The following is a 461,373-nucleotide window of genomic DNA, read 5'->3' as shown; positions in this document are numbered from 1 at the left end:
TCTATTGCAGAGGTCTGGAGAAATCTTGGGTACGCAATTGTTATTACATTGGCAGGCCTGCAGTCGGTTTCTGATGAGTATATAGAGGCGGCTAAAATTGACGGGGCGTCAGGGTGGAGCTTATTTAAGAATATTACCTTGCCCTTAATTATGCCTACTGTCAATGTAAATATTTTGTTCAGCCTGATTTACGGCCTTAAGATGTTCGACCTCGTATACGTAATGACAGGGGGCGGCCCGGGGCATGACACAGAGACTTTCGGCACATTAATGATGAATGAAATGTCCACTGGCAGGTATGCGCAGTCCGTAGCCATCAACCTAGTTTTTACTGTGATTTTAGTTGCCGTTGCAATTGTTTACCAGAAATTCAGTGAAAGGTGGGAAAATGTACAGTGAGTAAAAAAACAAAAATGACAAACTTTATTTTGGAAATTGTACTTTGGCTGCTGAGTATACTGGTTATTTATCCTATTTTAATGGTAGTTTTCACCTCCTTTAAAACAAAGGGCGAGGCCAGCTATTTGAACATTTCTCTTCCGAAAGAGTGGATGTTTGAGAATTATAAGACTGTATGGGAGCAGGGGAATGTGCTCCGTTCTCTTATTAATAGCTGTATTATCACAGTTTCTGCTGTACTGATTGTGATTGTACTGACTTCTATGCTCAGTTATGTGGTTGTGAGGAGGAACACCAGGCCTTGCCGTATAATTTATAGATGTATGACCTTTGGCATTATTGCACCCTTTGCCGCCCTGCCTACAATTGAGCTTCTAAAGAGGCTGGGCCTCTATGGAGGACATGCAGGATTGATCTTTGTCTATAGTGCATTATATATCCCCTTTTCTACTATGCTTTTTACCAGCTTTATAAAGGGAATACCAAGAGAACTGGATGAAGCGGCGGTTATGGACGGCGCCAAAGGAGGAAGACTGTTTGTGCAGGTGATTTTTCCTCTTTTAAAGCCAGTACTTGCCACAACTTCAGTGCTGAACTTCATGTGGATATGGAATGAACTGCAGATTCCTATGTATTTGTTAAATTCATCTTCCAAATGGACGCTGCCCCTTTCTGTATATAACTTCTATGGCCAGTACAGTAGGAGCTGGAATCTGGTCTGCGCCGACATGGTTCTCATATCCATACCTGTTATTCTTGTCTACATATTTGCGCAGAAGTATATTATAGCCGGCATGACGGCTGGGGCCGTGAAGGGATAGGCCGCATAAGGGCAGAATAAGAAATATCGGGCCAGAGATTTATAGCTGGGAGATTGAAAGAGTTTTTTATTAACTAGAAAAGTGAGGGAATGATTATGGATAAAATATATTCAGGGACATGGGAATCAGTAAAGGGGCATCAGATACCCCAGTGGTATGAGGATTATAAATTTGGTATATTTATTCACTGGGGGTTGTATTCAGTGCCTGCATATGCCCCGAGAACCTGGGAGCTGGGGGAGGTTCCAGGGGATGAAAACTGGTTCTGCAATAATCCATATGCAGAATGGTACTATAATTCTGTTCATGTGGGGAAAGGGCCTACTTATGAGTATCATAAGAAAAAATATGGACTGGATTTTTCTTATGAAAACTTTGCAGATATGTGGAGAGCCGAGAAATGGGACCCTAATGAATGGGCGGAGGTTTTTGAACAGGCAGGGGCAAAGTATGTGGTGCTGGTGACAAAACATCATGACGGTTTCTGTCTTTTTCCCAGCAAATATACACATTATAATTCTGTGGAGAGAGGCCCGAAGCGGGATATTACAGGTGAGCTGGCCAGGGCGGTCAGGGAGCATGGCCTGAAAATGGGGACCTATTATTCAGGAATCATTGACTGGAGGTTTTCAGACCAGGCTATATATTGTGATGAGGACAATTTTAATAACGCATGCCCTAGTTTTGAGTATGCGGACTATGCTTACAGGCAGAGCCTGGAGCTGATAGAGAGGTATGAACCGTCAATTTTCTGGAATGATATAGGATGGCCCAGGCAGGGCGCGCATATGCTCCCCTCTCTTCTGGCGCGCTATTATAACCGGGTTAAAGACGGGGTGGTCAATGACAGGTTTAATGGATTATACCATGATTATGTAACGAAAGAGTATAAGCTGGGGAATCCAGGCAGGGGAGAAAAGTGGGAGATGTGCCGGGGGATGGGCCTTTCCTTTGGATATAATGCACAGGAGGGCGACGAAGAAATTATTTCCGTGGACGGATTGATCCATTTGCTGGTGGAAACTGTGTCCAATAATGGAAACCTTTTGATTAATATTGGGCCAAAGGCTGACGGTACTATACCGCAAGAGCAGGTGAAAAGGCTTAAGGAAGCCGGGAAATGGCTGCAGGTAAACGGAGAGGGAATTTATGGAACCAGATGCAGCAGAGAAAATGAAGAAATCAATGGAATTCCTATATTTTTTACGAGGAAAGGGACAGATATGTTCCTGTTTATGGAAAGCAGGGAGCCAGGGAGAGAGGTATTCGTGGACGGCTTAACCGCAGATGGGGTCACGGCATTAGATGGGAGAGTGCAATTTGAATGTACTGAAAAGAAAAATGGCATGTTATTGAGGGTCACAGAGAATCCTACCGGATACCAGATGCTTGGCTTCAGGCTTTCCCTGGCAGCTCAGTAGAGGAAAATAAGAAAGGGCGGGGACTGTAAATTATCTGTTCCTGCGAGACAAAATACAAGAGCGGGTTTAGTTATCCATATACCCGGCTGTCCTTTTTGATCAGCGGCGTGCCTCAGATAAGGTTATCAGGGGGGGCAGTGCTGCGTTGCTTTCATTTAGCTGAGGTACAACACAAAGACAGACAGCCAGGCGGATACAGCGGATGGTCAGACCTGCTCTAGTACTTTTGGGCTGGCGGAAAGAGATTTTTGGTAGCTTTTAGGAGAAACCCCTTCGCTATTTTTGAAAACCCTGCTGAAATATAACTGGTCATCATAACCTACTGCCCTGGCAATATCCTTGAGGAGCATATCAGGGTTTTGCCGCATGAGCTCTTTGGCGGATGTCAGGCGCAGTTCCAGTATATACTTACTGGGGGATATTCCAAATTCTTCTTTAAAGATAAGACTTAAATATTTTTCATTATATCCAAATATGTCTGTAAAATCTTTATAAGAAATCTGGCGGGTGTAATTCTGTTCCAGATAATCTCTTACTTTTTGCGCCAGGATCCTTGCATGGGGGATGCCGGGAAGGGGAGCCCCGTCATCCTGCTGGGCAAATAGCCTTCCAAGTTCCAAATATAAATTTTGGTACAGTTCTTCGTAAGAAGCAGAAGAAGCAAGTAATTCAGCCGGCACTGGATATATATCCAAGGGTGCCGATATTTTTAACATGGCTTTATTTAAGACGAACAGCAACTCTGTCTGAATGCGCAGCAGTGTGGCATGGGAGTTTTCCCATAATGCTGTCAGGTCCCTGCAAAACTGGCTGATATCCGAAAGGTGCATGACGGGTTTTAGAAGCTTGGACAGTTCTTTCACATTGGGAGAAACTGACAGTGTTTCCTCTGGGCCATCAGCAGGGTTTTGGAAGAATTGGCTTTCTCCAAACTGAATATGGGAGATGGCAAACAGATAGCAGCTGCGGATATGGGAGGGGATATCAAGTCCGTCCCGGATTTCATGTGAAAGGATACTGTTAATAAAGATATCTTCACATAGGATGCTGCGGTAGATTTTTTGTGCCGCGGACCTGGCTGCCAAATTATGTTCAGGGGAGGATATGATTGCGTAAACAGCTTCATTCCGGTAATTTCCTTTAAAATTGATTATTTGTATTTCTGGGCCAACATCTAAGCCATCACAGGAATTTAAATGTCTGTCCCCGGCAATTAAGCTGCCGGTGGTCAGCTCGTTGTACATACTGGATGTAATGGAGCCGTAAAAAATAAAGAGTAAGTAGAGTGACTGTCCTGTTAAAGGATTATAGCTGACAGTCTGGGGGGAATCCCTGTAAATATTCTGGCAGAGGTAATCATGTATATCCTTTTTTGAGTTGGATAATATTTGTTCCGTCAATTTTTCCAACAAGTTTTCCAGGGCATCCGGATCTACAGGTTTTAACAGATAATCAGCCACCTGAAGCTGCATGGCCCGTTTGGCATATTCAAACTCAGCGTAGCCTGTCAGAATCACAAAGACAGTATGAGGACTGGCTTTTGACGCGGATTCTATAAGCTCTAGTCCATCCATGACGGGCATTTTAATGTCTGTAATTACAATATCGGGTTTTAGGTCTTGTATTTTATCCAGGGCATCTGCACCATTCTGGGAAAGAGCAGCAATTTCGTAGTCACTGGAAAGCTGAGTTACAGTTAAAACAATTCCTCTTAAAATAACGGGTTCATCTTCTGCTATTATGATCCGTATTTTCTTTTTCATTTCAGTGGCCCTCCTATCTCTATGGTCGTGTAGTCCGGGGGTTCTCTATAGACCTGGAAGGTTTCCAGGCCTTTATAATAGATGTAGAGTCTTAAAATCGTATTCTCTAGTCCAAAGCCTGTTTTTCCTGAGGCAAAATCAGCTTCCTGCTCTTCGTGCATATGGTCCTTATAGTATTGAAGGCGGTTTTCCAGATATTCCATTTTGTCTATTGCAAAGGGGGTGCCGTTGTTGCTGAAAGCCCCGTGCCAATTGGTTCCGTCCTGGCTGATTTTAATCTTGATGTGCCAGGGAGGCGGCGTATCTGAGAAACCATGCTGAAAGCAGTTTTCTACAATGGGTTGGAAAATAAGTTTGGGAACCTCTAAGTCCAGAAGTGTTTCATCTATTTCCCAGGTATAATCCAGCATTTGTTCATATCGTATTTTCATAATATATAGATAACTTTGTATATTTTTAATCTCATTTCGGAGCAGGACATTCTTGTGAGTATAGGTGATCGAGTATCTTAAAAGGTTGGAAAGCTCGGCGCACATTTTGGGTACAGTGCGGCTGCCGGATTCTAATCCGCAGGCGCCGATAACTGAAAGTGTATTGTATAGAAAATGGGGATTGAGCTGTGCCTCCATGGCCTCAAAATGTGCCTGCATGGCCCGCTTGCGGGCCGTGATAAGCAGTGTGTTCTGCAACCGCAGCTTATTGAGTATTTCTTCAATGGCAGCAGTTAATATTGTGACTTCATTGTTGCCGCTGGCCATTGGGAGATGGATATCCTGATCCATTTCCAGGACAGAGAGGTTGTCTTTCAGTGTCCGCAGCGGCCTGGCCAGGTTGCGGGTTATAATATATAAGAATAGCAGCAGAATGCAAAGGGCAAGGAAATAGGATATATAAATAATGAGCGAAAAGCGGCTGATATCTGATAAAGGAGGGGTGATATCCCTCTCTATTATGAGGGACCAGCCTGTCAGGGGCGAACGGATATAGCACAGCAAGGTGTAATTATCCAGATAATATAGTCCTTTTTTATTGCTGATAACCTTCTCTGTAAGCTTTGGATCCAGAATGGCATTCTCCCCTGAATCACTATATGTATAATATACCTCGCCGTCCCCGCCCATAATAGAAAACTGCTGGATGTCAGTGACGGCAGCATTTTCGATAAGCTCGTTCAAATCTTCTGTGTTCTTTTGGTATTCCAGCACTCCATATGTATGAAATGTATCCCTTATAGGGCGGACGACGGAATATACAGACTCAGAGACCGCGGACCAGGGATTCACGTGGGGTGGGTAATAGAGCTGGTATTCGTCTGTGCTAAGGCCTTCCTTGATCTGGGGGAGTACCGCAATACTCTGTTTGGGGAGCAGGCGTGTCTTGTGGGAAGAGTTGCTGATCCTCAGAGAATCGTAATACTGGCTGACATAGATAAAGGTAGAGTTGACATTTCTGGCAGTCAGATAGGAAATCAAAATAGAATGTGCCAGATCTGTCTCCAGGGGATGGCGGGCAAAATAGTTAGGGTCGCCTTCTTCTATTGAAAAGACAAGATTTGTAAACTCGGAGGCAGAGTGGACAGCCTTGAGCATCTGGTCCATGCCTGCCAGGTCATCATCTAGCTGGTTTTGTATAGAAATAAGAGAATCCATACTGGAAGTCTCGATATTTTGTTTGAGCAGTGAGGTATTATAATTGACAAAGATATAGCCGCTGAGGAAAAGTACGATTAAAAGAATCAAAGAAAAACTGATAAAAAGTTTTTTCTGAAAATCTAATTTGCGAAACATTACAGCGCCTCCTGGTATTTGAGAGATAAAATATCTGTATATCATTATAGTATATTTTGTGTGTGAAGTGTGTAAAAAAATATAAAAACACTCAAAAAATGTGTATATCAAAATTGCACGCATATAAAATGGGGAGGAAAGTAATATGGATTATTGGAAACATAGGAAAATTCCTGCAATATAAGGGGAATTAATAAAAGGAAAGCAAATATAAATGCACGCAAATTATACCCTAAAGGGCAGGTTCTCGGCTAAAGCCGAGAATAAAGGTATACCCAAAGGGCATCCCATAATACAGGCCCTGAAGGGCGGGTTCTCGGCTAAAGCCGAGAATAAAGGTATACCCAAAGGGCATCCCATAATACAGGCCCTAAAGGGCGGGTTCTCGGCTAAAGCCGAGAATAAAGGTATATTCTCGAACAACCTTTCATATATATAGAAAAGCATAGTGAAGGGGGGAAAGTGTATGGAAGAACGGCAAATAGCCAAGGCGCATAAGTTGGTTGTGAATAATAGAAAGACAAGTATGGTTACGGGGGTACTGGATGTTCTTTCTTTCGACTTAAATGAAATACTTCTGGAGACGGAGCAGGGCATGCTTATGGTAAAGGGTACGGATCTGCATGTAAACCGCCTTAGTGTGGAGAAGGGTGAGGTGGATCTTTCTGGTAATATCGACAGCATCGCTTATTCTAGTGTGAGCCAGTCAGGAAAGCAGAATGAAAATTTCTTTGGAAAGCTGTTTAAGTAGGGCTGCCTATGATGCTTGGGATTGGTAAAGAGGCATTCATTTTTGTTTACGCTGCCCTGTCAGGAATTGTAGTTCTGCTTAGTTATCAGGCGCTGAGAGTATTCCGCCGTCTGATAAGGCACCACATTGTCCTGATTAACCTGGAAGATTTTTTATATTGGGTTGCCGTAAGCATTTATTTGTTTTGGCAAATGTATAAAACTACATATGGTAGTATTAGGTGGTTTTTTGTTCTAGGTGTAGTGTGTGGAATACTATTTTCCAATTTTATCCTTTCGGCGGCAAAAAAACTGTTCAGGAAAATTAAGAAAGTCCTTGAAAAAAAATAGAAAAACCGATAGAATAAATTTATTAAGTAAGGGTGTTATAATAATAATTTGGGTGAGTATAGATGACGAATAAGAAAAGGACGAGGCCGAAGCGGCGTGTACGCCGCAGGAAGAGTTCCGGTTTTAGTTATCACCGGCGAAGTATGGCGGTGATTACTATGATATTGGTTTTACTGTTGTGTGTATTGACAGTAAATGCGGTGACTCTTCAGGCAAAAAATAAGGATTACATACGGCAGGAGGCGGAGCTTCAGGCTCAGATAGAGGAGCAGAAGGCCCGCGCTGAAGAGATAAAAGAATACGAACAATATGTCAAGACAGACGAATACATCAAAGAAGTTGCCGAGGAGAAGCTGGGTCTTGTGGATCCGGACGAGATTATATTTAAGGCAGTGGATTAAGGGTGATTACGAAAGATAAGCTCCAGGAGGATTCCTGGGGCTTTTGTCGTGTTTTAACCCGATTGCCCGGCAAATGCTGGGAGAATATACCAGGATAGGAGAGGTAGACATGGACGATGGACAAGTATTGCACGCCAGTCCCTATGTGGCCCAGATAGAAAAGTTTGCGGATTCTCTTAAGCAGTTGTCCCATACATTTTTAAAACTGGAAGAAAAGAAAAAGGCATTCAGCAATGAAGAAATTGAAGAAATGTTTGAGAGGGTAAAGGAAAAGGTCTGCGGCCGCTGTGAGAAGTGCAGCTGGTGCTGGGGGGAGAATTTTGTACACACATACCAAATGGGGTATGAAATCCTTTCAGCAGTGGACAGTTACGGGAATGAACTGAATACAGAGACAAAAAGAAAGCTTCAGCAGAGATGCATTATGGCGCCCAGGTTTTTGAGAGAAATGCTGGAGGCGTTCCACGATGCAAGGCAAAACATGATGTGGATTAACAGGATTGCCCAGAGCCGGGAGGGGTGTGCAGTGCAGATGGATACATTTGCGGATATGATTAGAAGCACTGCTAAGGAAATGGAAGATAGTATGTTTACTGATGAAAGGTTAGAGAAAAAGATCAGTGTCCATTTAAAAAGAAAAGGCATCAGGGTGCTTTATACCAACTTTTTTATGAACAGAGAAGGAAAGTATGAGGTACATATTACGGCCCGTGCCATGCAAAATGAGTGTGTGACAACAAAGGAACTGGTTCGGGGGGTTTCGGAGGTTATGGGGCGCCGGTTTGTCCTGGAGGGGAACCACAGCCAGATGCTTGGGAAAGAGTATACAACTATTGTATGTATGGAAGGGCCTGCTTTCTATACACTCCAGGGGGTGGCGAGGATCGGAAAAGGCTGTAGCCAAATTTCCGGGGATAATTTTATGATGCTGGAACTTCCGGGCGGACGCCAGGGGATCGCCCTGTCTGATGGGATGGGGTCTGGTGAAAGGGCGTGCCGGGAGAGCACACTGGTGATCGAGCTTCTTGAAGAGCTTCTTGAAGCCGGGTTTCCCGAAAAAACAGCGATCCAGATGATTAACACTACGCTGGTGATGGGCCGGGAGGAGATATACTTTTCCACCATTGATATGAGTGTTTTTGACTTATACACAGGCACCTGTGAGCTGATAAAAGCCGGGGCATCGTCCACTTTTATTAAAAAAGGGGACAAGGTTGAGCATCTAAGTTCCACAAGCCTGCCTATCGGGGTTCTCCATACTATAGAAATAGATTCAGTAAAAAGACAGCTTTCAGATGGAGACTTTGTGATTATGGTCACTGACGGCGTTATGGATGCCCTTCCAGTGGGGGAGCAGGACATCCTGCTAGAAACGATCATACAGGGAACTGTAATGAATAACCCGAAAGAGATGGCCCATCATATATTGGAGCAGGTATTGAACTGGACTGGCGAGGCGCCGATGGATGACATGACAGTGCTGGCAGTAGGCATTTGGGAATGTTGAATTTTGAGAAAATTCTGAAAATGGATGACAAAAGGGTCAGTCCCCTTTGCAAAGGGGACTGACCCTTTTGTGTCCATGCCTTTACTCCCTCATCAAAACTCCTGGATAAACTGGTTAATATAATAGATTGCCGCTCCCACGGCAGCGGCCTCTGTGCGGTAATGGCATACTTGGATAAAAGATCCGTCTTGTTCAAAGGGATTCAGTTTTATGGCCTTTTTTCTAAAAATATGGATATATTCAGCCATATATGCCCCTACATACCCCCCCAGGACAATATTGCAGTCATAGCACATCCTAAGGTTGTTGACTGCAATGGCCAGTTGATCTAAATATTGGCTGAAAATATTCTGCAGTCCTTTATTGTGGTTTAGCTGTGCAAAGAATTTTTTTAGGTCTCCTCCCGTGAAGTCCGCCAGTACATTGGAAGAGCAGTACGCGTCCAAGCAGCCATATCTTCCGCAGTAGCAGCGCTTACCGTTGGGTACGATGGTCATATGCCCGAATTCGCATCCGCGCCAGTTATCTCCGGTATAGATTGTCTGGTTATTCATGTTCGCCCCCCCTACGCTGCTGCTCAGGGAAATGTATATCATGGGTTGGGTGCAGTGGGCGCGCCAGCTTTCAGCCAATCCGGCGGAATTGGAATCGTTAAAGAGGAGAGTTGGGGCATCAATAGCGGAGGAAAGCTTCTCGTAAATATTGGGCGAAGCCTGGATAACAGTTGCATAAGTAATTGATTTCTGGTCTGAGCCAATAATGACGGGCATGGAAATTCCTGCGCCCAAAAGTCTGGAGCGGTCAGGGATATGCTTCTGTATCATTTCCTCTGTTTCAGTGTGGATAGTGTTAAAATATTCTGGGGTTTCTTTATAAGGAACCCGTATTCTTTTGTCTGCAATAATATTCAAATCTAAATCGATAATTACCACAGAAAGATGGTTTCTTGTAATATCAATTCCCATGGCATATCTGGCATTTGGAACACAGCGCAGGATAGTAGGTTTCCTGCCTCCCGTGGATTCAAAATTCCCCGCATTATATATAAATCCAAGGTTTCTAAGCTGGGTCAGGTTTTGCGTGACAGTTGGCAGGCTGATGCCCAGAAGGCCCGCTATCTCCTGCCGCGAACATTCTTTATATTGATAAATTATCCGATAAATATCCCCCAGACTTTTGGAATTCACATGGCTATCATCCATAACAATCCCTCCCTCTATGAACGATTAAAGTAAGGTTATACTTATGATAACTGTTTTTTTTAAGCTGGTCAAGAAATTAACAAGATATGATAAGGGTTTTATAATAGTTATTGATAAATTAATAACAAAAACGAATTATTTGATTATTATTAGTGCAATAAGTACAAAAACACTTGGATAATTTGATATACTACTTACAAACTTATATAAAAATATTGACAAAAGTGGAGGGCGGGATTATACTTTAAAAAACAAAAAGACAGGATATTTATGGAAGGATAGTGTTTTATAAAAAGGGAAAGTGGGTGAGGAGATGGATGAGATTAAAATGCGTGTCAGCAAAGTGGAGAAGTCCTTTCCAGGAGTAAAGGCCCTTAGTGGGATTGATTTTGCGGTGCGCAAAGGAACTGTACACGCACTCTGCGGGGAAAATGAAGCCGGAAAGTCTACTCTGATGAAGATTATTATGGGGTTATATCAGGCTGATGAGGGACAGATTTATTTAGACGAAAAACCTGTGGAAATTAAGAATCCAATACAGGCAGGGGAGTTGGGGATTTCGATGATTGCCCAGGAGCTAAATTATGTCCCGGAGCTGTCTGTGGAGGAAAATCTTTTTCTGGGGCGTTTGCCTATAAATAGATGGGGTAAGGTGGATTGGAGAAAAGTCAGGAGGGAGGCCGAAAAGTTTCTGGAAGAAGAAAACTTATCTTATTCTCCCGATCAGAAGTTAAAAACACTGACTGTCTCAGATATTCAGATGCTGGAAATTATAAAGGCGATTACAAATAATGCCCAGATTATTATAATGGATGAACCTACATCCTCTATCACGTCAAAAGAGGTGGAGCAGCTTTTTGCAAAGATTGAAGAGCTAAAGTCCCAGGGCGTTTCGATTATTTATATTTCCCACAAGATGGAAGAGGTTTTTAGGATTGCGGATGACATCACTGTGCTGAGAGATGGAACGGTTGTATCTACAGACCGTGCGGAGGAACTTGACCTAGATACCGTGATTGCGCGCATGGTAGGGAGAAGGCTGGATAATGTATATCCAAAGGAAGAGGTAGAAATTGGCGGGATGGCCCTTGAGGTAGAGAATTTTACCAGGACAGATTTATTTGAGGACATTAATTTTTATGTAAAGAAAGGGGAAATCGTAGGTTTTGCAGGTCTGGTGGGGGCTGGACGGACGGAAACCATGAGGGCGGTGTTTGGACTGGATCCCCACGATAAAGGCTCCGTGAAAATTGATGGCAGAGAGGTGCAGATAAAAAGTCCCCGGGATAGTATTGCCAACAAGCTTGTCATGCTTTCAGAGAGCAGGCGTGATGACGGGATCGTGCCGGTTAGGAGTGTGGCCGAGAACGCCAGCCTGGCCAGTCTGAAGAGATTTATTTACGGCGGGTATGCACATAAAACAAAGGAAAGGGAAGAAGTGAGGGACAGCTTTAAGAAAATGAATGTAAAAACCCCTTCCCTGGATACGGCTATATCCACTTTATCGGGAGGGAACCAGCAGAAGGTACTTTTGTCAAGGTGGATGCTCTGCGACCCTGACGTCATGATATTGGATGAACCCACAAGGGGGATAGACGTGGGAGCCAAGTTTGAGATCTACAGGCTGATTACAGATATTGTGAAGGATAATAAAGCGGTAATTATGGTGTCGTCGGAGCTGCCGGAGTTAATCGGCATGTGCGACAGAATTTATATTATGTGCCAGGGGAAAATAAGCGGCTGTATAGCAAGGGATGCCTTTGCACAGGAAATCATTATGAAGTATGCAGCCGGATTGGTAAATGAGGATACGTCGGGAGGAGTTTAATATGAAATCAAGAGCATCTCATTATTTGCAAAAACTAAGTATTTTTATCGTTCTTATTGTACTATTTATTATCTGCAGCCTTATCAGTCCCTACTTTTTACAGTACAGTAATCTAATTAATGTTACTAGGCAGCTTTGTGTGGGCATTTTAATTGCTTACGGAGAAATGCTTCTGATTATCAGCGGGTTCCTGGATTTGTCGGTAGGTTCCGTGCTTGCCCTGGCCGGCGTCTTCTCCGTATCGGTTTTTAAGTCTACACAGTCTATGGCCCTGGCGCTGCTGGCAGCTCTTTTGACAGGCGTAGTCTGTAATATTATAAATGCCGTTTTTGTAGGGCAATTTAATGTACCGGCGTTCATAGCCACTCTGGGCATGCAGCAGGCCGCAAGAGGGTTGGCCCTGTATTTTACTGGAGGCCAGAATATTCTGCAGCTTGGCAGGTTTGTCAAAATCGGCCAAGGCATGGCCGGGCCTGTACCTGTGCCAGTTATTATTGTAATCGGGGTGACTGTCGTTGTTTGGTATTTGGTGAATAATACCAGGTATGGCCGCAGCCTGTATGCCATAGGGGGCAGCAGGGCGGCGGCTGAAGCAAGTGGGATAAATGCCAGGAGGAGTATTTATATTTCCTATATATTAAATGGACTTATGGTTGGACTGGCAGGGATGATCTTTATGGCGCGGAACAATGCGGGGCTTCCAAACGGCGCCGTGGGATACGAGATGACCGGACTTACGGCAGCGATTGTAGGAGGGACTTCTTTTACAGGGGGGATAGGGACAGTAAGCGGCACTATTGCAGGCGCATTTATTATAGGGTTTTTGGAAAATGTCATGAACCTGCTGGGAGTGAACGCTTACATACAGCAGATTATAGAGGGGGCAATTATTGTCCTTGCGGTTGCTTTTGATGTGGTAAGTAAATCAAAAAAATCCCGCAAAGTGATTATTGTAAAAGAGGCCCGGGCTGAAAAGGGATAATTTTTGTACATAGTCTGCCTGTGAGGCATACAGGGAGATAAGTAAATAAATTTTATTTTAAGGAGGAAGAAGTTTATGAAGGCAAAGAGAATTAGTGCATTATTGCTGGCGGTTATTATGACAGTATCACTGGCAGCGTGTACGGGAAGTGAAGGGGGCGGTTCGGCAGGGGATTCTGCGTCATCAGGGGGAGCCGCAGACAAAAAGCGAGTGTGCTTTGTGGCCCGCGCCAGTGCTGATACATTTGCTGCCTGGCTAACCACGGAGATGAAGAAAGAGGCTGAGGAATATGAAAATATTGAGCTGACATGTGTTAGTGGCGAAGGGGATGACAATAAAGAAAATGGATTACTTGAGGATTGTGTGACTAAAAATTATGATCTTGTAATTGTACAGTCTAACAATAATGCGGCACAGGCTCCTTATGTACAGCAGCTCATTGACGCGGGAATACCAGTTATCACAACCAATCCCACAACCCACCAAAGCGATCTGGACGGAAGCGACGATGATTCTGTGATGGAGGGTACTGGTACAGTGGATGCTGATCCAATTGCCCAGGCGAAGGTAAGTGCAGACAGAGCTGTAGATGAAATCCCGGAGAATGCAAATGTTGTTGTGCTAAACGGCCCGTCTGGAAACTTCCATGCAGATAAAAGACGGGAGGCGTGGACAGAATATTTCTTTGATAAGCGCTCTGATGTCAAGATCCTATATGAAGATTATGCAAACTGGAACAGCGATGAGGCGTTGACACTCATGGAATCATGGGTACAGTCGGGCACCCATATTGATGCTATTATTTCCATGAATGATAATATGGCGGCGGGTGCAATTGAAGCAATTAGGGATAACCCGGAATATATAGACGAGGATGGAACGCCTAATTTCCTTGCATATGGGGTTGACGGCACGGCTCAGGGATGCCTGCTGATCCAGGAAGGGCTTCTCACGTCAACAGCGCTGCAGTCAGCAGCAGACCTGGCAAAGAAAAATATGGAATATGCAGCTAAGGTTGTGGAAGATGAGATGGAAGTGACAGATGTAAATGACTATGTAGATGCTCCTGAGATTAATAAGGATAATGTACAGGAATATATTCAGATTTATATTGACAACGGAGAAATCACAGACGATGGATCGCTCAGTGAATAGATAGTTATTGCAGTCATTTTCCGTATGTGGGGATGGAAATCTGTACAGGGACAGATAAATAAGGAGCAGGCTGCCTGGTAATATAAATTGCCGGGCAGTTTTTGTAAAAATAGTAGATTTTATATTGTAGTTTAAGTGAAAGGAGCCTTGTGAAATGAAAATGCAAAAGGGAGCTTTTATGAGAGGGACGGATCAGATGATACTCAAGGAGATTCCTGTCCCGGAAATTAAAGACAATGAAGTGCTGGTGTCAGTGGAATATGTGGGGATCTGTGGATCAGACGTACACTATTTTCACCATGGCAGCTGCGGTGCATATAAAGTGGACCAAAATGAAGATTTTATGTTGGGCCATGAGTGTGCCGGGACTGTCGTAAAGGCCGGGGACGCTGTGAGTAGTCTGAAGATAGGGGACAGGGTGGCCCTGGAACCAGGGATCACATGCGGCAAATGCGAGGCGTGTAAGTCTGGGCATTATAACCTTTGCCCTGATGTAGTCTTTCTTGCAACCCCGCCTGTACAGGGTTGTAATGAGGAGTATATTGCGTTTCCGGCTGATATGTGTTTTAAGCTGCCTGAGAATGTTTCCACGAGGGAAGGGGCGCTGATTGAGCCTCTTTCGGTGGGGTTTTATGCAGCCTGGCAGGGAGCCGTGGATGCAGGAGATTCAGTGATTATTCTGGGGGCCGGCTGTATTGGCCTGGTGACGTTACTGGCATGTAAGGCAAGAGGGGCAGGGCAGATAATTGTGGCAGATTTGGTAGATGCCCGGCTGGAAAAAGCAAAAGAATTGGGGGCTACGGCAGTGCTTAACAGCGGAAAAGAGGACATCCTGAAGAAGGCAGGAGAGTTGACGGGCGGCCGGGGGTTTGATGTGGTGTTTGAGACGGCTGGCGCCTCTGCCACAATCTCCCAGACTCCATTTTTAGTACGGCGCGGCGGGACTGTTACCCTGGTGGGAATTTCTTCGGAGGAGGAAATTTCTTATAATTTTGCACAGATTATGGATAAGGAAGTGACAATTAAGTCTGTGTTCCGTTACAAAAATATTTATCCCAGGGCCATTGCAGCGGTGGCCAGCGGGGCAATAGACTTAGAAAGTATTGTAACTCACGAGTTTGACTTAGAACATATCCAGGAGGCATATGACGAAGCAGTAAAGAATAAGACAGACTTGGTGAAGGCTGTTATAAAGGTGAAGTGATATGATCTATATAGGAATCGATTTAGGGACGTCCGCAGTCAAGCTGCTGGCTATGGATGAAAAAGGCGTTATACGGAAAATAGTGACAAAAGAGTACCCTCTATATTTTCCCCGCCCTGGATGGTCCCAGCAGAATCCAGCGGACTGGTATAACCAGGCCATAGATGGTTTAAAGGAGCTGCTTACAGGGATTCCTGCATCAGAGGTTGCTGGAATAGGCGCTGGAGGGCAGATGCACGGACTGGTTGTGCTGGATAAACATGACGAGGTTGTGCGGCCCGCCATTTTATGGAATGATGGAAGGGCCGGTAAACAGACTGTTTTTTTAAATAAGACCATTGGAAAAGAAAAAATTGCATGCTGTACAGCGAATATTGCTTTTGCCGGGTTTACTGCTCCTAAAATCCTGTGGCTGAAGGAAAATGAACCAGATAATTTCCAGCGCGTGGAAAAAGTCATGCTGCCAAAGGATTATATTACATATAAACTGTCAGGCAGCTTCTGTACAGATTACTCCGATGCATCTGGGACACTTTTGCTGGACGTGGAACATAAATGCTGGTCTCAGGAAATGTTAGAAATCTGCGGCATCAGACGGGAACAGCTTCCTGATTTATATGAGAGCTATGAGGCGGTGGGAGTTTTGAGGCCAGAATTGGCAGAAATGCTGGGCCTGCCGCCTGGCATAAAAATTGTTGCCGGTGCGGGAGACAACGCGGCGGCAGCGGTAGGGACAGGGACAGTGGGGGAGGGCCATTGTAATATATCCCTGGGAACCAGCGGGACAGTATTTATATCCAGCAAGAATTTCAGAGTGGATAGCCATCATGCATTACATGCCTTTGGACATGCGGATGGACATTATCACCTTATGGGATGTATGCTGAGTGCAGCCTCCTGCAATAAATGGTGGATGGAGGAAATCCTGGGAACTGGAAATTATGCTGGAGAACAGGCGGGGATATCTGCGCTCGGAGAAAACCAGGTGTTTTTCCTTCCTTATCTTATGGGGGAGCGCTCCCCCCATAATGACCCCAGCGCCCGGGCAATGTTTATTGGTATGTCTATGGATACCGCCCGTAGGGACATGACGCAGGCAGTGATGGAAGGGGTAATATTTGGCCTGAGAGATTCGGTGGAGGTGGCAAGAGGCCTTGGAATCGAAATAGCACGAACTAAAATCTGCGGCGGCGGCGCTAAAAGTCCACTTTGGAAAAAAATAGCTGCAAACATATTGAATATGGATATAGAGGTGGCAGAAACAGAAGAAGGGCCCGGATATGGCGGTGCAATCCTTGCCGCTGTAGGGTGTGGGGAATTTCAGAGCGTAGAATGTGCAGCAGAAAAATTAGTAAAGATAGTAGATATAGTTAAGCCAGAACCTGAACTGGTAAAGAAATATGAAGAAAAGTATGAAAAATTCAAAAAATATTATCCGGCAGTCAAGAGCCTATTTCCATAGCAAAGAATAAAAATCAGTGCTACTGTGGGAAAGCAGGGGTTCAGGGCATTCCGGTGTCTGCTGAGGGAGGGATAAATTTTAAGAAAATTCTGAAAATGGATGATAAAAGGGTCAGTCCCCTTTGCAAAGGGGACTGACCCCCCCTTGCATTCCCCCCAAAAATTGGTTATAGTTTATCTATGATTGAAAAAGTACTCAAGTTTATAGAAAAGTATCATATGATAGTAAAAGGGGACAAGGTAATCGCAGGGATATCGGGCGGAGCGGACTCGGTATTCCTGCTTTTTGTGCTATTAGAGCTGCAAAAGAGGCTGGGAATTGATATTGTGTCGGTTCATATCAACCATGGGATACGGGGGGCAGCGGCGGATGCAGATGAGCAGTTTGTGAGGGAGCTCTGTGTAAGACATGGGGTAGAATCTGTAGTTTATCATGAAAATGTGGAATTAATTGCTAAAAACCGGAAACAATCTCTTGAGGAGGCGGGCCGAGCTGTGCGCAGGGAGGCTTTTGAAAAAGCGCTCTTAAAGTATGGGGGAACCAAGATCGCAATGGCCCACCATCAGAATGACAATGCAGAAACCCTGCTGATGAATCTGGCGAGGGGGGCTGGACTGAAGGGGCTGGGCGGAATACGCCCCGTCAATGGGAAGGTGATCCGGCCCCTTTTGTGCCTTAGCAGACAGGAGATTGAAGTGTATTTGCAGGAGAAGGGATGCAGTTACTGTCTGGATGAAACTAACGAGGGGGATGAGTATACACGGAACCGGATCCGGCATATGGTGATACCGGTTTTGGAGGAGCAGGTGAATAAAAAAGCCGTCCGGCATATGAATGAAGCCATGGAGCGTATTCTTGAGCAGCAGGAATATATGGAAGTACAGACGGACGAAGCATTTGGAAAGTGTGTGGGACTAACATCAGGAGGAATGCTTAAAATCCAGAAAAAGGAGTTTGAAAGACAGCATCCTGCTATTCAGAAACAGCTTGTGCTAAGGTGTCTGGCGGAAATATCCGGGTCGGAAAGAAACATCTCCCAGATCCATGTTAAGGCCGTGCTTAGCTTGTTCCGTATGCAGTGCGGCAAAAGAAGGGATCTGCCCTATGGGGTAAGCGCAGTAAGAAATTATGAAGGAATTGTGCTTAAGAAAAGCCGGGAGGGCAAGGCAGAAAACCGGGAAGGGCCGGATGCCGGATTTTCGCCCCGTTGGCTGAACATACCGGGAGTCACGGACATACCGGAGCGGAATTTAAAGATCCACTGCAGAATTCTTGAGAATACAGAAGGTTTTTCGGTGAAACATGTGCCCCAAAAAAACTACACGAAATGGTTTGACTATGATATAATAAAAAACAGCCTGATTGTCAGGACAAGGCAGAGTAAGGACAGCATTGTGATAGACAGGGCCGGTAAAAGACAGAAATTAAAGTCTTATTTTATTAATGAGAAGATTCCGGCAGAAGAACGCAGCAAGCTTCTTTTGATTGCAGACTCTGAACAGATTATATGGATATTGGGGTACCGTATGAGCAGTGCCTGCCAGATCACTGAGCAGACGAATCGGGTGCTTGAGATAAAAGTAACGGAGGATAAAGGGTATGTCAGAGAAGATTAGGGTTTTAGTCTCGGAGCAAGATGTGGACAGGCGGATTGAGGAGCTGGGAAAGCAGATCAGCCAAGATTATGAAGGGAAACAGGTTCATCTGATATGTATATTAAAGGGCGGTGCATTTTTTATGTGTGAGCTTGCCAAGAGGATCAGCGTGCCGGTTTCGCTGGACTTTATGAGTGTGAGCAGCTACGGGGATAAGACCACATCCAGCGGTGTTGTCCGTATTGCGAAGGATTTGGATGAGTCCATCGAGGGAAAGGATGTCCTGATAGTGGAGGATATCATAGATTCAGGCAGGACGCTGTATTATCTGATGGATGTCCTGCGCAAAAGACAGCCCCAGAGCCTGCATCTGTGCACTCTTCTGGATAAGCCGGAGAGGAGAGAGAAGGATGTGAAGGTAGATTATGTGGGTTTTGAAATACCAGATGAATTTGTAGTCGGCTATGGCTTGGACTATGCCCAAAAATATAGAAATCTGCCATATATTGGAGTGGTGGAAGGAGTAGAGTAGGAAGGAGTACACACTATTGAACAGCAAAAAATATAAAAGCGCAGGCGGCGCCACATTTCTTACATTTATTGTGATTGTCTTCCTGGCACTCTGGCTGACAAACCGGATGCAGGTAAGGGACCAGGATATGACATATACTAGTTTTACGCAGGAAGTAAAGGATGGAAATATACAGGACGTCACCATCAAACAGAATAAGACAGTACCTACAGGAGTTGTGACGGTTACGCTAAGAGACAGTGGAATAACAAAACAGGTCAACGTTTCTGACGTGACAGAAGTACAGAATCTTTTAGAAAAATATAAGATTGACTATAAGATGCCGAATGTACCAGAGGATTCATGGATCACAACGCTTTTAATGCCTCTGCTATTTACCTTTTTGGGAATCACTTTGATTTTTATGTTTATGAACCGTCAGGGAGGCGGAGCCAATAACAAAGCCATGAATTTCGGCAAGAGCCGCGCAAGAATGAGCACGGATACTGACAAGAAAGTGACGTTTGCTGATGTGGCCGGCTTAAAGGAGGAGAAAGAAGAGCTGGAGGAGATCGTAGATTTTCTGAAGGCTCCTAAGAAATATATCCAGGTTGGGGCCAGGATACCTAAAGGAGTGCTGCTTGAGGGACCTCCGGGTACTGGTAAGACCCTGCTGGCAAAAGCAGTTGCAGGGGAAGCAGGGGTTCCGTTTTTCAGTATTTCGGGTTCTGATTTTGTAGAGATGTTTGTAGGCGTCGGCGCTTCCCGTGTCAGAGATTTATTTCAGGATGCCAAGAAGAATGCCCCATGTATTATCTTCATTGATGAGATTGATGCAGTTGCCAGACGGCGGGGAAGCGGCCTGGGCGGCGGCCACGATGAGAGAGAGCAGACACTGAACCAGCTTCTTGTTGAGATGGATGGCTTTGGAGTCAACGAAGGGATTATTGTCATGGCGGCCACCAACCGGAAGGACATTTTAGATCCGGCTATTTTAAGGCCGGGACGTTTTGACCGGAATGTGATTGTGGGCCGGCCGGACGTAGGCGGCCGGGAGGAGATCCTCAAGGTCCATGCTAAAAATAAACCTCTTGGTGACGATGTGGATTTGAAGCAGATTGCACAGACCACAGCAGGCTTTACAGGCGCAGATCTGGAGAACCTGCTCAACGAGGCGGCTATTCTGGCTGCTAAAGAGAACAGGGTCTATCTGCAGCAGGGGGATATCCGGCATGCATTTGTAAAGGTTGGTATTGGGCCGGAGAAGAAAAGTAGGATTGTCTCTGAAAAAGAAAGGAAAATTACGGCCTTCCACGAGGCAGGCCATGCCATCTTGTTTCATGTATTGCCGGATGTGGGGCCTGTTTATAGCGTGTCTATTGTGCCTACAGGGGCAGCCGGGGGGTATACAATGCCTCTTCCTGAAAATGATGATATGTTTAACACAAAGGGACATATGCTGCAGGAGATTACGGTATCCCTAGGCGGGCGTGTGGCGGAGGAAGAAGTATTTGATGATATTACGACGGGAGCATCCCAGGATATCAAACAGGCTACAGCCATTGCGAAATCTATGATTACTAAATTCGGCATGTCTGAACGGCTGGGCCTGATTAATTACGACAACGACAGTGATGAAGTATTTATAGGACGTGATTTTGGCCACACCTCCAGAGGATATGGAGAAAAGGTAGCAGGCACTATTGATGAAGAAGTGAAACGGATTATTGATGAGTGCTATAATAAGGCACGGTCAATTCTAAAGGAATATCATTCAGTGCTGCAGGCATGTGCCGAGCTTTTGTTAGAAAAAGAGAAGATTACAAGAAGTGAGTTTGAGGCGCTTTTTGACGAGTAAATCAGAGCTGGGGCAAGTCCTTCCAGAATATGGAATGACTTGCCCCAAAGGAGGTTATTATGAACAGGGATGCACTGTTTAGTGATGGAACATCCGGCTATGTGATTCCGCCAGAGCCCAAAGAATATGAGACAGTAACGCTGCGCTTCCGCACAGCCAGAGATGAGGCAGACTCCGTAACCGTCTGTACAAAGAATGGAAGGTATGAGATGCAGAAGGCCTTTACCCGCGGGCCCTTTGATTACTATGAATGCGGTTGCAGGCTGGGGGCAGAACCCTTTTCTTATTATTTTGAAGCCAGAGGGGGGGAAGAAGTCTGTTATTATAACCGCAGCGGAGTATCCAGTGAGGTTGTAGAATACTATTCTTTTATGATTGTCCCGGGATTTTCCACACCGGACTGGGCCAAGGGCGCTGTCATGTACCAGATATTTGTGGATAGGTTCTTTAACGGCGATACATCCAACGACGTGGAGGACAGAGAATATATCTATATAGGCCAGCCTTGTGAGAAGGTGGCGGACTGGAGCAGGATGCCGGCTCCAATGGATATACGGAGGTTTTACGGGGGAGATTTAAAAGGGGTTATGGATAAACTGGATTATCTGCAGGAGCTGGGGATAGAGGTGATTTATTTTAATCCGCTGTTCGTATCCCCATCGAACCATAAGTATGATATCCAGGATTATGATTATATAGACCCTCATTTTGGAAAGATCCCAGAGGACGGCGGATTCCCGCTGCCTGAGGGGGCTGAGGATAACATTCAGGCGTCTATGTACCAGAAAAGAACGGGGGCGAAGGCGAACCTGGAAGCCAGCAATGAGTTATTTGCCAGTCTGGTGGAGGAGATGCATAAACGGGGAATGCGGGTGATTTTGGACGGGGTATTTAATCACTGTGGTTCCTTTAATAAATGGATGGACAGAGAACGTATTTACGAACAGCAGGCAGAGTATGAAAAAGGGGCCTATACCAGTGCGGACAGTCCCTATAGAAGCTTTTTCCACTTTTTTAATGAAAGCGACAGTGCATGGCCGTATAATAACCAGTACGAAGGCTGGTGGGGGCATGACACTTTGCCAAAGCTGAATTATGAAGATTCTCCTGTGTTAGAGCAATATATTATGGATATAGGGAGAAAATGGGTTTCCCCTCCATTTAATGTAGATGGCTGGCGGCTGGATGTGGCGGCCGACTTAGGCTACAGCAATGAGTATAACCATCTGTTTTGGAAGCGTTTCAGAAGAGAGGTAAAAGAGGCAAAGCCAGATGCCCTTATTCTCGCCGAACATTATGGGGATCCGGCAGAATGGCTGCAGGGAGACGAATGGGACAGCGTCATGAATTATGATGCATTTATGGAACCGGTAACATGGTTCCTGACAGGAATGGAGAAACATAGTGATGAGCGCAGGGCCGATTTATTTGGCAATGCGGACAATTTTGTCAGGACTATGAATCATTTTATGTCCACCTTCCTTACCCCCTCACTGCAGGTGACCATGAATGAGCTGTCTAATCATGATCATTCACGGTTCTTGACAAGGACTAACCATATTGTGGGACGGGTGGAGAATCTTGGTTCTAAGGCTGCAGAGGAAGGGGTCAACCGTGCTGTTATGCGGGAGGCCGTGGTTATCCAGATGACCTGGGTAGGGGCCCCCACCGTATATTATGGGGATGAGGCAGGTCTGTGTGGCTTTACAGACCCGGATAACAGGAGGCCCTATCCATGGGGCAGAGAAGATCAGGAGATGCTGGATTTTCATAAAGAAATGATCCGCATCCATAAAGAAGAAAATCCCCTTAAGACAGGTTCGCTGAAGATGCTGTACTGGGAAGAGCATGTACTGGCTTACGGAAGATTTAAAGAAGGTGAACAGATCATTGTTGTCCTCAATAACAGCAAAGAGCTTAAGGAGATTACAGTTCCTGTCTGGCAGGCTGAGGCGCCATTGAAGGGAAGGATGGAACGCCTGCTGTACAGCTACGAAAATGGATATACTACAGAGACAGATTATTATCTTATAGACGGCGGAGAGATTGTGCTGAATATGGGCCGGCATTCGGCAATTGTGCTGAAGGTTAAGGCAGAAGGCTTATCTTAAGGGGCGTCTCTGATCCAAAAAACTGACTCCCAGGAAAGGTATAGATGCAGGCTGATGCAAAGGTGTGCCTTTCCTGGGAGTCAGTTTTTTTGAATCTATTTGCTATCCCATACTTATTGAACTGTTAATGTTCAATAAGGAGTATACTTCTTAAAGCGCTCCTGTTTATTCCCACGGGCAACGGGCCAAGCGGACATGTTTACACGTCCATTTGGCGACTGCCGCTAGGGCCAAATACCCCGATGCTTGCATCGGGGTATTTGACTAAGATATGAATAAGCGGTACATAGCTTCAAGGCAAATTTGAGAGTGTTTCCTAAAGGAATCCAGATTGAGACGCTCGTTTGGCCCATGTGCATTTGTGGACGGCTCCTCAGGAAATACTGGCCCAAAGGCGACGACGGTATTTTTGGCATGCCGCGCGTATGTCCCCCCGCCAGTGGAATAAATATTACATTCTTTGCCAGTTACGGCCTGGTAAGACGCGGACAGGCAGGAGATAAGCCGTGACTCTCGGGGGATATACAGAGGGGCCATATGATGTACTTCTGTGGCTTTCACCTGATAAGCTGACGCGGCGGAGGTCAGGGCGGTTATAATCTGTTCCTTGTCGGCAGTGACAGGGTAACGAATATCTACAGAAATTGTCTCAGTGGCCCCTTGGACAGAAGCGATTCCGAGGTTCAGAGTCAGTGGGCCGGACTGTTTGTCGCTCATCATGACGCCAAGGGACTTGCCCTGGTATTCCATGCCTATTTTTTCAGCGGCAAAACTAAAAAGAGGCCCCAGTTCCTCTGCTGGGAATATTTGATGTAAAAGCAGAAGCAGCTTTGAGGCGGCATTCTCACCCAGTTCAGGTTCTGCCCCGTGGGCCGAACGGCCATTGGCACTTATTTGTACCAGTCCTTCTTTTTCTTCCAGAGTGAATCCGTCGAGGGCGGCGATTAGACTTTTTAGCTGCCTGTATTTTTCCTGAGAACAAGAAAGGAGGGCGCAGGCTGTGTTGGGGACAGAATTGACGGCAGTCCCTGCCTGGAAACTCTCTATGACGGAATGTTCTGTGTGAGGCGCTGCAAAATCTATCCGCAGGATTCCCTTTTCGCTGCAGCAGATGCCGTAAGAGCAGTCAGGGGTGAATCCCATGCAGGGATATCCCTGTTGGCCGTAATATACATCCAAATCATCACTGCCGATTTCTTCACCGCAGCCGAATACGGCCCGCAGACAGTAGTTGCCCTCAATTTTGGCATCTTTGAGCGCCTTGAGAGAATATAGGGCGGCAATGGCCGCGCCCTTATCATCGGCTGTTCCACGTCCATACAAATACTCTCCCCGCCGGGTCAGAGTAAAAGGGTCACTGTCCCAATTTTTGACATCACCTGCCGGAACTACATCTATGTGGGTGAGGATATCAATATATGTACTGCCGTGTCCTAGACGGGCATCTCCCGCATAATATCCAGTATTTGTGATGTCCAGCCCCAACCTCTCTGCGGTATTCAGGATGAAGTCAAGGGCCTCTGCGCAGGGTTTGCCAAAGGGAGCCTCTGGCGTTTTCTTGCTGCATACGGAGGGGATGGAGATTAAGGTTTCCAAATCCTTTATCATAGTATCGAAATAGGGTTCTATGTGGTGGCCGAAAAGTAATTGACTTTGCATAATTGTCACTCCTTTAAATTAGAATTATTAAAATAGGTAGAAATATTCACCCAAAGGGTGCCCTATCCTTTATATCCTTATGGGCGGAGGGATAGAATAGAAAATAAAAGATGATTGAAAAAAAGTCCGAATCAGTTCATAATAAACATATAAGTTTTCTCAGAAATCCATTTTATACATAGGAGAATACAAAAATGAAAAATGAAATTTCACTGATAACCCCTGTGTCAAAAGATCTCCTGTATACCAAGATTGCAGACGCGATTACGGCATATATCAGGACGAATAATATGAAATATGGGGATAAGCTTCCATCTGAGCGGGAGCTTGCGGCCCGTTTCAAAACCAGCCGGCATTCTGTGAGAGAGGCCTTAAGAGTGCTGCAGCACCAGGGGATCATAGATTCCCAGATGGGAAGTGGGACATATGTTGCCCATATTGGTGAGACATCCTCTATCTACCTGCAGTTTGTCAAAATTAATTTCCTTGAGATGCTGAGCATTAAGACTGAACTAGAGAAGTACGCCGTTTCCCAGGTCCTTCAAAACACATCGGCGGAGCGGCTGGAGGAGCTTGAAAGCAGTCTCTGCCTGCTGGAAAAGGACAGAGACAGAGGAGTCTTTGATTCTGCGGTTGACAAGCAGTTCCATTATCAGCTGGCAGAGCTGTCAGGAAATAAAATGCTGGCTCAGATGCTCAGGAAGATGATTGAAGCATTTGATGAGTACTATGGTGTTTTCCCGCAGTGTACAGACACCTGCCTGGAAACTATTGGGCAGCACAGAAGGCTTCTGGATGCCTTACGGGAGAGGGACTGCACCGCCGCGTGGGCAGCCTGTGATGAGATCCACCGCATTGATGAAAAACTGATCAGGGAAATAAACGATGCCAATGGAATTGGATGACATATCAGGCGAATAAAAACACGTTGACAAAGGAAAATAAAATGTATATGATTATTATAAATGGTATAAATATTCACTATCCTGATACTATCACAGGATAAAAAGTTGTGCAAGTTTTATGATAAACCTGGTATAGTTGATTTGGGAAGGAGGGTTGTTTTTTTTGCTCTAAATTGGTTGAGCCACTGTACCATTAATCCAATTATGATTCTGAGGAGGAAAAGATCATGAAAAAGAAATTATTGTGTATGCTGCTTTCCGCAGCAATGGCAGTTACTATGCTGGCCGGATGTGGCGGCGGCAGTGACAGCAAGGGTTCTGGCGGTGAGTCGTCATCTGGCGCCAGTGAGGCAAGCGATACTTTGATTTTTGCCCAGGGTGCTGACCCAAGAAGCTTGGATCCTGCATTTGCAGACGACGGAGAGTCAACCAAGATTAATACAAATATTTATGAAGGCCTTGTACAGTATGCTGAAAAAACAACAGAGATTGAACCGTGCCTGGCAGAGAGCTGGGATGTAAGTGAAGATGGACTAACCTATACGTTCCATTTAAGAGAAGGGGTTAAGTTCCATGATGGAACAGATTTTAATGCAGAAGCAGTCAAAGCTAACTTTGAAAGGCAGCTGCCAGGCGTTGCTACAGAAGATATGCCTTATGCGGCCTTTGTCTTTGGGGCTGTTAAGGATGTTGTGGCAGATGACGAGTATACAGTAACTATTCATTTGACTGAGCAGCAGACACCATTTCTGGCAAACCTTGCAATGATACAGGGCGCGCCTATTGTAAGCCCGAAGGCTTTGGAAGAAAATGACAATAATGTGACAAAGAACCCATGCGGCACTGGCCCGTATAAATTCGTCAGCTGGGACACGGAGCAGTCAGTAGTCCTAGTGAGAAATGATGAATACTGGGGGGAGCCTGCAAATATTAAAAACGTTATCTTTAAAATTATTAAAGATAATTCTGCACGTGTAATTGCCCTGAATAATGGCGAGGCTGACATTATTGACGGTATAGATGCAACTGTTGTTGACCAGATTACAGAGGCTGGAAATAATGTGCAGACAGATGAAGCGATGATGACAAACTATATGGCGTTTAATACGACTGAGGGGGTATTTACAGACAAGGAAGCTAGGAAAGCCGTGTGCGCGGCAATCAACATCCCTGAATTAGTTGAGACTCTGTATCAAGGGTATGATGTGACGGCCAGCACTTTCCTGCCCACATCTCTGCCGGGATATGATGAAAGCATTAAGCACACAGAGTACGACCCGGAGGCTGCAGAGAAGAAACTCAGTGAACTTGGAATTACTTCAGTACATATTATGACATACACAAACCCAAGGCCATATAACACGGTAGGCGGACAGAAACTGGCTGAGGCAATTCAGGGGTATTTATCTAAGGTAGGCGTTGAATGTACCATCGATGCGTATGACTGGACTACTTTCAAGACAAAGGCACAGGGCGGCGGATATGATATCCTGTTTGCCGGATGGGGCGGAGACAACGGAGACCCGGACAACTTTATGAATCTGCTGGCATCCACAGACCCGTCTTTAAACTATTCACATTTTGCCAATGAAAAGTACAATGAACTGATTGCAAAGGGCGTTGTCACGCCAGTGGGGGACGAGCGGAGCGCTATCTACACAGAATGTGAGCAGATTCTTGCAGAAGAAGAGCCCATTCTTCCTATCTCACACGCAAACTTTATGTGCGGAGTGAGCTCAAAAGTAGATGGTTTCTTCTATCATGTGGCATGTGCGACAAAGCTCTCTAAGGTTACTAAAAATTAGAGTGTGTTTCCGGTGAATGCCTATATGGAACGACACATATAGGAAAGGGTTTATAATTAATTATCTTCTGGGGGATATACCTATATCTCCCGGAAGAAATTTTTTATTATCAGGGGATTACATATGGGAAAATATATTATAAAAAGGCTTCTCATGCTTATACCAGTGCTGCTCGGAGTGTCGATTATTGTATTTACAATTACACACGTATTTTCTCCGGATCCCGCAGCAGTAGTGCTAGGGCAGCATGCAACTGAGGAATCTATGGAAGCATGGCGTGAAGCAAATGGTTTGACGGGATCAGTAATCAGCCAGTTTGGACATTATATCCTGGGTGTCCTTCAAGGAGACTTAGGGACTTCTTATTACACGAAAGTGCCGGTTACAGAGGAACTGGCTTCCAGGTTCCCGGCTACAATTGAGCTGGCTGTTATTGCTATTATTTTAGCTTCTATTTTCGGTGTTCTGCTGGGCGTACTCTCAGCTGTAAAAAAGAACTCAGCTTTGGATAATGCCGGGAGGATTATATCATTAGTAGGTGTTTCGGTACCGATTTTCTGGCTTGGTGTCATTATGATCATCATTTTTTCCGGGACACTCCACTGGCTGCCCTCAGGGGGGCAGATAGACCCGCTATTAAAGCCGGCCAGGGTGACTGGCTTCAATCTGCTGGATTGTATCATCGCAGGAAACGGCGCTGCGGTGGTGGACTCCCTGAAACATATTATCATGCCGGCTCTGGCTCTTTGCATGTATGCTCTTGCTATTATTACCAGAATTACACGGACCAGTATGCTGGACAGTATGAAACAGGATTACGTGAGGACGGCCAAAGCAAAAGGCCTTTCAGAGGGGAAAGTTCTGAAAAAGCATGTACTTCGTAACTCCCTGAATCCGGTGGTCACAATAATAGGACTCCAGTTTGGCAGTCTTTTGGGAGGGGCCGTTCTGACGGAAAAAGTATTTTCCTGGCCGGGGATAGGCTCCTATATTGTAGACTGTGTACAGAAATCAGATTTTCCTGTTATCCAGGGCGCGGTACTTCTGACTGCCACAATATTCGTGGTTGTAAATCTGGTAGTCGACATTGTCTATACATTCTTAGACCCGCGGATCAAACTCGGCAAAAAGGAGGCATAGGCAGATGGCACATAAAAAAGTAGTACCGGCAGAGAACGGGGCACAGGAAAAACCAGAATCTGAGTTAAAGTTGATATGGGAATCTCTGAAGCTGAGTAAAACTGCTGTGATCGGCATGGTGATTATAATTCTGTTGATTGTGATTGCACTTGTCACATTTATTACAGAATTGATGGGCATTCAGATACTTCCCTATGACCCAAATGAATCTGACATGGCAGCCAGCTTTGTGGCGCCCTGTGCACAGCACTGGTTTGGGACTGATGAATTGGGCAGGGATATTTTCAGCCGTATTATCGACGGAACCAAGATTTCCCTGTTTGTAGGATTTTCGGTTGTAATTTTTTCTATGTTTTTTGGCATTATTTTTGGGGCAGTCGCAGGATACAAAGGCGGTATAGTTGATACGGTTATTATGAGGGTTATGGATATCATGTTATCCATTCCTGGTATTCTTTTTGCTATTACGCTGATGGCCGCTTTGGGAAAGGGACTGGACAAGGCTATTGTGGCTATCGGCATCGTCTCCATACCGGAATATGCCCGCATTGTAAGGGGAAGCGTGCTATCCGCCAAGGAGAGCGATTATACGCAGGCAGCCCGTGTGATTGGGAACAACGATATTAGGATTATTTTTAAACATATTCTCCCCAATGTTATTTCCCCTATTATTGCAAGGGCAGCCCTGGGAATTTCAGGAGCCATACTGGATACAGCCGCCCTTGGATTTCTTGGTTTAGGCGTACAGCCGCCGCTTGCGGAGTGGGGGGACATGCTGGGAAGGGCGAAAGGATATATCTTTTCTGCGCCCTACACGCTGGTTTTTCCCGGATTGGCGATCACGCTGGCTGTGCTGGCGTTTAATTTGTTCGGCGACGGATTAAGTGATGCGCTGGATCCAAAATCTAGAAAGCGATAGGTGGTGGGTGTATGTTATTAGAAGTAAAGAATCTGGAAACCCAGTTTGAAATGCGTAAAGGCATTATTAAAGCAGTAAATGATGTAAGTTTTTCCATCGACAAAGGAGAGGTGCTGGCGGTCGTAGGAGAGTCAGGATCGGGAAAGAGCGTAACCTCTTTGTCTGTCATGGGACTTTTGCAGGATCCCGGGAAGGTTGTGGGCGGGGAGGTTTTGTTTAAGGGCGAAGATTTACTGAAGAAAAATAAAAAAGAAATGCAGGAGATTAGAGGGAACCACATCTCTATGATCTTCCAGGAACCAATGACATCTTTGAATCCTGTTTACCGGGTGAAGGATCAATTGACAGAAAGTATTATGTTACATATGGGCCTGACGAAAAAGGAGGCCCTGGAGCGTGCTGTTGAAATGCTCAAGCTGGTGGGAATACCGTCTGCCAGGGAACGTGCCAATGATTATCCCCATCAGATGAGCGGGGGAATGCGCCAGCGTGTTATGATTGCCATGGCTCTCGCCTGTAATCCGGAACTACTGATTGCCGACGAGCCTACGACTGCCCTGGATGTGACAATACAGGCACAGATCCTGGAACTTTTAGAGGAAATGAGGAAGAAGTTCAATATGGCGGTGCTGCTGATCACCCATGACTTAGGGGTGGTGTCCGAGACTGCGGACAGAGTGGTTGTCATGTATTGCGGAAAAGTGATGGAGAATGCAAAGGTAAAGGAACTTTTCGATAATCCGCTGCATCCCTATACAAATGGACTGCTTAAGTCCCTGCCCAGGCTGGAGGATGATTCCGAGGAACCTTTGTATATGATCAAAGGGATGGTACCTAATCCTCTGAAAATGCCTTCAGGATGTCCCTTTTCCGACAGATGTGAGAAATGTATGGAGCGCTGTACGAAGGAAATGCCGGAAATCAGGAATATAGACGGGCATGAGGTGAGGTGTTTCCTCTATTCGGATAGAAAGGAGGGGGAATAACATGAGTGAAATTCTGCTTGACGTACAGCATTTATCAAAGCACTTTACTGTTGAAAAGGGCGGCCCTGGAAAGCCGGACAAACTTTTAAAGGCTGTAGATGACGTCTCCTTTAGCGTCATGAAAGGGGAGACATTCGGCCTTGTGGGAGAGTCTGGATGTGGAAAAACAACAATTGGAAAAATGCTCGTAGATTTGTACCGCCCAACTGGCGGGAGTATCAAGTTTGAGGGACAGGAACTCTGTGGCCTCAAGCGCAGCGAGAGGCGGCGCTTCTGTAAGGACATACAGCTTATTTTTCAGGACCCCTATGCCTCTCTGAACCCCAGGATGACAATAGGGGATATTATTGCAGAGCCTATTGCCATCAACAAGCTGCTCCCTTCCGATAAAATAGAAGAAAGGGTGACGTACCTGTTAAACCGGGTTGGCCTGGCCAACCACCAGAGGAACCGTTACCCCCATGAGTTTTCGGGAGGGCAGAGGCAGCGGGTGGGAATTGCCAGGGCATTGGCAGTAGAACCTAAATTGATTGTCTGTGATGAGCCGGTTTCCGCCCTGGACGTGTCTATACAGGCCCAGGTGCTGAATTTGTTGGATGAGCTGCAGGAGGAGCTGGGGCTGACATATCTGTTTATTGCCCATGGATTAAATGTTGTAAAGCATATCAGCGACCGTGTGGGGGTGATGTATCTGGGGAAAGTGGTGGAGATTGCCTCTAAGAAAGAATTATATTCCAACCCCCTGCATCCCTATACGCAGGCACTTTTATCCGCAGCGCCTTCAGTAGGGACGAAGAAAAAAGAGAGGATCATACTGGAGGGGGATGTGCCAAGTCCAATTGACCCGCCGCCGGGGTGCAGATTTTGTTCCAGATGTTTCAAAAAAGATGAAAGCTGTGAGGGTTATATACCTGAGTTAAAAGAAGTTTCACCAGGGCATTATGTGGCATGCCGTTTCTTTAGTGAATAGGCGGGCCTAAATATAAATTCAAAGAAGGAGCAAAGAACGAAAATGAAAGACACAAAACAACAATGGTTTAAAGATGCGAAATTTGGACTTTTTATTCACTGGGGACTGTATTCTCTTCTGGCAGGTGAATATAAGGGAAAGAAGACAGAGCATATTGCTGAATGGATTATGAATTATTTGGATATCCCAGTAGAAGAGTACAGAAAGCTTGCAGATTCCTTTAACCCGGATTCCTTCGACGCTGATGAGATCGTGAGGAGGGCCAAGGAAGAATGGGGGATGAAGTACATTGTATTTACTACAAAGCACCACGAAGGATTTGCTATGTGGGATTCTAAATGCAGCAGCTATAATGTAGTTAAAGCGACTCCCTATGGGAAAGACGTATTAAGGCAGTTCAGAAACGCATGTGATAAATATGGCATGAGGCTGTGCCTGTATTATTCCCAGGCCCAGGATTGGGACGACCCCGATGGATATATTTATGGGAAGGACAACAGTAAGAAGAATTTTGGACGCTATCTGGAGGACAAATGTATCCCTCAAATCAAAGAACTCCTTACAGAATATGGCGAAATTTCCGTTATTTGGTTTGACACTCCTATGGATATGACAAAGGAAGAGTCCCAGAGGCTGATTGACCTTGTGAAATCTTTGCAGCCAAACTGTATTATCAGCGGCCGCATCGGCAATGAGCTGGGCGAGTATCTTTCAACAGGAGACAATTTTATCCCCAGGCTGCCTTTTGATGGGGATTGGGAAGTTCCGGCAACTCTGAATGATACATGGGGATATAATAAGGACGATAACAATTGGAAACAGCCGGATGACATTATCCGCCTGCTATTGAAAATTGTAAGCAGAGGAGGAAACTATCTGCTGAATATTGGGCCTGACGGCCAGGGCAGGGTCCCGGCAGTCAGCTGTGACATTCTTGGCAAAGTGGGAGAATATGTCACTGCAAATGCGGAGTCCATCTATGGGACGAAGCGGATGGAAATATACCCATATGATTTAGAGTGGGCCCAGCTTACGTCTAAGGATTATAAATTATTTGTACATGTGCTGCAGCCCAGGGTCCGTGTTGAACTGCTCAATGTGGGCAATAAGGTGAAGAGGGCGTACCTGGTGCGAGACGGCCGGGAGCTGGAATTCTGTACAAGAAAAATCTGTGAGGGGGACAGTATAATAGAAGTAGAATTTCCAGAAGAGCTCAGGACCCAGAAGAACTTCGCAGTCTGCATTGAGCTGGAGGAGAAAGACCCTATATTTGAACCCATAAGGGGATAATTGTGCAGAATTACTAAATCGTTAAAAATTTATTTAAAATGTCTGATTAAACTTGCAAAATCGACCATAATTAGTTATTATAGAAAAAGGCAATAGCAGTATTTAAAGTGCCTATGGATAAAGTTAATAAGTGGGATGATGTTTCCTGAGAGAGAGTTGGGCAGCCAACCGCCGAAGAGGCAAGCCGGGCATATGCTGGTGAACATATCCGGGTGAAACTTTCAGGTAAAAGGACCGGGAAACGTACCACACTCTGAATCTAGCGCTGTATGATAATAGCCAGTCCGAAGGACATAGGCAGAGGATATCTTTGCAAGACATTTTATCGGGGCAGGAAGACAGAAAAGGACGACTTACACACAGATGTGTTCAGGTGGTCCTTTTTTATATATTGCGGCGGATTTCCACAGAAAGAACCACGTGATAAAGACTCCCGGGACGGATATGAACTGGACATAAGGGCAGAAGGAGGACAATGGATTATGGGTAAGACAAATTATATAGTGATCACGAATAATCCGCTGGTCCAGAAGAAGCTTGGAGAGTCAGTGAGTATCATTTATAAGGAAATGTCCTATGAGGAAACCTTAAAAGAAGTCAGAGACAGAATCCACAAAGGTCACCGGCTTTTATCACACCCTTTGTCAGGAAGTGTGAAACCAGGAGAGACGCCGTATAAGTCAGTCATCATAACAGCAGGGACAGGGCGGCTTGACAGCCGTTCTCTGGAAATCATTGAAGCGGCTATACAGACATGCCGGAAGTTTGAATCTAAACAGGAGAGGTACCGGCCCGAAGTATATGAGGATTTCCAGATGATTGACTGGACGCTGCTAGAGAGCGGATTGGCATCGGCAGACGCCTGGTAGGCTTATCTGGGGCAAAAGAGGAGTCCCCGCAGACGAAACAATAATAATATCAGGAAGGGAGGGCATTGCAGGTGAGATTAGAAATGGGACACATTCATATCAGAGACATTCAGTTCGCGCCAGAATCCAAAATTGAGGATGGAATACTTTATGTATCTGAGGAGGCCGTAAAGGCGCTGGTTCTTGAGGATGAGAAGATCAAGGGCGTATCACTTGACATTGCTAGACCGGGAGAATCTGTCAGGATTACACCGGTAAAGGACGTTATTGAACCGAGAGTTAAGGTAGAGGGAAGAGGAGGCATTTTCCCGGGCGTTATCTCTAAGGTTGACACAGTGGGAGAGGGAAAGACATATGCACTAAAGGGCATGGCCGTTGTAACTGCCGGGCGGATTGTAGGGTTCCAGGAAGGAATTATCGACATGACAGGCCCGGGTGCAGATTACACGCCATTTTCCAAAACCCTGAACCTGGTAATGGTGTGCGAACCCTGTGATGGGATTAAGCCTCATGACTATGAGAAAGCAGTGAGGTTTGCAGGCTTTAAGGCTGCTGCATATATTGGGGAACTGGCACGAGAACTGACGCCAGATGAGACAAAGGTGTATGAGACTTGTTCCATAAAGGAAGGTATTGAGAAATATCCTGACCTTCCCCGTGTCGCATATGTACAGATGCTGCAGAGCCAGGGACTTTTGCACGATACGTATGTATATGGCGTAGATGCAAAGCAGATTGTGCCCGCGATCATGAGTCCCACAGAGATTATGGACGGTGCGATTGTATCCGGCAACTGTGTGTCTGCATGTGACAAGAATCCTACATATGTACATCTGAATAACCCGGTTGTCCATGATTTGTTTGACCAGCATGGAAAGACAATCAACTTTGTATGTCAGATTATTACAAATGAGAATGTATACCTGGCAGACAAGCAGCGTTCTTCTGACTGGACGGCTAAACTGTGCAGGATGTTAGATTTAGACGGCGTCATCGTATCCCAGGAAGGATTTGGGAACCCGGATACAGACCTGATTATGAACTGTAAGAAGATCGAGGCGGAGGGTGTTAAGACTGTCATCATCACAGATGAGTACGCTGGACGCGACGGCAAATCCCAGTCCCTGGCAGATGCGGATGTGGCTGCAGATGCGGTAGTGACAGGCGGTAATGCAAACCAGACAATTATCCTGCCTAAGCTGGATAAGGTGATTGGCACATTAGATTATGTAACTAAGATTGCCGGTGCAAGTGAGGAGACACTCCGGGAGGATGGTTCCCTTGAAGTTGAGCTTCAGGTTATTACAGGCGCAACAAACGAAACCGGATTCAATAAACTGAGCGCAAGATAGCAGAAAGGGGAGAAGAATAGCTGTGATTAAAGTAGTTCATTACATCAACCAGTTCTTTGCACAGATTGGTGGAGAAGAGAAAGCAGATTACCCTGCAGAGCTGCGTGTCGGTGAGATAGTGGGACCAGGACAGGCATTTACTGCTAACTTTAAAGGGGAAGCAGAGATTGTTGCTACAATTGTGTGCGGAGATTCCTATTTTAATGAGAATCTGGAGAAAGCCAAGGCGGATATCCTTGCTATGGTTAAAGAGCAGGCTCCAGATGTATTTATAGCTGGCCCAGCATTCAATGCCGGGCGTTACGGCGTGGCATGCGGTACCATTGCTGCGGCAGTGCAGGAGGAGCTGGGGATTCCGGCTGTGACAGGCATGTACGAGGAGAACCCGGGAGCTGACATGTTCAAGAACCAGGTGTATATGGTTGCCACAAAGAACAGTGCTGCCGGCATGAGAGGCGCAGTCGGCAAGATGGCCCCTCTGGCAATTAAGCTGGCGAAAGGTGAGGCGATTGGCGCTTCTGTGGAAGAAGGGTATATGCCAAACGGAGTACGTGTGAATTTCTTTGAGGCAGAGAGAGGTTCTAAGAGAGCTGTCAATATGCTGCTGAAGAAACTGGCAGATAAGCCATATGTTACAGAATATCCAATGCCTGCATTCGACAGAGTAGATCCTAATCCTGCAGTGAAGGATCTCGCCCATGCGAAAATCGCCCTGGTGACATCAGGCGGTATTGTTCCTAAAGGAAATCCAGACCATATCGAGAGTTCCAGCGCTTCGCACTATGGCGAATACGATATTACAGGAGTTACTGACCTGACAGAGGAGACTTACGAGACAGCCCATGGCGGGTATGACCCAGTATATGCCAATGAAGATGCTGACCGTGTACTGCCTGTGGATGTGCTCAGGGATATGGAGAAGGAAGGAGTTATTGGGGAGCTGCACCATTTATTCTACACAACAGTAGGGAATGGTACTTCCGTTGCATCAGCTAAGGCGTTTGCCGCTGAGTTTTCTCAGAAGCTGAAAGCAGACGGGGTAGACGCGGTTATCCTCACCTCCACGTGAGGCACCTGTACTCGTTGCGGTGCAACGATGGTGAAAGAAGTGGAGAGGGCAGGGCTCCCTGTTGTACATATCTGTACTGTTACGCCTATTTCTATGACGGTAGGCGCCAACAGGATTGTTCCTGCGATTGCTATTCCATATCCGCTGGGAAATCCTTCTCTCAATAAAGATGAAGAAAAGGTGATCCGCCGCGGAATTGTTGAGAAAGCGCTGAAAGCCCTGACAACAGAGGTAGACGGCCAGACAATTTTTGAATAAAAAGGGAAGGTTTGCGTGATGAGTGAGTTGTACGATGTGATTATCCTGGGTGCCGGACCAGCGGGCCTGGCAGCAGGACTATATGCTGGCAGAAGCCGCCTGTCCACTCTGATTATCGAAAAGGGACAGGACGGAGGACAAATTGCAATTACAGATGAGATTGAGAACTACCCGGGACAGGAGCTGGAAGGAGAGTCCGGCCCATCCCTTATAGCAAGGATGACAAAACAGGCTGAGAAGTTTGGTGTTGAGCGTGTGTCTGATACGATTAAAGAGGTGGAGCTGGAAGGTAAGGTTAAAGTTTTAAAGAGCGAAAAAGCTGAGTATCAGGGTAAAAATGTTATCATTGCCACAGGAGCCCATGCAAGGCCAATCGGCTGTAAGGGTGAAAAGGAGTATGCAGGAAAGGGCGTATCTTACTGCGCTACATGCGATGCAAATTTCTTTGAAGACTTTGAAGTCTACGTTGTCGGAGGCGGGGACTCTGCTGTGGAAGAAGCTATGTATCTGACCAAGTTTGCCAGAAAGGTTACAATTATCCACAGGAGAGATGAACTGAGGGCAGCTAAATCTATTCAGGAGAAAGCATTTGCTAATCCTAAGATTGAGTTTTTCTGGGACACAGTTGTGGAGGAACTTTACGGCGAAGACATTCTTGAAGGCATGATTGTAAAGAATGTAAAGACTGGAGAGACTAGAAAGGTTGAGGCAGACCCTGAGGATGGAATGTTCGGTTTATTTGGGTTTATTGGCACAGTGCCAAATTCAGGTATATTTAAGGGGATTATTGATATGGACGAGAGAGGCTATATCAAGACAGACGAAGATATGCATACGAATATTCCAGGTGTATATGCAGTTGGAGACGTCCGTATTAAGAGCTTAAGACAGGTAGTAACTGCAGCCGCTGACGGTGCAATAGCTGCCGTACAGGTAGAAAGAAGCATGTCCGATTACTTTTAATATCATATAGATTCTAGGAGGAACCTGTATCTTTCCGAGAGATGTACGGAGGCTTAAGGGGGAGACGCCGGCCTCTGGCCCTCCTTCCCGGAGGGCAGGGGGAGGCCCCTTGCCAGATGCTGCAGCAGTAAAATATCAAGAAAAGGAGGATATTCCAATGATTGATTTGGATAAGACAAATTTTGAAGAGGAAGTTCTGAAGGCAGAAGGGTATGTATTTGTTGATTTTTATGGGGACGGATGTGTGCCCTGCCAGGCTCTGATGCCAAAGGTACATGAGTTTGCAGAGACATACGGAGATAAGATGAAATTCACATCTCTGAATACAACAAAAGCACGCCGCCTTGCAATTGCACAGAAGGTTCTTGGCCTTCCAGTTATGGCTATTTACAAGGATGGGGAGAAAATTGATGAGGTAGTAAAAGATGATGCTACCCCTGAAAGTATTGAGGCGATGATTAAGAAATATATCTAATCATGATTCATTTCTAAATCATAGACAGGCATCTTTTATAAAAAGCTGCCACAACAAAAGAAAGGAGAATGTATAATGGCTGTTTTAAAAGGTAAAAAAGCAATCATTATAGGAGACCGTGATGGAATTCCGGGGCCGGCTATTGCAGAATGTGTAAAAACTGCTGGCGCTGAGATCGTATTTTCATCAACGGAATGTTTCGTCTGAACAAGCGCAGGCGCAATGGACTTAGAAAACCAGAAGAGGGTTAAAGAATTTGCTGACGAGTACGGCCCTGAGAACCTTGTAGTAGTTCTCGGTGCTGCAGAAGGCGAAGCTGCAGGCCTTGCAGCTGAGACTGTTACAGCAGGAGATCCTACTTTTGCAGGTCCATTGACAGGAGTCCAGCTTGGACTTCAAGTTTATCACGTATGCGAGCCAGAGATGAAGGAAGAGTTCGACGAAGCAGTTTATGATGAGCAAGTAAGCATGATGGAGATGGTTCTCGATGTAGATGATATTATCAGTGAGATGACATCCATCAGGGAAGAGTACTGCAAGTTCTAAACGCAGACGTACTTATTCTGACATCAGAGGTTTCTGACAGATAAGTAAAAAGGGGCAGGCCCCGGGTTGTGTTTGATAATTCACAGTACCCGCCAGGGGGACTGCCCTTTTGCATTTATAGGAGAGTGTTGGGCTACTAACGTCCAATTAAGATATGTTTATCGAACTGCTGACGTTCAATAAGGCATACTTATCGGACTGCTAATGTTCAATAAGGCATACTTATGGGACTGCTGATGTTCAATAAGGCATACTTATGGGACTGCTAATGTTCAATAAGGCATACTTATTGAACTGCTAATGTTCAATAAGATATAAATAAGTTCATGAAAGGCGGAGAACCAATGAATAGTGTAATCAAAGGAGCAAGCTATGTATTAGTGCACACTCCTGATATGGTTTTATATAATGGAACGACACAGACAACAGAAAAGATTGTAAACCCTGAATCTGACTATTTAAAGGCAGTTCCCGAAAATCTGCGTACATATGAGGAAGCAGTGTCCTACTGGCCTAATCAGACTTATATTGGGAATGCACATCCAGATGACCTGGCAAAGGTAGAATTTCCATGGTATGACAAGAAAAAAGATGGCGCAGAACGTTACGGGAAATACGGAGAGATCATGCCTGAGGAAGAGTTTTTACTTCTTGTACAGGCAAGCGATATGTTCGAGGTCGTAAAGCTGGAGAGCGGCTTTGTGGCAGCGCATAAAGAGGCATTTGCCAAAAACCCGATTATCTCAGAGGATATTGTAGCCAGAATTGTAGATGGATGTGAGCTTTCTGAGATTGAAAAGTTTGTAAATGAAGAACATGCAGAAGGCCTGTATTACGAAGGGAAGCTGATCGGATGTGTAAAAGCGGCCCATGACATAGATACAAATTTATCTGCACACGTTATGCATGAAAACCTGATGAGCAAGGCATCTAGCGTACTGGCGCTTTTGTATGCTATACGCAATGCAGGGGTAGCTAAAGAGGATATCGAGTATGTTGTCGACTGTGCAGAGGAGGCCTGCGGCGATATGAACCAGAGAGGCGGAGGCAACTTTGCCAAGGCAGCCGCAGAGGTGGCAGGATTGACCAACGCTTCCGGATCTGATGCAAGAGGCTTTTGTGCGGCGCCTGTACACGCACTGATCGAGGCCGCAGCCTTGGTAAAATCCGGTGCATATAAGACGGTAGCGGTGACATCCGGCGGCTGTACGGCGAAGCTAGGCATGAATGGCAAAGACCATATCAAGAAAGGACTTCCCATTCTGGAGGACTGCCTGGGTGGATTTGCAGTCATTATTTCTGAGAATGACGGAGTAAACCCGGAGATTGATTTAAGCCTTCTTGGACGCCATTCCGTAGGGACAGGGTCAGCGCCACAGGCTGTTATAGGCAGTCTTGTTGCAGATCCTCTTGACAGGGCAGGACTTAAAATTACTGATATTGATAAATTTTCACCTGAGATGCAGAATCCTGATATCACAAAGCCAGCAGGCGCAGGTGATGTACCGCTGGCCAATTATAAGATGATTGCGGCCCTGGCAGTTAAGCGCGGGGAGCTGGACAGAAAAGAATTGGCTAATTTTACCACCTCACATGGACTTACAGGATGGGCGCCTACACAAGGGCATATTCCTTCAGGAGTTCCCTATATTGGATTTGCCTGCGAAGATATTTTAGCAGGAAAGATTAAGAATGCTATGATCATCGGCAAGGGAAGCCTCTTCCTTGGCCGTATGACGAATCTGTTTGACGGCGTATCCTTTGTGATACACGGAAATACTTCATCCGAGGAGAGTGCAGCAGCAGGGGTATCGGAAGAAGAAGTTAAGAAAATGATAGCAAAAGCAATGAAAGAGTTTGCTGCCGCCCTGATGGCAGAGTAAGAGGTGTGACTATGGCAGATAAAATGGAGAAAATGATTGCCGGAGTCTTTATGGAAATGGCAGAAGGGCTGGAGACAGGAAGCTTTGGGAAAAAACCGAAGATTGCCCTCACCGGCATGGGCAGTGAGCACGGGGAAGAGAATGCTCTGGAAGCCGCAGCGGCTGCCGCAAAAGAGGGAATCGACGTATATTATATTGGCATACTGGAAACAGAGGGAGTGACAACTGTAAAAGTAGCTGATGAAGAAGAAGGCCATAAGAAAATGGAGGAGCTTCTGACGAACCATCAGGTGGACGGCGCTGTAACTATGCACTACCCATTTCCTATCGGAGTCTCAACAATCGGACGTGTTGTGACGCCTGCCAAGGGGAAGGAAATGTATGTCGCTTCTACAACAGGTACTTCCAGTACAGACCGCATTGAGAGCATGGTCAAGAATGCTGTATACGGTGTGATTACAGCTAAGGCATGCGGCAACCCGAATCCAACAGTGGGCATTCTGAATGTAGACGGGGCACGCCAGACAGAGATTGCCTTAAAGCAACTCAAGGATAATGGCTATGGATTTACATTTGCTGAGTCGGGAAGGGCAGACGGCGGCTGTGTTATGAGAGGGAACGATGTCCTGCAGGGTTCTCCCGATGTTCTTGTATGCGATTCTCTGACAGGGAATATTATGATAAAAATGCTCTCTTCCTACACCACAGGAGGAAGTTTTGAAGCATCTGGCTATGGCTATGGACCTGGAATCGGGGAAGGCTATGACAGACTTGTTATGATCATATCAAGGGCATCCGGAGCCCCAGTCATCACCGGTGCAATCCGCTACGCAGCACAGCTTGTAAGGGGACGCATCTTTGATGTGGCTGAGCAGGAGTTTAAGGCTGCTGATAAGGCAGGCCTGAGAACAATTCTGGAGGCCAGAAAAGCAGATAAGAAGAGCGAAGTACAGGCATCCGAGGAGGTTGCAGCGCCTCCTAAGGAGGTCGTAACTGCACAGATTGCAGGAATTGAGATTATGGATCTGGACGATGGCGTAAAGGCGCTCTGGAAAATAGGAGTATATGCTGAAAGCGGCATGGGGTGCACAGGCCCTGTTATCCTGGTATCTGAGGGGAATCTTGCAAAGGCAGAGGAGGAACTTCAGAAAGCAGGCTATATTAACGGCTAAATTTTTGGCGAGTTCCAGAATTTGTAGCAATAGTTTCCGCTCCACCAGACATGGCGGCGGTATCGCGCAATTATCTGATTTGACAATTTTGTACATCCCTTTTGACTTAGCATGGGCAGAGACTGGTTATCAGTTTCTGCCCATGCTTTATAATCGCTGTTTTACCAAAATGCCGTTGCACTGCTTTTGGACAGTTCATTACTGACACGGCTAAGCCGTCAGATACGGCCTGGACTTTTGGCCAATTTCTTCCTATACTGTATATAGTAAATTCCTTCTCTTTGTGCTAAAATAACAAAGTGGGCGAACTTACAGTCCTAAAATTCCTGCAATCAATTCCTACAGCGTTAAATCTGCCCTGAGGGCAAATATCGTGGGAGGCCTGCGGGGATGGGAATGTGCCCATTTAACCTGTTGCTGTGTAGAAAGAAAAAGGAGAAAAATTATGGCAGCCATCCGACCATTTCGAGGCGTGCGGCCTGCACCAAAGCTGGCTTCCCAAATTGCCGCACTGCCCTATGACGTATATACCCGTCAGGAGGCCAGGGCAGAAGTAGAAAAGAATCCTCTGTCCTTTTTAACAATAGACCGTCCTGAGACACAGTTTCCAGAGGATGTTGATATGTACTCACAGCCAGTCTATGACCGGGCCAGAGAAATATTTGAAGAAATGGCCGCCAGAGGCTCTTTCATTCAGGATGATAGTCCATGTTACTATATTTATACACTTACTATGGGAGGGCGCCCACAGACAGGGTTAGTAGGCTGCGCATCCATAGATGATTACCTGAATAACCGGATCAAAAAGCATGAGAATACAAGAGAAGAAAAAGAAAAAGACCGTATACGCCATGTGGATACACTCAGTGCACAGACCGGCCCCATATTTCTTGCCTATCACGCCTGCCAGGAGCTTACTGCTATTATGAATACGGCAAAGCAGGAAGTCCCTCTGTATGATTTTACAAGTGAGGATTCTATCCGCCATCAGGTCTGGAAAATCAGTGATCCAGATATAACAGCAAGAATTTCGCATATTTGGGAGGGCATTGACAATATTTATATAGCAGATGGGCATCACCGCGCTGCTTCGGCAGTCAAGGTTGGCCTAAAAAGGCGTAAGTCCCATCCTGGATATGATGGCACTGAAGAATTTAACTATTTTCTCTCAGTCCTCTTTGCTGCTGACGAACTTAATATTTATGACTATAACCGTATAGTTTCTGATTTAAACGGCCATACACCTGAAGCTTTCCTTGCGTTGGCGCATAACAGTTTTGAAATATCCGGGCCCCAAAAGGATATCTGCCGTCCTTCCTGTAAGGGTGAGATTGGTTTATATCTGGCTGGGGCATGGTATAAAATGCGGGCCAAACCCTGCCTTTTTACTGATGACCCGGTAGACAGGCTGGATGTCTCTGTCCTCCAAAATACTATACTTGGCCCCCTCCTTGGCATAGAGGATCCCAAGACGGACGGACGCATAGAATTTATGGGAGGGATCCGGGGATTATCTGCACTGGCAGCGGCGGTGGATGCTGCGGGGGCAGGGGCAGGATTCGCTATGTATCCGACCTCCATGGATGAACTGCTTGCAGTAGCGGATGCTGACCGGCTGATGCCCCCCAAATCTACTTGGTTTGAGCCTAAATTGAGAAGTGGTTTTTTTATTCACCGATTTGAAAAATGATATAAAGAGGAGATAAAATTTATGGAAAGAAATGCCCTTTGCTGGTGTGGCAGTGGGAAAAAATATAAAAAATGCCACATGCCTATTGAAGAAAAAATGAAACTCCATGCAGATCGGGGGGAAATCGTGCCTGGCCGTAAGCTATTGAAAACACCTTTTCAGATTCAAAAGATAAAAGAAAGCGCCGCTCTAAATACTGCTGTGTTGGACGCGGTGACAGAGCAGATTCATATAGGGATGAGTACAGAAGAAATTGATAAAATTGTATATGATGTCACCACAAAAGGCGGCGGTATACCGGCCCCCCTTAATTATCAGGGATTTCCCAAAAGTGTATGCACTTCTTTGAACAATGAGGTATGCCATGGCGTGCCGGGCCCTGATATTATACTTCAGGAAGGGGATATCATTAATGTAGATGTTTCCACTATACTGGACGGCTATTTCTCCGATGCCTCCCGTATGTTTAAAATGGGAGAAATATCTGACCGGGCCCAGCGTATCATAAAGGTAACGGAAGAATGTGTAGAGCTGGGGTTAGAAGCGGCCAAACCTTGGGGGCACCTGGGGGATATCGCTTATGCCATCAATTCCCATGCAAAGGCAAATGGTTATTCTGTAGTGGAGGATATTGGGGGACATGGAATCGGACTCCAGTTCCATGAGGAACCCTTTGTCAGCTATGTAACTGAAAAAGGAAACGAGATGCTGCTTGTGCCAGGCATGATGTTCACAATCGAACCTATGGTCAATGAAGGAAGTCCTGATTTCTTTGTAGATGAGGAGAATGATTGGACTGTGTATACGATGGATGACGGACTTTCCGCCCAGATAGAATATATGGTTTTGGTCCGTGAGGATGGAATTGAAGTAATAGCGAAATAAGATATAAAGGTACTGACTGCAAGAGGAAACTCTGACCTTGCAGGCGGTACCTTTTACCTTTCTGGATAGGAATTGCCGGGCTGACTCCAGACCTAAGCAAATTTTCTTACTCTCAGCTCAACCCCCAGGGAGTCTGCCAGACTTTGGCTTGCTTTAATTTCCTCTTTGGAAAGGACGTCAACGACCGACATTTTTACTTCTGGTATTTTGTCCCTGCATTTAGCCGTAAACTCAAGCATACCTTCAAAGGCATTCTCAAACTTAGGGCGGGTCACATTCAGATAGGAGTCCTTTTCAGGGGCATTTAAGCTGATTGACACAGAATCTACTACCTCTGCCAGCTCTGGGACAATATCCCTGCCATGGTATAAGTTCCCCAGTCCGTTTGTATTAACCCGGATTCTTACAGGATACCTCTCCTTAATGTACCGGGCAGACTTTATCAGGTTTTCAAGGGCGCAGGTAGGTTCCCCGTATCCGCAGTAAACTAGTTCCTTATATCCGCTAAAGTCAAATGCATCTATGGCTGACTTAATCTCCTCCAGATTTGGATCCTTTTTATGCCACAGAGTCTCTGCATCCCCAACACTGTCTTCATGGCTGCGGATGCAGAACCTGCACCGGCAGTCACATATATTTGTTATATTTGCATATACCTGATTTTTATATGTATATAATATATCTGCCATTTTAATCTCCCTTCTCAACATAATTATTGTCTTAAAATTAATTTCTGGACTATTTTCCTCGTTCATGCCTTTAGGGCAGCTATTTACACAAGTGCAGCATTTTCTGGGTCCGGTTCTTAATATGGCCTTTGTCCATAGCCGCTGAAAGGAACAAAAATATAACTGCACTTCCCCCTGACTGTATGGCGCTCCCCATAAGGGAAGCCAGAGGGGCGATAAAAGAACCAAATAAAATTCCCTCTGCCAAATAGTAGCCTGCTGCAGAAATCATTGCCGCTATGAAGGGTGCGGCAATATTCCTGGGCGCCAGTATTCTGCCCTCTTTGCTTGTGAATGGAAGGACAATTAACATTTTTATGATAATAGTTGCCGGTGCCCACATAGGCGCCGTCAAAAGATCTGCCATCCCTCCCCCTATTGCAGCGGCTGCCAGTGCATAAGGCCTGGGCAGAAAGACCGCCCCCATATATATCAATGCATCCCCAAAGTGAATGTATCCTCCATTGGCCCCATAGGGGATATGGCAGATAAAAGCTGTCATAAGGGTAATCATGGCGGCAAAAAGACCAGCAGCCGTTATCCTAGATGTTCTATTTTTCATTTTGTCACTCTCCTTATCTTGCAGATATGCGTTTTACTATGCAGCCTGCTTATACTGACCTTGCTGGGGCCAGCATCCCTAAATATTGTTCATAATTTATGCCATCATTGCGGGGGATCTGTTTCTCTGCTGAATCCGCCACAGCATAGCTGATGAATTTACCTGCCAGTTTCATGCTGTCTGCCGTCTGTTCCCCTCTGGCCATGCCTGCAGCTATTACGGAGGCGAACAGATCCCCGGTTCCAGAATAACTTCCCCCGATACTGGGGAATGCAGATAAAACAGAGCTGTTTTTGCTTACAGCCAGATTCCCCATTTTCTGGATATTATCTTTTTCATCCAGGAAGTGTATCCCTGTCACCACCACTGTCTTAGGCCCCAGGCTTAATATGTTCTCGGACATCTGTGTGATAATCTTCAGCAAATGCTGCTCTTTTGTCATTTGCTGGATCATCCGGTAATCTGTGCCTGTAAGCAGGCAGAGCTCTGTAAGGTTTGGAGTTATAACATCTGCTTTTTTAACAAGCTCTTTCATCAGGCTGCACAGCCTGTCAGTATACATGGAATACACTTTGCCATTATCCCCCAGCACCGGATCCACCAAGAGGAACGTATTCTTTTTATAAAAGGAATGCAGAAAACTAAAAATATTCTCTATCTGTTCTTCGCTGGCTACAAACCCAGTATAAATCCCGTCAAAAGAAACCCCCATTTTTTCCCATTCCCGCTGGATTAACTTCATTTTGTCTGTATAGTCATCGCAGTAATAACTGGCATATCCTGTCTGGGCGCTTAATATAGCCGTAGGCAGGGCGCAAGGCTGTACCCCCATAGCCGAAATTACAGATATCGCGGCAGTTAGGGAACAGCGGCCAAATCCTGATAAGTCATTAATGACAGCAATCTTTTTCGTCATACTATATCCCCATTTCCCTTGCTTCTTTTTATATCTGCCTGTCATCATAGCATATATGTGGCTGACTCTGAATGTCCAGTAATCATATTTTTAACCAGGCCAGTTTGGAGGCGCCAATGGGGATTATAGTGTCTGGCTGGGAGGGAGCATATTATATCGCTTTTTGCTGTATTTCTACAGGAAAATTTCATTTTCCAAATAAGGATGCGGCTGAAATTGCAATTAAGGAAGTTCAGGCATATATTATAAAATCAAGCAAAGAAATAAAAATATTTTAATAGTGGGAAAAGGGGATAGGATAAGGAAAACCGGCGTGGCAGAAGCCGCGCCGGTTTTCCTTCGGTTTGCGTTAAGGTATCCATTAAAGCGTATCATATCTCCTGATATATCCCGGATTGTCTCCAGGTGCGATGACTTCCTTCACATGGATCAGGCGCGCTCCCTTATCCACGACCTGATTCTCTACAATAACATTTTCTCCAACAACGGAGCCAGGGAGAAGCACGCTGTTTTTAACTACTGCCCCTTTCTTAATGACACATCCCCGCCCGATGACAGAATTATCTACAGTCCCCTCAATCAGGCAGCCGTTGGATACTACAGAGGTCCTTACATCGGCGGCTTCAAAATACTGGGTAGGGCAGGAATCATTGGTTCGTGTATAAATAGGCCACTCCTTATCAAACAGGCCCATGGCAGTTTTGTAATCTATGAGTGAAATGTTAGCATCATAATAACTTTTGAAATCCGTAATAGAAGCCAGGAACCCCCGGTGTGAAATTCCGCGGATGTCAAGCTCACTGCACTGGTTATTCACGATCTGGGCCAATGTATACATGGAGGAGAGTTTCCTTGCTTTATGTATGAGTTCAATAAACAGCTCCTTTTTCATAATATACGTATCCAGGAAAATATTTCTGCTTTTTGCCGTGCCCCGGTTCTTCTCAATAGAAAGAACACCCTTCTGGCGGTTCAGGTTTACGATGTCACAATTTACAAATTCTTCTTTGGCATTATCGGTAGACTGATATAAGAGTGTAATATCTGCTCCAGATTCAATATGGCTGGTGAGCAGTGTATCGAAATTTTCTGTATATACCATGTAATTGGGGGCGATTACTACATAAGGGTAATGCATCCGCTCGATACTCTCAATATTTTCCATAAATGAGGCAATATCTGTATTATAAATATCATTTTCTGAGCTGCTTTCTGAAAAGAGAATCTGCAGCTTGCCACGTTTTGAGTTAATATTATAATGGCGCCCGGTTCCCAGATGTTCCACAAGAGAGCGGGGTTTTTTGCGGAGATAGACTTGTATCTGGTCAATACCGCTGTTGCTCATATTGGAGATTGGGAAATCGATGACGCGGTACCTTCCTAGAAAAGAAAATGCCCCGATGGTTCTGTATGTCTGAAGTCCTTCCACCCAAATGTGGTTGCCGGAAGAGTTTACAATTCCAAAAGCGTTGTTCATATTATTCAGCCCCCTTTACACGTTTCGCAACAAGTTCTATATGCTCGCTGTCAGCGCTGCCCACTACTGCGTCTTTTCCAATCCTGACCCCGTCGGCCACCAGCGCCCGTGTGACAACTGCGCCTGCTTCTACTACGACTCCGGGCATTAGGACACTGTCAATAACCTTGGCGCCGGTATCCACGTCTGCGCCAGTGAAAAGGACGGAATTCCTGATTTCACCGTCAATTGCACAGCCCTGTGTTATGAATGCCCGCTTAATATTGGCATTGGGCCCTACATAATGGGGCAGAGATTTGGCATCCTCGGTATAGATCTTCCAGGTGGGGTCATTTAAGTCAAGCTCATTGTTCTTATCCAGCAGATCCATGTTTGCTTCCCACAGGGAGTCTATTGTCCCCACATCCTTCCAGTAGCCTTTGTATCTGTAAGCATACAGCCGCTTGTCGTCATTGAGAAGGGTGGGGATAATATCCTTGCCAAAATCATGGTTGGAATCAGGATCCTTCATGTCTGCCAGCAGCATCTTGCGCAGGAGCTTCCAGTCAAAAATATAAATTCCCATAGAAGCCAGGTTGCTTTTGGGCTGAGGGGGTTTTTCTTCAAATTCAATGATGCGCCCTGTATCATCCGTATTCATAATACCAAAACGGCTGGCCTCTTTAAAAGGAACTTCAAGGACTGCAATAGTGGCGTCAGCTTTACATTCTTTATGGTATGCAAGCATCTTTGCATAATTCATCTTGTAAATATGGTCTCCTGAAAGTATCAGTACGTACTCTGGGGAAAATGTATCAATGAAATCAATATTCTGGGATATAGCATCTGCCGTCCCGCGGTAAACATCCAGATTAGAATCTGCTTTTTCACGCGGCGGAAGGACATATACACCGCTATTTTGGGCATCCAGGCCCCAGCGGCGTCCTGCCGCGACATAACTGTTTAACAGTATGGATTCATACTGTGTCAGTACTCCGACCACATCAATGCCGCTGTTGGCACAGTTACTGAGGGGGAAATCTACAATGCGGTATTTTCCACCATATGAAACAGCCGGCTTTGCCACCTTGTTGGTCAGTTCATGAAGGCGTGATCCGCGGCCGCCAGCTAAAATCATTGCTAACATATTGTTTTGCTTCATAGTGTGTCCTCTCTTTCATATTGCTTGTACATATTGTACAATGATTCGCCAAAATTTACAATATTATTGTGTATAAAATCCATTTATAATCAAAGTTTTTTGTATATCGCTGAGTATATATGGAAATTTGATTTTTCTTGTTACACTTTTAAAAATAGGGTATAATCAATAAGTAGGACGATGGATGGCAGATAGTTATCTATTCAGATGATGGCTATCTGCCTTCGCCGGATGGAAAATTTCAAAGGAGGACTGGGTTTATGTTGAGAATCGGAATGCTGACAAGCGGCGGCGACTGCCAGGCGCTGAATGCGGCTATGCGTGGTGTTGTTAAAGGAATTTGCTCCAAACGCAGTGACGTAGAGATATATGGATTTAAGGATGGGTATAAAGGACTGATTTATGCTAATTTCGATATGCTTACATCCAAGGATTTTTCAGGGATACTGACTAGAGGAGGCACGATCCTGGGTACATCAAGGCAGCCATTTAAGCTGATGAGGGTACCAGACAAGGATGGCCTGGACAAGGTAGAAGCTATGAAGCATACATATCACAAGCTGAATTTAGACTGTCTTGTGATTCTGGGGGGCAACGGCACCCATAAGACTGCCAATATGCTCAGGGAAGAAGGACTTAATATTCTGACCCTGCCCAAGACCATTGACAATGACCTGTGGGGGACAGAGATGACTTTTGGATTCCAGAGTGCTGTAGACATTGCTACAGATACCATCGACAGGATCCATACAACAGCCACTTCCCACAGCCGGGTATTTATTATAGAGGTGATGGGGCATAAAGTGGGGCATGTTACACTCCATGCAGGGATAGCAGGGGGAGCGGATATTATCCTTTTGCCGGAGATCCCTTATGATATAGATATTATTACAGATATGATCCAGAAGCGGTCCGCGGCAGGCAAAGCTTTTACCATACTCGCTGTTGCCGAGGGAGCCATCTCAAAGGAAGACGCTGGACTTAAGAAGAAAGAATATAAAGAAAAGCTGGCGAAGCGGAAATATCCTTCTATTGCTTATGAACTGGCTGAGCAGATACAGCAGAAAACAGACAAGGAAGTCCGTATTACTGTTCCCGGGCATACGCAGAGAGGGGGATCCCCATGTGCATACGACCGCGTGTTTTCTACAAGAGTGGGGGCGGCTGCGGCAGAGCTGATTTTAAAGGGTGATTATGGATATATGATTGCTATGAGAAAGGGAGAGACAGTCAAGGTTCCTCTGCAGGATGTGGCAGGGAAGCTTAAGACAGTAGATCCCGGATGCAGCCTGATCAGGCAGGCCAAGATGATAGGCATCAGCTTTGGAGATGAAGTTCTTGAGTAGCGGGCAGTAACAGCAGGCAGAATGTGAATATGCAGCAGTACTGGGGATTTAAAGAATAGTATAGAATAAAAAGAATTAGAACAGAGGTGTGATTCATGTCGTATACGGCGCTTTACAGAAAGTTCCGCCCTGTGTCGTTTAAGGATGTAAAGGGGCAGGACCATATAATTACAACCCTGCAGAACCAGATTAAGGCAGACCGCATCGGACATGCCTACTTGTTCTGCGGAACACGGGGCACTGGCAAGACCACGGTGGCTAAAATATTTGCGAAAGCAGTAAATTGCCAGAACCCGGTGGATGGGAGTCCCTGCGGAGAGTGCGAGATGTGCAGGGCCATTGCGGCAGGAACATCTATGAATGTGATTGAAATTGATGCGGCTTCCAATAATGGTGTGGATAATATAAGAGAAATCCGGGAGGAGGTCGCGTACCGGCCTACAGAGGGGAAATACAAGGTCTACATTATTGATGAGGTACATATGCTTTCCATAGGTGCCTTCAATGCGCTCCTCAAGACATTGGAGGAACCCCCTGAGTATGTGATTTTTATTTTAGCCACGACTGAGGTACATAAGATACCAATTACCATTCTATCCCGGTGTCAGCACTATGATTTTAAAAGGATCAGTATTGAGACTATATCAGGCCGTTTAAAAGAATTGATGGATGCAGAGCAGGTAGAAGTTGAAGATAAGGCAATCAGATATGTGGCTAAGGCTGGCGATGGGTCCATGAGGGACGCGTTAAGCCTGCTTGACCAGTGCATTGCATTTTACCTTGGGCAGAGGCTGACTTATGACCATGTGCTGGAGGTACTTGGGGCTGTTGATACGGATGTATTCAGCCAGCTTTTGCGCAGTATTATTAAGCGGGATGTGCCAAAGGTGCTGGATATTGTGGAAGAACTTGTGATGCAGGGGAGGGAGCTTACTCAGCTAACAACAGATATTACCTGGTATCTGAGGAACTTGCTTCTGGTAAAGACATCTGATAATATAGAGGATGTTCTGGATGTATCTACCGAAAATATGATGCAGCTTAAAGAAGAGTCCGGGATGATCGAAACAGATATGCTGCTGCGCTATATACGGATTTTTTCGGAGCTGTCGGGTCAGCTTAAGTATGCTTCCCAGAAAAGGGTGCTGCTGGAGGTCGCCCTTATTAAACTGTGTACGCCGGCTATGGAGACCCGGGATGATACTCTGCTGGACCGTATCCGTGCAGTGGAAGAAAGGCTGGAGAATACGGATTTCGCGGCAATTCAGGAGAGGGCAGTCCATATAGCCAGTGAAGAGGACAGCGGCGGGAAAAAGGTGCAGGTGAAACCGCAGCTTCCCAGCGCAGTGCCGGAGGATGTACAGGAGGTTGTGAAAAATTTCAGGCCCATTGCAGACGGGGCGTCAGGCCTGCTTAAGACTTACCTGAAAAAGGCAAGGCTGAGCCTGGGTGGAGAGAACAGGCTGATGATAGTTATGCCAGAAGCCATGGAGGCAGAGCTGGTTGGCTCAGAGGAGCACCGCAGAGAGCTGGAAGAATTAATTGAGAATAGAATCGGCAAGAGGGTAGAAGTGGAGGTCCGCCATGTAGAGGAAGGCCGCCGCTTTGAAGATACATTTGTAGATATTGAAAAAAAGATTAATATGGAAATAACAGTGGAGGATTAGTTATGGCAAAAAGAGGAGGATTTCCCGGAGGCGGTATGCCCGGAAACATGGCAAACCTGATGAAGCAGGCACAGAAAATGCAGCGTCAGATGGAAGAACAGGCAAAAGAACTTGAGACAAAGGAATTTACGGCCACGGCGGGAGGCGGAGCAGTAGAAGTCACTATTTCCGGCAAGCGTGAAGTACTGAAGGTCAAGCTGGATGAAGAAGTGGTAGATCCCGAGGATATTGAGATGCTGGAGGATTTAATCGTGGCGGCTACAAATGAAGCGCTAAAGAAGGTGGATGAGGTATCAAACTCAGCGATGTCGAAGCTGACTGGCGGACTTGGAGGCGGCATGCCGGGAATGTTCTAAATATTCTGACAATGGTGGTCAAAAGGGACAGACCCCTTTGCAAAGGGGTCTGTCCCTTTTGAAATCCCAATTGATATTACAGGAGTGGAAGTTAAATGGACTATTATAGTAATCAAATCAGCAGACTGATAGAAGAATTTTCACATCTTCCGGGAATAGGGGCCAAGTCGGCCCAGAGGCTGGCATTCCATATTATTAATATGCCGAAGGAGCAGGTGGAAGGACTGGCCAAATCTTTGGTGGATGCCCGGAATCATGTCAGGTACTGTACACAGTGCTGTACATTGACGGACAGAGAAGTGTGCCCTATATGCAGCAATCCGGACCGGGATCAGAAGACAATTATGGTTGTGGAGACTCCCCGGGATCTGGCAGCGTACGAAAAGACAGGCAAGTATTATGGAGTATACCATGTACTGCACGGCGCCATCTCTCCCATGTTGGGAATCGGGCCAGGGGAGATACGGCTTAAGGAGCTGATGGAGCGGCTGCAGGGTGATGTGGATGAGGTAATCATCGCAACAAACTCCAGCCTGGAAGGGGAGACAACTGCCATGTATATCAGTAAATTGATTAAACCAGCCGGGATTAAGGTGAGCAGGATTGCCAGCGGCGTGCCGGTAGGGGGAGATTTGGAGTATATTGATGAAGTGACCCTTCTGCGGGCCCTGGAGGGCAGGACGGAGTTATAATGTAATACATAAATGATCCAGTTTGTAAAGGCAGTATAAATATAGGCAGGACAGGGTGCTGAAGGGGCTGCCCAAGGACAGAAAGTACATGGGAGTTTTTAAATAATGGGTATCGAGGTGGCATATGTATAAGAAGAAGGTAACATCCTCGGATGTGGCGCGCAGGGCCGGGGTATCCCAGGCAACCGTGTCTATGGTGCTTAATAAGAAGTATAATGTGTCATTTTCACGGGATGTGATTAAAAAGGTAGAAGATGCAGCGGCGGAGTTAGGGTATGAGCTTCCCAAACAGAGGAGGAGCAGGGGGAATAAAAAGGAAAAACTTTTAGTTGTTCTTTGCCCGAACCTTACAAATCCCTATTATGTCATGTTGCTGCAGGGGATTGAGTCCCGTGCGACTGAACAGGGATATGGCCTGTTTGTGTGCAATACACAGAGAAACCTGGAGTTAGAGGAACGTTATTTGAAAATCATCCCTTCCCTGAATCCCCAGGGAGTCATTTATACATGCAATCCAAGCCACTGTTTTATGCCAGTGGTGCAGGAACTTTCGGAAAAAATCCCATTTGCAGTCATAAATAACCAGAATGAAAAGCTGGATGTAGATGCTGTGGAGCTGGATAACTCAAAGCTGGGAAGGATAATGGCCAGGCATTTACTGGATCTGGGGCACAGGCATGTTGCGTATATTGCGCCCCCTTTGACTGTCAGGCAAAAGCAGAGGTCTAAGCGTGTTGAAGGGTTTCTGAAGGAATTTCAGGAAGCAGGGTTAGGCGAAAATGTGATTATCAAGGCTGCGGATGAAGAGATTGATAAGGATATTCCTGGAATTGATTCTGAATACAGGATAGGGTATGACCTTACTAAAGAATTGTTGGCGGAGGAACAGGGCCTGACTGCAATTGTGGGATTAAATGATATGATTGCATTCGGTATCTTGGAGGCTCTGCATGATGAAAAATATAGAGTTCCGGGGGACATGTCAGTGATGGGGTGTGATAATACATTATTTGCAAGAATGCATAAAATTTCTCTGACCACAATTGAACATTTTGTAATTTATAAAGGCCGGGATGCCTGCGATATTATTATGAAAAAAATCCATACCAGGAACAGGCAGTATTCGGAAATGGAGCCGGTTAGTATCTATCATGTGGAGTATGAACCTAGGATTGTCACAAGGGGGACTACATCTTATCCAAAGACCAGGAAAAAGAAAAATTAATGCTGTAGCTTAAATTATTAGTAATAATTTGAATGTGAAAATATAAGATGCATATATGGACTGTGTAAAACGATGGGAATGGTAAAAAAATAGAATCTAAATTTAGAAATATTTGAGGATATTTTACTAATAAAATTGAATTATTAATAGATGAAACGTATTAATAATATGGAGCAGTATTGACCGGTTTGGGCGCATTAGCTATAATTAATACTAGAGAAACCAAGGGATTTAAGTTCAAGGAGGAACGAACAATGAAATTTTTCATCGACACAGCAAAAGTGGAAGATATCAAGAAAGCGAATGACATGGGCGTTATCTGTGGAGTTACCACAAACCCATCATTAATTGCGAAAGAGGGACGTGTTTTCGAGGAAGTTATAGCGGAAATTGCCTCTATTGTTGACGGCCCTATCAGCGGCGAAGTGAAAGCTACTACAGTAGATGCAGAGGGCATGATTGCAGAGGGAAAGGAAATTGCCAAAATACATAAAAATATGGTAGTCAAAATTCCTATGACTACAGAAGGGTTAAAAGCCTGCAAGGCGTTAACAGCGGAAGGAATCAAAACAAACGTAACCCTAATCTTTACGGCAAATCAGGCACTTCTTGCAGCAAGGGCCGGCGCCACATACGTATCCCCATTCTTGGGCCGTTTGGATGATATATCTGTACGCGGGACAGACCTGATAGCAGAAATCGCACAGATTTTTGAGGTGGCCGGCATTGAGACCGAAATCATTGCCGCAAGTGTGCGTAACCCGATCCACGTGACAGACTGCGCTCTTGCAGGCGCTGATATCGCAACAGTACCATATAGCGTAATAGAGCAGATGACACATCACCCACTGACAGACGCTGGGATTGCTAAATTCCAGGCAGATTATAAGGCAGTGTTCGGAGAATAGTCAGAATAGCGTGACAATGGAGTGCAAAGGGGACAGTCCCTTTTGCAAAAGGGACAGACCCCTTTGAAATTCAAATTAGGAGGAATTCCAATGAATAAGTTAGAATTAATGAAAACTGCAAACGAAGTCCGCAAGGGAGTCGTGACAGCCGTTCATAGCGCAAAGTCAGGACATCCGGGAGGGTCATTGTCTGCAGCAGATATTTATACATATTTGTATTTTCAAGAAATGAATATTGACCCGAAAGATCCTAAGAAGGCGGATCGAGACAGATTTGTGTTATCTAAAGGGCATACGGCTCCGGGATTGTATTCTGCTCTGGCACACAGGGGGTATTTCCCAGTTGAAGACTTAAAAACTTTGCGTCATACAGGGTCTTATTTGCAGGGGCATCCCGATATGAAGCATATCCCTGGTGTAGATATGTCATCAGGGTCTCTTGGGCAGGGTGTTTCAGCCGCAGTGGGGATGGCAATTTCAGCTCAGATTTCCGGAGATGGCTACAGAGTCTATACCTTACTTGGGGATGGAGAAATTCAGGAAGGGCAGGTCTGGGAGGCTGCCATGCTGGCTGCCCACAGAAAACTGGATAATCTTGTATTTATTGTTGACAATAATAATTTACAGATAGACGGAGCAATAGATGAAGTTAATTCTCCATATCCGATTGATAAAAAGTTCGAGGCATTTAATTTTCATGTTATTAATATAAATGGAAATGATTTTGATGAAATTGATTCTGCTTTTAAAGAGGCAAGGACGGTTAAGGGGCAGCCAACTGCAATAATTGCGAAGACGATTAAGGGGAAGGGCGTTTCCTTTATGGAAAATCAGGCGTCCTGGCATGGAGCGGCCCCAAATGATGAGCAGTATGAAGCAGCAATGGCAGATTTAGAGAAAGCAGGTGAAGCATTATGTCAGAAGTAAAGAAAATCGCAACAAGAGAAAGCTATGGCAATGCTTTAGCTGAATTGGGAAAGGTACATGAAGATATTGTGGTGCTGGATGCCGACCTGGCAGCTGCTACAAAGACGGGAGTTTTTAAAAAAGCATTCCCAGAAAGATTTATTGACTGTGGTATTGCAGAGTGCAATATGGTAGGTGTAGCAGCCGGACTGGCGGCAGCCGGGAAAGTACCATTTGCGAGCTCTTTTGCAATGTTTGCAGCAGGGCGGGCATTTGAGCAGGTGAGAAATTCTGTGGGGTACCCAAAACTGAATGTAAAAATAGGTGCCACCCACGCGGGCATCTCTGTGGGCGAAGATGGCGCCACTCACCAATGTAATGAAGACATTGCTTTGATGAGGACAATTCCGGGCATGGTTGTGCTTAATCCATCCGATGATATCGAAGCAAAAGCAGCCGTACAGGCAGCATATGAACACGTAGGCCCTGTATATTTGCGGTTCGGGCGGCTGGCAGTTCCGGTAATCAATGATAAGCCAGATTATAGGTTTGAATTGGGCAAAGGAGTTGTGCTTAGAGAAGGCAAGGACGTGGCAATTATTGCCACAGGACTTCCAGTAGCAAATTGCCTTGAGGCTGCAGATAAACTGGCAAAAGATGGAATTGAGGCAAAAGTTATTAATATTCATACAATTAAGCCATTAGATGAGGAGCTTGTTATAGCTTCCGCAAAAGAGACGGGAAAGGTCGTTACAGTCGAGGAACATTCTGTTATCGGAGGTTTGGGAAGCGCAGTATGTGATGTACTTGCACAGCAGGCACCGACTAAAGTAATGAAAATCGGTATAAATGACACATACGGAGAGTCTGGACCGGCAGCAGAGTTGGTGAAGAAGTATGGGTTGGATGCAGAAAGTATTTACGAGAGAGTAAAAGGATTTTGCTAAATGTTCAAAGGGGACAGTCCCTTTTACAAAAGGGACTGTCCCCTTTGCTCTCCATTTTCAGAATTGTTTATCAATTTATTTTAATTCTAATTATCATTTTATCTTATGCTTGTTTCTAATGCACCGCAATATTTATCAGTAAGAGTAGCTATCCACCCTTGTTTTGTCTTCGGAAAATGAAAGAGTGTTACTGGCCACATGTGATTACGGATAATATCTTTTTCTATTTGGTTTAATTTAAAGAATTTACTTGCATTATGAAGGGCCCGCTTAGGATGTGTCATCCCATGAAAATGGTCGCCGGTTTTGGCCGCATGTGTATGCCAGTCATATAAGAATAAATCGTGCAGCATTCCCCCCCGTGCTGCGGAACGGGCATCCAAGTGAAGAAAACGGCTCCAGACGTAATTATAATATGCCACATGGAGGCAGTGCTGGTAACAGTTGGTGCGGCCATGATGCGGGTAAAGCTTCATACGTAGTACTACCGGGTGTTCGGCAATATCCCGGATACATTCATAGAAGTCCTCTCCCCAATCACGGCGTAAATTTTCTTTTTTATCAGAAGTTTCTTTCTGCAGATCCTTTAATAATTTATTTTGAAATTTCATAATAAGCACCTCGGATTCATAGTTCATCAATCCACATACTGGAGGACGAGATTGTATATTTGATGGTGTATTATATTGGCAGGGGCCTATCCATCCTGAGGATATCTGGCTCCTAAACTATAATAACATGGGACATAGGGAGATTCAAATTATTATAGTAAAATCAATAGAAATATGTTAATCTATTTTTACCTAGAAGGTGTTTGAAAATTCACTCAGCCAGATGTTCCTCTGAGGGCACAGGGACTGTGCGGTTAATTTAATTGGCCGTATACAGAGGGCGCTGCAAAATAGGGTGTATAGATTATGGGGATAAATCGTTCAATGCATTCTAGGTTATTTCTGCGCTATTTGGCCTTTGGGGCCATTGCTGTTTAGCAACAATTCTATTCCGAGTCGGAATAAACATTCCATAGTAAATTTTATTCTTGCGGGCAACGGGCCAAATGGACATGTTTACATGTCCATTTGCCGGCTGCCGCTAGGGTCAAATACCCCAATGCTGCATCGCTTTTAGTTTGATGTCCCAATGCTTGCATCGGAGGATTTGGCTACAATTATTTTAGACGAATCTTTAACGGAGTATTTGATAATCTGTATGTCCGGCCAGCTGCTCAACCAGTAATATTTCTGAGTAATTTTAAGCTGTAAAGGGATCTCGCGCTGCTCAAGGCTGGCTTGTACACTAAGGCGAAGGTTCAGGTGAATATAGCAGGCTGTCAAAGGTACTCTGCCAAAAGTGCAGTGAAAAAGTAGAGGAGGTACATATGCCCAGAACCCAAAGAAAAGAGAGCGGGACAGGTTTTTACCATGTGATCGCAAGAGGAAACAATAAAGAGGAGATTTTTAAGAAAAACAGTGATAAGCGGATCTTTATGAAAATATTAACGACGGGAATCAAGGATTATCCAGTTACAGTATATGCCCATTGTATTATGAGCAACCATGTACATTTGATGCTGGAAACCCAGTTTGAAATCTTACCCAGATTTATGCAGCGTATAAATTCGACATTTGCCGGGATCTATAATGGTAAATACGACAGATGCGGGCACGTCTTTCAGGGCCGTTATTACAGTGACTGTATAGAAACAGAAGAATATTATTGGTGCTGTCTGCGTTATATCCATAATAATCCAGTCAAAATACACTTGGCCGCAAGGCCGTATAATTATGAATTTAGCAGTGCCCGGGAGTATTATGAGGGTACCTCAAAACTACTGGGGAAAGATGCCTATAAGACCTTAAAAACCAGGTTTCAGACTTCAGAAGAATTTTGGGCATTCCATAGGCTGTTTGAAGAAAAATCATTCCTGGATACCGTTGAAGATGAGCGGATTCATAACTATGAACGTGTTAAGAATCTAGTGGAAAGATACATGTTCGAAAATCAAATCGAGGAGGTTAAGACATTGTTGATAGTAGGAGATAAAAAAAGAGAATTTTTGGAACAATGCAGAAAAGCAACGGGACTCTCTGGACGAAAAATTGAGAATATTCTGAAAACGGATTGCAAAAGGGTCAGTCCCCATTGCAAAAGGGACTGACCCCTTTTGTCGAACGCACCTGACATCAACCGATAAATTCAGCCTTTTCGTTATGCTATGCTTTAGAAAAATTTTATTCAGAGGTGAGTGCAATGGAAAGACAGATTCCTAAAAATGTGCGTCAAATCGGGAACGTCAGTGACAGCCCGAAGATTTATGTAGAAGATTATGTAGATACATTTTTCGCCCAGTTGTGCGAAAAAGCGGGAGAGGAACCAATTGGTGCGTTTCTGGTAGGAGATATACAAAAAACAAAGGATGAGGAGTATGTGTACATATATGGTGCCATTCAGATGCATGACCTAAAAATGTCAGGCAATGAGTATGTGATTGCAGAGGAGACATGGAAAAAGGCATATGAGGACTGCAAGCAGTTCTTTGAGGAAGGGGAAATGCTGGGTTGGTTTGTGGCTCATGCCGGGGCGGCCCTGACTCCAGAGGGGAGTATGGTCAAACTCCATAAGAAATCCTTTCCTAAGAAAAATACAGTTCTGGTGATGAAGGATCCTGTGGAGAAGGACGAGGTATATTTTGTACATAAGCTCAACGACCTGATGGAGATAGGCGGCCATTATACGTATTACGAGAAGAATCCCTGTATGCAGAATTATATGATTTCTTCAAGAAAGAAAAATGGGGTGAGTCCCTCGGAAACTGTTGAGGATAGAGCTACGAAGGATTTTCGTAGTCTGGTTAGAACCCGGGAGGAACAACAGCAGCAGCAAAAAAGGAGCAGCCGTCTGATGTACGCAGTGAGTGCGTGCCTTGTGCTGATTATCATAATAATGGGGGTTACTACGCTGAATAACTTTGATAAAATGAAGTCTGTGCAGACTGCCCTAAATAATATTTCCTCCTCTGCGTCCGGGGATGCGCAAGCGGTGGAGGCCAGGGAGACCAGCGGCAATGTGACTGCAGTGGGGGGAGAATCGCCAGGTGATACAGACGGCAGCCAGCAGGCGAGTGATGGACAGGCCCTGGCTGCAGAAGCAGACGACAATTCCACGAATAATGGAGAAGGGAGCAGTAAGGATGGAAGTTTGGCGGAGGATGATTCAGAAGAAACTGTGCAAATTAAATCGGGTACAAATGGAAGCGACGGTGTTTATGTTGTAGAAGAAGGGGACACTCTGGCCATAATAAGTAAGAAGATGTACGGAGATGTGGGCCATGTGGAGTCTATATGCAAAATGAACGGCCTGTCCGATGGAAATCTGATTTACGTTGGACAGAAATTGCTATTACCATAAAATAATGTTATAATCGTGAAATAAGATGAAGAGAGATAAGTTGATAAAGTAATAAGGGGATAAAAATGGCTAAAAAGAAAAATCCACATATAAGGCTTGCCTACGTATCAGATGTTGAGAATCTGAAGGCCCGGGCAATGAAGCGCAGACGGAGCAGGCGGAGACGGTGGATAATAGCGGCGGTCCTTATCCTTATGATCCTGAGCGGGACCTATTTATTGATTAAAAACCAATCCTATACAAATATACATGAGGCGGCTGCCTATACTGAAGAAACCTCAGACAGCAACAGCTATGCCCAGTTTGCAAACAATATTGTACGTTACAGCCGTGACGGCGTGGTGCTGTTAAACCGAAAGAATGAAGAACTTTGGATTCAGCCGTGCCAGATGCGCAATCCTTTCATTGATGTTAAGGAAGACACCTTTGCAGTGGCGGATATTGAGGGAAATTCCATTCTGGTATTCACTGAGGAAGGCCTGAAGGGGGAGATGGAGACGACGCTCCCAATTGAAAAGATGTCAGTCTCCAACCAGGGCATAGTCAGTGTTATATTAAAGAATGAGAATTCCCCCATGATTGTATCTTATGATGCTACAGGTAATATTCTGGTGGAGCATCAGGTGACTGTTAATAGTACCGGCTACCCTCTAGCCCTTGATATGTCTGAGGATGGCATGTCGCTGGGAGTGACCTACCTGTCCATTAAGGATGGGACAGTAAAGTCCAGAGTCGCATTTTATAATTTTGGTGAGGCCGGAAAGGCACACACAGATAATGAGGTGGGGATGGAGGAGTATGACGGGGCGGTAATCCCGGAGATATTTTATATGGATGACAGCACGGCGGTAGCGGTGGGGGACAGCTCCTTTATCATTTATGAGGGGAAGGACTCACCTAAAAAGGCAAAGGAAATACAGCTGAAACAGGATATCAAAAGTGTGTTCCATTCGGACAAATATATAGGCTTCGTACTCTTGAATAAGAATAAATCAGGTTATGAGGCACGCTTGTACAATAAATCAGGCAAACAGGTTATGAATAAAGAATTTACCGGGGAATATGGGAATATAAAGATGGTAAATGACGAGATTATTATGTACGATGGATCAAAGTGCTGTATTATTACTGCAAACGGCGTCCTCCGATTTAAAGGGGACTTGAAGTCTGATGCGTTAGAAGTAATTCCCACATGGGGAATTAACAGATACCTTGTGATGAGCGCAAATGAATTAAGAGTAATTTATTTGGCGAAGTAGGAGAAAAGATGAAAAATTGGTTATTGATAATTGTTGGGGTTATATTTTTGGTTAGTATTATAGTGGGATATGTGAGGGGGTTTTTCAGGATAGGCCTCTCATTGCTGTCTACAGTGCTGACGATTGTTCTTATGATCGTGCTGAATCCCTTGGTAGCGCAGGCGCTGACTAAATATACCCCTATTGATGAGATGATAGAGGAGAAGTGTATTGAGGCATTTATGCCGGAGATTTCCACAGAATCCCTTGCAGGCCTGGACTTGGGGGATACGCCCCTTGCAGGCTTGAACGCAGATCAGCTGGCAGATATAAACAGTCTGGACTGGGACAGGCTGGGTATCACGGGACGGGATATTCTGAAAGTCATGGGGGAGATTCCCCGGGATACACAGATAAAGGAAATTGAAGAGTCATCGCTGCCGGTATTCTTAAAGGAAGTCATACTGGAGAATAATAATTCGGAAATATATAAGGAGCTTAATGTTTCCAGTTTTCCCGAATATGTTGCATCATATATATCACGGATGGTGGTCAAAATACTTTCATTCCTGGTGACTTTTTTGCTTGCAGTTATTATTGTAAAAGCATTGATGGCAGCAGTGGATATTATAGGAGAGCTGCCAGCAATTGGTTTTTTGAATCATTTTGGGGGAGGGGTCATAGGGGCGGTAACTGCTCTTTTATTGGTATGGCTGGGGTTCTTGGTGCTTACCATTCTGTACTCGGGTACAGTGGGTAAGGCATGTTTTGAAATGATAGAGAGCAGCCGGATCCTGACATTTTTATATGACAAAAATATTCTGCTTCAGATGCTTCTGAAGTTTTAGATAGATGCGGCTGTTTTACTAATGCAGTTTGGGGTGTGAAATTTCGATTTCTCGGCTGCAGCGTGTATATGGCAGTTAATGTATATTGGCTGTGCTGGATTTTGACGGGGATGGTACGGAGCGTGGCGCCGCACCATCCCCCATATTCATTATTCACTATATGTCCAGCGGATATAGCCTGCTTTAAGGGTTCATAGCCGTCAGTTTTATGGACGGCATATATTTATTCCCGGGAGCAGCGAGCCAAGCGGACATGTTTACATGTCCATTTGGCGGCTGCCGCCAGGGTCTAATACCCCGATGCCTGCATTGCTGCTAGTTTGATGCCCGTATGCTTGCGTCGGGGTCTTTGACTAGTTCCCGTACACAAAAGGCGTCTCTTCAAATCCGATTATAATGGACATGTTTTTCTCTTCCAGCTTCTTTTTTATTTTTTCATTGCTGCATTTATCGGAAACAGCAATTATGGCCATACAATGTGAGGAATCATTTGCTAACTTATGGGCGTCAATTACTGGTATCCCCAATATATTCTCCGGATTTCCGGCAGGCTCTGTCACAAGTACTGCGGATACAGGTATCTCATATTTTAACAATAACCTGATAGTGGCTAAGCCGTAAATCCCTGCGCCATATACGTACAAATGTTCTGGGGGGGGGGGTACTCCTTATTTTTTCTATAAACGGCTGTTTAATTAACCATAAACTGTTCATAATGGTATGCCATCCTTGGATGCTGCTCTCTGCCTCAATTCCGGATTCCGATGTTGTGTCATGAAATTCATAGTCTATTAGCTTTAGATTTTTACTAATAATACGATCTCTTACAATCATATTATCAATGTTCTCATTATTCCTTATATTAATAAAAGTAAAGGCTGTTTTATCATATAATGCCCCGAATTTTTTCAAAAATTCTTCAAGAACTTCAAAGCCATCGCTCCATGTACCTATTAGGGCTACTTTTTTGGCCTCCCTAATTAGATTGCTGGTTCTGTGGTAGCGTTCCTTCATTTTAGAATAAAATTTATCCCTTTGTTCCTGTAAAGGCAGTCCTGTTGAAAAGTGATGTACTGATACAATTTGATTTTGCGTATCCTCAATCCAACGATGGCCTTCCTTTTTCAAGAGCTTATTATTTTCCTTAATCTCTGTGCATTCCTGGAAAAAGTCTTCAAATGACGTCCGGAATAAGTACTCAACAGTTTCTAAACGATATCCCATCATCCAATCCAGAGGGGATGATGTAGTTCTAAGTCCATATCTCCTTAAATACAGGGCGGGTCTGCAATGTGAACCCACTGACATAAAAAAATCGTATTTGCCTTTTGTAATATCGTAATCCATGTGCTCCTCCTAGGTGAAGTATGTTCTGACAGTGTTAAACTCTAAAGCGTATATATCACGATCCCCTGGGTAGTTTGTTTAAGCCTCCAGAATTTGTCCCTGTACAACATAAATTATATTATTTTTAATTATAGCTTGTTATATTGCAGATGTAAATTGGATGATTCTTATATATTTTTTGCGTATTGCTGGTATCATACAAGAAAAGCCATCAATGGAAACCTTTGATGACTTTCTTTATTCTCCGATCATTCTTATAAATAATAGAAAAGCAATACAGCAGCAAGCAATATATAAACGGATAATTGATATTACCAGAATAGCCGCACTGATTTTTTGATCACATACCAAAACCAAAAAATTGCAGCCAACAGCGGCAGTATAAGTATAATTACCAGCCGGTCGGGCATGGCCAAAATAAAGTTGCTCAATAGATTCAGGCCCCCGAACAAAAAACTGATGGCGGAGAATGCCAAAAGCCTTGGGAGCATAAATCTTATATATCCTTCGGTATCTTTACAGTGGCCCGTATCTATATTAACGGGTATAAGCAGAAGATTTTTATGGATTCTTCTGCGTGTGTACATAAAATAGCAGGAATAAAAGCAATAAAAACTGCCGGCCCATAGCAGGCCGTCAAATATTGTCAGAAGATCTATATTCCCCATAATTTGTGTTTCCTTTCTTATATACAACCCAACTCTTTTTATCATTTTTCCCAGGACTTCCAAAATGAAACAGGAGATCTTACAAAACAATTCCTGAATTTACCAAATATTAAATACAATATATATCCTCCACAGGCAAATGTCATTCATTGTCCAGCAAAGCGATTTTTATCTGCTGTCTTGCGTCGTCAAACTGCTGTTTTAGCAGGCTTGTGGCCATCTCCAAATCTTCTTGTGTAAATGCCGCCAAAATATCGCCATGCTGCTGGGCCAGCGTAGGTAATTCCTCATGGTAAGTCTCCACCCTGGCCAGGGAATATAAATCCCAAAATGCAGTGAGAAGCTGTTCGAGAAGAATATTTTTGGTGCTGGAAAAAAGTATCCGGTGAAATTCTCTGTCATTGGAGGCAAAGGTTTTTCCTGCCGCCGACTTTTCTTTCATAGCATTGACCTCTGCCTGGAGGAGCTGAAGCTGCTTGATATCAATGTAGCGCATAGCAGTGCTTAAGGAATTAATTTCCAGCATACATCTGATATCTAGGAGGTTTAATAATAGGGCGGGTTTTGCCTCAATAAGAATAGACCAGGTGTCGACCAGGGGGGCGCTGAAATTCGGTGGTGTTATATAGCGGCCGCTGCCCTGTACAGTGTGGATAATCCCATTGGACTCATATATGCTCAGTACTTCCCTGAGTGAAGAGCGGCTGACATTAAATTGTGCCATCATTTCCTTTTCTGTAGGGAGTTTCTGATCTGTCTCCATCCTCTCTGCAATTAAAATACCTACCTTTTCTTTTAACGTTTTTTCTTTCTTGATAGTTGCCGCAGTATTCTCTGGCATTTTACATTTCTCCTTTTATAAAAGTTTTTAATCCATCAAACTCTCCCAGTCTTTATATAGCGACATGATAACGAAGAAGATAATTTGAATGAAAATTAATAGTAACTTAAGACGCTCATATGGAAATGTTAATATATGTCTGACCAATTGTCAACTAAAAAAGAGAGAAATGCAGTAAAAGTCAATTGTGTGACTAATATTTTCTTTTAAAATTATAATATAAAAAAGCAAAATGTCCATATAAAAAGTGTAAAAAACAATAAATTTATTAAAAACTACCAAAAGAAAGGGCGAAAATATGTGAAATAATCCGAGATATAAGGGATTGACAAATATGTATGACATATAATACGATTATATAAAATAAAATCAGAACAATATTTAAAATTGGTCTAATGCAAACGGTCTGATTTAAAAAAAAGTAGAACAAAAACAACTATTGTAAGGAGGAAGAGCAATGAAAGGTAAGGTCTTAAAAAGATTGGCAGGGTTACTTCTGGGAGCATGTATGGTAGTTTCACTGGCAGCCTGCGGGCAGGGAGGAACCAGTTCTGAGGGTGAGACAAAAGGGGAGGGTTCTGGAGGAGATGATAAAATTAAAATCGGATTCTCTATGAAAACAGTACAGGAGGAAAGATGGCAGAGGGAGCTGGAGAATGCAGAGAAATGGGCAGAGGAGGCGGGAGTAGAACTGATTGTCCAAGTTGCGAATAATGATTCTAATACCCAGATTTCACAGATTGAAAATCTGACTACACAGGGAATTGATGTTTTGATGGTTGTTCCGGTCGATGGCAATGCCCTGAAGAATACGCTTAATTCTGTCCATGGCCAGGGTATTAAAATTATGGGATATGACCAGGAAATAACAGCGTGGAATGATGCCATGGTAGGGTACGACTCTTATGAGGTTGGCCGCCAGATTGCCAGCCATGTGGCTTCTCTGAAAGAACCTGGGAATTATGTGTTCCTTTATGGTGATGCGGCGGCCGGTGAGGCAGTGGAAAACATGATAGAAGGATTCCATGATGAATTTGGGGATTTCTTTGACCAGGACGGAAACGAGATTGTGATGGAGCAGTATTGTAAAGAGTGGGCCGCTTCAGAGGCTATGGCTTATGTAGAGAATGCATTGTCTGTGACGGATAATAATATTACAGGCGTTATCTGTATGAATGATGGGATCGCATCAGGGGCAATACAGGCCCTGGATGCCCAGAACCTGACAGCATATGTGACAGGGCAGGATGCAGAGCTGACAGCCCTCAAACGTATTATGGAAGGAAAACAGACGTCTACCTTATATAAAGATACAGTGGTTCTCTCCAAGGCGGCCATTGATACTGCTGTGAAGCTGGCAAAAGGTGAGGAGATAGAGGCAGAAAAGAATGTGACCTGGGGAGAAAATACAGACGCGCCATGGGTAACAGTAGATGCCACAGTTGTGACTAAGGATAATATGCAGGAAATAATTATTGACGCAGGCGTGTATACAGAAGAGGAAATTAATGCCGCTGAAACCGAATAAATCTTTCAGGAGACGTAAAGTCTCCTGAAATTTTTAAGGGACTGTTTGGGGGGCAGATGTAAACCCTCAATACATGCCTTGGGGCAGATACCAGAGGCGGCAGAAGGGAGGAATGATGTTGGAAGACTACATTTTACAGATGGAACACATCACAAAGACCTTTCCAGGTGTAAAGGCTTTAGATGATGTGAACTTTAATGTAAGGCGGGGTGAGATACACTCACTGGTAGGCGAAAATGGAGCGGGAAAATCTACATTGATGAAGGTACTTAGCGGAGTTTACCCCAAAGGATCCTATACCGGGAAAATGCTTATCAACGGTGAGGAACAGATATTTTCTGGAATTAAAGACAGCGAAAAAGCGGGAGTTGCCATTATCTACCAGGAGCTTGGGCTGGTACGGTCTATGAATGTATGTGAGAATGTTTTTCTTGGGAGTGAGAAGAAAAAAGGGGGATTTATTGACTGGGACTACGAGTATAAAAAGACGAAGGAGCTGCTTGGGGAGGTTCAGTTAGATGTAAAACCAGATGAAAAGGTGGGACTTTTAGGGACAGGAAAACAGCAGCTTATTGAGATTGCAAAGGCGCTGAGTAAAGATGTAAAAATTTTGATTTTGGATGAACCTACTTCTTCGCTGACGGAAAAAGATACAGACAATCTCCTGGAACTTCTTTTAACACTCAAGAAAAGGGGGATTACCTGTATTTATATATCCCACAAGCTGAATGAAGTTTTTAGAATATCGGATTCCATCACAATTTTGCGTGATGGAAAGACCATCGCCACCAAACCGGCGGCAGACATGGATGTGCAGGAAATTATTGCCAGTATGGTAGGCCGGGAGCTGACAAACCGTTTTCCAAAGAAGGAGCATAAAGCGGGTGAGGCCATACTGGAGGTAAGAGACTGGACAGTTGAGAACCCGGAAAATCCAGATAAGCCTATTCTGGACCATATTAATTTCCAGGTACGAAAAGGTGAGATTCTTGGAGTTGCAGGACTTATGGGGGCTGGGAGGACGGAACTGGCAATGAGTATTTTCGGGGCTTTGGAGGAAAAGGCTTCCGGGCAGCTCTTCCTGGAGGGAAAAGAGATTAAGAAAATGAAGCATCCAGGGGATGCGATCAGACAAGGGATTGGATATCTGTCTGAGGACAGAAAGAGGTATGGGCTTATCTTAGATGCCGATATCCGTACAAATACCACTCTCGCAAGCCTTAATAAGCTCCTAAAAGGCGGTGTGATTGATACAAACCTGGAGTTTAAGCGGACAAAAGAGTATATCGAGAAGCTGGGTACGAAAACCCCGTCCATGTTTCAGCTTGCCCGAAATCTAAGCGGAGGGAACCAGCAGAAGGTGGTGATTGCAAAGGCCCTTCTGGCAGAACCCAAAGTACTGATTGTGGATGAGCCTACCAGAGGGATTGATGTGGGGGCCAAATATGAAATTTACCAATTGATGAATGAATTGGTCGACCAAGGCATCAGTATTGTTATGATTTCTTCTGAGCTTCCAGAGATTATTGGAATGAGTGACAGGATTTATATTATGTATGAGGGGAAAATCCGCGGGGAATTAACTGCCGGGACAGATGAGATAACCCAGGAAAATATTTTGTTTTACGCAGCGGGAGGGATAAAAGATAATGTCAAATAGTAGTGAAAATAGCACGGCGAAAAAAATAAGTTACATACTGACAAATAATTTTGATAAGGTTTCTCTGTTTGCAGAAATGATTATTATATTTGTCACATTCCAGATTGTGACAGACGGCCTGTTCCTGACCACAAGGAATATGTCTAATCTGTTGATGCAGGGTGCCACCTGCTCTATTATCGCAGTTACAATGATGCTGGTGATTGTTTCCCAGAATGCAGACCTCTCAGCCGGAAGCGCTTTAGGCTTTATTGGCTGTTTTGCGGCGGCTATGCAGGTACAGCAGAACGTAAATACACCCCTCACAATCCTGGCGGTGCTGGCAGTGGGTGTTGTGATTGGGTTATGGCATGGATTTTGGATTGGGTATAAGAAGCTGCCCGCATTTATTGTTACTTATGCCAGCCAACTTATTTTTAAGGGAGGCACACTCTTAATAGGGGATGGCATGTCTATAGGGCCTGTATCTGACAGTTTCTCTGTATTTGGAAATGGATATCTGCCGAAAGCATTTTTAAAGGAAGCTTCATTTAATGACTTAAGCCTGTTTATTACCATCCTCATTATGGCTATTTATCTTGTGGCAGCATTCAGGGGAAGGATGAAGAGTAAAAAGACAGGGACGGCAGCCGGGTCAGATACGATGTTTGCCCTAAAGACTGTGTTTATTACAGCAGTTATATTTGTGGTATGCTCCATCATGGTTTTTCAGCAGGGATTCTCATATGCAGTAATTATTCTGGCAATTCTGGGCCTTTTGTTTGCCTTTATTGTCAAGTACACACCCTTTGGGCGCTATGTATTTGCAGTGGGTGGGAATGCAGAGGCCGCGAAACTGTCCGGTATCAGTGTGGAAAAGACTGTAATGATGATCTATATATTCCACAGTGTTGTTACAGCTATCGCTTCTATTGTTTTTCTGGGCCGTGTAGGGCAGGCAACGGCTTCCGCAGGCACATCTTTTGAGTTCATCGCCATTACAGGCTGCGTGGTAGGAGGGACCAGTATCCTGGGAGGCAGAGGGAATGTCCTGGGAGCCATTATAGGGACTATGATTATGACTGGGTTAGATAATGGCATGAGCCTTTTAAATTTGGGGGCAACTTGGCAGTATATTGTAAAAGGACTTGTACTGATGCTGGCTATAGCTCTGGATGTTATGAGCAAGAGGGGAAAAGCAAATTGATGGAGGAACTGTCGTGAAATATGGATTACATTACATTTACTGGCAGAAGGATCTAAAATGTACCAGTTATGTACCCTATGTGGAGAAGGTGAAAAGCCTGGGATTTGACCTGCTGGAACTGGGAGACTATTTGATTTTACGAATGCCCCCCGGAGAAGTGGAGGCCTTGGCGGCGGCCTCCCGCGAACAGCATATAGAGTTGTCGCTGGGCCTGGATCCACCCGGAGATTGTGCTCTGACAGATGAGTCAGAAAGTGTAAGAAGAAAAGGGATTGCGTTTTATTCCCACGTTTTTCCCAGGCTTGAGAAGCTGGGAATACGTACGCTGGGCGGGAATCTTTTAAATGCGGCTCCCAGGGCCCCGCTGAACCAATATTTGGAAAAGGAGTGGGAACATGGAATTGCCTCTGTCCAAAAAATTGGACAGGCGGCCAGGGAATATGGCATATCGCTCAATATAGAAATATGCAACCGGTTTGAAGGCCATATCCTAAATACGGCGGCACAGGGAGTTGAGTTTGTGAAAGCAGTGGATATGCCCAATGTAAAGATACTGCTGGATACCTTCCACATGAATATTGAGGAAGATAGTTTTTACAAGGCATTCCTAACAGCGGGGAACTATCTGGGCCATGTCCATCTGGGAGAAAACCACAGAAGGCTTCCTGGAAAAGGGCACCTGCCATGGAATGAAATCAGAGATGGACTAAAGGCTATCAGTTACCAGGGGGGGATGGTCATGGAACCCCTTGTAAATGCCGGTGATGAACTGGGAGACTGCTGTAGGATCTGGCGTGACATGACAGATAAAGCCAGCGCCCAGGAGATGGAGGCCTCCGCCAAAAAGGCAGTAGGATTTATTCAATACTTGTTTGAATAGGGAACTCTGTGGGACGCCTCTGCGCCTATAAAACTTCAAGGTTCTGTCATAGGGGGCGCCTACGTGGATAAACTGTGCCTAGTCACTTATTTTAAAAAAACTAAAAAGGAGGGCGTTATGAAGCCGACTGTAGCTGTACTGGGAACGTTTGACACAAAGGGAGAGGAGTTTTGTTATTTAATCCAATGTCTGGAATCATTTCACATGGCGGTTATTACAGTGGATTTGGGTACCAGGGAACAAAGGTATATACCTGCCCATTACCGTGCGGCAGAGGGAATCAGTTTGGGACAGGCGGGAGAACTTTCCAAAGATCAATGGATGAAAGCAATGGCTGCCAGTGGGGCGAAGACTGTGCAGGACCTTCTTAGGGAGAAGAGAATACAGGGTATTATCTCCATGGGCGGAGGCCAGGGAACATTCCTGGCAAACCAGATATTCCGGGAACTTCCCCTTGGAATGCCCAAACTTCTTTTATCCACACTGGCTTTGCTTAAAGACTCGGCCAGCCAGTTTACTGGATTGAACGATACCCTGGTGATGAATTCCCTGGTAGATATTTCAGGCCTGAACACTATTTTAAAAGACAATATACAGAGAGCGGCGGGGGCCCTGGCCGGCATGTTGTCCTTTAAAGTACAGGCAAAAAATAAAGAAAAGAAGCGTGCTGTAGGCATATCTTGCTGGGGAGTGACCACCCCCTGTGTGGATGTGGTGAGGAAAACCCTGGAAATGAGGGGATACGAAGTGTATGTATTTCATGCAAATGGGGAGGGAGGGACTATGCTGGAAAGGTTTGTCAGGGAGGGTTTTCTGGATGGAGTCGTGGATGTGACTCTTTCTGAAGTCAGTATGCCTCTGGCAGGTTCCTATCAGGAACCTGTTAGGGGGAGGCTTGAGAGCTCCGGCAGCCGGAGGGTTCCCCGGGTGGTGGCTCCAGGCGGCCTGGATATGGTACTGAGGCATAAAGGAGAAGCTGAGGGGATTGTGGGGCGCAAGGTGTATTTCCATACCCCGGATGTTGTCTTTGTAAGAAGTAATATAGAAGAGAATCGGCTGTTTGCCAGTGTTATTTCAGAAAAGTTAAACCAGTGCGAAGGGCCCGTGGCACTGATGCTTCCTTTAAAGGGCATATCTAAAGTGGACGTCCTAGGGGAAATTTTCTTTGAACCTGAGACAGATGCTGTATTATTTGGTATGCTGAAACACTGTGTTTCAGACAAGGTTGAAATTATAGAAATGGATTGTGACATTAACCATCCCGCTTTTGGAGAGAAGGCGGCTCAGGTATTGATTGATAAAATAGAAGGAGGAGAAAAATGATCATTAGTCCCAAACCAAAAACAAGAGATGAGATTTTAAAAAAGCTGCGCGGGCAGGTGGACCAGGGCATTCCCATTATCGGAGGAGGGGCAGGTATAGGCCTGAGCGCCAAATGCGAGGAGCAGGGGGGCATCGACCTGATTATTACGTATAATTCAGGCAGGTTTAGGATGGATGGAAGGCCGTCTATCAGCGGACTTCTGCCATTTGGCAGTGCCAATGACATTGTGCGGGAACTGGCTGCCCAGATTATGCCGATGGCGCCCAATACACCTGTCCTGGCCGGTGTGTTTGCTCAGGACAACTATCGTTTTATGGATAAATATTTGGAAGAGTTAAAGGCTTTTGGTTTTTCGGGAATCCAGAATTTTCCTTCATTTGCTGATTTTTCAGGTTCCCAGAAAGTGGAGTTGGAGGAAGTCGGATATGGAGTTGAAAATGAAATTGAGATGATGCGGCTGGCCCATAATATGGATATGCTGACGGCTCCCTACATATTTAATGAAGAACAATGCCAGGCAATGACAGAGGCTGGGGCAGACATTATTGTTGTACACTGCGGGTGTACAAAGGGCGGGATGAGCGGCATCAAGACAGATATTGCCTACGGACTTAGGGAGGCGGCAGAATATGCGGAGAGGATGGCAAAAGTAGCTAAAAAGGCCAACCCAGATGTTTTTGTTATCTGCCATGGAGGCCCCATCGCCGAACCAGAAGACGTGAAATATATATTGGAACATACAGAAAATATCTGTGGATTCTTTGGCGCCTCCAGCATGGAACGGCTGCCGGCAGAAAGAGCTATTACACAGCAGGTTAAAAATTTCAAAGCATTGCATATATAAAGAGAGGAGAAATGGACAATGGAAAAGATGGAAATGGTAAAAAAGGAACTTGAGAATTGTGGGGCATCCCTGGCCCATGTGGGGTTCTTGACCTGGGATAACGACAAGGCTATGGAAAGGCTGAACCAGATTCCGGGATTTGGAACGTGGGTATCTGATGCCACAGACTGGAGCCAGGATGACATGATTGTAGGCCCTCCTAATTCTATACGGTGCAGTAATGGTACCGTATGGGGGAATGTGAACGTGGAGCTTGTACAGCCGGTAAAGGGAAAATCATCAGGCACACATTTTGCAGAATATTTGGAGCAGTCAGGAGAAGGGCTTCACCATTTCTGCTATAAATTTCCAAACCATGAGGATTTTAAAAGGGCATATCAATATTTGAAGGATTTAGGATGCAGGGATGTACATCACGGAAAGCTGAATTTTGGAGAGGGCTCTGCATATGCGGGGGAGATGCTGGTAGAGTTCTGTTACATATCTGTGGAACCCAGCGGATTGTATATCGAGCTGAACTGGACACATCCAAACGCATAGAGGAGGGGGAATTTATGGATAAGATTATCCAGCTGGAGGATTTAAAGCCAGTTAAAGAGCGGTTCTGTATGGCAGGAAAAAAAGCCATTGTGACCGGCGCGGCAGGGGGAATAGGCAGAAGCACCGCGGCCGCGCTTGCAGAGCTGGGGGCAGATGTGGCATTGGTAGATGTGCGCACAGACCAGGCAGAAAAATATGCGGAATTTATTGAGCGGAAGTACAAGGTCCATGCAGCCGCCGTTGCATGTGATGTCACAAAAGAGGAAGAAGTCAACGCTATGGTTGAGGCTGTTGTAAAGACGTTTGGGACAATTGATATTGTCCACAGCAATGCGGGGGCTATTGGGGCAGGCTATGACGATGGTGATATAGATTTCCTGTCTTGGCGGCGCCTGATGGCCATCAACCTTGACGGCATGTTCCTGGTAAACCAGAAGGTATGTCAGTATTTAAGGCAGGAAAAAAAGGGCGGCGCTATTGTGAATACGGCTTCTATCTCCGGCCATGTAATTAACAGGACGCAAGGGAGGCATTCTGTATGCTATCCTGCAGCTAAGGCTGGGGTCCTGCATTTGACTAAGGGGATGGCAGCAGATTTTTGCCAATATGGAATCCGCATAAACAGTGTCAGCCCGGGAAATATGCTGTCTGGCATCCATGCAGGGATTCCAGATGCGGCTATGGAATCCATGACAGGGGACTGTGTTATGAAAAGGCTGGGAAGTATGGATGAAATAGGCGGCGTGGTAGCATTTTTACTGTCAGATCTGGCAACCTATATTACAGGCGCCGACGTGCTTGTGGATGGCGGCTACTGTATTTGGTAAAGGGCCGGCCTATACCTGTATGAGAGATGCCTCCTGCCTCTTTCAAGGGCAGGAGATAGGCATACAAACATATTCTATTATAAAAAGGAGGAACAGTATGATTACAAGAAGGCTTGGGAGGACAGGGTTTGAGGTGTCGGCCCTGGGACTCGGGTGTTTTCAGTTTACAGGGGAATATGATATTCACCCGGATTTATCAGAAGAACTCATGGATTTTGCTATGGAGTCCCCCATTAACATCTTTGACACTGCTTCGATGTACGGCTTTGGGGAAAGTGAGGAAATCGTAGCAAGAGGGGCGTTTAAGCATCCCGATAAAAGATGTTATGTCTCCACAAAGATTGGTTATCTCCATGACAGGACAGTGACCAGGGCAAAAGGGTATGCTGCATACCAGGATCCAAAAGAAATTAAAAGGGCAGTGAAGCACAGCCTCTGGATTTCCAGGAAGGAGCAGCTTGATATGTGCATGATACATGAGCCGGACTGGGACTGCTGGGGATTTGACTATGAAACTGGCGATAGTGTGATCCTATCCACATTGGAAGAGCTGAAGAAGGAAGGCTATATTGCCAATATTGGACTGGGTTCCACGGAGTATGTTAAGAGTGCGAAGCTGATTGACACAGGGCGTATCGACTGTGCGCTGGTGGCAGGCGGAATCAGCTTAATCGCCAGGCCTATTTTTGACTATCTCATACCGGCTGCAAAAAGACACGACTGTGGAATTTTGGTTGGCGCAGGTTTTGGGATGGGAAATAAGTTCCTTGTATCTAAACGCAGGGAAGAGCTTAACGAGCTTCTGGATTCTGGGGATGAGGTACAGGTAAATACTGGAAGGAAGCTGCAGAAGATTTATGACCTGTCAGATGAGCTGGGGATGGACATGTTTGAACTGGCTCTCCGCTATATTCTGGCTTTTGATGATATACATACACACTGTGCGGGTGCAAGAGAGGCGGGGCATATTAAGGCAAACCTGGCCTATGCCGAGAAGGGGCCTTTGGATATGGAGATTGTGGATAAGATTCATGCAATACAGGATGAGTTTGTTATCCCACAGGATTATAACATGATGGGACTGTTCGGGAAGCCACCAGGATTCTTAAGTGATTAGTGGGGACTGCCGGGAAATGATTTTTGGGAGCTGCAGAGTCTGCAGCTCCCATATTTAAAATGATTCAGAATGTAACCGGTATATTTAAAAAGCTTTATGGAAGAGGATTACCTGCGGCTTTGTACAACTCAAACCATTCTATCCTTGAAAGTTCAATTTCTGAGGCCCTGCACGCATCCTTGAGGCGTGAGGGAGTCATGCTTCCAACCAGGACCTGAAATTGTGCCGGGTGGCGGAGAATCCAGGCCACGGCCACAGCAGAGGCCGGTACCTGGTATTGTCCAGACAGCTCATCCAGCTTTTTGTTTAGATCAGGATAGTGTTCATAGTCGCCCAGATAATTTCCTTTCAGCAGTCCAAACTGAAAAGGCGCCCATGCCTGGAGGGAAATATGGTGCAGCCTGCAGTATTCAATGGTCCCCGCATCCCGCATCACAGATTCATCAGTGTCCATATTTACATTTATCCCCGCTGTAATCAAAGGGGTATGGGATAGGTTAAACTGCATCTGGTTCGCCGCTAAGGGCTGTTTCAGGCAGCTATTTAACAGTTCCATCTGGAAGCGGTTATGGTTGCTTACGCCGAAATAACGGACTTTTCCAGAGCGTTTCAATATATCGAAAGCTTCTGCAACTTCTTCCGGCCGTGTGAGGGGATCTGGCCTGTGCAGAAGCAGAATGTCCAGATAGTCCGTATCCAGGCGGCGGAGGCTTTCATTGACAGATGTAATGATATGCTCCTTGCTGTGGTCATAGTATTGAGTTGGCAAATCCAGATCCCGTATCGTACATTTGGACTGAAGGATGATTTTGTCCCTGGAACAGCCAAGGTTTTTAAGTGCCCTGGAGAAGGTTTCTTCTGAAAGGCCGTTGCCATATGCGTCGGCATGGTCGAAGAAGTTAATCCCTTCAGAGATGGCAGCGGATATGATATTTTCAGCCCTTAAGATATCCAGGGTGGATATTCTGGCGCATCCCAGGGCGATTTCTGAAACAGGAAGGGCATCTGGGCCAAGGGGAATATATTTCATAGCGCCCTCCCCTTATTTCGTCCAATCGAACACAACGCCCAGATATGTTTCTTTGTCATTCCCAAGTGCGTGGTAAATATCTCTGCATTCCTCAGGACGAACCACGTGGGTAAGGAGAGGCTTGTAGATGATCCGGTCTTGCGCCATGTAATCCATAACTACTTTTGTGTTGCGTATAATGGAATGCTTTACAAAGCTGTCTGGTTCATAGGGGTCTTTCCACTCGTGGGCGCCTTTGAAACGGAGATTATAGTCAGAGTGGAATACTTTAAAGAAAGCATCGGCACAGTTGTGTACATACTGAGTGCGTGGGGTGCCAAGCAGGACGATTTCTCCGTTTTTAGCCATATATTCCATACTGTCCATGATAACTTGTGTATTGCCGATGGCTTCAATCAGTGTGTTCAGCATCCTGCCCTCTGTGAGTTCTTGGATTTTTAAGGCGGTATTTGTGCTTTTGGGGTTGACAGTATAATCTACTTGGCATTCTTCAGCTATAGAGAGGCGTGAATCATGGCGGTCAATGCCAATGGAGACTGCCCCCTGGAGATGGGCCAGCTGGGCGGCCATAATACCAATGGTTCCCTGTCCTGTCACAGCTACATAATCGCCTAACTGGATATCCGCGGCACGCACTGCGGCTAGTGCAATAGTCGCCATACGGATGAGGGGCGCATATTTTTCGCTGATTGCAGAGGGTACCTTGCAAAAACAGCCGGTAACAGGCATGATGTTATATTCCTGATGCCCTCCATAATTGTATATAATATCGCCGACCTGATAATCTGTAATATCCTCTGCTTTTTTAACAATTTCACCGACGCAGACATATCCCGGCACAGCGGGCATGGTGAACCAATCCTCCAGTCCGTCCAGGCAGGCCAGCTCGGTTCCTGTGCTGATCAGACTATAGTGGTTTTTGAGCAGTACATGTCCGGCTGGGATATTGGAATCATCAAAATCCTCTGTGTACAGCTGTACCTTGCCGGGCTCAGAAAAGATTACTTTTCTCGTTTTTAACATAGTGGTTTTCCTCCTGTTTATGATGAGTTTGTAATTTAACCCCGCCAGGAAACTCCCGTTTTTATACAGTCTGTATAAGCCTGGATGGAAGTCTGCCTGATGAATAAGAAGAAAGGAACCCTTCTTAAAAAAGCTGCGAAGCGGCCTGAGGTTATGAACAGGCAGAAAGACGTTTTGTATATCTGCCTGATGTATGTAGCCTGATTATATAAGGAATGAATTTGAAAGTCAATATAGATATGACAAATAATAAAAAATAACCAAAATACATAAGACTATTTTGGTTAAAAAGGCATATTGACATGATAAAATTGGTGATATATATTATGAATATAAATAAAAATATTATATTTGTCATACCAATAATGATTAAGGGGGTATATAATATGCAGGAAATGCTTCATCCTGCTGAAGAGCTTTGCAGGATTATGGAACGGATCTATGACGTAGAGATGACATCCCTCACAGGGGGGAATGCTTCCATTATGGATAATGAAGGGGTTATGTGGGTAACGCCTACATCAATAGATAAAAAGTCCCTGACCCGGGAAGATATTGTCAAAATACTGCCTGATGGCACAGTTGAAGGTAAACATAAGCCCACGTCAGAATACCACATACACAGAAGTATCTTATTGAAACGTCCTGATATCAAGGCTGTCATCCATGCACATGCACCTGCTACAGTGACGATGAGCGTGCTGAACCAGGTGCCGGAGACCAGGCTGGCAGGGAAGATTTATGAGGTGGCCGGCCTTCCGGGACTGACGCCTTATGCCCTTCCGGGTTCTATGAAGCTGGTGGACACAGTGATGCAGGCATTTGAGAATGGATATGATTCAGCCATCCTGGAAAAGCATAGCGCGTTTGTGGGAAGCAAGAAAGGATTGCTGGACGCCTTTCAGAAATTTGAGGCTTTGGACATTGCGGCCCGGATACAGATTAACAGCCATATGCTAGGAACTCCTAAGAGAATCTCTGATTCAGATCTTTTAAGAAGGATGGAGGGGGCAGAAACTATATTCCCAGAAAAAGAGGTTATAGGCCGCACCTGTGTGGAATTAGACGCCAGGCGGGTACTGTCTGACATTGTCAGACGGGGATATACAAAGAAGCTGTTTGCCAGTGCAGTGGGAGTTATGTCTGTAAGGACAGGGAATCAAGGGTTTGTCATAACCCCTGCAGGCGGGGATAATGGGAAAATGGCCCCGGAGGATCTGGTTCTTATTGAGGAGGGGTACCGGGAAAAGGGAAAAGTGCCTCATGAGACTGCACCCCTCCACAAACGGATCTATGAGCTGCACCCGGAGATTCATTCAGTTATTCTGGCAAGTCCTGTTTATGCCATGGGGTTTGCTGTGACAGATACAGTGTATGAGACAACTCTTTACCCGGAAAGTTATGGGGTACTGAAGCAATGCAGCCGTTATACATATGAAGAATTATTTGAAAGCTGGGAGAAAATAGCAGAGGGCCTGGATCTGGAACACCCTGTGGCTGTCATTCAGAATTATGGGGTTTTACTGGCCGGCCCAACGCCCATACTGGCGTTTGACAAGCTGGAGGTGTGTGAATCTGGAGCCCAGTCTATACATGAAAGTAAGCGGATAGGGATAAAGATTCCTTTAATGACGCAGGGGCAGATAGATGAGATGAGTGAATAATAAAAGGAGGAAAAGACTATGAGATTAGGGTACAAGATTATTATGGGGGCGGACATTGCGGCCCATGATATGAAGGAAGAGGTTATTGGGATTCTCAGAGAGAAGGGGTATGACGTGGAAGATACAGGAACATCCGGCCCAGAACACGGGGACTTCAGTGATGCGGCAGAAATTGTGGCAAGAGGAATCCAGGAGGGTAAATATCAGAGGGGGATCTTGATGTGCGGCTCCGGGATCGGCATGGCTATGGCTGCTAATAAATTCGTAGGAGTCCGCGCAGCCCTTACATGGGATTTGGAGAGGGCGGTGCTGGCAGCCGCAGATAATAATACTAATGTACTCTGTACAGGGGGATGGCTGATGCCCAGCGCGGCCTATACAGCCAAAATGATAGAAGCCTGGCTGCTGGTACAATACACAGGACGGGATGCAGAAGGCATGGAGCGTGCCGCTGTCATTGAAAAGGAATACTAGGAGGGATATATGATGGCAAAGGAAAAAATAATTATCGGATGTGACACGAGTGGATTCCCTTTGAAGGAGGCTGTTGTAAAAGTCCTAAAAGAGGATGGGTATGAAGTAAAGGACGTGGGATGCTACAGTCCAGACGAAGGGTATTATCTGGATGCGGCGGAACCAGTGTGCAAGGCCGTGCAGAGCCAGGAATATGACAAGGGCATACTGGTGTGCGGAACAGGGCAGGGGATGAATATTTCTGCCAATAAGTTTTCGGGGATCCGTTCTGCTATCTGCTACAGTTTGTTTACAGCAAAGATGTCACGGGCAGACAGTGACGCCAATGTCCTGTGCATGGGGGCATGGTGCGTGAAGGAAGACGAGGGGATACAGGTTGCCCGCGTATGGCTGGGATCAGACTACTATGAACCGAATAACCAATATGGAATCAACCGGATGAAGGAATTTGAGCAGGCTATGAAACATTAGAGTATGTCCGGCCGCCCTAAGCGGCCTGATATACTCCGGGAAACCAGGAGGAAGGAATGAAAACAGCCAATTTTTTTGCAATGGATTTCGGGGCCAGCACTGGGAGAGGCATTATGGGTTCCTTTGACGGAAAACATTTGAAGCTGGATGAAGTACACAGGTTTAAAAATTATTTTGTGGATCTCAATGGAACGTATTACTGGGATATCCTGCGTATGTACCATGAGACAAAAAAATCAGTGCGCCTTGGAGTTAAGAAACCTGGCTTAGGTTCAGTCTTAAGTATAGGGATTGATACCTGGGGCACAGATTATGCCCTTCTGGATAAAAACGGGCAGCTCCTCGGGAATTCCAGATGTATGCGCAATGCTGACGGCCGGGGAGTCAGGGAAGTATATAAGGTAATCCCTCCGTGGGAGATGTTTCAGCGTACTGGCATCCAGACAATCTATGGAAATACAGTGTTCCAGCTATATGAAAGGCTCCTCAGCCAAGATACAGCATTAGAACACGCAGACAGGATGCTGATGCTTCCAGATATGCTGGCATATTTTTTCACAGGAGAGAAGGTTCAGGAATACACCATGGCTACCACGTCCATGCTCTATAGTCCTTATAAAAAGGACTGGGACAGAGAGCTTATAAGAAAATTGGGCCTTCCAGAGAAGATATTTCCAGAAATCATAGAGTCCGGCCACAGGCAGATCCCACTGCTGGGGGCCGTTTTGGAGGAGCTGGGAGAAAGGGGCCTTACGTATGTTCCTGTGGGAACCCATGACACAGCCTCGGCTGTGGCTTCTATTCCCCTAAGGGAGGATGAAGTATTCTGTTCCAGCGGAACCTGGTCATTATTTGGTATTGAATCCAGGGAACATGTGATTACAGAAGAGTCTTACCGCCTGAAATTTTCCAACGAGGGAACCGTGGACGGTCACATAAGGCTGCTGAAAAACATTATGGGTATGTGGGTAGTACAGCAGTGTATGGAGGAATGGCAGGATGAGGGCAAAACTCTGACCTGGGATCAGGTGGTGTGGGAGGCAGAAAAGGCCCGGCCATTTAGAAGTATTGTAGACTTTGATATGCCTGTGTTCTTCAATGCCGGAAGAATGAGGGAGAAGATCAGGGATTACTGTCAGGCCACAGGGCAGCCAATTCCTGAGACAGTAGGGGAAATTGCCAGATGCGTATATGAGAGCCTGGCCCTGAAATACAGGAAAACTTTCCTGGAGCTGGAACAGATTACTGGGAGGAAGCTGAAAGCGCTGAGAATAGTAGGAGGCGGCAGCAGTAACCGGATGCTGAACCAGATGGCCGCAGATGCGATCTGCCGCCCAGTATATGCGGGCCCTGCAGAAGGCGCCTGCATAGGAAATATTCTGGTACAGTGTATGGCCCGCAGGGAAGTGAAGGATCTCAGGGAGGCCAGGGATATTGTGAAGGGATCCTTTGAGGCAGAGTGCTATGAACCCAGAGATAAAGAAGCCTGGGATACGGCATATGGACGTTATTGTTCCCTGATAATATCATGAAGCAGTCGGTTATGAGCATTAAAATCCGTTATTCTGCCATACAGAGTCTTTTCTTGATGGCATACTGTTCTATCTGTGGGTTTGCCACTGTATTTCTGTCTGCGAGAGGGTTTTCTGCAAGCCAGATTGGGGTAATACTGGCAGCGGCTAATATACTGGCGATTTTTTTACAGCAAATATTGGCTGCTGTGATAGATAAATCGGAAAAAATCACCCTGAAAACAGCCAGCCTTTTTTTATGTGTGCTGACCATGGCCCTGCTGGCAGCTCTGTATACTGTTCATGCGCAGAAGGATAAAACAGCGGTTTTACTTCTCCTTGCCACTATAAGCATATTGGTGATACAGCCTTTACTAAATGCTGTTTATGTGTACTATTTAGGCGAGGGGGTCGAGATTAACTTTGGAGTTGCCAGAGGATGCGGGTCAGTTGCATATGCAGTTATCTCAATTTTGCTGGGTATGAGTATTGAGCAGTTCGGGGAGGGCAGTATCCTGGCTGCCGGGTTTTGGCTTTATGTAGGCTTATTTATTTGTATCTGGACTCTCAGTATCTACAAAAGAGAGCCGGCAAGGAGTAAGGAAAAGCAGCGGTTTTTAAGGGCCGCAAGTTTGTTTATCAAGAAATATGTGACATATTTTCAAATACTCTTGGGATTTGTACTTATATTCACGGAGCATTTTATACTAAATACATTCTCATTGCAGATTATGGAAAGCGTAGGAGGCGGCGCGGGAAATGTGGGCATATCTATAGGAATTGCTGCATTTTGCGAGCTGCCGGTGATGTTTGGGTTTTCATGGATTGCAGGCAGGATAGAGAGCCGTCTGCTTTTAAAAATTGCTGCAGCGGTATTTACATTAAAGGGCCTCTTTTCCCTGGGGGCATCTACAGTGGGGATGCTGTATTTGGCACAGAGTCTTCAGATGCTGGCCTTTGGCCTATATACACCGGCAATTGTATGGTATACCAGCCAGGTGATTGAACCAGAGGATATGGTTAAGGGGCAGTCTCTGGCAATTTTCTCTTCACTTGCGGGAAATATACTGGGAAATCTGCTTGGGGGCAGGATCTATGACAGCTTAGGGGCAAAGGCCATGCTGTGGGCAGGGGCGGCTATTTCTGGGGCAGGGACGGTTATAATATTTTTAGTAAAAAGAAAGGATGGAGAATCTTAAATGGAACATAAAATAGCAAAGGTTGAAGTTTTTCTTGTGACGTATCCGATTAAATCAGGACTGTCAGACGCCACAAGAAAAGTAGAAAATATCGGATATACAATCGTACAGCTGACTACAGACCAGGGACTGGCAGGCTTTGGGGTCACGTATAATGAAGTGGGCGGCGAGGCCACGAAGGTTATGATCGAGACTAATATAGCTCCCAGGATCATCGGCAGAAGTCCTTTTGAGACAGAAGTCATATGGCAGGATTTAGCCCAGTATCTACGGGGAGTGGGGCGGAAGGGACTTACCTACTGCGCTATCAGTGCAGTTGATATTGCGCTGTGGGATCTGAAAGGGAAGGTTTTGGGCCTTCCATTATTCCGCCTGATGGGAGGGACAAAGACAAGGATCCCTGTGTATGCCAGCGGCGGCTGGACTTCCTATGAAGATGGACAGCTGGTGGAGGAAATGGAGGGGTTTGTAGGGCAAGGCTATAAGATGGTTAAGTTTAAAGTAGGTGTAGAGGGCGGGAATAATCTCCAGAGGGATGTCAAACGTGTGTCTATGGTACGGGAGGCCGTGGGGGATGAAATTGGGATCATGCTGGATGCAAATAATTGTTGGGACAGCGCCACGGGCATCCGTTTTGCCAATATGGTAAAGGAGTACAATATCATGTTTCTGGAGGAACCTACCTTTGCAGATGACATACCAGGGTTAAAACGGTATAAAAGGGGGACAGACCTGCCTTTGGCCACAGGAGAGCATGAGTATACAAAATATGGATGCCGGGATCTGATCCTGTCAGAGGCGGCAGATATCGTCCAGATGGATTTCACAAGAGCCGGAGGGTATACAGAGGCGCTTAAGGTAGCTGCACTTACCCAGGCATGGAATTTGAAATTTGCGCCTCATGCTATGGAGAATATACATATTCATCTGTTAAGTGCAGTACATAACTCACTATTTCTGGAAAGGCTGCTTCTATTTGAGGAACTGACCAGCTTAACTTATAAGGACTGCCCTATGCCTGAGGATGGATATATGGAGATTCCAGAACTGCCCGGCCTGGGCCTGACATTGAATTGGGACTTCATTTTGAGCAAATAAAACATTTGGGGCACATGTATTAAGATGGCCCCATAGGGATGAACATTCAGGAGGTGTTTGATATGAAGATGTTAGTTGGACAAGATTTTACAGAAGCCGGAGACAAAGCAGTCATGCAGGTCATCAATCCCGCAGATGGGCAAGTACTTGATATTGTACCCTCTGCCACAAAGGAGGATGTGCTAAGGGCCATTGACACTGCTGTGGATGGGCAGAAAGAATGGGGAGCACGTACGGTCCGTGAAAGGACGAAGCTTTTAAAAAGTTTTTCAGATGCTGTCCTACAGAGGAGAAAAGAACTAGGGGAGATTCTGGCAAAGGAATCAGGAAAGCCTTATGAGGCGGAGGCTGTATGGGAGCTGGATTCCGTGGCCTATGTTTTTGAAGGCGCCTGTGAAGTGGCAAAGCATTATTATGGCAAAACAATGCCCCTTGGGACGGAACCGGGGTATGACCATGATATACAGTTTACAATCCACGAACCCCTGGGAGTGATAGCCTGTATTATTCCTTTTAACTTTCCGCCGGCTATTTGGTCGTTCAAGGTTGCAGCGGCGCTGGCGGCAGGAAATGCAGTGATTGTAAAGGCGCCGTCATCTAACCCGCTGACGATCCTAAAGCTCCATGAAATGCTGGTGGAGGCAGGCATACCGGCTTCTGTTGTCCAGTGTATTACAGGAAGCGGGACTAGGGTGGGGGACTGGCTGGTGGATGACAGCAGGATTGCCTCTGTAAACTTTACGGGCAGCGCCCAGGTCGGCGTTAGCATAGCCCAGCGCATAGCGCCCCATTTAACTGCATACCAATTTGAACTGGGAGGGAATGATCCATTTATTGTTTTTGAGGACGCGGATTTGGATTTGGCCGTAAAGGAGGCAGGGGATCAGTGCAGGAATAACAGGCAGTGCTGCACAGGCTCTAAAAGGTTTATAATCCATGATTCCCTGAAGGAAAGGTTTATAGAAAAGTTGACAGTGGAGTATCTATCCAAGGAAGTTATGGGGGATCCTATGGATCCTAAGACTACTATGGGGCCTATGATTAGCGAGAAGGCGGCTAAGGGCGTGGAGCAGCAGGTGTCACTGACAGTCTCCCAGGGCGCCCGTATTGTATATGGAGGGAAGCGCAGAGGGGCTTTCCACGAACCTACGGTGCTGGCAGATGTGACTGCAGATATGGATATAGCAAAAGATATGGAAGTATTTGGGCCAGTATGGCCTGTTATTGGATTTGAAACCTTTGAGGAGGCCATTTCTATTGCAAATAATTCTGTATATGGGTTGGGAGGCGGTGTGTTCTCCCAAAATATTAAGACCTGTATGAAAGCAGCAAAGGCTCTAAAGACAGGACATGTGGCTATCAACGGTTCTGGCAATTTCCGTGCGGCTGAGCTTCCCTTCGGCGGCGGGAAGCATATGAGCGGAAACAGCCGGGAGAGCCTGGCGGCTGTAATGGATGAGGTGACACAAAGTAAATCTATTGTGCTTCGTTACGTGTTGGAATAAAGGAGGTATGGCAAAATGGATATGCTGATTAATGGACAGCAGACAAAAGCAAGGAGTGGTGAAGTGCTTGGGATTGTAAACCCCTGCACAGGTGAATTGTTAGATGCAGTTCCATCTGCAGGGAAAGAGGAAGTTGACTTTGCCATAGAAAGTGCGGCTGAGGGACAGAAGGACTGGGCACGTGTGAGAGTCAGGGACAGAGGGGCCATCCTGACAAAGTTTACAGAACTGGTCAGAAGAGACAGAGATGAATTGGCAGAGATATTGACATTGGAGACAGGTAAACCAATTTTTGACTCCTATGGGGAAATTGATTCCGTGATCCATACGTTTACAGGTTCTGTAGAAATTGTCAAGCATCATTATGGAAAGACAATGCCTATGGGGATTGAGGGAGGATATGACGATGACCTGCAGGTAACTATCCACGAACCATTAGGAGTGATTGCTTGTATTGTTCCCTTTAATTTTCCGGCAGCTCTCTGGGCATTTAAGGCAGGCCCGGCGCTGGCAGCAGGCAATGCGATTATAGTAAAACCTGCCTCTTATAACCCACTCTGTGTACTCAGGTTGATGAATCTGCTGGCAGAGGCCGGAGTAGATAAAAGAGTGGTACAGTGCGTAACAGGCCCGGGGGCGGTGATAGGCAACTGGATTGTGGAGCATCCCTTGACGGCCCAGGTGAATTTAACGGGAGGCGTGGCAGCGGGAAAAGAAATTGCCAGGAGGGCGGCAGAAAATCTCACCGATTATAAATTTGAGCTGGGAGGAAATGACCCTCTGATTATTATGCCTGACTGTGATATGGATTTGGCAGTAAATGAAGCCGGAGATAAGACAAGGAATGCAGGGCAGTGCTGTTCCGGCGCAAAGCGTTTTATTGTCCATAATTCCATAAAAGAGGAATTTGTCAACCGTCTTATTGAAGAGCGGTTAAAGACAGTAGTGACTGGAGACTTGCTGGATATAAAGACGGATTTTGGTACATTAATCAGTGAAAAAGCTGCTATAGAAGTAGAAAGGCAGATTGCCCACACAGTAGGGCAAGGAGCCAAAATTATATATGGAGGACACAGAAACGGAGCGTTCTTTGAACCTACCGTACTGGCAGACGTGACTCCAGATATGGATATAGCAAAGGATATGGAAGTATTTGGCCCAGTATTTCCGATTATTGGATTTGACACCTTGGATGAAGCTATCGAGATTGCAGAAGGTTCCAGTTATGGCTTGAGTTCTGGGATTATCACAAATGACTTCCAGGATGCCATGAAAGTAGCTGCTTCTTTACGTTCTGGCATGGTGGCGGTAAATGGATCTGGAGGTTTCCGGGCACAGGAACTTCCCTTTGGCGGCGGTAAGAAGATGAGTGGAAACAGCCGGGAATGCCTTTCTTCCGTATTGGAAGAGGTAACACAGGAGAAGTCCATTATTTTCCGCTATGCGATGAAAAAGTATAATAACAGAGAGGTATAAGGACTATGGATAAAATGAAGGGCATTTACCCTGCATTGATCACCCCCTTTTGCGAGGACGGAAGTATTTCACAGGGGGCAATGGAACAGCTTATAGAAAGAAACTTAGAAAAGGGGGTTGCCGGATTTTATGTAGGCGGAAGTACCGGGGAGTCCTATCTGCTGTCCATGGAGGAAAGAAAGGACTTAATAAAAAGAGTTACAGGCATTATAAATGGAAGGGCAAAGGTAATCGCCAATATTGGCGTTTTTGCCACATGCCACGGGATCGAGATGGCAAAGGCGGCAGAAAGCATGGGGGTAGATGCTGTGTCCGCCGTTCCGCCCTTCTATTTCAAATTTTCTGCCCAAGAGCTGGCCGACTATTATAATGATATTGCCCGGGCGGTATCTGTGCCAATGATTATCTATAATATACCGGCTATGTCTGGGGTTAGTTTTTCCACACAGCAAATAGATAAAATGTTTAAGAATGAAAATATTGGAGGAATGAAACATACCAGCTATGATTTGTTTCAGATGGAGAGGGTAATCGCAAAATATCCGGATAAAACAATATTTATCGGCCATGACGAGATCTTTTTGTCTGCATTTGCGGCGGGTGCGGAGGCAGCCATAGGGAGCACCTTTAATTTTATGGCGGAAAAGTTTATCAAAATAGCTGAGTTACATAAGAGCGGCAGGCAGCAGGAAGCCTTGGCGGTGCAGGATGAAGCTAACCGCATTTTGGAGGTTTTGACAGAGATCGGCGTGTTCAAAGGGATTAAGGCGGCATTAAAGATGCAGGGGATTTCATGCGGCGTGTGCAGAAAACCTTTCCGTCCTTTGGAGGAAGAGCAGACAACAAGGCTCAGGAACATTATGGAGGAGACGGGATGTCTCTGATTTTTGTAAGATATGTGGAGGGATAAAGATGTTATTATATGCAGACAGCGCGGATATAGATCAGATCCGCAAAATGGAGAAGCTGGGCATTCTGGGGGGCATCACCACAAATCCTGTGATTGTGGCCAGGGAAAAACGGCCCGTTTACCAGGTGATAGAATCACTTTGCAGCTGTTTTCCCCAATATCCCATATTTGCCCAGGTAAACGCCCCCTCTGTTGAAGAGATGGTTTCCCAGGCATTTGTACTGAGCCGTATAAGCCCCGCTGTAGTTGTGAAAATCCCGGCATGTGAAAAGGGTATGGAAGCAATTTCTATTTTAAAAGCAGACCAGTCATTCTCAGCAGAAATTTGTGCGACTACTATCCTTACTGCCGCCCAGGCACTTTTTAGCTCCTTGGCTGGCGCGGATTATGTTGCTCCCTATGTGGGGGATATTTCTGCCCTGGGATATGACTCAATGGCCATGGTCAGGGATATTGTGGGGTGTCTTAAGGATTCCGGCACCATGGTACTAGCAGCGGCGGCGGAGAAGGCCCAGGATATGGTTGAGATTGCAAAGGCAGGAGCCGATATACTGACTGTGAGTCCCAACGCAGCCTTAAGTGCCTTACAGAAGCCTAAGCCTATCACACAATGGTATTTAGATTTATTTGCGGGGCGGTAGATTATATACCCGCAGGTATATTTGAAGGAGGAAGCAATGCAAGGAAAAGATTTCTTGACCATAAAAGATATAAAGTTCCGGCATACGGGATATATTGTGAAAGATATTCAGGCTGCTGCAGATGCATTTACCAGGATGTTTCCCATGATGGATGACTGGAAGTTTTGTACTACAAGGATGAGTGCAGAAGAAGTGGCGGATGGAAAGGCCTGCCATTTGGTTATCGGCCTGTCCAGGATTGGGACATATGCCATAGAGCTTATACAGGCCTTGGAGGACTGCCCCGATTGTTATCATATGCTGGCAGGGGAAGGGATTCACCATCTTGCTTTCGTCTACCCGGATAAATTATTTGACAAGGTACGGGATATGCTGGCAGAGAATGGATATAAGGCTGTATTTGCGGCACATCAAAAGAAATCAGGGGAAAAATGTTACTATTTCAAACATGAATCTCAGCCGGTTCTCATTGAACTCAATAATATGGAGCCAGATGACCCTGAGTACGAAACCCTTGAACAGGCAATGGAGATGGACAGATAGATGGAGAAGCCTTGCTGGAAACGTAAGCGCCCATCTCCCTGGAAGGGCATCCCCAATGCAGGCATACGCGGCGTTAAACTAGCGGCGTTGGAAGTGTTGGGGGATTAGATTCCGGCGGCAGTGGCCAAGCGGACATGTAAACATGTCCGCTGGATTCGCTGCTCTAAGGAAAAAAAGATATTGACTTTTTTGCAGGTATATGGTATTATACAAAAGCTGTCGGAGATAATTATATAATATGGGGGATTAGCTCAGTTGGGAGAGCGCCTGCCTTGCAAGCAGGAGGTCACGAGTTCGACTCTCGTATTCTCCATTCGCTTTCAATATTATTGAAAGTAGATGTTCCTCCTTAGCTCAGTCGGTAGAGCACTCGGCTGTTAACCGAGTTGTCGTTGGTTCAAGTCCAACAGGGGGAGTTAAATACCTTATGTCTTGTATATGACATAAGGCTTTTTTATTATAAAGAAAATTCCGGTGGATCTCCTATGTAATAAAAAACCACTCTTTGCTGGGTACTTCTGGGGCGAAATAGAAGAATCAACAGAGAGGGAGAGTGGAGTGAACGATTATACAGATAAAGATAGGACTGTTTGCTGAGCCTGGCGTATGGGCCGGTTTTATCAATTAATATACTTGGTTTATAACTTAATTAAATAATGATTGCCATATTTGGCAGGGTATTTTATAATAAACATACAAAACGAATGTAATTGAAAGTGGGTGTATGTATGGCAAGAAATAAATATCCAGAAGTAACTGTTGAGAAGATATTAGAAGTATCCCAGCGCTTGTTTTTAGAAAAGGGGTATGATCACACAACAATCCAGGATATTGTTGACGAACTAGATGGTTTAAGTAAAGGGGCCATTTATCATCATTTCAAATCAAAAGAAGAAATAATGGATGCTATAGGGGATAAGTTATTTTTCAAGAATAATCCGTTTGAGGTGGTTAAGAAAAGGGCAGACTTGAGCGGACTTGAAAAAATGAAGCTGGCAATTATACTAAACCAGTCTGACGCTGAACAGGCGGCTTATACAAAAGAGGCGGTTCCTCTTTTGAAGAATCCCCATGTATTAGCCAGAATGATTGATACGAACCGCCGTATACTGGGGCCGTATTGGCTGGAATTGATTGAGGAAGGCCAAAGGGACGGTTCAATTGAGACAGAATATGCAAAAGAGATGTCAGAGCTGCTTGTGTTGCTGGATGTCTGGCTGATACCTTCTGTGTTCCCGGCTGATGCTGAAGGGATTCAGCGCAGGTATTTATGTATAACTGAGATGTTAAGAAAAATGGGACTGCCCCTTTATGATGATCAGATTGCCGGTTTGATAAAGAATCATCCTGCTTTACAGGAGAAATAGAAGATCCAGACCAGGGTGTATTTGGTAAATTGCTGTACGTAACAGGCTTTTGCACAGGCCGGTATATTGATTGTCAAATACACTTTAAACAAAGGACAGAAAGGAACCCCGCTTGCGGGATTCTTTTTCAGCCAAATACATACAGTGGTTTGGTATTAAAATTCATTATAAAATACAAGAGGGATATTGATAGAAAGGAAAAAATATGGAAGAACGCAGTATATCTATTTTTGTATCGGCATTGAGAAAAAGCTACCGGGATAAAGTAGTATTAAAAAGTGTAAATATTTCTGTACAAAGGGGGATGATTTATTCCCTGCTAGGTTCTAATGGCGCAGGGAAAACAACAACAATCCGTATATTGGCAACACAGATCAAAGCGGACAGCGGGGAGATTAAAATAGAGGGGTATGATGTATGGAAAAACCCCAATAAAGTACATGAAGTCATCAGCCTGACAGGACAATTTTCTGCTGTCGACGAATGTCTGACAGGAAAAGAGAATCTAGTAATTATGGGTAAATTATGCCACCTGGAAAATCCAGGAAAAAGGGCAGATGAACTGTTGGAATATTTCGGCCTGTCTGGGGCGGGGGGCCGGATCGTCTCCACGTATTCGGGAGGTATGAAGCGGAAATTAGACATTGCCATGAGTTTAGTCGGGAATCCTAAGGTGATTTTTTTGGATGAGCCTACAACTGGATTAGATCCCCAAAGCCGCCGCAATATGTGGGAAATTATTCGGGAACTCAACCGCACTGGAGTTACTATATTTTTGACAACACAATATTTGGAGGAAGCTGAATATCTGGCAGATATGATTGGCATTTTAGACAATGGAGAGATTATTGCAGAGGGAACACCTGAGGAATTAAAAAGCTGCCTGCCCCATGGCGCCATTCAGTTTTCATTCTGTGATCTAGAAACCCTCGAAGAAGCAGCGCTGCTTATGAAAGACCAGAAAATTTCTTTTATTCCCGAAGAATGCAGGCTGACAGTATTTACAGACGGTAAGGCTGATGCAATTGCGGAGATTTTTCATAGATTCTATGAAAACAATATAGGCTTTCAGGATTTTACAAAGCTTACTCCTAACTTAGAGGATGTGTTTCTGACAGTGATCAAAGAAAGAGGGGAGCAATCGAATGGAAAATAATTTGAGGAGATGTAAGGATACCATAACAATAGCAAAACGTTGTCTGCTTCTTTCTAAAAGAAACCCAGATACATTTTTGACGAGTATTATGCTGCCAGCTCTGATGATGGTGCTGTTTGTCTCACTTTTTGGGAAACTGATCCATATAGAAGGGACTTCCTATGTAAATTATATTGTCCCTGGCGTCTTGCTTCAATGTATTGCACAGGGATCCGCCACTACGGCCATTATGATGAATAAGGATGCCGCAAGTGGAATTATGGCCAGGTTCAGCATCCTGCCAATCAAAAAGATATCTATATTAAATGGCCATATATTAGAAGCTTATGTGAGAAGTATTTTGATTTCAATTGTAGTTTTGTTTATTGCAGCCATACTCGGGTTTAACCCCTCTACTGACTTGATGGATTTAGGAGTATTGTTTATTTTGCTGTCAGGTATTATTCTGGCGTTGTCCTGGTTGGCTGTTGTGGTGGGAATAGTATCTAACAGCGCCGAGGGAGCCAGTGCATTGTCTGCATTGATGGTTATTTTGCCGTATATAAGTTCTGGCTTTGTGCCAACAGAAACATTGCCAAATGTAATGAAAATATTTGCAGAATACCAGCCTATGACACCGATCATTGATTGTCTGAGAAATGCGTTATTAGGCAAGCCATTGGATGGAGAGATATTTACGGCCGCGCTGCTTTGGTGTATAGGTTTAATTGCTGTATTTTATTTTCTGTCACTGGCCTTATTTAAAAAGCGTCTTAGCTCATAAACGGCGGAGATTTAAGTGGGGCTGATACTCTGATGTTTCTCAATAAAATAAAAAAGTTATTTGTTTTAATCTTATTTTAATTTTTCCCCTATATACTGACATCATCAGAAACATAACTAACAGAGCAGAAGGATAAAGGAGGGAAAGGATGACGACAAAGAGCCGGTTTATAGCCGCAGCCGCGGCGGTGGTAATTATGGGAAATATGACAGGCTGTGGGATAAGAAATATAGACGCCAAATCATCAGCAGGTACACAGTCCGGGCAGGAAGATACGCAGCAGAGCTCCCAGAGTATAGAGGATATGCAGAAAGAGATAGACAGCCTTAAACAGCAGATAGCTGAATTGGAGAAGGGCAGCCAGGGACAGGAGGGAACCGGCGGCGATTCCCAGCCAGGGCAAAATACCGGGGAGAGCAGCAATATACAGGCCGAGGGCAGTCATGCAGAGAAGGGACGGGAAAACAGCTCCCCGGGGACAGCAGACAGCCAGTCGGCAAGTCAGGGCAGTACAGCACAAGCCGGGGAAAACTCACAGCAGGTAAAGCTCAGCCTGGAGGAGGCCAAAAAGATCGCGCTGGACCGTGTTCCAGGGGCTACAGACCAGAATATTATAATTAAATTGGATTTCGATGATGGCTGGTATATCTACGAAGGCGATATTATTTATGACAGAGTGGAATATGAGTTCGAAATAGATGCGAATACAGGGGCGCTTATCGAGTGGAGTGAAGAGCGAATTTAAATAGGGAATTAAATAGAGAAGAGGAGTCTGACATGTTAAAAAAATTAAGTAAAAAAGGTAAGATTGGCGCAGCAATAGGCTGTGTGGCAGTTATATTGATAGTTGCACTGGTCGCAGTGCTTTCCATGCGGGTGGATGCGGCAGAGGCGCGGCAGGCAGCTTTAAGCCAGACAGGAGGCGGGGAAGTTATTTCTCAGGAGATCGAGAGTGAGGGCCTGTGGAATGAGTATCAGTTCACTATTTCAAACGGAAATCAGTGGTATGAGATTGAAGTCAGTGGATTTGGAAATATTACTAAGTTGGAGAGCGGTACAGGACAATATCCAATAGATTAAATATTCTGGACTAAAAGTAAACAAGGGAGGATCATAATTATGAGAAAAAAGTCAATGATTGTATTATCAGCAGTATGCATCACCATGGTATTGGCAACAGGGTGCCAAAGTCCGGTCAGTGCCCAAAACAGCCAGCAGGCCTCTAAAGCGGATAACCAAAACCAGACGGCAGATACAGCATCCCAGGCCGGGCAGGGGGCGTCATCCGCGGATGCAGGAGGCGCAAATACGAATGCCGCAATTACAGAAGAAGAGGCAAAGAAGATCGCATTAGATAAAGCAGGTATAACGGAGGCAGATACGATTTCCCTGACGGTTAAGCAGGAGTTTGATGACGGGAGAGATTTGTACAAAGTAGAGTTATATACTCCCCAAAAGGATTTTGAATATGAGATAGGAACTGCAGACGGACGTATCTATCAGGAGGATATTGATATGGCTGAGCAAGTGGACGGGAGTAAAGTACAGACAAGTATCACTCCGGATGCGGCCAGGCAGGCTGTTCTTGAGAAAGTCCCGGGTGCATCAGACAAAAATGTGCGCATGAAATTAGATATGGATGATGGACGTTACCGCTATGAAGGCGAGATTATTTTCGAAAATATGTCTTATGAATTTGAGATGGATGCAGAGACCGGAGCAATGAATGAGTGGTCTGAAGAGTCGCTGCTTTATTAAGCGTCGGACTCTGGCAGCTAACATTTAGAGGATTAAGCTGAGAAAATATTAAGCAGATATTTTTATCCCCAACACTTATAGATATACTATATAAGTGTTGGGGATTTATAGATATATTCAATTTAAAGTATTTATTTGCCTGTGATATAATAAATGCCGTGGGTTTATGACCCCCAAGGGCACATATTAAAAGAGGCCCCGGGGCAAACTATTTCACCCTAATGCACAGTGGCCCAGGCAGTCCAAAGGTCTTGGAGTCTGGCTGCACATGATGATGGCATATGTACGATAGGCATATCCTGCTTAAACAGGATGCAGTCCTTTAGGTTTAGCCATTTTTGGCCTATGCGGCCTTTTGTGCACGGGGTAGGATGAGAGGAGAAAGAAAATGGACAGAAAATGGAAAACAAAAGAGGTAGTAGTAATTGCAATGGTAGGGGCGGTGATCGGTGTTCTTTATACACTGATGGACTATGCGTATATGCCCCTGTCTGCATTGCTGGGAACCGTGTTTATGGAATTGACATTTGGCATTTATCTGCTGTCAGCAGCCCTGCCAATGTATATTGTAAGAAAGCCGGGTTTTGCGGTATACGGGGCGTTAGTGACCGCAGGCGTGAACCTGCTTTTGGGCAGTCCTTATGGCATACAGCTGGTGCTTGCAGGCGTGCTCCAGGGCATAGGGATTGAGATAGGCTATGCATTGTTTGGAAAGTATGAAGGTAGTTTAAAGAACATGGTAACAGGGGCCATTCTGGGGGCATTGCTGGTATTCTCAAGGGATGCGCTTGTGTTTGGCACCCTTACATATGGAGCCAAAATTGTAACAGGCATTCTTATTGTCCGTCTGCTGAGCGCAACAGTTATTGGGATACTTCTGGTGAAAGGCATCACTGCCGCAGTGAAGAAAACAGGGGTGTTGAAGGGATTCGCATGTGCAAAGAATTAGGAAGCCAGAAAGGAAATGCCATTTTGGAGATACAGGATGGGTCATTTCTCTATGAGGGTGAGGCAGACTGTGTGTGGAAAGGACTTTCCCTGCAATTTTTTCAAGGCATGATACATGCAATTGCAGGGGAAAGCGGCTGTGGTAAAAGTTCAATTCTGTATTTACTCAACGGAATTATCCCTCACATGACAGAGGGGGATATGAAGGGCCGCATTTTGTATAAAGGAAAAGACATTACCACCCAGCTTCCAAAATATCGGTGTGCTCAAATAGGACTGGTGATGCAGAATCCGGAAAGCCAGTTTTGTACATTTACAGTAGAAGAGGAGCTGGCATTTGGAATGGAAAACCTATGCTTTACGCAGGATGACATGAAAAAACGTATACGGCAGGTGCTGGAATATGTAGGCATGGGCGGATATGAGGCGTATGATTTGAATAGCCTGTCCGGCGGGCAGAAACAGAAAATAGCAATTGCTTCTATATTGGTTATGGATCCAGAAATACTGCTTTTAGACGAACCCACTGCGAACTTGGATCCCCAGAGCAGAAAGGAGATATTGCTGCTTATTACCAGGCTGGCCAGGGAGAAAAATAAAACAATTATTCTTGTAGAGCATAATCTGGAAGAGATTTTGGACGAAGTGGATTTTATGTTTTGGATCAATAGGCAAAAGGAAATTGTAACAGGGAGTACTCCCGGCGAGATCCAAACTATATTTGGCAGGCTGAAGAACTATGCAGACTCTGTAAAGAGAGTAGGGGGGAGTGCGGATACCTTGAAGGCCCCAGAAAAATTCCAGGCAGAATACAAGGCTGGGGCGGGAACTCCCATTCTGGAACTACAGGGGGTCAGGTTTGCATATCCAGGAACGGGCGGCAGACAGCAGGCAGGACCAAAGCAGATTTTAAATGGGGTAGACTTAACGATTCGAAAACAAGATTTTATTGCCGTGCTAGGCGAAAATGGCGCTGGCAAGTCGACACTCCTGAGGCTGATTTTTCAGATTAACAGACAGGAAGAGGGCAGTATTCTATTGGCGGGGAAACCGGTGGAGAAATACAGGAAGAGGGAACTGTATCATAGGATGGGCCTGGTGTTCCAGAACCCAGAGAACCAGTTTGTGACCAATTCTGTGCAGGAAGAAATGATGTTCAGCCTGAAAAAGGAAAAAATCAGCTCTTTCGAAAAAGAGAAAAGGGTAACTGACATGCTGGAGTTATTCCACTTGGAGGCTGAGAGAGAGAAAAGTCCCTTTATATTGAGCCAGGGGCAGAAGAGGCGGCTGAGTGTAGCCGCTATGCTTTTGACAGAGCAGCAGATATTGTTTCTGGACGAACCTACATACGGGCAGGACTTTGAAAACAGGCATGAGCTGATGAAGGATATGAAAAGGCTCAATGAAGGCGGCACAACAATTGTTATGATTACCCACGACTTGGCCCTGACGGCAGAATACGCGGACAGAGTTGTTGAGCTAAAGGATGGGAAAATTGCTTTTGATGGTTCTGCTGAGAAATATTTTGCTAATCACTCTCTAAAGCAGGAGGAGGTTACATAAGATGTTTGCATATATGGAACATGATTCTTACTTACATAGAAGAAACCCTATCATTAAGCTGGGGATAATTTTGGTACTGACCGTTATTGTAAGCCTTTCATATTTCCCAGTCCTGCCCATAGCCACATTTCTGATTTCGTTTATGACAATTTGGATTGGCGGGAAAATTCCTATGAAAAATCTGTTGAGGCGCCTGCTGATTTTTATTACTGTCAGTATCATATTTATGTTTTCTATGTTAATATTGAGAGGACTGGGAGAGGAGACAGATGCTGTATGGTCTTTCTGGATTTTTGCCTGGAGCAGGCGGGATTTGATCCATGTATTTTCCCTGGGATTCAGGATATTGACATTGGTTACACTTTCCATGGGGTTTGTTTTGACGACCAGGCCCCGGGATCTGGTATTGAGCCTGATTATGCAGTGTAAGGTATCGGTTGTCCATGGGTATGCTGCGTTGGCTGCATACCGGTTTCTGCCAGAACTGCAGGCACAGGTTGACAGCATTCATCTGGCCCAGGAGATCAGGGGGATCCCATGGAATAAAAATCTGTTTTCCAGGTTTACATCGCCTTTCAGGGTTTTGCTGCCGTTAATCAGCACAGCGGCAAGACGGGGAGAACGGGTAGCCTGCGCAATGGAGAGCAGGGGGCTTGGCAGGCAGGCGAATCGGAGCTTTTATGTCAGAATAGGTACAGACAGGTCAGACTGGCTCTTCCTGGCAGTTGTTTTTTTACTATATGGATTGCTTGTCCTGTTCCTGGTCAAATTTAACTTATTTCATTTTAGTTTTGCATTTGCACGATAAAGGAGGAATACTATGCCGTTTAAGCATTCTAATATTGAGTATGGGCTTCCCCATGAGGAGTACCCCAGGGAGCGGATCGGGGGGTGTATAGAGACTCTGAAGGATATACTGGAGTTGGAAAGGGAACCCGTGGGGATTACTTTTCTGTTCACCAGGGAGGAATATGACAAATATCCTGTGGAGGAAACGAAAGCTGCCATGCCCTATTGTGTAATGGTCAAACAAGGGTTTCAGGGGAAAAGCCTGAAGAGCAGGCTGGAACATCACAAGTGTGACGGTGGTACCACTGCCCTGGCTCTGGAGCCAAGTACAGAAAAAATTGAGAGTGGAGAGGAGTATTTTTCTTATAAATTATATTCCTCTGTGGCTGTGGCAAGGCGAATGCGCTCTTCCATAAAAAGCCTCCACCGTATGCCAGTGTCTACATATGGAATTGCAATCGTGCCCCTGAAGGATTGTACCCAGGTGCCAGATATTATAATAATTCTGACAAATGCACTACAGTCTATGCGGCTTATACAAGGATATGAATACCGGACAGGGAGAAAGCCGCAGATCGACATGGGCGCCATGCAGGGAATGTGCTCTGAACTGACTGCCTCTCCTTATCTGACAGGTGAGATGAATGTCAGTGTACTATGCCCCAGTACCAGAATGCTGTGTAAGTGGAGTCCTGAGGATATGGCGGTGGGTATTCCGTTTGAATTGTTCGAGACAATTACAGAGGGAGTTGTAGCAACACAGCCCAATTATTAAGAAAGTATAAAGGGGTCTGTCCCTTTTGCAAAAGGGACAGACCCCTTTATACTTATGAAGTGTCGTTTTTGTGGCAGGCAATTAGACATCGCCGGGCCATATACCATAATCCATGTCCTTCGGATATAAGTTAAAAGATTGGAAATATCCAAATATTATACCAGCTATAGAATGTGTAATTACTGCATGTTCTTTGGCTGGTATATTTTTTGGCTCAGCAGAATCTAACCTCAATATATGGCTGGGCGCTTCAGAGTCCATCCTTCTGGGAGGGCATGGGGGATTTCTGGGCGCAAATAACTGGATAATCCATAAATATGACGCAATATTCTATCCCACTGTCTGTTAGATTATGCTATTTTAGCAATAAAGGGATATGTTTCAGAAAGAGAGGAAGGTTAATGGTAAAGATAGCAGAAATATTGATTAATTATCAGGTGAATCCTATGGGAATTGAAAAATTTGAGCAGGTGGGGTGGAAACTTGTATCAGATCAAATGAATGTGTATCAGAAAGGATTTGAACTTCAGGTTGCAGAAGATACAGACTTCGTTACTCTGGCCTATGAGTGCAGGCAGGAGTGCCATGAGGAGTCTACACATATAGGCGGGGCAGATATTGACAGGGGACTAAAGCCGTCTAAAAGATATTATATCCGTGTGAAAGCAGACACTACGGCAGGAGTGACAGAATGGGAGCAGGCCAGTTTTGTTACGGCTCTTAGAGAAGAGAAGTGGAAAGGGGCGTTTATTACTATTGAAAAGGAATCGGACAGCGGGGAGAGCAGGGGTTCTTATTTGAGACTGGAAATAGAAACCCCAAAGAGGATAAGGGCGGCATATGCCTATACTACGGCTCTGGGTTTGTATCACTTCTATATTAATGGAAATAAGATCGGCGAAGATGAGTTTACCCCAGGCTGGACTTCTTATAATAAACATCTTTTATACCAAGTATATGATGTGACTGCACATCTTAGAGAGGGAAAGAATACACTGGGTGCGATGGTTGGCGCAGGTTGGTATAAGGGGGATATGGGTTTTGTCAGAATGCGCGGCCATTATGGAAAGCAGGCGGCATTCTCCTGCCAGATAGAGGTGGAATATGATGACGGAAGCCATGATACAATCTGTACTGACAGCCGATGGAAAGGTACATATGGCCCCATACTGTTTTCTGAAATTTATGATGGTGAAATATATGATGCCAGGCTTGAGATTAAAGGATGGAATGAAAACGGCTGCCAGGACAAGGATTGGGCCAGTGTGTCGGAAGTGGTGTTTGATACCTCAGTTATGGAGGCACAGAGCGGATGCAGGGTCCGCCAGGTTACAGAAGTACCGGCAAAACAAATATTTGTGACTCCACAGGGAGATACAGTGCTGGATTTTGGGCAGAATATGACAGGGTGGATAACGTTTTCTGTAAAAGGAAAACCTGGAGACAAGGTTGAATTGAATTGTTTTGAGACATTGGATGCCCATGGGAATGTATACTTGGATAATCTACGTTCCGCAAAGCAGACTGTCGTTTATATTTGTGGGAACGAACAAGAAATTACCTTCCATGAAAATTTTTCTTTTCAGGGTTTTCAATATGCAAAGGTGACATCTTATCCAGGAGAACTTAAAAAAGAGAATTTTACGGCCTACGCCGTACATTCAGATATGGCTGCCGCAGGCAGCTTCCAGTGTTCCAACAGAGATATCAATCAGCTTCATCACAATATTCTGTGGGGCATGAAGGGCAATTTTCTGGATGTGCCTACAGACTGTCCCCAGAGAGATGAGCGGCTGGGATGGACGGGGGATGCACAAATATTTTGCCGCACGGCTACGTATCTGATGGATACATATACATTTTATAGAAAATGGCTGGTAGATGTTGCAAAAGATCAGACTCCAGAAGGGGGAGTGCCCCATGTAGTACCAGATATTCTGATAGGAAAGGCCTCTCAGGACAGATTGATGAAAGATGGGGAGCATTCAGCGGCTGCATGGGCAGATGTGGATATCATTATGCCTTGGACCTTGTATTTAATGTATGGGGATAAAACAGTCATCAGGGAACAGTACCAAAGCATGAAGAAGTGGGTACATTTTATGAGAGAGCATTCAAGGGGAAATATTTGGAACTATAAGCTTCAGTTTGGCGACTGGGTGGCACTGGATGCTGAGGAGGGCAGCTACTTTGGCGCAACGCCCAATGATCTTACCTGTACTGCATATTATGCTTATTCTACAGGACTGCTTGCAAAGATGGCAGGAGTAATAGGGGAGCAAAAGGACGCAGAAGAATACTGCAGATTATATGAGGATATCAAAGGAACCTACCAGGATACATTTTTTGAAAATGGAAGGATGAATGTACAGACACAGACAGCACAGATCGTATCTCTATATTTTGATCTTGTGCCGGAAGGATATAAAGAGAATGTAACAGAAGATCTTATAAGGCTGCTGCATAAAGAAAACGGGCATCTTGTGACTGGATTTGTGGGAACCCCATATTTCTGCCATGCCCTAAGCCAGAATGGCCACACAAAAGAGGCGTATGAGTTACTTTTGAAGGAGGATTTCCCCTCCTGGCTGTATCAGGTAAAACAAGGAGCTACAACAGTATGGGAGCATTGGGATGGGAAAAAACCGGATGGGACAATGTGGAGTGCAGACATGAATTCCTTCAACCATTATGCTTATGGCGCTGTGGCGGACTGGCTGTATCGTGTTGCTGCCGGGATTGAGGTAAAAGAGGACGCGCCGGGATTTAAAGAATTTACGGTGACGCCCCATGTTGGCGGCGGCCTTGAGTACGTAAAATGTGGATATGAGAGTGTGTATGGAAGGATATGTTCGCAATGGAAAGTAAAGGATGGCGAGGTGACTCTGAGAGTAGGGATCCCCTGTAATACAAAGGCAGAGATATGTCCCTATGGCGCCCTTAAAATAGTAGACTCAGGAGGCCTTTCTTTTGAAAATACCAAAGATGGATGGAAGGCACAGGCAGGATCGGGAGTCTATGAAATTAGGTACTGTATTTAAGAAGAGTTGGAAGAATCGTCAATGTATTTGACCTGATACTCCATGTGAATGCAGAAAATATGATGATAGTATATTCATATAAGATAAAGTCTAGGAGGAAAAAATATGAAAAAGAAATTACTCTCTGTCCTTTTATGTGTATCTATGGTAGCCGGGGCGGCTGCTGGATGTGGAGCTTCAAAGGACACAGGGGGCGATGGGAAAGAAGGAAGCCTGACAGAACTTACCCTGCTGATTGACACAGATGTGTCTACCGCGGGATTTGAGGCTGTGGTAGATCTTGCCGAGGAAAAGCTTGGAATTACAGTTAAAACTGAGACAAGGCCAGGAGGTTCTGATGGAGATAATATTGTAAAGACCAGGCTGGCATCCGGCGATATGGCAGATCTTTGCCTGTATAATTCAGGAGCACTGTTAAATGCCATAAACCCGGCGGAATATTTCATTGATATTACGGATGAAGAATTTACAGACAGGCTGGATGATGGATACAAGTCTGCAGTATCTGTGGATGGAAAGGTATATGGCATACCTTATCAGTCTTCACAGGCGGAAGGTGTTATGTACAGCAAAACAATGTACCAGGAATATGGCCTTGAGGTGCCTGGGACATGGGATGAGTTTTTATCCAATTGCGATACACTGAAGGAAGCCGGGGAAACCGCCATATTGGGCACATTTGCAGATTCCTGGACCTCACAGGTAGTATTTCTGGGGGATGCCTATAATTTGGAGACAGACAATCCAGACTTTGCAGCCGCCTTTGACAAGGGAGAGGCAAAATGGGAATCCACCAAGGAAGCTTTGAGGAGCTTTGAAAAACTGGAGGAGACCACGCCGTACTATAATGAAGATTATCTTGCCACTACATATGACGATGGATGCGATATCATGGCTAATGGCGAGGCAGGGCACTGGTTTATTCTATCACAGGCGCTGACAAATATTTATGAATTGTATGGGGATCAGGTCAATGACCTTGGATTTTTCCCGGTGCCAAATGACGCAAAGGACATAAATGGAATGACATTGTGGTATCCGGCAGGTTTGTTTGGAAATAAGAATAGTGACAAGACAGAGGCGATCCTTGAATTTATGGAGTTCTATGTGTCTGATGAAGCCCTTGACGCATATTCAGAGGCAGTACTTCCTGACGGCCCATATTGTATCCAGGATTACGAGCTGCCTGAAAATGCATATGAGGCAGTATCCCAGGATATACAGCCTTATGTGGATGCGGGGAATGCACTTCCAGCTTTAGAGTATATTGCACAGGTAAAAGGCTCAGACTGCCCGGCTATTTGCCAGGAACTAGCTTCAGGCCAGACAACGGCGGCAGAAGCGGCACAAAAGTATGACAATGACTGTAAAAAACAGGCGACTCAGTTAGGCCTGGATTGGTAAATAGGGGGCGGCAGATACCCTAAACAGTAAAGAAACAGCCTGCTGGGGGTATCTGCTGTAAAAGTTGGAGAGCGGATATGAATAAGAAAAAAATATATTCAAATTGGTTTGTGGTGCCGGCTATGGTGATTTTTACGGTGTTTTTTCTCCTGCCCATGGTCATATCATTTTTCTTTAGCCTGACAGTCTGGGATTTTAACAGTTTCACTTTCTGTGGGTTTGATAACTTTAAAAGCTATTTTTCAGATGAGTCTTTATACAGCTCTATAACAAATACATTGATTTATGCAGTGCTGACCTGTGGACTGAAGCTGATTCTGGCATTTTTCCTGGCAGTGTTCCTGACAAGTAAAATAAAAACAAAAAATTTACTGCGCTCTGTGGTATTTTTCCCTAACCTGATTAGTACAGTTGCGGTAGGCATAACGTTTTGTGCACTGATGCATCCAAGTAAAGGATTGTTTAACCAGGTGATAGAGTTTTTTGGAGGACAGGGCGCCGACTGGCTTGGCAATACAAGCACGGCACTATATGCTGTTATATTTACAGACGTCTGGAAAGGCGTGGGAGTAGCGACGGTTATTTTTATTGCAGGGATGCAGTCTATTGACAAGACATATTATGAAGCGGCGGAAATAGACGGCGCCAATGGATGGCAGCGGTTAAAAAATATTACTGTGCCTTTGAGCAGGCCGGCAATGAACTCGGTCATTATCCTTGCATTTATCAGCGGGATGCGGACATTTGACTTGATTTGGGCGATGACAGGCGGGGGGCCTGGGTTTGCAACGGAAGTGATGGCTTCTACGGTGTATAAGCAGTATGCGGCAGGATATTATGGCCTTTCCACTGCAGGGAATGTGATCATGTTTATTGTTATCGCAGTACTTGCATTTCCACTTCAGAGATTCCTGCTAAGTAAGGAGGTAGACTGACATGAATAAAAGGAAGAGATTGACCTTACTGTGGGACATTATTGGCGTAGCCGCAGCGTTTATAATATTTGTAGTCCCCTTTATTTTTATGTTTGTAAATGCCCTGAAAGAAAGGCGGGAAGCAAATCTTCTGAGTATCTCCTGGCCGTCTCAATTACAGTGGTCAAACTTTGTGGAGGTGTTCAGTGCTAATGATTATCAGATAATAACAGCATTTAAAAATAGCGCTATCCTCGTGGCAGGGTCTGTCCTGGTGCTGGTCACTGTAAGCTCCATGGCAGGTTATGTACTTCAGAGACGCAGAGACAGGGTTATGGGTACCATGAATTCCCTGATTATGGCCGGACTGATGGTGCCGGCGGCCATACTCCCCACCATATGGGTGCTGCAGAACCTGCATATCTACAAGACTCTATTCGGTATGGTTATGGTGGAGGCGGCGCTTCAGATTCCTTTTACGATTATGCTGTACAGAGGATTTATGAGTTCAGTCCCCATAGAACTGGAGGAGGCGGGGTACATGGACGGGTGCACAAAGTGGCAGATATTTACAAAAATTATCTTTCCTCTTTTAAAGCCTGTGACTTCTACGGTAATTATTTTAGATGCTGTGACAATATTTAATGATTTTACGAATCCCCTGTATTTTCTGCCCGGCTCAGAGAATGCGACAGTACAGCTGACCCTTTATAATTTTATGGGGCAGTATTCCAGCTCATATAATCTTTTGTTTGCGGATGTGATCATTATTACGATTCCTATGCTGATTCTATTTATCTTCTTTAATAAGAGAATTGTGGCAGGAATGGTAGCAGGAGCTGTAAAGGGATAATAAAGGTGGCAAAAGACGGTGAAATACAGACGGCAGGGGGCCGTCTTTTTGCTATTTTACAAAGCTTATGGAGTTAAATCTGAAAGAAAATATAGAAAGGGCGGGGGGCATGAAATTCCAGAAGAAAATTATATTCGTATATATGATATTTTCTGTGGTAATTACTGGCGCTTTTGGGTGCATTTATTATAAGCTGAGCGTAGAACAATATAAGAGTAAAGAATATGGGAATCTGCACACGGTATCCAGTGTGAAGCTGCAGCAGATGGAAGACGTGCTGGAAAGCATGGATGCGGCCATTACTTATTTTCTGTCAGATATAGAGATATTGGATTCCCTGAAAGCCTTTGCGGCGCTGGATTCAGAATCTTATGCGGATATATATTTTGACGGGGCGGGGTCTAAGATAAGGATGAAGCTTTCCTCCTATTATTTGATGGATCAATTTTACCGTATCGTGGTATTCAATAAGCAGGGGGGAGTTATCTCAAATACAAACTATACGAACCTTCTGCCGGATCCGGATGCATCCTATGATACCTGGCCCTGGGCTGGGGAGGTAAGTGGAAAAAAGGGCCAGAATGTGATACTTGGACTGCACAGGGACGACTGGGGGAACCAAGTTAAACCCTGGGTAGTCTCTGTAGCCAAAGAGATCCAGGGCATGGATATGGGGTATATCGAGGTACAGCAGAGCAGAGAGAAACTGGATGAAATCTTTGGGGGCGAAGTAGGCGACAGGACGTATATTTTCCTGACAGGGCAAGGGGAGGTACTGTATCAAAGCGACGACAGCCTCGATGTCCCCTGGTACATAGAACGGATGGAAGGAGAGGGGGAGGAGATTGTAAGCTTTAAAGACCAAGGTGGGAAGAAAGTACTGTGCCTGCGCTGCGAGTCTCAGGCGGAGGACATGGTTCTTCTGACAGTTGCCCGGACTGATATCAGCAGAAGCGCCATGGGATCAGCATTTCCGGTGAGCCTTGTGCTCCTTTCAAGTATGCTTTTGTTTTCCCTGGGGTATGTATATGTCACTTCCCGGCATCTGGCCAGGCCCGTACGGCAGCTCCAGAAATACATGGAAAGTACCAGCATGGAGAACCTGGAAGCGGAGATACCCGAGAAAATATCAAATGATGAAATAGAAGTATTATATAAAGCCTACCGCCATGTGCTGGAGAGGCTGCAGGAATCTATGGTAAAAGAAAAAAGGATGTCTATGCTGCAGCTTCAGGCACAGTTTGACCTTCTCCAGGCGCAGGTAAACCCACATTTCATTTATAATGTCCTCAATGTGATATCTGGCCGGGGAATGCTCTCAGATGATGAAGTTATCTGTGATATGTGCGCCCAGCTTGCCTCGATGCTGCGCTACGCCACAAATACTAGGGAGAAATATGCGAAAGTCAGGGATGAAGTACAATATCTGGAGCAGTATTTGGGACTGTTGAAGCACAGATATGATTATAGGCTATGCTATAGTATAAAGATTGATGAGAAAATACTGGACAAGATATTGCCGAAGATTATTCTTCAGCAATTTGCGGAGAACTCTATCGTGCATGGATATGAATGTGGGGAGGACATAATAGAGATTACGCTTACAGGAAAGAAAACAGCCTGCGGCTGGTATCTGCACATACATGACAATGGCGGCGGGATTTCTAAAGAGGCTGTGGACAAGGTAATGAAAGAAATTGAAGAAGTGAAAAGAAGGCTGACGGACAGGAGAACTCATGTGGAATTAGATATAGGAGGCATGGGGTTGGTGAATACATATGCACGGCTGTATCTGCTTTATAATGAAGAATTGATGTTTGAAATACAGCCTGGCAGGGGGGGCGGGACAGAGATCATAGTTGGGGTTACTGAGGAGGAGGAAGGATGTACAGAATATTGATTGTTGATGATGAACCGGCAGGGTTAAACCATGTAAGAATGATTTTGCAGAAAAAATGTCCCCAATATAAAATTATAGGTTCTGCAAATAATGGAAAGGAAGCGCTGGATATGATACGGAGAGACCAGCCTGATGTCCTTATTACAGATATCCGTATGCCGGTAATGAATGGGATTGAGTTTGTAGAACTTGTTAAACAGGAATTTCCTTCTATCCTTGCTGTGATTGTCAGCGGATATTCAGAATTTGAATATGCAAAAAGTGCCTTGAAATTTGGAGTTTGTGATTATCTTTTGAAACCTCTTGTTCCATCAGATATGCAAAAAATTATGGAAAAGCTGGAACATAGGCTAAATACACTCTATTATGAAAAGAGGAACCATATTCTAAGCGTACTGTGCAATGGCGGGAACATCGGGGCGGGTGAAGTTCTCCGGTACTTTGTGCCAGGCAGATATTATGCGGCAGTATTCAGAAGAAGTGGGTTTTTAGGACGTTATCGTAAAGTTGGATCCGGAGTGGAGATTTTCTCTATGGAAGAGGAACAGATTTACATATATGGGCGGGATGAGATGGAGGGACTTTATCTGTTTCCAGAGAATATGCTCTGTGGAGGACAGTTTTATGATTTTGTAATAAAGATCTTTGAAAAAGAAAAGAGAAGTGGAACATATGTAACTGGAATATACAGGGTTTCGCCTTTTACCTTGGATAGTCTTGGAGAGGTGGCAAGATGCCTGTACCGGAGGATGGACGAGACGATTGTAATTGGCGTCAGCAGGATACAGAGTGAAACAGACAAGGCGGTTTTGGGGCGGAATCCAAAAGAACGTATCCGTTCTGAATATATTGAAGAAGTAATCAGGCAGAAAAAGAATGGGCGGCTTTTAGAAGAACTTACAGGATTATTTAGGATATGGGCAGATGAGGAATATAGCCAGATGTATGTGGAGGCAGGGATCCGATATATCTTCCAGATTATAAGAAATGTATATCCTGTGGAGTATGATTTCAGTGAGCTGGAATTTATGTTGGATGACGCCTTTTATTATGCCTCCAATATGGATGAATTAAGGGATGCAGTAATCAGTATCATAAGAAGATGTATTCCAGATCTTGAGACAGAAAAAATTGATGATAAAGAGTCTCTGTTCACATCTATACAGATTTACCTCAAAGCACACATGAAGGAAGCCATGACTTTGGGGGACATCTGCCGGAACTTTGGGGTATCACAGACATCCCTGAGCAGGATGTTCAGGACTTATGGCGGGACTTCTTTCAGTGCATACTTGATGCAGATCAGGATAGAAAGCGCAAAACAGATTATGAGTATGGAACCGGAGATTTATATAAAGGATGTGGCGGAGAGAGTGGGGTATAGTGACCAGTTCTATTTCAGCAGAATATTCCGGTCAGTGACAGGAGTATGCCCAAAGGAATATATGGAACAGGGGGAGGCTCGGCCGCCTTTGGATATGGCTGGCAATAGGGCATAATCTGTGCTATACTAAATCTTGCTAGTAAGAATGACCGGAAACAGGATTTATTTAGGAGAGAGACAATGAAACCTACGGAACAGATTATAGAATTATTTGAAAAGGACCGTTTTGCTACAGACAACGGCGCAGTTATCGACGAGGTAGAGGAGCATTATGCAAAGTGCAGTCTGCGCATTGAGGCAAGACATAAAAATGCCATGGGTGCAGTGATGGGCGGCGTATATTTTACTCTGGCAGATTTTGCATTTGCCGTGGCCTCTAACTGGCAGGAGATCGGAACGGTGTCACTTCAGTCAGATATCGCATACTTAGGGAGCGCTAAAGGGGAGAAGCTGACGGCAGAGGCCGTATGTATAAAAAATGGAAGAAAGACAAGTTATTATAGAGTTGAGGTAAAGGATGAATTAGGGCATCTGGCAGCAGTAGTAAATACCACTGGATATCACAAATAGATATAAAGGGTTAGCCGTCCGATTTGGCGCTGCCACAGGAAAATACAAATGGATTGCAGGATCCGTCCTGGGGTCCGATGATGGAACCTGGGATACACTTATATGAAAACATTTATATGAAATTTGGGCACTTTTTACTTTCTGATAAAATAGTTTTATGTTACAATTAAAATCAAAGTACATTTTTTGTTTCATATTTGACTAGATGGCACAGTTTACTTCCCCCTGTATGGCGGCGGCGGTATTTATTCACCTTTGCCGGCAGGCGGGGAGACGGTCCATTTGGAAAATATGGAGGGTTACTGACGATAGATAACAGAAAGGTAAGAGTGCATATTGAGATTATATCAGACAAGACTATTAGAAAAATTAAGAGAGTCATTAGGAGCCGTCCTACCAATTATTGGAATTGTATTATTGTTGTGTTTTACAATTGCGCCTATCCCGCCCGGTATCCTGATGGCTTTTATTATTGGCGCTGTCCTATTGATTGTAGGGATGATGTTTTTTACTCTTGGGGCGGAGATCGCTATGACCCCTATGGGAGAAAGAATTGGCACAAGAATGACCCAGACAAAAAAGTTGATTGTGGTTATTTTTCTCTGCTTTATTCTTGGCTTTATTATTACTGTTTCGGAGCCGGATCTTCAGGTACTTGCGGAGCAGGTACCTTCAATCCCTAATTATACTTTGATAGTGGCGGTAGCTGCAGGGGTGGGGATTTTCCTTGTGACTGCTGTGGTGAGGATGCTGTTTGGCATACCGCTGTCCCATATGCTGCTTGTTTTGTATCCTCTTGTATTTATTCTGGCATTTTTTGTGCCGGATGACTTTGTATCAGTGGCGTTTGATTCGGGCGGCGTGACTACAGGGCCGATGACAGTCCCATTTATTATGGCCCTCGGTATTGGTTTTTCAGCAGTGCGTAGTGATAAACATGCGGAGAATGACAGCTTTGGCCTGGTTGCCCTTTGTTCCGTTGGGCCTATTCTGGCAGTATTGATTTTAGGCATGATATATAAACCTTCTGGCAGTGTCTATACACAGACAGTTATCCCAGATGCAGATAACTCTGTGGAACTCTGGGGATTGTTTGCATCAGGGATTCCTCATTATATGAAAGAGATGCTGGTATCCCTCTTGCCTATTGTTTTGTTTTTTGCATTGTTTCAGGTGATTTCCTTACATATTAAGCGAAAGACGATTCTGAAAATAGCAGTTGGCATTGTCTACACATATATAGGGTTGTTTTTATTTTTGACAGGAGTAAATATTGGATTCATGCCGGCGGGGAACTATATGGGCCAGATTATAGCAGGGCTTCCTTATCGCTGGATTATTATTCCCATTGGCATGGTGATTGGATATTTTATTGTTAAGGCAGAGCCGGCAGTCTATGTCCTGATGGAACAGGTAGAAGAACTGACTTCAGGGGCAATATCAGGCAGGGCCATGGGTTACAGCCTGTCTATTGGCGTTGCTGTGTCACTGGGACTGGCTATGATCCGGGTGCTCACAGGCATATCCATTTTCTGGTTTTTGATTCCGGGATATGCTATTGCAATTATTCTATCTTTCTTTGTTCCGAAGATTTTCACGGCTATTGCATTTGACTCTGGAGGCGTTGCTTCCGGCCCCATGACTGCGACTTTCCTTCTGCCGTTTGCCAAAGGGGCCTGTGAGGCCGTAGGCGGGAACATCGTGACAGATGCTTTTGGCGTGGTAGCGATGGTGGCCATGACGCCCTTGATCACTATCCAGATACTGGGGGCAGTTTATCATTATAATGAGCAGAAAGTGGCGAAAGAAGAGGCTGCCAGGGAGACAGTCCCTGTCCAGCCATTGGAAGCATATGGGGATTACGATATTATTGACCTGTAGAGGAGGAGCCTATGAGCAGATTATACATGATGGTTACGATCACAAACCGAAATATGAAGAACCGGTTCCGGGAATTCTATGGGGAACACGAGCATGAAGTTTTTTTCGGGACACTGGCCAGGGGAACTGCAAACAGTGAGGTATTGGACTATTTTGGGTTGGAGGCATCAGAAAAGGTTGTGTTTTTTTCAGTGGTGACAGAGGAGCGCTGGAAAAAATTGAAGCGTGGTATGATCATACGTATGCAGATTGATATCCCGGGGACAGGCATTGCATTTATTGTCCCGCTCAGCAGTATTGGAGGGAAGAAAGTACTGCAGTTTTTGATACAGGGCCGCGACTTTGAGAAGGAGGAGGAGACAACGTTGAAAGAGACAGAATATGAATTGCTGGTGGCCATTGCAAACCAGGGGTGTATTGATACAGTGATGGATGCGGCAAGGAGCGCAAAGGCTGGTGGCGGTACGGTGATTCACGCCAAAGGGACTGGGATGGAGAGCGCCAAAAAGTTCCTGGGTGTTTCTCTTGCTGAGGAAAAGGAAATTATCTTTATTGTGGCCAGGGCCAATGAGAAGAACCAGATTATGAAGGCAATTATGGAGCAGACAGGACTTGACAGTAAAGAGAAGGCCATCGTATTTTCCCTGCCGGTTACAAGCGCCGTGGGCCTCAGGATGCGGGAGGAGGATATTGAGGATTAATCCTGCCTTTGGGGGAAGATCCATCTGTGTCAGAAGATGTATATTCAGGACTGCCTTTTGTATACCTTGATATAGACAGCGAAAACCCGCTAACCATGTGGCTAACGGGTTTCGTTATGTTTATCGTTATCTAAAGGAATGAGAGTAAAGTACTGCACCTGAAACTGAGTTTCAAGGTGCTTTACTTTATGAGGGGGGAGATAGTTGAAATGTTTATCAACTATCTGAGTCTTAGTATAGACGCAAAATGTGTACAAGCCGTGATGATTTTATAAAAGAAAGAGAAAAAATATAAAATTGTTATAAAGTGCCTCTGTAAATGAGGTGAGATTCATGAAGACAGATGAGCCAAAATCCTGTATGCGGAATTTGGCTTTTTTGTATCCCCATATGGAGATAATTTTGCAGAGGTGTTTAAAGTATGCTGAAATCGTTAGTATTAACAGCTCTTTTGTAAATAGTAAGGCAAAATAGGACAAAACATATCAATAGGGGAAAAGAGGGCACGTCATTGGTGTATTGTCCGTTGACTTTCGGATTAACGTACTCTAAAAATAGAAAATACGAAGTAAGTTTCCGGCGGCGTTACGCTGACGGAAACCACTATCGCTAACACAACTTTTTTATACCGGATAAGGAAAATTAGAACCAGACAAGAATAATATAGTTCCAGATAAGGGAAATTCGCCTAATGATATAAAGGGAATGGGCTCAGAACGTACCTTACCCCCACAGACGGGCGATAACACGAAGATCATGCTTTTATATACCGTTATGAAAATGCAGGAGAAGAGACATATTCATCGGGTGGATGGCACGACGGCATTCCAGGCCTGCCAATATTTTATGGAACTTCGCGTCGGAAAAGTATTATCAGAGACAGAAAGTACTAGGATATAAAAAGATTGCAGTAAAACAATCTAATTCATCAAGAAAAGAGCACAGCGAAAACCCGCTAGCCATATGGCTTGCGGGTTTCGTTGTGTTTATAGTTATCTAAAGGAATGAGAGTAAAGTGCTGCACCTGAAACTAAGTTTCAAGGTGCTTTACTTTATGAGGGGGGAGATAGTTGAAATGTTTATCAACTATCTGAGTAATACTATAATAAAAAAATGTGTCTAAAATATGTTGAAATTATTAAGGAAATCATAAATATATAAAAAAGGTATTAACAGTTTAAAGCGTGTTTGGTAAACTACATGCCAGGCGATCCTCGGCATACACTAGATTTTCCAGGAGTGTATAGTTGTTTTTGGCCTCCAGATATCTTATTATAAATATAAAGTAGAACAAAGGGCCGGCGGATATGAAAAGAGACAAAAGACAGAAAAAGGATAATATAATAGAAAAGAGAATGGTTATAAGCTGTGTATTTCTGGTGGGAACAGTGGTTTTGACAGTACTATCAAATGAATGTGACGGCATGGCGGAATGGTATTCAGTCCATGTTTACGCTGTGATTGCCTCTGTGATTGGGCGTATTTCCGGATTATTCCCGTTTTCGCTGGCTGAGTTGTGTTTGTATGTATTCTTAATATTGCTTGCAGGGACTTTAATACATACACTTGGAGAGGCTTTTCTGAGGAAGAAAGGCAAAATGGCAGTACTGCGCTGGGGATCAGGAGTATTTCTGGCAGCATCCGTTTTAATACTGCTTTATGTTACTAATTGTGGTATTAATTATCACAGGGTATCCTTTTCAGAGAAAGCGGGACTGGTACTTAAAGAATATACTGTGGAAGAACTGAAGCAGGCATGCATCTGGCTGACAGAAGAGGTCAATAGAAGAGCAGGAACCGTCAGGCGTGATATTTCGGGAGTGATGCAGCTGGCAAAGCCGGAGGAGGAGGGCGCTGTCAGTGCAATGGAACAGCTTGGGAAGACGTATTCATGTTTGGCAGGCTATTATCCAACACCCAAGGGACTCCTTGTATCAGAGATTCTTTCTTACCAGAGCCTGACAGGAATATACTCACCTTTTACAGTAGAAGCCAATTATAACAAAGATATGGCCTCCTATAATATACCGTTCACTGCCTGCCATGAATTATCCCATTTAAGGGGATTTATGCAGGAGGAAGAGGCGAACTTTATTGCATTTCTGGCTTGTAAGGATTCACCGCGTGAGGATTTCCAGTACAGCGGATATTTGATGGGATGGATATACTGTATGAATACACTCAGGCAGAGCGATTACCAGGAATGGGAGGATGTTAGGCAGGGCCTTAACACGCTTGTAGAAACAGATTTAAAGGAGAATAATCAGTTTTGGGCCTCCTATGAAGGGGCGGTAGCAGAAGTTTCCACAAAAGTCAATGATACATACCTGAAAGCAAACGGACAGAATAACGGCGTACAGAGCTATGATAAAATGGTTGATCTGATAGTGGCTTATTATGGGGAGATGTAGTGAGAATGCAAAGGGGGCAAAGGGGACAGACCCTTTTGCAAAAGGGACAGAGCAAAATGCAAAAGGGACAGACCCCTTTGCAAAACAACAGCAATTATTCATTTTTCTTCTGAAAAGCCTTGCATTTTAAAATGGGTTATGCTATCATAAAAAACGGTCACTACAAATTTGGCGGCCAGGTTTTGTGGTACGTGGCTCCTTGGTCAAGCGGTTAAGACATCGCCCTTTCACGGCGGTAACACGGGTTCGATTCCCGTAGGAGTCATTCATCACCTAGGTGAATCTTTAGAGAGATTTACTGATAGTGGTGATTTATATCGCAGCATATAATTATATGTTGCGTGTTTGTAATAAGGCGCAGTAGCCAAGTGGTAAGGCGTGGGTCTGCAACACCCTGATCACCGGTTCAAATCCGGTCTGTGCCTTTTAAATAATATGATAATTAAGTATGTAAATGCTCCCTATAGGCAGGTATTGAAGATGTACAGAACCTTCTATATAGGGAGCATATTTATATTGTTCTAAAAGAGGTTTACAAGGAACAGGCGGACACTGGCGTGTCAAATGAGGTACAGAGCTCAGGGGATTCATTGGATAACAATAATGAAATAAAACAGGAGTTTAAATAGTTTTGTATATAAGAGATGTGCCGGTCAGTAGGGAGGGAGAGCCATGCATTATGTTAATGCCAAAGGGATTTTGTCAGCAAGAAATGGAATGAATTTATACCGAGGGTGTTCCCATGGCTGTATATATTGTGATTCAAGAAGTAAATGTTACCACATGGAACATGATTTTGAAGATATTGAGGTAAAAGTAAATGCGGTTGAACTGCTGGAGAATACCCTTAGGAGGAAACGTTCAAAATGTATGGTTAGCACAGGCTCAATGACAGACCCCTATATTCCTCTTGAAAATGAAATTGGAAATGTAAGAAAAGCAATGTCATTAATATATCAATATGGTTTTGGGTTTACCTTGATCACAAAGTCAGACAGAGTGCTGCGGGATATAGATTTATTAAAAGCCATAAATGAGAGGGCCAAATGTGTGGTTCAGATGACACTGACTACGTATGATGAGAGCTTGTGTAAAAAGCTGGAGCCAAATGTCAGTACGACCCGGGAGCGCTTTGAAGCATTAAAGGAACTTAACAGCGCCGGAATCCCAACTGTTGTATGGCTTTGCCCGGTTCTTCCATTTATTAATGACACAGAAGAGAATATCAGAGGCATCCTGGAGTACTGTGTTGAGGCAAAAGTCTATGGAGTTATCTGCTTTGGAATGGGCCTTACACTTAGAGAGGGAAGCAGGGAATATTTCTACAGGCAGCTGGACTGGCTTTTTCCTGGAATGAAAGAAAGATATATAAAAGCATATGGTATGCAGTATCAATTAAACAGTCCCATAAACAAAGAACTTATGGGGGTGTATCACGGCATATGTGAAAATGCTGGTATTGTACATGACAATAAAAAAATATTTGAGTACTTGAACGCATTTGAGGAGAGAAATAAAAATATCCAATTGAGCCTGTTTGACTGGCAGCAGTGAATAAAACAGCGGTTGCACCATTGTTTGCCGGCTATTTGGGGGAATAGGCTGGTTGGTTAAAGATGGCGCAGTATGTTAGATGAAATACTCCATCAGGAGTATCCGAGACTGCTTCAAAGTGGACCTGTTGACAAACTAAAGAGAAATGGCTTTCTGTATGGTATACTTATTATATCAATTACAGGAGGTCATTTTTTATGATGAGAAAACAAAGCGGACAAATCCAGATGGTAATCCTTGACATAGATTCTATGGTTCCAGAAGATCATCTTCTGAGACAAATTAAAAACTGTGTAAATTTTGATTTTATATGCGAAAAGGCAGGCCCCTATTATTCCCATGTTGGCAGAAAATATATTGCCCCCGTTGTTCTGATAAAAATGCTGCTAATTGGTCAAACGGTATGGAAGTACCTTTTATTGCCTTGACGGTGCATCCAAAAGTCCCGTATGAAATCGTAAAGATATCTGAAATACAGCCTTTGTCAGAGGATAATGGGAAAGTAAAAAACGATTCTATCTTTCCGGATAATGAAAATCGCAGATTTGCGGTGTATTATTTGGAGTTAGCGCCAGAAAGTTACTGGCAGTCAGAACCACATCTGCGGGGCACCACAGAATTTATTACCGTTTTTGATGGTATCATTGAAATAATAGCCGATAGTCAGTATTTTACTGTTGCTAAAGATGAAAGTATTTGATTTAAAGGAGATACAATCCACTTTTACAGAAATAAAGGCGTAGAAACATCAGTACTGCACATGATCCTGTATAATCCTTAAATTATAGAAGGGAGCAAAACTCTCAAATGAGATAATCTTTTTCCAAAAATAAAGAAAGGAGCTGTTGCTTTAGCGAATGTTGATTCTCTGAAGCAACAGCTCTTTTTGTGTGTAAAGCAATATTTAAACTGCTATGCCTCCTCTTTTTCGAAGGACTGGAGGACGGACCAGGTGTCCACAGAAGAAGTGATTACTTTTGTAATCTGGCTGGATTCTCTTGTATCAATAATATCCATGATGTCTTTATGCACTTTATAGACGATCTCACCGTTCTGGTGCTTATGAGTGGCGGATATGGAAGGCTCCATAAAGTCGATCACAAAGTTATAAATCTTTTCGGATAAAAGATTGCAGGAGGCTTTGCCGAGTAAACGGTGGAATTCCAGGTCATTTTCCTTTAACTGTGAGGGAGTTGCGCCGGACTTGATGAGCTGCTGCAGTTCTTTTAAGTTTTCTTTCAAGGACGTTCTGTCTGTCTGGTTTTCATCATAGTGTTTCAGAATCTGTTCTAAAATATCAATTTCAAAGATTTGACGGAATTCATATAAGTCTTCGATATTCGGGTTGGAGAGGAAAAAACTAAACAAAAAGGAGTCCAACATTCCGTTTCCGGGAGTTTCGCACACATAAGTTCCGTTTCCAACACGAATATCGATCAATCCAAAAGCGGATAGTATCTTCATCGCTTCTCGGACTGAACCGCGGCTTACACCGAGACCTTCCGATATCTCCAGCTCGCTGGGCAGTTTCTCCCCTGGTTTTAATCTCCTATCTATCAATAACTGTTTGATGTTATTCACCACTATATCTACGGCTGATTCCCTTTTAACAGATTTATCATAGAAAATAGACATAAAGCACCTCCTCGATCTCTTAAATAAGATTTTATCATATTAAAAGATTAAATGCCAATTGTTTGTCAATTGTTTCGTGAAAGGATGTACAATACGGCGGACGATATTAAGCTTTTAGTATTTTGTCAGGTATTAATAAACAATTTTAAGTCGGTTTAGTTGTAAATATTATACAAAAAGTGAATTTGGTTTAGTAATTAATTGACACATATAACAAAAGATGTTATATATAAAACATCAGATGTTTAATGAATGAGAAGGGAGATGAACAAATGAGGAAAATGGTTGCTGCGGTTTTGGCCCTGACATTATTGATATCACTGACAGCCTGTAGTAATTCTTCTACATCATCGGTACAGGAAGATGATGGTATGATGGGGGCAGACAGCGCGAATATCAGATTCAAGGTGGGGACGACAACCGCGCCGGAAGGACATTATGTGAAAGGACTGCAGAAGATGCAGAAACTGTTGGAGGAATACAGTGACGGCGAGATGACACTTGACATTTATCCGAATTCTCAGCTGGGAAATGAAAGAGATATGATGGAGAGCGTGGGACTGGGAGTCCAGGAGATGTGCCTGATCTCTACCGGTCCTATTCCTAACTTTGTATCAGACTTTGCAGTACTTGACTTTCCGTACCTTTTTGAAGATGCAGAAGATGCATATTCAAAATTAGACGGGGAACTGGGACAGGAACTGTTGGATGAATTGGAGACACAGAAGATCAGGGGCGTAGGCTTTTGGGAAAATGGTTTCCGTGAACTGACGAACGACGATAGAGTGATTGCAACGCCGGAAGATCTTGCAGGGATGAAGATCAGAACGATGGAAAATAACGTTCATATCGAGACATATGAAGAACTTGGAGCGACGGCGACTCCTATGGCATGGTCGGAGATTTTTACAGCATTATCTCAGGGGACGGTTGACGGACAGGAGAACCCGATCGCGATTATAGATACAAGCCGGGTATGGGAAGTCCAACAATATATATCTATGATTGATCTTTTCTATTCTCCGTGTGTTCTGATGATCAGTGAAAGGATATACGATGGGTTGACTAAAGAACAGCAGGAAGCATTTGACCGGTCGGCGGAAGAAGCGAAAGACTGGCAGAGAGAGTACAGCCAGAATTATAACGAAGAAGCTGTCGCCAACATGGATAAAGAAGGGGTTACAATTACAGAAGTTGACAAAGAAGTCTGGAAGGAAGCTGTGTCGGATGTATATGATATGGCTGAGACGTTCCAGATTAGTCAGGAACTTGTCGATAAATGGACAAAGTAGAACGGAGGATGAGTGGTGAAGAAGTTTTTTTTAGCGGTTAAAAAGATAGAAGAAATACTTCTTGTAATATTGATGATTGTGATGTGTACCATTGTATTTATTGCGACTGTCGCAAGATTCACGAATCTGTTTATTATATCTTGGGCGGAAGAACTGGCAAGGTATTGTATGATATGGATTATCTTTCTTGGCATCGGAGTGGCGGCGATTGATGGAGAACACTTTTCGGTGGAGGCGCTGGATTTGTTCGTGCCGAAAAAGGTTATGAAGGTAATCCGGGGAATCTGTGCAGTGATCGTGTTAGTATTCAGTTTGTTTGCTGGATATTACGGGGTTAAGATTCTGGCGTTTCAGATCAGCGGGGGCCAGATTACACCGAGCCTTAACTGGCCGATGTGGCTGATGTATCTTGCGATTCCATTAGGACTTGTAATTATGGCGGTGTGCTATGTATACCATACGTACACACAGATTACAGGGAAAGAAGATAAGAAGGATGAGAAAGAACTGATAGAAGAGGGGGAACAGGAAGTATGATAGGAATATTATTTAGCGTACTGTTTCTGATGTTAATCCTGGGAGTACCTATAGCTGTCTGCCTAGGAGTGGCGGTGTGTGCGGTTATCATGTTAAGTGGCAATATGCACCTTCTGCCGGTCGTGACACAGAGGATGTTTACTCAAGCGGATAACTTTACTCTGATGGCGGTTCCATTTTTCATTCTGGCAGGAAACATTATGGAAAAGGGAGGAATCTCTAAAAGGCTCATTGATTTCATAGAAATTCTGCTTAGAAAACTGCCGGGCAGGTTGTCCTGTATTACAGTAGTGGCTTCGGCATTCTTTGGAGCTATCTCAGGTTCTAATCCGGCGACGGTTGCTGCAATCGGAGGGATTACGATTCCACGGATGAAGAAAAAAGGCTATCCGGATGAAGTGGCGGCAGCTGTAGCGGCTTCGGCAGGGACACTGGGAGTTGTTATTCCGCCAAGTATACCGATGGTTACATATGCGGTAACAGCGTCGGTCTCTGTAGGGACGATGTTCATGGCTGGAATCGTGCCGGGTATTCTGCTTGCGATAGTCCTTGTATTTACGAATATTGCCGTGTGCAGGAAATACGATGCACCGGATAATACGAAGATAACAGTGAGAGAAGTTGCCGTTTCCTTTAAAGAGGCGCTCCTGGCTATCTTGATGCCAGTTATTATCCTGGGAGGAATCTACGGAGGACTCTTCACACCGACAGAGTCAGCGGCTGTAGCATGTATCTATGCGTTAGTTGTAAGTGTGTTCGTATACAAGGAACTTAACATTGGGGATATCTATGATATCTTGAAGAAATCAGCGGTAAGTTCAGCAGTCGTTCTGTTCGTCGTAAGCATGTCCGCTCCGTTTGGTTGGTTTATGACGCACCAGAATATGTCGACGGCAATTGCGACAGGTGTGCTTGGACTTTTCAGTAACAAATATATATTACTGTTGATGATTAATATATTACTTTTATTCCTTGGCTGCTTTTTAGAGACACAGTCCATCATCCTGCTCGTGACGCCGATTCTGCTGCCGATCGCAACCTCTCTTGGACTGTCGCCTATTGCACTTGGAATTATTATCATCATTAATACATCGATTGGTATGATCACGCCGCCGATGGCAGTGAACCTGTTCGTGGCATCGGGAATCGCGGAGACGAGTATCGGAAAGATCAGTGGGCGTATACTGATCTACCTGGGAGTCGAAGTACTAGCGCTTTTATTTATGACATTTATACCATCTATCATTACGTGGCTTCCAAATATGTTAGGAGCGTAGAAGAGGCCATATAGAAAAAACTATGTAGAAGAAGCTGCAGGGATTTATCAAAAAGGAGGAATTTAATATGAACACAGTAGAATTAAAGCAAATTGCCGATAGGCTCCGGCTGACGGCGGTAGATATGGTCTATAAGGGAAAAGACGGACATCCGGGGCCAGCGCTGTCAATTGCAGATATTGTAGCGACACTATTTTTTGACGAAATGAGAGTCGACCCGGCAAATCCGGAATGGGAAGACAGAGACCGTTTCATCTTATCGAAAGGACATGCGTGCCCGATCTATTATGCGGCTCTCTCCGAGAAAGGATATTTTGGAGAAAAAGTAGAGGACTTTAGTCTGAGGGCGCTTGGAAGTAAATTTCAGGGACATCCGGTTATGAATAAGACAAAGGGCGTGGATATGACGTCCGGTTCTCTGGGAAATGGTATTGCAATAGGTTCTGGTATGGCTATGGCCGGAAAATACCGGAAGAAAGATTACAATGTGTTTGTAGTGGTCGGAGACGGCGAACTTCAGGAAGGTATCTGCTGGGAAGGGATTAATTCGGCGGCAGGCCATAAGCTCGACAACATGGTCGTATTCGTAGATAAGAATGGATGGCAGAGCGGCGGTTCTGTAAAGGACACGATCGGTTCTAATAATATTAAGGAACGTTTTGAAGCATTCCAGTGGCATGCGCAGGAGATCGACGGCCACGATATCGATGCGATTAAGAGGGCTATTGCGAATGCGAAAGCCGAGAAGGGAAGACCGAGCGTGATCGTGTGCGACTGTGTCAAAGGAAAAGGACTTCCTTATATGGAAGACAATAATGCATGGCACAAAGGAGTTCCGACAGAAGAGCAGTATGAAGAAGCAGTAAGAATTTTAGGAGGTGTATAGAGATGGCAGAGTTTAAAGGTACAAGAGAGGCATTTGCACAGGCGCTTATCGATATGGCGGAGACAGACGATAAGATTATGTTCGTGTCGCCGGACTCATTAAAAGCAATGCGTGCGACAAAGTTCGCAGAACTTCACCCAGATCAATATGTAGAGGTGGGAATTGCAGAACAGAATGCAGTGGACACAGCGGCAGGGTTGGCGGCAGCAGGGTTGACCCCGTTTGTTGGTACATACGCAGGATTCCTTACGATGCGTGCATGTGAGCAGATGAGAACATTTGTTGCATATCCGAATCTGAATGTTAAATTTGTCGGAATCAATTCCGGACTTCTTGGAGGAGAGCGGGAAGGTGTGACACATCAGTTTTATGAAGATCTGGGGATTTTGTCAAATATCCCAAACTATACGATCTTTACTCCTGCGGATGCGGCTCAGACATATCATGCTGTTAAGATGGCGGCGGAAATCGATGGACCAGTCTATGTGCGTGCAGGAAGCGGCCGCGAGGTGGACGCCTATGACAAAGAGACACCGTTTAGTCCGGATGGAATCCGCATTCTGAAAGAATACGGCAATGACGTACTGCTTTTGTCCAGTGGATTCGTGCTGGATCGTGTTCTGGAGGCGGCAGAGATTCTGAAGGGACAGGGAGTCAATGTGACAGTTGGAGATATCAATATTTTATATGGTAAAGACCCGTCCAAAATTTTAGAGGCGATCGGAAAAGCAGACTGTATCGTGACGGTGGAAGACCACAATGTAAATGGTGGGATGGGCGCTTATATCAGTAAGCTGGTAGTGGAAAATGATCCGAAGATCGTTAAGAGAATTGGTCTTACGACGTTCGGAGAATCAGGCCCGGCAAAAGAACTAGCGGACGCATATGGATTTACGCCGGAGGATATCGCAAAAACAGGGGCTGAGACGGCGAAGCGTTAAACCAGGGATATTAAGATAAGAAGTAAAGGATCAATGAAAAAAGAGAAAGAAGGAATTAAAATGAGTAAAATCGTAGTAAGTGTAATCGGAGCAGGCGGTAAGATGGGAACTAGGACAAGCAATAACCTGGCAAAGAGGCCAGAAGAGTTCGAACTTCTGCTGGTGGAGGCATCTGAAGCAGGGATTAAGAGTATCAAAGACCGCGGATTTGAGCCCACGGACGTAGAAGAGGCGCTTGCAAAATCCGACGTAGTAGTGTTTGCAGTGCCGGATACTTTGATCGGTAAGTTATCAGCGGTTTATGTTCCACAGTTAAAGCCAGGCACAGGCTTCATTATTCTGGATCCGGCGGCGGCAGTGGCAAAGGAACTTACATTAAGAGATGATTGTACATTTGGGGTTGCACATCCTTGTCATCCTTCTTATTTCCTCGATCAGGATACCTTCGAGGCGCGCCAGGACCGTTTCGGCGGCTGCGGCGGCAAGCAGGATATTGTAATGTCTAAGATTCAGGGAGACGATGACAGGTTCGCGCAGTGTGTAGAAGTGGCAAAGCAGATGTATGCGCCGGTAGAACACGCCTATGTTATGAGCTCTGAGCAGATTGCATTCCTGGAGCCTACATTAGTAGAACTTCTCGGAGCTACCTGCCTGTATGCGATGGCTGAGACGGTAGATGAAGCAGAGAGAAGAGGAATCCCAAGAGAAGCGGCAGTTTCCTTCCTGACAGGACATATCTATAATCTGTCTGCGAACTTCCTTGGGTATATCCCGGGAAATCCGCCTGTATCGGATGCATGTAAAGTTGCTATCGGCCTTGGAAACCGTCTTGTTATGAGGGAAGACTGGAAACAGATCTGGAATGACGACGTATTAGACAAGGTAATCGCTACGATGCTACATCCGGAAAAGCCGCAGATATAGGAGGGAGATGTCAGATGAAAATTGTTGTATTAGACGGATATACGCTGAATCCCGGAGATTTGGACTGGGAAGGGTTGAATGCGCTGGGTGAATGTACTGTATATGACAGAACGTCGCTCACAGATATGGAAGAAGTGGTAGATAGAATCAAAGATGCAGAGATTGTGTACACGAACAAGACTCAGCTTCCAAAAGACGTGCTGGACCGGTGTCCGAACCTTAAGTTTATCGGGGTACTGGCGACAGGATATAATGTAGTCGATGTAGAAGCGGCAAAGGTAAAGGGAATCCCGGTAGCGAACGTCCCTACTTATGGGACAGCGGCGGTCGGACAGTTTGCAATAGCGCTTCTGCTTGAGATCTGCCATCACATCGGTCATCATAATGAGGTGGTTCATGACGGAGCGTGGGAACATAATGCAGATTGGTGCTTCTGGGATTACCCACTGATCGAGCTGGACAGGAAGACGATGGGGATTATCGGATATGGACGAATCGGCCAGTCTACGGGACGGATTGCGCAGTCGCTGGGAATGAACGTGCTGGCATATGATGCATATAAAAATCCAGACTTAGAGTCTGAGACATGCAGATACGCAGAGCTTGACGAGGTGCTTAGCCAGTCGGATGTGATCGCCCTCCACTGCCCGCTGTTTCCAGAAACGGAGAAGATGATTAATAAATCTACAATCGCAAAGATGAAAGACGGGGTTATTATCCTGAATAACTCCAGAGGGCAGTTAATTGAAGAGCAGGACCTGGCGGATGCCTTAAACAGCGGCAAAGTTGCGGCTGCAGGGTTAGACGTTGTATCTACAGAGCCGATCAAAGGAGATAACCCGTTGCTTCAGGCGAAGAACTGCCTGATTACACCGCATATCTCCTGGGCGCCAAAGGAGTCCAGGCAGAGACTGATGAATATTGCGGTTGATAATCTGAAGAGCTTCTTAGACGGAGCGCCCGTGAATATTGTAAATAAATAGGACAGCTTCATTCACAATGCCATGGTGAATTGAACTAAAGTAAATGTTCCCTCCCGGAATCCGATGCCGGGAGAGGAAGTATTAAAAGAGATACGAAAGAAGGGGCGTACACCGGTGAATGTGCTGACGGCGAAGGACACGATTGATACGAAGGTGGAGTTTTTGCAAAATGGGACGGACGATTATGTGACGAAGCCGTTCGACATACAGGAAGTTCTGTCCCGAGTGGAAGTCCAGCTGCGAAAGAGTACCCCGGGACTGGAGGAAGAAGATTAAGGAAGTGACGAACAAGGAATACATTGAAACGGCATGGAGAGAGCTTCAAATCCAAAAACAACGAGATATACTGTAGTTTACAGCTAAAGGATAGGTCAAAAGAGTATAATGTGCGAAAGCTGTGGAAGCAGTCGGTTGAGGAAAAAGAGTAACTTTACTCAGCGGTTGGACAAAACGGATGATTATTATGGAAATCGGTATATAGTTTAAACTTTAGGAGAAAAGAGCAGAAAATTTTTATGGGAGTGATATCTGCTCTTTTTCTTGTATTATAAAGAAGGAGGATGTATATTATTCTTAAAAATAATTATTGATCGGCAGAAAAACTTAGAGAAGCTCGCACGAAAGGTAACCGTAAGTATTATCGGCGGACGGCTATATATCCGCCGTGGGCATGGTCAGAAGAAGAAATCATAGAAATCACGGAAAGCAAGCTGAGCGACAGGGAGTTCTCTGGACGGCTTCAGCGTTCAATGAAAGCAATCACGAATAAAAGGAGTTGCGAAAAACAGAAAAATATGCAGAAAGTAAAAATCGGTATATGCGATGATTTCCCTGAAGTAGTGGAGGTCCTAAGTAATATTGTTTCTGAACACTTAGATAAAAAGGAATATGCGTATAAAATTGAAAAATTTTATAATGGCACAGACCTCCTTGAATCAATACAGGAAATGGATATAGTATTTCTTGATATTGAGATGCCGGGACTGGATGGGATTGAAATTGGCGGCAGAATCCAGGAAAGTAATGGAGACTGTAAAATAATTATGGCAACCGGAAGAGTGGATCGCTTTAAAGAGGCATTTAGGATCAGTGCATTCCGGTTTGTGACAAAGCCATTTGATCCGGAAGAAATCATATCAGCTTTAGATGAAGCGCTGAATTCTATGTTGGGAATAGAAACAGTCGAATTATATTTGAATAGAATCCCTTATAATGTACAGCAAAAAGATATTTTGTACGTGAAAGCATATGAAAGTTATGTGGGAGTTTATGTGAAGAACAGAGGTATGATGAGAAAAGATATGTCTTTGACAAAAATAATGCCGCTTTTGGATCGAAGGCTCTTTTATAGAGCAGACAGAAAATATGCCGTAAATTTGGCGCTTATAGAGGAATATAAGCGGGGAGTGATTAAAATAACTGACGTAGAGATAAAAATCCCAAGAGGGAAAAAGAAAGAATTTGAAAGGGAATATGAAGAATTCCGATTTAGGTATAGTTAAGTATGAATGTGCTGATATTGGTAGTGAATTATTTTATAGAAGTAATACGATTCTCAATGGGGTTAGAGATATTTTTCGGAAAGAAAATGAAAGCATCCGGCTCTGTAGCTGTAAGCGGCATAGTATATACACTATGTCTGCTGTGGGTGGAAGAAATCGGTCCGATTTTGCTGTATATATTTGCGTGTGCGGCAGTGTATTGTATGACAGAAGGGAGAATAGGAGAAAAAATATTTCAGATTTTGATGGTGCTTTGTATTTCCGGAAGTCTGGACGAGATAATCGGTATTGCAATACAATATTATGTGGCAGACTATAGATATATAAGATTTTTGGAAGCGGTTATTGTTCTTATTTTGTTTATTTTCGCTAGGGAAGTGCAGAAACGCAAACCTGAATTTGGAATGTATATAACTGGAGTTATTAAGGCAAGGGTTATGATTACAATGCTTGTAATGACTATTATATTGTCATGTATAATCGTAGGCTTCAGTAATATGCAAGAATATGCGCTTAAAGAAAATTTTAAACTGATAGCAGATTTTATCAGCGTACTTGCATTTATAGGAATGATCGCATTACTGGTATTTATTGCATATATCCGAAAAGCAAATGAGATTATGCGTGAGCTGGTTGATACGGAACGTTCCTTAATTAGTATGCAGGAAAAGTATTATAAAGAATTGCTGAAACGTGAAGAAGATACCCGCAGATATAGACATGATATGCAAAATCATCTTCTCTGTCTGACACAGTATATAAAAAATCAAGAAATAGAAGAAGGCGTACAATATATAAAAGGCTTGCAGGATAATCTTGTAAGTATTCAGAAGAGATGTTATATAAGCGGTAATGATTTACTGGATATGTTTTTAAATTATTATTTATCGCCATTGAGAGAAGTGAAAATAAATATATGGGGTGGATGCAGCGGCAGTCTGCTGATAAGTGAAGTGGATTTCTGCATCATATTTTCTAATCTGATCCAAAATGTGGCGGAAGCTATGCAACGACAGAAAACAGGTGAGAAATATATACGCATAATCATACAAGAAAGAGCAGAGCATTGTGAGTTTGGCATACAAAATAGTATAGATTCCCAGACAGTTTCTAAGGATGTGACTTATAAGATAGACAAGAAAAATCATGGGATAGGTCTAAAGAATGTTTCGGAAGCGGTACAAAGGAATAATGGATATTTTGAAGCTGGCATAAAAAATGGAGAATATTCTTCGATTGTAATATTAAAAAGAAAAAAGACAGTCAATACAACTGTTTAGAAAGAAAAGTGCGCGTTCGTAAAGAAAGGATGGAAGTACATAGTAGGATTTGCTACAATTCATTTAAAACAGAAGCAACGCTAGGCTCTTTCTTTGAAGAAGAAAACGTACCTACATCCAGTGGAGAAAAGCAAAAAATAGCGATACTTAGAGTGTTATATAAAGATACTCCAGTAATGATATTTGATGAACCGACATCAGCGCTAGATTCAAAGTCAATAAAATCTTTTATAAATTATTTAGGCAGTATAAAAAAAGAAAAGATTATAATTATTATAACACATGATGAATATGTTAGTAAAACATGTGATAGAGTAGTTTCTGTTGGTTAATAAAAATGTTTGTTACGGATTTGTCGAAAATGTAAAAGAAAGGTGGAAGAAAAGGCGTGAGTGAAAATCAAGAGATTAAAAAGGATAGTTCAAAAGAAAAACGAAATAAAAAAAATGTAATAAGTATTTATCTGGTAGCAGGTATGTGTATAGGAATACTACTCGGAGTGGCAGTAGAATCTTCAGGAATTATCGTACGAGGTGTGGGAATAGGAGTAGGTCTTGCTATTGGCACGGGAGTAGGTTTTGCTATTGGACAGCATTTTGCGAATAAAGAATAAGTTCTTTAAAATTATGATAAATATGTACTTTTTAAGTAGCAGGGTAGCATGAATCGTAATCGTTCCATGTGCCTTGCTTATTTTAGTTTTCAATAGATTTCTAAGAGGCAGGGGCGGGTAATTCTTCAAATCCGAGAAAGTAGTGTGAGGAATAGACTGAATCTGCTGTGCCGGAAAGCTGCGGTTTAAAATATAGACGATAATGATGTCCTGTAAGAAGTTTTAGGTGTTTATCTAAAGCAAATTCATATTCAGTTCCTTCAGGAGTGGTAAACATAATTTTTTGTGTTTTATTCCAAAGTGCAGAGGGAATATGTTTGGTGCAGATTCCCGTTAAGGTGCAGTAGGATTTAGTGCGGAACTGCTGGAAAAGTAAGAAAAAGCGAACAATACTGCACAAGCCTATAAGACTGCTTAAAATACACAGGCTTTTGTCACGGGCATTTAACCCATATACGATACCGAAAGAGGAACAAAGAAAGCCGATCGCACAGATCGCGACCAGCTTTGTAAATAGTGGTTTTGGCATAACAGCCTCCTTTTTACTTATCCAGTATGATTTGCTTTTTTAGATACAGGTTAGCAATGCTTTGAAGTACAGGATATTGTGTATGATGTAACGCTGTCTGTTCAGCAAGTTTAAACAGGTACACAGCCGTAAAGGAAAACTTTCTTTCACCGGTGTAATGTGCATTTGAGATAAAAGCCGATAAAGCGCATCTACTGCGCTCACTCCAGCTCCTTCAGCTACGGTTCCGCGCATGAGCAGACGGCGCAGATAATGTGAAAAGTCAGGTTCAGGGATAAGTTTTTGACGTTTCAGTACTCCATCTAACTCTGCGCCTCTGTCTTAATTCTTACTATTCAGCCGGCTATACAAAAATGTCATCCTTTAAAAATGTTCCCGCTCTTAGTTCTGCAAAAGCCTTTTTCAACTCTTTCTCCGTGTTCATCACGATGGGGCCGCCCCAGGATATAGGTTCATCTAGCCTGACAGAACTAATCCATAATATATGTGACTTCTCTTTTCCTGGATTCTGCAGATTTACATGTTCTCCTCTGGTCAGCTTTACAGCAGTTTTCTCAGGTATGTGGGTAGTCCCAACCTTGGCCCCGCCAGATAATGTAAAAAGCATAATAGAACGGTCTGGCTCTGTGTCAATGACAATCTCTGACCCAGAGTCTAGCTGGATATCATAATAATCCAACGGCAGATATTTTCCCTGATAACCGGAGTATTCTTTGTAGTTTCCTGCCAATAGACGCAGCTTACCGCCGTCCAGGGCGATTTCTTGAATTTCTTCCTTCTTTATGCTGTGGTAAACGGGTGCTGTCATTTTATCCTTCTGAGGGAGATTCAGCCACAGCTGCACTCCCAAGAGCCGCTTAGATTCTGGTATCATCTCTTCATGTAGAATCCCGGAACCTGCTGTCATCCATTGTACCTCTCCATCTGAGATTGTATCAGAATATCCCAGGCTGTCCCGATGCTGCATCTTCCCTTTTACAACATAGCTGATTGTCTCAATGCCCCGGTGGGGATGCATAGGAAACCCTGCTGTATAATCGGCCGGATTTTGGCTGTCAAAAGAATCAAGCATTAGGATTGGATCGAAGGCCTCCATTGTCTGGCTGCCCAATACCCGTACCAGGCTTACGCCCGCGCCATCCTGTGTCAAAAATCCCTGTATCAATTGTCCTGCTTTTCTATCCATCATTTTCCCCCTTATATTTTTTTAAAAGAGAAGTTAATTCTGCCTTCTCCTCCTCACTATAGATCTGAAATTCATTCAGGATCATGGATTCATTTTGGGGATATACTTCTTCGATCAATGCCCTCCCCGGTTCTGTCAACTGCAGAATACAGCGTCTTCTGTCTGCCTCGTCCTTTAGCCGGACCAAAAGTCCGCGTGTTTCCAGATTCTGTATAATCAAAGGGATGGTCCCGCTGCTGCTCAATATCTTTTCCTGTACTTGGCCCACTGCCATATCCCCTTTATGGTAAAGGGCCTCCAAAACTGCAAACTGCCCCAGAGTTAATTGGTATGGCTGCAGCAGCCTGCTTGTTTTTCTGTCTATCGCGTTTGCCATCCGATGTATCCCTATTAATATTTTTAATTCCTGTTTGGCCAAATTTTGCGCCTCCTCCCAAATATCTCTACATAGAGATATTTTAATCTACATAGAGATAATTGTCAAGTCCTAAGAAAATCCTTCTCAAAAACATCTATGCAGCATGGCCAGTACCAGGAAACTGCATGGATTCCTGGTACTGGGGATAACTGCTTTTATACCTATTGTCTGTGGGTTTTGGGGAAATACAGAGGGAGAGGATATGCAGTATGATTCATAGAGTATTGTCTGAATGACACAAAAGAGGAATACAAATATTTTTACTGCGCTTTTTCCGTAATCCTGAATGTTAATTCCGTCATACATACCATGATTATGATAAAGATAAAAAGGTATACGGGAAGTATTGCAAAGCTAATTAAATTGCCGAGAAATCCAAATAGAGGCGGAATGAATGTGGTTCCTGCATAAGCGCTTGCCATTTGGATTCCGATAATTGCCCCAGAGTTTTCTGCCCCGAAATTATTCGGCGTGGAGTGGATGATACAGGGATAGATGGGGGCGCATCCAAAACCGATAATGATAAATCCTGCAAGTGAGACGGCTGGGCTCCTGCCGGGAATCAGCAGAGAAATAATGCCGCAGAATAAAATACAAGCGCCAAGAAGGATCATCCTTCTGTCACCTAGTTTATTCATTACAAATCCACCGAGGAATCTGCCGATGGTCAATCCTATGTAAAATAGTGAAGCAAATAGGGCGGCCTGGTCTGTCGTTATCCCCTTTACTTCGACCAGATATGTACTGGCCCAATACATGGCGGTTGCCTCTGCAGAACAATATGCAAAAAAACCAATTAAAAGATAAGGAACCCCTTTAATTTTCAGTGCATCGATTACCCCCATACTTTTTGTGTTTTCTGCAGTATTTTGCTGATTGACCTTCCAGACAGGAAGCGTGGCAAGGAGAAGCAGGCCAATACCGAGTTGGATAAAAGCTACAGTGCGGTACCCGTTATTCCAGGTGGAATATGTCAAAGCGCCGCTCATGACAAATGGACTGACAATGGCTCCGACGCCCCAAAAGCAATGGAGCCAGCTCATATGCCTTGATGTATAGTGAAGGGCAACATAATTATTTAATGCGGCATCAACTGCACCGGCGCCAAGGCCATATGGAACTGCAAATATAATAAGCTGCCAGAATTGGCCCGAAAAAGAAAAGCCAAGCAGGGCAACTACCGTGAGGAAGATACTGCCTACAGTTACAATGCGGGTACTTAATTTTCTTGTCAGCTTATCAGAGAGAATACTTGATATAATGGTCCCGCCGGATATAATCATTGAAACAATTCCCATAAAGGATATAGGGACATTCAGGTCATTATGCATAGCGGGCCATCCCGATCCGAGAAGTGAGTCAGGAAGTCCAAGGCTGATAAAAGCTATATAAATAAGTCCAAGTAAAAGTGAGTACATTTCTATTTTTCCTCCCAAAACAGTACAATAAGCATTAGGTGTATAATGCGGGGTATGTAAGCGTCCGCCTGGCTGAAGAGGCAGGGGTTAAGGGGGAGTTGGAAGGATTATTTAATGGGGGATGTTTCGTTAAGCATTGCAACAACCTCCAGGCCTCCCACTCCTGTATCGATATATATGCCTGTCACCGGGTTTTGTATATAGTCTTTCTTCTCCTTTATTACAGGAGGCTTGATATCACACAGGATACCCTGTCCCGCAAGACGGCCTGCTACATTTCCGCAGGAGATATTTGTGAGCTCACAGAGAGCGGAGAGCACCAGTTCATCCAATTCATGATACTCCATCATGGTCATAGTGCTTACAAGACTTAAGGCTAGTTCTTTGGAAAAACCGAAAATAGCTTTGCCATTAAGCGCACCTATGAAGGGGAGTTCAATAAATACATCTCCCTGTATGGGGCGTCCTGCCACAACTTCCTGCCGGGCAGTTCCCAGGTCAATGCCGGCCATAGTGTTTATAACATCAATGGCGCTGCTGGAGAAGAGCTTCATGTTAGAATCAAAACTTCCCCCAGTGTACTGGGGGCGTCCTGCCACAATTTTCTGGTCTGTGTCTGCCACATGGTATATGAGCCAGGCAGTGATAACCCCGGCCAGATCTTTCAGTGTGTGCACATCAAAATTGTTCTTCTCTAGTTTATCCTCATATTCCAAAACAGTTTTGGTAAAGTTTAGGTGTTCCTTCTTATGTTCTTCCAGTCCTTCATAATGGATAGAGGCCTGGTACTCTTCTTCATCCCGGAAATGGTAAATCACATAATCCTTTAAGAAGCCGAGCGCCTCTCTGTAGACTTCAATAGGTGCATTTTGAGTAATATCTTTGATTAGATTTTCCGTCCTGTCAAATAATTCTATGTGCTGGTTATCGATACGGTCTATACCTAGACGGTAATTTTCCTTCCACATCATCTTTGTATACCTCCTGTTATAGCTGCATTATAGAGCTGGCTGGCGCTGTATGCGCAGTTTTATTATTATAGCATGAATAAAAGGATAATCACAGCATAAAAGATAATATTTTATTTTTCGGATGCTTATTTCTAAGAAAAGCTTCTTTGCCATTTCCGAAAGACTCCGGTATAATATTCCTATAAATATGAAGAGTTTTGTAGCCTCAAACCTTATTATAGGTATAAGGTTTTGGGGCGGCAAGAGGAGGTGCGGTTATGGAGCGTTTAACAGTTGGGGAGATGGCAAAATTGAACCATATTTCTGAACAGACATTGCGCCTGTATGATAAAATCGGCCTGTTTTCTCCCAGTATGCGGGGCGAGAATGGTTACCGGTATTATGATATTAAGCAGAGCGCACTTTTAGATATTATACAATATATGAAGAGCCTGGGGATATCCCTGAAGGAGATTAAATACCAATTGGAGCAGAAGGATCTGTCTTGTGTAGAAGCGGCATTGAAAGAAAAATACCGCCAGACAGAGGAGGATATCCGGGCGCTGAAATGCCAGCGCCGGGCATTGGAACGCACAATAGAGAGCTTTTCCAGATACCGCAGCGCCCCTCCGGACGGGACACTGCAGATGGAATATATTGGACAGAGGCAAATGTATGTGATCGACACAGGGATGAATTTTTATGAGCATGATACAGAGTATTATGAAAATGCCCTCAGGCGTTTGCAGGACCGGTTTCTGATGGATAACCTTCCTCAGATTTATTTCTGCAATGCGGGAACCATTCTCCGGCAGCAGGATTTTCTTGTTCCCCGTTTTTATGCCACAGAAGTATTTGTTTTTGTAGACCGTGAATTTGTAAAGGAAGAATTGATTACTACAATTCCCGCAGGTAATTATGCGTGTATTTATTGTGATGACTTTTATAAGGAAAAGGAGTATATTTCCCGTCTGTTGAAGTATATTAAGAATGCGGGGTGTGAGGTTTGTGGGGATTATCTATGTGAATCTATTGCTGATATACCAGTAACCAGGGGGGATTCCAGGGGACTTTACCTGAGGCTTCAGGTTCCGGTCAGATTTCGTTAATAAAAAAACAAAATATCCTTGACCTTATAGCGGAAGCAGGCTTTATAATCTAAGGCAAGATCTAGGGTGTGCTTGATAATTATTCCTGGCAAGATGCAGGCCGCGATTTTATGAAAGACACTCTGGCAGACAATAATCTGCAGAAAAATGCATATATGAAAGGATGGTAATGGAAATGGTAAATCTTGAAAAGGTCCGTGTAGTACAGTATGGCTGTGGCAAAATGAGCAAGTATATTTTAAGGTATCTGTATGAAAAGGGGGCAGAGATAGTAGGCGCTATCGATACCAACCCAGAGGTAGTAGGGATGGACGCCGGAGATTATGCAGAGCTGGGCGTAAAGCTGAATGTTCCAATTCGTTCTGACGCTGATGCGGTATTGGATGAATGTGATGCTGATATTGCTGTTGTTACATTGTTCAGCTTTGTGTCAGATGTGGAGCCTCACTTCGAACGCTGCCTGTCTAGGGGAATCAATGTAGTGACTACCTGTGAGGAGGCTATTTACCCATGGACCACCGCTGCTGCCATTACAAACCGCCTGGATAAGCTTGCAAAGGAGCATAATTGTACTATTACTGGAACAGGCATGCAGGATATTTTCTGGGTAAATATGGTAGGCGCTGTAGCAGGCGGCGTGCAGAGTATCAAGAAGATAGAAGGCGCAGTCAGCTATAATGTGGAGGACTATGGGCTGGCGCTTGCAAAAGCACATGGGGTCGGCCTGACTCCGGACGAGTTTGAAGCACAGATCGCCCATCCGGAGGTGCTGGAGCCTGCTTATGTATGGAATTCCAATGAAGCTCTGGCCAATAAACTGGGCCTGACGATTCAGTCAATCAGCCAGAAGTGCGTACCTTATTTTTATGACAAAGATTTATGGTGTGAGACTACTGGGGAGACAATTAAAAAAGGAAACTGTATTGGAATGAGCGCAGTTGTCACGACAGAAACATTCCAGGGGATTACAATCGAGACACAGTGTATTGGAAAGGTATATGGGCCTGACGACGGGGATATGTGTGACTGGAAAATCATCGGTGAGCCGGATACAGAATTCCATGTGGTAAAGCCAGCTACACCAGAGCACACATGCGCTACCTTAGTGAACCGTATTCCCACTATCCTGAATGCGCCGGCGGGTTATATTACTGCTGAGAAGCTGGATGACGTGGAATATCTTGCTTGGCCTATGCACATGTATTTGAATTAGTTTAGAGAGGTTCTAATCTGGCATAAAGTGCACATAACCATACGCCCTCCAGGCAGACAGAAAGAATTGTCTGCCCGGAGGGCGTATTTTATTTCCCGCCAGCAGCGCGCCAAGGGGACATGCCTAAGCGTCCATTTGGCTGCTGCTGCGGGGGGCTAATACCTGATGCTTGCATGGCTGCTAGTCTGATGCCCTGTATGCTTGTACCGGGGTTTTTGCATTGTCCTACATTTGGGGGCGGGTATGCAGGGGAGTATGTTGTATAAGCATTTTAGGTCTGCTATACTAAAACAAACCTTTGTGCTGTAGATATGTGTTATAGCGCGGCGGGTAAGGTACAGAGTTATCTATGGAGAGGGCGTGGGATGATGGAATCCAGGCATGAGATGATTTTGCCCATTCAGGGACTTCCCTTTAAAATGTTTATATTTGAGGGGAAAGATGGAAACTATTCCCGGGGGAAACACTGGCATAGTTCTGTGGAGATATTTGCTGTGTTTGAGGGGGATTTGGTTTTCAAAATGAATGAAGAAGAATATATACTTAGATCGGATGAATTTATGCTGGTGAATTCCAATGAAATTCATGCTATTGATGCGCCCTGTCCAAATAGGACCGTGGTAATACAGATCCCTCTGAAAGTTTTTGAAGCATATTATACAGGGGAGGAATTTATAAGATTTACACATAATCCAAAGTCACATGACAAGAAAGTGATGTCTTTAGTCTCGGATATATATGAGGCATATGATAGGCAGTTTATAGGATATGAACTCAAAATACAGAGCCTTTTTTACATGCTGCTATATTTTATGGTAACAAAATACCGGGAGTCAGAGGCCAGCCTGGATATGCTGAGGAAAAACCAGAAGCTGAGCCGGCTGTCGGTCATTACCTCGTATATAAAGGAACATTATACTGAGGATATTTCACTGGAAGGACTGGCAGAAATATTTGGCTATTCACCTACTTATCTTTCGAAGCTGTTTCAAAAGTATGGGGGGATTAATTACAGGCCTTATTTACAGAATGTGCGCCTGGAACACGCATATAGGGAATTGTCTGAAACTGACCGGACACTTGGGGAGATAGCTATGAAAAATGGATTTTCGGACAGCCGTGCCTTGGCTAAGGCGTTTCGCAGGAAATATGGGATATTGCCCAGTGAATATAGAAAAATGACAAGAAAGTGACATTCTTACCATAAGTATTTGGTCGAAAGAGGAGCGTATATCTGGTAAAATGATTTTATGGCACAGTGGAGGATAGTGTGTTAGGAGCATACTGCTTAAAATTAAGAAGGGAAGGTGCATTTTATGGATAATATGCCGGAATTAAAAATTGGAGTTGTGGCTGTCAGCAGAGATTGTTTCCCGGAGAGCCTGTCAGTTTCACGCAGGGAGGCGCTGATTGAGGCATACAAGAATAAATATGGAGATGAGGAGATCTACGAGTGCCCAGTCTGTATTGTGGAGAGCGAGATACATATGGTCCAGGCCCTTAAGGACATAAAACGAGCCGGCTGTAATGCCCTTGCTGTATACCTTGGTAATTTTGGCCCGGAGATATCGGAAACCTTACTGGCAAAGCATTTTGATGGGCCTAAGATGTTTCTTGCAGCCGCCGAAGAGACAGGCAGTAACCTAATACAGGGGCGGGGGGATGCATACTGCGGTATGCTCAATGCAAGCTATAATTTAAAACTGAGGGGGATTAAAGCCTATATTCCCGAATATCCTGTGGGGACTGCGGAAGAATGTGCGGACATGATACATGAATTCCGGCCCGTGGCTAAGGCGGTTATAGGACTTAACAGCCTGAAAATCATCAGCTTTGGCCCGCGCCCCCTGAACTTTCTGGCATGTAATGCACCCATACAGCAGCTTTACAGCCTGGGAGTTGAAATAGAAGAAAATTCCGAACTGGATTTATTTGAAGCGTTTAACAGACATGCAGGTGATGAGCGGATCCCTACTATAGCTAAAGAGATGGAAGAGGAACTGGGGGCGGGCAATAAAAAGCCAGAGATACTTGCAAAACTGGCCCAGTATGAAATTACACTAATGGATTGGATAGAGGAACACAGAGGCTACAGAAAATATGTCGCGATTGCCGGGAAGTGCTGGCCGGCATTCCAGACCCAATTTGGGTTTGTGCCGTGTTATGTAAACAGCCGCCTGGCTGCCCGGGGCATCCCGGTATCTTGTGAAGTCGATATATATGGGGCGCTGAGTGAGTTCATTGGGGCAGTGGTAAGTGAGGATGCAGTAACGCTGCTGGATATTAATAACACAGTGCCCGCGGACATGTATCAGGAAGATATAAAGGATCAATTTAATTACACACAAAAGGATATTTTTATGGGGTTCCACTGCGGCAACACAGCCTCTAAAAAACTGTCCTTCTGTGAGATGAAATATCAGATGATTATGGCAAGAACCCTGCCGGAAGAAGTGACGCAAGGAACCCTGGAGGGAGACATAATCCCCGGAGATATTACATTTTACCGCCTGCAGAGCACGGCAGACTGCAAATTGCGGGCATATATTGCCCAGGGAGAGGTGCTTCCTGTAGCTACAAGATCTTTTGGGTCTATCGGCATATTTGCAATTCATGAAATGGGAAGATTTTACCGCCACGTATTGATAGAGGGTAACTATCCCCACCATGGGGCCGTGGCATTCGGAAACCATGGAAAGGCTCTGTTTGAAGTATTCAAGTACATTGGTGTGCCGGTAGAAGAAATTGGGTATAATCAACCCGCTGGGGTACGGTATCCCACGGAGAATCCCTGGAAGTAGACAGAATATTCAGAAAATGGAGGGCAATGGGGACAGACCCTTTTGCAAAAGGGTCTGTCCCCATTGTTCATTTGGAGGTAATCATGCTTTATATAGGTATAGATTTAGGAACATCTGCTGTAAAATTATTATTAATGGATGAAATTGGAAAAATTCACAAAATTGTATCAAAGGAGTATCCTTTATATTTCCCGATGCCGGGTTGGTCGGAGCAGAATCCTGCTGACTGGTATGGGCAGGCAGTGGAGGGGATTAAGGAACTGACTGCAGATTGTGATAGGTCAAAGATTGCAGGGATTGGTTTTGGGGGCCAAATGCATGGACTTGTGGTGCTGGACGAAAAGGATGAAGTAATAAGGCCGGCTATATTGTGGAATGACGGCCGGACTTTTGAGGAGACGGAGTATTTAAATGACGTTATTGGCAGGGAGAAGCTTTCGGCCTACACGGCAAATATTGCCTTTGCAGGATTTACAGCCCCTAAGATTTTATGGATGAAGAAACATGAGCCGGATAATTTTTCAAGAATAAATAAAATTATGCTCCCCAAGGATTATCTGGCTTATAAATTAAGCGGAGTATTCTGCACAGACTATTCGGATGCGTCAGGAATGCTTTTATTGGATGTCAGGCATAAGTGCTGGTCAAAAGAGATGCTGGAAATTTGTGGGATAACGGAGGGCCAGCTTCCATGTCTGTATGAAAGCTATGACGTTGTAGGGACTATAAAGTCAGATTTGGCCGCAGAGCTTGGATTTACGGAAAATGTAAAAATAGTGGCTGGCGCCGGTGATAATGCGGCTGCTGCGGTAGGGACAGGAACGGTAGGGGAGGGGATGTGCAATGTGTCACTTGGGACGTCAGGCACAATCTTTATTTCCAGCAGCACCTTTGGTGTGGATGACCATAATGCGCTGCACTCCTTTGCCCATGCCGACGGGCATTATCATTTGATGGGATGTATGCTGAGTGCTGCATCCTGCAATAAGTGGTGGATGGACGAAATTTTGAGGACAGCAGAATATAAAGAGGAGCAGGAAAAAATAGTGCGGTTGGGAGAAAACAGAGTATTTTATCTGCCCTATCTGATGGGAGAGCGCTCCCCTCATAATGACCCAAAAGCACGCGCAGCCTTTATTGGCATGTCTATGGACACAACAAGGGAGGATATGACCCAGGCTGTCTTAGAAGGAGTTGCATTTGGCTTAAGAGATTCACTGGAAGTTGCGAGGAGCCTGGGAATCCACATAGAACGGACAAAAATCTGCGGGGGCGGCGCCAAGAGTGCGCTGTGGAAAAAAATCATTGCAAATGTCATGAATTTAAAGGTAGACGTCATAGAGAGTGAAGAGGGCCCGGGATATGGAGGCGCTATGCTGGCTGCTGTAGGCTGCGGAGAGTTTGCCTCTGTGGAAGAAGCCGCAAAGAGGCTGGTGAAGGTTGTAGAGACAGTAGAGCCGTCCCTTGGACTGGTAGAAAAATATGAAGAATCTTACCAGAAATTCAGAAAGATATACCCCGCTGTGAAACCATTATTTCAAGAAATGTAAATTTTAATAGTTAAGAACCTTTTATATATCTCCCTATGGATAGGGGAGGCTGAGGTATCTGATAAGATTCGTGAAAGGATCCGGAATTGCCGCTGGCGTGCGGCAAAATCCCGGACCCTTTTTTGTGGGAAGGCATATTTTTAGTTTTTTTGCGCCCTGTGATTGCCAGTCCAGTGCAAGCACAATATAATAAAAATAACTGTGTGATTGTATAGGGAGGTATAAATGAAAATATTATTGGTGGAAGATGATTTAGAGATAAGTACCATGTTAAAAAACTTTCTCTCCGCTGAAGGTTTTGAGGTGGAAACAGCCGGCGATGGTGAGAGCGCCTGTAACACGTTTTTTTCGGATATATATAGTCTTGTCCTGCTGGATCTTATGATTCCCAAAATAAATGGCATGGAAGTAATGCGCAGAATAAGAGAAAGAAATACTGTCCCTATTATAATAATTTCTGCAAAAGACTCAGACTCTGACAAGACTTTGGGCCTGGGATTAGGGGCGGATGATTACATTACAAAGCCATTTTCTGTCTCAGAGCTTTTGGCCCGGGTTAAAGCAAATATCAGGAGGACGACTCAGTATGCGCCACGGATTTCTGATATGGCCGAATGTATTAGGCATGGGGAGTTGGCCATGAATTTAGAAGATTTCTCTGTGACTAAAAAGGGAAGGCCCATAGAACTGACTGCAAAGGAATTTGAAATACTGAGGTTATTTATGCAGAATCCTGGAAAAGTGTATACAAAAGCGCAGATATATTCTATTGTATGGAACGATGCCTATTTAGGGGATGAAAATGCTGTAAACGTACATATCAGCAGATTGCGCAATAAAATTGACGATCATCCCCGTAAGCCGCAGTATATTGTGACCGTGTGGGGGATTGGCTATAAGCTGGGGGAGATCCGGGATGAATGATATGATTTTTATTTTTGGGGGAGCGGCTATCTTCCTGCTGCTTATCATTTTGCTTCAGCAATGTATCTATATTAAGGAAATGCAGAAAAAGTTAATAAAAGTCAGCAAAAAGCTGGAACATATTTTAGAGAGCGGCAGCGATGAGCGGGTTATGGAATTTACATCGAATAAAGCACTGATTGAATTGATGTCCCGCATAAATGAATTGCTGATTGACCGCCAGAAAATTAAGGTGGATTTTAAGAGGACAGAGATTTCTTCGAAAAAAATGCTGGCCAATATATCCCATGATATAAAGACTCCGCTGACAGTAATCTTGGGATATTTGGAGATTATGCGCCTGAACCATGCAGAAGATGAAATGCTTCGGAAAACAGAGGAAAAGGCGAAGCAGGTAATGGAAATGCTCAGCCAGTTTTTTTCTTTGGCAAAGCTGGAGGCAGGAGACACGCCAGTGTGTATCTGCAGGACTGATATCGCAGAAATTTGCCGGGAGAATATTTTGAGTTTTTATGACATTTTATTTAAAAATAATTTTGAAGTGGAAATATCTGTTCCAGACAAGCCGGTTTATGCCCAGTGTGACAGAGGGGCGGTAGGAAGGATTCTCTCAAATTTAATTACAAATGTGGTCCGCTATGGGAATGAAGGGAAATATGTTGGGATAAATGTACGCCAAGACGATTCTTTAGTATATATAGATGTGAAAGATAAGGGGAGGGGAATTGAGAAGGAGTTTGCCTCTGCTATATTTGAACGGCTTTACACCCTAGAAGATTCACGGAGCCGTGATATACAGGGAAATGGCCTGGGCCTGACGATTGCAAAAAATCTGGCCGCCAGGATGGACGGCGATATTACCCTTTATAGTGAACCAGGAGTTGAGACCATATTCACGGTGCAGCTCAAAAAATAAAAGATCATGGCGTGTCTGAGGATTGGTTCTGGGACGCGCCATCAGTAATATATGAAAGAAATTTGTAAGAATTATTCAAGAGTTTTGCAAATCCCTGGCGTTACAATTGCCTTAAAGGAGGAAAAATTTATGAGTTATATTTTAACAACAGACCACCTGACAAAGACTATGGGAGGCAGGGATTTGGTGAAGGATATCAGCATCCATGTCAGGAAAGGGGAAATCTACGGCTTTCTGGGGCCTAATGGGGCGGGCAAAACTACAGTTATGAAAATGATAACTAATCTATGGAAACCTTCTAGTGGTACGGTTGAGCTATTTGGGGAAGTCCTGTCCCCTGCCTCCTATGAGGTATTGAAACGTATGGGGAGCGTCATTGAATTTCCAACGTTTTATGAACAGATGAGCGGCAGGGATAATCTTAAGCTTCATTGTGATTACATGGGATATTATAACCATGGGAGTGTGGGAGAAGCTCTTGAAATGCTAAATTTGAATGAAGCTGCTGACAGGGCAGTAAAGGGATATTCTTTGGGAATGAAACAAAGGCTGGGCATCGCCCGTGCAGTGTTGTCCAAGCCAGAGCTTATGGTATTGGATGAGCCTACAAACGGACTGGATCCTGCCGGTATGAAACAAATCAGGGATTTATTCCGTATGCTCTGTACAGAGTATGGAATGACACTGTTTATATCCAGCCACCAACTTTCCGAGATAGAAAACCTTGCTGATACAGTAGGAGTCATTTGCCAAGGGAAAATGGCTAAAGAGTGCGCCATGAAAGATATAAAGGAGATGAATACAGCCTATATAGAGCTCATTACAGGCAACATAGAAAAGGGGGCATATATACTGTCTGATACACTGGGACTGCATAATTTTAAAATTGTGGACGGAGGCAAAATCCGTATTTATGAACCTAAAGTAAGCATACAGAGTATAACCAAAGCTATGTTACAAGATAATGTGGAGCTGATTTCAATTAACAAAAAGTCAGAATCTTTGGAAGATTTTTTCCTGAAGATAACGGAAGGTGGTATAAATGGTTAAATTAATCAGGATGGAATGGAAAAAAAATAATCTTAAAAAATATATATACAGTGCGGTTATGCTGGCAGTCCTGCTTTGTCTGTTTATTTTTGCGCTGGCGTTCTGGGGAATAGCTGAGGATCCAGATGGGACACTGGATGCGGCGCCTGGGGCGAATGTTATATCTTCTTCTGTGGAATTGTTTACAAGCATGTCGTTTTTAATTTTTACCAGTGTTATGCTGGCGTCCTTTATTGTAAGCGCATATAAAAATAAGACGATGAATTTAATGTTTTCCTATCCCATTAAACGTCAAAAAATACTGGCATCCCAAATGCTGGCGGTCTGGATTTTTAATTATGCCGCCCTGATCTTGACTAAACTATTTATCTACACAAGTATATTTGTGGGGTCAAGATTTATGGAAACCTCATTTATTATAGATATAGATATGGGCAGCCTTTCGTTTTACGCGCAGCTGGCCGTGAAATCCTTTGTCATTGTAAGTATGGGGTTTATTGCTCTTTTTGTTGGGATAAGGATGAGGTCTTCAAAGGCAGCGATTATAACTTCTTTCTTGCTGATTTTTCTAACCCAGGCTAATATAGGGGACTTTTCTATGGCAGGAAACAGAATATTTCCTGCAATCCTTACATTTATTTCTCTGGGGTTTGCTGTCCTTACTATATGCAGCGCAGAGACAAAGGATTTGATTTAATGTTTTAGGGCCTGTTTGGTAATGGATGAACCAAACAGGCCCTAAAATATAGCAGATATAATTTTAGAAACCAAGGCTGTCATTCACAAGTATGACTTTTATTCTGTCCTCCACTCCTGAATTTCTTGTTACAAGCATCTGGCAGCAATTTGAGCTGGTGCCCTTGCAGTCATAACATAAGCCTTTGCTGCGGCATGGAGTATATGTATCCAGACGTACAGCATTTATGGGGGTAGCTTCATTGCGCACCCTGCTGATGGCCTCATCCAGGGTGGGGACGGCTTTATTCATACCCACGATGAGGATAACGTTTCTGGGCCCGAATGCAATAGCGGCAATACGGTTGCCAAACTTATCAATATTGACCAGCTCTCCATTATAGGTGATAGCATTGGAACTGGCTAAAAAATAGTCGCTGTCAAGACAGGCCAGTTCAATCTTACGCTTCTCTTCAGGAGTCTTACAAATATCCCGGTTATATACTGTGTAATTCCCCTGACAGACTGCCTGCTTCAGGCCGATTTCAGAAATGGACGCAGATCCGCCCCATCCGATAGTGCTGCCCTCGGGGATCAGATTCAGCGCCGCCTGCAGTGCCTCCTGCTTACTTTCTGCATAATAGCCTGCTATATTCCTTATCTGCAGATTCTTTATAATGTGTGCTGCAAGATGCTGGTTGCGGATTTTGCGGTTCTCTTCCATGTTCATTCCTCCATTTGTCTGTTTGTTGTACTGTATTTAGTGGGCGGATGTATTACGCAGACCTTATCCAGGGGGAGTGTGGGGATGGATAAAGCCTCCCAGTCCAAAGTAGCAGAGTACGCCCTTGGCATAAATAAATATATATAAAACCAGTCCCTCAAAAGAAGGACTGGTCCTATACGCTATTTATAGAGGCGCAGACCGGATTTGAACCGGTGAATCAGGGTGTTGCAGACCCACGCCTTACCACTTGGCTACTGCGCCGTATTTAAAACTAACTACTGTATAGTTTACTCATACAGCTTCTAAATTATACCAGAAAAATTAAGCATAGTCAAGAAAAGAATCTGTCTTTGGACAGCTGTGAATTTCTTGTAAAGATTTGCATATTTGTTTTCGCTATTCTTTAACCTGTGGTATAATGCTGTAAAAAGCATTGGATCAGGCGTGAGTAAATTTGCAGATAAGGCTTATAAATTTGCATTTTTATATTGGTATATAGTATACTGTCATACATTGAGGTGAGCGTATGGAAGTACTGTTGGACTTATCAAAGGAATACGGAATCGTGCTTGACGGGGGCGGCGCCAGGGGGGCGTATCAGATCGGAGCATGGAAAGCCTTGAAGGAGGCAGGCATAAAAGTAAGTGCAGTTGCCGGGACATCCGTGGGTGCTTTGAATGGTGCCCTTATCTGCATGGATGATGTGGAGAAGGCTGAAAATATCTGGAGCAGCATGACATTTTCCAGAGTAATGGATGTGGATGATGATTGGATGGAACGGCTGTTTGGCGGCGAAAATAAATTTACGGATGTGATCGCCGAGATATGGAGGACGCTCTCAGACGGGGGCGTGGATGTCACGCCTCTTAGGAGGCTGATTCATGATCTGATTGATGAGGAAAAGATAAGAAACTGCGGGAAGGGTTTTTTTCTGCTGACGTTTTCCTTGACAGATTTTAAAGAGCTGGATTTAAGTATTGAGGATATTCCGGAAGGGATGCTTGAGGATTTCCTTCTGGCTAGTGCCTATCTGCTGGGATTTAAGAACGAGAAGCTCAATGGCAAGCGTTATATTGACGGAGGCGTCGTCAATAACGTTCCCCTGAAGTCTCTTGTAAAACGGGGATATACGGATATTATAGAAATCAGGATATATGGCCCGGGCAGGGAACCCCGGGTTAAGATGCCCCAGGACAGTGAGAAATACCACATTGGCCCCAGAGTCGGACTCGGGAGCATTATAGAATTTGACAGCAGGAGAAGCAGGCAGAATATGAAAATCGGCTATTATGATGCCATGCGGATGTTATATGGCTTAGACGGATATATCTATTATCTGGAACAGACACATGACCAGGCATGGTATGAGGATCAGCTGTCCCTGCTTTCTGACCGGGAGAAGGCGGAAATGGCTTTTGTTTTAAAACTCCCTCTGACGTTTACTGATAAGGAACTGTATCTGGCGATGCTGGAGGCCAGTGCAAAGCAGCTTAGGGTTCCAAAGTACCAAATCTATACGGTGGACGAGCTGTATGGACTGGTAGCCCGTCGGTATGAAGAGCGCGGGGGGAGGATACACTTGCCCAGGTTTACACATGTACTAATAAATATAGAAAGGAAAAATACAATGAATTTAAAAGGAAGAAATTTTTTGACATTAAAGGACTTTACTCCAGATGAGATTACTCATCTGCTTGATTTGGCAGCTGATTTAAAAGAAAAAAAGAAAAATGGCGTGCCAGTAGATTATTTCCGGGGCAAAAATGTGGCTCTTATTTTTGAAAAGACAAGTACAAGGACCCGCTGTGCATTTGAGGTGGCGGCACATGACATGGGCATGGGGACAACCTACCTGGATCCTAACGGCTCCCAGATTGGGAAAAAGGAGAGTATTGAAGATACGGCCAGAGTGCTGGGCAGGATGTACGATGGTATTGAATACCGCGGATATGGGCAGGAGATAGTGGAGGAACTTGCAAAGTATGCGGGAGTGCCTGTGTGGAATGGACTTACGAATGAATATCACCCCACGCAGATGCTTGCAGATCTTTTGACTATCCGTGAGCATTTTGGAAAATTAAAAGGAATTAAACTTGTCTATATGGGAGATGCAAGATATAACATGGGTAACTCGCTTATGATAGCATGTGCAAAAATGGGGATGGATTTTGTTGCATGTACGACAGAAAAGTATTTTCCAAATTCAGAGCTGGTAAAAACTTGTAAGGGTTACGCGGCAGAGTCGGGTGCATCCATAACCCTCACTGAGGATGTACAGGAAGGGACCAGGGGCGCTGATGTTATCTATACAGATGTATGGGTGTCCATGGGTGAGCCGGAGGAAGTATGGGAGGAGCGGATTAAAGAGCTTTCGCCCTATAAAGTTACATCAGATGTTATGGAGAATGCAGGAGATGGAGCTATTTTCCTCCACTGCCTGCCAGCATTCCACGATTTAAAGACTAAGATAGGCAAAGAGATGGGGGATAGGTTTGGGGTTCAAGACATGGAAGTTACAGATGAAGTGTTTGAATCTCCTCAGTCAAAAGTATTTGATGAGGCTGAGAACCGTATGCATACAATCAAAGCGGTAATGGCGGCAACATTGGGAGAATTTTAAGAATATTCTGAAAATGGAGGTCAAAGGGGACAGACCCTTTTGCAAAAGGGTCTGTCCCCTTTGAAATCGAGGTGCGAAATTGAAATCAGAAATATTAAAAATGCTGCGTGAGGATGATGGCTATGTGTCCGGACAGCAGCTATGTGAGAAATTTGGTGTTTCCCGGACGGCTATCTGGAAAGCAATTAACCAGCTAAAAGAGGAAGGATATCAGGTGGAGGCTGTGAGGAACCGGGGATATCATATTGTAAGTAGTCCAGATGTAGTTACAGAAGAAGAACTGATAAGCGTTTTGGATACGGTATGGGCCGGCCAGCAGGTATTTTTCTTTGAAAAGACAGATTCCACTAATATTCAGGCTAAACAGCTGGGGGAGAAGGGAATGCCCCATGGGACACTGGTCACGGCAAACCAGCAAGATAAAGGCCGCGGCCGGCGTGGCCGTTTTTGGGAGTCGCCTGCAGGTAGCAGTATTTATATGTCAATTTTACTGCGCCCGGAGATTCCGCCTGATAAAGCTCCTATGCTGACCTTGGTGGTGGCTCTGAGTACTGCAGAAGGGTTAAAGGAATGTACTGGCCTGGATGTGCAGATTAAATGGCCCAATGATATCGTACTGAACGGAAAGAAACTGGTTGGAATTCTGACGGAGATGAGTACAGAAATAGACTATATAAATCATGTTGTAATAGGTGTCGGGATTAATGTAAATATACAGACATTCCCGGAGGAACTGAATGAAAAAGCAACTTCCATTTATATAGAAACAGGACAGAAAATAAAGCGCAGCAAAATTATTGCGGTTATCATGAAATATTTTGAAAAGAATTACGCTTTATTTATGCAGGCTCAAAATCTGGAAAATCTAAAGGATAAATATAACAGCTTGCTTGTGAACAGAGAAAAAGAAGTCAGAATTTTAGGTGCAAAAGAACAATTTACTGCAATTGCCCTAGGCATTAATAGGCATGGGGAGCTCCTGGTACGTCGGGAAGATGGACAGGAAGAGGCCGTATTTGCAGGAGAAGTATCCGTCAGAGGGGTATATGGGTATGTATAAAATACTCGAAACAGGTAGATTGTTTCTCATAAATTAAGAATATTCAGAAAATGGCGTGCAAGAGGGACAGTCCCCTTTGCAAAAGGGACAGACCCCCTTTACACACCAGAAAGGATCTATAATGGAAGAAGAGGTTATACTTTGTGCCGCCAGTTCTTATGAGCGTAAATTTTATCTGAATCCGGAGTTTGAGTCTCTTCCAGAGACAATCCGGCAGGAACTGCAGATCATGTGCGTCCTGTTCACGGAGGACGTGGGAGGGATCCTGACGGTTGTTTATGACGGGGAAGGTAATCTGGAGCTGCGTGTAGAACATCAGGAGAATGATTTTGCTTTTGATGAGATAGGCAGTGTCCTTAAAATAAAAGAGCTGCAGCGCACGAAAGCTGAGACTTTTGAATCTCTTGAGTTGTTTTATAAAATATTTTATTTGGGGGAAAAGATAGATGTTACTGACAATTGATGTTGGGAATACAAATATTACACTAGGGGTTTTTGAAAATGAGAGTTTGTCAGGGACTTTCAGGATGACGACAAAACAGCCGCGTACTTCGGATGAATATGGATTTACGATCTGTGGGATCTTAGAGCACCGGGACATTGGCCCCCAGGATATCCACGCAGTCATTGTGGCATCGGTGGTTCCTGATATTATGCATTCGCTCACCAATGGCATTATAAAATATTTGAAGGTCAACCCTCTTGTTGTTTCCGCAGGGATTAAGACAGGCATCCGGATTGTGACAGAGAATCCAAAAGAAATTGGGCCGGACCGCATTGTAGATGCTGTGGCGGGATATGAATTATATGGAGGGCCGGTGATTGTTGTGGATTTCGGGACAGCTACAACATATGACCTAATCGGCCCTGGCGGGACCTTTGAGGCCGGGATTACTGCGCCGGGGATAGAGACTGCGGGCCGTTCGCTGTGGGGAGGGGCCGCCATGCTTCCGGCGATAGAGATTAAAAAGCCGGCTACTATACTGGCCAAGGAAACAATCACCAGTATGCAGGCGGGACTGGTCTATGGCGCTATTGGCCAGACCGAATATATTATTAAAAAAATGAAGGAGGAGTCCGGCTACAGAGAGGCTATGGTGGTAGCTACCGGAGGACTGGGAAAGATTATCGCTAGAGAAACTGACTGTATCAATGAATATAAGCCGGACCTGACTCTTGACGGACTTCGTTTGATATATAATAAAAATAGGAAATAGTGAGATAATAGACATGAAGTATTTGAAAATTGGCAATGTTCAGTTTGAAAACTCTTATATATTAGGACCTATGGCAGGGGTAACAGACCTGCCATTTCGCTTGCTTTGCAGGGAACAGGGAGCCGGCCTGGTATGTATGGAAATGGTAAGTGCAAAAGGGATTTTGTATAATAACAAAAATACAGAAGGCCTTTTGGAGATACACCCAAAGGAGATGCCTGTATCCCTTCAACTATTTGGGTCAGATCCCAAAATTATCAGTGAGATGGCTCGGCGTATAGAGGACAGGCCATTTGCATTATTGGATATAAATATGGGATGCCCGGTTCCTAAAGTAGTTCGGAATGGGGAAGGGTCTGCGCTTATGAAAAATCCGAGATTGGTGTATGAGGTTGTGTCTGCGGTAGTAAAGGCAATCCATAAACCTGTTACGGTGAAAATACGGAAAGGGTTTGATGATGGACATGTAAATGCTGTGGAAATCGCAAAAATTATAGAGGAGGCGGGTGCGTCAGCATTAGCTGTCCATGGCAGGACTAGGGAACAGTATTATTCAGGTAAGGCAGATTGGGATATTATCCGCAAGGTCAAGGAGGCCGTTACTATCCCGGTTATTGGAAACGGAGATGTGACTTCAGGAGAAAAGGCAGTTGCCATACAAAAGGAAACAGGCTGTGACGGCGTTATGATAGCGAGAGGGGCCCAGGGTAACCCGTGGATATTTTCAGAGCTTATATCATATGAAAAGACAGGCAGCATGCCCCCACGGCCGGATATTGGCCAGATCAGAGAAACTATGCTTAGGCATGCCAGGCTCCAGATGGAATATAAGGGAGATTATCTGGGAATCAGGGAAATGCGCAAGCATGTTGCATGGTATACGAAAGGCCTTCATGGGGCGGCCAGGCTCAGGGATGAGATTAATAGGGTGGAGTCTTATGAAGAGCTGGAAAATATCTTGACATCATTATAGGTATTAGTTATAATATTGAAATTGTGAAATATAAATTTAAAAGGACAAGAAATCGGTAGGAAGAAGAACTGATTTTAAAGAATAAATCTTTAAAAAGAAAGATAAAAATACGGAAAAGAAAATAGGAAAGAAAGGGAGCAGTAGCAATGGCAGAAGCAAAGAAGAGATTACTTACTTATGCAGGTTTAAAGGCTCTTGAGGATGAGCTTGAAAACCTGAAAGTAGTCAAAAGAAAAGAAGTTGCAGGTAAAATTAAAGAGGCACGGGAGCAGGGGGACTTGTCTGAAAATGCTGAGTATGATGCAGCTAAAGATGAGCAGCGCGATATTGAAGCCCGCATAGAGGAACTGGAAGGCATTTTGAAGAATGCCGAAGTAGTTGTGGAGGACGAGGTTGACCTTGATAAAATCAATGTAGGCTGTACAGTAAAGGTATTTGATGTTACGTTTGACGAGGAGATGGAGTTTAAAATTGTAGGGTCAACAGAAGCAAACAGCCTGGAAGGGAAGATTTCCAACGAGTCACCTGTAGGACAGGCGCTGTTGGGAAAAAAGGCAGGCGATTTGGTAGATGTTGAAACACAGGCAGGCCAGATTCAATATAAAGTATTAGAGATCAGCCGCTCAATGTAATATAATCAGGAAAGGCAGGGGCTGCCGCAAACATAGAACTTCAGCACATGATAAACCCTAAAGGGGGATTACTTTATTTTGTGGTCAAGAATCTATTTTGCCGCAGCTCCTGAATTTGCCTATATAAAGGAAGGAGAAGAGCAGTGTCCGAGCAGCAGAAAAATAGTAAAAAGAACGAACAGGAACCAGACCTGAATCAATTGAAGAAGGTACGCCGCGAGAAGTTGGCAGATTTACAGCAGAATGGCAAGGATCCATTTGTCATCACAAAATATAACCAGACACACCACAGCCAGGAGATCAGAGATGATTATGAGGCATTAGAAGGAAAGACAGTTTCTATTGCAGGGCGGATGATGTCCAAACGTGTTATGGGGAAAGCTTCTTTTTGCAATGTGCAGGATCTGAAAGGGAATATACAGTCTTATGTGGCAAGGGACAGCCTGGGAGAGGAAGCCTACAAAGAGTTTAAGAAGATGGATGTTGGCGATATAGTTGGCATAACTGGGGAAGTCTTTACAACTAAGACTGGCGAGATCTCTATTCATGCCGCATCTGTAGAATTACTTTCTAAAAGTCTTCAGATTTTACCTGAAAAGTTCCATGGCCTGACAAATACAGATACTAGGTATAGGCAGAGATATGTGGATTTGATTATGAATCCAGAAGTGAAGGACACATTTATTAAACGTTCTAAAATATTGAGTGCAGTCAGAAGGTATTTAGACGGAGAAGGCTTCATGGAAGTGGAGACTCCGATGCTCGTAAGCAATGCAGGCGGCGCTGCGGCAAGGCCGTTTGAGACGCATTTTAATGCATTAGATGAGGATTTCAAGCTTCGCATTTCTCTGGAACTGTATTTAAAGAGACTGATTGTCGGTGGAATGGAACGTGTATATGAAATTGGCCGGGTTTTCCGTAATGAGGGACTGGATACCCGCCATAATCCCGAATTTACATTGATGGAACTTTATCAGGCATATACAGACTACCATGGCATGATGGATTTAACTGAAAATCTGTACCGCCATGTGGCTCAGGAAGTACTGGGGACTACAACAATTGTATACAATGGTGTGGAGATGGATCTGGGCAAGCCGTTTGAGCGAATTACAATGATAGACGCGGTGAAGAAATATGCTGGTGTAGATTTTAATAAAGTGGAGACAACCGAGGAGGCTAAAAATCTTGCCAGGGAAAAGGGGATTGAATTTGAGGACAGGCATAAGAAAGGGGATATTTTAAGTCTTTTCTTCGAGGAATATGCAGAGGAGCACCTGATTCAGCCTACTTTTGTGATGGATCATCCCATTGAAATTTCACCCCTCACAAAGAAAAAGCCAGAAAATCCCGAGTACGTGGAACGTTTTGAGTTCTTTATGAATGGATGGGAGATGGCTAACGCATACTCTGAGCTGAACGACCCTATTGATCAGAGAGAACGCTTTAAGGCCCAGGAGGAACTTCTGGCTCAGGGGGATGAGGAAGCAAATACCACGGACGAAGATTTTCTGAATGCACTTGAGATTGGGTTACCGCCTACAGGGGGAATCGGATTTGGGATTGACAGGATGTGTATGCTTATGACGGACTCTGCAGCTATCAGAGATGTCCTACTGTTCCCGACAATGAAGCCCATCGACAAATAAACCCAGTAAAATCAAGGGTTTCCGGCTCCTCAAATCCGAGTTGACAACAAATTGACAACAATTTTTCGTATCAATACGAAGAATTACGACGCAGAATGAATAGTTGGCGGCTGAAACGCAATACAGCACGTATCGCTGAGAGAACACTTTTTGAAAGAAATTTCAAAGGTGTTCTCTTTTTTTCGTTTGGTGCAACTCTCTGTCGAACAACAAATTGAATGGAGGATTTAATTTATGATTAGTGACAGGACGAAAGCCTATTATGATTTGAAAAAACGAAATGATGTGCGAGAAAGTGCAAAGAGACTGCGCAGGCAGTTCCTCCGGTATAAGGATGCAGAAATCGTCTATAGCATTACGCACAAGAAACTGTTGGAGCTCGCTGGTAAAGCAGGAGCCATATATCGAATGGATGGAACTGTTCTGATTAACCGGGATATTTTTGATGAATATCTGGAACAGTTTCATGAGCCGAGTACCTTGGCTTCACAGGAGGATAAAGAATGAGCGGGAATCTATGGATGTTTTCGGATATGTTGGACGATGAAGATGCGAAGATGATACAGCATGAATTCGTCACCTATTATGAGGGCGCTGATTATTACGGACTGGGTCTGAAAGTCTTTACAAGGTTGGCCCATGAAGCAGGTGCGGTGTATAAGATTGGAAAGCGGGTCTTAATACGGCGAGATATTTTTGAAGAGTATCTCAGGATATTGCGACGCAAAGAGGATACATCCGAGATGGATGAAAACATGAAAAGTGAGGATAATGATATGAGACAAGGAGCATTAACATTAGATGCCCAGACTGGGAGAATGGATATCCGATTTGATCTGGAGAATTATTACGGAGGTCTCCACTGCGGAGAGTGTCTGGATATTCTTATCAATGGAGATTGGGTACCGACCAGAATTGAAATGGGAGACGGTTGGTATCTGACTGGGATCAAGACGGACAATCTTGAAGGTCTGATTGTAAGAATTTAATAGTAACTTATCGCCGGGCGGTTTCTTATTTTAGGAAGCCGCCCTATTTTTATGCCCATTTTTAAGGAAGGAGGGTACCTGAGTGAAATGTCTGATGAAATACCAGTGGGTAAAGCTGCCCAGAAATCGTCTGCCTGAGGGCAAGGGGGTAATGGGCGCATGGGCGCGTTTAGCGTCCCGTGCGGCATTCCGCAAGGGACAAGCCCTCTACTGTGGGCATATAAACGCTGTAAGCCCCGGAATGTGGTCCGGAGGCATTGTGGGGTTAAAGAGTATTCTCTGTCTAAAAAGCCGCCAGAAGGCTCTGAAAGTGCTTCAGACGATGGCTGGCTTAGGTTATGTGCAGTATACACTTGACTCTAAAACGAAAAAGCTGACATATCAAATTACAGATTGGGTAGTGAAATGTTCCGGAGAGGAATGTATGCAGGGCGCTGTTTATGCCACAGAAGGCTATGGTTTTCTATGCCTTCCGCGTAATATCACAGAACGTCTTGCGGAGAAGCGATATATCTTTGAGGAATCGGACGCATGGATGGATCTCTGGTGCCATTCCGTATGGGAAGACCCGAACAATGCGTTTTCTTTTATGGCTCCAACTGTCCAGTATGGGAAGTACGGGGCTTTACTCACATTGGAAACCTTGGGACAGCGCTGGGGCTGGGAAAAGACAAAGGTATGGAGGTTTATGAAAAAGCATGGGGATGTCTTTGCCCTATACCGCCTTCCAGGCTCTTATGGCTGTCTCATTTTTAATAAACTGTATCCGGCAGGATCAGAGGTTTCAGTTCCAAGCCAGGAGGAAGTTATGCGTATTCTTGGCAAAATACGCATTTGTGGTGCAAATACGCAGAAGTCAGGTTCAGACCATGAGCATATGAATAAGCTCATCACATGGTATAGCCGCAGACTGACTGGAAGTAACCTGTCAGATGCAGCCATACAGGATGCTGAAAATCGCGTTGCATTTTCAGACCCTATAATACGCGCGTATCTTTCTCCGTGTAGGAATTGTAAGAATTGTGGATATGACTGCCAAGGTAAAGGTTATATGACACAGGCAGTGATTGAAACGAGTAAAATCCGCGGGCCATGTGAGCCGGTGGATATCACAAAAATAGCAAAGGAGTGTTTTACATATGAGCAAGCAGGATGAAAAAAAGCTGTATGAACAGCAGGAAAACAGGATATTGGCGCAGTCAGACGCATTTATTTCCCTTCTTACAAAGCGAGGGATTCTTGGAGATCAAAAAATTGATGATGAAAAGGTGCGTGCTGCCCAGAAGGAGAAAAAGCGGAATGCTTATCACAATACCCAGATGCTTCTCAAGAATTACCGGAAGATGGTTTGGGTGTTCAGCTGTTACCCGGAGGAGATTTTGCAGGAACTGGAGGCTCCGTTTGAGAACTTTGACCGAATGGTGGACAGGCTGGATCTGGAGATGGCCATTGGGAATAAAAGGATGGAGAGCCGTCTGGAAGCTGCGGCAAGGTCGAGACTGTTGCTGGATCGGTTTAACGAGGCAATGGCGGTTCTCCGCAAGGAGCCGACACGGGGTGAGAAGCTGTATCAGCTGATCTATACGGCCTATCTGGCGCCGGAAAAGCTGAAGTTGGAGGAGATACTGTTCCGATTGGACCTGTCACAGAGGCATTATTACAGGCTTCGTGAGCAGGCAATTTCTATTCTTTCCATTCGTCTGTGGTCGGCGCCCAGTGAAGATGTGGATGTATGGCTGGAGCTGCTGACGCTCTTTGAACATTTGGAATGACAATTTCAGGGTAAACAAATTGGCACAAAAATGGCATATGTTCCGCCGATGACAGGGGAATAAAGCCGTGCTATACTTGTATCATCCCAAACTGGGATTGGGCAAACAAAGATGCCGTTTCTGAAGCTGAAATGCTTTTAGAAGCGGCATTTTTTATTGCCTAAAATCAAAGAAGGAGGTACTCGGCATGGTTAAACAAATCAAAAGAGGCGGAGGGCGCATGAAGACCGCCTACTGGTCACTGGTTGGTATGGCGTCTGCAATGCTGATTTCGCTGCAGCCTGTCATGGCGGACACAATCTGGAACCGCTTTTCGACGATCATGAAGGATGTGTACGGCCAGCTGGTGGGAATCAGCACCATTGTGGCGGTAACGGCGGCGGCCATTGCGCTGATTGTCAGGATGATTTCCAGAAACCAGCGTGCAGTCGATGAGGCAACGAGCTGGCTCAAACGAATTGTAGTGACGTGGATTGTCCTCAATTCCCTGGGTTTTGTTGTTGCTTATCTGCAACCCCTCATTGCCGGCGGCAATTACACAGGATAACCAAAAAAGAGAAAGCAGATGGAGGAGGTGATAATAGATGCTTGATTGGATTTTTGAAGGAATCGTGACGTGGATCAGCAGCATTGTTTCACAGATGATGGATGCGGTATCTGGTTTGTTCCTTCAAGCTTTGGGAACGGATATGACAGCGATGGAAGAATACTTTCCATTCGTGTCTAAGGCATTTACGGTCATGCAGTACACAGCATGGGCGATTCTGTTCCTTGTAACGGTATGGCAGCTTTTCCGTGTCTTTGGAGGACCAATCACAGAGGCAGAAAATCCGTGGGTGCTTTTGGCAAGAGGTTCAATCTTTGCTTTATTGATTGGCTATGCAAAGCCGATTTTCATGATTGTGCTGGATATCGCCCGTGCGCCATATACGGCTTTGATGGAGATTACCATGTCGGCAGAGGATTTTACCTTTGCAGGTGTGGAACAGGCGCTGTCCAATGGTTTGACCACGATTGTAGCTATCGTATCGGTGGTAGGGCTGCTGCTTCTCATCATTTTAGAGATTGCCCTTGGGTGGAATTATTTTAAGCTGTTACTGGAAACCGTTGAACGCTATATTGTGGTTGGCGTACTCTGTTACACCTCCCCTCTGGCTTTTTCTATGGGTGCTTCCAAAACAACGGCGCCGGTTTTCAAAAGCTGGTGTCGTATGGTGGGCTCACAGCTTTTGTTGCTGGTGATGAATGTATGGTTCCTCAGGGGCTTTAACAGCTCCATGGGACAGTATATCGGAAATGGCGGTGCGCTCTCCACAGGTCAGGGCAGTATTTTTCTCTGGCTGTTCTGTGCGCTGGCATTTTTGAAGACGGCGCAGAAGTTTGACAGCTACCTGGCGGCCATGGGGCTGAATGTTGCCCAGACCGGTTCCAGCATGGGTATGGAGCTTTTGATGGCAGCGCGGGTGATCAGCGGCGTGGGAGGCGGTGTGAAAAATGCAGGCAGTATGTTCCATAGTGCAAGCACTGCAACCGGAACGGGTGCAGCCGCAAGCGGATTTGCTTCCGGGTTCGCATCACGCTTCAAGCCAAATTCTTTTGTCCGTGACGCAGTTGTGGATGGCGGAAGCCGTATGGGTGCCGGTGGCAGCATCGGTTTTGTCGGTCGTGCCTTTGGCGGCATGGCGGCACGTAATGGCGCTACTCTTACAGGAGACTCCATTTCTTCTGTAGCTTCAAGAAATCCTGGTGTTTCCGGGACAATTGCCGGGGACATTGCAGACCGCAGCCTTGCGGGCTATATGCCCCAGCTGCAGGGCCACCAACTGAAAGACACCCAGATTACAGGAGGTCAGATCAGTACAACTTCAATTGGTGCAGATGGAAAGAGCACAGCGCTTGAAATGTATAACGCATCACAGTTTGAGAAACCAGATGCGCCACATTCCGTGGTTACAGCTTCTGATGGAAGCCAGTGGTACCAGATGGCAAGCGGAGCCGGGGCAGGTGCATTTTATGATGCGCCGGCATTTATGGGAAGCCCGTCAGAAGCGGCGCAGGTTGCGGCGGCTTTCCCCGATGCTTCCGAGGGAACAACCCTCAGGACGGTTGGCGATGGCGTGATCGAGGCAAGCTCCGAGTCTGGCAATACCATGTGGTACAACAGTGCCTACTATGATGAGCCGGATGCGCCGCATACGATTATGCAGTCGGCAAACGGTGTAGACTGGTATGCGATGCAGCAGCACGCAGAAACACCTGCCTTTGAGCAGGGCGAGGCAGCTTTTGCCTATAACCAGGCGCAGTTCCAGCAGTTTATGCCGGGATATGAACAGCAGGTATCCTCTGTGGATGGATCCGGGCGTAAGGATGGTCATTTTGAGGTCCGCCATGAAAATGGATCCGGAACCATGTTCTACGATACATCCCAGTATGCGGCTCCCCGTGGGGATTATCAGGTGTTTGAAGATGCCCGCGGAGGCCAGTGGTATGCGATTCGCGGCGAAGCCGCCGTGGAACGCAAGCCGGTATACCAGGATGGCAAACCGGTTTATGACGGTGACAGTGTACGGACAGTCTCTGTGGAAACTGTTCGGTATAAGAATACGCCATCACGCTTTGGAGAGCCAAAACCCCGCAACCATGGGGAGATGAAACCGCCGAGGCGGAAACGGTAAAATAAGTGCAGGCAGCCGAATCAGAGAGATGCTGGTTCGGCTGTTTTGCATATTTCATGTTGAAATTACGCTGCTTTTGCAGCAGCTTGATATAAGGAGGTGGACCCAATGGCTGAGCCAGAAAAACAGCAAATCGGTGATGGCTCTGATAATTATGGACAGGTAGCCGGGCAAATGGCAAAAGCGGCAAAGCAGGCAGGCCAGGAAGCAGCAAAGCAAACGGCAGCAAAAGGTGCGGAGGCTACGGCTAATGCGGCCGCCGCTACAGTAAAGGCCAGTGTGGAGGGTGGAAAGGCCGCCGCAGAAATCGCTGCCGGCACTGCCGCAGGTGGTCCATGGGGCGCTATCCTGTCTGCGGCATGGGCAATGCGCCATACTCTTTTTAAAATACTGGTATGTATCTGTCTGTTTCTGTTGTTCCTGATTACCATGATTGTTTCCCTGCCGACGATTGTATCAAACAGTATTTTCGGACTGGATGGTACAAAGCCGACAGAAGGAGCAACCCTGATGTCAGCCTATACGGAGATGTCAGGTGCCGTGTCTGGTGTGGTAGATGAAGGATATAACCAATCGCTTTCTCATGTGGATCAGCTGATTACAAACGGTGGATATGATTATGATCTTTCGACGGATGCACTTATCAATTACGCACAGAGTTCCGCCGGATATGATGTCTGTTATATACTGGCAGCTTATTCAGCGTCCATGCAACAGCAAAATACAGGCAAGGATGATATGGTATCAAAGCTTAGAGGCTGTGCCGGGGAGATGTTCCCCGTTACATCAGAAGAAAAGGAAAAAGAGACCATCATTCCTGTTTCCTATTATACATATAAACCGATAACGCTTACCGTAGTTACGAATAAGGTGCAGACCGGGACGATTAACGGTACGCCCCAATATCGGTATGATACGACATCAAAGACCTACTATCTTCCGGATGAGGCGCATAGCAGCGATACGGCTGTCACGGTGGATGCCTATAAAGAGGTGGCGGTGGATATTCCCGTTTATTCCGGTGGGAAGATTACGGGAACAACCACGGCAAACTATTATGTGGCTAACGGGCAGGAAACACTGACCCCAGGTACAGAGATCATCAAATATCTGGAGTGTACCATTCATCCATTTGATAATACAGTGGTTGCCAAAGCGTTTGGCATTGACCTAAATGCAAAATACGATCAGTTTAACCTTACTTATGGCGAAGTAATCCAGAACATGGCGAATGCGTTAAAACGGACGCTGTATGGTTCTGTGAGCGGCGGACAGGCGGTTCCCCTGACGGACGCCGAGCTGATTGCTTTTGTGAACCGGCAGAACTGTAGTGCGACAAGAAAGCACATCTTGAGCACCGCTCTGTCCCTTGTGGGCAAGGTTCCTTATTTCTGGGGTGGTAAGTCAGCACCCGGGTGGAACGATGAATGGAATACGCCAAGACTGGTAACAGCTGCAGGATCTTCTACGACAGGCACGATACGTCCTTATGGGCTGGACTGTTCAGGCTTCAGTACATGGGTATTTAATACTGCTGTGGGTGTAGAAATTGGTGCAGGTTGTAACGGGCAATATCCAAATACCTATGGGATTTCTGCATCAGAGCTTTTGCCTGGTGATTTGGGATTTTTAGCAGATGATGACGGATGGGGACATGTCCTTATTTTTGCCGGGTATGGGGAGAGCGGAGAACGAATGTGGGTACATTCTTCTGGTGGACAGGGCGTTATTCTAAATACGCCAAGTTATGAAGGAAGCCTTTCCTACCGGCGTCTTAGCATTGTAGATTACGATGCACCGGTATTGGGTGAGATTTCAGGAACACCCATTTCTACTTTAGAAGTGGATGTCACCCATTACTGTGCATGTGCAAAATGCTGCGGCAGTAATGCAGACGGAATTACCGCCAGCGGCAAACACGCGGCCCGCGGCATGGTGGCAATGTCAAGCTATTATCCGTTTGGCACGCAGATTATGATAAACGGAACCATGTATACCGTAGAGGATCGCGGTGGTTCCGGCATTGAAAATGACATCCACCGTGTGGATATTTTTGTGCCGGATCATAACGAAGCGCTGCGTTTGGGCAGATACAAGACAACAGCTACGATTTACAGAATAGGCAGGTGAGAAATTTTGGATGAAAAGGAGTACAGCAATATTTATGCCATACCGGCGAACTATACAGATTCCGGCAAGATTTTTGGCGGAATGCTGGAGCCGAGGAATGCAGTAGAGACAGGGATATTATTAGTCATTTTGGGATATCCGGAATTGATGTTGATTCCCATGTCCGGAACGATTCGCATCGTCGTTATGACACTAACACTTTTACCTCTTGCTGTTCTTTCCATGATGGGTATTGACGGCGATTCGCTGTTTCAGTATATAGGACACATCATTCGGTATTTTGCAAGCAGGAGAAAATTACATTACAGAAGGGTGGGATATAGATATGACCCAAAGCAGCTCCGAAAAAAGAAAAAAGGCAGCTCAGCAAAGAAAAAAGGCAAAAAAACCGGAAAAGCTGGAGTTCGTCCAGGACTTCATTCCGGTTAAAAGTCTCCAGCATGGTATTATTGAAACGACTGATGGGAGATATATTCGGATTCTTGAAATTGAGCCGATTAACTTTATGCTGCGTTCCGGAGAAGAACAGTTTAATATCATATCGTCTTTTGCCAGCTGGCTGAAAATTTCTCCTATGCGGCTTCAGTTTAAAAGCATTACCAGAAAGGCAGACTCAGATAAGCACGTCGCCATGATTCACGAAGAACTGGAAGCAGAGGAAAGTGAAGAATGCCGGCACCTTGGAGAAGGTTATATCCGCCTGATTAAGGATGTGGGAAGCAGGGAAGCGCTTACAAGGCGCTTCTTTTTAATTTTCCAGTATGAAGAAATCCGCCGTGGAGATGGAGATGATTTCTCCCAGATTTATGGCATGATGCAGACAGCGGAGCAGAATGCCCGTGCTTATTTTCTGCAATGTGGGAATACGATTCTCCAGCCAAAAGATCCGGATGAGGCAACGGCGGAGATTTTATATATGTTTTTTAACCGTCGGTCTTGTGTGGATGAGCCGTTTTCCTCCCGCGTGAACCGTGTGGTCGTGGATACGATGGCGGCAAAGGATAAGGTCATTGGCGTGGATCCCATCCCGCCGATCCGCATGGCGCATTTTCTGTCGCCGCGCGGCATTGATCTGACCCATCATAATTATGTTGTGATGGACGGATTGTATTATTCGTTTCTGTTTATCAAAGGAAACGGTTATCCGGGTATGGTACGGGCAGGATGGATGTCGGCACTCATCAATGCCGGGGACGGGATTGACATAGATGTGCAACTGCGGCGTGAGAATCGGAGTAAGACAATTGATAAAGTAGCACAGCGCATTCGCCTCAACCGCACGAAGCTGAAAAGCATGCAGGATACCAGCACCGACTATGAGGAATTGACCAATTCCATACAGGCGGGCTACTTCATTAAGAATGGTATTGCCAACAACAATGAGGATTTGTTCTATATGTCCGTATTCGTTACGGTTTCCGCCAAAGGCTATGAGGAACTGATGTGGCGTAAGCAGCAGATCGTGGATATGTTAAAGTCTATGGACATGTATGTGAGCGACTGTCGTTTCCAGCAGGAAGCGGCGCTCCGCTCTGTGATGCCGTTCTTAAAGATTGAGCCGTCACTGGAAAAGAAATCAAAACGGAATGTGCTGACCAGCGGCGCAGCCTCTGCCTATATGTTTACATCTTTTGAAATGTCGGACGATACAGGCGTGCTGCTGGGCATCAACCGGCACAATAATTCGCTGTGTATCGTGGATCTGTTCAATACAAAGAAAAACAAGAACGCCAACCTGAATCTGCTTGGCACCAGCGGCGCAGGCAAGACTTTTACCATGCAGCTTCTGGCGCTTCGTATGAGAATGAGGGGGATCCAGTGTTTTATCCTGGCACCTATCAAGGGACACGAGTTCCGCAGGGCCTGCAAGAAGATCGGCGGCGAGTTCATCAAGATTGCTCCCGGTTCCCCGCATTGCATCAACATCATGGAGATCCGGCATACCATCTCTCCGGAGATGGAGCTGATTGACGAGATTGACTACAGTGAAATGGATTCCATGCTGGCTCGTAAGATTCAGCAGCTGATGACGTTCTTCTCCCTGCTGATTCCGGATATGTCCAATGAGGAAGAGCAGATGCTGGACGAGGCTTTGATTCAGACTTATGCAAAGTTCGGAATCACACACGACAATGATTCGCTGTATGTAAGTCGCAGTGTCTCTCCGCCGAAGATGAAAAAAATGCCGATTATCGGGGATCTTCATGAGGAATTGCTGAAAAATCCCATGACGAAGCGCATTGCTATTATCATCAGCCGCTTTGTAACAGGTTCCGCCCAGAGCTTCAACCAACAGACCAACGTGGACCTGTCCAATAAATATATCGTGCTTGACCTTTCGGAACTGAAAGGCAAATTACTTCCGGTCGGGATGTTCATTGCACTCGATTACGTGTGGGATACGGTCAAGGCAGATCGTACCAAAAAGAAAGCCATTATGATTGATGAAATATGGCAGCTGATCGGCGCCAGCTCCAACCGGATGGCGGCAGAGTTCTGCTTAACTATCTTCAAAACCATAAGGGGCTTTGGTGGTGCCGCCGTCTCCGCAACACAAGACTTGTCCGATTTCTTCGGTTTGGAGGATGGCAAGTATGGACGTGCGATTATCAATAACAGCAAGAATAAGATTATTCTGAATCTGGAGCCGGATGAAGCCAAGTATGTGCAGGAAGTGCTGAAACTGACCAAAACAGAGATCCGTTCTGTTACCCGGTTTGAGAGGGGCGAAGCATTGGTCTGCTCTAACAATAACAAAGTTCCTGTTGTAATCAAAGCTTCCAAAGAGGAGCAGGAAATGATTACAACCGACCGGGCTGAGTTGGAGGCGCTTTTAAAGGAACGCCAGCAGGAACAAACGCATTCTGCGTAGAATACGCATTTTATGAAAAATACGCACAAAAAGGAGGTGTTGCCTATGCTGCTGCAAGATGAGCAGTATGTTGTAAAGTGGCTCTCACAATATGGAGCCTTGCCGAAAACTCAGATTACACGAATGCTGCAAAAGCCAGCCCAGACCGCAGATAAAATCCTTCGGAACCTGAAGAAGCAGATGCGGATTGCGGATGTGTCGAGCGGCTATTATATTGGGCTGGATGCGATGGATAAACCGGATCAGCGGACTATTCTTGCCGTATGGGTTCTTTTGAAATTCATTGATTATGTTGACCCAATGGCGCATTATCCGGCGGTTTATCCATCTCAGCTTTTTTTCTTAAAGGAGAATATCGGTTACGAAATCGTGGTGTTATATGAAGGCGAGCAGAATCTTTTGAAACTGCTCCAACCTCAGGAGGATTTGAAGTATATTATTGTCCTTCCCCGTATCTCTATGGCATACGGGATGCGGCTTCCTCATGCACCCTGCTTGTTTGCAACTGTGGATTTTCAGGGGGATGAGGAGCCAGGGGTTACTTTCTATTCAGAGGAGGCGGTGAGCGATGATAAAATTTCTGGACACGATGGGTAAAATCGTGAGATTGGAAAAGCGATTGCAGGGGCAGCTTGCTTCTATACAATGGTTTTGTGAAAATGGGAGCACTTATGAAGTTTATCTGCATTCACTTAATATGGAAGAAACAGCGGAGCGGCTGGTTCTTTTGACACGGACGCTTCCCGCTTACACCGGTGTGCCGAATGCAAAGCTTGAGGTAGAGCGTCGGATAAAGGATTGTATTCCCGTAGAAATCGGTTTTACGGCGGAGGGCTGGTTTTGTCTCCGCATCCCGGCTTTGCTTCCGAAAAAGTCGGGTGGGTCGGCGGATTATATCCGCTCTTTTTTATATCCTGCTATGCGGGCTTTTTTTGAAAAGCAGCCTCCTGTGCGGTATCGGGACGGTATCCTGATTTATCGTCATGTATATGACAAAGCCAGACCCGAAAGAAAAAAGCGGGATCATGACAACATTGAAATCAATATGGTTTCGGATATCGTAGCCATGTATGTGATGACGGACGATGGCCCATCGGTCTGCTCTCATTATTACTGCAGCGCAGAAGGATCGGAGGACCGGACTGAGGTTTATGTAGTGCCAAAATGGGACTTCCCCATTTGGCTGGTAAAGGAAACCGGGATACCGGATGAGGGGGTACTGCTCTATGAAAAAAGGTAAATTTAACCGAAAAAACATATGTAAAAACGATGCTTTTCGGGCGGAGAAAAAATACATATCTTCTGAGAGGGCAAAAAAGCCCAGTATAGCAGCAGTTTGGGGGCGTCATTACGCCGGAAATTCCGACAAAGAGAGCAGTCATGTTGTCGGAAAATGCTTATGAGCGGAGGTGAGGGTCTATGGTTCATTTCCGCCCGGGCAGTCAGGTCTGGCAGATCATCACGCTCCTTTCATTTGTGGGGGAGTTCCCATTCAAAAGCCTCTCTCTGCTTGGGAGTGAACGGGTCTATAAGGCTCTTATTTCCAGACTGACTACGCTTCAGACGATTCGTAATTTCAATTCCGGTGACGAAATCACCTGCCGCCTCCTGACCGTATCCGGGAAAGGGGCGGGCAAGACCATACGGCTCTACAAGGGTGCGCTTCCCATACTGGAATGGCTGCATCCGGGTGTGCATGGATATTATATGGATTCATTCTGGGGACACCGCTTTCCAGGAGACGTATCACACCGGGACAGGAACCACCGGGTTGCGGAAGCTGCGGCGATGTTCCTGAAAGCCGGTATGGAGGCAAGGCCATATCTTCTCCCCAGGCTTCAGAACAGGGAGATTCTGCAGGTTGTGCATGGTACGCCCTGTTTTTATCTGGCTAAGGATCTGAAGAAAGTTGGGGAAGCGGAGATGAACAAGACCATGTTCACCCGCATGGCCGGCGCATTATTTTCTTCCGGCAGATGTTATGCCGTTTATAATACGAGGGATGCCGTGATGAAGTGGAGCGGCATGGGTGAGTATAAAGCCCTCCACAGTCTGATCGAGCTGGCAAGACTGAATGCCGGTATTTTGGAGGTGGATTCAGCGATACTGTTTGGCCAGTCTGGAGAGACAGCGCTGCGAACCCTGTTAGAATCAGACAAAACCAGACGGCTGGAGTTTCGATTCGATTCCATTTACCGCCATGTCCATTTTATCCCAATGAACGGGGACGGCATCCGGCAGCTGCGTCTTCTTTCTGCACCAGATTGGAAAGCGCAGCTCCTTGAACTTTTATTTGAGCCTGAGGTCAGATCCTATGACCGAGGGCTTTTTGAATACGACGCCTGTGTGAATGGCGTAAATATCTTATCGCATCTGGATGGGGACATTGCAAGACTCATTCGCTTTCGGGATGCAATTGAAAACCAAACCGGACGGTTTGAGGTTCTATGCTTTCCCCACCAGACGCACTTCCTCCGGGAATACTTGGGCGGGCTTGCCAGCATCAAAACCATCGGAATGGACTCGGTGGAAGCGGAGCTTTGCCCAGAGAGGAGGAATTTGTTTGAAAGATAAAAAAAGGACAGTCGGCATTACCATGGCTGTCATACTGGGATGCACAGCGTTTTTCTATCTTGGCGGAATGCTTGGCCAATTGTTTTCAAATTACGCAGCCTGGATGCAGGCGGATGGGCTTGCCGGTGAAGCGGCTATGAAACCAGTCAGTTGGAACCCTGTGGTGTGCTTCCCAATGGCGTTTACCCCAGACGGGCTGAAAGGATTGCTCGGAATCTTGATTCTTGGAGGAGGAGTCTTTGCATATGTCAAGCTTCATGATAAGTTTGACGGAAAAAGCTATGACCCCAGAGGTTTCACCAAAAGCAAGACCGGAATTTACGGAACCGCCTCGTGGATGGAAGAAAAAGAAATGCACGAGGTGCTGGAGGTGTCTTCCGTCGATAAAGCAGAAGGGACGATTCTGGGTGAGTATAAGGGAAAAGTGGTCTGTATGCCGAAGGACACCAGACTTAATCGGCATATCGCCATATTCGGTGCATCGGGTACCATGAAATCGCGCGCTGTTATCCGGAATTCATTATTTCAGGCGCTGAAACGTGGTGAGTCTGTGATTATCACGGACAGTAAGGCAGAATTATATGCCGATACGGCAGAGATGTACCGGCAGGCAGGCTACGAGGTAAAAATTTTTAACCTGGTCACGCCTGAGCATGGGGATTCGTGGAACTGCATGTCAGACCTAAACGGCGATACCCTGATGGCGCAGGTGCTCACTAACGTCATTATCGGCAATACCAGTTCCGGCAAAGGTGACCATTTTTGGGACAATGGAGAAGGAAACTTGTTGAAGTCTTTGATTCTTCTGGTAGACCAGGACAGAACCCGAAGTCCCGATATGAAACACCTTACTGCAGTATATCAGCTCCTGACCCAGAACAGCGAGCGGCAGCTGACGGCAATGTTTGACAAGCTTCCGCTTGATCATCCGGCAAGGGCGCCTTTTAATTTATTCGCTCAGTCCAGCGACACCGTGAAATCTGGCATTATCTTAGGACTCGGCACACGGCTGCAGGTGCTGCAGAACCAGGCGGTACAGCGGATCACAAGTCAGTCTGACATTGATTTGACTTCCCCTGCCAGACACAAATGTGCATATTATATTATCCTGAGCGACCAGGACGCCACTATGGCATTCCTGTCATCGCTCTTTTTTTCGTTCATGTTTATCAAACTGACTCGGTATGCAGACAGTCGGCGAAATGGCCGCTGCGATGTGCCTGTAAATTTAATCTTGGATGAGTTTAACAATGTGGGCCGCATTGGTGGTGCAGAAGACGGGTCGGATTTTGCCCGGTCTCTTTCGGTTGTCCGTTCCAGAGATATCCGGGTCATGCTGGCAGTGCAGAGCTTGGGTCAGTTACAGAACCGGTATCCCAATAACCTGTGGGCCGAGATTATCGGCAACTGCGATATCCAATTGATGTTGGGATGTACCGACGAGGTTACGGCTGAGTATATCTCGGCAAGATCAGGGGATATGTCCGTACAGGTAAATTCTACTATGACAGTGCGGCAAACCATTGCAATCGCTCAGGTCATTCCCCAGTATCGTCATACTGAGGGACAGGGACGGAGAAGACTTCTGACTCCGGATGAGGTCCTGCGGCTTCCAAACGAAGAAATGCTCTGCGTCATACGAGGCTGTAACCTCTTGAAGCTCACAAAACTGGATTTTACAAAACATCCCATGTCGAAGCGGATTGTGAGGACATCCATCATGGATTACCAGCCGGCAACAATATTTACGGCACCGATACTCAGTGAACCTGTCCCAGTGGCAGAGCCGGAGAAAAAGCCGGCACGCAAAAAAAGTCTTTACAGTTCGGCAAAACCGCCGGCTGAATTTTAATTTTACAGGAGGTACTAACTATGGCAACAAAAAAACAAGAATTGCTCCCTGAGGAGGAAGCTCTGCAGGAAGCAGCCCCTCAGACTGATGTGAATCCGGAGCTTGAGGAGATGTCCCAGCCTGAAGACAGCTCCCCGGATACGGCACTGCCCCAGACTGACTCTGAAACTTCAACAGAAGGCGCCTCTTCAGAGGAATTCAGGGATGCAGAAGCGGCAGAAGCTCCCGTCTCCCAGATTGATATGGAAACAAATGACGGGCAGCCGCCTTCGGAGTCGGCAGAAGAAATATCTTCCCAGACGGATATGGAGAGTGCCGAAGACGACACCTCTTCAGAAAACGCATCGGACAAAACTACTCCCCAAGAGGGCTCCCCCCAGACTGAGCCGGAGAAAGTGAAAAAGCCCCGCGGGCGTAGGAAGACCAAGGAAAATCCATCCCAGTCTGACACAGAAGCGGATTCAGGAGAAGAGAATGCATCCGACGGCGTCGAAAAGGCGCCTAAGCCCAAAAGAAAGCGTGCGTCTGCTAGACCGGTTTCGCCGGTGCTGGCCATTGATGACCAGCTCAGCGTCGAGACAGATGCAGAAAAAGCAAAGAACGATTTGTTGGACTTACTGGAGTCCCAGAAAACCGGCCGCATTCTGACCGGAACCATCCAGGGTGTGGAGCGCCCCGAGGACAACCCCTCCCGTTCTTTCGCAGTCATTTACCACGGTGAGTTCAAAGTCATCATTCCTGCAGAGGAAGCGGTGGAGCCGCCAGCGGATTATCGCGGCAGGCTTCCGGAGGACGTGCTGCATTACATGCTTACCAAGCGACTGGGCGCGGAGGTGGATTATATCGTCAAAGGGATCGACCCGGCATCGGGCATTGCGGCGGCGAGCCGTTTGGATGCGATGAAGGCAAAACGCAAGCAGTATTATCTGGGTACGGACAGGGATGGGAACAACCTGCTCTACTCAGGTGTGTGCGCAGAAGCCAGAATCGTGTCGGTGATTCGTGCCGGCATTTTTGTGGACTTGTTCGGTCTGGAGATCTATATTCCACTCAGAGAACTCAGCTATCAGAGGTGGATGGACGCAGCGGCCCATTTCCAGCCGGGGCAGCGTATCCTGGTGAAGGTGCTGGAGGTGGACAGGAGCGACCGGAACCATGTCAAGGCAACAGCTTCGGTCAAGCAGTCTGGTGAGAACCCGTATGAAAAAGCGCTGCGCAGGTATTCCGTCGGCAATCGCTATGTGGGTACGGTCAGTATGGTGGACACCAACGGCGTATTTGTGGCGCTGGACGGCGGCATCGACTGCTTGTGCAGTTACCCCAAGCGCGGCCGCCCGCCCAGAGGGTCGAGAGTAACAGTACGCATACTGGGAATCAACCATGATTCCAACCGAATCTGGGGCGCCATCACCCATATCGCAGCGCCCAGATAGTATAGGAAACTCAATCTGAGAGAAAGGAGGAAATCCATGAACCATTGTGATCTCAGTCAGGCTGAGCAGAAGAAGCGCAAAGAAATTGCCGAGCATACCCGAAAGATGATCCTGTCCGAACTCAAAATTGAAAGTCAGGACGACATATCCCTGATGGCGGGATACCGGGATTATTATCTGCAGATTTCGTTTTCTGAGCTTCATCCACTTTTGGTGTTCTGTTTGGCCAAGGCACTTGAGAAACCGAGCACTGACAGACAGAGGCAGATGACAAACGAGCTGAATCTGCACAGCATCCTTGGCAGCCATGCCATCAATGATGAGGTCGGTTGCTATTCATACCGTGCGACCCAGTGGCTTGACGCAGAACTGGATGCACCGCGTTTTTTTGAGATACTTGACCGGTGCGTCGATGAGGCGGACCGTGGGTTCTACAAGCTTGCGGGTTAAGATGCGTTGTATTTCTCCATACTCAGTCGTGTAATGTAAGTAAAAGCGACAAAAGGAGGAATGCGTCATGAAAAAATGCGTATTATTTGTGGTACTGGCAGTGTTTCTGGCACTTACGGCCTGTTCCAAAGATGTGGGTACTTCGGATGACCATGGGCAGGAAAGTAAACATACCGCTCAGTCTCAGACAGAAAAAGAATCTGAAGATGAGGACCTGAAGGAGACTGCTCCAATAGAGGAACCAAAACCAGTTTCCCAGAGTGAGGCAAAAGAGGAGGTATCCCTTTCGGATCCGGTTCATGAAATGGATAAAAAGTCTGAGTCTGGGAAAGAGACGCAGAACCGGGCGGAGGAAAATGTTCCCGAACCAAAGCAGCCTGCCGCAGGCAATGGACAGGCCACGCCGGAGCCAAAACAACCGGAACCACCCAAACCCACAGAACCACCGGCAGAGCCGAAGCAGGAAGAAACTCCTGTATCTGCTGTCGAACCGGAGTCTCCGAAAACCATCTATGATTATGCGTTTGATGTAGAAGCCATACGCTCAGAGCTTATTGCACTTGGGCAGTCCATGGGTCTGACACATATTACGGATGATGATGGGATTCCATGCACACCGGATACCTGTTCCTGGGCTTCTCCGGTAACAGCGTCTGAATCCTTTCAGGGCAGTAACCTGAAACGGGTGCTTCAAAACTATGTAACCTCTATGCCGTCTACCATTGCTTCCTATGGAGGCACGCAGATTACCTGTTTTACCATTTATGTGCGGGACAACGGAGGAGGAAGCTATACATTTTATTTTCTATACTAAGCATAAGCCTGGCTCCCTGTATGATACGGGGAGCTTTTTTTGTGCCCAAAATTGAAAGGAAGGTAAACCTTAATGAAGAAGATCATCAAAGAAAAAGGCAAGCGCCTGCTTGCCGCATTTTTAAGTCTCCTGACCGTCATCGGCTTGATACCGACGACGGTTTTTGCTTTTACACCATCGGAGGGACAGACCGTATCCTCCTTTTATGGCGATTATTATGTCAGCGCGGACGGAAACTATTATTATTCCGCAAGTTCATACAGTTTTCTGGTGTATGACAGCGATGGCAATACTTCCGTGCAAACCATCTCTGCCGGAAATGCCAGAAAGAAATACATGATTTCCAATGGTTCAGAGAGCCGATTCGTGTATTGTATTGAGTCTGGCATTAATTACGGTACATCTGATAATGGATATAGATCCCAGAGCGGAAAGAACAGCGCATATTTTCAGAACCTCCCTTACAGCGCCCAGTATGGTATTATGCTGACCAGCGTGTATGGATGGCAGCCGGGGAAAAGCTCTCCTGTGTCAGGCGCTAACGAGGATGACTATGCGGTGGCTACACAGGTTCTTCTGTGGGAATACCAGCAGCAGCTCAGAACCAGCCCGCAGGATCTGCACGCCAATTCGGCAGGTATCCGTGCGGACAACTACCTGCGTACCATTCAGGGCCGCCCGGCGGAACAGTGCTATAACTGGATTTTAGGTCAGATGTCGCAGCATACGACCATTCCGAGCTTTGCATCGGGCAAAAGCAGTTCTGCACAGGTACATACGCTAAAGTATGACCCGGCAACCAAGAAATACTCCCTCACGCTAACAGATACCAATAATACGATGGCAGATCTTAAATTCAGCAGCAGTGATGGGATTACGGTAAGCCGTTCCGGAAACAAGTATACCTTCACCAGTAGCAAAATGATTACCAGCCCGGTATCCATCAGCGTGCAGAAGAATGTGCCTGGGGTGAAAAACGATATGTTGATCTGGGGCCGCGTCGGTTTCCAGACGATGATGTGCGGCGCCGATGATCCGGTAGTATTCTACATGAAGATTGATACGGAAACCTATGGTACCGGGCGCATCCGCAAGACATCAGAAGACGGCGTGGTATCCGGAATCAGTTTCCATATTTCCGGTAATGGTGTGGACAAGACTGTAACCACAAAGGAAGACGGTACAGTGGATATCCAGCTGATGCCTGGGACTTATACAGTAACAGAGCAGTCGATAGACCGCTATCTGCCGCAGGATACTCAGAAAATCACTATTGCCAGCGGACAGACTTCAACGGTAACATTTAACAATAAGCTCAAGCGCGGCTCTCTGGAGGTTATCAAATCTTCAGAAGATGATTTCGTGGAAGGCGTTACATTCCATTTATTTGGCACATCCCTCGCAGGTTTGCCCGTAGATGAGTATGCCATAACAGATGCTTCCGGTGTAGCGAAATTTGAAAATGTCTTGATCAGCGGAAATGAACCTTACACTGTGGAAGAAGTCGATACGGCAATCCGTTATGTCGTACCGGACAATCAGACAGCGCCGATTCAGTGGAAACAGGTGACAAAGAGAAACTTCGAGAATATCCTGAAAAAATTCCGGGTTGAAGTGGTCAAAACGGACCACGTAACCGGCTATGCTCAGGGCGATGCCAGTCTGGCAGGGGCGGTGTACGGTCTGTATCAGGGCGATGAGTTAATCGCTTCTTACACAACAGATGCCAATGGCTCCTTTATCAGTGATTATTTCATTTGTGATTCTAACTGGACGCTCCGTGAAATCAGCCCTTCTCCGGGATATCTTTTGGATGAGACCATTTATCCGATTCCGGCAGAACCTGGTAATTTTACGGTTGAACTGAACCAAATTCCGATAAATGTTACGGAACAGGTTATCATGGGTTGTATCCGCCTGATCAAACACATTGATTCAGAACTGGAGGATCCTGAAAGCACACCTGCAGCAAGAGAACAGGAAGCGGGTATGGTAATGCTTGCGGCCGTAAGCGTGGACGACCAGCCTGAAGAATCCGTAGACGGCGCTGATGTCCAGACTGAGGAAACTGTAAGCGGCAACGATGCCCAGACCGAGACAGAAAACACAGAACCTGAAGTAAGCGATGAAGAGGCTCAGGAACCTGAAGAATCCGGTACAGAAGAAAGTGCTGTCCCGGAAACTGAACCGGAAACGAATCCTTATGAGCCGGACCCGGTTCCTATGGACGAAATCGAAGCATCTGGACATGAAGGTATAATCGAACAGCCTGAGAAAGGTGCCAAGTTCCAGATTTACCTTGCCAGCGCAGGCAACTTTGAAAATGCCCGCGAAGCGGAGCGAGACGAGCTGATTACCGATGCAGACGGGTTTGCCATTTCCAAAGATCTGCCTTATGGCCGATATGTTGTCCATCAGACTGAGGGCATGGAGGGACAGGCATTTATTCCGGATTTCACGGTGTTTATCCGATCTAATGAGCAGACGTATTCCTATATCCTAAACAACCTGACCCAGTCAAGCTTTATCCGCGTGGAGAAGCATGATGCAGAAACTGGAAAAATTATTCCTGCAGCGGGAGTCGGTTTCCAGGTACGAGACCTGTCCACAGGAGAAATTATTTCCCAGACAGTGTATTATCCGACACCTGTTACCATCGACACATTTTTCACCAATGATGAGGGCTGGCTGATGCTCCCCTGTGAGCTTTCCTACGGCCAGTATGAGCTGATTGAACAGGAAACCTGTTTTGGCTATGTTTTGGACAGTGAGCCGGTGCCTTTCACGGTAGACGGCACACAGGATGTGGTCGTGGTCGAAAAGCATAATATGCCTCAGAAGGGCATCATCCATATCACAAAAACCGGCGAGGTCTTTGCTACCGTTGCGGAAATGGACGGTGTGGATAAGGATGGCGCAGAGATTATGTACCAGCCTGTTTATGAAATCCGCGGACTTGAGGGAGCAACCTATGAAATCCGTGCAGCGGAAGACATCTATACGCCAGACGGAACCTTAAGAGCCGCAAAAGGCGATGTAGTCGATACCATTACGACCGCCGGAAACGGAATTGCCTCCAGTAAGGAGCTCTATCTGGGGAAATATGAGATTCGTGAGACCGAGGCGCCTTTCGGTATGGTACTCAATCAGGAAAGCAAGCAGGTAGAGCTTGTATATGCCGGCCAGGAGATCGACGTAACAGAAGTTTCTTCGGGCTTCTACAATGAACGTCAGAAAGTCCAGATGAGTCTGGAGAAGATGCTTGAGGTGAACGAGATCTTTGGCATCGGCAATAACAATGAGCTTACCAATATCACATTTGGCCTGTATGCGGCGGAGGACATTACTGCAGCAGATGACACGGTTATCCCGGCAGACGGCCTCATTGAGGTTGTCTGTATTGATGCAGACGGCAACGGCGTGGTTAAAACGGACCTTCCTTTTGGAAGCTATTACCTGAGGGAGCACAGCACCGACGCCCATTATATTTTGAGCGATGAGAAGTATCCGATCACATTCTCCTACGGCAGTCAGGAGGACGCCGTTATTACGGTGAAGGCCAACGATGGCGAAGCCATTGTCAATGAGCTGATCTATGGCTCTGTATCCGGCATGAAAGTTGATGAAAATGGAGACGCACTAAGCGGCGCCAAGATTGGCCTGTTTGCACCTTCCGTTACAGAGTTTACGGAGGAGAATTCAATCCTTGTAACGACTTCTGCGGAAGATGGCGCCTTCTCCTTCAACGATATCCCATACGGAAAATGGATCATCAGGGAGATCGAGCAGCCGGAAGGTTTCGTGCTTTGCACAGAGCAGTTCCCGGTCGTAATTAACGAAGACGCGCAGGTAATCGAAGTGGAAATCACCAATGAGTTTATCCGCGGAAACCTGCATCTGACCAAGTTTGACAAGGATTATCCGGAGAACAAGCTCAGCGGTGCAGTATTTGAGGTATATCGTGATACCAACGGTAACAAAGAGCTTGATAAAGAGGATGAGCTGCTTGGTGTAATGGAAGAGACAGAGCCCGGTCAGTATGAGATGAAAGATCTCTTGTACGGCGGTGTGCTCATCAGAGAGAAGACAGCTCCGGACGGTTTCTATCTTGATGAAAATACCTATTATATCATGATTGACACCGATGGAAAGACCTATGAAGTCGAGAATGAGGCCGGCAAGGGCTTCTATAATCAGGCGTTCAGAGGCAACTTAAAGATTGTCAAGACTTCTTCCGATGGAAAAGTGGAAGGCTTCAGCTTCCGCATTGTCGGTGATAATTATGACAAGACGTTCCAGACTGATGCAAATGGTGAGATTTTTATCGAGAACCTGCGTGTGGGCAAGTATACTGTGACTGAAGTGGAGGACAGTGTCAGTGCAGGCTACAAGCGTCCGGATCCGGTAACGGTAGAGCTGGTGAAAGATGAAACATTGACGGTGAATGTTCATAACGATAAAGTCACTGTGGATGTGCCGAAGACAGGCGATAACTTCAACCCGTGGATTTGGGTTGGCTTGATTGCCGCCAGCACCGCTGGACTTGGTGCAAGCATCTTCTGGGCAAAAAAGCGCAGAAAGAAAACGGCAGAGACAGCAGAGTAAGAATATGTAAATGAACATAAAGGAGTCGGGCAGGAATTTTCTGCCCGATTCTGATTTTAGGAGGTAATGACCATGAGAAAAAAATTGTTAAAAGGGGCTTTGACAGTCCTCTCTCTCATCTGTATCCTCTGTATTCCGGTTACGCCGATCTATGCGGAGCCGCAGGGGACAGATGGGACGGAAATGCAGGTCATAGAGCCTGAGAAACTGGAGATTCAGCTTGGTGCAGACTGGGCTGGCGTAGAGTTTCAGCTGAAAACGGATTCCGGGCTGTATCCCGGTACCATAGCCGTCGGAGAAGATGGTGTTCTGAGAATGGAACTGGGCGGCAGCAAATCTTATGTGCTGACTTGTATGAATTCATCCGTATCTGCCCCAGAAGCGACGCAGGCCCCTGCCACAACAGAGGAAGCGCAAAATGAGAGCAATGCGGGACAGGAAAGCAATGAATCAAATAGCGGGCAAGATACAGAGGGCACAGTTGCCGGTATCCCAATCCTTCATCTGGTATTGTTTGCAGGCGGCATGGTCTTGGCCGTCGGCAGCCTGGTCGTAATGCGGGTGATGAAAAAACGCAGAGAAAGTGATGCGGAGTATGAGGATGAAGATGAATATGAGGATGATTAGTCCCAGACTGAGTCCAAAATACACGAAAAACCCTAAAAGGAATAATTTTATACAAAAATCAAAATAAATATTCCTATAAGGCTTGACATGTAGACTTTTGTTTGCTATACTATAACCGTGGCAGGGGCTTGCGTTCAGGCTCTCGGTACGTTTGTGGTATAGCGTCAGACCTGATTCAAGGGAATCAGGGAACCGTTACGGATTCTGCGCACTGAGCGGATCCACAACAACGCAAGTCAATTGAATATTAAGGCCGGAAGGCTGCTTAAATACTTACAGAGTCAATTTGCTGGATGAGACATTGAAATTCCAGTGCCTTGGCTCTGTATGCTTTTTTGCAGACCTTCCGGCTTTTTCTTTTATCCAAACGGAGGTAAGACGATGAAAAAACAAAAAAAGAAAAGAAAGGGATTTCAGGCAGGTTCCATGCGATGCCCTTATTGTGGCAGCCCGGTTATTTATAGAAGTGCTGATGGAATCTATCATGATAACAGTAAAAACACCATGCTCTATGTGTGCAGTCACTATCCGGAATGCGATGCCTATGTCCGTGTCCATGCCGGAACCAATATCCCGGTGGGAAGTCTGGCCAATCATGAGCTTCGCACTCTCAGACGAACCGCACATCATTATTTTGACCAGCTGCACCAGTCTGGAATGATGAGCAAACAGGACGCCTATCAGTGGCTGGCGGATTTGATCTGCGCACCATTATCGGAGGCACATATCGGTTATCTGGGCGAGTATTACTGCAAGCAGGTCATTGAGGAGAGTCGCAGGCTGTTGGAGCGCCAGAAATCCAGAAAGAACAGGTGCCGGTTTCAGGCATTAGAAGGGAGAGTGGCGGTTTCATGACACTGACTGAGAAAGAACGGGAAAAGATTGAAAAGAATATCGGTCTGATACATAAGGTGATTCGGGATAAGCTGCAGCCTCCATATCAGGTGGGTATGTATTCCTACGAGGATCTTTTCCAGATCGGCTGCATTGGGCTTTGTAAAGCAGCGTCAACAGACAAAGGCGGGACGTTTTCGACCTATGCCTACCGTTTGATCTGGCACCAAATCTGTGATGCCATGATTTATGCAACCAGGCGGCAGACGAAGGAGACCACCTGTGATGTGATGCCGTACATTGCTGCAAAACAGGAAAACCCAGAGGAGCTGTCGGATTTCCGCATGGATATCAAACGGGCACTCGAACAGGCAAAGGCTGATGCACCGCCTTCCACTAGGAAAGGCATTGATGCTATCTGCATGATGTCGAAGGGGTATACAAGCAGCGAAATTGGAGAAAAAATGGATGCTTCGGCAAAGCTTGTGTGTGCATGGGTATCCAAGGCACGGAAGTTTTTGAAGAGCCGGCCGGAGTTTGCACAGATTGCAGATGCCTATCACTTGGAATGATGACGGGCAGAACATAAGGGATGCTGACAGCCTTGTTTGGTTTTCAGCATCCCAATTTTTTATTTTGGAGGCAAATTATGAATATAAGAAAAAAGAATATTCGGATATGGCTGATTCCATTTCTTATTATGGCCATTACGCTGATTTTATTTAAGGCAGTATTTTTGTTGGGTTATGTGCCAACAGAGTCCATGGAACCGACGTTGAAAAAAGACAGCTATATCGTTGGAACTCGGATTTTCTCCAAACTTGAAATAGGCGATATCATTATTTTCTATCATGACGGGAAGCTGCTGGTGAAGCGTATTGCAGCGGCGGAGGGGGAATCGGTAGAGCATAACGGAGTCAGTCTGACAGTACCGGAAAACAGTTATTATGTTCTTGGAGATAATGCGGAGCATTCACTGGATTCGAGGTACTGGGAAGATCCTTTTGTAAAGCAAGAGGATATTGTGGCGAGATTGTTTTGGCCATAAGATTTTTTACTCCGCTTCATACGAAAACAGACATTATGAAATAGGCTGTATTTGAATTGGGTAGCAGTGTAGTTTTGACATTATAAATGAAAAAGAATAAATATGGGATATTACGAGGAACAATCTAGGAGCACATAGAAGATAATAGTAAGAAAAAAGCAGCCAACCGGCGTGGCCGCTTTACTTCTTGCTGTTCAGTTCCTTCATAATGCCGAGGAGATAAGCCATCGACTTGGGATCCAGTTTCTTTCCCTCTTCGATAAATTCCTGCAGAGCCTCCGGATAAGGATTTCCTTCATCGAAGAACTCCCGCGGTGTTACGCCCAAATATTCGCAGATGTAAAAAAAGGATTGCATGGCTGGAAGTGACTTTTTATTTTCGATGTTATTGATGTAGTTGTTTGCCTGTCCCAATGACAATGACATGTCGCGTGCAGATACACCCTTTTGTAATCGCAGTTTTGCCAGCCGTTCCGGGACGAAATCTTCATACATTGCCTTTACCTCCCATTCTCTAATAGATTGTACCTCACATATATGATTTATTCGCAAAAATAAAAGGGGTGTTTACGTTGACCTAAAAAAATAAATCTATTATAATTAGGTAAAATGAAAAAATAAAACTATCGAACGAGGGAGATACAATGAAAGGAAAGACATGTTGTATTACCGGGCATAGGGATGTGCCTGATAAAGAGATTAACAGCATAAAGAAGGCTCTGCATCAGGAAATAAAAAAAGCAGTGAAGGACGGATTCACTGTCTTTCTGTCTGGTTTTGCAGATGGTGTGGATCAATATTTTGCTGAGATTGTTTTGGAACTGCAGAAAGAAAACAGGAACTTAAAACTGATTGCAGTGCTTCCATACCGTGGCCGTGTGAAAGGCTTGAATCACAGGGTACAAACAAGAGCTTTGCTGAGTGCCTGCTCTGAGATGGTGGTAATTCAAGAGGAATATCAGCCCAACGTCTACTTACAGCGCAATCGGTATTTGGTCGAGCATTCAGACCGCGTGATTGCTGTGTACGATGGGAGGGAGAAAGGCGGTACGGTGAAAACAATCCGTTTTGCACACCGCCTCCAGAAAGAATTGCGTGAAATTCCGGTAGGACTAAACTTGGACAAAAAAAGGATAAATCTTGGATATAGTCGTGTATAGTAAGAGTGGAGATGTAGGCAAAACTATGATAAAATAAAATTTTTAAGGATTATTATATAAGCAAAACCCTAAGAGCGGGTTTGCAGATTAGTAAAAGAGATATGGGAAAGAAGGAAAAACAGATATGCTTAATAAAATACCAAATATGGACGATATGACCGCTTTAATCGGACAGTCTTTATATGACGTGTGGCAAAAGCTATGCGCTGCGATTGATGAAATGTACGATATGGACTGCATTTGGAACAGCGGCGGCAAGGCATGGACCTATGAATACAAATACCGCAGAGGAGGAAAAACACTCTGCGCTCTATACGCAAGGGAGAATTGTGTTGGCTTTATGGTAATACTGGGAAAGGACGAGCGAGTGAAATTTGAATCCGTCCGAAATGAGTATTCGGAAAGCGTCCAGAAGATCTACGATGACTCAAAAACCTATCACGATGGAAAGTGGCTGATGTTTGAGCCTGTTGATACATCTTTGTTTGGAGACTTCATGCAACTATTAGCCATTAAGAGAAGGCCGAACAGGAAATAGAAGGACGTGGAGAAGAAGATGGCAAAAAAATAGATCCAAAACAAACAAAACGTGCGATGGCTTTTGGATTATGGATGAATGCCCCGGATCCTTCACCGAATAAAGCATGTGAAATTCCGTTATCAGATATACAAAAACAGGAACTGTCGCATAGAGGTGTTCCAGATGTTTTTGTTACTGATATTTAGAGTAACTTCCTAATTTGAAGGAGAGACTTATGACGACAAAAATTCTGATTCACGGTTCTGGACATAAAGCGACAAGTTGGAAAACAACTATTTCTTATATGACAAGCAATGAGGATATCATGTGCCCAGATCTATTTACTATCCTTGAAGGGAAAGAAGCAAGTTATGCAAATCTATATTCCTCATTTGTAAAATATTGCGACAGAATTGACGGGAAAATTCATTTGTGTGGTATTTCATTGGGTGGCATTTTAGCGTTGAACTATGCTTTGGATTTTCCACAAAAGGTAAAAACTTTAGTTTTGATTGGTACGCCTCATAAGATTCCAAAGGTAGCATTTGGTATTCAAAATATAATTTTCAGATTTTTACCAAAATCTATTTTTGAAACTATGGCATTTGATAAAAAGGGCACGTTTGCTTTAGGAAGCTCTATGAAGGACTTGGATTTCACCAGCAGAGTGAATAATATGAAGTGCCCTGCTCTCATCATTTGCGGAAAGAAGGACAGCGCGAACATAAAATCAGCATATTACTTGTCAAAAAACATAAAAAGCGCAGAATTGAAAATTATTGAAAACACTGGTCATGTTGTAAATGAAGAAAACCCAAAAACCTTAGCAAAAATATTGACAGAATATTATTTGTTGAATGATTAAAAGCTTTCGTTTTTTGTCGATAGCCAGACTGGAAACGATAAGTCAGGAGGTAGTTAATATGATATCTGCAATTTATGAAAGGCGGAGCACAAGAAAATTTTTAGCAAGTGACATATCAAAAAGTGATATGACAGATATTATCCAAAGCGGAATGAAAGCGCCTTCGTCTAAAAACAGACAGCCCTGGAAGTATATTGTGGTACAAGGAGATGCAAAAGAAGAAATGTTAAGAGTTTTCCGTCAGGGAATTGAAAGGGAAGAAAATGAATGTGCATTCCTGCCTCAGAGCAAACGCTATATTGCTGCGGCGAAACATACTGTTGATGTAAATATTAAGGAGGAATATGTTTATGAGTGAAAAATTCCCGCAGGAAGCGGAGAAGATAATGGATGAAAGATTTGGGCACGATACCTTACTGTCACTTGCCACTACGGACCAAAACATCCCGTATGTGAGAACGGTGAATGCTTATTATGAGGATGGCTGTTTTTATATCATCACATACGCTGCCTCCAACAAGATGAAGCAGATAGGTAATAACCCCATAGTAGCGGTGGCCGGCGAATGGTTCACGGCGCATGGCAAAGGGATAAACCTTGGGTGGTTCTGCAAAAAGGAAAACCATGAAATGGCCCAAAAGCTGAGACAGGAATTCAGCGAATGGATTGATAACGGACACAATAATTTTGATGATGAAAATACGATCATCTTATGTGTTCAATTAACAGAGGGAATTCTTTTCTCTCATGGCACGAGATATGACATAGATTTCGCTGGTAACTGATTGCAACCTGCAGAAGCCATGTCTGTGCTATTGTAATTGGAAAGGGGGACTGTGAATCAGTATGTTGGATTTGAAGGATATAAATTATATGCCAGATATATTTGAAATAAGTGATTACATTGGTAATCCGCTGTTTGATCAGTTTTGTGAATTTATGGATAGAGAATATAAAGCATTGCGTAAAATTGAATACAGCAAGGACGTTTGGGCCCGCGGATGGAATATAAAGTTGAGAAAAGCAGGAAAATCTTTATGTGTAATCTATCCCAAAAAGAATTACTTCACTGTGCTGGTGGTTATCGGCAATAAGGAGAAAGAAAAGGTTGAAGGAATATTGTCTCAATTATCTAATGAGGTGCAGACAATCTACCGTGAAACAAAAGAAGGCAACGGACAAAGGTGGCTTATGATTGAACTGCATTCAAATGATTGTATATATCAGGACACCTTGAAGCTGATCCGCATTCGCAGAGAAAGTAAATAAAAAAACAGAATCATTGAGGGAGGTGTCTCTATGACAGAGTTAGAAAAATGTATGGCCGGCGAATTATATAATTGTCATGATGAAATCTTTCTGCAATATAAGAAGCAGGCAAAAGAGCTGCTTGACATTTATAACAGACTGACCTATGACCAGAAAGAAGAGAAGAAAGGGATTTTACATAAGCTGTTCGGCGGGATTGGAACAAACGTGTCGGTAGGGGCGCCGTTCCTGTGTGATTATGGGTGTAATATTATTACCGGCAGCAATGTGTCGATCAATATGAACTGCTCTTTTATCGACTGCAATCAGATAAAAATCGGAAATAACGTCATGATTGCTTCCAATGTGCAGATTTATACGGCAACGCATCCCGTGGAACTGGCAGAACGCCTGACACCAGACTGGACCCCGGAGAGCGGAAAGCATTTCTGCCAGGTATATGCGCTGCCGGTTGAAATCGGGGATGGATGCTGGATCGGCGGTGGCGTCATCATACTCCCCGGGACTAAAATCGGGGCTGGCAGTGTGATTGGAGCAGGAAGCGTTGTTACCCGGGATATCCCGCCAAATTGCGTGGCGGTCGGAAATCCATGCAGAGTGATTCGCAGAATTAACGGGGAACCAAAGCATGATTAAATTGGTGGCATTTGACTTGGATGGGACAATCGGAGATACGATACCAATGTGTATAAAGGCATTCAGACAGGCAGTATCCCCCTATACAGGGCATTTGCTGACAGACAGGGAGGTTGTTGAAACCTTTGGATTGAACGAGATTGGAATGATAAAATCCATCGTTCTAGAGAAATGGAAGCAGGCGTTATGTGATTTCTATTTTCTATATGAAAAACTGCATCATGAATGCTCCGAGCCTTATGAAGGCATCCCGGATTTGATTGCCGCTCTGCGGGCAAAAGGATTTATCCTGGCACTGATAACGGGAAAGGGCGAAAGAAGCTGCCGGATTACTTTGAATGAGTTTGGGATGGAACATGATTTTGACGAAATCCTGACGGGCAGTGAACATGAAAATGTTAAGGCGCAGTCATTGAAGCTGCTGCTAAAAAAATATGATTTGCTTCCCGCGCAATGTCTATATATAGGGGATGCGGTTTCAGATGTGTCTGAGGCCGGAAAAGCCGGGGTCATATGCTTGTCTGCTTTGTGGGGAACAACTGCAAAGGCAGAAGAATTGAAAAGCATCAATGCCGATTATATTTTTGAAACGGTTGGAGAATTAAAAAATTACTTGATGAAAAATACAAACCAGGAACCGGAGGAGGTGCCAATACCATGAAAGGATTTAACCGACAAAATCAATTATTTTCCCTTTGTGGCTTGAACTGTGGGCTTTGCCCCATGTTTTTGAATAAATATTGCCCCGGCTGCGGGGGCGGCGAGGGAAATCAGTCCTGTAAAATTGCAAGATGTAGCATGGAGCATAACGGTGTGGAATACTGCTTTCAGTGTGATGAATACCCTTGTCCAAAATATGAGCATATTGACGACTATGATTCTTTTATAACGCATGGAAACCGAAAAGTTGATATGAAAAAGGCCCATCAGATTGGAATGGAAGCCTATAACGCAGAGCAGGAAGAAAAGGCACGTATCCTGGACATTCTACTTGCCGACTACAATGACGGGAGGAAAAAGACGCTGTTCTGTGTGGCAGTTAATCTGCTGGATCTGCAAGACCTGCAGGCGGTACTCAGGCAAATTGAGAACAGAGCCGATTTGGATACACTGACGCTCAAAGAAAAAAGCGCTTTTGCCGCAGGACTGCTTCAGGAAGCGGCAGCAAAGAACAATATTGAGTTGAAGTTGCGAAAGAAAAAGTGAGGACTTCAATACTGCAATTATTTAATAAAGTATTGAAAAGGATAGAGAATATAGATAAATGAACGTAATAAACGCCCCTTTGCAGAAAAACAAGTGATGTTCTGCAAAGGAAATCAGATATTAATTATGGAGGTATGCTTGTAAATGGATAAATGGTTCACGATTGACCAGATTGATGAAGATACATATATTATCAGCGAATACCGGCATTGGGAGGAGACGCATTGCTATCTTTTAAATGGCTCCAGCCGCAGCTTATTGATTGATACGGGTCTAGGAATCTGCAATATTTATGATGAAGTAATGAAGCTGACAAATAAGCCTGTTACGGCCGTGGCTACCCATATTCATTGGGATCATATTGGCGGCCATAAGTATTTTTCGGACTTTTATGCCCATGCGGAAGAATTGAGCTGGCTGAACGGTGAGTTTCCGCTGACAATAGAAACAATCAGAGAGATGGTGGCAGACCGCTGCGATTTACCAGACGGTTACGATACAGGCACTTATGAGTTTTTCCAGGGGACGCCAACAAAGGTACTGGAGGATGGAGAGAACATTGAATTAGGTGGACGGAATATACAGGTATTGCATACCCCGGGCCATGCTCCGGGGCATATGTGTTTCTGGGAATCAGACAGAGGTTATCTGTTTACCGGAGACTTGGTTTACAAGGACACTTTATTTGCCTATTATCCGTCAACAGACCCGGACGCATACCTTGCTTCTCTTGAAAAGATTTCGGAGCTTCCAGTCAAACGGGTTTTTCCTGCGCATCATAGTTTGGATATTCAGCCGGAGATTTTAAGCAGAATGAGAAATGCGTTCAGGCAGTTACGAGAAGATGGTAAATTACATCACGGCAGCGGTACATTTGACTATGGAGATTGGGCAGTATGGTTATAAAGAGAAGGAAGCAGTATAATTTCATTTAGTTGTGTGCTATACAAAAGGCTTTATCAGAACTAAAGACAGCGAAAGAGGCTTGAAAGGAGCATTTATATGAAGTATGTATGTACAGTTATATCGGTAGCGGATATCAGCGCCGCAAAAAAGTTTTATGAGGAACTGTTCGGGCTAGAGGTCTATCAGGATTACGGAAAGAATATCGCTTTTACCTGCGGTCTGGCATTACAGCAGGATTTTGACTGGCTGGTAAATATACCAAAGGAAAAAGTATTGAAGAAATCTAACAATGCAGAAGTCGTCTTTGAGGAACAGGACTTTGACGGTTTTCTGAACAGGCTAAAAGAATATCCTGAGATTGAATATCTGGGAGAAGTCATTGAGCACAGCTGGGGACAGCGCGTAATTCGGTTCTACGATCTGGACGAGCATCTCATAGAGGTTGGCGAGGATATGAAGATGGTGATAAAACGGTTTCTTGCTTCCGGTATGTCTATGGAAGAAGTTTCTGCGAAAATGGACGTATCTATTGAGGATTTGACAAAACTTCTGAATAGTTAATGTGTAGCGGGCATATAAACAAAATGGAATTTACGGAGGTTTCGCATGAAAAATAAGGATATTGCAAAATATTTCTATGAAGTTATTATTTCGGATAATTTACTTGATGAAATTTCTAAATATATATCGGAGGACTGCGTTCAAAGGATTGGAGAAAAAAATGTTCATAGGAATAGACGGAATGAAAGAACACCTATTAGCATTGAAAAAAACGTATCCTGATTACACTATGAAAATTATCCGTCAATATGAAGTAGATGATTATGTTATTTCAGAATTTATTATGAAAGGCACTCATAAGGGAGAATTTCTCGGAATAACACCCACAAATAAGGTTTTAGAAATTACAGGGGTGGATATTGATAAAATTATAGATGGAAAAATCGTGGAACATGGTGGTGCTACAAATACTTTTGAAACTTTTTTTGAACACCATTTGATTAAGTCTGTATGAAATATAAATTCCAGCTTGTAGGGCTGGAAAATCCCTGTTTGTAGAAAACAATAAATACAAAGATAAATTATCATTTTCGTAGGAGGTTTTTAATGAAAATAGAAATAGGGAAAGTGTTCCCGCAGTATTTCAAGCCCTCATATCCAGAGGAATTTGAACTGTTTTCCCATTTAGAAACAACGGCGGCAATTCCTACGGTTTTATTTGCAATTACCACATGGAAAGAAAACGAAAAGCCGAATGTCTGCTTCCACGCATGGAGTTGCTTTCATGGTGATAAAACGGCTTTCTTTGCGGTTATGGGAAACCTCTATCAGCATACCCATACCTATGCAAATATCCAAAGAGAAAAATGCTTTTGTATCAATTTTCTTCCAATAAGCTATTACGATAAGCTGATAAAAACAATTAACCATAATGACTATGAAGCTGATGAATTTTCAGTAGGAAATTTTTCTCTTGTAAATGCCAAGACCATTCATGCTCCAATGATACAGGAGGCATTTGTAAACATAGAGTGTACTTTACAAAGAACACAAGATTTAAGCGGTGCAGGTATTACTTCCATGATTATCGGACAGGTACAGCATATTTCCGTTGAGGAAGAATATGCACAGGGCTATGAAAAACGATATGGAAAAGACGGATTTATGATGTTAGTCCCTGCCCCACAAGACTTAAAAACAGGAGAACCTAATCAATCAGCGATTGCTACGATAAATATTGAAAAGTATGACTGATAAATCGAGAATTTGGAGCAGGACATTATGTTTGAAGGCGGAAGAAATGTTTTTGTTGCTCATTGTTTTCTCAATCAAAATTCCATTTCTGACGGAACTGCTTAAAATGAAAAAGGTGGATATGCGTTTGTACGACTTTGGCAAATAAGGTGAACTTGACAAAGCTTGTAAAATGCCCAAATAGTGTTCAACCAAAAAGGAGAGGCCGATGATTATATTTATTTTAGTAGCAGAAATAGCCGCATGGGTTGCCTTTACATTCGGATTTAGTTTCATAGGTACACAGTTTAATAGCGCAAAGCGTCTCAAAAAGCAGTTATGGAATGGGCGTATTGACAAACTCGGAAAAGCACCATTTTCATTGTTTATGCGGGCTTATGATAAAAAAAGTTACATTCAGTCATTTTTAATGGTGCTTATCTGCAATGCTCCGGGTCATGTTGTGATGTTTCTCCTGGGCTATATAAAAATTGGATTAGTGATGATTTTGATTCAACCGTTCCTACAAGGTGCAGTTGTGGGTATGGGGGATGATAAAACCAGACTCTGGGGCGTTACTACGTCCATGTTTGAAGTAACCGGCTTTATCATATCTATCTGTCTTGGTTCCTGGGGCGCATTAAATTTATGGTGGATTTCTGCACTGTTTTTAATTCTGAATGCGCTGATTGAAGCAGGCGGTGTTTTAATTGGGGTTCGAGGAGTTCCCGGCGCACAAGCAGTAAAGAATAAAGAGTATATTGAATGAAGAAAAGTACCATGCAGAGCAAATCATTCACCAAACTGTGGGTTAGAAACGAATGAATGTTTTTATTGAGAATTTAGAAAAGTTGCTGTATAACTGAGCGGGGAAAAATCAGAAGTTGGAGGAAAATGTATCTATGGCAAATGAATATAAAGTAATTGATGAAAAAACATGGGATAGGGCAATGCACTGTATGATTTTTAGAGACAGTGTTGAACCAGCATTTTGCGTAACCTTTGAAGCAGATATTACAAGATTTAGGCGCATGGTAAAGGAGCAAGGACTTTCTTTTACATTGGCAATGGTACATGCAGTTTGCAAATGTGCAAATGAAATAGAGGCGTTTCGTTATCGGTTTGTTGACGGACAGATTGTTTTGTTTGAAAAGATAGATACTGCATTTACATATCTTAATCAGGAAACAGAATTGTTCAAGGTAGTCAATGTACCTATGATAGATGATCTGAAAGAATATTGTGAACTGGCAACAAAAGTGGCAAATGAACAGAAAGAGTATTTTACGGGACCTTTAGGAAATGATGTGTTTCAATGTTCTCCCATGCCGTGGGTAACATATACGCATATTTCCCACACTAATTCGGGTAAAAAAGATAATGCAACACCGCTTTTTGATTGGGGAAAATATTATGAGAAAGATGGAAAACTTTTGATTCCAATTTCTGTGCAGGCACATCATTCTTTTGTAGATGGTTTGCATATCGGACAGTTTGTGGAAAAATTGCAAAAATTGTTAAACGAATGGTGATTAGGAGTTAGGAGATGCAATAATGAAAAAGATTACCACTTTTTTAGTACTTATGTTACTTATTATATCATTGTCTGCTTGTTCATCAGACTTTGATGGAAGCAGAACAGGAAACGACACTCAACTAATTATGGAATATACAGAATTTAATACTACTGATACTCAAGATTTGGTTGTTGAAGCCGGAAATATTATTCATGCAGAAATTGTGGTTGAGGATGGCCATTTATCATATAAAATTCAGAAAGATGACGAGGAACCTATCGCTGAAAGTGAAGGCATTTTCTTTTCGGTAGAATATGATTTTGATGTAGAAGAAAGCGGAACATATACAGTAACTGTAACAGGAGAAAACGCAAAAGGGAGTGTAAAATTCGTCGTTGAGAGTGCCGAGTAATAATTGGCGTAAATTAACAAATATTGGTTTGTTGGTAAGTAACACAGCAGAGATCTGGACGAGCATCTCATAGAGGTTGGCGAGGATATGAAGATGGTGATAAAACGGTTTCTTGCTTCCGGTATGTCTATGGAAGAAGTTTCTGCGAAAATGGACGTATCTATTGAGGATTTGACCAAACTTCTGAATAGTTAATTTGCAGCGGGCATATAAACAAATTAAGATTTACCGAAAGGAGTAGAAAACTATGAAAATGCCAGAAAAAATTGATATAAGTATGTTTGCTCCATGTGGAATGAATTGTAAAGTTTGTTATAAGCACTGTTACCATAAAAAACCTTGTGCTGGGTGCTTGAATAGTGATAAAGGGAAACCTGAACATTGTCGTAAATGTAAAATAAAGGACTGTATCAAAGAAAAAGCGTTATCCCATTGTTTTGAATGTGCTGAATATCCATGTGAGTTGATTAAAAACCTTGAAAAAAGCTATAACAAACGGTATCAAGCAAGTCTTATAGAAAACAGCAGTTTTGTTCAAGAACAAGATTTGGAGCATTTCATGGAACAGCAAAAAATAAAATATACTTGTTCTAAATGTGGTGGAATTATTTCTATTCACGATAGAGAATGTAGCGAGTGTCAAGAAAAAATGAAATAGCAAAATCCCAGTTTATAGAGGAGATTGTTGTATAAATCAATTTAGGTTTGTCGGTAAGTAACACAGCAGAGATCTGGACGAGCATCTCATAGCGGTTGGCGAGTATTTAGAAAAGCTGCTGTATAGCTGAGCGGGAAAGAAAGTCAGAAGTTGTGGGGCTTTAAAATTTTAAGTTGCTTTTATGCGTTCTTGGTGGAAAAGGTGTATTTCAAATTGAAAGGATGGTCGGGTGCTAATGAAAGAAATCATCAACTTCATTGAAGCGAATGTGGATGGCAAAACGCTGTTTACAAAGGAATTAGTTTACGAACTTGAAAATGGTGTGTTGCAGGGCGTTTACTCAGATCAAATATCTTTCTCTAATCTAAAATATTCTCAGAGCGGATTTCAGTTGGATATGTTTATTGTATCTAATGAGAAGATATGGCTCATGGGAAAGGATGGAGAACGGGAAAAATTGCGAAAAGATTTCAGTGGTGTATCCCTGTTCCGATTTGAACTGGCGAAGCGAAAAAGCACGAATAGTTTGACTGGCTGTTTTCGTTTCATTTCAGCCTCAGGGAAAAATGTGGCAGCAGAGGCTATCGTAAGTGGAATTTATGATGTGCGTCTTGAAAATGATGTGCTGAAGTTATCGGAAGATCAGGTCTTGTATCGGGATCAGCCGATACAAGAAGGGCATTTTAAGCCCGTTGCATTTCAATCGGAACATCGTTTTTATGTTAAAGCTAATAAGCTACACTATGAATACAACGGCAAGTGTTTTGATGTGGACTCAAAAACTATGCGGCGTAACGATAGCTCCGATACCTTTCCTCCGTTTATTTCAATCGAAAAGTAAGAAATGACGAATCAGTTTGACAGGAGTGCAGAGATTTGGAAATGCTAATAGATAAATAGTAAAGGGGAGTTCTCGATGATAAATAAAAAAATGATGGCCTTTTGTGGTACATATTGCGGCGTGTGTGAATGGAAAGATAAAATCGGGTGTAAGGGCTGCAAAGCCAATAGAGGGATTATGTTTTGGGGTAAGTGCGATAAAGCAATATGCTGTATAGAAAAGGGGCTTGAACATTGTGGGGAATGCTCAGATATGCCCTGCCAAAAGCTCAGAGACCTGTTTGATGATCCAGAGCATGGTGATCACGGAGCAAGACTTCGCAATCTGAAAAATTGGAAAGACGGCATTTATGCCTATGAAAAATTAGGTAATACAGCGCAAGAGACGGCAAAAAGTTTGAAAGCAATAGAAAATACCAATGACTAGGAAAGATGATTATTTCAATGGATAAGTATTGGGGCGATGACGGTACAGTTCCACGGTGGAAATTGGTAAAGGTGATTGGAACAAATCTACACTGACTTTCGGGTTAATAATTAAATTTTGTGAGAGTATATACTATGTTCAATGATGGTAGAAGTAAAAAGGTTGTTTTTGTTGCGCATTGCTTTTTAAATCAAAATTCTATTTCTGATGGAACGGCGATTTATCCGGCAGCAAATAAAGATGTTGTTGATTTTTTCTTAAATGCCGATATTGGTATTGTCCAAATGCCCTGTCCGGAGTTTGGCTGTTTAGGACTTGATAGGGGAAATATTCATGGTGCTGATACCCCGGAAACCAAACAGCGGTTGCTACCGTGAATATCAAAAAATATGATTGATAGTTTCAGAATTGGAAAAGGAGGAGTTGCATGGATAAAAAAGAAACGGCAACAAAAGAAGACTTGATGGCAGTCGTTAGCCTGTTTGAAAATATGGGAATACTATATTGGGTGGACGGTGGCTGGGGGGTTGATCTATTGGCGGGTAAACAGACAAGGGATCATAGAGATATTGATATCAACTTTGACGCTCAATATACAGAAAGACTATTAGATATACTTTCGGAGCATGGTTATAAAGTAGAGACGGATTGGAAACCTGTTAGAATAGAGTTATATAGCGATGAATACGGTTATTTGGACATCCATCCATTTGTTTTGAATGATGACGGGACGTCAAAACAAGCCGATTTGGAAGGCGGCTGGTACGAGTTTGAGAAGGACTATTTTGGTAGTGCTGTTTTTGAGGGTAGAACAATTCCCTGTATATCTTTGAAAGGACAAAAAATTTTTCACTCGGGTTATGAGCTAAGGGATAAGGACAAGCATGATCTTTCTGTCCTTGAAAGTATATCAGAATAAGGCGAAATGGTGATTTGCATGGAGGAAGCAACGAGATATATTGCGCTTTTGCGCGGTGTTAATATAAGTGGAAAAAATAAAGTTCCGATGGCTGAACTGAAGAAAATTTTTGAGGAGCTTGGGTTCGGAGCGGTTAAGACCTATCTGAACAGTGGCAATGTGATTTTTTCAAGTGATGAAGAGAATATAGGGAGCCTTACAGACCGGATTGAAACAACGATAAAAAAGTGGTTTGGTCTGGATATTCCGGTTTTCGTCACATCAAAAGAGGAGCTCGAAGATATTTTGCAACACGCGCCTGACTGGTGGGGTGATGAAAATAAGGAAATCTATGATAATCTGATTTTTATTATGCCTCCGGCTACATTTGCTGAAGTGCGGGACGAGATCGGAGAACCCAGGGAAGGATTAGAAAAGATTAAGAATTATAAGGCAGCGGTATTCTGGTCTTTCAGCCGAAAGGATTATCAAAAAACAAACTGGTGGAGGGAGACGGCAAGTGCGAACATCAGCGGCAAACTGACAATCAGAACAGCAAACACTGTCAGGAAGATTGCCGGAATGTAGTTGTTTCTCAAATTCCGGTTTGAGGGGTGAAAAATATGCAGAACAACGAATTACTGAATCATTTGGATAAGCTACATACGACCGAATTGGGTGTAGAAAGAATCAAGAGAAACCTTGCTTTGGATACCGATCATGTTGTTGATTGGTGCAGAAATAGGATATCTTCTGTTGAAGCATCCATGTGGAGACGGTAGTTTTGATGTCAGGGCGGAAAAATAAAAGTATAAAAAGTGTAGAAAACAAGGGGTTTCCGGGAGTTGGGAATTGCCGATTGGTAGTTCCGGCTCCCGGATTTTTTTCGCTTCATAGTTCTGTGGGAACTGGTCTATGGCGAAAATTGGCATAGGGTTGAGTTGACAGCTTGGATATGGGATAGGTTGTGGAGATAGGATTGTTATAGGTAGGTTGAGGAAACAAGATGGACAATATAAGGCAACACTATAATAAAAAATCAAAAACCGCAGGACCCATTCTATGGTATAGAAGCCAAAAAGCTGCTGAAAGCGGGCGAAGCTTTATTAGATATCACCTATCACCTATCAGCTTGGCTTTAGTAGCCAAAGTCATTTTACCAATTTTTTGTATAGAAAATTAGACTTGACAAGCGACCATCGGTCGCTATATAATGAAGACCAAACAAGAAACGACCGGTGGTCGCTATGAGGAGGTATCATAATATGCCAAAAGGAATTATGCTTACACCAGAACAACAAGAAGAGCGCCGAGAAGAAATAATCAGTGTTGCTTTGCAGCTCATAGAGAAAAATGGATTCCAAAAAACATCAATGAGGGAAATTGCGATTTTAGCAAACATGGGAAAGTCCAGTCTGTATGATTTTTTCAAAACGAAAGACGAGATTGTTGTATATGCAGTTGAGAAAGAAATAGAAGAAACAATTAAAAAGGTTCATAGGATTATTGCCGATGAATCCTCGCCGGAACAGTGTCTTAGAAAAATCATGCTGAATCATCTTGGAGTACCAAAGCAGTATCGAACGGTGCTGATGTGGTTAAATACAGAATCTGACTATTTAGAAGAAGATTATCGAAAGCGGCTGAAAACTGCGCGTTACACATATCAGGATATTATAAAATCTGTAATTGAAAATGGAGTGGAATCAGGCGTCTTCCGTAAGACGGATGCCGATTTAGTGGCGCGTTTGTTAATTAACTCCATTATATCAATCATTTACACATCCCGACCATCAGCCAGTCCGGAGAAAATGCTTGATGAAACAATGGATATATTTCTACACGGAATTATGAAAGATGGAGGTGAATTATTATGATTTATTATACTCTACCCTTGTTGCATAAACAGGCAACCCTTGAAATGGTCGGCGGAAAAGGTATGTCTTTATCAAAACTTTTGACAGCGGGTATCCCTGTGCCGGAGGGCTTTCATGTTACGACTGCTTCATACAAGATTTTTGTTGAAAAGAACCATATTCAGCCTCATATTAATAAGTTGCTGGACGGTATTGACTCTAACAATACCAGCCAGCTTGAAAATGTATCTACGCAGATAGGGATGCTTTTCCATAATGGAGAAATGCCGCAGGAAGTATCAGATGCAATTAAAACCGCATATGCCGGATTGGGAAATATAGCAGTGGCTGTCCGTTCCTCTGCAACCGCCGAGGATTTGCCCGACGCTTCTTTTGCAGGCCAGCAGGAAACCTATCTTAACATACAAGGTGAGAATGAAGTTCTTGACGCTGTAAAGAGGTGCTGGGTTTCCCTATGGACAGCTCGCGCTATTGCTTACCGCGTGAAGAATGGTATAAAGCAGGAAATTGTTGCACTTGCTGTTGTAGTACAAAAGCTTGCGTTTTCCGATGCGTCCGGCGTTATGTTTACGCTAAACCCTATCAATGGCAGACGTAGCGAAATGATTGTTAACGCCGCGTGGGGACTTGGCGAATCGGTGGTTTCTAGCTTAGTCACCCCTGATACAATCGTTGTAGATAAAAATGCTGAACGAATTGTATCGTATGAAGCAGCAAACAAAGAGATTATGACAGTCCGCACCTCAGATGGAACAGAAGAAATCCCAACTCCTAAACAGTTGAGGAAAAAACATGCTCTTACCCGCAATCAAGTTATGCGATTGACACAGCTTGGGAAAAAAATTGAGAAGTATTATGAAATGCCTATGGATGTAGAGTGGGCACTGGAAAAAGATAAGTTGTATATTGTTCAGGCCCGCCCCATTACTGTCCTGCCGCCGGAATGGACGTTACCGGAAAAGGATGTTATATATACAAAAGGCAGTCTGGCGGAACACTTGCCAAATCCTGTTACGCCCTTATTCGCCACACTTGGACTTGAAATAGTCAACCGCGCGTCGGCGCTTTTATGGATAGATATGTTTGGTAAAAGTGCGAAAAAGTTACTGCCAGAAAACGGAGCATATACGATAATTAACGGATATGTTTATCTTTCCGCTAATTCAAAGCCTCTTTTGATTGCTGTCAAATCCCTTTCACCCCGATCTTTACGCCGTGCGCTCACGAACAGTGTTGCACGCTGGGAAACAGCACGAAAAGAATTTGAGGATGTGATTAAACAATGGGAAGAAAAGCCCATGCATATGCTGAATGCTCATCAAATAATGGAGGGGATTCAGACTGTGTTTTATGGAGCGTGTATTTATTTCACGAGGATTCAGCTTACATTGCCAGCCGCCTCTATCAGCGAAACATTATTTACAAAATTTTTTCAGGGAGCGGCCCGCCGTGCTGGTATAACAGACACTTCCGTTCTCTTGCTTGGGTTTGATACGATTGCGCTGCAATCGGAAAAGAACCTGTGGGATCTTTCGGAATGGGCAAAGCAAAATAACACTTTAGGCTTCTATCTGAAAAGCAATCCTGCAACAAAGATAGCAGAAGATTTCAAGTCCTCCATTTTGCCTGCGGAAGTTTCGCAGGAGGTGTGGATAGAGTGGAAAAGCCGAATTAATGCCTATTTCAAAGAGTTTGGCTGTACTGCTTATGAATTTGATTTTGCATATGCCACACCACAGGAGATACTTACGCCAACCTTTGAATCCATAAAAGCATTTTTGGAGGAGAAAGGGGAAAATCCGTATTCGCGCCAAATCGCATTTGAAAAGCGCAGGAAACAAGCCGAAAACGAGATTTTGCAACAGATAGGCGGTCACCGTAAAAAGCTGTTTTTGAAGCTGCTCCATTGGGCACAAAATACTGCCCCCATGCGTGAAAACGCTATTTATTTGATGGGGATGGGGCACCCGCTGATTCGCCGTATGTTACAAGAAATTTCTGAACGTCTCTTAACTGGCGGAGCTATTTCACATCTGGACGATATTTACTGGCTCACAAAAACAGAATTGGAAACGCTCATAACACAGCTTGATAAAAATATACCCCTATCTAATCTGAGTGAGGCAATCCCTGCTCGACAAGCGGAGCATGATACATTCCGAGGTTATGTGTCGCCTTCCCAGTTGCCGGAAATAAACAAAAAAGCCGTATCACATGCAACTCAAATACAGAAAGATGGGAAAATTGTATTGACGGGCATAGGAACCAGCGCAGGCGTTGTTACGGCTCCCGCCTGTGTACTGAACAGCCCGGCAGATTTTGAGAAATTCCAGCCGGGAAGTATCTTGATCGCCGTTACCACAACTCCTGCATGGACGCAGTTGTTTGCCTCCGCAAGTGCGATTGTAACAGACATTGGCGGCCCTCTTAGCCATTCAAGCATTGTTGCCCGTGAATATGGTATCCCCGCTGTCATGGCGACACACACAGCCACGAGAAGTATTAAAAATGGACAAATGATAACGGTGGACGGCTCGGAGGGGACGGTGACGATTGATGAATAAAAAGCCTATTTTCGCTTTAAAGCTTGCTACTTTGGTGATTGCGTTAGGATATAGCTTAATTCTTCCGGTCATGCCATTTTACATGGAAAATCTAGGTGCTGGCGGTCGTGAGCTTGGATGGCTCACTGCCGTATATGCTCTTGCACAAACAGTATGCGCACCTTTTTGGGGTGCACTGTCTGACCGAATTGGTAGAAAGCCGATTATCAGCATTGGTATTATAGGATATTCCATCAGTTTGTTCCTGTTCGGTTTGGCTTCATCCTTTTGGACACTATTTATAGCTCGCAGTTTATCGGGTATATTGTCATCTGCTACGTCCGTTGCATCTTTGGCATATGTTGGAGATTCCAGCTCGGAGGAAGAAAGAAGCAAGAATATGAGTCAACTTGGAGCTTCAATGAGCGTTGGCGTAATGATGGGACCATTATTGGGAGGCATTCTTGCAGGCTATTCGCTTGCGCTCCCATTTTTTACAGGAGCTGGCATTTCATTTATTGCCTTTCTGCTAATTCTAACACTTTTGCCAGAGTCAATTGAGCGTTCAGGACAGACGGAAAAAAGAAAACCCTTTGATTTTTCAGACCTGAAAAGTATAATTTTTGGCTCAGCAGGAATGGTTTTGATACTTATTTTCGTCGTGAATTTCTGTCAAACAGGCTTGCAAGGAATTACGGGGCTGTATGTCGTAGATAAGTTTGGATTTTCCACTAAGCAAGTTGGTGTTATTTGGATGGCTCTAGCAGGCATTTTGATTGTAGTACAAGGCTTTTTGACTGGTCCTTTAGCAAAAAAAATTGGTGAGAAGCGACTAATACTGATAGGTATGTTTTGCAAAACCTTAGTAGCGTTTGCCATGGTATTGACAACTGGGTTTGTTAGTGTGTTGGTGGTTTTTGGCTTATTTGCGGTATCTTCTGCTATTACAGTACCCACATTAAACGCAACCCTTTCAAAAACTGACAATCAGCATAAAGGAACACTGATGGGATTTGCCAGTACCGCCGGAAATCTTAGTAAAGTTATTGCTCCTTTATTAACTGGGTATCTGTATGAAAGCAATATTGAATTGCCATATATAACCACGGGAGGAATAGCCTTAATCGGAGTGGTTATCTGCTATATCTGGATAAAAAATCAAAAGAACAAATGATGGAAGAGGACGTTTATATGGAGGTTATACACAGTAACTAATCTGGTATAGAAATTCAATTGAGGCTTTTCTGCTTTATTAAAGTCTTGCTACCACTTAAACCTATAATATCCTTAATTCATTATGATAAATTCCAATTCAACAGTTTTGATACATAAGGAGGTAACAATACTATGGAATAGAATAAAAAACGAAAGGAGATACGGACCATGAATCTTAAAAAACTTGAATTTGAAAAGCTTATAGAGCAAATCTCCACTCTTTACAGAGAGAAGAAATATTCACAGCTTAAAAGCATTTTAGCAGACATTAATCCAACTGATATTGCTGTTCTTTTTGATGAATTTCCAAATGAACAGAGGATTTTGCTCTTCCGTCTTCTTCCTAAAGAAGAGGCGGCTGAAACATTCGTTGAACTTGACGGTGAAACGCAGGAAGCTCTCATCCATGCTTTTTCAGATACAGAGCTTCGTGAGGTTATTGACGAGCTTTACCTTGATGATACAGTTGATATTATTGAGGAAATGCCTGCGACAATTGTAAAAAGAATACTCAGAAATACTGATGCGCAGACACGAAAATCAATTAACACTCTTTTAAAGTATCCTGAGGACAGCGCAGGCTCAATTATGACCCCTGAGTTTGTTGATCTGAAAAAGGATAACACTGTTGAGGATGCCTTTAAAAGAATAAGACGTACAGGTGTTGATAAGGAAACAATTTATACTTGTTACGTTACTGACAGCTCAAGGCATCTTATTGGTGTAACTACAGTAAAAGAACTTTTGTTACACGATTATGGCGATAAGATTGAAGAGTTTATGGAAACAAATACAATTTTTGTAAACACGCATGATGATAAAGAAATAGCGGCAAATTTCCTTGATAAGTATAACTTCCTTGCTCTTCCTGTTGTGGATATGGAAAACAGGCTTGTGGGTATCATTACAGTCGATGATGCTATTGACGTATTGCAGGAAGAGAATACTGAGGATATCCAGAAGATGCACGCTATTATGCCTAACGAGAAACCTTATCTCAAAACAGGCATATTTGAAACATGGAAATCCAGAATTACGTGGCTTTTGTTTCTTATGATAAGTGCAACATTTACGAGTATGATTTTAAATGCTTTTGAGGACAAGCTTTCAGCACTGATTGTACTGACCTCGTTTGTGCCTATGCTTACGGGAACAAGCGGTAATTCGGGAGGGCAGGCGAGTGCCGTTATTATCCGTGCTCTTTCACTTAAAGAAATAGATTTTAAAGATATTTCTAAAGTTATATGGAAGGAATTCAGAGTAGGTGTTCTGTGCGGAATTACACTTGCTGCTGTCAATTTTGTTAAAATATGGTTTGTTGACAGAACATTGCTCGGTATGAGTGCTATTACTATTCAGGTTGATCTTGTAATCAGTCTGACACTTATAATCGAAATTATATTTGCCAAAATGGTTGGATGCGTATTTCCTATTCTTGCAAAAAAAATGAAGCTTGACCCGGCTGTAATATCATCTCCGTTTATTACGACGGTTATGGATGCGCTTTCACTTTTAATTTATTTCTGGCTGGCAACAATGATACTTCATATATAAAAAAGCAGTTTTTCAAACCTGGTTTTTTATAGTGCGCCCGACGGCACACGCTTCTAAAGGGTGAAAATCCTTAGTCTGCCTTAGTAGTGGGAAGGACACAGCCGAACAGCAAGGGTGTCCATCGTGAGGTGGAATCTGAAGGAAGCTGTAAGCAAATCTCTGGTCTGACAAACAGAAATCACATCAGGTTGCAGTTAAGGATAAGGTGGTTATACAAACTAAAGTCCAATAACTACTCGGAATTAGCTGTAATAAATGTGGCAGATATATGGAGAGAAAGAAGTGTGTGGTACTCGGGGAGGTCTCGCCAGCAGGAGAAAACAGAGTAAGAAAGAGGTGTTTCAGAAAATTGCTGAAAGAAGAAATATAGCACTGAAACTTATCATGAAGAAGTGATTTTCAAATTCCGGTTTGAGGGGTGAAAAATATGCAGAACAACGAATTACTGAATCATTTGGATAAGCTACATACGACCGAATTGGGTGTAGAAAGAATCAAGAGAAACCTTGCTTTGGATACCGATCATGTTGTTGATTGGTGCAGAAATAGGATATCTTCTGTTGAAGCATCCATATCGAGAAAAGGAAAGAACTGGTATATAACGGTTGACGGGTGTATCATTACGGTCAACGCTTATAGCTATACGATCATCACGGCGCATAAGGTACAGGAACAGCAAAGATAGCAATAAAGAACTGACAGAAAGAGCGGTACAAGAATATGACTTCACGAGAAAAGAAAAATAAAGTAATTCAACAAGTTATCAAACCGGCGCTCAAAGAAGCAGGTTTTCACAGCCTTCGGGGAACACAGGCTTTTTCCATCCATAAGGAAGCCTGCACAATCGCCGTAAATATTCAAAGCTCCCAATTTAACAGCAATGTTACTGGATTTTCCTTTTGGCTGAATATCGTAGTAGATACGCCTGACCTTTCAGATGAACAACTGCAAGATGTTACTTTTTTCAAATCTTTTACAGAAGCTTGCTTTTTGCCGCATCAAGGCAGGTTACACCCGCTCCGTGATATACGGGGTTATGTCATTGACGGTTATAAAAACTACAAGCCGATGGATACCCCCTATGAGAAGATTCAAGCCATCATTGCAAATGATATGCAGCAGTATATCATTCCGGGGCTATCCGAGATTGACAGCATAGCAGATTATCAAGAATGCGTTGCGCTGTGGCAAGAAGAATCAAAAAGTCAGTTTGTACGTCTGGTAGATTACTTTTCGGAAGCGCATATGCTGACATTACCGTTTCAAAAAGATACTTGGATTGGCACCGTAAATATGAAAGAGCTCGTTGAGAAGAAAAAGACACTATGCCTTACCACAGATGAAATCATGCAAAATAAATCAATTTATTGCAAGGTGCGTGAATTATCAACGCATCCGCAAGAGGACACATGGCCATTGATTTGCATGACGCTCTCTGCAGAATAAGATGATTTGAAATGTGCGGAACTTCCTTTGAGAAGGAGGAGCAAATAATGAAGCGTTATGGAAATGATTCGGGATCATTGCCTCCGTAACGCTTGTTCGTATTTTTATACAGGTATAAAAGTACGATATTCGACAGACCTTAACACAAAGAGCAACATTATGCAAGAAAAAGAAATACGAATACACTATAATGATATTATTGGAGTAATTTTTGCGGAGGTGACTTATGGATCATTCCAACAGTAAAATCGTTTTTGACGAAAAACTTAATATAGAGGTACTGACACTGACAGGAATGATTGAAAGTTTGCCTCCGCATTTTCATGATTACTATGAATTAGGCTATATAGAGAGCGGGAGCCGACGAGTAATATGTCAAGGTAAGGAATACACCATAGGAAAAAATGATCTGCTCCTTTTCAACCCGAAAGATACTCATACTTGTTTGGAATTGAAAAAGGAACTGTTGGATTTTAGATGTTTCCACATCACTACTGAACGCATGGAAGAATTGACATTGGAATGTTTAGGATTTGCCATATGTCCGTATTTTGAACCGCAGATTGTTTATCAGAGTGATCTTATTCCGCAAATCACAGAGTTGATTGACTTAATTGAGAATGGTTCATATTGCGATTTACAAAAGGAAGAATTGCTTTATATGATCATTGGCGATTTGGTTGCAGATTATTCTCAACCATTGGAGTGCGAACAAATAGAAGCTTCGGATATTGTAGAACGTGCTTGTGAGTATATTGAAAGGCATTACGCCTCAAACATATCTTTATGCGATTTAAGTACCTTTACGGGTTTCAGCAAGTACCACTTTATTCGGATGTTTACGAGAGAAAAGGGAATATCTCCTTATCGCTTTATTGAATGTACTAAAATGACTGAAGCCAAAAAAATGCTGAAGGCCGGAGAAGATTTATCAAATATTACCTATCAGCTTGGTTTTAGCAGCCAAAGCCACTTTACCAATTTTTTTAAGAAATACGCCATGGTTACTCCAAAACAATATAGTAAGCTTTATAACGCTTAAAATGTATTTTTTGTTGAGTATAGATCCATACTAACAGGAGATGATGATATGGGAAATTAGCCGTGATAGAAATCTCTGAGTCAGGAGATAAAATTGGAGAAAAACTGCTTATGCTGTTAAACGTCCAGCAGCGGCAGGCATTAATAAAATACCTTCTTAGTCAAGAAAAGAAGGATACCGATTCAGCTGATAGCCCATGTGACAGCTTTCAAATCCATGATCCGCAGGCGGAGGTCGGTGGAGTATTCACAGAGATCGAGATGGGAGAGCTATACTTTTGTTTGGAGCAGCGGCTTGTACGTGTGAGAGGACAAGTGATTGAGTTAACAGCAAAAGAATTTGATATTCTTGCGCTATTGCTCACACATCCCAAAAGGGTATTTACTTATGAACTGATCATGGAGTTGGTCTGGAACGAGGATTATACTTTTTATTCCAAAAAAGCGGTAAGCAATCACATGAGTAACCTGCGGAAGAAACTCAAAGTTACACCGGATGCTTTGAACTATATTAAAAACATTGTTGGTGTCGGCTATAAATTTGAAGCACCATAAAAAACATATAATTTGCCATTGTTAGCAGAATAGCGGTAATCGTCAAGAATCTGGATAAACTGGCCCGTCAGCTCGCCGTGCCTTGACGATTATTTGCGATTCTGCTATTGTTGTTTCATATACGGTTTTGACACATAATAAAGACAGATTATCGCAATGTAAGGAGTAATGCAATGAATGAAAAAATCTTAGTGGTTGATGATGAAAAAGAATTGGCCGACTTAGTTGAAGTATATCTGAAAAACGATGGATATACCGTTTATAAATTTTATAATGGCAAGGATGCACTAAAGTGTATTGAATCCGTGGAACTGGATTTAGCCATATTGGATATCATGCTTCCGGATGTAGACGGGTTTCAGATCTGCCAGAAAATCCGGGAAAAGTTTTACTTCCCTGTTATCATGCTGACAGCAAAAGTGGAGGACGGGGATAAAATCATGGGACTGTCTGTGGCAGATGATTATATTACGAAGCCGTTTAACCCGTTGGAAGTGGTTGCGAGGGTAAAGGCGCAGCTAAGGCAGTACATGCGGTACAAGCAGCCCAGCTTAAAGCAAGAGGCTGAATGCACAGAATACGATATCCGGGGTATGACAATCAGCAAGAGCAGCCATAAGTGTATCCTGTTTGGAAAGGAAATTCAGCTGACGCCAACAGAGTTTTCCATCCTTTGGTATCTGTGCGAGCGTCAGGGGACGGTTGTTTCTACGGAGGAATTATTTGAGGCAGTATGGGGAGAACGGTATTTTGACAGTAATAATACCGTGATGGCGCATATCGGGCGTCTCCGGGAGAAAATGAAGGAACCGTCAAGAAACCCGAAATTTATAAAAACTGTGTGGGGAGTGGGATATACCATTGAATAATAAAAACAAGACCAGTCATGAAGATGACTATTTACTTTTTAAAAACAGACTGTCCCTTAAAATACTGCTGATAATGGCATGTTCTATTCTAATTATAGCGGCAGTTTATCTGTTCGTTTTAAAAGATAATTTTGCAAATGTGGTGGTAGCCATATTAGATCGTTTCATTTATCATGACCGGGATGAGGCAGTGGTTGTTTACCTGAGAACCTTTAAAGCGTATGAGACAGGGCTTTTCCTGATTGCAGTCATGAGCGTGTTTTATATCATTTTACGCCGCTATCTGGACAGTATCTCAAAGTATTTTAAGGAGATCAACCGGGGGATTGATACCCTGGTGCATGAAGATACCAATGATATCGCCCTGCCTCCGGAACTGGCTTCGACCGAAAGGAAAATCAATTCCATACGGCATACACTGACGAAACGGAAAACGGACGCCGAGCTTGCGGAACAGCGGAAAAACGACCTTGTCATGTACCTGGCTCATGACTTGAAGACCCCGCTTTCATCGGTCATAGGGTATTTGAACCTGTTAAGGGATGAGAATCAGATCTCCGAAGAACTCAGGGAAAAATATCTGTCCATTTCACTGGATAAAGCTGAACGTCTGGAAGAGCTGATCAATGAGTTTTTTGAAATTACGAGGTTTAATCTTTCAAACATCACGCTTGTGTACAGCAAAATCAATCTGACGATGATGCTGGAACAGCTGGGGCATGAGTTTAAGCCGATGTTGGCCGGAAAAAATCTTAAATGTGAATTTGATGTTCAGCCGGACATGATGCTGTCCTGTGATGCCAATAAACTGCAGAGAGTGTTCGATAATCTGCTGAGAAATGCCGTCAGTTACTGTTATGAGAACACTACCATTCAGGTGAAAGCCAGACAGGCAGAAGACCATGTGCTCATCCAAATCATAAACGAAGGGGATACGATTCCTCGTGAAAGGTTAGAAAGAATCTTTGAGCAGTTTTACCGCCTGGATGTATCTCGAAGCTCAAGTACCGGCGGGGCCGGTCTGGGGCTTGCGATTGCAAGGGAGATTGTGGAACTGCACCATGGACAGATTACTGCCCACAGTGAAAACGGTATCACTTGTTTTGAGGTTACATTGCCCGTTGTAGGAAAATCGTAAGAAATTCCGAGATAAACCGTGTGTTATCCATAAAAGATTACGAAAACATAAATCGCTCCATTCTGATATGCTTTATATCAGGAGGGGCGATTTTTTTTGCTTTCAGAAAGGAGTTCAGGGTGATGATGGAATATCAAAATAATAATGGAAATTATGACAAAAGGAATCGTAGAAAAGCCAAAAAAAGAAAATTGCTTTTTTACAGGGCTGCATGTGTCATACTTTGTTTACTCATTGTTTCTGTAATCTTTGGAGTTGTGCATTTTTTAGGGGAGAGTAAAGATCCGGCTCTTCCATCCAAAGAAAATACAAAGACTGGCAAGGACTATTCATTTCTGGTCGACGGTCAGAGTGAGGATGAGTCTCCAGCTTCAAATTCAGCCATATCCGATCAAGTGAGCACGATTGACCTGAACATCATAGCAGCAAATGCCATTGTTGTGAACAAAGACACCAATGCGGTATTGTATCAGAAAAATGCTACGGACAGAATTGCGCCGGCCAGTACAGCCAAAATGATTACGGCGTTGACCGTGCTTGAATATTGTTCCCCGGAGGATGAGATGAGGGTAGGATCGGAGATTGAAATGATCCATAGTGATTCGTCAACCGCATGGCTTATGAAAGGCGATACCCTGACTGTCAGGCAGCTTCTGATTGCCCTGATGCTTCCGTCCGGCAATGATGCAGCCTATACCCTTGCAGTTAATACCGGAAAGACGATTGCAGGTGATAACAGCCTGTCCAATCAGCAGGCCATTCAAATATTCATGGATAAGGTGAATGAGAAAGCCAGGGAGCTTGGCGTTACAGACTCGAATTTTGTGGTTCCGGATGGGTATGACGCCGAAGGACAGTATACCACGGCCTATGATCTTGCCATCATTGCAAAGGCATGTTTGGAGAATCCCATTATTTCAGAAATTGTGGCGAGCAATACGTCATATGAAAGATGGCCGAACGGCAGAGAGGTCACTTACAACAATTCTAATGAACTTCTCGATCCGAACAGTCCCTATTACCGTCCAGAAGTGATCGGTCTGAAAACCGGGACCAGCAGCCTTGGGGGTGCATGTATTGTTTCTGCAGCGGTGATGGACGGAGAAACCTATATCTGCGTAGTCATGGGCTCTACGAAAGAAAGCAGGTTTCAGGACAGCGTTGATATTTTAGATAAAATCAAAGCCCAGTAGTAGGATAAGGAGGAAACGAATGAATAAAAAAATGGATATTACTGTTTTTGGATGTGAGCCAGACGAAATGGAGGTCTTTCAAAAGATTTCTTATGAGCTTGGTGTTACAGCCACACTCATAAAAGATTCTATATCAGAAAGCAATGCTGGATTAGCTGATGGATGCTGCTGCGTAAGCGTAAGCCATAAAGCGGAGCTATCAGAACCGATTCTTCTTGCACTAAAAAATGCAGGGGTAAAGTATATCAGTACCCGGAGCATTGGCTTTAACCATATTGATATACAGGCGGCCGGGTTACTGGGTATGGTTGTTGGCACAGTAGAATACTCGCCGGGAAGTGTGGCCGATTATACCGTCATGCTGATGCTTATGCTGCTGCGCGGCACAAAGTCGGTCCTGCGTGAAACCCAGAAGCAGAATTATTGTCTGAATGACTGCCGTGGAAAAGAACTGCAGGATTTGACGGTTGGCGTCTTGGGAACCGGACGAATCGGACAGGCAGTCATGGAACGCCTGGAGGGATTCGGCTGCAAGGTATTGGCCTACGACCGAAATCACAAAGCAGGAGCAAATTATGTTTCGTTTTGTGAATTATTGAAGAGCAGCGACATTGTTACGCTGCATGTGCCTCTGGCAGAGGATACCCGCCATATGATTGGGCGCGAGCAGCTAGAGATGATGAAGAGGGAGGCGCTTCTGATCAATACAGGACGGGGCGCTTTAGTGGATACCGCAGCATTGGTAGAAGCATTAAAAGAACAGAAAATCGGCGGCGCCGCCCTGGATGTTTTAGAGGGCGAAGAAGGTATCTTTTACCGTGACTGCACTCAAAGAACGATAGAGCATCCTTTCCTGTCTGTCCTGCAGGGAATGCCGAATGTCATTGTTACGCCGCACACAGCCTATCACACGGAGCGGGTGTTGGTTGACACGGTTAGAAATACCATTAGAAATTGTTTGAATTTTGAAAGGAGTCTGGGAAATGTTTAAGATTAAAGTTGCAGTTCTGTTTGGGGGCTGTTCAGAGGAACATAATGTTTCGATAAAATCTGCGATGGAGATTGCCGCAAACATAGATACAAAAAAATATCAGCCTTATTATATTGGAATCACAAAATCCGGCGTTTGGAAGATGTGCGAAAAACCTTGTTTGGAGTGGGAACAATATGCGGGGGATCCGGTTGTTTTTTCGCCGGACAGAAATACGCATGGTCTGCTGATACAAAAAGACACTGGGTATGAAATCCAGCCTGTAGATGTGGTATTTCCAATGATTCATGGCAAGTTTGGCGAAGATGGCTCCATACAAGGCTTGCTTGAATTGTCAGGCATTCCGTATGTGGGATGCGATATTCAAAGCTCCGTAATCTGCATGGATAAGGCGCTTGCATATATCGTTGTGAAAAATGCGGGTATCGCTGTGCCTGGGTTCCGGATCCTTCAGGAGGGGGATCGCCTGGAAACGGAGGATTTCGTATATCCCGTTTTTGTAAAGCCTGCCCGTTCCGGCTCATCCTTTGGCGTAAACAAGGTATGTAAGGCAGAAGAGCTGCAGGCAGCAATCGAAGAAGCAAGAAAATATGACAGCAAGATTTTGATTGAAGAGGCCGTTACCGGGAGTGAGGTAGGCTGCGCCATACTGGGAAATGGAAATAATCTCATGGCTGGCGAGGTGGATCAGATTGAGCTGAGACACGGCTTTTTTAAGATTCATCAGGAAGCACAGCCGGAGAAGGGATCTGAAAATGCAGTCATCCGAGTTCCAGCCGCCTTACCGGATGAGGTAAGAGAACGGATTCAGAAAACAGCAATGAAGATTTACCGGATACTTGGCTGCAGAGGATTGGCCCGCATTGACCTGTTTTTGCGGGAGGACGGTTACATTGTGCTGAATGAAGTGAATACCATGCCGGGTTTTACTTCCTACAGCCGCTATCCCCGCATGATGACAGCAGCCGGTTTTACGCTTTCTGAAATACTGGATCGCTTGATTGAACTTTCACTTAGGAGGTAACTGTCATGAAAAAGAACTTTGCCTTTTTAGATGAAATGATTCCCGGGATCCGATGGGATGCCAAATATGCCACATGGGACAATTTCACTGGGAAACCGGTAGACGGATACATGGTAAACCGTGTTATGGGAACGAAGGAGCTGGGAGTTGCTTTGCGTAAGGCTCAGAAGATGGCGGAGAAGCTGGGATATGGTTTGCTCTTATGGGACGGCTATCGCCCCCAGTGCGCAGTGAATTGTTTTCTGAATTGGGCTTCCCAACCGGAAGACAATCTGACGAAAAAGCGTTACTATCCAAATATCAAAAGGAACGAGATGGTCACGAAAGGGTATGTGGCTTCCCAGTCCAGCCACAGCCGCGGAAGTGCGGTTGACCTTACGATTTTCCGTTTGGATACGGGGATGCTTGTGCCAATGGGCGGAGATTTCGACTTCATGGATGTGCGGTCACATCATGCCGCCAGCGGTCTGAGCGAAGAAGAATCAAAAAACCGGCAGTGCTTGCGTTATATCATGGAGAGCAGCGGATTTGAAGCCTATCGTTATGAATGGTGGCATTACGTCTTGGCGGACGAGCCATACCCGGATACATATTTTGATTTTTGCATTGCCTAGTGAGAACTTGAAGAAATGAAAAATGTAAGATTATAAGGACAAGCGGCATGAGGTGCTTTACCTTTTTATAAAGGAGCGTAATTTCCTGTATGTTTGTGGGTAAAAATATAGAAAAATGATATACAGGAGTTTTACGATTATGAAACAAAGAGGTAAGGCTCAGACGGTCGATAGAACACTGTCGTCTATTAACGCTTTTCTGGAATTCTGCGGGTGGCAGGACTGCAAGATAAAACTCATAAAGGTACAGAAATGGAAATTGCAAGTTGTACAAAGGGCAGGAATAAAAATCCATAAAAACACCCTAAATAAAGGCTTTCGGCACACATTGTTGTGGCTGAAAGCCTTTATTTTTTATGTAGTTAGATTGTGAAGCAGCAAGGCTGCTCGTTTGTGTGTGCCCCGTGTCTGTTCTGGAATCTTAAAAATAAAAATCAAAAAGTGATAATTGGATGAATTTTTTTTGAACATTCTGCGAAAATTGACGTCCCCTACTTACTTTTTTACTTTTCCTATGATACAATACTGACAGACAGTCGGTTTAATAAATAAGGGATGGTGACAAAAATGCGGATTGTCAAAGAAGCGGAAGAACGCAAAAATGAAATTTTGGATGTGGCTGAGCGGTTATTTGGAACAAAAGGCTTCGATAACACCAGTACAAATGATATTTTGAATGAGATTGGAATTGCAAGGGGAACGCTGTACTACCATTTTAAGTCAAAAGAAGATATTCTGGATGCCATGATTGAGCGGATGTCGAGGCAACTCATAAAAAGGGCGGCAGACATTTTCAACCAAAAAGACATACCCGTATTGCAGCGGTTAACTATGATGATGATGGCATTAAATGTAGATGGAAATCTCGGACAGGAAGTCATGGATCAGGTTCATAAACCGCAGAATGCGCTGCTCCATCAAAAAATGCAGATTGGACTGCTGACCGGAATCAATCCCCTCATCACCAGCTTGATTGAAGAAGGAATCGCCCAGGGAATCTGCCAGACAGACTTTCCAGCGGAGGTGGCGGAAATGACGCTGTTGTATTCCAACACCGTATTCGATGACCTGATGCAGTATAGCGAGGACGAGCGACAACAAAAGGTTACAGCCTTTATTTATAATTTGGAACGATTGTTGGGGATGGAACGGGGAAGTATGCAGGCTGCTATTCTCCCCATATTTCAAAACGACCAGCAAAAATAGAGAAAATAGAGGAACAGGATGGTTCCTTTATTTTCAATCTATAAACCGACAGGCAGACGGTCTATGTTTTGTGGAGGATTGAGAGAATGAAATATAAGAAAAGCAATTTTTCAAAATTTATGCTGTTGTGGGCAGGCGAATTTATCTCGGCCATCGGTGGAGGGCTGACAAGTTTTGGGCTGGGCGTTTATGTGTTCAAGCAGACAGGGAGTGCAGGAAGTATGGCGCTGGTTACACTGTTGGCTTTCCTGCCAACTCTGCTGCTCAGTGTCCCGGCTGGCGTACTGGCAGATCGTTATGACAGGCGGCTGCTTATGATGGTCGGGGATGGGTGTTCGGCATTTGGTATTTTTTATATACTGCTGTGCATGATGAATGGTGAAGCGGCTCTCTGGCAGATATGTGTCGGCGTTTTCATCAGTTCTACCTTCTCCGCTCTGCTGGAACCGTCCTATCGGGCAACTGTGACGGATCTCCTGACCAGTGAGGAATATTCCAAAGCCAGCGGCATGGTGAGTATTGCCGGAAGTGCAAGGTATTTGATCTCTCCTATCCTGGCTGGTGGGCTACTGGCGGTCAGTGACATTAAGCTGTTGCTGGTGATTGACATTTGCACTTTTTTCCCTACCGTGATTGGCGCCGCGGTGGTGCGGAAGGAGATCGCCAGAAAGAAAGCCTGGGATAAGCCTTCCTTTGGAGAAAGTCTGCGTCAGGGCTGGAGTGCAATAGCGGGCAATCGGGGTATTTCTGTTTTGATTGCGATTTCCGCAGTTATGACCTGTTTTATGGGAACCTTCCAAACTCTGGCCCAGCCCATGATCCTTGATTTTGCGGACAGCGCCACACTGGGTGTTGGGGAAACCGTCTGTGCCTGCGGGATGCTGGTATCCAGCCTGTTTTTAGGTGCGAAAGGCATTAAGCGGGGATATGTCAAAGTCTTGAGTGTGTCCCTGTTTCTGGCTGGGATCGGTATGATCGGATTTGGCGTTTGGGAGAATATCTATCTGATATGTCTGTTTGGTTTCCTGTTTTTTGCCACCCTGCCGTTTGCCAACAACTGTCTGGATTATCTGGTCAGAACCAACATCCCGGACGAACTACAGGGGCGGGCCTGGGGTGTGATCGGATTTTTATCGCAGATTGGGTATGTAGTGGCCTATGGTGCGGCGGGTGCAGCGGCTGACGGGACGGCGGCATTGTTCCGGCTCAGTGTGGGACGGGGCGCTGCCAGCGTCGTTATGGTGGCGGGCGGACTGCTCAGCCTAACGGCCCTGCTGCTGGGTTCCATGAAAAGCGTCAGGGCATTGGAAAGGAAGTTGTCATGCTAAAGAAATTGATTTGGAATGATGTCAAACAGAATAAGCTGATGTCTACCGCTACGGTTTTCTTCATGGCGATCTCCGCTGCGCTGCTGACATTGACGGTGCTTCTTAGTGGTAATCTGTTGGGAGCCATCAACACTTTGATGGACAGTGCCGGTGTCCCCGACTTCATACAGATGCACACCGGGGCAGTAGAGGAGGCGGAATTTACTCGCTTTGCTGAAAGCTGCGCAGAGGTACAGGATTGGCAAATATGCCGCTTCTTGAATCTGGATAACAGCAATGTCGCATTGGACGGTCAAAGCCTGATCGACAGCACTCAGGACAACGGGCTTTGTGTGCAGGGAGAACGATTCGACTTTCTGCTAGGCATGGATGGCGCGTGCCCACAGATTTTGCCGGGAGAGGTCTATGTCCCCATCTGCTACCGTGACCGATATGGCTTGGCGGCAGGAAGTACCATGACGATTGGCGGCCAGACGCTTACGGTTGCGGGATTTATCCGGGACGCGCAGATGAACTCCATGATGGCTTCGTCAAAACGCTTTCTGGTCAGCGCGGCAGATTATGCGCTGCTGCGCGGCCAGGGTGAGGAAGAATACCTGATTGAATTTCTGCTGCGGGACGGGGCTGATATGAATATCTTTCAGACAGCCTATACCGCCAGCAGCCTTCCTGCTAATGGTCCGACCATCACCCGACCTCTGGTTCGCATGATGAACGCACTATCCGATGGGACAATGATTTTTGTGATCTTTCTTATGAGTATCATTGTGCTGCTGATCTCCATGCTTTGTATTCATTTCATCCTGTCTTTACAGATGGAGCGGGACAGAAAAGAAGTGGGAATGCTGAAAGCTCTTGGAATCGGACGAAAAGAAATCAGACGTCTTTATTTTGCGAAATATCTTCTGTTCTCCCTCTGTGGTGCGTTTATTGGGCTGGGGACAGCGGCTATCCTTCAAAAGCCGCTTGTTAGACAACTTCAGGAGCTATACGGGACGACGGATCAAGGAACTTGGAAAACACTTGCCGCTCTTCTGGCGGCACTGCTGGCCGAGGGTATCATTCTTCTCTCTATCCGTCATTCCTTAAAAAAGACGGACAAATTATCTGCGCTCTCTGCAATGTTCCAGATGCAGAGAGGCGATAAAGGATATGGGAAGTATCTTCTGATTGGATTTGTCACAGCGGCCTGCACCTTTTTGATGCCCGTTCCGCAAAACCTTTATAACACGGTTTCCTCTCCGAAGTTTGTAACCTATATGGGAATTGGCAGCGCGGAAATCCGTATTGACGTCCGGCAGATCAAAGACATTGACAGTATGACCGCTCAGATTGCCACTGCGTTGGGGCAAGACCCACAAGTGAAAGAATATACAACCCTCCAGACCTGTTCTTATCCGGCTGCTCTGCCGGATGGCGGGACGGTCAATCTGACGGTGGAAACAGGCGACCATAGTATTTTTCCTGTCAGCTTCTCAGCCGGAATACTACCGACGGGTGAAAACGAGATCGCGCTGTCCTCTTTGAACGCGGAAGAATTGAAGCTGTCTGTCGGTGATACGCTGGACTTAAATGTAAACGGAAAAAAGTCAGGCTACACCGTCTGCGGTATTTATTCCGATATTACGAACGGCGGCAAAACGGCGAAAATTCGTAACAGACCTGATACTGCTCCCGTGATTTGGAGTGTCCTATATGCCTCTCTGGAAGAATCGACAGATAAAGAACAGTGGATGGCAAAGTATCGTGGGACGGGTGTAGATGTGACGGACGTTGAGGACTACGTTCGAGACACTTACGCACAGACACTGGTGCAGCTTCGGCTGGCATCGCGGGTGGCAGGGGGGATCGCCGTGCTGGTCACAGCCGTGGTGCTGACGCTGTTCCTGCGGCTCATTGTGGAGCGGGAGCGTTATGCAATTTCTCTGCGTAAAGCCCTGGGCTTTACCAGCGGAACAATAAAACGCATCTATTTTACAAAAGGGCTTGTGCCTGCTGTATTAGGCATCGTGGCCGGGCTTACCCTGGGCCACCTGTGTGGGGAAAGTTTGTGCGGGATGGTTTTGAAGTCTTTTGGTGCGGACAGTTTTCGTTTTGTTATAAACTGGGGGCAAGTGATGGCTGGCATACCGATTGTCATTTTAGGGGCGGCGATTTTGGCGGTTTGGGCCGGTATCTCGCAAATCGGGCAAATCAAAGCCTATGAGTGTTGCAGGGGAAAGGAGTAGCGCAAATGGACAAACTGCTTCAAGTAGAAAATTTGAATAAAGATAAGATATTGCACAAGGTTTCCTTTGAGATGAAACAGGGTGAAATGCTGGCGGTCATGGGGCCGTCCGGCTCCGGAAAATCCACGCTGCTCTACAATGTATCGGGCATGGATCAGCCAACTGGCGGAAAAGTCTGGCTGGGTGATACGGAGATCACCGGGCTTTCCGAGGAAGCAAAAGCTGATTTGCGCCTGCATCGGATGGGTTTCATTTTTCAGCAGATGAACATGATCGCCAATCTGAACATTCTGGACAATATTTTACTGCCAGTGATGCAGGCCAACAAAGGCAAGGGCGGAAAATCAAAGTCCGAGCTTATAGCGGAAGCAAAAAGGCGGATGCGGCAGCTTTCCATTTCCGAATTGGGGAGTCGTCAGATCACACAAGTTTCCGGGGGACAACTCCAACGGGCGTGTATCTGCCGGAGCATAATGAACGAGCCGGAAATCCTATTTGCCGACGAACCCACTGGCGCACTAAATAAAAGTGCGGCAGTGGAAGTGGTTGCGGAGCTGCTCAAGCTGAACCGGGAAGGTATGTCTATTCTTATGGTGACCCATGACAGTAAAGTTGCCAGCACCTGTGACAGAATCATGTATTTACTGGATGGCAGTATTCGTGGAGAACTGGCATTAGGCAAGCTGGGAAGCAGTATGGAAAAACAGCGGGAAGAAAGGGTAAACAAATGGCTGATGGATATGGGATGGTGAAATTGGTTAAAACGATTTGAGGCGAAATGTCAAAATAAAATCAGCGGAGGGAAAACATGTAATTGATTATGCAGCCCCTTGTTCTCAATGTTCGCAATGTAGCGTGGTGAGATATACATTTCGTCGCCTACCTTTTTGCGGCTCTCCTTGCGCCCTGTACGCGCTGCCTTTATCGCTGCCCCAAAAGCCTTGAAGTCGTATTTCGGTACTAGTCTTTTTGCCATAATTATTCATCTTGTTACATTTTACTGTTCACCTTTCTTTTGGGATATGTCTACACAGTTCTATTGAATAGCCAAAATAGAACATATTTATCGCTATACCGTTTTTCGGAAAGATGAAAATTGGGTGAAAGTTTCCGTAAGTCCATTGACAGCTAATTCTAATTAGCTTATAATGTAACAGGCTAATCCGAATTAGCTTAGGAGGTAGTAGAATGACAACAAAACAGAAGATTTTGAATGAAGCTCTGACACTGTTTGCGGAAAAGGGATATAGTGCGGTTTATGTCGGTGAGATTGCCGACGCCGTAGGCATAAAAACACCATCACTATATAAACACTACAAGAGCAAGCAGGACATTTTTAATTCTTGTATTGAAGTTTTTGCGGAGCGAATGGAAAATATCAGAAATAACATACAGCTACCGGGGAGCAAGACAGCTTCATTCTCTTATGAAACGATTACCGAAGAACAACTTATCGAGGTTGCAAACGCTCTTTTTATGTTTTATTTGCAGGATAATGTGGCAGCAAAATTTCGTAAAATGCTGATGATAGAACGATACCATAACCCGGAAATTAACCGGCTGTTTGAAGATTTATTTATTACTGGAGCAATCGACTATGAAAAAGAAATATTTTCTAAACTTATAGACGCAAAAGTTATCAAAGGGGAAAATCCTTATATTATTGCGCTGCATTTTTACACACCTATATTCTATCTGCTTCAAAAATATGATATGCGCCCTGATGAGATAGAGGAAGCCAAACATGAACTTACCTTAGTAGTGCAAGAATTTTGTAAAACATATAAAGGAGCAAGGAATGACAACGAAAGGGACAACGGGAAAGGTTAGGAATAAGCACATGATAATATATGTCACAGGAGGTATTCTGCTTGTTCTTGCAGTCTATCTAATTGTTCAAGGAATACGGTGCAGTATAGCGGTAAAAGCAAGCAAAGAACGGCTTGCTGCTTATGGGGCTCAAACAGCTATATTGAGTTATGGCAATATGAGTTATGTTGATACGGGAGAGGGTGAAACAATCCTATCTGTTCATGGAATTTTTGGCGGCTACGACCAAGCCTATGATACTTGTATAGATTTTAACTCTGATTATAGAATTATAGCCCCCTCACGATTTGGATATTTAGGTAGTGATATTTTGGGTGATGGGACACCCGCTGAACAGGCAAAGGCTTATGTTGAACTATTGGATAAGTTAGGAATTGATAAAGTATATTTGTTAGCAACTTCGGCTGGCGGAAGCGTTGCTATTCGGTTCGCGTTGGATTATCCGGAACGAACAAAAGGCTTAATTTTATATTGCTCTGCTATGCCATATATAGAAAAGCCGGAAAAGTATATGGAATATGCCGGGCCGCCCGCTTTTTTATGTAATGATTATGCTATGTTTTTAATTAGCCCGTTATTCAGTCCTGTTATGGGTATGGAGCCGTCCACAATTTATAGTATGCTTCCTTGCGGTAGTAGAAAAAGTGGCGTAATACTGGACGCTTCTGTTACTAATTCCGATATGGCAAGAAATTTTGACAGCTATCCCATTGAAGATTTACAAATTCCAACACTGATTTTTCAAGCAAAAGACGATAAGCTAATAAACTATACCGACACGGAAAATGCAGTAAAACGCTTCCCAAACTGCACATTTCTTTCTTTTGAAAACGGCGGACACTTAATGGTTGGCCATGCGGAAGAAATCAAAGAAGAAGTTTTTAACTTTACAAAAAAGCAGTAATTTGTACTGATTATATAATTATAGGAGGTTAGCGGATAATATGGCAAAGATGGTATCTGAATGGGTACACTGCCCTGTCTGCGGCAATAAAACAAGGTTGCAGATACGGGAAGATACGGAACTGAAAAACTTTCCCCTCTACTGCCCGAAGTGCAAGCAGGAAAGTTTGATTGAAGTAAAGGACTTACGGGTAAAGAAGTACAAGTAGTAGATTATCCTACTGAATACATCAAGTGCTTTGGAAAGTTATTCAAAAGGATTGCAGTCGATAAACTAACAATGACTGGCGAACCAATGGTGCTTTTTCATAGTGCGGAATATTCTCCCTCTGGTTTAGATACAGAGTTTGCTATCCCCGTACAAGAATACGTCACAGGTACAAGGGATTTTTGCCCTGGATTATGCTTAAAAACTATTGCACAAGGCGCATACTCTAAACTTTCTTCGGTTTATGCAAAACAAGCAAAATGGGCAGAAAAAGAGGGGTATGAGAATACAGATGCTCTATTTGAAGTCTATATGACAGACCCATCACAGGTTGCAGATATAAATGATAATATAACCGAAGTCTATTATCCCATTAAAAAGATAGTATATAAGAATTAAATGTGAGCTACACTTTGACAGGAAACCCAATCTTTACAACAAAAACAGATAAGGAGTACGATTGAAGATGATAAATTTATCAGAATTTCACAGTTATGTTTCAGATAGCCAGTCAAATATTTGTCAAGTGGCTGTAATTCAAAACGGAAAGACAGTCATTAACGATACATGGAATAATTACAAAGCCAATGATACGGTACATACAATGTCTGTCACAAAAAGCGTTGTTTCCTTGTTGGTTGGCATTGCCGTTGATAAAGGATTGATTGGGAGCATAGACGATTATGTGTTAGATTATTTTCCAGATTACAAAATCAAACGGGGAGAAAAGACAATTCAAAAAATCACATTGAAAAATCTTCTAACAATGACCGCACCCTATAAGTATAAAGCAGAGCCTTGGTCAAAAATATGTGTGCAGGAAGATTGGAGCATTGCCGCTTTGGATTTTTTGGGCGGCAGGCGTGGCATAACGGGAGAATTTCAATACTCTACCTTGGGTATACATATTCTCACTGGTATCATTGCAGCCGTAAGCAAAATGACAACGGTAGATTTTGCAAATAAATATCTGTTTGAGCCGCTTATGATTGCGCCGAGGAAAATATATGTGGCTCCCGACGCTGAAGCACACAAGGCGTTTACAGTAGGAAAGACGCCAAAAGGAAATATTTGGTTTTCGGACGAAAAGGGAGTTGGGGCTGCGGGATATGGTCTTTGTCTATCTGCTGATGAAATGTCAAAGATAGGATTGCTCTGTCTGAAAAAAGGAGTTTTTCATAATGAGCGTATTGTTTCTGAAAAATGGCTTGAAGAAAGCACAAAGGTTAGGTTGTGCTGCGGTGAAAAATTTCGTGATATGAAATATGGATATTTGTGGTGGATTATTGATGAAAATGAGGGGAGTTATGCGGCTATCGGAAATAGCGGAAATGTTATTTATATCAATCCCAAAAAGGAATTGGTGGTAGCGGTTGCTGCTTATTTCAAACCGACAGTGTTTGACCGAATTGATTTTATCAAAGAACAGATAGAGGAAAAAATTGATGGGTATGAGCAATAGAACGGAATGGATACGTTACCCTGTCTGCGGCAACAAAACAAGATTACAGATACGGACAGATACAGAGCTGAAAAACTTTCCGCTTTACTGCCCGAAGTGCAGACAGGAAAGCTTGATTGACGCAAAGGATTTACAGGTAACAGTGATTAAAAGACTTGAAACAACATTGCAGCGCTGATTGACAAAGCCACAAATTCTTTGGGTTAGAATAGATAATGGAGGGAAGAAATATGAAGCTAATAAAACAACCAACTTTTGAAACCTGTGGACAGGCATGTATTGCAATGATTGCAGATAAGTCTGTAAATGATGTGATTAAAGATATGAAAACAAGCGGTTCGACCAGTATCGGGCAACTTATAGAAATACTTGACAAGTATGGAATACGTCATGCGGAAAAGAATGTCCGCATATCGAAAAAAAATCCTAAGCCGTATGAGTATTCCATTTTGACCGTTCATGCAAACGGCGGCTATACCCATTGGGTATTGTTCTATGATGGTAAATATTATGACCCAGAATTTGGCGTGATTGAGGGAGAATATACTCATGGGAAAATAACATCATTTTTGGGAATTTTTGAGGATTGATGTCACAAATTCTAATTTGTCGGGAAGAACGACATATCATCATAGTGCCAGACGCACAGACGCAGAGCCGATGAACTTGTGAAGAATTAGTAATTCATGGAGATAAAAATATATGATACAAAAAGTAAATTTGAAAGAAAAAGTAAATATAATTGATAAATTATTCCATTATGAGCGAGTAGGTACTTTGAATAATCATATGTTAAATGTGCTGCAAGCGGAGAATAGAACTTTAGATTTTCATGTACACGAAAATTCCGATGAAATGTTTTACTGTATTGAGGGGGAGTTTGACATTGAATTTGAGGATGGACTGACACATTTATGTGAGGGAGATTTTATAATTATTCCCAAAGGAACGAAACACCGACCCGTTTGCAAGGAATTAGTCAAGTGCCTTTTAATTGAAGTTGAGGGAACTCTCAACAAAGAAAATACAGGCGGAACATACAATGAGTGACCGAATACAACAGTGACAACTTCCTATTCGTCGGGAAGAAAAGCATTCATTTATAACAGGAGTACAGACCATGATTGTAATAATCGAAACAATTATTTTATGTATCGTTTTTTTCTTGTTTTGCTATTTGGGAACAGGTACAGACGAAAAGAATCTGAAAAGCTATTCGTCTTATCCAGACGAAGTACAGAGCCGCATAAAGGATATTGCAGAGTATCAAGTACAGTTTAAGGAGAGCAAAAAAATAATAGCGTTTGCGTCAAATTTTCTACTGTTCTTATGTCTGTTGTTTATATTTGGGCTGTTTATCCGAGAAAAGGACTTTTGGCACAATGTTCTTTCCCTAAGTGTAATAGGACAGGGAATGAATTTGTTTGACTTGCTTATTATTGACCTTTTGTGGTGGAGAAACACAAAGCGAATCCGCTTTACTAAACTTCCAGAAAAGAAACTGTACCAAAATCCAAGAAAGCATATCGAAGCATTTGGCAGAGCATTGATAATGTATTTGTTAGTTGCTCTGATTGACGGATATTTTTTGACGCTGTTTTAGAATATTACATATCATCATAGAGCCAGACGCACAGACGCAGAGCCGAACATGTGAGAAATGATGACAGCTTGTCGGCTCTCTTTATATGCTTCTCTCTTGGACACCGGATCAGCTTGATTATGTGCACGATATAATGGTATTGGGAAAATATTATTCGTCATTGCAAAGGGAGCAGGATAATTTCTATTCATTGAAGTGGTCGCCGGGGGAGCCACATAAATTATCAAATACCTGCCAAAACAACAAGCCATACCCGGATACATATTTTGATTTTTGTATCGCCTGATGAATCTGCCCAGATGCGCCGCAGCAAGCTGACGGGGTATCTGGCGTGGAAACATAAGCTCCGTAATCTTTTGCCATAGATAGGTTCACTTTGTCTGTTACAGCGGAAACTTGACATTTGATGTCTTATTTCTGTAAAATTGACAGAGGAGGTGCCTTGAATGAAAAGCAACAGAATGTTCGGTATATTATGTATTTTATTGGAGCGGGAAAAAATAACGGCACAGGAGCTGGCGGAGTATTTTGAGGTCTCTGTGCGCACGATCCATAGGGATTTGTTGGATTTGTCCAGCGCAGGGTTCCCAGTGACTACACAGCAGGGTATTGGCGGCGGTATATCTTTGCTTCCAAACTTTAAATACAGCAAATCAGTCCTGAATAAAGAGGACATAGATCTAATTGTGTCCGGTATACAAGGGTTTGCAAGTATTGATGAGAGTTCAAAAATAAAGACACTGCTTGCGAAGCTGCGCCTTGGACAGGAAGATAAGCTGCTGCTGGAGAATGATATCATCATTGATTTCACATCCTGGAACCATAAGAATACGACCATTGAAAAAATCAAAATCATCCGTTCTGCGATTGCCTCCCGGCGCCTGTTGGAACTGGAGTATTACAGCAGCAATGGATACTCCAAAAGAACCGTGGAACCTTATAAGCTCATTTTTAAAGAAGAATACTGGTATCTTTTCGCCTACTGCACACAAAGACAGGATTTCCGTGTTTTTAAGCTTAACAGAATATCGAAGGTGTTGCTTTGCGAGCAGATCTATACAGAACGGACAGATTATGAAATTCCGGTATTGCAGAGCGCATTTTCAAATGGTGTGGGGCAATTGGTTACAGTCAGAATGGATAAATCTTATGAGTTTCTGGCGATTGATTTCTTTGGCCAGAGCAATATCCGGGAAGAAAACAATTCTCTCTACGTTTCCTTTTATACGGAATACCCGGAGTGGATCGTAAGCACTTTTGCAAGCTTGGGGGATAAAGCGGAAATTATAGAGCCAAAGACGCTGCGGGATGATATCAAGGCATTTTTAGAGCAGGCCAGAAAACAATATGATAAATGAGAACCAGCGATTCTCACTTTTACGATAGGAAATGCTTTGCACAGATTGGCTCATAAAAATCCTCTTGACAAGTAAACGAGCGTTTACTATAATATCAAAAAGAAGAGGTAAACGATTGTTTACATTGTAGGAGGTACATAGAATGACTGATACAAAGGAAAAAATATTGGCCGTTGCATTGCAATTATTTGCAAAAGACGGATATGAAGCAGTTTCTGTCAGTAAAATAGCAGAAAAATTGGGAATTACAAAAGGGGCGCTGTATAAGCACTATGAAAATAAGAAGGATATTTTTAACAGTATTGTGGCGCGTATGTCACAATCGGATCATGAAATAGCACGGAAATATGGTGTGCCAGAAAATGTATTTGATTGTGCACCAGAACAATATGAGAAAATCGGATTGAAAAATCTTAAAAATTTTGCCGTTTCACAATATAGGTTTTGGACTTCAAATGAATTTGCCGCTGATTATCGTAAGATGCTCACATTAGAGCAGTATCGTAATCCAGAATTAAACAAGTTGTATCAGGATAGCCTTGTGCGTGGGCCTGTTCTTTATTTAAAAGATATTTTTCGTGAGATGATTAGATGTGGTGTGTTAAAGGAGAATGACCCATACCAACTTGCAATAGAATTTTTCTCCCCGCTTTTTTTACTTATCAATATGTCAGATGAAAATGAATCTTATGTGGATATTGAAAAACGGCTAATAAAGCATATTGATTTTTTTATAGAATCTCACACAAAGGAAAGGGAAAACAAAAATGAAATATATTCGTAGTCAAAAATATAACATTCCTGAATTACAGGCTAAAATTATGGGGCCAAATCCAGTCAAACTGGAGGAGGAACTTTTACTTCATTGCAAAATCTCCCAAAACTCCATAGTATGTGATCTTGGCAGCGGTCAGGGGTTGACTTCCCTCTTTCTTGTAAAAGAGTACGGGTTTACTGTATATGCCACGGATTTGTGGAGCGATCCGGAAGATAATCGAAAATTCTTTCGCAAAATGGGGTTGTCCGATGAGCAGATTATTCCGGTTAAGGCAGATGCCACGGCACTTCCGTTTGAGGAAGAATTTTTCGATGCAATCATCAGTACGGATTCCTATAATTATTTTGGGCGAGATCCTAAATTCCTTGACGATAAATTGCTCCCATATCTTAAACATGGTGGCTATATTTATATTGCCATTCCCGGAATGAAAAAAGATTGTCATAGTAATCTGCCACCAGAATTACTTCTCTCATGGACACCGGATCAGCTTGATTATATGCACGATATAATGTATTGGGAAAACATTATCCGCCACTGCAAAGGGGCCAGGGTAATTTCTATTCATGAGATGGAAAGTAATGAGGAAGTATGGAACGACTGGCTAAAGCAAGAAAACGAGTATGCAATCAGTGACCGTAAAGCTATGGAGGCTGGCGGAGGTAAATATTTGAATTTTATTTCTATTGTTCTTCAAAGATTATAGTCAATAAAATCAAGCAACGGACAAGTTTGATTATGAAGAAGCCAGATGCTGTCTGATTTTTCACCGAGAAGAGTCATGTGCTTTTTTATGTTTCGGAACAGTATTTTAAGTATATAAGGTCAGTGCGAAAAGGGTAGGGGCATAAAGCCCGGGCAAGGCTTCATTGCACAAAAAAGATATGAAACATGACAGAATGCTGTCATATTTATGGTTTATCATAGATTGCTGAAGGATGGAGGGTTATAAAAAAACGGAGGTGATACCATAGGAAAATTAGCTGTATTGGAAATATCCGAACCGGGAGATAAAATCGGAGAGAAGCTGCTTATGCTGTTGGATGCAAGACAGCGGCAGGAGCTAGTAAACTATCTTCTTGGCAAAGAAAACCAGAATGGCGATTTAGCTGATAACCTGGGTATCCGCTCCGGAGCTTATGAGTTGCTGACAGAGAATGCAGGTATCTTCACAGAGATTCATATGGGTGATTTGTACTTTTGCCTGGAGCAGCGGCTGGTACGTGTGGATGGACAAGTGGTAAATCTGACGGCGAAAGAATTTGATATTCTTGCCCTGCTGATCACGCATCCCCAGCGGGTGTTCACTTACGAGCTGATCATGGAGCTGGTCTGGAACGAGGATGTTACCTTTTACTCACGCAAAGCGGTAAGCAATCATATGAGCAATCTGCGGAAGAAATTGAAGATAACACCGGATGGCCTGGAATATATCAAAAATATTGTCGGTGTAGGTTATAAATTTGAAATACCATAACAAAGACCACAAGGATTTTACTTCCCTTGTGGTCTTGTTTTGTTTATGCTCCTTTTCCAGAGAACAGATTCCATTTGTTATTGTTCTCATAAGAATTTTGCCACTTGCCATTACCTTATTGACAATTGTGCTTGAAGTTGCTATAATGTACTTGTTCAATAAGTACATTACATGACGGATGGAGGGAGCCTGTGGAAATTATAATAAGCAGTAATACGAGTAAACCCATTTATGAGCAGATTACCTCACAGATAAAAGCTATGATTATGAGCGGTGAACTACAGACGGGTGATCCTATTCCTTCTATGCGAGCATTGGCAAAGTCAATCCATGTAAGCGTAATTACCGTTCAAAAGGCATATGAAGATCTGCAAAGGGACGGATTTATCGAGACGACAGTCGGGCGTGGAAGTTTTGTAGCGGCACAGAATAAAGACTTTTATCAAGAGGAACAGCAGCGGTTAGCGGAAGAGCATTTACAGGAGGCCGCTGATATTGGCAGAACCAGTGGAATATCGTTGGGAAAATTAGTTGAGCTTTTAACTATGTTTTATCAGGAGGAGTGACTATGGATACAATCTTACAGGTGGAAAATTTAACGAAACAGTATGAAGGCTTTCAGCTGGACCACGTTTCGTTCGACCTTCCGAAAGGAACGATTATGGGACTGATTGGCGAGAATGGAGCCGGAAAGAGTACAACGATCAATGCAATTCTTGATCTGATTAAGAAAGATGACGGTACGGTTACTTTTTGGGGGCAGGAATTAGCCTCATCAAAACAGCTGAAAGAGGACATAGGCGTTGTGTTCGACGGAATCAATTTCTATGAAACATTGACGCCTGCGAAAGTGGGGAAGATCTCTGGATCCGCCTATAAACAATGGGATGAATACCTGTATCAGGATTATTTGAAACGCTTCGGACTTCCTTTGGATAAAGAAATCAAAACACTTTCTAAAGGCATGAAAATGAAATTGTGTATCGCTGTGGCGCTTTCTCATAAACCGAAGCTGTTGATTTTGGACGAGGCGACCAGTGGTCTGGACCCGGTTATGCGGGATGATATTCTTGATGTCTTTTTGGATTTCGTGCAGGATGAAAATCATTCCATCTTGATGTCCTCCCATATCACCACGGATTTGGAAAAGGTTGCCGACTATATTACTTTTATTCATCAGGGAAAAGTCCTGTTTTGCAAGACAAAGGATGAACTGCGCTACAAATATGGAATCATTCGATGCGGTGCAGCCGGTTTCGACCAGATTGATAAAGCGGAGATCCTCGCTTACCGCAAAGACGATTACCAGTGGAATGTGCTGGTGGCTGATAAAGAAAAGGCCAGGAAAAAATATAAAGCGGCTGTCGTTGATGATGCTACGATTGACGATATTCTGCTGCTGTATGTGAAAGGAGAGCGGGCAAAATGAAAAGCCTTATATTGAAAGATTTATATAATATCGGACACAATACAAAATCTATGCTGTTTATACTTGCGGTGTTTGCTGTGGCTTTTATTCCTACCTCTGGTGTGGGAGCATATATTTTCATCTGCGGCATCCTATGCAGTATGATGATTGTAACCACTTTTTCTTTTGACGATAACTCCAAATGGGCGCGATATGCTATGATAATGCCCATTTCAAAAAGAGATTTAGTGTTTGGAAAGTTTATTGTCTTAGCAATCTTTTGTGCGATTGGCAGTGTATTCGGCTTGGCTGTAGGCTTGATCGGCGGAGGCATAGCAGGCAAAATTACATTCAGCCCTGCCGCTATTGTGGAACTGCTGTTTTTAACCTTAGCGGCAACGGTAATTTCCCTCATTTTTGGAAGTATGTCAATCCCGCTGGTGTTTAAATTTGGAGCCGAAAAAGGGCGCGTTTTGCTTCTGGTATCGTTCCTCATTCCGGCAGCAATTTGTTTTGGGGCATATAAGCTGCTTGCAATACTGGGCGTGGAGCTGACAGATCAGACGGTGTTTATCCTCTTATGCTGTTCCCCGCTTATCGCGTTGGTCTGGAGTTATGGAATGTATCAAATCAGTTATCGGATTTTTTTGAAACAAGAATTGTAAGATAGGAGAAATTGCTATGAAAAAATATGAGTATGTTAATATCGAATATTCAGCAAAAGGAGTGGTGTTTTCTTATGTTGAAAAGCATAGGGAAATCATAGATAGTTACGCGGAGAAAGGCTTTCGATATATCGGTTTTGTCCCTACGGAAGTAGGGGCAAACGGCTGCATCAGAAAAATTGACTTGGTTTTTGAAAAGTGATTATGTTTTCAATCGAAAATATGGGTCTGGCGTGTTATCGAGCAGTTTAAGGCGATATGCTTCAACCATTAAATTATAAAAATTCACAAAAAATAGGACAACAGAAGGATACATCGGGAAAGAAAGCAGAATCCTCCCTGATACAATTTACACAACAAAAGCAGATGGAAGAAGTCCACTGCTTAAGTCAGGTGAATTGAAGGGGAGGAGGTGCAGTATCCTTATAGAGGGAATAAAAATTCTCCTTACACTGTTGTCCGTGGTTGAACATAAGTCTTACAACTGAATATTGTTTGGCGGCCTGTTCAAAAGCGTAAACAACAAATGCACCGATGCCTGATATTATATCGGGTATCGGTGCTTTCTTCATTGCTGTTCAGGATGAAAGGCAAGCCATTTTGCTCTATAGGTATCCAAATAAAACCGATTCCCATACTCATTTTGGACAAAATGCTTTTTGACCTGATACCAGCCCCGCAATTCAGTCCGCAAATCTGAGTCTGGAGAGATTGGCTCCAGCCATATCCGGGTAAACTGCTGGATCTCAGATAAGATTAGCGGTTTTCCGGATGGCAGGCTCGGTTCGGAAAATAACTGGGGCAGCGTAAACAGCCTTTTGGCGTCAGCAAACGGAACGGTCTGTCCATTTGGGAGCAATAGAGTATGATTGCCGGCATCAACCAGCATCCATCCATACTCCGCAGACCAGACTGGTTTTCCGTGAAAGATTGGAAGGGTTTCCGGAGCAATTGGTACAGATTGGACCGAGATCCCCTGCTCTGACCGTCCGAGGAGAAAATCCGTTGTTACACCATAGAGAACAGACATTTTCTCAAGTCCGTCAATGGAAGGAGACTTGCGTTCTCCCTCCCATGCGCTTAGGGTCGGCTGAGAGATGCCGAGTTTTTCGGCAGCCTCTGTCATCTTTAACTTGTTGATCAGCCGTGCCTGTTTGAATTGTCTTGGCATCTGTCCACCACCTTTGCTTTTTTGCTTGTTTGAATACCATCAGTTGCTTATAATACAATTTGCAGTTCGTTTTTTCTGGAATTTAATTTGCTATGTACATGTTATTGTAAATGTCGAGAATCGAATCTTTTGAACGGTGAATTCCGATATCTTCCAGCCGAATGTCCGTTTCGCGCATTTGCGCAATAAAGTTTTGGATGTCCGCTCCAACAGAGGATGGTACTGAAATCTTCAGGTCTTCCCGGATTAGTGGAAAAAGACGGAATACATCCAGACGGTGCTTACGGATATCACGGGAATTTACATGAAGCCCTTGTTCCTTTTTATCCTTTAGATCAAGCCACGCTTTCATTTTTAGGGGAATGATGTGTTCGGCATCCAGAATAGAGATACCATCCGTGACGGTTCTCCCATCCAAAAGGAAATGATAGTAGTCGTCATTCAAAAGGATCGCCGACAGGCTGGACACTTCATCATCAATATGCAAGGGCATGAGATGGGAATCTGGCTGAAGCTTCACATGATTCTGCGGCCTTGAGAAAAGCTCTATCATTTTAGGATAAGATGGGTTGGCAGGGTCAATAAAGCGATAGAACTCAGGCTGGCCAGTGCTTCGCTGTCTGGCGTGGTAGCCTCCGGCTTCAATGAAATCCCAGAATGCTTTTGCAAATTCTGTAGTCAGGGCTTCCACGGTAATTACCATGTCGATATCAACGGTCTGGCGGAAGTCAAGTCCGGCGTCTGACATAAGCAGGTCGCAGGCGAATCCACCGATAACCGTATACTGGTCCTTAAAATTGTTAAAATGCTCTCTAAAAATATCTATTCCTTTTACCATAAGTGTTTCTCCTTGTTATTCCTCATACTTGATAGGAAGTTCGTGCTTTTCCCTTATAACATCCAGTCCCATTTGAATCCGTTCATTTGGATTGTCCTCCAAACTTAGCAGCAACGAGATGTCATCAACCCGACCGCCGTTTGCCAGTAAGGTCGGATCGTAGCGCCACACTTCGAGGATGCGTCCTCCGAAATCCCGGAAATCCTGTTCAGAAATAATTTCTGTAGCCGGTATCCCGGCACCGCCCTTTTTTGAGATGGCAGCTGCTCCGTCCTGTTCATCTGCACCGACCATTGAGATATCTGCCAGGGCAATGACGCCGCTTTTCGGCAATGCTGCATCGTGAAAGGATGCCCTCACATATATAAGCCTTTCCACCGGTGATTTCAAGCGGGGATAACCTTTCTTTAGAAATTCAGGCTTTTCAAAGGCCGGAGCAATCCATTTGTTTGTTCCCTCTGCCTTGCAGGTTATAAGGCCGGATGCGGTAAGATCGTCGATTGCCCTGGTGCAGGTTGCTTTGGAAAGTGAAAGCTCCTTGGATATCTGTGTCAAATTTGTTGTATTAGCGGTCTTCAAATAATATAAATACAAGAATACAAGCTGGGTTCCGGGAGCCATTTTATCCGGGACGGTTGTTTCCGCTTTGAATTTTTCCAAAAAGGAGCAGCCCCAGAAAGGAAGATAGACCTGCTGTGACGGTGAAATAAATGGTATATTACTTTCAATCAGGTTGCGCCGCTGTTTGGATGTGATGTTTTCAAGGCACAGCGCACAGGGAAAATCACAGATCTCCTGAAATTTTGTCAGCTGTTTTTTTAATGTTGGAAGCCTCCAGGAAGAATCAATGGGAGACAGCAGCACACACTGGCTTTTTTTCCAGGACAGGATTTGGATTTTATATCCATCACGGATAAAAAAGGGCGTTTTGTCTGGATAATCAAGTTCTGAAACATTAATATTGGCCCCAAATATCGTTTTCAAAAAATCAAACATGGGTTCCTCCTTTCATGGCTTCTGTTAGTTCATTTCATTGGAAAGTCATTATACCACAAACAATGAAACATGTCAAATTCGAATGAAACAATATAAGCCATCTGAGAGCGTTTGGAATTAATAAGCCCCGACTTATATAATATGCGCTGGGTGAACAGGAATTATTAGCCAGTCATTTTGATTTGCTGAGTTTTCAATGCCATTTATAACATCATTTTGAAAAATGGAAAGAGAATCGCTAAATTGGTTGTAGATTATCCTCCCGGATCGTGTAATGAAAATAAGGAGGCGAATGGACATGAAGAAAAAAAGAATAATTTGTATCATATTGATTTTGATATTTGCAAGCGGTATTGTGATAGGCGCCATTCAATTATATAAGCAGTACCATGAGTATTCTGAAGGCGAGGACTCCTATACTGATTTGGAGGACTATGTGAAGTTGCCGGAGGAACCGGAAGCGCCTTCATCATCCCCAGTGGATGATGAAACTGAGTCTGGGGGACGGGAGTGGCCGGCTGTAGATTTTGCTTCCCTGCAGGAAATCAATCCGGATATCGTAGGATGGATTTATATTGAAGGGACAGAAATCAATTATCCGGTTGTTCAGGGTAACGATAACCAGTATTACCTGAAGCATTTGTTCAGCGGTGAGTGGAACGGATCCGGCTGCATCTTTCTGGACAGCAGAAACAGAGTGGATTTCTCAGACCGGCACAGCATCATTTATGGACATCATATGAAAAATGGCAGCATGTTTTCCGAGCTTACGGAATATAAGAAGCAGGAGTTTTATGATTCACATTCTGTAGCTTTGCTGCTGACGCCGGATAAAAATTATGAGATAGAAATTTTTTCCGGGTATGTGGCCAGTGTCCAAGATAAAGCCTGGAAATTGGCTTTCCCCTCAGACCCGGATTTTACAGAGTGGCTGGATAAGACTAAAGAACGCTCGTGCTTTACCAGCGGAATTACTCCGGCAGTCACAGACCGAATCCTGACGCTCTCCACCTGCAGCTACGAGTTTAACAATGCCAGGTTTGTATTGCTTGGCGTAATAAAGCCGGAAGAGTAACGGATTCAGAAGAAAATAGAATAATGGATTGAATTGGGGGATGCTATTACGAAAAAAGGTGCGTTTCCCCAATAATTCGTAATGAAAACTATCTGCTCCTATATCAAGTGTAGATTACGTTTCATTTCCATAGTGATCTAACCTTACGATTTTTATAGAAGTGGATTTGAATAATTGCGGCAATTTTAGCAGCGATGGGCTTACAGGTGGAAAGATGATTCTCAACGACTTGTAAAAGAACGATGGTAAAACGATTTCCAAAGCCTTTCTGCTAAAAAAAGGGCGCAAGTGATTGGCTTTTCACTTGCGCCGTGGTGGACGTTTTCGCTATTTTATTGTGGCTTGTCCCCCATGTAAGGGGCGCGTCAAAAGGGATATTTGCTCATTGCGGCCCTCCACTGGCCGCATAAAAATAGCGGCCTTGATATTTCAAAGCCGCCGAAACTAATAAGGTGCGTGGAAATATAGTTGCTACACGACGGCTTTTTTTCTTTGCCGTCGTGCGGCAATTATTGAAGTTATTTTACATCTTTTATTAATTCTTCTACCGATATACCATATAGCTTTGCTAATGCAAACAAGTTTGAAGTACTTGGGTCGGATGTTCCATTTTCCCATTTTGATACTGCTTGTCTGCTGACCCCTATTGTTTCTGCCACAAACTCTTGTGTCATTTGACAATGGGTTCGGTGCGCTTTTAATGTTTCTCCGAGAGATTGACTCACGGCAGCTTTCTCTTTACGAACATTACTCGATTTCAGATATTTCAGGAAAGCACGAACAATGAGAACAAACAAAGTAACAAACACGCCGATAAAGATTACACCAACCAAAATAGACGTCATAGAAGATTTCATATGGATACGCCTCCTTTCTTCTTTGTTAGGGCTTTATTTTATCAAAATTGTCGTGTTGCAGCTACCAACTATTACGCAATTATAGGTTGCATTCGTGTTGCGGCACATTTTTACTCAAATAACAGCGCTTCGGGCTGATAGAATGCCTTTTTGTGGTTCTTTCCTCTGTAGGCTGCTAGTGAGGGCATACACACCATTGGCCATGTCCTCGGCTCGTAAAGCTGCTTTCTTGGCCTCCATCTGCCGCCGCTTCTCGGTCTTTATCCTGTCCTCATACTCGCGTTGTTTTCCATTAGCTTTTCGGCGTAGATAGTTCTGGTGCAGTCTGTTCTTGCGTTCCTCTTTCTTCCGTAGGGCCTCCTGTTCCTCCGGAGTGAGGTTTACTTCTCCGAAGTGGAGAGGCACATATCGGCCCACAAAGTTAAAATAGATTTCAACCTCCTGCGTGGTTTCAATGCTGCCCTTGCGGGCGCGTTCATGCACAAGGATTTTCTCGACAAACTCGTTTAATGGCTTAATCGCTCGTACAATGGGGTGATTTTCTCGTTTCTCATATTCGCGTCATCCTTGCATGAAAAATGCTCTAAGTGTTTTCAGTAACCATGAGAAAAACCATGATTAAGAAGTCACTTAGAGCATATATCACCACTTGAAAATCTGAAATAGATATGTTATACTACCTACATCAGTATCAGTAATTGCTTTCGAGCGATTAGAGTTTTTCCGGTTGCACAGTGTCTGAGAGTATATATTTTCAGGCACTTTTTTTGTTTCTTCTGCTTCTTTTCCAAGAAGCACAGAATGGGGAGTCCGGAGGCACAAGCCCTCCGCCCATCTGCTACAATTTCATATCAGGCCCTCGGGCAATAAAGGCACTCAGAGAATTTCGGTTCTTTGGGTGCTTTTTTTATATAGATCGGAGCTTTTACGGCTCCCCTAATCTTTGTTCCGGGGAGCCTTTCGGCATACCCGTGTATATAGATAAAACCACGCAGGAATGCAGAAAGGAAATGCCTATGATTCTTTATTTGGATGCCAGAACTACCGTCAAGGATCTGATGATTGACTATATTGAGGTGGAATTGGCAAACGGAGAAACCGCATCCCTTAATTGGGATGAAAGTGATATTGGGCGGGCTGACGACGGTTTCAGTGCCCGATACAAAGGGGTGTATTTTGGAGAGGTCTATGCCAATGGCAGACTGGAGCAGCTGCAGGATATGAAAATAACCGATATCGGTTTGTATTCTGAAAGCGATACTCCTCCCAATATCTGTATCACTTCGATGGAATTTGAAGACGATGGCAGACGATTGGCGTTTGAAGCTCCGATTTTACATGGAAACATTGTTTGTCAGAACGAAAGTGGTGAGGTGATCGCATGTTGAAAAGCGGAAAATATATCGCCGAACACGATAACGGAATATTTGACCGATACCGGATTGTTATGTCAGTAAAGGAAACGGAGAAGTCATATATTTTTGAATTGCTTGAGTATGTAAGCCGGTATAGTCCGGCACAGATGGACATGCTGTTCGACAAGAGTAAGCGGGTCCTGATTTCAAAATTCAAGGGCGGCCATGCAATGCGTATATGGAGTGACCATGACTTTACACTTTATCCATATCAAGCCGGGATTCCGTTTCATTTTGAACGGGTCAATGAAGGCGGCAGTGCGGAAGGAAGTGGCGTCTATGGGTAAGAAAAAAACGTACAGAGGCGAGCTGGTTGATGAAATCAGTGGTCTGGGGCAGTCACAAGGGCTGAATAATGTCTTCACTACTTTTTTGGAGATTTCAGCAACCTGTATCTCTGCAGAGATGGATCCGTCAAATGCAGAAGAACGCGAGAAGCGGTATGAGGAAATGACATCTGCTATGGATCCTAAAACCCTCAACTGCTATGCACATATGCTCGCTCTGCTGGCTCTTGCTATTCATGAGCATGAGGAGGATCCCTGCGATATTCTTGGCAGTATCTATCATGAGTTTCGCTTAAATAACGAGTGGAACGGACAGTATTTCACTCCCGATAATGTTTGCCGGATGATGGCGCAGCTTGTAAACCCAGTGGATGAGCGTCCTGAAGAGGAAGATCCCATCATGATCAACGAGCCTACTTGCGGTTCGGGTACGATGGTGATTGGTGCAGTATGGGCCATGAAGCAGAAAGATTTCGATTTTCGGCACAAGAGTTTTTTTGTTGCCCAGGATATTGACATCCGCTGTGTGTGGATGGCATATATCCAGCTCAGTCTGTATGGAATTCCAGCGGTGGTCATTCATGGCGACACCTTAGCAATGAAAGAATGGTCCCGATGGTACACTCCGTTGGCGTCTGTTCCTTTCATAAAAAGGGAATGCGCTGTCAATAGCACAGAGAAAGGGGCGGAGACAAGTGGATAGTACAAAAAAATCCTTGGACCATTTGACCTTTGCTGATCTGCGAGTCCATTACGGAACCGGACGTGCTTTCTTGATCAGGCAAGAGTATAGAAGGAATGTTTACGGCTACCGAAAAGGCGTTAAGACAGATCTGGGAGACCTGGAGGAAAAAGATTGGATACAGCTGGCCACGGGTTTGATTCAAAAAAGCGGAGAGCAACAGTTGCAGAAAAATCTGTTGGAATGGGAGCAGGAGCATAATTATTGCAATAGTTCCCCCAAAGAGATGGAGATGACTGCACTGGAACTTCACATGGCCAGAATTTTTGATGATCCGCTCTGGGTGGCCTATATCCCGTTCAACCGCAAGTATCGGCCAGAGGTTCTGGAATCTGCCAGACTGGTATGGGTTCAAACAGAATGCTGCGGGATACCCGGGCAAATTACACAGGAGCAGCTGGATCAGTCTGCCGGAAACGCTTTAGGGATTACATGCCCGATATGCGGCCGGTGTTCCCCGTTTCAGGTCTGCACGCCCAAGGAGGTGAGCGGAAATGGATAAGCTGTTTATCATTGTAAAAGGCGGAAGGGTAGAAGAAATCTACAGCACAAAAACAGAAACTGAGTTGTATGCGGAAATTCTTGATTTTGACTCAAAGGAACGGACGGAAGAGATGGAAAAAGATCTTCAGTTTCGGTATGAGGCGATTCGGGAATTGATGTACAGAATTGACTGAAAGGAGAATGCACATGAGTGCGAAATATAAAACAAACCATGAGCGTATGCTTGAGCTGATCGAGCAGCTCACAAAGGCAGATATTGCCTATTATCGGGATGATAATCCCATTATGACAGACCGGGATTACGATATCCTGATGGACGAATTGAAAGATATTGAGAGCCGAACCGGGTTGGTTCTTTCCGGTTCCCCGACCCAAAAGGTGTCTGGAGAAATATTGGAAAGCCTGGCCGAGGTACGCCACAGTAAACCTATGCTTTCAGCGGATAAAACAAAATCTGTTGAGGATCTGGTGAAGTTTGCTGCCAAGCAGCCGGTGCTGATAAGCTGGAAAATGGACGGTCTGACACTGGTACTTCGTTATGAACACGGAGAACTGGTTCAGGCGATCACCCGTGGGCGTGAAGGAATCATTGGAGAGGATGTAACGCATACCGTGCGTAATTTTCTTAATGTGCCTCTTGCCATACCCACTAAGGATTCGTTTGAAGTTCGTGGCGAAGGTGTCATCTCATGGGCAAACTTTGAGAAAATCAATTCCGGTCTGGAGGAGCCCTATACTCACCCGAGAAATCTCGCATCCGGCAGCACGCGTAAGCTCGACGCCGGCGAAGCCAAAAAGCGATTGCTTGAATTTTGGGCATTTGAGCTTGTGAGCGATTATCTGGAGCCGGAGAGTAAGCTTGCCCAGCAGCAGTTTTTGGCACATAACGGGTTTTCCGTTGTGCCCTATATCTATCTGGATGCGATTCACGATGAAACAATGGTGCGTGATGCAATTTCTGCTATGGATCCGAAGAAGTTCCCTTACCCGGTAGACGGAATCATCATGGAATATGATGATGTTGCCTACGGAAAAGGTCTGGGAGCCACAGGGCATCATGAAAACCGTTTGATTGCATTGAAGTGGGAAGATGAACTGTATGAAACCACATTCATTGGTCTGGATGTAGCAGTCACTCGCACTGGGATGGTCAGTCTGACAGGCATCTTTGAGCCGGTGTCTATTGACGGTACTCAAGTCAGCCGGGCGTATCTGCATAACTACGAGAATTATCTGGACCTTGCCTTAGGGCGTGGTGATAAAATCCGCGTGTATAAGGCGAACATGATTATTCCGCAGATTGCAGAGAACCTCAATAAGACCGGAACCTGCTGTGTTCCGCTCAATTGTCCCTGCTGTGGCAAGATGCTGAGTTTCCGGAAAAGCAGCGGCGGTATTCGCCAGCTGTTCTGTGAAAATCCGCATTGTTCTGCCAAACTGGTGCGAAAATTTGTCCACTTTTGTGAGAAAACGAGGATGAATATCGAGGGACTGTCGGAAAAAACTCTGGAGCAGTTTGTAAGTCATGGCTGGATTCGGACGTTTGCAGATCTTTATGCGCTGGATCAACACCGTGATGAGATTATCCAGACGGAAGGCTTTGGGGAGAAATCCTTTGAGCGTCTGCAGGCATCCATTGAGAAAAGCCGCCACTGCACGTTGGCAAAATTTATTGCAGGCTTGGGTATTCCCATGGTGGGAAGACATGCCGGGCGTGATTTGGACAGCTATTTCCATGGATCGTGGGAAGCGTTTGAACAGGCGATTCAGGATGGCTTCGACTTCACACAACTTCCTGATTTCGGCGAGACGATGCACGACAACATTTATACATGGTATGCGGATACAGAGGAAGAAAAACTCTGGCGCCCGCTGCTTGAAAAAATTGAATTTGAAAAGGAGAATTTTGATATGAATACAAATACAGCAAATCCCTTCTACGGCAAGACCGTAGTGGCAACCGGCAAACTGGAGAATTACACCCGTGACGGCATCCAGATGAAGCTGATGCAGCTGGGGGCAAAACCGGCAAGTTCGGTAACGAAAAAGACCGATTATCTGATTGTTGGTGAAAAGGCCGGCAGTAAGCTTACGAAAGCGCAGCAGCTCGGTATCAGAACACTGACGGAGGAAGAATTTGAAGCAATGCTGGCGTAAATTCGCCGGAATAACAGTGGCGGGGCAGATTTTCTGCTCCGCTTTTCACTTTTTCATAGAAAGGAAAAGAGGATGAATCCAAAATATCGCTGTCCTGCTTGCGGAGCAGAAAGCTTTGAGGTGACAGCTCACGTCACGCAGGACTGGAAGATCGACTGTAACGGAACCTTTCTGGAATCTCTAAATGAGTGCGTCGAGGTCACGCATTATCTTGATGAGAATGACATCTGGGATTGTGCCAATTGTGGCTTCAGCGCAGCGGGACGTGAGTTTAGAAATCAGTCTGAGGAATGGAAAGGAGACAAAGAATATGAACCAACAAAAAAAGAATCTTGAAATCACTGGCAGGCTTATCTGTCCACTGTCTGTTGGAACTGCAGCTTTTATCGCAGAAAATGGCGGGATGCGCAGGACAAGTAAGGTTCTTCGGATGGAGAGGATTTCTCCTGATGAGATCCGTTTTGAGACTTGTAATACCAACTACCGCCTGCATCTTATCCGGCAGGAGGTGACGGTATGAGCAGTGAAATTTTTTATGACAAGGCATTCATCCTTGTCGGGGAGAAATATATCCCCGTTGTAAATCATGGCTCGTCAAACTGCTTTGACTTTGATAGTCGGGGCCGTGAGATCCCGGAAAAGCATTGGTCGGTTCTGAACTACCCTCATACCGGGAGGATGCTGTTTACTGCTGAGGAAATGCGGGAGATAGCTGCCGTCCACGAGGAAGCCAATATGAGCAACCGGGGCGGGACACGCAAAAGCCGGAACCGCACGTTTGAAGAGGGCGAGTTCGGGCGCTGGATCCTGGCGGGGATGAAATCGGCACATACCGTGGAGGACTACAAAAAGCACGGGAACACCGTGACGGTGGTTGATTATGACCGTGACTATTGGCAAAGGCACTGTGTGTCTACGACAGAGGAATTGCTGGATAAGATCAAGGAGCTTTCAGGCCACAGCATTACAGTATCTTTCTGGGACGACCGCCATGTTACCCACCCGCCCATGCGGCGCAAGGGAACGCCCTTTGATTTCGGCACACTGCCGGAGTTTTATGTGCTGCGGGCAGCGCAGGGGTATTTTGTGAAGCGGAGCAGCCGAAAGATCTGGTTTGCAAGGTTTCAAAAGCCGAAATCACAGATGATTCGGAAGTTCAAGACCGAAAAGGCGGCACAGGACTATTTGGACAGCAATCAAAAATTCTTTTCAGGATACGCATTTGAAATCGAATGCGTACAGAACGGAGGTGTCACAGCATGAGAGAGTCAAGGCCAGACCGCTTCCGCCGTGTGGCAGAAGCCCGGGTTAACAAGATTATCAAAATGGTAAGACTGCTTGGAAATTGTTCCAATCCTGCCGTATATGCTTTTACGCAAGAGCAGGTACAGCAGATTTTTGCTACATTGCGGGATGAATTGGACAGAGCGCAGAAGCGATATACCCGGTCTTACAAGAAAAGGTTTTCGCTGTCGGACGAACAGTATGCTTCCCTGCCGAAATATCCGACCATCGTACTGCCTCTGCCGGATGGAAGCAGTCTTAGGGCAGTTGCAATCGACGATGAGAATTTTCCTGCAATCAATGTTTACTGGGATACAGAAAAGCCGGAGATTGATGGGCCAATCTGTTTTGCAGAATACAATCCTGAACGCGGTCCCTGCCACGAGGTCTGCATTGGAGCTTACCAGTCTGACGAGGAAGACACAGTTTATTACAAGCCATATATGGCAGAAAGGGAATCAAATGAGTAATTACATATACTGCCGCACACTCAAATTGGACTGGAAAGAAGTGTCCAGACTGATCGCAGAATGTGCAGGCAAAATTTTAGACAGAACGATTCATGGCACAGCGGGCTATGAGGATGATCATTACTGGGGCTTTCAGGCGACCACTGATCGTTTTACCATTGCCGAAATAGACAAGCTTATCCGGTTTGTTAATGGGGATGAGGAGATGCAACAAGAAGCAATTCCTCAGGATTCAGACAAATCAGCCGCAATCGGAGAGCGTTTGTCCCGTGCTTTGTTGGAAAAGACTTTAAGACTGTCATGGTGCCATGAGAGTACCACGGAATCGGCTCTTTGGCTGGTCAATGTCCGGGAAAAACGGCCGGCAGTCTATAAACGGATTGTTGAGATCAGCCCGCATGATATTTGCTTGGATAACCTTAGGAGCAAAAGTGAATTGATTGCTTATCTCCACGAAAACGGTCCAACGCATTCCACGCTGATGGATTTCTGTGCGGATTACAGGGAGCGGTATCACAACGAACTCTGCTGGAACTATCCAATCTCTGATGGGCTGCATCTTGGCACGTTTTTCGTTCTCGTAAAGGAGGGCGTTCTGGCTCTTCCTTATGACGATGCGGATAAGGTGGACTATGAGCTGCTTTGTATGGACGATGCTAAAATGTGTGACAGAGAATCTATGGAGAATCTCATAACGGAGTGGGATAGCTTCGACCGGGATTTACGCTCCGCCATGCGGGGCATGATGGCGTTTTACCGCAGAGAGGAGGAGCATCATGGATCAGAAAATTGACTGGCTCATCCATCTGGTGGCCAATGGCGCCTGCGATGAATGTGGTGAGGTAGAAACAGACTTTTTGCCCTATATGTGCAATGCCCACACCCACGGGCTGGAACGCTATGGACACTTGGATTTCCAAATGGTACTTTTTTTTGCCGACGGAGGAGATTGGACGAATCCTCAATACTTTGGGGCTAAGAGTTCAATCTGGAGAACGCTTCCGGTCTGGAGATATGGTTTTCGGAATTTATGAAGACTGCGATGTGCGCTTGGATGAGTATGAGGAAACCGGGCGCAAGGTTTTGCGGGTCATTATACCGGATGCGAACAATATCTTCCCAGGGGAAGGAGATTGTATGCCCCCATACTGTCTGCAGCTCTTGAAGACAGATGAGCTCTGCGCAGAAAGGGGGATACCATCATGAAAATCACGTTGTATCAAATCATCCCGGAACCGGAAAACAGATACTTGATATTCAGCGATCTGAGAAGCATCCGGGCGGCAAGCGGCGGACATGTCCCGGCTGAGATTTACGAAGCAGTATTCAGCGGGGATTTGGACATTGCCGTGCCCCGGAATGCCAAAAACAAAATGGATCAAGAACTTGCCGAACTGGAAGCGGTATATGTACGTTTTAACGTATCGCATCCGGAAGGCTTCCGTGGACGGTCCATGACCATGTCAGATGTAGTCGAGGTCATCCGTTCCGAAAAGGAAAGCAGGTTTTACTTCTGCGACCGGTTCGGGTTTGAGGAGATTGCGTTTGAAAAGGAAAAAGCTGATTTGGGGCGCCTGTAGGGCGCAGAAAGGATACAATCATGAAGAAGCTGATATTGAACTATAAAGGGCGCGACAGCTGGGACAGACCGGTTTATGAATCAGAAGGCCGGCTGTATGTGGATGTGGATCCACGCAAAGGCTGGAAACCGAATATCTGTACGAAATACAACAATGAGTTTGATGGAGAGCCGGATACGCCGATTGCCGAAGATACCGTTGTGGAGTTTGTGCCGTGTCGGGATATCTGGTAAGCGAGGAGGACGTATGAAAGAATTTATGACAAAAATGATTCCTGTCAATCTGTCAGACCGATTTCCATTCAAATGCAGGATGTGCGGCGCTTGCTGCCGGCATGTCAAGGAAAGCGTGCCGCTGGAGAGTCTGGATGCTTTTCGGCTTGCCAAACATCTGAGGGACAAAGGTGAAAATGTGAGCTGTGTGGAAGATGTGCTTGCTGCCTATGCAGAGCCTGTCTTACTTAGTGAAAACGGGTATACGGTATTTATGCTGAAAACGGTTGGAGCGGATGATGCGTGCATTTTTCTGAAAGATAATCGGTGTACGATTCATTCTGTTCATCCGCGGGCATGCCGTACATATCCTATTGCTGTCGGACCATATGAACTTGGCGGGTATGAACAGTATCTCAGTATGGAGCAGCCACTACACTATTCGGGTCCGCAGATGTCCGTGAAAAAATGGATTCAAAAGCGCTGTAGTAAACAGGATTTTGAATTTTTGAACACGGATATTGGTTCAGCACAGGAGATAGAAAAATTACTGAAGAAGATTCCTGAGCATAACCGGACAAGGGCCGTGATGATGTTCCTTTTCTACAAGTATTCGGATTACGATCTGGATAAGTCTTTCCTTTCACAGTTTAAAAGCAATAACGATAAGCTGCTGGAGGTTCTGCGCAAAATGGCAAATGACAAAGACAACTAAATTTTCAAGTCAGTATGACACAACAACAAGGCGTCGGAATCCGGCGCCTTAATTATTTTTAGGAGGAAATACCATGGATGAAAGACTAAAAAATATCGTAGACAATTTTGAGGCAATGAAGATCGGTGTGGATGAGCCGTTTCCGTTTCACTGCACCATGTGCGGCAAATGCTGCATCAATCGGGAGGATATCCTTTTGACGCCGCGAGATATCTATAACATGGCAAAGGAGCTTGGGATAACGACCGCAAAACTGTTTAAAACCTACTGCGAAACTTATGTCGGCTGCGATTCCCGTATGCCCATAGTTAGATTGAAGCCCCGTGGATCCATAAAAAGATGCCCGCTGCTGAAAGACAGAAAATGCTCTGTCCATAAGGCAAAACCGGCGGTATGTGCTCTGTTCCCGATAGGAAGATGCTTGATGTTTGAAAAGGATTCAAATCCTTCAGAGAAAATTTCAGCAAGCCAGATACAGTATATTTTTACTAATCCTGGGTGCGGTGATAATGCTGAAACCCATACGGTGCGGGAATGGCTTGGAGAGTTTGGAATGTCACTGGAGGATGAGTTTTTTGTCAAGTGGCAGCAGGCAATCATGGAATTCGGGCAGTTTTTCCGTGAAGCGGAAAAGACGGCCAGTGGGCGTATCATGGAGCTGTCATGGACAGCGGCTTTTGTCGGCTTATATCTGCATTATGAAACTGATCAGGAATTTCTGCCGCAGTTTGAAAAGAATGTCCGGGAAATCACTGCACTGCTGCAGATGGCGCCCATAAAGGAAGGCGGTAGAGCATATGAATGAGGATCGTAACCAGCATCAGATTATCCGAAAGGATGCTCGCAACTGCTTTGTGGAGAGCCTGAATGACGCTTTTGAGATTGGGAGAATTCATCTTGCTTTTGCGACCTACGATCTGAGCCGTCCGATTGGACAACGGCAGACAAACAACATCCATATTTACATTGCGGTGGACGAGTTTCTGGAATTATGCCGCAAGCTGGAAGGCGGGGAACTTCGTTATCTGCTGAAGAATAAGAAGACAAGCGGGGATAAAACACCGCTTTATCAGTGCCTGGGTGGCACTTCTGCCGAAAAGCTTGCAAAATACGGGCGTTCTCGGGCAGATGGAAAAAGCCTGTCCAGAACAGCACAGCTATTGGCAGGAAGCAAATCGGATTTCTTGTTTGTAGCGGACAGCGGGCCTGGTGAAACAGATCAGAAAGGTTTAATCGTTCCCAAGTTCGGAAGCAAGCCGGAAAATCATGTGGCAGTCAGTATGACATTTGAAACATTCAGTGAACTGCTGCTTACGACAAGACTGCACTATTCAGCATGGCTGGGTGCATGGTATGCAAACCAATATCATCCGAGCAGCCAGCGAACAGCACAGGCACAGGAAAACCCGCAGTATCAGGAGAATCAGGGAGAAGCAGAATACGCTTCTGATCCAATGTTCTAAAGTAGAATGAAAAAGCGGTGCAGTCTGATGATTGCACCGTTTTTTGCGCCTTGAGGGGCCTGTTTCCATGGGCTGAATCCGAGCCAGATGCAAAGATACAGAATCAGTGGACTTGTGAGTTGAACCATTTGTCGGCGTTGGCATATTTGCGAATACAAAGAAATTTTGCTATAATAAACCCTCCACTTTAACACCATACTTTTTATATATGGTATGCTTAACAGAACGGAGGTGGTTACAAATGAATACATATACTACTTCGGAAGTAGCAAAGATTATAGGCATACATCCGAATACTGTACGGCTTTATGAAGAATGGGAATTGATACCAAAGGCAGAACGTAAAGCAAACGGTTATCGTGTATTTACCGATTTTCATATCGAACAGTTTCGGCTTGCCCGTACCGCATTTCAAATAGAGGTCCTTCAGAACGGACTGAGAAAAAAGATTGTGGAAACGGTTAAGGTTTCAGCAAAGAAAGACTTTGATCAAGCACTTGTTTTGGCAAATGAATATCTGAGTCAGATACAAAAGGAAGTAAGAAATGCGGAAGAAGCCATTGCTATAACACGGCAGATTTTAGAGGGAAGAGCAATATCCGAAACACCGCCGCTTTGCTTGAAACGTAAAGAAGTTTCGGAATATCTGAATATTTCCATGGATACACTCCGAAATTGGGAACTAAACGGGCTGATGCGAATAAAACGTAAACAAAATGGCTATCGCTATTACACAGACGAAGACATAAAGCGATTAAAAATAATAAGATCACTTCGGTGTGCCAATTATTCATTGGAAGCAATCCTGCGTATGCTCCATGCGCTCTCAGACGACCCTCATACCAATATAAAACGGGTACTTAATACTCCAAAAGACGATACGGATATTATATCCGTATGCGACAGACTGATTATCTCATTGCAAAAGGCAGCGGAAAATGCCAAGAAAATGATAGGCATTCTTAATGATATGAAAAGTATATTTTCCTAACCCTCCACCTTTACACCAACCTTTTTTGAACTGCTAAAATAATGTGGTAAAAACGAAAAAGGAGGACAGGTTGATGGAAGAAATCATCAGCGTAAAACAACTTTCAAAATCTTATGGCAGATTGAATGCCGTGCAGGGCTTGGATTTGTCAGTAACACAAGGTTCGGTCTTCGGGCTGCTTGGGGCAAACGGTGCAGGAAAAAGCACCACAATCGAATGTATGTTAGGCACAAGAAAACCCGATGCAGGTACGGTTTCCATTTTAGGGATGGCCCCACTCCTGCAAAGAAAACAGCTTTTTGAAAATGTCGGTGTTCAATTCCAGGAAGCGAATTATCAAGATAAAGTGACGGTTTCCGAATTGTGCGAAGTAACACAGTCGCTCTATAAGAATGCTGCAGATTATGGGGAACTTCTGAAACAGTTTGGCATCTTTGATAAAGCAAAAAGTATGGTAAAGGAGCTTTCAGGAGGACAGCGGCAAAAGCTGTTTATTGTTTTGGCTTTGATACCGCAGCCTAAAGTTGTTTTTCTGGACGAGCTGACCACGGGGCTTGACGCAAAAGCCAGACGAGAGGTATGGAAAATCTTATCTGACCTCAAAGAAAAAGGACTGACCATTTTTCTGACCTCGCATTTTATGGATGAGGTAGAAGCATTATGCGACACAATCTGCATACTAAAAAAGGGGAAAGCCGTCTTTTATGGAACAGTAGAAGAAGCCATTGCAGGCAGTCCTTATGACAAATTTGAAGATGCGTACTTATGGTATTCTGACGAGGGGGTAAGCGAAAATGAGAACATTTAAAACAATGCTGAAAAACGAAATGAAACTGTCACTGAGGGATATGAACATGGTCATATTTGCAATCTGTATTCCACTCGTGGTTTTGATTATACTTGGCGTTATTTACGGCGACAAACCAGCTTTTGAAGGTGCAGAGTACACATTTCTCGATCAGTCCTTTGGAGCTTTGTCAACGATTGCGATTTGTGCAGGCGGCGTTATGGGGTTGCCTCTTGTGGTATCCGATTACCGAAGCAGAAAAATATTGAAACGCTTTAAAGTAACACCCGTTAGTCCTGCAATGATTTTAGCAGTACAGGTGATGATTTACACAATTTATTCCGTTGTATCGCTTGTATTGCTCTATATAGTATCCACACTCTTTTTTGGCTTCCACCTGCTTGGTTCTCTGCCTGCTTTCCTTGGCGGATATATATTGGTAATGCTCTCCATATTCAGCATCGGAATGATGGTTGGGGGAATATCTCCCAACTCTCAGACAGCGAGCGTAATTGCAAGCCTGCTCTATTTCCCAATGCTTATTTTTTCTGGAGCAACCCTGCCGTATGAGGTAATGCCGAGTGCATTGCAAAAGATAGCGGATATTCTGCCTTTGACACAGGGGATAAAGATTTTGAAAGCTGCTTCGTTAGGACTTCCAATCGAAAATATTTTTGTTCCGCTTATTGTCATGGCGGTACTTGCTGTCATTTGTATCGGTGTGTCTTTTCGCTTTTTCAGATGGGAGTAACAAGTAATATGGAATGGCTCTTATTCTTTCTTTGTGGGAGAAAAACCCGTAATAGGATTAGAGAGGACACGATGTCTGCCTGCCCGCTAAACGCCTCCTCTGGGGAAATTTTTTGAAATGATTTTCAGGGTATAGAGCAGACCGCAGAAAACAACAAATTTCGCCCGGCAGGTCGTAGGCCAACCGGGCGAATATAGAAGTATTATGAAGTTGATTTACATGGTAGTACATACTCGGTAAATGTGGCATGAAAAAGGGCTGCTGTAGACTACCTTTATTTTGTTTGGGCACATGAAAATTCCGCCACCACAACAACGTTTTTTTTATTACCTGCTTTGTAGCTGTGTCATACCCTTTGTTTCATAATAATCGGTTCTCGTCATACCGTATAAATAGTAATCGCAATAGGTATTCACCATTTTACCGTCGCGGATATGTCCCTCACGCTTAAACCCTGCTTTTTCCAGTGTTTTATATGACGCGATATTTAGAACATGGACATCAGCCCATAATCGTTGCAATTCTATTTTTTCAAAACAGAAAATCACTACTTCAGTTAATGCTTCTGCCATAAGCCCATTTCCTTGATAAATCGGGGAAAGTCGGAACGCCACCTTTGCCATACGATCATTTTCAATGAGATATACCCACATCTCACCAATTACTTTATTGTCCTTTTTATAAACGATTCCCCAATGAAAGCTCTTTGTAGGTCGTTCCTTTTTTTGAAATAACAATTCCGGGTTTAAGTCACTTTTTCCGGGACGTTTCCCCCAATATTGATACAACGATTTGTCGCCCAACCATTCTTTCAAATCATCAATATCATCATACTGCAAAGGACGTAATAGGAGCCTTTCTGTATCAAGTATCGGTTTGTTCTGAATATAATCTTGTAGTTTCATAAAGCCCCCTTAGAAATTGAATACTTGTTCCCAATTAAAGCAGCCGGATGCTTCTGTGCTTCTCGGCCATTCGCTGCACCATACGGGAACGCCGGGGGTCTCCACTCTGTCAAAACTCGGCGTATATGGCTTTATATCCAATACGGGAGTGTTGTCGTTCGCGTCAATAAAAGTAAGCCGAATAATTCCCCTGTTAAGATCAATACTGATAATTTCTGATGTTGTTAATGCAATAGGGTTAGGACGGGCGGGCGACCTTGTGGCGAAAACACCCATTACTGATGGTGCATTTTTATAGGGTTGATCGGTTTGCAATATGTTTCTGTCTGATTGATTATCACAATCACTGAACCACCATACTACATTGATATGCCTAAATCCCTCCAATGCTTGCAGTCCGGGGATATATTCCGGCTCCAGTTCGATAAATGCTCCATTGTCATCATTCTTCACCTTTCCAATAGGTTTTAATTGATAATCGTTCATACTGAACCTCCTGTTTTTCGTTGTGGGTTCAGTATAATACCTCACATCATGTGAGATACAAGAGGGAAAATAAAAATGCCCTGCATTTCTGCAGGACATTACTACTTTAATTCCAAAGGTATTTGTATTTCAGTCAGGTACTTTGCCGGATTACTTTCATTCCATGCCCCTCTATGTACAATTTGGCGCATAGGATTGGACATTCGATATTCACTGTTTTTTTGCAGCCATTCAGCAAAAGCAATATACGCTCCTTTGATATTTGAAAAATCACCATACACCATCGTACAGGCCATAACAGGTACAGGCTCAATCGTGCGGAAACAGAATGGAGCAATATCTTTGCATAACTTATTTACAGGAACGCATAACTCAATATCTACATTTTGTTCCTTATATTCTGTGTCGTGATAAACGGAAAATGTATGATTGGACATTTCTATTTTCTGCTCTTTGGCAAAAGCAGAAAGTTCATTCCATAAATCACCCTCGGAGTAATATGTCGGAACAACTCTACGCAAAGATAACACTTGATACTCTGGTATCGCCTTAATGGAAATATTGTAATGAAGTTCCCCTTTGTTTTCTTGTATCTCGCTTTTTGCTATCGCAATTTTCCGTATTTTCTCCTGCTCGTTTTGTATTGTCTGCTCGATTTCTAATCGCTTTTTTTCAAGGGTTTCAAGAAGTAAACGATCATTCATTTCAAGCGCAAGCGCAATTTCAGAAACAAGAAAGCCACTGTCACGCAAATACAATATTCTGTTCAGACGGGGGATTTGAGTTACAGAGTACATTCGGTGTCCCGTCCATTTATCGACTTCTGCTGGTTTCAACAGTCCCACTTCATCATAATATCGAAGCATACGAATAGATACTTGTGTCAGCTTTGAAAATTCACCTATTCTAAACATCTTATCACCTCTTGTATATCATTATACTTGAAGTTTTGTATACTTCAAGCAGATTTGGCACATATCCATAACGGAGAAACGGCATAGCCCCAAAAGCCGCGCCGTTTTCCGAAAACAATTCTTTATGCTGTTTCCCCAAAAAAAGTTTTGAAACCAAAATACTTGTTTTCCCATAACGACAGACAGGGCACAGTATCAGGAGAATCAGGGAGAAGCAGAATACACTTCGGATCCGATGTTCTAAAATTAAGAATAAAAAAGCGATGCAGTCTGCTGATTGCATCGCTTTTTTCGCTGCTGAAAGATTTTATTTTAACTTTATCTCGTCTGTATCACTAACCAGCCATTCCATTGAAACATGCAAGGCTTTTGCCAACATATGCAACTCTGCATCGCAGACATGTCGTTGGTTCTTCTCTATACGTGAGATGATCAGAGGCGTCATATCCTCCATACCCATAAACTGGATCCTTTGGGCAAGCTCCTCTTGTGTAATCGGAGGCTTTTGCAGTGCGCGGCCCAATCTTACTTTATCAGAGCATATATTTCCTTTTATTGTAAACATGCTTCTACCCATTCATAAATCTCCATTTTCTCTATCTTATTTAGATATTTTTTATCGTGTCTATTGATTTTATACTGAAACAAGATATAATGTTGGATAGGGTAGATATTTATTATCTTGTTTAGATAGAAATATGCTTTTTTTATGATTGTCCGCGACCAATGCGGTTTATGCTTTGATAATGGCCATGTAGTGAGATTGCGTAGGGAAGAACTTCATTGGCGTGGTATGGCAGATAAAATGGCACAAAAGTGGCATAGGAAATGCCGATGACATGGAAAAGAAAATCTGTTATACTTATATCGTCTACAAGTGGGTTCTCAGGAATCTGCTTGTTTTTTTATTTTCAGGAAAGGAGTTCGATACTATGAAATACTGTCCATATTGCGGCAAAGAACTTGCAAATCCGGCAGCATCTTTTTGTACGGAATGCGGGGAATCGTTATCTTCTGCGGTACCGGAGGAAGCGCCGGTTACCGAAGCGCAGCGGGAGAAGAAAAAGAGCAGCAAGAAGCATGTAAAGAAAAAAAGATATGCAGGAAAAACAAAAAGACCAGATGTTCCTGCGAAAGCTGGTGGAGCATCTGAGCCAGTGAGAGAAGATGATTATGACGGCTATTATGATGATGTCCGTCCCATTGATGAAGGGGGAGGGCGTGAGGAGATTGACAAGGCGCTGGTTAAAAAGATTATATTGGTGGTGGTCTGTGTTCTCTTAATTGCCGGAGCTTGTGTTGCACTTATGTACTTGATATAAACAGCGTAATAAAATGTTGTAAATCACCTTATCCAATCGTGTAATGTAATTGAAAGGTCAAAGAGGTGATGAACATGATTTATTTGTCCAAAGGGATTGTAAAAGAAAACTCCACGGAACATCTTCTCCGGGTGGCGAGATGTGGTCAGGAATATAGCTTATCCGGAGAACAGGCGGGGTTGTGGCTGAACGGGAGGTTTAGATTTTCCGAAGTTAAAACAGAATCGGAGAAGCGGACGCTGAAGCATTTGGCAAGAATGGGTCTGGCAGAAACGGGAGCAGAAAATACTGATGTGGCAAGATACAGAATCCTCACACAGTGTGTTTGCTGCCCGGCAGTCAATGCAAAACCAGAGATTTTTTTGAGCCGCGCAGAAAAGGAAGCATTAACCTGGCTTCGGAATGCCGGACTTCGGCTGACGGTAGCAGAACTTATCTTTCTTAGAGAGTATAAGATCAAACCTGAACCCCGATATCTCCATGCTGAAAACCGGCAAGCGTTGGTGGAGGCGATCTATACAAAGAATACCATCGCAGATAATTGTCTGGAGCAGATCATGGAATGCGCAGAATGCAGGGATGAAACCATAAGGATATTGCTCGGCCTGCTGAAGAAAAAGAAACTAATCGTATTGTGAGGTGAAGCAGATGAAGGAGAGATTTTATGAGTTGCCAGCACCTTTACAAAAGCAGATTGCCATAAGAATTGTAGGGGGTGCTGTTTTCCTGCTGTTGTTTGTTATCATCTTGCTTGGTTTCCGGGATTTCTATTTTAGCTTACCCTGCCTGCTGTTGTCCGGGTTTCTGCTTATAAACGGGATTCGACTATGCTATAATAGCTTTGCTGGCAACTATATGTGCATCCAGGGAACCTGCGAGAAAATTGAAACGGTCGGGCTCCGAAAAAGAACCAAAGGGATCTGGGTTCAACTGGAGGGAAACGTAGTGAAAATTCCTATTCGGCAAAGAATGAAGGTGCTCTCTATTGGCGATACTGTTATTATATACTTATCAGACAAAACCCCGGTATATGAGCATGAGGGCAATTATATGATATGTAGCTACTATGCACTGGGAATAGAAAAGAGAGGTAATTAAAATGGAAGCAGATAAGGAGATGTTGAATCGGCTCTTGAACGAAATACAGGAGTTGGTCAAGGAAAACGAAAATGAAGACGGCACCTACCGATTTGACTTGCTGAAGGCAGTCATTGCTTTGGATTTCGCAAAAACGGAGATTGAAAAAGCTATTTTTAAGTGATTTTTCAGATGGATTGACTATTGAAGCTGCATATGCTATAATGCTTATATCAGTTTCAAGATTTCCAAAGAGAAATCACGAGTTTCAGAGTTTTCAAAGTGTCAATTAGCACAATTGTGCTGGTTGGCACTTTTTTTGTTTCTTTTGGTTTCTGCCTGCAAAGCAGGTTTGAAATAAATATTTTTTATAGCAGGTAACCCCTGCGAGAAAGGAGATTTCCATGTTAAAAGTTTTTGCAACACAAGTCGTCGTATCCAAAGGTTATGACAACACGCCAGCTCTTCGCTTTTCTGAGAATGGTGATTCTGTGAGGTTCCGAATCGGCAAGAAGGTCTATGACCCTCATGCTGAAAACGACAGCCGTTGGATCAACCTTCCGGTCAAAGCGTTTAACGGCGTATGCGAGCGCATCAAGAAGATGCAGCTGAAAGAGGGTTCCTTTGTGAATCTGATTGGCAGGCTGGACGAAGATTCCTGGGAAGATAAGGATACCAAAGAAACCAGAAAAATGATGGTTATTATTCTGGATGACATTGAGTATGCTTCCGGTGGAGGCAAGTCCAAGGAAAACCAGGCAGCTGCAGGACAGCAGAATGCGGCTCCCCAGAATACTGCTCCGCAAAATGCTGCTTCAGCTCCTGCGACAGGCGCTGAAGCATCCGGAAATTTTACCGGATATGAAGCATTTGGCGGCGGATCATTCTTTGATGAGAATTGATTGGAGCAACAATTGAATCGGGCGTATTAAGGCGCACATGAGTTACAGACACTGTATGCTCATGTGCGCTTTTTTGCGTTTCAAAGGAGGTGTCTTATGACAAATGAAACCTTTTGCCTTCTCTCTGAGGAGGAGAAACACACAAAATTTAAGGCTGCAATGAAGGGCAAGACAAAAGGATGTCTGAATGAAGAAGAACTTCATAGCATCCTGATGAGCATTTCCCTGAACAGACAGTATGCTATTTCGGTTTACCGAGACGGGGAGGAGTTTTGCCGCGTTTTGACAGCGACGAATGGTCTCAAAAGAAGAACCATTCTTGGTCATGCAGCCGCAGGTATTGGAGAAATACCAGGAGAAAAATTTGACTCATCGCAGGCGGCAGTAATTTTGCATGATGCTGTTGACTGCAGCGATGTAAACTGCCTCTATATCTTTATTCCAAAGGAACGAAGTCAGAAAGGAACAGAGTGATGAATAAGAAAGATCAAAAAAGGCACATGGCATATGAGGTGCTGGTACTGTTGGGTATGCTGGCTTTGCTTACTTTTATATGTCGGCTATGGCCCATCCTGTTATTGATTATTCTCGGTATTTTTGCAGCGATGATAAGACTGCTTTTTCTTTCATCCAGAAAGATTGAAGTAATTGTACCACTTCCTCTTTTACCAGAACCGGTAAAAGAAACGACCGAGAAAGATGTACAGGTGCTTGCATATTCAGTCATCCTCAGACGGGTTACAGAGCTGGTGCTATCTGAGTATCCGGAAGCAAGATGGGTCTGGGAGGCGCCGAATGCAGAAAAACTTATTCAGGAAAGTCAGGAGGTTTTTATTCTGCTCAATCGCGCCGGTGGATATCGACGTGCCAAGGTTGTGATCCGAAATCTGCAGGTGGTTGGAATTGAGTACAATCCACAGGTTGAAGAGAATGCGGTTTTGGAGCCGGAGGATAATGCCCCAGAACCTGAAGAAGAACCAGAGGTGCAAAATTACGAACTGCTGGCTTTTGAGTGGGCAGATGTTCATATTTTTGAGCTGAATGCCAGATGCAATGAAGCAATTGGGGAAAATCTCTCAGAATTGATTTTGCTTGCAGAAGAACTTCCGGTCCGGGAGAGTTGGGCAGATATCTGCCGAGAACTGATAAGAGCCGGGCTTACGGATGTTCAGTGTGTATCTGAGGGAATCAAAATTAATCTTACGCAGTCAAATGCAGAAAGGAAATAACGTATGAGTGCATACATGAACAACATCTTTAATTACAGCCGTCCCTTACCGGAACCGTTTGATACACTGACGAACAAAAAGGTGTCAGTATCATCGAAATATGGAGATGGGACAAATGCAACTTTGTGTTCAACAGTCATAAAAGCGGTACATGCAGTTTGCCGCTGCATGGATGGCAGTGCCGAAGGAGCTGTCGGGGTCATCGACCACAGGACAGTTGCTGAATACAAATCGTCCATGGGGCCTGATGAGTATCATCTGGTAGTATATGACAGCAACTCCGGTTCGTTAATGGCAAGCGTGTATGACAAGAACACGGAAACTTTTGAAAACTATGTGCTGAACGCATCAGGGCGTGACGGAGCTGCCGTTATGATGGCGCTGTTTCCGGTACTTATGAATGACGAGGAATTCAGTGATAATTTTGAATTGTACCGCGATCAGTTCAGTCATGGATTTTCGGATTTACGCTCGGCTACGGAGTACATGGCAATGCTATGTGACAACGCCTACAGACGTATCAAAGATACCTCCTGTTCAGCAGCCGTCAAGGTGAGTGTGGACAAGGCCGGAAATCTGATGCGTGTATCTCAGGTGCAGCTGGATTCCGGCGCTTTTGAGCCTACCCATGTGATTGCGGGGGAATTTACGATTTTTGCAAAAACAGCGAGGGTTATTGTGAAGAGCGCAGATGCCATTGTGGAACACACGGATTTTGTCGGCAAGTACGAACTGCACCCAAGGACTATGAGCAGTCAGGAAAAACAGCTGATACCGGTGCTTCCGGAATGGTACATCATTCCACAGGAGGTCGTTGATATCTGTAAACATGCTCAGGCAACCACCGGGAAACCGACACAGATGAGGAATTTTCTCCTTAGAGGGCCGGCCGGAACCGGAAAGACCATGAGCGCAAAGGCGATTGCCGCAGGACTGGGGCTTCCGTATATGGCATACACTTGCTCGGCAGGAACAGAAATATTTGACTTCATCGGTCAGATATTCCCGGATTCCGACTCGGGTTCTACCGGTGATGCACAGCTAGACCATGAGAAAGCAATTTTGACGAGTATGGGCGGCATCAATTATGCTAATGTGTCCAAGATGATGAACCTTCCCGATTTGGATGATATGGACTACGATCCGGCGGGGGTATATCAGGCACTGACGGGCGTAGAGAATGCGGCTGCCACATCTCAGGATTGCATGAGCATTGTGCTGGATCGTGTAACAGAGAAGGTACGTGCTCTGTCCAGACGGGATGAAAATTCTAAGAGTAGTGGTCAGACCTATACTTACACGGAGACTGATTTTATCAAGGCTCTGAAGAATGGGTATGTCATTGAGATCCAGGAACCTTCCACAATTGTTCAGCCAGGCGTTCTGGTAGGACTGAATTCCCTGTTGGAGCAGACCGGGACAATCACCCTTCCCACAGGAGAGGTGATAAAGCGTCATCCGGATGCAGTCGTAGTAGTAACAACCAACATCGAATACGAAGGGTGCCGAGGCATGAACCAGTCCGTTATCGACAGAATGAGTCTGGTGCGGGACGTGGAGTTGCCGACGCCTGAAGTGATGGTGCAGCGCGCCATGTCAGTTACAGGTGCAACAGATGAGTACCAGATTTCCCAGATGGTGCAGGTGGTCAATGATCTGTCGGAGTATTGCCGAAAAAACAGTATTACAGACGGTTCGTATGGTATGCGCAGTCTGATCGACTGGATCGTAAGCAGTGAGATTACCGGCGATGTATATGAGTCGGCACTATATACGATCATCAGCAAGGCGACCACGGATGAAGTAGACCGTGAGGCGCTGGTCAGTGCAGTTCTGGAACCGATTTTCACAAAGAAGCGAAAAAAAGCAACCGCATAAATGTAGTAGAAAGGAGGTCAACCCTGTATGGCGAGGGTGAATCACAAGTTAGTAAAACAGCGGCTCAATGAGCAGCGCAGTAAAATTTCAGACCGACAATTCTTCTCGTCCCGTCTTTTGGCGGGACATTTTGAAGATCTGGCGGCGGCACAGACAAGGCGGTATCGCTATAACCGCCGGGTCCACGTCAATCTGTACTGGAAACCGAGAGAAAAGCATGTGGCGTCAACGGACAATGTGTTTGTGCGTATCAATACCGGAAATTCCCTGGTTACAAAGGTAAAAGGGCGGGAAAACCGTTACCAGATTGTGTGCGGTTTGTTTGCACACGAACTGGGACATGTCCTTTATACGGACTTTTTGGCAGCACAGACACATACCAACTATTTAGGAAGCGGACGCTGGTATCCCTATCCGCCGGATTTGAAGACTACGGCGGATGCGCGGAACGAGAAAGCATTCTGGAATTATGTGAAAACTGATCCGAAAAATCTGGAGATGGTGCAGATGATTGCCCATTATATTTCCAATGTAATTGAGGATGGGTATATCGAAAACAGGATGCTGAACAATTTTCCAGGCACATTGGGGTACGGTCTTGAAAAGCTGCGGGAGCAGCATTTTGAGCATATCGAAACGGTGACGCAGATGATTGAGAGTGAGGATGAAGGAAAGCATATTTTTGAAAGCATTCTTCAGATCATGCTCTCTTATGCTAAGTTTGGTGAAATCAAATACGGGGACGAACCGCTCAGCGATGAAAGAATTCAGGCGGTGTTTGGTTTGATTACCGATATTGACAGCGCTTTACTGAGCAGGTCCGGAAAAGACCGGTTGAATGTTGTCAATATGGTGCTGGTAAGGTGCTGGGACTATATCGAATCTTTTTGTGAAGAATGCAAAAAGCGTCAGGAAGAGGCAGTAGCCTCCGGCGGCTCCGCCAGTCTTGCAGAAACCTTGTCGGAAGTGTTGGGTGCAATTGCCGGTGGTTCCGAAATGGGTGAAGGAAGTAGTACACCGGTGCCGGAAGCCTCTGGCGGGTCAGAAGAATCTGCGACGGCCGGCAAACGGGCACAGACCCATGCAGATGCCGACAGTGAAGATGACTCTGAGGAAACAGACAGCTCCCAGACTGACTCTGAAACGGAAGAAAATTCATCTGGGTCTGGGGAAAGCGATAATTCTTCAAATGAAGACGCTGCCCCGATAGATGGTGGCAGTTCCGGTTCAGGGAAACAAGAAACTTCAGATACTGAGCAGGGACGTATTCCTTATCACCAGTCAGAATCACTTTCAGAACCTGTTGGTGGTTCCGTGGAAAAAAACGAAGATTATGAGCGGGAGCATTACGACAGTGCGGCTGCCGATATTGAACGTCTTCTGGATAAGATGGCAGAAAAGGCGGCCTGTGAGCAACTGGAGAATGAAAGGATTCAGGAGCTTAACGATGTCGCTCAGAACATTTCCTATGGGAATATCCATGAAGGAGTACCTATCCGAATCAACCGGATTGCCTCTGTGGATGAGGAGCTTATGGAACAGTACGATGCTATTTCAGGACCTTTGCTGAATATTTCCCGCCAGCTGCAGAAGAGTTTGCTCAAGCAGCTCAAGGAAAATCGGAGAGGCGGTAAACAGACCGGGCTTATCATGGGCCGCCGTCTGGATGCTCACGCACTGTGCAGGAATGACGGCAAGGTGTTTTATAAGAACAATCTGCCCAATGAGATCCCGGAACTGGCAGTCGGCCTGCTTCTGGATGAGTCAGGGTCCATGTGTTCCTGTGACCGCTGTACTTATGCCAGAGCTTCAGCTATCATTCTGTATGATTTCTGCCAGAGCCTGGATATCCCGGTTATGGTCTATGGCCATTCCACTGATTATACCGATGTCGGAAATACAGTAGCATTGTATTCCTATGCGGAATTTGATGGCTTTGATCATGATGATAAATACCGCATGATGGATATTGCGGCCAGAGGCAGTAACCGTGACGGGGCGGCACTCCGTTTTGTTGCGGAGCAGCTGTCTAAGCGGCCAGAAGCAGTAAAAATCCTCATACTGGTTTCTGACGGACAGCCTGCTGACAGTGGGTATGGAGGTTCCGCAGCTGAGGAGGACCTTCGCGGCATCAAGCAGGAGTATCAGCGTAAAGGTATTTTGTTTGTCGCTGCGGCAATCGGAGATGACAAGCAAAACATTGAGAGAATCTACGGAGACTCATTCCTGGATATCTCGGATTTAAACCAACTGCCCATAAAACTAACCGCTGTTGTGAAGCGGCATGTGAGGGTATAACAATATCAAATCATAAAAAAGACGACGGGCAGCTGGATTTCTACAGCTGCCCGCCTGTTATTCAGAAAGGAAGGTAATTATGCACTTTTTAACATTAGCAGCTTTAGAAATCTCTCAGATACAGGAAGACAAGGAATTGGACAACCAGATTGCAGAGGCGCTGAAGGAATTGGAGCTTCAGAAGCAAATTGAAACAAAGAATTTTATGCTGGATTTTGCGATTGGGAGATGTCAAAATCTTCAGTCATCGTTCTCCCGTGCAGTGAATGACGGCGTTTCTGAGCTGATGTATCCTTATTGTGAGTCGCTGGAGGATCCGGAATATCTGGAATTTGAAGATCGGACAGAAAAACTGCGCGAGGAATATGAGGATGCGGTTGATTGCATAAAGCTGCCTCAAGGAACAGTTGTGGAGCAGTATGGCGATCCACTCTGGGGCAGATTTGTTGTCCGCGACGGAAAAGTGTTCCAAAGGGATGCAGGATCGCTTCATCATGAAAAGCGTACAAAGAAAGCAAAACGAATGGTGGCTCTGCCTAATTATCCCCGCAAAAAGCTCTATAAGAGTTTTGAGAAATATGCAGAAGAAAGGTGTGGCTTTTCTTTTGATGAAAAGCATCACGGCTATGGATATTATTATAATCCAAACACCATATGGGATTGGTATTCCATTGGCGGGCGATGGCCGGAGATGTTCCTGGTAAAGGACGACTGCACTGAGTATTCTATCGGTGAGCGAAGCTGGTGCAACTCGGACCGGAAATCAGAGGCGCCGGAAGGATACCGGTGGGTATGCGCTGCCAGGAAAAAGGACATTGCGTGGGATGCCATGCGGGACTGGCGAAACCAGAAAGCCGCAGAGCGGTTCCATAAGCTTGAACAGATGTTCCTGGCAGGAAAGACGGATCCGGATTTCCATGGAGAGATTGTCCCGGACGGAGTTATGCACTGGGGCGAACTGGTTTACCGCAAGGGCTCTACCTTGGAGGAATACCTGGAGGAATATGGGATTCCGGGCAGCTGGAAGTATCCGGTAGGCTCGCATGACATCGTGGATGAGGACCAGTGGCTGAGCAAAGATGACAGTGTGCTGGATGCAGAATCTGAAAAATATGTTCCAGTAGACTGGCGCAGCTGCATAGATGGCTACATTGATGATGTGGATGAGGATACGGTACTGGTTGCCGTAGATTATCATATGTGAGGAGGATTCAGATGAATACATATGTTATTTGTATGGACTCTGTATGGGTTCGTGACTCAGAAATGTTTGATATTGTCGGTCTGACAGATGAAGAATTGACGGATATTGATATGTGCGGCACAGATAACCAAGGCAGATGGCACGATATGGAGCCGACCCCATTTATCGCAGTCATAAAGGCGGAAAGCGAGGAGGAAGCCTGCAAAAAGGCGGCCACCCAAATGCGCTATGATCCACGCTGTCTGTTTGCAATAAAAGTTTCAGAATAAAGGAGGTATCAAAAAATGATTATCAATCGAATCGGTGCTGAGTTTGAATACGACGGCACAACTTATGTAATCGGCGCTCCCATCGTGGGAACGCCGGAAAGCGAGTATGAGGGTCTGTATGGGACGATTACGGAAATCCGTGATGGAGAGGATAAGGAAACGGAAAATGAAACGCCGGATATATATTGCTCTTTTGAAGTTCCTGCACTGCCCTGTGAAGTAAAAAAGCTGGAAGAGGTTTTCTCTGAACTGTATGACCAGAAAAAGACCATTGACGACATCATCCTGGATCTTGTCATCATGGCTCCGTCTATGGTGGAGCCGCTTGATGACCTGAAAGAGTGTCGCCAGCATCCAAGGATTTATATTCTTTTGGAAGATTGGGCGGTTGACGGCGAACAGGGAAATTCTTCCGAGGTCTATACGGACTTCAATGATGCGAAACGCATACTGGTCCAGAAACTGAAAGAGGAGCAGGAAAGCGGCTGTATTCCGCAATGGGCGGATGATGAGAAGTTCAAGGAGCATTCCACGGACTCCCTCTATGAATGTTACATTGACGGCGAATACTGCGAGAGCCATTACCATATCGCAATCGTCTCTCAGCAGTTCTGCGTTTCCAATCGGTTTGTCAGGGAGATGGGATGGCTTTACCAGGCGTCCTGCCAGCTTGAAGATTTTGTATCACAGGTGTCAGACTGGGATGAATTGGATCAGCTGACCGATGAGCAATATAACCGCATGGTCCAGGATCCCCGTTTCCCGGAAAGGCTCCAGAACAAGCTGGGCAAAAACGATTCTTACTGGGAATCTTACTGGGAGAGCGTTTCAGAGGTTGCACATGAGTTTGTGAGTGAGTATCTGAAAAAGGAGACATAAAGACTATGAATACAAGGATTAACTATCTCTACCGGGATGCAGACAACTACAAGATGCCAAATTCCTGTGTGGTTATTGGCGAGATAAGCGAAGTGCAAATCGCAGAAGTCATATCCTGTCTGGACTGTGGGGAATATTTCATTCCCCGGCAGGTGGGGCTTCCTGAAAAACGCTTTGACAGGTTTGACGAGGAGGTGGACCATTGCTGGTTTGAATTAAGTGCAGATGGGTTTGAGGCTACCGAAAATGTTTCCAATGTTGACATGACTGTGGTGCAGCTCTTGGAGTTGTTCCGCAGTGCGAAAAACAACTGGCATGATGACGTGCCATTAGGAGGTGCAGTATGAGTTACTCAGAATGGCATACTTACGGCTATGGGATCTGCGTTTCCGATATTACGGATGAGTCTGTGGAACGCCTGCAGAAGCTGATTTCCCTGGCACCGGAGTACCAAAAGAAAATACAGGCATGGCTGGATGAGTGTGAGATATCGGAGCCGGCCTACGAGGATTATCTGGAGTTCGACCAGGACTATATGCTTGGCCTGGCAACCATCTTAAAAGAAGTGATCCTTGAGGCAGAGGACATTGATCTTGTGGCGTGCGACAGCCATGACGGCACGGATTATCTGCTCTATGTGCCGGATTATCCCTGGAACATGGGAAAACACAGACAGCTCATGACGGAGGAGGCCGTCGCAGGGCTTTTCCGAAAATATGTTTCCATTTTGACAGATGAGGCGATAGAAATAGATTACCAGTCTGTTGAGAATGGAGGTTAGGAGGTGGCGTTATGCCTTATAAAAGCGATACAAGGCCGCTGACCAGCATCGTCTCCTATCCGGAGCGTGGCGAAGGCGGCAACAACCGTTACCGGGGGAACTGTTCCCCCAGGCTGATCGAGGACCTTCTGGAGTTCTTCCAGCCGGCAGAAATCTGCGATTATATGTGCGGAAGCGGGACGACCAAAGCGGCGGCGGACAAGCTGGGTATTGGCAGTCATCTCTATGACCTGCACAGCGGTTTTGACATCATGAACTGCGAGATCCCGGAGCGCCCAGAGTTTATATTTTGGCACCCTCCATACTGGGATATCGTGACCTATTCGGATGTCATGTATAAAGCCTTAGATGTCCAAAAGAACTACGGATATGATCCAAGACAGTATGATCTATCGCGCATACCAGATTGGGAAAGCTTTGTTGATAAAATGAACTATGCCATGATGAAGCAGTTTTCTGCCCTTGAAAAAGGTGGCAGGATGGCGGTTTTAATGGGAGACATTAAGAAAAAAGGCGTGCTTTACAGTATGCTTTCTGAAATCGTCAAGCCGGGCTCCTTGGAGAATATCATCATCAAGGCTCAGCATAACTGCTTTTCAGACCAGATCCAGTATAGCGGGAAATTCATACCGATCTTACATGAGTATGTGATGATTGTCCGAAAGGATTCACCGCTTCTGGTTCCGATTATCATGGCAAAGAAAGCGGAGGTCGATATCCGGGATATGCCAGGAGCGACATGGCGTGATGTAGTTGCTGCCGTTTTGGAACAGTGCAGCGAGCCGGTGACGCTCACGTTTCTCTATGAGAAAATAGAGCCGCATAAAAAAGCACAGGCAAATAAGTGGTGGAAAGAAAAAATCCGCCAAACGCTTCAGATCAATCCTACATACTTCTTTCATGATGGCAGGGGAATGTGGTCGTTGAACAGAAGTGCAGCATAGTATCTGCGTCTGGGGGATGTCTTTTGTAGGCATCCCTCAGTTGCTTTAACTATATGTAGAAGAAGGATGGCTTTTTTGCTATAATACAAATATACTTATGAACAGGAGGCGAAATATGTCTGTTTATTATAATCCGGACACGTACAGAAAAATTATCAGAAATGGTGAAGAATGTTGGGTATATGATTGGGGCAAAAATGCTGATATAAATTCGTTCAATTATATGCTGGACCGCTGGGGTGGCATCCAGCAAAAATTTTTTATCAATGGCGAGACCAGACAATATTTTCTTATTGATAAACAAGAGTGTACTGTCATGGAAATATCAAATCCAGAAGTAATAAGGTTTCTGTATGAGCATCTTTATATGGCGAATATTAACGAGACTTTTATCGAACTGTTTACCTCAATCGGAGGGTTTAAAACAGTAAAGTACGAGTAGATTCTGATTTTTTTCTTGGGGATGTCGTTTCGGCGGCATCCCTTTTTGTATAACTGTTTTCAATTTGGATATACTAATCTCCGAGGGTTCTATTTACATTCGCACTTCAATAGTGTATAATGTGGAGTGCGGATGTAAATGGAACCAAGGAGGTGCATTGATACGGACACGATTTGGACTAAAATTCAAACAATTGCAGAAAAAAGCAATGGGTTTGTTAAGACTTCTGATATTGAGGCGGCTGGAATCAGCAGACCGATGTTGAAAAAGTATGTTGATATGGGAAAATTAGATCCGGTGCGAAAAGGGTTATATACTTTGACCGATGAATTTACTGACGAGTTTGCGCTTCTTCAGGCACAAAGCGCAAAGATAATATATTCATATGGCACCGCACTGTTCTTTTGGGGGATGTCGGACAGGGCGCCGAACATCTTGGATATAACGCTGCCTCGCGGAACGAACATCAGCAGGTTAAGGCGTGATAATCCAAATTTACGTTGTCATTATGTGCAGACGGAAGTTTACGATCTTGGAATAACAGAAACAAAATCCCCTCAAGGCGGGATGGTAAAGCTGTATGACAGGGAGCGCTGTATTTGTGATGTGATCCGGGATAAGGATCAAATTGAACTGCAGCTTTTTACGCAGGCAATTAAGGACTATTTTAAGACAAATCCAAATAACCGAAAACTGCTGAAATATGGCAAGGTATTTGGAATTGAAGATAAGATAAGAACATATATGGAGGTTTTATAATGAAGACACCGGAACAACTAAAAGGAGCCATTCGCAGCATGGCAGCGAAGAAAAATCTTCGTGCACAGGAAGTGCTGCAGATGTTTTTATTTGAAAGAATCATTGATCGTTTGGCAGCTTCATCCTTTCGGGACAATTTTATTTTGAAGGGCGGACTCTTGATATCATCAATGATCGGTATTGGTGAACGCACTACTATGGATATGGACACAACGGTGCGTGGTATTCAGATGGAAGAGGACGAGATCGTTTCTGCAGTCAAAGAGATTATCGCAATGGATGTGGGAGACGGAATTTCTTTTGAATTTCAGAAAATTGAACCAATCCGCGAGGATGATGCGTACAATAATTTCCGGGTTCATCTGCGTGCAAAATACGGGAAGATTGACAGCCCAATGAAGATAGACATTACTACCGGAGATATTATTACGCCTGCAGCCATTCGTTATGATTTCCCGTTTGTGTTTGAGGAGAAAACGGTTTCGGTCATGGCATATACGCTTGAGACAGTGCTTGCGGAAAAATATGAAACGATTATCCGCAGAAACATTGGAACTACAAGGGCAAGGGATTATTATGATTTACATACTCTTTACCGCAGCCGTAAAGATGTGGTTCAGATAGAGGTTCTGAGGGTAGCAGTTATTCATACTGCGGAGAAAAGAGATTCGGTTGATGATATCATGGACTGGAGAGATATTTTGAAGGATATCCGTGAAGAGCCGCAGTTATATCTTCTGTGGGATAATTATGCTGCGGACAACAAATACATTGGAGATTTGAAATTCAATGAAGTTCTTGATACAGTGGACGAAATTGCAAAGATTCTTGATTTGTGATATCAAGTAAGAAAAGATTAAATTTTACCATGAAACACTTATAATAGAAATCGGAGTTTGTGAAGGAGGTTATTGTGTCACTTAATATAGCAGAAACATTTGAATTATTATTTGATAAAAATAATAATGTTGCATACAAGGCATTACAGGAATTGCAAAAAGAAAGCATTGAAACAGATTGTGTTTATCTTTATATGGATAGATTAAGCGATATGCTTGACAGTGATAATTCTTATATCCGCACAAGAGGGCTTACACTGATTGCCTATAATGCAAAATGGGATAAAGATTATAAAATTGATGAAATCATTGATAACTACTTAAAACATATAACAGATGTTAAACCTATTACAGCAAGACAATGTATTAAGCTGTTGCCGATTATTGCAAAGGATAAACCAGAATTGAGGAATGATATTCTTTCTGCACTTCATAAAGCTAATGTATGTATTTATGATGATAGTATGCAACCCTTAATTTATAAGGATATTCAAAAAGCATTGAAAGAAATACAAAAATTATAAAAAAGCAAATTCTGATTTATCAATTCATAAAGTTTTGAAATAAAAAGAATATTGTAACCCGGAGATGTTGATTATCAGCATCTCTTTTTTATATCAAAAAGGAGGTATATAGTATGGGATGGTTGATAGGTATCCTTAGTTTTATAGGCGGCAGCGTGTTTGGCGTTGTTTTTATGTGTATGTTTCAGATTAACCGAACTTACAGAAATAAGCGCTCGGAGTAAACATTTGCAGTAAGAATGCTCTTTTCTCCTGGTGGATTGACTATTGCAAATAAATCTGTTATAATATTTACATCAGTATCAAGTTTGGCTACGGCTAAACACAGTTTAACAGAGTTTATCAAAGTGTCATTTGCAATTTTGCAGATGGCACTTTTTTTGTTTTCCGGCCAATTCATTTGGGCATAAGCCAGCAGTCTTTCGGGATTGCTGGCTTTTGTTATATATCAAGGCGGCAATCCCGCCAGAAAAGAAAGGAGCATGAAATATGCAAAAACAATGTCAGGATGGTTTCTACACCACATTCAGTTCCTATCCCTTTATGCTGGATTATCACAAGGAGCAGTCCAAGAACAGCCGCTGGGTGAAAGCCAGGGTCAGTGACCTTGAAATTCAGCCGCTGGATAAAGGCTCTGCTCTGTGTACAAATCTGTCGGCATTTGCAGCGGGAACAACACAGGAGGCTGTGGATGACACAGCTGAAAATCTCGGTTTAGCTATGTGTATTAACGGGGAACTTTTTCCCATGCGCATGACAGCCTACAAAAGCCTTTTGGACAGGGCAAAAATCGGTGGCACGGCGCTCCCTAAACTGAGCCGTGAAGTGCTGGCGGAGGTGTTAAACGCCTGCCTGCGTCTTTATTCAGCGGATGCACTTTTGCTGATTCGTGATGAAAAAGTTGCGGCGGTTCATTCCGGGGATGCTGTTGATTATTCAGTGCTACCGATTGATGAGCTGCTCACTGCTCTGAAGACAAAGCTGGATGCCCGTTTTTCAGGAAACGAGTTTGAGTCCGGCTACTGTGACCATGCGATGGTAAGCGCAGCATGGACGATGCCAGATCAAAAAGAGGATTTGCTAGGAGCGTACACAAAGCTGCTGGATTCCCAAGGAAAAACGGCTATGGCTTCCAAACTGACTCCGGGTGTCCGTTTTATGAGTTCGGATACTGGAGTGGCTTCAGCAAAGGTCTCAGCCCTACTGGTGAGCGGAAAGCGTTCTATCCATATCGGGGGCTGCATCGCAGTTGACCACAGGCATCAGTCCAAGGTTTCCGACTTTGATACAGCGTTGGATCAGCTGTTTGCCCAATTCGGGGATAGCATTGCCAAACTGCAGAAACTGCTGGAGATCCATTTGGATTATCCGGTAAACGCTATGACCAGGGTATGTAAAAAACTTAGTCTGCCAAAAAAGGCTGCAGTCGAAGCTATCGCCATGTACGAGATGGCATACGGAGGCGGCCCGGCGACAGCCCATGACGTATTTCTTGCTATGCAGGAGATCCCGTTTATTTTGAGGACTGAAAACACGCCGGAAAGTAAGATGCTGGTCATAGAAGAAAATATGGCTCGTGCGCTTTCATTCAGATGGAGTGATTACGACCTTGCAAAGGCGGTGAGTTACTGATGGCAAAACCGATTGTTCTTTGTGATACCGCAGGTATGACGAATGACAGATGGCTGGAATGCCGTATGCACGGCCCCAAAGGGGATATTCCCTATACCGTGGGTGGAAGCGATGTTGCAGCTATTTTTGGTGTATCACCATGGACGACTCCGCTGGAGCTGTGGAAAATCAAAAAAGGGCAAATGAAGCCTGCAAAAAAAGCCAATGCCAATCAATTGCAAATGGGACATCTTTTAGAGCCGGTTGCTGCCTATTGGTATGGTGCAAAGACAGGCAATACCGTTACAGAAGACACGAATCTGTATCAGCACGCAGATCATCCTTACGCTCTTGCCAATTTCGACCGGCGCTTTACACGGGCGTCCGATAACGAACCGGGAATTTTGGAGTGTAAAAGCTGTACTTATCACAAAGCGGATGAGTGGGCAGATGGAGCGATTCCGCTCTACTATGAACTGCAGCTGAGGTTTTATCTTGCGGTAGCGGATGTGAACATTGGCGCTTTTTCTGCCGTTTGGGGAAATAATCCGGACAATGATCTGGCAATGCCTGAGATTATTCGTGATAAGGCGAAGGAGGATATGATCTTTGAACGCCTGGACGAATGGATCTGGAGCCTTGAGAATGATAAACCCCCGACAATGGCAGATGTTGCACCAAAGCTTGCTTTGGAGTCACTGGCAAGGATTTATGGTGCAAGTCAGGCGGGACTTCCAACAATAGAGTTTTCCCGCAAGTATGAATCGCCCTTGCGCAGAATTGCAATGCTTCAAGGGAAAATCTCTGAATGCAACAGAGAAATCAAAACATATGAAAAGGAGATTGAAGCACATAGTGTGCGAATTGCCGAAGTCATGAAGGAGCATGAGCATGGCGTCTTGGAGACGACCAGCGATAAGCTTCTGATTGATTTTGTGACAAAAACAACCCGCAGGCCCGATTCCAAAGCCTTGAAGGAAAAATACCCGGCAATTTATACTGATGTTCTAAAAGCATCGGAAAGCCGCAAGGTAAAGGTGTCGGTCCAGCCAATTTAGAAAGGAGACCATAATGGAAAACATTTATTATGAAGGTTGGGAGCAGGAGTTGGTTTATCAGTTCCTGCCATATGACAGGTGCAAAAAAAGGGCGTATATCTGCTCGCCGCTCAGTGCAGACACGAATGAAGGGATTGCACAGAACATGCAGGCGACAAGGGCGTATATGTTCTATGCCATGAAAAAGATGCGTATGAACGCAAGTGCGCCACATGCGTACCTCCCGATGATCCTTTGCGACAATATTCCATCTGATAGAGCGCTTGCCCTTCAGTTCGGTCTGGAACTGCTGAAAGGCAGCGATATCCTGCTGATATGCGGTAACCGGATCAGCAGTGGGATGCGTGGGGAAATTGCCCATGCAATCCGCCTGAAGATACCGATGATTGCTTTTGATGAGGGTGTATACCTGGAAGTACAAAAGGAACTGACAAAGCGTGGCTGCGATAAGCGGAAAGTTCGCCTGGACAGGGAGAATTTCCTGATGGGTATCTCCGCTCCTTTGTCATATCTTGAAAATGCGGAGATGTTCCGATGAAAGACCAACTGGCTGCAGCTTCACAAAAAACTCCCGTTGTATCTTTGGATACGATTCGGGAGTTTTTTGTATCTATAACACGACTCAGAGAAAGGAGTAAAAATTTTGCTATGTGAATTTGATAGGCTCATATATCCACAGAGTATTACGGCTGTTGATGCCAGCAGTTATATGATTGCACTCTACCATCCATGTGAAAAGATCAAAGATAGCACAGGGAACACGGTTACGCAGGTGAAAGCAGTGGGATATTGCTTACCTACATCAAGCAATCTGCGCTACGACATGCTTGGGCATTGGAGTAAAAATCCCAAATTTGGCGTCCAGTTTGAAGTGGAGAGTTACAACGAAGTGGTAATACCGACGAAGGAAGGCATCATTGCCTATCTTTCTTCCGGGCAGATTAAAGGGATTGGTCCCAAGATAGCGGAGAAAATTTACGCAGTTTTTGGCCAGCAGTCACTGGAGGTACTGGATAAAGAACCGGAAAGGCTTCTTGCCATACCAGGTATCAGTGAGATAAAACTGAAAAAAATCTATGATTCTTATCTGGTTAATCGTGGCGCCCGGGATGTGGTGGCATTTCTGTCACCGCATGGCATTACGCCGAACCGAGCGGTACGCCTATACAAAGAGTATGGGGAAAAGACGATGGATATTGTAAAAAACCATCCCTACCAGCTCTGCGACATGGCCGGGATTGGCTTCAAGACGGCAGACCATATTGCTATGAGCATGGGGTTTGACCAGCTATCGACCGAGCGTGTGGATGAAGGACTCCTGTATACGCTGGCGGATGCGGAAGCTAAAGGGCATCTCTGTATGGAGAAACATGAGTTTGTGAAAGCTTGTCTAAAAATTCTGGATACGCCTGCACTGACTTTAGAAATGGTGGCGAATCGCGCCGCAAGGCTGGTTTTCAGCGGACAGTTGGTGTCATATCAGGGCAATGTGTACAGGTCAAAAACTGCACATGTAGAAGAACAACTTGCCTCTGCCATTCATCAGCAGATGAAGCACCGGAAAATGCACAGCTATGGGGATTTGGATGCCGCCATAGATGCAGAGGAGCAGAAACTGAAAATGAAGTTTGCACCGGAGCAGCGCAAAGCGGTAAAGATGGCTCTGACGCAGGGACTTTCCATTATCACTGGTGGACCTGGAACAGGAAAGACTTTGATACAACGTGCCATTTTAGATATTTATCAAAAAAACAATCCCAAAAGTGAAATCTGCTGTTGTGCCCCTACGGGTAGGGCAGCAAGGAGGATGGAGCAGGCAACCGGGGTTCCGGCTTCAACCGTTCATAAAGCCCTTGGGCTGATGGCGGATGAGGACGGAGACTATGATGGACCCGAAGCGCTTACTGCAGATCTGATTGTGGTAGATGAGATTTCCATGCTGGATGTTTATCTGGCCGGATATCTGTTTGATGCAGTGAAATATGGCGCACAGATGGTGCTGATTGGCGATGCAGATCAGCTACCCTCGGTGGGGCCCGGCGCAGTGCTCAGTGAGATGATTGCCAGCGGATGTATCCCAGTTGTGCGGTTGGACAAGGTATTTCGTCAGAATGCGGGAAGCCGCATCGCGACAAATGCGAAGCTGATCCGCCATGGGAATGTGGGTCTGGAGTATGGGGACGACTTTCAGTTTATCAATTCTCCCAGACTCTCTGATTCTGCCAAACTCATTGTCGATCTCTATCTGCGGGAAACTGAGAAATATGGGGTCGATAACGTGGCGCTGCTTACGCCATACCGGCAAAAGACGGAAACCGGAGTCAATGCGCTGAATGAGCACTTGCGTGAGAAGGTGAACCCGCCGGATGCACAGAAGCCGGAGGTTGTTTTCGGAAATCGAAAATTTCGGTGTGGGGATAAGGTTATGCAGATCAAAAACCATGATGATGTCAATAACGGCGATATCGGCTATATCAGAAAAATTATCCGCATTGGCGATGACACTACAGTTCATGTGGACTTTGGTGACGGGCGCATGAAAGAGTACGATTCCAGTGAATTGGATATGTTGGATTTAGGTTATGCCTCTACTATCCATAAATCGCAGGGATCGGAGTACCAGTCCGTCATCATCAATCTGCAGTGCGCCCATTCCATCATGCTGACAAGGCCTCTTATCTATACGGCAATTACACGAGGAAAAGAGCGTGTAACCATTGTCGGGGAAAAAAGGGCGCTTTGTATTTCAATCAAAAGAACTGACACAGAAAAACGCGGCACCTGCCTCGCTAAGCGGCTGCAGGGGTTTGCTTGAAGAAAGGAGCAGCTATGGCTACAATATTAGATCAATATCTTGAGAAACAGAATTCTATCAGGTCCCAGATTGCCGAGAACAGTCTTCCGCCGGAAGATTTGCTGATTATGCAGGAACTGAATTACCGCATTTGCGTCTTGGAAACATTTCAGTCTTTTTGTAAGTCCGCGCCAATCACAATGGATACAAAGGTCATGGGCTATCACTTTCAAATGGTAGATGCGTATGTACGTTTTACCTTAAATGAAAGACGATTCGGATTAAAAGCCGATGCAGAAGGCCAGAAGCGTCGTGAAACAGCACTCAGTTCTTTTGAGCGTGTTGTACAGGACGGCAGAAAGCGGTTTTCCAGCTTTAAGGCAGGGACACAGGAGCAGTACAAAACAAGCATCAGTCAATATATTCATACGATTCTGCCGGTTTGGATGCAGTATCGGAACACATATATCAATTTATAAGGAGGCTACAATAATGAGTCAGAATAACTCGAATGAGAAGGCGGCAATGCTCGCCAAAATCGAAACTATTCATCAGGTGGATGGATTTGATCCTACGCCGTTTGCTGTGGATTATACAGATCTGGGAACCGGAGAGGTGCGTAAGCGCCTCCCGGTCATGATTCAGATGGCGTGGTTCCGTCTGAAATATCCGGAAGGACGCATTGCGGTACAGGTGAATTCTGCAAAGGATTGCTTTGTGGCAACAGCTCGCGTGTATCCAAACTATAAGGATGCAGCAGACTGTTATCTGGCAGAAGCGACGGCATCCAGAGGATATTGTGAGGAGAAACCTTCGGTTTCACCACGGGAATGGGCACAGACTGCTGCTGTTGGAATTGCTCTACGAAATGCAGGCTTTGGACTTCAGTTTTCTATGGCAGGTGAAGATTTTGAGCCTTCTGCTGTGGATGAGCTGGGAATCTCCGCCGCTCAACCTCAAACAGAATCAGCAGAAAAACACGAGGTGTCAGAACCAAAACCGGAACCGGCACAAGAGGAATACACTGTAAATGAACCGGTGCAAAAGGAACTGACTCCAGAAGAAAAGCTGGCACAGGCAATGAATGTGCCTTGCCCAATCTCAAAATTCAGCGGGAAAACGCTTGGCGAGGTATTATCGCTGGATCCTGGTGCAATTAAATGGGTGGCAACGAAATTCACTGGCGGCGAGGAAATTAAAGCTGCCGCGAAGCTGATTTGTGAATTTTCCCTTCAACAGACAATTGCATAACAGGCGCTAAAGACCAGGGGATTCATGCAGTCATCCCCTAACCGGGAACAAGACGAAAAGGAGGACAAAAAAATGTGTAAAAAAACAAAAAAGATTCGTTTCAAATGGGAGTTTGGAGATGAAATGGTCTCGCTGCATGTCAATCAATATGCTTATGGCGGGCGGCTGCACATCGGTATGATCAATTACGGAGAAGATGGTCCGGAACCCTTTGCAGATATGACGGTCAACCTACCGGCCTATGATCTGGAGGATAACGAAGCATTTATTAACGGAGATATCAGCAAAGACCTGTTAAGGTTTATCAGGGAGAACAAGCTGGGAAAGGTGTTGCCATATACCGTGAAATCTGGATACGGCAGATATGCGGCGGTGGCATTTGATCTGGAAAAGCTGGCGGAATACGATCCTACAGGGGTTGCGTCATTTAAGGAAAACTGTGGGTTATAAGGAAAACAGCAATGAGAAGAAGCGGGGGACAGCGTGCTGTTCCCCGCAAATTTGAAAAAGGAAAGGAGGCAGCATGGAAATATTTCATATGAGCGATGTTGTTTCGCTGCTGGGAATCCCGATGCCGCCGTCTGGAAGAAGCTCCTATTATGTGCAGTGTCCCTGCTGTGACGAAAACCCACGGAAAAAGCATTTGAACATCAATTTGAAAAAAGAAGTGTATCGCTGTCCGCGGTGCGGAATATATGGTGGTATATTTGATCTGTATTCCTTATATACCGGAGTTCCGCGTGACAAAGTGCGAAAAGCTCTGGTTGAGAAACTGGGAATGCCTGATCACCGGCCTAAACCCCAAAAGAGGATACAGCCGCAGGCAAAGCCTGAATGCCCAATAACGGATGTTGATACCCGTCATGCCACATACAGTGCGCTGCTTGATAAGCTGACGCTGGCGGCAGACCATAAAGAGAACCTGCTTGGCAGAGGGCTGACGGAGGATGATATTATTCGGCTTGGATATAGAACAACACCTGTGGTCGGTATGACAGCGATTGCCGATAAACTTCAATCTGAAGGGATGTACTTAGCTGGGGTTCCTGGTTTTTATAGGAATGAAAGCGGTACATGGACTTTTATTCATGAAGAGCGCGGTATCTTAATTCCAATGAGGGATCGGCAAGGAAGGATTCAGGGACTTCAGATACGCAGAGATAAAGTGAAAAAGAGAAAATTTCGCTGGGTATCCAGTACGGAGCGACCGGATGGTTGCCCTGCAGAAGGGTGGACACATCTTGCAGGCCCGGTTAGGCCTATGCTGGTGCTGACAGAAGGTCCTATGAAAGCTGACGTGATTCATGCACTGACTGGTCTGACAGTGCTGGCGGTTCCTGGGGTTAATTCTCTGACACAGCTTGAAACAACCCTTAGCGATTTACGTGCAGAAGGGGGTGCAGAGATTAAGACTGCTTTTGATATGGATTTTGCGACCAACTACCATGTACAAAACGGTTACAACAATCTTCTCAGTCTTCTTGGCAATATGGGATTTCAGTTCGGTACTTACCTGTGGGATCCACGCTATAAGGGACTGGATGATTATATCTGGGAATATTGTTTTCAAAAGAGGCATTAAAACTGGGGTGGAGCAAAAATGCTTCACCCTTTTTTCGCGCGTTTTTTGAATCGAATGCGTATAAAAGTTGTAAATGCGCATGGCGAATCGTGTAATGATAAATATAAGAATAATTTTTGCAGGAGGTATACATATGTTAATCGCAATCGACCACGGCAACTACGCCATTAAGACTACAAACCATTCTTTCATTTCCGGGCTTTCTGAGCACACGGTTAAGCCACCCATGACAGATGAGATTTTGGAGTATGGAGGAAAATACTGGACTTTGAGTGGACGCCGTCTGAGTTATATGAGGGACAAAACCCAGGATGACCGTTATTTCATCCTGACATTATTTGCAATCGCCAAAGAGCTGGAGAATGGAGGCAATTATACGCCGGTCGAACAGGTTCAGCTGGCTGTTGGACTACCACCTGAGCATTTTGGTGCTTTAAAAGACAGATTCGCCAATTATTTCAAAAGAGACGGAATTATCAAATTTGTTTATGGTGACAGGCCATACAGCATTAAGATAGACCGTGTTATGGTGTTCCCGCAGGCATATGCCGCTGTTATTCCCCAGAGCAGTCTGGTGGTTCATACGGTTCGTATGTTTATCGTTGATATTGGTGGTTATACCACCGATGTGCTGCTCTTGAAGAATGGAAAACCAGATTTGCAGTTTTGCCGGAGCCTGGAAACTGGTATTATTACTATGAACAATGAAATCATACGAAAGGTTGGTGCGCTTCATGATATGCGTATCGAAGATGAGCATATTAGTGCAGTGCTTCAGTGCGAGAATACCATTCTGCCGGAGGATGTCAAGGAGACAATTCGTGAAGCGACGAAGTTACATGCACAGGATATTCTGAACCAGCTTAGAGAATTGCAAGTGGATTTGCGTTCTAATCCGGCAGTTTTTATCGGAGGGGGAAGTATACTTTTAAGGCCTTTCCTGATAAATTCGCCTCTGGTAGCAAAGGCGGATTTTGTGGAATCTCCGAATGCGAATGCGCTGGGATATGAAATGTTGGGCAGGAAAACGCTTTCTCTTCGTCCACTTGGATAAGGGACGGAGGGACAATATAATGAAAAAGGATGGAAAATACCGCTTCTCGCTTCAATTTAGCGCAGATTCAGAGGAACAGGTAAGGGCTGGAGAGTTGCTCGAAAGGCTGGGAAACAGGAAAAGTGCGGTTGTTGTTGCAGCCTTGAATGATTATCTTGATTCTAACCCGAATTTACAGGATGCACATTGTAAAATAGAAGTCAAGCTAACACCTGGCTATAATCGAGATGGAATTGAGGAAATCATACGGCGCATTGTTGAGGAAAGACTTGCAGCGGTTCGCCGTGACGAACCCCAGATGGTTTTTTCAGAGGAGAGTAAGACAGATACTCTGGAGGCAGACATTGCACAGATGTTGGACAACCTGGATATGTTTTCATAGACCGACAGTGCATTTAATAGGTTCAACAATGGCTTTTTAACGCTTGAAAATTAAAAAAGTCCATGTAAATGAGTTGATATTCCACTTATAGTGCGTATATTGGAATATCAAGTTCTTCAATTCCATTGTCAGATTATATAAAATAGAAATGTAAGGAGAATGTAAAACCATGGACTATGTTATTTTAGGCAAGAATATTCGGAAGTACCGACAAATGCGCGGAATGCGCCAGGAAGATTTGGCGGAGATCTGTGATTGCGGGAATAGCCATATCGGCCAAATAGAAAATGCGAGAGGGATTCCAAGTCTGGATATGATTGTACGGATTGCAAATGCTCTTTCAGTAACAGTAGATCAATTGCTCAAAGAGTATTATTCAGAACCTGAGAAGGTCTATTTGCGAGAGATTGCGGAACGTATTGAGAAGTATCCGGTAAAGCAGCGTGTATACGCTTGCGAAGGTCTGGCTGAATTTTTGAATACCATTGAAAAATTCAGTCAAACAGATGAATAATGCGCATATAACCAAACAGAAAAAAGTTTACGCTTTATAGAACGGCTATGCTACACGAAAGTGCAGTATGGTCGTTTTTTGTTATCTGAATACAAGGAGGTGGTCCCATTGGATTAAACCATTGACAGCTGCAAAAAGGTAACAAGTCGAGAAAATTAAGGCACGCCATCACGGCGTGCCTTGACTTTTGCCCTGGTGGTGTGCCCCGTAAGGAGGTACAAAGATGAACCACCAGCAGAAGTCTGAACGTGACGAGCTGCGAGCCAGATTTACAGTTTGGCTGGAAACTACAGTTTACCGTGCCAGACTCAAATATTTGGAACGGGAGAAACCCAAGGTAGATACAGTTTCAATTGAGGAATTACCAGAGAGCGCTTTATCTGTTCTTGAACAAACCTCACATTGTGGAATATCAGGATCTGCTTTTGATTTTGAAGAGGAACGGTTGGCAGAGGCGTTTGCAAAACTGCCAATAAAACGGCAGGAGATACTGACAATGCTGTTTGTGGAGGAGCGAAAACCGGAGGAAATTGCCCGGCTATTAAATTGTTCTCCGCAGCATGTTTACGACCAGCGTTATCAGGCATTGAAGAAGCTGCGCATAGCATTGACAAAGGACGGTGATAAATTTTGAATCGCATAGAATTTGAAAAGATGCTTCAGGCGGCAGTTTCCGGCAGTCATGAGGCTCTGGAGCAACTATTTTTGCTGTATGCACCGTTAATTGATAAACATAGTAAAATTGACGGTCAGATAGATGAAGATTTAAGACAGTATCTATTGATACATATCGCGCTCAATATTTCAAAATTTGTCATTTAGGCGAAGACGGTCTCAGGTTTTTCTGAGGCCGTTTTCATGTTTTTATAAATTCTGTTCGAGATTTGAGAGATGATGAGGCTTTTTATAGGTAAAGGCATCCCCATGCCATGGCACCTTGACAACTTCATAGCTTCCAACTCTACGTTCCCGAACCGAGAAGCGGCTATCCGTTTGTGTGGCGAGCAAAACCATGAGCACTGATATACGGGCGGCACCCGTATAACGCAATGATCCGGCCGGGGATAATGATACTTCCGTAATTCGCGGCCCGGCCATAAGGCAGGCGGGGAGATGAGATATCTATGGATCTGCAGCCACAGACGGAGAAGGAGGCGGTTATTTTGAAATAAATTATTTTTTATAGTAAGGAGGCTGATTATGGGCTACAAAAGGAAAGATGTAGAGCAGACGAAGCAGTATGCAAAAAAGTTTGTGCGCTACAAAGAAGGAGCGGAGAAATACAGCCTTGGACTGACAAAGTTTCAGGAACTCGCAAAGGAGGCAAAGGCTGTCTATAAGATTGATGGTATTGCTTTAGTTAATTGCGAAATTTTTGAAAAGTTTTTGGAGTCATTCCGAGAATTTTGAAGTGGGTGGTGCTTTATGGCTTTTTTACATAAAGGGACTTTATGTGCTTTAGGGCTTGACTTTCTGTCTTACAATAAGTATAATAAAATACATGTGGAGGTAGCGGTATGACGAAAATGGGTAGACCGAAGGTGGACAACGCAAAGCGTAAATCCATTACGGTTCGGTTATCAGACAAAACCTATGATGAGTTGACCAGGTATGCTGCTGAACACAAGATGACAAAGACAGAGGTTGCCCTGCGAAGTTTGGAAGAGTATTTGTCCAAGCAAAAATAAGTGCTGTGAGTCCCTTCTTCATTATTGAAGGAGGTAACAGACATGGCAAAGACACGGAAAGATGAGCGGGGAAGAGCACTCAGGAAAGGAGAAGTACAGAGGGCATCAGACAAGCGGTATATGTACACCTATACGGATCCATTGGGCAGGCGTAGGTCCATATACGCGCAGGATTTGGCAACGCTTCGAGAAAAAGAAAAGCAGCTGATGAAGGATCAATTGGATGGTTTGGATCTGTATGTTGCAGGTAAGGCCACCATAAATGATACCTATGATCGGTATATCTCTACGAAGTATGATTTGCGGGCGACTACACGCAGCAATTACGATTACATGTATAATCGCTTTGTCAGACATACTTTCGGTAAGAAGAAAATCGCAGACATTAAGTATTCGGACGTACTCCAGTTTTACTGCTACTTGCTTAAAAAGGAAAAGTTATCGTTAGGGACGCTGGACTCAGTTCATACCCTGCTTCACCCGACATTCCAATTGGCGGTTCGAGATGAAATCATTCGGAAAAATCCGTCAGACGGAGTTATGAAGGAAGTCAGCAAGAAGGCAGATAAGACAAGAGGCGTGAGACATGCTTTAACGAGAGAGCAGCAAAGAGCATTTATGGAGTATATTTCCAATCACCCAGTGTATTATCATTGGTGGCCGTTATTTACGGTTTTGCTTGGAACTGGCTGCCGAATTGGAGAAGCACTGGGACTTCGATGGGATGATCTTGATTTTGATAATCGGATTCTGAGTATTAATCACAGTCTGGTTTATTACCCAGTTGGAGAATCGAGAAAGTCTGTTCTGCGGATATCAAAGCCGAAAACGGAGGCCGGTATCAGAACGATCCCTATGCTTGATATTGTACGTGATGCTTTTCACATGGAGCACGAGGAGCAGGAAGAAACAGGATTCAACGAGACCGAGATTGATGGAATGACTGGTTTTGTATTTGTCAATCGTTTTGGCTCAGTTTTAAATCCGCAGGCTGTGAATCGTACTATCAAGCGAATTATCAGTGGGTATAATGCGGAAGAGGTTATCAATGCTAAGCGTGAGCGGCGAGAGCCGATTATTCTTCCAGATTTCTCCTGTCATCACTTGAGGCATACCTTTTGTACAAGACTCTGTGAGCATGAAACAAATTTAAAAGTGATTCAGGCAATTATGGGCCATCGGAATATCGAAACGACGATGGATATCTATGCCGAGGCCACTGATCAAAAGAAGCAAGAATCTTTTGAAAACTTATCAAAATTGGACATCTTTTAGGAAGGGTTCTCAGCGTGAGAAGCTGACAACAAACTTTCTGCGAAGACAACAGTTTGACAACAATTTTCTTTTTTCCCTGATGTAATACGAAGCATTGTGAAGAATGGGGAAGCAAGGAAATGAAAGGATTTGAACCGATATGATGGCATGTAAGTTGGGTGGAAAACTTTTCCCGACAATGAAGTCCATTGACCCTAAGAAGAGTGAGGCGAAGGCGGAAAAGGCAGTGGAAAAGGCAGTTGCCGCAGAGGTAAAAACGGAGGAAAAACCAGCCGCCAAAATTGATTTCTCCAACGTAAAAATCGAACCATTATTTGAAGAAATGATTGATTTTGATACCTTTGCTAAGTCCGATTACCGTGCTGTAAAGATTCTGGAATGTGAAGCAGTACCGAAGTCTAAGAAGCTTCTGAAGTTCACTCTGGATGACGGAACAGACCGGAAACGCACAATTTTAAGCGGTATTCACGAGTATTACGATCCGGAAGAGTTGATTGGAAAGACAGCGATTGCAATCGTAAATCTGCCGCCTAGAAAGATGATGGGCATTGATTCTGAGGGTATGCTGATTTCAGCGGTACATGAAGAAGATGGTCGTGAGGGACTGAATTTACTCATGGTGGATAACCGGATCCCGGCAGGGGCGAAGCTGTACTAAGATGATGTAAGGATGTACCGTTTTACCCGACAAAACGGGATGTACTTCATTTTACAAATTTCATAAAAAACAGCGGTTTACATCAAACTTACATCATTTGATGCAGAAATCGGTGTAAGTAAGAAAAAATTGCATAATTAGTACAATGAGTGGGCAATTCCAATCCGAGTTGCCCATTTTCTGAATGGGCAGAAATGCAAAACGGAATTATTTGAATTGTATTTCCATGCGATTGAGGTAAGATAATGTCAATAAATATTGATAATTTTTCGAGTACAAATGGATATGATATAGATTTAAGACAGAAAGATGTTGACGGAGGAAAAATTACAATAGAGCAGATTGATACTATTAGGTAGTATCCCGATGCAAAATCAATTATTATATCAGGACTTGAGCAAAAGACTTTCGAGTATTTAATAAATGAATATGGAAAACAGTTCAAAGTCATATCCTTTTGGAAAAACAAAGGTGTTGAAGATTTATCGTCGTTGTCGGAATTAGTGGAGATTGAGTATATTACTTACTTTTTTAATCAGAAAGCAACGAAACTTTGGAATATGAGTACTAATAAAGCATTAAAGGGATTGGAATTAGATGACTTTACAAAGCTAAATTACTAATAGTTGGTTTGACTTCCTTTGAGTGCGTGAGATTTGAAATTGACTTAACCTATACTATTAGTTATAGAAACACACTAAAAGAGGTGGTGTGATGAAACTCGATACAATCGGCAAGAATATAAGGATGTTCCGACTTGCAAAGAAATTGCGACAAGAAGATTTGGCAGAGAAAACAGGTTTGACAACAAATTATATTGGTATGGTTGAGCGTGGAGAGGAAATTCCGTCACTCGTAACTTTCATAAAGATAGTAAGTGCTTTGGGTGTATCATCGGATATGGTTCTTACAGACGTTCTGGAAATGGGATATACAGTCAAGAACTCAATGCTGAATGAGAAACTCGAAAAACTTGCTCCTGAAGATAGAAACAGAATTTATGAAGTCATAGATACACTTGTGAAGCAGTCAAAGCAAATACTTCCATAAAACACAGAAGTTTGTCTTAATCGACGGACTTTCTTTTTTTGGCTTTGAATTGCTGTTAGGTGTTTTGGAAAAGTAACATCTTGGTGGATATGAGTTGCAAACAAACCTTTATATCTTGAAAAAACAGATTATTTATAGTATAATGTCAAATAAGTAACTGTAACCAAAAGGGACGGAGAATACGAAGGAGCGTTGCAGATGAGAATAAGCTATAATAAACTTCAAAAACTTATGATAGATAATCAAATGAAAAGACAAGATTTAATGCGTGCAGCGGAGATTTCATCTTCCGTTGCAACAAAGTTAAATAAGAATGAAACAGTATCCCTTGATGTTCTTATGAGAATTTGCAAAGTATTTCATTGTGATATTGGCGATGTATGTGAAGTCATATTAGACGAATGATACGAGGAGGTCTGAAGATGACGGCAAGTGGTAAGAAAAATATGTTTAATGAAGCAACCCGTGTTCAAATGCCAGCAATGGTTCATTTCACACGCCTTGGTTATACCTATTTCGGAAAAATAACTGAAGATATGGCAGGCACAGTATATGACCCTGATACCAATATCTTAATTAACGTTTTCAAGGAACAGTTCGCACGGCTTAATCCCACTCACGCAGGAGAAGAGGAACAGACATTGAAAACTATTAGGCAGGAATTGGATAATGATGATATAGGACGCAGTTTTTACGAGCGTTTGTCATCTGTTTCGCCTGTTAGGTTGGTGGATTTTGAAAATCCCAAGAATAATACGTATCATTTTACCGCCGAGTTCACTTGTAAGCGTGACCAAGATGAATTTAGACCGGATATTACATTGTTTGTAAATGGACTTCCACTTGTATTTGTTGAAGTAAAGAAGCCGAATAATCACGGTGGAATGGTTGCAGAAAGTAAGAGAATGAACCAAAAGAGATTTCCTAATAAGAAATTTAGGAGATTTTTGAATATTACGCAGTTGATGATTTTCTCTAATAATATGGAATATGACACTATGGGTGGCATTGTTCCTGTTCAGGGGGCATTCTACTGTACGACGGCAAAACAGTCTGCACCGTTCAACTGTTTCAGAGAAGAAAATCCTACTAATTTGGATATTGCCCCTTATAATGCAGATTTCCCATATAAGGATATTGACCCGATTGTTGAAAAGAAGATATTGACTGATTTTAATTGTCAGGTTATTCATACTTCTCCAGAATATCAAACAAATTTAGATACATACACACCGACCAATCGTGTATTGACATCTATGTGCAGTCCTGAAAGATTGTTATTTATATTGAAATATGGAATTGCCTATGTTCGTTTTCATAAAGAAATCTATGGTAAGATAGAGTTTATTGAGCAAAAACATATAATGCGTTATCAACAGATGTTTGCAGCTTTAACAGTAAAAAGTAAGATTGATGAAGGTGTTAATTCAGGCGTTTTATGGCATACTCAGGGCAGCGGAAAAACAGCTTTATCTTATTATCTTACTTATGTTCTTTCTGACTATTTCAGCAAGCAAAATAAAGTTGCAAAGTTTTATTTCATTGTTGACCGTCTTGATTTGCTGAAACAGGCTTCAGAAGAATTTGAAGCTCGTGGATTGGTTGTGAAAACAGCAAGTTCTCGTGCTGAACTTATGGAACAGTTCCGTAACAATCAGGCACAAGAGGGAAATACGGGAAAACCTGAAATTACGGTTGTAAATATACAGCGTTTTGCTGAAGACAGGTCAAAAGTTGACCTTCCTGCGTATGCAACGAATTTGCAGAGAGTGTTTATTATTGATGAAGCACATAGGGGATATAAACCGGAAGGCTCATTCTTGGCTAATCTTCTTGATGCAGATAAAAATGCGATAAAGATTGCTTTGACAGGAACACCGCTTTTGAAAGAGGAAAGAGAATCTTGGAGAGTTTTTGGTAATTATATTCATACATACTATTATGACAAGTCAATTTTAGACGGATATACACTGAAAATTATCCGTGAGGATATAGAAACTCAGTATAAAGACAGACTTTCTAAAATTTACGAAAAACTTGAAACTTTGGTAGAAAAGAAAGACGTAAAGAAAAGTCAGATTGTTGAACACGACAATTATGTTAAAGAGCTGCTTAGGTATATTATTTCTGACCTAAAGAGATTTAGACAAATTCAGGGAGATAATACACTCGGCGGTATGGTCATTTGTGAAACAAGTGAGCAGGCAAGGAAGCTGTTTGCGTATTTTGATGAAATTCAAGCGGAACTTAATAAAGACGCTTCTATGAAAAGTCATTTACGAGCCGGACTTATACTTCACGATAGTGATGATAAGGATACAAGAGATAAGATTATTGATGACTTTAAAAATAATATGACGGTTGATATTCTTATCGTTTTCAATATGCTTCTTACCGGATTTGATGCACCAAGATTAAAACGTCTGTATTTTGGACGAAAATTGAAAGACCATAATTTATTGCAGGCAATAACAAGAGTTAATAGACCATATAAAGAAAAACATTACGGATATGTTATTGATTTTGCAAATATAAAAAGGAATTTTGAGGAAACAAATGAAGCATACCTCAAAGAGCTTAACCGTTTTAATGACCCGAATGAAGTTGGCGCGGGAAATGAAACGGATACTTTCAAACAGGTTATTGAAGACCCGGCAGAACTCATTAAACAAATGCAGGAAGTGCGGCAGGTTCTTTTTAACTACACCACGGATAATGTAGAAGAATTTAGTTCGGAAATATCCACGAATGAGGATAAGCAGGAATTGCTTAAGCTAAAAAAAATTCTTATTGCTGCTCGTGATTGTTGCAATTTGGCAAGAACTTTTGGCGATGATGAGCTGAAGGAAACATTTGCAAAAATGGAATTAACAAAGTTATCATCATTGATTTCAGAGGTGCAGCATCATATTGACAACATAAATCAGAAGGAACTTTTTGCAAATGATGATACCACGAAGTTGCTTGTCAATGAAGCAATGGAGGATATTACTTTTAACTTCAGCAAGATCAGCGAGGAAGAATTGAAAATCGTCGGTGGTAAAGATGCAGTAACAGAAAAGTATAAAAAGACTGTTCGTGCCTTTACTCAGAATATCGACCCTGATGACCCTGAGTTTATTACTTTGCAGGAAGCATTTTTGCTTCGCTTCAAGCAACACGGTTTTGAACCTAAGAGTGTATCTGAGATTGAGGAGCAAGGAAAGGAACTGGAAGATATTCTGAAAAAGCTTGATGAATTGCAGAAGAAAAATACGGTTCTGCTGAGAAAATATAATGGCGATGCGAAATTTGCAAGGGTTCATAAAAGAATCAGGGAAGAAAATCTTGCTCGAAAAGCAGCAAATATACAGCCGATTGTTTCAGAGTATGATATGTCTATTATGAATGTTTTGATTTCTATTAAGTCAGATATTGATCAGAAAGTATATGACAGAAATGATATATTGAAGAAAGACGCATATTTTGAGAGGACGGTTATGACACAAATAAAAGCAGGCATTGATAAGTTGGGAGTAGCGAGTGCTCGTGAGGACAGAGTGTTTATACAGAGCAGGATTACAAAACAGTATCTTGACCAGTACAACCAGACTTATTCGGTGGCATAAAGGAGAACACAATGGAAGAAACAAAGACCATAAAAGAAAAAACCATAGAGTTGATAGATGCCTTAAAAGCAACTTGTCAGACTTATGGTATGGGGAATGATGGTAATGAGTATAAGATTATTACGCAGGTTTTCCTTTATAAGTTCCTTAATGATAAGTTCGGATATGAAGTAAAAAAAGTTAGTCCGGTTCTTAGAAATGCGGAAAAATGGGAACTGGTTTATGCAGAAATGTCAGAAGATGAGCACTTGGATATTTTTGATAGTTTGCCTTCAGATATTCCATTGCTTAATCCGGAACATCTTATTGCTAATTTGTGGAATCAGCAGGCAAAAGGCGATTTTGATTTGATTTTTGACAGTACGATGACTGATATAGCAGATAAAAATATTGATATATTTTCAACTCAGACTGCTCAGAGCACGAAAATACCGCTTTTTGAAAAGCTGACACAGTATGTAACTGATGATACAGCAAGAGCGCCTTTTGCCCGTGCGTTGGTTGATAAGTTGGTAAACTTTTCTTTTGAAGAAGCATTTGAGAAGCATTATGATTTCTTTGCAGATATATTTGAATATTTGATAAAAGACTACAATACCGCAGGCGGTGGTAAGTATGCAGAGTATTATACTCCTCACGCTATTGCAACGATTATGGCAAGATTGCTTGTTGGCAATGCAACTGATTTACATAGTATTGAGTGTTATGACCCATCTGCCGGAACAGGGACACTTTTGATGGCTCTTGCCCACAAAATTGGCGAAGATAAGTGTACTATTTTTGCTCAGGATATTTCACAGCGGAGCAATAAAATGTTGAAACTTAATCTTATCCTGAACAGTTTGGTATCTTCTCTTGACCACGTAATTCAGGGAGATACGCTGATTGCTCCGTATCACAAGAGTGATAACGGACAGGAATTAAGAACTTTTGATTATGTAGTTTCAAATCCGCCTTTTAAGATGGATTTCTCAGATACAAGAGAGCGTATAGCTGCAATGCCTGTTCGTTTTTGGGCGGGAGTTCCGAAAGTGCCTGCCAAGAAGAAAGAGAGTATGGCAATTTATACGCTGTTCATTCAGCACGTGCTCAATTCATTGAAATCAACTGGAAAAGGTGCGATTGTAGTTCCTGCTGGATTTATAACTGCAAAGTCAGGTGTAGAAAAGAAGATACTACAACATATTGTTGATGAGCATATTGTTTATGGTTGTATTAGTATGCCGTCAAATGTATTTGCTAATACCGGAACGAACGTATCAGTATTATTTTTTGATAATTCAAGAAAAACAGACAAGGTTGTATTGATAGATGCTTCAAAGTTGGGAGAAGAATACAAAGACGGTAATAATCAGAAACGCAGACTTCGTGATTTTGAGATTGATAAAATTGTCGATACACTCCTCAATAAAGAAGCTGTTGATGATTTTTCGGTTGCTGTTACCTATGATGAAATCAAAGAAAAGAAATATTCACTTGCGGCTGGACAATATTTTGATGTGAAAATTGAATATGCTGAATTGTCACAGGACGAGTTTAACGCTCGTATGAATGTCTATGCAGAGAAGTTGCAGGAATATTTTGCAGAGGGCGACAAACTGAAAACGGAAATTATGGAACAGTTAAAGAAGGTAAAGTATGAGTAAACTTACAAAGTACAAATTTAGTGATTTATATGAAATGAGTTCAGGTATATCTTCATCAAAAGAACAAGCCGGACACGGTTCCCCGTTTATATCATTTAGCACCGTGTTTAATAATTATTTTTTGCCTGAAGAATTACCAGATTTGATGGATACATCTCTTAAAGAGCAAGAAATATTTTCTGTAAAAAAAGATGATGTTTTTATTACAAGAACAAGTGAAACCGTTGACGCTTTGGCAATGAGTTGTGTTGCTGTTAAAGACTATCCGAAAGCAACTTTTAGTGGTTTTGTAAAAAGACTAAGACCGAAAACAACGGGAATAGTGTACTCAAAGTATATTGCTTTCTTTTTGAGAAGTAAGTATTTTCGTAAAGTATTAGATTGCAATACGATAATGACTTTGAGAGCAAGTTTTAATGAGGATATGTTTTCATTTTTGTATTTATATCTGCCTGATTATGAAGAACAGGTAAGAATAGGCGATTTATTATATAAAATGGAAATGAAAATCCGAACAAATAATAAGATAAACGATAATTTAGCAGCTTAGTCGGTAAGGGTTGCCTGACCGTTCATTAACATTGGCAGAAGCCAATCTCGGAGTTGAATAAGCTGACGGTTCTCACAAATGTTTTTACTCACTTGAGAGAAAATAGCAGTGGTTGCTTTGTGATATTTTTCGAGAACTGTATCATCAGGAATGAGAAGCCTAATTGATAGCATATCTTCGTTGTTTACAGCCTCCTGAGTAGCTCCGTGAGACAAAATATCCTTGATTATCTCGAAATAATCACTTGAAACAAAAGAAGCTATGTATTCAAAGGCTATTTCATCGCATTGAATACCGCAAAAGCCCGTGGACAGTATAACCCCCTCAATAAGAGGTTTCATTTCTCTGTTCAAGAAAAGGTGTTTGACACTATTTTTCATCTTTGCAAACCACACGCTATTTAAGGAGAGAGTTGTTTATTTTGACGCCAGAACAAAAATACATTTACAGAATTATTTACAGAGCAGAATGGATAACAATCCGGCACTGTTTGTATCATTAAAAGCTCCTTATGAACGATAGAAAATTGGTGGTATTGAAGTGCGATTACGAAATTTTGGAAAACAATTAGGTCTTAGTAAGGTACATCCACATAAATTTAGACGTACTCTTGCAACTATGCCAATAGATAAGGGAATGCCCATTGAACAGTTACAGCAACTTTTGGGACATAGAAAAATAGATACGACTTTGCAATATGCAATGGTCAAACAGAGCAATGTTAAATTGGCTCATAGAAAATATATTGGATAATGGAGATTGTTTATGAAATATAGAATGGACGAGATTACCGAATCGTGTTTGGGGAAAATGCTTGATAGTAAAAAAAATAAAGGGGAGTATCAGCCATATCTTGCAAATATAAATGTTAGATGGGGGTCATTTGATTTGAACAATTTATCTATGATGAGATTTGAGCCAAATGAAAATGACAGATATGGCATAAAATACGGCGACTTAATTATGTGTGAAGGTGGCGAGCCAGGTAGATGTGCTATTTGGAGAGATGAACTTCCCAATATGAAAATTCAAAAGGCATTGCACAGAATAAGGCCTAATACAAATTTGGTAGATGTTGAATATTTATACTATTGGTTTTTATTATCTGGGAAAAACGATTTACTTAGAAGACATTTTACAGAAACAACAATCAAACACTTGCCGGGGGAAACCTTAAAACAGTTAGTTATTGATTTGCCAGATATGAAAATACAAAAAAATATATCTACGGTTTTAAGAAGCATAGATAAAAAAATAACTGTAAATGAAAAGATAAACGATAATTTACAGCAGATGGCAAAGACCATCTACGACTATTGGTTCACACAATTTGACTTTCCCGACGAAAACGGCAAACCTTACCGTTCCTCCAGCGGTCAAATGGTGTGGAATGAACAGTTGAAACGGGAAATCCCCGCCGGATGGGCGATTGCCTCAATAGTGGATAACCCTATTTCATCGGTTATAAAACCCGGAGTTGAACAGTTTACATATAAAGAGTACCTTGCAACTGCCGAAGTAAACGGAACTGCGATCTCAAACGGTACGATTATAGATTACAATAACAGAGAGAGCAGAGCCAATATGCAACCTTCAATAAATAGCGTGTGGTTTGCAAAGATGAAAAATAGTGTCAAACACCTTTTCTTGAACAGAGAAATGAAACCTCTTATTGAGGGGGTTATACTGTCCACGGGCTTTTGCGGTATTCAATGCGATGAAATAGCCTTTGAATACATAGCTTCTTTTGTTTCAAGTGATTATTTCGAGATAATCAAGGATATTTTGTCTCACGGAGCTACTCAGGAGGCTGTAAACAACGAAGATATGCTATCAATTAGGCTTCTCATTCCTGATGATACAGTTCTCGAAAAATATCACAAAGCAACCACTGCTATTTTCTCTCAAGTGAGTAAAAACATTTGTGAGAACCGTCAGCTTATTCAACTCCGAGATTGGCTTCTGCCAATGTTAATGAACGGTCAGGCAACCCTTACCGACTAAGCTGCTAAATTATCGTTTACGGTAGAAGGAGAAACTATATGATGAGTGTTTCGGATTAGATAAGTATTATTTGTGCGGGAGTTGCTTTAATAGTCACGATTATTATTGCAGTCCTGCAAATAAGACAAAGCAACCGTATGGAGAGATTTGAAAAAAGGCAGGACAAGTGTGAAGAGCAGCGTCATCAAGAAAGCGTAAAAGCACAAGCGGTTTCATTCATTTCTAAATATTATAAGGATAGAGGGTTAATTCCATTATGTGCAATAGCCACGATGTATAATGATTTGTCTTATTACAACAGAGAGATGTATAGAGAATTTTGCTGTTGTACTAAAGAGGTTCAAAATAGAATTTTGGAATATTGTGATTTGGATTTACGAGTTAGTGAGTGCAATATTTATGAAAAGTGTTTGACTGCAATAGAAAGTGTGGTAAATAAATACTTCCTGATGATAAAAGTGTTTTTTATGATGGAGGAAAGTATTTTGATCGTAGTTTAGAATACTATGCTGATAAACCAATTCCACATCAAGAGTTTGAGTATCAAAATCATATTACAGATGTTTTGGCTAATGCGTTTAATAGTAATGACAAAAAGGCAACACCGATTCAGCAGTTGTCGGTGGAATATAATTTTGAAAGTTGCGAAGGAATAGAAGCGTGCCAGTTGGTTACTGTTATTGCAGAGTTTGCAGCAACCTATGGGAATAAAATAAAAACATTGATAAATCATACGGTTCTCCGGGAGGATACGATGGAGAAGTTATAGAAACAATGGAGGATTTATTCCTTTTAGCCTTATTTGAAATATATACAAATTGTGTTTTATTATATATAAGGTAAGTAAAATGATTTTTCAGAGAGGATAAACGAATGGCATTCGATTTTAAGAAAGAATATAAAGAGTTCTATATGCCGAAGAATAAGCCGCAGATTGTGACAATTCCAAAGGCAAATTATATAGCGGTAAGGGGTATAGGAAATCCTAATGAAGAAGGTGGAGAATATAAAGCTGCTATTGGAGTTTTGTATGCTGTTGCTTATACTCTCAAGATGAGTTATAAGGCGGATTACAAAATAGAAGGATTTTTTGAATATGTTGTACCACCGCTTGAGGGCTTTTGGTGGCAGGATAATGTTGAAAGTATAGATTATACCGACAAATCAGCTTTCAACTGGATTTCTGTTATTCGTCTGCCTGATTTTATTACAAAGAAAGATTTTGATTGGGCGGTGGAAACTGCTTCAAAAAAGAAAAAGATGGATTGCTCTCTTGCTGAGTTCTTGAGGATTGACGAAGGTTTGTGCGTACAGATAATGCATATAGGAGCTTTTGATGATGAACCTGTAACCGTGGCAATGATGGATAAATATCTTGAAGAAAACGGTTATGTAAATGATTTTACTGATGAGCGATGTCATCACGAAATTTATTTATCAGACCCAAGAAAAGTTGCACCGGAGAAATGCAAAACGGTGATAAGACACCCGATAAAGAAAGTGTAATAAAGAGTTTTGGAGAACAAAGATGGATTTTAACAATTTATTGTCAGCGAAAAATCGTGATGAGCTAAGAAAATGGTTGTCAGAAAACCACGATAAAGAGAATGAATGTTGGGTAGTAGTGAAGCGTGGGCGACCCATTGATAATGATACGTTTTGGTATATAGATGCAGTGGAAGAAGCAATGTGCTTTGGGTGGATTGATAGTACCACAAAGAAAATGGATAATGGTATTACAGCACAGCGATTAGCTCCTCGAAGTAAGGGTAGTATATGGTCTGAGCTAAATAAAGAACGATGTAGAAGAATGGAACGTTTAGGGCGTATGACAGATGCGGGTAGAGCTGTATTACCTGATATGTCTGAAAAGGGATTTGTGATTGACAGCATTATTTTAGAAGCACTACAAGCTGACAAAGAAATTTGGGAGAATTTTCAGAATTTCCCACCGTTATATTCGCGTGTGAGAATTGATACTATTCAGATAAAGAAAAAACAGCCGGACTTATTTCAAAGTCGGTTACAGAAATTATTGGATAATACAAAAGCCAATATTATGTATGGAGAATGGAATGATAACGGAAGGCTTCTTGATTAAATAGTATTTTAGAAAGGACGGACTATGGAAACAAAGCCAAGAATTTTATATTTACAAAAGATTTTATTGGAAAGAACTGATGAAGAAAATCCTCTTTCCACAACACAGTTAATCAATATATTGAATGATGAATATGGAATATCTGCACATAGAACAACGGTCACAAAAGATATCGCTGCACTTCACGAGTTTGGAATGGATATTGTTACTATCCATTCTACTCAGAGCAAATACTTTGTAGCCAGCCGTAAGTTTGAATTGCCGGAACTAAAATTACTGATTGACGCAGTAGAGTCATCGAAGTTTATTACAAAGAAAAAAAGTGAAGTTCTGATTGAGAAGATACATACGATGACCAGTCCGGGACAGGTGGCAAAGCTGAAGCGTAATAACTATGTGGTAAATCGAATTAAGCCAGATAATGAACAGATATATTATATCATCGACGCTATAAATGACGCCATCAATGCAGGCAAGCAGATTTCTTTCCAGTATTATGATTATACCGGATTAAAGAAAAAGGTTCTGAAGAATAAGGGCGAGATTTATAAGCTGAGTCCGTACAAACTTCTTTGGAATGGGGATAATTATTATGTTATCGGATATTCTGAGAAGAAAAACAAGGTTATCAATTTCAGGGTAGACCGTATTGCTTCCAAACCGGAGATACTGGATAAGGACATTATTCCTATGCCTGATGATTTTGATATTGAGAATTTCACAAAAGAAGTGTTCTTTATGTTCTCAGGCGAAAAAGTTATTGTGGATTTACGATGTGATAACAGTCTGATGAAAACAATGGTTGACCGTTTTGGAGAAGATGTGACAACCCTTGCGTATGATATGACCTCTTTTAGAGTACAGACCGAAGTATCAGCCAGTCCTACTTTTTTTGGTTGGGTATTTGGCTTTAATGGCAAGGTACAGATACTTGCACCGGAAAGTGTGAAAGAACAGTACAGACAGATGATTGCAAAAGCTGATAAGGATATGCAAGAGAGCGAATAGTGCAGATATGAAATTGTGCAGACAGTCTGCACAAATAGGAAAAAAACTATGAAGCGAGGTAGTGGATATGGAAAAAGACCCGTTTAAGGAATATTTGAGGGAGTCTGAACCGGATAAAGCTCATAAGGGTTATGCTTGGAGTACAGCAATCGGACTTCAGGCAGTGGACAGACTAAAACCGTCTAAATATTTGATTGATACTGCCATTCAGAATATTGAAGGCAAAATCACATTGAAAGAAGCACAGAGCCTTATCGACAGTTACTATGAGGAAAGACCCGTCCGTTTGTCTGATGATGAACGTACCGAAGAAGCTGATAAGGTTTCTTCTCGTATTGCAGAAATTCTTTCCGAAACAGCTTTCTCATTTTCGCCGAATGAGTATATCTCTATCCATCGCAAACTCTTTCAGGGTATTTATAAACACGCCGGAAAGATTAGAGATTACAACATTACAAAGAAAGAATGGGTGCTTGATGGGGCAACTGTTATGTACGGTAGTGCTTCTGAACTGAGGGCGACGCTTGAATATGATTTTTCGCAGGAAAAAGATTTTAGTTATAGAGGGCTTTCAATGGACGAGATTATCCATCATCTTGCGGTATTCATTTCAAGGTTATGGCAAATCCATATCTTCGGGGAAGGCAATACGAGAACAACGGCAGTGTTCTTCATCAAATATTTGTGGACACTTGGGTTCTCTGCAACCAATGATATTTTTGCGGAAAATGCGTGGTATTTTCAAAATGCACTTGTCCGTGCAAACTATACGAACCTGCAAAAAGGCATTCACGAAACAACAGAATATCTGGAAGCTTTTCTCAGAAATCTACTTTTGAACGAGAAAAATAAGCTTCACAATCGAAATCTTCACATAAGTGGACTTTTAAATGAAGAAAAAGTGTATATTGGGAATGAAAAAGTGGATATTGAGAACGAAAAAGTGGATATTCAAGACAAAAAAGTGGATATTGAAAGTGTACCTTTCGAAAAAGGTAGTGATTTCTCAGTAAAAACGACAGTTCATATCCATAGACTCTTTGAGAAGTTTGGTTTTGATGGAGTATTTGGTAGAAGTGCAGTTATGGAACTTCTTGAGCTGAAAGGTTCAGGTGCTTCAAAACTTCTTTCCAATCTGGTGCAGGCAGATATTATTGAACCAGTATCCGGTCACGGAAAAGGAAAATATAAATTCAAGAAGTAATTAAAAAATTCCAAGGAGCGATGGCTATGGAGAATAAATTAGAAAAATTCGGACAAAATAGTTTTATGGATAATTTTGTTAAAACCGATGACATCTTAAAAGATATGTGTGGGATTATTGAGTCCTCACAAAAAGCTGTATATCAGGCTGTCAACACATTGCTTGTGCAGAGAAATTGGTTGATTGGTTACAGAATTGAAGAAGAATTAGGTGGAGATGAACGCTCGGAGTATGAGTTAGAGGTAATAAAGAAAATTTCTAAAGAGCTGACTCAGCAATACGGAAAAGGATATGATAGAAGTAATTTATATCATTGCCTAAAGTTTTATAAAACCTTTCCTGAAATTGTCGATACGGCGTGTAGACAATGGGTATCATTCGAGAGGCGATTATTTCATGAATACTTATGTTGGATGGATTGTGTCTGATGCAAATATAAGAGATTTGTATAGAAGAAAGGAACAGAAGAAGAAGGAGCAGCGTAAGAAATGGGAAGAGTTCCATGGGGAAATCATCATCCCGGAATTGATGAATTAGGACTGTGGCAGAAAAGGAAGAATAGAAAGTAGAGTATAATAAAAAAGGCTCACAATACAAGTAAGGCTGGTTACAGGGGGGTTCTGTAACCAGCCATTTATTTTATTTTCGAGGGAGGAAGAGCAGTGGAACAATGGGATGAAAGACAACTGATAGAATACATAAAAGAATGCATGATGAATGAAGGTGGAGCAGTAACCTGTGAGAAGATAATAAAAGACATAGAAAGATTGCAGAGAAAAAGTTTTATGGAAGGATATTGTTATGCTATCGAGGTGCTAAAAGATGGAATTCTGAAAGAAAAAGAGTAAGCGGAAAAGTCCGGTTACTCTGAATGTCCAAGAATATCGCTGATAATTTGTTGTATGTGAGCCAGTTGGGTTTTTGAAAGTCCGGTCACTTCTATATAATCTCTGCTATCCAGTTCCAGCAGATAATCGGTACTGACAGAAAAAAAGGTGGAAATTTTAACCAGTATTTCAATAGAGGGAAGTATGTTGTTGTTTTCCCAGTTGGAAACGGTCTGTTTTGAAACGCTCAGTTCATTAGCAAGCTGAACTTGGCTGAGGTTGTGAGAAACCCGCAAAGATTTAATTGTATCGCCGAACATATGAAACCTCCTTTATGAAGTGACAATTGAAGAACCGGTTATTCAATCGAATCTGCCAGAGATAGTAAAACCAGAGACAGAACTGAATGTCACTACTTCTTTGGAAAATACTTCTTTGACGAACATGAAAATAGAAGATATAGTTAAACAACTGACGGAAAAAGAGGAAGTTCTCCTAGGGGGATTATCATCTGGATATCCCATCGGCTATCAGCCAAAGATGGAGATTATATCGGGAGCTGAACTGGTGGAGAGAAGCAACCCAGATTATACAAATACCTTGAATACGAGTGAGACAATAAAATTTATCGGTGAAGGGACAGTAAAATTTAAAGTAACATATGATATGCATTCTCTTTACAAAAATATCCTTGAACCAAGTGAAGTTTTCGGTTATTTAGCTCCAAGCGATTTTCCTATTGCGATTACGGAAGAGGCAATGTATAGTCCGACAGCTACATTTACGGTGAATGTGTCTTCGGAAACTCCATCTGAACCAACGGAACCGGGACAGCCAGACGATGAAGATTCTAAACTTTCAGAAGAGAAGATTCAAGAAGTGATCAATACAATCAATGATTCAAGTGACGGAGAGAAGATATCTGTAAATATGGGAGATGCGACCGTAGTTCCGAAAGCTATCTTGGAAGCAGCAAAAGGCAGAGATATTGATATTGTTTTACAGATGAACGGATATACATGGACAATGAACGGGAAAGAGATATTTGCATTAAACCTGGCAGATATTAATCTGGAAGTGAAATTTGACCAAAATGTGATTCCGAGTGAAATTGTACAGGAACTTGCAGGAGATAATCCAGTCCGACAGCTTTCGTTGACACATAATGGAGATTTTGGTTTCAAGGCCATCCTGACAATGAATGTAGGTACTGAGTTTGTGAACCAGTATGGAAATCTGTATTATTATGACAGCAATGGAAAAATGGTCTTTATGAACGCAGGAAAGATTGGCGAAGATGGAACAGTGGGACTTAGTTTTAGCCATGCGTCAGAGTATGTAGTAGTCCTGTCGGATAAACAGATGGGACAAGATGAAGTAGTAAATGCACAGACGAAAGATAATGTAAAATCAAATGCTGTTAAAACAGGAGATTCTTCGGCAGTAGATATGTATCTGATTATATTAGTAGCATGTGTAGGTGTGGCATGTATAGCATGGAGAAAAAGACAGTTAAATAAGTAAAGAAAATTCGTCTATTGTTTACAGACGGAGGGTAAAAGTTCCGTATTCAATTACATATTATAACGGTGATATCAATAGTATTCCGGCAGAAACCATTTCGGGTTCTGCCGGATTCTTTTTGTCTGAAAGGAGAAGTGCACGAAACAAGAGAAAACAAAAACAGAAAAGCTGCAGAGAAAGCGTGTATCTGTCACCCGCACGATGGCAGTCATTTCAAGATGAAGCGCATATTATTTATGTAAATGGTGCATATAGAGATGAATCGCTGACCGGAAAGCTGATGCATGATTTTTCTTGTAAGAATCCAGATGATATGTATTTTAAAATTTTGGCAGATAAAACCAGATATTTTAAGGAAGAAAAGAAAGGAGTATCAGATATGAGTAAAATTGTTGAAGACTTAATTACGGATGATAAAAAAGAGATTGCGTTAAAGATGCTGCGTGATGGAAAGATAGGAAAAGAAAAGATTGCGAGATACTTTGGACTTACTTTAAAAGAAATTGAGGCGCTGGAGGAAGAGGCAATCCGGCCATAATTTATTGTACCATTCCTGTACCAATTTTGTACCAAAGAGAGAGGTTTCTGTAGGATTATAAAGAGAAGTTCAGTGTGAATACGAAAAGAGAAAGTATGGCTGAAAGGGTTATATAGAGTGAAGTAGAGATATGTAATTCTACCTTTTTAGTTTCCCCACAATGAAGTCCATCGACCCGAAGAAGGGCGAAGCTGTACTAAATTGTTGCTGTAGAAGGGTAGTGTAATTGAAAAGTATGATAAGTTATCGTACCTAAGATATTAGGGACACTTTCATTTAAAAATATGGAAGTGTCCTATTGTTTTGTACAGCATATGCAGTTTTCTATAATTGTCTCGTAACAAAGTATCTGGCAATTGGATAAAAGAAAGGAGAAGAAAATGCAATACGAGACAAAACTTAAGAGGTATAAAAAGTATTTAAGCGCTAATGAATTATCCGAGGGAACCCAGAAACTGTATATCACACAGGCTAGAAAGTTTCTGGAGTATGTAGGAGACAGAGAACTGGACAAGGAAATGTTAGTAGAATATAAAGAGATTCTGCTGGGAAGAGGGAAAGCTGCCAGTACCTATAATACATATATTGCGGCCATTAATGGATATTTGAGATTTGAAAAGCGAAAAGATTTAAAGATTAAAATGTTGCGGATCCAGAAAAAAAGAAATTTAAAACATATGCTGAGAATGAGTGATTATTACCGTTTATTAGAACATGCCAAACAAAGCGGACGGGTAAAGTATTATTATATTATGAAGACTCTGGCCCTCACTGGGGCACGAATCAGTGAGCTGAAATACTTTACTGTTGAAGCATTGGATACGAAGGAGATCGTAGTTGCAAATAAAGGAAAAATCCGGGAAGTATGCCTGCCGGAAAGACTAATCTGGGAATTGAAAAAATATTGCCGTATATCGTTAATCAAAGAAGGAAGTATTTTTAGAGGAAAACAGGGGAAACCCATAACCAGGAATGCCGTTTATCAGATGATGCAGATTCTTGCAAAAGAAGCAGATATTAATCAGAAGTGCGTACATCCCCATAATTTCCGTCATCTGTTTGCTGTTACTTATATGAAGTATTATTCAAATATATTTGAATTGGCAGATTTGCTGGGACATGCAAATCTGGAAACTACAAGAATCTATGCAGTTACGAGTATTGAGGAGAAGAGGAGAAAACTAGATAAACTAGGGTTATAAATAGGGTTTGACGGGGTAAACAAAATACGATATTTTGTTTACTTTGTCAAGGCAGTTTGGCTTAAAGTTGGTTACAGAAATAAGTTTCTTTGCATTTAGATAAAAGGAAGATTTTGGTTTGAAAGCCAGAGAAATATCAATTCTCCCGGATAGCGGAGAAAAGGACGCAATGCAAAGCAGGCTGTGTGGTAAGAACTCAACAAAATATCGTATTATGATTATAGCAAAAGCCTAGGGACTAGAATTTATAGTCCAGCAGAATTTAGAAGCGGTAAAAAATGTATGGGGGTGAACAAAATATATGAGAATACTTACATGGAATACAAAAGGGAGCAGCAGTCCCTATAAGGCAGCAGAACTGATAAATATAATAGACTATTGGAATGGCAAGGGAGATGAGGTTGGTATTATATGCCTTCAAGAGCTGAGTGTAGGCAATTGCAGTATTCAGCCAGTATTGCAGGCAAGGGGATATAACTGTTATTGGGCAAGGGAAGGACTTAACGGCAGCGGCAGTATTCAGATGATTGCGGTGAATGGAGGAGTGCAAGAAGGAAGCGGTATTATAGAACTGCCTGTATGTGAGGATATAAGGGGGTTTAAGCTGAGGTTTCCTATGTACTTGATATGTCAGAATAACAATAAAAGAGGATTAATTGTGACCTATCATGCCCCTCTTTTTCACACAACTTACATTATGCTGCAAGAATTAGGGAAAGTATTAAAAGCACTTAGAGAAGAATATAATTTTATCATTTTGGCCGGGGACTTAAATGTTGACTACAGTTTTTTTAATAATACTACATCCTATTTTTATCATCGCTTAGACCACATAATATCATGGGGAATCGGATTAAGCAATGGATTACACAGCGATGAGACATGCAGCGACCATGCGCCGGTATCCGCCCATATCAACGGGTAAAAGTATATAATTAGATTACTGCATTCCTATGAGGATGTGATAATAAATTTTTAAATGAAAGGAAGAAAGTTTTATGGGAAAAGCGTCAAAAATCAAAGATTTATCAAAGGCCAACGTGGAGTTTAATTCCTATATGGATGAACTGGAAAAGGAGATGGGGGAATATGCCAAGAAGTATCAGACTGAGTTTTTAGCAGAGGTAAATAATTTTTATGCTGATGACAAAACCAGGGTTCAGATTGAGGGGAAGTCGCATAGGGACTATCAGATAGAAATTGAATTCTCTATGAAAAATATTAAAGAAATTATAGAAAATACAACAAGTGAAATTTTTCTTTCTTCTTCCGGCGGAGAGGAAAAAGAAGAGCAAAAGATCATGTCAGCGTTGGAAAGCTATAAGGATATGGCCGCAAAAATAGCGGTTAGTTTTCTGACCAATGTGCTCTCTTCTCTGCGCTTTTCCCAGTCATCCTCTTATAAATATGATATACAGCACGTTTCCGTTGGGCCAGGCTTAACTCTGCATATGCTGGTTGTGGAAAAATATTATGATGGTAAAGGCTTTTTTGAAAAGAAACGGATTATACAGAATTTCATTGAGTATAAGCTGATATTTTCAAAGACAGTAGCAGCGGCAGAGATGGATATTGAATACATTACGAATCAGATGCGAGAATATTCCGAATACTCCGAGACTTATCTCCAGCTGAAAAAAGAATACAAGGCACTGATCACTTCCGAGGAATATGTAAAGGAAAAAGCGGGCGGAGAACGTCGTGAGCTTGCGGCCAATTACAAGGAAATTCTGGCTGATTTAAAAGACAGCAGAGAAGAAGCATATCAGGCTGTAAAGAGCTTATGCGGGACTCAGAATCTTTTGCGTGCAAGGACTATTGAAATGGGAAAGGAAGCTTGTGATGAGAAAGCTGTGGATAGAAAACGTATGGCTAAAGTAAATGCTCCTTTACGCAGATATTTGGGCGAGGTATAAACATGGCAGAGTTAAAGGATTTTATATGTATAAGGCAGACTACAGATCATGGCTGCTGGATTGCCTGTGCAGTTATGATTTGGAATTACATGAATAATATAAAGACTACCGTTCATCAGGTAAAAAAGGAATTTGAGATAAAGGAGGATGCTCAGGGATCACCGGCGGAGCTTTTGGGTAAAATGTATGGGTTGGAAAATGGAGAATATATAGACTGTTTTCCAATGGATCAATATGCTGTTCCAAAGTTTGAAGAAATTAAAGGAGAATTTCAGAAAGATGATGCCGAAAATCCTCCCAGACCGATTTTGTGCTGTGTAGGGTCAGAGCAGCCCTACCAGGAGACTGGCCCTGGCGATTCCCAGCGATTTAAGAAGCAGGAGAAGGTAAAAGCAGGTCATTGGATCATCATTATCGGTTTAGAGGAAGATAAACTGATAATTGTTGAACCCTGGGACGGGGCGAAACATACAGTTGTGTATAATAGCCTTTATTATGTAAGAAGCATTAATGAAAAATATTACTGGCAAAATTCCTCTTATGTCCGTATATAATATATGTATGTACGACCTTTAAATTGAATAAAATTCCGATAGGGATCAGTAAGATAAAAAGCGCTGTATAGTCATCCGTATGGATGATTGTACAGCGCTTTTAGTACCATATAAGTGTAAGAGATAAAGCATATCATTAGTGCTTTACCCTCTGCACTTATTTTATATGATAAGGGAGTAATTGGTCTGGCGAGGCGCGTTTTGGAACTGCCCCATCTTCTAGGCTATACAATACCAGGGATTAGGACATTACTGAAAGGTTGGAATGAGGCGAACGGGAGGGATAAGCTGGGGTTATAAATAGGATTTGACGGGAGCCGCAAAAATATCGTATTATGATAATAATAAGAGCCAAGGGACAAAATTTATACTGCAGCAGTATTTGGAAGTGGTAGAAATTTACAGGAGTGAACAAAATATAGGAGAATACTTACATGAAATACAAGAGGGAGAAGCAGCTTCATCAAGGCAGTAGAAATGATAGGTAAGATAGATTACTGCATTCCTATGAGGATGTGATAATAAATTTTTAAATGAAAGGAAGAAAGTTTTATGGGAAAAGCGTCAAAAATCAAAGATTGTTCAAAGGTCAACGTGGAGTTTAATTCCTATATGGATGAACTGGAAAAGGAGATGGGAGAATATGCCAAGAAGTATCAGGCTGAGTTTTTAGCAGAGGTAGATAATTTTTATGCTGATGACAAAACCAGGGTTCAGATTGAGGGGAAGTCATATAGAGACTATCAGATAGAAATTGAATTTTCTATGAAAAATATTAAAGAAATTATAGAAAATACAACAAGTGAAATTTTCACTTTTTCTTCTGGCGGAGAGGAAAAAGAAGAGCAAAAGATCATGTCAGCATTGGAAAACTATAAGGATATGGCCACAAAAATAGCGGTTAATTTTCTGACCAATGTGCTCTCTTCTCTGTACTTTTCCCCGTCATCCTCTTATCAATACGATATACAGCATGTTTCCGTTGCGCCAGGTTTGACTCTGCATGTGCTGGTTGTGGAAAAATATTATGACGGTAAAGGCTATTTTGAAAAGAAACGGATTATTCAGAATTTCATCGAATATAAGCTGATATATTCAAAGGTACTAGCGGCGGGACAGATGGATATTGATTACTTCACGAATCAGATGCGAGAATATTCAGAATACTCCGCAACTTATCGCCAGCTGAAAAAAGAATACCAGGCACTGATCACGTCGAGGGAATATGTAATGGAAAGATGGTATGGAGAACTTCATGAGCTTGAAGCCAATTACAAGGGAATTCTGGCTGATTTAAAAGACAGCAGAGAAGAAGCATATCAGGCAGTGATGAGCTTATACAGCCATCTGCGCGCAAGGGACCATTGAAAGAGGAGAGGAAGCCTTTGAAGAGAAAGCTGTGGATAGAAAAACTTCCATTTATAAGGTAGAAAAAGGAGCTTATATAAAAGAAGATAATCAGAAATCAGCAGCGGCGCTTTTTTGGAAAGGCGGATCCAAAAGCTTTAGGAATATCCCTAAAACTGTGTAAACCTCAAAATAGATAAAAGATTGCTGAGGTGCACCCTAAAGGTTATACTTTATAAGGGGTAAATTGTACCCTGATAGTAAGACACAGAAAAAGAGTTTGTGTTGGACTATTAGGCACAGTTTACCTCTTTTTTGTTGTACATAAGAGTTTCCCGCCATGCCTGGATGGGAGGGCAGCCTCAGGCCAGGAAGGGGTGCGCCATATGGGGCGTGAAGGATTTATTGCAGTAATTGACGGTTTTTTTACATCAGAGAGAAATGAGGGAAATAGAATGATATACTTTACACCATGAAAATAAAGAGTAGGTGAGCAGATGAAAATCCTAAAAGATTACATGATGAAGCTAGGATTTGTTTTTAAAGAAATTTTTAAAGCAGGCCCCGGAGTATTTTTCCTTTCCATAGGCTCCATGATTATTACCGGCGCCAGTCCAGTCGTTACAACATATTTAACAGCTAAATTGATAGAAGAATTAGGAGTTAATGTAGGTAATGAATTTTCCGGCACTTATTTAAAACTTTTATTTATACTTTTTGGAATGTTGGGAATCATTGTGATTTCTTTTGCTGTTGAAGGTGTAAAGACAGTGATTTGTTCAGTTGTGGGATTAAAGCTATCTCACAATATTGAAAATTTGATTGCAGAAAAATTTCAGGATATAAAGCAGGAGAGGATTGATAACCCTGAATTTTTAGATCTGCATTCCAATACGCTTACTAAGTGTGGGTCAGAACCCTTGAATCTGATGGAAGGCTTGTTTGGAATGGTGGCAAATCTTATAAGCCTGATCGGGTATGCAGCCATTATTATTCAGCTTAATTTATGGGCGCTTTTGATAATCATGGTCTTTACACTGCCAATTATCGTTTATAAACGGAAATACCAGGGTATGTTATTCAGGTTTTTTACAGAAAGAACAATGCAGATGAGGCGTATATGGTATTATCTTTCATTGATAACAGATCCACAATATTCTAAGGAAATACGAGAATTCAGATTATATTCTTACTTTAGGGAAAAGAGAAAAGAGTCATTTGATGACTATATGAAAGGAAACAGTAGAATAGCAGTTAAGGAAATTATAGTATCTGTTGTGACAAGCTTTATTTCAATGGCCGGCGCTATTTTAGTAGGTGTGTGGCTCATAAAGAATACACTCCAAGGTAATGTTTCTGTATCAAATTTTTATTTGTATGTCACAGCTATTATAACAATCGTAACAAAATTGATTGCCTTATCGAATCAAATAGCTTCTAACAGCAAGAGCATGTTGTTTATTAACTATATATTCGAATATATGCAGGAATCAGATACTATAAAAAGCAAAAATCTAAAAATAAAAAAAATACCGGTACATAATATTAAGTTTGAGAATGTTAGCTTTAAATATAATGGCTCAGATTATTATGCCTTAAAAAATATAAATGTTAATTTTAATACAAATGAAACTGTCTGTTTAGTGGGGGAGAATGGAAGTGGTAAATCTACGTTTTCTAAATTACTGCTTAGAGTTTATGACCCGACAGAAGGACGTGTCTTGCTGGATGATGTTGATTTAAAGGAATATGACATAAATGAATTAAGGAAATTCTTCGGCGTACTATTTCAGGACTATGTAAAATTCGCGGACACAGTACATAACAGTATTGGTTTTGGGGATATAGACAGGATAAATAATGATAAAGAGATAGCGTCAGCGGCTGAGATTACTGGGGCGAGCAAGTTTATTGAAGAATATACGGAAAGATATAACACGAATCTTAGTAAAATGTTTTTTAATGATGCCATAGAACCATCTGGAGGCCAGTGGCAGAAAATTGCCATAACAAGAGCTGTCTTTTCAGGAGCGGAAGTATTTGTATTAGATGAGCCTACAGCGGCATTGGATCCTAAGTCAGAGGTAAAGATGTATGATATTTTTAAAGTTATTAGCGAACTTAAATCGACTATTATTATTTCCCATAGAATGTATATTACAAAGTTGGCTGATAAAATTATTTTGTTAAATAAAGGCGTGCTTATAGAGGAAGGGGGGTTCGAAGAATTAATTAAATTGGAAAAGGAGTTCTATAATATGTATAAGCTACAGGCAGATAGTTATTCAATAACTATTGAATGAAATCAGAGGTTGTTGGTTATTTATAGAGCCTACTGCATAGAGAAAGGTGGTATATATGAATAAAAAATTTAATCTGAGGAAAATCAACAAAGCCAACAATTCAACAGTAAGAATTCTTGCATGCCACTGTGGCTGCGAAGGCAAGCCTTGGTCTGCTGTTGGTGATGGCTATTTGGGACAGTTCCTGTAATCCATAGGGTTAAATGAGGAACAGAAGAGGTAAAAGCTTAACCATATAATATGATATTGGATTTTAAAATTACAAAATACGAAAAAAGTCTATATCAAAAGGAAAAGTAAGTTTTGGCTTAAACAATATAACATAATATCTAGCTAGCATACAAATTACCCAGATACTCTAACATTTATTGAATCTATTGTAGTAGGCTTTATAAATAACCAATAACCGAAAGAGAAAGGAAATAGTAAATAATGTATTTATCTAAAATTATTAAAACAAATGGGAAAGTATATATTTACGATGCGTTAGATAATAATTTTGCTTTACTCGACTCAGAAGATGATATTTATAATGAAAATAAATATATAGATTTTTTGGCTGATAGTGGTTTTCGGGATGTTACGAAACCATGTGAGTTTAATATAGATTACCCTTATAGTGAAGAAGAACTAAAAAAAATGTATAGTTGCAGAATAAAAAGTATGACATTAGCGCTTACGGAACAATGTAACCTAAGATGTAAATACTGTGGTTATATGCCCAAATATTCGGATGACGGCTATCCATTAAAAGAAATGTCCGAGGATGTTGCATTTAAGGCAATTGATATCCTTATGGAAAATTCCCATGAGAGTGAGATCTGCCATGTGGGATTTTATGGAGGGGAACCTTTACTGAAGATGGATTTGATAAAAGAATGTGTAGCCTATATAAAAGAGAAGTACCCATTTAGAAAACCTAATTATAATATAACAACAAATGCAGTTTTACTTGATGAGAAAGTAGCAGATTTTTTGATTGAAAATGATATCAAAATTATAATTAGTCTTGACGGGCCCACGGAACAATTTAATAAATATAGAGTGTTCGCAAATGGAGAAAGTAGCTTTGAGAGAGTATTCAAAAATATTGCAATGCTTTACAACAAAGATCCCCAATATTTTCGGGAAAGTGTCACATATAATGTAGTAATGTTTAATGGGGCAAATCAAGAACTATTCGAGGCAATTGACCATCTCTGGAAGTCAAATGTAAATATGATTGATCTGTTTCCTACAGAATATTTTTTACGTGTTAGAGATAAAAGTGATACATATGCTCGAAAAGAAAAGGTGGATATTAAAAAATATGATTTTGCCTATAAAAATATGTTAAAGGGTATGAAAAAGTATTACAATTCATTCTGCGGATCAGCAGGCGGTAACAGAATTCTGCCGGGAGGCTTTTGCATTCCGGGAATAAGGAAAAATTTTGTGAAATCTGATGGGAGTATTGTCGTATGTGAAAAAGTTGATGAAAGCAAGGAGGTCTTTACAATTGGGGACGTTTACAATGGTTTAGACTTAAATAAAGTGAATCATCTTGTAGGGCATACACTTAAAATTTTGAAAAAATGTAGAAATTGTTGGGCTGCTAAGTTTTGTAAAATCTGCTTTAAAGATATCTTAAATATAGATGATAAGTTTTGTGAAAAGGCAAAAAAAGATGTAGAAACCGAATTGGGATATTATTTGGACCAAGTGAGCGGCGATAGGGAGTTAATTAATTATGTATCGAATATCTCGTTGATTTAAGCAGCAAGGGGGAAATATTATGAAAATAGCAATTATTGATACAGGAATTATAAAAGAGGCTTGTGATACCTATGAAGTCAAACACTTTTCCTTATCAAAAGAAGGACTTATAAATGCATATTACCCTCCAATGGATAAACATGGAACGGATTGTTTTAAAGAAATAATTGCAAATTCTGGAAATAAGGAGCTTCAGGTTATTGACTTAAATATTTTAAAAGAAGGCGAAACTCTAGAAGTTGGAAATATTGTTAGAGCGATAGAAACAGCAATTGAGGAAAGGGCAGATATAATCAATATCAGTTTAGGCCTCATGAGTTTTTCGCAAGAACTGTATGAGGCGTGTGAAAAGGCTGTTTATCATAATATTGTAATAGTATCAGCTGCATCCCACACAAATACAATTTCATTTCCAGCAGATTTTAACAATGTTGTATGTGTGAAAGTAGACCAAAGCCAAACAGAGGGAATCCATCTAATAGATGATTCAACGGTCTCTATGAATATGAGAGATTTTATTATTATAGAAGGTGACAATCAATTTGATTTTAGTTCTTCGAGCCTGGCATGTGCCAGATTTTCTGGATATCTTTGTAATGAACTTGGAGATAATCCGTTAAGTGATAAATATAAAATTCTCTCCCATAAATATAAATTGAATCTTTGCAGCGCAGGCAAGACAGACAAAAGCGTAGCATTAAGGGAAAATTATCTTCAAAAAGTTTTACAGAATAACAGGGCGGCTATTGTTGTATTTCCAGCTGATATGTTAAATAAATTCGATCAAAAATTCTTTAATAATAATGTTATTGCATATTACGATCATAAGAAGTGTGGGTTTTATAGTTTCAATGATAATAAACTTATTGATAATTTTGATTTAATATTAATAATTAATACATCATATAATGATTTAGAGGTTCCAGAGGAAATTCAAAAAAAGTATAAAGACTATAACGTAATTTGCATCGGAAATTTCTTAAATATAGATGGAAATAAGCATTTGCAAAAATATGAGGTATACAAATCTTCAGAACTATCGGTACTGGATAGGCCTGTTATTGCTGTGGCAGGCTTATGCAGCGGACTGAATAAATGGGATATTCAGCTTTCGCTCTTAAAAAGGTTAAAAGAGGACGGCTTAGAGGTTGGGACGGTTACGAATAATCCATTAGGGTTACTTTATAACATGAATGTATTCAGTTTTCCTGGTGAATTAAAGTTTCCCAATATTGTATATTCAATAAATAGATTTATGTGCCTGTATGAAATTAGTATGGACATAGATGCATGGCTGATTAATATAGGCGGAGCTGTCGGACAGGTTAATTCATTAAATACTTATAATTTTGGTAAACTTGTAGATGCTTATTTATCTGCAGCCAATATAGACATTGTAGTGATGTGTATAAACCCATCCATAGATGTTAAATTTTTAAAATTGCAGATGGCATATTTATATAAACATGGTGTTGAAAAAATATTTCTAGTCTTATCACATAATGATATCAATGCAGCTACAATGGATTATAAGGATGGGTTACAGACGTACTACATTGATGAAAAGAAATATAGCGCTGCGTTGGACTATTTAAAACAAAACGTAGAGGAAACAGTTTTGGCGTTATCTGATGTTGCAGATGGGAAGCTGTATGATAATATTATTAATATATTGGCTTAATATATCTGTATTTATTCAGTAAAGGCTTCAGGCTAGGTATATGCTAATAGAAGTATATATTCTGGCCTTTTTCTCATTTCCATTTTACTACACCCCGGGGGCGTTCCTTAAAGCGTTCCCCCGGATGGGTGGGTTCCGTTCAATAAGGTACGCCCTAAGGGCGCCCTCAACACATGCCCTTGGGGTATGATGAATGAATCCCTGTCTTTTATAATCCTTGCTATTATCTGGCTCCCTGAGTACAATTATATTAGGCAGGTATGTAAAAGATATAATTGGATTGTGCAGTAGGCAGTACGCAGGATGCAGAAGGATTTTGCTGTATATGGTTTACAAACTCAATTGTGGGCAGGATGAGAAAGGAAAGCAGGAATAGGAAATGAAGAGACTTTTTTTATTGGAAGATGATTTGAGCTTAATAAACGGCCTTTCTTTTGCCGTAAAAAGGCAAGGATATGACATAGAAGTTGCGCGTACGACAGTGGAAGCGAAGGCATTATGGAAGGATGGAAAATATGATTTAGCGATTTTGGATGTATCGCTTCCTGATGGGTCTGGTTTCGACTTTTGCAGCAAAATACGGCAGACATCAAAAGTTCCCATTGTGTTTCTTACTGCCGCAGATGAAGAAACGGATATTATTATGGGACTTGATATTGGAGGTGACGATTATATTACAAAGCCATTCAAGTTGGCAGTATTTTTATCCAGGATCAATGCCCTGCTTCGGAGAAGTGAAAATTTCAGCACTTCAGTGACAGAATTGAATGCAAACGGCATACATGTCCAATTAGTAAAAAATGAAGTATATAAAAATGGAAAGTTACTTGATTTGACAGCAAGTGAATATAAGTTATTATGTTTTTTCATGCAGAATCCCAACAGGATACTTTCTTCTGAACAGATTTTAAGTAGATTGTGGGATTGTGAAGAAAATTATATAGATAATAATTCTCTTACTGTTTATGTACGTAGGCTCCGCACAAAAATAGAAGATAATCCAGGGAATCCTAAGAGTATTGTTACGGTCCGTGGATTGGGATATAAATGGAGTACGGTGGGTGATGTGTGATGAAGATATTTGTAAACCAAAATATAAAACTGCTTTTTAGAAATATTGTATTTTCTATTTTGATCTTTACAATCATTTCAGCGTTGTTTTTGAAGTTTAACGCTAAAAATGCATCATTATACATTATAATTTTTGCCTTATGTATGAGTGCCGTTATATTACTGCTTTGTTATGGGTATTTCAAAGAACAGCATAGAGTTATGCAAAGCGCTATAGTACAGATAAAAGAATATATTTACGGTAACAAAGAAATATCAATCGAATGTAATGATGAAGGCGAGCTGTACCGGCTGTTCCATGAAGTCAATACCCTAGTGTCTATCCTAAATACTCATGCGGAAAATGAGGAAAGTGCGAAAAAATTCTTGAGAAATACTATATCTGATATCTCACATCAATTAAAAACCCCACTTGCGGCTCTTAACATTTATAACGGAATTATGCAGGATGAAGCAAAAGCCTATCCTGCTGTTCAAGAGTTTTGCCGGCTGTCGGAACAGGAACTTGACCGTATAGAATCATTGGTACAAAATTTATTAAAAATTACGAAGCTGGATGCGGGAACCATTATATTGGAAAAGTCCCTGGAGAGTATATCTGAAATTGCAGAGAGTATAAAAAAGCACTTTTTGTTTCGCGCCAGGCAGGAGGGAATAGAAATCTACCTGTCAGGCGATGGAGATGTTACATTTTTGTGCGACCGCTGTTGGATATTGGAAGCGCTGAGTAATATTGTAAAAAATGCCCTTGACCATACGGACAGAGGGGGTGTTATCCGTGTTGAGTGGAGGGTTTTCGCTTGTATTGTTCAAATTATTATAAAGGATAATGGCAGTGGCATAGACCCGGAGGACTTACACCATATTTTTAAGCGGTTTTACCGAAGCCGGTTTTCTAAAGATACACAAGGTATAGGATTGGGCCTGCCATTGGCAAAAGCAATTGTGGAAGCCCATAATGGTACAATAGAAGTTGACAGTGTTTTAGGACTTGGAACCTCTTTTACAATGAATTTTTTAATTCCTACAAAATTGTAGTCTAATTGTAAGATTGATGTAGGGATTGTTTGTTATATTTCAAGTATTAAATAGAGAGAGAGGTGTTTTAGCAATGAATTTATTAGAAGTCCATCGCATCTGTAAAACTTACGGCAGTGGAGATACTGCTGTCCATGCGCTGAAAAATATTAGTTTTTCTGTCCCCAAAGGAGAATATGTAGCTGTTATTGGAGAGTCCGGTTCTGGAAAAAGTACGCTTTTAAATATGATAGGCGCACTTGATACGCCTACATCTGGCAAGGTACTGATAGGCGGAAAAGATGTTTTCGCTATGAATGACCGCAATGTTACAATTTTCCGCAGAAGGAATATCGGGTTTGTTTTTCAAGCCTTTAATCTTATTCCAGAACTGAGTGTTGAACAAAATATTATCTTCCCTGTATTGCTTGATTATCAGAAACCTGACAAAGAGTATTTAGAGGAACTGCTGACTGTCCTTAATCTGAAAGAACGGCGCGGCCATTTGCCGAATCAATTATCCGGCGGACAGCAGCAGCGTGTAGCGATTGGGAGGGCATTATTTACACGCCCGTCACTTATTCTTGCGGATGAACCTACGGGCAACCTGGATACACATAACAGCAGTGAAGTCATTACTCTGTTAAAAGAGGCATCCAAGAAATATGAACAGACGATCGTAATGATTACTCATAGCCAGAACATTGCCCAGACTGCTGACCGTATATTACAAGTATCTGACGGAGTGGTGACTGATTTTGGGAGGTGCCGTGAATGAGAAGTTATCTTAGCCTGATACCAATTTCTGCAAGAGTCCACAAGCGGCAAAACCGCATGACGCTCTTATGTATTATATTTGCTGTTTTCTTAGTGACGGCTGTTTTCAGCATGGCTGATATAGGCGTTAAGATGGAACAAGCAAGATTGTTAGAAAAACATAGTAGCTTGACATTTAAAGAAATGGCTGGCAATCCAATGGTACAGACATTATTTTCAGCGGCAGCCATATTGTTTGTATTAATATTAATAGCGGGAATATTAATGATTTCCAGCAGTATAAATACGAATGTAGCTCAAAGAACAAAATTCTTTGGAATGATGCGCTGCATTGGGATGAGTAAAGAACAAATTATCCGTTTTGTAAGATTGGAAGCTCTTAGCTGGTGCAAAACGGCAGTTCCAATCGGTGTTATACTTGGTATTTTACTTACATGGGGATTATGTGCCGCCTTGCGTTTTATTGTTGGTAAAGAATTTTCTGATATTCCTTTATTTGGGGTTAGCCTGATTGGGATTATGAGCGGAATACTTGTAGGTGTTATTACAGTGCTGCTTGCAGCAGGTTCTCCCGCAAGGCGCGCCGCAAAGGTTTCTCCCGTTACAGCGGTCTCTGGAAATGCAGAGGATTCTAAAGCGAACAACCATATAGTCAGTACACGTATTTTAAAAATAGAAACAGCTCTTGGTGTCCATCACGCAGTATCAGCAAAGAAAAATCTGATTCTAATGACAGGGTCCTTCGCACTTAGTATTATTCTTTTTCTGAGCTTTTTAGTTTTAATAGATTTTATCGGTTATCTTATACCTCAATCTTCGAGTACTCCCGATATTTCCATTACGAGTAATAGTGCTGCTGATTTGATAGATAATCAACTGCTAGATACAATCAGCAGTATGAAGGGCGTCAAACGTGCTTATGGCAGAAGGAGCTGTTTAGACATACCCGCAGTAATAGAAAAGGATAATATGCGTTCCAGTTCAATTGACATGATCTCCTTTAATGAATTTGAATTAAAGTGCCTTTTAAAAGATGATATTTTGAGAAAAGGAAGTGACCTTTCAAAAGTATTTGGCAACAGTAAGTATGTACTTGCTACCTGGGATAAAAATAGTTCTTTAGAAATTGGAGATAAAATATGGATAGATAATGAAGAACTGGAAATAGCCGGTCTGTTAAAGTACGATCCGTTCAGCAGCGACGGCCTGACAGATGGCAAAGTTACACTTATTACTTCTGGCGATACTTTTATCCGCTTAACAGGTATAACTGGCTACTCTCTTCTTATGTTACAGACGGCAGGCGACATAACGGAGACGGAAATTACAAATATAAGTAATCAAATAAATGGCCAGTATACATTTATTGATAAACGCGACCAGCGGACTACAGGAATATATACAGCTTTTGTTTTCTGTGTATACGGATTTTTAACCGTGATTATTTTAGTGACTGTGTTAAATATTGTAAACAGTATTTCTATGAGCGTGTCTGCAAGAATAAAGCAATATGGAGCCATGAGAGCGGTTGGCATGGACGAACATCAGGTCACTAAAATGATAGTTGCTGAAGCATTTACATATGCTTCAATAGGCTGCATTATAGGCTGCATAATAGGCCTTGCAGTTAGCAAATGGCTGTACAATACTCTTATTTCGCCTCATTTTAGCTACGCCGTTTGGAGCGTACCTATTATGCCCCTCTTAGGGATATTATTATTTGTGCTGGCTGCTGTATTGGCTGCCAGTTATAAACCAGCGAAGCGTATTCGTGATATTTCAGTAACAGAAACCATTAACGAAATGTAAGAAGCTTAAAAGGACTGGCGCTATATAACATTCTGTATAATACGGATGAATGGGGAAGTGATTTAGGCCGGAGAGGGAATTATTGTTTCTGTATCCATAAGATAAAATTACGGCCGGAGCCGTAATAATTACATATAAGCAAAAGTCTCTTTTAAATCTGCTAAAATATAAAAACAGTAATATTTGTGCCGCCGGCTGAAAGGCGGCGGAATGGAGATTTTTATGAGAAAAGTGTTAAAACAAGTTGGCTTGATAGTACTATTGGCATTAGCGTTTCCCGCATTAGCGTCTGCGAGTGGCCGTATTCATTTTAATAGTGATCTGATTGGCGCAGAACAAAGTAAGTTCGAGCAATTGATTCTTGAAATACAGAATATAAAAGAAATGTATCCAGAATATTCAGATGAGGATATTTTGAGGATAATGAATCAGCGGCAATCCCAGGCGGACTTCTCAGAAAAAGGGATATTTGATATTTGGAATGCTCTTACTGATTCCGAGAAGAGGTTATGTATCCAGTATCCTTTTGATGCCCTTAAAGTTAATACAGCGAAAAATATTGCTACACGGCAGACAGAGCTTAAGTTTGGATTTAATGGCTTAGGCGATAGGAGCGATGCTTTCCGCCATGGTATATGGAATGCAGAGATGACAGTTCTCATCGGTAAAGAAAAAGCAGAGTTGTTTGCAACTGCACATGAGGATAAAGATGTTACTGGAAATGAAGCAGATGGATATCCGAAAACTGCCCACAGAGATATGGATCTGCATAACAATGTGGTCGGAAGGGATATTGGGGAGCAATATGGGGATATTTCAGAAGACGAAATGGGCAATCTTATTTACCAAGAAATTTATTCCCCGGAGACACAATTTATATGGCTACATGAGTAGAAAGCGGGCAGTGCGTGGGCACTGCTGCTTTTGCTTTCAAGGAATAGCGTAATTGATTACTTATATTATTTGTATCACGGCAATGAGTTTAGGGTAGCATATATCTATACTATATTTAAGGGGTAGTCAATTATGGAGAGCCGAATTAAAAAACTTCGTGAAAATAGAGGACTAATACAGGAGATTTTAGCTTCAGATTTAGGGATAACACAACAGATACTCAGTAAATATGAGAGAGATGTTATGTGTATTAAGGTAGATGTGCTGAAAAAAATAGCACAATATTTTAATGTGACAACAGATTACTTATTGGGTATTTCAGAAGTGAAAAGGGACTTAGAAGGACAGACAAGAGTAAACAAAACGCTGGATGCTTATTATGACCTTGTGGAAATATACAAAGGCTTGGATAAATACGATCAGGAATTGGTATGGTCCATTTTGCAGACAGTCAAGAAAACATGTGAAAAACGAAAAAAAGATAACAAAGCTATAGAAGAGAGTGATAAGAAATGCTGAGTATTGCAATTTGTGATGATGATATTCCAACCACTGGAAGAATGGAAACACTATTACAGCAAATAGCAAAGAAAAATTTTGTGGATGTCAATCTTGAGGTATACTTGGATGGGGCGGAGTTAGCGGACGCAGTGCAGGGTGGGGAATATTTTGATATTATTTATCTTGATATAGAGATGGAGAGGGAGGATGGAATTTCTGCAGCAAGAAGAATTAGAGATTATGATAAAAATACTCGTATTATATATGTATCAAGCCATGAAAACTATATGAAAGATTCTTTTTCAGTCCGCCCTTTTCAATTTCTTGTAAAGCCAGTAGATGAGCAAAGTTTTGAACTATGCTTTAAGGCTGCGTACGAAGATGTGTACAGGGAGGATTTTTATTTTCGGTTCAGCTATCAGCGGGTCAATTTCAAGGTTTCAATAAAAGATATTTTGTATTTTAAGAGTGATAGGCGAAAAGTGCAGATTGTGACAGAAAAAGATATTTATTTTACATACAAGAAGCTAAATGAGATTGAAGAGAGCCTCAGAGAGAGTAAATCACAATTTTTACGTGTACATCAATCCTTTTTGGTAAATTATAAACATATTGCAGGCCAGGCCTATGATTTCATTGTGATGGATAATGAAAAAAGAATTTCTATTAGTGAGGATAGGCGGAAAATGATCAGTCAAAAGTATTGTTCGATGGAGGATACATTCTATGTGGGAGAATAGCGGCATACTGTTCGGAATAAACATTCTGCTGGCTTTTTTTACAGTATATATTTTTTTCTTTTATTTTGATGTGTTTTTTCAGAGAAGAAAAAGTATGATGGCGATAACAGGATTTGTAGTGTTTATGGGATGGGAGTTAAATATTGCAGAGATTATCTATAGATTGCCGGCTGCTTTAAATATATGTGCCACAATAGGAGTCACCTTATTTGCAGCAACAAATATATTTGAGGGTGAGTTTTGGGAGAAATGCTTCTTTGCTATCTCGTTTGACGCAATGTGGATGCTAATGGAAACATTGAGCGGATATGTCTTGAGGATTTATTTTGGAGAATTAGCTGATTTACAGCCTCTGGGAGCATTTTTGTCAAAACTTTTATTTTTTATAGTACTAATCTCTTTAAAGAGGGTATTTACAAATGAAAGGATTAGAGAACTGCCAGCCAAATATAGTATTTTGTTGATTTTTATTTCTATCGGAAGTATTTACATTATGAATAATATTTTTATGTTAGGGTATAAAGTCAATGGAAATTATGGCGAAGGGAATATTCAATCTGCTGTAACGGTTATTATTTTATTGTGTATGAATATTTTGGTGTTTTATATTTATATGAAACTTGCGGACGATTTGCAGCTTAGACGGATCAATTCGGTTTATGCGCAGCAGCTAGAGTTATGTGAGAGACATCAGAGCGAAATGGAGATTTCTACGTTGCGCATGAGAGATATCCGCCACAATATGAGAAATAATTATGTGGCCATTCTTGCTTATGCTGAGAGAGGGGAATGCGATAAAATTATCCGGTTTGTCAATGATGTGGCCGAGGATGGTAAACTGAATATATCTTCAGTTACGAACAGTGGAAACATTGTCATAGATTCTTTGCTTGGATATTGGCATATGGCGGCGCAAAATGAAGGGATAGAATTTCGGGTGGATCTTTGTATTCCCATGCAGATGCCTTTTAAGGGGGCAGATATAAGCCTGATTTTAGGGAATCTGCTGGAAAATGCGGTGGAGGCGGCCAGGAAAGTAGAGGAAGAAAAGTACATCAGGGTAAGCGTAAAATATGATAAGAGTAATCTGTTAATATTTGTTGAGAATAATTATAAGGATCCCCTTATTAAAACAAAAGATGGAAAACTAAAATCTACAAAAGAGGATACAGAAAATCATGGTATTGGCCTGCGGTCTGTGTGCCGGGTTGTGGATAAGTATCAAGGCGCCGTTACAGTGGACGATTCTGTTCCCAGCCGATTTCTTATAAGAGTAGTAATGTACGGGGCAGAAATTATTACATAATCTTCCGGTTTTATTACATAGTTTTCAGTAGATTAGGAGAGATATGATAAAATAAACGTTGAGAAACATAGATTAGGCACAAAAACATGGCGGTGTGCAGTATTGAGAATTTTATTATTCAGTGACAGCGAAAACATATACAGAGTGACAAATAGTATTATAGATGGGCAGTTTAACCTTGAAAGATGTAATTATGCAGACTTGTGGAAAAACAGCTTTCCTCCTGCGGATGTTGTAATTATGCATTTTGATGAAGAGAAAATAAAAAAAGGTACATTTGAGCCGATTGTAAAAGTGAAAGGAAATTTGGGGCATAAGGTGCCTATTCTTGCCATAATAGAAGGGGGAACACTACAGGATATCTTTTCTTTACTCAATGTGGGCGCCGATGATTATATAGAGAATATTGATAAAACTCAGGAATACAGGGAAAAAATAGAACAAATCGTGTTATGGGCCTGGTATCTGGAAAAATATGTTCATAAAAGAGAGTAGCGGTTACTAATGAATCGCTATTTTTTTGTAAATATTATAGAAAAAGTTACATGAGCGCTCGGATTTTTTACATGACCAAATTTAAGCATCGGGTTTTGTGTTATGGTAAAAAAACAAAAGAAAGGAGGAGGTTTAATATATGAATTCAAAAAATGTAAAGAAACAGTCGGCTAAACTTTTGGCAAACATATCTTTGAAAATTGGTAAAATGTCTGCGGACAGCGCATGTGCTTATATTTATCACCAGCCTAAAATGCCAGAAGAGCTGAAGAAGATGAAGCATTGATTATGGAATGGTTATCGGAAAAGCTGACAAAATACATTGTTAGGACCGGTGCTGTTTCCTCAGAGCTATATGCAGTATACCAGTATGGATTCCAAATCATCCTTGAAATGTTAAGCTGCTTTCTTGTTTGTCTGGGAATTGCACTGTATCTGCATATGATTCCGGAATTTTTTGTGTTCACCGGAATCTTTATGCTAATCCGTACTTATGCAGGCGGATTACATTTAAATAGTTTCGGGGCTTGCTTTATCTGCTCTGTTGCTGTACAGACAGCAGTATTAATAATAAGTAATAAATATGTTTTGTCCTTGCACAGTGCCTGGGCAGCATTAGTACTTGGTTCACTCTTGATTTGGCGGTTGTCTCCAGTGGAAAGCATAAACAAGGAGCTTGATAAAGAAGATAAAAAACATTGCAGGAAAATGACAGGAAAGTTGTTAGTAGGAACCTTGTTACTTTCATGGGGGTACACACTTTCGGGAGCAGGAAAGATGGTGTCGCTCTGTGCAATGACACTGATAGTCATTGTCGCATCCCAATCTATAGGTATTATAAAATATAAAAATAAAAAGAGATAAAAAGTGGAAATAGCAGATATAGCCTGGTCTGCTAGTTCCACTTTTTATGTCTGAAGATTAAAAAACCTGCAATTACTTATATAGCCTATTCTATTGCAGATAAGTCACGCAGCAATTACTGCACAGGCGTTTACAGTTCCAGCAGATATGCGCCTGATTTACAATTTTACGGTTTTGTATGCATCTCCTGCACTTTGCGCAGCAGCAGTGCCTGTTACGCATCCCCGCCCTCAATCTCAACTTGAAACTGTAAAATGGACGTTCCCAATGCTGGAATTGTGGGAATGGTATAAGTCAGCGTATTTGCTGTCAATGTAGGCGTGACTGCGGCCCCATTTACAGTAAAAGAATTATTTATAAAAACAGTGCCTGCCGGAAGCACATCAGTAAAAGGCAGGTTGTTTACGACACTGAGTCCTACATTCGTAATTGTTATAGTATACGTCAAGGTATCTCCTATAGAGGCTGTCAGTTTATCGACAGCTTTAACAATGGTAGGTGCGAGCAGCAGGAGCGTGTCCACTGGGTTGCTGTTTATGGTATTCCCTCCATACGTAATGCTGGAAATATTTTCTAATTTATTGATAATAGCCATTATAATTCCTCCTATATTTATATAATGTCTCAAAACAAGTCTGTCAATATCTGCTAAATGGCTGGGACAACTGCTGAGACGGCCCCAGGTTCTATTTTTATATTAAGAATCTTCTCCTTTTCCTGCAGGCGGTAAAATGTATCCGAATAATAGAATAGATTTGTATGATGCCTGGATTTATTCTGGGAAAGTATGGAGATAAATGATTCTTTACTTATAATATATGTGGGAAAATAGAATCAGACACAATTTTAATTGAAGGAATCAGGCCGGGCATATTAATTAGCAAAGGTATGCCGGCCGATAAGTAGAATATGCTCTTTTGCCCAAAGTGCGGTACGAAACATACGAACCTCACGCCCGGTGTATACGGTATTTTAAAAAGAACTTGTAATTGCGGGGAAAAGCTCCCTACCGCATTTTTTAACGGCCGTAAAGACCTTGAAGCAGAATGCCCTAATTGTGGGCACAAACTTGCTGAAAGAGAAAGCCGTCCCATTTGCATCCCTATTGTTGGGGGCGTTCCGTTGGTAAGACGGCATTTATTACTGCCTTTTCTAGGGAATTTATTGAATATGTTGCACCTGCAAAGGGATTTGATATTGAGTTCTATAATGATAAAAAAGAAGATATTTATAAAGAAATTACTCACGACTATATTACTGGCAGCACACGGATGGCTGACAGACCTCAAAATATAAGCGCTCCTAGTTCTGTCTCCTTTTGCAGTTCCATCTATTAGATACAAACTTGATTTGCAAAAGAACGAAAGCAGGGCTGAAAACATCTAAGTTATAGGAGAAAAATGAAATGAAGGATATAATTCAAATTATCAGCAATCTAGAGGGTATGCGGTTTATTAAACCGGCTTCCACTGAAGAAATAAAGTCTGCAGAAGCAGCTTTAAATGTCAAATTTGCTTCAGACTATGTTCGGTATGTTGAAAAATATGGGGTGATTTCTGCCCGGGGCATTGAACTGACAGGAGTAACGCGCCATGAAAGATTAAGTGTTGTATGCGTAACAAATAAAGAACGTAGTTTAAACGCAAAGATTCCTTCCAATATGTATGTGATTGAAAATATTGCCATTGATGGGATGCTTGCTTTACAAGATGAATCAGGTAAGATTTACATGATTACTCCCAATGGGAACCCTGAACTTAAATACAATAGTCTGTGCGAGTATGTTGAAAACTCAAAGTTCTAAATTATTTTTATAAAACCAATTCATTGCAGGAGAGACGTAGTTAAATGTCCCTGAACTCAAAAGTATTCTCTTCGGGACTGTTATCGTGGAATGGCATATGCAGGAATAATGGGATGCCCCATTGGACATCCCAAGTTTTAAAGCAGATCCGATAGATGTATGCGTGTTTCGGAAAAGACCATCTGGATATAGACGTCTGTGCCCATATCTATCATTTTTTGGAACAGGTCAATCTCTTTCCGTGAAGCAAAAACAGAATCGGTCAGCTTCTTTCTTCCCGCCCCTGCGGACATACATCCAATGTTCAGGGAACTGAATCGGTATCCTTTATCCAAAAGCTCAGAGACCATGTTGGCGTCACGGAAGAGGACAATAGTCTTTTGCCCGGCTGTATTCTGCGACATCAGAAGCTCTGCTGCTTTTTCTACGGACAGAATCCTCACAGAAATCTTCTGGTGTGGAGGCAAGGTCATCGCCAATACAGATTTCATAAAAATATCCTTTTCAAGAGTATTATCCACCACTATGATTTCCTGGGCTTTGCATTTTTTAACCCAGGAGGCAAGAAGCTGTCCATGAATGAGCCTTTCATCTAATCGGTTCAGTACAATATCCATCGAAAACCCCTCCTATTATCAGATTAGAAAGTTATATAATTGCCGCAATCATTTAGGGACCTGTTTTGCGGTACCCTTCTGGTTGCAATTTTTATTATACTGAAATCTTTTCCTTCCCGTCAATAGTATCTGGCGCTTATCCAATGAAGATTTCTGTTATATACGCCAGTTCACTTGCGGGTATTGTGACGCCAAAAGAATCACAGAGATACTGCATTTGGTTCTCTACAAGGGAAAGGGTTTTATTGTGTTCGTTGGTAAAACTTTTCAGCCGTTCGTATTTCAGGGAAGTACCCCGTATCAGTCTTTCCAGCATATAGGAACAGTGTACGACAAACCGGACAGCAAGCTCATCGCTGTAGGGGATTGACAGGTCATTTAGGATTTTATTTAGTATATCCATGAGAACAGTTGCCGCTTTCGTAGGATTCAGGAAAGTCAGGGACGGCGCAATCACTTCCTTAATAATACGGTCAATATAAGAGTCCTCTTTAGCATGTATTCCGTTCTGGAGAGTATTGTTGACCAGTCCATGCACAGAAAGATCCGTGTGCATGGCGGCCCGGCATAGGGAGAGCAGAGAAACAAGGCTGAGGTTCGAGAATGTGTCCGTCTCTACTCCAGACAATTCACCAATCTCCCTGTACAGTCCGCTGAGCGGTTCCATATCTGTGACGATCAGGACACCATTGCCATTGTCCTTTTCCTTGGCGATTTCTGCAGCCTTTTGGGATATCTCTTCCAAAGTGGTGCTGCTTGTATAGCTGATCCCTGTGAGGACATCTTGTGCGCAGACAGAATTGATGTAATCTGCTGTTGCCTCCGCCCTTCCATTGCCGTGAAAAAGGGCAATGACCGGGATGTGTGGCATATGGGGGGCCTCCGCCCGGATGTCTGACGGCGGCATCTCCATGGAAATGCCAGAGAAAGGGCTGGATCCAGGGGAGAAGATGAGGGCATTCTCCTCAAAACCAGACAGAAAGGCTTGAATGCGGTCAGTATTCTCTGGATTGTCTGCTATATGGCAGAGTAAATTCGATGCCAAGTGGGAAACAGTTACGTCAATTGCAGATGCCTTAAGGCTTGCAGTTATATAGTCCTGGTAGGAGAGGGCGCAGGTTCTCTTTATCATGCTCTTTAGCTCGCTGACATTTCCGGGATAAGATGCGCTCAGCAGGCAGCATAGCGTTTCTTTATCCACCCGGAAAGACGTGCCGATCCTTGCCGATTCTTCCTGGAAAAATACAGAGATATATTCCAGCAATTCTTTTAATCCCCGGCTTCCTAAATCTGGAATGGATATATGGAAAGGAATACTGTACATAATCGGTCCCAGAACCGGGGCATCGGGCGGTGATGAAGAAAGGAGAATCAGGAGGGTGTTGCTGACCCGGTTATTCCCTGCTTCATATACACGGGAATAGGTATGTGTTTCCATCAGGGAAATCAGCTGCTGGCGGACAGTCCCCTCTAAAGTATCAGCACCGTCAAGGCATAAAATACCTCCAAAGGCCCGCTCAATAAGTCCCCTGTGGCTTCTTACGGATGAGGAGGAAGTTTTTTTTCCCTCTCCGAAAAGCTGCAGCAGCAAAGTGTTTGGGGAGGACTGATATTTACGGCAGTCACATACTAAGAAGGGGGCTTCCTGCGAGCGGATCCCGTTCTCTACTGCATATTTATGGATAGCTTTTGCAAAACTGAGTTTCCCGCTTCCCGGGTTTCCGGTGATGAGGATATGGAGTCCGTGGGGCGGATACCTGACAGCGGCAGTAGCCTGAAGAAATGCTTTGCGGAGGCTTCCGTCCAGGCCAACCTGTACCTCGTCCACTTCAACCTGTGGCTGTGCGGTCTTGGGCGTTTCTGCCTTATCTGGAGTCTGTATATAATCATAGATTGATTTATCCTTTGGGATAGTCATGGGAAAGAAACTGTCTGGATACAAGTTCATGATTGCAGCACGGTGGAGATACAGAGTAGGTTTTCCAAGTATCTTGATGACACTTCCATCCCGGTAAAGTGTATTTAATTCCCTGGATACATTGGCGCGGTTGAGTCCCAGCTTCTCTGCGATTCCGGTTGTCTGCATTCCGCAGTTTATTTCCTGGTTCTCAATACATTTCCGTGTGTGTTCATAAAGCAGATCTGAAATACGTTCCCGTCTGCTTTTGGTTTCATTTGTCCCCATACAATTCCCTCCATAAAAAATTTTTTCTATTTGTATTTGAAATAAATTGTTTTCATAACACAGCTGCCCCCTTTTTTATAAGTAGGACATGGGATAAGTGTCACACACAGATGGATACAGTAACACAATCCGGCATAAAGGGTTATGGCAGCAATGGGCCGCCGCTGTCTGATAGTACCGCCGATGCTGTGAATCAGGCAGATATACGCGATTTATATTGAAATACAACTCAAGGCAAAAAGTAAAAAAATACGGCACATATGCTATTCTGTGTTACTTTCGGGTAAAAATTGACAAAAAAGAGTTCCAATAATAACATTAAAACGAACAAAATGCATATATTCTGGTTTGGTATCAGAAAATCTAAAGGTAAAAAAGCCTAAAATCAAAGGAGGAGACATGACTAATTTTAAAAAAATACCAACCATACTGGTGGCGACACATGGAACATTCTGTAAGGAACTCATTAAGACGGTCAGCCTGCTCTATGGAGAGGTAAAGGATGTTGAGGCACTTCCACTGCTTCCAGGCGTAAGCCAGGAGGAATATCAGGAAGAGATGGAAAAAGTGCTCGGCCGGTATGACGGAGATGTCTTTATCTTTGTAGATATACTGGGGGGCACACCGTTTAATACTGTGATGAAAATTGGCAGAACCCGTCCTCTGTGCGCGGTGGCAGGAGTCAATGTCAATATGCTCTTGGAGGTACTGGACGCACGGGACACAGAGTTGGACGGCGCAGCACTGGCAGGACATATTGAAAAGGTGGCGAAAAATTCTGTGAAGAACTTTACGCCTGAGCTTACCCGTTTCTATGAAATGGCACAGGCGCAGGGAGAATAAAGCCTCTGATTTAAAGTGCTTATTGACGGGCGCAGTTACTGCACCCGTCCAAATGAGTTTTAAGCCTGTCCGGCAGAACCAAACATTTTCATATAGCGGATGAGTTCTTTCTTATAACCCTCATAGAAGCTGTGAAGTGTAAAGTGAGGGGCGGAAACCTCAGTTTCTAAGACTGCATCACGGCCTTTTTGCATAACGTCCGTGCCAATATTAATTTTACAGATACCTTCGTGGCAGGCGCGTGCCAGCTTATCTTCTCCAGTCCCGGAACCGCCGTGGAGTACTAGGGGAACCTCCACAATGTCATTTAGTTTTTTCAGCAGGTCGAAATCGATATGAGGAGTGCCTTTGTAAGTTCCGTGGACAGTTCCGATAGAGACAGCCAGGCAGTCCACTTTCGTGCGTTCGCAGTATTCCTTTGCCTGATCCGGGTCAGTTAAAGAGCGCTCATCCATATCATCCTTTGCGGCATACCCCACATGGCCTAGCTCTGCTTCCACGGTAACACCACATGCGTGGGCCACTTTTACGATCTCGCTGACCTGTGCAATGTTTTCTTCAAAGGGCAGCGTGGAACGATCCACCATGACAGAGGTAAATCCTGCCTGGATGGCCCGGATAGCGTGCTCGTATTTGGCCCCATGATCCTGGTTTAATGCGATGGGGATCGATGTTTCATTAGCAATATCCCGCACCATGCGTGCGAAGAATTTAATATCTGGATGTATAGTATAGTTCAGGTTAATAATGACCGGTGCCTGCGCTTCTTTGGCGGCATCGATGGAGGCGCGCAGTGAGATTTCATCTGCATTGCTTGGGGCACAAACTGCATAGTGGCCTTTTTTGGCTTTTTGGAGAAGCTCTCCCATAGTTACTAACATAATTTTTCTCCTTTTCGGGTTTTGGGGTTATCGGTTATACGCAAAACGGGTGCCGGCTAAAGATTTCCATACTGCTTCACAGGCATCTAAAGTTTCCTCATCAAACGGGTCAATTTCTACAGAAGCAATGTTTTGCTCCAACTGTGTCAGCCGGCTGACACCTGTGAGTGTTGTAGTTACAGATGGCTGCTGGGATACCCATTTCATGGCAAGCTGCAGTGGGGTGATATGCAGGTTTTCTGCAATCTCTTTCAGCTTTTCAATGGCTGTGAAGTTTTCGTCCGACCAGTAGCGGTCATAGTAAGCGGACTGAAGCGCGAACCTGGTTCCCTCTGCGGGTTTTCCTGGCTTATGTTTTCCTGCCAGCATACCGGCAGCCAGCGGGTTATAGGCGGTCATGCCGACCTGGTGGGTTTTTAAAAACGGAAGAAGCTCTGCTTCAATCCCCCGGGTAATCAGGTTGTAGACATTCTGCGTCATAATAGGGCGTACATAATCGTACTTCTCACAGATGGCAAGAATATCTGCTATCTGCCATGCGGCATAGTTGCTTACGCCGATGTAATGTACCAATCCTTTATGTACAAGCTCATTCATGGTGTCCAGTGTCTCTTCCAGGCAAGTATGGTAGTCTGGCTGATGCAGGTAATAGATATCAATGTAGTCTGTATCTAATCTCTTCCTGCTGGCGTCGAACTGCATACGGATAGTCCGTCTCCCAAGTCCGCCGCTGCCATCGCCGGGTACTACCTCGTTTCCGACTTTTGTGGCAAGGATAACTTTTTCACGGTGGTTTTTAACCCACTTGCCGGCAATTTCTTCGCTTTTGCCCTGGTTATACGCATTGGCAGTATCGAGCACATTGATACCATGCTCGAAAGCATAGTCCATGATTGACATACTATCTGCTTCATCTGTCTGTCCGCCAAAAGTCATTGCGCCAAGGCTGAGTTCGGAGACTAATAAATTGGTTTTTGGAATAAAATTATACTTCATATTGTTCCTCCTGTTATTTGCTTATGCCGTAGATTTTGGCTCCCCGTTTTTGGAAGGCATCTGTGTCCTCTATGCCGCGGGTACAATTGTTTGTAATGCCAAAACCCTTTAAGAAATTAGTCAGGTTCTGCATACCGATAGTATACTGGTGTGTCTCCCGTTCGCGGCTGAAACCTGCTGTATGGTTAGTGAGTATGAGTTTTTCTGGCGGTATCTGATAGTAGGAATCTTCCAGAGGGAGGGATTCAGAATCAAAGACATCCACCGCTGCCATACGGATTTTTCCTGTCGTCAGGGCCTCTTTTAAGGCCTTAGTGTTGACAAGGGCGGCGCGGGCCGTATTAATCAATCCAGCGTTAGGCTTCATAAGAGCAAATTGCTCATAGTCAATGAGGTTGTGGTTCTCAGGAGTGACCCTGGCCAGGACGCTGATATAGTCGCTAGAGGATACCAGTTCATCGAGTTCCACCAGGCTGATTCCCTGGTCTGCCAATGCATCTTTGGGGAGGAACGGATCGTATCCGATGACCTGCATGTCGAATGCCTGCGCATATTGCGCGAGTCGGCGCCCGTTTCGTCCCATGCCCACAATACCAAGGGTTTTGCCGTATAGTTCGGTGGAGCGCGCCACGGCAATATCACGCAGTGCCTGCCGGTTTTCGTTGTTCCAGCCTTCATTGCGCATCCGTCCGGTCAGTTCGATGACAGGGCGTGCCATATTCATAATCAGGTTAAAAGTAAATTCGGCGACGGAGACAGTACAGCGCCCTGCGCTATTTAAGACCGGTACTCCATATTCTTTGCAGGCAGCAAGGTCAATATTCTCCTCCGGGCCATCGCGGACGGAAAGGATGAGCTTTAAGTCCGGACTGTTTTTGAGGACTTTCCGGGTAACTTTGTCATATGCTACGAAAAAGATATCACACCCTTCAAGCTGCTCGATAAGTTCATCTTCAGACAGATAACCGTTAGTTTGCCCATCCAGGTTGAAGCCGGCGCGCTTTACATCCACGACTTCCTTAAAGCGTGATTCCCAGACAGGACTGTAATCTGCTGTCCATAACATTTTAAGCATTTTGGTGACTCCTTCCTAATGATGTTTTGTTTTTGGTTTTGTAAGTTTTTGGTTCGTTTTTACAATATCTTTTTTTAGAAAAGAAAACAATATTTTACTGGCATTCAACATTCCTGTCACCGGTTTGTCATCTTGATGTCAGGAAAATCCAAATTATATCTAAGGGGCGCCCTTTGGATGTACTTCATGAGAAAAAGAGAGGTGGTTCTATTGATGTTTCATTCACGATTTAATTATCTAATGTCTGTGACAGGACTAAAAAATACGGAGATAGCCAACTGTCTGTATATTGACCGTTCTTTGGTGTCACGGTGGAGAACAGGCAAGAGGGAACCTGGAAAAAAGACGGTGGAACAAATTTCCGAGGCGGTTTACAGTCTGTGCAGTGACACAAACGACAGGCTTCTGCTATGCCAGCTTCTGCAGCTGAACTACAGTAATTCATACTTTCAGAATGATGGGAAAATGATGAAATATATCCTGGCAAAGTGGCTGTCTCCGGATAAAGAGGCAGAAGAGCCGATGAAACTGGATTGGGGAGGAGGCACGGCGGAGGATGTTATCAGGCCAGAGCCAATGAACTTGTATAACGGGGCGGACGGATACCGCTATTGTGTAAAAAATTTATTAAATCTTGCGCTCCAGGCTAAGAGCGGGTTTACCCTATACTTCTTTGGAAATGATAACCTGGAATGGCTGGTCAGGGATGAAAATTTCTTTTCCTGCTTCTGCAGCCTTTTAAGGCAGGCGGGAAATGTGGGGATGAAGGCACGGCTGATTTTCCATGTATCCAACGATTCAAAGAAGATGGACGATTATGTCAAGCTATGGTCTTGGTTCCAATCTATACCGGGGACTGAACTATATGGATTATACGGATTGGCAAACAGGGAAAATAACCGCCGTCAGTTTAATAACATCCTATTCGCTGTCCCAGAAGTAGGGGCTGTGGTGGGATGGTCGGTAAAAGCATCCTCACACCGGTATGTATCCATGATAACAGACATAAAAAATACAACCCAGGTTGTAGATGACATGGAACTGCTGCTTTCCGGAAGTATACCGCTTCTCCACACCTTGCTGGATAAAGTCCACCCGCCTGACAGGACTTGTGCCAGAGTGGGAACTGAATTTGCTGCCATGGATTTTCAATACGAGGCACTTTTAAACTTTGTAGAGACAGATATGTTTGCAGGATGCTCCCGGGAGTTTATTTCCCACAGTATGTCCCTCCCACTGGGGACAATGCCCGCAGAAGTGCTGGAGGAGATGATTTGTGACGCAGGCGGGGAGGAGAGGGAAATAGAACTTCTGCTGGCCGTACACCGAAGGTACCAGGACTGGCTTGAGACTTATGTAAGGCAGGGCACCATGGAATACTATTATTTCGATACTGGAAAGAGAAAACGCCCCCTGGCACGTTCTGAAGTTCTTTTCGGAAGGACGCTGTATTATAGGAGGGATCAGTATCAGCGCCATTTGAATAGTACACTTACATATATGGAGCAGCATGATAATTTTTATCTGTACCGTATCGAGGGAGATCCCATTTACCCCATTGATTTTGAAGCGGCATATGGAGCGTACCTCATTGGGTACAACAGTGGGCCTTCCTGCTATGCGGCTGTCTGCACGAACCAGCTTTTTGCCAACTGTGTGTTTACATCCATCAATGATTCTGCGAAGCTGCTGCCAGAGAACTCAACGAATTGACAACCTGGTGACAGTGTTGGAGAATCTGCGAAAAACATGAAAAAGAAACAGTGAAACTATATAATACACATATCAAAAACGAGAAGGAGAGAAAAATTATGAACAATATTAAATTAGCTCGGGTGGATAATCGGTACATTCATGGCCAGGTCAGCGCCCGCCTGGTACGGGAATTGGGAATTACAAAAATTTTGCTGATCAGTGATGCCTGTGCAGCGGATCCTCTGATGAGCGAGCTGTATAAACTGATGGCTGTGGACTTTGGGGTTGACGTCCTCTCCATCCAGGATGCGGCAGATAAGTGGCGGGAAGGGGCGTTTAACAGTGAGCCTGCCCTTCTGCTTTTGTGGGGCAATATAGGGGATGCGGTGAAGTCATATCAGATGGGAATGAAATATGCAGAGTTGGCTCTGGCAAACATCCCGGGAAACGGAAATAATATCCGGGTAAATAATTCCTGTTATATTACCGGGGATGAGGCAGGAGAGCTAAAGAAACTGTCGGCAGATGGCGTTGAAGTATATTTTCAGGCAACTACAGACATACCGAAAGTTTCCCTTGATGAAGCGCTCAAAATTACTAAACTTTAAAGGAAAGAGGTGTTTTCTATGACTGTTCTTCAAGTACTGCTGGTTGCGCTCTACTATGGATTTTTCTCCTCGCAGCCATTTATTCTTCTGATGGGAGTCTCTACTTTTGGATCCATTGCAGGGTTAATCATCGGACTTATCATGGGAGAGCCGGGGACAGGGGTTATGATTGGCGCCATGATCCAGGTTACATACCTTGGTACAGTTGGATACGGCGGGACAAGGCCATTCGACCAGTTTCTTGCCACATCTATTATCGTTCCTGTGGCAGTTGCCACTGATATGCCGGCAACTTTGGCTCTTGCGCTGGCCATGTTTTTCAGTGCCCTTGGCGGGGTCGTGCTGGATAATCCATGGAAAAAAATAAATACAAATGTCTGGGGGCCGCGCATTGATAAAGCAGTGGAAACCTTAAACTATGGCGAGATTGCCCGCTGCAGCGGACTCTATCCTATGCTGACCAGAATGTTGTTATCCTGTCCCTTTGTGATTGTGTGCATTTATGCGGCGACTTTCGGTGTGAACTGGTTTCTGGGTTCTGCCCCCCAGTGGCTGATTACTGGATTAAGTAATACCGGACTTCTCCTGCCTGCCATGGGATTTGCCCTCTTTATCACCACATATGGGAGGAATGCCCAGATTCCGTTTTTCCTCGCCGGTTTTTTGGTGATGATGTTTGCAGATTTGCCAATCTTGGGAATCGCAGCATTTGGAGGTTTTCTTGCATACCTTTCCGTCGCCTGGACGGATAATGACCTGTTAAAAAAGAAAGGGGTGTAAATCCATGGAGAGGAAAGAGAATACATACCGTAAGGTTCCAAAGACAATGCTGTGGCGCTGCTGGTTTTGGTTTATGTTCCTGCATATGACCTGCCAGACATTTGACAGAGGGTATGGAAATGCATTTACCGCCGCCATTGTTCCCATTTTACGTTATCTTTATAAAGGATGCCCGGATGAGGAGGCTCAGATACGGGAAGGGCTGCAGCGTACGAGGAATTACTATCTGTGTGAACAGAGTTTTTCCGGGGTACTGTTTGCCATAATTGTGGGGATGGAAGAGAAGAAAGCGAATGGAGAGAATGTAAATGGGGATATGATTTTTGCCACAAAAAATGGCATTATGGGGCCAATGTCCGGCATGGGAGACACAATCCACGGCTCTACGATACGGCAGTTCGGCATTGCTGTCACTATATTGCTGTGCCTGTCCGGCAATGTGGCAGGTTCTGTCCTGATGTTGATTGCCATTAATATTTCTCCTTTTGCCACTGCGTTTCTCAATGTAAACAGGGGATACCGGGAGGGCAGTGCATTTGTGTTAAATCTGCTTAAGAATGGAAAACTGCAAGGGATTGCCCATGCGGCAAGTACAATGAACATGTTTATTATGGGCGGAGTCGCCGCAGCCTATGTAAGTATCCGCACCGGACTGGTATTTGGCGGGGTTTCCATCCAGAATATCCTCGATCTGGCGCTGCCCGGCATCCTAGTGCTGGCAGTAATTTTCCTCTATTTTCTTTTGATACGTAAAAAGATACGTATTAATAAGATCATTTTCGGCACGGCGGTTGCCAGTGTGCTGTTTACAGTACTTCATATCATTGTGTAGGGGAAGCTGTGTACATGGATTCTTTAGAGGAATGAATAAAATGAAGAAAATCTATACTATTAATATGGTGGAAGGCCCTGTATTCAGAAAAATTCTGGTGTTCAGCCTTCCACTGGCCGCTACGGGGATTCTGCAGCTTCTGTTCAACGCGTCAGACATGATAGTGGTGGGGAAGTTTGCAGGTGGGAATTCCCTGGCTGCAGTGGGCGCCACCACATCTCTTATTGGCCTTTTGACAGGGACATTTCTGGGAGTATCTATCGGAGTGAATATTGTTGTGGCACGGTATCTGGGCTGCCAGGATGAGGAGTCTGTCAACACCGCAATCCATACGGCGATTGCACTTAGTATTTTACTAGGGATCGGACTGCTTATCCTGGGGCTTTTTTTGTCTGTTCCCCTGCTGCGGCTGATGGGCGCCCCGGAAGAAATAATGAGCCTGTCTTCGCTTTATCTGCGTATTTATTTCTTGGGCGTGCCTGCCAACATTACTTATAACTTTGGTGCTGCTATTTTGCGGGCGTTTGGGGATACCCAAAAGCCCCTTTTGTTTCTTGTGTTCTCCGGCATTATAAATATCAGCCTGAACCTGCTTCTGGTAGTTGGTTTTGGCCTGGATGTGGCAGGCGTGGCGATTGCCACGGTTGCCGCCCAGTATATTTCCCTCATTCTTGTCCTTTACTGCCTGGCCCATACTGAGGGGAGCGGGCATCTGGACTTAAAAAAACTAAAGATGGACTGGAGGGAGGCAAAAAACATGCTTTCCGTGGGACTGCCCGCCGGACTGCAGACTGCCTTTTTTAATGTATCCAATGTAATCGTCCAGAGCACAGTAAATTCTTTTGGGGCCAATGTGATTGCTGCCGCTTCGGCGGCAGGCAACCTGGAGACTTTCACAAGCCTGGCTATGGACGCGGTCTTTCAGGCGGCGGTAACTTTTACAAGCCAGAACATGGGGGCCGGGAAATTAAAGCGTATTCCGGTTATTTTCCGGGATGCTCTGCTAATTGTGCTGATTCTGGGCATATCTGTGGGGGGGCTGACCTGCCTTTTCGGGCGTCAGCTTCTGAGTATATATATTTCTTCCGGCGACCCTTCTTATGATGCGGTCATCCAATATGGGATGCTTAGGCTTATCTATGTGTGCGGGTTTCAATTTCTATGCGGCATGATGAATGTAGTATGTGGGATGGTAAGGGGGTTCGGGTATGCATGGCTTCCGATGGTGATCGCCATAGTGGGAATCTGCGGCCTGCGTATTCTATGGATTTTGACAGTGTTCCCGATGAACAGGACACTAGATACGCTCTACCTTGCATTCCCGGTGAGCTGGGTGGTGACAGGTGCTGCACAGTTCGTCTGCTATCTTGTGATTTGGAAAAAAATAAAAAATTTTTGATATTTGTATTATGTATAGTTTTATATTATGCCGTGGCGTGTTATCTGCCGGAGCAATATAGGATTATCTGTGTCATGAATGATACAAAGAAATAACACAATGTTATTTGAACGAAGGAGAGGATTCCGCCCCAAGACTCGCTTTACAGCACAAAAAGAGCCTGGCAGGCGGGATTCTTTAACTTACAGGGGAGAGGGAAAATGTAGAAAATGCTATGGCACATATTTTTCGTTGTGTTATCTCTGCTACAAAATTGACAAACAAAACAAGCATATTTATATTAAAAACTACCAATAAACAAGAGGTGAAACAAGATATTATTGTGAGGTATTTCTATAAATTTTGTATGGTATACCTGACAGCAATCAGGAAGGGAGAGAGGTTTTGTGGTAAAGAGAAAACTGGTAATCAGCAATCCGTCAGGACTGCATACACGTCCCGCTGCAGTATTTGCCAGGACGGCAAAAAAATATCAGAGTGAGACAAAGATTATTGCTAACGGCAGCAGTGTGAACGGAAAATCCACCGTATCCATCCTGTCAGCAGGGTTGGCAAAAGGGATAGAGATTGAACTGCAGACAGAGGGGGATGATGAGGCAGAGGCCATGGCAGACCTGACACAGCTGCTGGAGTCAGGATGTGGAGAATAGCGGCATGTATAAAATTGAGACACACCTCCACACCAGCCATATCAGCAAATGCGGGCGGATGGATGCAAAGGCGCTGGCAAGGGCATATCACGAGGCAGGCTATCATGGGATTGCCGTGACCGACCATTATAACAGAACTACATTTGCCCACCTGGGAGTAGATCTACAGTCTGGGGAAGATAAAGTGGAGAGATTCCTGGAGGGGTATAAAAGAGTAGCTGCAGAGTGCAGGAAGTATGGAATTATTGTATATCAGGGAGCAGAGGTACGCTTTGACGAATGCGAGAACGACTACCTGATTTATGGGTTTAGGAAAGAATTTTTAAGAAACCCTGAAATGATATTCCGCATGGGGATTTCCAACTTTGCATCCTTTGCCAGGAAAGAGGGAGTGCTGGTCATCCAGGCCCATCCCTACCGGCGGAAGTGTACTCCCGCAATTGCGTGTTACCTGGACGGGGTAGAAGTATATAATGGCAGTCCTCGGCATGAAAATTTCAATGAGCGGGCAGATGAATATGCCGCGGCCTATGGACTGATCCGGACAGCGGGTTCAGATTGCCACCAGACAGTGGACGTTGCAGCGGGTGGATTGCTTTCAGAAGAATTACCGGGGGACCCGTTTTCTTTTACAAACCTGCTGCGCTCCAGAAGATATAAACTTATGTGTGACGTACAAGAAAAATAAAAAGGAGGAGTTCTATGAAACTGGGATTTATTTCCGCCATTTTGGACGGGTGGAATTTTGAAGAAATGATTGACACGGCGGCAAGCCTGGGCCTGGAATGTGTAGAAGCCGCTTGCTGGCCCAAGGGCGGGAGCGAGAGACGCTATGCCGGAGTCAGCCATATTGATGTGGAGAACTTAGATGATGCTAAAATCTCGTATATTAAAGACTATTGTGCGAAAAGAAAGGTGGAGATATCTTCCCTTGCTTTTTACCCCAACCCAATGGATCACAATCCAGAGAAGCAGAAAGCAGCCGTAGAACACTTGAAAAAAGTTATTGATGCCAGCGCCCGGCTGGGCGTCAATATGGTCAGCACATTTATCGGGAGAGACCAGTACAAGAATGTGGAAGAGAACCTTAAGCTGGCCGGAACAATCTGGCCGCCTATTCTTAAGCTGGCAGAGGAGAAAGGTGTAAAAATTGCCATAGAGAATTGCCCTATGCTTTTTGACAGCGGTCAGTGGCCTGGCGGGCAAAATATATTTACCACGCCGGCAGTCTGGAGGAAAATCTTTGAAATTCTGCCGTCAGAGAATCTGGGGATTAATTACGACCCAAGCCATTTCGTATGGCAGATGATGGACTACACAGAACCTCTTTATGAATTTAAGGACAAGATTTTCCATGTACATTTCAAGGATATTAAACTTTATCCAGAGAAACTCAAAGATGTGGGTACAATGGCATACCCCCTCCAATATATGAGTCCGAAGCTGCCGGGCCTTGGGGATGTGGACTGGGGCAGATATGTATCTGCTTTAACGGATATTGGGTATGACGGATATGCATGTATTGAGGTGGAGGACCGGGCATTTGAGTCCAGCAGGGAAAAAATCCTGGATAGCCTGAAACTCTCAGAAAAATATATGAGGCAGTTTGTAATCTGAAAAGGATAGGAGGAGAAGCATTGAAAATTGTAGTATTAGATGGATATACAGAAAATCCCGGCGATTTAAGCTGGGAAGGGATATCTTCCCTGGGGGAACTGACAGTGTATGACCGGACGTCACTGACTGATGAGGCTGAAATTATCAGCAGGATTGGAGAGGCGGAGGTAGTCTATACCAACAAGACTCCCATAACCAAAAATGTCATTGACAGCTGTCCTGGCATGAAGCTGATCAGTGTTCTTGCCACAGGGTACAATGTGGTTGATTATACATATGCCAGGGAAAAGGGGATACCAGTGACTAATGTGCCCGCCTACGGAACTGATTCAGTCAGCCAGTTTGCCATTGCCCTGCTTTTGGAAGTATGCCACCATATTGGGCACCATGGGGAGGCGGTAAAGGAGGGCCGTTGGGAGAATAACCCCGACTGGTGTTTCTGGGATTACCCCCTGATTGAACTTTCCGGTAAGACCATGGGGATCATTGGCTTTGGGAGGATTGGCCAGAGGACAGGAGTTCTTGCAAAGGCATTGGGCATGGAAGTGCTTGCTTATGACACAGTTCAAAATGATACAGGGCGAGGGATTGCACAGTATGTAGCTTTAGATACCCTGCTTAAAGAGTCCCACGTGATTGCCCTGCACTGCCCTCTCTTCCCAGACACAGAGGGAATTATCAATAAAGACACCATTGGCAGGATGAAGGATAATGTCATCATCCTTAATAACAGCCGGGGGCCGCTGATTGTGGAACAAGATCTTGCGGATGCCCTCAACAGTGGAAAAGTCCTGGCAGCCGCTCTGGACGTAGTATCCACAGAGCCGATCCGGGGGGACAATCCACTGCTGAAGGCAAAAAACTGTATTATTACGCCACATATTAGTTGGGCCCCTAAGGAAAGCCGCCAGCGCATCATGGACTGTGCAGAGGAAAATCTAAAAGCATGGTTGGGCGGGAAACCTGTCAATGTTGTAAATAAATAAAACATGGTACAAAACTAAACAAAAAGTGCCTGCCAGGCATGTAGAAATCAAGGAGGAAAAAACAAGATGGAAAAACTTAGAGTTGCGATTGTAGGCTGCGGGATGATTGCCATAAAACGGCATTTCCCGGAAATGGCTGAAAACCCCAATGTGGAGATTGTGGCATGTACTGACTATGTGAAAGAACGTGCAGAGGATATGGCAAAACTGTACGGTGGTGTTGTGTGCGGTGATTATAAAGAGATTATCGAAAAAGTAAAGCCAGACGCCATGGTCATCTGTGCAGATAACGCGACACATGAGGAGACTGCCATTGCAGCATTGAATGCGGGAATCCATGTATTATGTGAGAAACCCCTCACTACCTCACTGGAGTCTGGAAAACGTATTATCCAGGCGGCAGAGAAGTCAGGAAAGAAACTGATGGTAGCACAGAATCAGAGAATGTCTGCGGCATTTAAAAAGGCAAAAGAAATCTTAAAGTCAGGAAAGCTGGGAAAAGTTCTGACCTTCAGTACAAAATTCGGGCATCCTGGGGCAGAATACTGGGCGGTTGACGGGAATACAGGTTCCTGGTTCTTTGATAAAAATTTAAATGAATATGGATGTATTGCGGATTTAGGCGTACATAAACTGGATTTACTCCGCTGGCTTTTGGAGGAGGAGTTTGAGGATGCGTCTGCATTCACAGCCGTGTGTGACAAGACAAAGCCAAATGGTGAGCCGGTAGAAGTGGCGGATAATATGGTCGCGATTTTAAGAAGTAAGAGCGGTATTATTGGTACCATTGCCACAAGCTGGACTTATTATGGCCCGGAGGACAACAGCCTTGTTGTATACTGCAAGAATGGTATTTTAAATGTTATGGTGGATGAGGACTTCCTGGTGAAAATTACTTATCCCGACGGCAGTGAAGAGTGCTACAAGGTAGCCGGGGTCGGCACAAATGAGCATCCTATTAAGACTGGCATAGATGACGAGTTTATTGACTCTATTCTGGAAGACAGAGATCCCCTGATTACCGGCATAGATGGCTATAATTCTCTGGCAGTGTCCATCGCAATCGCAGAGTCCGCTAAGAAAGGCACTCTGGAAAAGGTAATACAGTATCCCAATTAAAGTATGGAAGTGGCAGGCATCCTCATGGCCGGTTCTGAATGGGGAATTAGCAGTAACTGTTTAACAAGGTTATGCTTTATTAACATAGATATCATAACAGATTCTGAAAGGAGAAAAAAATGGATAAGTATTTAAACAGACTCAGACAAAAAATGGAAAACAAAGAGGTCATCACAGCATTCAGTACATCAAACCCGGATCCAATGGTAGCAGAAATGCTGGCAATGACAGGAGTAGACTTCGTATGGTGTGATGCAGAGCATCCGGCCAATGACTATCACGATATGCAGAATATGATTATTGGTACCCGTGCAGGCGGTGCGGCAGCTATCCTCCGTATGCGCTCCAGTAACCCTGTAGACTTAAAACCGCTTCTGGATATGGGCGCGGACGGGATTATCTTCCCGATGATTAATACTGCAGAAGACGCGCGCAAGGCTGTAGAGGCATGCAGTTATCCTCCGTACGGCGTGCGTGGGTTCGGCCCCCAGAGGGCAGCGGATTATGGACTGCTAAGTTCTGCTGAATATGCAAAGAGCCGTGACAAAGTAGACAGCGGGTTAGTTAAGATTATGACCATTGAGACACAGGAGGCATGCCGCAACATCGAAGAAATCTGCCAGGTGGAAGGCGTAGATATGCTGGATTTAGGGCCTGGAGATTTATCCATGGATATGGGAATTCCAGGACAGGAAGCAGATCCCCGCGTAAGAGAAATGCTGTTTGAGGCGGCTGAAGTTTGCAAGAAATATAACAAACCGATTCTGGTATTCCCGGGAGAGGATAAAGAATTAATGAAAAAGTGGATGTCCTATGGACTCAGTGTAACTTTTGTACTGGGATTTGATATGAGTTACCTTGCAACACGCGTGAGAGATCATATTGGCATCGTAGAAGAAGCAAAAAAAGAATTTTTGGATAAATAGAGTCCTACTTTTTAAAACGCACTGGTATATTAGCCTTTTCTGGGTAGTACCAGTGCGTATTTTTATACCTAAAGAACACCCCTTAAGGCATGTCCCATGGGGACGGGCGGACTCCCTCCGATAAGGCTGTGCTTATTGAACTGCCTGTGTCAGGCAAGGTTCCGCCCAAGGGGCGCCCTTTGGGTATGCCCTGAGGGATACTCTTTATTTAGTGATACAGTACACACATTTTGGAAGAAAGGAGAAGGCATATTATGGTGAAATTAGAAGGGACTGCCGTATCCCAGGGAATTGCGGCTGGAAAAGTATATATTTACAGGCCTTCTTCCTGCATTGTGGAAGAAGGACATTTCCCCCAGGAAGAGAAGGAAGCCAGGCTTGCTGAATTTGACGCTGCCGTGAAAAAGGCTGCGGAAGAACTGGCTGAAGTCATCCAAAAAATGCGGGAAACTGGAGACGACAAAGCAGAGATCATAGAGGCACATCTGGAGATTCTGGAAGACGAGGAGATGGCGGAGGAAATCCATGGGGCAATAGCAGATGAACTTTTGTTTCCAGACTGCGCAGTAAAAAAGGTATATGATAAATATATAGCGTTACTAGGAAACATAGAAGACAGTCTGTTCCAGGAAAGGGTAGCGGACATGCGGGATGTAAGCGGCAGAATTCTTCGGGTTCTCCAAGGGAAGAAAGCGCAGGATCTTTCCGCACTTCCCGGTCCTTCTATTATTGCTGCGCATGACCTGCTGCCGTCAGATACAGCAACTATGGATAAAAGAAATGTATTGGGAATTGTAACGGAAATAGGCGGGATGACCTCCCATTCAGCCATACTGGCGAGGAGTTATAAGATTCCCGCTGTTCTTGGGGTGCCTAGCCTGCTGGATACACTAAAAGAGGGGGAGGAGTGCATACTGGATGCCTTGGAGGGATGCATATATTCCTCCCCAGAAGTAGAATTAAAACAGGAATTTGAGGACAAAAGAAAGTGTTATCTCGACAGTATGAATAAGGCAGAACATTATCTGGAGCAGGAAGGTTTGCTTTCTGACGGACAAAAGATTGAGATTGGGCTCAATATTGGTTCTGACCAGTGGTGTGAAGAGTACCGGTATTGTGATTTTGTCGGACTGTTCCGTTCTGAATTCTTGTATATGCACAGCAGCCATATGCCGTCGGAGGAAGACCAGTATAAGGCCTATATACGTGTATTAAAGCACGCGGCGGGGAAGCCTGTGACTCTGCGGACATTGGATATTGGCGGTGACAAGACATTATCTTATTATTCCCTTCCAAAGGAGGAAAACCCCTTTCTTGGAAAACGTGCCTTGCGGCTTTGCTTTGCAGAGCCTGAGTTATTTAAGACACAGCTTAGGGCCGCACTGCGTGCTTCCGCAGAGGGCAGGCTTAATTTAATGTTTCCTATGGTAGGGTCACTGGAGGATATCCGAAAAGCACGGGAAGCGGTGGAGGAGGCAAAGGAAGAACTTCGCCAGGAGAGGGTACCCTTTGATGAAAACATAAAATTGGGGATTATGATAGAGATTCCCTCTATTGCAGAAATTGCGGAACTGGCGGCAAAGGAAGTGGATTTCGCCAGTGTGGGGACCAATGACCTGACCCAGTATCTTCACGCTGCAGACCGTATGAATGCGGATGTATGTGCTTATTACCAAAGCTTTTCTCCTTCGGTGTTCCGGGTGCTGAGAAGAATTGCGGGAGCCTTCAGAGAGGCGGGCAAACCACTCTCAGTCTGCGGGGAGCTGGGAGGAAATCCAAAAGCAGCAGTAGTTCTTGCCGGAATGGGAATGACAAAGATGAGCATGAGCGGGGCTAATATGGCCAGGGTGAAACAGGCGCTTTCTGCATTTACCTTTGAGGAGGCAGTCCAGATAGCGGAGGCAGTCTGTGGCCTGGGGAGCCAGGAGGAGGTTCTGGAGTATATTGGCCGGGTATTCAAAGAAAAAGATATAATTTAAATGTTTTTTTTCGGAGATTAGTATTAAAATAAAAGTTTTGCACAACACAGTTTGAAGAGCTTTGGGAAAAATGTGGCAGTATGAGTGTCAACCTGTCAAACAGAGACTGACACAATCAAAAAGAGGAAGAAAGCTAAACCTGAACTGAAAAAAAACTGATGGAATGCAGCGGCGCAGCCTGGAGATTTATTGTAATTTTTACATAATACAAACGTAAGAATGTGTTGATGATTGTGTGAAATTGACAACAAAAAGCGACATATATAAAATTAAAACATCAAAATTAATAAAAAATTTAATTCGTTTCCCTCTATATTAATTAATATGTTATGGCCGTGTTTTTGGGAAGCGGATGAAATGTAAGGAGGATGAAGAATGAAAAAAAGAATTGTATCGGTATTACTGGTCTGTGCCATGGGCATCACCATGCTGGCAGGCTGCGGCGGTTCAGGCAGTGGATCGGACAGCAGTTCTGCTGAGGCTGGAGAAGATTTCGAGTTTACCGAAAAGCTAGATCCTGAGACAGAAGCTACCATCAATATGCTAATGCCATCCAGTCCCCAGACAAGGGCGCTGCAGGAACTGCTTGAGACAGAATTTAAGGAACAGTACCCCAATATTAAAATTAATATTACAGAGTCTACTGGAAATGATATTCCCACCCAGGCTATGACGGAGGCGGTTTCCAGTGCAGGGTCATATGATGTCATCTGCCAGTCAGCTACAGTGCCGGCCCTTGCCAATGCGGGGGGGATCTATCCGATTGATGGCTTTATAGAAAGGGATGCCGATGAGCTGGATTTTGAGGATTTTGTTGATAACGGACTGGCCTATCAAGGAAAGACATATGCACTGCCATACCGTTCAGATATTATGATGCTGCACTATAACAAAGAGAAGTTCCTTGCAGCGGGCCTTGACCCAGAAAATCCCCCTTCTACATGGGAAGAATTCAGAGAAGCAGCTAAGGCAATGACAGACGAAAGCACTGGTGATTATGGCCTCTCCATCGACTATGCGGCTACAAATGGAAATACGAATTCCTTCTATCTGTCAATTCTGTATTCTATGGGAGGCAGCTATTTGGATGAGGAAACAAATGCGCCGGCGTTTAATGATGAAATCGGGGTAGAAGCGGCTCAGATGTATATCGACTGGCTGAAAGAGGACAAGGTAGTAAATCCGGCATCCGTTGCATGGAACGGCAATGATGAGGCGGCGGCATATTTCAGTAATTCTGCGGGTATGCTGATTCACTGGCCTGCAAGATATACAGAGGCCAATAACGACCCATCAAAGTCCAGTATTACAGGGAACAGCCTTGTAGCTCCTCTCCCAGGCGATGGGGGCACGCTGGCATTCGGCTGGTCTTTTGTGATCATGGATACATCAGAATATAAGAATGCTGCATGGGAAGTTATTAAATTTGCAACTTCAAAAGATACTCAGATTAAAACAATCGAGGCAGGCGGAGACTGTAATCCTACGAGAAAGAGTGTCACAAGTGATGCAGACCTGCAGGAAAAATATCCAGTCCTTAAGGTGCTTGACGAGGCTTTAGCTAACGCCAGGCTGTATCCACAGGTAACGCAGGCTGAGAATATCCGTGCAATCATCGGAAAATATATCAATCAGGCAGCCACTACAGATATGACGGCACAAGAAGCAATGGATGCCGCCGCAAAGGAAGCGGAGACCGCACTGAAAGACAGCGGTGAACTAAAAGAGTAAAAGCAACCTTGCGGCAAGGGGGGGGCGCCCTATATTGGCGCCCAGCCCTGATTAAAAAATGATAAGGAGTATAAGAACTTATGAAACGTATTAAAAGTGCGCGGGAAAAAAGAATGCAGAGAACGGGTCTGCTGTTTTGTGCTCCTGCATTTTTACTTACAGCGGTCTGCGCCATATACCCGCTTCTCTACACGATTGTAATGAGCTTTTGTGACTACAACCCTGCAGTTGGAAGGAAACCGACCTTTACAGGACTGGGCAATTATATAAAAGTCTTTGAAAGTCCTGATGTTTTGAACTCATTAAAGGTGACCTTTATCTTTGCATTTTTCTCTGTCCTGTTCAGTATGACATTCGGCCTTTTGCTGGCGCTCATGCTGAACCGTAATATTAAAATTAAAGGATTGCTAAGGTCTATATCTATTCTGCCGACGCTGATGTGCGGCGTGGCAATTGCGGTCTGCTGGCAGACACTGTTTTCCAACGATTTTGGATTATTTAACTATATTCTCTCTGTTCTGGGGCTTCCGGAGCAGAACTGGCTGGGAAGTTCAACCTGGGCAATGCCCTCCCTGATTTTTGTGGAGGCATGGCAGAGTTCCCCCTTTGTTATGGTTCTTCTGCTTGCGGGGCTTCAGTCAGTGGATCTAGATTTATATGATGCAGGCGATATCGATGGAACTAATGCGTTCCAGCGTTTTATACATATAACATTTCCACAGATTCGGACTGTATTTTTTACAACACTTGTCATACGGATCATAGATGCATTTAAAACATTTGAAAAACCTTTTGTTTTGACCAAAGGGGGCCCTGGAAACTCTACACAGTTTATCAACCTGTATACGTATAATACAGCGTTTATTGGATGGGATATGGGGTATGGTTCTGCAGTGGCGGTATTGATTCTGCTTATCTGCGGTTTGATGGCGGCAGGACTGATGCTCGTCTTTATGAGAAAAGATTAGGAGGGAGAGAAAATGGATCACACACGTAAACGGTTTAAAAAGAAAAATATCACCAATGCGCTGCTGACAGTTGTGGGGATTCTTGTGGTAGTGATGATCTTCCTTCCCATACTGTGGATGGTGAGGACATCCGTCATCACATTGGTGGATTTATATGAAAGGCCGCTGGTTCTTATTTTTGAACCCATTTTCACAGCATATAAGTCTGTTTTTGCGGGGCAGGATTTTTTGAACCGTCTTTTAAACAGCTTGATCATAGCAGTTGCCACAACACTTTTATGCGGAATTACAGGGGCTCTGTGTGCATATGGAATGTCACGGTTTAAACTGCCCGGGGGAATGTTCCTGCCGTTTTCTTACCTGTTCCTCCGCATGATTCCATCGATGGCGATTGTCATTCCGGTATTTAATACTTTTAAGACACTGGGGCTTCTGGATACCAGGACAGGACTGGTTCTCGTATATACTACTTTTGGACTGCCCCTTGTAGTATGGACGCTGTGGGGATTTTATAAGTCCATTCCAAGGGAGCTGGAGGAGGCTGCTGCAATTGACGGGAGCAATGCATTGTCCACATTTGTAAGGGTCATCCTGCCTATATCGGTTCCTTCTCTGGCGTCTGTGAGTATTCTGACATTTACTTCTGCCTGGAATGAATTTTTCTTTGCAATGATTTTGACTTCAAAAAATGCGTCCACGGCGCCTACCGCTATTGCGCTGATTATCAACAGCCTGGATTTAAGCTGGGGTGAGGCGTCGGCAGCAGGAACCTTGATCATCCTTCCGGTTGCAATTATAGGAGTCATTGGACAGAAATACTTTATCAGCGGACTTTCCGCGGGGGCTGTGAAGGGGTAATCCGCACAGCATTTATCTGAGATAAAGAACAGGCCATGAGGCCGGTTCTTATCAATAAATAATATAATTAACAAAAAAGGAGGACATAATTATGTCTAAAATGGGTACAGATGTTGTCTGCCATATCGCAATGGTAGTAGATGACGTAGAAAAAGTTGCTGCAAACTGGGCGAAAATATTTGGGTTTGAAATGCCGGAAATACAGTATGTTCCACCTACAGAAAAAACACCTGCTTTTTACAGGGGCAGCCGCGGAGATTATTCTGACTGCAAGCTGGCAGTGTTCCACTTTAATAATCAGCTGAATGTGGAGATGGTACAGCCTGGCGAGGCGCCCAGTCCATGGAAAGAGACATATGAGAAAAACGGAGGAAATGGGTTCCAGCACATGAGCTTTATCGTACCGGATATAGAGGAAGCCTACAACGCACTGCAGGAGATTGGCGCTCCAAAGCCTTATCATGTAGGGTACAATAAGACTCGTACATATTCCTTTATAGATACAACAGAGCAGCTGGGAATTGAATTTAACGTTAAGTGTGATTTAGACAATACACCGATTATCGACTATGTAAATGAGCATCCAGAAAAAATGGTAAAAGGCGAAGAAATAATGAAAAATAAACTGGATGTCTAAAATTTATTCCGCAGAAGACAGAGGGGACGAATTATTATGGATAATTTAAAAGTGATGGGGGGCCGTATCTCTAACAGGATCACCCGCCAGTATCTGGAATCACTGGTTTTGGAAATGCGTGTCATAGATACCGCAGAGCCATCCACAGAGTTTGAACTTTTTGGAGAAAAATTTGCTACACCAGTAATGACTGCAGCCCTGTCCCATCTTGAAGGAATCTGCAGGGACGGCATGGTAGAAATGGCAAGAGGCGCAGCAGCAGCGGGCGCCCTTGTATGGGCCGGCCTGGGAAGCGATGAAGAACTGGAAAAAATGATAGGCACAGGGGCAAAGGTCGTTAAGATTATTAAACCCTATGAAGACCCGGAAGAAGTTCTGCGGGAAATAAGGCATGCAGAGAGCTGCGGCGCACTTGCAGTGGGCATGGATGTGGATCATCCATTTGCCAGAAATGGAAAATACATGACATTGGAAGGCCACAAAATGGCAGCAAAAAGCTTGGAAGATATGAAAGGGTTTGTGAGGGAATCTAAACTTCCCTTTATTGTAAAAGGTGTTCTAAGCGTACAGGATGCCCGCAAATGCGCTGAGATGGGGGCGGCGGGAATGATCGTTTCCCATCATAATGCAATTATTGACTATGCAGCGCCGCCGCTTATGGTATTGCCCGAGATTTTGAAAGCTGTCGGCGGCACGATGCCGGTTTTCGTGGATTGCTGCCTGGAAAGCGGCGCAGATGTTTATAAGACAATGGCGCTGGGCGCAAGCGCTGCCGGAGTGGGGCGTGCGCTGATGGGGCCGTTGGGAGAGAAAGGCGCCGATGGCGTAAAAGCAAAAATTCAGAAAATTACAGCTGATCTTGCATATCTAATGGGGATGACAGGCTGTCAGGATGTCAGCCATTTTGACGCCTCTGTTGTGAGATATCTGGAAAACCGGATGGTATAAAAAGTTTATCTATATTATAAAGAAAGGCAGGAAATTAGAAATGAACCTTCGTTCTAATATTGTTGTTCAAATAGGAATCATTGTGAAAGACATTAATAAATCAGCAAAGCAGCTGGCAGATTTTTTGGGGGTTGAGGTACCGCCTATTTTCGAATCCAACCCAGAAAACCAAAAATATCATGGAAAACCTTCTAGCGGAAAGGTAAAACAGGTGTTGTTTAACCTGCATAATACACAGATTGAGATGTTGGAACCCATAGGAGAGGGAGATACTGCATGGCATGAAAGCTTAGAAAAATACGGTGAAGGCCCCCATCATATCGCGTTCCGCTGCGAGGATGTGGATGAAGAGATTAAACGCTGTGAAGGGTTGGGCATGATAACGAGCCAGACAGGGGAATCTCCCCGTGCCAAATATGTGTATATGGATGATATGGAACATAGTAAGATGTTCTATGAAATCCTCCAGTTTAAGACAGATGACAACCCCATGGAAAAGCTTTTCCATATGAAGGAAGTCAAAGATTGATAAAAAACCTATAATCCTCTGGTAATCTTTTACCTCCGGGTGCCCCGTGTTGGCGCCCGGAGGTTTTTATTTAAAGGCATATTTATTTCCGAGGGCAGCAAGCCAAGGGGACATGTTTACATGTCCATTTGGCGGCTGCCGCCAGGGTCTAATACCCCCATGCCTGCATCGCTGCTAGTTTGATGCCCCGTATGCTTGCGGCGGGGTTTTTGACTGGGGGTATACATTGTGGGGTGTTCTTTGGGCGTAATATTTTAAACGGTTATAGATTGGTTATTTTTATATGCTAAAGTGTGTTTAATGAGTTATTGCTTGTAGCGGGCGGTTTTACCCAGATAGGGCATGAATTAATAAATATGTTCCGAAAGCAGGGGGACTTATGCCAGCAGAAACAAGTAGCTTTTAATATTACAGGAGGGAAGATACACAATGGAAGATTTGATTCTGGAAACAAAAAATTTGACAAAATACTATGGCAGGCATCAGGCTATCTGCAATCTTTCTCTGCAGGTCAAAAGAAACAGTATATACGGACTGCTGGGGCCCAACGGGGCGGGAAAGTCCACTACGTTAAAATTGATTGTAGGCTTGCTGCGGCCGACTGGCGGTTCAATCCTATTTAATAGAAAACCCTGGAAAAGAGCCTTTCTCTCTGAGATTAGCTCTCTGATTGAATCACCGGCTCTATACGGGAACCTGACTGCCAGGGAAAATCTTATGGTCCATACAAAACTTCTTAGAATCCCAGAAACACGTATTGATGAAGTATTGGGCATTGTCGATCTGAAAGATACAGGCAAGAAGAGAGTGTCCCAATTTTCGCTTGGCATGAAACAGAGACTTGGCATTGCGTCCGCGCTCCTAAATAATCCCAAATTGCTGATTTTGGACGAACCTACAAACGGACTCGACCCATTTGGGATTCAAGAACTGAGGGAACTTATTTCATCCTTCCCGTCCCAGGGAATTACGGTTATCTTATCCAGCCATATATTATCTGAAGTTGCGCAGGTAGTCGATGAGATAGGTATTATCAGTAATGGAAAGTTATTATTCCAGGGAGTTCCCGATTCCCGGGATGAAAGCCTTGGGTATGAGAATCTGGAACAATTTTTTACAGAGGTAGTCTTGAAGGGAGGAAGAGGATAATGGGACAGATTGGAGCTGAACTGCTGAAATATAAGAGGACATTTACAGCAAAATTGATTATTTTTATTCCGGCCTTTTTCGCGGTCTATGCCATTGCAACGGGCATGATTATAAACAGTAATCCTACAGCAGCGGCCAGCGGATATACGGGAACAAGCTGGCTGTCCTTCCTAGCTATGATATATAATTGGTGGCCCGTGCTCTTCCTGCCCCTGGGCATGGGGATATTTGCCGGCCTGGCAGACTCACAGGAGAGAAAAGCGGGCAGATACCGGGCGTTGTGTTCACACAATATTTCCCCCTTTAAAATCTGGGTCAATAAAGTTGCAGGAATGGCTGTTATTTCCTTCTTGTCTACAGTAATATTGATTATCATCGTAATAGCTACTGGCCTTTTTGCGGCAGAAGGAACCATGCCCCTGGGAAAGATTTTGGCGGCAGGCCTGTTATGCTGGTTTACGTCACTGGCCCTGATACCATTTCAGCTGTGGACTGCAGCGGCGGGGGGGATCCTGATAAGTATAGGCGTGGGATTTCTGGGGTCCACTATAGGGGTTCTATTAGCGCCCACAGATTTTTGGTTTTTATGTCCCTGGAGCCATGCTGCCAGGCTTATGTGCCCTGTAGTCGGGGTACATCCAAACGGCGTGCTTCTTGATTCTGGAAGCGCTCTGTTAAATACAGGGGTTATCCCTTTGGGGATAGCGGCTTCGGCTTTATTTTTGGCTGTGCTGACCACCGCAACTGGAATATGGTTTGGCAGGAGGGAACTATGATAAGGGTAGTACTATCTGAATGGCTGAAAACAAAACGTACAATTATCCGCTGGCTCATCTTTTTCCTGCCCCTTTGTTTTTCCGCATGTATGGCTGCCTATTGTGCTTACCGGGCGGATCTATCAGTGGAATTCATATATGAGGCGTTCTATATGGTCTGGGCAGCTCTCATGATGCCCGTGGGGATTGGCGTTATAACAGGGTACTATATTTATGAGGAGGAGGCTGCCGGAAATTTTAATAATCTGTTAAATATAGTAGTGCCGAAGGGGAAGCTGTATTTAGGAAAATTCTTCCTATCCGTAATATCCTTGACAATCTGCACAATTCTAACTACACTGATGATTTGTATAGGGTTAAAATTGGTTCGGAGTGGCAATATAGGCGCAGTTTTATTTTTAGCTGCTTCCTTGCTGGCAGTGTGCGGCTCCCTCCCTATACTGGCCATCCATGTATGGGTCAGTTTTACATGGGGTATGGGGGCCTCTGCCGGCCTGGGCATAGCCGGGATTCTGATGGCAGTCCTGATGGGGACAACATCCCTCGGGGATAAACTGTGGTATGTTCTGCCGTGGACATATCCTGTGAAGATGGCAATGTTCCCTATGTCCTTATCCCTGATGTCTGAGGCGGCTTCTGGTGTTATCAGACAATTTGTGCTGGCTGTTGTTTTGAGCATTGTTTTTAGTATTATTTTTTTGGCAGGGGGACTGGCCTGGTTCCATAACTGGGAGGGGCCAAAATCCAGGGAATAGGTTTTCATAAGGGGGCGCTGGCGCTATGAGTAAAATTCTAATTATCGACGATGAGGTGGATCTGGTTTCTCTGCTGGAGAAAAAATTAAAGAAAAACGGACATGAAGTATTGGCGGCATATGACGGCCAGAGAGGGATTGAGCTGGCAGCCGAAATGCCGGATTTAATTATTCTTGATATTATGATGCCAAAAGCAGATGGGTTTGAAGTATGCAGGGCCATACGCGAAAAGGTCTTTTGCCCTATTTTATTTTTAAGTGCCAGGCAGTCGGAGATGGATATAATTAAAGGATTTACACTTGGCGGAGATGACTATATTACAAAACCCTTTGGGGTCCGGGAACTGATGGCGAGGATTGAAGCTAACCTGCGGCGGGAAAAGCGATCCGCCTATATGGAGGGGGAAAATAAAAGGACCAGGCTGTCCTTTGGGCATTTGGCCCTGGATATGCAGGGGCGTACTGTGAAGATTCAGGGGACGGACATCCCCTTGACAAAAACAGAGTATGATATTGTGGAGTTTCTCGCCCTTCATGCAGGGCAAGTGTTTACCAAAGAGCAGATTTATGAAAGTGTATGGGGATATGACAGCACAGGCGACAATACTACCGTTGTGGAGAGAGTCAAGAAAATCAGGGCAAAATTTTCTGCCGCAGCGCCCCCAAAAGAGCAGTATATTTGTACAGTGTGGGGAATTGGATATAAATGGAATAAGATATGAAAGGTGACAGGATACCATGAAAATGAAAAATCGTACTTTAGGTTCACAGTTCCGTATGACCTTGGTCTATATTGTTATATCCACGGCCGCCGCTTCCCTTATCACCTACATAATATTGGCAATTGCATTTAACTATGGCCTCAGCGACGGCAGCATAAATCCGTCAAATTATTATGAAGGAAGGATTCCCCAGATCCAGCAGTATGCGAAGGAGATGGGGACAGATATATTGTCTCCCTTTTGTAAAGACACTTTAGGGGGACTGACCCGGGGGGATGACTTTTTCTATCAGGTTGTAGATAATAAAGCAGAAATTATATATGGTTCGTTTGAGGGGCAGTTATTTTCATCGGAAGAGGATATGTTTAAGAAATTAAATACAACATTCAGTGCAGAAGGTTATTTTATACGTGTGATAGGCATCATTGATCATACTGGTAAAATACAAGGGGCGGTCTCTGTGCTTTATTCACTGAGTTTATCTGATGTAAACAATCATAACCTCTGGATACGGGGCACATTATTTATCTTTGTATGTTCTCCTATACTTTATTTGGTATTATTCTCAATCTTATTTTCCAAGAAATTTGCAAAGGGCATATCAAAACCCTTGCGCATATTGACAGAGGGTGCTAAGCAGATAAAGAATAAAAATTTGGATTTCTCTATTGATTATCAGGCAAATAATGAATTGGGGGAGCTGTGCGCGGCCTTTATGGCTATGCAGAAAGAGTTGAAAAAATCCCTGTCCGCACAGTGGAAGATGGAACAGGAGCATGTAGAAACAGTGGGAGCGCTTGCACATGACATGAAGTCCCCGCTGTCTGTCATAAAGGCATATGCAGAAACAATTGCTGATGACACTGACCTTACAGAGGAGCAAGAGCAGTATGTTTCGGTTATAGAAGAGAATATAGGGAAAATTATTAATTTGGTCCAACAGATGCAGTATACTTCAGATCTGTCTTCTCTTAGCGTGGAAATAATAAAAATGCCTGTTAATCTAGTTGATTTTCTGGAGAGGAAGAAGGAAGGCTATATATTACAGGCAAAGGAGAAAAAAATAAGCGTTGCCCTTAAAATATTAAATGGGATACCCGATGTGATGCATATAGACATAAATAAGGTGGAAAGGATACTGGACAATATTGTGACAAACAGTATAGAATATACTCCTGACGGCGGTCAGATAGAGATATCCGTGCAATGTGATGATACATACATGTTTTATTCTGTCTCTGACACCGGACAGGGGTTTGGGCCAAAGGATATGGAAAAAGCTTTCCAGAGATTTTACCGCGGGGATGAAGCCCGTCCCAGTAAAGGCGGACATTCTGGCCTGGGCCTGTATATCGTAAAACAATTGTCAGAATTACTGGGGGGATCCGTTGAAATTGGTAATATAAAATCTGGCGGCGCCTATGTCAGGTTTTGGCATGAATATGCCCTGCTGGACGAGATAACAGTCCAGGCATACCCACCGGACACTTCTTACCGGATAACATAGTAAAAGACTTCAAGTATACCGCACAATGCCATCACTAAAATGGGATTCATCTTTACCTTGCGCAGCAGTATGAGTGAAAGGATAAAATACAGCACCATCCTGACAGAAATGTCCTGGCGTGCAAATGATACCACCCCATTTATAAAAAAGGAGGACAGAATCACTGTAAGTCCTGCTTTGGCTATCATTGCAACCACAGCAGGGCGAAGGGATGCAAGAGTTCCCTTAAGCAGCGGGAGGCTGCGGTATTTACTATAAACAGATGCAAGCAAGGTAACAAAGATGCAGGATGGCAGAATACATCCTATAGTGGCTATTATCGCCCCTGGTACGCCGGCAATTTGTGTACCTACAAAAGTGGCGGCATTTACGGCTATGGGGCCGGGGGTCATCTCAGCAATTGCTACCAGATCAGTAAACGCATTTAAGGAAAGCCAGTGGTGCAGGGTGACAACCTGTTCCTGTATCAAAGGCATGGCGGCATATCCGCCGCCGAAGCTGAAACAGCCAATCTGCAGGAAGCTGAGAAACAATTTTACATAGATCATGCTTTTCCTTTCCTCCCCTCGATAAAAGTTCTTATGAGGCCGAACAAGGCCGTCAGGGCAATAATAAGTACGATATTTACGTGTAAAAAGTAGCTGGTTAAGAAGCAGATCAGCATAATAGCAATATGGACCCAGTCCTTAGATCTTACAACAGCACAGCTCATATCATAGGCTGCAGAGGCAATGACGGCGCCCACACCGGCGGTCATCCCCCCGAGTAAAGCTGCAATATAGGGGTTGCCCTGAAAAGCCTCATAGAACATAGACACAAGAGAGAGGATAACCATAGGCGGGATGACTGCCCCTGCCACAGATACAAGTACTCCCGGGAGGCCGCAGAGCTTATAGCCTACGACAATGGCACCGTTTACGGCAATGGCCCCCGGAGAAGACTGGGCAATTGCCACCAGGTCTAACATTTCTTCCTCATCAATCCAGTGGTAATAATCTACAAACTTATTTTTCAGTAAGGTAATGATGACATAGCCGCCCCCAAATGTAAATGTGCTTAAATATAAGGTGGCGCTAAAAAGGGTCAATAAAATATTTTTCTTTTCTGGTTTTTTTCTAGTTTTTGTTGTTTCTTCCATTAATAATAGCCCTCCTGTCAATAACAGTATATCTTGTGTTGATACATAAGGAAAGTAGTATTATTATATAGACATAGATAATGGAAACAAAAGACGAGAATTGTAAAAGGCATTGATGGCAGTGGACATTCGTTCACAGAGGAGGAACAAGGGTAATGAAAATATTAAGTATAACAGCACAAAAACCAGACAGCACCGGAAGCGGTGTATATTTAAGTGAGCTTGTAAAAGGATTTGCCGTCCAGGGGCATGGACAGGCGGTCGTTGCCGGAGTTTATGAAGATGATGATATTGCTTTCCCAGGGGATGTGGCATTCTACCCCGTATTTTTTAACACACAGTCCCTCCCTTTCCCTATTGCAGGGATGTCAGATGAGATGCCTTATGAGAGTACAGTTTACGCGCAGATGACGGAGGAGATGATTGTGCAGTTCAAGACTGCCTTTGGGAAGCGGATAAAAGAGGCAGTCCGAGAGTTTTCACCGGATCTTATTTTGTGCCATCATTTATACTTGGTGACGGCTCTGACAAGGGAACTATTTCCAGGCCACAAAGTATATGGCTTTTGTCATAATACAGATCTGCGGCAGATGAAAAAGAATCCCATGGAGCGTGAATATATACGGAAGCAGGTACAGCGGCTGGATGGGATTTTTGCCCTGCATAAAAAGCAGAAGGAAGAAATTATAAGCACCTACTGGCAGGAGGGGGACATATCCGGCAGAGCAGAGGAGGGAATCATTCAGATTATCGGCACAGGCTATAACAGCAATATATTTTTTCCTAGGGACAAGCAGGAGAAGGCCGGGATCCAGGATACGCGCTTAAAGCTGGTGTTTGCGGGGAAGCTGTCGGAGAAAAAGGGGGTCATGAGCCTTATAAGGAGCCTTTCTTATCTGGGGGCCGAGAAGGATAGAGTCATACTGCGCCTTGCAGGGGGATATGGGAATAAAGGGGAGTATGAGGAGATTAAAAGGCTTGCCCAGGCAAGCCCATACCCGGTAGAGTTTTTGGGGAAACTTTCTCAGGATAAACTTGCAGAGGTTTATGGCATGAGCGATATATTTATCCTTCCGTCTTTTTTTGAAGGACTGCCCCTCACTGTAATAGAGGCGCTGGCCTGTGGGGCCAGGGTAGTAGTCACAGACCTGCCGGGAGTGCGGGAGTGGATCGAGGAAAATACAGAAAATGCCCCGGTTGTTTATGTTGATTTACCGCCTATGAAAAATACCGATGAACCCTATGAGGATGGATTGGATGCGTTCGAGCAGCGGCTTGCCCGCGGCGTCCGGGCATGTGCCGATAGGGAGGATACCGGGCGGCCTGGCCTGGAAAGGATCTCCTGGGAGAATATATGTAAAAAGATAATAGAGTGTGTATGACTGCCGGCAAGCGGCATAGATTGACAAGTGCGGCCTGGAAAGCGCTTTAAAGTATGGGGACAGAAAAAAGTATCCTTTCCTGTCCAGGCGGCAAGTGCTGGATCAGGAAAAGATACTTTTCAGGGACCAACAAGTAAGACATATTCGTTGGGCCGGATAGATTGCAGGTTTTATTTCTGGGGATAGAAACCAGAGGGGGCTTCATTCATATTAATCATAATATTTTTTGTCTGGCTGTAAGCATCCAGGATGGACTTATCATTCTCACGTCCAATACCGGATTGTTTGTAACCTCCAAAAGGCGCCCCTTCCGGAATCTGGTTGTAAGTGTTCACCCATACGCGCCCCGTCTCGATGCTTCGAGATACCCTGAGCGCACGGTTTAAGTTCTGTGTCCATACAGCGCCGCCCAGTCCATATTTGGAGTCATTAGCCATGGCGATTACTTCATCTTCTGTCTTAAATTTGATAATAACTGCCACAGGCCCGAAGATTTCCTCCTGTGCAACCTGCATGTTGTTTGTTACATTGGTAAGCAGCGTGGGTTGGACAAAGCACCCTTTTTCACATCCGTTTTCTGTGTAATAGCCGCCGCCACATGCAACAACTGCCCCTTCTTCTTTGGCGGATTCGATGCAGGCAATAATTTTAGATGCCTGGCCTTTGCTGACTTGAGATCCCATCTGTGTATCTGGATCCAATGGATCGCCCACTTTAATTTTCTGGAAAGAGTCCACTAACTCTGCCACAAAGCTGTCGTATATTTCTTCCTGCACAAAAACTCTGGAACCTGCGCAGCATACCTGTCCCTGATTAAATAAAATGCCCAGCTGCACACCATCCAATGCCATTTCCCTGTTACAGTCATTGAAAATAATATTGGCGCTCTTGCCGCCCAGCTCCAGGGTGGCTGGTATCAGCCTTTGAGCGGCAGCCACCGCAATATTTCTTCCTACCTCTGTGGATCCTGTGAATGCCAGCTTACATAAATCCGGGTGCTCCAGAAGATATTGGCCGGATTTATTCCCAGAGCCTGTAACCAGGTTCAGTACGCCTGCAGGCAGCAGATCCTGGATCAGTTCTGTGAATATCAACATACTTAAAGATGTCATGGAGGAAGGCTTAAATACAATACAGTCCCCCGCTGCCAGGGCCGGAGCCAATTTCCAAGCTGCCATTAGAAATGGGAAGTTCCATGGGACAATCTGTCCTACCACGCCAATAGGTTCCCTGAGAACCAGGCTCATCATATTGCCGCTTAATACAGATGCAGAGCCTTCGTCTGTACGGATCAGGCTTGCGTAGTAGCGGAAGTGACGTACGGAGTAGGGAATATCGATGGTGAGTGTCTCGCGGATTGGCTTACCGTTATCCATTGTCTCAACCTGAGCCAGCCATTCTTTATTTTCCTCGATGCGGTCTGCAATTTTATCTAAAATATCAGCCTTCGCGCTGTTCTCCACAGTTTTCCATTCTGGGAAGGCTGCCCAGGCAGCTTTGACCGCCCCATCCACATCATCTTTAGTTGCCTCTGCACACTGTGCAAGGGATTCCCCGTTAGCGGGATTGACACTTGTATATAAGGCGCCGTCAGATGCCGGTACCCACTTTCCTCCTATAAAAAGCTGGTAAGTTTCCTTTAATTTGTTCTTTGCCTGAAGATCCATAATAACTACCTCCTGATTAAATTTAAATGCCCTTTACTTTTGTTTATGTTTTCATTATAATCAAAATTGATACCAATAAAATATCCAAAATGGATAAAAATAAAGGAACCAGAAAAATGCTGATTTATGATTTTGACAAGAGAAATAAAGCTTCTAAATATGAATATTTATATCAGTGCCTGCGGGCCGATATTTTAAGCGGAAAGCTGGAGGAGGGCGCAAAAATGCCGTCTAAACGCGAAATGGCGGAGGCCAACAGGATTAGTGTGAGGACGGTAATGAATGCCTATGACCAGCTTATGATGGAAGGGTACCTGGTATCCAGGGAGAGAAGCGGTTACTATGTGGTATCTGATTTTACGCATAATATTAGATATCAGAACATACCAGTCCATCTTCCTGCGCCGGAAACAGAGGAGGATTGGAGGGCAGATTTTACAGCCAACACGATTGTATATGAAAAGTTTCCCTTCTCTACCTGGACAAAGGTGATGCGCCAGGTACTGGCTGATTATCATGTGGAATTAATGAGAAGAGGAGATTTTTTGGGGAGCCAGGAGCTTAGGGCAGAGATTGCTAAGTATTTATATCATAACCGTGGGATGGTTGTGTCACCAGACTGCATTGTCATAGGTACTGGGATAGAATATTTGTATTCCAGGCTGATCAGGCTGCTGCCTGTCTCTTCGGTATATGCAGTGGAGAATCCGGGGTACCGTAAGATTCCACATATTTATGAGGAACTGGGGGTACAGTGGACATGGACGGATATGGACAGGGACGGTATACGCATGAGCAGCCTGCAGGGCAGCGGCGCAACGGTGGTCCATACCTCCCCGGAGCACCATTACCCGCTGGGAACTGTCATGTCTGCCAGAAGACGCCAGGAGCTTTTAAAATGGCTGGAAGATTCGCCGGAACGTTTTATCATCGAGGACGATTACGACTGGGAATTCCGCTACAGGGGCAGGCCTATTTCTGCACTGTACGGCATGGATCACAGCCGCCGAGTTATCTACATGAACACATTCAGCAAGACATTGAGTCCTGCCATTCGGATCAGTTACATGGTCCTGCCCGAAAAGTTGCTGCACGCATATGTCAGCTCGGCCAACTTCTTTTCTAATACGTCCTCAAATCTGGAGCAGTTTACATTGGCACGTTTTATAGGAGATGGATATTTTGACCGGCATTTAAACCGAATGAGGAAATACTATCACAGCCAGGGTGAAAAGTTATTCTCCGCGATAAAAAAGACGGGGACGCTTCCGACAGAGGAAATATCCGGCATAGAAAGTGGGACCCATCTTCTTGTAAAGATTTGTACTAAGATTTCCGATGAGGAGATTAAGATGAAAGCCAGGCAGAGAGGAATTAACCTTTGCTGCCTCTCTGAGTTCTGCATAGGGGATGCAGCCAAATATCAGAGTATATTAGTGTTGAATTATTCTAATATGGATGAGAGCGCTATGCAGGAAATTATTACTGTACTGGGGGAAATCTTCCAATAAGATATCCCCCATATATAATTATTCCCGCTGCTGTCCCTCCCTGAGTATCTCGTCCAGTAAATGCATGGGGACGGCCTGTGAGGCTTTTTTATTTTCAGCAGCCGCTTCCTTTAGCTCAGACCGGAGAATCGGAATCTCCTTTGGTGCATCGATAGCCAGTTTTACCCAGTCTGTGCCAGTTCCCACGACGGTCAGTGTAATATTATCATTTATGGTTAGGGATTGCCCCTTTTTTCGCTGCAGAATGAGCATTTACTATTCCTCCTTACTGTTGCTGGCCCCATGACCCAGAGTGTGCCTGAATGTGTATTCGGACTGCTCAAGGATGATCTGGCGGGCCCGCCTGTTCAGTGCGTTGACCGCCAGCGGAGCTTTCAAATTTACAGTAGAGTCCGATGCTGGTTCCCGGATAACGCTGATTACATAGTAGGAAATATCATCAGGAGATTCTGCTCCTAACTCTTTTAAATCCTTCTCAGAAATTAGCGGATTATAGTCAGGGAATATTTTGAAGGGATTCATAAGAATAAAAGAAAGATCCTCATCCTCCAGGCTTTGAAGTGATATCATAGAGTCATCGTCCTCGTGGAAGGAGATGGGGAGATACTTCGTAAAACCTTCAAAGCCAATTAGTCCGTGTTCTATAAAAATAATTTCCTTTTCATCAAATGTAACGGAACCAAAATATTTTGCGTTTATATTCAATATGTTATACCTCCTGTATAGGAAATGCTGTAAATAGTAATGAATGTATACTTATGGAACTACGAATGTTCAATAAGGCACGTCCAATAGAGACATTTAAATGAAAAAAGGGACTGCAGCAAAACGAACACGTCCATTTTGCAGCAGTCTCTGAGAGTTTTGGTTATGCCATAGTATCCAATGGCTCATAATCAGGATCTGCACTTGGCGGCACATAGATGGGCCCTCCGACATATTCAATTAAAATATCAGGATGCTGCGTAATTGTCATCTCAATATTTCCGGGAATAAATTCAAAGTTTCCGTTAGCTACCTTCAGATCAAAGTTTAACTTATCCATCTCATAATTAATCGTTAAGTCAGGCGCCTGGTAGTCGATTTCCATAGGAGCGGAGGGAGTAAACCCTAATTTAAATTCTCCTGTGGGAAGCTGTGCCCTCTGCTTAAAAATAGTTCCGAGAAGGTCATCGCCGATATCAGCTTTCAACAATAACTGCCCCTCCTGGGCCATCTGTGCTGTGGCGCTGTAAGCCGCGTCTTTGCCCCTCTGGGCAGCCTGCTCCACACTCCTGGCAGGTGTAGGTGATATTGTATTCCTGGCCTCAAAAGTGTCCAGGTTTAATTTCACCGGGCGGCTTTTAATACTGAGACCCCCTTCATTGCGGCGGATCTCAAGTTCAGCCTTAGAACTCTGGTACTCCAGACGGGCGCTGTTTACTTTTAATTCATATTGAATGGGTACCGTAGTAATCTTAATAAGCTGATCCATTAAAACATTCCCCCTTTATAACATATTTTAACTAGCTCATAAAATCAATAAACGACGGTGATAAAATATTTGTCCCGACTTTCAAAGCGGCGTTGTATGCATATTGTGCCCAGGAAAAATCAGTAATGGCGCCGGCCATATCCACATTCACTACGTTGTCATACTGTGTGGAGAGACTGATTTCATCCGTCTCAAGGCGCTCCTTTGTTGTGGTCAGGAACTGTGTCTTAGTACCGAGCATTGTAACCTGCTCCAGGACGGAACTCCTTCCGCTGTCAAAACCGTCCAAAAGTTCTTTATATTTATCACTGTCAAAATCAGGTTCTTCCAAGGTCTTAGCGATCTCGCCGGCCAGGAGGATCATATTCTTCGGATTCCCATTGGCGTCCTGCCCGAATCCCACCAGGTTAATACCCGGAAGGCTTGTATTAAAGGCGCTGGCAGCATCCACTTGATTGGTGGCGTCCACGGAAAGGCCAAAACCGAGATCCAGATACAGAGTCTCTTTGGACAATTCATCGAGCGCTGCCTGGTTTGCCGGATCGTTCACATCTAAACCTCTATATGTAAGTATTTGATTTCCGTTGGCATCTGTTTCTAAAGCAAAGGGCGGTTCCATTCCGTCGGCGCCTGCAAATATATATTTCCCTTCATAAGTAGCATTCAGGCTGAGCAGCATACTCTCCTGCGCCCCCCGCCATGCGTCTGCATATGTTTCACGGATGTCAAGAGAACCATTGGTGCCATTTAGGGCTTCCAGCCCATATTGCTTACTGAGTGTCTTGGCCAGCTCATTAATCTGCATGGCGGCATCTTCCTGAGAATCCTGGAAGGACTGTGCATCCTTTACTGTATTCAGGTAATCCTGATTCTTCATGTACTTCCTCTCCAGAGTTGCCGCACGCAGCGCATTTGCTGGATTCTCTGCGGCTGAACTGAACTGGCGTCCTGTCATGACTCTTGTCCTTGCCACATCCAGATTCGAGAGAGAAGCGCTGAGATTAGATTTATAATTTCTTAATATAGCATTTGTAGTAATTCTCATGTTAAACCTCCTGATTATCGGCCGACTACGCCAGTGTTATTGATCAGTGTATCAAGTGCTTCGTCCAGAGTAGTCATAAGTCTTGCGGCAGCCGTATAAGACTGGTTGTAATGCATCAAATTCATGCCCTCTTCATCAAGCTGCACTCCAGAAACAGAATCCCTGGAATTGGCTGTCTGGTTCAGGACTGAAATTTGGTTTTCCAACAGGGTGCTTGTAGACTTTGTATCTATAGCAAGGGTATTTTCAATATTATCAAAACATCCTCCAAAGGAACCATTGTAAAAGTTCACTCCATCAAATTCGAAGCTTTGATCTGCTGTCAATGCTGTAATCATTGCCAGAATGTTATCATTTGCAGTGGAAGGCTGGCTTGGATCCTTTGTATTCGTAAGGCCATAGGCCCCGTTCATCCAATCGTCTGCAATCTTAATATTGGAGGCCGTGAAGGTGGCGGACCCGTCCTTAGTTACAAAAAGAGGATTAGCGTCTGCAGTTGGCTGTCCGTTAGCGTCCACAGGATGGTTCAGCTCGTTAAAGACAGTGGCAAACTGATTTACAAATGCATCTAATACATTCTCATAATAACCTAACCCTTTAAAATCCGAGTTATCAAAACCGCCTTCTTTATTCAGAAAGTCCAGTGTGCCTTTCAGGGTTCCGTCAGTGACAGTATTGGTTATGTCGCCGTACTGTCCCTTGGCATCATTGATAGCCAGTGTCACAGGCTGGCCGGAAATATCGGTGTCAAAATTGCCGTAATTACCGTCGGAAACAAGAGAATACTTAGTACCGTTGGCATCCGTGAATGTGACGTCCAAAATTTCCACATACTGGCCGGATATAATTTCTTTATCTGTATATTTTACTGAAATTGGAATATAACTTCCCAATTGATCCAAAAGATCATTGCGCTGGTCCTGCAGCTCAAGGGCAGGATTACCAAGAATCTGACTGTTCTTAATACTTGTATTGAGGTTGGCAATATTCTCCAACAGCTGATTCACATCTTTGACGTCAGAATTCTTAAATCCATTTGTCGTATCATCCCGGATATCCTGAAGCTTCGTCGCGTTATCATGGAAAAGATTCAGAAGAATCTGCATGTTGGAACGTACCATAGAGTCAAATTCGTTGTTTCCAACCTGATTGCTAAGCGTGTTGAGGGCACTGGATATATTCTCCAGTGCAGCACGGATACCATCTGTTGTTGTCTCATCAAAAACAGGGGCCAGCTGTTCTAAACCTGCTGCGTGTGCATCTGTAGTTCCGAGTTTGCCAATCTGGGAGCGGTACTGCATATCCAGAAAGGGGTCACGGAGCTGTGACACACCAGTCATATCCACGCCATAACCTATTTGGATGTTATTATCAGAGTTATGGAAATTAGCCCCCTTGGTATTTAAGCTGGCAATATCAAGACGCTGCCTTGTGTAACCTGTAGTGTTAATATTAGCAATATTCTGGCCGGTAACGTCCAGCGCACGCTGGCTTGCAGCCATTGCCAGCTGTGCTGTGGTGAACCCGGCGAAAGTAGAACGTATCATATGGATCTCCCTCCTGAGTTATTAAACTGAACGGCTGGTAAAATGCTTACCATCGTCATCCTGCTTCCTCCCTGCCGGTGAATAAGTGCCTTTGGCACCTTCTTCAGCCGCCAGAGAAGCCTGTATCGTATGAAGATTTACTTCAATAATATCCTTGGCGCTGCCGCTGATAGAACGGAACGCCGCCACCTGTTCAGACAATCTGTCAAAAAGAGGACGCAGTGTCCTGGCAGTATCTTCTGGAACCTGCTCCAAAATCTGGCGGAATGTAAATGCTTCCATTCCCAGCGCTTTCTGCGCATTCTCACGTTTCTGTTCCAACCCCCGAAGCTTGAGGACGGCAGCCTGTTCCTTATTCATGCATTCTTCTACAAAAGTAATACGGTTCTTTATAGCTGCATCCAGTTTCTCCTGCTCCACAGGAATCAATTCATCAAAAAGCTGGATAAATTCCTCTATAATTTCAATAAAAGCTGAAAAATCATTCATACTTATGCATCCTCCCGAATTAAGAGAATCTTGGATGCAATTGCATGGGCGTCAATCTGATAAGTATGATTCTGGACTTGTGCCTTGAGGCTGTTCAGCCTTTCTTCAGAAACACTCTTTGAAGATATCTCGGAGGAGAGTTCCCGCGAAATTGCATCCGCAAATGTAGTCTCCTCAATCTGCCTTGGATTAGAACGAATAGTAATCGCATCGAAATTATGCTTGTCGCCGGACACACCATGGGAGGAAGTAGTTTCCCTTGTATGAACACGCAAATCACTGTAGTTTTTAATTATATTGTTTGTGGTTATTTTCATACCGGACTCCTTTTCATGTATAGCATTGATGTGTGCCAAAACTTTCTTTTTGTTTCTTATACTTTGATTATCGGCAGAAAAAGGGAAATCATAATATAAAATAATAAAATCTTGCCTTGTTTCTATTTTCCCAGATGGTTCATGAGCACTGAAGGGATGTTCTCACAGGAGGACTGGGCAGCAACGGCGCCGATATTGTAGGCAACCATAGGCATACCATAAACTACACAGGACTCTTTATCCTGGCCGATGGTAAAGGCCCCTTTCTGTCTCATTTTCAGCAGTCCGTCTGCGCCGTCACGGCCCATGCCAGTCATGATAATCCCTACTTTACGTATGGAAACATTCTTTGCTATTGAGGAGAATAAAACGTCTACGGAGGGGCAGTGGCCGCTTACCTTTTCTCCCGGATGGCAGGAAACAGCATACCCCCGGCCTGAGCGTATAACCTCCATCTGCATAGAGCCAGGCGCGATTAAAGCTAACCCTGGACGGATGGCATCCCCATTCTTGGCTTCCCTCACTTCCATATTACATATACGGTTCAGCCTTTGTGCATACATGGCAGTAAAACCTTCCGGCATATGCTGTGTTATTACGATTCCGGGAATGTCAGCAGGGAGTTTTTTCAGGACGGCGAGGGTAGCCTCAGTGCCTCCTGTGGAGGCGCCGATCCCTATAATTGTAGAGTCCAGCACTGTGCGTGAAAGGGGCGGGAAGGGCATTGCCCTGGATGCAGGGGAGGGCGAAGAGCCGGATGAGGGGGCTGAAGAACGGCATGAACGTACCTTCGCCATGGCAGCCACATTGACTTTAGTGGCCAGTGAAGCGAAGAAAGCCTCTTTTGAATTATGCACACTCATGTCCGGTTTATGTACAAAGTCCACGGCGCCGGCTGAGAGTGCGTCAAAAACATTCAGGTTCAGAGAAGATACAAGAATTACAGGTATGGGGTTTTTAGGCAGAAGCTGCTTTAAAAATTCGATCCCATTCATTCCAGGCATCTCCACATCCAGGGTCATGACATCAGGCTTTAAGCGGGGGATTTTCTGCTTCGCGTCATATGCATTTATAGCAAACCCAACCACTTCTATATTAGGGTGCGATGACAAGGACTGTATAATCATCTGCCGAAACAGAGATGAATCATCCACAACAAGCACTTTTATTTTTTTCTGATACATAACATCATCCTTCTTTCTCAATCTTATTCATGAAAGCAGTCAGTCTGCAGAAACGGTATTCCATGGTTCTCTGGCAGCTGCTGTGAGGTGCGAACCATACGATCAGGCCATGCCTGAATGAAAAGAAAAAGCTGCCCCCTGTCTTAAGAAGCAGCTTATATGTTACTCTTCTTTCCGATAAGTAGCGGGCTTGAGATATTTATAAGGGGTTGTTTCCTTGTTAAGGCCCTCGGAATGCCCAATCAGAAGATAACCACCTGGATTCGTCGCCTGATAGAAACGGTTTACTAAGGCATCTTTTGTAGGCTGATCAAAATAAATCATAACATTCCGGCAAAAGATAACATCAAACTTTAACCTGAATTGAATTGGGTTCATCAGGTTAAATGTACGAAAGATTACATTGGACTTAATCTCAGGTGATACGGTGTAATTACCATAGTTGTCTACCTGCCGGAAATATTTTGACTTCCAGCCAACTGGAAGCTCCCGCAGGGAAGATTCATCATAGACTGCCTGGGATGCAGCCTTGAGTGCGTTCTGTGAAATATCGGTGGCAAGGACCCGTGTGTCCCACATGCCCGCCTTGGAGCCTAGATACTCCTTTAAAATCATAGAAATTGTATAAGGTTCTTCCCCGGATGAACACCCGGCGCTCCAGATACTCAGCACCCGGTCCTTTTTCTTGTTTATAAGATAAGGGAGGATGGTATCCGTAAAAAACTGGAAGTGAGCCTCCTCGCGCATGAAATAAGTATAATTTGTGGTCAGCTTATTCAACATCAGCTCAAGGTCTTCCGGCTTCTTATTCTTGATCAGATAATCTACATATTCCTGGAAGGTGCCAAATCCCATAGATAGAATCGTATTGGAGAGCCGACCTGTTATTAATTGTTTCTTCTTTGATAAATCAATCCCATAATTTTGTTTTACAAATTTTACAAGGCGCTGAAAATCACTTTCATTAATACTTAACATAACCTGTAACTGCTCCTTTGTTTTAGTAAGCCTGTATAAGCTGCTCGCAATCAAGGAAAAGTATTACCGAACGGTCCCCGTAAGAGATCATTCCGTTGATCAATTCCTGCTGGTTCTCCACTGGCACCGGGGAAATTTGATTGCGGTCAATGTCTATGACCTGCTGCACGGCATCTACGATAACGCCAATCTGTGCAGAATCAATGTTCAGGACAATGATGCAGGTCGTATTTGTATAGTCTATGGCCGGCTTCCCCATCCTGAGCCGAATATCAATGATAGGAATGATCTGGCCCCTGAGGTTGATAATGCCCTTGACATAACCTGGTACAAGAGGGAGCATAGTTATAGAATGATTTGTGATAATTTCTATTACATAATTCGTGCTGACCCCAATAGTTAAGCCGTCAGAAGTAAAGGTCAGGCAGCGCTCTGTGGAAAGTGCGCCTTCATTCTCTGCTGTCTGTTCTACTGTGGTGTTTTCGCTTGTATCTACTGACATATATTTATTCCTCCGATTCTCTGTGCTGATTAATATTGATGAGATACGCCATATAAATTCAGGACATCCAGGATAATACTGATGTTACCGTCGCCTAAGATGGTACAGCCGCTTATACCAGAATCCTTGATGTTAAAGTTACTTAAGAATGCAGGCAGCGGCTTTACTACAACCTGCTGTTCGCCCAGCAGCTCATCAACAAAGAGGCAGTAAGATTTATCGCTGGCCTCCACCCAGATCAGGATACCATCTTCAATATTTGTAATCTCTGTCTCAATATTATATAAATTATGTACTCTTACAATAGGATAAAACTCATCCATACATTTGATAATCTCATTGCCGCTTGCATCCAGAATAATGTCCTCTTTCTGGGCCTTGAAGGACTGGCGTATATTGGCGATAGGTATAGTAAACATGGATTTGCCTACAGAGATTTCCATGCCGTCTACAATGGCCATTGTAAGAGGGATCTTCAGAGTCGTACAGCTTCCTTCTCCGTATTCACTGGTAATGCTGACAGTTCCGCCTACAGACTCTACATTTTTCTTTACAACATCCATGCCTACGCCACGGCCTGAAAACTCAGTAACGGCTTCGTTTGTAGAAAATCCGGGAACCATCAGGAGAGCAAGAATCTCCTTCTTGGTATATTCGCTGGCGGGTTTGGTCAATATTCCATTGCGTTCAGCCTTTGCGAGAATCGCATCGGGATCCATGCCCCTGCCGTCATCGCGGATAGAAATGATGACTTCACTTCCCGTATGTGCAGCTGACAATATGATCTCACCCTGGGGATCCTTGCCCGCTGCGATACGCTCTTCGGCAGTCTCTTCTATGCCGTGATCCATAGAATTACGGACAATATGCATGATGGGATCCCCGATACTGTCAACGATCGTCTTATCTACCTCGGTGTTTTCACCTTCTATAGTAAGGCGCACATCCTTATTTAACTTCTTTTTCATATCGCGGACAATACGGTTCATCTTCTGGAAAGTGCCGGATACAGGCACCATCCGAAGTGACATGGCGATGTCCTGGAGGTCATCAGTCAGCTTCCTCAATTGGCGCGCAGACTTAAGGAAATTATCCAGCTTTAAGTTCTGCAGGTCGGGAGAGGAGGTCACCATAGACTCCGTGATTACAATTTCTCCGACAATCGCCACCAGGCTGTCTAGCTTGGAAAGGTTTACACTAATTAAACTCTGCTTCACAGGCGCATTGTGTGTCGCAGAAGACGGTGCTGCTTTAGGGGCGGAAGCGGAGGAAGAAGATTCCGGCGCCTTTTTGGGTTCGGCATTCTCAGAAGGCGCAGCTGCCTTTGCCTGGGCAGCGGCATTCTGGATGACAGTATAAGTCTCAACACTGTTTTGGTCCTTGATGATATTTACGGCTTTATCCACATCCTCCTGGGAAGAAAAACCAACAAAAAAGCCATTTTCAATAATGGTTTCAATAGTGGCACTGTTTGTTTCTACGTCTTCAGGATAAAAATCAAATTTAAGGTCCACATCCTGCAATGCTGTAATGACCATAAATGCGCGGAGGTTCTCCATGCCGCAGCCCTGCTCAAAGTGAATTCTCACAAAATATGGGGAATTGCTGTCTGGGCATCCTGCAAGCTCCTGGTTAATGGCAGCAATATCAGCCGTATCAGCAGGAGCAGAGGCAGCAGCTGGCTCTTTATCTCCTTGGTCTGCATTATCTGCGCCGTCTTTAGAGCCGCTTATTTTTTGTAAAAAACTATTAATATCTGATATAACATTGTCGATATTAGTACTGAGAGGCTCATCGTTTTCAATTTTTTCAACTTCTGTGCGAAGAGCATCAGTAGACTGGAACATCAGGTTAAACAGGTCGCTTTTATGGGATTCATCTAACGAATCCATTCCGTTTTCACGAATGTAAAAGAACAAATCCTCTATATGATGCGCTATTTCCATTAAGGTTGAAAATTCCATCATAGCGGAGGAGCCTTTGATAGTGTGCATGATGCGGAAGATTTCATTGACATCGTTTGTTGTGAAATCCTCGTTTTTTTCTGCTTCTATTAAAAGTTCGTCCAATTGTTCTAATAGAGTGTTTGTTTCATAAAGATACATTTCAAGCATGTTATCCATAATATTAGCACCGCCTTATCTAAATGTTTATATAGCATTAGTATATCATTAATATCGTCAGAACGGTAAAAAAGATTAATAGAAATTTATTGAGTAGGTGAAAAAATGTCAAATATTTTGAAAGTAACAACCCCGGTAACAGGATATGATAATACAATTAACAAACAGAACCAGGCATCCCAGGCTGAGAATCTTCAGATTAAAAATCCTGTCGACCCTAATAAGGTGGTCAGGCCTGACGGCAGATCTGAGGCGAATTCAGAACAAGGGGTAGGCAAAGGGATTTCGTATGAATCTAATTTCGGTAACTTTATCCAGTCCCTGCGTGATATTCCCAGGCTGAGGGAAGTTATGAGCAAAATGCTGTTCGGAGGGATGGCGAATTTAATCGAGGCCGGAATCAGTAAAGGGACGGCCGAGGAGATACAGGCCATGTTCCAGATGATAGATATGACGCCGGAAAAGATGGCAGAATTCTTAAAAAACCAGATGAATGGGGCAAACAGACTGCAGGGCCCCCTATTCGACGTGCTCCGACAGGTGATGGGGGAAGCCTCCACTGTGGAGTTAAAGGCGGGGATACTGGACTTTCTGAAAAAATATAATGATATGTCATCAGGCAGCCATCTTCTGCAGAATATAAAAGGCACCCTCAAAGAGATGGAGAGCCATATGTTCAGGAATGACAGGGAGGCGCTGCAGAGGCTGGCAGATAAGCTGCAGCCATACAGTATGCAGGCCAACGGGACAAATTCCAGGATCCTGAAAGAAGAGATTATCCCGTTTCTTGGCAAATACATATCGGATACAAGAGACATGGGGACTATCCGGGACCTAATTACGCTGCTGACATTTAATACATCCAGATATGAGAATGGAAATGTAGATAATGTAACACAGGCATTTCTCAAACTGATGGATTTTCCCTCATTTCAGAGGCGGTTTGAAGGAATGAATGCAGATGAATTCAGGAATATGCTGATGAATGTGGATTTTGAGAAAGCTGCAGGCAGAGCGGAATGGTCTGATAAACTGCTGAATATTATCAGTGCAGGTGTTAAGGGAGAGGCGGGCCTGGAGAACAGAGAAGCCTTTTTAAATATTATGAATAGTATGCTTGTAAATGAGAGTGTCTATATGCCTCTTATGCATGTTATGATACCGGTGATGCTCAACGGAGTCCCGCTTTTCTCGGAGATATGGGTGGATCCAAATGAAGAGTCCGGCAACCCGGAGTCGGAGGAGAGGGGCGTTAAGCTCCTGATCAAATTTGATATGAAGGATGTTGGCTTTTTCGACATGATGATGTATTATGAGAAGGGAAAGATGGATTTACTGCTGCGCTATCCTGAGTCATTATCTGCACATGAGGGGGAGATACGGGAAGGGATTGCGAAGATTCTGAGGAATAATCATCTTGAAGTTGAATATCTTGCGGTAGAACAGGGGAAGGAATCTATACCTGTTTCTGTTGCATTTCCGAAGATATTTGAAAGGAGAAATACAGTCAATGTCACAATATGATGATTTGCTGAACAAAAAGGCAGTTGCGCTGCGCTACGACGAGAATAAAAATGCGGCTCCTGTTATAGTGGCCTCCGGCCTGGGGTATGTGGCAGAGAAAATTGTAGAGATTGCCAACGACAATGGGGTGCCCGTATACGAGGATAATTCGCTGGCCACTGTTTTGACCCAGATGGAATTGGGAACAGAGATACCCGAGGAAGTGTATCAGACTGTCGTTGATATCTATGCCTTTTTCCTGAAGTTTACGCCTGGAAATCCCCAGGAAGAGGGGAAGGCCGAAGAGAGTGAGGAAATACAGGAGGCAGAAGAAACAGACCAACCCCAGGAATAGGCTGGCCGTATAATGAAAAGGACTGCTGCAGATTGAACCTTTACAGGAACGTACCGCCTGATTCATGGGGCGGCAGAAAGAAAAGATTCTATTATTTGCAGCAGTTCTTTTTAATTCAGACCATAATGGACGAAGTCCGATCACCCGAAGGACATGAATTATGGCGTGCCCTTTGGGTAAGGCATATTGCTCCTTACTGAATATCATGAAAGCCGGGTCTAAGTAAATGCCCCTCTTTTTCTTCTCTGTATGAGATCTTCATTGAAAACAAAATTGCGGATAGCCCCCTCTGCCTTGGAAGAAAGATGGCCAAACTGGCATCCGTAAGCGATAAGCTCTGGGAAACGGGTAGGCCGTCTGTTCAATACACGCGCATTGACCATAACGGAACTTTTACTTTGAGAGAAAATAAAAGAAAATGTAGTTCCTTTCTTAATATCCTTATCAGATACAAACATCATCCCACCGGCGCTTATATTTTTAGCTGTGATTCGGATTGGGCCTCCGGTAGCCTCGAGAAGAGGGTCGTCAAATACAGCGTCAATATCCACAGATACATCTACTCTTAATTCTTCTCTTAGTTCTGGAGTATCCTTAGTGACAGCCTCGTGCATATAATAGGTGTGCTCGGTAGACTCAACGAAAAACTCCCTGAAAGAACCTGTCAATGTGCAGAAATATGAGATGAAATCAAACTCTTCACCCGCTGGCATCAGATAAAATCTTTCAGGCAGTACAAAATCTGGTTTATCTGAAAAAATCAGAGTTATGGATCCGGGGGTCGGCTGGCTGAATTTGGCTTTTGTCATAAAAGTTGCGTCGAGACGGTAAAGCTCGCAGTGCTGCGCACTCAATAATGGGTTCATCCATGTCACCTCCTTTACACGATATGTACTAAAATTATAGCCTGAAATAGAATAAAGGTCAATAGAAGCCTGCACAAGAATGTTATTCTTTTGCAGGCTTAAGCTTTAGTGGAAGAGTGGGCACATTCTGTGGTACAGAATTTTTATAAAACCGAGAGCGGCACTCTGGCTTATATATCCTTGTTGCTCCATTCTTCTTAATCAATGCGGATTGATTTCATATATGTCTGCGATGCAATAAGCTTTAAATGATATAAAATTATCTTAAAGTAGAAAATAGAGAAACTAATATTATCCTGCATGTTTTTAAAACAACATTATAGAAACTATAAAAATTTCCCGCAAAACTAACCATTTACTATATAGGAAAGGTCAGCTTTTGCGGGAAAAATCATAATCTAACAACAAAAATGTAAATAATATCAGAAAATTTCATTATTACACATGATAAAAACCACTCGGGATTTTAGACTACTGCAACAATTGAAGAACTCCCTGCGGAACCTGATTAGCCTGTGCCAGCATAGCCTGTGCGGACTGAACCAGAATATTGTTCTTTGTGTAGGACATCATTTCTTTAGCCATATCAACGTCGCGAATACGACTTTCTGCTGCTGTGATATTCTCTGTCTGAACACCTAAGTTGTTGATGGTGTGCTCCAAACGATTTTGGAGAGCGCCAAAGTCAGAACGTAGTGAAGAAATTGTATCTATTGTATCATTAATGACACCGATTGCATCTTTAGCGTCAGCTGCAGTTGATATGTCGATGGCTCCCACACCGATACTAGCAGAATCCATTTGTGTTAGTTGGACTGTAATAGAATTGGCGGCATCTTCGCCTTCTCCTACATGAAGTGTGATCTCAGTTGTCTGGCCATCGAAAAGAGCAGTGCCATTAAAGTTTGCTGTAGTTCCGATTCTGTCAATCTCTGCATTTAAAGCAGTGATTTCTTTTTGCATTTCTGTTCTGTTAGTATCGGAATAGGTTCCGTTGGCAGACTGTGTGGCAAGTTCTACCATACGGTTTAACATAGAGTGAACTTCTGTAAGGGCCCCCTCTGCTGTCTGTACTAAAGAAACTCCGTCCTCGGCGTTTTTCTGAGCTGTCTCCAGACCTGTGATCTGAGCACGCATTTTTTCAGAAATAGCAAGGCCTGCCGCGTCATCACCCGCGCGGTTGATTCTGTAACCAGAGGATAACTTTTCCAGACTCTTAGTCACAGAAGCGTTGTTATTTGTTAAATTTCTGTGGGCATTTAATGCTGTAATATTGTGTTGAATTCTCATTATAAATTCCTCCTTGAAATAAAATTTCAGGGAATATCCTTTTCCCTGTACAGTTATACTTGTGGCCTTGTAAATGAATTCCAGGACTGCCGGCATTTGTCCAAAAAAGTACACAATACGAGAAGAGAAACTTATGATATTTTGTATGAAAATTTATTTTATATGCTTTATGTTGGGTTGAGTGTATAATACCTTAATGGACGGAGTACGCCCCACTGAAAGACATGAATTAAGATGTATCTTTTGGGTATAAAAACTTGGTATAATATAAAAAGAATAAAGAGAATAGAAATAGTGTTAGTTCAGATTTGGAAAAAGGATTTTTATAAAATGAGAACGGGAATTTCAGAAATGGTTGATAAAAATTGGCCAACAAAGTCTTGCTGGTGATTAAATGAAATACTGCCGGCAGTTTTTTGCCGGCAGTAAAAATATAGATTGATTATTGTAATAACTGAAGGACACCCTGTGGAACCTGGTTAGCCTGGGCGAGCATAGCCTGTGAAGCCTGCACAAGAATGTTGTTCTTTGTGTAAGCCATCATCTCTTTAGCCATGTCTACGTCGCGGATACGGCTCTCTGCGGCTGTGATGTTCTCAGTCTGGACACCGATATTGTTGATTGTATGCTCCAGACGGTTCTGAAGAGCACCCAGGTCAGAACGGATGCTGGATACGGTATCAATCGCATTGTTTACAGTATCAATAGCCTCTTTGGCTCCCTCTGCAGTACCGATATCGATTCCATCAATTTCAAGGGACTTAGAGCTCATGGCTTTGATATTTACAGTGATCTTGTTAGAATTGTCAGAAGATTCTCCGACATGAAGGTCAATTGTTGCACCATTCCCGGCTGCGGCTGTACCTGCAGGAGCCTTGAAATTAAGTGTTGTAGTAGCAGCCTCTGGCTTGTAACCGGTCTTCTGCTCGATTAAGTTTGCTAATTCTGCAACATCATTCTGGGTAACATTACCTGCACCAGCCAATATAACCGCATTAACATCTTTTCCAAGTGCAACGGCCTCATCCTGTGTGTTAACAAGTGCAAATTTCTTTCCGCCCACTGTAAAAACATCGCCTATTGTATAATCATTAGCCAAGTCAATAGACTGGAATGCATCTCCGCCTGCTTGAGTTTGTGTAATAGCAGATAAATTTGCTGTCTGATTTGCGCCAGCTGCTGCATAATCCAAAACAACACTATCGAGTTTTGTGTTTGCACCGGCCTCAAGAGCTTCAAACGTAAGTGTCCCTGCATTGTCAGAGATTTTAAATGTCTTGCTCAGTCCCGCATCTGCCTTAGCCGCAGCAAGTAAAGCTTTACTCATTTCTGCTTTTGATGGCTGTTTATCTGTGGCCACGTCAATTCCAGTTCCATCTTTTGTATAAAGCTTCTTATCTGCCGCATTATAAGTCAGTTCCAAGATAGCAGACTGAGATTTTCCGTTGGCATCTGTGTAATTGACTGTTGTTTTTAAAATAGCTCCATCTGCCAAGTCGTTTGTAATTGCAGTTCCGTCGATTGTCTGCTTAGATTTTACTGCAGCATTATCTGTCAGTGTCAGATCTTTAACGCTTGGAACACCGGCAGCTGCGCTGGCGCCATTTCCGCCCTGGAACAATTTTGTTCCGTTGAAGTTAGCTGTATCGCTGATACGGTCTACTTCATCTCTCAATGCGTTGATCTCTTTCTGCATCTCAGAACGGTTACTTTCAGAATATGTACCGTTTGCAGACTGTGTAGCCAGCTCAACCATACGGTTTAACATGGAGTGGACTTCTGTCAGCGCACCTTCTGCTGTCTGCACAAGAGAAACACCGTCCTCAGCGTTTTTCTGAGCAGTCTCAAGGCCTGTGATCTGAGCACGCATTTTCTCAGAAATAGCAAGGCCTGCCGCGTCATCGCCTGCCCGGTTGATTCTGTAACCAGAGGATAATTTCTCCAGGTTTTTAGATACAGAAGAGTTATTATTTGTCAAGTTCCTGTGTGCATTTAATGCTGTAATATTGTGTTGGATTCTCATTAAAAATTCCTCCTTGAAATAAAATTATAGGGAATATCCTTTTCCCTGTATGGGCCTTGTGCCAATATAAGCAACTGGATTGCCGGCGGATTTTCCAGGAATTTACACCTTGCTGGACGAAGTCCACCCGCCCGTAAGGGCATGAATTAAGGGGTGCCCTGTGGGTACACCTTGCTGGACGAGGTCCGCCCGCAAGGACAAAAATTAAGGGATGCCCTTTTGAATATTAATAATTCAATCAGTACATTCTCTGTTATATAAAGTCTGTCATGCTGTCAGTATTGGCCCATGGCTTGGCAGCAAGTGCCAAACTTGCGGATATCGAGTGACCAGCGGCAGGCTATACAATCAACACTTGAAAGTATGTATAGGTTTTTCAGGGAAACTTTGTTATAATATAGTCACCAAATAAGGAGTGTGAATAAATGATGAGAGAGAAAAAGAAACTCCCGGTAGGAATTGAGAATTTTGAAAAACTTCGCAAGGAGGACTTTTATTATATTGATAAAACTGGATTGATAAAAGAGCTGTTGAATAATTGGGGAGAGGTGAATTTATTTACCAGGCCAAGACGCTTTGGGAAATCATTGAATATGAGTATGCTGGAACACTTTTTCTCCATAGAGGGGGATGAGAGCCTGTTTGATGGTTTGGAGATTTTAAAAGACAAAAAGCTGTGTGAAGATTATATGGGGAAGTATCCGGTTATTTCTATATCGTTAAAAGGCATCAATGCGGCTTCTTATGATACGGCATTTCAATTAGCTGTTAAGACAATAAAAGATGCAGCACAAAAAGCAAAGTATCTGAAAACGAGCGATAAGCTGGACGAGGATGAGAAGAAAGAATATGATGCACTTCTTGATGAAAATATGAAAGAAGCAACTCTTTTCTGGAGTTTGAAAAAATTGTCCCAGCTTTTGGAGAAGCATTACGAAACAAAGGTCATTCTTTTGATTGATGAATATGACGTTCCACTGGCGAAAGCATTTGAAAATGGTTATTACGATCAGATGGTATTTCTGATTCGCAATCTGCTGGAGCAGGCATTAAAGACGAATAATAGTCTCAAATTTGCGGTCATGACCGGATGTATGCGTATTTCCAAAGAGAGTATCTTTACTGGCCTCAATAATTTCAGTACCTTTACAATTACGGATGTTGATTTCGATGAATATTTTGGCTTTACGGATCAGGAGGTGCGCGAGCTTTTAACATATTATGAATGTACTGAGAAATACCAAAGTGTAAAAGAATGGTATGATGGCTATCAGTTTGGAAATATAGAAGTGTATTGTCCGTGGGATGTGGTGTGTTATCTTCGCAGGCTGCGTACAAACAAAGAGGCCGCGCCTCAGAATTATTGGGTAAATACAAGCGGCAATGCAGAAGTGAAAGAAATAATCAGGCAGTCTAAAAGCATGATGACAAAGCGGGAGATAGAAAGGCTGATGGCAGGTGAAGCTGTTACAAAAACACTTCGGCCGGAATTGACTTATAATGATATGTATCGTTCTATAGAAAATATTTGGAGTGTATTATTTACAACTGGGTATTTAACCCAGGTGGGACGGGTAGAAGAGCAAGCATATAAGCTCAAGATTCCGAATCAGGAGATTCATAATATCTTTGCCATGCAGATCATGGAATATTTTGAAGAGAGCGTCCGAGAAGACGGAAAGACATTAAGCAGGTTTTGTGACGCTCTTATGCATGGAGAAGAAAAGAATGTAGCGGATATTTTTGACAGTTATCTGAAAAGGACGATCAGTATCCGGGATACTTTTGCAAAGAATCCGTTGAAAGAGAACTTCTATCATGGTATTTTGATTGGAATATTGGGCGTCAAAGAAACCTGGCACGTATCTTCAAATAAAGAGGCGGGAGAAGGATACAGCGACATACTTATAGAAACAGACGACGGGAACGAGGGCATTATCATTGAAGTCAAATATGCAGAGGACGGAAATCTTTCTGCAGCTTGTGAAAGAGCTTTAAAGCAGATAGAGCAAAGAAAATATGACGAAGAATTCCGGGAAAACGGAGTAAATAGAATTTTAAAATACGGGATCGCATGTTATATGAAACGATGCAAAGTCATACTTTACCAAGATTAAAGGCATCTTAGTACGACAAAAGTCCGTAAGGAAGATAGCAGATAAATCTGGGACTTGCTTTACAAGCAGGCAAAGCCAAGCATTATGCCCGGCCCAAAAAACAAAAACTGCCGGCGGGAAAACCCACCGGCAGTCGCCAAATGGACATGTTTACATGTCCATTTGGTTCGTTGCTCGCGGCAATAAAAGTTCAGATATCTAATTACTGTAACAACTGAAGGACTCCCTGTGGAACCTGATTTGCCTGGGCAAGCATAGCCTGGGAAGCCTGCACAAGAATATTATTCTTTGTATAAGCCATCATTTCTTTAGCCATGTCTACATCGCGGATACGGCTCTCTGCGGCTGTGATGTTTTCTGTCTGCACACCCAGGTTGTTGATGGTGTGTTCAAGACGGTTTTGCAGTGCACCGAGGCTGGAACGGATGCTGGATACGGTATCAATAGCTGTATTAACAGTATCGATAGCAGCCTTAGCGCCGTCTACTGTTGTAATATCTATCTGGTCAATGCCTAAGGTGCCAGAACTCATAGCATCGATTTCAACATTGATTGTGTTACTTTCAGATGAAGATTCTCCTACATGGAGGGCGATTGTAGTCTTACCGCCTGCTGCAGCTGCAGGTGCTGCTGCTCCGGCAGCCTTATCTGTAACTGTAACATTTGTAGGGGTAGTGATATCTATCTCGTAGTTACCATTTTTGTCAACGGCAGCTTTCAGTGTAGTCAGATCTTTAAATGTTTTTCCATCTGATCCGTCTGCATTTGTGTCATATGTGTAAGTTTCATTGCCAATTGTAATTGTATCCCCAGCAGCAAACGTTCCGCTTAAGTCATAGGACGTGGATGCAGGAACAGCATCGTTAAGGGTTGGGTTTAATGTTGCTGTACCACCATCTTCTGCAACTCCTGTAATAGAAGCGGCGTCATTTGTAGAGGTGATTGTGACATCACTCGTAGTAGCGTCAATTGCAACATCAAAAAGTGCAGATAAATCCGCATCTCCCTCAAAGGCTGTCTGGAAAGCAGCGGCAGTTGCCTTATCATCTGCACCGGCGGTAACAGAAATTGTTTTGGTCTGTGCCGCGCCAGTGGCATCTTTGTATGAAACTGTGAAATTATAAGACACACCGTCAGTTAAACCACCGAAATCTGTTGCTGCGATCTCAGCAGAAGCGGGAGAAGCTGGGGGGTTTGTCACCGCAACGTCAACACCGCCAACAGTACCAGAAATTGATGGGCCAACTGGCTGGTTTCCGCCAGCGCCACCACCGAACAGATTTGTCCCGTTGAAATTGGCTGTGTCGCTGATACGGTCGATTTCTTCCCTCAACGCGTCAATTTCTTTCTGCATTTCCTGGCGGTTACTCTCAGAGTATGTACCGTTTGCAGACTGTGTAGCCAGCTCTACCATACGGTTTAACATAGAGTGGACTTCTGTCAGGGCCCCCTCTGCTGTCTGTACAAGAGAAACACCGTCCTCTGCATTTTTCTGAGCTGTCTCAAGACCTGTGATCTGAGCGCGCATTTTTTCAGAAATAGCAAGGCCTGCGGCATCGTCACCTGCCCGGTTGATTCTGTAACCGGAAGATAACTTTTCCAGATTCTTAGATACAGAAGAGTTGTTATTTGTCAAATTCCTGTGTGCGTTTAACGCTGTAATGTTGTGTTGGATTCTCATTAAAAATTCCTCCTTGAAATGAAATTATAGGGAACATCCTTTTCCCTGTAGGTGCTTTGTGCCAATATAAGCAACTGGATTGCCGGCGGATTATCCAGACCTATTAAACGACTCATATTCAATAAGACATACTTATTAAGCTGCAAATATTCAATAAGGCCATACTTATTGAGCTGCAAATATTCAATAAGGCCATACTTATTGAACTGCAAATATTCAATAAGGCCATACTTGTTGAGCTGCAAATATTCAATAAGGCTATACTTATTGAACTACTAATGTTCAATAAGGTACACTCTGTTAGACGTATTAGAATGGGGTTGCAGCCCAAAGGAACCTTTGCGGGCAGGCAAAGTCAAGCATTATGCCCGGCCCAAAATCAATATGAATTTATGGCGGCAGTAAAACCGGGGGTTATAGTAGAAAATAAGGCCCCAGCCAGGGCGGGGGAGAAGGGATGTTGAGAAGGGATTTCTAAAGGGAACTGCTGATTTTTAACTTTTAACAAAAACTGCCGGTGGGAAAACCCACCGGCAGTCGCCAAATGGACATGTAAACATGTCCGCTTGGCTCGTTGCTCGCGGCAACAAAAGTTCAGATATTTAATTACTGTAACAACTGAAGGACTCCCTGTGGAACCTGATTTGCCTGGGCAAGCATAGCCTGGGAAGCCTGCACAAGAATATTATTCTTAGTATAAGCCATCATTTCTTTAGCCATGTCTACGTCGCGGATACGGCTCTCTGCAGCTGTAATGTTTTCTGTCTGTACACCCAGGTTGTTGATGGTGTGTTCAAGACGGTTTTGCAGTGCGCCTAAGTCAGAGCGGATGCTGGAGATGCTGTCAATTGCAGTATTGATTACATCAATAGCTGCCTTTGCCCCTTCTGCAGTTCCGATGTTCAGCGCATCTATGCCGAGAGATTTTGAACTCATGGCTTTAATCTTCACTTCGATAGTGTTGTTGTCGTCAGAAGACTCTCCAACATGCAGCTTAATTGTTGTCTCGCCACCGGCATCTTCACCGCCATCGTCTCCCGCCGGAGCTTCCACTGCAACATTACCAGCGGCCCATGTGCCGGCCAGATCTGCAGGGACGTCTGCGCCTGCAGCGCCGTCTGCAATAGCGGTCAGAGTCAGCTTTCCATCTGCGAAAGCGGCCTTAAAGTTTTTGGAAATGTCAGCGTCGGCATTGATTGCGTCGGCAAGATTAGCCAATGTCTGATCCAAATCACCACCAGCATCGATTTCAACATCTCCTGCAGCGGCTGTTGTGTTTTTAAATGTAAATGTTTTGCCTAAGATTTCCACTGTCTCAGTATCTTGAGGCGCCGTAGTGATTTTACTGAAATCATAAGTAAATACATCATCTTTCTTATAAGCAGCTTCTGTATCCCCGGCAGCTCTTGTATTCTGAGTGCTCTCTGTTCCCTCAGCAGCTTTCGCTTTGATTTCAAAAGTTCCGCCAAGGGCAGTTTTTAGATCTGCGTCAGCTACAGCAGTCTGGTTTGCAGAGGTGAGGGTGATTTCTGTATCATTAGCTACAGCAGCTGTAAATTCACCGGCGCCTGCGGCATCGTCAATTTTATCAGCATTGATTGCATCTGCCAAAGCAGTGGCAAATTCAGCATCTGTCATATCTGCTGTTACAGATACAGCATAAGATTTACCACCTAAAGATACAGTGACGTCACCGTCTTTGTCAAAGGCAACCCCAGCAACATCAAATACAGCTGTGGCATTATTACCACCACCGCCATCGGTGAAAGCTATAGTGTCCGCAGCCGGCGGGGTTACGGTGACTGCATCTGCATCTGTAGCAGATCCGCCCTGGAATAATTTTGTGCCATTGAAGTTAGATGTATTACTGATGCGGTCAATTTCTTTCCTGAGGGCGTCAATTTCCTTCTGCATCTCTGCGCGGTTACTGTCAGAGTAAGTACCATTTGCAGACTGTGTAGCCAGCTCTACCATACGGTTTAACATAGAGTGGACTTCTGTCAGGGCCCCCTCTGCTGTCTGTACGAGAGAAACACCGTCCTCTGCATTTTTCTGAGCTGTCTCAAGACCTGTGATCTGAGCACGCATTTTTTCAGAAATAGCAAGGCCTGCGGCATCGTCACCTGCCCGGTTGATTCTGTAACCGGAAGATAACTTCTCCAGGTTTTTAGATACAGAAGAGTTGTTATTTGTCAAATTCCTGTGTGCGTTTAACGCCGTAATGTTGTGTTGGATTCTCATTAAAAATTCCTCCTTGAATGATAAATGGGGCGGCTTCCATGCCGCCTTTTTTAATTTTTGCCGTATCCTCATAGGCTTCTCTGTGGGAAGCAGCCGGCTTTATGTTCCCGAGAGGTACACTTTACTGGAAATAATTTATATAATAGAAAAATATCCCATGTTGGACGGAATCTACCCGCCCGAAGTGGCACGGATAAAGGGCCTCTGGGCATACCTTAATAGGCGAAGGACATGAATTAAGGGATGCCCTTTGGGTATACAAAATCAGAATGGAGGAAACGCATAATGGATAAGAACATGTACGGTTATGTTAGGGTATCGACTAAAGAACAGAATATTGAGCGTCAGCTAATATCTCTGGGCCAGCTAGGCATCAAAAAAACAGACATTTACATTGACAAGCAGAGTGGTAAAGATTTTAACCGCCCGGCTTACAAAAAACTGATGCGGAAATTGAAATCTGGTGATGTAGTTGTGACAAAGAGCATAGACCGTCTGGGAAGGAACTATGAGGAGATTAAAGAACAGTGGAGATTTATAACAAAACACATAGGCGCAGATATTATCATTGAGGATATGCCCCTTCTGGATACTACAAAAACCCGGGATTTACTGGGGAATTTCATAAGTGATGTAGTGCTGCAGCTGCTATCTTTTGTGGCTGAAAATGAGAGGAATAATATTCGGACGAGGCAGGCTGAAGGGATTGCTGCCGCTAAACAAAGAGGCGTGCGGTTTGGAAAACCTAAAATTACAATGCCCAATGATTTCTCTACTCTATATTATATGTGGGAAACGAAAAAAATAAGTGTAGAAGAGTTTGCATCATTATGCAACGTGGGGCGCAGTACAATGTACAACCGGATTAATGAATACAAAAAAAATAAAAAAATTTAAAAAAAGTCTTATGTTATCCTGGAATAGTTCGATATAATACTTGAAAAGTAATTTTCACAGTGTCCAAGTAAGTGTACTTTTTTGGACAAATGCCGGCAGTCGCGAAATTCACTTACAAGGACACAAACATAACCGTACGGGGAAAAGGATATTCCCTGTTTCTAATTCAAGGAGGAAATATCATGAGAATTCAACACAACATTACAGCATTAAACGCACACAGAAACTTAACAAATAATAACTCTTCTGTATCTAAAAACCTGGAGAAATTATCCTCTGGTTACAGAATCAACCGCGCAGGCGATGACGCAGCAGGCCTTGCTATTTCTGAAAAAATGCGTGCTCAGATCACAGGTCTGGAAGCAGCTCAGAAGAATGCAGAGGACGGCGTTTCTCTTGTACAGACAGCAGAAGGCGCTCTGACAGAGGTTCACTCTATGTTAAACCGTATGGTTTCCCTGGCTACTCAGTCTGCCAACGGTACATACAGTGACGCTAACCGTTCTGAGATGCAGAAGGAGATCGATGCCCTGAACGCTGAGATTGACAGAATTGGCGCTACAGCAAACTTCAACGGAACAACATTGTTCGCTGCTGGTTCAGTTAATCTGCATGTTGGAGAATCTTCAGCAGATACAAACCAGATTTCAGTTACATTAAAAGCTATGAGTTCTACAGAGCTGAAAATCAAAGACCTTGACCTGACAACTGCTGATGGTGCAAAGGCTGCAATTGACACTATTAACGATGCAATTGATACAGTATCTTCCATGCGTTCAGATTTCGGTGCTCTCCAGAACCGTCTTGAGCACACCATCAACAACCTGGGCGTTCAGAATGAGAATATCACAGCTTCTGAGAGCCGTATCCGTGACGTAGACATGGCTAAGGAGATGATGGCTTACACAAAGAACAACATTCTTGTGCAGGCTTCACAGGCTATGCTTGCTCAGGCAAATCAGGTTCCACAGGGTGTTCTTCAGTTATTACAGTAATAGCATCCCTAAAAACTATAAAAGCGCCGGTCCATTGGATGGGCGCTTTCTTTTGTATACACTCTTATTTGTATATAGAAGAAAACGCCCATTTTACTATTTTTTAATTATGCAGAGACAGGAGTAACTAAGATGAAACTACAGCTGACTATTTCCCTGCTGGCATCAGACAGGAAGGCTTCACTTGAAAGATGTCTGGATTCTATCAGGCCTATTTTGGAAAAGGTACCCAGTGAATTAATAATCGTGTTTACAGGCAAAGATCCGGAAGTGGAGCAGGCAGCTCTGCGGTACACAGACCAGGTGGTGCCTTTCCGGTGGATCAATGACTTTTCAGCGGCCCGGAATGCCGGGTTAAAAAGAGCCAGGGGGGAATGGTTCTTATTTATAGATGACGACGAGTGGTTTGAGGATACCCAGGAAATCTGTGAGTTTTTCCTGAGCGGGGAATATAAGAATTACGGATCGGCCTGCTATGTCCAGAGGAACTACCTGGCATGGGACGGGGTCAAGTATTCGGACTTCCATGCGTACCGGATGAGCAGGCGGGTTCCGGGACTTTGTTTTATGGGCCGCATTCACGAGGAACTGACCCCGGGGGTGGAGCCGGCGAAATATTTCCAGGCTCATGTGCACCACTATGGGTACGTGAAGGACACTGACAGGGCAGGGGCCAAGACATCCCGGAATATCCCTCTTTTAACCGAAGAAATCAGGAAGCAGCCGTCCTATCTGAAGAACTACCAGCAGCTGGTGAAAGAATATTACATAGAAGGCCAGTGGCAGGAGGCTCAGGATTGGTGCAGGAGAGGACTGGCCTTATGCCCCAGCGCCCGCGAGGGGGACGCCAGGAGCTGGCTTAGAGTCTACCTTGCCCGTATACTGGCCAAAGGCCCGGATAAGGCGGCGGCAGCAAAGGAAATTCAGGAGATACTAAAACTCTCCGGAAATCCGGGACTTGTAAGGCTGGTTCTATATCAGTTGTTAGTCAGCCTCCATATGGAAATAGGGCAGTATGATGAGGCCCTAAGCTGCGGCACGGATTTTGAGGAGCTATTATCCCAGATAGAAAGGGATCCCAAAGAAAGAGGGCGGCATTACGGGGATATTACTCTGCAGGATGTGAAGGATCCAGGACGGCTGTACGGGGGGCGGGTCAATTGCGCCTCCTCAGCATTGGAAATACAGGACTTTGAAAAAGCAGGATACTTCCTGGCATTGCTGCCTTGGGAGGAAGAATATCGGGTTTGCCAGTATTACCCTGTTTTTGACCAGTGGGCGGAACAACACCCTGCCCCAGTGGAGGGACTTTTTGGGGGATTGTCCTTTGACGCCCCTTATCTTTTGTGGCAGAGGGCGGCCGTACACAAGAGGCATAAGGAGACTGATAAGGCAAAGGAACTCCTAGGGGAGTGTATGGGAAGCACAGAGTCAGAATACTTACAGAAGTCTCTCATCCGGGAGGCGCTTGTTTCGGGCCTGGGCCTGGAGATACTGGCAGGCAGGCTAGGATTAGATGCATGGGAGCGGTGTACAAAAGGCGCCGTGGATGAAATTCAGGCAGGGGATATTAAGAGACTGCCAACTCCTTTGGGAGGCTTGGGAGGGCAGTATGCACTGCAGGGAGCCTGGCTTACAAAGCTGGCGCTGGAGGCAGAACTGATCAAAGGGTATCCTGGCAGGGATGAACTGGCAGGGCTCTTGGAGAAATACTGCCAGGCGGCCCTGGGGTTTTACAGGGAATTATACAACCCACATATGTTTGGCAAAGACCGTTATAACTTGCTGCCGCCGGAGTGCAGGTTCGCCTTAAAAGGATTGGAAGCGCTGGAATGTCTAGATGCAGGGAGGCTTGGGGAGGCAGTACGGATATTGGGAGAAGCCATCCACCTGTACCCGGCCATGACAAGTGTTGTCCGGGAGCTGACCCGCCTGCTGGCATCAGAGCCTGGAACCCCAACCCAGGGGAGGGAGTTCGCCCAGCTGGCCGTCCAGATGAAGGGGGCCCTGGAGGCTATGATCAGCCAGGGGCAGTATCAGGAGGCAGAGGCCGTGGCTGTGCAGCTGACCCAGCTTTTACCGGGAGATCTTCAATTGCTGCGCCTGCGGCAGAGACTTTACCGGGACGGCGGATCAGACTGAGATATTTGAAATATATTTGGTCAGGAGAGAAAGCAATGAAAACACTTGGACTTGTGATGATTGTAAAGGATGAAGAGAGGTGCCTGGGGAAATGCCTGGAACAGGCAAAGGGACTTGTGGACAAGATTTTCATTACAGATACCGGGTCAACAGACAGGACAAAGGAGATTGCCGCATCTTTTGGGGCGGCAGTAACAGATTATATATGGAACCAAGATTTTGCTGCGGCAAGGAATTTTGCCCTGGGCCAGTCGGACTGTGACTGGAACCTGGTGCTGGATGCCGATGAATATTTAATAAAAGGGACCCGCAGGGATATAGAGCCTTTTATGGAAAACATGGAGCACGTGGGGGCCGTAGAGCGAAAGGATCTCTATGTAGAAGGGACTGTAAACGGACAGGCCCAGATTGGCTCCATGTATACCCGCGCGGCGCGTCTGCTGCCCAGGGGCGTGGGGTTCAAAGGGCGGGTGCATGAGCAGGAGGACTCTGTTTATCCGGCAGAGCCTGTACCTCTTGTGTTTGAGCATGACGGCTACCTCCAGGGAGGGAAGGGGGAGAGAAATCTTTCCATTCTGCTGGAAGAACTGAAGGATATGCCGGATGACCCCTATGTACTATTCCAGGCGGCCCAGACCCTGCGAAGCCTTGGCAGGCACAGGGAAGCCTGTGCCTATTACAGCCGTTTCTATAAACAGGTGCCTGCGGCAGGGGCAGGGTACCGGGCAGGAGGGATTATTTCATACTTATACAGCCTGATAGAGTCCCAGGATTATGACAGGGCATTATCCCTTGTAAAGGCAGAGGAGGTAAGGCTTGGGGCGCATGCAGATTTCCACTTTGCACGGGGAATCCTTTATATGAGGGCAATCCAGGCAGATACAGGGAAATATGTATCTCTGCTGCCGTTGATTGAAGAGTCCTACTTAAGGTGCCTGGAAATTGGAGAGGTGCCCCTACACCAGGGAGTCTGCGGCTGTGGTTCATTCAAAGCGGCGCATAACTTGGGCATTTGGTATGAGGTGTCAGGGGACATGGGGAAAGCGCTTAAGTATTATAGAATGGCGGCCGGGCAGGGGTATGGGCCTGCGAAGCTCCGGCTTCATGAGCTGGGGAAGTAGGGGCCGGAAGGAGGGTATGATGGAGAATCATTCTAAGACCAGGATATATGGGAAGAATATAGAGATAGACGGGGACGCTGCCAGGGAGCTTTACAGTACAAGGGCAGAGAAGAGCGGACAGGTACATGTGGATGCCCCCACTGTGCTCAGCAGCGATGCAAATATAGAAAATATAAGGTTATGGACGGAGGAAGAGCTGAGAAGATGGTTCCCTCTGTTTGGACTTTCGGCCAGGGATAAAGTTTTTGAAATCGGGTTTGGCACGGGGCGCATGACCAAATATATAACGGCTGCTGCCGGGGAATATGTAGGTATTGACTATGTAGAACCCTTTTTGAAAACCGTATTGGCCAGGGAGGACATAGAGAAGAAAGAGAGTACCAAATTCTACACAGCTTCCCTACAGGAGTTTTTAAAGGGGCACAGGGAAGAATACAGCGCTGCATTTAATAAGGTGTTCCTGTCAGGCGGCGTGTTCATGTATATCAATGACAGGGAATTGTGCCAGTGCCTGGAAGGCCTGGCGGATATGCTAAAGCCGTCATGCCTGGTCTATATATCTGAACCCGTGGCCATTTCCCAGCGGCTGACCTTGGACTCCTTTTATTCTGAGACCATAAAGGATGACTATAGCGCGATATACCGTACGGAAGAAGAGTACAGGGAAATTTTCAAGGCATTTACGGACAGAGGGTTTGAGCTGGAAGTAAGCCAGGAATTTTTTGAGAATGATATTAAGAAGATGAAAGAGACAAAGCAGTGGATTTTTATACTGAAAAGGTAAAGGGGAAGAAGGTATGAAGGCAATTCTGTTAGCGGCTGGGGTTGGGAACAGAATATCAAGAATGATTGAGAGCGTTCCTAAATCCACGCTGCCTATTAATGACAAACCATTGATTCGGATTACTGTTGAAAAGCTGATAAAGCTTCATATGGAGGTCGTGGTTGTAGTTGGCTATCAGAGAGAAAAGATTTACGAGGCCTTGGAGGGACTGGACGTGGCTTATTATGTCAATCCTTTTTATGATATTACCAACAGTATCGCCAGCCTCTGGTTTGCCAGAGAGGAGCTTAAGGGGGATGTGATGATTATGAATGCAGATGTATTCGTGTCTGAAACAATCCTGCAGAATATACTGGCCGACGAGAGGGATAATGTAATGGCCATTGATGTTACCAGGACCAAGACTGGGGATTACTTTTTTACCACCACGGACGGCGGGGTTATCCGTAAATACGGGAAGGATCTGCCGTTGAGGGAGAGAAGCTGCGAGTATGTTGGGATTGCTAAGATCTCTTCCCGGTTTACGGAACAATTCAGGGAGAGGCTGGAAAGCCTGATAGACAGGCAAGAGTACCGCCTCTGGTGGGAGAATGTGCTTTACTCCTTTACGGATAAGAAGGAGCATCCCATTTATACTATCGATGTAAAAAATGAATTCTGGTCAGAAATAGATTATTTTGATGATTATGAGAGGATTCTTAACTATATAAGCGGGGAACTGTCAAACGGGGAGTAAGCTATGTACATAAACGAATTTATAAAAGACACATATCGTATTAAGGACCATGAAGATAGAAACGGGTATCTATGCCTGGACATGAACGAGAATCCTGAGGGACTGCCCGAAGAGTTCGTCCAGTCAGTCCTGAAAAAGGTTACACCACAGTTTCTTGCTTCCTATCCGGTTAAGGAGCCATTGATCGAAAAGCTTGCCCGCCGGGAAGGGGTGGGGAAAGAGAATGTTTCGCTGACAAACGGATCTGATGAGGGAATCCGCCTGGTTTTTGAGACATTCACACATCCGGGAGGACGGCTTTTGACAGTCACCCCTACCTTTGAGATGTATCAGGTGTATGGGAGTATGTTTGGAGTGAAACTGGACACAGTATCTTTTGGGGAGGACTTTTCTATAGCGGAAGAAGAGGTGCTGAAGAATATCCATGAGGATACAGATTTGGTTGTACTTCTGAATCCCAACAGTCCCATTGGCACAGAATTCTCAGACGAGGCTGTGGAGCGGATAGTAGAAAAGGCAGGAAAGGCCAATGCAGTGGTGCTGATTGACGAGGCATACTACCCCTTTGGCGTGGAGAGCAGGATAGATTTTTGCCGTGCCCATCCCCATGTTATAGTGCTTCGGACCTTTTCAAAGCTTTGTTCCATGGCTGCCCTTAGAGTGGGGTACATGGTTGGCGGCAGAGAGTGTATCCATCTGATTGAAAACGCCCAGTCTACCTATAATGTAAATGCTGTGGGAATTTTGTTTGCCCGGGAACTTTTAGAGCGGGAAGATATATTAAATACATTGAAAGAAAATATAGACCAGGGGAGAGATTATCTGGTACAAAAGCTTTCAGGGCAGGGATATACATTTTACGGGTCAAAGGGAAATTATCTGTTGATAAAACCTTTCAGGGCCCCTGGGGAAATCTGCCGGGAGCTTAGGGAGAACAAGATTTTGATTAAAACATATAGGAAAGGGCTGCTGAAAGACTGGCTGCGGGTGACACTGGGCAGTAAAGAGATAATGAGGCAGTTCTGGGAGGCATTTTATAAGGCGGAGGGATGCCAGGCATGATTACTGTAGGCATAAATAGCAGGAAACCTCTGGTTTCTATTGTAATACCTGTCTATAATGGGGCAAATTATTTGCGCCAGGCCATAGAAAGCGCCCTTGGCCAGACTTGGGAGAATTGCGAAATCCTTGTGGTCAATGACGGCTCAGACGATGGGGGAGATACAGAGCAGGCGGCTCTGGAGTTTAAGGACAGGATCAGATATTTCAGGAAAGAAAATGGCGGGGTTGCCTCGGCGCTCAATTATGGTATTCAGAGGATGCAGGGGGAATATTTTTCTTGGCTGTCCCATGATGACTGGTATTATCCGGACAAAATAGAAAAAGAGATAGGAGCAGTTCTAAACTCCGGGAATCCAGCCGCCCTCGTGCAGGCGGAGTACGAATTTTACGATCAGGATACAGGCTTTAAGACCCAGACACATTTTCTGGATTATTACAAGGAAGGCCAGATAACCAACTCTGTTTTTTCTGTGCTGCAGCTCCAGCTCCATGCCTGCAGTGCCCTGATCCACAAGAGCCATTTCGCCCGTGTGGGGTTCTTTGATGAAAATCTGCAGACAATACAGGATATAGATATGTGGTTCCGTTTGTTCCGGGGGCAGGACTCTATATTTCTCCCCAATGTGCTCCATGTGGTGAGAGAACACAGACAGGCGGGGTCTTGTACCATACCTTGTTATTATGAGGAGACCAGGAAGGAGTATGGGAAGCTTATCCGTATGTTAGATGATCAGGAGATCAGGCGGGTTTTTGGCGATGCAGGCGTTTTTCTTGGCAGGATGGCCGGATTTATTAAGAGCTACGGCGGCGGCAGGGAACTGGCAGAAGTAGAGGAGCGTATCAGAAGGCTTCCAGCTTTGGAAGATGAAGAATATAGAGCAGAGGAGTTTTGGGGCAGGCTGGCGGCCCTGTCAAAAGGACAGGCCAGGAAAGTCGTTATATTCGGGTCAGGACAATATGGAATCCGGGTGAAGTATGACCTGGAGAGCCGTCTGGTGAAGCCTGCCTATTTTGTGGATAACAATCGTAAAAAGCATGGCCAGATGATTGACGGAATCCTGTGCAGCCCAGTGGAGGTACTGGCGGATGAACAGGAGGAAGCACTGGTAATTGTAGCAATGCGTAACTGCCGGGAGGCGTCTGCACAGCTGGAAAAGCTGGGAATACCGTATTATGTGGAAAGACAGAAGCTGGATCCTTTATTTTTGAGGTCGCCTCTGGCATTATCACGAAAGGACTTGTGGCTAGGATGAATGTAGCAGTTATTATTGCGGCTGGCTGGGGCCAGCGGATGAACCAGGATATACCAAAGCAGTTTATTAATGTGTATGACAAGCCAGTGCTGATCTATACGCTGGAGAGTTTTCAGAGGCATCCAGATATAGACGCCATTGAGGTGGTGTGTCTGGCAGGCTGGCGGGATTTGCTCAAGGCTTATGCCGGCCAGTTTAATATTACCAAACTGAAGTGGATAATTGACGGCGGGGATACGGCCCAGGAGTCTATCCGAAATGGGGTGTACCATCTTGAGGATGTATGCAGTCCAGACGATATTGTGGTCATACATGACGGTATCCGTCCTCTGGTGGATGAGAGTATATTGTCAGATGTGATCCTAAAGTGCAGGCAGTACGGCAATGCAGTCACGTCCCTCCCTTACAATGAACAGATTTTTGTGATGGAGGATGAGCATTCCACCCGCCAATATATACCAAGGGAGACACTGCGCAGGGTTTCCACGCCCCAGGCTTATACATATGAGAAACTGAACTGGGCATACCACAAAGCATTTGAAGAGAAAATAGGTATCTATGGTTCTTCCTATACCAACACCATGATGGTGGATTTAGGGGAAACGTTATATTTTGCCGCTGGTTCAGAAAAAAATATCAAATTGACTACAAGAGATGACCTGGAATTGTTTAAAGGATATTTAAGGACAGAAAAGGATGACTGGTTAAAATGATGGATTTTATGGATAATGCCCTGTATGCAGAAGATGTAAAGCAGACGGCAGCTCTTCCTCTGGATTGGGATAAATTAAATTCTTCAGTTCTTCTTCTGGCAGGGGCTTCCGGGATGATCGGGGGCTTTCTGACAGATGTTTTCATGTACCGGAATCAACACAGAGGGCAGAAGCTGAAAGTCTTGGCCCTGGGGAGAGATCAGAGGCAGGGAGAAGAACGGTTTAAACGATATAGGGGCCATGAGGAGTTTGCATTTATTCCTTGTGATATAAACAGCGGCGTACATGGGATAGAAGCTGCGGATTATGTCATACAGGCTGCCAGCAATACCCATCCCATGGCATATGCGTCGGATCCCATCGGGACTGTGAGAAGCAATATTGTGGGCACAGACCATTTGCTGGAATATGCCGCCCAGGCAGGGGCCAGGCGTTTCGTGTTCCTGTCATCTGTAGAGATTTATGGACAAAACCGAGGGGACACAGAGAAGTTTAAGGAGGATTACTGCGGCTATATTAATTCTAATACCCTGCGGGCGGGTTATCCAGAGGGGAAGCGTGCGGGGGAGGCTCTCTGCCAGGCGTACAGAAGGCAGAAAAACCTGGACTATGTGATACCCAGGCTGGCCAGGACATACGGGCCTAATATGAGGATGGATGACAGTAAGGCGGCAGCCCAGTTTATTAAGAAAGGGGCGGCAGGAGAGGATATTGTCCTAAAGAGCCAGGGAAAGCAACTCTATACCCATACCTATGTGGCAGATGCTGCTGCAGGCGTTTTGACAGTTATGCTTAAGGGAGAGTCTGGAGAGGCTTATAATGTGGCCGGAGATGGGGGGCATATTACTTTAGGGGAGCTGGCCCGTTTTATTGCGGCTGACTGCGGCACAAAAGTAGTTTTTGAAATTCCAGGGGATACAGAGCAGGCCGGGTATTCTAAGGCCCAAAAAGCCCTTCTGGATGGAAGCAAGCTAGAAGAACTTGGCTATCAGGAGAGATATAGTGTGAAGGAAGGTGTACGCAGGACAATCTCTATTTTAAAACAATTGAAAAGCAGAGGTGAAAAGGATCTTGAAATGGCAGAATAAAGGACACGAATTTGACGATGTTTACAACAATATAGAGAAAAAAGACCGATTTTATCTGTTTGGGGCAGGGGAATATGGAGGGATATTATATGGCCTCCTGGAAAAGGAGATTCCCATCCTGGGATTTATAGATAATGCCCCCGAGAAGCAGGGCACGCTTTTTAACGGCAAGCCTGTGCTGTCCCTGGAGCAGGCAGCGGGGCAGGCAGGCCCTTCCACGGGGATTATTGTGGCAGTATCCCCATATACCAGGCTGCCAATTATGCAGCAGTTGATGATCAAGGGGTTTGTGCAGGGTGAGAATGTATTTACTATGGAGATGTTCATGTCCGTATATGAGGCCTATGCAAAAGGAAGGGTGTATATGCCGTCCATCTCCTTCCTCCCCAGCACCCGGTGTAACCTGCGCTGTGAGGCATGTCTGAATTTTACCACATATATGAAGCATTTTGACGAGCGTCCCTGGGAGCAGATCCGTGAGGATGTGGATCTGTTTTTTTCCTGCGTGGATTTTATTATGCTGTTTCACATTAGCGGCGGGGAACCTATGTTATATCCCCATATGGGACGGCTGGTGGAGTATATTGACGCTAATTACCGGGAGAAGATTCAGATATTAAGGACAGTTACCAACGGTACAGTCTTACCTAAGCCAGAACTCCTTGCATTACTGGCAAAGCATAATACAGAGCTGACTGTAGATGATTACCGGGAGGCTGTACCAGAAAGTGGAGAGACTTTTGATGAACTATTAATAGAATTAGAGAAGCACCATGTGAAATATGAGGTCAATAAAGCAGATGAATGGATTGACCTGGCGCCTGCCGCCACCAACCATGAGGATTGGAGTGAATTCCGCCTGCAGAAACAGTTTGAGAGCTGCCATGTACCCTGGCAGGAACTAAGGGGAGGGCGGATTTACAGCTGTAATTATGCCAGCTATGCCATGGTCGCGGGCCTGGCGGGGACGGATGAGACAGAGTACTTTGACTTAAAGAAATATACCCCCGGCAGATGTAAGGAGCTTATGGAATTCAGGATGGGATATAACGAGAAAGGATATGTGGAATTCTGTAAAAGATGCAGCGGGTACATTGATATCAATCCAAATAAAGTAATGCCTGCAAAACAGGCAGGGAGACAGTACGGACAATGAGACAGGCCAGAGAATATAGAGTTTCACCTAAGGAACTGAAAAAGATGCAGCATATAGAATTGGAGATGCTGCTTGAGACAGACAGGATATGCAGGAAACATGGAATTGCCTATTCTCTGGATGGAGGCACCCTTCTGGGAGCTGTCAGGCACAAAGGGTTTATACCCTGGGATGACGACATTGACGTGATTATGCTGAGGGAAGAATACCAACGGTTCAGGCAGGCGTGCAGGAATGAATTAGATCCAGAGAAGTTTTTTCTGCAGGATTATAAAAGTGATCCCCATTACCGTTGGGGATGGGCGAAGATAAGGCGCCGTAATACGGAACATGTGCGGCTTGGACAAGAGTTTATGAAGCAGGAGACAGGGGTCTTTATAGATATTTTCGTGGCAGATAATGTGCCGGATAACCCGATATTGAGAAGGCTTCATCATTTGCTCTGTTATTTGGTCAGAAAAATACTCTATGCCCCGTTAGGAGCCAGGCAGGCAAAGGGACTGGGATCCTGGGCAGCCTATATTTTGCTGGGCCATATATCAAGGGAAAAGGCCTTTGCCCTGAGGGACAGGCTGGCCAAGGCCTGCAATAGAAAAAAGACAGAGCTGATCAGCCATTATACGCTTGAATACCCGAGGAGCTGCAGATATGGCCTTCCGGCGAAGTGTTTCGATCAATTTACGGAACTGGAGTTTGAGGGCCATAAATTCCGGGCATTTGCGGAGTATGACATTTATCTGCGGGGGCATTATGGAGACTATATGAAACTGCCTCCCAAAGAAAAAAGAGTGTCACATTCGAAAGTGTCCAGGCTTGATATGACAGGAGTGGAGATATGAAATGGAAAACACCGGGCAGTGAATTTGACACTGTGAAGGATTCTATCATAGAGGCATATAAAAATAAAATCATTTATATTTATGGCGCGGGCATGATTGGGAAAAGAGTGTTCCGGGCATTAAATACGGTGACAGACTGGCGGGTCAGTGCTTTCGTGGATCAATATAAAGGCGGTACGAAGTATTGTGGGCTGGATGTAATCGGCATACCTGAGATGGAGAGGCTGATTGCAGAAGATAAGGGAGATATTCTTATATTAATGGCCCTGCACGATGAGATTGGAATTCCTGTAAGCAGAAATCTGGAGAGTTTTTCCAAGGCAGGGCGGAAGGTGTGCAGGACATATGGTGAATTTATGCGGCATGATTTTCCAGTGCTTGCATTCTATGAATATGGAAAGACCGTGGTACATTCCCTGTCTTGTATCGTCACAGAGAAATGTACCCTGCGATGTGAAAAGTGTTCTATCCGGCTCCCCTATTTCCAGTACCAAAAGAAATATTCTGTTGAAAGCCTGAAGGAAGAAATAGATCTGGCATTCCAAAAAATAGACTTTATCTGCGATTTCACCTTTACAGGGGGCGAGCCTCTTCTGAATCAGGAATTAGGAGAGATCCTTAGCCATCTCGGGGAGAGGTATGGAGACAGGGCAGGCACCGTAAAGGTTATAACCAATGGGACTATTAGGCCCTCTGCTTCTCTTTTGGAGTGCATGAAAAAGTATGGGATATATGCGGAGATCAGCGATTATACAAAGGCAGTAGAAAGTATAAAAGAGCAGGTTCTGGAAAACTATAGAAGATTCCAGGATGGGGGGATCCCTACGTATTTGTTAAGCACGGCCCAGTGGGTAGATTTTGGGTTTGAAAGGCCCGTACATCCTGACAAGAGTGAGGAAGAAATGGCAGGTTTTTTTGACCGGTGCCGGACACTGTGCAGGGGGTATATTGATGGGAAGATCTGGTATTGCATTAATGCCAGGTTTGCTGAGCAGGCTCTTTCGAGGGAGTATGACCCGGAGAACATGCTGGATTTAAGAGAGCTAGGGGACAGACCTAATGACAAGCTGCGCCTGCTTGAGTTTGACGCGGGGTACGGCAGGCGGGGGTATCTAACCATGTGCCGGTATTGCCATGGAGGCTGCGATATCAATACACATTATATTGAGGTGGGAAAGCAATGGGAAAAGCCCTTGTGACAATTGTAATTCCGGTTTACAACGGATCTGATTTTATGGAGGAGGCCATAGACAGTGCGCTGGCCCAGACTTATGAAAATTGCGAAATACTCGTCGTAAACGATGGTTCCCGGGATCATGGCGAGACGGAGAAGATTGCCCTGTCCTATGGGGACAGAATTAAGTATTTCAAAAAGGAAAATGGAGGGACAGCCTCCGCGCTGAATCTTGCTTTGGAAAACATGCAGGGAGATTACTTTGCCTGGCTCTCCCATGACGATATCTATTACCCAGAGAAAATCGCCAGACAGGTAGGGGAGATGGAGAGCAGCGGATATAAGGCCTCTTTTTGTGATTACCATATTCTGCGGGAGGGAGGGTTGAAATCCTCTGTGACTGCAGGGCACTGCTATCCGGCATGTTTTTTGGAAAAAGGGGTATTTCCTGTGGTAAATGGGATGATTCAATTCGGCGGAGTTCTTTTGGGGAAAGAAATCATAGAAAAGTATGGGAAATTTAATGAACAGTTAAAGACAACCCAGGATTTTGAGTATTTATTCCGTATTTTGAAAAAGGAAGGTATGCAATATATACCAGAGACATTATATGCAGTCCGGTATCATGAAGGGCAGGGGAGCCGGAACATACAGACGGTCCACCAGGATGCGGACAATATGTATGAAATGTTTTTAGAAGAGGTGGGTTCTAAGGAAAGAGAAGCTGCTTACGGCAGCGGCTATAACTATTATTACCAGATGCTGCTAAATATCTGGCCCCAGAAACATTTAAAGAGGAGTTGGAAGAAGTGTCTTTGGTATCTGGCTTACGAGGCAGATTATAGGTGCGGGGCAGAGGAGATTCCTCAGTTTCTGCAGGATAAAAGAATCTATATTTACGGCGCTGGAAATTATGGGAAAAGGCTGCTGCTTGACATGCAAATAAGAGGGATTGAGGCGGAAGGGTTTATAGACAGAGATATGTCGAGGAAAGAGGCAGAGGGACTACCCTGCATTTCTCCGGAAGAGGCAGAGGGATTTAAGAAGGAAATTCTTGTGATTGCCGCTGCACTTGAGGTGGACGGGATTGTGGAGGGGTTAAAGGCAAGAGGATTTCCGGCAGTGGTGACCAAAAGCCAGTTTGATACATGGTCTATACAGAACCCTCCTAGGAAGGAAACGGTTCTTCCAGCCATATTGAACCAGCATTATGAGGTGTGTATTTATGGAGCCGGCCAGTATGGACTGGAATGTTATTTTTTATTGAAAGACAGCGGGGTACAGACCGCAATGTTCTGTGACAAAGATAAACAGAAGTGGGGGTTTGTGCTGGATGATGTGAGCTGTATTTCTTATGAGGAGCTGGAAAAGAAGGATAAAGAAAAACTGGTGATTTTCATCTGCATTAAAAATCCCCATATACTGAAACAACAGTTTACCCTGGCCTGCTTTCCCCATGTATATACCCGGGAAGATATTTTAGGCATGGCAGGCCAGGGAATTATCAATCCTTATAAAAACGAGGGGGGCCTGGACATTTTTGAACCTGAGAAAATCAGGCAGATAGATTGGTTCCGGGAAGCATTTTATAAGAAAGAAGCCGACAGGGCAAAATTGCCGGAGCCTGGAACCGGGGATAAGTTCGAAGAGGCCCTTGTGAATATTTTGAGGAACGCAGATAAGAGGAGACAGTAGATTGAACATACTTCAGGTGAATTATTCTGACTTAATGGGGAGAATTTTTAACGGCTATGATTTGCAGATATCCTTAAATGAGAGGGGCATACAGGCGTCCCAGGCTGTGAGGGACAAGTTAAGCCATGACGGCCGGGTATATGGGGTGGGTGCAGACCCTGCCATACAGGAGGAAATCAAGCATGTAGAAAAGCGGTTTTCTATAAGCCATCTCTTATATCCATATGGACAAAAATTAAAAAAGATGGAGTGTTACGAAAAAGCAGATATTGTACACTATCATATTTTGCACAATAATTTTATTTCGCTTTTGGATCTGCCCCTGTTGATGGAAAATAAAACATCTGTGTGGACCATCCACGATCCATGGATTGTGACCGGCAACTGCGTGCATCCGCTGCAGTGCGGCCGCTGGAAAACGGGGTGCGGTTCCTGCAGGAATCTGGAGTACAAATGGTTTGAGATGAGACAGGACCATACCCGTCAAATGTGGGAGATAAAAAGGCAGGTATTTAAGCAGATAAATCCCACGATTGTGGTGGCTTCCAGATTTATGGAAGATTACATAAAGGCCAGTCCCCTGACAGGGCATTTTACGGATATTGTCAGGATCCCCTTCGGGGTAAAACAAAGAATGTGCCGGGTGTGGGATCAAAAGGAAATGAGAAGAAAGTTCTCTCTGCCCCAGGAATCTTTTGTTATTGGATTCCGCAGTGAGGATGATAAAGTGAAGGGCTGTGACTTTTTATATAAGGCGTTGGAGAATTTGGATGGAAAAGAAGAAGTATCCCTGCTCACTGTTGGCGGAGGGGAGATACCCAGGAAAATAAAGGAAAAATTCAGGATAAGAGAGCTTGGATGGGTGAATGATGATAAAACCATAGAACAGTTCTTTGCCTGCTGTGATTTGTTTGTAATGCCCTCCCTGGCCGAGTCTTTCGGGCTTATGGCTGTGGAGGCAATGGCGGCTGGAGTGCCTGTAGTGTGCTTTAAGGATACTGCTGTGGAGGAGATGATTCATGGGTCTATGTGCGGCATGGCCGTGGAGTATATGAACATAGAAGAGCTGAAAAAGGCATTGGAATATATGGTGCAGAATGCAGAGGCCGCGCGCAGTAAAGGAGAAGCGGGAAGGGAACTGGCGGCCAGGGAGTACACATATGAGCTGTATATTGAGAGGCATGTACAGCTATATGAAAAGCTATTGCGGGAAGAAAGAGGTAAGGTTTAGCAGGAATGGCTGCGGCTGCCCTAAGCTGGGAAGTGGATAGGGAGAGACATTTGAAATAGATGGGATTAAAGAGAAAATTCAGATTACATGAAATCTATAACAAAATTCTTACACTATAGAAGGAGGAGTTATGAGGATATTAGTATTCGGCGCCAATGGCATGGCCGGGCATATGGCCGGCACATATCTTAGGGAAGTGGGGCACGAGATAATAGGCTACTCCAGGACGCCGTGTGAATGCTGCAGCCAGTGGGTACAGGGGGATGTCCTGGATCAGCGGCATATCCGGCAGGTCCTAAAGGAAAATAAATTTGACGCAGTTGTAAATGCAGTGGGCGTATTAAATACAAAAGTAGATGAGGATCTTTGGGAAGGCATTTATATTAATAGTGCATTCCCCCACTTAGTGGCAGAATGCTTGAAGGGGTCTGAGGCGCGGCTTATACATATTAGTACAGATTGTGTGTTTTCGGGCAAAGAGGGAAAATATGCAGAAACCAACCAACCAGATGCGGATACTTATTATGGCAGAAGCAAGGCCTTGGGCGAGGTGAAGGATGATAAAAACCTGACTCTGCGTACTTCTATTATCGGGCCGGAGCTAAAAGCGGACGGCGTAGGGTTACTGCACTGGTTTTTAAACCAGGCCGGGACAGTAAGCGGGTATCAGAGAGTGATCTGGTCGGGAGTGACAACCCTTGAGCTTGCCAAAGCGATAGAGGCGGCTATCAATCAAAATATAAGCGGCCTGTACCATTTAGTGAATAACAGATGGATTGCAAAGTATGAGCTGCTGAAGTTGTTTAATAAGCATATGCGGGGCGGCCAGGTTGAGATACGGCCGGACGGCAGAGTGATTAGTGATAAATCTTTGATTAATACAAGAACAGATTTTCAATATACGGTTCCGGGATATGAAGAAATGATTGAAGAGCTGGCAGGGTGGATGAAAGAGCATAAGAGCCTGTACCCACTATATCAGGCCGGCAGATAAGGAGAAAGCAAATGGGTGTATTTACAGATAAAGTTCTGATGATCACAGGAGGTACAGGTTCCTTTGGAAACGCCGTGCTTGAGCGTTTTCTGGATTCTGATATCCGGGAAATCAGAATTTTTTCCAGAGATGAGAAAAAACAGGATGATATGAGGAGGCATTACCAGAATCCTAAAATCAAATATTATGTAGGGGATGTGAGAGATTACCGCAGCGTAAAGGATGCAATTCATGCTGTGGACTTTATTTTTCATGCCGCGGCTCTGAAGCAGGTGCCTTCCTGTGAATTTTTCCCTATGGAGGCTGTTAAAACAAATGTAGTGGGCGTGGACAACGTACTGACTGCGGCCATTGAGGCCGGGGTTGAGAAGGTCATCTGCCTGTCCACGGACAAGGCCGCATACCCAATTAATGCAATGGGAATCAGCAAGGCAATGATGGAAAGAGTATTTGTGGCTAAATCCAGGACAACAGATTCAACAGTTATCTGTGGTACCAGATATGGGAATGTGATGTGCTCAAGGGGGTCTGTCATTCCCCTTTTTATAAAACAGATAAAAGAAGGGAAACCAATTACAGTTACAAACCCGGATATGACAAGGTTTCTAATGAGTCTGGACGAGGCGGTCGATCTGGTAATGTTTGCATTTGAACATGGGCAGGCAGGCGATATTTTTGTACAGAAAGCACCAGCATGTACTATCGGTGTTCTGGCTCAGGCGGTAAAGGAGCTTTTTCATGCAGAGAATCCAATACAGTATATTGGCGTCAGGCATGGGGAGAAGCAAAATGAGACACTCCTGACTAAGGAGGAATGCAGCCAGGCTTTTGATCTGGGAGATTTTTATAAGGTGCCGTCAGACAACAGGGACTTAAATTATGATAATTATTTTGAAAAGGGAAAGATAGAAAAGGCAAAAATAGAGGAGTTTACTTCAGACAGTACAAAGCAATTGAATGTAGAAGAAGTAAAGGAGACTTTGCTGGGGTTAAAATATATCCAGGAAGAATTAGGACTCTGGGAGGCATAGAAAAAATGAAGGTTGGACAAAAATTATTGTTGCGTGCATATCTGGGTTCTATTGACGCTAAGACGAAGCTGGTAATTTTTGGGGCAGGAGAGAATGGAATCAGGCTCTTACATGTATTGAGGGACTGCGGGGAGAAAGTGGATTTATTTTGCGACAACAGCGAAAGCAAAAAGGGGAACATGATAGAAAGCGTCCATTGTATTGGATATGAGGAATTGAAAGAAATAAAGGACGATGTTCTGGTGATGGTTTCTCCGTCCAATGCAGCTGATATATATCTGAGGCTGAAAACAGACCGATTCAGACGAGTAGTCCCAAAAGAAATTATGGACTTATTTTATTTTCTTCCGAAAGAAGAGACAGCATTGTTTCCTATAGGGCATTATTACTCTCTGTATCCAGATTTTCAGTATCTTGAAAGAAATAGGAAAAGCATATTTTCCCGGGACAAAGAAGTCTTGGATATATCCATGAATACTAGGGAACAGTCTGCGCTTTTAAAGGAGATGCAGGGCCTCTATAGTACCCTGCCCCGATGGCAGGGGAAGGAAGAGGAGAGCAGATTCCGCTACTATCATGGAAATCCCAGCCTGGCAGCCGGAGACACAGTGGCCCTGCATTGTATGCTCAGGCTGCTTAAGCCGCGCAGGGTCATTGAGGTTGGATCCGGATTTTCTTCAGCAGTCATACTGGATACAAATGAATACTATTTAGATCATTCTGTACAGTGCTCTTTCATTGAACCTTATCCAGCGCTGCTTAAATCCTTATGCAAAGAGACAGACGATATATATCTGCAGGAATGCGGTCTTCAGGAAGTGGAGCTGGAGTTTTTTGGACAACTGGAGTTTGGGGATATACTTTTTATTGATTCTACACATGTATCAAAAGCTGGCTCCGATGTAAATTATCTGTTGTTTGAGATACTGCCCAGACTAAAAAGTGGGGTTTATATACACTTCCATGATATATTCTACCCCTTTGAGTATCCTGAAGAGTGGGTCCTGCATTCAGATATGATTTGGAATGAACTGTATGTGCTCAGGGCGTTTCTTCAGAATAATCAGGAGTATTCTATCAAATTCTTCCAGAATTTTATGGAGCAAGAATATGGGGATCTTTATCTGGAGCATTGGCCGCTGAAGGAAAAGCCCCATGGGGGAAGTCTCTGGATACAAAAGAAATAAGAACTGGATGTAAGGAGGCTGGAAATGAAGAGATTGAAATTAATGACCATCGTAGGGACAAGGCCGGAGTTAATCAGGCTGTCGGAAATTATTAAAAAGGCAGATTTGTTTTTTGAACATATTTTTGTCCATACAGGCCAGAACTACAGCGATACGTTAAATGATATTTTTTATGAAGATCTGCAGATTAGAAAACCTGATTTTTATCTGGATGTGGTGGGCGGGCATTTAGGAGATACACTGGGAAACATCATCGCTAAATCATATGCTTTGATGGAAAAGGAACATCCAGATGCACTGCTAATATTGGGGGATACTAATTCAGCGCTCTCTGCTATTGCGGCGAAAAGGCTGAAAATCCCAATTTTCCACATGGAGGCCGGGAACCGCTGTTTTGACGAGAATCTTCCAGAGGAGACGAACAGGCGTATTGTGGATCATATAGCAGATATAAATCTGCCTTATACCGAACATGCAAGGCGCTATCTTCTGGCAGAAGGGATTAGGAAGGAGCACATTTATGTCACAGGCTCCCCCATGAAGGAAGTGATACTGGCCCAGAAGCAGCGTATTGATGCAAGTGATGTTCTTAAGCGTCTGGAACTGGAGGAGAAAAAGTATATTGTACTGTCAGCCCACAGAGAAGAGAATGTAGACCACGAAGGACACTTTATGGGACTGATGGATGCAGTAAACAGCCTGGCAGAGCATTATAAAATGCCGATTATCTATTCTGTGCACCCCAGAAGCCAAGGGTGGATAGAAAAGAGAAAGTTTAAATTCCATCCTTTAGTACAGAAGATGCCTCCCTTTAATTTTACGGATTACAGTAAATTGATGCAGCAGGCCTATTGTGTTGTCTCAGACAGCGGGACAATGCCGGAAGAGGCTTCGGTCAGCCATTTTCCAGGAGTATGTATCAGGACCTCCACAGAGAGGCCGGAAGCCCTGGATAAAGGTGGGTTTATTATTGGAGGCATTACAGAAGAATCTCTCTTACAGTCAGTAGATATGGCTGTAAGGATGGAGACGGTTAATTCCGTAGTCCCAGATTATGAAGAGCCGGATGTATCTGGAACCGTCATTAGGTTAATCCAAAGTTATACAAGAATTATAGATGAAAAGGTTTGGAGAAAAGAATGAAAAGAATATTAATCATAGGTGCCCATTATGATGATGCCGAACTCGGGGCAGGAGGAACCGCGGCAAAACTTGTGGCTGAAGGCTGCCAGGTGTATAAGGTGACATTAACAGACAATGAAGTGGCCCAGAGCGCTTATAATAAGAAAACCAGCAGGTCAGACAGTATTGAGGACAGCAGACGGGCCTCGCAGATTCTTGGCGTGGAGGAGATTACAGACTTTCCTCAAAGGCCCGTATGCCAGCTTGAATATTCCACTGAGATTATGCAGGCAGTAGAAAAGATTATACTGGATTACCGGATAGATACGGCCTTTGTGCACAGCGAGTTTGATACAAATCAGGACCACTGTGCGGCAGGTAAGATCAGTAAGACCGCTGCCCGCCATTGCGATAATATTCTGATTTATCAGAGCAACTTGTATGTATGTGAGAAACCCTTTTATCCGACAGTATTTTTTGATATTTCTGATTATATTGATAAAAAGAGAGAAGCGCTGGACCAATATGGTATAGAACACCAGAGGTTCGGAGCCTCCGAGGATACGCTTTTTGAAAATAACATAAGAAGAAATAAAGTGTGGGGTTATTCCAATGCAGTACAGTATGCGGAAGGGTTTCTGCCGTTTAAGCTGTTATTTTAAGGGGAGAAAGGACTGTTATGAGAGAACCAAAGGTTTCTATTGTTATACCTGTATATAATGGCGCTGACTTTATGAGAGAAGCTATCAACAGTGCCCTGAACCAAAGCTATAAAAACTGCGAGGTTATTGTGGTAAATGATGGGTCAAAGGACAATACAGAGGAAGTTGCTTTGTCATATGGCAGTAAAATCAGATATTTTTCTAAGGAAAATGGCGGTGTTTCTACTGCCTTGAATTTAGGGATTGAAAATATGGAGGGCCAGTATTTCTCCTATCTTCCCCATGACGATATCCTCCACCCTGATAAAATTAGGATGCAGATGGAGGCTATTTTACATAGCGGAGATGAAATGTCGATCGTATGGAGCGGATGGAATTTTTATTTCCAGGAATCCGGGAAACGGCAGCCCTTTTCCTTTCCCCTCTGGCTGCTCAAGGAAAATGTGACAAAGGGGGTATATCCTCTTTTCTTTGGCCTCCTTAATACAGTGTCAGTACTTCTTCACAGGGAATATTTTAAGAAAGTGGGAAGATTTGACCCAGTTTTACGTACATCTCAGGATTATGATATGTGGTTCAGGGCATTTAAGTCACATCAGACCATTTATATAGAAAAAGAGCTTGTAGATTATAGAATACATGAGAAACAGGGGACTCAGGATGATCCAGAGTACACGAAAAATTGCATAGAACTGGCCATGAAAATGATGGAACAGATTTCACAGGATGACATACTTTATTCATTTGGGTCCCAATATGCTTTTTATTGCCAGCTTACAGAATACTACAGAGAAATGGCCTGGGAGGAGTGCTTTCGTTATGCTGGAGAAAGGTGGATGGAAATACCTGAACCTAAAGATGCAGGTTTACAGAGGGAGGAACTAAAAAGGTACCTATACCAACTGGGAAACTCCCATGATATTATCCTGTATGGGGCAGGGAGAAATGGAAAAAGACTTTTTAAGGATTTAGAAAACAGGGGCATCCATATTCTTGCCTGGTGTGATTCAGATATCAGAAAACAGGGGGAAAATATAGATGGCAGGCCCTGTCTTGCGCCAGAGCAGATTCGAGATATAAGATGCCTGACTGTGGTAACAACGGATGAGCCGGAGCAGTTGATAAGAGTGCTTATGGAGCAAGGGCACCAGCATGTTGTGGGATATAAAGAAATTGCAGATGTCCTTTATCATACGCTGCCTATGAAGGAGAGTATACTGGGGGAGGGGTAAAGCCATATGGAATATAGAGGAACCTGGAAAGAGATTTGGAGACAAAAGGGGGAAATGGAAGGCACTGTTGAGGATCTGTATATTTATGACGGTTGGGAAAAGTCAAAAGCGGACATCAGAGTGACCGCAGATAAAATCATCCGGGAATTAGATATTCAGCCAGAGGACAGAGTGCTGGAGGTGGGGTGCGGTGCTGGCGCACTGGCCCAGTATATGGAATGTAAATATATAGGGATGGATTATTCAATGCCCCTGGTGGAGAAACATATTCAGTTTTTTGGAAATTCCGTTATACATGCAGAGGCAGACGACATCCCATTTAAAGATAAGTATTTTGATAAATGTTTTTGTTGGGGAGTTTTCCTATACTTTGAATCCTTGGAGTATGCAAGAAAGGCTGTGCAGGAAATACAGCGTGTAACAAAGCAGGGGATTCTGATAGGTGAACTTCCTGAGGTTTCACATGATGAAAAACACCTCCTGTATCAAAAGAAGATGTTTGAAGGGTGGGCAATACAGGATGCGTGGACTCCACAATATAAAGGAAAACGATTTATCGTGGTAAAAAAGGGATCACTGGCATAAGGAGGTTACAGCAATGAAATTTATACATAAAGAACGTATTCTGCAGATTCTGGGCACGCTTTTCAGAGCAAATTCCTATTTTTGTAACCTTGGGAATTTAGAGAAATTGACTGAATTGTGTGCTGTATGCCAGGAGACTGCCTTGGGTATCGGGAATAATATTGAAAGTACTGAGGAAAACCCGGAGACGGTTATTTCGCACTTGGAAGAATACTGTGAACTGATTTACCAGTTAAGCCTAATGTATGGGAAGAGAAGTATGATGAAGGGGCAGATCCGTAAGATAGAAAATATACTAAGGCTTATCAAGTCAGATATTAACGAGGGGTTTGAGTGCCAGGTTTCTGAGGTTGTATTTCTGCCCTATAAGGCCTCTATGTGGGATTGTTTTCAGAGTATATATGATGCTTGTAAAAAGGATTCCAGGTTCCAGGCATATGTTGTGCCCATACCCTATTACAATTTCGATAAGAACAGAAATATTGTGTCAGAGTCCTATGAAGGAGAGGAAATAGCTCAGTTTGTTGAAATAGCAGATTACCGGACATTTGATCTGGCGGACAGAAAACCGGACATTATTTTTATACATAATCCTTATGACGCCTATAACAGAGTAACGCAGCTTAAAGAGACATACTTCAGCAGTGAGTTGGTGAAGTATACAGACCATCTTGTATATATTCCATATTATGTATCGAAAAAATATACGAAAGATTCCATGACAGTCCTGCCGGGAGTAAAAAACTCTTGGAAAACCATTGTGCAGTCAGAAGATCTTAAGCAGCAATATATAAAAAATGGGATTAGGCAGGAACAAGTGGAAGCATTAGGATCTCCTAAGTTTGATATGGTTTTGAAAGGACAGAAAGAATATACAGGCGTACCAACAGAATGGTCTGTACTAAGTGGGAAAAAAGTATATTTTTATAATACTCATTTGGATGGATTGATGAATCAAGTGGATCTATTTCTGGATAAGGTCCAGGGAATCATAGAGTGTATTGGGAGGCATCCTAATACGGCGCTTTTATGGCGGCCGCATCCTTTGAGCCTGGAAACCCTTCAGACATTTCACCCAGAGGCCTATAGCCGGTATGTGGAGCTTATTGAGAAGTTTAAGAGGGATGGGAATGGCGTTTATGATGATACCCCGAGCCTGGAACGCACCATTGCGGTATCGGATGCTTATATTGGGGAGGAACAAAGTTCTGTGAGCCAGCTATATGAGATTACAGGCAAACCTATGTACTATATAGAGTATGACAGCTTTAAAATATTCCAGAAGGAAAGACAGGCAAGATGTTTGTGTGCTGAAAAGTCTGGCAATAAGATTTATATGTACAGTTGGGAATATAATTGTATTTTTATTTACAACGAAGAGAATCACACAATATCCTGCAGGAAAGGGAATGCTAAGCTGGGTGCATACGAAAGAGCCACATATACACATTCTGTCTTATATAAAGAGTTTATATATTTTATTCCCTCATATGCTGGTTCCGTGATTAAGTTTAATACATTGACAGAAGAATCACAGTATATAGGGATGGGGGCAGATAAAGAAGAGTATACTGATATGGAAACCCTGGGAAAAGATTTTAATCCCGTTATTTACCAAGGCATCTTGTATATGATGCCCATTTATTACAGCAGTAAAATTCCCTGTCTGGTACTAGATGAGGATAAAATTGTATTGATAGATTCCTGCTACGAGCAGCAAATCGGAACTTTGGGCAATGGAGGCAATCTTCCTATATTCTATGGGAATACGTTGGCAGAAGATTGTATTTGGCGGGCTTGCAGATTAGGCCCATATGTGCAGAGGTATGATATTTCCAATCAAAGGTTTGATTATATTCAGATTAATGGAATAGGGGAAAAGGCAGTTAGGGCGGTAGTATTTGATGGAAAGTACTTCTGGATGATTATGCAGGAAGGAAACAGGCTGCTCCAATGGGATTATGTGACAAACAAAATTTTGGAAGAGATATCAATTATGGATGTGCTGTACAACCCAGGAGAGATATGTTTTGCAGATATGCAGTACTATAACGGCAGCCTGTGGATTTTGCCGCATAAAGGGGCAAAAATTATTAGAGTGGATGTTCTGTCAAAAGAAAAGACGATTATTGACTGTAATACTATAGAAGGATTTTGCATGGAACCGGAGTATGGTCAGATATTTGCTGAGAATTGTGTTGTAGAAGAAAATATAGTATATCTTTTTCCTTACACCGGAAATGGAATTGTAAAAATTAATATGGATAATAATCAGGCAACATTGTTAAATACACAGCTCCCGGTAGGCTGTATTTGGGATAATATGGAGGCAGAAACAATATATAGTGAGGCCATGTGCAGCCTTGAGGATTTTCTAAGATACTCCCAAATGCAGGATACTACCAGGCTAAATAGAGATACAGAGTTAGCGGGAAAAAAGATATGGGACTACATTACAGATAATCTGTAAGAGGAGATGAGACTTATGAAGTGGAAAAATAAAGGGCATGAGTTTGAAAGATTCCGGAATGTATTTACCTGGCACAAAAAGATCTATATTTATGGAGCCGGAGAACTTGGAGAAGATCTGTATAACAGGTTAAAATTTGTGGATTGCGTAGAAGGGTTTATCGATAATAGAAAAGAGACTTGTATGGGAAGAAGGGCCGTTCCTATTACGGAGTTTCTGGAGATGGGATCCAGGGATTATATTGTTATTATAGCTGCGGGATTTCAGAATATGAATTTATTTAAGCATCAATTACTGGTAAATGGGTTTGAGGAGGGGAAAAATCTATTTTTATATCCAGAGTTCATTAATTTTTATATGCCTATATATTTTATGTATGCATGGGACAGGCTGTACGTAAAAGTTATTTCGTTCCTATGTACTACAAAATGTAATCTAAATTGTATAAGCTGTTTGAATTTTACTTCTTACAACCAAAAAAAGAAGCATTATGATATAGGGCAGCTAAAAAAGGATGTGGATAGCTTTTTTTCAGCAATTGATTATATTGATTTATTCCATGTATGTGGAGGAGAACCTTTTTTGTATCCTCATCTGGCAGAATTGCTTGAGTATATCTCCCAGAATTACTCACACCAGATACACACCCTTGCGACGACCACAAATGCAACTATTTTACCCGATGACCGGCTCTGTAGGGTAATGGCAGAAAATAAGATAAGCTTATATTTAGACGACTACAGGGAAAATGTCCCCCTGGTGAGAGAAAAGTATGAAAGGATAAAGACAAAACTGGAGCAGTATAAGATAAAAGTTATAGATAATTATGTGGATCAATGGCTGAATCTGCTGGCAGAAAAAGACTCAGAACAAAAGAGCAGTGAAAAATTGGCTTTACATTTTTCCGCATGTAATGTTCTGTTTAATTCACTGCATAATGAAAAAATTTATTTGTGCAATTATTCAGATTATGCAGTAGAAGCAGGGATTGTCCAGGAACACGAAAATGATAGCTACTCTCTTACAGGGTTTTCGGATGAGAGAAGAATGGAACTGTTGGAATATATGTTAGGGTACAGTGACAGAGGATATTGTGAGCTTTGTAAAAAATGCAAAGGATTTTTGACGATCAATACAGACTACTGTGAAGTGGCACAGCAGGAGCGGAAGGTATAGCATAAAAACCCAAATCATAAGGAGAGCGAGATGGGGCGAGATATTGACAGAGAGTTGGAAGAGATAATTATAAAATATAAAATAGACCGATTTCATCCGCGATATTCTAAGAGAAAGGAAGCGCTTAGATATTTAGGGGAATATTTTAGAGATTATGGTAAGGATAGGATGATACTGGTGTCAGCATGTGACACGGATAGTGCTTATATTCAGGAAGACCTTTGCCTGAAGCATGTGGATGTAATAAAGTATAACCAAGTGACCCCAGAAATTCTGAAGGATATAAAAACAACATGTAAAAGAGCTGTAGTTATATCCTACTATAGCAGAAAAGAAATCATTTCTCACCTGGCTTCCTGCGGTATCCAGGCAATAAGCATTTATGATTATCTGGAGACAAGAGGACTGTTTTTAGAGGGAAATTATTATGATATTTTTGGTGAACAATATCATGAGTTCTCTGACGGAAAGGCCACTTATGATTATAAACATATAGATATGAATGCAATATTTTTTTATGATAGAAGAGGCTATGAGGTGTCTGGCGATAAAGCGGTAAAAGAAATGTATCTCACTAAGATGATTTTTGATTGTGTTTATACTAAGAACTTTATGTTAGCAGAACGATATATTCAGGAATATTCTTCAAAGAAATTTCCCTATGAAAAGGAGTATAGCCAGTTCCAGTCAGAGGTACGGCTCTTGCTGGAATCCATACAGCAGAGGCTGTCAAAAAGGCATAAAGAGGACATGATTATCTTTTGGCTAGATGCACTGGAATATGGGGAGGACAAGGATATGCCTTTTCTGAGCTCTATGGCCGGAGTATCCATTGATTTTGAAAATGCCTATACAGTAACCCCATATACGAATCCTACGGCCAGGACACTTTTTGCCGGGGAGCGTACGGTAGATGACAGAGCTTTTAAAAGGAATATAAGTAGTGAAAGCAGTTTTATAAAAAATATACAAAATAAAGGTTATACGTTTAAATTTTATACTTATTTAAAACAGATAGATGAATCTGTTGAGACATGTACTACACAAAATATATATACTCCACTGTCTGAAGTTTGTTGGAATGCCATCAGTGATATGCTGCAGGCACCGTCTAAGATTTGTGCTGTGATCCATGAGTTCCCTCATACACATTCCCCTTATATATCTTTCGGACTGACAGGAGAAGGATACTCCTTTAAAGAAGCAGTAGGAGAGATACTGGATAGTCATGAGGCAGAAGTTCGGGAAGGGCAAATCATAGAATCTAGGAAGTATACAGATGATATATTAGCGTTTTATAATAAACTGCTGCCTGCAAAGGCCTATAAAGTTTTTATGAGCGACCATGGACATACAGTATTTGATAAATACCATACCATATTCAGAGTTGCCCAGAAAGATATAAAACCCCGGAAGATAAAGGGGGTATTTAGCTATATTAATTTTGAGAGGCTTATTTTGCTGCTTTTGGATAAAAAGCAGGATTTTTCTTGTGCTTTAAGTGATTATGCCATAGTTCAAGATGTGGATTATTATAATGAGAAGTATTTAAAGGTTTTGCTATCTATGAAAACCTTTGATTTGTATGGTATGTTTGGGTATCAGGGTATTATAACAGAGAGGGATAGGTATATCCGTTATAATGACGGAAGGGTTGAGTATATGAACAATAGGCCTGGAGGGGGCAGGCTCACCCAGGAGAGGGAGGAACATTTGCGTAATATCTGTCCGCCTTATCCAGAGGATATGATTGAGGAAGAAAAATTTAGATATTCCAGGAATGTTTATCGTACCTTTAAAAATTACTATAGCAGAAACGGTGAGTTTGAGAAGAAAAAACGACAGGCGGTCAGAGAGCTTTTTGATACCGTCCCCCAGGGCAGCATCATAGCCGTCAGAGGCGGCGGGGAACATACGGTACAGTTGTGGTTTACATTGGATTGGCCCCAGAGAGAAAGGATTCATTATATTATAGATGCAAACCGGGAATGTATTGCCTCCAGGCTTGGGGCGGAGGTCATTGCTCCTGAGGATATAGAGAAAAAGGATATTGACACTGTGGTTATCTCATCCCTGGATTTTGAAGAAGCCTGGTATCAGGACTTGAAAAAACAGGGTATAGGCGCGCATATTATCAGACTATATCACTATCTTAGGAACAAGGGGATTATCTGCTCTAAGGCATTTTACTGGGAGGAATTTCTTGCCCGGGACGCCGTGTGGGAAGAATAATAAGGGGGACGGCCAGATGAATTATACAAAAGCACAAATGCTGGAGTATTTAAGGGAGAGCAATTTGGGTATTCACATCCTGCCTCTTTATAGATTAAAGTATTTCGATTATGTAAAAAACAAGAAAGGCGAGGCGGAGAAGGTTATCCGCTATTTAAGAAACTCTAGGCTTATTATAAGATCTTCCTCAAAAGGGGAAGATACAGCGGAGGAGTCGGGTGCAGGGAAGTACCATTCTATATTAAATGTTAAGCCGGAGACAGATGCTTTGGTAAAAGGGATCGATGAGGTCTTTCGCTCTTATGGCAGTACTGACGAAACAGAGGAAGTGTTGATTCAGCCCATGCTGGAGAGAATTATATGCTCAGGGGTTGCCTTCACAGCGGATCTGGAGACTTCTGATGATTATTATATTATAAACTATCAGGAGGGAAGTGACACCCAGGCAGTGACCAGCGGTAAAACGAATTGCTTAAAGACTTTTTATGCCTATAAAAAAGCTGATTTTACATTATTGGAGGATCAAGATCTGGCACAAATTATCCAAACGTGCAGAAAGATAGAGGAAGTGACAAAGCTCCGTGCTCTGGACATAGAATTTGCAGTCACTGCGGACCACAAGGTTTATATTCTCCAGGCCCGGCCTATAGCAAAAGGGAAGAAACAGGAATATAAGCCGATAGATTTACAGGAACCGCTGAAGCGGATCTATAAGAAAATTCAGAAACTATCCAAGCCTCATCCATTCCTGCTGGGTGAGACAACCTGTTTTGGGGTGATGCCGGACTGGAACCCTGCGGAGATTCTCGGAATCAGGCCCAAAAAGCTTTCTATCTCCCTATATAAGGAGTTGGTTACAGACAGTATATGGGCGCACCAGAGGCATAATTATGGGTACAGAGACCTGACAATGCATCCTTTGATGGTTTCCTTCTGTGGCATACCCTATATCGATACAAGGATTACCTTTAACTCTTTCGTGCCAAAGAATCTCAATGAGAAAATTGCGGATAAGCTGGTGAATTACTATCTAAAGAGACTAGAGACATATCCGGCATACCATGATAAGATTGAGTTTGAAATTGTATTCTCATGCTATTATCTGGGGATTAGTGATAAATTAAAAGTACTTCTGGAATATGGTTTTAATGAAAATGAGCTGAAGAGAATTGAATTTTCCCTTTTGGAACTGACTAACCAGATTATCCACCCTGAGACAGGATTATATAAAAAGGATATAGAGAAGATAAAAATTCTGGAAAGAAATTATAATACAATCATAGAGTCAGATATTTCCCTGGTGGATAAGATTTATTGGCTTATAGAGGAATGTAAGACTTATGGTACGCTTCCCTTTGCAGGGGTTGCCAGGGCGGGATTTATTGCAGTACAATTTATGAGGTCTTTTGTGGATGGAGGGATTATTACCAAGACAGAGATGGACAAACTGATGAATTCCATGGAGACTATCAACAGGGAGATGGGCAGAGACTGGCGTATGTATCGGGAGGGGACTCTTTCAAAAGAGGATTTCCTGGTCAAGTACGGGCATATCCGTCCGGGTACATATGATATATTATCTCCCCGCTATGATGAAACTTTTGAAACATATTTTACTTCTGAGGAAAAAACTTTAAAGGGCAGTTTTTTTAGGGGGAGGGACCAATATACGGCAGATAGCGCAGCTAAGAATGAGAGTCCAGAGGAATATCAGCTGCCAAAGGCGGTATTGGATAAGATACAGCTGGAATTGGAGCAGAATGGATTGAATGTCACGGCAAGGGAACTTCTGGCATTTATCAAAGAGGCGATAGAGGGCAGAGAATATTTGAAGTTTGTCTTTACCAAGGCTGTAAGCTATATTCTGAAGCTTGTAAAAGAATTGGGCGTCCGCGCAGGCATAGGGGTGGAGGACATGGCATATTTGGACATATCGGTCATCAAGCAGCTTTATGTAGATTTATATTACGGCGATATTTCTAGTATTTTAAGGGAAAATATAGAAAATAATAGACGGCAGTATGAGTTCGCAAAGAGAATTAAACTTCCCGGGATTATTGTAAAACCAGAAGATGTATACCGATTTTTTACTCTTCAGGAGGAACCTAATTTTGTAACCCAGAAAAGTATTGCAGCAAAAACTGTTGAGCTTTCCAAGGAAAATAGGGATGTAGAAAATAAAATTGTTTTTATCCAGTCAGCGGATCCTGGATACGACTTCCTTTTTACTCAGCATATAGCAGGACTGATTACGCAGTTTGGAGGCGCTAATTCCCATATGGCAATCAGATGCGCGGAGCTGGGGATACCCGCAGTCATCGGGGCAGGCGAGCAGAATTATAACCAGTGGAAATCCTCGGAGTACTTGGAGATAGACTGCTGCAGGCAGCAGGTGCTTAAGATGGATATTTGGGCAGAGGGATAAACGTATGAAGACATTTACAATTTGTTTTACAGGGATCAGCGGCAGTGGAAAAACGACTTTGGCAAGGGCGCTTGTACAAGAATTGGACAGACAGAATTTTAAGGTGCAGATGATCGATGGAGATGACCTCAGGGGGCAGCTTGGGAACCTTTTTGGATATACCAGGGAGGAACGTTTTAAAAATAATCAGGTTGTCCGTGTACTGGCGGGGTATTTGAACCGCAATGACGTCAGTGTGATTCTCACCTTAGTGGCCCCATATGAGGAAATGCGCCGTCAGATGCGAGATGCTTTAGGGGAAGGGTATATTGAAATATATGTTAAGTGCTCGCTAAAAGAATGTGAGAAAAGAGATGTAAAAGGATATTATAAAAGACAGCGGGAAGGGAAAATGCAGAATTTGAACGGGGCAGACGATGTATTTGAGATCCCGCAGAACAGCGAGATTATCATTGATACGGAAAAAGAGACTGTGGAAGAAGGAGTAAGCAAAATCCAACAGTATCTTTGGGAGAAGGGATATGGAATATAAGTATATAACAGAAAATAATTTGGAGAACCGCCAGAATTATATGTACAGCGAGTATAAAGGGCGGGAGTTTCTGGAGGCCTACCAAAAGACCCGCAAACAATATATAGAACAATATATTGATTTTCAGGGCGCATTTGAGCCGGAAAGCGGCGGAGAGGGTTCAAAGACGGAAGAAAAAATCAGGCAGGCCGCTGAAGCGGGGGACATAGGGATGGCCGAAAAGTTTGTTAAAAGCTTTGAAGTCAGGAAAAGATTATATACCCAGTACGACTGGACTACCTGGAAACCCGAAATAGGGGCCCGTTATGACGAAATAGAGCTGTATCTGCTTCTTGGCGAATATATTTCTACCCTTTACAGAGAGACTGGAAGGCTTAAATTCTTGAGCTGCCTGCTAAAGTTAGACGATACAATTCTATCCCAGGAGTCTCTGTTGAGAAATGGGCAGAAAAAAAGGTTCGCCGGACTTCTATATGAGGAATTGGAATTTATAAATAGTCTGGAAGTATGTGTGGGCCTATTAAAGAAGGGGGAGAGGGGAGTATGATTTTAAAGGAAATGGTACTTTTATGCGCGCCGTCTTCCCGGACATTTGCTTATGTCCAGGCTTTGGCAGATGTAGGCGCCCTGCCGCAAATGTGCTATATACTGGCAGAACCCAATGAGGAGTGCAGGGTTCATAAAAAGCATAATGACGAGGAAAACAAATACTTCCGTGTGAATCTGACCCTGACGGAACTTCTGGAAGAATTCGGCCTGCCTTATCAGGTACTTGGCGTCAGGGACGCCAACTCGGATACTGTGTTTGAAGTGCTCAAAAAGGCAGCATGCAGATATATTATCTATTCAGGCTACGGTGGATGTATATTACAGGCAAGGCTTTTTAACATCGGAAAACAATTTATCCACATACATGCAGGCCTGCTCCCTGCTTACAGAGGCAGTACGACGGCATACTACAGTATTTTAAAAGAAAGGTCTCTGGGGGCGACAGGGATTTTTATGAATGATAAAATAGATGAGGGCCAGATTATTATGGAGAAGTCCTTTCCCCTTCCTCAGGGGGATGTAAATATAGATTATGTCTATGAACCCTGGATACGTGCGCAAGTTTTGGCTGCTATAGCAGAAGAATATATCCAAAAAGGAGAAATACAAGGCAGGGATCAGGAAGATGGGGGAGACACCTATTTTATCATTCACCCAGTCCTAAAACATATGGCTCTGCTTATGCTGGAGAAGGATGTATGAGAAAAGTATTATACACACAGAGGGTGGAGATTGTGGAATCCTATCAGGAGAGGAGGGACTGTGGGGATCAGAGAATTCCCGCATTTATCTGGGTATGTGGCTATCTGCCAGTCCCGATTCCCAATATAGGGCGGCAAGCAGAAAAATATTTTGCAGATGAAAAACCGGCGGGGATTTTACTTACAGGAGGAAACAGCCTTGTGAAATATGGAGGCAGCGCCCCTGAAAGAGATGAGACGGACAGATGTCTGCTGGGGACTGCGGTGAGAGAAAATATCCCACTGTATGGATTCTGCCGGGGTATGCAGTCCATCCTGGACTATTTTGGTGTAGAACTTCAGGAAATAGAAGGCCATATTGGGGTCAGGCACACAGTGTCCGGTATTTGGGGAGAGATACATGCCAACAGCTACCATAGTCTGGGGACAAAGGCTGTCAATGATGAATTTACGGCTACAGCGCTGTCCCTGGACGGAGTTGTGGAGGGGATAGAGCACAAAAAGTATGCAATTATAGGTACTATGTGGCATCCTGAGAGGGAGGCCCCCTTCAGGGAAAATGATGTGTTGCGGGTACAGACGTTGTTTAATAAAAGTGAAATCTAACATACTTAAAAAGAAAAGCAAAAGCAGAAGCCGGGAATTAGATACAATGTCCAAATGAAGATTTGGGGAGAAGATTCAGACAAGTGAGGCGATTATAGATGAAAGTAATTATTTTAGCAGCAGGGCAGGGGGCGAGGCTGCGGCCTTTGACAGAGGAGAAACCCAAATGCATGGTTGAGATTCAGGGAAAAAGTATTATTGAAACCATACTTGATAGGATGCAGGAGTGCGGGATACAAAGCAGGGATATCTATATTGTAAGTGGCTATAAGTCCAGGGTGCTGGAAAAATTTTTGGCAGGCAGAGGAGTGAATTTTATCCATAACAGCAGATATGCCTCCACAAATATGGTATGTTCCCTCATGTGTGCAAAAGAAATCATGATGCAGGAAGAAGATATGATTGTATCTTACGGAGACATTATTTACAGTAAGCATATTCTGCAGGAAATTATAAAAGCAGAGGAAGAGCTATCTGTGGTGGTAGACGACGGCTGGCTCAAGTATTGGGAGAAACGGTGTGAAAACCCATTGGATGATGCGGAGTCCCTGCTTCTTGATGGGGAGGACAATCTGCTGGAGATTGGCCAGAAAACAACAGAATTATCCCGTATCCAATCCCAGTATATAGGACTGATGCATTACAGGGGCAAGGGCATAACCCAGGTTTTAAAGCTGTGTGAGGAGGCAGAAGCCAGAAGCAAAAGGGGGGAGCCTCTGTGGCATACCCAGAGAGACTATAGTCATATGTATATGACAGATATGCTGCAGGGCCTTATTGATGAAGGGGAAAAAGTAAAAGCAGTGCATGTAAACCGAGGATGGTATGAGGTGGATTGCATTAAGGATCTGGAAATAGCCAGTGAGGCAGATATATAAAGAAATGATGAAAGGGCATCCCTAATTGGGCGGAATTCATCCGTCCATAGAGGATGCCCTTAGTATTAATATTTGGAATTGTCGTATTCCACGAACCCTTCATCATAATTATAGCTTTCTGGCTGATGGGGAGCCGCGGAAGGGGCAATATTCTGTACTGGCGCTGATGCCTCAGGCATTCCCTTTAATCTGAAACGCCCAACCAGGCTCTTGAGGAGCGTAGACTGGCCAAATAACTCTTCACTTGCCGCCGCACTCTGCTCAGCAGTAGCGGAGTTTGTCTGTACAACGGAAGAAATCTGGTCGACTCCTGTAGTAACCTGAGAAATTCCTTCGGCCTGCATATCAGAAGCATTCGTAATCTTAGCCATATTCTCTGAGATCTTCTGTGCGCTTGTGACGACACTGACCAGTGAACTCTGGGTATCTTCAGCAATCTGATTCCCCTCAGCTACTGCGCTCAGTGAATTTCCGATTAAAACAGTCGTATTCTTTGCGGCTTCCGCACTCTTTGATGCAAGGCTGCGGACCTCATCTGCAACCACTGCAAACCCTTTTCCAGCCTCGCCTGCACGTGCCGCTTCAACTGCGGCATTCAGGGCAAGTATATTTGTCTGGAATGCGATGTCCTCGATTGTCTTAATGATCTTCTCAATCTGGCTGGAGCTTTCATTAATCTTGGTCATGGCTGACATCATTGTTTCCATCTTGTGGTTACTGTTCTCAACTTCTTGGCCTGTCTCCGATATCAGTGCATTGATATCCCGTGAATTCTGCGCTGTCTGGTTCACCTGCTCAGATAACTCGTTGATGGTAGCGGCCAGTTCCTGTACGGAGCTTGCCTGCTCGGTTGCCCCCTGGCTGAGTGCCTGGGCGCCGCTGGATACCTGCTCAGAACCGCTGGCAACCTGCTCAGAAGCCTGGTGGAGCTGGCTTAAAGTGTCATTTAAAGCATCTATAATCTTATTCCCGGATTCCTGGATAGATGCAAATTCGCCGAGATACTCCATATCCATCTCTACTGTCAGATCTCCAGATGCCAGTGAATTCAGCCGGCTGCATATATGCTGTATGTAAGTTGAAAGCGTAGTCAGTACGAAGCGCAAGTTCTCAGCCAGTACACCTAGCTCATCCTTTGAAGTGTAAGTAACTTCCGAATCCATACGTCCATTGGCCATCTCCTTCACAGCGTGCTCTATCTCTGCTATTGGACGGGTTAATCCCTTTGTAATACTGATAACCAGCAGTATTGTAAGAATCAGGCTGACTCCGGCCAGTATGTACAGAACGATAAAACAGACCTGTGTTGTGGACATACCAGAATTATAGAAGGATGTAGCATTCCCTTCAGCTGCGTCAATAATATCTTGGAGAGCATCATTAAAATTATTACATGCCGTAGTATATTCCCCAGTAATGATGGCGATGGCGTTGGCGTCATCCTGGACAGCGATATAATCCAGCGCCCTCTGGCGGGGGTCTGCTGTCTTTGCAGCAGTATCCTTTACAGCCTGTAATAGAGAAGCATCTCCTTCATAAGAATTATTCAGATCCTCGATGGCTGCGCTGAGTGTTTGTGTTGTATCCTCAATATCACCCAGCAGAGACTGGATTTCCGCATCATCCGTTGTCTCATAAGCGCGGTACACATCCAATTGAATCTGTTTGGTAGCAGCCTGTGCCTCCAGAGATGCCTTCACCATTGGGTACGGCACATTGTAAAAATCTTTTAGGCCTCCTGAAACACTTTTCAGGCCTACAGATGCGGCTATCACAGCAATAATATAAAGTCCCATGACAATTCCAAATGCAAGCAGCAATTTACTCCTTACTTTTAAATTCTTAAACACTTCCCTTATCCTCCTCGTAATTTAGTATTTTTCTTGAGATTCTTAAATATTATGGAAATAGCCGTAATATATTTTATACCGTAATTAAAAGAATGTAAATGATTTTTGTGTAAATCTATCCATTAATTTTATACTAACTTAAGTGCGTAATAGGCCCACAATACAGGATGTACAGGCTTGCAGATGCTAAGTTATATATAATAAGGAAATATTTAGATAATAAATAACATAACTTAGGAAAAAATATGGGAGAAAATGTAGTAAAATGTAGAAAATTATAGAAATATGTAAAAACCTCTTTTCAAGTAAGTAGAAAAGTGGCATAATTAATACGATATAACGATATAGATAGGAGTTATGACATGGCGGCAGACTACACAATTTATAATAACTTATATAATTATATGAGCAGTATCTTAAGTCAGATACAGTCGGTATCTGACGGATATAGTCGGCAAGTTTCGGGCGGGCAGAGTTTTTCTGACGTTTTTCGCAGCGCCTCCACTGATCTGGGCGTGCCTGAGAGTATGGATTCAATTTTTGAGGAAGCGGCAAATACCTATGATGTGCCTGTCACATTGCTGAAAGCTGTTGCCAAAGCAGAGTCAGGCTTTGACGCCAATGCGGTGTCAGCAGCTGGGGCCCAGGGGGTTATGCAGCTGATGCCTTCAACCGCACAGTCTCTCGGGGTGACAGACCCCTTTGATGCACGGAGCAATATCATGGGCGGGGCCAAATATATATCGGAAAAGCTAAAGCAATATGACGGTGACATTGAGCTGGCTTTAGCGGCTTATAATGCGGGCAGTGGGAATGTGGAAAAGTATGGGGGAGTTCCTCCTTTCCCTGAGACCCAGAATTATATTGACAAGATTAAGAGCTATATGGGGACAGACCTTACTACAGGGCAGACAGTTGCCAGCAAGACAGAGGACAAGACGGTGACAGAGACAGACCGTTTGTCCAGCGGGGTGTTTTCTGCGGAGGACGCCCTTTATCTGGTTGAACTGATGAAGCTGCAGATGCAGAGCAGGGTGATGGCCGCCAGCCAGTCACTTTTAAGCGACACAGGCAGTGATATCTTGTAGGCTTTGGGAAGTGACAGGTTAGCAGGCTGTACAGAGGGCGCAATATATGTTCCCTGGAATATTTATACGGGCGGCAGAATAAGGTTGTTAAGAAAATACAGAAGGATTGTCTTAGAGGTGGGGAATCCTGATATTTTACAATATTCTTAAAGAAAGAAGTGGTGATAATGATTTTTGGAAATACGATTCCGATGGCAGGCAAGGCACTGGATTATCTTTGGAAAAAGCAGGAGGTGACATCTGACAATATCGCCAATGTGGACACTCCGGGTTACAAAACAAAATCTGTCAGCTTTGAGGAGACGTTCCAGAATAAACTCAAGGCGGCCAGCGGGACGCATGACAATACCCAGATGCGCCAGGCCATTGACAGCTCTACATATCAGATATATGACACCAGCAGTTCTGCCAGGGTGGATGAAAACAATGTGAATCTGGATGTGGAGTATACAGAGCTGACAAGGACGGCGCTGCACTATCAGTATTTGCTCCAGTCAGTGAACAATGACTTTACAAGGTATAGAAGTGCGATTAAGGGACAGTAAGATTAGGAGGGGATTATTATGAATGAGACATTTATTACGCCCATTCAGCCATTGAGTTTTGGTGAAGGAATAGGGGCTGCAGGCAAAGTCAACGAACAGTCAGGAACGTCTGCTTTTAAAGGGATTTTTGACGAGGCGGTCAATAACGTTAAAACGACAGAGGAAGATTTGGTGAACAAGCAGTATCTTTTGGCCACAGGGCAGATAGAGGATGCGCATTCTGTTATGATTGCATCATCCCAGGCCCAACTGGCCGTGGATATGCTTGTTTCTTTGCGGAATAAGGCGCTGGATTCCTATAACGAAATTATGCGTATTAGTCTATAGCCTGTTGGGGCAGTGTATTTTCTGTCTGTAAGAGAACGGCAAATCAAAAAAGAATAAGAGAGTTATGAATAATTATGAAAGAAAAATTTGGTCAATTTAAAGAATTTATTGGGAAGTTAAGCAGCAAAACAAAGAAAATAATTATCGCCGGAGCGGCCGTGCTGATTATTGGGGCTGTTGCAATAGCACTTATTCTGAATAATCAACCTTATGAAGTTTTGTTTTCCGGACTGGGGACAGAAGAGGCGCAGCAGATTGTGGAGAAGCTGCAGGAAGATGGCACAGAATTCCGTTTTAAGGATGATTCTACGATCCTGGTAAAAGAGGATGAGGTAGATCTGGCAAAGGCAAAATTAGTTCAGGAAGGTTATCCTAAGAGCGGTTTTACATACGACACCTTCAAGGACAATGCTGGTATGATGACCACGGATTCTGATAAAAACACCTATAAATTATATGAACTTCAGGATCGTATTGGATCAACAATCCGCCTTTTTGATGGGGTTAAGGATGCGAAAGTAACCATTGCCCTGGGTGAAGAAAGCAAGTATGCACTCAGTGACGACCAGAAAGAAAAGTCAAGCGCATCCGCCGTGGTTACTATGGACGACGGAGGTTCGCCGACAGAAGACCAGGCGGCGGCAATCCAGCGCCTGATTGCAAAGAGCGTACCTGAGATGGAGTTGGAGGATGTGGCTGTTTTTGACGGCAATGGAAACGATGTCTCCACGGATGGGCAGAGCGCAAAAGATGGGTCAGATGCGGAAGAGATCGCCCAGGTAGTTGAGGATCAGATCGATAAAAAGGTTATGAAGGTCCTGGGCCCTATTTACGGGGAGGACAATGTCAAGGTTTCTGCAAGGGCGAAGATAAATATGGAAAAGCTGATCCGGGAAAGTACAAGCTACACTACGCCGGAGAAGATTGATGAGCAGGATAAAACAGGTATTGTAAGTAAGGAAGAGACGTACAATGAATCCTCTGTCTCTGAGGGCAGTACACAGGGAGTGGCCGGGACAGATGCTAATGCTGACACACCTCAGTACAATACCGATGGAACTACGGGAGGATCGGAATCAGCCAGTGAAAGCGCTTCCAGGGAATACTTGGTGGACCAGATTAAGGAGCAGGGCCAGGTAGATCCAGGCGTGCTTGATGACCTGACGGTTTCAGTTGCTATTAACGGAAACGGCTATGGAAGCCTCAGGGAGGCCCAGATCCGTTCCCTGGTCGGCAATGCGGCAGGAATTGCGGCTGCGGACCAGAATGAAAAGATAACAATCGCAAGCGCGCCATTTTACAAGGATAACACAAATAACCAGAATGCAGACCAGACGTCTGCCGATACTACAGGGGTTCCACTGTATGCGGTAATTGCAGGGGCTGCTGCCGCATTGCTTCTGCTTATCTTGGCTGTCATCCTGATAATCAGAAGAAAGCGCAGAAAAGCAGAAGAGCTTGAGGAAGAAACTGAGATACTGGAAGAGGAGACAGATTCTCTCCTTGACTTGAATCAGGAGCTTCAGGAAATTCAGAATGACCGTGGTATGGAACTAAAGAAAAATATCCGGGAATTTGCAGATCAGAATGCAGAAATATCTGCCCAGCTGTTAAAGAGCTGGCTGAATGGAGGCGGTGCAAATGGAGAATAATGTATTAACGCCTGAACAGAAAGCAGCGGCGGTTATTGTATCACTTGGCGCCGACAAGGCGTCCAAAATATATAAACATTTAAGCGAGAGCGATATAGAAAAGCTGACAATTGAAGTGGCTAAGCTGGGGCATATTTCTCCGGAACAGACAGAAGAAGTCTTAGATGAGTTTTACAAGACGTGCCTGACCCAGAAAGTCGTGACAGACGGCGGCATGGAATATGCAAGGGCAGTCCTTGAGAAGGCATTTGGGGAGGCCACGGCCCAGACACTTCTGGAAAAGCTGGCAAAATCGCTGAAAACCAGGCCCTTTGAATTTATCAGAAAAAGCAGTGTGAAAAATCTTTTTTCCTTCCTGCAGCATGAGAGGCCCCAGACAATTGCCCTGGTACTCTCTTATGCAGAGCCAGATCAGGCGGCCACTGTCATCAGTGAGCTCCCGAAGGAAAAGAGGATTAAAGTAGTAGAGTGTGTGGCCAGGATGGAGAGCGCCTCACCCGATGCCATCAAGATCGTAGAGTCCTCCCTAAAGAAGAGGTTCGAGAACATCCTTACAACAGATTACACAACCATCGGCGGTATTGACTACATAGCAGATGTCATGAACCATATGGATAGAGGAAATGAAAAATACATCTTTGATGAGCTGGGCAGAGAGGACGAAGAACTGGCGGACACAATCCGCAAGAAGATGTTTGTATTCGAGGATATTGTATCCATGGACAACAGGTCAATCCAGAGATTTATCAGGGAGTGCGACGTCAAAGACATTGTCTATGCACTCAAGGGATCTGACGACAGCATCAAAGAACTTATTTTTGCTAACGTATCTAAACGTATGGCTGAAAGCATTCAGTCCGACCTCGATATTACAGTTAATGTACGTCTCAGGGATGTGGAAGAAGCTCAGCAGAGAATTGTGGGCGTAATCAGAAGGCTGGAGGAAGCCGGAGAATTAATTATAGTTAAGAGCGGAAAGGATGAAATCATTGCCTAGGATTATGAAGGGGCCGAAGGAAGAAGAGACAATCCGGCCATATGATTTTTTTGCCGGTTTTCAGATAGAGAGCCGGGAGGAAGAGACAGAGGAGGATGCTGAAGAGGAACCAGCGGCCCTCACAGAGGAAGAGATAAGAAAAGAAGCTGAGGCGGATGCCGCCCGGCTTTTGGAGGAAGCCAGGGAACAGGCGCAGTTCCTCCGGGAGGAGGCCTATAGCAAAGGCTATCAGGAAGGCCGGGAGGAAGGCCTGAAGCAGGCATATGAGGAGCAGCGGAAAATTCTGGATAGAGAAATCCGAAATTTACAGAGGAATGCTGCGGATGTGGTCCAAAGTGTTTCTATCGAGAAAGAGAAGATGCTGGAGCAGTATATAGACGACCTGAAGAATATTTCCCTGACTGTTGCCGAGAAGATTATCCAGACAAGTATTTCCTCAAGCGGTGATATTGTAAAGCGTATGATTCTGGCTGCCACAGATAAGCTTACAAAGAAGCAGTGGGCCAAAATATACATTACAAAATGCAACACAGGAATTTCCCTGGATGTGGATTCTGCTTTTCTGGACGCCCTGTCACATCTGTCTGAGAATATTAAGATTATTACCATGGACAATGGCGAGGAGGGAACCTGCATTATAGAACTCCCGGATGAAATTATTGACGCCAGTGTCCAGACTCAGCTTGAGAATATCAAGGATATTTTAAATAACGCCAGAGTATAATTAAGGAGTAATGCCATGTTTTCAAAGCTGCCCGAGCTGATTCAGAAAACTGAGACGGTCAGTTACATAGGAAAAATTGAAAATGTAGTGGGGATGGCTATGGAGTCATCAGGAAACCGTGCAAGTATCGGCGATATTGCTATGATATATAACGAGGAGAAACATAAGCAGATACCTGTGGAAGTAGTGGGGTTCCGTAATGACAAGATGCAGTTGATGGCATATGATAACCTGAATGGTGTTGCGGCAGGCAGCTTTGTGAGGAATACAAAGCGCCGCCTGAAAATTCCGGTAGGCGAATTTCTCAGAGGCCGGATTATTGACGCTACAGGCAAACCCATGGATGATTACGGGGAATTTCCTTCACCCCGCTATTACTATGTGGAAAATAACTATATAAATCCGCTGAAGCGCCCGCCCATTACCGATACGCTTGAATTTGGCATCAAGGCTATAGATGGACTAAATACAGTGGGGAAAGGGCAGCGTATTGGGATTTTTGCGGGGAGCGGCGTGGGTAAGAGTACACTTCTTGGCATGATTGCCAGGAACGTCAAGGCAGATATTAACGTAATTGCCCTGGTAGGAGAGCGTGGACGTGAGGTCCGCGAATTCATTGAGAAGGATTTGGGGCCGGAGGGACTAAAGAGAAGTGTACTTGTGGTAGCGACCTCTGACCAGCCCGCCATGCTGCGCATGAAGTGCCCCCTTGTGGCCACTACTATAGCAGAGTATTTCAAGGATCAGGGAAAGGATGTCCTGTTGATGATGGACTCCCTGACCAGGTTTGCCATGGCCCAGCGTGAAATTGGGCTTGCAATCGGAGAGCCGCCGGTTGCAAGAGGATATACACCATCTATATATGCTGAGTTCCCCAAACTTTTGGAACGAAGCGGGAAGTTTGAGAAGGGTTCTATCACTGGCGTCTATACTGTGCTTGTGGAGGGGGATGACACGAATGAACCCGTTGCAGACACAGTCCGGGGTATTCTGGACGGACATATCGTACTGACCAGGAAGCTGGCCAATGAAAACCATTTTCCGGCAATAGACGTAAACGCCAGTATTTCACGTTTGATGACCAATATAGTAGACGAGGAGCATCGGGAGGTGGCCTCCCGTCTGCGGGACATTTTAAGCGTCTATGCCAAAAATGAGGATTTGATCTCCATAGGAGCCTATAAGGCGGGGACCAATCCAAAGTTAGATTTTGCCATATCAAAGATAGACAAGGTCAATGAATTCTTGATGCAGAAGATAGAAGAAAGTTTTTCAGCGGAAGAAATTTTTGAGATAATGAAAGCGATTCTGCGGTAATAAAGAGAGGGCCTCATAAATGAAAAAGTTCTTTTTCCCATTAGATACAGTGCTCAGCTACAAAGAACAGGTATTAGAGAATTTAAGAGGTGAACATGCCAGAATTATTGCGAAGGTAAGGGCATGTGAAAGAGAGATTGAAGGACTGGAACAGGAACACCAGAGCTGTGCAAAGGCTTTTGAAAAGAGCAAATTTACAGGGATGAAAATAAGTGACATCCATACATATGAGCATTACCTGGAAGCGCTGGGAATTAAAATTAAGAAGAAGCAGGAAGAACTTCTGAAGCTGAATGAGCAGGAAGAAGAAAAAAGAAATGAAGTGGTAGAGGCAAAAAAGGAGACATCTTCTATTGAAAAGCTTAAAGAAAAGAAGTTTAAGGAGTATAATAAAGAAGTCCTGAAACAGGAAGAGCTTTTTATTGAGGAATTTGTTTCCACCCAGAATGCCATGGCAAAATTAAATGGGTAATCCTGCATTGGCAGATTACTATAAATTTATGATACCAGAAGGCACAGGCTTACAAGCAGGAGCCGGCAGGTATCGGGGGCCAGACAAATAGGATCCAGCCCCAAAATAATTTTAGAAGAAAGGAGGTAAAGAAGAGCAATGGGACAGATTAGCTTTAAGGCTATAGATACTAGCTATAAGCCGGCAGACGTGGCCAAAAAGGGCAAAGATACCTCAGATGTGACAGAGGATTTTAAAACGCTGCTGGAAGGGAAAAGGGAAGACAAACAGGATGTCCCAAAGGAACCAGAGGGCCCTGGGAAAGAGACTGGGGAGACATCCGGCGGCAATGCGAAAGATATATCAGATACTGCTGCGGAGAAGGATAAAGAAAGTACTGGAGATATGGCAGGAGCATTGCAAGGTTTGCAGGCAGATCCCGCATTATTGAATATGAATATTGTGAATATTCAGGAGTTCATGGCTGATGTCAGCGCCTTTACAGAGTCTTTGGGGACTCAGGCATCACAGGCAGATGGCGCGGCGGATATCCAGATGGCAGCGCCAGTATCCGAAGCTGCCCAAGAGCTGCAGGCTGCCAGTGAAGGTGCGTCCAACGCAGGATTGGAACAGGGAAACTCATCTCAGTTGGAATTGCCAAAGGCAGGTGAGGAAGTCTTAGCTGCAGAAACAGGGCAGGGACAAAAGACTGTGGCGCAGGACAGCAGTACAAGCAAAGAAACAACAGCAGATACTGGGAGCCGTACTGAGACCTTTACCCAGGCTGTATCTAATCAGGCTGCCCAGGGAGAAAAGAAGGGCAGTGAGAGTTTATCTGATGAAGGCACCATGACAGATGCCAGAAACCAGGAACAGGCAGCAGTCAATACTGGAGGCCAGGCTGCGGCAGTGGCAGAGAGCCATACTGAAGTGAAAACAGAGCCAGCAGCCACAATAAGTGTTCCACAGCCAGAGGAGCTTCCGGAAAAATTGACGGAGCAGATCCTTGCAAAAGCAGTGGATGGCGTAAAAGAGTTTGAGATTCAGATAGAACCCAAAAATCTGGGCAAGATTGCAGTCAAGATTCTCTATGAGGCGGGCCAGACAATCGTGTCTATCCTCTGTTCTGAGAAAAAGACCCTGGATATGCTGGGGAACAATGCAAGAGAAATCGGGCATATGATGGATCAGAATTTGGGCGGGACTACAACAGTTATTGTAGAAAAGCCGGAGACTGACTATCTGCAGCAGGGCAATGGAGAGAATGACCATACTGCCAGAGATTCTGAGCAGGACAGGCAAAAAGAAGAGAGCCAGAAACAAAAAGCAAATGATGCAGAGCAGTTCCTGCAGAAATTGAGGCTTGGCTTGAATTTAGGATGATGAAAAGGAGGTAATGGCCAGATGGCAGGTGTAAGTGAAGTAGATGGATTTGGAAAGAGCCAGGTGTATAACGACCTTCTGTCCACGCAGACCAGCGCAGTCGCGGACAACAGCACCATGACAATGGATGATTTCTGGCAGCTTCTGGCGGCGCAGCTTCAGTACCAGGACATGACAAATCCCATGAGCAACAGTGAGATGATGAGCCAGATGACACAGATGGCTACGATGAATACGATGAATTCTGTATCCAATGCCATCTCAAACTTTGCAGTTGTAACAAATAACCTTTCTCAGGTCACTTTGACCAGCTATTCTACAAGTTTGCTGGGAAGAGAAGTAACAGTGGCAACTCTGGATAACAATGGGGAAGTCATTGGGGAGAAGAAGGGCGTGATTACAGGGATCGACCTTACAGGTTCACAGTCTGTGTACATCGACGGTGCGAAATATAGCTTAAGCCAGATTATGAGTGTGGGTGAAATTCCTAAGAAGGAAGATGAAACAGACAAAGAAGACGGCGGCACCGGGGAAGGTGAGGATAAGGTACCGGAGGAAGATCCTACATAGACCGGGGGCGGCCGGCATAAAGGCGGTGTATAGTTGATGAGTAAGATTAATCAAATTACAAATGCCAGTGCACTGCAGCTTAAGCATGCGGCGGCACAGACAAAAACCAACGTACAGTTTGGGGATTTGCTGCAGAAAGAGCTCAGCAGGCAGCAGAGTGTACAGTTCTCAAAACATGCGGCCCAGAGGGTGCAGGAGCGTGGAATAGAGATGACAGACAATCTTCTTGATAACCTTAACCAGGCAGTCTCAAAAGCCAGGGATAAGGGGGCAAAGGATGTAGTCATCATTGGTGAGAACGGAGCATTTATCGTAAATGTCCCTAACAATGTAGTAGTTACGACAATGTCGGGAAAAGAAATGAGAGACAATATATTCACAAATATAGACAGTGCTGTCCTGATGTAAGCCGGACCATGTATGGAGGTTTCGTATCTGTATGACTTGCAGGTACAAGGACAGACAGGAGACAAACAGGAAAGGAAGTATATAGACAATGGTCAGATCGATGATTGCAGGAGTCGCAGGACTCAAAACACATCAGTCAAAGCTGGATGTAATTGGTAACAATATTGCAAATGTAAATACATGGGGATATAAATCTTCCAGTTTTAATTTTCAGGATTCTATGTATTCTACTTCAATCAATGGCTCAGCAGGAAGTGCCCTGGGAGGAGGGGCCGGCGGCCGTAACGCGTCCCAGGTTGGATATGGAGTAACCACAGGATCCATCATGCCCTCTTATACGACAGGGGCGCCCTCACCGTCATCAGATCCTCTGGACTGCATGATTGACGGTACTGGCTTTTTCCTTGTGGGGAATATGGTCAACGGAAGTTTCCAGGATGTAGAGAGTTCCGGCCTGAATCTCTCAAGAGTAGGTATCTTCAGGGTGGATGGTAACGGATATCTGGTAGATGACCAGCGCAGCTATGTGTATGGCTATGCCCTGGTGGACGGCACGGGCATTCCAGAGAAGCCGGCAACCAAGTCGCAGTATGATATTGCAGGGGCAGAGGTAACGGCTACTAATAACAATGGTACTTGGGACGTGACTATTGGCGGTGTAACAATCCAGTCCAATAATGCAAACCTTGAAGATCAGGTAAATGACTGGATTAAAAGTGTAACTGCGGCTGGCGGCCAGTATGAAGGATATAATATTAGCCTGAATGAATATAATGACGGCGCGAATCCCATGACAGTTGACTTGACCTTTACAGGCAAAACAGCCGGAGTGGATAATAATGCCAACAAGCCGAATGCAGGCAATTGGGGTGCTGCTGCAACCAGTACTGTGGTAAGCTCAGGGTCTGCCCGGGTGCCGGGGGTAGCGGCCCAATATTCAGATGAGTTATCCACAATCCAGATCCCCGTTGATCCGGATACAAACCAGCAGTATAATATCCAGAGTTATAAAATCAATGAGGATGGAACTATTGTAGGTGTGGATGAGCAGAACCGTACAATTGCAATAGGACAGATCGCGCTGGTTACGGTAGAGAATCCCAACGGCCTGGAAAAGACAGACGGATATTACTATACGATTGGCCCTAATGCTGGAACTACAGAGGCAATCAAGCCAAACGGCGGCCCTGCGGGAAGCATCCTGGGAAACTACTTGGAGATGGCAAACGTGGACCTGGCAAACGAGTTCTCCCAGATGATCACCACACAGAGGGGATACCAGGCGAATTCCAAGATTATCACAGTGACAGACCAGATGCTCGAAGAGCTTGTAAATATGAAACGGTAATAAAAAATAGATGTGTTCCGGGATAGAAAATATCCCGGGCACATTTGAAAGTCAGGGGGAGATTGTGGTATGATTATGCTGACAAAATTAAATAATGAAAAGATTGTGTTAAACAGTGCCCAAATTGAGATGGTGGAGTTGATACCAGAGTCAAAAATTGTTATGATGAATGGAAAGTTTTACATCGTAAAAGAGACAGCCGAAGAGATAATAGAGAAAACAATCGAGTACAATGGGAAAATACATTGCTACCGTGAAAATAGATAGTAGATTAAGGTGGTGACGATAAGGTGGATTTGACTAGTATTATTGGTATTGTAGTTGGTATGGTGCTGATCATAACAGTAGGTATAGGCCCGGATAAGCTGATGAACTTCGTAGACATTCCGAGTATTGCCATTACGGTAGGCGGTACATTGGCCTCTGTTGTTGCCAGTTATCCATTTAGTATGCTTAAGACAACCATAAAGCATATGAAGATTTTAGTTCAGGGCAACCGCTATGATGTGGGGGCGCTTATAGACATTTTGGTAGATATGGCACAGCTGGCCAGGAAAAATGGACTGCTGGCCTTGGAAGAAAAGGCCAATGAGATAGATGATATGTTTTTTCGGCAGGGAATTATGCTGATCGTAGACGCCACGGAGCCGGAAGAGGTGAGGAACATGCTGGAGAACGAGCTGGACAGTATGTCCCAGAGGCATGAGGAGGCCTGCGGCCTTTATGAAAAGGCATCATCCTATGCGCCGGCCTTTGGTATGATTGGTACTCTTGTAGGTCTGGTAAACATGCTGAAAGAGATGGACATGGACAGCGGAAGTGCAAGCGGCATAGGGCCGGCCATGGGTACAGCCTTGATTACCACCTTTTACGGGTGTATTCTGGCCAATGTGTTTTTTATGCCCATCGCCAAAAAGCTAAGAATCAGGAATGAGGAGGAACTCCTGTACAAACAGCTGATGATAGAGGGGATTTTGGCAATACAGTCAGGAGATAACCCTAAGTTCCTGAGAGAAAAACTGGCTACATATCTGGCACAGAAAGATAGGGCAAAAATTATAGATTCTGAGGGCGGCGGTGAGCAGACAGCCGCGAAGGGTAAGAAACCGAAGAAAGAAAAAGCGAAGAAGAAATAGGTGATATTGATGAAGAAGAGGAATAAGACCCCAGAGTCAGGCGCCAGTTGGATGGATACTTATGGCGATATGGTGACGCTGCTTTTATGTTTTTTCGTGCTTTTGTATTCTATTTCCAGTGTGGATCAGGCCAAGTGGGAGATGATTGTCAGGAGCTTCAATCCTGATGCTGATAAGGTATCTCAGATAGTAACTACAGATACTTTAGAGGGGGATCAGGATGTTCCGGGAGGGTTTGTGGAAGGCGATGAGATAAATACCTTTGACGAACTCTATGAGAATTTGAAGCAGTCTATTGAAGAGGCACAATTATCTGCCCAGGTAGAATTATTCAAGGGAGACGGTTATACGTTTGTTACATTTCGGGATAATGTGTTCTTTGATGGTGATAGTTCCATTATCAAGGATGAGGGAAAGCAAATCCTGGATCAGTTTGCCAATGCTATTTCCGGCGCCAAGGATTCTATTAAGGAGATACAGGTATTGGGACATACCACCCAGGCAGACCCAGCTGTACAAAATGATGTGGAATCAGACCGTGTCCTGTCGGCAGAGAGAGCGGCGAGAGTAACAGCTTATATCCAAAATAAGAGCCTGGTATCTCCAGAGAAGCTAGTATCAGTAGGATATGGGCAGTTCAGGCCCATTGCCCCCTTTGATACGCCGGAGAACAGGGCCAAGAACCGGAGAGTTGAACTGCTGATTACAAAGTCTGATTCAGTGGAGCACAGCCTGGAAGAATATTATGAGGAAATGAACAAGTAAAAATGTAGTGAAGGTAGGAGTGAAGGATGGCAGATGTACTATCACAAAGCCAGATAGATGCATTACTGAGTTCAATGCAGAATGCAGAAGCAGAAAGTGTGGCGGAGGAGCCGAAAAAGCCAAAACAAAAATACAGGAAGTATGATTTCTACAGTCCTAAGAAATATACCAAGGATAAGCTGAAAATGCTTCACAGTATTTATGATAATTATGCGAGAATTGCGACTTCACAGATTAATGGTTTATTTCGTGTGGCCAGTGAGGTGGAGGTTTTGGGCGTTGAGGAGCAGCGGTACTATGAGTTTGGAAATGCGCTGAATGAGACGGATGTAATTACGCTAGCGAATGTAGAATTACAGGATCATTCTAAGAATCCGCCTATGCTTTTGCATATTGCGCCCACCCTGATGGGTTCTATGATAGACCGTATGCTGGGAGGGACAGGAACGGATTTGACAGTAGACATGTCATATCAATATACAGATATTGAGCTTGCTTTATATGAGAAAATTATTAAATATCTGGTAGGGATTACCACCGATGTATGGGCAGCCTATATTAAGGTTAACACACAGTTTGACCGCGTGGAGGAAAATCCAAGCATGTTTCAGGGCATCAGTGTGGACGAGACAGTAGTGATTATTATGATGAAGATCCAGATGGGCGAAATAGAAGGGGCCATGAACATTTGTATACCGGGAACATTGCTGGGGAATATGTTTGATATTATTGATAAAACAAAGCACCTGGCAGACAAAGGGAACCAGATGCAGGAGAAGGACAGCCGGGAAGAAATTATGGGCAGCATAAAAGAATCCAGGATGGACGTGATGGCTCAGCTTGGAGTTGCCAGGCTGAATCTGGACGATGTGTATAATCTTCACGTAGGGGATGTCATTGACCTGAATAAGACGCAGGATTCACCAGTTGCTCTCCATGTTGCAGGCCAGCCATGGTTTATCGGCCAGCTGGGCGTACATAACAAAAATATAGCGGTGAAGATTGAGGAACGTGTGGAAGCCCCTAAGAATGATATGGCGGTATAATTACCAGATAAATCACAGAGAGTTTATCTGCGTATATAAAATTTAATAATAATGAAAAAAGTGAGGTAAAAAAAATGGCAAAAATATTATTAGTAGATGACGCAGCGTTTATGAGGATGATGCTAAAGACCACCCTGACACAGGCGGGATATACAGATCTGCTGGAAGCAGAGGATGGAGTGCAGGCAGTGGAGACCTATAATGCGGAGAAGCCGGATCTTGTTTTTATGGATATTACCATGCCTAACAAAGATGGACTGGAAACACTCAAAGAGATTAAAGCCAGTGACCCTAATGCCACAATCGTGATGTGTTCTGCAATGGGGCAGGAGGCCATGGTTATGGAATCTATCAAATCAGGGGCAAAGGATTTTATCGTAAAGCCTTTTAAGCCTGAGCGTATTTTATCAACTGTCAAAAAGATTCTGGGTTAATACTGGAGGCGGGATATGTCTTTTTTAAATTCATTTGATATCAGCGCGTCAGGCATGACGGCGCAGAGGCAGAGGCTGGATATTGCAGCCGAGAATATATCTAATATTAATACGACAAGGACGGACAGCGGCGGTGCATATAGAAGGAAGATGGTGGTGCTGGAGGAGAAGCCGTCTACTTCCTTCCGTTCAGAGTTTAACAGCCGGTTGAGTGGGAAAACCTCGGAAAAGGGAGGGGTACAGGTTTCTCAGATCCTGGAGGATCAAAGCGACCTGAATCCGGTATATAACCCTGAGCATCCAGATGCAGATGAGAATGGTTATGTTATGATGCCCAATGTAGACCTTGTGAAAGAGACTGTTGACGGGATGTCTGCGACCAGATCATATGAGGCTAACATTACAGCTTTCAATGCAATTAAACTTATGGCACAGAAGGCACTGGAGATTGGAAAATAGAAATGAGGGGTTAACCCAGAAGGAGAGATAGGATATATGGGTTCTAATTGTTTTAGTACATTGGAAATAGATGCGATAGGCGAAATCCTCAATATCAGCCTTGGAGCATCTGCGACAGCGGTTTCCACAATGCTGAATGCCAGGGTAGACATCACGACACCTATCGTAAATGTTGTAACCAAAGAAGAATTTAAGATGGATAAAGTGGAACCGGCAGTCGGCGTTGAGATTACCTACGTATCAGGCCTGGAGGGCAAGAACGTCATGCTCCTTAAACGGCATGACGTGAAGGTAATCGTAGAGATGCTGATGGGCATGGAGATCGCAGACGAAGAGTTCGAATTAAATGAGATGAATATCAGTGCAGTCTGTGAAGTCATGAACCAGATGATGGGGGCGTCCTCCACTGCATTGTCAGAATTTTTAGGGCGTATGGTCAATATTTCTACTCCTATTTCTTTTGAAGTAAAGAATGAGGAAGAATTTATTGATAAATATTTCGTCGACGGGAACCCTAAAGTAGTAGTAGGGTTTACTTTGAAAATTGATGATAAGCTGGAAAGTGAATTCTACAATGTAATGCCAATAGAGCTGGCCAAGGGATTGGTGAAAGGATTCCTTCCAGATGAGGCCATTGTGGATGTGTCTGGGAATCAGGCAGAAGAAGCGCCTGCGCCTGCCCCGGTACAGGAAGCGGCCAGTGAAAAGAAGGAAGAAGCACCCCAGGGAGGAGGAACACTTTCCCAGGAGGAAATCGAGAGGCTGCTAAATGGAGATATAGGTGGAGACAGTCCGGCGGCGCCTCAGGGCACACAGCCGGCCCAAGCTGCGGCGGAGGCTATGCCTCAGGGCACAGTTCAGCCACAGATGGAAGCAGCAGCGCCCACACAGGCGCCGGCAGGTGCGGCGGCAATGCCAGTCCAACCCGGAGTGGGACAGGATATGTCCATGATGCAGATGCAGATGATGCAGCAGATGATGCAGCAGATGCAGGCCATGCAGCAGGAGCTGGAGGCAAGGAGAAAAGAACCAGATCCCAAGCTGATTAATGTTCAGCCTGCGGCCAGGCCTAATTTAAGCCAGAGCAGGGACATTGTGCTGGAAGGTGAACAGGAAGAGAACATGGAACTGATCATGGGAGTTCCCCTTGAAATTTCAGTAGAAATAGGACGTACCCAGAAATTGGTTAAAGATATATTAGACTTTACAAAGGGGTCTCTTGTGGTTCTCGATAAGCTGGCAGGGGAGCAGGTGGATCTGTTTGTAAATGGACAATGTATTGCAAAAGGCGATGTAGTAGTTGTTGAGGACAACTTTGGTATCAGAATTACAGAGATCATGAAGGTTAATTTTGCCGTATTAGAATAACAGGAAGATATATCAGGAAGGAAATCTATGTGGAGAGTGCTTATTACCTTTGTCGCAGCAGCGCTTATTATTTATCTGAGCTACCTGTTCAGCAGATATGTTGGGAAGGGAGTAAATAAAAACAGCAGTTCGCGCTATATGCGGCTGCTCGACCAGATTGCAGTGGGCCAGGACAGGCATATTGCGGTTATACAGGTCGGGGGGAAATATCTGCTTGTCGGAATTACAGCGGGCCAGGTAAATGTCCTGGCTGAGCTTCAGGATGACGAACTTTTCCCATTGTCGCCAGAGTCGGGAGAGTCAGGGACGAAAGCGCCGGATTTCAAGGCGATTATGGGGAAATTAGGAGAAATTGGTAAGAAGGGGAGGTAGAAGCCGGTGTATGACTCACTTATAAATGTAAACGGAAATCAGGTTCCTACATTAGAAATACTGCTGATGCTTACAATCATCGCACTTCTGCCCTCTATTCTTGTCATGGTGACATCTTTCACGAGGACAATTATTATTCTGTCATTTCTGAGAAATGCCCTTGGGATCCAGCAGACTCCGCCTAATATAGTTTTGATTGGAATTTCTTTATTTTTGACCTTGTTCATTATGGATCCTGTAATCAAGGATATTAATACAAATGCATATACACCCTACAAGAACCAGGAAATTACCCAGGAGGAAGCGCTTGACCGCGCCCAGGTTCCACTGAAGGATTTTATGCTTAAGAATACGGAGACAAGTGCGCTGAACCTGTTTACAGAGATGTCCGGTACTGAGCAGGTGGAGAACGTGGAAGAGCTTCCTATGACAGTCATTATCCCGTCCTTTATGACAAGCGAATTAAAGCGGGGGTTTGTAGCAGGCTTTTTGATTTTTATCCCATTTTTGCTGATTGATATTATTGTATCCAGTACACTGATGTCTATGGGAATGATGATGCTCCCTCCTGCAATGATCTCTTTGCCCTTTAAGCTGCTTTTATTTGTGACAGTAGACGGCTGGGAATTATTATTCTCATCCATAGTAAAAAGTTTCCAATGGTGACGCGGGGAGGCATTTGAATGACAAACGGAGAAGTTCTGGATTTGATGTATGAGGTGTTTGTGATGGCAGTCCAGCTCGCAGGGCCGATGTTAATTATCAGTATGTTTGTGGGAATCTTGATATCTATCATACAGGCGGCCACACAGATACATGAGCAGACCATTACCTTTGTGCCGAAGCTCCTTGTGATAGGGCTTATACTTGTGTTTACAGGAGGCACTATGCTGCAGACTCTGCAGGATTTTACAATCAGGATTTTTGAGCTGATACAAGGTTAATAAGGGTAAAGGAGTAAAGACATGCCGATTAGCGATACTGCACAGCTGACCTTATTTACCCTGATTTTAATGAGGATGTCTGGCTTTATATTATTAAACCCCATATTAGGGAGAAGAAATATACCTGGGATTGTAAAATCTGGCCTGATTATTGTTCTGACATTGGCAGTCTACTCTTTTTCAGCGGAACAGGCATTTGTGATAGAAAGTACGATAGAATACGGCTTTTTATTGATAAAAGAATTTGCTGCAGGCTATGTAATCGGATTTGTTACTGAGCTGTTTTTTTTTATAATAAGTTTTGCCGGGTATATTATAGATTTTCAGCTTGGCCTTTCTATGGCCACTGTCTATGATCCTCAGAGCAATTCACAGATTGCCGTGACTGGTACTATATACCAGGCCTTTTTTGTTCTCTTATTTTTTGCCCTGGATGGCCACCTGGCGCTGATGCAGATTCTTCTGACATCTGCTGAGATTGTACCTTATGGGGGGATACTGATAACAGAGAACGTGAGCCTGAGAGTGATAGATATATTTCTCCAATGCGTAGAAATGGGGATTAAGTTTTCTCTTCCGATTCTCGCAGCAGAGTTTTTTGTGGAGATAGGGGTTGGAATACTGAATAAGGTTGTACCGCAAATTAGTATATTTGTTATTAATATTCAATTGAAAATAATTGTCGGCCTGGGGTTACTGGTAATTTTGTTCTCTCCTATGAGTGAGTATGTGGATAAAATTATCACAACTATGATAAAGACGCTCCAGGGCATACTGACATTTCTATAAATCAAACCTGTAGAAGAAAGAGAAGTGAACGCAGTTGGCAGATGAAAAAACTGAAAAAGCCACCCCTAAGAAGCGGCGTGACCAGCGCAAGGAAGGTAATGTTTTTTCCAGCAAGGATGTCATTGCAGTTGCGTCGCTTCTTGGAGGGTTTTATGGGTTACAGTTATTATTCCCATCTATGTACAGGGCAATGAGGCAGAGTATGTATTCTCTGATTTCTTCTGTATCAGATATCCAGGAACTGTCCATGGGAAATTTACAGCAGATTGGGATGGATGCTGTCAAGGTTGTGGCACAATGTGTGCTGCCGATTGGGTTCATAGGGGTTGCCCTTGCCGTTGTGTCAACCGGAATCCAGACAAGATTTATTTTTACCATGAAATCAGCGGCATTTAAGCTCAGTAACTTAAGTATCCTTAAGGGAATAAAGAATCTATTCTCCATGAGAAATGTTGTAGAGCTTTTAAAAGCGACATTGAAGATTATTATTTTAGGAATCGTCCTGTATCAGTTATTAATGGGGGAGATGGTAAATGTCGCCCAGATGCTGGACATGAACCCTATGTCTGCAGCCGTCTTTGTACTGAAAGAAATTATGAGCATGGTGCTCAAGATAGGATTAATATTTGCAGCGATTGCGGGGTTTGACTTCTTTTATCAAAGATGGTCATATGAGAAAAAGATTAAGATGACCAAACAGGAAGTGAAAGAAGAATATAAGCAGACAGAAGGAAATCCGGAGATTAAAGGCAGGATCCGGAACCTGCAGCGCAGTATGGCAAGGAACCGCATGATGCAGGCTGTGCCCGATGCGGATGTAATTATCCGTAACCCTACCCATTACGCGGTAGCACTGAAGTATGATATAGACCACGATAACGCCCCCATACTGGTTGCAAAGGGGCAGGATCATCTGGCGTTGAGGATTATAGAGCTGGGACAGAGAAGCGGCGTGGCCATTGTGGAGAACAGGCCGCTGGCCAGAGGAATATTTTCTTCCACACCTCTGGACTGTGAAATACCGGCAGAATATTATGGAGTTGTAGCTGAAATTCTTGTTCAGGTATTCCGTATGAATAAGAAGATGGAGTAAGAGATGAAGAGAGTATTAAATAATGCAGTGGCTTTAATCGTAGTTATGATTGTACTGCTGCTGATTATACCATTGAATCCGTTTTTACTGGACGTTTTTATTATTTTAAATATTTCCATATCGCTGATTATTCTACTGATCAGTATGAATATAAAGGAGCCGCTGGAGTTTTCTATTTTCCCGTCAATGCTTCTTATCACAACTTTATTCCGCATCGGAATTAATATATCTTCAACCAGAAATATTCTTGGTAATCAGGGAACTGCCGGCGCAGTTATCCAGGCAATGGGTGATTTTGTACTGCAGGGGAATGTTGTTGTTGGATTTATCATATTCTTAATTATTGTCCTGGTGCAGTTTATTGTTATTACCAAAGGCGCCGAGCGTGTGGCAGAGGTTGCGGCGAGGTTCACCTTGGATGCAATGCCTGGTAAGCAGATGGCCATTGACGCGGACTTAAGTACGGGATTGATTGACGAGCAGGAGGCGAGGAACAGACGTTATAAGATCCAGAAAGAGGCTGACTTCTATGGATCTATGGATGGTGCTACTAAGATTGTAAAGGGAGACGCCATCATGTCCCTGATCATCACCGCAGTAAATTTCCTGGGTGGTATGATTATCGGTATGGTTCAGGGAGGCATGGGATTCCAGGAAGTGCTTTCCGTATATTCTATAGCTACAGTGGGCGACGGACTTGTGTCACAGATCCCTGCCCTTCTGATTTCTACGGCTACGGGTATGGTTGTAACCCGTGCAGTTTCTGACGGAAGCCTCAATGAAGATGCATCCAAGCAGTTTATGGCCCAGCCAAAGGCCATTATGATGACAGGCGCAGTCCTGGCTATTCTGATTGCCATACCGGGGATGCCTAAGATTCAGCTTGGCATAGTCTCTCTGGCATTGATGCTGGGCGGATGGCAGCTCATGCGCAGAATGAATGCAATGGCTGAGAAAAGCCAGCGGGCAGCCGAGATGGAACAGGCCGCCATGCAGCAGGAGCAGAATGCATCAGCGGAGGAAAGCTTCAAGGATATAAACAGTGTTTACTCTCTCATCAATGTAGAACCTATTGAAATGGAGTTTGGGTATAGCCTGATCCCCCTGGTTGACGAAGGCAGCGGCGGGAAAATGATCGACCGAATTGTGATTTTCAGGCGCCAGTATGCACAGGAGATGGGATTGGTTATCCCCTCTATCCGGCTGCGTGACAGTTCCAGCCTGAATACAAACCAATATGTGATAAAAATTAGAGGGGAGGAGGTTGCCAAAGGCGAGATACTGGTAGATTACTATCTGGCCCTTGAGCCTCCAAACCCAGAGAAAGAGATCGATGGGATCGACACTATTGAACCGGCCTATGGCATACCCAGTAAATGGATTACTGTGGACAAAAAGGAAATGGCGGAGATATACGGCTATACAGTGATTGATCCTCTGTCTGTTATGCTGACCCACCTGTCGGAGACTGTGAAAAAGCATGCCTTTGAGCTTCTCAACAGACAGGAAGTTGTGCGTCTGGTAGAGAATATGAAGAAACAGTCTCCAGAATTGGTTGAAGAGTTAGTACCTGCCATGATCTCCTATGGCAGCTTCCAGAAGATATTGACAAATCTTTTGAGAGAGGGGATTCCCATTAAAGATATGGAGACAATCATGGAGACGATTATTGACTCCTCTATGACAGTAAAAGATATTGACTCCATTACAGAGAATATCCGTATTGCCTTAAAGCGTACAATCACAAGGAAATTCTGTGAGGGTGGAAGTATGAAGGTTGTGACTCTGGATGCAGACCTGGAGAAGAGCATTATTACCAGCCTTACAACCGGCGAGCATGGAATGTATCTCGCATTAAGTCCCGATGTCATGCAGAGTGTCATTACCCAGCTGGGCGAGGAAATCAAGAAATTCCATGAACTGGGGCAGAATCCTATTATCCTGACAAGCCAGGTGGTGAGGGTACATTTCTACCATCTGATTGAGCAGTTCTATCCCAATGTGTATGTGCTTTCCTTTAATGAGATAAGCAATAATATCCAGATACAGGCAGTAGGAAATATTACTTTGCAGGCATAAGAATTTATGGAGCAGCCAATATGAACACACAGGAAGTATATAGTAATAAATCTAATGAAGAGCTTTTACAATTGTATAAAGAGACAGACAGCCTGGAAATTAAGCAGGAGCTTGTCATGAGATATATTTACCTGGTGAAGAGTATTGCCCTTCAGATGCGGGATATCTATATGAGCTTTTCGCAGGTGGATGATATTATCAATGAGGGAGTCATAGCTATCATGTCCGCCATTGACAAGTTTGACCTGGAGAAAAATGTAAAGTTTGAGACATATATATCCAAGCGTATTAAAGGTATGATTATTGACCTGGCAAGGAAGCAGGACTGGGTTCCAAGAAGTACAAGAAAGAACACAAGGGATATTGAAGAAGCTGTTTCAACGTTATATAATAAGTTAGGGTACTATCCATCTGTACAGGAAGTGACTGAGTATTTGAATATTACCCAGGAGAAATATCAGGAGTCAATGCGAAAAGCGGCTTTATTTAATGTACTTTCTCTGGATATGGTTTTGGCAGAAGCCCAGGAAAACAAAAGCGGAGTGCGTCTGCCCCAGGGGGAGGAAAGTGAACAGCCTGAGAATCAGCTTTTGAGGAAAGAAACCGCGGAGGTTCTGGCCCAGGGAATCTCAGAACTGAAGGAAAATGAACAGTTGGTCGTATCGCTGTATTATATAGATGAATTAAATATGAGACAGATTGCAGAGATTCTTCAGGTCAGCGAGCCAAGGATATCACAGATTCATACAAATGCAATAAAAAAATTAAGAAAGTATATGCAGAAATTTAACGAAGAAAGGGAGAGTAAGAATGTTTCAAGGATTTTATGATTTGGCCTCCAATATGATAACGCAAAACAGAAACATGAATGTTATCAGTAATAATATGTCTAATGTATCCACCCCTGGATATAAGAGCGATAAATTAGTAGAAAGTACATTCAGGGAAGAGCTGCTGTACAGATATGACAAAAGTGGAAAGACGCCTATCGGTACAGTTTCGAGGATGAATATTGCCGATGAGAGAGTAACCAATTACAGCGAAGGCGGACTCAGGGAGACGGGCAGCGCGCTGGACTGCGGCCTGACAGGAAACGGTTTCTTTGCGGTACAGACAGACAATGGTACAGTCTATACCCGGAACGGTTCATTTAATCTGGATAACAACGGATATCTGGTATTGCAGGGAGTAGGGCGCGTCCTGGGAGCTAACGGGGGACCCATCCGCCTTACCACAGATGATATTACAATAGACAAACAGGGGAATATAACAAGCGCAAATGGCCTGCAGAATTTTGGCAGGCTGCAGATTGTGGATTTCGCGGATTACAGCCAGCTTACCAAGGTGACAGGCGGGGTTTTCGAATCAGCGGCCCAGCCCCAAAATGCAGCAGGGGCAACTGTTACACAGAAGTATCTTGAGGATTCCAACGTGTCCATGGTGGATGAGATGACTGCTATGATGAGCGGCCAAAGGGCGCTGCAGAGTTCTTCACAGGTTCTGAAAATGTATGACCAGCTGACAGCAAAGATGGTGCAGCTTGGTTCCATGTAATATAAATTTTGGAGAACGCAGAAAGGAGCAGTAAATGTACACTTCATTTTATACCGCGGCTAGAGGCGCAATTGAAGAACAAAAAAAGATGGACGTTGTCGCCAATAACTTTGCGAATGTGAATAACTATGGTTACAAGCCTAAGACAGCGGTTTTTTCAGATTTAATGTATTATAACCTCCACAATATCTATGGAGAGGACACCGCCCTTAAGGCAGGGACAGGAGTAGTGGTTGAAAAGACAAACACAGATTTTGACCCCAGTGGTTTTATGACAACTGACAACGCCTATGATTATGCCATAACAGGCACAGGTTTCTTTATGTTAAGGAATCCAGAGGATGGTTCTGTCTCTTATACCCGCAATGGGCACTTCAGCCTTTCACAGAGGGGGAATCAGTTCTATCTGGTGAACGATAACGGGAATATGGTGCTTGACCAGAACAGGAACCCAATTACTGTGGCAGGGGGCGGACTGAGCGGTAATATTGGTGTATTCGGCTTTAATATACAGGATGGCATGCTCAGCACAGGCAATAATGAGTTCGTGCCTGTGGCAAAGAATGGCGCCCCATATCTGATTGCAGATGCAGAGGTGTCAGACCATACTTTGGAGATGTCAGGGGTAGATGTGGCAGAGGAAATGAGCCGTATCATTGAGAGCCAGAGAGCCTATTCTTATGCTTTAAAAATGGTACAGACATCAGATGAAATTGTAAATACAATTAATTCGTTGAGATAATAGAGAGGTTAGAGTATGGCAATAAACAAATATGAAGAGATGAATGAGATGGAGAGGGATGTTATCAGAGAGATTGGGAGCATTGGCAATGGGAATGCTGCCACGGCCCTGTCCAGTATGCTGGAAGCCAAGGTTAAGATGACACTTCCCGAGGTAAATATACTGGAATTCAATGCTGCCATGAACCATCTGGGGGATCCTGAGGATGTGGTTGCGGCAATTCTGGTGGAAATGTCAGGGGAAATTCAGGGCATTATGCTGTTTATCCTGACGCAGGATTTTGCTGACGAAATATTAAAGAGGATGCTGGGGAAAGATACCGTGGACTTTTTGGCTCTGGACGAAATTGATACTTCTGTTCTCACGGAAATTGGGAATATTATGATTTCATCTTATATCAATGCTTTATCTTCACTGACAAATGTAAATGTAGTCTTGTCAGTGCCTCAGCTGGCAGTGAATATGCTGGGAGGGATCCTAAGCCTTCCAATGGCTACTATGGGAATTAATTCAGACCGAATTATGATGATAACTGGAGAATTTAAAATTGATGGAAGAGAACTAAATAGTGACATGCTGCTTCTGCCGGATGTGGACTCACTGAATGTTCTTATGAAAAAGCTAGGAGTTGAATAACTGATGAGTAAGCAATTATCTGTTGGGATAGCAGATATGAAGATAACCAGGCAGGAAGGCGTGCTGATTACATACGCCCTTGGCTCTTGTATAGGGATATCCTTTTACGACCCCATGATCAAGCTGGGGGCCCTTCTTCATATTATGCTGCCAGAAAAAAGCCATGCCAGTGACCAGAATGTATTCAAATATGCAGATTCAGGGATTCAGGAGACTCTCCGCAAGCTGTATGCATATGGCGCTATGAAAAGAAGGCTGGTGTGTAAAATAGCCGGTGGGGCTAAAATGTTTGAGATGAAAGGGCCAGGCGGACTGGGAAATATTGGAGAGCGGAATGCACAGATGGTAAAAAAAGTGCTGATGGCAGAGGGACTGCGGATTGCCGCTGAGGATACAGGGGCCAATTATGCCAGGACTATGCTGATTGATGTGACGACAGGAGAAGTAAAGATCCGGACAGTAGGAAAAGCAGAACGTATTCTTTAACTACTTATATTGCTGGGATCTTGTGCCGATATAATAGAGAGAAGTAAAGGAGAGAGGGTATATGGCTGATACAGAAATTTTATTGGAGTCAGGAACGAATGAGATCGAGATAATGCAGTTTACAGTCTTCGGCGAGCTGTACGGTATTAATGTGGCAAAGGTGCGGGAGATTATGATGGCGGATAAAGTAAAGCCAGTGCCTCATTCTCATGAAGCTGTGGAAGGGATATTTAAGCCAAGGGACATCCTTCTTACAGTAATTGACCTTCCCAAGTACCTGACTGGCAACAGTGGGGATAAGAATGGGAGAGACCTATTTATAATCACCAATTTTAATAAAATGCATATTGCATTCCGTGTACATACGGTTGTAGGGATCAGCAGAATTTCATGGGAGGATATCCAGAAACCTGATAATACAATCAGCCACGGGGAAGAAGGGGTGGCCACAGGCATAGCTCAATGTGGCGGGAAGCTCGTGACAATCCTGGACTTTGAAAAGATCGTTGCAGAGATAGCCCCAGAAACCAGTATCCAGCTGGAGGAGATCGATAAGCTTGGCAAGAGAAGCGAACGCCTGCATAATATTGTTTTGGCAGAGGATTCTATCCTGCTGTCTAAGATGATCCAGGATTCCCTTATACGTGCAGGATATATAAATATTACAGACTTTAACAATGGCCGTGAGGCATGGGAATACTTAAAATCCATACGGAATGATTCAGACTTTGACCAGAAGGCCAGTCTATTGATTACAGATATTGAGATGCCGGAGATGGATGGGCACCGCCTGACCAAACTGGTGAAGGAAGATGAGAAGATGAAGCACATACCGATTATTATATTCTCATCTCTCATTAATGACGAAATGCGGATTAAGGGTAAGAAACTGGGAGCTGATGAGCAGCTTTCAAAGCCTGAGATCGGGCATCTCGTAGAGGTGATGGACAGCTTGCTTGAACGGAAGGAGAAAAAGAATGGATAATTGTGTGGTAAGACAGGCGATCAAGGAGCAGAAAACAGATTCGATAATTGGATATGAGCTTATGATTCAGGGGGATGAGGAAAGCCTGTATAATTCCAGCTCAGACAGCGTGGCTGCCAACACAATGGTTGCTTTTTTGTCGGAGAACTCCAATAGGATCTTTAATGAAAAACGGACCTTTATGACCTTCACTCCGGCTCTGCTGTTCAGGAACACTCCAAAGATTTTTGACAAGGACAGGATTGTGATCCAGATTGAAGATAATATAGTCATACATCCTCTGGCAGCAATTTTGATCAGCAAATATAGGAATGAAGGGTACCATTTTGCAATCAATGATTTCCAGTTTACTCCTAAATACTTCAGTATGCTGGAGCATGTGGATTACATAAAGGTAAATATTTCGGACAAGATAGATGAGACCCAGAGGCGATCCTTGAGCAATATTGTAGAGATGTCACACGGTTTCCAGAAAGAGTTTATCGCTACAGGGGTGAATACTAAGGCTGCCTATGATTATGCAAAAGAGCTTGGCGTAGATTATGTGGAAGGCAATTATATTTCCAATGAGATGATCACGAAGACAAGTAAGATGGAATATCTGCAGGGGAACCTATATCAGCTAATTATAGAGCTCACCAAGGATGAGCCGGATATTGAGGTTGTGGAAGAGATTGTCAGCAGAGATGTGTCCCTGACTTATGCATTGCTGAAGATGGCCAATTCTGCTTATTTTGCAGTGCACCATGAAACAGCATCTATCCGCCAGGCTATTGTACGTGTGGGTATTAACCAGTTAAAGCAGTGGGTATATCTCTTAAGCTTCAAAGAAGGAGAGAATACTTCAGAGGAAATGCTGAAAACTTCATTTATGCGTGCTAATTTCGCTTCCGTGCTTGTTAAGAGGCTGAAGAAATTCCCGATTAACAGTTCAGACGCATATTTGATGGGAATGTTTTCTACCCTGGAATACATGGTGGACGCCTCAATGGAAGAGATTTTGGCAGAGATACCTATAGTAGATGCAGTAAAAGAAGCTTTAATCTCTAAAGAAGGGGAGGCTGGGAAGCTGTATGAGCTCGTTTTATGCTATGAGAGGGCTGAATGGAGCGAGACCAAACGGCTTGCACAGGAATTGGGACTTGAGACGAATGTCATGGCACAGCTTTACATGGAATGTGTAGAAGAGGTCAATGATATTTGGGATAATGTTGTGGGAGTCGGGGAAGGCTCTCCAGAGATTGAGAAACTTGCTGCAGCGGGGCAGGAAGTGGAAGTAGAATAAGAACCCGTTTTATTCCCGCCAGCAGCGGGCCAGGCGGACATGTTTATATATCCATTTGGCAGCTGCTGCAAGGGTCTATACCCCGATGCTTGTATCGCCGCTAGTTTAGCGGCCCCGTATGCTTGCATCGGGGTATTTGCTAATAGAAACTAAAATATAAATCCTGGCCAGGGCATTCACTGAATCTGGCCAGGATTTTTGCTATTCTATGATGTCAGGGCAGAAAAAAGGTATAAAACCCTTTGGCCCGACATCTATTCTATATACGATAAATATAAAAACCGTACCTTTAGCTGACTGATCTCCTTAGGGGAAATAATGGCAAAATATGCTATATCAATGTCTTGGGTTCTCTTTAATGGTCATGCATGCCTTAGTAGCTTCTACAGTGACATCTGAGATAAATTTATTTGTATAAAAGCTCAGAAGCGGGTCAGCCGCCGCGGGGGAAGTTACAATATATTTGGGAGCCAGGCCGTTTAGGGTTAGGGCCACAGTGTCGGCAACACAGCGGTCACAGGTGCAGACATCAAATTGCCTTAAAAAATAAATGATTTTTTCCCGTACAATGCGGTCCATGATATTCAGGACAATGAAATCTGGTTCCGGGGTTGGTTCTGGCTGAGCAGGAGGGGCAGATTCTTCCGCCTGGGACTGTTCAGGAACCTGGGAATCCTGCTTAAGTTCCTCAAAATCCTGCTGTAAGGCGGGGGAAGGAGCCTCATCAGATTTCTCAGGATTTGGCGGCTCGGCAGCAGGCATGATGCCAGCAGGCGTATCCTGCTTTGAATCCTCGGACACTTCTTCTGGCTCAGGAGATAATTGAGAAACAGGCTCTGATAGATCAGGAGCCTGTTCTGATTTTTGAGCAGAAGGAGTTGGCGGGACTGTATTGGACAGCTCCTTTTCAAATTCATCGGAGAGCTTGTTCTGTATCAGCTCTGCCAGCGGGTCATCCCCGGTCTTATCAATGACCGCTACATTCTGGGGGGATGGCGCGCTTGGCAAGGGCGAGGATACTTCCGGCGTAGCCTCTGGATTCTCTGAAGGCTTCTTTGAAACCTCTGGATTTTCTGAGGAAGCTGTTTCTTCCTGTGTATCCTTTTTTGCATCATGCCCGGCAAGCAGGTTCAGGACATGTGCAGTTTTATTACTTTTTCTGGCCATTCTATTGTACCTCCTGGGTTTGCTTCTTTTCAATCATAGATAATACTTCCCCTACAAAATCTTGGTAATCGAGGGAAGGATTAGAGCGGGGCGCATGTTCAAAAACGCTTACTCCGTGGGCGGGCGCTTCCGCCACAGTGACACTTGGGCGTATCTGTGTGCGAAAGACGCATGTCCCAATCTGGGATGCGATGTTCTCTGCCATTTCTTTCACTTCCCGGGCCAGAAGGGTGCGTCCATTGTACCTAGTGAGAATGATTCCCAGTACATGGAGGCTGGAATTTAGAGACTGACGGACAGAATCAATGGTTTCCTTTAGCTGTGTCACGCCTAAGAGGCTGAGTATTTCGGGCGCCATAGGGATGATCAGATGATCAGAGGAGGCATAAGCATTGACAGTCAGGATATTTAATGCCGGGGGCGTGTCTATGATAATATAATCGTAATTGGCAACAACAGGGGCGAGCGCTTTCTTTAATAAAAGTTCCCTGTCCGTAGAAGTGAATTCCAGCTCTGCACTGCTCAACAAAATATTAGAAGTGACGATATCGCAGTAATCTGTAGTCTGAATGGCTTCTGAGATAGAAACAGAACCTTTCAGCACATCATATATGTTACTGCAGTCCTCAATATCAAGACCAAGGCTGAATCCCAGGCTCCCCTGGGGGTCAAGGTCAATTGCCAGTACCTTTTTATCATAAAAAGAGGCCAAGCCTGCGGCTAAAGCACTCGATGTGGTTGTCTTGCCTACGCCGCCTTTTTGATTGGTAAGAGCGATAATAGTAGCCAAAATTAATTCCTCCATTCGTAATAAAACTCAGTAAAACTATTATTTAAAGTATACTATATGCCGATAAATAAGTACAGAGTAAATTTGAAAATGTAGAACAGCCCAGGGCGCTGCAGAGGTAAGTATATGCGCATGTCCCACCACGTGCTGGTGGTGTGGCCTGGAGGCAGGAAAGGCGGCAGCCACTGGGGGTTAAGTAAGAAAAGTATAATAAAAGGAGAGAATGATATGTCAGGTATAGGTGGATTAAGCAGTTCAACAAGCAGCAGTATCAGGGGGTATGGCGGCCTGGCCAGTGGATTGGACAGAGATACCCTAATCGAAAATATGACCTATGGCACTACAAGTAAGATTGAGAAACAGCAGCAGAAAAAAACTACGCTTCAGTGGAAGCAGTCTGCAATCCAGAATATCACGGACAAGATGATCAACTTTGCAGACACATATACGTCTACAATGACTTCTACGACGAACTTGTTCAGTTCTGCTTTCTGGGGAAGGAATATTATCACAGCCTTGGGGGCAAACAGTAAGTTTGTCAGTGTATCAGGTACAGCAAGTTCAGCTAACTCTGTCTCAATAGCAGGGATTAAGCAGTTGGCTGAGAAGGCGCGCTGGACCTCACAGTCAGCAGTGTCAAGCAAGTCTCTTACTACGGGAGACATCAATCCTGATGAACTCCAGAACTCCGACACACTGAGTGGAAAGACGCTGACTTTCAAATATGGAGGCAACAGCTATACAGTGACACTCAGCGGACAGAACAGCAATAATGAAGCGTACAAGTTTGATACTGTAGAGAATATTAAGGATTCACTGAATGACATTCTGTCAAAGGAAGAGTTAAAGGATGGCAGAAAGCTGTCTGAAGTAATAGATGTGGCCACAGATGGGGATAAGATTGTATTTAAAGATAAGGAAAACACTGGGAATGAGCTGAAGCTTACAGGCGGTTCAGCTCTGGAGCTTTTAGGGTTTAAGGACAGCGCAGACAGTGATTTTACAGAGATAAGTTTTTCCAATGGTTCTGTATCTTCTAAGCAGGATATAGATGCAAATACCTTGACAGAGTCTGTGTCCTTTGTTGATAAGATTGCTGGCAAAGAGATGACTGTCAGCTATAACGGCACATCCAAGACCATCAAGATGCCGGAGGCAGATGAACTGGCAGGCCTCACAGGAGAAGCTTTGATGGATAAGATTGCAGAGTCTCTCCAGGGGCAGATGGATGATGCATTTGGAAAGGGAAGGATTTCTGTAAAGAATAATGACAATTCCGATGGCACGTTCAGCCTGGAGTTTGTGACAACAAAGCCAGGTGATGGCAGCTTAGACGAGAGTTCCACACTCACATTCGTCAATGGCAGTACTGGACTTTTAGGAGAGAACGGCCTGCTGAAGACAGCGTATGGCGCCAACAACCGCCTGAACCTAAATGCAAAACTGGAAGATGCAGGGTTTGCAGGTAATCTGAATATAAGTGATGACCCAGATAATCCTACAATTATCACCATCAATGGCACTGACATTGAGATTACGAAAGATGATACAGTCTATACATTGATGGATAAGATTAACAAGAATACAGATGTGACAGTCAGCTATCAGGCAGAAGGAGACAAATTTACTTTCACATCCAATGAGGACGGGGCCAGCGGCAGTATTGAATTTGGAGGCGACACGAACGCACTGGAGGCCATATTTGGCCAGGGCGCTTCAACGGTTTCGGTGCAGGGCCAGGATGCCATTGTTTCAGTTAAATATGGAGATACGGGCGATGTAGTCGAAATTATCAGAGGATCCAATAGCTTTAATCTTGACGGAATGACCATAGGATTAAAGGGGACATTTGGATATGACGATACTGGCAAGTTAGATTCAACTGCTGAGGAAATCACGTTTGACGCCAATGTGGATACAGACAAAATCGTAGACGCTGTCAAAGAGATGGTGGAAGCGTACAATGAAATTGTAGAATTGGTGAACAAAGAAGTCCAGACCAAACCTGACCGTGATTATGCTCCTTTGACATCGGATCAGAAAAGCGAACTTAGCGAGGATGAGATTAAGCTGTATGAGGAAAAGGCAAAAGAAGGCCTGCTTTTCAATGACAGCGACCTGCGGGCCCTGAGCAATGACCTCAGGTTTGCCATTAGTCCGGCAGACTTAGCTGAGATGGAGAAGCTAGGACTTTCCATTTCCAGTACATACTCAGACAATGGTAAGCTGGTGCTGGATGAGACTAAATTCAGGGCAGCCCTGGAATCTGACCCTGAAAAAGTAGAGGAGATGTTCACTAAGACGAAAACAACGGACGCCAGCGGGAATACAGTAAGCGCCGATGGTATTGCCACGAATCTTAAGAATGTAATGTATAAATATGCCAACAATATAGGTACATACGGAATATTGGTGAATAAGGCCGGTACATCCAAAGCGCCCAGAAGTATTACAGACAATACCATCTATAAAGAACTGGAAGAGATTAATAAAAAGATTTCTGACCTCCAGGACAGGCTGGAGACGGAGAGAGACCGCTATATACAACAATTTACCAGCCTGGAGACGCTTATTTCCCAGATGAACAGCCAGAGCAGCTATCTGAGCCAGTTTGGGGCATCATACTAGAGCGTGTTTAATAACTTACCTAAGGGAGACTATTAAAGGGGACTATTATGTATCAAAATGGATATGAACAGTATAAAATGCAGTCAGTAAATACTATGACCCGGGGAGAGATGCTTTTGCTGCTCTATGATGAGCTGCTTAAGCGCCTCACCAGGGCGCAGATAGCTCTTGAGGATAAGACTTACGATGCTTTCGATAAATCTGTGACGAGATCCAGGGAGATTATTTTATATTTAAAGAATACATTGAATATGGAGTATGGGATCAGTGCAGATTTGAGGAAGATGTATGATTTTTTTCTCTATGAATTGAGCCGGCTGCAGGCTGGCAGGAACAGCTCTGTAATTGATGAGCTTAAGCCACTGGTGATGGAGCTTCGGGATGCATTTAAAGAGGCGAATAAAACAAGCGGGATGTAAAGGGAATGGTTTATGGAAGAGAATAAAGAACTGCTGACAGAGCTGATGCGTTATTTACAGAAAAAATATATACAGGTGAATGAAATAGGCAGGATTACAAAAGAACTGGGGGACGCTCTGTCAGGGGGGGACCGGGAGTCCATTCAAATGCTTTTGCGGATGAGGCAGAGTGAGATAGAAAAGGCCAGTGAGACAGAGAGAGCTATCCGTACCATTTTGAATACAGTTGATCCATCCACGCGGGAAGGGTTGAAAAAGCTGCTGAATGTAAACTCTGAAGCACAGACATCAGGCATAGGGCCGGAGTCGCAAAAAATCATGGAGTTAAGTTCCCAGGTAAAGAGAAGCCTGGCTCGGACTGTTGAGATTGACAGAGTGATCAGCCGCAAGCTGGCAGGAAGTGATTCATATTATGCCAAGGCAGAATAAAGACTGCCCATACCGGTTTCATATCTCCGGTATGGGCAGTTGATTTTTATTCCAGATCCTCCAGTACCTTACCGATTACCTTAAGGCGCTGTTTCATGATACGGTTCTCCCTCTTAAGCTGTGCTATATATAAATGCCGTTGTATTTTTAGCTTCATCAGTCCTTGATGGACAGGCTTGCTTAGAAAGTCGCTGGCGCCAGAAGTGAGGGCCTCGGCTTCAAAATTCATTCCGTCCAGGCTGGTGAGGAAAATAACGGGAATATCACGTAAGTTTTCATCCTCTTTCAGTTCTTTGAGTACCTTGATGCCGTCTGTACCAGGCATCATCATATCCAGCAGAATTATATCGATATCGTTGTAGTCTTTCAGATAACCAAGGGCCTGCAGGCCGGATCTCATAATCTGTACATCATATTCATCTTCCAGCAGTGCCTTTGTGATAGAAAGACTCGTCGCATCATCATCTACAATCATTACGCTATACATTTTACCTTTACTCCTTTACTTACCAAAAAATATTTTAATGCAGATCCATGCTATCAGAATAGTTATGTATAATACCTACAACTCTCTGGTATTCTTCTTCAATCTGGGGGCAGGAGCCAAATGCTGTCTGCAGATCATCCTGCCGTATAGCATTGACGCACGTGGCGCAGAGGTCGCTAAGCTGCTGTATCCCAAGATTAGCGGACAATCCCTTTAGAGTATGGGCAGTTCTTTCCAACAGTTCTGAATTCTTTGTTTCTTGTGCATCTTTAAATTCCCGGAATGTTGGGTCTTCTGGGAACTTTAACAGGAACTTCTCCAGAATATGCCACATACCGCCAAAACGTTCCAATGTTCTTTGGGCGTCTATTCCTAAATCTTGAAGAAATTGCTCTTGAATCAAAGTCATAAATGGTTCCCCCCCTAATAATCTGTCATTTGTATTAAATGAAATAAATTTAAACATTACTTATATAATTATAGCATGACCGCATGTAAGGGTCAAATACCTTTTGCCTCCGCAATTCTGGTATTTTATTGCCGTGGTTCTGAACACTGCATTGAATAGTGAAACGTTGTTAGAATACCGGTTCCAGAAGTGGCGCTGTATTAGGACATGATCAAGGGGAGATTGACCATACGGGCCCTCCATACACAGCCGCGCTGTGCAACTCATCTATAAGCAGCTGTATGTCCCAGGCCTTCTGGGTGTTTTCCAGGCTGTTGGGATCTGCAATGCTCACCTGGCTGCCTGACCAGTAATCGGTGATAATGATAAAATGCCCCTCTGAGGTAAAGTGGCCGGGCCCCATCAACGCGACCAGGACGTGGCCGCTTTCTAGAGCATTTTTAATACCTTCCACTGTAAAATCTCTAAAAGATTCAGCGTGGAGGCCAAATGCAGCGGCGCCTTCTGGAATCAGATTATGTTTAGAGCCAGAACCAGATACCCAGTAATGGTTAGAGGCCGCCCACTGCGCCATATCAGGAGGCTGCATGGTCTGCTCTGTAAAACTTGACACAAGCATAGCCAGGGCCGTAGGGCCGCATCCATAACTGGCAATAGGGTCGGAAGCGCCATATGGAGCATTTGCCCAACGGACATCCGACTGATTGTAATACGTTAAAGTTCCAATACTGGTTGTCAGGGAAAGCTTATACTGCCCATCCTGTAATGGAGGCGGAGCAGGGGCGGCGTCCTGTGTCGGGGAGGAGGCCTGCTTTGAATCATCTGATTTTAGATTTAGTTTATAGGTAGGTGCATATAATAAAAGAAGGACAAGTAACAGTCCTAAAAATAACTTTTTTTTCACATTTTTCTCCTCTGTTTTGGGGAATCTATATTGACTGGTTTGCCTTAAAACAGTATAGTATACCCAAAGGGCACCCCGTAATTCAGGCCCTTACGGGCAGGTGGGCCCTGCCCAACAAGGTATACCCAAAGGGCACCCCGTAATTCAGGCCCTTACGGGCAGGTGGGCCCTGCCCAACAAGGTATACCCAAAGGGCACCCCGTAATTCAGGCCCTTACGGGCAGGTGGGCCCTGCCCAACAAGGTATACCCAAAGGGCACCCCGTAATTCAGGCCCTTACGGGCAGGTGGGCCCTGCCCAACAAGGTATACCCAAAGGGCACCCCGTAATTCAGGCCCTTACGGGCAGGTGGGCCCTGCCCAACAAGGTATACCCAAAGGGCACCCCGTAATTCAGGCCCTTACGGGCAGGTGGGCCCTGCCCAACAAGGTATACCCAAAGGGCACCCCGTAATTCAGGCCCTTACGGGCGGGTGGGCCCTGCCCAGCAAGGCATACCCGTAATGTAAAACAAGGATATACAATGAATATCGGATTTTTTGGGAATATAATAAGATGGGAGCGGATATGGCAGAAATTATTTTTGAGCATGTTACAAAAATGTTTCGGGATGAGATTGCGCTTGATGATGTATCGCTTGAGGTAGAAAAGGGAGAGTTTGTCTTTGTGATCGGAAAGAGCGGGGCAGGCAAGAGCACTCTGCTCAACCTGATTATGAAGCAGGAAGATGTTACCTCGGGCCATATCATAGTAGAGGGGAGACAGCTAGATTTAATGCGGCCAAGCCGTATAGCGGCACATCGGCGCAAGCTGGGGATTATGTCGCCGGAGGTAGGGCTTTTGAAGGACCGCTCTATATATGATAATATAGCCCTCGCAATATGGGCAACGGGCAGAAACAATGCAAGAATGAGAAACACCATTATAAAGGTTCTGGGATTGGTGGGGATTGCCGATAAGGCGCCGTTTTTCCCGAATGAACTGTCAGGAGGAGAGCAGGCCAGGGCGCTTTTGGCCCGCGCCCTCTCGGTGAATCCCTCTATTTTAATAGCGGATGAACCTACGGCAAACCTGGATCCAGATGCTGCCTGGGATTTGATGCAGCTTCTTGAAGAGGTCAATTATAAGGGCATGACCGTGATTGTGGCAAGCCATGCAAGGGAATTGGTGACGATTATGAGAAAGAGGTGTATTACGCTAGTTGCGGGCACAGTGGTGGCAGATGAAAAGCATGGGATTTATAATTATAAGGCGGTGGATATTTTCGAGGAAAGGCGAATTTTGGAAGAAAGAGAAAAGAAAAAAGCAAAAAAATCTTAATTTTTGTGCTTTTTATCCGATAAATTAATAGTAGTGTGCATTCATTAATGGAAGGGGGGAGACCTATTAACTACGAAATAGGATTTATATTAATTCTGCTAAAAGCAGTAATTAATCAGAAACCCTCCCAGCCATTGAGGAAGCAGGTAAACTGGGACACAGTCTTGAAGGTATCAGATTTTCAAAATATAATCAGTCTTGTATATCATGGGATGCTGGGATTGGAGAAAGAGGCCTCGGAGGAGTGCCAATATACATTTTATCAGAAATATAAGAAAGAGCTTCTTCTGCGTGAGTCTTATATAAGTGTGGAAGAGGTCATTATGTGGCAGCTTGAGAAGCACCGCATCCATGGATTGTTTCTGTCCGGCACAGGCTCGGGTGAGTTATACCCTAAGCCGGAGATGGCCCATATAGGGCGGCTGGAGATCTATGTAGAAGAGAGCGCCCTGCCTATCATCCATGATTTTATGAAAGAGATGGATTATGAGCAGAAGGAGGACCGGCTGGGAGACGGAATTATTTATACGAGGACACCAGGAATACGGATTGTCTTTTATGGGAAAGTCCCAGTAGAGAATAAAGTTCTGCAGAAATATTTTTCAGATCCTGTGAAAAAGTATCTCCCCCTGGAAAAACGAAAATATATACATATCCTTTCAGAAGAAGAAGAATATCTCTACCGTGTAGGCCGCCTGGTTGAGATGTATATTGTAGGAATGCTTAAGATCCAGGACGTTCTGGATTTTTGGCAGTTCCATAAAGTCATAGGCGACCAGTTCCGGTGGAAAGATGTAAATGAACTTTTGGAGAAGGCGAGACTAAAAGAATTTGTTCGTGCGGTTGGCCTGCTTTCCATATTATGGTTTGGCGACGGCGGAAGGCTGGATTACGGGACAGCGCTGGAGCTGGAGGAATATATATTATCCGGGGGAAAGGAGAATAGGCATCTGGATGAGGCCATTCTGCCCCATGAAAGAGTTAGGCTGGATTTTTACAGGCGTGACCGGGAAGAAGAGTGGAGCAACAAAAAGCGGGAATGGTTTTTCCCGCCCAGAGAATACATGATGCAGTTCTTTCCTGTATTGGAAAAGCACCCTTCTCTGCTGCTATTCTGCTGGCTTGCAAGATGTATACGGTTATTAAAAAGGATTCTTATGGGATGGCTCAGAAAGACAGCGGCTAAGATTCGGAACAAAGGCAGCACGCTGAAGGAGCGTATCAGAGCTTTAAGGCATAAGAAAAAAGAAGAGGAACCCGGGGGCGTCCCAGGTGAAGGCCCTGGCGTGACGCCAAAGGAGATTCAGGATGGTACCAATATGGAGGAGGAGAAGGGGATATGAAAATAGGTAAGAAATTGGTTTTAAGCTTTGGCATTACAGTAATAGCATCTGTTATTACGGCAATCCTGGCTATTGCTTCGACAAATAAAGTGGGGGCATTGACGCATAACCTTTACGAGGGGCCGTTCATAGGAGCCACGGAAGCAATGAGCTTTTCTAAGGACGTATATGAGATAGAGGCGAATCTCTATAGCGCCATGATTGAGAGGAACCTGTCCAAATATGAGGACAACATTCAGCAGATTTCAGCGAGGGCGGGCGAGAGCCTGGCCCACATTGAACAGGTTGGTGATGGGAAGGTTCAGGGCCTGGATGCATTGAACCAGCTCAGCGACAAAGTGGGGGCCGAGCGGGAAACTGTGATGTCTTATATGAAAGCCGGTGACTGGGAGGCCGCCCAGTCGGCATTGCTGGGATCCTTTGGTGAGGCAATCAGAGAGTGTTCAGCGGCAGCTGAGGAAGTGTATGCAGAGGCCTATGCATTTGCCTCTAGTACAAACGATCAGGCAGAGAGGACAAGAGTGGGAGTACGCTGGCTGCAGATAGGCGTTTTTGTGGCAGTACTGGTGCTGACGCTTTTCATTTTGTCACGGTTAGTCCGCAGCATTACAAAACCGGTTCAGGAACTGGAGAGTGTTTCAGGAAGGCTGTCACAAGGGCAGATTAAGAACGAGATATCTTTTCATTCCAGTGATGAACTGGGAACTTTGGCAGAGAGTTTCCGTACGACTTGCAATGGATTGTATACTGTGGTCTCAGACCTTACATATCTGATGGATGAGATGGCAAATGGCAATTTTAATATTCGGACAAAGGCGGAGGAAGTTTACATAGGGGATTTTAAACCCATCCTGATGTCTATCCGGCAGATGAACCAAAGCCTGAGCAGTACACTGGAGCAGATTAATGAGGTGGCGGATCAGGTGGCAAGCGGTTCTGAACAGGTATCTTCCGGCGCCCAGGGACTGTCCCAGGGGGCCACAGAGCAGGCAAGTTCAGTACAGCAGCTTGCAGCTACCATCAATGAGATTTCAGAGCAGGTAAGGCAGACGGCGGGACATGCCAAAGAGGCCAGTGAAAAGGTAATCCATGCGGGCGATGAACTGTCTCTGTCCAATGAAAGTATGGCAGAAATGATGCATGCCATGGAAGAAATCAGCCAGAAGTCCAACGAGATTGGGAAGATCATAAAGACGATTGAGGATATTGCATTCCAGACCAATATTCTGGCCCTGAATGCGGCTGTGGAGGCCGCCCGGGCAGGGGAAGCCGGGAAAGGCTTTGCAGTTGTGGCAGATGAGGTGCGCAACCTGGCTTCCAAGAGCGCAGAGGCAGCAAAGAATACCACACTTTTGATCGAGGGATCTATTCAGGCTGTTGAGGAAGGCACCCGTATTGCAGGGCAGACTGCAGAGGCATTGGCGGCCACAGTTGAGAGTACACAGCAGGCGGTGGATGTTGTAGAAAAGATTAGTGTGGCGGCTGAGCAGCAGGCAGAATCCATCTCGGAAGTCACACAGGGTGTGGATCAGATTTCCAGTGTTGTCCAGACAAATTCGGCCACTGCGGAGCAGAGTGCAGCGGCCAGCGAAGAGCTGTCCGGCCAGTCACAGATATTAAAAGAGCTTGTGAATAAATTTAGGCTGAGGGATAATGGGACTGCCCCTGCGCAGGTACAGAAGGCTGGACCAATGCCTGAGATATATAGTGAGCCTATAGTAAGCGATTACAGTAAATATTAAATGTATGTGCCGGTACATTTATATTCAGCACAAACCGAATAATGTCCTGTACAGACAGGGGCAGACAAGGGAAGAGGCTGGGGATGGAGGTGCCATTGCACGGGTACAAGGAGAGATGAAATGCTGAAAAAATTAAAAATAAGAAACAAATTATTTGTAAGTTTTGGAATTATATTAATCCTCACAGTCATAATTGCTATTGTGTCAATCGTGGGACTGAAAAAGTCAAACACGGATTTGGAAGAATTTATGTCAGGCGCTGTTGCAGTAGATGATGCCGTGAAGAATAATCGGATTATGACAAACATAGCTGCAAAATATCTGCGGGACATGGTAATCTCTGACCAAAACTACGATACAAATAAAGAAAATGTCACAAGTAATATTGCCTCCATAAAGGAGAATTTTGATACAATAGAAAAGCTGGATATTTTAGATGCCGGTACAGTGTCAGAATATAAAACCGCCATGGAGGGATGGTTCGACATCGGTGATAAAGTGATACAGCAGCTGGAGGCAGGTGACAGGGCAGGGGCCCAGAATACAATTATCAATGAATGTACGCCGGCTTTAGACAGGGTTGTGGAGTTAGTAAAGCCACTGAATGAGGAGACAGACACAATACGGACCCAGACTCTGGAGGAGAGTGTAAAGACTACAAACACGTCCATTATTACTCTCGTTATAGTGACGGTTATATCTATCCTTGTAGCGGTATATATATGCCTAAAAGTTACTCTGATGATTGTAAGGCCTGTGAAACAGGTGGAAGTTGCCATGGAAGGTATCTCTCAGGGCGTTATGTCACAGGAGCTGGACTATGATTCCAGGGATGAGGTGGGCATGCTTGTGAAGAGTGTTCGCAGCACATGTGCAGGATTGGAAGGTGTAGTGAAAGATTTGACGTATCTTATGGATGAGATGGCAGGGGGCAATTTTAACCTTCACGCCAATTCCGACATATATAAAGGAGATTTCCAGCCGATCCTGAATTCTATACGCCAGATGAACCATCATCTGAGTGACACCCTTAAGCAGATAAATGATGCTTCTGACCAGGTTGCCAGTGGTGCAGACCAGGTATCATCTGGCGCACAGGCTCTCTCCCAGGGGGCTACAGAGCAGGCAAGCTCTGTGGAAGAGCTGGCTGCAACGATTAATGAGATATCAGGCCAGGTTAAACATACAGCAGATAATGCGCGTGAGGCAAGCAGTAAGGTGATGCAGGCTCAGAGTGAGTTATCTGTATCTAACGACCAGATGCGGGAAATGATTTCTGCAATGGAAGAGATCAGCCAGAAATCCGGGGATATCGGGAAAATCATTAAGACCATTGAGGACATTGCGTTCCAGACAAATATATTGGCTTTGAATGCGGCTGTAGAGGCTGCACGTGCCGGCGAGGCAGGGAAAGGTTTTGCAGTTGTGGCAGATGAGGTGCGCAATCTTGCATCTAAGAGTGCAGAGGCGGCAAGCAACACTACCATGCTCATCGAGGGCACCATACAGGCTGTAGAAAATGGCACGCAGATTGCAGATCAGACTGCGCGGGCGCTTATGGCTACTGTGGAAAGTACACGCAGCGCAGTCACCTATGTGGATAAGATTTCAACAGCAGCAGAGGAGCAGGCCAATGAGATTTCCCAGGTAACAGTGGGTGTGGACCAAATTTCCAGTGTGGTACAGACAAACTCAGCTACTGCGCAGGAGAGTGCGGCAGCCAGTGAAGAGCTGTCCGGCCAGTCCCAGCTGCTTAAGAATCTTGTATCTGGCTTTAAGCTCAGGGAATCTTCAGGGAAGATGGCCCAGCCTGCTCAGACAAGAGCGGCGGCTCCTGTACAGACGGTTACTGCTTCTTCTTATACTCCAGTGTACAGAGAGCCTTCTGCACCAGCCAAGAAAAAAATAGCAGTAAAAAAATATGTATTTGATTCCAGCCTGGAGACAGGGAACAGTACCATTGACAGCCAGCATAGGATATTGTTTGACCGCATTAACGACTTGCTGGATGCGTGTGCAAATGGTAAGGGAAGGGCGGAGATTGCAGCCACTCTGAAGTTTTTGGAGGATTATACAAAGGAACATTTTGACGATGAGGAAGTGCTGCAGAGAGAATCAGGCTATCCTGACAGAGTAAACCATAAGAAGTATCATGAAGGATTCAAGAGGGTGGTACATCAGCTTGGAGAACAGCTTCAGAAAGAAGGGCCTACTGTCGTACTGGTCGGAAAGATTAATTCCAGTATTGGCGGATGGCTTGTAAACCATATCCAGAAAGAGGATGTAAAGGTAGCCGCACATATTGCTGCCCAGAAGTAAAATTGGATGATAAAGGAATAGGGGTGCCTGTATTGGCATCCCTATTGTTCGATTTGGTAAATATTCATTGTTAAGAACATCAAAGGGAATGGCGCCCAAAATGCCAGGAAAATACAGGAGGAAAATAAAATGAAGAAGATTGGTTTTATTGGAGTAGGAATTATGGGAAAATCCATGGTACGTAATTTAATGAAAGCTGGGTTTGAACTGCACATATATGCCAGGAATAAAGAGAAAGTAGAAGATGTGATTTCTGAAGGGGCTATATTCTACGAGAGTATTCAGATGTGTGTGGCAGACTGTGAGGCAGTCATTACAATAGTCGGGTTTCCCCAGGATGTGGAGGAGGTATATTTTGATGAGGGAGGGATCCTTGACAGCGCCGCTTCCGGGACATATCTTATAGACATGACCACAACAAGTCCCCAGCTTGCTAAGAAGATTGCTTCTGAAGGCACAGAAAAGGGATTTCATGTATTGGATGCGCCTGTCACTGGCGGGGATACAGGAGCCAAAGCAGGCACCTTGTCCATACTGGCCGGAGGAGAGGAAAAGGATTACCAGGCGTGTCTGCCCCTTTTTGAAGCCATGGGGACGAATATCAATTACCAGGGTAAGGCAGGCAGCGGCCAACATGCGAAGCTGGCAAACCAGATTATGATTGCGGGTACTCTGACAGGCGTATGCGAGGCCCTTTCCTACGCGAAAGCCAAGGGACTACATCTGCCCACACTCCTGAAATCTGTTTCTACAGGGGCGGCAGGGAGCAAGCAGCTTGATATCTTTGGGCCCAAAATCTTGGATGGGGACTTTGAACCAGGATTCTTTATGAAGCACTTTACCAAAGATATGAAACTGGCCCTGATTGAAGCAAATATGAGCGGATTAAGCCTGGAAATGCTGAGCCTTGTGCTTTCCAATTATGAGCAGTTGGAGGCCCAGGGGTATGGAGACATGGGAACCCAGGCACTGATAAAATATTACCAGGAATAATATAAAGCATATAGAGAGGTTTCTCTAAGGCGGGCGGCAGAGGACAGGGAATTTTTATATTGCCTTGTCCTCTGTAAAATTTTTTACAAATTGTTTAATATATTTTTCTTTCACATTTTTGTGATAGGCAATCCCGTATTCTATAGACGCCTGCTTGTCCGTGAAGGGCAGGGCGGTTATACCTTGGGTGTTAGCGGGGATGTAGATTTCAGGCAGAATGGCTACCCCATAGCCGCACTTTGCCAGCAGGACTGCGGACTGGTCATGCTCGCAGAGGGTGTGGAAATGCTTTTGGCCGTGTAATATAATCAGTTCCTGCAGCTTATTCCCATGCTGAAAGGGAATAAGGCGGGGATGGAGAGTGATCAACGGCACATCATACAACTCTTTAAAGCTGAGTTCTTCTTTCAGTGCAAAAGGAGAATTTTGTGATACCACAGCATAGTTGATTATATTTTTTATTTTCTTAAAAATATAATCATGGGTATCTTCCAGCATCTCCTTCGTGGCAACCACAATATCCACCTGTCTGTTATCAAACAGTGATTTTAAAAGAAAGTAATCCTGGATAATCATCTGAGGGCAAACTTCTGGAAATTCTTCTTTAAGCTTCATCAGGCTGTTTTCCATTGTATGTAACTCTGTCTGGCTTGAACAGCCGATCCGCAGGACAGCAAGCTTTTGGCTTGCTAATTTTTTGACTTTTTTTTCGGCAACTATCATTTTATCAAGTATATCTTTTGCCTCACTATAAAACAAGGCTCCTGTTTCCGTCAGCTTTACCATCCTGGAAGTTCTGATAAACAATGTTGTATTCAATTCTGCCTCCAGATTTTTTATTTGGTGTGTGACGGCCGGAGCAGAGATGTATAACTCCTCTGCAGCTTTGGTGAAGTTTAATTTTTCGGCAACAAGGACAAAACATTTTAACTGCTGCGTATTCATAAATATTCCTTTCTATAATGGAGAAGGTTCTGTTATATGTATGCATTGTACTAGTATATAGTATCTATAATTTTTCTTCAACATTAACTTATATTTAATGATGTTAATTTATATTGAATTCTCATTTCCGTGTTTTGGCGTTAAAATTAGTATAGAATAAAATTTTGCGGATAGAAAGGAACATGGAAAATGATAAGAAAGTTAGCCCGTTCTATACGGGAATATAAAAAAGTATCTATTTTAACCCCTGTTTTTGTCGTATTTGAAGTACTGTTTGAAATACTGATCCCTATGATAATGGCTGTCATGATTGACAGGGGGATTACCCAGGGGGATTCTGAATTTTTAGGGAAGTGGGGTATTGTTTTACTACTGTGCGTAGTTTTAGGAATGATATTTGGAGTATTATCTGGAAGTTTTTGTGCCACTGCGTCGGCCGGGTTTGCACAAAATTTAAGGCAGGATATGTACTACAAGATCCAGGGATACTCGTTTGCAAATATTGATAAATTTTCTGCTTCTAGTATTGTCACCCGTCTGACAACAGACGTCACGAATGTACAAAATGCCTATATGATGATTATCCGTGTAGCCGTTCGTGCCCCTGTCATGCTTATATTCTCACTGGCAGCGTCTTTTATGGTCAGCATGAAGCTGTCTCTTATTTTCTTGGTGGCAATTCCTGTCCTGGGTATTGGACTCTATTTTATCGTCAGCCGTTCCCATCCCTATTTTGAAAAAGTATTCCATATATACGATGAGCTAAACGGCGTGGTGCAGGAGGATTTGTCGGGAATACGGGTGGTAAAGTCATTTGTCCGGGAAAATTATGAAATTAGGAAATTTGGGCAGGTATCCAAACGGATTTATGATGCTTTCACAACGGCGGAAGGAATTGTTGCATATAACATGCCGTTAATGCAATTTGCCGTCTATGGCTGTTTGTTGTTTCTCTGCTGGTTTGGAGCAAGGATTATTGTGATAAGCCATGCCGTGACAATGACTACGGGGGAGTTGTCCAGTCTGATAGCATACGCCATGAATATTTTGAATTGCCTGATGATGCTGTCCCAGGTACTTGTCATGATCAATATGGCCAGAGCCTCAGCAGAACGTATTATTGAAATTTTAGACGAAGAAAGTTCATTGAAGAATGGAGACGCCCCTGTCTATGAGATGAAAGATGGGGAGATTATATTTGACAAGGTGGGATTCAGTTATTGGGAGGATGGACAAAAAGAATGTTTATCTGATATTTCCCTTTCTATTCCCTCTGGTTCTACACTGGGCATTATCGGAGGGACAGGAAGCGGCAAGAGCTCACTTGTGCAGTTAATCCCCCGTTTATATGATGTAACCCGGGGGAGTATTACAGTGGGAGGACATGACGTAAAAGAGTATGATTTATTTACCCTCAGAAATAATGTGGCAATGGTCTTGCAGAAAAATGAATTGTTTTCCGGGACAATAAAAGAAAATCTCCGCTGGGGAGATAAACGGGCATCAGATAAAGAAATAGCCCATGCCTGTAAGTTAGCACAGGCAGATTCCTTTATTGAAACCTTCCCCGATAAATACGATACTTATATCGAACAAGGAGGCACAAACGTGTCGGGAGGGCAGAAACAGCGTCTCTGCATTGCCAGGGCGTTGCTGAAGAAGCCTAAAATTTTGATTCTGGATGACTCCACGAGCGCCGTTGATACAAGGACAGATGCAATGATACGTAAGGCATTCAGGGAAGAAATCCCGGATACCACAAAAATTATAATTGCCCAGCGTATTTCATCTGTACAGGACGCTGACCAGATCCTTGTTATGGATCAAGGGAAAATACATGGATATGGGACGCATGAGGAATTACTGAATAGCGATACAATTTATAAAGAAATCTACGAATCACAGACGAAGGGGGATGAAAAATAATGGAGAAAAAGAAAACAAATATAGGGAAAGTAGGCGGGCGCCTGTTATCCTATATTATTTTAAAACATAAATTAATTTTTGGCATTGTCACTATTTGCATCCTCATTAGTTCCTGCACAGTAGTTGCCAGCTCTCTTTTCCTGGAAATATTGATTGATGATTATATCACGCCTCTTCTATTGGAGAATCACCCGGCCTTTACAGGACTGCTTCACACGATTCTTTTTATGGCGGCCATTTATATTGTAGGTGTAATATCTACCTTTGCCTACAACAGGCTGATGGTCAAAATATCGCAGGGCACACTAAAACAAATCCGAGATGAAATGTTTTCCCATATGCAGAAACTTCCGATCCAATATTTTGACACCCATACCCATGGGGATATTATGAGCCACTATACAAACGACACGGACACATTAAGGCAATTTATTTCCCAGGCCCTCCCTCAGTTTATTTCCGCGGCTGTAACAGTGGCAGCCATATTGATTTCTATGCTGGCCAGCAACATACCGCTTACGATATTGGTGGTGGCAGTCACCCTGCTTATGATATTGGCCACGGAAAAGATTGGAGGCTTAAGTGCAAAATATTTTATACGGCAGCAGGACACACTTGGAGGCGTCACGGGGTACATTGAAGAGATGATAAACGGACAGAAAGTCATTAAAGTTTTCTGCCATGAGGAGGCGGCCAAACAGGACTTTGATATAAATAATAAGGAATTGTGTAAGGATTCAACCTTGGCAAATAAATATGGGAATATTTTAATGCCTGCAATTATGCAGTTGGGAAACCTCCAATATGTGCTGATCATCATGATCGGCGGTTATATGGCCGTCAGTGGGTTTGGTTCTGTTACAGCAGGTATGATCGTTGCATTTTTGAATCTTTCAAAAACATTTTGTATGCCAGTCAGCCAGATTGCACAGCAAATCAGTATGATGGCCATGGCATTTGCTGGTGCGGAGCGTATATTTGCTCTGATAGATGAAAAACCAGAAGAGGATCATGGGTATGTCACTCTGGTACGCGCCGAATATCAGAATGGAGAATGGACAGAGACAACCGGCAAGACAGGTACCTGGGCATGGAAGCACCCTCATCATGACGGAACCATTACCTATACTCCATTAAAAGGAGAGATAGAATTCTGTGATGTGGATTTTGGATACACAAAAAAGAAACTTGTTTTACACCATATTGAGCTTCATGCGGCGTCAGGGCAGAAAATTGCTTTTGTAGGAGCTACTGGGGCGGGAAAGACGACTATCACTAACCTGATTAACCGCTTCTATGATCTGGCGGACGGGAAAGTCCGGTACGATGGCATTAATATTAATAAAATTAAAAAGCCTGATCTCAGGCGTTCCCTTGGAGTTGTACTGCAGGACGTGAATCTTTTTACGGGAACTATCATGGAGAACATTCGTTATGGGAATTTGGAAGCAACGGACGAAGAATGTATAGAGGCATCAAAATTATCCAATGCAGATGAATTTATCCGCCATTTACCCCATGGCTACCAGACTATGCTTACACAGAACGGTGCAAGTTTGTCCCAGGGGCAAAGACAGTTGATTTCCATTGCGCGTGCGGCTGTGGCAGACCCGCCCGTTATGATTTTAGATGAAGCTACTTCATCTATAGACACTAGGACAGAAGCACTTGTCCAGCAGGGGATGGATAACCTGATGAAGGGAAGGACTGTATTTGTAATTGCGCACAGATTATCAACAGTCAGAAATTCGGATGCAATTATGGTGCTGGATATGGGGCGTGTGATTGAACGGGGAACCCATGACGAGTTAATCAGTAAGCAAGGCGTATACTACAGACTCTACACAGGAGCCTTTGAACTAGAATGATATCTATAGAACCAAATATATAAAGAAAGGGGAACACGCAAATCTTGTGTGATTCCCCTGTTTTTTTAGACTCATAACCAGACCCACTCTCATCCAAAAACCTGCCCACATTATGTGCAAAAAAACTGCCATGTTATGTTTCATTTCTGAAATGGTACTTTCTAATTCTCCCATATAGCCTTCCAGTTTAGAACCGGTAAAATGGATGTTTAAATGATCCCTGGCGGTCACATAAGCAGCTGCCAGTGAACGGAGGTTTTCTTCCAGGTCATCTCCATACTCATTAAAATCAATGGCAAACTGGAACCTGAATATATCCCAGCACTTTACGTCCTCCTGGTTTATTTGGTCAATAAAATTCTCTGATATTTGGGATGCATCAGTAATGGGGGCATATTGCTGGTATGTATCAAAAATGGAAACTGGATTCTCCTGGCGGTATTTATATAAAAGTGCATCTTCTTTTGGGATTTCCTTATTGCCGCCATAGATAGAATCAATAATAACAGAATCTGTGCTTGAAGGAGTAAAACCAGCAGCCGAGGGATCTGGAGAATCATTTTTGACCACCAGAATGCTGTTTTTATATTCAATATTGTTTCCTATTTTAACCAGGTAAAAATCTTCTTTTTATAATATGACTATTAATTATTTTAGATGATTGAATATAATATGGCTTTAAAATGACTAAAAGTCAATATATGAAAAAGAAATATTGACTTCCGGTCACTATAAAACTATAATCAAAGAAAAGTACACATGGCAGATAAGAGGGGGCACGGCTTACGGACAGATTGAAATGCCATTTATGCGGGCAGATGTTATCCTCTGGGAGGGCGGATAAGGTGGCTGGCCTTTGGCTGCCGGAAGTAGGAAAGAGTGAAACAGACATGGGAAAAGTCGATGAAAATAAACAGCAGAAATTAGAAGCGATGTATAAAAGCGCATATAATTTGTTTCTTGCCCAGGGAATTGCAGGGACATCTATTGACGATATTGTACAAACAGCAGGAGTTGCAAAAGGGACATTTTATCTTTACTTTAAAGATAAATATGAAATCAGAGACAGGCTTATAGCCAGAACTGCGGGGGATTTATTTATGAGGGCATACGATGAGCTGGAAAAAGCAAATATCCTTCCCTTTGAAGATAAAATTATTTTTATCGTAGATTACGTTCTGGATGAGATGGCCAGAAATAAAGCCGTACTTAGATTTATATCTAAGAACCTAAGCTGGGGGATATTCAGAAAAGCCCTCAAGAAAAATGAAAATGACACAGACGTTGTGGCAATCTTCCAGGAATTAGGAGAGGCCAATCCCTCCGTAAAACTAAAGGCCCCAGAAACCATGCTTTTTATGATCATAGAACTGGCAAGTTCCACATCTTATAGCACAATACTGGAGAACGACCCTATTAGCTATGAAGAACTAAAACCGTACTTAAATAGAAGTATCCGGGCCATTATACGTAATCATATAGAAAGTTAGGTACAGGTCTGAAGTGAATTTAGGACGTAGCCTTTTTAAAAAGGCTACGTCCTAAATATTTAACTGACAGTTCCAGAAAGCTGTGATATGATTATAAAATATAGATTTTGTGTTTGTGGAGGGTATTATATGACAAAAGAGAAGCTGGCTTTGGAGATTATCGAGCGTCTGAAAGGGGAGTACCCGGATGCGGGCTGTACTCTGGATTATGACCAGGCGTGGAAACTGCTGGTGGGCGTCCGCCTGGCTGCCCAGTGTACGGATGCCAGGGTGAATGTGGTAGTGGAGGATTTGTATGCAGAATATCCCGATGTGGATGCCCTGGCAGAGGCGGACGTGGAGGATATTGAGCGGATTGTAAGGCCTTGTGGGTTGGGGAAGAGCAAGGCACGGGATATCAGCGCCTGTATGAAAATATTGCGGGATGAATATAATGGGAAGATACCAAAAGACTTTGATTCACTTTTAAAGCTTCCGGGAGTGGGGCGTAAAAGTGCCAATCTGATCATGGGTGATGTTTTCGGGGAACCGGCCATTGTGACAGACACACATTGTATCCGGCTGGTGAACCGGATGGGGTTAGTAGATGGAGTGAAGGATCCCAAAAAGGTGGAAATGGCCCTGTGGAAAATTATCCCCCCAAAGGAAGGCAGTGATTTCTGCCACCGTTTAGTATATCATGGGAGGGATGTGTGTACGGCCCGGACAAAACCATTTTGTGATAAATGCTGCGTTGCCGATATCTGTGGCAAGAATGGGGTGGAATAGGATGGGCGCCAAAACTGTACTGCCTTCCTGCGGCGTGACAGAAAGAGCAGTGCCGGATTTCAGTCTTGCTCAGATATGTGATTCGGGCCAGTGCTTTCGGATGGCACAGAAGGACAGCAGTACATATACGGTGACAGCAGGGGACAGATACCTGGAAATCACACAGGAAGGCGTAAAGTGTACTTTTCATTGCCCGGAAGATGAATTTGACTGTTTCTGGAAGCACTATTTTGATTTGGACAGGGATTATAAGGAATATAAAGAAAGAATCAGTTCCCGGGATACATATCTGAGCCAGGCGGCGCAATTTGGAGAAGGGATACGTATTTTAAATCAGGACTTATGGGAAATGACGGTGTCCTTCTTGATATCACAGCAGAATCATATTGCCAGGATCCGCAGATGCATACAGAATATCAGTGAAAAATATGGAGAGGAGAAGCAGGCGCCTGACGGAACTGTGTATTATGCATTCCCCAGTGCGGAGGTGCTGGCAGGCCTCTCCGAGGATGGGTTAAAGGATTGTAATTTAGGTTATCGGAGTAAATATGTTGTGAGGACTGCCCGAAGTGTTGCAAACGGAGATGTCCTCCTAGGAGACATACAGAAAATGCCTTACAGGGAAGCTAGGGAAGAATTGTTAAAGCTGTTTGGCGTAGGGGAAAAAGTGGCGGATTGTATCTGCCTGTTCGCCCTGCACCATCTGGAAGCCTTTCCTGTAGATACACATATCAGCCAGGCGCTGAAGGCCCATTATCCCAAAGGGTTTCCCTCCAGGCGGTATAAAGGGATGCAAGGCGTGATGCAGCAGTATATTTTTTATTATGAACTGAAAGGGAAAAAAGAGGTGCAGATACCCCAGGGCTAATATAATGCGGCAGTCCTGCTAAAAGAGATTACAGCCAGGACTGCCGTATAAAAGGGAGCTCCTTTAAAAGGGAACTACAGAATTTTGAAGAAAGGGACCAGTCTGCATATATTAGATTCCCTCATCGAACAAGAGGGCGCCGTCTGTGGCGATGACTTTCTGATACCAGTAGAAACTATCCTTTTTATAGCGGTTGAGGGTGCCTCCCTCCTCCTCTTCCCGGTCTACATACACAAAACCATATCGTTTCTGATATCCGTTCAGCCAGCTCAAAAGATCTGTAAAAGACCATGTACAGTAAGCCAACACATCACAGCCTTCTTCGATTGCTTTTCCAAGCTCTTTTAAATGTTTTTCCAAATATGAGATACGGTAGCTGTCATGGATGGAATTGTCCTCCTCCTTATGGTCAAAGGCCCCCAGCCCATTTTCTGATATAATGACTGGCAATCCATAACGGCTTGTGATTTCACGGCAGCAATAGCGCAGGCCTGTGGGATCGATGCTCCAGTCCCAGTCAGTGGTAAGCAGATAGGGATTTGCAGGATTTTTATAAATACCCGGGATGCCCAGTTCCTCTGCGGATCCCTTGACTCCTGTAGTGTTCATCGTCCCATAGGGAGTTGCCCCATCCATAGTATTATATTCACATACACAGCTCTGGTAATAGTTTACACCCATAAAGGTGACTTGCTGTGCAGCTTGCCTGAGGACTGTTTCGTCTTCTGGCTGGAGCTGGGGGGCCCATCCTTTCTTTTTCAGGTATGCCATGGCGGCCCTGGGGTATCTGCCATAGGCATATACGTCCATCCACCAGAAATTCTTAAGGTCATCGTAATCACACTTGGACATTGCGTTCTCAGGACGGCAGTCCAGGGAATAGGAAGGCACATAGGCAAAGCTGGCTCCGATTTCCCCGGTTCCGCCCATCTGGCGGTAGGCGAGGACTGCCTTTGCGTGGGCCATAAATGCATGGTGGTTTACCTGGTAAAATGTCTTTTGGTCATCAAATTTGCCTGGGGGATGCTGGGCCGTGAGCCATCCCAGAGAGGTGAAAATATTCTGTTCATTTAACGTAATCCAATATTTTACCTTGTCTTTGAATTCTGCAAAAAGTGTCTTAGCATAAGTCACATAATCTTCAATGATTTCTGGACTTTCCCATCCCCCATATGTGTCTGCCAGGGCCTGGGGGAGATCCCAGTGGAAGATTGTAACCATGGGTTCAATATTGTATTTCAGGCATTCGTCAATAATATTATGATAGAAGGAGAGTCCAGCTTTGTTCACCTCACCGCGCCCGCTGGGGTAGATACGGGCCCAGGAGACAGAAAAACGGTAAGTTTTAAGTCCCATTTCTGCCATCAGGGCGATATCTTCCTTGTATCTATGGTAATGGTCTACTGCCACGTCTCCTGTAGTGGCCTTGTAGGTTTTTCCCGGGATCCTTACAAAATTGTCCCAATTGGTAATACCTTTTCCATCTTCTCTCCAACCTCCTTCAATTTGATAGGCGGCAGAGGCGCTACCCCAGAGAAAATTTTTTGGAAATCCTGTTACGTTCATTTCTTCCATAAGAAAATACTCCTTTACTTTACTTGTTTTTTATTCCAGCCGGCAGCGGGCCGAAGGACATGCTTACACGTCCACTTGGCGGCTGCCCTGGAGGGCCAATACCCCGATGCCTGCATCGCTGCTGGTTTGGCGCTCCGTATGTCTGCATGGGGTATTGGACTTGCCATAGGGTGAGTTTGTCTTATACCAGGCCGGACTTGCCAGGCAGGGTATTTTTTGCTTTGCAGGCTGTTTCTTCAGTTACCGGATGCGCAGAAGCGTGTCGCCCATCTTTACGGAATCTGATTCAATAGCGCGTACATCAGCATATTTATCGGAATTTGATACAATGACAGGTGTGGTAATGTCATAACCAGCTTTTTGTATTTCCGGGGCATCGAATTCCAGGATGATTTCCCCTTTTTTGACCTTGTCTCCGGTGGCTTTCCTGGGAGTAAAATATTTTCCTTCCAGATTTACTGTGTCCATGCCCACATGTATCAGCAGCTCAACGCCAGACTCGCTGGTCAGCCCCACTGCGTGGCCCGTTTCAAACATGACATCGACAGTGCCGTCAAAGGGGGATTGGATGATACCCTTTGAGGGGATAACGGCGGCTCCCTTTCCCAGAATACCCTGGGCAAAAGTAGCATCCTTTACATGGGAGAGTGGGATGCATTTTCCCTCCGCCGGACTGGAGACTATGATTTCTTCATCTTTTGGGAGGGGGGCAGGAGATGCTGTATTCACAGAGGAGGGCAGGCTGGTATCGCCTTCGTCCTCTTCTTCATCCTTAATATCCTCGAATCCTATGATGAGTGTGGCGGCAAATGTAACGACAACAGTGAGCAGGATGGTCAGGGCGGCTATCAGCAGGCTGGAGGGACGCCCTTCTTCTACATATTGTACAATTGTGACAATGGCAGGAGTTGCGATACCAAAACATTTCATTTGGAAGAATCCTCCAAAAAGGCCTCCGGCAGCAGCTCCGATGCAGGCTCCCAGCATAGGGCGTTTCAGCCGCAGGGTAACGCCGTAAAGGGCTGGCTCTGTGATGCCCGCGAAAAGGGCGGAAAATGCTGAGGAGCCGGCAATCTGCTTAAAGTCTTTATTTTTACTTCTTATAGAAACGGCAAGTGATGCAGCTCCCTGGGCCATATTGGAGCAGAGTTCTCCGATACATATAAAATTTTCGTACCCAGTAGTGGCGATCATCCCAAGTTTAATTGGAGTGAAGGCATGGTGCATTCCTGCCATGACAACGAAAGGATATACTCCTGCCACAATGCCGATGGCAATAAAACCCAGTTTGTCATGGATGGCATATACCACATCAGACAGGACATTTCCGCAGATAGCGCCCAGGGGACCTAGGACAATCAGCGCAATCGGTGCTTCGATCAATACAACGACCATAGGTTTGAGGAAGTTTTTCGTCACGACTGGGGTGATGCGGTCTGCCAGTTTCTCCACATAGCGCAGTGACCATACTGCCAGTATAATCGGGATTACTGAATATGAATAGGAGGCATATGATACAGGGATGATCCCTAAGAATTTCACAGTTTCCCCCGCTTCGTGTGCTGTATCCATTAAGCTGATAAAATTAGGGTGGAGCATGATCAGCGCAATACTTGCAGCATAATAGGTATTTGTGCCAAATTTTTTCGATGCTGAGATAGCGATTAGGACAGGCATAAAGAAAAATGCGCCGTCACCCATGACGCTGAGCAGGTTATAGGTATTTCCTTCTGAACTCAGGATACCGATCATAGGGAGTAGTGTGAGCAGGACTTTAATCATGGCTGCGCCGATTATTGCCGGAATTACAGGCGCCATGATACCAGAAATTGTGTCCATCAGCATGGAAAATGGGTTTTGCTTTTCCTTCGGCTTTGCCGCCTTGGCCGGTGTTTCACTGGAAAAATTACCGAGTTTGTTGAGCTCCGCAAAGACCATGCCCACATCGTTTCCAATGATTATCTGGTACTGGCCAGCCTTTTTCATGATGCCCATGACACCTTTTGTCTTTTTTACAGCCTCATCGTCAGCGAGGGATTCATCCTTTAGTGTAAACCTCAGCCTTGTCATACAATGGACAAGACTGATTACATTGTCCCTGCCGCCAATGCGCTGCAGGATTTTTTTTGCTGTGCTTTCGTAATCCATTCCTTTTACCTCTCATTAAATAATATTGATGATGTCAGGGCCAAAAGGTCTTTTGCCCCCAGTATCATATTGATATAAAGAAGACCTGGCTGTACAGGCATACGATTCCCGGGATCGATGCCGTATCAGCCAGGTCTTGCTTAACTAAATAATAACAAACCTGTGAACAATAGTTATTGTTCATCCAGTATTCTTTTTACGTGAATCAGAAGATAAAGTTCTTCATCTATGGTCAGTCTGTATCCGTATTGTTTTTCAATAAAATCCGCTGTTTTTTTAACGCCGCTGTATGCAAAGTTATTTTGTGATACTAGCAGGTGGTAGATTTCCGCCATACTGTCCCCGTAAGCGGTATTGCTAAAAACTCTGGAGGCAAAAAACTTCAGGTGGGTCAGAAATCTTTCGTAAGAGAGAGAACCTTCATCGAAATCAATTTTAAAATGCATCCTCATAATCTGCAGGATGGCAGTAATTAACTCGGTTATTTTTTCAATATCTGCATCTTCACCAGACTCCAGCTCCGAAGAAACAATGTGCATAGCGATAAAGGCTGCTTCATCATCCCCCAGGCTGATACCTGTCTGTCCATGGATCCACTGGATTGCCTGAAGGCCGGCGGCATATTCCATGGGATAGAACTTGCGTATTTCGAGCTTCATCATATTCTTAAGGCTGACGCCTGCCTTGGAGCGCTCTACGGCAGAATTAATATGGTCCGTGAGGGTGACATACAGGGTATCGCGGATCTGCAGATTATATTTTGACCTTGCTGTCTCTATAGTCCGGGCCGCTATGTCTAAGAATTCTTCCGAAATTTCACGGACAACGGCCTGCAGCCTCCGGCTGTCCTCTGGATTTTCCAGATAGTAAGTTTTATCCACCAAAGAGGGATCCAGATGTTCCCCTTTCTTTTTCTTAAAGCCTATTCCCGCTCCGGTGATGATAAGCTCTCTGCCAAGGTCATCTGCAGATACTACCGCATTTGTATTTAGAACTCTTACAATTTTCAATTTACCGCCTCCCCCGCTGCAGTCTGCCAGAGCTTTTATCCTGACGGGATACTGTGAAACCCCGTTAGATAAAAAAACTGCCCATAATACAAACCAAATGTATTATGAACAGTCTTGCTTACCCCAACGTAATAACAAACTTCTTATGAAATTTATATTATCAGCATTATGCCTGTTTGTCTAGAGTAAAGATGGATTTCGGCGATTGGGATAATTTATAAAAGGTGTTTTTGTGCAATATGTATAAGAATGAGAATGAGGGCAGAGACTTTCCGGCTGCAGGATGCATCGGAAAGATGAGAATATTAGAACCGTCAGAACCATCTATAAGCTGAAAATACTTGACTTTCCCCCTTTTCCTATGGTACAATGCCTTAGCGAATGGAAGTAGGTCTTTTTTTTATGCCTAAAATTAGATGGCTTCGCAACCATCATGTAACACGTAGTGAATAAGGAAAAAGCGAGGTGGAAGTTGTGCGCACAAGAATCACATTGGAATGTACAGAATGCAAGCATCGTAATTACAACATGACCAAGGATAAGAAAGCTCATCCTGACCGCATGGAGACTAAGAAGTATTGTAAGTTCTGTAAATCACACACACTGCACAAGGAAACGAAATAGTCGTTTGGAAGGAAGTGGATGTTATGAGTGAGAATACAGCTAAAACTCAGAAGAAGAGCTGGCTTAAGGGACTTCAGGCAGAGTTTAAGAAGATCTCATGGGCAGACAGGAAAACACTTGTAAAACAGACAACGGCAGTTGTGACAGTATCTATACTTCTGGGGGCACTGATTTCGGTGATTGACGCGCTTCTGAAGTATGGAATTGACCTGTTGGTGAAGTAATCAGCCGCAGCAGAAAGGTGATTTTATGTCAGAGGCAAAATGGTATGTAGTTCATACCTATTCCGGGTATGAAAATAAAGTAAAAGCTAATATTGATAAGACAATTGAGAATCGTCATTTGGAGGATCAGATTCTGGAAGTCAGGGTTCCTATGCAGGAAGTGGTTGAGCTAAAGAATGGCGTCCAGAAAGCGAGCCAGAAAAAGATGTTCCCGGGATATGTCATGATCCATATGCTTATGAATGATGACACATGGTATGTAGTCAGAAACACCAGAGGAGTGACAGGATTTGTAGGCCCCGGATCTAAACCGGTCCCACTTGAGGAAGACGAGATGAATGCACTTGGAATTAAGCAGGAGAATATGATAGTCGACTTTAAAGTGGGCGATGTCGTGACCGTGCTAAGCGGAGCATGGGAGGGGACTGTGGGAGCTATTCAGTCAATGAACGAGCAGAAACAGAGCCTGTCTATTAATGTAGAGCTGTTTGGCCGCGAGACACCGGTTGAACTTGGTTTCTCAGAAGTAAAAAAGATGGATTAAAAACAGTGGGAGGGATTTTCTGTCCCGCCAATACCACAAGGAGGTAATTAAAAATGGCAAAAAAAGTAGAAGGTTACATTAAATTACAGATTCCAGCTGGCAAAGCGACTCCGGCACCACCGGTAGGCCCTGCACTTGGACAGCACGGCGTGAATATCGTTGAATTCACAAAGCAGTTTAATGCAAGGACAGCTGACCAGGGAGATCTGATTATTCCTGTTGTTATTACCGTTTATAATGACAGAAGCTTCAGTTTCGTGACAAAGACACCGCCGGCAGCAGTTTTGATTAAGAAAGCATGTAACATCAAATCAGGCTCAGGTGTGCCTAATAAGAATAAAGTGGCTACAATTACAAAGGCTCAGTTAGAAGAAATTGCTAAAACAAAAATGCCTGACTTAAATGCTGCAACAGTAGAAGCAGCTGTCAGCATGATTGCGGGCACATGCCGTTCCATGGGCGTATCTATAGAAGAGTAGCAGATATTTGACGAAATTGAAAACAGTGGGAGGGGCAGAATCCCGCCAATACCACAAGGAGGTTATTTAAAATGAAACGAGGAAAAAAATATATTGAAGCTGCAAAACTTATCGATAGAAGTAATCTGTACGAAAAGGCAGAAGCAGTTGCATTAGTAAAGAAATCAGCAGTAGCAAAGTTTGACGAGACGATTGAAGCTCATATCAGAACAGGCTGTGACGGACGTCACGCTGACCAGCAGATCCGCGGCGCAGTAGTTTTGCCCCACGGAACAGGCAAAAAGGTTCGTATCCTTGTATTTGCTAAGGACGCCAAGGCAGAAGAAGCCAAGGCAGCAGGCGCAGATTATGTAGGAGGGGACGAACTGATTCCCAAGATTCAAAATGAAGGATGGCTTGAATTTGATGTTGTTGTTGCCACACCGGACATGATGGGCGTTGTGGGACGGCTTGGCCGCGTGCTCGGGCCAAAAGGCCTGATGCCCAACCCGAAAGCTGGGACAGTTACAATGGATGTGACAAAAGCTGTCAATGACATTAAGGCTGGTAAGATTGAGTATAGATTGGATAAGACAAACATCATCCATGTGCCGATTGGTAAAGCTTCCTTTACCGAAGAACAGTTAGCGGACAACTTCCAGACGCTTATCGATGCAATCATCAAGGCGAGGCCGGCGGCTGTAAAAGGTCAGTATCTCAGAAGTGTTGCACTGACATCTACAATGGGGCCCAGCGTGAAAATCAATCCATTGAAGCTTGTTTAGGAAAAATTTGATGATAGGTATAAGATAAATAAAGAGATCCCTGCCAGACCTTATAGAGGTGCGGCAGGGATTTCATGTATCAACTGAGGTCTGCTTTGAGCACAGTCCCCGAAGGTTTCAGTAAAGTGATTTCCTAAAACAGATACTGTATAGTGAATAATGCCCAAAGGCTGTTATCCGGTTCAGGCGTTTAAAGACGGGAGGATTCCTTTCGGCAAAGGGTAAAATTTTGATTGACAAATCAATATAAACGTGATAACCTATTATAGCAATTGACTGCCGAAGACAGCAGGTGCCGAGAGGCATAAGTTGGTAACGCCTGCCGAGGAAGATTTCAGTTCATTATATGAACCGTAACCTCTGTGTCTTTGGATACAGAGGTTTTTATATTGGATTTTGGCAGTACACGCACAAATAAAATAAGGAGGTGTACCAGAACGTGGCAAAAGTTGAATTAAAACAACCAATCGTACAGGCAATCTCAGAAGAGATCAAAGATGCCCAGTCAGTAGTTCTTGTTGATTACCGCGGCTTAACGGTAGCGCAGGATACAGAGCTCCGTAAGCAGCTCAGAGAAGCAGGGATCGTTTATAAAGTTTACAAGAACACAATGATGAAGAGAGCCTTTGAGGGAACTGAATTTGAAGGACTTCAGGAATGCCTGGAAGGGCCAAGCGCCATTGCGATTTCAAAGGATGATGCAACAGCTCCGGCCAGGATTATCTGTAAGTTTGCAAAGACTGCAGACAAGCTTGAATTAAAAGGCGGTGTAGTTGAAGGCACTGTATATGATGTTGCAGGCTTGACAGAACTCTCCAAGATTCCTTCAAGGGAAGAGCTTCTCTCCAAATTGCTTGGAAGTATACAGTCACCAATTACCAACCTTGCACGTGTCCTTAACCAGATTGCAGAGCAGGGCGGCCCGTCAGCTTCTGAGGAGGTTTCAGCAGAGGCAGGCGCAGGAGAGGCTGCTGCTGAGGCGGCAGAGACATCCGCTGAATAGGGTTTGGCAGAAGGATTTAGGTAAGATTCCACAGTGGAACTAAACAAAAGGATATAAGATCCTGAAAATAATTAAAATGGAGGATATAAAAATGGCTAAATTGACAACAGCTGAAATGATTGAAGCAATCAAAGAATTATCAGTATTAGAATTAAATGAGTTAGTAAAAGCTTGTGAAGAAGAATTTGGTGTGTCTGCAGCAGCAGGCGTTGTAGTTGCAGCAGCAGCCGGAGACGGAGCAGGCGCAGCAGAAGAGAAGGATGAGTTTGACGTAGAATTAGTTGCAGCAGGCGCTTCTAAGGTTAAGGTAATTAAAGCTGTACGCGAGATCACAGGACTTGGCTTAAAGGAAGCTAAGGAGTTAGTTGACGGGGCTCCAAAGGTAGTTAAGGAAGCTGTTTCTAAGGCAGAGGCTGAGGAGATCAAGGCTAAACTGGAAGGCGAAGGGGCAGAAGTAAACCTGAAATAATTCTGGTATATTTAGAATACTAGCTTTGTGTGAACTGCTTATATAGAATTATATGCTGTCCGGCAGATAAAGAGATATCTGCCGGACAGCATTTTTGTTTTGGCGTTCCTGCAGTTTTCTGCCCTCATACAGGTTCCTGCCGGCAGGGGCCTTTTTGCAGGATAAGGCTGAAGTTGAGACTGCTATAAAAATATAGAGGTTCTATCTGGATAAGATGTATGATACAACTTTAGGGAGAGAAAACACAAATTACAAAAAATAAGGCTTAAGTTGTATGAACATTTGTTAAACACTCCATCTTGTATTCAGGTGAGATGTATTGTACAGTAGAGGGGAAAAGAGGCGGAGGCAATACACGGAGGAGGCTTCCATGACGGAGGAGCGGGTAAAATATAAAGAAATAGCAGAATGGATTATGGAAGAAGTGAATCAGGGGCATATCCGTACAGGGGAAAGA

At 43.9% G+C, this 461,373-nt stretch carries 472 protein-coding genes, 5 tRNA genes, 10 pseudogenes, 1 riboswitch and 1 other annotated feature (2 of these 489 only partly in view); of the genes and pseudogenes, 413 read left to right on the top strand and 74 right to left on the bottom strand.

Going from position 1 to position 461,373, the window contains the following annotated elements; all coding sequences use genetic code 11:
* The 3 genes from EFA47_RS16160 to EFA47_RS16150 all read left to right on the top strand — a co-directional run.
* On the top strand, positions 1-399 hold the final stretch of the coding sequence (locus tag EFA47_RS16160; RefSeq protein WP_122644584.1) for a carbohydrate ABC transporter permease. Its footprint begins 468 nt before the window's first position; only the last 399 of its 867 coding nucleotides appear in the window; the start codon falls outside the window, past its left edge; its stop codon occupies positions 397-399.
* Entirely contained in the window at positions 396-1,220 is an 825-nt protein-coding gene (locus tag EFA47_RS16155; protein ID WP_235853276.1) for a carbohydrate ABC transporter permease, read from the top strand. The genes EFA47_RS16160 and EFA47_RS16155 overlap by 4 nt, the downstream gene beginning before the upstream one ends.
* A gap of 95 nt (positions 1,221-1,315) precedes the next feature.
* The gene (locus EFA47_RS16150) at positions 1,316-2,641 is read left to right on the top strand and encodes an alpha-L-fucosidase (RefSeq protein ID WP_122644180.1); all 1,326 of its coding nucleotides are present in this window, start codon (positions 1,316-1,318) and stop codon (positions 2,639-2,641) included.
* Positions 2,642-2,847: 206 nt separating this feature from the next.
* Here EFA47_RS16150 and EFA47_RS16145 read toward each other — a convergent pair whose 3' ends face one another.
* Entirely contained in the window at positions 2,848-4,404 is a 1,557-nt protein-coding gene (locus tag EFA47_RS16145; RefSeq protein WP_122644179.1) for a response regulator transcription factor, read from the bottom strand.
* A complete protein-coding gene (locus EFA47_RS16140; RefSeq protein WP_164690040.1) occupies positions 4,401-6,191 on the bottom strand; it encodes a cache domain-containing sensor histidine kinase in 1,791 nt (596 codons plus the stop codon). Before EFA47_RS16140 ends, EFA47_RS16145 begins: the two co-directional genes overlap by 4 nt.
* A gap of 214 nt (positions 6,192-6,405) precedes the next feature.
* Here EFA47_RS16140 and EFA47_RS16135 point away from each other — a divergent pair, with 214 nt between their 5' ends.
* From EFA47_RS16135 to EFA47_RS16115, 5 genes are all read left to right on the top strand, one after another.
* Positions 6,406-6,630, top strand: coding sequence for a hypothetical protein (locus EFA47_RS16135; protein ID WP_122644177.1), 225 nt, complete (start codon positions 6,406-6,408; stop codon positions 6,628-6,630).
* A gap of 27 nt (positions 6,631-6,657) precedes the next feature.
* Positions 6,658-6,942, top strand: coding sequence for a sporulation protein YabP (yabP, locus tag EFA47_RS16130; RefSeq protein ID WP_122644176.1), 285 nt, complete (start codon positions 6,658-6,660; stop codon positions 6,940-6,942).
* An 8-nt stretch (positions 6,943-6,950) separates the two neighbouring features.
* Positions 6,951-7,271 (top strand): spore cortex biosynthesis protein YabQ, encoded by a 321-nt coding sequence (gene yabQ / locus EFA47_RS20520; RefSeq protein ID WP_164690039.1) that lies wholly within the window; start codon positions 6,951-6,953, stop codon positions 7,269-7,271.
* A gap of 62 nt (positions 7,272-7,333) precedes the next feature.
* On the top strand, positions 7,334-7,672 hold the full coding sequence (locus tag EFA47_RS16120) for an FtsB family cell division protein (protein WP_122644175.1): 339 nt from the start codon (positions 7,334-7,336) through the stop codon (positions 7,670-7,672).
* A gap of 109 nt (positions 7,673-7,781) precedes the next feature.
* Complete coding sequence (locus EFA47_RS16115; RefSeq protein ID WP_122644582.1) at positions 7,782-9,179, top strand: SpoIIE family protein phosphatase; 1,398 nt, start codon at positions 7,782-7,784, stop codon at positions 9,177-9,179.
* 92 nt (positions 9,180-9,271) lie between these two features.
* Here EFA47_RS16115 and EFA47_RS16110 read toward each other — a convergent pair whose 3' ends face one another.
* Positions 9,272-10,381, bottom strand: coding sequence for an ROK family transcriptional regulator (locus EFA47_RS16110; protein ID WP_122644174.1), 1,110 nt, complete (start codon positions 10,379-10,381; stop codon positions 9,272-9,274).
* Between the two features lie 313 nt (positions 10,382-10,694).
* On the opposite strand from EFA47_RS16110, the gene EFA47_RS16105 reads away from it, so the two are divergent.
* The 9 genes from EFA47_RS16105 to EFA47_RS16065 all read left to right on the top strand — a co-directional run bounded on the left by EFA47_RS16105 (position 10,695) and on the right by EFA47_RS16065 (position 23,087).
* Entirely contained in the window at positions 10,695-12,209 is a 1,515-nt protein-coding gene (locus tag EFA47_RS16105) for a sugar ABC transporter ATP-binding protein (protein WP_122644173.1), read from the top strand.
* A 1-nt stretch (position 12,210) separates the two neighbouring features.
* On the top strand, positions 12,211-13,191 hold the full coding sequence (locus EFA47_RS16100; RefSeq protein ID WP_122644172.1) for an ABC transporter permease: 981 nt from the start codon (positions 12,211-12,213) through the stop codon (positions 13,189-13,191).
* A 75-nt stretch (positions 13,192-13,266) separates the two neighbouring features.
* Positions 13,267-14,346 (top strand): sugar ABC transporter substrate-binding protein, encoded by a 1,080-nt coding sequence (locus EFA47_RS16095; protein WP_122644171.1) that lies wholly within the window; start codon positions 13,267-13,269, stop codon positions 14,344-14,346.
* 154 nt (positions 14,347-14,500) lie between these two features.
* Positions 14,501-15,550, top strand: coding sequence for an NAD(P)-dependent alcohol dehydrogenase (locus EFA47_RS16090; RefSeq protein ID WP_122644170.1), 1,050 nt, complete (start codon positions 14,501-14,503; stop codon positions 15,548-15,550).
* A gap of 1 nt (position 15,551) precedes the next feature.
* Entirely contained in the window at positions 15,552-17,012 is a 1,461-nt protein-coding gene (gene xylB / locus EFA47_RS16085; RefSeq protein ID WP_122644169.1) for a xylulokinase, read from the top strand.
* 179 nt (positions 17,013-17,191) lie between these two features.
* Positions 17,192-18,628: a tRNA lysidine(34) synthetase TilS gene (tilS, locus tag EFA47_RS16080; protein WP_164690038.1), complete on the top strand. Its 1,437-nt coding sequence runs from the start codon at positions 17,192-17,194 to the stop codon at positions 18,626-18,628.
* Entirely contained in the window at positions 18,612-19,139 is a 528-nt protein-coding gene (hpt, locus tag EFA47_RS16075; protein WP_122644168.1) for a hypoxanthine phosphoribosyltransferase, read from the top strand. The genes tilS and hpt overlap by 17 nt, the downstream gene beginning before the upstream one ends.
* 16 nt (positions 19,140-19,155) lie before the next feature.
* On the top strand, positions 19,156-20,976 hold the full coding sequence (gene ftsH / locus EFA47_RS16070; RefSeq protein WP_122644167.1) for an ATP-dependent zinc metalloprotease FtsH: 1,821 nt from the start codon (positions 19,156-19,158) through the stop codon (positions 20,974-20,976).
* A gap of 59 nt (positions 20,977-21,035) precedes the next feature.
* Positions 21,036-23,087 (top strand): glycoside hydrolase family 13 protein, encoded by a 2,052-nt coding sequence (locus EFA47_RS16065; protein ID WP_122644166.1) that lies wholly within the window; start codon positions 21,036-21,038, stop codon positions 23,085-23,087.
* 264 nt (positions 23,088-23,351) lie between these two features.
* Here the strand turns inward: EFA47_RS16065 and EFA47_RS16060 are convergent, their stop codons facing one another.
* The gene (locus EFA47_RS16060) at positions 23,352-24,746 is read right to left on the bottom strand and encodes a Sapep family Mn(2+)-dependent dipeptidase (RefSeq protein WP_122644165.1); all 1,395 of its coding nucleotides are present in this window, start codon (positions 24,744-24,746) and stop codon (positions 23,352-23,354) included.
* 194 nt (positions 24,747-24,940) lie between these two features.
* Here EFA47_RS16060 and EFA47_RS16055 point away from each other — a divergent pair, with 194 nt between their 5' ends.
* The 17 genes from EFA47_RS16055 (at position 24,941) to EFA47_RS15975 (ending at position 43,923) form a co-directional block, all read left to right on the top strand.
* Entirely contained in the window at positions 24,941-25,651 is a 711-nt protein-coding gene (locus tag EFA47_RS16055) for a FadR/GntR family transcriptional regulator (protein ID WP_122644164.1), read from the top strand.
* Positions 25,652-25,878: 227 nt separating this feature from the next.
* Positions 25,879-27,456: an ABC transporter substrate-binding protein gene (locus tag EFA47_RS16050; RefSeq protein WP_122644163.1), complete on the top strand. Its 1,578-nt coding sequence runs from the start codon at positions 25,879-25,881 to the stop codon at positions 27,454-27,456.
* Between the two features lie 123 nt (positions 27,457-27,579).
* The gene (locus EFA47_RS16045) at positions 27,580-28,596 is read left to right on the top strand and encodes an ABC transporter permease (protein ID WP_122644162.1); all 1,017 of its coding nucleotides are present in this window, start codon (positions 27,580-27,582) and stop codon (positions 28,594-28,596) included.
* Between the two features lie 4 nt (positions 28,597-28,600).
* A complete protein-coding gene (locus EFA47_RS16040) occupies positions 28,601-29,515 on the top strand; it encodes an ABC transporter permease (RefSeq protein ID WP_122644161.1) in 915 nt (304 codons plus the stop codon).
* Positions 29,516-29,526: 11 nt separating this feature from the next.
* Positions 29,527-30,501, top strand: a complete 975-nt coding sequence (locus EFA47_RS16035; RefSeq protein ID WP_122644160.1) for an ABC transporter ATP-binding protein — start codon at positions 29,527-29,529, stop codon at positions 30,499-30,501.
* 1 nt (position 30,502) lies between these two features.
* Positions 30,503-31,471, top strand: coding sequence for an ABC transporter ATP-binding protein (locus tag EFA47_RS16030; RefSeq protein WP_122644159.1), 969 nt, complete (start codon positions 30,503-30,505; stop codon positions 31,469-31,471).
* 42 nt (positions 31,472-31,513) lie between these two features.
* Positions 31,514-32,761 (top strand): alpha-L-fucosidase, encoded by a 1,248-nt coding sequence (locus EFA47_RS16025; protein ID WP_122644158.1) that lies wholly within the window; start codon positions 31,514-31,516, stop codon positions 32,759-32,761.
* Between the two features lie 136 nt (positions 32,762-32,897).
* A riboswitch (glycine riboswitch) is annotated at positions 32,898-33,008 on the top strand.
* A 235-nt stretch (positions 33,009-33,243) separates the two neighbouring features.
* Positions 33,244-33,630, top strand: a complete 387-nt coding sequence (locus EFA47_RS16020; protein ID WP_122644580.1) for a GrdX family protein — start codon at positions 33,244-33,246, stop codon at positions 33,628-33,630.
* A gap of 71 nt (positions 33,631-33,701) precedes the next feature.
* Positions 33,702-34,982: a glycine/sarcosine/betaine reductase component B subunit gene (locus EFA47_RS16015; RefSeq protein WP_206215542.1), complete on the top strand. Its 1,281-nt coding sequence runs from the start codon at positions 33,702-33,704 to the stop codon at positions 34,980-34,982.
* A gap of 16 nt (positions 34,983-34,998) precedes the next feature.
* Complete coding sequence (gene grdB, locus EFA47_RS16010; protein ID WP_122644157.1) at positions 34,999-36,309, top strand: glycine reductase complex selenoprotein B; 1,311 nt, start codon at positions 34,999-35,001, stop codon at positions 36,307-36,309.
* Between the two features lie 18 nt (positions 36,310-36,327).
* Positions 36,328-37,272, top strand: a complete 945-nt coding sequence (gene trxB, locus EFA47_RS16005; RefSeq protein ID WP_122644156.1) for a thioredoxin-disulfide reductase — start codon at positions 36,328-36,330, stop codon at positions 37,270-37,272.
* 157 nt (positions 37,273-37,429) lie between these two features.
* Positions 37,430-37,747 (top strand): thioredoxin TrxA, encoded by a 318-nt coding sequence (gene trxA / locus EFA47_RS16000; protein ID WP_122644155.1) that lies wholly within the window; start codon positions 37,430-37,432, stop codon positions 37,745-37,747.
* Positions 37,748-37,822: 75 nt separating this feature from the next.
* Entirely contained in the window at positions 37,823-38,293 is a 471-nt protein-coding gene (gene grdA, locus EFA47_RS15995; protein WP_122644154.1) for a glycine/sarcosine/betaine reductase complex selenoprotein A, read from the top strand.
* A 344-nt stretch (positions 38,294-38,637) separates the two neighbouring features.
* Positions 38,638-40,176, top strand: a complete 1,539-nt coding sequence (grdC, locus tag EFA47_RS15990; RefSeq protein ID WP_122644153.1) for a glycine/sarcosine/betaine reductase complex component C subunit beta — start codon at positions 38,638-38,640, stop codon at positions 40,174-40,176.
* An 11-nt stretch (positions 40,177-40,187) separates the two neighbouring features.
* A complete protein-coding gene (grdD, locus tag EFA47_RS15985) occupies positions 40,188-41,348 on the top strand; it encodes a glycine/sarcosine/betaine reductase complex component C subunit alpha (RefSeq protein ID WP_122644152.1) in 1,161 nt (386 codons plus the stop codon).
* A gap of 445 nt (positions 41,349-41,793) precedes the next feature.
* Positions 41,794-43,038, top strand: a complete 1,245-nt coding sequence (locus EFA47_RS15980; protein WP_122644151.1) for a DUF1015 domain-containing protein — start codon at positions 41,794-41,796, stop codon at positions 43,036-43,038.
* Positions 43,039-43,059: 21 nt separating this feature from the next.
* Positions 43,060-43,923, top strand: coding sequence for a methionyl aminopeptidase (locus tag EFA47_RS15975; RefSeq protein WP_122644150.1), 864 nt, complete (start codon positions 43,060-43,062; stop codon positions 43,921-43,923).
* A 92-nt stretch (positions 43,924-44,015) separates the two neighbouring features.
* Here EFA47_RS15975 and EFA47_RS15970 read toward each other — a convergent pair whose 3' ends face one another.
* From EFA47_RS15970 to EFA47_RS15960, 3 genes are all read right to left on the bottom strand, one after another.
* Positions 44,016-44,612: a TIGR04100 family radical SAM protein gene (locus EFA47_RS15970; protein WP_122644149.1), complete on the bottom strand. Its 597-nt coding sequence runs from the start codon at positions 44,610-44,612 to the stop codon at positions 44,016-44,018.
* A gap of 79 nt (positions 44,613-44,691) precedes the next feature.
* Positions 44,692-45,213, bottom strand: coding sequence for a TIGR04002 family protein (locus EFA47_RS15965; protein WP_122644148.1), 522 nt, complete (start codon positions 45,211-45,213; stop codon positions 44,692-44,694).
* Positions 45,214-45,262: 49 nt separating this feature from the next.
* Positions 45,263-46,129 carry a pyridoxamine kinase gene (locus EFA47_RS15960; RefSeq protein ID WP_122644147.1) on the bottom strand — a complete coding sequence of 289 codons (867 nt, stop codon included), beginning with the start codon at positions 46,127-46,129 and terminating at the stop codon, positions 45,263-45,265.
* Positions 46,130-46,245: 116 nt separating this feature from the next.
* Between EFA47_RS15960 and EFA47_RS20205 the strand changes: the two genes are divergently transcribed.
* The gene (locus EFA47_RS20205; RefSeq protein ID WP_330512215.1) at positions 46,246-46,407 is read left to right on the top strand and encodes a macro domain-containing protein; all 162 of its coding nucleotides are present in this window, start codon (positions 46,246-46,248) and stop codon (positions 46,405-46,407) included.
* 83 nt (positions 46,408-46,490) lie between these two features.
* On the opposite strand, the gene glgD is transcribed toward EFA47_RS20205, so the two are convergent.
* Both glgD and EFA47_RS15945 read right to left on the bottom strand, forming a co-directional pair.
* Positions 46,491-47,606: a glucose-1-phosphate adenylyltransferase subunit GlgD gene (gene glgD / locus EFA47_RS15950; RefSeq protein WP_122644145.1), complete on the bottom strand. Its 1,116-nt coding sequence runs from the start codon at positions 47,604-47,606 to the stop codon at positions 46,491-46,493.
* 1 nt (position 47,607) lies between these two features.
* Positions 47,608-48,747 (bottom strand): glucose-1-phosphate adenylyltransferase, encoded by a 1,140-nt coding sequence (locus EFA47_RS15945; RefSeq protein ID WP_122644144.1) that lies wholly within the window; start codon positions 48,745-48,747, stop codon positions 47,608-47,610.
* Positions 48,748-49,007: 260 nt separating this feature from the next.
* On the opposite strand from EFA47_RS15945, the gene EFA47_RS15940 reads away from it, so the two are divergent.
* From EFA47_RS15940 to EFA47_RS15905, 8 genes are all read left to right on the top strand, one after another.
* Positions 49,008-50,093: a 6-phosphofructokinase gene (locus EFA47_RS15940; RefSeq protein WP_122644143.1), complete on the top strand. Its 1,086-nt coding sequence runs from the start codon at positions 49,008-49,010 to the stop codon at positions 50,091-50,093.
* Positions 50,094-50,188: 95 nt separating this feature from the next.
* Complete coding sequence (gene dnaX / locus EFA47_RS15935) at positions 50,189-51,760, top strand: DNA polymerase III subunit gamma/tau (RefSeq protein ID WP_122644142.1); 1,572 nt, start codon at positions 50,189-50,191, stop codon at positions 51,758-51,760.
* 2 nt (positions 51,761-51,762) lie between these two features.
* Entirely contained in the window at positions 51,763-52,116 is a 354-nt protein-coding gene (locus EFA47_RS15930) for a YbaB/EbfC family nucleoid-associated protein (RefSeq protein WP_122644141.1), read from the top strand.
* Between the two features lie 95 nt (positions 52,117-52,211).
* Positions 52,212-52,808 (top strand): recombination mediator RecR, encoded by a 597-nt coding sequence (gene recR, locus EFA47_RS15925; RefSeq protein WP_122644140.1) that lies wholly within the window; start codon positions 52,212-52,214, stop codon positions 52,806-52,808.
* A gap of 124 nt (positions 52,809-52,932) precedes the next feature.
* Entirely contained in the window at positions 52,933-54,033 is a 1,101-nt protein-coding gene (locus EFA47_RS15920) for a LacI family DNA-binding transcriptional regulator (RefSeq protein ID WP_122644139.1), read from the top strand.
* Between the two features lie 254 nt (positions 54,034-54,287).
* On the top strand, positions 54,288-54,941 hold the full coding sequence (gene fsa, locus EFA47_RS15915) for a fructose-6-phosphate aldolase (protein WP_122644138.1): 654 nt from the start codon (positions 54,288-54,290) through the stop codon (positions 54,939-54,941).
* Between the two features lie 90 nt (positions 54,942-55,031).
* The gene (locus EFA47_RS15910; protein WP_122644137.1) at positions 55,032-55,868 is read left to right on the top strand and encodes a transketolase; all 837 of its coding nucleotides are present in this window, start codon (positions 55,032-55,034) and stop codon (positions 55,866-55,868) included.
* Complete coding sequence (locus EFA47_RS15905; RefSeq protein WP_122644136.1) at positions 55,856-56,794, top strand: transketolase family protein; 939 nt, start codon at positions 55,856-55,858, stop codon at positions 56,792-56,794. Before EFA47_RS15910 ends, EFA47_RS15905 begins: the two co-directional genes overlap by 13 nt.
* A 98-nt stretch (positions 56,795-56,892) precedes the next feature.
* Here the strand turns inward: EFA47_RS15905 and EFA47_RS15900 are convergent, their stop codons facing one another.
* A complete protein-coding gene (locus EFA47_RS15900) occupies positions 56,893-57,405 on the bottom strand; it encodes an HD domain-containing protein (protein ID WP_122644578.1) in 513 nt (170 codons plus the stop codon).
* A gap of 767 nt (positions 57,406-58,172) precedes the next feature.
* On the opposite strand from EFA47_RS15900, the gene EFA47_RS15895 reads away from it, so the two are divergent.
* The 4 genes from EFA47_RS15895 (at position 58,173) to EFA47_RS15880 (ending at position 62,288) form a co-directional block, all read left to right on the top strand.
* A complete protein-coding gene (locus EFA47_RS15895; RefSeq protein WP_122644135.1) occupies positions 58,173-58,952 on the top strand; it encodes a transposase in 780 nt (259 codons plus the stop codon).
* Between the two features lie 92 nt (positions 58,953-59,044).
* Entirely contained in the window at positions 59,045-60,202 is a 1,158-nt protein-coding gene (locus EFA47_RS15890; protein WP_122644134.1) for a LysM peptidoglycan-binding domain-containing protein, read from the top strand.
* Between the two features lie 65 nt (positions 60,203-60,267).
* Positions 60,268-61,461: a DUF5711 family protein gene (locus EFA47_RS15885; protein ID WP_122644133.1), complete on the top strand. Its 1,194-nt coding sequence runs from the start codon at positions 60,268-60,270 to the stop codon at positions 61,459-61,461.
* An 8-nt stretch (positions 61,462-61,469) separates the two neighbouring features.
* Positions 61,470-62,288 (top strand): CvpA family protein, encoded by an 819-nt coding sequence (locus tag EFA47_RS15880; protein WP_122644132.1) that lies wholly within the window; start codon positions 61,470-61,472, stop codon positions 62,286-62,288.
* A 353-nt stretch (positions 62,289-62,641) separates the two neighbouring features.
* Here the strand turns inward: EFA47_RS15880 and EFA47_RS15875 are convergent, their stop codons facing one another.
* From EFA47_RS15875 to EFA47_RS15860, 4 genes are all read right to left on the bottom strand, one after another.
* Positions 62,642-62,815: a hypothetical protein gene (locus EFA47_RS15875; RefSeq protein WP_164690036.1), complete on the bottom strand. Its 174-nt coding sequence runs from the start codon at positions 62,813-62,815 to the stop codon at positions 62,642-62,644.
* A 55-nt stretch (positions 62,816-62,870) separates the two neighbouring features.
* A complete protein-coding gene (locus tag EFA47_RS15870; RefSeq protein WP_122644130.1) occupies positions 62,871-63,635 on the bottom strand; it encodes a DUF1796 family putative cysteine peptidase in 765 nt (254 codons plus the stop codon).
* A 311-nt stretch (positions 63,636-63,946) separates the two neighbouring features.
* Entirely contained in the window at positions 63,947-64,303 is a 357-nt protein-coding gene (locus EFA47_RS15865) for a hypothetical protein (protein WP_164690035.1), read from the bottom strand.
* A 142-nt stretch (positions 64,304-64,445) separates the two neighbouring features.
* On the bottom strand, positions 64,446-65,144 hold the full coding sequence (locus tag EFA47_RS15860; protein WP_122644128.1) for a FadR/GntR family transcriptional regulator: 699 nt from the start codon (positions 65,142-65,144) through the stop codon (positions 64,446-64,448).
* Between the two features lie 457 nt (positions 65,145-65,601).
* On the opposite strand from EFA47_RS15860, the gene EFA47_RS15855 reads away from it, so the two are divergent.
* From EFA47_RS15855 to EFA47_RS15815, 9 genes are all read left to right on the top strand, one after another.
* Complete coding sequence (locus tag EFA47_RS15855) at positions 65,602-66,672, top strand: substrate-binding domain-containing protein (protein WP_122644127.1); 1,071 nt, start codon at positions 65,602-65,604, stop codon at positions 66,670-66,672.
* 118 nt (positions 66,673-66,790) lie between these two features.
* Positions 66,791-68,332: a xylose ABC transporter ATP-binding protein gene (locus EFA47_RS15850; protein ID WP_122644577.1), complete on the top strand. Its 1,542-nt coding sequence runs from the start codon at positions 66,791-66,793 to the stop codon at positions 68,330-68,332.
* Entirely contained in the window at positions 68,322-69,518 is a 1,197-nt protein-coding gene (locus tag EFA47_RS15845) for a sugar ABC transporter permease (RefSeq protein WP_122644126.1), read from the top strand. The genes EFA47_RS15850 and EFA47_RS15845 overlap by 11 nt, the downstream gene beginning before the upstream one ends.
* A gap of 13 nt (positions 69,519-69,531) precedes the next feature.
* A complete protein-coding gene (locus tag EFA47_RS15840; protein WP_164690034.1) occupies positions 69,532-70,398 on the top strand; it encodes a D-psicose 3-epimerase in 867 nt (288 codons plus the stop codon).
* 117 nt (positions 70,399-70,515) lie between these two features.
* A complete protein-coding gene (locus EFA47_RS15835) occupies positions 70,516-71,721 on the top strand; it encodes a Tm-1-like ATP-binding domain-containing protein (RefSeq protein WP_122644124.1) in 1,206 nt (401 codons plus the stop codon).
* Positions 71,718-72,566, top strand: a complete 849-nt coding sequence (locus EFA47_RS15830; RefSeq protein WP_122644123.1) for a phosphoenolpyruvate hydrolase family protein — start codon at positions 71,718-71,720, stop codon at positions 72,564-72,566. Before EFA47_RS15835 ends, EFA47_RS15830 begins: the two co-directional genes overlap by 4 nt.
* Positions 72,567-72,584: 18 nt before the next feature.
* A complete protein-coding gene (locus EFA47_RS15825) occupies positions 72,585-73,106 on the top strand; it encodes a VOC family protein (protein WP_122644122.1) in 522 nt (173 codons plus the stop codon).
* Between the two features lie 14 nt (positions 73,107-73,120).
* Positions 73,121-73,933 (top strand): SDR family NAD(P)-dependent oxidoreductase, encoded by an 813-nt coding sequence (locus EFA47_RS15820; protein WP_164690033.1) that lies wholly within the window; start codon positions 73,121-73,123, stop codon positions 73,931-73,933.
* 97 nt (positions 73,934-74,030) lie between these two features.
* Positions 74,031-75,050, top strand: coding sequence for an aldo/keto reductase (locus EFA47_RS15815; protein WP_164690032.1), 1,020 nt, complete (start codon positions 74,031-74,033; stop codon positions 75,048-75,050).
* Positions 75,051-75,144: 94 nt separating this feature from the next.
* On the opposite strand, the gene EFA47_RS15810 is transcribed toward EFA47_RS15815, so the two are convergent.
* Both EFA47_RS15810 and EFA47_RS15805 read right to left on the bottom strand, forming a co-directional pair.
* On the bottom strand, positions 75,145-76,080 hold the full coding sequence (locus EFA47_RS15810) for an aldo/keto reductase (RefSeq protein ID WP_122644119.1): 936 nt from the start codon (positions 76,078-76,080) through the stop codon (positions 75,145-75,147).
* Between the two features lie 12 nt (positions 76,081-76,092).
* Positions 76,093-77,103, bottom strand: a complete 1,011-nt coding sequence (locus EFA47_RS15805) for a zinc-dependent alcohol dehydrogenase (RefSeq protein ID WP_122644118.1) — start codon at positions 77,101-77,103, stop codon at positions 76,093-76,095.
* Between the two features lie 386 nt (positions 77,104-77,489).
* Between EFA47_RS15805 and EFA47_RS15800 the strand changes: the two genes are divergently transcribed.
* The 38 genes and pseudogenes from EFA47_RS15800 to EFA47_RS15610 form a co-directional block, all read left to right on the top strand.
* Positions 77,490-78,767, top strand: a complete 1,278-nt coding sequence (locus EFA47_RS15800; protein ID WP_164690031.1) for a class II aldolase/adducin family protein — start codon at positions 77,490-77,492, stop codon at positions 78,765-78,767.
* Between the two features lie 18 nt (positions 78,768-78,785).
* On the top strand, positions 78,786-79,241 hold the full coding sequence (locus EFA47_RS15795) for an RpiB/LacA/LacB family sugar-phosphate isomerase (protein WP_122644116.1): 456 nt from the start codon (positions 78,786-78,788) through the stop codon (positions 79,239-79,241).
* Positions 79,242-79,250: 9 nt separating this feature from the next.
* Positions 79,251-79,712 carry an RpiB/LacA/LacB family sugar-phosphate isomerase gene (locus tag EFA47_RS15790; RefSeq protein ID WP_122644115.1) on the top strand — a complete coding sequence of 154 codons (462 nt, stop codon included), beginning with the start codon at positions 79,251-79,253 and terminating at the stop codon, positions 79,710-79,712.
* Positions 79,713-79,768: 56 nt separating this feature from the next.
* Positions 79,769-81,244, top strand: coding sequence for a rhamnulokinase (locus EFA47_RS15785; RefSeq protein WP_122644114.1), 1,476 nt, complete (start codon positions 79,769-79,771; stop codon positions 81,242-81,244).
* An 11-nt stretch (positions 81,245-81,255) separates the two neighbouring features.
* Entirely contained in the window at positions 81,256-82,422 is a 1,167-nt protein-coding gene (locus tag EFA47_RS15780) for an MFS transporter (protein WP_164690030.1), read from the top strand.
* Positions 82,423-83,520: a mandelate racemase/muconate lactonizing enzyme family protein gene (locus EFA47_RS15775; protein ID WP_122644112.1), complete on the top strand. Its 1,098-nt coding sequence runs from the start codon at positions 82,423-82,425 to the stop codon at positions 83,518-83,520.
* A 62-nt stretch (positions 83,521-83,582) separates the two neighbouring features.
* Positions 83,583-85,025, top strand: coding sequence for an aldehyde dehydrogenase family protein (locus EFA47_RS15770; RefSeq protein WP_122644111.1), 1,443 nt, complete (start codon positions 83,583-83,585; stop codon positions 85,023-85,025).
* Positions 85,026-85,040: 15 nt separating this feature from the next.
* A complete protein-coding gene (locus tag EFA47_RS15765; RefSeq protein ID WP_122644110.1) occupies positions 85,041-86,501 on the top strand; it encodes an aldehyde dehydrogenase family protein in 1,461 nt (486 codons plus the stop codon).
* Between the two features lie 5 nt (positions 86,502-86,506).
* The gene (locus tag EFA47_RS15760; protein ID WP_122644109.1) at positions 86,507-87,385 is read left to right on the top strand and encodes an N-acetylneuraminate lyase; all 879 of its coding nucleotides are present in this window, start codon (positions 86,507-86,509) and stop codon (positions 87,383-87,385) included.
* Positions 87,386-87,413: 28 nt separating this feature from the next.
* On the top strand, positions 87,414-88,052 hold the full coding sequence (locus EFA47_RS15755; protein ID WP_122644108.1) for a transaldolase family protein: 639 nt from the start codon (positions 87,414-87,416) through the stop codon (positions 88,050-88,052).
* A 36-nt stretch (positions 88,053-88,088) separates the two neighbouring features.
* Positions 88,089-88,595: a VOC family protein gene (locus tag EFA47_RS15750; protein WP_122644107.1), complete on the top strand. Its 507-nt coding sequence runs from the start codon at positions 88,089-88,091 to the stop codon at positions 88,593-88,595.
* A gap of 240 nt (positions 88,596-88,835) precedes the next feature.
* Positions 88,836-88,908: transfer RNA gene (locus tag EFA47_RS15745), tRNA-Ala, on the top strand.
* A 30-nt stretch (positions 88,909-88,938) separates the two neighbouring features.
* Positions 88,939-89,011 (top strand) — tRNA-Asn (locus EFA47_RS15740).
* 312 nt (positions 89,012-89,323) lie between these two features.
* The gene (locus EFA47_RS15735; RefSeq protein WP_122644106.1) at positions 89,324-89,962 is read left to right on the top strand and encodes a TetR/AcrR family transcriptional regulator; all 639 of its coding nucleotides are present in this window, start codon (positions 89,324-89,326) and stop codon (positions 89,960-89,962) included.
* 205 nt (positions 89,963-90,167) lie between these two features.
* Entirely contained in the window at positions 90,168-91,118 is a 951-nt protein-coding gene (locus tag EFA47_RS15730; RefSeq protein ID WP_122644105.1) for an ATP-binding cassette domain-containing protein, read from the top strand.
* The gene (locus EFA47_RS15725) at positions 91,108-91,881 is read left to right on the top strand and encodes an ABC transporter permease (RefSeq protein WP_122644104.1); all 774 of its coding nucleotides are present in this window, start codon (positions 91,108-91,110) and stop codon (positions 91,879-91,881) included. The genes EFA47_RS15730 and EFA47_RS15725 overlap by 11 nt, the downstream gene beginning before the upstream one ends.
* Positions 91,882-92,029: 148 nt before the next feature.
* A complete protein-coding gene (locus tag EFA47_RS15720) occupies positions 92,030-92,626 on the top strand; it encodes a PepSY domain-containing protein (protein ID WP_122644103.1) in 597 nt (198 codons plus the stop codon).
* Positions 92,627-92,658: 32 nt separating this feature from the next.
* On the top strand, positions 92,659-92,961 hold the full coding sequence (locus EFA47_RS15715) for a hypothetical protein (protein WP_122644102.1): 303 nt from the start codon (positions 92,659-92,661) through the stop codon (positions 92,959-92,961).
* 39 nt (positions 92,962-93,000) lie between these two features.
* Positions 93,001-93,639, top strand: a complete 639-nt coding sequence (locus EFA47_RS15710) for a PepSY domain-containing protein (protein WP_122644101.1) — start codon at positions 93,001-93,003, stop codon at positions 93,637-93,639.
* A gap of 388 nt (positions 93,640-94,027) precedes the next feature.
* A complete protein-coding gene (locus EFA47_RS15705) occupies positions 94,028-94,588 on the top strand; it encodes an ECF transporter S component (RefSeq protein WP_122644100.1) in 561 nt (186 codons plus the stop codon).
* Positions 94,573-96,150, top strand: coding sequence for an ABC transporter ATP-binding protein (locus EFA47_RS15700; RefSeq protein ID WP_122644099.1), 1,578 nt, complete (start codon positions 94,573-94,575; stop codon positions 96,148-96,150). The genes EFA47_RS15705 and EFA47_RS15700 overlap by 16 nt, the downstream gene beginning before the upstream one ends.
* Before the next feature lies 1 nt (position 96,151).
* Positions 96,152-96,958 carry an energy-coupling factor transporter transmembrane component T family protein gene (locus tag EFA47_RS15695; protein ID WP_122644098.1) on the top strand — a complete coding sequence of 269 codons (807 nt, stop codon included), beginning with the start codon at positions 96,152-96,154 and terminating at the stop codon, positions 96,956-96,958.
* Positions 96,959-96,970: 12 nt separating this feature from the next.
* Positions 96,971-97,714: a DUF169 domain-containing protein gene (locus tag EFA47_RS15690; RefSeq protein ID WP_122644097.1), complete on the top strand. Its 744-nt coding sequence runs from the start codon at positions 96,971-96,973 to the stop codon at positions 97,712-97,714.
* Between the two features lie 401 nt (positions 97,715-98,115).
* The gene (locus EFA47_RS15680) at positions 98,116-100,755 is read left to right on the top strand and encodes an alpha-L-rhamnosidase (RefSeq protein WP_122644095.1); all 2,640 of its coding nucleotides are present in this window, start codon (positions 98,116-98,118) and stop codon (positions 100,753-100,755) included.
* 105 nt (positions 100,756-100,860) lie between these two features.
* A complete protein-coding gene (locus EFA47_RS15675; protein ID WP_122644094.1) occupies positions 100,861-102,159 on the top strand; it encodes an ABC transporter substrate-binding protein in 1,299 nt (432 codons plus the stop codon).
* 77 nt (positions 102,160-102,236) lie between these two features.
* Complete coding sequence (locus tag EFA47_RS15670) at positions 102,237-103,094, top strand: carbohydrate ABC transporter permease (protein ID WP_122644093.1); 858 nt, start codon at positions 102,237-102,239, stop codon at positions 103,092-103,094.
* Between the two features lies 1 nt (position 103,095).
* Positions 103,096-103,926 (top strand): carbohydrate ABC transporter permease, encoded by an 831-nt coding sequence (locus EFA47_RS15665; protein ID WP_122644092.1) that lies wholly within the window; start codon positions 103,096-103,098, stop codon positions 103,924-103,926.
* A 109-nt stretch (positions 103,927-104,035) separates the two neighbouring features.
* Positions 104,036-105,826 (top strand): sensor histidine kinase, encoded by a 1,791-nt coding sequence (locus tag EFA47_RS15660; RefSeq protein WP_164690029.1) that lies wholly within the window; start codon positions 104,036-104,038, stop codon positions 105,824-105,826.
* Positions 105,811-107,325 carry a response regulator gene (locus tag EFA47_RS15655; RefSeq protein WP_122644090.1) on the top strand — a complete coding sequence of 505 codons (1,515 nt, stop codon included), beginning with the start codon at positions 105,811-105,813 and terminating at the stop codon, positions 107,323-107,325. The genes EFA47_RS15660 and EFA47_RS15655 overlap by 16 nt, the downstream gene beginning before the upstream one ends.
* 65 nt (positions 107,326-107,390) lie before the next feature.
* Positions 107,391-107,780, top strand: a complete 390-nt coding sequence (locus tag EFA47_RS15650) for a PaaI family thioesterase (RefSeq protein ID WP_122644089.1) — start codon at positions 107,391-107,393, stop codon at positions 107,778-107,780.
* 336 nt (positions 107,781-108,116) lie between these two features.
* Positions 108,117-109,661, top strand: coding sequence for a DUF1538 domain-containing protein (locus EFA47_RS15645; protein ID WP_122644088.1), 1,545 nt, complete (start codon positions 108,117-108,119; stop codon positions 109,659-109,661).
* 11 nt (positions 109,662-109,672) lie between these two features.
* On the top strand, positions 109,673-110,362 hold the full coding sequence (locus tag EFA47_RS15640; RefSeq protein WP_122644087.1) for a P-II family nitrogen regulator: 690 nt from the start codon (positions 109,673-109,675) through the stop codon (positions 110,360-110,362).
* A 1,307-nt stretch (positions 110,363-111,669) separates the two neighbouring features.
* Entirely contained in the window at positions 111,670-112,773 is a 1,104-nt protein-coding gene (locus EFA47_RS15630) for a DUF3810 domain-containing protein (RefSeq protein ID WP_122644085.1), read from the top strand.
* A 193-nt stretch (positions 112,774-112,966) separates the two neighbouring features.
* Positions 112,967-113,038 (top strand) — tRNA-Glu (locus tag EFA47_RS15625).
* Between the two features lie 89 nt (positions 113,039-113,127).
* Positions 113,128-113,198 (top strand) — tRNA-Cys (locus tag EFA47_RS15620).
* A 247-nt stretch (positions 113,199-113,445) separates the two neighbouring features.
* The gene (locus EFA47_RS15615) at positions 113,446-114,327 is read left to right on the top strand and encodes an SPL family radical SAM protein (protein WP_122644084.1); all 882 of its coding nucleotides are present in this window, start codon (positions 113,446-113,448) and stop codon (positions 114,325-114,327) included.
* Positions 114,328-114,524: 197 nt separating this feature from the next.
* A complete protein-coding gene (locus EFA47_RS19960) occupies positions 114,525-114,755 on the top strand; it encodes a hypothetical protein (RefSeq protein WP_164689881.1) in 231 nt (76 codons plus the stop codon).
* Positions 114,722-115,108: pseudogene (locus EFA47_RS15610) on the top strand (cupin domain-containing protein); the annotation flags it as partial. The gene EFA47_RS19960 and the pseudogene EFA47_RS15610, both read left to right, overlap by 34 nt.
* Positions 115,109-115,239: 131 nt before the next feature.
* Here the strand turns inward: EFA47_RS15610 and EFA47_RS15605 are convergent.
* Positions 115,240-115,962, bottom strand: coding sequence for a FadR/GntR family transcriptional regulator (locus EFA47_RS15605; RefSeq protein WP_122644083.1), 723 nt, complete (start codon positions 115,960-115,962; stop codon positions 115,240-115,242).
* 272 nt (positions 115,963-116,234) lie between these two features.
* On the opposite strand from EFA47_RS15605, the gene EFA47_RS15600 reads away from it, so the two are divergent.
* The 12 genes from EFA47_RS15600 to EFA47_RS15545 all read left to right on the top strand — a co-directional run bounded on the left by EFA47_RS15600 (position 116,235) and on the right by EFA47_RS15545 (position 126,197).
* Positions 116,235-117,254 (top strand): DctP family TRAP transporter solute-binding subunit, encoded by a 1,020-nt coding sequence (locus EFA47_RS15600; RefSeq protein WP_164690028.1) that lies wholly within the window; start codon positions 116,235-116,237, stop codon positions 117,252-117,254.
* Positions 117,255-117,269: 15 nt separating this feature from the next.
* Positions 117,270-117,791, top strand: a complete 522-nt coding sequence (locus EFA47_RS15595; protein ID WP_122644081.1) for a TRAP transporter small permease — start codon at positions 117,270-117,272, stop codon at positions 117,789-117,791.
* Positions 117,788-119,068 (top strand): TRAP transporter large permease, encoded by a 1,281-nt coding sequence (locus EFA47_RS15590; protein WP_122644080.1) that lies wholly within the window; start codon positions 117,788-117,790, stop codon positions 119,066-119,068. The genes EFA47_RS15595 and EFA47_RS15590 overlap by 4 nt, the downstream gene beginning before the upstream one ends.
* Positions 119,069-119,135: 67 nt before the next feature.
* Complete coding sequence (locus tag EFA47_RS15585) at positions 119,136-119,954, top strand: transketolase (RefSeq protein ID WP_122644079.1); 819 nt, start codon at positions 119,136-119,138, stop codon at positions 119,952-119,954.
* A gap of 2 nt (positions 119,955-119,956) precedes the next feature.
* Entirely contained in the window at positions 119,957-120,895 is a 939-nt protein-coding gene (locus EFA47_RS15580) for a transketolase family protein (RefSeq protein ID WP_122644078.1), read from the top strand.
* A gap of 33 nt (positions 120,896-120,928) precedes the next feature.
* Positions 120,929-121,819 (top strand): phosphogluconate dehydrogenase C-terminal domain-containing protein, encoded by an 891-nt coding sequence (locus EFA47_RS15575; RefSeq protein ID WP_235853275.1) that lies wholly within the window; start codon positions 120,929-120,931, stop codon positions 121,817-121,819.
* Positions 121,820-121,833: 14 nt separating this feature from the next.
* Positions 121,834-122,802, top strand: a complete 969-nt coding sequence (locus tag EFA47_RS15570) for a D-2-hydroxyacid dehydrogenase (protein WP_122644077.1) — start codon at positions 121,834-121,836, stop codon at positions 122,800-122,802.
* Positions 122,803-122,865: 63 nt separating this feature from the next.
* On the top strand, positions 122,866-123,078 hold the full coding sequence (locus EFA47_RS15565; RefSeq protein ID WP_122644076.1) for a response regulator: 213 nt from the start codon (positions 122,866-122,868) through the stop codon (positions 123,076-123,078).
* A gap of 518 nt (positions 123,079-123,596) precedes the next feature.
* Complete coding sequence (locus EFA47_RS15560; RefSeq protein ID WP_164690027.1) at positions 123,597-124,304, top strand: LytR/AlgR family response regulator transcription factor; 708 nt, start codon at positions 123,597-123,599, stop codon at positions 124,302-124,304.
* Positions 124,305-124,306: 2 nt separating this feature from the next.
* Positions 124,307-125,584, top strand: coding sequence for a sensor histidine kinase (locus EFA47_RS15555; protein ID WP_122644074.1), 1,278 nt, complete (start codon positions 124,307-124,309; stop codon positions 125,582-125,584).
* A gap of 8 nt (positions 125,585-125,592) precedes the next feature.
* On the top strand, positions 125,593-125,916 hold the full coding sequence (locus tag EFA47_RS20330; protein WP_206215541.1) for an ATP-binding cassette domain-containing protein: 324 nt from the start codon (positions 125,593-125,595) through the stop codon (positions 125,914-125,916).
* A 56-nt stretch (positions 125,917-125,972) separates the two neighbouring features.
* On the top strand, positions 125,973-126,197 hold the full coding sequence (locus tag EFA47_RS15545; RefSeq protein ID WP_122644072.1) for a hypothetical protein: 225 nt from the start codon (positions 125,973-125,975) through the stop codon (positions 126,195-126,197).
* 100 nt (positions 126,198-126,297) lie between these two features.
* On the opposite strand, the gene EFA47_RS15540 is transcribed toward EFA47_RS15545, so the two are convergent.
* The 5 genes from EFA47_RS15540 to EFA47_RS15515 form a co-directional block, all read right to left on the bottom strand.
* Complete coding sequence (locus EFA47_RS15540) at positions 126,298-126,726, bottom strand: hypothetical protein (protein WP_122644071.1); 429 nt, start codon at positions 126,724-126,726, stop codon at positions 126,298-126,300.
* 343 nt (positions 126,727-127,069) lie between these two features.
* Complete coding sequence (locus EFA47_RS15535) at positions 127,070-127,915, bottom strand: pirin family protein (protein WP_330512212.1); 846 nt, start codon at positions 127,913-127,915, stop codon at positions 127,070-127,072.
* Positions 127,905-128,330 (bottom strand): MarR family winged helix-turn-helix transcriptional regulator, encoded by a 426-nt coding sequence (locus EFA47_RS15530; RefSeq protein WP_122644069.1) that lies wholly within the window; start codon positions 128,328-128,330, stop codon positions 127,905-127,907. Before EFA47_RS15530 ends, EFA47_RS15535 begins: the two co-directional genes overlap by 11 nt.
* Positions 128,331-128,590: 260 nt before the next feature.
* Positions 128,591-129,748: an MFS transporter gene (locus EFA47_RS15520; protein ID WP_122644068.1), complete on the bottom strand. Its 1,158-nt coding sequence runs from the start codon at positions 129,746-129,748 to the stop codon at positions 128,591-128,593.
* 107 nt (positions 129,749-129,855) lie between these two features.
* Complete coding sequence (locus tag EFA47_RS15515) at positions 129,856-130,719, bottom strand: bacteriohemerythrin (RefSeq protein WP_122644067.1); 864 nt, start codon at positions 130,717-130,719, stop codon at positions 129,856-129,858.
* 257 nt (positions 130,720-130,976) lie between these two features.
* Between EFA47_RS15515 and EFA47_RS15510 the strand changes: the two genes are divergently transcribed.
* From EFA47_RS15510 to EFA47_RS15470, 9 genes are all read left to right on the top strand, one after another.
* On the top strand, positions 130,977-131,807 hold the full coding sequence (locus EFA47_RS15510) for a MerR family DNA-binding transcriptional regulator (RefSeq protein WP_122644066.1): 831 nt from the start codon (positions 130,977-130,979) through the stop codon (positions 131,805-131,807).
* 175 nt (positions 131,808-131,982) lie between these two features.
* Positions 131,983-133,020 (top strand): NAD(P)H-dependent amine dehydrogenase family protein, encoded by a 1,038-nt coding sequence (locus EFA47_RS15505; RefSeq protein ID WP_122644575.1) that lies wholly within the window; start codon positions 131,983-131,985, stop codon positions 133,018-133,020.
* Between the two features lie 368 nt (positions 133,021-133,388).
* A complete protein-coding gene (locus tag EFA47_RS15500) occupies positions 133,389-134,213 on the top strand; it encodes an AraC family transcriptional regulator (protein ID WP_122644574.1) in 825 nt (274 codons plus the stop codon).
* A 123-nt stretch (positions 134,214-134,336) separates the two neighbouring features.
* Entirely contained in the window at positions 134,337-135,821 is a 1,485-nt protein-coding gene (locus EFA47_RS15495) for an L-fucose/L-arabinose isomerase family protein (protein ID WP_122644065.1), read from the top strand.
* 83 nt (positions 135,822-135,904) lie between these two features.
* Positions 135,905-137,371 (top strand): xylulokinase, encoded by a 1,467-nt coding sequence (gene xylB, locus EFA47_RS15490; RefSeq protein WP_122644573.1) that lies wholly within the window; start codon positions 135,905-135,907, stop codon positions 137,369-137,371.
* 225 nt (positions 137,372-137,596) lie between these two features.
* A complete protein-coding gene (locus tag EFA47_RS15485) occupies positions 137,597-138,295 on the top strand; it encodes a response regulator transcription factor (protein ID WP_122644064.1) in 699 nt (232 codons plus the stop codon).
* Positions 138,288-139,211, top strand: coding sequence for a sensor histidine kinase (locus EFA47_RS15480; protein WP_122644063.1), 924 nt, complete (start codon positions 138,288-138,290; stop codon positions 139,209-139,211). Before EFA47_RS15485 ends, EFA47_RS15480 begins: the two co-directional genes overlap by 8 nt.
* 129 nt (positions 139,212-139,340) lie before the next feature.
* Complete coding sequence (locus tag EFA47_RS15475) at positions 139,341-140,261, top strand: ABC transporter ATP-binding protein (RefSeq protein WP_122644062.1); 921 nt, start codon at positions 139,341-139,343, stop codon at positions 140,259-140,261.
* Entirely contained in the window at positions 140,254-140,958 is a 705-nt protein-coding gene (locus tag EFA47_RS15470; RefSeq protein WP_122644061.1) for an ABC transporter permease, read from the top strand. The genes EFA47_RS15475 and EFA47_RS15470 overlap by 8 nt, the downstream gene beginning before the upstream one ends.
* Positions 140,959-141,021: 63 nt before the next feature.
* Here EFA47_RS15470 and EFA47_RS15465 read toward each other — a convergent pair whose 3' ends face one another.
* Positions 141,022-141,660: a lactate utilization protein gene (locus EFA47_RS15465; RefSeq protein ID WP_122644060.1), complete on the bottom strand. Its 639-nt coding sequence runs from the start codon at positions 141,658-141,660 to the stop codon at positions 141,022-141,024.
* Positions 141,661-141,852: 192 nt separating this feature from the next.
* A tRNA-Cys gene (locus EFA47_RS15460) sits at positions 141,853-141,924 on the bottom strand.
* A gap of 265 nt (positions 141,925-142,189) precedes the next feature.
* Here EFA47_RS15460 and argF point away from each other — a divergent pair.
* The 30 genes and pseudogenes from argF to lepB all read left to right on the top strand — a co-directional run bounded on the left by argF (position 142,190) and on the right by lepB (position 174,489).
* Complete coding sequence (gene argF, locus EFA47_RS20515) at positions 142,190-144,283, top strand: ornithine carbamoyltransferase (RefSeq protein WP_122644059.1); 2,094 nt, start codon at positions 142,190-142,192, stop codon at positions 144,281-144,283.
* 79 nt (positions 144,284-144,362) lie between these two features.
* On the top strand, positions 144,363-145,343 hold the full coding sequence (locus EFA47_RS15450) for a biotin--[acetyl-CoA-carboxylase] ligase (RefSeq protein WP_122644058.1): 981 nt from the start codon (positions 144,363-144,365) through the stop codon (positions 145,341-145,343).
* A 121-nt stretch (positions 145,344-145,464) separates the two neighbouring features.
* Entirely contained in the window at positions 145,465-145,806 is a 342-nt protein-coding gene (locus tag EFA47_RS15445) for a DUF6145 family protein (protein ID WP_122644572.1), read from the top strand.
* Positions 145,790-146,560 carry a type III pantothenate kinase gene (locus EFA47_RS15440; RefSeq protein WP_122644057.1) on the top strand — a complete coding sequence of 257 codons (771 nt, stop codon included), beginning with the start codon at positions 145,790-145,792 and terminating at the stop codon, positions 146,558-146,560. The genes EFA47_RS15445 and EFA47_RS15440 overlap by 17 nt, the downstream gene beginning before the upstream one ends.
* Before the next feature lie 13 nt (positions 146,561-146,573).
* Positions 146,574-147,533, top strand: coding sequence for a tRNA dihydrouridine synthase DusB (gene dusB / locus EFA47_RS15435; protein ID WP_122644056.1), 960 nt, complete (start codon positions 146,574-146,576; stop codon positions 147,531-147,533).
* Positions 147,534-147,679: 146 nt separating this feature from the next.
* The gene (greA, locus tag EFA47_RS15430) at positions 147,680-148,165 is read left to right on the top strand and encodes a transcription elongation factor GreA (protein ID WP_122644055.1); all 486 of its coding nucleotides are present in this window, start codon (positions 147,680-147,682) and stop codon (positions 148,163-148,165) included.
* 143 nt (positions 148,166-148,308) lie between these two features.
* A pseudogene (lysS, locus tag EFA47_RS15425) lies at positions 148,309-149,799 on the top strand (lysine--tRNA ligase); the annotation flags it as partial.
* A 249-nt stretch (positions 149,800-150,048) separates the two neighbouring features.
* Positions 150,049-150,321 carry a DUF6462 family protein gene (locus tag EFA47_RS15420; protein WP_016295700.1) on the top strand — a complete coding sequence of 91 codons (273 nt, stop codon included), beginning with the start codon at positions 150,049-150,051 and terminating at the stop codon, positions 150,319-150,321.
* Positions 150,318-150,515: pseudogene (locus tag EFA47_RS15415) on the top strand (DUF6462 family protein); the annotation flags it as partial. The gene EFA47_RS15420 and the pseudogene EFA47_RS15415, both read left to right, overlap by 4 nt.
* Positions 150,516-150,590: 75 nt before the next feature.
* Positions 150,591-150,803, top strand: coding sequence for a DUF5348 domain-containing protein (locus EFA47_RS15410; RefSeq protein ID WP_033140906.1), 213 nt, complete (start codon positions 150,591-150,593; stop codon positions 150,801-150,803).
* A gap of 82 nt (positions 150,804-150,885) precedes the next feature.
* Positions 150,886-151,959, top strand: coding sequence for a hypothetical protein (locus tag EFA47_RS15405; protein WP_122644053.1), 1,074 nt, complete (start codon positions 150,886-150,888; stop codon positions 151,957-151,959).
* Positions 151,943-152,575, top strand: coding sequence for a hypothetical protein (locus EFA47_RS15400; RefSeq protein WP_016295703.1), 633 nt, complete (start codon positions 151,943-151,945; stop codon positions 152,573-152,575). Before EFA47_RS15405 ends, EFA47_RS15400 begins: the two co-directional genes overlap by 17 nt.
* 187 nt (positions 152,576-152,762) lie before the next feature.
* Positions 152,763-153,122, top strand: a complete 360-nt coding sequence (locus EFA47_RS15395) for a hypothetical protein (RefSeq protein ID WP_016295704.1) — start codon at positions 152,763-152,765, stop codon at positions 153,120-153,122.
* A gap of 37 nt (positions 153,123-153,159) precedes the next feature.
* Entirely contained in the window at positions 153,160-155,250 is a 2,091-nt protein-coding gene (locus EFA47_RS15390; RefSeq protein ID WP_016295705.1) for a hypothetical protein, read from the top strand.
* A gap of 108 nt (positions 155,251-155,358) precedes the next feature.
* Positions 155,359-157,380 (top strand): NlpC/P60 family protein, encoded by a 2,022-nt coding sequence (locus EFA47_RS15385; RefSeq protein ID WP_218193090.1) that lies wholly within the window; start codon positions 155,359-155,361, stop codon positions 157,378-157,380.
* 6 nt (positions 157,381-157,386) lie between these two features.
* Positions 157,387-157,809 (top strand): hypothetical protein, encoded by a 423-nt coding sequence (locus EFA47_RS20095; RefSeq protein WP_122644052.1) that lies wholly within the window; start codon positions 157,387-157,389, stop codon positions 157,807-157,809.
* Positions 157,706-160,252: a VirB4 family type IV secretion system protein gene (locus tag EFA47_RS15375; RefSeq protein WP_122644051.1), complete on the top strand. Its 2,547-nt coding sequence runs from the start codon at positions 157,706-157,708 to the stop codon at positions 160,250-160,252. The genes EFA47_RS20095 and EFA47_RS15375 overlap by 104 nt, the downstream gene beginning before the upstream one ends.
* A 45-nt stretch (positions 160,253-160,297) precedes the next feature.
* Positions 160,298-160,849: a DUF5697 family protein gene (locus EFA47_RS15370; RefSeq protein WP_016295708.1), complete on the top strand. Its 552-nt coding sequence runs from the start codon at positions 160,298-160,300 to the stop codon at positions 160,847-160,849.
* Positions 160,821-161,492: a DUF6100 family protein gene (locus EFA47_RS15365; RefSeq protein ID WP_122644050.1), complete on the top strand. Its 672-nt coding sequence runs from the start codon at positions 160,821-160,823 to the stop codon at positions 161,490-161,492. Before EFA47_RS15370 ends, EFA47_RS15365 begins: the two co-directional genes overlap by 29 nt.
* Positions 161,479-161,655 carry a hypothetical protein gene (locus tag EFA47_RS19955; protein WP_164690026.1) on the top strand — a complete coding sequence of 59 codons (177 nt, stop codon included), beginning with the start codon at positions 161,479-161,481 and terminating at the stop codon, positions 161,653-161,655. The genes EFA47_RS15365 and EFA47_RS19955 overlap by 14 nt, the downstream gene beginning before the upstream one ends.
* A gap of 16 nt (positions 161,656-161,671) precedes the next feature.
* A complete protein-coding gene (locus EFA47_RS15360; RefSeq protein ID WP_122644049.1) occupies positions 161,672-162,826 on the top strand; it encodes a hypothetical protein in 1,155 nt (384 codons plus the stop codon).
* A complete protein-coding gene (locus tag EFA47_RS15355) occupies positions 162,816-164,678 on the top strand; it encodes a VirD4-like conjugal transfer protein, CD1115 family (protein ID WP_122644048.1) in 1,863 nt (620 codons plus the stop codon). The genes EFA47_RS15360 and EFA47_RS15355 overlap by 11 nt, the downstream gene beginning before the upstream one ends.
* A 20-nt stretch (positions 164,679-164,698) precedes the next feature.
* A complete protein-coding gene (locus tag EFA47_RS15350; RefSeq protein ID WP_016295713.1) occupies positions 164,699-166,111 on the top strand; it encodes a S1 RNA-binding domain-containing protein in 1,413 nt (470 codons plus the stop codon).
* 36 nt (positions 166,112-166,147) lie between these two features.
* The gene (locus EFA47_RS15345; RefSeq protein WP_016295714.1) at positions 166,148-166,561 is read left to right on the top strand and encodes a hypothetical protein; all 414 of its coding nucleotides are present in this window, start codon (positions 166,148-166,150) and stop codon (positions 166,559-166,561) included.
* Between the two features lie 67 nt (positions 166,562-166,628).
* Positions 166,629-167,375 (top strand): hypothetical protein, encoded by a 747-nt coding sequence (locus tag EFA47_RS15340; RefSeq protein WP_122644047.1) that lies wholly within the window; start codon positions 166,629-166,631, stop codon positions 167,373-167,375.
* A gap of 72 nt (positions 167,376-167,447) precedes the next feature.
* Positions 167,448-171,980: a SpaA isopeptide-forming pilin-related protein gene (locus EFA47_RS15335; protein WP_122644046.1), complete on the top strand. Its 4,533-nt coding sequence runs from the start codon at positions 167,448-167,450 to the stop codon at positions 171,978-171,980.
* Between the two features lie 72 nt (positions 171,981-172,052).
* Positions 172,053-172,607, top strand: coding sequence for a hypothetical protein (locus EFA47_RS15330; RefSeq protein WP_122644045.1), 555 nt, complete (start codon positions 172,053-172,055; stop codon positions 172,605-172,607).
* A 381-nt stretch (positions 172,608-172,988) separates the two neighbouring features.
* Complete coding sequence (locus EFA47_RS15325; protein WP_122644044.1) at positions 172,989-173,462, top strand: DUF3268 family zinc-finger domain-containing protein; 474 nt, start codon at positions 172,989-172,991, stop codon at positions 173,460-173,462.
* Positions 173,459-174,013, top strand: a complete 555-nt coding sequence (locus tag EFA47_RS15320) for a sigma-70 family RNA polymerase sigma factor (RefSeq protein ID WP_122644043.1) — start codon at positions 173,459-173,461, stop codon at positions 174,011-174,013. Before EFA47_RS15325 ends, EFA47_RS15320 begins: the two co-directional genes overlap by 4 nt.
* 77 nt (positions 174,014-174,090) lie before the next feature.
* Positions 174,091-174,489, top strand: a complete 399-nt coding sequence (gene lepB, locus EFA47_RS15315) for a signal peptidase I (RefSeq protein WP_164690025.1) — start codon at positions 174,091-174,093, stop codon at positions 174,487-174,489.
* A gap of 180 nt (positions 174,490-174,669) precedes the next feature.
* Here the strand turns inward: lepB and EFA47_RS15310 are convergent, their stop codons facing one another.
* On the bottom strand, positions 174,670-174,984 hold the full coding sequence (locus EFA47_RS15310; RefSeq protein WP_016295721.1) for a helix-turn-helix domain-containing protein: 315 nt from the start codon (positions 174,982-174,984) through the stop codon (positions 174,670-174,672).
* A gap of 149 nt (positions 174,985-175,133) precedes the next feature.
* On the opposite strand from EFA47_RS15310, the gene EFA47_RS15305 reads away from it, so the two are divergent.
* The 42 genes and pseudogenes from EFA47_RS15305 (at position 175,134) to EFA47_RS15085 (ending at position 209,111) form a co-directional block, all read left to right on the top strand.
* A complete protein-coding gene (locus EFA47_RS15305) occupies positions 175,134-175,649 on the top strand; it encodes an SLOG family protein (protein WP_122644041.1) in 516 nt (171 codons plus the stop codon).
* Positions 175,650-175,773: 124 nt separating this feature from the next.
* Complete coding sequence (locus tag EFA47_RS15300) at positions 175,774-176,187, top strand: DUF3788 domain-containing protein (RefSeq protein WP_122644040.1); 414 nt, start codon at positions 175,774-175,776, stop codon at positions 176,185-176,187.
* Positions 176,188-176,404: 217 nt separating this feature from the next.
* Positions 176,405-177,034 carry an alpha/beta fold hydrolase gene (locus EFA47_RS15295; protein ID WP_122644039.1) on the top strand — a complete coding sequence of 210 codons (630 nt, stop codon included), beginning with the start codon at positions 176,405-176,407 and terminating at the stop codon, positions 177,032-177,034.
* Positions 177,035-177,092: 58 nt separating this feature from the next.
* The gene (locus EFA47_RS15290) at positions 177,093-177,392 is read left to right on the top strand and encodes a nitroreductase family protein (RefSeq protein ID WP_122644038.1); all 300 of its coding nucleotides are present in this window, start codon (positions 177,093-177,095) and stop codon (positions 177,390-177,392) included.
* Complete coding sequence (locus tag EFA47_RS15285) at positions 177,385-177,819, top strand: pyridoxamine 5'-phosphate oxidase family protein (protein ID WP_122644037.1); 435 nt, start codon at positions 177,385-177,387, stop codon at positions 177,817-177,819. The genes EFA47_RS15290 and EFA47_RS15285 overlap by 8 nt, the downstream gene beginning before the upstream one ends.
* An 88-nt stretch (positions 177,820-177,907) precedes the next feature.
* Positions 177,908-178,303: a DUF3788 domain-containing protein gene (locus EFA47_RS15280; RefSeq protein WP_235853274.1), complete on the top strand. Its 396-nt coding sequence runs from the start codon at positions 177,908-177,910 to the stop codon at positions 178,301-178,303.
* Between the two features lie 30 nt (positions 178,304-178,333).
* The gene (locus EFA47_RS15275; RefSeq protein WP_023042639.1) at positions 178,334-178,939 is read left to right on the top strand and encodes a sugar O-acetyltransferase; all 606 of its coding nucleotides are present in this window, start codon (positions 178,334-178,336) and stop codon (positions 178,937-178,939) included.
* On the top strand, positions 178,932-179,600 hold the full coding sequence (locus EFA47_RS15270; RefSeq protein WP_122644035.1) for an HAD family hydrolase: 669 nt from the start codon (positions 178,932-178,934) through the stop codon (positions 179,598-179,600). The genes EFA47_RS15275 and EFA47_RS15270 overlap by 8 nt, the downstream gene beginning before the upstream one ends.
* The gene (locus tag EFA47_RS15265; RefSeq protein ID WP_016295730.1) at positions 179,597-180,145 is read left to right on the top strand and encodes a DUF3795 domain-containing protein; all 549 of its coding nucleotides are present in this window, start codon (positions 179,597-179,599) and stop codon (positions 180,143-180,145) included. Before EFA47_RS15270 ends, EFA47_RS15265 begins: the two co-directional genes overlap by 4 nt.
* 144 nt (positions 180,146-180,289) lie before the next feature.
* Positions 180,290-181,051, top strand: coding sequence for an MBL fold metallo-hydrolase (locus tag EFA47_RS15260; protein WP_122644034.1), 762 nt, complete (start codon positions 180,290-180,292; stop codon positions 181,049-181,051).
* Positions 181,052-181,147: 96 nt separating this feature from the next.
* Positions 181,148-181,612, top strand: a complete 465-nt coding sequence (locus EFA47_RS15255; protein WP_122644033.1) for a VOC family protein — start codon at positions 181,148-181,150, stop codon at positions 181,610-181,612.
* A 45-nt stretch (positions 181,613-181,657) separates the two neighbouring features.
* Positions 181,658-182,066, top strand: a pseudogene (locus EFA47_RS15250) (ester cyclase).
* Between the two features lie 92 nt (positions 182,067-182,158).
* Complete coding sequence (locus EFA47_RS15245) at positions 182,159-182,806, top strand: flavin reductase family protein (RefSeq protein ID WP_122644032.1); 648 nt, start codon at positions 182,159-182,161, stop codon at positions 182,804-182,806.
* A 208-nt stretch (positions 182,807-183,014) separates the two neighbouring features.
* Complete coding sequence (locus EFA47_RS15240; protein ID WP_122644031.1) at positions 183,015-183,554, top strand: hypothetical protein; 540 nt, start codon at positions 183,015-183,017, stop codon at positions 183,552-183,554.
* A gap of 133 nt (positions 183,555-183,687) precedes the next feature.
* On the top strand, positions 183,688-184,317 hold the full coding sequence (locus EFA47_RS15235; RefSeq protein ID WP_122644030.1) for a CatA-like O-acetyltransferase: 630 nt from the start codon (positions 183,688-183,690) through the stop codon (positions 184,315-184,317).
* A gap of 22 nt (positions 184,318-184,339) precedes the next feature.
* Positions 184,340-184,714 carry a hypothetical protein gene (locus EFA47_RS15230; protein WP_122644029.1) on the top strand — a complete coding sequence of 125 codons (375 nt, stop codon included), beginning with the start codon at positions 184,340-184,342 and terminating at the stop codon, positions 184,712-184,714.
* A gap of 51 nt (positions 184,715-184,765) precedes the next feature.
* Positions 184,766-184,909: pseudogene (locus EFA47_RS20510) on the top strand (glyoxalase); the annotation flags it as partial.
* Between the two features lie 52 nt (positions 184,910-184,961).
* Positions 184,962-185,372, top strand: coding sequence for a DUF3795 domain-containing protein (locus EFA47_RS15220; RefSeq protein WP_122644028.1), 411 nt, complete (start codon positions 184,962-184,964; stop codon positions 185,370-185,372).
* Between the two features lie 235 nt (positions 185,373-185,607).
* A complete protein-coding gene (locus tag EFA47_RS15215; protein WP_122644027.1) occupies positions 185,608-186,213 on the top strand; it encodes a hypothetical protein in 606 nt (201 codons plus the stop codon).
* 75 nt (positions 186,214-186,288) lie between these two features.
* Positions 186,289-186,639, top strand: coding sequence for a DUF3795 domain-containing protein (locus tag EFA47_RS15210; protein ID WP_122644026.1), 351 nt, complete (start codon positions 186,289-186,291; stop codon positions 186,637-186,639).
* Positions 186,640-186,773: 134 nt separating this feature from the next.
* Positions 186,774-186,989, top strand: a pseudogene (locus EFA47_RS15205) (CD3072 family TudS-related putative desulfidase); the annotation flags it as partial.
* 77 nt (positions 186,990-187,066) lie between these two features.
* Positions 187,067-187,558 (top strand): nucleotidyltransferase domain-containing protein, encoded by a 492-nt coding sequence (locus tag EFA47_RS15200; protein ID WP_016295739.1) that lies wholly within the window; start codon positions 187,067-187,069, stop codon positions 187,556-187,558.
* Between the two features lie 18 nt (positions 187,559-187,576).
* On the top strand, positions 187,577-188,125 hold the full coding sequence (locus EFA47_RS15195; RefSeq protein WP_218193094.1) for a DUF1697 domain-containing protein: 549 nt from the start codon (positions 187,577-187,579) through the stop codon (positions 188,123-188,125).
* 35 nt (positions 188,126-188,160) lie between these two features.
* Entirely contained in the window at positions 188,161-188,319 is a 159-nt protein-coding gene (locus tag EFA47_RS15190; protein ID WP_218193095.1) for a DUF3781 domain-containing protein, read from the top strand.
* 483 nt (positions 188,320-188,802) lie between these two features.
* On the top strand, positions 188,803-189,414 hold the full coding sequence (locus EFA47_RS15185) for a TetR/AcrR family transcriptional regulator (protein ID WP_016295742.1): 612 nt from the start codon (positions 188,803-188,805) through the stop codon (positions 189,412-189,414).
* Positions 189,411-191,978, top strand: coding sequence for a PEP/pyruvate-binding domain-containing protein (locus EFA47_RS15180; protein ID WP_122644024.1), 2,568 nt, complete (start codon positions 189,411-189,413; stop codon positions 191,976-191,978). Before EFA47_RS15185 ends, EFA47_RS15180 begins: the two co-directional genes overlap by 4 nt.
* Positions 191,971-193,131: an MFS transporter gene (locus tag EFA47_RS15175; protein ID WP_206215558.1), complete on the top strand. Its 1,161-nt coding sequence runs from the start codon at positions 191,971-191,973 to the stop codon at positions 193,129-193,131. Before EFA47_RS15180 ends, EFA47_RS15175 begins: the two co-directional genes overlap by 8 nt.
* A gap of 209 nt (positions 193,132-193,340) precedes the next feature.
* A complete protein-coding gene (gene mgtE / locus EFA47_RS15170; RefSeq protein WP_023042294.1) occupies positions 193,341-194,726 on the top strand; it encodes a magnesium transporter in 1,386 nt (461 codons plus the stop codon).
* Between the two features lie 427 nt (positions 194,727-195,153).
* On the top strand, positions 195,154-195,411 hold the full coding sequence (locus tag EFA47_RS15160) for a DUF3781 domain-containing protein (protein ID WP_023043171.1): 258 nt from the start codon (positions 195,154-195,156) through the stop codon (positions 195,409-195,411).
* A 35-nt stretch (positions 195,412-195,446) separates the two neighbouring features.
* A complete protein-coding gene (locus EFA47_RS15155) occupies positions 195,447-196,172 on the top strand; it encodes a DUF4304 domain-containing protein (protein WP_016295747.1) in 726 nt (241 codons plus the stop codon).
* Between the two features lie 226 nt (positions 196,173-196,398).
* Positions 196,399-197,214 carry an AraC family transcriptional regulator gene (locus tag EFA47_RS15145; protein ID WP_122644023.1) on the top strand — a complete coding sequence of 272 codons (816 nt, stop codon included), beginning with the start codon at positions 196,399-196,401 and terminating at the stop codon, positions 197,212-197,214.
* 62 nt (positions 197,215-197,276) lie between these two features.
* On the top strand, positions 197,277-197,768 hold the full coding sequence (locus tag EFA47_RS15140; protein ID WP_308169226.1) for a winged helix-turn-helix domain-containing protein: 492 nt from the start codon (positions 197,277-197,279) through the stop codon (positions 197,766-197,768).
* Between the two features lie 173 nt (positions 197,769-197,941).
* Positions 197,942-198,637, top strand: coding sequence for a vancomycin resistance response regulator transcription factor VanR-D (gene vanR-D / locus EFA47_RS15135; protein WP_122644022.1), 696 nt, complete (start codon positions 197,942-197,944; stop codon positions 198,635-198,637).
* Entirely contained in the window at positions 198,630-199,775 is a 1,146-nt protein-coding gene (gene vanS / locus EFA47_RS15130) for a vancomycin resistance histidine kinase VanS (protein WP_122644021.1), read from the top strand. The genes vanR-D and vanS overlap by 8 nt, the downstream gene beginning before the upstream one ends.
* A gap of 122 nt (positions 199,776-199,897) precedes the next feature.
* Positions 199,898-200,968 carry a transpeptidase-like D-Ala-D-Ala carboxypeptidase VanY-D gene (gene vanY-D, locus EFA47_RS15125; RefSeq protein WP_122644020.1) on the top strand — a complete coding sequence of 357 codons (1,071 nt, stop codon included), beginning with the start codon at positions 199,898-199,900 and terminating at the stop codon, positions 200,966-200,968.
* Between the two features lie 19 nt (positions 200,969-200,987).
* Positions 200,988-201,959 carry a D-lactate dehydrogenase VanH-D gene (gene vanH-D / locus EFA47_RS15120; RefSeq protein ID WP_122644019.1) on the top strand — a complete coding sequence of 324 codons (972 nt, stop codon included), beginning with the start codon at positions 200,988-200,990 and terminating at the stop codon, positions 201,957-201,959.
* Positions 201,952-202,983 (top strand): D-alanine--(R)-lactate ligase VanD, encoded by a 1,032-nt coding sequence (gene vanD, locus EFA47_RS15115; protein ID WP_122644018.1) that lies wholly within the window; start codon positions 201,952-201,954, stop codon positions 202,981-202,983. The genes vanH-D and vanD overlap by 8 nt, the downstream gene beginning before the upstream one ends.
* Positions 202,984-202,988: 5 nt before the next feature.
* Positions 202,989-203,597, top strand: a complete 609-nt coding sequence (locus EFA47_RS15110) for a D-Ala-D-Ala dipeptidase VanX-D (RefSeq protein ID WP_063856776.1) — start codon at positions 202,989-202,991, stop codon at positions 203,595-203,597.
* Between the two features lie 567 nt (positions 203,598-204,164).
* Entirely contained in the window at positions 204,165-204,803 is a 639-nt protein-coding gene (locus EFA47_RS15100) for a TetR/AcrR family transcriptional regulator (protein ID WP_122644017.1), read from the top strand.
* Between the two features lie 86 nt (positions 204,804-204,889).
* Complete coding sequence (locus tag EFA47_RS15095; RefSeq protein WP_122644016.1) at positions 204,890-206,131, top strand: MFS transporter; 1,242 nt, start codon at positions 204,890-204,892, stop codon at positions 206,129-206,131.
* Positions 206,125-208,359, top strand: coding sequence for an ABC transporter permease (locus tag EFA47_RS15090; RefSeq protein ID WP_122644015.1), 2,235 nt, complete (start codon positions 206,125-206,127; stop codon positions 208,357-208,359). Before EFA47_RS15095 ends, EFA47_RS15090 begins: the two co-directional genes overlap by 7 nt.
* A gap of 5 nt (positions 208,360-208,364) precedes the next feature.
* Positions 208,365-209,111 carry an ABC transporter ATP-binding protein gene (locus EFA47_RS15085; RefSeq protein ID WP_103731732.1) on the top strand — a complete coding sequence of 249 codons (747 nt, stop codon included), beginning with the start codon at positions 208,365-208,367 and terminating at the stop codon, positions 209,109-209,111.
* Positions 209,112-209,149: 38 nt separating this feature from the next.
* Here EFA47_RS15085 and EFA47_RS15080 read toward each other — a convergent pair.
* A pseudogene (locus tag EFA47_RS15080) lies at positions 209,150-209,335 on the bottom strand (helix-turn-helix domain-containing protein); the annotation flags it as partial.
* Between the two features lie 212 nt (positions 209,336-209,547).
* On the opposite strand from EFA47_RS15080, the gene EFA47_RS15075 reads away from it, so the two are divergent.
* The 9 genes from EFA47_RS15075 (at position 209,548) to EFA47_RS15035 (ending at position 214,365) form a co-directional block, all read left to right on the top strand.
* Positions 209,548-210,189 (top strand): TetR/AcrR family transcriptional regulator, encoded by a 642-nt coding sequence (locus EFA47_RS15075; protein ID WP_122644014.1) that lies wholly within the window; start codon positions 209,548-209,550, stop codon positions 210,187-210,189.
* Positions 210,158-211,093, top strand: a complete 936-nt coding sequence (locus EFA47_RS15070) for an alpha/beta fold hydrolase (RefSeq protein WP_206215540.1) — start codon at positions 210,158-210,160, stop codon at positions 211,091-211,093. Before EFA47_RS15075 ends, EFA47_RS15070 begins: the two co-directional genes overlap by 32 nt.
* 49 nt (positions 211,094-211,142) lie before the next feature.
* Positions 211,143-211,301 carry a cysteine-rich KTR domain-containing protein gene (locus EFA47_RS15065; RefSeq protein ID WP_206215557.1) on the top strand — a complete coding sequence of 53 codons (159 nt, stop codon included), beginning with the start codon at positions 211,143-211,145 and terminating at the stop codon, positions 211,299-211,301.
* Positions 211,302-211,372: 71 nt separating this feature from the next.
* On the top strand, positions 211,373-211,699 hold the full coding sequence (locus EFA47_RS15060) for a GyrI-like domain-containing protein (RefSeq protein ID WP_164690024.1): 327 nt from the start codon (positions 211,373-211,375) through the stop codon (positions 211,697-211,699).
* Between the two features lie 67 nt (positions 211,700-211,766).
* Entirely contained in the window at positions 211,767-212,762 is a 996-nt protein-coding gene (locus EFA47_RS15055; protein WP_122644011.1) for a serine hydrolase domain-containing protein, read from the top strand.
* Positions 212,752-212,940 (top strand): cysteine-rich KTR domain-containing protein, encoded by a 189-nt coding sequence (locus EFA47_RS15050; RefSeq protein WP_122644568.1) that lies wholly within the window; start codon positions 212,752-212,754, stop codon positions 212,938-212,940. Before EFA47_RS15055 ends, EFA47_RS15050 begins: the two co-directional genes overlap by 11 nt.
* 52 nt (positions 212,941-212,992) lie before the next feature.
* Positions 212,993-213,352, top strand: coding sequence for a cysteine peptidase family C39 domain-containing protein (locus tag EFA47_RS15045; protein WP_218239370.1), 360 nt, complete (start codon positions 212,993-212,995; stop codon positions 213,350-213,352).
* 112 nt (positions 213,353-213,464) lie between these two features.
* On the top strand, positions 213,465-213,812 hold the full coding sequence (locus tag EFA47_RS15040) for a cupin domain-containing protein (RefSeq protein ID WP_206215539.1): 348 nt from the start codon (positions 213,465-213,467) through the stop codon (positions 213,810-213,812).
* 70 nt (positions 213,813-213,882) lie between these two features.
* Complete coding sequence (locus EFA47_RS15035; protein WP_206215538.1) at positions 213,883-214,365, top strand: ABC transporter permease; 483 nt, start codon at positions 213,883-213,885, stop codon at positions 214,363-214,365.
* A gap of 183 nt (positions 214,366-214,548) precedes the next feature.
* Here EFA47_RS15035 and EFA47_RS19950 read toward each other — a convergent pair whose 3' ends face one another.
* Positions 214,549-214,728 (bottom strand): hypothetical protein, encoded by a 180-nt coding sequence (locus tag EFA47_RS19950; RefSeq protein WP_164690023.1) that lies wholly within the window; start codon positions 214,726-214,728, stop codon positions 214,549-214,551.
* 83 nt (positions 214,729-214,811) lie between these two features.
* Here EFA47_RS19950 and EFA47_RS15030 point away from each other — a divergent pair, with 83 nt between their 5' ends.
* The 8 genes from EFA47_RS15030 (at position 214,812) to EFA47_RS14995 (ending at position 220,253) form a co-directional block, all read left to right on the top strand.
* Positions 214,812-215,723 carry a helix-turn-helix transcriptional regulator gene (locus EFA47_RS15030; protein WP_122644009.1) on the top strand — a complete coding sequence of 304 codons (912 nt, stop codon included), beginning with the start codon at positions 214,812-214,814 and terminating at the stop codon, positions 215,721-215,723.
* Between the two features lie 142 nt (positions 215,724-215,865).
* Positions 215,866-216,507 (top strand): TetR/AcrR family transcriptional regulator, encoded by a 642-nt coding sequence (locus EFA47_RS15025; protein ID WP_122644008.1) that lies wholly within the window; start codon positions 215,866-215,868, stop codon positions 216,505-216,507.
* Positions 216,491-217,207 carry an SAM-dependent methyltransferase gene (locus EFA47_RS15020; protein WP_122644007.1) on the top strand — a complete coding sequence of 239 codons (717 nt, stop codon included), beginning with the start codon at positions 216,491-216,493 and terminating at the stop codon, positions 217,205-217,207. The genes EFA47_RS15025 and EFA47_RS15020 overlap by 17 nt, the downstream gene beginning before the upstream one ends.
* A 282-nt stretch (positions 217,208-217,489) precedes the next feature.
* Positions 217,490-217,978 (top strand): winged helix-turn-helix domain-containing protein, encoded by a 489-nt coding sequence (locus tag EFA47_RS15015; protein ID WP_255321321.1) that lies wholly within the window; start codon positions 217,490-217,492, stop codon positions 217,976-217,978.
* 191 nt (positions 217,979-218,169) lie between these two features.
* Positions 218,170-218,544: a GntR family transcriptional regulator gene (locus EFA47_RS15010; RefSeq protein WP_122644006.1), complete on the top strand. Its 375-nt coding sequence runs from the start codon at positions 218,170-218,172 to the stop codon at positions 218,542-218,544.
* Positions 218,545-218,546: 2 nt separating this feature from the next.
* The gene (locus EFA47_RS15005) at positions 218,547-219,407 is read left to right on the top strand and encodes an ABC transporter ATP-binding protein (RefSeq protein WP_122644005.1); all 861 of its coding nucleotides are present in this window, start codon (positions 218,547-218,549) and stop codon (positions 219,405-219,407) included.
* A complete protein-coding gene (locus tag EFA47_RS15000; protein ID WP_122644004.1) occupies positions 219,404-220,051 on the top strand; it encodes an ABC-2 transporter permease in 648 nt (215 codons plus the stop codon). Before EFA47_RS15005 ends, EFA47_RS15000 begins: the two co-directional genes overlap by 4 nt.
* Before the next feature lie 16 nt (positions 220,052-220,067).
* Entirely contained in the window at positions 220,068-220,253 is a 186-nt protein-coding gene (locus EFA47_RS14995) for a DUF4177 domain-containing protein (RefSeq protein ID WP_016295766.1), read from the top strand.
* Between the two features lie 366 nt (positions 220,254-220,619).
* Here the strand turns inward: EFA47_RS14995 and EFA47_RS14985 are convergent, their stop codons facing one another.
* The 3 genes from EFA47_RS14985 to EFA47_RS14975 all read right to left on the bottom strand — a co-directional run bounded on the left by EFA47_RS14985 (position 220,620) and on the right by EFA47_RS14975 (position 223,056).
* Positions 220,620-221,222 carry a helix-turn-helix domain-containing protein gene (locus EFA47_RS14985; protein ID WP_103732227.1) on the bottom strand — a complete coding sequence of 201 codons (603 nt, stop codon included), beginning with the start codon at positions 221,220-221,222 and terminating at the stop codon, positions 220,620-220,622.
* A gap of 82 nt (positions 221,223-221,304) precedes the next feature.
* Entirely contained in the window at positions 221,305-222,060 is a 756-nt protein-coding gene (locus EFA47_RS14980) for a hypothetical protein (protein ID WP_122644003.1), read from the bottom strand.
* A gap of 15 nt (positions 222,061-222,075) precedes the next feature.
* The gene (locus tag EFA47_RS14975) at positions 222,076-223,056 is read right to left on the bottom strand and encodes a MarR family transcriptional regulator (RefSeq protein WP_122644002.1); all 981 of its coding nucleotides are present in this window, start codon (positions 223,054-223,056) and stop codon (positions 222,076-222,078) included.
* A 298-nt stretch (positions 223,057-223,354) separates the two neighbouring features.
* Here EFA47_RS14975 and srtB point away from each other — a divergent pair, with 298 nt between their 5' ends.
* Positions 223,355-224,131, top strand: coding sequence for a class B sortase (gene srtB / locus EFA47_RS14970; protein ID WP_122644001.1), 777 nt, complete (start codon positions 223,355-223,357; stop codon positions 224,129-224,131).
* A gap of 518 nt (positions 224,132-224,649) precedes the next feature.
* Here srtB and EFA47_RS14965 read toward each other — a convergent pair.
* Together EFA47_RS14965 and EFA47_RS14960 are read right to left on the bottom strand one after the other, a co-directional pair.
* Positions 224,650-224,988, bottom strand: coding sequence for a helix-turn-helix transcriptional regulator (locus tag EFA47_RS14965; RefSeq protein WP_122644000.1), 339 nt, complete (start codon positions 224,986-224,988; stop codon positions 224,650-224,652).
* 114 nt (positions 224,989-225,102) lie between these two features.
* Positions 225,103-225,507: pseudogene (locus EFA47_RS14960) on the bottom strand (DUF4368 domain-containing protein); the annotation flags it as partial.
* Positions 225,508-225,998: 491 nt separating this feature from the next.
* Here EFA47_RS14960 and EFA47_RS19945 point away from each other — a divergent pair.
* The 20 genes from EFA47_RS19945 to EFA47_RS14870 all read left to right on the top strand — a co-directional run bounded on the left by EFA47_RS19945 (position 225,999) and on the right by EFA47_RS14870 (position 238,346).
* On the top strand, positions 225,999-226,376 hold the full coding sequence (locus tag EFA47_RS19945) for a hypothetical protein (RefSeq protein WP_164690022.1): 378 nt from the start codon (positions 225,999-226,001) through the stop codon (positions 226,374-226,376).
* The gene (locus tag EFA47_RS19940) at positions 226,370-226,690 is read left to right on the top strand and encodes a hypothetical protein (protein ID WP_164690021.1); all 321 of its coding nucleotides are present in this window, start codon (positions 226,370-226,372) and stop codon (positions 226,688-226,690) included. Before EFA47_RS19945 ends, EFA47_RS19940 begins: the two co-directional genes overlap by 7 nt.
* A complete protein-coding gene (locus tag EFA47_RS14950; RefSeq protein WP_164690020.1) occupies positions 226,683-227,393 on the top strand; it encodes an N-6 DNA methylase in 711 nt (236 codons plus the stop codon). Before EFA47_RS19940 ends, EFA47_RS14950 begins: the two co-directional genes overlap by 8 nt.
* Complete coding sequence (locus EFA47_RS14945; protein WP_218193100.1) at positions 227,386-227,934, top strand: hypothetical protein; 549 nt, start codon at positions 227,386-227,388, stop codon at positions 227,932-227,934. Before EFA47_RS14950 ends, EFA47_RS14945 begins: the two co-directional genes overlap by 8 nt.
* The gene (locus EFA47_RS14940; RefSeq protein ID WP_054351722.1) at positions 227,927-228,109 is read left to right on the top strand and encodes a hypothetical protein; all 183 of its coding nucleotides are present in this window, start codon (positions 227,927-227,929) and stop codon (positions 228,107-228,109) included. Before EFA47_RS14945 ends, EFA47_RS14940 begins: the two co-directional genes overlap by 8 nt.
* A 13-nt stretch (positions 228,110-228,122) precedes the next feature.
* Entirely contained in the window at positions 228,123-230,093 is a 1,971-nt protein-coding gene (gene ligA / locus EFA47_RS14935; protein WP_122643995.1) for an NAD-dependent DNA ligase LigA, read from the top strand.
* A gap of 72 nt (positions 230,094-230,165) precedes the next feature.
* Positions 230,166-230,429 carry a DUF2225 domain-containing protein gene (locus EFA47_RS14930; protein WP_122643994.1) on the top strand — a complete coding sequence of 88 codons (264 nt, stop codon included), beginning with the start codon at positions 230,166-230,168 and terminating at the stop codon, positions 230,427-230,429.
* Complete coding sequence (locus EFA47_RS14925; protein ID WP_122643993.1) at positions 230,404-230,613, top strand: hypothetical protein; 210 nt, start codon at positions 230,404-230,406, stop codon at positions 230,611-230,613. The genes EFA47_RS14930 and EFA47_RS14925 overlap by 26 nt, the downstream gene beginning before the upstream one ends.
* Complete coding sequence (locus EFA47_RS14920; protein ID WP_122643992.1) at positions 230,610-231,356, top strand: hypothetical protein; 747 nt, start codon at positions 230,610-230,612, stop codon at positions 231,354-231,356. Before EFA47_RS14925 ends, EFA47_RS14920 begins: the two co-directional genes overlap by 4 nt.
* The gene (locus EFA47_RS20090; protein ID WP_206215537.1) at positions 231,353-231,847 is read left to right on the top strand and encodes a hypothetical protein; all 495 of its coding nucleotides are present in this window, start codon (positions 231,353-231,355) and stop codon (positions 231,845-231,847) included. The genes EFA47_RS14920 and EFA47_RS20090 overlap by 4 nt, the downstream gene beginning before the upstream one ends.
* A complete protein-coding gene (locus EFA47_RS14910; protein WP_016295794.1) occupies positions 231,840-232,640 on the top strand; it encodes a hypothetical protein in 801 nt (266 codons plus the stop codon). Before EFA47_RS20090 ends, EFA47_RS14910 begins: the two co-directional genes overlap by 8 nt.
* Positions 232,624-232,881 (top strand): hypothetical protein, encoded by a 258-nt coding sequence (locus EFA47_RS20195; RefSeq protein WP_218193101.1) that lies wholly within the window; start codon positions 232,624-232,626, stop codon positions 232,879-232,881. The genes EFA47_RS14910 and EFA47_RS20195 overlap by 17 nt, the downstream gene beginning before the upstream one ends.
* 168 nt (positions 232,882-233,049) lie before the next feature.
* On the top strand, positions 233,050-233,427 hold the full coding sequence (locus tag EFA47_RS14900) for a YodL domain-containing protein (protein ID WP_016295796.1): 378 nt from the start codon (positions 233,050-233,052) through the stop codon (positions 233,425-233,427).
* 20 nt (positions 233,428-233,447) lie between these two features.
* On the top strand, positions 233,448-233,660 hold the full coding sequence (locus EFA47_RS19935; RefSeq protein WP_016295797.1) for a hypothetical protein: 213 nt from the start codon (positions 233,448-233,450) through the stop codon (positions 233,658-233,660).
* Positions 233,661-233,673: 13 nt separating this feature from the next.
* A complete protein-coding gene (locus tag EFA47_RS14895) occupies positions 233,674-234,354 on the top strand; it encodes a YkgJ family cysteine cluster protein (RefSeq protein ID WP_164690019.1) in 681 nt (226 codons plus the stop codon).
* A gap of 73 nt (positions 234,355-234,427) precedes the next feature.
* Positions 234,428-235,159: a YkgJ family cysteine cluster protein gene (locus EFA47_RS14890; protein ID WP_122643990.1), complete on the top strand. Its 732-nt coding sequence runs from the start codon at positions 234,428-234,430 to the stop codon at positions 235,157-235,159.
* Positions 235,152-235,817 (top strand): hypothetical protein, encoded by a 666-nt coding sequence (locus tag EFA47_RS14885; protein WP_122643989.1) that lies wholly within the window; start codon positions 235,152-235,154, stop codon positions 235,815-235,817. Before EFA47_RS14890 ends, EFA47_RS14885 begins: the two co-directional genes overlap by 8 nt.
* A 241-nt stretch (positions 235,818-236,058) precedes the next feature.
* On the top strand, positions 236,059-236,808 hold the full coding sequence (locus tag EFA47_RS14880; RefSeq protein WP_054351732.1) for a MerR family transcriptional regulator: 750 nt from the start codon (positions 236,059-236,061) through the stop codon (positions 236,806-236,808).
* A gap of 73 nt (positions 236,809-236,881) precedes the next feature.
* Positions 236,882-237,616: an ABC transporter ATP-binding protein gene (locus EFA47_RS14875; RefSeq protein WP_016295802.1), complete on the top strand. Its 735-nt coding sequence runs from the start codon at positions 236,882-236,884 to the stop codon at positions 237,614-237,616.
* Positions 237,603-238,346 (top strand): ABC transporter permease, encoded by a 744-nt coding sequence (locus EFA47_RS14870; protein ID WP_016295803.1) that lies wholly within the window; start codon positions 237,603-237,605, stop codon positions 238,344-238,346. Before EFA47_RS14875 ends, EFA47_RS14870 begins: the two co-directional genes overlap by 14 nt.
* Positions 238,347-238,672: 326 nt before the next feature.
* On the opposite strand, the gene EFA47_RS14865 is transcribed toward EFA47_RS14870, so the two are convergent.
* From EFA47_RS14865 to EFA47_RS14845, 4 genes are all read right to left on the bottom strand, one after another.
* Positions 238,673-239,251, bottom strand: coding sequence for a GNAT family N-acetyltransferase (locus EFA47_RS14865; RefSeq protein ID WP_122643988.1), 579 nt, complete (start codon positions 239,249-239,251; stop codon positions 238,673-238,675).
* A gap of 9 nt (positions 239,252-239,260) precedes the next feature.
* Positions 239,261-239,737: an SAM-dependent methyltransferase gene (locus EFA47_RS14860; protein ID WP_122643987.1), complete on the bottom strand. Its 477-nt coding sequence runs from the start codon at positions 239,735-239,737 to the stop codon at positions 239,261-239,263.
* Positions 239,738-239,838: 101 nt separating this feature from the next.
* The gene (locus EFA47_RS14855; protein ID WP_016295806.1) at positions 239,839-240,651 is read right to left on the bottom strand and encodes a MerR family transcriptional regulator; all 813 of its coding nucleotides are present in this window, start codon (positions 240,649-240,651) and stop codon (positions 239,839-239,841) included.
* A 307-nt stretch (positions 240,652-240,958) separates the two neighbouring features.
* Positions 240,959-241,228: a helix-turn-helix domain-containing protein gene (locus tag EFA47_RS14845; protein WP_016295807.1), complete on the bottom strand. Its 270-nt coding sequence runs from the start codon at positions 241,226-241,228 to the stop codon at positions 240,959-240,961.
* Positions 241,229-241,490: 262 nt separating this feature from the next.
* Between EFA47_RS14845 and EFA47_RS14840 the strand changes: the two genes are divergently transcribed.
* The 42 genes and pseudogenes from EFA47_RS14840 to EFA47_RS14645 all read left to right on the top strand — a co-directional run bounded on the left by EFA47_RS14840 (position 241,491) and on the right by EFA47_RS14645 (position 276,719).
* Positions 241,491-241,973 carry a zinc ribbon domain-containing protein gene (locus tag EFA47_RS14840; protein ID WP_122643986.1) on the top strand — a complete coding sequence of 161 codons (483 nt, stop codon included), beginning with the start codon at positions 241,491-241,493 and terminating at the stop codon, positions 241,971-241,973.
* A gap of 74 nt (positions 241,974-242,047) precedes the next feature.
* Entirely contained in the window at positions 242,048-242,611 is a 564-nt protein-coding gene (locus EFA47_RS14835; RefSeq protein ID WP_122643985.1) for a hypothetical protein, read from the top strand.
* Between the two features lie 10 nt (positions 242,612-242,621).
* On the top strand, positions 242,622-243,071 hold the full coding sequence (locus tag EFA47_RS14830) for a hypothetical protein (RefSeq protein WP_016295810.1): 450 nt from the start codon (positions 242,622-242,624) through the stop codon (positions 243,069-243,071).
* Between the two features lies 1 nt (position 243,072).
* A complete protein-coding gene (locus tag EFA47_RS19930) occupies positions 243,073-243,234 on the top strand; it encodes a hypothetical protein (protein WP_016295811.1) in 162 nt (53 codons plus the stop codon).
* 220 nt (positions 243,235-243,454) lie between these two features.
* On the top strand, positions 243,455-243,952 hold the full coding sequence (locus EFA47_RS14825; RefSeq protein WP_122643984.1) for a single-stranded DNA-binding protein: 498 nt from the start codon (positions 243,455-243,457) through the stop codon (positions 243,950-243,952).
* A 96-nt stretch (positions 243,953-244,048) separates the two neighbouring features.
* Positions 244,049-244,426 carry a hypothetical protein gene (locus EFA47_RS14820; RefSeq protein WP_122643983.1) on the top strand — a complete coding sequence of 126 codons (378 nt, stop codon included), beginning with the start codon at positions 244,049-244,051 and terminating at the stop codon, positions 244,424-244,426.
* Positions 244,426-245,181: a hypothetical protein gene (locus EFA47_RS14815; protein WP_122643982.1), complete on the top strand. Its 756-nt coding sequence runs from the start codon at positions 244,426-244,428 to the stop codon at positions 245,179-245,181. The genes EFA47_RS14820 and EFA47_RS14815 overlap by 1 nt, the downstream gene beginning before the upstream one ends.
* Positions 245,182-245,184: 3 nt before the next feature.
* On the top strand, positions 245,185-247,059 hold the full coding sequence (locus EFA47_RS14810) for an AAA family ATPase (RefSeq protein WP_122643981.1): 1,875 nt from the start codon (positions 245,185-245,187) through the stop codon (positions 247,057-247,059).
* Between the two features lie 27 nt (positions 247,060-247,086).
* Positions 247,087-249,357: a nitric oxide reductase activation protein NorD gene (locus tag EFA47_RS14805; RefSeq protein WP_122643980.1), complete on the top strand. Its 2,271-nt coding sequence runs from the start codon at positions 247,087-247,089 to the stop codon at positions 249,355-249,357.
* 79 nt (positions 249,358-249,436) lie between these two features.
* The gene (locus EFA47_RS14800; protein WP_122643979.1) at positions 249,437-250,561 is read left to right on the top strand and encodes a hypothetical protein; all 1,125 of its coding nucleotides are present in this window, start codon (positions 249,437-249,439) and stop codon (positions 250,559-250,561) included.
* Between the two features lie 11 nt (positions 250,562-250,572).
* Entirely contained in the window at positions 250,573-250,830 is a 258-nt protein-coding gene (locus tag EFA47_RS14795) for a hypothetical protein (RefSeq protein ID WP_122643978.1), read from the top strand.
* Positions 250,831-250,845: 15 nt separating this feature from the next.
* Positions 250,846-251,709, top strand: coding sequence for a hypothetical protein (locus EFA47_RS14790; RefSeq protein ID WP_122643977.1), 864 nt, complete (start codon positions 250,846-250,848; stop codon positions 251,707-251,709).
* A 5-nt stretch (positions 251,710-251,714) separates the two neighbouring features.
* Positions 251,715-252,056, top strand: a complete 342-nt coding sequence (locus EFA47_RS14785; RefSeq protein WP_016295820.1) for a hypothetical protein — start codon at positions 251,715-251,717, stop codon at positions 252,054-252,056.
* Positions 252,053-252,490, top strand: coding sequence for a hypothetical protein (locus EFA47_RS14780; protein WP_016295821.1), 438 nt, complete (start codon positions 252,053-252,055; stop codon positions 252,488-252,490). The genes EFA47_RS14785 and EFA47_RS14780 overlap by 4 nt, the downstream gene beginning before the upstream one ends.
* Before the next feature lie 11 nt (positions 252,491-252,501).
* Entirely contained in the window at positions 252,502-253,434 is a 933-nt protein-coding gene (locus EFA47_RS14775) for a hypothetical protein (protein WP_122643976.1), read from the top strand.
* 115 nt (positions 253,435-253,549) lie between these two features.
* Positions 253,550-253,876 (top strand): hypothetical protein, encoded by a 327-nt coding sequence (locus EFA47_RS14770; protein WP_122643975.1) that lies wholly within the window; start codon positions 253,550-253,552, stop codon positions 253,874-253,876.
* A 138-nt stretch (positions 253,877-254,014) separates the two neighbouring features.
* The gene (locus tag EFA47_RS14765) at positions 254,015-254,635 is read left to right on the top strand and encodes a type IV toxin-antitoxin system AbiEi family antitoxin domain-containing protein (RefSeq protein WP_023042404.1); all 621 of its coding nucleotides are present in this window, start codon (positions 254,015-254,017) and stop codon (positions 254,633-254,635) included.
* Positions 254,635-255,474: a nucleotidyl transferase AbiEii/AbiGii toxin family protein gene (locus EFA47_RS14760; protein WP_122643974.1), complete on the top strand. Its 840-nt coding sequence runs from the start codon at positions 254,635-254,637 to the stop codon at positions 255,472-255,474. The genes EFA47_RS14765 and EFA47_RS14760 overlap by 1 nt, the downstream gene beginning before the upstream one ends.
* 74 nt (positions 255,475-255,548) lie before the next feature.
* Entirely contained in the window at positions 255,549-255,998 is a 450-nt protein-coding gene (locus tag EFA47_RS14755; RefSeq protein ID WP_122643973.1) for a SufBD protein, read from the top strand.
* A 113-nt stretch (positions 255,999-256,111) separates the two neighbouring features.
* Positions 256,112-256,222, top strand: coding sequence for a hypothetical protein (locus EFA47_RS14750; RefSeq protein WP_016295827.1), 111 nt, complete (start codon positions 256,112-256,114; stop codon positions 256,220-256,222).
* 265 nt (positions 256,223-256,487) lie between these two features.
* Positions 256,488-257,630 carry a hypothetical protein gene (locus EFA47_RS14745; protein WP_122643972.1) on the top strand — a complete coding sequence of 381 codons (1,143 nt, stop codon included), beginning with the start codon at positions 256,488-256,490 and terminating at the stop codon, positions 257,628-257,630.
* Positions 257,630-258,667, top strand: a complete 1,038-nt coding sequence (locus tag EFA47_RS14740; RefSeq protein WP_016295829.1) for a YqaJ viral recombinase family nuclease — start codon at positions 257,630-257,632, stop codon at positions 258,665-258,667. Before EFA47_RS14745 ends, EFA47_RS14740 begins: the two co-directional genes overlap by 1 nt.
* A 13-nt stretch (positions 258,668-258,680) precedes the next feature.
* Positions 258,681-259,205, top strand: coding sequence for a DUF7768 domain-containing protein (locus tag EFA47_RS14735; RefSeq protein ID WP_122643971.1), 525 nt, complete (start codon positions 258,681-258,683; stop codon positions 259,203-259,205).
* Between the two features lie 105 nt (positions 259,206-259,310).
* Positions 259,311-261,482 (top strand): SF1B family DNA helicase RecD2, encoded by a 2,172-nt coding sequence (gene recD2 / locus EFA47_RS14730; protein WP_122643970.1) that lies wholly within the window; start codon positions 259,311-259,313, stop codon positions 261,480-261,482.
* Between the two features lie 14 nt (positions 261,483-261,496).
* A complete protein-coding gene (locus EFA47_RS14725; protein ID WP_164690018.1) occupies positions 261,497-261,940 on the top strand; it encodes a hypothetical protein in 444 nt (147 codons plus the stop codon).
* A 13-nt stretch (positions 261,941-261,953) separates the two neighbouring features.
* The gene (locus tag EFA47_RS14720; protein ID WP_023042409.1) at positions 261,954-262,712 is read left to right on the top strand and encodes a hypothetical protein; all 759 of its coding nucleotides are present in this window, start codon (positions 261,954-261,956) and stop codon (positions 262,710-262,712) included.
* A gap of 72 nt (positions 262,713-262,784) precedes the next feature.
* On the top strand, positions 262,785-263,162 hold the full coding sequence (locus EFA47_RS14715) for a DUF4313 domain-containing protein (RefSeq protein ID WP_122643968.1): 378 nt from the start codon (positions 262,785-262,787) through the stop codon (positions 263,160-263,162).
* Between the two features lie 73 nt (positions 263,163-263,235).
* Positions 263,236-264,294 carry a DUF3854 domain-containing protein gene (locus EFA47_RS14710; protein ID WP_122643967.1) on the top strand — a complete coding sequence of 353 codons (1,059 nt, stop codon included), beginning with the start codon at positions 263,236-263,238 and terminating at the stop codon, positions 264,292-264,294.
* Positions 264,295-264,427: 133 nt separating this feature from the next.
* Positions 264,428-265,348: a ParM/StbA family protein gene (locus tag EFA47_RS14705; RefSeq protein ID WP_016295836.1), complete on the top strand. Its 921-nt coding sequence runs from the start codon at positions 264,428-264,430 to the stop codon at positions 265,346-265,348.
* Between the two features lie 19 nt (positions 265,349-265,367).
* A complete protein-coding gene (locus EFA47_RS14700; protein WP_122643966.1) occupies positions 265,368-265,730 on the top strand; it encodes a hypothetical protein in 363 nt (120 codons plus the stop codon).
* Between the two features lie 169 nt (positions 265,731-265,899).
* Positions 265,900-266,244 carry a helix-turn-helix domain-containing protein gene (locus tag EFA47_RS14695; protein ID WP_016295838.1) on the top strand — a complete coding sequence of 115 codons (345 nt, stop codon included), beginning with the start codon at positions 265,900-265,902 and terminating at the stop codon, positions 266,242-266,244.
* A 223-nt stretch (positions 266,245-266,467) separates the two neighbouring features.
* A complete protein-coding gene (locus tag EFA47_RS14690; RefSeq protein WP_016295839.1) occupies positions 266,468-266,878 on the top strand; it encodes a sigma-70 family RNA polymerase sigma factor in 411 nt (136 codons plus the stop codon).
* Positions 266,875-267,066, top strand: coding sequence for a helix-turn-helix domain-containing protein (locus tag EFA47_RS14685; RefSeq protein WP_016295840.1), 192 nt, complete (start codon positions 266,875-266,877; stop codon positions 267,064-267,066). Before EFA47_RS14690 ends, EFA47_RS14685 begins: the two co-directional genes overlap by 4 nt.
* A gap of 378 nt (positions 267,067-267,444) precedes the next feature.
* Complete coding sequence (locus EFA47_RS14680; RefSeq protein WP_016295841.1) at positions 267,445-267,654, top strand: DUF6462 family protein; 210 nt, start codon at positions 267,445-267,447, stop codon at positions 267,652-267,654.
* Between the two features lie 107 nt (positions 267,655-267,761).
* Positions 267,762-267,932 (top strand): condensation domain-containing protein, encoded by a 171-nt coding sequence (locus EFA47_RS19925; RefSeq protein ID WP_016295843.1) that lies wholly within the window; start codon positions 267,762-267,764, stop codon positions 267,930-267,932.
* 42 nt (positions 267,933-267,974) lie between these two features.
* Entirely contained in the window at positions 267,975-269,207 is a 1,233-nt protein-coding gene (locus EFA47_RS14675; protein WP_016295844.1) for a tyrosine-type recombinase/integrase, read from the top strand.
* A 166-nt stretch (positions 269,208-269,373) separates the two neighbouring features.
* Positions 269,374-269,865: pseudogene (gene metG, locus EFA47_RS14670) on the top strand (methionine--tRNA ligase subunit beta); the annotation flags it as partial.
* Positions 269,866-270,579: 714 nt separating this feature from the next.
* Positions 270,580-270,915 carry a helix-turn-helix domain-containing protein gene (locus tag EFA47_RS14665; RefSeq protein ID WP_122643965.1) on the top strand — a complete coding sequence of 112 codons (336 nt, stop codon included), beginning with the start codon at positions 270,580-270,582 and terminating at the stop codon, positions 270,913-270,915.
* Positions 270,916-271,113: 198 nt separating this feature from the next.
* Positions 271,114-271,320: a helix-turn-helix domain-containing protein gene (locus EFA47_RS14660; RefSeq protein WP_008789334.1), complete on the top strand. Its 207-nt coding sequence runs from the start codon at positions 271,114-271,116 to the stop codon at positions 271,318-271,320.
* Between the two features lie 17 nt (positions 271,321-271,337).
* Positions 271,338-274,523, top strand: coding sequence for a type I restriction endonuclease subunit R (locus EFA47_RS14655; RefSeq protein ID WP_206215536.1), 3,186 nt, complete (start codon positions 271,338-271,340; stop codon positions 274,521-274,523).
* An 11-nt stretch (positions 274,524-274,534) separates the two neighbouring features.
* The gene (locus EFA47_RS14650; protein ID WP_122643964.1) at positions 274,535-276,169 is read left to right on the top strand and encodes an HsdM family class I SAM-dependent methyltransferase; all 1,635 of its coding nucleotides are present in this window, start codon (positions 274,535-274,537) and stop codon (positions 276,167-276,169) included.
* Positions 276,162-276,719, top strand: a complete 558-nt coding sequence (locus EFA47_RS14645; RefSeq protein WP_122643963.1) for a restriction endonuclease subunit S — start codon at positions 276,162-276,164, stop codon at positions 276,717-276,719. Before EFA47_RS14650 ends, EFA47_RS14645 begins: the two co-directional genes overlap by 8 nt.
* Here the strand turns inward: EFA47_RS14645 and EFA47_RS14640 are convergent.
* A complete protein-coding gene (locus EFA47_RS14640) occupies positions 276,716-277,099 on the bottom strand; it encodes a restriction endonuclease subunit S domain-containing protein (protein ID WP_122643962.1) in 384 nt (127 codons plus the stop codon). The two genes, EFA47_RS14645 and EFA47_RS14640, sit on opposite strands and share 4 nt — an antisense overlap.
* 22 nt (positions 277,100-277,121) lie before the next feature.
* On the opposite strand from EFA47_RS14640, the pseudogene EFA47_RS20505 reads away from it, so the two are divergent.
* From EFA47_RS20505 to EFA47_RS14595, 10 genes and pseudogenes are all read left to right on the top strand, one after another.
* Positions 277,122-277,472, top strand: a pseudogene (locus EFA47_RS20505) (tyrosine-type recombinase/integrase); the annotation flags it as partial.
* Between the two features lie 12 nt (positions 277,473-277,484).
* Positions 277,485-278,723: a restriction endonuclease subunit S gene (locus EFA47_RS14630; protein ID WP_122643961.1), complete on the top strand. Its 1,239-nt coding sequence runs from the start codon at positions 277,485-277,487 to the stop codon at positions 278,721-278,723.
* Positions 278,724-278,860: 137 nt separating this feature from the next.
* Positions 278,861-279,223 carry a hypothetical protein gene (locus tag EFA47_RS20085; protein WP_206215535.1) on the top strand — a complete coding sequence of 121 codons (363 nt, stop codon included), beginning with the start codon at positions 278,861-278,863 and terminating at the stop codon, positions 279,221-279,223.
* Positions 279,224-279,596: 373 nt separating this feature from the next.
* Positions 279,597-280,229, top strand: coding sequence for a GyrI-like domain-containing protein (locus tag EFA47_RS14620; protein ID WP_122643960.1), 633 nt, complete (start codon positions 279,597-279,599; stop codon positions 280,227-280,229).
* Positions 280,230-280,251: 22 nt separating this feature from the next.
* Positions 280,252-280,824, top strand: coding sequence for a YdeI/OmpD-associated family protein (locus tag EFA47_RS14615; protein ID WP_122643959.1), 573 nt, complete (start codon positions 280,252-280,254; stop codon positions 280,822-280,824).
* Positions 280,825-280,848: 24 nt separating this feature from the next.
* Positions 280,849-281,832: a helix-turn-helix transcriptional regulator gene (locus tag EFA47_RS14610; protein WP_122643958.1), complete on the top strand. Its 984-nt coding sequence runs from the start codon at positions 280,849-280,851 to the stop codon at positions 281,830-281,832.
* A gap of 67 nt (positions 281,833-281,899) precedes the next feature.
* Positions 281,900-283,036 carry a Fic family protein gene (locus tag EFA47_RS14605; protein WP_122643957.1) on the top strand — a complete coding sequence of 379 codons (1,137 nt, stop codon included), beginning with the start codon at positions 281,900-281,902 and terminating at the stop codon, positions 283,034-283,036.
* Between the two features lie 26 nt (positions 283,037-283,062).
* Entirely contained in the window at positions 283,063-283,464 is a 402-nt protein-coding gene (locus tag EFA47_RS14600; protein ID WP_235853273.1) for a DUF1016 N-terminal domain-containing protein, read from the top strand.
* Positions 283,433-283,573: a hypothetical protein gene (locus tag EFA47_RS19920; protein ID WP_164690017.1), complete on the top strand. Its 141-nt coding sequence runs from the start codon at positions 283,433-283,435 to the stop codon at positions 283,571-283,573. Before EFA47_RS14600 ends, EFA47_RS19920 begins: the two co-directional genes overlap by 32 nt.
* A 125-nt stretch (positions 283,574-283,698) precedes the next feature.
* The gene (locus tag EFA47_RS14595) at positions 283,699-283,884 is read left to right on the top strand and encodes an RNA-binding protein (protein WP_122643956.1); all 186 of its coding nucleotides are present in this window, start codon (positions 283,699-283,701) and stop codon (positions 283,882-283,884) included.
* Positions 283,885-283,898: 14 nt separating this feature from the next.
* Here EFA47_RS14595 and EFA47_RS14590 read toward each other — a convergent pair whose 3' ends face one another.
* Complete coding sequence (locus EFA47_RS14590) at positions 283,899-284,183, bottom strand: helix-turn-helix transcriptional regulator (protein WP_122643955.1); 285 nt, start codon at positions 284,181-284,183, stop codon at positions 283,899-283,901.
* Between the two features lie 19 nt (positions 284,184-284,202).
* Here EFA47_RS14590 and EFA47_RS14585 point away from each other — a divergent pair, with 19 nt between their 5' ends.
* The 22 genes from EFA47_RS14585 to EFA47_RS14485 all read left to right on the top strand — a co-directional run bounded on the left by EFA47_RS14585 (position 284,203) and on the right by EFA47_RS14485 (position 306,157).
* A complete protein-coding gene (locus tag EFA47_RS14585) occupies positions 284,203-285,387 on the top strand; it encodes a hypothetical protein (protein WP_122643954.1) in 1,185 nt (394 codons plus the stop codon).
* Positions 285,388-285,505: 118 nt separating this feature from the next.
* Positions 285,506-285,925: a hypothetical protein gene (locus tag EFA47_RS14580; RefSeq protein WP_122643953.1), complete on the top strand. Its 420-nt coding sequence runs from the start codon at positions 285,506-285,508 to the stop codon at positions 285,923-285,925.
* Between the two features lie 380 nt (positions 285,926-286,305).
* The gene (locus tag EFA47_RS14575; RefSeq protein ID WP_122643952.1) at positions 286,306-287,127 is read left to right on the top strand and encodes a tyrosine-type recombinase/integrase; all 822 of its coding nucleotides are present in this window, start codon (positions 286,306-286,308) and stop codon (positions 287,125-287,127) included.
* A gap of 301 nt (positions 287,128-287,428) precedes the next feature.
* Complete coding sequence (locus tag EFA47_RS14570) at positions 287,429-288,052, top strand: endonuclease/exonuclease/phosphatase family protein (protein ID WP_122643951.1); 624 nt, start codon at positions 287,429-287,431, stop codon at positions 288,050-288,052.
* Positions 288,053-288,125: 73 nt separating this feature from the next.
* A complete protein-coding gene (locus tag EFA47_RS14565) occupies positions 288,126-289,043 on the top strand; it encodes a hypothetical protein (RefSeq protein ID WP_122643950.1) in 918 nt (305 codons plus the stop codon).
* 2 nt (positions 289,044-289,045) lie between these two features.
* The gene (locus EFA47_RS14560; RefSeq protein WP_122643949.1) at positions 289,046-289,597 is read left to right on the top strand and encodes a hypothetical protein; all 552 of its coding nucleotides are present in this window, start codon (positions 289,046-289,048) and stop codon (positions 289,595-289,597) included.
* 552 nt (positions 289,598-290,149) lie between these two features.
* A complete protein-coding gene (locus EFA47_RS14555; protein WP_122643948.1) occupies positions 290,150-290,965 on the top strand; it encodes a hypothetical protein in 816 nt (271 codons plus the stop codon).
* A 476-nt stretch (positions 290,966-291,441) separates the two neighbouring features.
* Entirely contained in the window at positions 291,442-293,247 is a 1,806-nt protein-coding gene (locus tag EFA47_RS14550) for an ABC transporter ATP-binding protein (protein WP_122643947.1), read from the top strand.
* A 55-nt stretch (positions 293,248-293,302) separates the two neighbouring features.
* On the top strand, positions 293,303-293,437 hold the full coding sequence (locus EFA47_RS20080) for a lachnocin family radical SAM-modified peptide (RefSeq protein ID WP_206215534.1): 135 nt from the start codon (positions 293,303-293,305) through the stop codon (positions 293,435-293,437).
* A gap of 242 nt (positions 293,438-293,679) precedes the next feature.
* Positions 293,680-295,002: a lachnocin radical SAM maturase gene (locus EFA47_RS14545; protein WP_122643946.1), complete on the top strand. Its 1,323-nt coding sequence runs from the start codon at positions 293,680-293,682 to the stop codon at positions 295,000-295,002.
* Between the two features lie 19 nt (positions 295,003-295,021).
* On the top strand, positions 295,022-296,683 hold the full coding sequence (locus EFA47_RS14540) for a S8 family serine peptidase (protein ID WP_122643945.1): 1,662 nt from the start codon (positions 295,022-295,024) through the stop codon (positions 296,681-296,683).
* 379 nt (positions 296,684-297,062) lie between these two features.
* Positions 297,063-297,755, top strand: coding sequence for a response regulator transcription factor (locus tag EFA47_RS14535; RefSeq protein WP_122643944.1), 693 nt, complete (start codon positions 297,063-297,065; stop codon positions 297,753-297,755).
* On the top strand, positions 297,755-298,792 hold the full coding sequence (locus EFA47_RS14530) for a sensor histidine kinase (protein WP_122643943.1): 1,038 nt from the start codon (positions 297,755-297,757) through the stop codon (positions 298,790-298,792). The genes EFA47_RS14535 and EFA47_RS14530 overlap by 1 nt, the downstream gene beginning before the upstream one ends.
* A 73-nt stretch (positions 298,793-298,865) precedes the next feature.
* Positions 298,866-299,549 (top strand): ABC transporter ATP-binding protein, encoded by a 684-nt coding sequence (locus EFA47_RS14525; RefSeq protein WP_122643942.1) that lies wholly within the window; start codon positions 298,866-298,868, stop codon positions 299,547-299,549.
* Positions 299,546-301,357: an ABC transporter permease gene (locus EFA47_RS14520; RefSeq protein WP_122643941.1), complete on the top strand. Its 1,812-nt coding sequence runs from the start codon at positions 299,546-299,548 to the stop codon at positions 301,355-301,357. The genes EFA47_RS14525 and EFA47_RS14520 overlap by 4 nt, the downstream gene beginning before the upstream one ends.
* 222 nt (positions 301,358-301,579) lie before the next feature.
* Positions 301,580-302,251 carry a DUF6973 domain-containing protein gene (locus tag EFA47_RS14515; protein ID WP_164690016.1) on the top strand — a complete coding sequence of 224 codons (672 nt, stop codon included), beginning with the start codon at positions 301,580-301,582 and terminating at the stop codon, positions 302,249-302,251.
* A 132-nt stretch (positions 302,252-302,383) separates the two neighbouring features.
* Positions 302,384-302,770: a helix-turn-helix domain-containing protein gene (locus tag EFA47_RS14510; protein ID WP_122643939.1), complete on the top strand. Its 387-nt coding sequence runs from the start codon at positions 302,384-302,386 to the stop codon at positions 302,768-302,770.
* Positions 302,764-303,492, top strand: a complete 729-nt coding sequence (locus tag EFA47_RS14505) for a LytR/AlgR family response regulator transcription factor (protein WP_122643938.1) — start codon at positions 302,764-302,766, stop codon at positions 303,490-303,492. Before EFA47_RS14510 ends, EFA47_RS14505 begins: the two co-directional genes overlap by 7 nt.
* A gap of 94 nt (positions 303,493-303,586) precedes the next feature.
* Positions 303,587-304,798 carry a sensor histidine kinase gene (locus EFA47_RS14500; protein ID WP_235853272.1) on the top strand — a complete coding sequence of 404 codons (1,212 nt, stop codon included), beginning with the start codon at positions 303,587-303,589 and terminating at the stop codon, positions 304,796-304,798.
* Between the two features lie 102 nt (positions 304,799-304,900).
* Complete coding sequence (locus EFA47_RS14495; protein ID WP_122643936.1) at positions 304,901-305,293, top strand: hypothetical protein; 393 nt, start codon at positions 304,901-304,903, stop codon at positions 305,291-305,293.
* A 139-nt stretch (positions 305,294-305,432) separates the two neighbouring features.
* Entirely contained in the window at positions 305,433-305,579 is a 147-nt protein-coding gene (locus EFA47_RS14490; RefSeq protein ID WP_122643935.1) for a cyclic lactone autoinducer peptide, read from the top strand.
* Positions 305,580-305,581: 2 nt separating this feature from the next.
* The gene (locus tag EFA47_RS14485; protein ID WP_122643934.1) at positions 305,582-306,157 is read left to right on the top strand and encodes an accessory gene regulator B family protein; all 576 of its coding nucleotides are present in this window, start codon (positions 305,582-305,584) and stop codon (positions 306,155-306,157) included.
* A 214-nt stretch (positions 306,158-306,371) separates the two neighbouring features.
* On the opposite strand, the gene EFA47_RS14480 is transcribed toward EFA47_RS14485, so the two are convergent.
* Positions 306,372-306,752 carry a DUF11 domain-containing protein gene (locus EFA47_RS14480; protein WP_122643933.1) on the bottom strand — a complete coding sequence of 127 codons (381 nt, stop codon included), beginning with the start codon at positions 306,750-306,752 and terminating at the stop codon, positions 306,372-306,374.
* A gap of 810 nt (positions 306,753-307,562) precedes the next feature.
* On the opposite strand from EFA47_RS14480, the gene EFA47_RS14470 reads away from it, so the two are divergent.
* Positions 307,563-307,961, top strand: coding sequence for an SMI1/KNR4 family protein (locus EFA47_RS14470; protein ID WP_122643931.1), 399 nt, complete (start codon positions 307,563-307,565; stop codon positions 307,959-307,961).
* A 137-nt stretch (positions 307,962-308,098) separates the two neighbouring features.
* Here EFA47_RS14470 and EFA47_RS14465 read toward each other — a convergent pair whose 3' ends face one another.
* Together EFA47_RS14465 and EFA47_RS14460 are read right to left on the bottom strand one after the other, a co-directional pair.
* Positions 308,099-308,578 (bottom strand): PTS system mannose/fructose/N-acetylgalactosamine-transporter subunit IIB, encoded by a 480-nt coding sequence (locus tag EFA47_RS14465; protein ID WP_122643930.1) that lies wholly within the window; start codon positions 308,576-308,578, stop codon positions 308,099-308,101.
* A gap of 136 nt (positions 308,579-308,714) precedes the next feature.
* Entirely contained in the window at positions 308,715-310,763 is a 2,049-nt protein-coding gene (locus tag EFA47_RS14460; protein WP_122643929.1) for a sigma 54-interacting transcriptional regulator, read from the bottom strand.
* A gap of 399 nt (positions 310,764-311,162) precedes the next feature.
* Here EFA47_RS14460 and EFA47_RS14455 point away from each other — a divergent pair, with 399 nt between their 5' ends.
* Positions 311,163-311,606 (top strand): PTS sugar transporter subunit IIA, encoded by a 444-nt coding sequence (locus EFA47_RS14455; protein ID WP_122643928.1) that lies wholly within the window; start codon positions 311,163-311,165, stop codon positions 311,604-311,606.
* A gap of 59 nt (positions 311,607-311,665) precedes the next feature.
* Here the strand turns inward: EFA47_RS14455 and EFA47_RS14450 are convergent, their stop codons facing one another.
* From EFA47_RS14450 to EFA47_RS14440, 3 genes are read right to left on the bottom strand one after another with little or no spacing between them, the layout of a single operon-like run.
* On the bottom strand, positions 311,666-312,487 hold the full coding sequence (locus EFA47_RS14450) for a class II fructose-bisphosphate aldolase (protein WP_122643927.1): 822 nt from the start codon (positions 312,485-312,487) through the stop codon (positions 311,666-311,668).
* Between the two features lie 27 nt (positions 312,488-312,514).
* Positions 312,515-313,483 (bottom strand): aldo/keto reductase, encoded by a 969-nt coding sequence (locus EFA47_RS14445; RefSeq protein WP_122643926.1) that lies wholly within the window; start codon positions 313,481-313,483, stop codon positions 312,515-312,517.
* 13 nt (positions 313,484-313,496) lie between these two features.
* Positions 313,497-314,558 carry an NAD(P)-dependent oxidoreductase gene (locus EFA47_RS14440; RefSeq protein ID WP_122643925.1) on the bottom strand — a complete coding sequence of 354 codons (1,062 nt, stop codon included), beginning with the start codon at positions 314,556-314,558 and terminating at the stop codon, positions 313,497-313,499.
* 186 nt (positions 314,559-314,744) lie between these two features.
* Between EFA47_RS14440 and EFA47_RS14435 the strand changes: the two genes are divergently transcribed.
* From EFA47_RS14435 to EFA47_RS14325, 23 genes are all read left to right on the top strand, one after another.
* Entirely contained in the window at positions 314,745-316,271 is a 1,527-nt protein-coding gene (locus tag EFA47_RS14435; RefSeq protein WP_164690015.1) for a helix-turn-helix domain-containing protein, read from the top strand.
* Positions 316,272-316,369: 98 nt separating this feature from the next.
* Positions 316,370-316,861: a PTS system mannose/fructose/N-acetylgalactosamine-transporter subunit IIB gene (locus EFA47_RS14430; protein ID WP_122643923.1), complete on the top strand. Its 492-nt coding sequence runs from the start codon at positions 316,370-316,372 to the stop codon at positions 316,859-316,861.
* A gap of 18 nt (positions 316,862-316,879) precedes the next feature.
* Positions 316,880-317,641: a PTS sugar transporter subunit IIC gene (locus EFA47_RS14425; RefSeq protein ID WP_122643922.1), complete on the top strand. Its 762-nt coding sequence runs from the start codon at positions 316,880-316,882 to the stop codon at positions 317,639-317,641.
* A gap of 4 nt (positions 317,642-317,645) precedes the next feature.
* Positions 317,646-318,473, top strand: coding sequence for a PTS system mannose/fructose/sorbose family transporter subunit IID (locus tag EFA47_RS14420; protein ID WP_122643921.1), 828 nt, complete (start codon positions 317,646-317,648; stop codon positions 318,471-318,473).
* 40 nt (positions 318,474-318,513) lie between these two features.
* Positions 318,514-319,872, top strand: a complete 1,359-nt coding sequence (locus EFA47_RS14415; RefSeq protein WP_122643920.1) for an MATE family efflux transporter — start codon at positions 318,514-318,516, stop codon at positions 319,870-319,872.
* A gap of 386 nt (positions 319,873-320,258) precedes the next feature.
* Positions 320,259-320,522 carry an HPr family phosphocarrier protein gene (locus EFA47_RS14410; RefSeq protein ID WP_122643919.1) on the top strand — a complete coding sequence of 88 codons (264 nt, stop codon included), beginning with the start codon at positions 320,259-320,261 and terminating at the stop codon, positions 320,520-320,522.
* A gap of 4 nt (positions 320,523-320,526) precedes the next feature.
* Positions 320,527-321,210, top strand: coding sequence for a PHP domain-containing protein (locus tag EFA47_RS14405; RefSeq protein ID WP_122643918.1), 684 nt, complete (start codon positions 320,527-320,529; stop codon positions 321,208-321,210).
* 14 nt (positions 321,211-321,224) lie between these two features.
* Entirely contained in the window at positions 321,225-322,139 is a 915-nt protein-coding gene (locus EFA47_RS14400; RefSeq protein WP_122643917.1) for a sugar phosphate isomerase/epimerase family protein, read from the top strand.
* Between the two features lie 20 nt (positions 322,140-322,159).
* Positions 322,160-323,125, top strand: a complete 966-nt coding sequence (locus tag EFA47_RS14395) for a D-2-hydroxyacid dehydrogenase (protein WP_122643916.1) — start codon at positions 322,160-322,162, stop codon at positions 323,123-323,125.
* Between the two features lie 66 nt (positions 323,126-323,191).
* Complete coding sequence (locus tag EFA47_RS14390) at positions 323,192-324,244, top strand: Gfo/Idh/MocA family protein (protein WP_122643915.1); 1,053 nt, start codon at positions 323,192-323,194, stop codon at positions 324,242-324,244.
* A gap of 119 nt (positions 324,245-324,363) precedes the next feature.
* Positions 324,364-325,170, top strand: coding sequence for an HpcH/HpaI aldolase family protein (locus EFA47_RS14385; RefSeq protein ID WP_122643914.1), 807 nt, complete (start codon positions 324,364-324,366; stop codon positions 325,168-325,170).
* A 254-nt stretch (positions 325,171-325,424) separates the two neighbouring features.
* Positions 325,425-327,149: a phosphoenolpyruvate--protein phosphotransferase gene (ptsP, locus tag EFA47_RS14380; protein WP_122643913.1), complete on the top strand. Its 1,725-nt coding sequence runs from the start codon at positions 325,425-325,427 to the stop codon at positions 327,147-327,149.
* 375 nt (positions 327,150-327,524) lie between these two features.
* Positions 327,525-328,880 carry an ABC transporter substrate-binding protein gene (locus EFA47_RS14375; RefSeq protein ID WP_122643912.1) on the top strand — a complete coding sequence of 452 codons (1,356 nt, stop codon included), beginning with the start codon at positions 327,525-327,527 and terminating at the stop codon, positions 328,878-328,880.
* Between the two features lie 80 nt (positions 328,881-328,960).
* Entirely contained in the window at positions 328,961-329,848 is an 888-nt protein-coding gene (locus tag EFA47_RS14370; protein ID WP_122643911.1) for a carbohydrate ABC transporter permease, read from the top strand.
* Positions 329,849-329,860: 12 nt separating this feature from the next.
* Positions 329,861-330,706 (top strand): carbohydrate ABC transporter permease, encoded by an 846-nt coding sequence (locus EFA47_RS14365; RefSeq protein WP_122643910.1) that lies wholly within the window; start codon positions 329,861-329,863, stop codon positions 330,704-330,706.
* A gap of 91 nt (positions 330,707-330,797) precedes the next feature.
* A complete protein-coding gene (locus EFA47_RS14360) occupies positions 330,798-331,343 on the top strand; it encodes a VOC family protein (protein ID WP_122643909.1) in 546 nt (181 codons plus the stop codon).
* Positions 331,344-331,379: 36 nt separating this feature from the next.
* Positions 331,380-332,291 carry an alpha-hydroxy acid oxidase gene (locus tag EFA47_RS14355; RefSeq protein WP_122643908.1) on the top strand — a complete coding sequence of 304 codons (912 nt, stop codon included), beginning with the start codon at positions 331,380-331,382 and terminating at the stop codon, positions 332,289-332,291.
* A 40-nt stretch (positions 332,292-332,331) separates the two neighbouring features.
* Positions 332,332-332,820 (top strand): VOC family protein, encoded by a 489-nt coding sequence (locus tag EFA47_RS14350; protein WP_122643907.1) that lies wholly within the window; start codon positions 332,332-332,334, stop codon positions 332,818-332,820.
* A 429-nt stretch (positions 332,821-333,249) separates the two neighbouring features.
* Positions 333,250-333,969 carry a lantibiotic protection ABC transporter ATP-binding protein gene (locus EFA47_RS14345; RefSeq protein WP_122643906.1) on the top strand — a complete coding sequence of 240 codons (720 nt, stop codon included), beginning with the start codon at positions 333,250-333,252 and terminating at the stop codon, positions 333,967-333,969.
* Positions 333,969-334,745, top strand: coding sequence for a lantibiotic immunity ABC transporter MutE/EpiE family permease subunit (locus EFA47_RS14340; protein ID WP_122643905.1), 777 nt, complete (start codon positions 333,969-333,971; stop codon positions 334,743-334,745). Before EFA47_RS14345 ends, EFA47_RS14340 begins: the two co-directional genes overlap by 1 nt.
* Positions 334,742-335,500 carry a lantibiotic immunity ABC transporter MutG family permease subunit gene (locus tag EFA47_RS14335; protein WP_164690014.1) on the top strand — a complete coding sequence of 253 codons (759 nt, stop codon included), beginning with the start codon at positions 334,742-334,744 and terminating at the stop codon, positions 335,498-335,500. The genes EFA47_RS14340 and EFA47_RS14335 overlap by 4 nt, the downstream gene beginning before the upstream one ends.
* 25 nt (positions 335,501-335,525) lie before the next feature.
* Positions 335,526-336,221, top strand: a complete 696-nt coding sequence (locus EFA47_RS14330) for a response regulator transcription factor (RefSeq protein ID WP_122643903.1) — start codon at positions 335,526-335,528, stop codon at positions 336,219-336,221.
* Between the two features lie 16 nt (positions 336,222-336,237).
* On the top strand, positions 336,238-337,728 hold the full coding sequence (locus EFA47_RS14325) for a HAMP domain-containing sensor histidine kinase (protein ID WP_122643902.1): 1,491 nt from the start codon (positions 336,238-336,240) through the stop codon (positions 337,726-337,728).
* On the opposite strand, the gene EFA47_RS14320 is transcribed toward EFA47_RS14325, so the two are convergent.
* Both EFA47_RS14320 and EFA47_RS14315 read right to left on the bottom strand, forming a co-directional pair.
* Positions 337,713-338,276, bottom strand: a complete 564-nt coding sequence (locus tag EFA47_RS14320) for a chromate transporter (RefSeq protein ID WP_122643901.1) — start codon at positions 338,274-338,276, stop codon at positions 337,713-337,715. The genes EFA47_RS14325 and EFA47_RS14320 overlap by 16 nt on opposite strands.
* Positions 338,273-338,866, bottom strand: coding sequence for a chromate transporter (locus EFA47_RS14315; RefSeq protein ID WP_122643900.1), 594 nt, complete (start codon positions 338,864-338,866; stop codon positions 338,273-338,275). Before EFA47_RS14315 ends, EFA47_RS14320 begins: the two co-directional genes overlap by 4 nt.
* A gap of 155 nt (positions 338,867-339,021) precedes the next feature.
* Between EFA47_RS14315 and EFA47_RS14310 the strand changes: the two genes are divergently transcribed.
* Positions 339,022-340,248 carry a glycosyltransferase family 4 protein gene (locus EFA47_RS14310; protein ID WP_122643899.1) on the top strand — a complete coding sequence of 409 codons (1,227 nt, stop codon included), beginning with the start codon at positions 339,022-339,024 and terminating at the stop codon, positions 340,246-340,248.
* Positions 340,249-340,418: 170 nt separating this feature from the next.
* On the opposite strand, the gene EFA47_RS14305 is transcribed toward EFA47_RS14310, so the two are convergent.
* Positions 340,419-341,915 carry an aldehyde dehydrogenase family protein gene (locus EFA47_RS14305; RefSeq protein ID WP_122643898.1) on the bottom strand — a complete coding sequence of 499 codons (1,497 nt, stop codon included), beginning with the start codon at positions 341,913-341,915 and terminating at the stop codon, positions 340,419-340,421.
* Between the two features lie 116 nt (positions 341,916-342,031).
* Here EFA47_RS14305 and pdxR point away from each other — a divergent pair, with 116 nt between their 5' ends.
* On the top strand, positions 342,032-343,426 hold the full coding sequence (gene pdxR, locus EFA47_RS14300) for a MocR-like pyridoxine biosynthesis transcription factor PdxR (RefSeq protein WP_122644561.1): 1,395 nt from the start codon (positions 342,032-342,034) through the stop codon (positions 343,424-343,426).
* A gap of 18 nt (positions 343,427-343,444) precedes the next feature.
* Here the strand turns inward: pdxR and EFA47_RS14295 are convergent, their stop codons facing one another.
* From EFA47_RS14295 to EFA47_RS14245, 11 genes are all read right to left on the bottom strand, one after another.
* Positions 343,445-343,678: a carbon storage regulator gene (locus EFA47_RS14295; protein ID WP_122643897.1), complete on the bottom strand. Its 234-nt coding sequence runs from the start codon at positions 343,676-343,678 to the stop codon at positions 343,445-343,447.
* Between the two features lie 3 nt (positions 343,679-343,681).
* On the bottom strand, positions 343,682-344,131 hold the full coding sequence (gene fliW / locus EFA47_RS14290; protein ID WP_122643896.1) for a flagellar assembly protein FliW: 450 nt from the start codon (positions 344,129-344,131) through the stop codon (positions 343,682-343,684).
* A gap of 163 nt (positions 344,132-344,294) precedes the next feature.
* Positions 344,295-344,900, bottom strand: coding sequence for a DUF6470 family protein (locus EFA47_RS14285; RefSeq protein WP_122643895.1), 606 nt, complete (start codon positions 344,898-344,900; stop codon positions 344,295-344,297).
* 31 nt (positions 344,901-344,931) lie between these two features.
* Positions 344,932-345,945, bottom strand: a complete 1,014-nt coding sequence (locus EFA47_RS14280; protein WP_122643894.1) for a flagellin N-terminal helical domain-containing protein — start codon at positions 345,943-345,945, stop codon at positions 344,932-344,934.
* A gap of 14 nt (positions 345,946-345,959) precedes the next feature.
* The gene (gene flgK, locus EFA47_RS14275) at positions 345,960-347,492 is read right to left on the bottom strand and encodes a flagellar hook-associated protein FlgK (RefSeq protein ID WP_122643893.1); all 1,533 of its coding nucleotides are present in this window, start codon (positions 347,490-347,492) and stop codon (positions 345,960-345,962) included.
* A gap of 21 nt (positions 347,493-347,513) precedes the next feature.
* Positions 347,514-347,981: a flagellar protein FlgN gene (locus EFA47_RS14270; RefSeq protein ID WP_122643892.1), complete on the bottom strand. Its 468-nt coding sequence runs from the start codon at positions 347,979-347,981 to the stop codon at positions 347,514-347,516.
* A gap of 2 nt (positions 347,982-347,983) precedes the next feature.
* A complete protein-coding gene (locus EFA47_RS14265; RefSeq protein ID WP_122643891.1) occupies positions 347,984-348,298 on the bottom strand; it encodes a flagellar biosynthesis anti-sigma factor FlgM in 315 nt (104 codons plus the stop codon).
* Positions 348,299-348,420: 122 nt separating this feature from the next.
* The gene (locus EFA47_RS14260; protein ID WP_122643890.1) at positions 348,421-349,482 is read right to left on the bottom strand and encodes a protein-glutamate methylesterase/protein-glutamine glutaminase; all 1,062 of its coding nucleotides are present in this window, start codon (positions 349,480-349,482) and stop codon (positions 348,421-348,423) included.
* Positions 349,483-349,644: 162 nt separating this feature from the next.
* A complete protein-coding gene (locus EFA47_RS14255; protein WP_122643889.1) occupies positions 349,645-350,460 on the bottom strand; it encodes a CheR family methyltransferase in 816 nt (271 codons plus the stop codon).
* Positions 350,461-350,482: 22 nt separating this feature from the next.
* On the bottom strand, positions 350,483-350,962 hold the full coding sequence (locus EFA47_RS14250; protein WP_122643888.1) for a chemotaxis protein CheW: 480 nt from the start codon (positions 350,960-350,962) through the stop codon (positions 350,483-350,485).
* A gap of 29 nt (positions 350,963-350,991) precedes the next feature.
* A complete protein-coding gene (locus EFA47_RS14245; RefSeq protein ID WP_122643887.1) occupies positions 350,992-353,085 on the bottom strand; it encodes a chemotaxis protein CheA in 2,094 nt (697 codons plus the stop codon).
* Positions 353,086-353,190: 105 nt separating this feature from the next.
* On the opposite strand from EFA47_RS14245, the gene EFA47_RS14240 reads away from it, so the two are divergent.
* Together EFA47_RS14240 and EFA47_RS14235 are read left to right on the top strand one after the other, a co-directional pair.
* Positions 353,191-354,609 carry a hypothetical protein gene (locus EFA47_RS14240; protein ID WP_122643886.1) on the top strand — a complete coding sequence of 473 codons (1,419 nt, stop codon included), beginning with the start codon at positions 353,191-353,193 and terminating at the stop codon, positions 354,607-354,609.
* Complete coding sequence (locus EFA47_RS14235; RefSeq protein ID WP_122643885.1) at positions 354,596-354,943, top strand: EscU/YscU/HrcU family type III secretion system export apparatus switch protein; 348 nt, start codon at positions 354,596-354,598, stop codon at positions 354,941-354,943. Before EFA47_RS14240 ends, EFA47_RS14235 begins: the two co-directional genes overlap by 14 nt.
* 218 nt (positions 354,944-355,161) lie before the next feature.
* Here the strand turns inward: EFA47_RS14235 and EFA47_RS14230 are convergent, their stop codons facing one another.
* The 3 genes from EFA47_RS14230 to EFA47_RS14220 all read right to left on the bottom strand — a co-directional run bounded on the left by EFA47_RS14230 (position 355,162) and on the right by EFA47_RS14220 (position 359,122).
* Positions 355,162-355,809 carry a PilZ domain-containing protein gene (locus tag EFA47_RS14230; protein WP_122643884.1) on the bottom strand — a complete coding sequence of 216 codons (648 nt, stop codon included), beginning with the start codon at positions 355,807-355,809 and terminating at the stop codon, positions 355,162-355,164.
* A gap of 471 nt (positions 355,810-356,280) precedes the next feature.
* Positions 356,281-357,099: a flagellin N-terminal helical domain-containing protein gene (locus EFA47_RS14225; RefSeq protein ID WP_122643883.1), complete on the bottom strand. Its 819-nt coding sequence runs from the start codon at positions 357,097-357,099 to the stop codon at positions 356,281-356,283.
* A gap of 442 nt (positions 357,100-357,541) precedes the next feature.
* The gene (locus EFA47_RS14220; RefSeq protein WP_122643882.1) at positions 357,542-359,122 is read right to left on the bottom strand and encodes a flagellin N-terminal helical domain-containing protein; all 1,581 of its coding nucleotides are present in this window, start codon (positions 359,120-359,122) and stop codon (positions 357,542-357,544) included.
* Between the two features lie 425 nt (positions 359,123-359,547).
* Here EFA47_RS14220 and EFA47_RS14215 point away from each other — a divergent pair, with 425 nt between their 5' ends.
* A complete protein-coding gene (locus tag EFA47_RS14215) occupies positions 359,548-361,239 on the top strand; it encodes an AAA family ATPase (RefSeq protein WP_122643881.1) in 1,692 nt (563 codons plus the stop codon).
* Between the two features lie 202 nt (positions 361,240-361,441).
* On the opposite strand, the gene EFA47_RS14210 is transcribed toward EFA47_RS14215, so the two are convergent.
* Together EFA47_RS14210 and EFA47_RS14200 are read right to left on the bottom strand one after the other, a co-directional pair.
* Positions 361,442-362,920 (bottom strand): flagellin N-terminal helical domain-containing protein, encoded by a 1,479-nt coding sequence (locus EFA47_RS14210; protein ID WP_122643880.1) that lies wholly within the window; start codon positions 362,918-362,920, stop codon positions 361,442-361,444.
* 606 nt (positions 362,921-363,526) lie between these two features.
* Positions 363,527-365,161, bottom strand: a complete 1,635-nt coding sequence (locus tag EFA47_RS14200; RefSeq protein ID WP_122643878.1) for a flagellin N-terminal helical domain-containing protein — start codon at positions 365,159-365,161, stop codon at positions 363,527-363,529.
* A gap of 285 nt (positions 365,162-365,446) precedes the next feature.
* On the opposite strand from EFA47_RS14200, the gene EFA47_RS14195 reads away from it, so the two are divergent.
* From EFA47_RS14195 to EFA47_RS14045, 31 genes are all read left to right on the top strand, one after another.
* On the top strand, positions 365,447-366,058 hold the full coding sequence (locus EFA47_RS14195; RefSeq protein WP_122643877.1) for a recombinase family protein: 612 nt from the start codon (positions 365,447-365,449) through the stop codon (positions 366,056-366,058).
* A gap of 182 nt (positions 366,059-366,240) precedes the next feature.
* Positions 366,241-367,053 (top strand): flagellin N-terminal helical domain-containing protein, encoded by an 813-nt coding sequence (locus tag EFA47_RS14190; protein ID WP_122643876.1) that lies wholly within the window; start codon positions 366,241-366,243, stop codon positions 367,051-367,053.
* Between the two features lie 132 nt (positions 367,054-367,185).
* A complete protein-coding gene (locus EFA47_RS14185; protein WP_122643875.1) occupies positions 367,186-369,195 on the top strand; it encodes a glycosyltransferase in 2,010 nt (669 codons plus the stop codon).
* A gap of 35 nt (positions 369,196-369,230) precedes the next feature.
* Entirely contained in the window at positions 369,231-370,316 is a 1,086-nt protein-coding gene (locus EFA47_RS14180; protein ID WP_122643874.1) for a glycosyltransferase family 2 protein, read from the top strand.
* 16 nt (positions 370,317-370,332) lie between these two features.
* Positions 370,333-371,100 (top strand): class I SAM-dependent methyltransferase, encoded by a 768-nt coding sequence (locus EFA47_RS14175; RefSeq protein WP_164690013.1) that lies wholly within the window; start codon positions 370,333-370,335, stop codon positions 371,098-371,100.
* 13 nt (positions 371,101-371,113) lie between these two features.
* A complete protein-coding gene (locus EFA47_RS14170; RefSeq protein WP_122643872.1) occupies positions 371,114-371,836 on the top strand; it encodes a phosphocholine cytidylyltransferase family protein in 723 nt (240 codons plus the stop codon).
* Between the two features lie 3 nt (positions 371,837-371,839).
* A complete protein-coding gene (locus tag EFA47_RS14165) occupies positions 371,840-372,898 on the top strand; it encodes a pyridoxal phosphate-dependent aminotransferase (RefSeq protein WP_122643871.1) in 1,059 nt (352 codons plus the stop codon).
* On the top strand, positions 372,895-374,151 hold the full coding sequence (locus tag EFA47_RS14160) for a glycosyltransferase family 2 protein (protein WP_164690012.1): 1,257 nt from the start codon (positions 372,895-372,897) through the stop codon (positions 374,149-374,151). The genes EFA47_RS14165 and EFA47_RS14160 overlap by 4 nt, the downstream gene beginning before the upstream one ends.
* The gene (locus EFA47_RS14155) at positions 374,148-374,864 is read left to right on the top strand and encodes an IspD/TarI family cytidylyltransferase (protein WP_122643869.1); all 717 of its coding nucleotides are present in this window, start codon (positions 374,148-374,150) and stop codon (positions 374,862-374,864) included. Before EFA47_RS14160 ends, EFA47_RS14155 begins: the two co-directional genes overlap by 4 nt.
* A complete protein-coding gene (locus tag EFA47_RS14150) occupies positions 374,861-375,952 on the top strand; it encodes an NAD-dependent epimerase/dehydratase family protein (protein ID WP_206215533.1) in 1,092 nt (363 codons plus the stop codon). Before EFA47_RS14155 ends, EFA47_RS14150 begins: the two co-directional genes overlap by 4 nt.
* Positions 375,936-377,108, top strand: a complete 1,173-nt coding sequence (locus EFA47_RS14145; protein WP_122643867.1) for a radical SAM protein — start codon at positions 375,936-375,938, stop codon at positions 377,106-377,108. Before EFA47_RS14150 ends, EFA47_RS14145 begins: the two co-directional genes overlap by 17 nt.
* Positions 377,105-377,947 (top strand): LicD family protein, encoded by an 843-nt coding sequence (locus EFA47_RS14140; protein WP_122643866.1) that lies wholly within the window; start codon positions 377,105-377,107, stop codon positions 377,945-377,947. Before EFA47_RS14145 ends, EFA47_RS14140 begins: the two co-directional genes overlap by 4 nt.
* A complete protein-coding gene (locus tag EFA47_RS14135) occupies positions 377,944-379,146 on the top strand; it encodes a radical SAM protein (protein WP_122643865.1) in 1,203 nt (400 codons plus the stop codon). The genes EFA47_RS14140 and EFA47_RS14135 overlap by 4 nt, the downstream gene beginning before the upstream one ends.
* Positions 379,128-380,816, top strand: a complete 1,689-nt coding sequence (locus tag EFA47_RS14130) for a glycosyltransferase family 2 protein (protein ID WP_122643864.1) — start codon at positions 379,128-379,130, stop codon at positions 380,814-380,816. The genes EFA47_RS14135 and EFA47_RS14130 overlap by 19 nt, the downstream gene beginning before the upstream one ends.
* 1 nt (position 380,817) lies before the next feature.
* On the top strand, positions 380,818-382,047 hold the full coding sequence (locus EFA47_RS14125; protein WP_122643863.1) for a glycosyltransferase: 1,230 nt from the start codon (positions 380,818-380,820) through the stop codon (positions 382,045-382,047).
* Positions 382,048-382,177: 130 nt separating this feature from the next.
* Positions 382,178-383,041, top strand: a complete 864-nt coding sequence (locus EFA47_RS14120) for a dTDP-4-dehydrorhamnose reductase family protein (RefSeq protein ID WP_122643862.1) — start codon at positions 382,178-382,180, stop codon at positions 383,039-383,041.
* 11 nt (positions 383,042-383,052) lie between these two features.
* A complete protein-coding gene (locus EFA47_RS14115) occupies positions 383,053-384,072 on the top strand; it encodes a polysaccharide biosynthesis protein (protein WP_122643861.1) in 1,020 nt (339 codons plus the stop codon).
* A gap of 5 nt (positions 384,073-384,077) precedes the next feature.
* Complete coding sequence (locus EFA47_RS14110; RefSeq protein ID WP_122643860.1) at positions 384,078-385,259, top strand: class I SAM-dependent methyltransferase; 1,182 nt, start codon at positions 384,078-384,080, stop codon at positions 385,257-385,259.
* A 24-nt stretch (positions 385,260-385,283) separates the two neighbouring features.
* Complete coding sequence (gene wecB, locus EFA47_RS14105; protein WP_122643859.1) at positions 385,284-386,402, top strand: non-hydrolyzing UDP-N-acetylglucosamine 2-epimerase; 1,119 nt, start codon at positions 385,284-385,286, stop codon at positions 386,400-386,402.
* A complete protein-coding gene (locus tag EFA47_RS14100; protein WP_122643858.1) occupies positions 386,399-387,043 on the top strand; it encodes a PIG-L deacetylase family protein in 645 nt (214 codons plus the stop codon). The genes wecB and EFA47_RS14100 overlap by 4 nt, the downstream gene beginning before the upstream one ends.
* Before the next feature lie 17 nt (positions 387,044-387,060).
* Positions 387,061-388,275: a glycosyltransferase gene (locus EFA47_RS14095; protein ID WP_122643857.1), complete on the top strand. Its 1,215-nt coding sequence runs from the start codon at positions 387,061-387,063 to the stop codon at positions 388,273-388,275.
* Between the two features lie 6 nt (positions 388,276-388,281).
* Positions 388,282-388,860 carry a class I SAM-dependent methyltransferase gene (locus EFA47_RS14090; protein ID WP_122643856.1) on the top strand — a complete coding sequence of 193 codons (579 nt, stop codon included), beginning with the start codon at positions 388,282-388,284 and terminating at the stop codon, positions 388,858-388,860.
* A 13-nt stretch (positions 388,861-388,873) separates the two neighbouring features.
* Positions 388,874-391,330 (top strand): hypothetical protein, encoded by a 2,457-nt coding sequence (locus tag EFA47_RS14085; protein WP_122643855.1) that lies wholly within the window; start codon positions 388,874-388,876, stop codon positions 391,328-391,330.
* Between the two features lie 15 nt (positions 391,331-391,345).
* The gene (locus tag EFA47_RS14080; protein ID WP_164690011.1) at positions 391,346-392,506 is read left to right on the top strand and encodes a radical SAM protein; all 1,161 of its coding nucleotides are present in this window, start codon (positions 391,346-391,348) and stop codon (positions 392,504-392,506) included.
* A gap of 30 nt (positions 392,507-392,536) precedes the next feature.
* Positions 392,537-394,738, top strand: a complete 2,202-nt coding sequence (locus EFA47_RS14075; protein WP_122643853.1) for a hypothetical protein — start codon at positions 392,537-392,539, stop codon at positions 394,736-394,738.
* Between the two features lie 16 nt (positions 394,739-394,754).
* Positions 394,755-397,163 carry a PEP/pyruvate-binding domain-containing protein gene (locus EFA47_RS14070; protein ID WP_164690010.1) on the top strand — a complete coding sequence of 803 codons (2,409 nt, stop codon included), beginning with the start codon at positions 394,755-394,757 and terminating at the stop codon, positions 397,161-397,163.
* A gap of 4 nt (positions 397,164-397,167) precedes the next feature.
* Positions 397,168-397,695, top strand: a complete 528-nt coding sequence (gene cysC / locus EFA47_RS14065) for an adenylyl-sulfate kinase (RefSeq protein ID WP_122643851.1) — start codon at positions 397,168-397,170, stop codon at positions 397,693-397,695.
* On the top strand, positions 397,685-398,242 hold the full coding sequence (locus EFA47_RS14060; RefSeq protein WP_122643850.1) for a hypothetical protein: 558 nt from the start codon (positions 397,685-397,687) through the stop codon (positions 398,240-398,242). Before cysC ends, EFA47_RS14060 begins: the two co-directional genes overlap by 11 nt.
* On the top strand, positions 398,239-398,946 hold the full coding sequence (locus EFA47_RS14055) for a formyltransferase family protein (protein ID WP_164690009.1): 708 nt from the start codon (positions 398,239-398,241) through the stop codon (positions 398,944-398,946). Before EFA47_RS14060 ends, EFA47_RS14055 begins: the two co-directional genes overlap by 4 nt.
* Positions 398,943-399,551: a gamma-glutamyl-gamma-aminobutyrate hydrolase family protein gene (locus tag EFA47_RS14050; protein ID WP_122643848.1), complete on the top strand. Its 609-nt coding sequence runs from the start codon at positions 398,943-398,945 to the stop codon at positions 399,549-399,551. Before EFA47_RS14055 ends, EFA47_RS14050 begins: the two co-directional genes overlap by 4 nt.
* A gap of 98 nt (positions 399,552-399,649) precedes the next feature.
* Positions 399,650-400,429, top strand: a complete 780-nt coding sequence (locus EFA47_RS14045) for a phosphocholine cytidylyltransferase family protein (RefSeq protein WP_122643847.1) — start codon at positions 399,650-399,652, stop codon at positions 400,427-400,429.
* A gap of 65 nt (positions 400,430-400,494) precedes the next feature.
* Here the strand turns inward: EFA47_RS14045 and EFA47_RS14040 are convergent, their stop codons facing one another.
* A complete protein-coding gene (locus EFA47_RS14040) occupies positions 400,495-402,279 on the bottom strand; it encodes a methyl-accepting chemotaxis protein (protein ID WP_122643846.1) in 1,785 nt (594 codons plus the stop codon).
* A gap of 362 nt (positions 402,280-402,641) precedes the next feature.
* On the opposite strand from EFA47_RS14040, the gene EFA47_RS14035 reads away from it, so the two are divergent.
* The 32 genes from EFA47_RS14035 to EFA47_RS13880 all read left to right on the top strand — a co-directional run bounded on the left by EFA47_RS14035 (position 402,642) and on the right by EFA47_RS13880 (position 429,262).
* Complete coding sequence (locus EFA47_RS14035; protein WP_122643845.1) at positions 402,642-403,367, top strand: lytic transglycosylase domain-containing protein; 726 nt, start codon at positions 402,642-402,644, stop codon at positions 403,365-403,367.
* Positions 403,368-403,534: 167 nt separating this feature from the next.
* Complete coding sequence (gene flgB, locus EFA47_RS14030; RefSeq protein WP_122643844.1) at positions 403,535-403,912, top strand: flagellar basal body rod protein FlgB; 378 nt, start codon at positions 403,535-403,537, stop codon at positions 403,910-403,912.
* Between the two features lie 18 nt (positions 403,913-403,930).
* Entirely contained in the window at positions 403,931-404,239 is a 309-nt protein-coding gene (locus EFA47_RS14025) for a flagellar hook-basal body complex protein FliE (protein ID WP_122643843.1), read from the top strand.
* A gap of 74 nt (positions 404,240-404,313) precedes the next feature.
* Positions 404,314-405,891 (top strand): flagellar basal-body MS-ring/collar protein FliF, encoded by a 1,578-nt coding sequence (gene fliF, locus EFA47_RS14020; protein WP_122643842.1) that lies wholly within the window; start codon positions 404,314-404,316, stop codon positions 405,889-405,891.
* Positions 405,881-406,888, top strand: a complete 1,008-nt coding sequence (fliG, locus tag EFA47_RS14015) for a flagellar motor switch protein FliG (RefSeq protein WP_122643841.1) — start codon at positions 405,881-405,883, stop codon at positions 406,886-406,888. Before fliF ends, fliG begins: the two co-directional genes overlap by 11 nt.
* On the top strand, positions 406,872-407,612 hold the full coding sequence (locus EFA47_RS14010) for a FliH/SctL family protein (RefSeq protein WP_235853271.1): 741 nt from the start codon (positions 406,872-406,874) through the stop codon (positions 407,610-407,612). Before fliG ends, EFA47_RS14010 begins: the two co-directional genes overlap by 17 nt.
* Before the next feature lie 15 nt (positions 407,613-407,627).
* Complete coding sequence (fliI, locus tag EFA47_RS14005) at positions 407,628-408,929, top strand: flagellar protein export ATPase FliI (protein ID WP_122643840.1); 1,302 nt, start codon at positions 407,628-407,630, stop codon at positions 408,927-408,929.
* Between the two features lie 19 nt (positions 408,930-408,948).
* Positions 408,949-409,401 (top strand): flagellar export protein FliJ, encoded by a 453-nt coding sequence (gene fliJ / locus EFA47_RS14000; RefSeq protein WP_122643839.1) that lies wholly within the window; start codon positions 408,949-408,951, stop codon positions 409,399-409,401.
* A 138-nt stretch (positions 409,402-409,539) separates the two neighbouring features.
* Positions 409,540-410,763, top strand: a complete 1,224-nt coding sequence (locus EFA47_RS13995; RefSeq protein ID WP_122643838.1) for a flagellar hook-length control protein FliK — start codon at positions 409,540-409,542, stop codon at positions 410,761-410,763.
* A gap of 21 nt (positions 410,764-410,784) precedes the next feature.
* Complete coding sequence (locus EFA47_RS13990) at positions 410,785-411,333, top strand: flagellar hook capping FlgD N-terminal domain-containing protein (protein ID WP_122643837.1); 549 nt, start codon at positions 410,785-410,787, stop codon at positions 411,331-411,333.
* Positions 411,334-411,369: 36 nt separating this feature from the next.
* The gene (locus tag EFA47_RS13985) at positions 411,370-411,741 is read left to right on the top strand and encodes a TIGR02530 family flagellar biosynthesis protein (RefSeq protein ID WP_122643836.1); all 372 of its coding nucleotides are present in this window, start codon (positions 411,370-411,372) and stop codon (positions 411,739-411,741) included.
* Between the two features lie 88 nt (positions 411,742-411,829).
* A complete protein-coding gene (locus EFA47_RS13980) occupies positions 411,830-413,089 on the top strand; it encodes a flagellar hook-basal body complex protein (RefSeq protein WP_122643835.1) in 1,260 nt (419 codons plus the stop codon).
* A gap of 69 nt (positions 413,090-413,158) precedes the next feature.
* On the top strand, positions 413,159-413,356 hold the full coding sequence (locus tag EFA47_RS13975) for a flagellar FlbD family protein (protein ID WP_122643834.1): 198 nt from the start codon (positions 413,159-413,161) through the stop codon (positions 413,354-413,356).
* Positions 413,357-413,379: 23 nt separating this feature from the next.
* Positions 413,380-414,225, top strand: a complete 846-nt coding sequence (locus EFA47_RS13970) for a motility protein A (protein ID WP_122643833.1) — start codon at positions 413,380-413,382, stop codon at positions 414,223-414,225.
* A gap of 9 nt (positions 414,226-414,234) precedes the next feature.
* Positions 414,235-414,990 (top strand): OmpA/MotB family protein, encoded by a 756-nt coding sequence (locus EFA47_RS13965; RefSeq protein ID WP_122643832.1) that lies wholly within the window; start codon positions 414,235-414,237, stop codon positions 414,988-414,990.
* A 26-nt stretch (positions 414,991-415,016) separates the two neighbouring features.
* Positions 415,017-416,036 (top strand): flagellar motor switch protein FliM, encoded by a 1,020-nt coding sequence (locus EFA47_RS13960; RefSeq protein ID WP_122643831.1) that lies wholly within the window; start codon positions 415,017-415,019, stop codon positions 416,034-416,036.
* A 74-nt stretch (positions 416,037-416,110) separates the two neighbouring features.
* Positions 416,111-416,470: a response regulator gene (locus tag EFA47_RS13955; RefSeq protein WP_122643830.1), complete on the top strand. Its 360-nt coding sequence runs from the start codon at positions 416,111-416,113 to the stop codon at positions 416,468-416,470.
* A gap of 15 nt (positions 416,471-416,485) precedes the next feature.
* Positions 416,486-416,929: a flagellar basal body rod protein FlgC gene (gene flgC / locus EFA47_RS13950; RefSeq protein ID WP_122643829.1), complete on the top strand. Its 444-nt coding sequence runs from the start codon at positions 416,486-416,488 to the stop codon at positions 416,927-416,929.
* A gap of 36 nt (positions 416,930-416,965) precedes the next feature.
* Positions 416,966-418,297 carry a flagellar motor switch protein FliN gene (gene fliN, locus EFA47_RS13945; protein ID WP_122643828.1) on the top strand — a complete coding sequence of 444 codons (1,332 nt, stop codon included), beginning with the start codon at positions 416,966-416,968 and terminating at the stop codon, positions 418,295-418,297.
* 27 nt (positions 418,298-418,324) lie between these two features.
* Entirely contained in the window at positions 418,325-418,669 is a 345-nt protein-coding gene (gene fliO / locus EFA47_RS13940) for a flagellar biosynthetic protein FliO (protein ID WP_122643827.1), read from the top strand.
* Positions 418,670-418,735: 66 nt separating this feature from the next.
* Positions 418,736-419,335 (top strand): flagellar type III secretion system pore protein FliP, encoded by a 600-nt coding sequence (gene fliP / locus EFA47_RS13935; RefSeq protein WP_235853340.1) that lies wholly within the window; start codon positions 418,736-418,738, stop codon positions 419,333-419,335.
* A 17-nt stretch (positions 419,336-419,352) separates the two neighbouring features.
* Positions 419,353-419,613, top strand: a complete 261-nt coding sequence (gene fliQ / locus EFA47_RS13930) for a flagellar biosynthesis protein FliQ (protein ID WP_122643825.1) — start codon at positions 419,353-419,355, stop codon at positions 419,611-419,613.
* A 21-nt stretch (positions 419,614-419,634) separates the two neighbouring features.
* Positions 419,635-420,402: a flagellar biosynthetic protein FliR gene (locus tag EFA47_RS13925; RefSeq protein WP_122643824.1), complete on the top strand. Its 768-nt coding sequence runs from the start codon at positions 419,635-419,637 to the stop codon at positions 420,400-420,402.
* A 34-nt stretch (positions 420,403-420,436) separates the two neighbouring features.
* Positions 420,437-421,495: a flagellar biosynthesis protein FlhB gene (flhB, locus tag EFA47_RS13920; protein WP_122643823.1), complete on the top strand. Its 1,059-nt coding sequence runs from the start codon at positions 420,437-420,439 to the stop codon at positions 421,493-421,495.
* A gap of 3 nt (positions 421,496-421,498) precedes the next feature.
* Positions 421,499-423,574 carry a flagellar biosynthesis protein FlhA gene (gene flhA / locus EFA47_RS13915; protein ID WP_122643822.1) on the top strand — a complete coding sequence of 692 codons (2,076 nt, stop codon included), beginning with the start codon at positions 421,499-421,501 and terminating at the stop codon, positions 423,572-423,574.
* Positions 423,575-423,594: 20 nt separating this feature from the next.
* Positions 423,595-424,404 (top strand): sigma-70 family RNA polymerase sigma factor, encoded by an 810-nt coding sequence (locus EFA47_RS13910; RefSeq protein ID WP_122643821.1) that lies wholly within the window; start codon positions 423,595-423,597, stop codon positions 424,402-424,404.
* The gene (locus tag EFA47_RS13905) at positions 424,385-425,128 is read left to right on the top strand and encodes a flagellar hook-basal body protein (protein ID WP_122643820.1); all 744 of its coding nucleotides are present in this window, start codon (positions 424,385-424,387) and stop codon (positions 425,126-425,128) included. The genes EFA47_RS13910 and EFA47_RS13905 overlap by 20 nt, the downstream gene beginning before the upstream one ends.
* A 34-nt stretch (positions 425,129-425,162) precedes the next feature.
* A complete protein-coding gene (locus EFA47_RS13900) occupies positions 425,163-425,870 on the top strand; it encodes a flagellar hook-basal body protein (RefSeq protein ID WP_122643819.1) in 708 nt (235 codons plus the stop codon).
* 15 nt (positions 425,871-425,885) lie between these two features.
* Positions 425,886-426,506: a chemotaxis protein CheC gene (locus EFA47_RS13895; RefSeq protein WP_122643818.1), complete on the top strand. Its 621-nt coding sequence runs from the start codon at positions 425,886-425,888 to the stop codon at positions 426,504-426,506.
* Between the two features lie 3 nt (positions 426,507-426,509).
* Positions 426,510-426,992: a chemotaxis protein CheD gene (locus EFA47_RS13890; protein WP_122643817.1), complete on the top strand. Its 483-nt coding sequence runs from the start codon at positions 426,510-426,512 to the stop codon at positions 426,990-426,992.
* 61 nt (positions 426,993-427,053) lie between these two features.
* The gene (locus tag EFA47_RS13885; RefSeq protein WP_122643816.1) at positions 427,054-427,977 is read left to right on the top strand and encodes a chemotaxis protein; all 924 of its coding nucleotides are present in this window, start codon (positions 427,054-427,056) and stop codon (positions 427,975-427,977) included.
* The gene (locus EFA47_RS13880; RefSeq protein WP_122643815.1) at positions 427,970-429,262 is read left to right on the top strand and encodes an EAL and HDOD domain-containing protein; all 1,293 of its coding nucleotides are present in this window, start codon (positions 427,970-427,972) and stop codon (positions 429,260-429,262) included. The genes EFA47_RS13885 and EFA47_RS13880 overlap by 8 nt, the downstream gene beginning before the upstream one ends.
* A 336-nt stretch (positions 429,263-429,598) precedes the next feature.
* On the opposite strand, the gene EFA47_RS13875 is transcribed toward EFA47_RS13880, so the two are convergent.
* Together EFA47_RS13875 and EFA47_RS13870 are read right to left on the bottom strand one after the other, a co-directional pair.
* Complete coding sequence (locus EFA47_RS13875) at positions 429,599-430,429, bottom strand: late competence development ComFB family protein (RefSeq protein ID WP_122643814.1); 831 nt, start codon at positions 430,427-430,429, stop codon at positions 429,599-429,601.
* A gap of 1 nt (position 430,430) precedes the next feature.
* Positions 430,431-431,219 (bottom strand): ParA family protein, encoded by a 789-nt coding sequence (locus tag EFA47_RS13870; protein ID WP_122643813.1) that lies wholly within the window; start codon positions 431,217-431,219, stop codon positions 430,431-430,433.
* Between the two features lie 228 nt (positions 431,220-431,447).
* Here EFA47_RS13870 and fliD point away from each other — a divergent pair, with 228 nt between their 5' ends.
* Genes fliD through EFA47_RS13855 form a run of 3 tightly spaced genes read left to right on the top strand, consistent with a single transcriptional unit; the run spans position 431,448 to position 434,695 of the window.
* On the top strand, positions 431,448-433,847 hold the full coding sequence (fliD, locus tag EFA47_RS13865) for a flagellar filament capping protein FliD (RefSeq protein ID WP_122644559.1): 2,400 nt from the start codon (positions 431,448-431,450) through the stop codon (positions 433,845-433,847).
* Positions 433,848-433,894: 47 nt separating this feature from the next.
* Complete coding sequence (gene fliS, locus EFA47_RS13860) at positions 433,895-434,266, top strand: flagellar export chaperone FliS (RefSeq protein ID WP_122643812.1); 372 nt, start codon at positions 433,895-433,897, stop codon at positions 434,264-434,266.
* A 12-nt stretch (positions 434,267-434,278) separates the two neighbouring features.
* The gene (locus tag EFA47_RS13855; protein WP_122643811.1) at positions 434,279-434,695 is read left to right on the top strand and encodes a hypothetical protein; all 417 of its coding nucleotides are present in this window, start codon (positions 434,279-434,281) and stop codon (positions 434,693-434,695) included.
* 46 nt (positions 434,696-434,741) lie between these two features.
* Here EFA47_RS13855 and EFA47_RS13850 read toward each other — a convergent pair whose 3' ends face one another.
* From EFA47_RS13850 to EFA47_RS13840, 3 genes are all read right to left on the bottom strand, one after another.
* On the bottom strand, positions 434,742-435,182 hold the full coding sequence (locus EFA47_RS13850) for a response regulator (RefSeq protein WP_122643810.1): 441 nt from the start codon (positions 435,180-435,182) through the stop codon (positions 434,742-434,744).
* Between the two features lie 34 nt (positions 435,183-435,216).
* Positions 435,217-435,591, bottom strand: coding sequence for an Hpt domain-containing protein (locus EFA47_RS13845; protein WP_164690008.1), 375 nt, complete (start codon positions 435,589-435,591; stop codon positions 435,217-435,219).
* A 211-nt stretch (positions 435,592-435,802) separates the two neighbouring features.
* The gene (locus tag EFA47_RS13840; protein WP_122643808.1) at positions 435,803-436,495 is read right to left on the bottom strand and encodes a C39 family peptidase; all 693 of its coding nucleotides are present in this window, start codon (positions 436,493-436,495) and stop codon (positions 435,803-435,805) included.
* A 566-nt stretch (positions 436,496-437,061) separates the two neighbouring features.
* Between EFA47_RS13840 and EFA47_RS13835 the strand changes: the two genes are divergently transcribed.
* From EFA47_RS13835 to EFA47_RS13815, 5 genes are all read left to right on the top strand, one after another.
* Positions 437,062-437,814 (top strand): cell division ATP-binding protein FtsE, encoded by a 753-nt coding sequence (locus EFA47_RS13835; protein WP_122644558.1) that lies wholly within the window; start codon positions 437,062-437,064, stop codon positions 437,812-437,814.
* A gap of 47 nt (positions 437,815-437,861) precedes the next feature.
* The gene (locus EFA47_RS13830; RefSeq protein WP_235853270.1) at positions 437,862-439,157 is read left to right on the top strand and encodes a nucleotidyltransferase family protein; all 1,296 of its coding nucleotides are present in this window, start codon (positions 437,862-437,864) and stop codon (positions 439,155-439,157) included.
* Positions 439,154-440,899, top strand: a complete 1,746-nt coding sequence (locus EFA47_RS13825) for a methyl-accepting chemotaxis protein (protein WP_122643807.1) — start codon at positions 439,154-439,156, stop codon at positions 440,897-440,899. The genes EFA47_RS13830 and EFA47_RS13825 overlap by 4 nt, the downstream gene beginning before the upstream one ends.
* Before the next feature lie 120 nt (positions 440,900-441,019).
* A complete protein-coding gene (locus EFA47_RS13820) occupies positions 441,020-443,218 on the top strand; it encodes a bacteriohemerythrin (RefSeq protein WP_235853269.1) in 2,199 nt (732 codons plus the stop codon).
* Between the two features lie 111 nt (positions 443,219-443,329).
* A complete protein-coding gene (locus EFA47_RS13815) occupies positions 443,330-444,211 on the top strand; it encodes an NAD(P)-dependent oxidoreductase (protein WP_268888495.1) in 882 nt (293 codons plus the stop codon).
* A 54-nt stretch (positions 444,212-444,265) separates the two neighbouring features.
* Here EFA47_RS13815 and EFA47_RS13810 read toward each other — a convergent pair whose 3' ends face one another.
* Positions 444,266-445,156, bottom strand: coding sequence for a LysR family transcriptional regulator (locus EFA47_RS13810; RefSeq protein WP_122643805.1), 891 nt, complete (start codon positions 445,154-445,156; stop codon positions 444,266-444,268).
* Between the two features lie 189 nt (positions 445,157-445,345).
* On the opposite strand from EFA47_RS13810, the gene EFA47_RS13805 reads away from it, so the two are divergent.
* Both EFA47_RS13805 and EFA47_RS13800 read left to right on the top strand, forming a co-directional pair.
* Entirely contained in the window at positions 445,346-447,082 is a 1,737-nt protein-coding gene (locus EFA47_RS13805) for an ABC transporter ATP-binding protein (protein ID WP_122643804.1), read from the top strand.
* The gene (locus tag EFA47_RS13800; protein WP_122643803.1) at positions 447,082-448,950 is read left to right on the top strand and encodes an ABC transporter ATP-binding protein; all 1,869 of its coding nucleotides are present in this window, start codon (positions 447,082-447,084) and stop codon (positions 448,948-448,950) included. The genes EFA47_RS13805 and EFA47_RS13800 overlap by 1 nt, the downstream gene beginning before the upstream one ends.
* A gap of 3 nt (positions 448,951-448,953) precedes the next feature.
* Here EFA47_RS13800 and EFA47_RS13795 read toward each other — a convergent pair whose 3' ends face one another.
* Positions 448,954-449,520: a hypothetical protein gene (locus EFA47_RS13795; RefSeq protein ID WP_122643802.1), complete on the bottom strand. Its 567-nt coding sequence runs from the start codon at positions 449,518-449,520 to the stop codon at positions 448,954-448,956.
* A gap of 320 nt (positions 449,521-449,840) precedes the next feature.
* Here EFA47_RS13795 and EFA47_RS13790 point away from each other — a divergent pair, with 320 nt between their 5' ends.
* The 3 genes from EFA47_RS13790 (at position 449,841) to EFA47_RS13780 (ending at position 452,076) form a co-directional block, all read left to right on the top strand.
* Positions 449,841-450,440: a TetR/AcrR family transcriptional regulator gene (locus EFA47_RS13790; protein WP_122644555.1), complete on the top strand. Its 600-nt coding sequence runs from the start codon at positions 449,841-449,843 to the stop codon at positions 450,438-450,440.
* A 129-nt stretch (positions 450,441-450,569) separates the two neighbouring features.
* Complete coding sequence (locus tag EFA47_RS13785; protein WP_122643801.1) at positions 450,570-451,208, top strand: endonuclease III domain-containing protein; 639 nt, start codon at positions 450,570-450,572, stop codon at positions 451,206-451,208.
* 34 nt (positions 451,209-451,242) lie between these two features.
* Complete coding sequence (locus EFA47_RS13780; protein WP_408631207.1) at positions 451,243-452,076, top strand: DNA-3-methyladenine glycosylase family protein; 834 nt, start codon at positions 451,243-451,245, stop codon at positions 452,074-452,076.
* A gap of 111 nt (positions 452,077-452,187) precedes the next feature.
* Here EFA47_RS13780 and EFA47_RS13775 read toward each other — a convergent pair whose 3' ends face one another.
* From EFA47_RS13775 to licT, 3 genes are all read right to left on the bottom strand, one after another.
* Positions 452,188-453,651, bottom strand: coding sequence for a glycoside hydrolase family 1 protein (locus EFA47_RS13775; protein WP_122643799.1), 1,464 nt, complete (start codon positions 453,649-453,651; stop codon positions 452,188-452,190).
* A 240-nt stretch (positions 453,652-453,891) separates the two neighbouring features.
* Positions 453,892-455,799: a beta-glucoside-specific PTS transporter subunit IIABC gene (locus EFA47_RS13770; RefSeq protein WP_122643798.1), complete on the bottom strand. Its 1,908-nt coding sequence runs from the start codon at positions 455,797-455,799 to the stop codon at positions 453,892-453,894.
* A gap of 173 nt (positions 455,800-455,972) precedes the next feature.
* A complete protein-coding gene (gene licT / locus EFA47_RS13765) occupies positions 455,973-456,809 on the bottom strand; it encodes a BglG family transcription antiterminator LicT (protein ID WP_122643797.1) in 837 nt (278 codons plus the stop codon).
* 474 nt (positions 456,810-457,283) lie between these two features.
* On the opposite strand from licT, the gene rpmG reads away from it, so the two are divergent.
* From rpmG to EFA47_RS13725, 8 genes are all read left to right on the top strand, one after another.
* Positions 457,284-457,433, top strand: a complete 150-nt coding sequence (gene rpmG / locus EFA47_RS13760) for a 50S ribosomal protein L33 (RefSeq protein WP_009001657.1) — start codon at positions 457,284-457,286, stop codon at positions 457,431-457,433.
* A gap of 23 nt (positions 457,434-457,456) precedes the next feature.
* The gene (gene secE / locus EFA47_RS13755) at positions 457,457-457,657 is read left to right on the top strand and encodes a preprotein translocase subunit SecE (RefSeq protein WP_122643796.1); all 201 of its coding nucleotides are present in this window, start codon (positions 457,457-457,459) and stop codon (positions 457,655-457,657) included.
* Positions 457,658-457,682: 25 nt separating this feature from the next.
* On the top strand, positions 457,683-458,201 hold the full coding sequence (gene nusG, locus EFA47_RS13750; protein WP_122643795.1) for a transcription termination/antitermination protein NusG: 519 nt from the start codon (positions 457,683-457,685) through the stop codon (positions 458,199-458,201).
* A 53-nt stretch (positions 458,202-458,254) separates the two neighbouring features.
* Complete coding sequence (gene rplK / locus EFA47_RS13745) at positions 458,255-458,680, top strand: 50S ribosomal protein L11 (protein WP_122643794.1); 426 nt, start codon at positions 458,255-458,257, stop codon at positions 458,678-458,680.
* Between the two features lie 71 nt (positions 458,681-458,751).
* Positions 458,752-459,444, top strand: a complete 693-nt coding sequence (rplA, locus tag EFA47_RS13740) for a 50S ribosomal protein L1 (protein ID WP_122643793.1) — start codon at positions 458,752-458,754, stop codon at positions 459,442-459,444.
* A gap of 261 nt (positions 459,445-459,705) precedes the next feature.
* Positions 459,706-459,840 (top strand) — a sequence feature (ribosomal protein L10 leader region).
* Between the two features lie 43 nt (positions 459,841-459,883).
* On the top strand, positions 459,884-460,447 hold the full coding sequence (rplJ, locus tag EFA47_RS13735; protein WP_122643792.1) for a 50S ribosomal protein L10: 564 nt from the start codon (positions 459,884-459,886) through the stop codon (positions 460,445-460,447).
* Positions 460,448-460,538: 91 nt separating this feature from the next.
* The gene (gene rplL, locus EFA47_RS13730) at positions 460,539-460,916 is read left to right on the top strand and encodes a 50S ribosomal protein L7/L12 (protein WP_122643791.1); all 378 of its coding nucleotides are present in this window, start codon (positions 460,539-460,541) and stop codon (positions 460,914-460,916) included.
* A 370-nt stretch (positions 460,917-461,286) separates the two neighbouring features.
* Positions 461,287-461,373, top strand: the beginning of a protein-coding gene (locus EFA47_RS13725; protein ID WP_122643790.1) for a GntR family transcriptional regulator. 1,032 nt of this gene lie beyond the right edge of the window; 87 of the gene's 1,119 nt are visible here — the first part of the coding sequence; its start codon is at positions 461,287-461,289; its stop codon lies off the right edge, out of view.

Origin of the sequence: Luxibacter massiliensis, from assembly GCF_900604355.1 — a bacterium.
GTDB classification, from domain to species: domain Bacteria; phylum Bacillota; class Clostridia; order Lachnospirales; family Lachnospiraceae; genus Luxibacter; species Luxibacter massiliensis.
Note: the sequence above shows the minus strand (reverse complement) of the source record. Positions and strands in the feature narration are given on the sequence as shown.

Bases quoted from the DNA above. Each gene is read 5' to 3' on its own strand.
- EFA47_RS16150 (WP_122644180.1), top strand. From the start codon at position 1,316: ATGGATAAAATATATTCAGGGACATGGGAATCAGTAAAGGGGCATCAG.
- EFA47_RS16145 (WP_122644179.1), bottom strand. From the start codon at position 4,404: ATGAAAAAGAAAATACGGATCATAATAGCAGAAGATGAACCCGTTATT.
- EFA47_RS16140 (WP_164690040.1), bottom strand. From the start codon at position 6,191: ATGTTTCGCAAATTAGATTTTCAGAAAAAACTTTTTATCAGTTTTTCT.
- EFA47_RS16135 (WP_122644177.1), top strand. From the start codon at position 6,406: ATGCACGCAAATTATACCCTAAAGGGCAGGTTCTCGGCTAAAGCCGAG.
- yabP (WP_122644176.1), top strand. From the start codon at position 6,658: ATGGAAGAACGGCAAATAGCCAAGGCGCATAAGTTGGTTGTGAATAAT.
- yabQ (WP_164690039.1), top strand. From the start codon at position 6,951: ATGATGCTTGGGATTGGTAAAGAGGCATTCATTTTTGTTTACGCTGCC.
- EFA47_RS16120 (WP_122644175.1), top strand. From the start codon at position 7,334: ATGACGAATAAGAAAAGGACGAGGCCGAAGCGGCGTGTACGCCGCAGG.
- EFA47_RS16115 (WP_122644582.1), top strand. From the start codon at position 7,782: ATGGACGATGGACAAGTATTGCACGCCAGTCCCTATGTGGCCCAGATA.
- EFA47_RS16110 (WP_122644174.1), bottom strand. From the start codon at position 10,381: ATGGATGATAGCCATGTGAATTCCAAAAGTCTGGGGGATATTTATCGG.
- EFA47_RS16105 (WP_122644173.1), top strand. From the start codon at position 10,695: ATGGATGAGATTAAAATGCGTGTCAGCAAAGTGGAGAAGTCCTTTCCA.
- EFA47_RS16100 (WP_122644172.1), top strand. From the start codon at position 12,211: ATGAAATCAAGAGCATCTCATTATTTGCAAAAACTAAGTATTTTTATC.
- EFA47_RS16095 (WP_122644171.1), top strand. From the start codon at position 13,267: ATGAAGGCAAAGAGAATTAGTGCATTATTGCTGGCGGTTATTATGACA.
- EFA47_RS16090 (WP_122644170.1), top strand. From the start codon at position 14,501: ATGAAAATGCAAAAGGGAGCTTTTATGAGAGGGACGGATCAGATGATA.
- xylB (WP_122644169.1), top strand. From the start codon at position 15,552: ATGATCTATATAGGAATCGATTTAGGGACGTCCGCAGTCAAGCTGCTG.
- tilS (WP_164690038.1), top strand. From the start codon at position 17,192: ATGATTGAAAAAGTACTCAAGTTTATAGAAAAGTATCATATGATAGTA.
- hpt (WP_122644168.1), top strand. From the start codon at position 18,612: ATGTCAGAGAAGATTAGGGTTTTAGTCTCGGAGCAAGATGTGGACAGG.
- EFA47_RS16065 (WP_122644166.1), top strand. From the start codon at position 21,036: ATGAACAGGGATGCACTGTTTAGTGATGGAACATCCGGCTATGTGATT.
- EFA47_RS16060 (WP_122644165.1), bottom strand. From the start codon at position 24,746: ATGCAAAGTCAATTACTTTTCGGCCACCACATAGAACCCTATTTCGAT.
- EFA47_RS16055 (WP_122644164.1), top strand. From the start codon at position 24,941: ATGAAAAATGAAATTTCACTGATAACCCCTGTGTCAAAAGATCTCCTG.
- EFA47_RS16050 (WP_122644163.1), top strand. From the start codon at position 25,879: ATGAAAAAGAAATTATTGTGTATGCTGCTTTCCGCAGCAATGGCAGTT.
- EFA47_RS16045 (WP_122644162.1), top strand. From the start codon at position 27,580: ATGGGAAAATATATTATAAAAAGGCTTCTCATGCTTATACCAGTGCTG.
- EFA47_RS16040 (WP_122644161.1), top strand. From the start codon at position 28,601: ATGGCACATAAAAAAGTAGTACCGGCAGAGAACGGGGCACAGGAAAAA.
- EFA47_RS16035 (WP_122644160.1), top strand. From the start codon at position 29,527: ATGTTATTAGAAGTAAAGAATCTGGAAACCCAGTTTGAAATGCGTAAA.
- EFA47_RS16030 (WP_122644159.1), top strand. From the start codon at position 30,503: ATGAGTGAAATTCTGCTTGACGTACAGCATTTATCAAAGCACTTTACT.
- EFA47_RS16025 (WP_122644158.1), top strand. From the start codon at position 31,514: ATGAAAGACACAAAACAACAATGGTTTAAAGATGCGAAATTTGGACTT.
- EFA47_RS16020 (WP_122644580.1), top strand. From the start codon at position 33,244: ATGGGTAAGACAAATTATATAGTGATCACGAATAATCCGCTGGTCCAG.
- trxB (WP_122644156.1), top strand. From the start codon at position 36,328: ATGAGTGAGTTGTACGATGTGATTATCCTGGGTGCCGGACCAGCGGGC.
- trxA (WP_122644155.1), top strand. From the start codon at position 37,430: ATGATTGATTTGGATAAGACAAATTTTGAAGAGGAAGTTCTGAAGGCA.
- grdC (WP_122644153.1), top strand. From the start codon at position 38,638: ATGAATAGTGTAATCAAAGGAGCAAGCTATGTATTAGTGCACACTCCT.
- grdD (WP_122644152.1), top strand. From the start codon at position 40,188: ATGGCAGATAAAATGGAGAAAATGATTGCCGGAGTCTTTATGGAAATG.
- EFA47_RS15980 (WP_122644151.1), top strand. From the start codon at position 41,794: ATGGCAGCCATCCGACCATTTCGAGGCGTGCGGCCTGCACCAAAGCTG.
- EFA47_RS15975 (WP_122644150.1), top strand. From the start codon at position 43,060: ATGGAAAGAAATGCCCTTTGCTGGTGTGGCAGTGGGAAAAAATATAAA.
- EFA47_RS15970 (WP_122644149.1), bottom strand. From the start codon at position 44,612: ATGGCAGATATATTATATACATATAAAAATCAGGTATATGCAAATATA.
- EFA47_RS15965 (WP_122644148.1), bottom strand. From the start codon at position 45,213: ATGAAAAATAGAACATCTAGGATAACGGCTGCTGGTCTTTTTGCCGCC.
- EFA47_RS15960 (WP_122644147.1), bottom strand. From the start codon at position 46,129: ATGACGAAAAAGATTGCTGTCATTAATGACTTATCAGGATTTGGCCGC.
- EFA47_RS20205 (WP_330512215.1), top strand. From the start codon at position 46,246: ATGGGGATTATAGTGTCTGGCTGGGAGGGAGCATATTATATCGCTTTT.
- glgD (WP_122644145.1), bottom strand. From the start codon at position 47,606: ATGAACAACGCTTTTGGAATTGTAAACTCTTCCGGCAACCACATTTGG.
- EFA47_RS15945 (WP_122644144.1), bottom strand. From the start codon at position 48,747: ATGAAGCAAAACAATATGTTAGCAATGATTTTAGCTGGCGGCCGCGGA.
- EFA47_RS15940 (WP_122644143.1), top strand. From the start codon at position 49,008: ATGTTGAGAATCGGAATGCTGACAAGCGGCGGCGACTGCCAGGCGCTG.
- dnaX (WP_122644142.1), top strand. From the start codon at position 50,189: ATGTCGTATACGGCGCTTTACAGAAAGTTCCGCCCTGTGTCGTTTAAG.
- EFA47_RS15930 (WP_122644141.1), top strand. From the start codon at position 51,763: ATGGCAAAAAGAGGAGGATTTCCCGGAGGCGGTATGCCCGGAAACATG.
- recR (WP_122644140.1), top strand. From the start codon at position 52,212: ATGGACTATTATAGTAATCAAATCAGCAGACTGATAGAAGAATTTTCA.
- EFA47_RS15920 (WP_122644139.1), top strand. From the start codon at position 52,933: ATGTATAAGAAGAAGGTAACATCCTCGGATGTGGCGCGCAGGGCCGGG.
- fsa (WP_122644138.1), top strand. From the start codon at position 54,288: ATGAAATTTTTCATCGACACAGCAAAAGTGGAAGATATCAAGAAAGCG.
- EFA47_RS15910 (WP_122644137.1), top strand. From the start codon at position 55,032: ATGAATAAGTTAGAATTAATGAAAACTGCAAACGAAGTCCGCAAGGGA.
- EFA47_RS15905 (WP_122644136.1), top strand. From the start codon at position 55,856: ATGTCAGAAGTAAAGAAAATCGCAACAAGAGAAAGCTATGGCAATGCT.
- EFA47_RS15900 (WP_122644578.1), bottom strand. From the start codon at position 57,405: ATGAAATTTCAAAATAAATTATTAAAGGATCTGCAGAAAGAAACTTCT.
- EFA47_RS15895 (WP_122644135.1), top strand. From the start codon at position 58,173: ATGCCCAGAACCCAAAGAAAAGAGAGCGGGACAGGTTTTTACCATGTG.
- EFA47_RS15890 (WP_122644134.1), top strand. From the start codon at position 59,045: ATGGAAAGACAGATTCCTAAAAATGTGCGTCAAATCGGGAACGTCAGT.
- EFA47_RS15885 (WP_122644133.1), top strand. From the start codon at position 60,268: ATGGCTAAAAAGAAAAATCCACATATAAGGCTTGCCTACGTATCAGAT.
- EFA47_RS15880 (WP_122644132.1), top strand. From the start codon at position 61,470: ATGAAAAATTGGTTATTGATAATTGTTGGGGTTATATTTTTGGTTAGT.
- EFA47_RS15870 (WP_122644130.1), bottom strand. From the start codon at position 63,635: ATGGATTACGATATTACAAAAGGCAAATACGATTTTTTTATGTCAGTG.
- EFA47_RS15865 (WP_164690035.1), bottom strand. From the start codon at position 64,303: ATGGGGAATATAGATCTTCTGACAATATTTGACGGCCTGCTATGGGCC.
- EFA47_RS15860 (WP_122644128.1), bottom strand. From the start codon at position 65,144: ATGCCAGAGAATACTGCGGCAACTATCAAGAAAGAAAAAACGTTAAAA.
- EFA47_RS15855 (WP_122644127.1), top strand. From the start codon at position 65,602: ATGAAAGGTAAGGTCTTAAAAAGATTGGCAGGGTTACTTCTGGGAGCA.
- EFA47_RS15845 (WP_122644126.1), top strand. From the start codon at position 68,322: ATGTCAAATAGTAGTGAAAATAGCACGGCGAAAAAAATAAGTTACATA.
- EFA47_RS15835 (WP_122644124.1), top strand. From the start codon at position 70,516: ATGAAGCCGACTGTAGCTGTACTGGGAACGTTTGACACAAAGGGAGAG.
- EFA47_RS15830 (WP_122644123.1), top strand. From the start codon at position 71,718: ATGATCATTAGTCCCAAACCAAAAACAAGAGATGAGATTTTAAAAAAG.
- EFA47_RS15825 (WP_122644122.1), top strand. From the start codon at position 72,585: ATGGAAAAGATGGAAATGGTAAAAAAGGAACTTGAGAATTGTGGGGCA.
- EFA47_RS15820 (WP_164690033.1), top strand. From the start codon at position 73,121: ATGGATAAGATTATCCAGCTGGAGGATTTAAAGCCAGTTAAAGAGCGG.
- EFA47_RS15815 (WP_164690032.1), top strand. From the start codon at position 74,031: ATGATTACAAGAAGGCTTGGGAGGACAGGGTTTGAGGTGTCGGCCCTG.
- EFA47_RS15810 (WP_122644119.1), bottom strand. From the start codon at position 76,080: ATGAAATATATTCCCCTTGGCCCAGATGCCCTTCCTGTTTCAGAAATC.
- EFA47_RS15805 (WP_122644118.1), bottom strand. From the start codon at position 77,103: ATGTTAAAAACGAGAAAAGTAATCTTTTCTGAGCCCGGCAAGGTACAG.
- EFA47_RS15800 (WP_164690031.1), top strand. From the start codon at position 77,490: ATGCAGGAAATGCTTCATCCTGCTGAAGAGCTTTGCAGGATTATGGAA.
- EFA47_RS15795 (WP_122644116.1), top strand. From the start codon at position 78,786: ATGAGATTAGGGTACAAGATTATTATGGGGGCGGACATTGCGGCCCAT.
- EFA47_RS15790 (WP_122644115.1), top strand. From the start codon at position 79,251: ATGATGGCAAAGGAAAAAATAATTATCGGATGTGACACGAGTGGATTC.
- EFA47_RS15785 (WP_122644114.1), top strand. From the start codon at position 79,769: ATGAAAACAGCCAATTTTTTTGCAATGGATTTCGGGGCCAGCACTGGG.
- EFA47_RS15780 (WP_164690030.1), top strand. From the start codon at position 81,256: ATGAGCATTAAAATCCGTTATTCTGCCATACAGAGTCTTTTCTTGATG.
- EFA47_RS15775 (WP_122644112.1), top strand. From the start codon at position 82,423: ATGGAACATAAAATAGCAAAGGTTGAAGTTTTTCTTGTGACGTATCCG.
- EFA47_RS15770 (WP_122644111.1), top strand. From the start codon at position 83,583: ATGAAGATGTTAGTTGGACAAGATTTTACAGAAGCCGGAGACAAAGCA.
- EFA47_RS15765 (WP_122644110.1), top strand. From the start codon at position 85,041: ATGGATATGCTGATTAATGGACAGCAGACAAAAGCAAGGAGTGGTGAA.
- EFA47_RS15760 (WP_122644109.1), top strand. From the start codon at position 86,507: ATGGATAAAATGAAGGGCATTTACCCTGCATTGATCACCCCCTTTTGC.
- EFA47_RS15755 (WP_122644108.1), top strand. From the start codon at position 87,414: ATGTTATTATATGCAGACAGCGCGGATATAGATCAGATCCGCAAAATG.
- EFA47_RS15750 (WP_122644107.1), top strand. From the start codon at position 88,089: ATGCAAGGAAAAGATTTCTTGACCATAAAAGATATAAAGTTCCGGCAT.
- EFA47_RS15735 (WP_122644106.1), top strand. From the start codon at position 89,324: ATGGCAAGAAATAAATATCCAGAAGTAACTGTTGAGAAGATATTAGAA.
- EFA47_RS15730 (WP_122644105.1), top strand. From the start codon at position 90,168: ATGGAAGAACGCAGTATATCTATTTTTGTATCGGCATTGAGAAAAAGC.
- EFA47_RS15725 (WP_122644104.1), top strand. From the start codon at position 91,108: ATGGAAAATAATTTGAGGAGATGTAAGGATACCATAACAATAGCAAAA.
- EFA47_RS15720 (WP_122644103.1), top strand. From the start codon at position 92,030: ATGACGACAAAGAGCCGGTTTATAGCCGCAGCCGCGGCGGTGGTAATT.
- EFA47_RS15715 (WP_122644102.1), top strand. From the start codon at position 92,659: ATGTTAAAAAAATTAAGTAAAAAAGGTAAGATTGGCGCAGCAATAGGC.
- EFA47_RS15710 (WP_122644101.1), top strand. From the start codon at position 93,001: ATGAGAAAAAAGTCAATGATTGTATTATCAGCAGTATGCATCACCATG.
- EFA47_RS15705 (WP_122644100.1), top strand. From the start codon at position 94,028: ATGGACAGAAAATGGAAAACAAAAGAGGTAGTAGTAATTGCAATGGTA.
- EFA47_RS15700 (WP_122644099.1), top strand. From the start codon at position 94,573: ATGTGCAAAGAATTAGGAAGCCAGAAAGGAAATGCCATTTTGGAGATA.
- EFA47_RS15695 (WP_122644098.1), top strand. From the start codon at position 96,152: ATGTTTGCATATATGGAACATGATTCTTACTTACATAGAAGAAACCCT.
- EFA47_RS15690 (WP_122644097.1), top strand. From the start codon at position 96,971: ATGCCGTTTAAGCATTCTAATATTGAGTATGGGCTTCCCCATGAGGAG.
- EFA47_RS15680 (WP_122644095.1), top strand. From the start codon at position 98,116: ATGGTAAAGATAGCAGAAATATTGATTAATTATCAGGTGAATCCTATG.
- EFA47_RS15675 (WP_122644094.1), top strand. From the start codon at position 100,861: ATGAAAAAGAAATTACTCTCTGTCCTTTTATGTGTATCTATGGTAGCC.
- EFA47_RS15670 (WP_122644093.1), top strand. From the start codon at position 102,237: ATGAATAAGAAAAAAATATATTCAAATTGGTTTGTGGTGCCGGCTATG.
- EFA47_RS15665 (WP_122644092.1), top strand. From the start codon at position 103,096: ATGAATAAAAGGAAGAGATTGACCTTACTGTGGGACATTATTGGCGTA.
- EFA47_RS15660 (WP_164690029.1), top strand. From the start codon at position 104,036: ATGAAATTCCAGAAGAAAATTATATTCGTATATATGATATTTTCTGTG.
- EFA47_RS15655 (WP_122644090.1), top strand. From the start codon at position 105,811: ATGTACAGAATATTGATTGTTGATGATGAACCGGCAGGGTTAAACCAT.
- EFA47_RS15650 (WP_122644089.1), top strand. From the start codon at position 107,391: ATGAAACCTACGGAACAGATTATAGAATTATTTGAAAAGGACCGTTTT.
- EFA47_RS15640 (WP_122644087.1), top strand. From the start codon at position 109,673: ATGAGCAGATTATACATGATGGTTACGATCACAAACCGAAATATGAAG.
- EFA47_RS15630 (WP_122644085.1), top strand. From the start codon at position 111,670: ATGAAAAGAGACAAAAGACAGAAAAAGGATAATATAATAGAAAAGAGA.
- EFA47_RS15615 (WP_122644084.1), top strand. From the start codon at position 113,446: ATGCATTATGTTAATGCCAAAGGGATTTTGTCAGCAAGAAATGGAATG.
- EFA47_RS19960 (WP_164689881.1), top strand. From the start codon at position 114,525: ATGATGAGAAAACAAAGCGGACAAATCCAGATGGTAATCCTTGACATA.
- EFA47_RS15605 (WP_122644083.1), bottom strand. From the start codon at position 115,962: ATGTCTATTTTCTATGATAAATCTGTTAAAAGGGAATCAGCCGTAGAT.
- EFA47_RS15600 (WP_164690028.1), top strand. From the start codon at position 116,235: ATGAGGAAAATGGTTGCTGCGGTTTTGGCCCTGACATTATTGATATCA.
- EFA47_RS15590 (WP_122644080.1), top strand. From the start codon at position 117,788: ATGATAGGAATATTATTTAGCGTACTGTTTCTGATGTTAATCCTGGGA.
- EFA47_RS15585 (WP_122644079.1), top strand. From the start codon at position 119,136: ATGAACACAGTAGAATTAAAGCAAATTGCCGATAGGCTCCGGCTGACG.
- EFA47_RS15580 (WP_122644078.1), top strand. From the start codon at position 119,957: ATGGCAGAGTTTAAAGGTACAAGAGAGGCATTTGCACAGGCGCTTATC.
- EFA47_RS15575 (WP_235853275.1), top strand. From the start codon at position 120,929: ATGAAAAAAGAGAAAGAAGGAATTAAAATGAGTAAAATCGTAGTAAGT.
- EFA47_RS15570 (WP_122644077.1), top strand. From the start codon at position 121,834: ATGAAAATTGTTGTATTAGACGGATATACGCTGAATCCCGGAGATTTG.
- EFA47_RS15565 (WP_122644076.1), top strand. From the start codon at position 122,866: ATGCCGGGAGAGGAAGTATTAAAAGAGATACGAAAGAAGGGGCGTACA.
- EFA47_RS15560 (WP_164690027.1), top strand. From the start codon at position 123,597: ATGCAGAAAGTAAAAATCGGTATATGCGATGATTTCCCTGAAGTAGTG.
- EFA47_RS15555 (WP_122644074.1), top strand. From the start codon at position 124,307: ATGAATGTGCTGATATTGGTAGTGAATTATTTTATAGAAGTAATACGA.
- EFA47_RS15540 (WP_122644071.1), bottom strand. From the start codon at position 126,726: ATGCCAAAACCACTATTTACAAAGCTGGTCGCGATCTGTGCGATCGGC.
- EFA47_RS15535 (WP_330512212.1), bottom strand. From the start codon at position 127,915: ATGATGGATAGAAAAGCAGGACAATTGATACAGGGATTTTTGACACAG.
- EFA47_RS15520 (WP_122644068.1), bottom strand. From the start codon at position 129,748: ATGTACTCACTTTTACTTGGACTTATTTATATAGCTTTTATCAGCCTT.
- EFA47_RS15515 (WP_122644067.1), bottom strand. From the start codon at position 130,719: ATGATGTGGAAGGAAAATTACCGTCTAGGTATAGACCGTATCGATAAC.
- EFA47_RS15510 (WP_122644066.1), top strand. From the start codon at position 130,977: ATGGAGCGTTTAACAGTTGGGGAGATGGCAAAATTGAACCATATTTCT.
- EFA47_RS15505 (WP_122644575.1), top strand. From the start codon at position 131,983: ATGGTAAATCTTGAAAAGGTCCGTGTAGTACAGTATGGCTGTGGCAAA.
- EFA47_RS15500 (WP_122644574.1), top strand. From the start codon at position 133,389: ATGGAATCCAGGCATGAGATGATTTTGCCCATTCAGGGACTTCCCTTT.
- EFA47_RS15495 (WP_122644065.1), top strand. From the start codon at position 134,337: ATGGATAATATGCCGGAATTAAAAATTGGAGTTGTGGCTGTCAGCAGA.
- xylB (WP_122644573.1), top strand. From the start codon at position 135,905: ATGCTTTATATAGGTATAGATTTAGGAACATCTGCTGTAAAATTATTA.
- EFA47_RS15485 (WP_122644064.1), top strand. From the start codon at position 137,597: ATGAAAATATTATTGGTGGAAGATGATTTAGAGATAAGTACCATGTTA.
- EFA47_RS15480 (WP_122644063.1), top strand. From the start codon at position 138,288: ATGAATGATATGATTTTTATTTTTGGGGGAGCGGCTATCTTCCTGCTG.
- EFA47_RS15475 (WP_122644062.1), top strand. From the start codon at position 139,341: ATGAGTTATATTTTAACAACAGACCACCTGACAAAGACTATGGGAGGC.
- EFA47_RS15470 (WP_122644061.1), top strand. From the start codon at position 140,254: ATGGTTAAATTAATCAGGATGGAATGGAAAAAAAATAATCTTAAAAAA.
- EFA47_RS15465 (WP_122644060.1), bottom strand. From the start codon at position 141,660: ATGGAAGAGAACCGCAAAATCCGCAACCAGCATCTTGCAGCACACATT.
- argF (WP_122644059.1), top strand. From the start codon at position 142,190: ATGGAAGTACTGTTGGACTTATCAAAGGAATACGGAATCGTGCTTGAC.
- EFA47_RS15445 (WP_122644572.1), top strand. From the start codon at position 145,465: ATGGAAGAAGAGGTTATACTTTGTGCCGCCAGTTCTTATGAGCGTAAA.
- EFA47_RS15440 (WP_122644057.1), top strand. From the start codon at position 145,790: ATGTTACTGACAATTGATGTTGGGAATACAAATATTACACTAGGGGTT.
- dusB (WP_122644056.1), top strand. From the start codon at position 146,574: ATGAAGTATTTGAAAATTGGCAATGTTCAGTTTGAAAACTCTTATATA.
- greA (WP_122644055.1), top strand. From the start codon at position 147,680: ATGGCAGAAGCAAAGAAGAGATTACTTACTTATGCAGGTTTAAAGGCT.
- EFA47_RS15420 (WP_016295700.1), top strand. From the start codon at position 150,049: ATGATTAGTGACAGGACGAAAGCCTATTATGATTTGAAAAAACGAAAT.
- EFA47_RS15410 (WP_033140906.1), top strand. From the start codon at position 150,591: ATGAGACAAGGAGCATTAACATTAGATGCCCAGACTGGGAGAATGGAT.
- EFA47_RS15400 (WP_016295703.1), top strand. From the start codon at position 151,943: ATGAGCAAGCAGGATGAAAAAAAGCTGTATGAACAGCAGGAAAACAGG.
- EFA47_RS15395 (WP_016295704.1), top strand. From the start codon at position 152,763: ATGGTTAAACAAATCAAAAGAGGCGGAGGGCGCATGAAGACCGCCTAC.
- EFA47_RS15390 (WP_016295705.1), top strand. From the start codon at position 153,160: ATGCTTGATTGGATTTTTGAAGGAATCGTGACGTGGATCAGCAGCATT.
- EFA47_RS15385 (WP_218193090.1), top strand. From the start codon at position 155,359: ATGGCTGAGCCAGAAAAACAGCAAATCGGTGATGGCTCTGATAATTAT.
- EFA47_RS15375 (WP_122644051.1), top strand. From the start codon at position 157,706: ATGACCCAAAGCAGCTCCGAAAAAAGAAAAAAGGCAGCTCAGCAAAGA.
- EFA47_RS15370 (WP_016295708.1), top strand. From the start codon at position 160,298: ATGCTGCTGCAAGATGAGCAGTATGTTGTAAAGTGGCTCTCACAATAT.
- EFA47_RS15365 (WP_122644050.1), top strand. From the start codon at position 160,821: ATGATAAAATTTCTGGACACGATGGGTAAAATCGTGAGATTGGAAAAG.
- EFA47_RS19955 (WP_164690026.1), top strand. From the start codon at position 161,479: ATGAAAAAAGGTAAATTTAACCGAAAAAACATATGTAAAAACGATGCT.
- EFA47_RS15360 (WP_122644049.1), top strand. From the start codon at position 161,672: ATGGTTCATTTCCGCCCGGGCAGTCAGGTCTGGCAGATCATCACGCTC.
- EFA47_RS15350 (WP_016295713.1), top strand. From the start codon at position 164,699: ATGGCAACAAAAAAACAAGAATTGCTCCCTGAGGAGGAAGCTCTGCAG.
- EFA47_RS15345 (WP_016295714.1), top strand. From the start codon at position 166,148: ATGAACCATTGTGATCTCAGTCAGGCTGAGCAGAAGAAGCGCAAAGAA.
- EFA47_RS15340 (WP_122644047.1), top strand. From the start codon at position 166,629: ATGAAAAAATGCGTATTATTTGTGGTACTGGCAGTGTTTCTGGCACTT.
- EFA47_RS15335 (WP_122644046.1), top strand. From the start codon at position 167,448: ATGAAGAAGATCATCAAAGAAAAAGGCAAGCGCCTGCTTGCCGCATTT.
- EFA47_RS15330 (WP_122644045.1), top strand. From the start codon at position 172,053: ATGAGAAAAAAATTGTTAAAAGGGGCTTTGACAGTCCTCTCTCTCATC.
- EFA47_RS15325 (WP_122644044.1), top strand. From the start codon at position 172,989: ATGAAAAAACAAAAAAAGAAAAGAAAGGGATTTCAGGCAGGTTCCATG.
- EFA47_RS15320 (WP_122644043.1), top strand. From the start codon at position 173,459: ATGACACTGACTGAGAAAGAACGGGAAAAGATTGAAAAGAATATCGGT.
- lepB (WP_164690025.1), top strand. From the start codon at position 174,091: ATGAATATAAGAAAAAAGAATATTCGGATATGGCTGATTCCATTTCTT.
- EFA47_RS15310 (WP_016295721.1), bottom strand. From the start codon at position 174,984: ATGTATGAAGATTTCGTCCCGGAACGGCTGGCAAAACTGCGATTACAA.
- EFA47_RS15305 (WP_122644041.1), top strand. From the start codon at position 175,134: ATGAAAGGAAAGACATGTTGTATTACCGGGCATAGGGATGTGCCTGAT.
- EFA47_RS15300 (WP_122644040.1), top strand. From the start codon at position 175,774: ATGCTTAATAAAATACCAAATATGGACGATATGACCGCTTTAATCGGA.
- EFA47_RS15295 (WP_122644039.1), top strand. From the start codon at position 176,405: ATGACGACAAAAATTCTGATTCACGGTTCTGGACATAAAGCGACAAGT.
- EFA47_RS15290 (WP_122644038.1), top strand. From the start codon at position 177,093: ATGATATCTGCAATTTATGAAAGGCGGAGCACAAGAAAATTTTTAGCA.
- EFA47_RS15285 (WP_122644037.1), top strand. From the start codon at position 177,385: ATGAGTGAAAAATTCCCGCAGGAAGCGGAGAAGATAATGGATGAAAGA.
- EFA47_RS15280 (WP_235853274.1), top strand. From the start codon at position 177,908: ATGCCAGATATATTTGAAATAAGTGATTACATTGGTAATCCGCTGTTT.
- EFA47_RS15275 (WP_023042639.1), top strand. From the start codon at position 178,334: ATGACAGAGTTAGAAAAATGTATGGCCGGCGAATTATATAATTGTCAT.
- EFA47_RS15270 (WP_122644035.1), top strand. From the start codon at position 178,932: ATGATTAAATTGGTGGCATTTGACTTGGATGGGACAATCGGAGATACG.
- EFA47_RS15265 (WP_016295730.1), top strand. From the start codon at position 179,597: ATGAAAGGATTTAACCGACAAAATCAATTATTTTCCCTTTGTGGCTTG.
- EFA47_RS15260 (WP_122644034.1), top strand. From the start codon at position 180,290: ATGGATAAATGGTTCACGATTGACCAGATTGATGAAGATACATATATT.
- EFA47_RS15255 (WP_122644033.1), top strand. From the start codon at position 181,148: ATGAAGTATGTATGTACAGTTATATCGGTAGCGGATATCAGCGCCGCA.
- EFA47_RS15245 (WP_122644032.1), top strand. From the start codon at position 182,159: ATGAAAATAGAAATAGGGAAAGTGTTCCCGCAGTATTTCAAGCCCTCA.
- EFA47_RS15240 (WP_122644031.1), top strand. From the start codon at position 183,015: ATGATTATATTTATTTTAGTAGCAGAAATAGCCGCATGGGTTGCCTTT.
- EFA47_RS15235 (WP_122644030.1), top strand. From the start codon at position 183,688: ATGGCAAATGAATATAAAGTAATTGATGAAAAAACATGGGATAGGGCA.
- EFA47_RS15230 (WP_122644029.1), top strand. From the start codon at position 184,340: ATGAAAAAGATTACCACTTTTTTAGTACTTATGTTACTTATTATATCA.
- EFA47_RS15220 (WP_122644028.1), top strand. From the start codon at position 184,962: ATGAAAATGCCAGAAAAAATTGATATAAGTATGTTTGCTCCATGTGGA.
- EFA47_RS15215 (WP_122644027.1), top strand. From the start codon at position 185,608: ATGAAAGAAATCATCAACTTCATTGAAGCGAATGTGGATGGCAAAACG.
- EFA47_RS15210 (WP_122644026.1), top strand. From the start codon at position 186,289: ATGATAAATAAAAAAATGATGGCCTTTTGTGGTACATATTGCGGCGTG.
- EFA47_RS15200 (WP_016295739.1), top strand. From the start codon at position 187,067: ATGGATAAAAAAGAAACGGCAACAAAAGAAGACTTGATGGCAGTCGTT.
- EFA47_RS15195 (WP_218193094.1), top strand. From the start codon at position 187,577: ATGGAGGAAGCAACGAGATATATTGCGCTTTTGCGCGGTGTTAATATA.
- EFA47_RS15190 (WP_218193095.1), top strand. From the start codon at position 188,161: ATGCAGAACAACGAATTACTGAATCATTTGGATAAGCTACATACGACC.
- EFA47_RS15185 (WP_016295742.1), top strand. From the start codon at position 188,803: ATGCCAAAAGGAATTATGCTTACACCAGAACAACAAGAAGAGCGCCGA.
- EFA47_RS15180 (WP_122644024.1), top strand. From the start codon at position 189,411: ATGATTTATTATACTCTACCCTTGTTGCATAAACAGGCAACCCTTGAA.
- EFA47_RS15175 (WP_206215558.1), top strand. From the start codon at position 191,971: ATGAATAAAAAGCCTATTTTCGCTTTAAAGCTTGCTACTTTGGTGATT.
- mgtE (WP_023042294.1), top strand. From the start codon at position 193,341: ATGAATCTTAAAAAACTTGAATTTGAAAAGCTTATAGAGCAAATCTCC.
- EFA47_RS15160 (WP_023043171.1), top strand. From the start codon at position 195,154: ATGCAGAACAACGAATTACTGAATCATTTGGATAAGCTACATACGACC.
- EFA47_RS15155 (WP_016295747.1), top strand. From the start codon at position 195,447: ATGACTTCACGAGAAAAGAAAAATAAAGTAATTCAACAAGTTATCAAA.
- EFA47_RS15145 (WP_122644023.1), top strand. From the start codon at position 196,399: ATGGATCATTCCAACAGTAAAATCGTTTTTGACGAAAAACTTAATATA.
- vanR-D (WP_122644022.1), top strand. From the start codon at position 197,942: ATGAATGAAAAAATCTTAGTGGTTGATGATGAAAAAGAATTGGCCGAC.
- vanY-D (WP_122644020.1), top strand. From the start codon at position 199,898: ATGATGGAATATCAAAATAATAATGGAAATTATGACAAAAGGAATCGT.
- vanH-D (WP_122644019.1), top strand. From the start codon at position 200,988: ATGAATAAAAAAATGGATATTACTGTTTTTGGATGTGAGCCAGACGAA.
- vanD (WP_122644018.1), top strand. From the start codon at position 201,952: ATGTTTAAGATTAAAGTTGCAGTTCTGTTTGGGGGCTGTTCAGAGGAA.
- EFA47_RS15110 (WP_063856776.1), top strand. From the start codon at position 202,989: ATGAAAAAGAACTTTGCCTTTTTAGATGAAATGATTCCCGGGATCCGA.
- EFA47_RS15100 (WP_122644017.1), top strand. From the start codon at position 204,165: ATGCGGATTGTCAAAGAAGCGGAAGAACGCAAAAATGAAATTTTGGAT.
- EFA47_RS15095 (WP_122644016.1), top strand. From the start codon at position 204,890: ATGAAATATAAGAAAAGCAATTTTTCAAAATTTATGCTGTTGTGGGCA.
- EFA47_RS15090 (WP_122644015.1), top strand. From the start codon at position 206,125: ATGCTAAAGAAATTGATTTGGAATGATGTCAAACAGAATAAGCTGATG.
- EFA47_RS15085 (WP_103731732.1), top strand. From the start codon at position 208,365: ATGGACAAACTGCTTCAAGTAGAAAATTTGAATAAAGATAAGATATTG.
- EFA47_RS15075 (WP_122644014.1), top strand. From the start codon at position 209,548: ATGACAACAAAACAGAAGATTTTGAATGAAGCTCTGACACTGTTTGCG.
- EFA47_RS15070 (WP_206215540.1), top strand. From the start codon at position 210,158: ATGACAACGAAAGGGACAACGGGAAAGGTTAGGAATAAGCACATGATA.
- EFA47_RS15065 (WP_206215557.1), top strand. From the start codon at position 211,143: ATGGTATCTGAATGGGTACACTGCCCTGTCTGCGGCAATAAAACAAGG.
- EFA47_RS15060 (WP_164690024.1), top strand. From the start codon at position 211,373: ATGACTGGCGAACCAATGGTGCTTTTTCATAGTGCGGAATATTCTCCC.
- EFA47_RS15055 (WP_122644011.1), top strand. From the start codon at position 211,767: ATGATAAATTTATCAGAATTTCACAGTTATGTTTCAGATAGCCAGTCA.
- EFA47_RS15050 (WP_122644568.1), top strand. From the start codon at position 212,752: ATGAGCAATAGAACGGAATGGATACGTTACCCTGTCTGCGGCAACAAA.
- EFA47_RS15045 (WP_218239370.1), top strand. From the start codon at position 212,993: ATGAAGCTAATAAAACAACCAACTTTTGAAACCTGTGGACAGGCATGT.
- EFA47_RS15040 (WP_206215539.1), top strand. From the start codon at position 213,465: ATGATACAAAAAGTAAATTTGAAAGAAAAAGTAAATATAATTGATAAA.
- EFA47_RS15035 (WP_206215538.1), top strand. From the start codon at position 213,883: ATGATTGTAATAATCGAAACAATTATTTTATGTATCGTTTTTTTCTTG.
- EFA47_RS19950 (WP_164690023.1), bottom strand. From the start codon at position 214,728: ATGGCAAAAGATTACGGAGCTTATGTTTCCACGCCAGATACCCCGTCA.
- EFA47_RS15030 (WP_122644009.1), top strand. From the start codon at position 214,812: ATGAAAAGCAACAGAATGTTCGGTATATTATGTATTTTATTGGAGCGG.
- EFA47_RS15025 (WP_122644008.1), top strand. From the start codon at position 215,866: ATGACTGATACAAAGGAAAAAATATTGGCCGTTGCATTGCAATTATTT.
- EFA47_RS15020 (WP_122644007.1), top strand. From the start codon at position 216,491: ATGAAATATATTCGTAGTCAAAAATATAACATTCCTGAATTACAGGCT.
- EFA47_RS15005 (WP_122644005.1), top strand. From the start codon at position 218,547: ATGGATACAATCTTACAGGTGGAAAATTTAACGAAACAGTATGAAGGC.
- EFA47_RS15000 (WP_122644004.1), top strand. From the start codon at position 219,404: ATGAAAAGCCTTATATTGAAAGATTTATATAATATCGGACACAATACA.
- EFA47_RS14995 (WP_016295766.1), top strand. From the start codon at position 220,068: ATGAAAAAATATGAGTATGTTAATATCGAATATTCAGCAAAAGGAGTG.
- EFA47_RS14985 (WP_103732227.1), bottom strand. From the start codon at position 221,222: ATGCCAAGACAATTCAAACAGGCACGGCTGATCAACAAGTTAAAGATG.
- EFA47_RS14980 (WP_122644003.1), bottom strand. From the start codon at position 222,060: ATGGTAAAAGGAATAGATATTTTTAGAGAGCATTTTAACAATTTTAAG.
- EFA47_RS14975 (WP_122644002.1), bottom strand. From the start codon at position 223,056: ATGTTTGATTTTTTGAAAACGATATTTGGGGCCAATATTAATGTTTCA.
- srtB (WP_122644001.1), top strand. From the start codon at position 223,355: ATGAAGAAAAAAAGAATAATTTGTATCATATTGATTTTGATATTTGCA.
- EFA47_RS14965 (WP_122644000.1), bottom strand. From the start codon at position 224,988: ATGAAATCTTCTATGACGTCTATTTTGGTTGGTGTAATCTTTATCGGC.
- EFA47_RS19945 (WP_164690022.1), top strand. From the start codon at position 225,999: ATGCCTATGATTCTTTATTTGGATGCCAGAACTACCGTCAAGGATCTG.
- EFA47_RS19940 (WP_164690021.1), top strand. From the start codon at position 226,370: ATGTTGAAAAGCGGAAAATATATCGCCGAACACGATAACGGAATATTT.
- EFA47_RS14950 (WP_164690020.1), top strand. From the start codon at position 226,683: ATGGGTAAGAAAAAAACGTACAGAGGCGAGCTGGTTGATGAAATCAGT.
- EFA47_RS14940 (WP_054351722.1), top strand. From the start codon at position 227,927: ATGGATAAGCTGTTTATCATTGTAAAAGGCGGAAGGGTAGAAGAAATC.
- ligA (WP_122643995.1), top strand. From the start codon at position 228,123: ATGAGTGCGAAATATAAAACAAACCATGAGCGTATGCTTGAGCTGATC.
- EFA47_RS14930 (WP_122643994.1), top strand. From the start codon at position 230,166: ATGAATCCAAAATATCGCTGTCCTGCTTGCGGAGCAGAAAGCTTTGAG.
- EFA47_RS14925 (WP_122643993.1), top strand. From the start codon at position 230,404: ATGAACCAACAAAAAAAGAATCTTGAAATCACTGGCAGGCTTATCTGT.
- EFA47_RS14920 (WP_122643992.1), top strand. From the start codon at position 230,610: ATGAGCAGTGAAATTTTTTATGACAAGGCATTCATCCTTGTCGGGGAG.
- EFA47_RS20090 (WP_206215537.1), top strand. From the start codon at position 231,353: ATGAGAGAGTCAAGGCCAGACCGCTTCCGCCGTGTGGCAGAAGCCCGG.
- EFA47_RS14910 (WP_016295794.1), top strand. From the start codon at position 231,840: ATGAGTAATTACATATACTGCCGCACACTCAAATTGGACTGGAAAGAA.
- EFA47_RS20195 (WP_218193101.1), top strand. From the start codon at position 232,624: ATGGATCAGAAAATTGACTGGCTCATCCATCTGGTGGCCAATGGCGCC.
- EFA47_RS14900 (WP_016295796.1), top strand. From the start codon at position 233,050: ATGAAAATCACGTTGTATCAAATCATCCCGGAACCGGAAAACAGATAC.
- EFA47_RS19935 (WP_016295797.1), top strand. From the start codon at position 233,448: ATGAAGAAGCTGATATTGAACTATAAAGGGCGCGACAGCTGGGACAGA.
- EFA47_RS14895 (WP_164690019.1), top strand. From the start codon at position 233,674: ATGAAAGAATTTATGACAAAAATGATTCCTGTCAATCTGTCAGACCGA.
- EFA47_RS14890 (WP_122643990.1), top strand. From the start codon at position 234,428: ATGGATGAAAGACTAAAAAATATCGTAGACAATTTTGAGGCAATGAAG.
- EFA47_RS14885 (WP_122643989.1), top strand. From the start codon at position 235,152: ATGAATGAGGATCGTAACCAGCATCAGATTATCCGAAAGGATGCTCGC.
- EFA47_RS14880 (WP_054351732.1), top strand. From the start codon at position 236,059: ATGAATACATATACTACTTCGGAAGTAGCAAAGATTATAGGCATACAT.
- EFA47_RS14875 (WP_016295802.1), top strand. From the start codon at position 236,882: ATGGAAGAAATCATCAGCGTAAAACAACTTTCAAAATCTTATGGCAGA.
- EFA47_RS14870 (WP_016295803.1), top strand. From the start codon at position 237,603: ATGAGAACATTTAAAACAATGCTGAAAAACGAAATGAAACTGTCACTG.
- EFA47_RS14865 (WP_122643988.1), bottom strand. From the start codon at position 239,251: ATGAAACTACAAGATTATATTCAGAACAAACCGATACTTGATACAGAA.
- EFA47_RS14860 (WP_122643987.1), bottom strand. From the start codon at position 239,737: ATGAACGATTATCAATTAAAACCTATTGGAAAGGTGAAGAATGATGAC.
- EFA47_RS14855 (WP_016295806.1), bottom strand. From the start codon at position 240,651: ATGTTTAGAATAGGTGAATTTTCAAAGCTGACACAAGTATCTATTCGT.
- EFA47_RS14845 (WP_016295807.1), bottom strand. From the start codon at position 241,228: ATGGGTAGAAGCATGTTTACAATAAAAGGAAATATATGCTCTGATAAA.
- EFA47_RS14840 (WP_122643986.1), top strand. From the start codon at position 241,491: ATGGAAAAGAAAATCTGTTATACTTATATCGTCTACAAGTGGGTTCTC.
- EFA47_RS14835 (WP_122643985.1), top strand. From the start codon at position 242,048: ATGATTTATTTGTCCAAAGGGATTGTAAAAGAAAACTCCACGGAACAT.
- EFA47_RS14830 (WP_016295810.1), top strand. From the start codon at position 242,622: ATGAAGGAGAGATTTTATGAGTTGCCAGCACCTTTACAAAAGCAGATT.
- EFA47_RS19930 (WP_016295811.1), top strand. From the start codon at position 243,073: ATGGAAGCAGATAAGGAGATGTTGAATCGGCTCTTGAACGAAATACAG.
- EFA47_RS14825 (WP_122643984.1), top strand. From the start codon at position 243,455: ATGTTAAAAGTTTTTGCAACACAAGTCGTCGTATCCAAAGGTTATGAC.
- EFA47_RS14820 (WP_122643983.1), top strand. From the start codon at position 244,049: ATGACAAATGAAACCTTTTGCCTTCTCTCTGAGGAGGAGAAACACACA.
- EFA47_RS14815 (WP_122643982.1), top strand. From the start codon at position 244,426: ATGAATAAGAAAGATCAAAAAAGGCACATGGCATATGAGGTGCTGGTA.
- EFA47_RS14810 (WP_122643981.1), top strand. From the start codon at position 245,185: ATGAGTGCATACATGAACAACATCTTTAATTACAGCCGTCCCTTACCG.
- EFA47_RS14805 (WP_122643980.1), top strand. From the start codon at position 247,087: ATGGCGAGGGTGAATCACAAGTTAGTAAAACAGCGGCTCAATGAGCAG.
- EFA47_RS14800 (WP_122643979.1), top strand. From the start codon at position 249,437: ATGCACTTTTTAACATTAGCAGCTTTAGAAATCTCTCAGATACAGGAA.
- EFA47_RS14795 (WP_122643978.1), top strand. From the start codon at position 250,573: ATGAATACATATGTTATTTGTATGGACTCTGTATGGGTTCGTGACTCA.
- EFA47_RS14790 (WP_122643977.1), top strand. From the start codon at position 250,846: ATGATTATCAATCGAATCGGTGCTGAGTTTGAATACGACGGCACAACT.
- EFA47_RS14785 (WP_016295820.1), top strand. From the start codon at position 251,715: ATGAATACAAGGATTAACTATCTCTACCGGGATGCAGACAACTACAAG.
- EFA47_RS14780 (WP_016295821.1), top strand. From the start codon at position 252,053: ATGAGTTACTCAGAATGGCATACTTACGGCTATGGGATCTGCGTTTCC.
- EFA47_RS14775 (WP_122643976.1), top strand. From the start codon at position 252,502: ATGCCTTATAAAAGCGATACAAGGCCGCTGACCAGCATCGTCTCCTAT.
- EFA47_RS14770 (WP_122643975.1), top strand. From the start codon at position 253,550: ATGTCTGTTTATTATAATCCGGACACGTACAGAAAAATTATCAGAAAT.
- EFA47_RS14765 (WP_023042404.1), top strand. From the start codon at position 254,015: ATGGAACCAAGGAGGTGCATTGATACGGACACGATTTGGACTAAAATT.
- EFA47_RS14760 (WP_122643974.1), top strand. From the start codon at position 254,635: ATGAAGACACCGGAACAACTAAAAGGAGCCATTCGCAGCATGGCAGCG.
- EFA47_RS14750 (WP_016295827.1), top strand. From the start codon at position 256,112: ATGGGATGGTTGATAGGTATCCTTAGTTTTATAGGCGGCAGCGTGTTT.
- EFA47_RS14745 (WP_122643972.1), top strand. From the start codon at position 256,488: ATGCAAAAACAATGTCAGGATGGTTTCTACACCACATTCAGTTCCTAT.
- EFA47_RS14740 (WP_016295829.1), top strand. From the start codon at position 257,630: ATGGCAAAACCGATTGTTCTTTGTGATACCGCAGGTATGACGAATGAC.
- EFA47_RS14735 (WP_122643971.1), top strand. From the start codon at position 258,681: ATGGAAAACATTTATTATGAAGGTTGGGAGCAGGAGTTGGTTTATCAG.
- EFA47_RS14725 (WP_164690018.1), top strand. From the start codon at position 261,497: ATGGCTACAATATTAGATCAATATCTTGAGAAACAGAATTCTATCAGG.
- EFA47_RS14720 (WP_023042409.1), top strand. From the start codon at position 261,954: ATGAGTCAGAATAACTCGAATGAGAAGGCGGCAATGCTCGCCAAAATC.
- EFA47_RS14715 (WP_122643968.1), top strand. From the start codon at position 262,785: ATGTGTAAAAAAACAAAAAAGATTCGTTTCAAATGGGAGTTTGGAGAT.
- EFA47_RS14710 (WP_122643967.1), top strand. From the start codon at position 263,236: ATGGAAATATTTCATATGAGCGATGTTGTTTCGCTGCTGGGAATCCCG.
- EFA47_RS14705 (WP_016295836.1), top strand. From the start codon at position 264,428: ATGTTAATCGCAATCGACCACGGCAACTACGCCATTAAGACTACAAAC.
- EFA47_RS14700 (WP_122643966.1), top strand. From the start codon at position 265,368: ATGAAAAAGGATGGAAAATACCGCTTCTCGCTTCAATTTAGCGCAGAT.
- EFA47_RS14695 (WP_016295838.1), top strand. From the start codon at position 265,900: ATGGACTATGTTATTTTAGGCAAGAATATTCGGAAGTACCGACAAATG.
- EFA47_RS14690 (WP_016295839.1), top strand. From the start codon at position 266,468: ATGAACCACCAGCAGAAGTCTGAACGTGACGAGCTGCGAGCCAGATTT.
- EFA47_RS14680 (WP_016295841.1), top strand. From the start codon at position 267,445: ATGGGCTACAAAAGGAAAGATGTAGAGCAGACGAAGCAGTATGCAAAA.
- EFA47_RS19925 (WP_016295843.1), top strand. From the start codon at position 267,762: ATGACGAAAATGGGTAGACCGAAGGTGGACAACGCAAAGCGTAAATCC.
- EFA47_RS14675 (WP_016295844.1), top strand. From the start codon at position 267,975: ATGGCAAAGACACGGAAAGATGAGCGGGGAAGAGCACTCAGGAAAGGA.
- EFA47_RS14665 (WP_122643965.1), top strand. From the start codon at position 270,580: ATGAAACTCGATACAATCGGCAAGAATATAAGGATGTTCCGACTTGCA.
- EFA47_RS14660 (WP_008789334.1), top strand. From the start codon at position 271,114: ATGAGAATAAGCTATAATAAACTTCAAAAACTTATGATAGATAATCAA.
- EFA47_RS14655 (WP_206215536.1), top strand. From the start codon at position 271,338: ATGACGGCAAGTGGTAAGAAAAATATGTTTAATGAAGCAACCCGTGTT.
- EFA47_RS14650 (WP_122643964.1), top strand. From the start codon at position 274,535: ATGGAAGAAACAAAGACCATAAAAGAAAAAACCATAGAGTTGATAGAT.
- EFA47_RS14645 (WP_122643963.1), top strand. From the start codon at position 276,162: ATGAGTAAACTTACAAAGTACAAATTTAGTGATTTATATGAAATGAGT.
- EFA47_RS14640 (WP_122643962.1), bottom strand. From the start codon at position 277,099: ATGAAAAATAGTGTCAAACACCTTTTCTTGAACAGAGAAATGAAACCT.
- EFA47_RS14630 (WP_122643961.1), top strand. From the start codon at position 277,485: ATGAAATATAGAATGGACGAGATTACCGAATCGTGTTTGGGGAAAATG.
- EFA47_RS20085 (WP_206215535.1), top strand. From the start codon at position 278,861: ATGGAGAGATTTGAAAAAAGGCAGGACAAGTGTGAAGAGCAGCGTCAT.
- EFA47_RS14620 (WP_122643960.1), top strand. From the start codon at position 279,597: ATGGCATTCGATTTTAAGAAAGAATATAAAGAGTTCTATATGCCGAAG.
- EFA47_RS14615 (WP_122643959.1), top strand. From the start codon at position 280,252: ATGGATTTTAACAATTTATTGTCAGCGAAAAATCGTGATGAGCTAAGA.
- EFA47_RS14610 (WP_122643958.1), top strand. From the start codon at position 280,849: ATGGAAACAAAGCCAAGAATTTTATATTTACAAAAGATTTTATTGGAA.
- EFA47_RS14605 (WP_122643957.1), top strand. From the start codon at position 281,900: ATGGAAAAAGACCCGTTTAAGGAATATTTGAGGGAGTCTGAACCGGAT.
- EFA47_RS14600 (WP_235853273.1), top strand. From the start codon at position 283,063: ATGGAGAATAAATTAGAAAAATTCGGACAAAATAGTTTTATGGATAAT.
- EFA47_RS19920 (WP_164690017.1), top strand. From the start codon at position 283,433: ATGAATACTTATGTTGGATGGATTGTGTCTGATGCAAATATAAGAGAT.
- EFA47_RS14590 (WP_122643955.1), bottom strand. From the start codon at position 284,183: ATGTTCGGCGATACAATTAAATCTTTGCGGGTTTCTCACAACCTCAGC.
- EFA47_RS14575 (WP_122643952.1), top strand. From the start codon at position 286,306: ATGCAATACGAGACAAAACTTAAGAGGTATAAAAAGTATTTAAGCGCT.
- EFA47_RS14570 (WP_122643951.1), top strand. From the start codon at position 287,429: ATGAGAATACTTACATGGAATACAAAAGGGAGCAGCAGTCCCTATAAG.
- EFA47_RS14565 (WP_122643950.1), top strand. From the start codon at position 288,126: ATGGGAAAAGCGTCAAAAATCAAAGATTTATCAAAGGCCAACGTGGAG.
- EFA47_RS14560 (WP_122643949.1), top strand. From the start codon at position 289,046: ATGGCAGAGTTAAAGGATTTTATATGTATAAGGCAGACTACAGATCAT.
- EFA47_RS14555 (WP_122643948.1), top strand. From the start codon at position 290,150: ATGGGAAAAGCGTCAAAAATCAAAGATTGTTCAAAGGTCAACGTGGAG.
- EFA47_RS14550 (WP_122643947.1), top strand. From the start codon at position 291,442: ATGAAAATCCTAAAAGATTACATGATGAAGCTAGGATTTGTTTTTAAA.
- EFA47_RS20080 (WP_206215534.1), top strand. From the start codon at position 293,303: ATGAATAAAAAATTTAATCTGAGGAAAATCAACAAAGCCAACAATTCA.
- EFA47_RS14545 (WP_122643946.1), top strand. From the start codon at position 293,680: ATGTATTTATCTAAAATTATTAAAACAAATGGGAAAGTATATATTTAC.
- EFA47_RS14540 (WP_122643945.1), top strand. From the start codon at position 295,022: ATGAAAATAGCAATTATTGATACAGGAATTATAAAAGAGGCTTGTGAT.
- EFA47_RS14535 (WP_122643944.1), top strand. From the start codon at position 297,063: ATGAAGAGACTTTTTTTATTGGAAGATGATTTGAGCTTAATAAACGGC.
- EFA47_RS14530 (WP_122643943.1), top strand. From the start codon at position 297,755: ATGAAGATATTTGTAAACCAAAATATAAAACTGCTTTTTAGAAATATT.
- EFA47_RS14525 (WP_122643942.1), top strand. From the start codon at position 298,866: ATGAATTTATTAGAAGTCCATCGCATCTGTAAAACTTACGGCAGTGGA.
- EFA47_RS14520 (WP_122643941.1), top strand. From the start codon at position 299,546: ATGAGAAGTTATCTTAGCCTGATACCAATTTCTGCAAGAGTCCACAAG.
- EFA47_RS14515 (WP_164690016.1), top strand. From the start codon at position 301,580: ATGAGAAAAGTGTTAAAACAAGTTGGCTTGATAGTACTATTGGCATTA.
- EFA47_RS14510 (WP_122643939.1), top strand. From the start codon at position 302,384: ATGGAGAGCCGAATTAAAAAACTTCGTGAAAATAGAGGACTAATACAG.
- EFA47_RS14505 (WP_122643938.1), top strand. From the start codon at position 302,764: ATGCTGAGTATTGCAATTTGTGATGATGATATTCCAACCACTGGAAGA.
- EFA47_RS14500 (WP_235853272.1), top strand. From the start codon at position 303,587: ATGATGGCGATAACAGGATTTGTAGTGTTTATGGGATGGGAGTTAAAT.
- EFA47_RS14490 (WP_122643935.1), top strand. From the start codon at position 305,433: ATGAATTCAAAAAATGTAAAGAAACAGTCGGCTAAACTTTTGGCAAAC.
- EFA47_RS14485 (WP_122643934.1), top strand. From the start codon at position 305,582: ATGGAATGGTTATCGGAAAAGCTGACAAAATACATTGTTAGGACCGGT.
- EFA47_RS14480 (WP_122643933.1), bottom strand. From the start codon at position 306,752: ATGGCTATTATCAATAAATTAGAAAATATTTCCAGCATTACGTATGGA.
- EFA47_RS14470 (WP_122643931.1), top strand. From the start codon at position 307,563: ATGAAGGATATAATTCAAATTATCAGCAATCTAGAGGGTATGCGGTTT.
- EFA47_RS14465 (WP_122643930.1), bottom strand. From the start codon at position 308,578: ATGGATATTGTACTGAACCGATTAGATGAAAGGCTCATTCATGGACAG.
- EFA47_RS14460 (WP_122643929.1), bottom strand. From the start codon at position 310,763: ATGGGGACAAATGAAACCAAAAGCAGACGGGAACGTATTTCAGATCTG.
- EFA47_RS14455 (WP_122643928.1), top strand. From the start codon at position 311,163: ATGACTAATTTTAAAAAAATACCAACCATACTGGTGGCGACACATGGA.
- EFA47_RS14450 (WP_122643927.1), bottom strand. From the start codon at position 312,487: ATGTTAGTAACTATGGGAGAGCTTCTCCAAAAAGCCAAAAAAGGCCAC.
- EFA47_RS14445 (WP_122643926.1), bottom strand. From the start codon at position 313,483: ATGAAGTATAATTTTATTCCAAAAACCAATTTATTAGTCTCCGAACTC.
- EFA47_RS14440 (WP_122643925.1), bottom strand. From the start codon at position 314,558: ATGCTTAAAATGTTATGGACAGCAGATTACAGTCCTGTCTGGGAATCA.
- EFA47_RS14435 (WP_164690015.1), top strand. From the start codon at position 314,745: ATGAGAAAAAGAGAGGTGGTTCTATTGATGTTTCATTCACGATTTAAT.
- EFA47_RS14430 (WP_122643923.1), top strand. From the start codon at position 316,370: ATGAACAATATTAAATTAGCTCGGGTGGATAATCGGTACATTCATGGC.
- EFA47_RS14425 (WP_122643922.1), top strand. From the start codon at position 316,880: ATGACTGTTCTTCAAGTACTGCTGGTTGCGCTCTACTATGGATTTTTC.
- EFA47_RS14420 (WP_122643921.1), top strand. From the start codon at position 317,646: ATGGAGAGGAAAGAGAATACATACCGTAAGGTTCCAAAGACAATGCTG.
- EFA47_RS14415 (WP_122643920.1), top strand. From the start codon at position 318,514: ATGAAGAAAATCTATACTATTAATATGGTGGAAGGCCCTGTATTCAGA.
- EFA47_RS14405 (WP_122643918.1), top strand. From the start codon at position 320,527: ATGTATAAAATTGAGACACACCTCCACACCAGCCATATCAGCAAATGC.
- EFA47_RS14400 (WP_122643917.1), top strand. From the start codon at position 321,225: ATGAAACTGGGATTTATTTCCGCCATTTTGGACGGGTGGAATTTTGAA.
- EFA47_RS14390 (WP_122643915.1), top strand. From the start codon at position 323,192: ATGGAAAAACTTAGAGTTGCGATTGTAGGCTGCGGGATGATTGCCATA.
- EFA47_RS14385 (WP_122643914.1), top strand. From the start codon at position 324,364: ATGGATAAGTATTTAAACAGACTCAGACAAAAAATGGAAAACAAAGAG.
- ptsP (WP_122643913.1), top strand. From the start codon at position 325,425: ATGGTGAAATTAGAAGGGACTGCCGTATCCCAGGGAATTGCGGCTGGA.
- EFA47_RS14375 (WP_122643912.1), top strand. From the start codon at position 327,525: ATGAAAAAAAGAATTGTATCGGTATTACTGGTCTGTGCCATGGGCATC.
- EFA47_RS14370 (WP_122643911.1), top strand. From the start codon at position 328,961: ATGAAACGTATTAAAAGTGCGCGGGAAAAAAGAATGCAGAGAACGGGT.
- EFA47_RS14365 (WP_122643910.1), top strand. From the start codon at position 329,861: ATGGATCACACACGTAAACGGTTTAAAAAGAAAAATATCACCAATGCG.
- EFA47_RS14360 (WP_122643909.1), top strand. From the start codon at position 330,798: ATGTCTAAAATGGGTACAGATGTTGTCTGCCATATCGCAATGGTAGTA.
- EFA47_RS14355 (WP_122643908.1), top strand. From the start codon at position 331,380: ATGGATAATTTAAAAGTGATGGGGGGCCGTATCTCTAACAGGATCACC.
- EFA47_RS14350 (WP_122643907.1), top strand. From the start codon at position 332,332: ATGAACCTTCGTTCTAATATTGTTGTTCAAATAGGAATCATTGTGAAA.
- EFA47_RS14345 (WP_122643906.1), top strand. From the start codon at position 333,250: ATGGAAGATTTGATTCTGGAAACAAAAAATTTGACAAAATACTATGGC.
- EFA47_RS14340 (WP_122643905.1), top strand. From the start codon at position 333,969: ATGGGACAGATTGGAGCTGAACTGCTGAAATATAAGAGGACATTTACA.
- EFA47_RS14335 (WP_164690014.1), top strand. From the start codon at position 334,742: ATGATAAGGGTAGTACTATCTGAATGGCTGAAAACAAAACGTACAATT.
- EFA47_RS14330 (WP_122643903.1), top strand. From the start codon at position 335,526: ATGAGTAAAATTCTAATTATCGACGATGAGGTGGATCTGGTTTCTCTG.
- EFA47_RS14325 (WP_122643902.1), top strand. From the start codon at position 336,238: ATGAAAATGAAAAATCGTACTTTAGGTTCACAGTTCCGTATGACCTTG.
- EFA47_RS14320 (WP_122643901.1), bottom strand. From the start codon at position 338,276: ATGATCTATGTAAAATTGTTTCTCAGCTTCCTGCAGATTGGCTGTTTC.
- EFA47_RS14315 (WP_122643900.1), bottom strand. From the start codon at position 338,866: ATGGAAGAAACAACAAAAACTAGAAAAAAACCAGAAAAGAAAAATATT.
- EFA47_RS14310 (WP_122643899.1), top strand. From the start codon at position 339,022: ATGAAAATATTAAGTATAACAGCACAAAAACCAGACAGCACCGGAAGC.
- EFA47_RS14305 (WP_122643898.1), bottom strand. From the start codon at position 341,915: ATGGATCTTCAGGCAAAGAACAAATTAAAGGAAACTTACCAGCTTTTT.
- pdxR (WP_122644561.1), top strand. From the start codon at position 342,032: ATGCTGATTTATGATTTTGACAAGAGAAATAAAGCTTCTAAATATGAA.
- EFA47_RS14295 (WP_122643897.1), bottom strand. From the start codon at position 343,678: ATGCTCATTCTGCAGCGAAAAAAGGGGCAATCCCTAACCATAAATGAT.
- EFA47_RS14285 (WP_122643895.1), bottom strand. From the start codon at position 344,900: ATGGATCAGCTTATTAAGATTACTACGGTACCCATTCAATATGAATTA.
- EFA47_RS14280 (WP_122643894.1), bottom strand. From the start codon at position 345,945: ATGAGAATTACTACAAATGCTATATTAAGAAATTATAAATCTAATCTC.
- flgK (WP_122643893.1), bottom strand. From the start codon at position 347,492: ATGATACGTTCTACTTTCGCCGGGTTCACCACAGCACAGCTGGCAATG.
- EFA47_RS14270 (WP_122643892.1), bottom strand. From the start codon at position 347,981: ATGAATGATTTTTCAGCTTTTATTGAAATTATAGAGGAATTTATCCAG.
- EFA47_RS14265 (WP_122643891.1), bottom strand. From the start codon at position 348,298: ATGAAAATAACCACAAACAATATAATTAAAAACTACAGTGATTTGCGT.
- EFA47_RS14260 (WP_122643890.1), bottom strand. From the start codon at position 349,482: ATGTATCAGAAAAAAATAAAAGTGCTTGTTGTGGATGATTCATCTCTG.
- EFA47_RS14255 (WP_122643889.1), bottom strand. From the start codon at position 350,460: ATGTTAAGTATTAATGAAAGTGATTTTCAGCGCCTTGTAAAATTTGTA.
- EFA47_RS14250 (WP_122643888.1), bottom strand. From the start codon at position 350,962: ATGTCAGTAGATACAAGCGAAAACACCACAGTAGAACAGACAGCAGAG.
- EFA47_RS14245 (WP_122643887.1), bottom strand. From the start codon at position 353,085: ATGGATAACATGCTTGAAATGTATCTTTATGAAACAAACACTCTATTA.
- EFA47_RS14240 (WP_122643886.1), top strand. From the start codon at position 353,191: ATGTCAAATATTTTGAAAGTAACAACCCCGGTAACAGGATATGATAAT.
- EFA47_RS14235 (WP_122643885.1), top strand. From the start codon at position 354,596: ATGTCACAATATGATGATTTGCTGAACAAAAAGGCAGTTGCGCTGCGC.
- EFA47_RS14230 (WP_122643884.1), bottom strand. From the start codon at position 355,809: ATGAACCCATTATTGAGTGCGCAGCACTGCGAGCTTTACCGTCTCGAC.
- EFA47_RS14225 (WP_122643883.1), bottom strand. From the start codon at position 357,099: ATGAGAATTCAACACAATATTACAGCATTAAATGCCCACAGAAATTTA.
- EFA47_RS14220 (WP_122643882.1), bottom strand. From the start codon at position 359,122: ATGAGAATCCAACACAATATTACAGCATTAAATGCACACAGGAACTTG.
- EFA47_RS14215 (WP_122643881.1), top strand. From the start codon at position 359,548: ATGATGAGAGAGAAAAAGAAACTCCCGGTAGGAATTGAGAATTTTGAA.
- EFA47_RS14210 (WP_122643880.1), bottom strand. From the start codon at position 362,920: ATGAGAATCCAACACAACATTACAGCGTTAAACGCACACAGGAATTTG.
- EFA47_RS14200 (WP_122643878.1), bottom strand. From the start codon at position 365,161: ATGAGAATCCAACACAACATTACGGCGTTAAACGCACACAGGAATTTG.
- EFA47_RS14195 (WP_122643877.1), top strand. From the start codon at position 365,447: ATGGATAAGAACATGTACGGTTATGTTAGGGTATCGACTAAAGAACAG.
- EFA47_RS14190 (WP_122643876.1), top strand. From the start codon at position 366,241: ATGAGAATTCAACACAACATTACAGCATTAAACGCACACAGAAACTTA.
- EFA47_RS14185 (WP_122643875.1), top strand. From the start codon at position 367,186: ATGAAACTACAGCTGACTATTTCCCTGCTGGCATCAGACAGGAAGGCT.
- EFA47_RS14180 (WP_122643874.1), top strand. From the start codon at position 369,231: ATGAAAACACTTGGACTTGTGATGATTGTAAAGGATGAAGAGAGGTGC.
- EFA47_RS14175 (WP_164690013.1), top strand. From the start codon at position 370,333: ATGATGGAGAATCATTCTAAGACCAGGATATATGGGAAGAATATAGAG.
- EFA47_RS14170 (WP_122643872.1), top strand. From the start codon at position 371,114: ATGAAGGCAATTCTGTTAGCGGCTGGGGTTGGGAACAGAATATCAAGA.
- EFA47_RS14165 (WP_122643871.1), top strand. From the start codon at position 371,840: ATGTACATAAACGAATTTATAAAAGACACATATCGTATTAAGGACCAT.
- EFA47_RS14160 (WP_164690012.1), top strand. From the start codon at position 372,895: ATGATTACTGTAGGCATAAATAGCAGGAAACCTCTGGTTTCTATTGTA.
- EFA47_RS14155 (WP_122643869.1), top strand. From the start codon at position 374,148: ATGAATGTAGCAGTTATTATTGCGGCTGGCTGGGGCCAGCGGATGAAC.
- EFA47_RS14150 (WP_206215533.1), top strand. From the start codon at position 374,861: ATGATGGATTTTATGGATAATGCCCTGTATGCAGAAGATGTAAAGCAG.
- EFA47_RS14140 (WP_122643866.1), top strand. From the start codon at position 377,105: ATGAGACAGGCCAGAGAATATAGAGTTTCACCTAAGGAACTGAAAAAG.
- EFA47_RS14135 (WP_122643865.1), top strand. From the start codon at position 377,944: ATGAAATGGAAAACACCGGGCAGTGAATTTGACACTGTGAAGGATTCT.
- EFA47_RS14130 (WP_122643864.1), top strand. From the start codon at position 379,128: ATGGGAAAAGCCCTTGTGACAATTGTAATTCCGGTTTACAACGGATCT.
- EFA47_RS14120 (WP_122643862.1), top strand. From the start codon at position 382,178: ATGAGGATATTAGTATTCGGCGCCAATGGCATGGCCGGGCATATGGCC.
- EFA47_RS14115 (WP_122643861.1), top strand. From the start codon at position 383,053: ATGGGTGTATTTACAGATAAAGTTCTGATGATCACAGGAGGTACAGGT.
- EFA47_RS14110 (WP_122643860.1), top strand. From the start codon at position 384,078: ATGAAGGTTGGACAAAAATTATTGTTGCGTGCATATCTGGGTTCTATT.
- wecB (WP_122643859.1), top strand. From the start codon at position 385,284: ATGAAGAGATTGAAATTAATGACCATCGTAGGGACAAGGCCGGAGTTA.
- EFA47_RS14100 (WP_122643858.1), top strand. From the start codon at position 386,399: ATGAAAAGAATATTAATCATAGGTGCCCATTATGATGATGCCGAACTC.
- EFA47_RS14095 (WP_122643857.1), top strand. From the start codon at position 387,061: ATGAGAGAACCAAAGGTTTCTATTGTTATACCTGTATATAATGGCGCT.
- EFA47_RS14090 (WP_122643856.1), top strand. From the start codon at position 388,282: ATGGAATATAGAGGAACCTGGAAAGAGATTTGGAGACAAAAGGGGGAA.
- EFA47_RS14085 (WP_122643855.1), top strand. From the start codon at position 388,874: ATGAAATTTATACATAAAGAACGTATTCTGCAGATTCTGGGCACGCTT.
- EFA47_RS14080 (WP_164690011.1), top strand. From the start codon at position 391,346: ATGAAGTGGAAAAATAAAGGGCATGAGTTTGAAAGATTCCGGAATGTA.
- EFA47_RS14075 (WP_122643853.1), top strand. From the start codon at position 392,537: ATGGGGCGAGATATTGACAGAGAGTTGGAAGAGATAATTATAAAATAT.
- EFA47_RS14070 (WP_164690010.1), top strand. From the start codon at position 394,755: ATGAATTATACAAAAGCACAAATGCTGGAGTATTTAAGGGAGAGCAAT.
- cysC (WP_122643851.1), top strand. From the start codon at position 397,168: ATGAAGACATTTACAATTTGTTTTACAGGGATCAGCGGCAGTGGAAAA.
- EFA47_RS14060 (WP_122643850.1), top strand. From the start codon at position 397,685: ATGGAATATAAGTATATAACAGAAAATAATTTGGAGAACCGCCAGAAT.
- EFA47_RS14055 (WP_164690009.1), top strand. From the start codon at position 398,239: ATGATTTTAAAGGAAATGGTACTTTTATGCGCGCCGTCTTCCCGGACA.
- EFA47_RS14050 (WP_122643848.1), top strand. From the start codon at position 398,943: ATGAGAAAAGTATTATACACACAGAGGGTGGAGATTGTGGAATCCTAT.
- EFA47_RS14045 (WP_122643847.1), top strand. From the start codon at position 399,650: ATGAAAGTAATTATTTTAGCAGCAGGGCAGGGGGCGAGGCTGCGGCCT.
- EFA47_RS14035 (WP_122643845.1), top strand. From the start codon at position 402,642: ATGGCGGCAGACTACACAATTTATAATAACTTATATAATTATATGAGC.
- flgB (WP_122643844.1), top strand. From the start codon at position 403,535: ATGATTTTTGGAAATACGATTCCGATGGCAGGCAAGGCACTGGATTAT.
- EFA47_RS14025 (WP_122643843.1), top strand. From the start codon at position 403,931: ATGAATGAGACATTTATTACGCCCATTCAGCCATTGAGTTTTGGTGAA.
- fliF (WP_122643842.1), top strand. From the start codon at position 404,314: ATGAAAGAAAAATTTGGTCAATTTAAAGAATTTATTGGGAAGTTAAGC.
- fliG (WP_122643841.1), top strand. From the start codon at position 405,881: ATGGAGAATAATGTATTAACGCCTGAACAGAAAGCAGCGGCGGTTATT.
- EFA47_RS14010 (WP_235853271.1), top strand. From the start codon at position 406,872: ATGAAATCATTGCCTAGGATTATGAAGGGGCCGAAGGAAGAAGAGACA.
- fliI (WP_122643840.1), top strand. From the start codon at position 407,628: ATGTTTTCAAAGCTGCCCGAGCTGATTCAGAAAACTGAGACGGTCAGT.
- fliJ (WP_122643839.1), top strand. From the start codon at position 408,949: ATGAAAAAGTTCTTTTTCCCATTAGATACAGTGCTCAGCTACAAAGAA.
- EFA47_RS13995 (WP_122643838.1), top strand. From the start codon at position 409,540: ATGGGACAGATTAGCTTTAAGGCTATAGATACTAGCTATAAGCCGGCA.
- EFA47_RS13990 (WP_122643837.1), top strand. From the start codon at position 410,785: ATGGCAGGTGTAAGTGAAGTAGATGGATTTGGAAAGAGCCAGGTGTAT.
- EFA47_RS13985 (WP_122643836.1), top strand. From the start codon at position 411,370: ATGAGTAAGATTAATCAAATTACAAATGCCAGTGCACTGCAGCTTAAG.
- EFA47_RS13980 (WP_122643835.1), top strand. From the start codon at position 411,830: ATGGTCAGATCGATGATTGCAGGAGTCGCAGGACTCAAAACACATCAG.
- EFA47_RS13975 (WP_122643834.1), top strand. From the start codon at position 413,159: ATGATTATGCTGACAAAATTAAATAATGAAAAGATTGTGTTAAACAGT.
- EFA47_RS13965 (WP_122643832.1), top strand. From the start codon at position 414,235: ATGAAGAAGAGGAATAAGACCCCAGAGTCAGGCGCCAGTTGGATGGAT.
- EFA47_RS13960 (WP_122643831.1), top strand. From the start codon at position 415,017: ATGGCAGATGTACTATCACAAAGCCAGATAGATGCATTACTGAGTTCA.
- EFA47_RS13955 (WP_122643830.1), top strand. From the start codon at position 416,111: ATGGCAAAAATATTATTAGTAGATGACGCAGCGTTTATGAGGATGATG.
- flgC (WP_122643829.1), top strand. From the start codon at position 416,486: ATGTCTTTTTTAAATTCATTTGATATCAGCGCGTCAGGCATGACGGCG.
- fliN (WP_122643828.1), top strand. From the start codon at position 416,966: ATGGGTTCTAATTGTTTTAGTACATTGGAAATAGATGCGATAGGCGAA.
- fliO (WP_122643827.1), top strand. From the start codon at position 418,325: ATGTGGAGAGTGCTTATTACCTTTGTCGCAGCAGCGCTTATTATTTAT.
- fliP (WP_235853340.1), top strand. From the start codon at position 418,736: ATGCTTACAATCATCGCACTTCTGCCCTCTATTCTTGTCATGGTGACA.
- fliQ (WP_122643825.1), top strand. From the start codon at position 419,353: ATGACAAACGGAGAAGTTCTGGATTTGATGTATGAGGTGTTTGTGATG.
- EFA47_RS13925 (WP_122643824.1), top strand. From the start codon at position 419,635: ATGCCGATTAGCGATACTGCACAGCTGACCTTATTTACCCTGATTTTA.
- flhA (WP_122643822.1), top strand. From the start codon at position 421,499: ATGAAGAGAGTATTAAATAATGCAGTGGCTTTAATCGTAGTTATGATT.
- EFA47_RS13910 (WP_122643821.1), top strand. From the start codon at position 423,595: ATGAACACACAGGAAGTATATAGTAATAAATCTAATGAAGAGCTTTTA.
- EFA47_RS13905 (WP_122643820.1), top strand. From the start codon at position 424,385: ATGTTTCAAGGATTTTATGATTTGGCCTCCAATATGATAACGCAAAAC.
- EFA47_RS13900 (WP_122643819.1), top strand. From the start codon at position 425,163: ATGTACACTTCATTTTATACCGCGGCTAGAGGCGCAATTGAAGAACAA.
- EFA47_RS13895 (WP_122643818.1), top strand. From the start codon at position 425,886: ATGGCAATAAACAAATATGAAGAGATGAATGAGATGGAGAGGGATGTT.
- EFA47_RS13890 (WP_122643817.1), top strand. From the start codon at position 426,510: ATGAGTAAGCAATTATCTGTTGGGATAGCAGATATGAAGATAACCAGG.
- EFA47_RS13885 (WP_122643816.1), top strand. From the start codon at position 427,054: ATGGCTGATACAGAAATTTTATTGGAGTCAGGAACGAATGAGATCGAG.
- EFA47_RS13880 (WP_122643815.1), top strand. From the start codon at position 427,970: ATGGATAATTGTGTGGTAAGACAGGCGATCAAGGAGCAGAAAACAGAT.
- EFA47_RS13875 (WP_122643814.1), bottom strand. From the start codon at position 430,429: ATGGCCAGAAAAAGTAATAAAACTGCACATGTCCTGAACCTGCTTGCC.
- fliD (WP_122644559.1), top strand. From the start codon at position 431,448: ATGTCAGGTATAGGTGGATTAAGCAGTTCAACAAGCAGCAGTATCAGG.
- fliS (WP_122643812.1), top strand. From the start codon at position 433,895: ATGTATCAAAATGGATATGAACAGTATAAAATGCAGTCAGTAAATACT.
- EFA47_RS13855 (WP_122643811.1), top strand. From the start codon at position 434,279: ATGGAAGAGAATAAAGAACTGCTGACAGAGCTGATGCGTTATTTACAG.
- EFA47_RS13850 (WP_122643810.1), bottom strand. From the start codon at position 435,182: ATGTATAGCGTAATGATTGTAGATGATGATGCGACGAGTCTTTCTATC.
- EFA47_RS13845 (WP_164690008.1), bottom strand. From the start codon at position 435,591: ATGACTTTGATTCAAGAGCAATTTCTTCAAGATTTAGGAATAGACGCC.
- EFA47_RS13835 (WP_122644558.1), top strand. From the start codon at position 437,062: ATGGCAGAAATTATTTTTGAGCATGTTACAAAAATGTTTCGGGATGAG.
- EFA47_RS13830 (WP_235853270.1), top strand. From the start codon at position 437,862: ATGGAAGGGGGGAGACCTATTAACTACGAAATAGGATTTATATTAATT.
- EFA47_RS13825 (WP_122643807.1), top strand. From the start codon at position 439,154: ATGAAAATAGGTAAGAAATTGGTTTTAAGCTTTGGCATTACAGTAATA.
- EFA47_RS13820 (WP_235853269.1), top strand. From the start codon at position 441,020: ATGCTGAAAAAATTAAAAATAAGAAACAAATTATTTGTAAGTTTTGGA.
- EFA47_RS13810 (WP_122643805.1), bottom strand. From the start codon at position 445,156: ATGAATACGCAGCAGTTAAAATGTTTTGTCCTTGTTGCCGAAAAATTA.
- EFA47_RS13805 (WP_122643804.1), top strand. From the start codon at position 445,346: ATGATAAGAAAGTTAGCCCGTTCTATACGGGAATATAAAAAAGTATCT.
- EFA47_RS13800 (WP_122643803.1), top strand. From the start codon at position 447,082: ATGGAGAAAAAGAAAACAAATATAGGGAAAGTAGGCGGGCGCCTGTTA.
- EFA47_RS13790 (WP_122644555.1), top strand. From the start codon at position 449,841: ATGGGAAAAGTCGATGAAAATAAACAGCAGAAATTAGAAGCGATGTAT.
- EFA47_RS13785 (WP_122643801.1), top strand. From the start codon at position 450,570: ATGACAAAAGAGAAGCTGGCTTTGGAGATTATCGAGCGTCTGAAAGGG.
- EFA47_RS13775 (WP_122643799.1), bottom strand. From the start codon at position 453,651: ATGGAAGAAATGAACGTAACAGGATTTCCAAAAAATTTTCTCTGGGGT.
- EFA47_RS13770 (WP_122643798.1), bottom strand. From the start codon at position 455,799: ATGGATTACGAAAGCACAGCAAAAAAAATCCTGCAGCGCATTGGCGGC.
- secE (WP_122643796.1), top strand. From the start codon at position 457,457: ATGAGTGAGAATACAGCTAAAACTCAGAAGAAGAGCTGGCTTAAGGGA.
- nusG (WP_122643795.1), top strand. From the start codon at position 457,683: ATGTCAGAGGCAAAATGGTATGTAGTTCATACCTATTCCGGGTATGAA.
- rplK (WP_122643794.1), top strand. From the start codon at position 458,255: ATGGCAAAAAAAGTAGAAGGTTACATTAAATTACAGATTCCAGCTGGC.
- rplA (WP_122643793.1), top strand. From the start codon at position 458,752: ATGAAACGAGGAAAAAAATATATTGAAGCTGCAAAACTTATCGATAGA.
- rplL (WP_122643791.1), top strand. From the start codon at position 460,539: ATGGCTAAATTGACAACAGCTGAAATGATTGAAGCAATCAAAGAATTA.